Raw genomic sequence first — 461,373 nt, 5'->3', positions numbered from 1 at the left:
GAACGTGCTGTGGAAAGTGGGCGAAAGCGCATGGGACAGCAAAAAAATCACCGACTCGCTGAAATCGCTGCCGACCTACGGCCCGCTGCTGCCTGCGGTTGTTACCCAGGCCGATCCGCAGGAAGCGGTGGCCATGCTGGCCGACGGTACCTCGGTATCGCTGCGCATGGAGGGCATTCGCTGGGCACGACCGTACCGGTCTGACACCCTGCAGGGGCCAACGCCACGTAAAGTGACCGACGCCGTCCAGACGGGTCAGCAGATCTGGGTTCGCCAGGTGGGTGATGCCTGGTGGCTGGCGCAGGTGCCGGACGTGAACTCCGCGCTGGTGTCAATCAATCCTCAAAACGGTGCGGTGATCGCCCTGGTCGGCGGGTTTGATTTCAACCAGAGCAAGTTTAACCGTGCCACCCAGGCACTGCGTCAGGTTGGCTCGAACATCAAGCCGTTCCTCTACACCGCGGCGATGGATAAAGGCCTGACGCTCGCCAGCATCCTCAACGACGTGCCGATTTCCCGCTGGGATGCCGGGGCCGGTTCCGACTGGCAGCCGAAAAACTCGCCAGCGCAGTATGCAGGCCCTATTCGCCTGCGTCAGGGGCTGGGACAGTCGAAAAACGTGGTGATGGTACGCGCGATGCGCGCGATGGGCGTTGATTATGCCGCAGAGTATCTGCAGCGTTTCGGCTTCCCGGCGCAGAACATCGTTCACACCGAATCGCTGGCGCTGGGTTCAGCCTCGTTTACCCCACTGCAGGTTGCGCGCGGGTACTCGGTGATGGCAAACGGCGGGTTCCTGATCGATCCGTATTTCATCAGTAAAATTGAGAACGACCAGGGCGGCGTTCTGTTCGAAGCCAAACCGAAAATCGCCTGTGCCGAGTGCGATATTCCGGTGATTTACGGCGATACGCCGAAGTCGAACGTGCTTGAGAACAAGGATATGGAAGATGTGGCTATCTCTCAGGAGCAGCAGAATTCAACCGTACCGCAGCCGCAGTTGGAGCAGGCCAACCAGGCGCTGGTCGCGCAAACCGGCGCGCCTGAGTATGCGCCGCACGTGATCAACACTCCGCTCTCATTCCTGATTAAGAGCGCGCTGAACACCAACATCTTCGGTGAGCCAGGCTGGCAGGGCACCGGCTGGCGTGCAGGGCGCGATTTGCAGCGCCACGACATCGGCGGGAAAACGGGGACCACCAACAGCTCGAAAGACGCGTGGTTCTCCGGTTACGGCCCGGGCGTGGTGACTTCCGTCTGGATTGGCTTTGACGATCACCGTCGCGATTTGGGCCGCACCACCGCTTCCGGCGCGATCAAAGATCAGATCTCCGGTTATGAGGGCGGCGCAAAAAGCGCTCAGCCAGCCTGGGATGCGTTCATGAAATCCGTTCTGGAAGGAGTGCCGGAGCAGCCGCTGACGCCACCACCTGGCATAGTGACGGTCAATATTGACCGCAGCACCGGGCAGCTGGCGAACGGGGGCAACAGTCGTGCAGAGTATTTCATCGAAGGCACCCAGCCAACCACGCAGGCGGTGCATGAGGTGGGTACAGAGCTGATTGATAACGGCGAGACGCACGAGCTGTTTTAAAAAATAAAATGCCCGATAAAAATCGGGCATAACATCGCAGGCCGGGTAAGGCGACGCCGCCACCCGGCTTTTTTATGGGCTACAGCCGCCCCTGTCCTTTCAGCCATTCCCGCACCAGGAACAGCGCGCTCACGTTACGCGCTTCGGTAAAGTCCGGCTCTTCCAGCAGATCCATCAGATGCGCCAGCGGCCAGCGAACCTGCGGCAACGGCTCAGGCTCGTCCCCTTCCAGCCATTCTGGGTAGAGGTCTTCCGCCACCACAATGTTCATTTTGCTGGAAAAGTAGGACGGTGCCATGCTCAGTTTTTTGAGGAACGACAGCGCGTTTGCGCCAAAACCCGCCTCTTCTTTTAGCTCGCGGTTTGCCGCTTCAAACACCGACTCGCCCGGGTCAATCAGCCCTTTCGGGAACCCAAGCTCATAGGATTCCGTTCCCACAGCGTATTCGTGGATCAAAATCAGATGATCGTCAACGATGGGAATGATCATCACCGCTTCGCGCGATGACGGGCGCATACGTTCATAAACGCGACGCACACCGTTGCTGAACTCCAGGTCCACGCTTTCGACATTAAACAGACGCGATTTCGCGACCGTTTCAACGTGCAGAATGGTGGGTTTTTGTAGTGGTTTGCTCATCTTGATGGGTCTTTGCTGTGTGATCTGGCTTTATTGTGCGATATGCCGCACGGTTTCGGCAATGTCAATTGTTCTTTATTTACATTCTTGCAACGTAAAAGGATGTAGTTCTCAATTCAAAAGAAAAGTCAAGAGGTTGAAATGTTTCCAGGAATTTGCTGATATCGCGCCATGGCAGGCTTTGCTATCATCATCGATCACTGGGATGCGCTTCAAAATGCTCAAGTTCGACTCCTTACTTGCCGATAGCCAACCACAGACTCTGTTTCATTTTTAAAGGTGCAACTGACTACACCTGTAAGAAAATTAAGTAAGATGGGGAAAGCATGAGCACCATTTTGATTTTTCTCGCTGCTATGCTGGCCGGCGCAATGATTGCAGGGTGGCTATACAGGCGTCGCGTACATCGCCGATATCGGCTGCCCTTCCTGAACGCTTTTGCTGGCGCGACCACGCGTAAGCTGTCGCCAGAAGAACGCAGCGCAGTTGAACAATACCTTGAAACGCTTAATCGCTCTCAGCAGTCGCCCGGGCCGACGGGGGCGACTGCCGCGCCGGTATCGCTCAACCTGAACGCGCAAAGCGACACGGTGCTGTGCGTGACGCGTTCCATTACCCGCTATGGCATCACTACCGACGATCCCAATAAATGGCGCTACTACCTCGACTCGGTTGAGGTGCATCTGCCGCCTTTCTGGGAGCAGTACATCAACGATGAGAACAGCGTAGAGCTGATCCATACCGACGCCCTTCCGCTAGTGATTACGCTTAACGGCCACACCCTGAGCGAATACGTTCAGGAAGCGCCGCGCTTTGCGCTGGAGCGTGCAAGCTCCACGCAGGCCTCGATTCGGGGTGAAGAGACCGAGCAGATTGAGCTGCTGAACATCCGTCAGGAGACGCATGAAGAGTACGCCCTGAGCCGCCCGGATGGCATCCGCGAAGCGGTGCTGATCGTGGTCGCGTTCCTGCTGTTTTTCTTCTGCCTGCTCACGCCCGACGTGTTCGTGCCATGGCTCGCCGGGGGGGCTATCCTGCTGCTGGCCGCCGGGTTATGGGGCCTGTATGCCCCTCCCGCGAAAACTTCGCTGCGTGAAATCCACTGCCTGCGCGGAACGCCAAAGCGCTGGGGGTTGTTCGGCGAGAACGATCAGGAACATCTCAACAATATCTCGCTTGGCATTATCGATCTGATCTACCCACGCCACTGGCAACCGTGGATCGTCCAGGATTTAGGCCATAAAACGGATATTGATATCTATCTCGACCGCCACGTTGTGCGCCAGGGGCGGTATCTCTCCCTGCATGATGAAGTGAAAAACTTCCCGCTTCAGCACTGGTTGCGTAGCACGGTTATCGCCGGGGGGGCCGCACTGGTCTTCGCGATGCTGCTGCTTTTCGTTCCGCTGGATATGCCGATCAAATTCACCCTGTCGTGGTTTAAAGGGGCGCAAACCGTCGAAGCCACCAGCGTTAAACAGTTGGACGACGCGGGCGTGCGCGTAGGCGATACGCTGCGTCTGAAGGGCACAGGCATGTGTAATATCCATGCGCCGGGCGCGTGGAACACCCGTCAGAATTCACCGTTTATGCCGTTCGACTGTTCGCAAATTATCTGGAACGACGCGCCTCCCCTGCCGTTACCGGAATCGGATATCGTCACCAAAGCCAATGCGCTCACCCAGACGGTCAACCGCCAGCTTCATCCCAAACCGGATGATGATTCTCGCGTCAGCCCGGCGCTGCGCTCGGCAATTCAAAAATCCGGCATGGTACTGCTCGATGACTTCGGTGAAATCGTGCTGAAGACAGAGGATTTGTGTTCCGCTCAGGACGAGTGCGTACGCCTCAAAAACGCCCTCGTGAACCTGGGTAACAGCAAAGACTGGGATGCCCTGGTGAAACGCGCCGAAGCGGGACGGCTGGATGGCGTCAACGTGCTGCTGCGCCCGGTCAGCGCCGAGTCGCTGGACAACCTGGTGGCAACGTCCACCGCGCCGTTCGTGATGCGCGAAACCACTCGTGCGGCGCAGGCACTAAACAGCCCGGCACCGGGCGGCTTTGTTATCGCCAGCGATGAGGGCAGCGACCTGGTCGACCAGCCTTATCCTCAGGTCTCTCTTTACGACTACCCTGCTCAGGAACAGTGGGGTGAGTTCCAGCGGCTGGCGCAGATGCTGATGCAAACGCCGTTCACCGCAGAAGGGATCGTGACGGGGATTTATACCGATGCCAACGGCACGCGTCATATCGGCCTGCACCGCATGCCGGATAGCGCCGGGTTATGGCGTTACATTGGCACCTCCCTGCTGATGCTCACGATGCTGGTGTGCATTATTTGCAACGGCTATCTGGCGGTACGCCGCTATCAGCGCTCGCGTTCGCGTCTGGCCGACATCCAGCAATATTATGAAAACTGCCTTAATCCTCAGCTTATCTCCGCCCCCGAGAGCCTGATCGGATAACGTCACCGCGCGACAAGATGTGCTACCCTGTCGCGCACGTTTCTTCTGGCTGGAGTTTCCCTTATGCATCTTGATATCGCCTGGCAGGACGTCGATACCGTCCTGCTGGATATGGACGGCACGCTGCTCGATCTCGCCTTTGATAACTACTTCTGGCAAAAGCTGGTGCCGGAAACCTATGGCGAGCAGCAGGGTATCTCCGCCGCAGAAGCGCAGGAATTCATTCGTTCGCAATATAGCGCGGTGCAGCATACGCTAAACTGGTACTGTCTTGATTACTGGAGCGAGCGCCTCGGCCTGGATATTTGCGCCATGACGACGACGCAGGGGCCGCGCGCCGTCTTGCGTGAAGACACGGTGCCGTTCCTGGATGCCCTGAAAGCAAGCGGCAAGCGCCGTATTTTGCTGACCAACGCGCATCCTCATAACCTGGCCGTGAAGCTGGAACACACCGGTCTTGCTGCGCACCTTGATTTATTACTTTCCACCCACACATTTGGTTATCCGAAAGAGGATCAGCGTTTGTGGCATGCGGTAGCGGAAGAGACCGGTTTACAGCCGGAGCGAACCCTGTTCATTGATGACAGTGAGCCGATTCTGGATGCGGCCGCCACGTTCGGGATCCGCTACTGCCTGGGCGTGACCAATCCTGATTCTGGCCTGGCCGAGAAAAGCTACGTGCGGCATCCGGGGCTGAACGATTATCGCCGGATGATCCCCTCACTCACCGTGAAGGAGACGCCATGAAAGAAAAGCCCGTTGATGGGGTAAGACTGGATAAATGGCTGTGGGCTGCCCGTTTTTATAAAACGCGAGCCCTTGCCCGTGAAATGGTTGACGGCGGCAAAGTGCATTACAACGGCCAGCGCAGCAAACCGAGCAAGCTGGTTGAACTGAATGCCACCCTGACGCTTCGCCAGGGCAACGATGAAAAAACGGTGGTGGTGAAAGCCATCACCGAGCAGCGGCGCCCCGCAACCGAAGCCGTTTTGCTTTATGAAGAGACGGCAGAAAGCATTGAGAAGCGCGAGAAAACCGCGCTGGCGCGCAAAATGAACGCGCTGACGATGCCACACCCGGACCGGCGACCGGATAAGAAAGAGCGCCGCGATCTGATGAAATTTAAACACGGTGAGAGCGAATAACCTCACCTGCACGAGAGATGAAAATGGCCCAACACGACCAATTACACCGCTATCTGTTTGAACAATTCGCCGTGCGCGGCGAGCTGGTCACCGTATCCGAAACCTGGAAACAGATTCTGGAAAACCACAACTACCCGCTGCCGGTGAAAAACCTGTTGGGCGAACTGCTGGTTGCCACCAGCCTGCTGACCGCCACGCTGAAATTCGCAGGCGATATCACCGTGCAGCTGCAGGGCGATGGCCCGATGACGCTGGCGGTGATCAACGGCAACAACCAGCAGCAGATGCGCGGCGTGGCGCGCGTTCAGGGCGACGTACCTGAAAACGCAGACCTCAAAACGCTGGTGGGTAATGGCTACCTGGTCATCACCATTTCACCAGAAGAAGGCGAGCGCTATCAGGGCGTTGTCGGCCTGGAAGGCGATACCCTGGCCGCCTGTCTGGAAGATTACTTCATGCGTTCTGAACAGCTGCCTACCCGTCTGTTCATCCGCACCGGTGAAGTGGACGGCCAGCCGGCGGCTGGCGGTATGCTGCTGCAGGTTCTGCCTGCTCAGGACGCGCAGACCAACGATTTCGAGCACCTGGCGACGCTGACGGAAACCATCAAAGCGGAGGAGCTGTTTACCCTGTCAGCGACCGACGTGCTGTGGCGTCTGTATCACGAAGAAGAAGTGACGGTTTACGATCCGCAGGCGGTTGAGTTTAAGTGCACCTGCTCCCGCGAACGTTGTGCGGGCGCGCTGAAAACCCTGCCAGATGAAGAGATCGACAGCATCATGGCGGAAGACGGCGAAATCGACATGCACTGTGACTACTGCGGCACGCATTACGTGTTCAATTCGATGGATATTGCGGAAATCCGCAATAACGCCTCTCCGGCGGATCCGCAGGTTCACTAAGCTCTGAGTCTGTTGCCCGACGGCGCTATGCTTGCACGGGCCTACAAATAATTGTGCAATCTCTTGATATGATTGCTCATTGTAGGCCGGGTAAGCGTAGCGCCACCCGGCAAGACCCGGCAAGAAAGTGCGTTAGCGCCACTGCGCGTTGTTGTAACTGTCGTAACTCATGTCGACACGCTCCCCGAAAATCTCAATATCCGCCCAGGGTTTCACGATAGATTTCACCCTCCCCTGCCGTAATGCGCGGTCGAGTTCTTCTCTGGTCAATGCCTCCGGCATTTTCCACGCATCTCCGGCTATCCTCCAGCCCGTGTCTGTTTGTGTGTAAGCCGCGATAGTGCGATCGGTGAATTGATACAGTACCGCTTCCGGTTTGCCGTCTCCGTTGAGATCGAGCGACATGAGCAAACAGTTACCCTGGGCGCTATCACAGCTCTCAAAGCGATACTGATTGCTGAGCATGGCTTGCCATAATCCTTTGTCAGGACGGGCCATTCCCGGCGCGAGCTGGACCTGCTTTTCCAGCATCGCGGCGGTCATTTTCTCCGCCCCGCCACGGTTTCCAGAGAGAAGACCATTAAGCTCGCGCTGGCGCTTAGGGTTTGAAATAAACTGCGGATCGTTTTGCAGCATTTCCAGCGCCTCTCGTCCCTTACGCCCGCTGTGGCTGAGCATATACAGGCTTATCTGATCTGCCGAGATCCGCCCTTCCTTGTAGCGCGCCATATGGCTGTTCACGCTAATGCGCCACGGGTCGAGCACGGGGGTGTGGATCAACATCAGAAAGAGCAGTGAGAGCAACCCTGTCGCTGGCGTGACGTACGCCTGGAGCCTCTGCGATTCACGACGGTAGAAAAGGACGCTGACGCAAAAACCGACCGCCCACACCAGCGCCACCATAGTGACCAACGTGCCGTACAGGCGATCGGGCGACCAGCCGTACTGTGAAATGCGCAGCCAGAGTGCCCATGCGGCCAGAACGGGATAAACCGGCACAACGATCACCGCCAGGCGAACCAAAGCGTTCAGTGCAGAGTAGTAAGGCAACGTGCGGCGCTGCGGATGCCAGACGACCGTCACCAGAAGCAGCAACAGTAACGCCAGCGTCGTGAGCAGGCCCGCTGCGGAGATGCGGGTTGAAATGGTATCCAGGCCCACGAAAGGCAATGCGCCGATAAAGAGCAACGCCAGCGCCGCCGTCAACGGCAGCAGGCCGGTGGCGATAAGCGTGAGCAGATGCTGCAATGCGGCGATGAGCCGCACCTGCACACGGGCCAGCACGGCCGCACTCGCCGAAACGATGCCGAATGAGAGGCTAATAAACCAGGCCGTATCAAAGAAAAGCCGTTCGAAAAATGCGATGCCGATGAGCTTAAAGAGTTCAGCCCACAGGAAAAGCACCAGCCAGAACAGGCCGTTAGAGACAAAAACGATGGCTATCGTCAGCGCGTTCTGCCAGTTTCTGGCATAGAAATCGCTGTAAAAGGCCCCTTCTGGCGCAAGACGCCGTTGGATCCAGGGCAGGATAAACAGCGTCATCAGCAGGAGATGAAAGCCAAAAAAGAGCAGCGTCTCCCTCACGTCCCACTGCCCAAGCCCCGACAAGGACCCTTTAAGCCAGGCTCCCATGCCCGCCACGACAGCGCCGAGCCCCCCTAACGCCAGCCATAAAAAACGGGCGTTGAGCGACGTGACCGAAAGCGCCAGCGTGGTGGTCATCACCACCGTGGCGGGTATCAGGCACAGCAGCCACAGCGTGTTGGACGGCAAGCTGGCATAGTCGATGTACCAGGTCACCGCGTAGCACAGCGCTCCCTGCAATGCGCCGGCAAGTACCACGGCACCACGCGCCGGGAGCGACAGCGTCTCACTGTTTTCCATTTCTCATCCCTTTTTCACGAAAAGCGTATTGTTTCAGGACAGGCGCCCTCAACATAGTCAGAAATCTGCACTGCCGCAGGCGATGTGAATCGTTTTTAGCACTGTAACTCTTACGTAATTTTCCAACATGTATGCGATTACATTCACATTCTCTCCGTTAAAATCACCAGCATTTAACCTTTTAGGAACATTTTCCCCACCCAAAAAGCGATTCCTGCGATAATCCGCCTGCCCTGTGACTGGAGTCGCAGCGTTTTCCGTTAGCAAGGGTTTTGTCCAGATACGTAAATCTATGAGCCCCGTCGCGGTTAACAACCCCAGAAAAACCCTACAATTTCAGGCAGTACATATTGGCTAAGGAGCAGTGATATGCGTGTTACTGGTTTAACCCCGCAAGATCTCAAGGCTTATGGTATTCACGACGTCCAGGAAGTCGTCTACAACCCCGATTACGATACGTTGTATCAGGAAGAGCTCAATCCAGCACTGGAAGGATACGAGCGAGGTGTGTTGACGAACCTTGGTGCTATCGCCGTCGATACCGGTATTTTTACCGGTCGTTCGCCGAAAGATAAGTATATCGTCCGAGACGAAACCACCCGCGATACGCTGTGGTGGGCTGATAAAGGCAAAGGGAAGAACGATAACAAACCGCTCTCCCCGGAAACCTGGCAGCATCTGAAAGGGCTCGTCACCCATCAACTTTCCGGCAAGCGTCTGTTTATTGTCGATGCTTTCTGCGGCGCGAACGCCGACACCCGTCTCTCCGTGCGTTTTATCACCGAAGTGGCCTGGCAGGCGCATTTCGTGAAGAACATGTTTATTCGCCCAACCGACGAAGAGCTGCACGATTTCACCCCTGACTTCATCGTGATGAACGGCGCGAAATGCACTAACCCACAGTGGAAAGAGCAGGGCCTGAACTCCGAAAACTTCATCGCCTTCAACCTGACCGAGCGCATCCAGCTGATCGGCGGGACCTGGTACGGCGGCGAAATGAAGAAAGGGATGTTCTCGGTGATGAACTACCTGCTGCCGCTGCGCGGTATTGCCTCAATGCACTGCTCGGCAAACGTTGGGGAGAAAGGCGATGTGGCGGTATTCTTCGGCCTGTCCGGCACCGGTAAAACCACCCTCTCCACCGATCCGAAACGCCGCCTGATTGGCGACGACGAACACGGTTGGGATGATGACGGCGTGTTTAACTTTGAAGGCGGCTGCTACGCGAAGACCATTCGCCTGTCTGAAGAGGCGGAGCCGGATATTTACCACGCCATCCGTCGCGATGCGCTGCTGGAAAACGTCACCGTGCGTGCCGATGGCTCCATCGACTTCGACGACGCCTCGAAAACCGAGAACACCCGCGTCTCTTACCCGATCTATCACATCGACAATATCGTTAAGCCGGTGTCAAAAGCGGGTCACGCGACGAAGGTGATTTTCCTGACGGCTGATGCGTTCGGCGTGTTGCCGCCAGTTTCTCGCCTGACGGCCAGCCAGACGCAGTACCACTTCCTCTCCGGCTTTACCGCTAAACTGGCGGGGACCGAGCGTGGCGTAACGGAGCCAACGCCAACCTTCTCCGCCTGCTTCGGCGCGGCGTTCCTGTCGCTGCACCCGACACAGTACGCTGAAGTGCTGGTGAAACGCATGCAGGCCGTCGGCGCGCAGGCGTATCTGGTGAACACCGGCTGGAACGGCACCGGCAAACGTATCTCTATCAAAGATACCCGCGCCATTATCGACGCCATTCTGGATGGTTCGCTGGATAACGCCGAAACCTTCACGCTGCCGATGTTTGATCTGGCGATCCCGACGGAGTTGCCGGGCGTGGAGACGCGTATTCTCGACCCGCGCAATACCTACGGCTCACCGGAGCAGTGGCGTGAGAAGGCGGAATCGCTGGCGAAGCTGTTTATTGAGAACTTTGAGAAGTATACCGACACCCCGGCGGGCGTTGCGCTGGTGAGTGCGGGACCAAAGCTGTAACCCATCTCCCTCTCCCCGTGGGAGAGGGCCAGGGTGAGGGCATCAGACCGCAGAGGTCGTATTTTTGTCGGGTGGCGGCATCGCCTTACCCGACCTACAAAAAAAGGGTGGCAGATGCCACCCTTTTTTAACTCTCTTTCACCTGCCCACGCGTTACCGGCACCGGTAGCCAGGCGCGAATGCTCAAACCGCCCCGCTCGCTGGTGCCAATCTCCAGCAACCCGTTATGGTTATCGACAATACGCTGCACAATCGCGAGGCCTAAACCCGTTCCGCTGGTACTGCGCGCACTGTCGCCGCGTACAAACGGCTGGAACAGGTGTTTACGCTGCTCAGGCTTAATGCCCGGACCATCGTCTTCCACCTGGAACCACGCGCGGTTAAGTTCTGAGCCGCTGCTGACCTTGATCCACCCGTTGCCGTATCGCGCCGCGTTAACCACCATATTGGCGACCGCACGCTTGATAGAGAGAGGATGCATACGCACCTGAATCTCGCCCGCCTGGAGGTCGGTATCAATTTCACGCTCGTAACCGCTCTCGGCGGCCACCACTTCACCCAGTACTGCGTTCAGGTCGGCCATTTCCATTGGCATCTCCTGCCCGGTGCGCAGGTAGTCAATGAACTGCTCGATAATGGCATTACACTCTTCGATGTCCTTGTTGATGGACTCGGCGAGATACCCGTCCTGCTCGCCCATCATCTCGGTTGCCAGACGAATACGCGTCAACGGAGTACGCAGGTCATGGCTCACACCCGCCATCAGCAGCGTGCGGTCGTCCGCCAGCTGCTTCACGCCTGCCGCCATGTGGTTAAAGGCGCGCGTCACCGAACGCACCTCCGACGCACCATACTCGCGCAGCGGCGGTGGAATAATCCCTTTACCGACCTGCAGCGCCGCGTGCTCCAGGTCGACCAGCGGTCGGTTCTGTATACGGATAAACAGCCACGCGCCCCCTATCGCCAGCAGCATGATCGCAAGGGTATAGCGGAACAGCGGAGAGAAGTCGCCCTGATGGATTTCAGTCAGCGGGACGCGCACCCAGATGTTGGGTGACAGCCAGGTTTTCAGCCAGACGACGGGCGAGCTTTTGTTGACCTCAACGCGCACTTCGGTTGGGCCACCCAGCTGCTGCGCCATTTGCTGGCTGAGGAATTCATAGTGCTGCGCCCAGCGCAGACCCGCGTCTTCCGCCGCCTCATTCGAGTAAAGCGAAATACCCAGTTCACGGTAGATTTCACGGCGAAACGCCGGAGGGACAACTAACTGCGTGCCGTCCTCCAGCTGCAGTTTATCGGTCATCAGCATACGGACTTCGTACGCCAGAACCTTATTAAACTGCTGGAGGCTCGGCAGGATCGCAAAGTTCAGCACCACCAGGTAGGTTGTCACCAGGCTGACAAACAGCAAGGTGACAATCAGGAGCAGAGTGCGGGCAAACGAGCTTCGCGGTGAGAAGCGCATTCGCCTCATGCTTTAGCGCCGTCCGGGACAAAGACGTAGCCCAGACCCCATACGGTCTGAATGTAACGAGGATGCGCCGGATCTTCTTCCACCATGCGGCGCAGACGGGAGATCTGCACGTCGATGGAACGTTCCATTGCGGAGTATTCGCGGCCACGCGCCAGGTTCATCAGCTTATCGCGGGAGAGCGGCTCACGCGGGTGGCTCACCAGCGCTTTCAGGACGGCAAACTCACCGCTGGTCAGCGGCATTGGCTCGTCTTCACGGAACATCTCGCGGGTACCGAGGTTCAGCTTAAACTTGCCGAAGGCGATAACCGCCTCTTCCTGCGACGGTGCGCCAGGCAGTTCGTTCGCCTGACGGCGCAGCACGGCGCGGATACGGGCCAGCAGCTCGCGCGGGTTGAACGGTTTTGGAATGTAGTCGTCAGCGCCGATCTCCAGGCCCACGATACGGTCAACTTCTTCGCCCTTCGCCGTCACCATGATGATCGGCATCGGGTTGCTCTGGCTACGCAGGCGGCGGCAAATAGAGAGGCCGTCTTCGCCCGGCAGCATCAGGTCGAGGACCATCAGGTGGAAGGATTCGCGAGTCAGCAGACGGTCCATCTGCTCGGCGTTCGCCACGCTACGAACCTGGAAGCCCTGCTCGGTCAGATAACGTTCGAGCAGCGCGCGCAGGCGCATGTCGTCATCCACGACCAGAATTTTATAGTTCTCTTGCATTATGTGTACTCCCAAAGGTTCGGATCGTTTAATAACAGCGTATTCTAAAAAAGTGCACGTATTCGACCAGCGAATTCTGGTATAAATTCTAGTCGAAATTGTTACAAAGCATATTTAACAGCAGCTTATCTGCACACATCATCACATAACCCCTTATTTACACTGTCTGTTATTTTATGTGATACGTAATGTGCGAAAGGTTTGCAACGATGTCGAGTCAGAAGGTCACACCATGAAAACGCCCCTGATCACCCGCGAAGGGTACGAGAAGCTCAAAAAAGAGATGGATTACCTGTGGCGCGAAGAGCGTCCGGAAGTGACCAAAAAAGTCACCTGGGCTGCGAGCCTGGGCGATCGCAGCGAAAATGCTGACTACCAGTACAACAAAAAGCGGCTGCGCGAAATCGACCGCCGCGTACGCTACCTGACGAAATGCCTCGAACACCTCAAAATCGTCGATTACTCCCCGCAGCAGGAGGGCAAAGTGTTCTTTGGCGCGTGGGTGGAAATAGAGAATGACGACGGCGATACCCTGCGTTTTCGGATTGTCGGCTACGATGAAATTTTTGGTCGTAAGGATTACATCTCCATCGATTCCCCCATGGCCCGCGCCCTGCTGAAAAAGGAAGTGGGCGATTTAGCCGTTGTCCAGACCCCTGGCGGGGAAGCGAGCTGGTACGTGAACGAAATCGAGTACGTTAAATAGTCCGAGAGCGCCCTCCGCGGCTGGCATTTTTTCGTGTCAGCCCGTATAACTATCCCCTGATTTTTCGACCCAACAGATGATAAAGCCATGATGAAAGAGTCGCTCTGCCGCATTATTGCGGGTGATATTCAGGCCAGAGCCGAACAGGTAGAAGCTGCCGTTCGCCTGCTTGATGAAGGGAACACCGTGCCGTTTATTGCACGTTATCGTAAGGAAGTCACCGGTGGTCTGGATGACACACAGCTGCGTAATCTGGAGACCCGCCTGGGCTACCTGCGCGAGCTGGAAGACCGACGTCAGGCCATCCTGAAATCCATCGGCGAGCAGGGCAAACTGACCAGCGATCTGGAAAAAGCCATTAACGGCACCCTCAGCAAAACCGAATTAGAAGATCTCTATCTACCGTACAAACCGAAGCGCCGCACGCGCGGGCAGATTGCGATCGAAGCAGGTCTTGAGCCGCTGGCCGATCTGCTGTGGAACGACCCCTCTCACGATCCGGACACCGAAGCCGCGAAATTTATCGACGCCGATAAAGGCGTGGCGGACACCAAGGCTGCGCTCGATGGCGCACGCTATATTCTGATGGAGCGCTTCTCTGAAGACGCGGCGCTGCTCGCCAAAGTGCGTGATTATCTGTGGAAGAATGCCCACATCGTCTCGACCGTTGTCAGCGGTAAAGAGGAGGAAGGCGCGAAGTTTCGCGACTACTTCGACCATCACGAACCGATTTCTACCGCGCCGTCGCACCGCGCGCTGGCCATGTTCCGCGGCCGCAACGAAGGCGTATTGCAGCTCTCCCTGAATGCCGACCCTCAGTTCGACGAGCCGCCAAAAGAGAGCCACTGCGAGCAGATCATCATCGACCACCTCGGCCTGCGCCTGAACAACGCCCCGGCAGATGCCTGGCGTAAAGGCGTGGTGAGCTGGACGTGGCGCATTAAGGTGCTGATGCACCTCGAAACCGAGCTGATGGGTACCGTGCGCGAGCGTGCGGAAGACGAGGCGATCAACGTCTTTGCCCGTAACCTGCACGACCTGCTGATGGCCGCGCCGGCGGGCCTGCGCGCGACCATGGGCCTCGATCCGGGCCTGCGTACCGGCGTGAAAGTGGCGGTGGTTGACGGGACCGGCAAGCTGGTCGCGACCGACACCATCTATCCGCATACCGGCCAGGCAGCCAAAGCGGCTGTTGCGGTAGCGGCGCTTTGCGAGAAGTACAACGTTGAGCTGGTTGCCATCGGTAACGGCACCGCGTCACGCGAAACCGAGCGTTTCTACCTGGATGTACAGAAGCAGTTCCCGAAAGTCACGGCGCAGAAGGTCATCGTCAGCGAAGCGGGCGCGTCCGTTTATTCCGCGTCCGAACTGGCGGCGCAGGAGTTCCCGGATCTCGACGTTTCACTGCGCGGTGCCGTCTCAATTGCCCGCCGTCTGCAGGATCCGCTGGCGGAGCTGGTGAAGATAGACCCGAAATCCATCGGCGTGGGCCAGTATCAACACGACGTGAGCCAGACGCAGCTGGCACGCAAGCTGGATGCGGTAGTAGAAGACTGTGTTAACGCCGTCGGCGTAGACCTCAACACCGCTTCCGTTCCCCTGCTGACGCGCGTAGCGGGCTTAACCCGCATGATGGCGCAGAACATTGTGGCCTGGCGCGACGAGAACGGTCAGTTCAAGAACCGCCAGCAGCTCCTGAAGGTGAGCCGTCTGGGGCCGAAAGCCTTTGAGCAGTGCGCGGGCTTCCTGCGTATCAACCATGGCGACAACCCGCTGGATGCGTCCACCGTTCACCCGGAAGCCTATCCTGTCGTGGAACGTATTCTGGCGGCCACCCAGCAGGCGCTGAAAGATCTGATGGGCGATAACAGCGCGCTGCGTAATCTGAAAGCGGTCGATTTCACCGACGAACAGTTCGGCGTGCCGACCGTGACGGACATCATCAAAGAGCTGGAAAAGCCGGGCCGCGATCCGCGTCCTGAGTTTAAAACCGCCACCTTTGCTGACGGCGTCGAAACCATGAACGACCTGCTGCCGGGCATGGTGCTGGAAGGCGCAGTGACTAACGTCACCAACTTTGGTGCGTTTGTCGATATCGGTGTGCATCAGGATGGCCTGGTCCATATCTCCTCCCTCGCCGACAAGTTCGTGGAAGATCCGCACACCGTGGTCAAAGCGGGCGACATCGTGAAGGTGAAGGTGCTGGAAGTGGATCTGCAGCGCAAGCGTATCGCCCTGACCATGCGTCTGGACGAGCAACCTGGCGAAACCAACGCGCGCCGTGGCAGCAACGGCGGTGGCCGCGAACAGCAGCGCCCGGCGACCAAAGCGGCAAAACCACGCGGACGCGAGGCACAACCGGCTGGCAACAGCGCGATGATGGATGCGCTGGCGGCGGCAATGGGTAAGAAGCGCTAAGTGACTAAACGCCCGGTGGCGCGACGTTTACCGGGCATGAGTTTTTGTAGGCCGGGCAAACGCAGTGCCGCCCGGCATACAGATCGCAGAAAATTAAATAATTAAGTCCTCACTCATTTATCAAAAATATGAAACCGGTTGTATATCCGTATATACACCACTATTTATCACATCTTTAACAAATAACCCTTTTGCGCTTCATTTCTTAAAATCACTAATATTGAGCAAGGTCAAACTGGCGCGAAATTAATTGCGCCGACAACATCCCGTCACATTTTTATTATTGCTGATAAAAACTATTCTCATTATCATCCTGTAGTAGATTATTTAACCTTCCGTGGAATCAGGCATTATGCAATTTACACCAGACAGTGCATGGAAAATTACCGGTTTTACCCGTGAAATTAGCCCGGCCTATCGGCAGAAGCTGCTGTCGTTGGGCATGCTCCCCGGCTCGTCATTCCAGGTCGTACGCGTTGCGCCCCTGGGCGATCCCGTTCATATCGAAACCCGACGCGTCAATCTGGTATTGCGTAAAAAAGACCTCGCATTAATTGAAGTCGAATCCTTATCCCGATAACACGCCAGCGGTTTCAGTGAGTCTATTACAATGAAAAAATTAACTATTGGCTTAATTGGCAATCCTAATTCCGGCAAGACAACCTTATTTAACCAGCTTACCGGCGCACGTCAGCGCGTGGGGAACTGGGCAGGCGTAACGGTAGAACGAAAAGAGGGTCAATTCACGACCACGGATAATCAGGTAACGTTAGTTGACCTGCCCGGCACCTATTCGTTAACCACCATCTCTTCGCAAACCTCGCTCGATGAGCAGATCGCCTGCCACTATATTTTGAGCGGCGATGCAGACTTACTGATTAACGTCGTGGACGCCTCCAACCTGGAGCGTAACCTCTACCTGACGCTGCAGCTGCTTGAGCTGGGCATTCCCTGCATCGTCGCGCTCAACATGCTCGACATTGCGGAAAAGCAGAATCTGCGTATTGATATCGACGCGCTCTCCGCCCGTCTGGGCTGCCCGGTGGTGCCGCTGGTTTCGACCCGCGCTCGCGGCATTGATGCCCTGAAGCTGGCGATTGACCGTCATACCGGAAACAGCGACGTTGAGCTGGTGCATTACGCCCGGCCGCTGCTGCGCGAAGCCAGCGCCCTGGCACAGGCAATGGACGGCACCCTGCCCGCCCGCCAGCGCCAGTGGCTCGGCCTGCAGATGCTGGAAGGCGATATTTACAGCCGCGCCTATGCAGGCAACGCGGCGGATAAGCTGGACGTTGCGCTGGCGCGTCTCAACGACGAACTCGACGACCCGGCTCTGCATATCGCGGATGCGCGCTATCAGGCCATCGCGGCCATTTGCGACGTGGTCAGCAACGCGTTAACGGCAGAACCGAGCCGCTTTACCGCCGCGATTGATAAAATTGTCCTCAATCGTTTCCTCGGCCTGCCCGTTTTCCTGCTCGTGATGTACCTCATGTTCCTGCTCGCCATTAACATCGGCGGTGCGTTACAGCCTATTTTCGACGCCGGATCGGTTGCGATCTTCGTGCACGGCATTCAGTGGCTGGGTTACACCCTGCACTTCCCGGAATGGCTGACCATCTTCCTCGCCCAGGGCCTGGGCGGCGGTATCAATACCGTTCTGCCGCTGGTGCCGCAGATTGGCATGATGTACCTGTTCCTCTCCTTCCTTGAGGACTCCGGCTACATGGCCCGCGCCGCGTTCGTGATGGACCGCCTGATGCAGGCGCTGGGCCTGCCGGGTAAATCCTTCGTACCGCTGATTGTCGGCTTCGGCTGCAACGTCCCGTCGGTGATGGGCGCGCGCACGCTCGATGCCCCACGTGAACGTCTGATGACCATCATGATGGCGCCGTTTATGTCCTGCGGCGCACGACTGGCTATCTTTGCGGTCTTTGCGGCGGCCTTTTTTGGCCAGCAGGGTGCGCTGGCGGTCTTCTCGCTGTACGTGCTGGGCATCGTGATGGCGATCCTGACCGGCCTGATGCTCAAACACACCATCATGCGCGGTGAAGCGTCGCCGTTTGTGATGGAACTGCCGGTTTACCACGTGCCGCATCTTAAGAGCCTGGTGATCCAGACCTGGCAGCGCCTGAAAGGCTTCGTACTGCGTGCCGGTAAAGTTATCGTGATTGTCAGTATTTTCCTGAGCGCGTTGAACAGTTTTACCCTGAGCGGACAAGCGGCAGATAACATCAACGACTCCGCGCTGGCCTCCGTCAGCCGCGTCATCACACCGGTGTTCAAACCGATTGGCGTGCATGAAGATAACTGGCAGGCGACCGTGGGCCTGTTCACCGGGGCGATGGCAAAAGAGGTGGTTGTGGGTACGCTCAACACCCTCTACACCGCTGAAAACATTCAGGAGCAGGAGTTTAACCCGGCAGAGTTTCACCTCGGTGACGAGTTGCTCGGCGCGGTGGATGAGACCTGGCAGAGCCTGAAAGACACCTTTAGCCTGAGCGTTCTGGCAAACCCCATCGAAGCCAGTAAAGGCGACGGCGAAATGGCCACCGGTGCCATGGGCGTGATGAGCGAGAAGTTTGGCAGCGCGTCAGCGGCCTACAGCTACCTGATCTTCGTGCTGCTGTACATTCCGTGCATCTCCGTGATGGGGGCGATTGCCCGTGAATCCAGCCGCGGCTGGATGGGCTTCTCCGTACTGTGGGGGCTTAACATCGCCTACTCGCTGTCGACGGTGTTTTATCAGGCGGCTAACTTCAGCCAGCATCCGCGCTACAGCCTGGTCTGCATTCTGGCGGTGATCCTGTTCAACGTGGTCGTGATCGGCCTGCTGCGTCGGGCGCGTAGCCGCGTTGACGTTAACCTGCTGGCGACCCGTAAAACCCCCGCTACCTGCTGCAACAGCCCGGCTGGCGACTGTCATTAAGAGGTGAACACCATGGCATCGTTAATTCAGGTTCGGGATTTACTGGCATTACAGGGACGGATGGAGGCAAAACAGCTGAGCATCAACCTGCATACGCCGCAACCGATGATCGATGCCATGCTGGAAAGGCTCGAAGCCATGGGGAAAGCCGTGCGTATTCAGGAAGAGCCGAACGATTGCCTGTCGGGCAGTTGCAAAAGCTGTCCTGAAGGAAAGGCCTGCCTCAGGGAGTGGTGGGCGCTGCGTTAAGCGAGAGCCGGGCGTAACTGCCCGGCTCTGTTGTATTACTTAAAGACTTCAGCCGTAGCATGCACGTTTTTGGTGTCTTTCTGCGCGCTGGTAATCACGTAGTATTTTCCGCCCAGCTCATCCGCTTTTTTGGACAGCTCGCGCTTCGCATCCATCGGTGCTGTGGTGTCAGACGTGGTGATCTCCCCCACCTTGGTCAGATTCATCTCTTTGACCTTATCTTTTTGCAGCTCTTCTGCCGCAAACACGCCAAATGACAGAGACCCAATAACCAGAGAAGTGACAATACCTGTAACAAGTTTCATAACCCGACTCTCCTTAGGATTGTTGTTTTGATTATCGTAGGCAAAACAACCGCAACGACACCTTGAGTATTGTTGCGGTGCGGCATTTTTGCCAGGCGGGTGAGAAATCAGTCAGGCCACACGTTGACGTAGCGCAACGAGCGCAGACACGATCTCCTCAGGATGAGAGATAAACGGCGCATGGGCGGCTTTCGCCACTACCAGCGATTCACTTTCCGGCCAAATCGCATCAAGCAGAGGAACAACTTTGCGCGGCACCAGGCCATCAAGATAGCCGTAGATCCTCAGGTGCGGCAGCGCCAGTGAGGCAAGCGGTTCACGCAGATCGACCGTTCTCAGGATTTCCAGCCCGCCGTTGAGGACCGCCACGTCCGGCATCGGCAGAGCGAGCACGGTCTGTTTCAGCGTACGCGCATCCTGACGCGCCGTTTCCGTGCCCATCGTCTGTAGCGCCAGAAAACGCTCCACCGTGCGCTGGAAATCAGCGCTCAACTGCTGCTGGAACCCGGCCAACACCTCCGGTTTGATCCCCGGCCATGCATCATGCGCGCTGAAACAGGGCGACGAGGCCACGGTGACCAGCGCCTGCACGCGTTCGGGATGGGTAAGCGCAATCTGGCTCGCCACCAGCCCGCCCAGGCTCCAGCCCAGCCAGATGGCGTTTTGCGGCGCCGCGTCCAGGACCTCGTTTGCCATCTCAGCAAGCGTCATCGCACCATAGCCGCTGCTGCGGCCATAGCCGGGCAAATCCACCAGATGCAGTGTAAAATGCGAGGCCAGTTCCTCACTTACGCAACGCCACACTTCGGCGTTCAGTCCCCATCCGTGCAGCAGCACAAGATGACAATTTCCCGTCCCAACGGTCTGCCACCACAGCGTCTTCATCAGCTATCGTTCTCTTTTTGACATGGAGGTTGTCTATGCTAACAGCGCCCGGCTTGTGCTGGCTATGCCGAATGCCGCTTACGCTGAGCGGATGGGGCATCTGTTCTGTCTGTACGCGCTCGCTGCAAGGGCGTATCAGCGGCTGCCCGCAATGTGGTTTACCGGCGACTAGCCCGCAGCTCCCGTGCGGCCGCTGCCTGAAAAAACCGCCGCCGTGGTGTGCCCTGGTGGCAGTAGACCACTACGTTCCGCCCCTGAGCGGTCTGATTCATTCCCTGAAGTTTTCCAGTCAGAGTTCGCTGGCGCGCCCCCTCGCCCGTCTGCTGCTGCTGGCGCTTTTACAGGCGCGACGCACGCGCCAGCTACCAGGCGTGGACATGATCATGAACGTGCCCCTGTATCGCCGTCGCCACTGGCGGCGAGGCTACAACCAAAGCGACCTGCTTTGCCGTCCGCTCGCCCACTGGCTCGGGTGTCGTTACCCTTCCTCAGCATTAACGCGCGTTCAGGCCACCGCGACCCAGCACCGGCTCAACGCGCGGCTGCGCAAACGAAACCTGAAAAATGCCTTTCGCCTTGAATTGCCGGTCAACGGCCTCCATATCGCGCTGGTGGATGATGTCGTCACCACGGGCAGCACCGTCGCCGAACTTTCACGGCTGCTTTTGCAAAGCGGCGCCGCGTCGGTTCAGGTATGGTGTCTGTGCCGTACCTTGTAGCCCTTCTTCAATGGGCGTATGATTATACCCAGGTAATTTAGTCAACTATTAGGCCAAAGCTATGATCCGTATTTCCGATTCTGCACAAGCGCACTTTGCCAAACTGCTGGCAAATCAGGAAGAAGGGACGCAGATCCGCGTGTTTGTGATCAATCCAGGCACTCCGAATGCAGAATGTGGTGTCTCTTATTGTCCACCGGACGCCGTGGAAGCAACCGACACTGCCCTTAAATTTGAGCAGCTCACGGCCTATGTCGATGAGCTGAGCGCGCCGTATCTTGAGGATGCGGAGATTGATTTTGTCACAGACCAGCTGGGTTCCCAGCTGACCCTGAAAGCACCGAACGCGAAAATGCGTAAAGTGTCTGACGATGCTCCGCTGATGGAACGCGTGGAGTACATGTTGCAGTCCCAGATTAACCCACAGCTGGCCGGCCACGGTGGTCGCGTCACCCTGATGGAAATCACCGAAGATGGCCTGGCTATTCTTCAGTTCGGCGGCGGCTGTAACGGCTGTTCTATGGTTGACGTGACGCTGAAAGAAGGGATCGAGAAGCAGCTGCTGAACGAGTTTCCTGAGCTGAAAGGCGTGCGTGACCTGACCGAACACCAGCGCGGCGAGCACTCTTACTACTAAGCCGTCTGCCTTTGCCCGGTGGCGCTGCGCTTACCGGGCCTACAGTGACGCTGCACATTTTGATTCGTAAGCCGGGTAAGGCGAAGCCGCCGCCCGGCTTTTGTTTGCCCGCCTCTCCCCTCTGTATATGTTGACCTGCGTCTCATTATTTAAATTTTGCCTGCCTGGGTGATTCTCAATCACGTCATGTTACCCGTATCATTCCTGCGGACACTAAACATACCCATAACAGCCGACTAAACTTAATCGTTTCACAGGCGACCGTATTAGTGCCGTTAACGCTCTGTTCCCAGTTGGGACAATCGGAATTTGTCGTTGAAACAATGACGTTACCCATAACAATTCAAAGGCCAGGTAAATCATGCCATTAGTCATCGTCGCTATCGGTGTTGTGTTATTACTGCTCTTGATGATCCGTTTCAAACTGAACGGATTTATCGCTCTGGTTCTGGTGGCACTTGCAGTCGGTCTGATGCAAGGCATGCCGCTGGTAAAAGTTATCAGCTCAATTAAAGCCGGCGTCGGCGGCACGCTCGGCAGCCTGGCGTTGATCATGGGCTTTGGTGCCATGCTCGGCAAAATGCTGGCGGACTGCGGTGGCGCGCAGCGTATTGCCACCACGCTGATTGCCAAATTCGGCAAACAGCACATTCAGTGGGCGGTGGTATTAACCGGTTTTACCGTCGGTTTCGCGCTGTTCTATGAGGTGGGCTTCGTCCTGATGTTGCCATTGGTGTTCACCATCGCGGCGGCGGCCAACATCCCATTACTGTTCGTCGGTGTGCCAATGGCGGCTGCGCTGTCCGTGACCCACGGCTTCCTGCCTCCGCACCCGGGCCCAACCGCTATCGCGACCATCTTCCACGCCGATATGGGTAAAACCCTGCTGTTCGGTACCATCCTGGCGATCCCGACCGTGATTCTGGCCGGTCCGGTATTTGCCCGCTTCCTGAAAGGCATTGATAAGCCGATCCCGGAAGGTCTCTACAGCGCCAAAACCTTCACCGAAGAGGAGATGCCTGGCTTTGGCGTCAGCGTCTGGACCTCGCTGGTGCCGGTGATCCTGATGGCGATGCGCGCGATTGCCGAGATGGTTCTGCCGAAAGGTCACGCGTTCCTGAGCGTGGCGGAGTTCCTGGGCGACCCGGTCATGGCGACGCTGATTGCCGTTCTGATTGCGATGTTCACCTTCGGCCTGAACCGTGGCCGTTCAATGGACCAGATCAACGACACGCTGACCTCGTCCATCAAAATCATCGCCATGATGCTGCTGATCATCGGCGGTGGCGGTGCGTTCAAGCAGGTTCTGGTGGACAGCGGCGTGGACAAATACATTGCGTCCATGATGCATGCCACCAACCTGTCCCCGCTGTTTATGGCATGGTTTATCGCAGCCGTTTTGCGTATCGCGCTGGGTTCCGCAACCGTTGCGGCCATCACGGCCGGTGGCATCGTGGCACCGCTGATCGCCACCACGGGCGTCAGCCCGGAGCTGATGGTTATCGCGGTAGGTTCCGGCAGCGTGATTTTCTCCCACGTCAACGATCCGGGCTTCTGGCTGTTCAAGGAGTACTTCAACCTGACGATCGGTGAAACCATCAAGTCCTGGTCCATGCTGGAAACCATTATCTCCGTGTGCGGCCTGGTCGGGGTTCTGCTGCTGAATATGGCTATCTGATGTAAAAAAGCCGGGTGGCGCTAACGCTTACCCGGCCTACATTCTATTCCCTCTCCCTTTGGGAGAGGGTTAGGGTGAGGGAAAAATCACCGCTTCTTAGTTAACGCTCTTCTGCGCTTATCCAGATCTTTAATCAGCCTGTTCACCCCGTCATCAGTAAACATCGCTTCCAGACCCACGGACAGCTTGCGCCGCCAGTTCTTGTACTGATAGCTGGTGCCCGGGATGTTTACCGGCTCCGCCATATCAATCCAGTCCTCCGGCTGTAGACCCAGCAACGCGCTGTTGCTGTCGGCAATATAGCGCTGTAACCCGCGGTTGAGCGTGGACGTCATCGCCATCAGCGATGCCTTATGCCCGGCGCGTTTCGGCAGACAGCCGTGCTTGTGCAGCGCATCCAGCAGCCCCTGTTTCGCCAGCTCGCGATCCTGGTACAGACCGCGTAAAACCACCTCATCTGGATACAGCCCCAGCGTTTTGCCGAGCGTCAGGTCGCCGCTTTCCCAGTAGCCACGAAGCGTAGGAAGGTCATGCGTCGTCGCGACTGCCATTGATTGTTCCGGGTACGCTTTCGGCGCGCGGAAGGTTTTCTCATGGTCGCTCTCAAAATAAAGCACTTTGTAGGAATACACGCCGCTGTCACGCAGCTTGCTGACGATTTCCACCGGCACGGTACCGAGATCTTCGCCGATCACCATACACTGATGACGTTTACTCTCCAGCGCCAGGATCGACAACAGATCGTCCACCGGGTACTGCACGTATGCCCCGTGATCGGCCGTTTCACCATACGGGATCCACCACAGGCGCAGCACCGACATAACATGGTCAATGCGCAGCGCGCCGCAGTTCTGCATATTCGCGCGCAGCAGATCGATGAACGGCTGGTAGGCGCGAGCGGCCATGACGTGCGGATCCATCGGCGGCAGACCCCAGTTCTGGCCCAGCGGGCCGAGGATGTCCGGCGGCGCGCCCACGGAGGCTTTCAGGCAGTAAAGCTCGCGGTCGCACCAGGTTTCCGCCCCGCCCTCTGCCACGCCAACCGCCAGATCACGGTACAGGCCAATCGGCATGTTATAGCCCTGGCTCACCTGCCAGCAGGCGGCAAACTGGCTGTACGCCAGCCACTGCAGCCAGAGGTAAAAATCCACTTCGTCGGCATATTTTTTACAGAAGGCTTTTACTTCTGGGGTATCCACCCGTTGATACGCCTTCGGCCATACCGGCCAGCCCCAGCGCATCTCGTCTTCCTTCACCTGGTAGGCGTGCAGCGCATCGAACGCCGCCTGCCAGTAAAGGCTCTCGCCCTCCCGGTCTACAAACTGACGGAAAGCGGCCATCTGCTCGTCATCGCGCTTCGCAAACCCCTTCCACGCCAGGCGCAGCGCGGCCATTTTCAGCGAGGTGACGGCAGAGTAGTCCACCCACTCGGCGTCGCGTGCCTGCTTCAGCATCTGCTGCGTGGTCTCCAGCCTCCACCACGCCTGCGCCTCTTTGCTGTTTTTGAAATCATCCAACGCGTTAACGTCGATATAAATGACGTTTAGCCAGCGACGCGAAGACGGGCTGTACGGGCTGGCGCTTTCCGGGTTCGCCGGATAGAGCGCGTGGATTGGGTTGAGGCCGATAAACGCCCCGCCGCGCTCACCCACTGACGAGAGCATCTTTTTCAAATCGCCGAAGTCGCCGATGCCCCAGTTACTGTCGGAGCGCAGCGTGTAGAGCTGTACGCAGGCACCCCACAGCTTTTTGCCCTCCACCAGCGCCTGCGGCTCATAGCAGCGCTTCGGCGCAACGATCACCCGGCAGGCGAACGGCTTGTCATTCTGGGTGAGCGTTAACGTGTGGTAGCCCTCCGGCAGTTTTGCCGGAAGGGTAAAGCGTTTGCCGCCGGTGGCGTGGCCTGTGTGCGCCTGCCCCGCTTCGGTAGTGAGCTGCCAGCTAAACTCGCCGCGCCCCTCCACCGTCAGCGACATTTTTTTGCCCGCGGTAAAAACCTTGACGTTCGGCACCGGGGAGGCCGACGCTTTCGCGCCGGTGTTGTGCATGGCATCCAGCAAACGTCTTTTGGTTTCAGCGCCAATAGACTGTGGTTTGCCGTGAGCATTAATGTAACTGAGGCTTATCCCCGCCGCCTGCGCGGCGCTATCCAGACGTTTACTCTCCATCGCGCTTCCTTAGCGTTTTGCCTGCCAGATACGAGCCTGATAGTCACGGATTGAGCGGTCAGAGCTGAACATGCCGCAGCGGGCGGTATTCAGGATACACGCGCGGGTCCAGGCCTCCTGGTCGCGGTACAGCACATCGACCTGCTTTTGCGCATCCACGTAGGCCGTGAAGTCCGCCATCACCAGGTACGGGTCGCCGCCCTGTTTGCCCATGCTGTGCAGCATCTGGTCGAACGCGTGCTTGTCGCCGTCGCTGTATTTACCGCTCTCCAGCTCTTTCAGTACCGCATCCAGCACTTTGTCTTTTTTACGCCACTTCACCGGGTCGTAGCCTTTGGCTTTGATGGCTTTCACTTCTTCAACAGTATGGCCGAAGATAAAGATGTTCTCTTCCCCAACCTTCTCGGCGATTTCGACGTTCGCACCGTCCAGGGTGCCGACGGTCAGCGCGCCGTTCAGCGCGAGCTTCATGTTGCCCGTACCGGAGGCTTCTTTACCCGCCGTTGAGATCTGCTCAGAGATATCCGCCGCCGGGATCAGCATTTCCGCCGCCGAGACGCAGTAGTCCGGCAGGAACACCACCTTCAGCTTGTCGCCCACCTTCGGATCGTTGTTGATCGCCGCCGCAACCTTATTAATGGCGAGGATGATGTTTTTCGCCAGATAGTAGCCCGGCGCGGCTTTCGCACCGAACAGGAACACGCGCGGCACGCGGTCGGCCTGCGGATTCTCGCGGATCTCCTTGTACAGCGCCAGAATGTGCAGCAGGTTCAGGTGCTGGCGCTTGTACTCGTGCAGGCGCTTAATCTGGATATCAAAAATAGCGTTCGGGTTGATCTCAATTCCGGTGCGCATCTTCACAAACGCCGCCAGGCGAACTTTGTTCTCCCGCTTGATGGCGCGGTACTGCTCGCGGAATTTGGCGTTGTCGGCCTGTTTTTCCAGACTGATGAGCTGGTCCAGATCGTTGGCCCACTCTTTCTTCAGCGTCTTGTCCAGCAGGCCCGCCAGCAGCGGGTTGCACTGCTTGATCCAGCGGCGCGGTGTGATGCCGTTGGTCACGTTGTGGAATTTGGTCGGCCACAGCTGGTGGTATTCCGGGAACAGATCTTTCACCACCAGGTCGGAGTGCAGCGCCGCCACGCCGTTGACCGCAAAGCCGCTCACCACGCACATGTTCGCCATGCGCACCTGTTTGTCATACACCACGGCCAGCTTCGCCCAGACGGCGTTATCACCCGGCCAGGTTTTCTCCACCAGCGTTTTAAACTGGTCGTTAATCGTGTTGATGATCTGCATGTGGCGCGGCAGCAGGGTTTTCACCAGCTTCTCATCCCAGCACTCCAGCGCTTCCGGCATCAGGGTGTGGTTGGTGTAGGCAAAGGTGCGGCTGGTAATCGCCCAGGCGTCATCCCAGCTCAGCTGATGCTCGTCGATCAGCACGCGCAGCAGCTCAGGGATCGCAATCGTCGGGTGCGTGTCGTTGAGCTGAATCACTTCGAAGTCCGGCAACTGTGCCAGCTTACGGCCCGCCAGATGATGACGGCGCAGAATATCCGCCACGGAGCAGGCGCACTGGAAGTACTGCTGCATCAGGCGCAGCTTTTTACCCGCCAGATGGTTGTCGTTCGGGTAGAGCACTTTAGTCAGTTTTTCGGCGTCGATGCCCTGCTGCTCGGCACGCAGGAAATCGCCGTCGTTGAATTTGGTCAGGTTGAACGGATGCGCGTGCTTCGCCTGCCACAGGCGCAGCGGCTGAGAGACGCCGTTACGGTAACCGAGCACCGGCAGGTCCCAGGCTTCACCGGTAAGAGTAAACGCTGGCTCCCAGAGGCCTTGCTTCGAGACTTTCCCGCCAATGCCCACCTGCACATCCAGCTGCGCGTTATGGCGGAACCACGGATAGGTGTTGCGATGCCAGTCATCCGGCGCTTCCATCTGATGCCCGTCGGCGAACGACTGACGGAACAGGCCGTACTGATAGTTCAGGCCATAACCAATGGCCGACTGGCCGACGGTCGCCATGGAGTCGAGGAAGCAGGCCGCCAGACGCCCCAAACCGCCGTTGCCCAGCGCCGGGTCGGTCTCTTCTTCCAGCAGGTCGGTCAGGTTAACGTCGTGCTCTTTCAGCACATCGCCCACCTCCTGATACCAGCCGAGGTTAAGAAGGTTGTTGCCGGTGAGGCGCCCAATCAGGAATTCCATCGAAATATAGTTCACGTGACGCTGGCCTTTAACGGGCTTCGCCACCGGCTGAGCATCCAGTTGCTCTGCGAGCGCACCGCTCACCGCCTGCCACCACTGGTGGGGCGTCATTTCGTTTGCAGCATGAAGGCCAAAACGCTGCCACTGACGCGTCAGGGCAGCCTGAAATTGAGCTTTGTTGAAGGTAGGCTGTGACATAGGGAATCGGCATCCTGTAGAGAGAAAATTAACCACTGGCGCTAGTGTGCCTGGCTCATTACGCCACTTCCTCCTCCCGTAAAGGATTAGCCAGGGAGGAGTAGCGGGGATGAGCAGAAAAGTGTGATCGAGGCCACTTTGCGCGCCAGGCGGCAGTGTGCGTTGAAGGCGAGAAGATAACCGGGAAGAGTGTCAAAAAAATGAAATGCCGTTTCGTAAGAAATTAATTCACGTCGAAATGATTACTTACAGAGAATACGCTTTTTGCAATTAAGGGGTTTCTCAGAGAAGTATTACGCCTGCTGAACATTACCCAAACTTAATTAACGCGGGCGTGATTATCCCGTTATGAAACCCGTTTCAGCGTAAGCGCATGTCATGCAAACAATCCAGCATCCATGCGGCATGTGGGCCATTTTTAAAAAGTTCCGCCGCCTGCCGGAATGTTTTGTGACACAGTGCAAATTCAGAGGCACAAAACCCAGACATAACTTGCAATAGTTCTTCTATTCACCGACCTTATATCTATTAATTACGAAGCGCAAAAAAAATAAATTTCTCGTTCCCCACAGTGAAGTGAAAACTATGTTGATTCCGTCCAAATTAAGTCGCCCGGTTCGCCTCGACCACACGGTGGTCCGCGAGCGTCTGCTGGCTAAACTTTCCGGCGCGCATAATTTCCGACTGGCGCTGGTGACGAGCCCTGCAGGTTATGGAAAGACAACGCTCATTTCACAGTGGGCGGCGGGCAAAAGCGATCTCGGCTGGTACTCCCTTGATGAGGGCGATAACCAGCAGGAGCGTTTTGCCAGTTATTTAATTGCTGCCCTTCAGCAGGCCACCAACGGCCACTGCGTAGCCAGCGAAGTGATGGTGCAAAAACGCCAGTACGCCAGCCTGTCTTCCCTTTTCTCACAGCTCTTTATTGAACTGGCCGAATGGCATCGTCCGCTGTACGTGGTGATTGATGATTACCATCTGATCACCAACCCGGTTATTCATGAGTCGATGCGCTTTTTCCTGCGCCATCAGCCGGAAAATCTCACCCTGGTGGTGCTGTCGCGCAATTTACCGCAGCTCGGCATCGCAAACCTGCGCGTGCGCGATCAGCTTCTCGAGGTGGGCAGCCAGCAGCTGGCCTTTACCCATCAGGAAGCCAAACAGTTCTTTGACTGCCGCCTGACCTCCCCGATTGAAGCCTCCGAGAGCAGCCGTCTGTGCGATGACGTTGCCGGCTGGGCGACCGCCCTGCAGCTCATTGCCCTCTCTGCGCGACAAAATAACAGCCCGACGCATCAGTCCGCGCGTCGTCTGGCGGGCATCAATGCCAGCCATCTGTCGGATTATCTGGTGGACGAGGTGCTGGACAGCGTTGATCCCTCTACCCGTAACTTCCTGCTCAAAAGCTCCCTGCTGCGCTCCATGAACGACGCGCTGATTATGCGCGTCACCGGCACGGAAAACGGCCAGCTTCAGCTCGAAGAGATTGAACGTCAGGGACTCTTTCTGACGCGGATGGACGATCCCGGCGAATGGTTCAGCTATCACCCGCTGTTTGGCAGCTTCCTGCGCCAGCGCTGCCAGTGGGAGCTGGCCGCCGAACTGCCGCAGATCCACCGCGCCGCCGCCGAGAGCTGGATGGCTCAGGGCTTCCCAAGCGAGGCGATCCACCATGCGCTGGCCGCCGGTGATGCCAACATGCTGCGCGATATTCTGCTCAACCATGCGTGGGGGCTGTTTAACCACAGCGAACTGACGCTGCTTGAAGAGTCGTTAAAAGCGCTGCCGTGGGAAAGCCTGCTGGAAAACCCGCGTCTGGTGCTGCTGCAGGCCTGGCTGATGCAGAGCCAGCATCGCTACAGCGAAGTGAATACGCTGCTGGCGCGCGCCGAGCAGGAGATGGAAAGCGAGATGGACGCCACCCTGCACGGCGAGTTCAACGCGCTGCGCGCCCAGGTGGCTATCAACGATGGCGACCCGGAAGAGGCCGAACGTCTGGCGATGGTCGCGCTGGACGAACTGCCGCTGGCGAACTTCTACAGCCGCATTGTGGCGACCTCGGTACACGGGGAAGTGCTGCACTGCAAGGGCGACCTGACGCGCTCGCTGTCACTGATGCAGCAAACCGAACAGATGGCGCGCCGCCATGACGTGTGGCATTACGCGCTGTGGAGCCTGATCCAGCAAAGCGAGATTTTATTCGCGCAGGGGTTCCTGCAGGCCGCCTGGGAGAACCAGGAAAAAGCCTTCCAGCTTATTCGTGAGCAGCATCTGGAACAGCTGCCGATGCACGAGTTCCTGCTGCGCATTCGCGCTCAGCTGCTGTGGGCGTGGTCGCGTCTGGACGAGGCAGAAAGCGCCGCGCGTCAGGGCGTGAACGTGCTATCCAGCTTCCAGCCGCAGCAGCAGCTGCAATGCCTGGCGCTGCTGGTGCAATGCTCGCTGGCGCGCGGGGATTTGGACAATGCGCGCAACCATCTTAACCGCCTGGAAAACCTGCTCGGCAACGGCCAGTACCACAGCGACTGGGTTTCCAACGCCGATAAGGTCCGGGTGATTTACTGGCAGATGACCGGCGACAAAAAATCCGCCGCCAACTGGCTGCGCCACACGCCGAAACCTGAATTTGCTAATAACCACTTCCTGCAAAGCCAGTGGCGAAACATTGCCCGCGTGCAGATCCTGCTCGGTGAATTTGAGCCTGCCGAAATTGTGCTGGAAGAGTTGAACGAAAACGCCCGCAGCCTGCGCCTGATGAGCGATCTGAACCGTAACCTGCTGCTGCTCAACCAGCTTTACTGGCAGGCGGGTCGCAAAAACGACGCGCAGCGCGTGCTGCTGGAAGCGCTGCAGCTGGCTAACCGCACCGGGTTTATCAGCCACTTTGTGATTGAGGGTGAAGTGATGGCGCAACAGCTGCGCCAGCTGATTCAGCTCAACACGCTGCCGGAGCTGGACCAGCACCGCGCCCAGCGCATTCTGCGTGAGATTAATCAGCATCATCGGCACAAGTTCGCCCATTTTGACGAGAATTTCGTCGAACGTTTGCTGAACCACCCTGAAGTGCCGGAACTTATCCGCACCAGTCCGCTCACCCAGCGTGAATGGCAGGTGCTGGGGCTGATCTATTCAGGGTACAGCAATGAGCAGATTGCCGGCGAGCTGGCCGTAGCGGCGACGACCATTAAGACGCACATCCGTAATCTGTATCAGAAGCTCGGCGTGGCGCATCGTCAGGATGCGGTGCAGCATGCGCAGCAGCTGCTGAAGATGATGGGGTACGGTGTGTAAGCCTCTGCGGTCTGATGCCCTCACCCCGACCCTCTCCCACAGGGAGAGGGAGAAAGACCGATCAACACAACTCTAACTGCAAATTATTATCTTTAATCACCTGCAACACGCCCGCCGGGGGCATCACGTCGGTGTAAAGCGCGTTGACCATGCTGATGCTGCCCATATTCACCATCGCGTTTCGGCCAAACTTGGAGTGGTCCGCCACCAGCATCACGTGGCGTGAATTCTCAATGATCGCACGCTTGGTGCGAACTTCGTGGTAATCAAACTCCAGCAGCGAGCCGTCGCTGTCGATACCGCTGATCCCCAGAATGCCGAAATCGAGGCGGAACTGAGAGATGAAATCGAGCGTCGCTTCGCCGATGATCCCGCCATCGCGGCTGCGCAGTTCGCCACCCGCAAGAATGATGCGGAAATCATCTTTCTGCATCAGGGTATTGGCGACGTTCAGGTTGTTGGTGACCACGCGCAGGTTCTCGTGTTGCAGCAGCGCGTGCGCAACCGCCTCTGGCGTGGTACCGATATCAATAAACAGCGTCGCGCCGTTGGGGATCTGGCTGGCGACCTTACGCGCAATGCGCTCTTTCTCCGCCGTTTGTGTCGCCTTACGGTCGTGCCAGGAGGTGTTCACCGAGCTGGACGGCAGCGCCGCCCCACCGTGATGGCGCAGAATACGGCTTTGATCGGCCAGGTCGTTTAAATCGCGACGAATGGTTTGCGGGCTGACGGCAAACTGCTCCACCAGCTCTTCGGTACTGACGTATCCCTGTTTTTTTACCAGTTCGATAATGGCGTCATGACGCTGCGTTTGTTTCATGAAATATCCCTGGAATTATGTTCGTTTTCGCGCATGGAGCGTGTCGGCGAAGGCCATCGCTAGCCCGACGGCCAGACCGGTGACGTGGGCACCGTTGGCAATGGACATACCAAACAGATCAAACCATCCGGCAATAAGCCATATTAACGCAAAGGCGATTAATCCGCGCTGCAGATAGATGCCGCTGTCCGGATCGCGCTCGCCCCTGAGCCAGACGTACCCCATCAGGGCGTAGACCACGCCGGACAGGCCGCCGAACCATGGCCCGCTGAATTTATGCTGCACATAGCCGCTCAGCAGGGCGCTAATCACGGTAAGCACAATCAGCTTGCCGCTGCCCAGTCGCTTCTCAACGATACCGCCGAGGTACCACCACCACAGCAGGTTGAAGAGAATATGCATCACCGAGAAGTGCATCAGCGTGTGGGTGAAGTAACGCCAGACGTCAAACTGCAGGGAGGGATCGTACGGCCACGCCAGCGCAAGCATCACGGGCTGGTCGCCGACCACGTTCATAATGATAAAGACCAGAATACAGGCCGCCATCAGCAGCAGCGTAAACGGCCCGGCGCGTTCGCGCAGCGTGGCGATAAAAGGAAAACGACGGTATTGCAGCCCGCTTCCCGTCTGGCCGGACTGCCAGCTCGCGGCGAGGTAGCGCGGGTCGGCGGGATTCTCAAGGAAACGCGCCAGCTCCTCGTTGACGCGTGCGGCCTGGCTTTCGTCGGCGAGCCAGACGTCGGTTTGCGTATGCTGCTGAAGGGTAAGGATAACGCCCTGCGTCGCCATATAGTCGACAAACGCCTGGGCGACGCGCGGGTTGGTAAAGGAGGTGATCATCAACATGGGCGGCGGTCGCTTATTTCCACACAAAAGAGGACAGTATAGCGAGATCAGCGCTCAAACGCGTACTCAACTTCTGCCGGGAAATGGCGATGCCAGGCATCGAAGCCGCCATCAACGCTGTACACCGCATCGTAACCCTGCTGAAGCAGGTACTGCGCCGCGCCTTTGCTGCTGTTGCCGTGGTAGCACATCACCATCACCGGCGTTTCGAAGTCGTTATCGCGCATAAACGCGCCCAGCGTGTCGTTGGTGAGGTGGAACGCGCCCGGCGTATGGCCCATCGCAAAGCTCTGCGGATCGCGGATGTCCACCAGCACCGCTTTTCCCTGGTGCATCTTCTGGTGGGCTTCTTCTACGTTAATACATTCAAACTGATCCATGGTGTTCTCTTTATGTTGTTCAGGTTGGGTGCGCTCTGATGCCCTCACCCCAGCCCTCTCCCACAGGGAGAGGGAGAAAAGTTGGCCGCACTATTTTACCCCGTAGTGTACGTCCTGGCGGCGGGTAAACGCCATTATGTTATCCATATCACTCTAAATTGTTTTTTTGATGTTACCAAAGGCGCGTTCCTTTGCTATTATGAGCGATATCGAACATTTCTGAGCTTTAACGAAAGTGCATGAGGGTGTTATGGAAACCAAAGATCTGATTGTGATAGGCGGGGGCATCAACGGTGCCGGTATTGCGGTTGATGCCGCAGGACGCGGTTTATCCGTGCTGATGCTGGAAGCTAACGATCTCGCCTGCGCGACGTCGTCCGCCAGCTCCAAACTGATTCATGGCGGCCTGCGCTACCTGGAACACTACGAATTCCGTCTGGTCAGTGAAGCCTTAGCTGAACGCGAAGTGCTGCTGAAGATGGCGCCGCATCTGGCGATCCCGATGCGCTTTCGTCTGCCGCATCGCCCGCATCTGCGCCCGGCGTGGATGATCCGCATCGGCCTGTTTATGTACGATCATCTCGGCAAACGCACCAGCCTGCCGGGATCGAACGGCTTGCGTTTTGGCTCAGAATCGGTCCTGAAACCTGAAATCGTGCGCGGATTCGAATATTCCGACTGCTGGGTGGACGATGCGCGTCTGGTGCTGGCCAATGCGCAAATGGTCGAGAAGAAAGGTGGCGAGGTGAAAACCCGCACCCGCGCTACCGCGGCCCGCCGTGAAAACGGCCTGTGGATTGTGGAAGCGGAAGACGCGGATACCGGCGAGAAATTCAGCTGGAAAGCGCGCGGCCTGGTGAACGCCACCGGTCCGTGGGTGAAACAGTTCTTTGATGACGGTATGCACCTGCCTTCGCCTTACGGTATCCGCCTGATTAAAGGCAGCCACATCGTTGTGCCGCGCGTCCATACGCAGAAGCAGGCGTATATCCTGCAGAACGAAGACAAGCGCATCGTGTTTGTGATCCCGTGGATGGATGAGTTCTCCATCATCGGCACCACCGACGTGGAGTACAAAGGCGATCCGAAACACGTCGAGATCGACGAGAGCGAAGTGAACTACCTGCTGAAGGTGTATAACGCGCACTTTAAGAAACAGCTGGCGCGTGATGACGTGGTCTGGACCTACTCCGGCGTGCGTCCGCTGTGCGATGACGAATCCGATTCGCCGCAGGCCATCACCCGCGATTACACGCTCGATATTCATGACGTGGACGGCCAGGCTCCGCTGCTGTCGGTCTTTGGCGGCAAGCTCACCACCTACCGCAAGCTGGCCGAGCACGCGCTGGAAAAACTGGCCCCGTACTATAAAGGCATCGGCCCGGCATGGACCAAAGAGGCGGTACTGCCCGGCGGTGATATTGGCGATAACCGCGATGATTTCGCGGCGAAGCTGCGCCGTCGCTATCCGTTCATTACCGAAGGCATGGCGCGCCACTACGCCCGTACGTATGGCAGCAATACCGACCTGATCCTCGGTGACGCGAAAACGCTGGCGGATCTGGGCGAGCATTTCGGCCATGAGCTGTACGAAGCCGAGCTGCGCTATCTGGTGGAGCACGAATGGGTGCGCCGTCTGGAAGATGCCATCTGGCGTCGTACCAAAGAAGGGATGTGGCTTAACGCCGAGGAGCAGTCGCGCGTGGCGCAGTGGCTGGCACAACATGCGGGAAAGCGTGAGTTGTCACTCGCGTCCTGAGGGTAAAAAGAATGCCCGGTGGCGCTGCGCTTACCGGGCCTACAGGATCGAGTAGGCCGGGTAAGGCGGAGCCGCCACCCGGCTTTGTTTTACAACCGCACCGGATCAATATGCCAGATGGTGTCGGCATACTCCTTGATGGTTCTGTCCGACGAGAAATATCCCATGTTGGCGATGTTATGCATCGCGGCGCTGGTCCACTTCTCCTGCTGACGATACAGATCGTCCACTTTATCCTGGCAATCCACGTAGCTGCGGTAATCCGCCAGCACCTGATAGTGGTCGCCGAAGTTAATCAGCGAATCCACCAGGTCACGGTAGCGGCCCGGCTCGTCAGGGTTAAAGAGACCGGTCGCGATTTGCGTCAGCACCTGGCGCAGCTCCTCGTCCTGCTCGTAATACTCACGCGGCTGGTAGCCTTGCCTGCGCAGCGCCTCCACCTCTTCCGTGGTGTTACCGAAGATAAAGATATTCTCCGCGCCCACATGCTCCAGCATCTCGACGTTGGCACCGTCCAGCGTGCCGATGGTCAGCGCGCCGTTCAGGGCAAACTTCATGTTACTGGTCCCGGAAGCCTCCGTTCCCGCCGTGGAAATCTGCTCGGAGAGATCCGCCGCCGGAATGATCATCTGCGCCAGGCTCACGCTGTAGTTGGGGATAAAGACCACCTTCAGCTTGTCGCCAATGACCGGATCGGTGTTGATCACCTTCGCCACATCATTGATAAGATGAATAATGTGCTTCGCCATGTAATACGCCGACGCGGCTTTACCGGCGAAGATTTTCACGCGCGGCACCCAGTCGGCGGTGGGATCCGCCTTGATGCGGTTGTAGTGGGTGATGACGTGCAGCACGTTCATCAGCTGACGTTTGTATTCGTGGATACGCTTGATTTGAACGTCGAACAGCGCCTTCGGATTAGCCACAACGTTCAGGTGCATAGCCAGCCAGACCGACAGACGCTTCTTGTTCAGCAGCTTCGCTTCGCGCACCGCTTTGTTCACCGTCGGAAAATCGATGTGCTGCTCTAACTCGCTCAGCTGGCTCAAATCGGTGCGCCAGGTGCGGCCAATGTTCTGGTCCAGCACGCCGGATAACGGATGGTTCGCCAGCGCCAGCCAGCGCCGCGGCGTTACGCCGTTGGTCACGTTGCAGAAGCGCGTCGGGAAGATTTTGGCAAAATCAGCAAACAGCGACTGCACCATCAGGTTCGAGTGCAGCTCGGACACCCCGTTGACCTTGTGGCTGATCACCACCGCCAGCCAGGCCATGCGCACGCGGCGACCGTTGGACTCATCGATGATCGACGCGCGGCTCAGCAGGCCGGTGTCGTTCGGATACTGCTCCTGCAACGTCTTCAGGAAGTAGTCGTTAATCTCGAAGATGATCTGCAGATGGCGCGGCAGGATTTTACCGAGCATGTCCACCGGCCAGGTCTCCAGCGCTTCGCTCATCAGCGTATGGTTGGTGTAGGAGAACACCTGGCAGGTCACCTCGAACGCCTCGTCCCAGCTGAACTTATGTTCGTCAATCAGCAGACGCATCAGCTCAGGAATCGACAGCACCGGATGGGTGTCGTTGAGGTGAATCGCGATTTTATCCGCAAGGTTGGCGTAGGTTTTGTGCAGCTGATGGTGACGGCTGAGGATGTCCTGGATCGTCGAAGAAACGAGGAAATATTCCTGACGCAGGCGCAGCTCACGCCCCGAGTAGGTTGAGTCGTCCGGATAGAGCACGCGGGACACGTTCTCGGAGTGGTTTTTATCTTCCACTGCTGCGAAGTAGTCGCCCTGGTTGAACTTACCGAGGTTGATCTCGCTACTCGCCTGGGCGCTCCACAGGCGCAGCGTGTTGGTGGCATCGGTATCGTAGCCGGGGATGATCTGGTCATAGGCCACGGCGAGGATCTCTTCGGTTTCGACCCAGCGGGAGCGTTTACCCTCCTGCTGAATACGTCCGCCGAAGCGCACCTTGTAGCGCGTGTTGTGGCGTTTGAACTCCCACGGGTTGCCGTACTCCAGCCAGTAGTCCGGGGACTCCTTCTGACGCCCGTCAACGATGTTCTGTTTGAACATCCCGTAGTCATAGCGAATGCCGTAGCCGCGCCCCGGCAGCGCCAGGGTCGCCAGCGAGTCGAGGAAGCAGGCGGCAAGGCGCCCCAGGCCGCCGTTGCCGAGGCCGGGGTCGTTCTCTTCGTCGATCAGCTCTTCCAGGTCCAGCCCCATCTCTTCGAGCGCGTTTTTCACGTCTTCATAGATACCGAGCGACAGCAGCGCGTTAGACAGGGTACGGCCAATCAAAAATTCCATCGACAGGTAGTAAACCTGCCGCGTTTCCTGCGAAAGCTGAGCGCGGTTGGAGCGCAGCCAGCGTTCGACCATGCGGTCACGCACGGCAAACAGCGTGGCGTTCAGCCACTCGTGTTTGTTGGCGATAACCGGATCTTTCCCGATGGTGAACATCAGCTTATAGGCGATGGAGTGCTTTAACGCCTCAACGCTGAGTGTCGGTGAAGAGTAGCTAAAAGGAGCGTTCATATCTGTCACTTCGCCTCGTTACATCAAGCGTTTATAAAGGTCGCGGTATGACTGCGCCGCCACGTGCCAGCTAAAGTCCATGGACATCGCCTGACGTTGCACATAGCGCCACAGGGATGGCCGGGACCACAAGACGAACGCACGTCGAATGGCGCGCAGCAGCGACCAGGCATTACTGTCTTCAAACACAAACCCGCTGGCGATGCCGTCCGCCAGGTTCTCCAGAGAGCTGTCGGAAACCGTGTCCGCCAGCCCGCCGGTGCGACGCACCAGCGGCAGCGTGCCGTATTTCAGGCCATAGAGCTGCGTCAGGCCGCAAGGCTCGAAGCGGCTCGGCACCAGAATAACGTCCGCGCCGCCCATGATGCGGTGTGAGAACGCTTCGTGATAGCCAATCTGCACGCCCACCTGACCGGGGTGTTCCGCCGCAGCGGCCAGGAAGCCCTCCTGCAGAACCGGATCGCCCGCGCCGAGCAGCGCCAGCTGGCCGCCCTGCTCCAGCAGCCCCGGCAGCGCTTCCAGCACCAGATCCAGCCCTTTCTGGCTGGTCAGGCGGCTTACCACCGCAAACAGCGGCACTTTGTCGTTAACCTTCAGCCCCATCGCGATTTGCAGCTGGCGCTTGTTCTCCGCCTTGTCTTCCACCGAATCGCGGTTGTAGCGGGACGTCAGCAGCAGGTCGGTTTCCGGGCTCCAGATCTTCTCATCAACGCCGTTGAGAATGCCCGAAAGACGGCCCTCACGGTGGCGTTGGCTCAGCAAGCCTTCCAGGCCATAGCCAAACTGCGCCTCGGTGATTTCTCGGGCATAGGTTGGGCTTACCGCCGTAATGTGGTCGGCGTAGTACACGCCCGCCTTCAGGAAGGAGATCTGCCCGTTAAACTCCAGACCGTGCATGTTATAGAACGACCATGGCAGATCGATGTCATCCATATGTTGGGCATAGTACATGCCCTGATACGCCAGGTTATGGACGGTAAACACCGATTTCGCCGGACGTCCACGCGCCGCCAGATATGCAGGCGCGAGACCGGCATGCCAGTCGTGGGCGTGAACCACGTCCGGACGCCAGAACGGATCCAGCCCCGTCGCCATCTCCGCCCCGACCCAGCCGAGCAGCGCAAAGCGCAGCACGTTGTCGGTATAGGCGAACAGGTTGGTATCGTGATACGGGCTACCCGGTCTGTCATACAGATGCGGGGCGTCAATCATGTAGATCCCGACGCCGTTGTAGTGACCGAAGAGCAACGTGATGCGCCCGGCGAAGGTGTCGCGTCGCGTCACCACCTGAGCATCAGGGATCCCCCGTCGAATATCCGGGAAGGCAGGCAACAACACGCGAGCATCCGTTCCCACAGCAATCTGCGCTGCAGGTAACGCCCCAAGGACATCTGCCAACCCACCGGTTTTCAGCAGCGGGAACATCTCAGAACAGACATGTAAAACCTGCATTAGCGCTCCTGTTTGATCTGCAGTTTTCGCAGCATTTCGCGTGTGACCAACACGATCCCTTCTTCTGAGCGGTAGAACCGACGTGCATCTTCTTCCGCGTTTTCGCCTATCACCATGCCTTCGGGAATAACGCAGGCACGGTCAATAACACAGCGACGCAGGCGACATGAGCGCCCGACCCAGACATCCGGCAGCAGCACCGCCGAGTCAATATTACAGAACGAGTTCACGCGCACGCGCGGGAACAGCACCGACTGCACCACGACCGAGCCGGAGATAATGCACCCGCCAGAGACCAGCGAGTTCAGCGTCATCCCGTGGCTGCCGGAACGGTCCTGCACAAACTTCGCCGGCGGCAGGGATTCCATATGGGTACGGATCGGCCAGTTTTGGTCGTACATATCCAGCTCTGGCGTAACGGAAGCCAGATCCAGGTTCGCTTTCCAGTAGGCCTCTAAGGTTCCGACGTCGCGCCAGTACGGCTCGGAATTCGGGTCGGATTGCACGCAGGAGAGCGGGAAAGGATGCGCAAAGGCCATGCCAGCCCTGGTGATTTTCGGGATGATGTCTTTGCCGAAGTCGTGGCTCGAGTTTTCGTCATTGTCGTCTTCCTCCAGCAGCTCGTAGAGGTAGTCGGCATCAAAGATATAAATCCCCATGCTGGCGAGCGATTTGGTGTCGTCTCCCGGCATGGTCGGCGGATTCGCCGGTTTTTCAACAAAGTCGATGATCTTATCGTCAGCATCCACGTGCATCACGCCAAACGCCGTCGCCTCGGCAACGGGCACCGGCAGACACGCCACGGTGCAACGCGCCCCTTTTTCGACGTGGTCGATCAGCATGTGGGAGTAGTCTTGCTTGTAGATATGGTCCCCGGCGAGGATCACGATGTACTCCGCGCCGTAGCGGCGGATAATATCAAGGTTTTGCGTGACCGCATCCGCCGTGCCGCGATACCAGTTTTCACCGTGAACGCGCTGCTGCGCCGGAAGCAGATCGACAAACTCGTTCATCTCTTCGCTGAAGAAAGACCAGCCGCGCTGAATATGCTGCACCAGGGTGTGGGACTGGTACTGCGTGATCACGCCAATGCGGCGGATCCCGGAGTTAAGGCAGTTGGAGAGCGCAAAATCGATAATACGGAACTTACCACCAAAGTGAACGGCCGGTTTGGCGCGCTTGATGGTCAAATCTTTGAGACGTGTACCACGCCCACCCGCGAGTATCAGGGCAACCGTTTTTAAGGGGAGCTGGCGTGCCAACATCAACGGATCGTTCTTCTCTAATCTAACCATGACTAACTCCTTTTTTATCATCTTGGAATACGCACACTCCATGTGCAGGCCCGTGCCAGACAGCCATAACTACCGGATTGTCCGCTCCGGCAAAGGGGGGAATGGCGCGCCACTCTCCGTCAGGTAAAACAATCTCTGCGACGTCGTCCGTCGCGTTCAGCGCAATAAGCCATCTATCCGAAAGCAGGATTTGCAGGCGTGCTGCGCCGTGTTGCCACTCTTGTGCGCTTAAGGGCTGCGCATTCTGATTGAGCCAGCGAACGTTCCCGTCGCCCTCTTCCCACCAGCGGTCGGCGGTCAGGGCGGGGATCTGCTGGCGAAGGTGGATCAGCGCAGCGGTAAAATGGGTTAAGCCGCTGTTCGCTTCACGCCAGTCAAGCCAGGTTAAGGCGTTGTCCTGGCAGTAGGCATTGTTGTTACCGTGCTGGCTGTGACCGTGTTCATCACCCGCCAGCAGCATCGGCGTGCCCTGCGACAACAACAGCGTTGTCAGCAGCGCATGAACGCTGTCGCGTCGCCGCTCGATAACGTCAAGGCTACCGCCTAATCCTTCTATACCATGGTTAAAGCTATGGTTATTGTTAGTGCCATCGCGATTCTCTTCGCCGTTTGCCTCATTGTGTTTCTGATTGAAACAAACGCAGTCGCGCAGCGTAAAACCGTCGTGCGCCGTCACCAGGTTAATGGTGGCGGAGGGCAATTTGCCGTCGCGACGAAAGAGATCGCTTGAACCTGCAAACCGTCCGGCAAATTCACCGAGCGACAGATTTCGCTCCAGCCAGAAACGCCGTGCGGCATCGCGATAATGATCGTTCCACTCGGCAAACAGCGGCGGGAAATTGCCAACCTGATAGCCGCCCTCACCGATATCCCACGGCTCGGCAATCAGCTTCACCGTTGAGAGCACCGGACAGTTTCTGATGGCCTCAAACAGCGGCGCCTGCGGGCTGAACGCCGGCGTGCGCCCCATGACGGGGGCCAGGTCGAAACGGAAACCGTCGACGTGGAACGTCTCCACCCAGTACTTCAGGCATTCGTGCGCGAAATGCATTACCGCCGGATGGCTGAGGTTCAGGGTGTTACCGCAGCCGGTCCAGTTTTCGTAATCGCCATCGTCCCTGATCCAATAATAGCTACGGTTATCAATTCCGCGCAGGGAGAGCGTCGGGCCGTCGAGATCGCTCTCGGCGCTGTGGTTCAACACCACGTCCAGAATTACCTCAATGCCTGCCCGATGCAGCGCTTTCACCGCATCGCGAAATTCATCCCGTGCCTTTGCCGGATCGGCGGCATAGCGTGGGTCAAGCGCGAACATCGCCAGCGGGTTGTAGCCCCAGTAGTTGCTCAGCCCAAGGCGCTGCAGGCGCGGCTCGCTGGCGAAATGCGCCACCGGCAGCAGCTCCAGCGCAGTGATCCCAAGATGCTTCAGATAGCCAATCATCTCGGGATGGGCGAGCGCGCGGTAGGTGCCGCGGATCTCTTTGGGGATCGACGGATGCAGGTACGTCAGGCCTTTGACGTGGGCTTCGTAAATTACGGTGTTGCCCCACGGCGTACGTGGCGGCGCATCGTCTTCCCAGTCGTAGAGATCGTTAACCACCACGCTTTTGGGCGCGATCGGCGCGCTGTCGCGATGGTCGGGCTCGTCATAGCCGACGTGGAATATCGGGTCATCCTTAAACTCGCCGTCCACGCGGTGCGCACAGGGGTCAATCAGCAGCTTCGACGGGTTAAACCAGTGCCCCTGCGACGGGTCCCAGGGGCCATGCACGCGAAAACCGTAGTGCATACCGGCCCGTCCACCGGCCAGATAGCCGTGCCAGATATCGCCGGTGCGCGACGGCAGGTCGTAGCGGTGTTCGTTACCTTCACCGTCAAACAGGCAGAGTTCGACCCGCTCGGCGTGCGCAGAAAAGAGGGTGAAATTCACGCCCTTTACTTCGACGCTCGCGCCGAGCGGTTCGGGTTTACCTGCCGTGAGCTGCGTCATTCCCCCTCCCGGACCAGCCAGATGGTGGAGAGCGGCGGCAGCGTCAGGCTCAGCGAGTTCGGACGCCCGTGGCTTTCATGTTCATCGCTCTGCACCAGGCCGCCGTTTCCGGCGTTGCTGCCGTGATAGTGCATCGAGTCGGTGTTGAGGATTTCTCGCCATTTACCCGGCTGATTAATACCGAAGCGATAATGCTCGCGCGGCACCGGCGTGAAGTTGCTGGCGACGATGATTTCGTTGCCCGCCTTGTCGCGGCGCACGAAGACGAACACCGAGCGTTCGTGGTCGTCCACCACCAGCCATTCGAAACCGTACGGATCGAAGTCCAGCTCGTGCAGCGCCTTGTGGTGGCGGTAGGTCAGGTTGAGATCGCGCACCAGACGCTGAACGCCGTGGTGCCAGTTATCCCCGCCCTCCAGCAGATGCCAGTCCAGGCTGGTGTCGTGGTTCCACTCGCGGCCCTGCGCAAATTCGTTGCCCATGAACAGCAGCTTTTTACCGGGGAAGGCAAACAGCCAGCCGTAGTAGGCGCGCAGGTTGGCAAACTTCTGCCACGCGTCGCCCGGCATACGGTCGAGAATCGATTTTTTGCCGTGAACGACCTCATCGTGCGACAGGGGCAGCATGAAGTTTTCGGTGTAGTTGTAGAGCAGCCCGAAGGTGAGTTTATCGTGATGATGCTGACGGTAGATCGGGTCAAGCTTCATGTAGTCGAGCGTGTCGTGCATCCAGCCCAGGTTCCACTTGTACCAGAAGCCGAGGCCGCCCATCGACGGCGGACGGGAGACGCCGGGAAAATCGGTGGACTCTTCCGCCATGGTGACGGCCCCTTCAACCTGCTCGCCAAGAATGCGGTTGGTATTGCGCAGAAACTCAATGGCTTCGAGGTTCTCGCGCCCGCCGAATTCGTTCGGGATCCACTCGCCCTCTTTGCGGCTGTAGTCGCGATAGATCATCGACGCGACCGCATCGACGCGCAGGGCATCAATGCCGAAACGCTCGATCCAGTACAGGGCGTTGCCCACCAGGAAGTTGGTCACTTCGCGGCGACCATAGTTGTAGATAAGCGTGTTCCAGTCCTGGTGATAGCCTTCGCGCGGGTCGCTGTGCTCGTACAGCTTTGTGCCGTCGAAATCCGACAAACTGAATTCATCAGACGGGAAATGGCCCGGAACCCAATCGAGGATCACGTTCAGCCCGGCGGCGTGCGCGGCATTGATGAAATAGCGGAAGTCATCCCGCGTGCCGAAGCGGCGGGTCGGCGCATACAGCCCGGTAGGCTGGTAGCCCCAGCTGCCGTCGAACGGGTGCTCGTTAATCGGCAGCAGTTCCAGGTGGGTGAAGCCCATCCATTTGGCGTAAGGCACCAGCTGATCCGCCAGTTCGCGGTAGCTGAGCCAGAAGTTGTTATCGGTGTGGCGTCGCCAGGAGCCAAGATGCACTTCGTAGACCGATATAGGCGCATCAAAGCGGTTCGCCTGCTTGCGCTCTTCGCTTTGCACGATTTTTTCCGGCAGGCCGCAAATCATCGAGGCGGTGTCCGGGCGCATCTGCGCTTCGAAGGCGTACGGGTCGGCTTTAATGCGCAGCTTGCCGTTCGCGTCGATCAACTCAAATTTATAGAGCTGACCGTTGTGCGCACCGGGGATAAACAGCTCCCAGATGCCCGTTTCACGGCGCAGGCGCATCGGATGGCGACGACCATCCCAGTAGTTGAACTGCCCGACGACGGAGACGCGCTGAGCGTTAGGCGCCCAGACGGCAAACCGCGTGCCGGTGATGCCATCCATCGTGTCGGCGTGCGCGCCCAGCGTTTCATACGGACGCAGGTGGGTGCCTTCTGACAGCAGCCAGGCGTCCATCTCTTTGAGCAGCGGCCCAAAGCTGTAGGGATCGTCAATCAGGTTTTGCTGGCCGTGCCAGATGACGGCAAGCTGATAGCGAAAAGGGTTTTTACGGCGGGGCATCACCCCGGAGAAGAAACCGCGCGAGTCGAGACACTCCAGTTTCCCCACCTTGCGGCCGGTTTTGGGTTCAATCACCCATACTTCGGTGGCGTCTGGCAGCAGTGCACGGACTTCCAGTCCTGCCTCTGTACGGTGCATCCCCAGCACAGAAAAGGGGTCCGCAAAATGACCCGCAATAAGCGCATTAATCACGTCTCTCGAAATACGATCGGACATGGTGTTCATCCTGTTTTTTTTATGTCGCCCTTTTTACGCGCTCCGGGACGACTTTTGATGTGACCTTGAACGGTGCAGCACATCCTCTCTGCTCCGCCCTACCCTCAGGTGAGAAATAAATCTTCCTTAAAGCATAGCCAACGACGTGGTTCCTCCAGATAAAAAATAAGACATTGGCGTATTACTCCCTGTAGTACGCAAAAAAAAGGGGTGAAAATCACCCCTTGTAGTTAACAAATTATTACGCCAGCTGGCGCAACATGCGGCGTAGCGGCTCGGCGGCGCCCCACAAGAGCTGGTCTCCCACGGTGAACGCGGAGAGGAACTCCGGCCCCATGTTGAGCTTACGCAGACGGCCAACCGGCGTGGTGAGCGTGCCGGTGACGGCCGCCGGGGTCAGTTCGCGCATGGTGATGTCGCGATCGTTTGGCACCACTTTCGCCCACGGATTGTGCGCGGCCAGCAGTTCTTCCACGGTTGGAATGGACACATCTTTTTTCAGTTTAAGGGTGAATGCCTGGCTGTGGCAGCGCAGCGCGCCAACGCGCACGCACAGACCATCGACCGGGATCGCCGACGCGGTGTTGAGGATTTTGTTGGTTTCGGCCTGGCCTTTCCACTCTTCGCGGCTCTGGCCGTTATCCAGCTGTTTGTCAATCCACGGGATCAGGCTGCCCGCCAGCGGAACGCCGAAGTTATCAACCGGCAGGTCGCCGCTGCGGCTCAGCTGAGTGACTTTACGCTCGATATCCAGAATGGCCGATGCCGGGTCTGCCAGCTCGCCTGCGACGTGCTGATGCAGCTGGCCCATCTGCGCCAGCAGTTCACGCATATGACGCGCACCGCCGCCGGAGGCCGCCTGGTAGGTCGCCACGGACACCCACTCCACCAGGTCTTCTGCGAACAGGCCGCCCAGGGACATCAGCATCAGGCTGACGGTACAGTTACCGCCGACAAAGGTTTTCACGCCGTTGTTCAGGCCGCGCGTAATGACATCCTGGTTAACCGGATCGAGAATAATAATGGCGTCATCTTCCATACGCAGTGACGAGGCCGCGTCAATCCAGTAACCCTGCCAGCCGCTTTCACGCAGCTTTGGATAGATTTCGTTGGTATAATCGCCGCCCTGGCACGTGACAATAATGTCGAGCGCCTTCAGCGCTTCCAGGTCGTAAGCATCCTGCAACGTGCCTGTGGTACCCCCAAAGGACGGTGCAGCCTGGCCGAGCTGGGAAGTGGAGAAGAAGACCGGGCGAATGGCGTCGAAATCGCGCTCTTCCACCATGCGTTGCATGAGTACAGAGCCGACCATACCGCGCCAACCGATAAAACCAACGTTTTTCATAGCTATTATTTCCTGCTGAGGGTGTGTGCTGTTTGTGCAAACCAGTATTCAACTGGGATATGCTTCACATTACAAAATGCTGCCAAAGTCGCAAGCGAAATTAATCGATGATAGCCCTGCAATCAGAAAAGCAGCTAATCATGAGAATAACCATATAAACATTCAGGGATAACGCACCATGAGCGAAATCATTTCCGCCGCGGTTTTATTAATCTTAATTATGGATCCACTCGGCAACCTGCCCATCTTCATGTCGGTGCTGAAACACACCGAGCCGAAGCGTCGCCGGGCGATCATGATCCGCGAGCTGCTTATCGCGCTGCTGGTGATGTTTATCTTCCTGTTCGCCGGAGAAAAGATCCTCGCCTTCCTGAATTTACGCGCCGAAACGGTCTCGATTTCCGGCGGGATTATTCTGTTCCTGATCGCCATTAAGATGATTTTCCCCAGCGCCGAAGGCAGCAGCAGCGGCCTGCCAGCAGGTGAGGAGCCGTTTATCGTACCGCTCGCCATCCCGCTGGTGGCCGGACCGACAATTCTGGCCACGCTGATGCTGCTGTCGCATCAATATCCAAATCAGATGAGCCACCTGGTGATTGCCCTGCTGATCGCATGGGGCGGGACGTTCATCATCCTGCTTCAGTCGTCACTGTTCCTGCGCCTGCTGGGTGAGAAAGGGGTGAACGCCCTCGAACGCCTGATGGGGCTGATTCTGGTAATGATGGCAACACAGATGTTCCTGGACGGAATTCGGGCGTGGATGAAAGGTTAGGATGTTTGCTCCCTCTCCCTGTGGGAGAGGGGTGGGGTGAGGGCATCAGGCCGCACCATCAAAAATAATCCTTCGTTTTGCGAGCCGCCTTCCAGAGCCTCTCTTGCCACCCACTCGGCAAAGCAGTATCTTCTTGCCGCGCCTGCAAAATCAGGCGTCAGGGTTGGTCCCCTGTAATCCTCATCCGTGATAAAACGCTTTTTTATCGCGTGGCCAGTTACACCTCACTGGTGGGCTGGACGGTGGCGCCGTAAGGCGCGCCGGTAGCTGATGAGGCCGGTAGGACCAACGCCGTTCAGTCCGCCACCCGTGAGGTTGGTCCCTCCTGTGGCGGTCTCTTCAACTCATCAGAGGCAGTCATATAACTACTATCCCTGGCTTTTCTCACGCTTTATTCACCACCCCATTCGATCACACCACCGATTTCACCGCGCTGGCAGACAACTGCGAGCGATTCGTAGACGTACTGGTTGAATGTGAAAATCTGGCACATAAGATGGCGCTATGCGGACGGCTTTCCGCCTGCCTCGCCCTGCTCCAGTCCACGCTGCTTGAACCTGTTCCGGAACATTTAAAAGCAAGCCTGACGGTGGATGACCTACCGCTGGATATGCCGGTCTTCGAACCGGAAGTGGATCAGTTGGGGCGATACTGCCAACTGTTAACGCAATTGCTGTTGGCTCGCTCGCTATTGGGGAGTGATGAAAGGGTCGCAGGAGATTTGTTGCAGGATTTAGTGGGATTTTACAGTGATACGCTGAAAGCGCCGCGCTGGCTACGTACGATGGAAGGTACCGTGCCGCTGTAAAAAAGCCGGGTGGCGCTAGCGCTTACCCGGCCTATGATTCAGGGTTTTGTAGGTTGGGTAAGGCGAAGCCGCCACCCGACAAAAATACGACCTCTGCGGCTTGATGCCCTCACCCCGCCCCTCTCCCACAGGGAGAGGGAGAAAACAAACGTCAGCTCAACAACGAAAACGCAATCATCCCGACAATCGCGCCCGTGGTGCCGAGGATGGTTTCCATCAGCGTCCAGGTCTTGAGGGTTTGCGCTTCGGTCGCGCCGGTAAATTTACCGAACAGCCAGAAGCCGGCGTCGTTAACGTGAGACACCACGATAGACCCGCCCGCGATACAGATAGAGAGCGCCGCCATCTGCGCGCCAGAGTAGTTCAGCTGTTCAATCACCGGCATCACCAGACCTACCGCCGTTAAGCACGCCACGGTCGCAGAGCCCTGGATGATACGTACCGCAGCCGCCAGCACGAAGCAGGTCACTGCAATCGGCAGACCCATGCCCGTCAGCGCTTCGCCGAGCGCCGGGCCGACGCCGGAATCCACCAGCACCTGCTTGAACACCCCGCCTGCGCCGATCACCAGCAGGATAATCCCCGCAGGTTGCAGCGCCGCGCCGCAGACCTCCATCACCCTGTCTTTCGGCATGCCCTGACGCATCGCCAGACCGTAAATTGCCACCAGACACGCTACCAGGATCGCGGTGAAGGGGTGACCGATAAACTCAAACCACTCGTAGGAGGTAGAGCCTTCCGGCACGAAACGTGCGGCGATGGTTTTCAGGCCAACCAGCACCAGCGGGAGCAGGATCAGCGACAGGCTGAAGCCGAAGGACGGCATTTTGCCTTCGCCAAGGTGCGGCTCGGTGATGTCATCCGGAATGTGCAGCTCAACGTAGCGGCTGATGAAGTTACCCCACAGCGGCCCGGCGATAATCATCCCCGGGATGGCCGCGCACAGGCCGATCAGGATCATCCAGCCGAAGTCGGCGTGCATCTGGGAAGCCAGCAGCATTGGCGCAGGTCCCGGGAGCAGAAACGCCGCCGCTGCCGCCACGCCCGCAAACAGCGGAATGACCAGCTTCACGAGGTTAGTGCCGGTGTGGCGCGCCATCGAGAACGCTACGCTTATCAGCAGCACAACGGCTACCTCAAAAAACAGCGGCAGCGCGCAAATCAGGCCCGCCAGGCCAATCGCATAGTGCGCGCGGTTGTGGCCGAAGGATTTCAGCATTTTGACGGCAATCTGGTCGACCGCGCCCGTCTCGTGCAAAATCTTGCCGAACATCGCGCCCAACGCCACCACAATCGCCAGGAAGCCCAGCGTGCCGCCCATCCCTTTTTCCATCGTCGCGGCGATTTTATCGAGCGGCATACCGGAAAAGAGACCGGCGCCAATAGACACCACCATCAAAGCAACAAAGGCGTGCATACGCGCCTTCATCACCAAAAACAGCAGCAGCAATACCGAGCCTACGGCTGTCAAAACAAGCGTTAATGTACTCAAAACTTACTGCCTTTTAGTAATAACCTCGATGGTGCTGGCGACAACACCGTCAAGCGGTTGATCGATATCAACCACCAATACGTCCTGCTCGTCCGCACCCGGCTCCTGCAACGCCTCGAACTGCGTTACCAGCATCTGGGTCTTAAAGAAGTGGCCTTTACGCGCTTTCAGACGGTTTTCAATCACCTCGAAATCGCCCTTCAGATAGATGAAAGAAAGGTTCGGGTTGCCGTCACGCAGCAGGTCACGATAGGTTTTTTTCAGGGCGGAGCAGACAATTAAAGACACTTTGTTGGTGCGCTGCATGGCAAAAGCGGCGTCGTTCAGCGCCTGCAGCCACGGTTTGCGATCGTCGTCGTTCAGCGGCTCGCCTGAGGCCATTTTCATGATGTTGCTGCGCGGATGGAGGAAGTCGCCATCAAGAAACGCCGCATGGAGTTGATGCGCCACTTCGCTGGCCACGGCTGATTTACCGCTACCGGAAACGCCCATCAGGACGTAAACGTGGTGATCATGATTAGTCGTGCTCAAAGGGTGTCCCTCAGTCAATTGTTACGGGTAACAGTTATCGGTAACATTGTCCTGCCGGGACTTTAGAGAAGCAATATCCAAACGTGCGCGAAGTAAATAAGTGTGAGCTACTTCAAATTTGTCAGCTTAAATAGATCCACCCGGTGACAAGGTGAAACCTAAATCTAACATTTTAGGGGTAACCACCTCGCCACGAATGCGCGCCAGCAGGCGTTCTGCACCAATACGGCCCATGCGCTCACGCGGCGTCAGGACACTGGCCAGACGCGGCTCCATCACCTGCCCGATATCGTGGCCGTGGAAACCGGCAATCGCCATATCACGCGGGATGGAAAGGCCCAGACGCTGACACTCGAACGCCGCCCCAACCGCAAGGTCATCGTTGGTGCAGAATATACCGTCCAGTTGCGGATACTCACGTCGCGCCTGACGCATCAGCTCAATGCCCGAGGTGTAGGAGGACGACTGCTCCACCATCACGCTGTACGGGGTTAAACCGGCGTCGAGCATCGCCTGCTCGTATCCCTTCTGTTTGATGATAGTACGTTCATCCAGACGCGCCCCCAGGTACGCCACGTGGCGATGTCCGCGCGCAATGATGGCGGCGGTCATCTGGCGAGCCGCTTCGAAGTTATCAAAGCCGACGGCAATGTCGAGACACGGCGACTGGCTGTCCATCAGCTCCACCACCGGAATACCGGCCACTTCAATCATTTTGAGGGTCCGCGGGGTGTGAGTACGTTCCGTTAAAATCAGGCCGTCGATGTTCCAGGAAAGCATCGATTCAAGACGTTCTTCTTCCAGTTCAGGCTTGTACCCATAGTGGGCGAGCATGGTCTGATAACCGAACGCATCGGTTACGCTTTCGATACCGCGCAGCACTTCGGCAAAGACCTGGTTGGTCAGGGAAGGAAGCAGGACACCCACCGCACGGCTGGTAGCATTGGAGAGAATATCGGGTGCGCGGTTGGGGATATAACCCAGTTCATCAAGGGCAGCGGCAATCTTGCCACGCAACGCCACGGAAACCTGTTCCGGGTTACGTAGAAAACGGCTGACCGTCATTTTGGTCACACCAACGCGATCGGCGACATCCTGAAGTACGGGGCGTTTCTTTTTCATCGTCCTGAGAAATCTTGAAGTGAGAGATTTTCTCAGTTTATCACGGACAAAGCTCAACCTTCCCCGATTAAAGGGAAGGTTGAGAAATTATTTATACTGGCGGCAGGTCGAAAAGCAGAATTTCGCTTTCGCCGTCGGCGTGAACGGAGATCGCCTGCTCGTCCCAGATGGCCAGGCCATCCGCCGTTGTCGCTTTGGTGCCGTTAATGGTGACGTCACCTTTCACCACCTGGATCCACACGCGGCGGTTAGCGGCAATCTGATGGACGGACTGCTCGTCTTTCGCCAGCGCCCAGCGGTACAGTTCCATATCCTGGTGCACCTTCAGGGAACCTTCACGCGCATCCGGAGAGAGCACCAGCTGTTTGCCCTGTTTAGCGTCGAAGCGGCGCTGCTCGTAGCGCGGCGTGATGCCGGTTTCTTCTGGAATGATCCAGATTTGATACAGGTGCAGTTTTTCCGTTTTGCTCGGGTTGTATTCCGAGTGACGCACACCGGTACCCGCACTCATGATCTGGAACTCACCGGCCGGAACCTGCTCTTCGTTACCCATGCTGTCTTTGTGCGCTACGGCACCTTCGAGCACATAGGTCAGGATTTCCATGTCTTTATGCGGGTGGGTACCGAAGCCCTGGCCTGCGTCAATCACGTCGTCGTTGATCACGCGCAGTGCCGAGAAGCCCATGAAATTCGGATCGTAATAGTCAGCAAACGAGAATGAATGCCATGAGTCCAGCCAGCCATGATTCGCGTGACCACGTTCGTTTGCTTTGCGTAAGTAGATCATTGTTTTCACCCTCAGTTCGTTTCGATGGAGTAAGTGTGGACGCAAACGGTCTGGGATCATAGAGGGTGAAAATTGACTCCTCTGTACAAAATATTTGAACGAGTCCAGAGGAGCCTTTTCAGCTTATTTCGCGAGGGTTACCGTGGCAGGTGATGCCTGCTCAAAGGCGCGTTCCAGGATCTCCAGGTTCGTGAGTACGTCAGATTCCTTGACGTAATTCGGCGCGCCGTTTGTGAGAGTGTCATACAGCGCATCGTAGACCCGGCCATAGTCGCCTGATTCCGGGGCCCACGCTTCCCGGACCGTCACGCCGTCGTCGTTGACGTACTCGAGCACGCCCACGGAATCATCCGCCGCAAAGCCCGGCTCACCCGGCATGATATTGGCCTTCAGGCTGGTCTCCTGCTGGTCAATACCGTATTTGATAAACGAGCCTTTGGTGCCATGAATGATAAATTTCGGGTAGTCGATTTTCACCAGATGGCTGGTTTTGACGATGGCCTTGAGATCGCCAAAGAACAGCTGCGCTTCAAAGGTGTCGTCCGGGTTGGCCTTATTGCGCAGGCTGCGGATGTCATAAGCCACATGATCCGGGCGACCAAACAGGGAGATTACCTGGTCCATGGTATGCACGCCCAGGCCATAGAAAGAGCCATCCTGCGGCAGGCCGGGTTTGGTTTCCGCAACCGGGCGGTAGTAGTCAAAGTGGCTTTCGATTTCGACAATCTCGCCGAGCTTGCCGCTTTCAATCGCTTTTTTGGCGGTGAGGAAGCAGCTGTCAAAGCGGCGGTTTTGATACGGCGTGACGGTCAGCCCTTTGCTTTTCGCCAGCGCGAACAGTTCTTTTGCTTCCGCAATCGTCGGGGTAAAGGGTTTTTCCACCAGCACGTTTTTGCCCGCCTCCAGCGCGCGTTTCGCGTAGTCGAAATGGCTGTCGGCATGGGTACAGACGATCACCAGTTGGACCTGCGGATCCGTTAACACCTCATCAAGATCGCTGGTGAAATGAATGTGGGAATACTGAGGCGACTGCTCTTCCGGCTTCGCGCTGCGGCGATAGATGTGCGCCACGTGCCAGGTGTCTTTACGATTGAGAACATACGGAAGGTGATAGCGAGTGGTGCTTTTTCCAAATCCAATAAATGCGCAATGTAGTGTCATGGCTCAGTCCTTTTGGAAGGTTATTGAGTGCAACCATAGCGCAAGTTTTGCCCTCACCCCAGCCCTCTCCCACGGGGAGAGGGGGAAAAAGACAAAAAAAAGCCAGCGAGACGCTGGCTAAAGTAATACTGGAAGCAATGTGAGCAATGTCGTGCTTTCAGGTTCCCGTAGCGGTCTTCCTGAATGCAGAGCAATAATAATCATTCTCATTCGCACTTGTCCAACACTTTTTGCAAAAAATAGCGATTGACTCAAATTTTAAAGTCATTGATGTTGGAAGGGACTTTTAACCCCCCTGAGGAACAAGGAATGAGTGAGATAGTGATACGCCACGCTGAACAGAAAGATATCGACGCGATTCGTCAGATTCACGCCCAGCCGGAGGTGTACCACAATACCCTACAGGTTCCTCATCCTTCGCTCGAAATGTGGCAGATGCGGCTAGGCGACCAGCAGGGTATTAAGCAGCTGGTTGCCTGCATTGACGATATCGTGGTCGGGCATCTCACCATTGATGTCGCCCAGCGCCCTCGCCGAAGCCACGTCGCCGATTTTGGTATTTGTGTGGGCGCAAAGTGGCACAACCGCGGCGTAGCCAGCGCGCTGATGCGCACCATGATCGACATGTGTGACAACTGGCTTCGCGTTGACCGCATCGAACTAACGGTGTTTGTGGATAACGAACCGGCGATAGCCGTGTACAAAAAGTACGGGTTCGAGATTGAAGGTACCGGCAAGCGCTACGCCCTGCGCAACGGCGAGTATGTGGATGCGTATTATATGGCGCGGATGAAGTAGCTTGTTGCCGGGTGGCGGCTTCGCCTTACCCGGCCTACGTTCGTGCCGTTGTAGGCCCGGTAAGCGCAGCGCCACCGGGCAACACAATCAATACCCCGCCGTCAAATCATCCACCGACCGCGGGTCCGATGCGCCGAACAGCGCGCCGTCCGGCCCGACCATAATGCTTTGCGTACTGCCCATCGCCTCTTTTACCGCCACCTTCTGCCCGCGTTGTTCCAGCAGTTTGAGAGTGTCCGGGCTAAAGCCCTTCTCAACGCGCAGCTCGTCCGGCAGCCACTGATGATGGAAACGCGGCGCATTGGTTGCTTCGGCGACGTTCATCCCAAAATCGATGCTGTTGACCACCATCTGCAGTACGGTGGTGATAATACGGCTCCCGCCCGGGCTACCGGTCACCAGCCAGGTTTTGCCGTCTTTCACCACAATGGTCGGTGACATAGACGACAGCGGACGCTTCTTCGGCCCGACGGCGTTGGCATCGCCGCCCACCAGTCCGTAGACGTTCGGCACGCCCGGTTTGGCAGAGAAGTCATCCATTTCGTTGTTCAGCAATATGCCGCTGTTCCCCGCCACAATGCCGGTGCCGAACGTGGTGTTAAGCGTGTAGGTCACCGCCACGGCGTTACCGTCTTTATCCACCACCGAGAAGTGGGTAGTCTGATTGCTTTCATACGGGGCCAGCTTGCCGGGGCGGATTTCGCTCGACGGTTTAGCCTTATTAATGTCGATCTCATCGGCAATGGATTTGGCATAGGCTTTGTTAGTCAGCGCCTGCCACGGTACCTTCACGAAGTCCGGATCGCCGAGGTATTCCGAACGGTCGGCGTAGGCGCGTTTTTCCGCCTCGGCCATCACCTGCATGGCATCTGCGCTGCCGAAGCCGAACTTGTGCATATCGAAGTTTTCAAGAATGTTGAGGATCTGCACGATGTGAATACCGCCGGAGGACGGCGGCGGCATGGAGAAGATCTCATAGCCGCGATAGGTGCCGCTAATCGGCTCGCGTTCAACCGCTTTATACTCCGCCAGGTCCGCTTTGGTGATAAGCCCACCGTTCTTTTGCATCTCGTCGGCTATCTGGTCGGCAATCGCCCCTTTGTAGAAGGCATCCGGGCCGTTTTCCGCAATCAGCTCCAGGCTTTTTGCGAGGTTCGTCTGCACCAGTTTGTCGCCCTTCTTCAGCGGCTCGCCGTCCTTCCAGAAGATGGCTTTGCTGTTTTCGTGATGGGGGATCACTTCGCTGCCGTAAGTTTTGAGATCGTCGGCCAGGGCGTCGTTTACCTCAAAGCCGTCACGCGCCAGCGCAATCGCAGGCTGCACGACTTTGTTCAGCGGCAGCGTGCCGTATTTTTCCAGCGCCAGCGAGAAGCCCGCCACGGTGCCGGGCGTGCCGGTTGCCAGGTGCGAGGTCAGGGACTTTTTACCGTCCGGGTTACCCTGCTCGTCGAGGAACATATCCCGGGAGGCCTGATTCGGGGCCATTTCACGGAAGTCGATAGCGGTGGTTTTGCCGACTTTCGTGCGCAGCATCATAAACCCGCCGCCGCCCAGGTTACCCGCCTGCGGATGCGTCACCGCCAGCGCGTAGCCCACCGCAACCGCCGCATCTACCGCGTTACCGCCCTGCTTGAGAATATCGACGCCCACCTGCGTCGCCAGCGCATCCACGGAAGCCACCATGCCGTGGGTTGCCCGCACGGGATGAAAAACATCTTCCTCGACGCCATAGGAGACGGGCGGAGCCGCCGGTGGGTTGGCCGCCACGCTAAACGTGCCGCCAGCCATCAGCGCAGCGATCGCTACCCAGCGCAAAAACGTTGGTTTCATCATTATTGTTCTCCAGGTGAAGGGGTCCATATTCCCCGCTTAAGCCTGGTTCACAACTCTTAAAAAATCATCGTTCTGGCGGAATCAGAGTAAACTTAAGAGAAGCCTCAAAAGGAGGAGACAACCATGAAACGCTTACTGATTCTGACAGCGCTACTGCCATTCGCCGCGCTCGCACAGCCACTGAATACCCTGAACAACCCGAACCAGCAGGGCTACGTTATTCCGAGCCAGCAGCGTATGCAGACGGAAATGATGAGCCAACAGCAGCAGCAAAAAGGGATGCTCAATCAGCAGCTGCGTACCCAGACCCAGATGCAGCAGCAAAATCTGCAAAACCAGATGAATACCAATACCCAGCGAATTCAGCAGGGCCAGGTACGCGAGCAGCCGCTGCAAAACAACAGCGGCGGCATGTTGGGCGGGGGAAATACCCTGAGCAGCGGCCAGCAGCACATGCTAACGCCGCAGTCGAACGGCAGTATGCTTAATAATCCGCAGAACTAAAGTTCGGGCCTATCCGGTCGATCGCATCGGTGCAGATGCTGTCCACGCCCCAGCGCAGCAGTTCGGCTGCACGCTGGGGCGTGTTGACGGTGTAGACCAGGATATGCAGCCCGGCCTGTTTCAGCTCTCTGACCCGCGCCTCATTCAGCAGCCTGTGATTGAGATGAATTGACACGCAGCCGAGACGGGTGGTGAGCTCACGCCAGTCGTTACGCCACGTATCCAGCAGCAGGCCGCGCGGCAGCTCCGGCACGGCGGCCTGGGCAGCCTCAAGCGCGTCGATATCAAATGACGACAGCAGCGGCGCGGTCATCCCTTCCCACAGTTCACGCGCGGCCAGCGCGATCGCTTTGCCTGTCAGCGGCCCGGTGCCGGTGGTCGGTTTAATTTCGATGTTAGCCATCATCCTGTGCGTCCGGCAGCGGTCCGCCACGTCCGCCAGGCGCGGTAGCGGCTCCCCCCTGAAGTCGCTGCTGAACCAGCTTCCGGCGTCCACCTTCAGCAGGTCTTGCCACGGCAGATCGCCCGCCACGCCCCAGCCGTTGCTGGTGCGCTCGAGGTTGTCGTCGTGCAGCAGGAAGATTTCGCCGTCTTTCGACAGTTTGGCGTCAAACTCGATCATCGTATGGCCGAAACGCGCACCGGTGTCGATGGCCGCCAGGGTGTTTTCGGGTGCCAGTTTGCCGCCGCCACGGTGGGCGACGATGTGGGGATAAGGCCAGTTACTCATATACGTTGTCCTGTTTCACCGTCAAATATGTGCAGGTGATTTTCCGGCAGATGCAGCCACAGCGTGCTGCCTGCTTTCGGGCGCTCCTGATGTGCCAGACGCACCACCAGCTTTTGCTCGCCCCAGCGTCCGTGCGCCAGGTTGTCGGCGCCCAGCATCTCCAGCGTGTCCATGACCAGCGGCACGCCACCCTCCGCCTGAGAGCTTAACCCAATGTGCTCCGGGCGGATACCGAGCGTCATTTTACGCCCGGCGTAGCCACGATAGTACCAGTTGACTGGCAATGCCATCCCGCTGTCCAGCTCGAAGTGGGTTCCCGCACTGCTGATGCGCCCGTCCAGCAGGTTCATCGCCGGGCTGCCGATAAAGCTCGCCACAAAGCGGGTGGCGGGCTTTTCATAGACCTCCACCGGGGTGCCAATTTGCTCGGCAACGCCTTTGTTCATCACCATCACGCGCTGGGCGAGGGTCATCGCCTCGACCTGATCGTGGGTCACGTACAAAGAGGTGGTTTTCAGGCGGCGATGGAGCTGCTGCAGCTCCAGGCGCATCTGCACGCGCAGTTTAGCGTCGAGATTGGAGAGCGGTTCATCAAACAGGAACACCGCCGGATCGCGCACGATGGCGCGCCCCATCGCTACGCGCTGACGCTGGCCGCCGGACAGCTCGCGCGGGCGGCGTTTCAGCAGGCCGTCCAGCTCCAGAATGCGCGCCGCCTCTCTCACGCGCTCCGCGATGTGACCTTTGCCCATGCCGCGAATTTTCAGCCCCCAGGCCATGTTCTCTTCCACGCTCATGTGCGGATAGAGCGCGTAGTTCTGAAACACCATCGCGATGCCTCTGTCCTTCGGCTCCTTCTCGGTCACGCGCTGGCGGTCGATCCAGATATCGCCGGAGGTCACGCGCTCAAGCCCCGCCACCATGCGCAGCAGCGTTGATTTACCGCAGCCGGAGGGGCCGACCATCACGATAAACTCCCCATCCGCCACGTCGAGGGTCAGCGGTTGAATGACCTGGGTTTTGTTATCCCAGCTTTTGGAAACTGCCTGAAGTTTAAGTCCTGCCATCTTATTTCTCACTGTCTACTAAGCCACGCACAAACGCGCGCTGCATGGCTAAAACGATTACGACCGGGGGGATTAAGGTGAGCAGCATCGCCGCCATCACCTGGTTCCAGAGGGTGGTGCCTTCGCCGGTGGCGATCATGCCTTTGATACCCGCCACGGCGGTGCCGAGATTGACGTCCTGGATAATCAGCAGCGGCCACAGGTACTGGTTCCAGCCGTAGATAAAGGTGATCACGAACAGCGCCGCGAGGTTGGTTTTGGACAGCGGCAGCACAATGTCGCGGAAAAAGCGCATCGGCGAGGCGCCGTCGATACGCGCCGCTTCAATCAGCTCGTCCGGCAGGGTCATAAAGAACTGGCGGAACAGGAAAGTGGCGGTCGCCGAGGCCATCAGCGGCAGGGTTAAGCCCGCGTAGTTGTCCAGCATGTTGAGGTTGGCGATCACTTCCACCGTCGGGAAGATACGCACCTCCACCGGCAGCATCAGGGTGATGAAGATCATCCAGAAGAACAGGTTACGCAGCGGAAAACGGAACCAGACGATGGCGAAGGCCGAGAGCATCGACACGGTGATTTTGCCCACCGTAATGCCAAACGCCATGATGAAGCTGTTGAGCATCATCAGCCAGAACGGCGCGCTATTGGCACCCACGCCCTGGGTCCAGATGGTTTTCATGTTCTCGAAAAGATGCCCGCCAGGGATCAGCGTCATCGGCGTGTCGAACACCGCTTTGGTGTCCAGCGTGGCGGCGACAAAGGCCACGTACAGCGGGAACAGGATGACGATGATCCCTAAAATCAGCATGGTATGGCTGAAAATCGTCAGCCCGCGACGGTTCTCAATCATTGGTAGCGCACCTTACTTTCGACATAGCGGAACTGCACCACCGTGAGGAGGATAACGAGGAACATCAGCACCACCGACTGGGCGGCAGAGGCCGAAAGGTCCAGACCGGCAAAGCCCTCACGGTAGATTTTGTAGATAAGCGTGGTGGTGGCCTGCACCGGGCCGCCTGCTGTGGCGGCGTCGATCACCGGGAAGGTGTCGAAGAAGGCGTAGACCAGGTTGACCACCAGCAGGAAGAAACTCACCGGGGCGATCAGCGGCAGCGAAAGCGTAAAGAAGCGGCGAACCGGGCCAGCGCCGTCGATTGCCGCAGCCTCCACCAGCGAGCGCGGAATGGACTGTAGCGCGGCGAAGAAGAACAGGAAGTTGTAGCTGATCTGCTTCCACACCGAGGCGAAGACCACCAGGAACATCGCCTGACCGCTGTTCTGCGCGTGGTTCCAGTCATAACCGAACTCCGCCAGGAAGTGGGTAATCAGCCCGCGCCCGGGATTAAACAGGAAGATCCACAGCACGGCAGCCACGGCAGGCGCGACGGCGTAGGGCAGCAGCATCAAGGTTTGATACAGGCGACTGCCGCGCACTACGTAATCCACCAGCGCGGCGAAGAACAGCGAGGCGACCAGCCCGCTGACCGTGACCAGCGCGCTGAACTTCATCGTCGTCCAGAAAGAGTCGAGGTAATAGCTGTCGTGAAGCAGCGCGGTAAAGTTGTCCAGCCCGACAAACTGGCTGGACAGCCCGAACGGGTCGACGCTTTGCACCGAGTACCACAGCGCTTCGCCCGCAGGCCAGATAAAGAAGATAACGGTGATGATCAGCTGCGGCGCAACCAGCAGATAGGGCAGCCAGCGGGAGCGGAACACCGGACGGGATGAGGACATAGGTTAGCTCAGCGTTAGGTGGCCCCTCACCCCGGCCCTCTCCCAAAGGGAGAGGGAGTATGAGTTCCCTCTCCCTTTGGGAGAGGGTTAGGGTGAGGGTAAAAGGATTAAGACTTCGTCGACTGCTCAAAGCGGCGCAGCAGCTGATTACCGCGCTCAACCGCGGAGTCCAGCGCCTGCTGTGGGGTTTTCTTCCCGGTCCACACGCTTTCCAGCTCTTCATCCACGATGGTACGGATCTGCGGCATGTTGCCCAGACGCAGGCCTTTGGTGAACGGCAACGGCGGCTTGTTCAGCATCTGGCGCGTCGCGATATCCGCGCCCGGGTTCTTGCTGTAGAAGCCCTGCTCGCGGGTCAGGTCATAGGCGGCTTTGGTGATCGGCAGGTAGCCGGTCTTCTGGTGCCATTCGGCGGCGTTTTCCGGCTTCGCCAGGAAGTCGAGGAACTCGGCGACGCCCTTGTAGGTGCCGTTGTCTTTGCCCTGCATCACCCACAGGCTCGCCCCGCCGATGATGGCGTTCTGCGGCGCACCCTTCACGTCGGCGTCGTAAGGCATCATGCCCACGCCGTAGTTGAATTTGGCGTAGTGACGGATGTCCGCCAGCGAGCCGGAGGAGGCGGTGGTAATGGCGCAGTCGCCGTTGTAGAACTTCTCGGTGGATTCATCTTTACGGCCAAAGTAGCTGAAGTCGCCCTTCTTGTTCAGATCGGCAAGCAGCGCGATGTGTTTCACCTGCTCCGGCTTGTTGAACTCCAGCACCGCGTCGGTGCCGTCGAAGCCGTTGTTTTTGGTGGCGACCGGCAGGCCGTGCCAGGCGCTGAAGTTTTCAATCTGGATCCAGCCCTGCCAGCCGCTGGCGTAGCCGCACTTCATCCCTGCGGCTTTCAGCTTCGCGGTGTACTCGGCGAGATCCTGCCAGGTTTTTGGCGGCTGCTCCGGGTCTAAACCGGCTTTCCTGAAGGCATCTTTGTTGTAGTACAGCACCGGGGTGGAGCTGTTAAACGGCTGCGACAGCAGGTGGCCGGTTTTGGAGTCGGTGTAGTAACCAGAAACCGTCGGCACGAAGCGGGATTCGTCAAAGTTAATGCCTGCGTCTTTGAACACTTCGTAGACCGGCTTAATCGCTTTGGAGGCCATCATGGTGGCGGTGCCCACTTCATACACCTGCAGCAGCGCCGGTGCGTTACCGGTGCGGAATGCCGCAATGCCCGCGCTCAGGCTCTGCTCGTAGTTGCCTTTGTACACCGGCACAATTTTGTAATCCGGATGGGTGTCGTTGAAACGCTGCGCCAGGGAGTCAACCTCTTTACCCAGCTCCCCTTCCATGGAATGCCAGAACGGAATGGTGGTAACGGCCATTGCGTTCGTCGCAAAAGCCAGTCCAATTGCCAGACCCAAAGCTGTGTATCGTAACGATGTCATTGTCATCTCTCTTATTGTGCCGGATGCGCGATATCACGCGTTTTATGCTCGCGAGGTAACATGACATGCTCGAATGACAGAAAAATAACTTTTTGTTTACAGAAAGATGACAACAACGCGTCAGCGGGATGATGGTTGTGTGAAGGGGATCGGTGCGGTTTGATGCCCTCACCCCGGCCCTCTCCCACGGGGAGAGGGAGAAAATCGATCGGTTCCCTCTCCCTTGGGGGAGAGGGTTAGGGTGAGGGGAAAATGCGATTAACCGCCTAAATACGCACTCCGCACCGCTTCGTTCGCCAGCAGCGCGTCGCCGGTATCGGACAGCACCACGCGACCGTTCTCCAGCACGTAGCCACGGTCGGCGAGCTTCAGCGCCTGGTTGGCGTTCTGCTCGACGAGGAAGATGGTCATCCCCTCTTTGCGCAGCTGCTCGATGGTGTCGAAAATCTGCTGGATAATGATCGGCGCAAGGCCGAGCGAAGGTTCGTCAAGCAACAGCAAACGCGGCTGGCTCATCAGCGCGCGACCAATCGCCAGCATCTGCTGTTCACCGCCGGACATGGTGCCTGCACGCTGCACGCGGCGCTCCCACAGGCGCGGGAAGAGTTCGTATACCCATTTGATGCGGGTCTGGAACTGGTCGCGGTGGGCGAAGAAACCGCCCATCGCCAGGTTCTCTTCCACCGTCATGCGCGAGAAGACGCGACGCCCTTCCGGGACAATCGCCACCGCTTCGCGCATGATTTTGGCGGTCTGCCAGTCGGTAATGTCTTTGCCGTCAAACACAATTCGCCCGCTGCTGGCGCGCGGGTCGCCGCACAGGGTGCCGAGCAGCGTGGTTTTACCCGCGCCGTTGGCCCCAATCAGGGTGACGATTTCGCCCTGATTAATGTGCAGGCTGACGTCGTGCAGCGCCTGGATCTTGCCGTAGTGCGCGTTGACCTTATCGAACGTTAACATCGCTTTTTCCATCTTATGCCTCACCCAGGTATGCACGGATCACGTCCGGGTTGTTGCGGATCTCTTCCGGCGTCCCGTTTGCCAGCGGCGTGCCCTGGTTTACCACGTAGATACGGTCAGAAATGCCCATCACCAGCTTCATATCGTGTTCGATAAGCAGGATGGTGGTGTCGTGACGATCGCGCAGCTCGGCGATCAGCTCGTCCAGCTCTTTGGTCTCTTTCGGGTTGAGGCCCGCCGCCGGTTCGTCGAGCATCAGGATTTCCGGCTGCGTCACCATGCAGCGCACAATCTCCAGACGACGCTGGTCGCCGTAGGCCAGGTTGCTGGCCTGACGGTTGGCGTGCTGCAGCAGGCCGATGCGGTCGAGCCAGGTGGCGGCGCGGTCCAGCGCTTCTTCCTGCGCGCGGCGGAAGGCCGGGGTTTTCAGCAGGCCGGAGAAGATGCCGGTTTTAAGCTGCTGATGTTGCGCCACCAGCAGGTTCTCAATCACCGTCATTTCGCGGAACAGGCGCACGTGCTGGAAGGTACGCACCACGCCCATGCGGGCAATCTGCTGGCCCGGCAGGCCTTCAAGGTGCTGGTCGCGCAGCATGATGGTGCCGCCCGTCGGCTTGTAGAAGCCCGTCAGGCAGTTAAAGACCGTGGTTTTCCCCGCGCCGTTTGGGCCAATCAGGGAGACAATCTCTTTCTTGTGCAGGTCCAGTGATACGTTGTTAACCGCCAGCAGGCCGCCAAAACGCATCATCAGGCCGTTAACCGATAATAATGGCTGACTCATGGCTGCTCTCCTTTCACTTCCGCCTCTTTAAGCTTTAACTGCGGACGGGTCATCGGCAGCAGGCCCTGCGGACGCCAGATCATCATTAGCACCATCAAACCACCCAGCATCAACATGCTGTATTCGTTAAAGTCGCGCATCAGCTCGCGGGAAACCACCAGCAGGATGGCCGCGAGGATAACGGCGAACTGCGAGCCCATCCCGCCAAGCACCACAATCGCCAGTACGAAGGCAGATTCGGCAAAGGTGAAGGATTCCGGGCTGACGAAGCCCTGGCGCGCGGCAAACAGCGTTCCGGCAAAGCCCGCAAACGCGGCGCTGATGGTGAACGCGGTCAGCTTGATGCGGGTCGGGTTCAGGCCCAGCGAGCGGCAGGCGATCTCATCTTCGCGCAGCGCTTCCCACGCACGGCCCAGCGGCATGCGCAGCAGACGGTTAATCACAAACAGAGTGATGACGACCAGCAGCAACGCCACCAGATAGAGCCAAATCACACGGTCGGACGGATCGTACTTAATGCCAAAGAAGTTGCTGAAGGTGTCCCAGCCGCCTTCGCGGGCGGTGCGGCTGAACTCCAGGCCGAAGAAAGTCGGTTTCGGGATCTGGCTAATGCCGTTCGGGCCGCCGGTCACTTCGGTATTGTTGAGCAGCAGAATACGGACGATTTCACCGAAGCCTAAGGTCACAATCGCCAGATAGTCGCCGCGCAGGCGCAGGACCGGGAAGCCAAGCAGGAAGCCCGCAGCGGCAGAAACCAGCCCAGCCAGCGGCAGACAGGTCCAGAAGCCGAGGCCGTAATAGTGGTTCAGCAGCGCAAAGGTGTAAGCACCGATGGCGTAGAAGCCGCCGTAGCCCAGCACCAGCAGGCCGGACAGACCCACCACCACGTTCAGGCCGAGGCCTAAAATCACGTAGATCATGGTCAGGGTGGCGATATCCACCGTCCCGCGGGATACCACGAACGGCCACGCCACGGCGGCCACCAGCAGCGCCACGAGGAACAGCTTCTGTTTCACGGTTGAACCATCAATCGCCGGCAGCACGAATTTTGGCCCCGAGACGTTTTTCAGCGTCTTCTGGAACAGCGGACGCAGCAGCTGGAACAGGAACACCACGGCGGTGCCGATAAACACCCACTGCCAGCGGATATCTGGCGCGGTGTCGACCACAAGCTTAGTGCCATCCAGCTCCAGCTGGACGCCCATAAACACGCCCGCCAGCACGAAGAACATGGCGGCAGAGAGCAGCGCCATCGCGAAATGCATCGGTTTCATACTTTCTCTACCTCCGGACGGCCCAGAATACCGGTAGGCATGACCAGCAGAACCAGAATCAGCAGGGCAAACGACACCACGTCTTTATATTCTGTACTCAGGTACGCCGAGGAGAGCGCTTCGGCTACGCCCAGGATCAGGCCGCCGATCATCGCGCCCGGGATACTGCCGATGCCGCCCAGTACCGCTGCGGTGAAGGCTTTCATCCCGGCCATAAAGCCGATGTAGGGGTTAATCACGCCGTAGAACTGGCCGAGCAGGACACCTGCCACCGCCGCCATCGCCGCGCCGATCACGAAGGTCAGGGCGATTACGCGGTCGGTGTTGATGCCGAGCAGGCTCGCCATCTTGAGGTCTTCCGCGCAGGCGCGGCAGGCGCGTCCCATGCGGGAGTAGCGGATGAACACGGTCAGAGCAAGCATCGCCAGGAAGGTGACGACCCAGATAACCAGCTGCATGGTGGTGATTGACGCCGAGAAGTTCTCGCTCGCCCCTACAATCCACTGGCCGTTAAACAGGCTTGGCAGCGCCACGTCGCGCGAGCCTTCGGTCAGGCTGACGTAGTTTTGCAGGAAGATAGACATACCAATTGCCGAGATCAGCGCAATCAGGCGCTTGGAGCTACGCACGGGCCGATAGGCTACACGCTCGATGCTCCAGCCGTAGGCGCTGGCGATAACAATCGCACCGACAAACCCGGCGGCGACCAGCAGCCAGCTGCTGTCGATACCCATCATCATCAGGGCGGCGATAATCATGAAGGAGACATAGCTGCCGATCATGTAGACCTCGCCATGGGCGAAGTTGATCATGCCGATAATGCCGTAAACCATGGTGTAGCCGATGGCGATCAGGGCGTAGGTGCTGCCCAGCGTGACGCCGTTAAACATCTGCTGTAAGAAATAGAGAAACTGCTCAGACATAACGTAACCTTTCTCAACCCGCCCGCATTGCGCGGGCGGTGGGATTATTATTTGGCTGCCGTGGAAGATCCGTCGGCGTGCCACTTGAAGACACCAAATTCAAATCCCTTCAGATCGCCTTTCTCATCCCAGTTCAGCGGCCCAATCACGGTGTTTGCCCCGTGTGCTTTTAAATCTTTAACCAGATCCAACGGCTCTTTGCTGCCGGTGCGATCCATTGCCGTTGCCAGCGACTGCACGGCGGCATAGGTGATCCACACGTATGGACCGCTCGGATCTTTCTTCTGCGCCTTGAGCGCGTCGACGATAGCCTTGTTAGCCGGGTCCTGGTCATAGCGTTTTGGCATCGTCACCAGCATGCCTTCCGCCGCGTCACCCGCGATGTTAGACAGCGAGGCATTGCCCACGCCTTCCGGGCCCATGAACTGGGTTTTCAGGCCGGTCGCACGCGCCTGGCGCAGCATCTGGCCCATTTCCGGGTAGTAGCCGCCGTAATAGACGAAATCGATATTTTCTTTCTGCAGACGGGCAATCAGCGCCGAGAAATCTTTCTCACCGGCGGTGATACCGTCGAAGAAGACGATATTCGCGCCGCCTTTTTTCAGGCCGTCCTGCACGGAACGCGCCAGGCCTTCGCCGTACTGCTGCTTGTCATGGATGATGGCAATACGCTGCGGCTTGACCGTATCGAGAATGTATTTTGCCGCGGTCGGCCCCTGAGAGGAGTCCAGACCCGCAGTACGCATGATGTGCGCGTAACCGCGCTGGGTCAGCTCCGGGTTAGTCGCGCCAGGGGTAATCATCAGAATGCCTTCATCTTCATAGATGTCGGACGCCGGCTGGGTGGACGATGAGCACAGGTGACCAATCACGTACTGAATACCGTCGTTCACAATTTTGTTGGCGACCGCTACGGCCTGTTTGGGATCGCAGGCGTCGTCATACTCTACGCCGACCAGCTTGTCGCCCTTGATGCCACCGCTGGCGTTGATGTCTTTAATGGCCTGGCGCGCGCCGTTGAACTCCATATCGCCCCACTGGGCAACCGGACCGGACATCGCGCCGACCACGGCGACTTTAATATCTTCCGCCATCGCGCTTTGCGACATTGCCAGTGCAACCATTCCCGCGATTAATGCTTTCGCGTTCCTTTTCATCTGTGAATCCCCATTCGTGACGTGATGTTTATATTTTGTTTTATTATGGTTAAAAAGCATTCTGTACTTTTAATGAACAACGCTATTTTTACCAGTGCCTTTAATGGTTTAGCGCAGTTTTTTAGCAAAAACCAGACTAAAATCTCTATTTTTCAGGCGATTAAGCAAAGATAATATTCTGAAATCAGGCAGAGATAAACAAATAAAAGCGCGGTTTGCAGCATAAAATAACGGTACAAAGCGCCGAATAAATCACTACCTTTCAGGTTAAAATTCTGCTTATTTTTCGATCCATACGTTTTCAGACTGGACATTGCGCAGCCAAAAAACTAATCACCTGGTTAATCGGGGAAAAAGAGAAAGCCTCGGGGCGGATAAAGTGAGTACACTGCCCTTACTTTTTTTGATGTGGACAAGCAGCTAATGAAACTGACTATCGTTCGTCTGGTGACCTTTAGCGACCAGGATCATATCGACCTGGGCAAAATCTGGCCGGAATACTCCCCTTCTTCGCTGGACGTTGATGAGAATCACCGTATTTACGCCGCGCGTTTTAACGAGCGCCTGCTGGCCGCCGTACGCGTAACGCTGAGCGGCACCCAGGGCGCGCTGGACTCTTTACGCGTGCGTGACGTCACCCGCCGTCGCGGCGTGGGGCAATATTTGATTGAAGAGGTGATGCGCGATAACCCGAGCGTAGACGCATGGTGGATGGCCGATGTGGGCGTGGAAGACCGCGGCGTAATGGCGGCATTTATGCAGGCGTTAGGATTTACGGCGCAGACGAACGGGTGGGAGAAGCGTTAAATTTGTGCGGGCTGGTGCCCTCACCCCGGCCCTCTCCCACGGGGAGAGGGAGAACACCGAATTATCCCCTCTCCCAAAGGGGAGGAAAAACACCGAACTATCCCCTCTCCCAAAGGGGAGGAAAAACACCGAACTATCCCCTCTCCCAAAGGGGAGGAAAAACACCGAACTATCCCCTCTCCCAAAGGGGAGGAAAAACACCGAACTATCCCCTCTCCCAAAGGGGAGGAAAAACACCGAACTATCCCCTCTCCCTGTGGGAGAGGGTTAGGGTGAGGGCATCAATCCGCACCCGTATTATTTAGCGTCGGTCGCCGTACCGTTGGCATGCCAGTCAAACACACCGAACTCAAAGCCTTTCAGGTCGCCCTTCTCATCCCAGGACAACGGTCCCATCACGGTTTCCACGGAGTTGGCTTTCAGCCAGGTGGCAATCTCCGCCGGATCGGCTGACTGGTTCAGGCCCGCCTGCAGAGACTGCAGCGCCGCGTAGGTGGTCCAGACGAACGCGCCGCTTGGGTCCTGTTTCTTCGCCTTGATCGCATCCACAATCGGTTTGTTGGCAGGCACCTGGTCGTAGTTCTTCGGTTTGGTGACCAGCAAGCCTTCGGCAGATTCACCGGCAATGTTAGACAGTGACACGTTCGCCACGCCTTCCGGCCCCATAAACTGGGTTTTCAGACCCGCTGCGCGCGCCTGGCGCAGGATCTGGCCCATTTCCGGGTGATAGCCACCGTAGTACACAAAGTCGATATTCTCTTTCTTCAGGCGCGCCACCAGCGTGGAGAAGTCTTTCTCACCGGCGGTGATGCCGTCGAAGAACACCACGTCAGCCTTCGCTTTCTTCAGGTTATCCTGCACGGAACGCGCAAGACCTTCACCGTACTGCTGTTTGTCATGCACAATCGCGATGCGCTTTGGCTTCACTTTATCAACGATGTATTTTGCCGCCGTTGGACCCTGATCGGAATCCAGGCCGGTGGTGCGCAGGATCAGCTTATAGCCGCGCGCGGTCAGCTCTGGTGCCGTCGCCGCCGGGGTGATCATCAGAATGCCTTCGTCTTCGTATATATCAGACGCTGGCTGAGTAGAAGAAGAACACAGGTGGCCGATAACATATTTGATGCCGTCGTTTACCACTTTGTTCGCCACCGCAACCGCTTGTTTCGGGTCACAGGCATCATCATATTTTACGATCTGCAGTTTTTCGCCCTTGATACCGCCCTTAGCATTAATGTCTGCAACCGCCTGCTCTGCGCCCGTAAATTCCTGGTCGCCGTACTGGGCTACCGGGCCGGACATCGCGCCGACTACCGCGACTTTAATATCGGCCTGCGCCATGGCGCTGAATGCCAACGCCATACATCCTGCCAGTAATGCTTTACCCTTCATGTTCATCCTGAGAATCCCCATTATTATGGTTATTACGATTATTGTGATGTTGTTGTGTAGCGCTTTATTTCGTTTATAGGCGTACTGACCGCGCTTTTTCAGCATACTCTGCTAAAACATACCGCATTTTTATGATTTTGGAATAGCTAATTTGACATGTCACTGTGCTAAGCCCGGCAGCCTGTTGCGCCGGGCTTTTGGCTTTATCGTGTCAGCGAGGCGGAAATAATATCCAGCGCTTTACGGAACTGCGCTTCCGGGATGGTCAGCGGATAGAGGAAACGAATCACGTTGCCGTACACGCCGCAGCTCAGGAGCAGCAGCCCCTCCTGCAGGGCGCGATCCTGTACCTCGCGGGTGAATTCCGGCGACGGCTGTCCGGTCTGCGGATCGATAAATTCCACCGCCACCATCGATCCTTGCGCGCGGATATCGGCGATGTACGGACACCCGTCTTTCGCTTTATTCAGCACTTCAACCAGATGATGTCCCAGGTGCGCCGCCCGCGTGCAGAGATCTTCTTCGTCAATCACGTCCAGCACCGCATGCGCCGCCGCAATCGCCAGCGGATTACCCGCATAGGTGCCGCCCAGGCCGCCTGGCGCGGGTGCGTCCATCACCTCTGCGCGGCCAGAGACCGCCGAGAGCGGCATGCCGCCCGCCAGGCTTTTCGCCATGGTGATCAGGTCCGGCTTCACGCAGTGGTTTTCCATTGAGAATAGTTTGCCGGTACGCGCAAAGCCGGTTTGCACCTCATCGGCAATCAGCAGAATGCCGTGGGTGTCGCACAGGGTGCGCAGAGCCTGCATAAAATCGGCGGGGGCGACGTTAAACCCGCCCTCCCCCTGCACAGGTTCAAGGATAATAGCGGCCACCTGGTCAGGGGCGATATCCGCTTTAAAGAGGCGTTCAACGCTTTTGATCGCCTCCTGGGAACTCACGCCGCGCAGGTGATCGGGAAACTGCGCGTGATAGACCGAGCCGGGGAACGGGCCGAAGCCGAGTTTGTAGGGGGCGACTTTGCCGGTCAGCGCCATGGTCATAAAGGTGCGGCCATGAAATGCACCGCCAAAGGTAATCAGGCCGGGGCGACGGGTCCAGGCGCGCGCGATTTTGACGGCGTTCTCCACCGCTTCCGCTCCGGTAGAGAAGAAAGCCGTTTTGGCCGGGCCGTCTATCGGCACGCGGGCGTTGATGCGTTCAGCCAGAGCGACATAGCCTTCGTATGGAACAATCTGGTAGGCAGTATGGGTAAAGGCGTGGAGTTGTTTTTCGATAGCGGCGATAACGGCAGGATGGCGATGGCCGGTATTCAGCACCGCGATCCCGGCGGCGAAATCAATGTACTCATTGCCTTCGACGTCCCACACCGTGGCGTTTTCGGCTTTATCGGCATAGAAGTTACACATCACCCCAATGCCGCGCGGCGTGGCCTGCAAGCGCCGGTCATTCAGTTCTTTGTTGTTCACCTTATCCCCCCGAAGATCGCATGTGTAGCGCATCAGTAAGTGTTTGCCAGGGGGTAAAATTTCGCCAGAGCAGGCGTTAAAAAAACAGAACCCCCGGATTCACATCCAGGGGCTTTTATCCTTCATATTTCAAGCCGCAGGTACGTTGGCTGCTCTCGTTCACCCGAATCACTTACTCATGTAAGCTCATCGGGATTCACTCATTTGCCGCCTTCCTGCAGCCTGAACTATTTCGGCTAAACGGGGACTTCGCAGAAATTACGCTTCGATAGCGGCGCGAAGTTTTTTCATGGCGTTCTTTTCAAGCTGACGCACACGTTCAGCGGACACGCCGTAGCGGTCGGCCAGTTCCTGCAGCGTGGACTTGTTGTCTTCGTCCAGCCAGCGGGCGCGGATAATGTCCTGGCTACGCTCGTCGAGACCTTCCATCGCAAAGCTCAGCTTGTTCGCGGCCTGATCTTCCCAGTTGTCCTCTTCAATGCCGTCGGCAAAGTTAGAGGTCTTATCCTGCAGATACAGAACCGGTGCCATCGGCTGGCTGTCAGAGGCGTCATCGTCGGAAGACATGTCAAAGGTCATGTCCTGCGCGGCCATACGGGATTCCATCTCGCGGACGTCTTTGCTGGATACGCCCAGTTCGCGCGCCACCATTTCCACTTCATCCTGATTGAACCAGCCCAGACGCTGCTTGGTTTTACGCAGGTTGAAGAACAGTTTGCGTTGCGCTTTCGTCGTGGCGACTTTCACAATACGCCAGTTACGCAGAACGTATTCGTGAATTTCAGCTTTGATCCAGTGCACGGCGAAGGAGACCAGTCGCACACCCACTTCCGGGTTAAAGCGACGTACAGCCTTCATCAGGCCGATGTTACCTTCCTGAATCAGATCCGCCTGCGGCAGGCCGTAGCCCGCATAATTACGAGCAACGTGAACAACAAAGCGCAGGTGAGACAGGATCAGCGTCTTAGCTGCTTCCAGATCGCCCTGGTAATGCAGCTTTTCAGCAAGCTCCTTTTCTTCCTCAGCCGTCAACATCGGCCAGGTGTTCGCAGCCCGGATGTAAGACTCCAGGTTACCAACAGGGGCTAAAGCTAAAGTTTGCATTTCTTTGGTCATTCATTCCTCTCAATTCAATTTCTTCTGGCTCAGGTTATCCCCATCAGGCAACAACCATGCCAAAGCATTTGAGCAACGAGAATAGCATTCACTCTTTTATCAGACAGTGATTTTATCCACAAGTTCCCAGTGCAACAGTGAATAAATTACGCACAAAATGTGACATGAAGATGATAAAGCGGGGAAGCGCAAACAGGGACGCTTTCCCTGCAGAGCGAACATCTCAGTGCAGGGAAAGATTATATCACGCTTTTATTAGTCGGGAGTAAAGTGACGTAAATGTTGCACCGTTGCCAGCCATGCGGCAATCCAGCCGATCATCGAGCAGACCAGCAACAATAACAGGCACTCGTCGAACCCTAAGCCACTGATATCAAACTTGGTGCCGAAAACCTGCGCCACGTCAGTAACGGCGGACGAGAGCCGCATCACCAAAATTTCTGACAATATCAGTGAAAGAAATGCGCCGGAAAAACCGAGCAACGCGCCGCCGTAAAGGAACGGACGCAGGATGAATCCATCCGTCGCACCAATCAGTTTCTGCACGTTGATGGTGTCGCGGCGGGCGAAGATGCTCAGACGTACGCTGTTACCAATGACGAGGAATACCGCCGCCACCATCAGTACGCCGATCATCGCCGAGACACGTCCCACAAGCCCGGTCAGCGCGGCCAGACGCGCAAACCAGCTGTCGTCCATGCGCACTTCATCAATGCCGTTGATACGGGTGATGCGGTCGCGCAACGTGTTGAGCGAATCGGTGCCCTGGAAATCGAGCTTCGGGATCACCACCGCCACGGCGGGCAGCGGGTTCTCTTCCAGCATATCCAGCGCGCCACCAAACCCGGACCAGTTACGGAACTCGCCCAGCGCCTCGTCGCGCGACAGATAGTTGACCTTCTCCACGCCCGGTTCGGCCTGGATCTGCCCGACCACCTGCGCCGCCGCGTTATCGTCGAGCGCTTTGTCCAGATAGACGGTGATCTGCGGCGACGGATAATACTGTGACGCCGCCTGATTAACGTTTTTATAGACCATGTAGCAAACGCTCGGCAGCGTCAGGGAGATGGCAATCACCATCACCGTCAGGAACGTCGCCAGCGGTTTGCTTTTCAGGTCCTGCACTGCGCCGTGGAAGGCGTAGCGCACCTGCTCGTTAAAGACGTTGGTCTTGCGGGAGTTCGGCTTCGGCGCGGCTTTTGCACGCTTTGGCGCATGACGATTACCGTCCCCACCGCCCTGCGGCTTGCGGAAGCGGTCAAACCGGTTCCCGAACTGCCGAATCTGGTTCATTGCATCACGCTTATTCACCGTGGCCTCCGTGCAAATGCCCGTCGCTCAGGGTCAGCATGCGGTACGAACGGCGGGAGATCAGCCCGATATCGTGCGTCGCCATCAGTACCGTTACCCCCACGCGGTTAAACTCTTCGAACAGACGTAAAATCCCTTCGGACAGGGCATCGTCCAGGTTCCCGGTCGGTTCATCCGCCAGCAGCACCGCCGGTTTGTTCACCACCGCACGGGCAATGCCCACGCGCTGCTGTTCACCGCCGGAAAGCTGGATCGGGAAGTTCTTCGCTTTGTCCAGCAGCCCGACCTTATCCAGCGCCGCAGAGACGCGGCGGCGGATATCGTCATAGCTGGCACCGGCAATAATCAGCGGGATAGCGACGTTGTCAAACACGGTGCGATCCATCAGCAGGTGGTGATCCTGGAAAATCATGCCGATCTGACGCCGCAGGAACGGCACCTCACGGTTTTTCAGGCGGCTGATGTCGTGGCCGCTGAAAAAGATTTTCCCGGCGCTGGGCCGTTCGATCCCACAGATAAGCTTGAGCAGGGTACTTTTCCCCGCGCCGGAATGGCCGGTCAGGAATGCCATCTCGCCCGGCTGCAGGTGAAATGTCACCCCCTGCAGCGCTTGTCTCCCACCGAGATAGGCCTTGCTGACGTGTTCAAAGCGAATCATTGTTAGTCCTCTCGGGCAAATAATGCCTCAATAAAGTCGTCCGCCTTAAACGGACGCAAATCCTCAATACGCTCGCCCACACCGATGTAACGGATAGGAATGCCGAACTGGTCGGCCACGGAGAAGATCACGCCGCCCTTGGCGGTACCGTCCAGTTTGGTCAGCGTGATACCCGTCAGCCCTACCGCTTCATGGAACAGCTTCGCCTGGCTGACGGCGTTCTGCCCGGTGCTGGCGTCGATAGTCAGCATAATTTCATGCGGCGCATCTTCGTCCAGCTTCTTCATGACGCGAACGATTTTCTTCAGCTCTTCCATCAGGTGCGATTTGTTCTGCAAACGTCCGGCGGTATCGGCAATCAGGACATCCACGTTACGCGCTTTCGCCGCCTGAATGGCGTCAAAGATAACGGATGCGGAGTCCGCGCCGGTGTGCTGGGCAATCACCGGAATGTCGTTGCGCTGGCCCCAGACCTGCAGCTGCTCCACCGCTGCCGCACGGAAGGTATCACCCGCCGCCAGCATCACCGATTTGCCCTGCTGCTCGAACTGGCGCGCCAGCTTGCCGATGGTGGTGGTTTTACCCACACCGTTCACACCCACCATCAGAATAACAAATGGCGTTTTGCCTTCAATATTAAGCGGTTCGTCAACTTTTGCGAGGATTTCACCCATCTCATCTTTCAACAGACCGTACAGCGCTTCGGCATCGCGCAGCTGTTTGCGGCTCGCGCCCTCTGTCAGGTTGGTGATGATTTTGCGGGTGGTTTCCACGCCGACGTCGGCGATCAGCAGCTGTTCTTCCAGCTCTTCAAAGAGATCATCGTCGATCTTTTTGCCGCGGAACAGACTGATAAATCCGGAACCTAAGTTCTCTTTGGTTTTAAGCAGGCTGCGCTTCAGGCGCGCGAAGAAACCTTCTTTGGTCGGTTTTTCCTGCTCCTGAACGATCGCCTCTTCGGCCTGCGCTTGCTCTTCCACTGGCACGACGATAACCGCTTCTTCTGCGGCCTGTGCCGCCAGCGCCTGGGCTTCCAGCTCTTCGTCGGTGAGTTCAGGCTCAAGTGCCGCGTCTTCTTCCACCGCGTCGATGATGTCGACGGTTTCCGCTTCGGCCTGCCACTCTTCCGGTGAAATCTCTTCGGCTTTCACCTCTTCCGGCAACGGCAGCGCTTCGTGCTCAATGGCCGCCGCAGGCGTTTCGACAACCTCTGCAACCTCTACAACGTTTGCAACCTGTTCAATCACCACCGGTTCCGGCTTTTCACTCTCCTGAACCTGCTCAGTGACGTCGACGACCTCTTCAGCAAAGGAGTCAATCTCTTCTTTGCTGTGTGCAGGCTGCTCCGCTTCAATGACCGCGGCGGTTTCTACAGGCGTTTCAGGCTGTGACGGCTCCTCAACCTGCTGTTGTTCTTCGGTTTTCTGTTCTGTCTCTTGCTCTTTTTCACCGAAGCCCAGCCAGGAAAAGAAGCCACGTTTTTTTTGTTTTGCCATCTGCGACTACACTCCTCGCGGCGCTATATACATGGAAGCTAAAAAAATGATGAAATAGTCTAACACTTTACTTAATTGACATCACCGCCCGCAATCGCAGGCGAATTGTTAACAGAGCTTTCCTGAAATGAAGAAACCCAACCGCGCCCCGGCCGGTCAAATTCGCATTATCGGCGGCCAGTGGCGAGGCCGGAAATTACCGGTGCCGGACAGCCCCGGTTTACGCCCCACGACGGACCGCGTGCGCGAGACGTTGTTTAACTGGCTTGCCCCGTCAATGGTAGACGCCCACTGCCTGGATTGCTTCGCCGGAAGCGGGGCGTTAGGGCTGGAAGCGCTGTCGCGTTATGCCGCCAGCGCCACCCTGCTGGAGATGGAGCGCAACGTGGCGCAGACGCTGCAGCAAAATCTGGCTACGCTAAAAGCAAAGAATGCGAAGGTGGTAAACACCAATACCCTGAGCTTCCTCGCGCAACAGGGCACGCCGCATAACGTGGTCTTCGTTGATCCGCCGTTCCGCAAAGGGCTGCTGGAAGAGACGTTATCCCTGCTGGAACAAAACGGCTGGCTGGCGGATGACGCGCTGATTTACGTCGAGAGCGAAGTGGAAAACGGTTTGCCTCCGGTGCCGGTTCACTGGGATCTGCACCGCGAAAAAGTGGCCGGTCAGGTCGCTTACCGTCTGTATCATCGTCAGGCACAAGGAGAATCCGATGCCGGTACTGATTAATCTGGGGCGCTTACTGATGCTGGGCGTCTGGGCGTTTTTGATCCTCAACCTGGTGCACCCTTTCCCGCGGCCAATGAATATCTTTGTTAACGTCGCGCTGATCTTCACCGCCTTCATGCACGCCCTGCAGATGGTGATGCTGAAAAACGGCCTGCCGAAAGATGGGCCGCAGATGACCGGCTGGCAGCAGTTGCGCGTGTTTATCTTTGGCGTATTTGAACTGCTGGTGTGGATGAAGACGTTTAAGGCGCAGGCGAAGAAGTAAGGTGCGGCCTGATGCCCTCACCCTCACCCTAACCCTCTCCCACAGGGAGAGGGGACATTGACTCCCTCTCCCAAGGGGAGAGGGCCGGGGTGAGGGAAAAATTACAGCTCCGGTTCAAACCCTTCAAACCGCGATCCTTTGTAGCTCAACACCCCTTTCTCCCCCACGGTCAGCTGATGATACTGCTGCGCTTCCAGGCGGAACGTCACCTCCAGCCCGCCGCTTTCCGGCCTGAAGCTCGCCTCATAGCGCATAGGGGTTCCGGCAGGCGTGACCTGCTGCTGGCGTGAACGCCGGTCGTTGATCGCTTTTTCGCGTTTATTGCTCACCACCACGCGTTTTTGCAGCAGCGGCGCGGCATCGTTATCGGCCTTTTCGCGGCGCTGCTGCACGAAGCGAAACGAGGCGGCAACGACGATAATGGCGACCACAATAATCAAAAACAGCGGCATCTTACTCACACTAATACTCCATCAGATAATGCGGAATTCAGGATACCTTGCCTTTCCCGGCATTGCCAAACGCCTCTGCGCGTCACTACACTGAATCAGAAACTGAGAATTCAGCCTTAACAGATACAGGGAGTTAATATGCTTTGGTCATTTATCGCCGTCTGTTTGTCCGCATGGCTCTTTGTCGATGCGTCGTACCGTGGCCCCGCCTGGCAGCGCTGGTTGTTTAAACCCGTCACGCTGCTGCTCCTGCTGCTGTTGGCCTGGCAAGCGCCTATGTTTAACGCCATCAGCTATCTGGTGCTCGCCGGGCTGTGCGCCTCGTTGATTGGTGATGCCTTAACCCTGCTGCCGCGCCAGCGCCTGCTGTATGCCGTGGGGGCGTTCTTCCTGTCGCATCTGCTCTACACCATTTATTTTGCCAGCCAGATGACGCTCTCCTTCTTCTGGCCGCTGCCGCTGGTGCTGCTGGCAATCGGCGCGCTGCTGATCGCCGTGATCTGGACGCGCCTGGAAGAGATGCGTTTGCCGGTCTGCACCTTTATTGCCATGACGCTGGTGATGGTGTGGCTGGCGGGCGAGCTGTGGTTCTTCCGTCCGACGTCGCAGGCCATGTCCGCCTTCTTCGGCGCAGCCCTGCTGCTGCTCGGGAATATCGTCTGGCTGGGTAGCCACTATCGCCGCCGTTTCCGCGCGGATAACGCGATTGCTGCCGCCTGTTACTTTGCCGGACACTTCCTGATTGTGCGGTCGCTGTACATCTAAATAATGCTTGACTCTGGAGTCGACTCCAGAGTGCATACTCCGGTTAATGAGAAAATTATCATTCGCCGGAGGCTGCTATGTCTGCTCCTGAATCGTCAAAAAAAGTTCCCCAATTCTCTGCACTTAAGCTCAGCCCGGTACCGCCGAAGGACGACTGCTGCTGCGAGTCCGGGTGTGAGGCGCAAAACGACGCGCTTCCCGACACCGGCAGCCGCTACAGCTGGGTCGTTAACGGCATGGACTGCGCCGCCTGCGCGCGCAAGGTAGAAAACGCGGTTAAACAGGTGCCGGGCGTCAGCCACGTTCAGGTGCTGTTCACCACCGAAAAGCTGCTGGTCAGCGCCGACCGCGACGTCAGCAAACAGGTTGAAACCGCCGTCAGCCAGGCAGGCTATTCCCTGCGCAGCGAATCCGCCCCGGTCGAAAAAACCTCTCTCCTGCGGGAAAACCTGCCGCTGTTAACGCTCGTCATCATGATGGCGGTGAGCTGGGGTCTGGAGCAGATTAACCATCCGTTTGGCAACCTGGCCTTTATCGCCACCACGCTCGTTGGGCTGTTCCCGATTGCCCGTCAGGCGCTGCGCCTGATGAAAAGCGGCAGCTGGTTCGCCATCGAAACATTGATGAGCGTGGCGGCGATTGGCGCGCTGTTCATCGGCGCGACGGCGGAAGCGGCGATGGTGCTACTGCTGTTCTTAATCGGCGAGCGCCTTGAAGGATGGGCCGCGAGCCGGGCACGCAAAGGGGTCAGCGCGCTGATGGCGCTCAAACCCGAAACCGCCATTCGCGTGGTGAACGACAGTCGTGAAACGGTGGCGATCGCTACCCTGCGTCCTGGCGACGTGATTGAAGTGGCGGCGGGCGGGCGTTTACCTGCCGATGCCGCGCTGCTTACCGCCACTGCAAGCTTTGACGAAAGCGCGCTGACCGGCGAGTCCATTCCGGTTGAGCGCGAAGCGGGTGAGAAAGTGCCTGCCGGTGCCACCAGCGTCGATCGTCTGGTGCAGTTGAACGTGCTCTCCGAACCGGGCGACAGCGCCATCGACCGCATTCTTAAGCTGATTGAAGAGGCCGAAGAGCGCCGCGCGCCGGTCGAACGCTTTATCGACCGTTTTAGCCGGATTTACACCCCTGCCATCATGCTGGTAGCCCTGCTGGTCACTGTCGTGCCGCCGCTGTTTTTTGGCGCGCCGTGGGAGGGCTGGATTTATAAAGGCCTGACGCTGCTGCTGATCGGCTGCCCGTGCGCGCTGGTGATCTCCACCCCGGCGGCGATCACCTCGGGGCTGGCTGCGGCGGCCCGTCGCGGGGCGCTGATTAAGGGCGGCGCGGCGCTGGAGCAGCTGAGCCAGGTGCAACACATCGCTTTTGATAAGACCGGCACGCTGACCGTCGGGAAGCCACAGGTTACCGGCCTGTACCCGCAGGATATGAGTGAAAACGCTCTCCTGACGCTGGCCGCCGCCGTCGAGCAAGGCTCCACCCACCCGCTGGCGCAGGCAATCGTGCGCGAAGCGCAGTCTCGCGGGCTGACGATTCCGCCGGCAACCGCGCAGCGCGCGCTGGCAGGCTCGGGTATTGAGGCCGAGGTTGAGGGCAAAAAAGTGCTTATCGTCGCGGCGGATAAATCCCCGGCGACCGGGTTAAGCCCGCAGATCCAGACGCTGGAACAGGCCGGGCAGACGGTTGTCGTCGTGGTGCTGGAGGGCGTGGTGAAAGGCATGCTCGCCCTGCGCGATACCCTGCGCGACGATGCGAAAGAGGCGGTTGCAGCCCTGCATACGCTGGGCGTGCAGGGTGTGATCCTGACCGGTGATAACCCGCGCGCGGCAGCGGCGATTGCCGGTGAGCTGGGCCTCGAATTTAAAGCCGGGTTACTGCCTGCGGATAAGGTGCGTGCCGTGACGGAATTAAACGCGCACACCCCGCTGGCGATGGTCGGCGACGGAATTAACGATGCTCCGGCAATGAAAGCCTCAACCATCGGGATCGCCATGGGCAGCGGCACCGACGTGGCGCTGGAGACCGCCGACGCGGCGCTGACCCACAACCGCCTGACCGGGCTGGCGCAGATGATTGATCTCGCGCGGGCAACGCGATCCAATATTCGCCAGAACATCGGCATTGCGCTGGGGCTGAAGGGGATATTCCTGGTGACCACGCTGCTCGGCATCACCGGGCTGTGGCTGGCGGTGCTGGCGGATACCGGGGCGACGGTGCTGGTGACGGCGAACGCGCTGCGGTTATTACGTCGACAATAAAATCGTTATCGAACCGTTGGCCGGGTAAGGCATCGCCGCTACCCGGTCATGGATTGGGTTAGGGTGCGGCCTGATGCTCCACCCCAACCCTCTCCCACGTTGAAAGGGAGAAGAGCGGCGTCACTGCATCCCTAATACCCCCGGCAGCCACAGTGAAATTGCCGGGATGTACGTTACCATCCCCAGCACCACCAGCAGCATGCCGTAAAACGGCAGCATCGCCTTCACCACGGTTTCGATTCGCTGCTTGCTTACCGCACTCGCCACAAACAGCACCGACCCGACCGGCGGGGTAATCAGCCCGATCCCGAGGTTCACCATCATGATCATCCCGAAATGCACCGGGTCGATCCCCAGCGAATTGGTCACCGGCAGCAGCACCGGCGTCAGGATCAGGATAATCGGCGCCATGTCCATCAATGTGCCAATCAGCAGCAGCATGACGTTGAGGTACATCAGGATCACGTACTTGTTATCAGAGAGCGAGGTGAAAAACTCGGTGATGCGCGTCGGCAGCTGCATGTAGGTCATCACCGCGCCAAACGCCGCGGCAAAGCCAATCAAAATCATGACGATAGTGACCGTTTTCACCGTGCGGCACATCAGCTTCGGCAATTCGTTCCACTTGTAGTCGCGGTAGATAAACATGGTGACGAAGAACGCCCACAGACAGGCGACGGCGGCGGATTCCGTGGCGGTAAATATCCCGGACAATATCCCGCCGAGAATAATGACCACCGTCATCAGCCCCCACAGGGCATCCAGCATGATCTTCAGCGCCTGCATAAACGGGATTTTGTCCCCCTTCGGATAACCACGCTTGCGGGCAAAGCATAAGCACAGCACCATCAGGCTGACGCCCAGCAGCAGCCCCGGCAGCACGCCCGCGATAAACAGCGTGGCGATGGAGACCGTGCCGCCCGCCGCCAGGGAGTAAATCACCGAGTTATGGCTGGGCGGGATCAAAATCGCCTGCACCGAGCCGCTGGCGGTGACGGCCGCCGCGTACTCCCGTGGATAGCCTTTCTTCTCCATCTCCGGGATCATCACGCTACCGATGGAGGCCGTATCCGCTACCGACGAACCGGAAATGGCGCCGAAGAACGTCGAGGCCACGATATTCACCAGCGACAGCCCGCCGCGGATGAAGCCGACAAACACGTAGGCAAAGTTGACCAGCCGCCGGGCGATGCCCCCTTCCGCCATGATCGCCCCGGCGAGGATAAAGAACGGGATCGCCAGCAGGGTAAACTTGTTCACCCCGCTGGTGATTTGGATCATCAGCGCTTCCAGCGGCAGATCAATCCACAGCGCGCCCGCCACGGCGCTAAGCCCGACGGCAAACGCCACCGGCATCCCCAGAGCCAGCAAAATGGCGAGGGTGAATAACAATACGAATGCATCCATGGTTCACCCCTTAACTGTGGTTGCCGATCAGCACGACGGGACGGTGTTCCTGCGAGCCAAACAGCAGGCGTTCAACGACAAACAGGATCAGAATGGCCGAGCCGACCGGCAGCGGCAGATAGCTTTCGCCGGAGGTCAGGAGCGGGAATTCCGCGACGGGCTGCTCCCAAAGCTCGACGCACAGCCAGTAGCTGTACCAGCACATGAGGCCGGAAATCAGCAGCATCAGCAGGTCCACCACCCGCGCGCACAGCCTTTGCAGTGCCGCGGGCAGCCGGTCGGTCAGCATATTCACCGCGATATGCGATCCGGCGCGGTACCCTACCGCCGCGCCGATAAAGGTGAAGGTCACCATGCAAATAATGGCTATCGGCTCCGGCCAGGATTCGCCGCGGTTGAGCACGTAGCGCGAGAAGATGCCAATCGGGATCACGATCGTCATCACCAGCAGCGAGATACCCGCCACGGTCATGGCGAGCAGGTACAGACGGTCCATCCACTTCAGGTAGAGTTCGGACATACGCGCTCCGGGTTACTGGGCGTCAGCGATGGCTTTCATCAGATCCTGATGCTTGTCGCCATACTGGGCGCGCACCGGCTCTGTGGCTTTGATAAACACCGTTTTGTCGATGTCGTGAAACGCCACGCCGCCCGCCTTCATTTTGTCCAGCGCCTGCTGGTTATAGGCGTTCCAGAGCTTGCGCTGCTCGAACTGCGCCTCACGGGCCAGGGTCAGGATTTTTTGCTGCTGGTCGGCGTTGAGCTTGTCCCATTTCACCTTCGAGTAGAGCACCATTTCCGGGGTGATAAAGTGCCCGCTCAGGGTGTAGTTTTTCGCAATCGGCATGTAGTTATGGGCGATAAAGGTCGGCGGGTTGTTTTCCGCGCCGTCGATGACGCCGGTCTGCATACCGCTGTAGACCTCGCTCACGCCCATGGCCACCGCGTTGGCCCCCATATCTTTCAGGGTCGCCAGCGCCACAGGGCTGCCCTGTACGCGGATTTTTTTGCCGCTCAGATCTTCAGGTTTGACGATGGGCTCTTTGGTGATCAGGTTGCGGGTGCCGGAATCCATCCAGCCAAGGAACACCAGTCGGGATTTGGGGTTTGCAGTGAGTTTGTCGCCGATTTGCTTGCCAATCTCCCCGTCGATCACCTTGTGCATATGATCTTCATCGCGAAAGATGTAGGGGAGCGTAAAAACTTCGATGTCCGGCAGGATGGCCGCAACGGGAGCCATAGAGACGCGGATCATATCGATCGCCCCCATTTGCGCCTGCTCAATCATCTGCTTTTCATCACCGAGCACGCCGCCGGGGAAGACCTTAATCTCCAGCTCGCCGTTGGTTTGTTGTTTAAGCTTTTCGCCCATGTGTTGCACAGCGACCACATTCGGGTAGCCTTCGGGGTGAACGTCTGCGGCTTTGATGGTTTGCGCAGAAACCGGGCAGGCCATAACAGACAGACACAGCGCGGCCAGTAACGGCTTGAGGGTCGTTTTCATCGAGTCAGCTCCAGGGTAGTGAGGTAAGCGTTAAAACGGTGTTTTATTTTTAGACGCTTAAAAATTAGACTACGGCTGGAAAGGCGGAGGTGAAGCGCCTCACAAAAGTGCGAAATAATGAAACGACGGTTTAAAATAGTGCTCGCCCTCTCACTGTGCGAGAGGGCCGGGGGGTTATCCCTTACGAAGCAGATACCGATATGGCAGGGCCTGGGTTTCCTGCGCCACCAGTTCGTGCTCCATGAAGGTACAAAAACCGGGGATATCGCGGGTGGTGGCCGGGTCATCGGCGATGATCAGCAGCGTTTCGCCGGTCTGCATGTTGCGTACGGTTTTGCGCACCATCATGACAGGTTCCGGGCAGCGGAGGCCCTGGGCATCAAGGGTATGGTCTGGGCTGGCGAACAGGTCGGTCATAATCTTCTCAAGGCTAAAAAAACGGCTGTAGTTTACGCCCCGCTGCCCGCATTGCAAACAGGTTAACGATTGCGTGAAAATTAGCCATTGCAAAGTCCTGTCAAAGCAGTATGATGCGGCGGTTTTTATTGGGTTCCCTCACCCCAACGTTCAAAAAGGTCACAATATGACGCAGTTTTCTCAATCGCAGCGCGTAAAAGCGTTGTTCTGGCTTTCGCTTTTTCATCTGGTGGTGATCACCTCCAGCAACTATCTGGTGCAGCTCCCTATCTCCATTTTTGGTTTCCATACCACCTGGGGCGCGTTCAGCTTTCCGTTTATTTTTCTCGCCACCGATTTAACCGTGCGGATCTTTGGCGCACCGCTGGCACGCCGCATTATTTTCGCGGTTATGCTTCCGGCGTTGTTCATTTCGTACGTTATCTCCTCCCTGTTTTACATGGGAAGCTGGCAGGGCGTTGAGGCGCTGACGCACTTCAACCTGTTTGTCGCGCGTATCGCCGCCGCCAGCTTTATGGCCTACGCCCTGGGGCAGATCCTCGACGTGCACGTCTTTAACCGCTTGCGTCAGAACCACCGCTGGTGGATGGCCCCTACCGCGTCGACGCTGTTCGGCAACGTTAGCGACACGCTGGCCTTCTTCTTCATCGCCTTCTGGCGCAGCCCGGACGCGTTCATGGCCGCGCACTGGATGGAGATCGCCCTGGTGGACTACTGCTTCAAAGTGCTGATCAGCATTGTGTTCTTCCTGCCGATGTACGGCGTGCTGTTGAATATGCTGTTGAAAAGGCTGGCAGATAAATCTGAAATCTCCGCATTGCAGGCAGGTTAAGGGTTCGCTTTATCAGTTGTGATAAGATGAACGAATGAGCCGCTATGGCCGTTTATCGAAAGGAAGAAGTCAATGCGCAATCTGGTTAAATATGTCGGGATTGGCCTGCTGGTTGTGGGTCTTGCAGCCTGTGATAACAGCGACACGAAAACGCCTGCTCAGGGCGCGTCCGCAGAAAGCAACGCCACCGGTCAGCCGGTGAGCCTGCTGGACGGCAAACTCAGTTTCTCTCTGCCCGCGGATATGACCGATCAGAGCGGCAAGCTGGGTACCCAGGCGAACAACATGCACGTCTATTCCGATGCCACCGGGCAGAAAGCCGTGATTGTGATTGTGGGCGACGACACCAGCGAAGATCTGGCCGTGCTGTCTAAACGTCTGGAAGACCAGCAGCGCAGCCGCGACCCGCAGCTCCAGGTTGTGACCAACAAGTCTATCGACCTGAAAGGCCACACGCTGCAGCAGCTGGACAGCATCATCTCGGCGAAAGGCCAGACCGCCTACTCGTCTGTGGTGCTCGGCAAGGTAGATAACAAACTGCTGACCATCCAGATCACCCTGCCAGCGGACGACCAGCAGAAAGCGCAGACCGCCGCAGAAAACATCATCAATACCCTCGTGATCCAGTAAGTTTCACGAAGAGGACGTGGCCTCCGGTGCCTGCACCGGGGGCCATTTTTTTAGCCGCCACGTCAGCAGCAGCGCGACAGCCACCAGCCCCGCTGCCGCCAGATAGATCACCGGCACCCCCGCCCACGCCATCACCAGTCCGGCCAGCGGCCCGGTAATGCCAAGAGACATATCCATAAACACCGTGTAGGTTGCCAGCGCTGCCCCCTGGTTTTGCTGCGGCACCGCCTTCACCGCCACCACGCCCAGCGCGGGGAAGACCAGCGAGAAGCCCGCGCCTGCGAGGAAAACGCCCACTTTCGCCACCCACGGTGCGCTGGCGAACCCGGTCAACAGCAGCCCGATAAACTCCACCGCAAAGCAGATCATCGCCACGTTCAGCCCGCCCAGGCGGTTAATGCCGTTCGGGAAGAGTAAGCGTGTGCCCACAAACGCACAGCTGAACAGGGTGAGCGCAAAGGCCGCGCCGTCCCAGCCTTTAGCGTCGTAGAACAGGGTGATAAAGGTGGCGATGACGCCGAATCCCGCCGAGGCCAGCGCAAGCGCCATCCCGTACGGCCACACGCGCCCCAGCACCGCGCGAAACGGCAGCGGCTTGCCTTTGCTGGCCTTCACCTTCGGGCGCGGCAGCGCGAGCACAATCGCCAGCAGCGCCACCGCCATGATGGTTATCGCCAGACCATACAGCCCGCCCCAGGCGTAGCACACCACGCCCAGCGGCGCGCCGATCGCCATCGCGCCATAGGTCACAATCCCGTTCCAGGAGATAACGCGCCCGATATGCGGTGCGCCGACCACGCCAACGCCCCACAGCGTCGAGCCGGTGCCCGCCAGGCTTTGCCCGATGCCTAAAATGACGCGCCCCAGGCAGAGCAGCACCAGGCTCACCAGCGGCAGATGGCTGGTGGTGGCCGCCAGAAAATAGCTCAGCCCGCTTAAAAAGCAGCCGCACAGCCCCACCACAACAATGCTTTTTGGCCCAAACAGATCGGCATAACGCCCGGCATGCGGACGGCTCATCAGCGTGGCGAAATATTGCAGGCTAATCACCAGCCCCGCCCAGAAGGCGCTGAACCCCATCACCTCATGGACGTAGCCCGGCAGAACCGCCAGCGGCAGGCCAATGGTCAGATAGCTGGCGAAATTGAAAATAACAACAGAAACAATGCGCAGATTGAGGCGCAATCCGCTTAGCGCCGGTTCGGCGGCAGGTTCGGGCATGACGGTCTACCAGAGTTTTGCAACAGTGTTTCACTATTACCATGACGGGATAAGAAAATCAGCAGCGACTTTCAGATTATCGACCCAGACGAAGCGCCTGCGCCGCACTACACTTAGCGTGCAACCACATTAAGGAAAACCCATGTTAACCACCCAGCCCGACAAAGCGGGTTTACATATTCTCCTCAAACTCGCCTGTCTGGTGGTGATCCTTGCGGGGATCCACGCGGCCGCCGATATTCTTGTCCAGCTCCTGCTGGCGCTCTTTTTTGCCATCGTTCTCAACCCGCTGGTGACGTGGTTTTTACGCCGGGGAGTCAGTCGCCCGCTCGCCATCACCATTGTGGTGATTGTGATGCTGATTGTCCTGACAGCCCTGTTTGGCGTGCTTGCCGCGTCGCTAAGTGAATTCTCCACCATGCTGCCGCAATACAACAAAGAGCTGACGCGCAAGCTGGTCGACCTGCAACGAATGATGCCGTTTATCAACCTGCATATCTCGCCGGAACGGATGCTGCGCCGGATGGATTCCGAGAAGGTAATGACCTACGCCACCACGCTGATGACCGGCCTGTCCGGCGCGATGGCCAGCATTTTGCTGCTGGTCATGACGGTGGTATTCATGCTCTTTGAAGTCCGCCATGTTCCCTACAAACTGCGCTTTGCGCTGAATAACCCGCAGATCCACATCGCTGGCCTGCACCGCGCGTTAAAAGGCGTCTCTAAATATCTGGCGCTGAAAACCTTGCTGAGTCTCTGGACCGGGGTGATCGTCTGGCTGGGGCTGGTGTTGCTGGACGTGCAGTTCGCGTTGATGTGGGGCGTGCTGGCGTTTCTGCTGAACTACGTGCCCAACATTGGCGCGGTGCTCTCCGCCGTGCCGCCCATGATCCAGGCATTTTTATTTAATGGCTTTTATGAATGTATGCTGGTCGGGGCGCTGTTCCTGGCGGTGCACATGGTGCTGGGCAATATCCTGGAGCCGCGCATGATGGGCCACCGGCTGGGCATGTCGACGATGGTGGTGTTTTTGTCGTTGCTGGTCTGGGGATGGCTGCTGGGGCCGGTCGGGATGCTGCTGTCGGTACCGCTTACCAGCGTGTGTAAAATCTGGATGGAGACCACCAACGGCGGCAGTAAACTGGCGATACTGCTCGGACCAGGGCGGCCAAAAAGTCGATTGCCGGGGTAATCCGCTTCCCGGTTAGCTATTGTGAGCAGCAATAGATTATAGTAATGGTTTCGCCGCGCAACTGTGCGGATATCTCTGTTTCGACTGAAGGCCAGACCTCTTATGTACCAGGTTTTTCTGGGAAAAATCTCCTCGCTCAGTACCGATAACTGGGCCGAAGCCCTTACCCGTTATGCCCCTGAGGGCGCACAGCGCGCCCGCTGGCTGGCGGGCCGCGGGCTGCTCTCGCGCCTGTTTGCGCCAGAGCCGTTGCCGGAGATTATCTACAGTGAACAGGGAAAACCGGGCTTTGCCGACCACTACCCGCTGTGGTTCAGCGTCAGCCACTGTGAGGATGATATTGCCCTGATCGTCAGCGATGAAGGTGACGTGGGCTGTTCGCTGGAACATATTCGTGCGCAGGATAACTGGCGGACGCTCGCCAACGCCGTGTTCAGCAGTGCCGAACATGCCGAACTGGAAAATGAAGCGCCGGATAACCAGCTTGCGGCGTTCTGGCGCATCTGGACGCGAAAAGGTGCCATCGTTAAACAGCGCGGCGCGCACTCGTGGCAGATTGTCAGCATCGACAGCGCCGCCCACGCGCTGCATTCGGTCAGCCAGTGTCAGATTGCGTCGCTGAGTCTTGCCGTCTGCACCGCCACCCCTTTTGCGCTTACCGCGGCGGCGGTCCATTCTGTTAACAACGCGTCGGGCGAAAAATTGTCAGCACACCCGCAATAATCAACCCGACGCCGGCCAGCCCGTGCCAGGAAAAGGGTTCGTCCCAGCCGGGGAGCACAATGGCTGCGCCCCACACCAGCACATAGCTGAGGCTCAGCAGGGCATAGGCTTTGCTGAGCGCCAGACGGTGCAGCGCCAGATACCAGCAGCCCATTGATACCACATAGCCCATCAGGCCCAGCACCAGCAAACCGGTGCCCGGGGCACGGTGCCAGAGCGCCGGCATAAATACCGCGAGATCGCTGACGGGAGGCAAGGCCACCATCGCCGCGCGCAGCAGCAGCTGCGCCGCGCTGACCAGAATCACGCTGCATAATGCCCATAACACGCCCTTCACAGGCTTCCTCCCAGCACAATAATCCCGACGATAATCAAGCCCACGCCCAGCCAGTGGCGCGGCGAAATGTGCTCACGCCAGAGGGTTTTCGCCGCCAGCGTCACCCAGACAAAATTGAGGCTCAGCATCGGGTAGGCAATCCCGACCGGCAGATGCTGTAACACCACCAGCCAGACCAGCATCCCGCTGCCCAGAGCCAGCAGCGCAAGACCCAGCCAGAGCGCACGGTGCGCGCCGCGCCGCCCGGTTGTTGCCGGACGGGTCGCCTGTTTCTGGCAAAGCTGGCCTGCGCAGCTCAGCAGGCTTGCCAGTATCAGCCCGATCCAGGTCATCATTGCGGGAAATACTGCAAATAAGCCAGGCGGCCCTGAACGTACAGGCTGTCCGGTTCAGGCAGCTTCGCGCGAACAAGATCGTCATTTTTAGACAGCAGAAGCACCAGCGACACCGGCCCCTGCTGGCGATGCTCCTCCAGCCACTGGGCGATCGCCTCGTTGCTCACGAAGCGCCCCTGTGCGTCGGGGTAGTTCAGACCGTAGCGGAGTTCCCCTGCCTGACCGTAAAGAATGATGTCGTTACGCTTAAGCTCCCAGGCCAGTCCCGACGCCACGCCCACGTTGTTTGCAAGCACGAACCTGCTCTCCTGCAGCGGCACGCGCACGGTCTCGATCAGCGACTGAGGCTGCTTTGAATCCTCCACCTTGCTGGGGACGGCGAACCCAACCAGCAGCGCCAGCCCGGCCGGACAGAGCGCCGCCAGCCACCAGCGCCGCGGGCTATCGCGCAGGGTGTACATGCCCACCGCTGCCCAGACGAGGAACGCCATGACCGCACAGAAAATTTTATACAGCTCAACGGGCGCCCAGACGGGATGTGCAGTCAGCCCCCACGGTGACACCACCAGCGCGGCCACCACGCCAAGCGAGCCGAACGCCAGGTTAATGCCCGCGTTGACGCGCAGCACCCGGACGCTTTTTTCCGCCACGGTGCAGGCATAGCGTGCCATCAGGATCGCCAGAGGCGCAAAGCACGGCAGAATGTAGGTCGGCAGCTTGCCTTTAGCGATGCTGAAGAACAGCAGCGGCATCACCACCCAGCCCAGTAAATACCACCCCTGCCCCACCTCTTGCCTGTCGCGCCAGCCCAGACGCAGCGCGCCGGGCAGCAGCGCCAGCCACGGCAGGCTACCGGCAATCAGGAACGGCAGGTAATACCAGAACGGCGCTTTATGCTGGGCATCGCTCTGCGCAAAGCGCTGGATATGTTCCACCCAGAAGAAGTAGCGCCAGAAGTCAGGTTCACGGTGCGCAATCGCCAGCCCCCAGGGCAGGACAATCAGCACACAGCTCAGAACGGCGAGCCAGCCAAACAGCAGCACCTCTTTCCAGCGTTTTTGCACAATCACCCACGGCAGCACGCCGATGACCGGTACCGCCAGGGCGAGAAAGCCCTTGGTCATCACGCCCATGCCGCAGGCCAGCCCCAGCAGCAGATAGCCCGCCGCTTTCCCGCCGGGGCTTTTTGCCTGCGCGGCCAGCCAGAAGCTGCACATCGCGGCCACCAGCCAGAGGGTAATCATCGGGTCCAGCACGGCATAGGTCCCGATACCGTAGACCAGCAGCAGGGTTAAAAAAATCACGCCGGATAACAAGGCGACGCGCTTATCGCGCCAGAGATGCCAGGCCAGCCACATCACCAGCAGCGACGTCAGCCCGGTGGAGAAAATCGATCCGGCGCGAACGGCAAAGTTGCCGTCGCCAAACAGCCACTGCCCGATGCTGTTGATCCAGTATCCGGCAATCGGTTTTTCGAAGTAGCGAAGCCCCAGAAAATGCGGCACCACCCAGTCGCCCGAGGCCAGCATTTCGCGGCTGATTTCCGCGTAGCGCGTTTCGTCTGGCTGCCACAGCAGGCGCAGATCGACCGGAATGAGGTAGTAAACGATAAACAGGGCAAGAAGTGCTGCGCCATAACGGGCTGTTTTCATAGTCCCGAACTCACGGTTTGTTGATAGCCAAGCCAGCCTTCCCGGCCAGCCATTTCACGACGAACGATTTTGCCGGGCGGCAGGCTCTGGAGGTCGTCCGGTAACAGCGCGCTCAGCGGGCAAAACTGAATGCCCTCCCGCGCCGCCATCGTCAGGAGCGCATCAAAATCCTGCTGATACGCAATGCCTTCGACCTCGGCGTGGATGGTGTAGACCGGCGTCCCGGCATCGCGATGCATGGCGTCCAGAATGAAGCGATTAAAGCCGTCGGCACTGACCTCGCGCCCGACCACCTCGTCCCAGGTGGGAAGCGTGACCGGGATTTGCACGGTGCCGAAGCGGTTCTCGCCTAACAGCGGCAAAAACGGCCCGGTGCCCCGGCAGTCGCTGTTGTAGTGAAAGGCGAACGGCTCTTTGGCTTTCACCACCCGCTGATCGGCCCGCCACCCGGCCACCGCCGAGCAGCGAACAGGCTGGCCGGTAATCGCTTCCAGCTCCAGCATGCCGCGATCCACCTCGCGCGTCAGACGCGGTATGTCCCAGACCCCGGCCCACGCCTGCCAGGCGTGGTGATCCCAGGCGTGAAGCCCCACCTCATGATCGCGCGCGGCGTCGCGGATAACCGCTTCATTGCCTGCCCCGATACGTCTGCCGGGCCAGGCGGTGCCGGCCAGTAAAATATCCCAGCCGTAGAGAGAGGCCGCGCGCGAACGCAGCATTTTGAACAGAAAGGCCGGTTTAACCAGGCGCCACAGGTGACGCCCCATGTTGTCTGGCCCGACGCTGAAGAAAAAGCTGGCCTGCACGCCGTGCTTGTTCAACAGCGCCAGCAGCCGTGGCACACCGTCACGCGTGCCGCGAAAGGTGTCGACATCAATGCGTAAACCGACTTTTTTCATGAGGCCTGTTCCGATAGCTCCACGGTGCGCAGGAAGAAATCGAGCGTTTCATCAATGGTTTGTTCCATCTGAATGGTCGGCGTCCAGTTCAGACAACGCTTCGCATTGCGGATGCTGGGCTTGCGGTGCTCAACGTCCTGATAGCCTTTGCCGTAATAGCTGCTGCTTTCCACTTCGCGGAAGCCTGCAAACGGCGGGAAGCGATCGCGCAGCGGGTGGCGCTCAAAGCTCGCCAGCAGCATCTCGGCCAGCTCACGAATGCTCGCTTCGTTATCCGGATTACCGATGTTGATGATCTCGCCGTTGCAGCGGTTATCTTTGTTTTCAATGATGCGGAACAGCGCCTCGATGCCGTCGCTGATATCGGTGAAGCAGCGCTTCTGCTTACCGCCTTCAATCAGCTTGATAGGCGACCCTTCCACCAGGTTAAGGATCAGCTGGGTGATGGCGCGCGAGCTGCCGATGCGCGCCGCGTTGAGGTTGTCCAGCCGCGGCCCCATCCAGTTAAACGGACGGAACAGGGTAAAGCGCAGCCCCGCTTTTTCGCCGTAGGCCCAGATCACGCGGTCCAGCAGCTGTTTGGACACCGAGTAGATCCAGCGCTGCTTGTTGATCGGCCCGACCACCAGGTTAGAGGTGTCTTCGTCGAAGTTGTTGTCGGTGCACATGCCGTACACTTCCGAGGTCGACGGGAAGATGATGCGTTTATCGTATTTCACGCAGTCGCGGATAATCTTCAGGTTTTCTTCGAAGTCCAGCTCGAACACGCGCAGCGGGTTACGGGTGTACTCGATCGGGGTCGCAATCGCCACCAGCGGCAGCACCACGTCGCATTTCTTAATGTGATATTCGATCCACTCGGAGTGGATACTGATATCCCCCTCGACGAAGTGAAAACGCGGGTTGTCGAGGAAGCGGCCGATCGCATCGGATCCAATGTCCAGACCGTAGATCTCGTAGTTGTCGTCCCTGAGCAGGCGCTCGGTCAGGTGGTTGCCGATAAACCCGTTCACCCCAAGGATTAACACGCGCGTGCGGCGCTTAATAGCGACAACCGGCGCGCTGGTGATCAGTGCCCCGGCAACCAGACCGAGAGACTGCGCCAGCTGCGCGCCCTGCACGTACAGGCCGCTGTCGGTTTGCCCGGTGACGATCTCCAGCGCCTGCTCGCCGCAGCTGATGATCAGCGGCGAGGCGGAGACAACAGTGCCCGGCCTGGCGGCAGGAATATCGTCACGCACCCGGGATTTCCAGACGATAAATTTGCTGACCCCGGCGAAGCTGTACGCCCCCGGCCACGGGTCGGTCACGGCGCGCACCAGGTTGTGCAGCTGTCGCGCCGGTTTATGCCAGTCCAGTCGCCCGTCTTCCGGCGTGCGGCGGCCAAAGCAGCTGGCCTTGCTCTCGTCCTGGGCGATTTCGCTGAAGGAGCCGTTCAGAAGCGTCGGCAACGTATCACGCAACAGCGTTTGCGCCGCAGCACAGAGCTTATGATGGAGTTCCAGGGCGGTATCGTCAGGGCCGATGGCCACACGCTGCTGCGCGACGATCGCCCCGGCATCGGCGCGGTTGACCATGCGGTGCAGGGTTACGCCGGTTTCCGTTTCGCCGTTAACCAGCACCCAGTTCAGCGGTGCGCGGCCGCGATAGGCAGGCAGCAGGGAGCCGTGAAGATTAAACGCCCCGTTTGTCGCCACGCTCAGGATCTCGTCGCACAGCAGGCTGCGGTAGTAGAACGAGAAGATCATCTCCGGGGCGATCTTGCGGATGCGATCAACCCACAGCGGATGGTTTACGTCATCCGGGGCGTAAACCGGGATGCCGCGCTCGGCCGCAATACGTGCCACCGACCCGAAGAAGGTGTTTTCACCGACGGTATCCGGATGCGTAAAAATGGCAGCAATGTCATAGCCTGCTTCCAGCAGGGCCAGTGTGCCCGTGCACCCCATATCGTGATAGGCAAAGACGACAGCTTTCATGGGTGTTTTTCCTCTTGAGACGCTTTGTGTTCCTGACGGACAACACGTTGAATAAAGTAGCGCGGACGCGCGCGAACATCGTTGTAGATTCGGCCGATATACTCACCCAGCAGCCCCATACCGATAAACTGGGCGCCGATGAACGTGAACAGCACGGCAAATAGCATAAAGACCCCTTCCGCCGCCCACTGCGGGCCAAAGACCAGACGCAGAACGACCAGCAACACGGAAAGCGCAAACCCGGCGAGCGCGATCACGCTGCCGAAGACGCTCAGCAGACGCAGCGGCGTGGTGGTCAGGCAGGTGATCAGGTCGTACATCAGGTTGATCAGCCGCATGAAGCTGTACTTCGACTCCCCGTGCTCGCGCTCGGCGTGCAGCACCGGGATCTCCGTGGCCTTACGGGCAAAGGTGTTCGCCAGAATGGGAATGAACGTGCTGCGCTCGTGGCAGTGCAGCATGGCGTCGACAATATGGCGGCGATAGGCGCGCAGCATGCAGCCGTAATCGCCCATCGCCTTGCCGGTGGTGCGCTGGATCAGGCGGTTGATGGTGCGTGACGCCAGCTTGCGGAAAAGACTGTCCTGGCGGTTCTGCCGCACGGTGCCAACCACGTCATAACCTTCATCGGCTTTGGCAACCAGGCGCGGGATCTCCTCCGGCGGGTTTTGCAGGTCGGCATCCAGAGTGATGACCAGATCGCCCGTCACGTGGCTGAAGCCGGCCATGATCGCCGAGTGCTGGCCGTAGTTACGGTTCAGCAGCACGGCGACAATGTGGCTCCCCGGCTCGTTCGCGGCGTCGGTGAGCATGTGGGCGGAGTCGTCGCTGCTGCCGTCATCCACCAGCAAAATTTCGTATGCCTTGCCCAGCGTCTCGCAGGCAGCCGTGGTGCGGCGCAGAAGCTCAGGCAGGCTCTCCTGTTCGTTGTAGACCGGGATCACCACGGAAACTTTCTGTACGGTCGGGGCGCTGAACATATCAATGTCCTGCAAGCTGATGGAGCGCGGTAATGACGCGGGTTGTGTCGTCATGGGTCATGTCCGGGAAAAGAGGAAGGGAACAAATGCGCGCGCTATTCCATTCGGCGTTCGGCAGTGAGACATCCGGGAAACGCTCGCGGTAGTATTTTTGCGTGTGTGCCGCGCGAAAGTGCAGGCCGGTGCCAATGCCCTTCTCTTTCAGCGCGGCCATCAGGCCATCGCGGGATATCCCACAGCGCGCTTCATCCACGCGAATGATAAACAGGTGCCACGCATGCAAGTGCGGCCACGCCGGAATGCGCAGCGGCTGGAAGGGCGTATCAGAGAGTTCATGCAGGTAGCGGTCGGCAATGTCGCGGCGACGCCGGTTGGCCTCTCCGAGCTTGCCCAGCTGCACCAGCGCCAGCGCGGCGTTGATATCCGCCAGGTTGTATTTGAAGCCGGGGGTAATGACCTCCGCCTGCGGCGCGCGGCCATGGGTCTGCCGGTCATAGGCATCCACGCCCAGGCCGTGAAACTTCAGGCTGCGGATGTTCTGCGCCAGCTGTTCATCGTCCGTGACCACCAGCCCGCCCTCGGCGCAGGTCATGTTTTTGATGGCGTGGAAGGAGAAGATCGCCGTGCCCTGATGGCCGACGTGCTGGCTTTTGTAGTAGGTTCCTGCGGCGTGTGCGGCGTCTTCCACCACCGGAATACCGTGGCGTTCAGCGATGGCACGGATCCCGTCGATATCACACGGCGCGCCGGCATAATGGACCGGCACAATCGCTTTGGTGCGGGGCGTTATCGCCGCCTCGACCGCCTGCGGCGTGACCATCAGCGTATCCCGGTCGACATCGATCATCACTGGCGTCGCGCCCAGCAGAACGATCATGTTCAGCGTCGACACCCAGGTCAGGGAAGGGGTGATCACCTCGTCGCCGGGGCCAATGCCCAGCGCCATCAGCGTAACGTGCATCCCGGCGGTGGCGGAGCTGACGGCAATAGCGTGGCGGTTGCCCGTCAGCGTGCAAAATGCCTCTTCAAGCGCCTGGTTTTTGGGGCCTGTGGTGATCCAGCCAGAGGTTAATACCTCCTGCAGCGCCGCTAATTCCTCCGGCCCCATCGACGGGCGGGAAAAAGGCAAGAAATCACTCATCTTTAATTTCCTTGAGATGTGAAAAGCTTTTTTTGGATATTAACCAAAAGCCGGTCCGTTTATTTCAACGAACCATAAACTCATCTCAAGGTAATGCTGATTTCTTAGGAAAAAATTAAGAAAGGAGTTATTTAAAGGCGGGAATTCAATTTAAACCATTAGTAAACAATAAGTTAGTATTAAGATGAATTATTTAATTTGTGCGCTGCGTTAACATTTGAAAATATTTTCCTAAACCGAAGGTCAACCAATAAAAGAAAATCCCGGCCATTTGAATAAATAACAAATGCGCCGGGAACTTTTCATTTACGTTAATTGTCGCGCTTAGTTTAAATTAGCGGGAAAGTTTTCTGGCAGCTCGCTGGCTGCGCAGGCAATAACGCTGTCATCATTTGGACCACAGTCTCGCACAAAGGTGATGGTCGCAAATTCATCGATAACCTCTGTCGGATAGGCCGGGCCGGCATCGCGATAGGCATTCATCTCTGGAATGTGATCGTTCTGGAAGCAGACGGTTTTTTCCGGATTATTCATCACCCAGCGTGGGAAGAAGATGGTGCCGTGGAACAATTTGTCGCCCAGGTTCGCAATCAGGCTGACGTCGGTACCGGTAGGTTCGGTCCAGGAGATTTTGTAGATGCTTTCCCCAACACGAACGATATACGCCTGCTGATCTTTAACCCAGCGGTTGCCCACCAGACCGCTGTGGATACGGTAGTCGAGGGTATTTTCGTTTTTGACGTAAATTTCGTAGTTCCAGCCGTTATCGTAGGTATAGACCAGGTGTTTACCCACAAAGCCGCTTAAGTCGTGTTTGTCGAAGTTGCTCATAATGTGTCTCCTTTGTTTTGATGAACGTATCGTACCCCTTCAAAAATCAAATGAATAACGCTATGTTTGAATCAAATTAATTCAAAATTTAGATGATTTATGCACAAGACAACGCTTGAACAGTGGTCATTACTGGAAAAAGTGGTGGAAGCCGGCAGCTTTGCCAAAGCGGCAGAGCTGACAAACCGCAGCCAGTCATCCGTAAGCTACAACCTCTCTTTACTGCAGGAGCGCATCGGCGTGGCGCTGCTGGTGGCGGAAGGGAGACGGGCCGTATTGACGCCCGCCGGGGAGCAGCTGCTGAGCCAGGTGAAACCCCTGCTTAAAGGCTTTACCTACCTGGAGACGCGCGCGGCCACCCTGCGTAGCGGGATGCGCACCCGCATCGACTTAATGGTAGACAGTATTTTCCCCCGCCGCCGCCTGTTTGCCATTTTGCGTCAGTTCCAGCAGCGCTATCCGCACACGCAGGTCCGGCTGACCGAGGTGCTGGAAAACGCCAGCATTGACGTGGCCGCCAGTGAAGCCGACATCATGGTGTTAACCCGGCGTCAGGACATCACCGGGCTGGGCGAATGGCTGATGAACATCGATTTTGTCGCCGTTGCCCATCGTGACCATCCGCTATTTACCCTCGACGCACCGCTTAACGATGACATGCTGCGCCCGTGGCCGCTGATCCAGATTGCCGATAGCCACACGGCGGCGCGGGACACGGGCGGCTCCTGGACCTTCTCCACTATCGATGCCGCCATCGAAGCGGTGATTTCACAGGTGGGCTACGGCTGGCTGCCGGAGGAGCGCATCCAGACCCAGCTTGAACAGGGGGTGCTTAAAACGCTGCCGCTTAGCCACGGCGTGCGTCGCGCCACGCCGCTGCATCTGATTGTGAAACGCACGCTCACGCCGCTGGACGAGCAGGTCGAGACGCTGCTGCGCCTTTTTAGCCCGGCTCCGTAAATTGCACCTGCTACGCTTTATGGTCTGAATGTTGATAACGATAAGGAGCCGATAATGAAAATCGATTTTGCGGGGAAAGTGGCGCTGGTCACCGCCTCAACGGGTGGAATTGGGTTTGCCATCGCCAGGGGGCTGGCTGAAAGCGGCGCAGAGGTGATCGTTAACGGCCGGAGCACTGAGTCGGTCAACCAGGGAATTCAGGCGCTCCAGCAGGTGGTGCCGGGCGTACAGGTTCGCGCGGCGATTGCCGACCTCAGCACGCAGGAGGGCGTCGATAGCCTTCTGAAGGTGGCCCCGAGCGTCGATATTCTGGTGAATAACGCGGGCATTTACGGGCCGCAGGATTTTTATTCCACCGACGACGAGACCTGGGAACGCTACTGGCAAACCAATGTGATGTCCGGCGTGCGCCTTGCGCGTGCCCTGCTGCCGGGCATGGTGCAGAAAGGCTGGGGCCGCGTGGTGTTTATCTCATCGGAATCCGCCCGCAATATTCCGGCAGACATGATCCACTATGGCGTAACCAAAACGGCGCAGCTCTCGCTGGCGCGCGGGCTGGCAAAATTTGTTGCGGGAAGCGGCGTGACGGTAAACAGCGTTCTGCCCGGCCCGACGATGTCGGACGGCTTTGCCGCCATGATGAAAGACGAAATGGAAAAAACGGGCAAATCGCTGGAGCAGCTGGCAAAAGAGTTCGTGATGGCGAACCGCCCCAGCTCGGTTATCCAGCGGGCAGCAACGGTTGAGGAAGTCGCCAGTATGGTGATTTACGTCTGTTCAGAGCAGGCCTCCGCCACCTCCGGCGCCGCGTTGCGCGTGGATGGTGGCGTGGTGGATGACATCCTCTAAAGCCGTCAGGACAGGCTGCCCGCCACCCGGCGGGCGGTAATGTAGCGATCCTGCCAGTAGTTGTCGGTCAGGGTGGAAACTGTCACCCCCTGGCTGCTTGAGGCGTGAATAAACTGGCTGTTGCCAATGTATACCCCAACGTGTCGGCGGTGCGGCCCGGTCTGGAAGAAAACCAGATCGCCGGCTTTCAGGCGGTATTGCGCCACCTGCACGCCACGCTGGATCTGTTCCCCGGTCGTGCGCGGCAGCGTGAGATGCGCCGCGTCGCTGAACAGATGCTGCATCAGTGCCGAGCAATCCACCCCGCGATGCGTCGTGCCCCCCCACCGATACTGTGTCCCTTTCCATTTCTGGTATTGATCGATAATTCGGGAACGTAGCGGCCCTGACGCCTGATGAACCAGCGCCGCACGGGCGGATGACGCCGCAAACGGGCTGTGCGGCAAGAGCATTGACGCAGGCAACTGAAAACTGAAGGCCGAAAACGAAGCAAAGGTTAACGAGAGTACTGAAATAAGATGTTTAAAATTCATAACCAAAAGCAGCAGTGAGTGATTTTTTCCTTACGCGTGGAGGCCAACGACCCCCTGAAAATATCTTTCGATGCGGCGATAATATAGACGGCTCACTTTTTACCCAATGTTTATCGGATCCAATTTCGGACAGGCTTGCCATGTCGCAAGATCGAGAAAAAAAGGCGTGTGGTTTACGGACTGTGGCGTTAAAACAGGTAAACTAATGAGCAGAATGTGTATTTCAGTTAAGACGTATTTATGACCAATATGATTGCCGACGAGGCCGTAGCCAAGTCCAGCGTCCTCTCAGTCTTTGACTTTGATGGAACATTGACGCACCACGACAGCTTTATCCCCTTCCTGCGTTTCGCGTTTGGCAAGCGTTACTTCGCGGGCCGCCTGGTACGGATGGCGCTTCCTACGCTTCACTGTGTACGCCGCAGGTTAACGCGTGATGAGCTGAAAGAGGTGCTCATCAGGACGTTCCTGACGGGGGTGGATGAGCGCTGGTTACGCCAGCAGGCGGAAGCGTTTTGCGAAAAATACTGGAACAAGCTGATGCGCCCGGAAGGGGTGATGGCCGTGGCAGCAGAGGTCAATTCGGGTGCGGAAGTGACCATTTGCTCGGCGTCTCCGGCCCTGGTGCTGCAGCCGTGGGCGGACAAGCTCGGCATTAAGTTGATTGGTACTCAGCTTGAAGTGAAAGACGGCAAGCTGACCGGGCGGATCACCGGGCATAACTGCCGCTGTGCGCAGAAGGTCGCGCGCCTGGAAAAAGTGTATGGCAACCTGAGCGACTACCACCTGCGAGCCTGGGGCGATACCCGTGGCGACCACGAACTGCTGGCGGCCGCCCAGGACCCGCACTGGCGGCATTTCCATCACCCGCGCAAGCGTCGCAATTCGCCGATCAAGTAATCTTTGACGCCGGGTGGCGGCTGCGCCTTACCCGGCCTACGTTAGCATCGCAGGCCGGGTAAGCAAACATCAGGCTTCACGTTTTCCCGGGAACATCACGCTCGCAATAATCCCCAGCGCCAGCACGCCCAATACCACGAACAGGCTGGCCGTCGCGCCAATGCTGTAGCCGTGGTGCCAGAAGTGGTCGGTAGCATTCAGCCCCAGCTTAAACGCCACAAAGAACAGCAGCAGGACAACCGCTTTCTCCAGATGAACCAGGTACTGCTTCAGCGCCTCGAGCACGAAGTAGAGCGTACGCAGGCCCAGAATGGCGAACATCATCGCGCTGTAGATAATCAGCGGCTCACGACTCACGGCGATGATCGCCGGAACGGAGTCAAACGCGAACATCACGTCGGACAACTCTACCACCGCCACGCAGAGCAGCAGCGGCGTGGCGTAGCGCTTCGCCTTTTTCACGCGCCCGACCATGACGTCGCGGTTTTCCGGTTTTTCCAGCTCCGCATCCACCTCTTTCTGCGTCAGGATAAATTTGTTGCTGCTGATTTTCGGCCAGACCGGATAAAAACGCTTCACCAGCCGATAGGCCAGATGGCCGGAGTAGTCCTCGACCTCATCGCTATCTTCGTTGCGTCTGAGCATCATGACCGCCGTCCAGCCGACAACCAGCGCGAAAATCACCTCTACGTATGGCCCCAAGCTCAGCAGGCTGGTGCCGATGGCAACGAAGATCCCGCGGAACACAATCGCCCCCAGCACGCCCCAGTAGAGCACGCGGTGACGGTATTTATCCGGCACGCCGAACCAGGCAAAAATCGCCATCATCACAAACAGGTTATCGACGGAGAGCACCTCTTCCAGCGCGTAACCGGTCAGGAACAGGCTCGCCATCTCCGCACCGTGATGCACATACAGGAACCCGGCGAACGCCATCGCCATCATGACCCAGAAGATGGACCACATCGCGGCGCTTTTCAGTGAGACAGGTTTATCGTGACGGTGCATAAAGAGGTCGATAAACATCGCCCCAACGGCCATCACCACAAAGACAACAACGGTTTCCGTTGGGAAACCGAGATGAGCAGAGGACATACGTCTTTCCTTAAAAAAATTATTCAGCGGCCAGCGCCTGCGCGCAGGCCCAGGCACTTGACCATGCCCACTGGAAGTTATAGCCACCCAGCCAGCCGGTGACATCCACCACTTCGCCGATAAAGTAGAGGCCCTTCACGTCACGCGCCTCCATGGTGCGGGACGATAACCCGTCCGTATCCACGCCGCCAAGCGTCACTTCTGCCGTGCGGTAGCCTTCGGTACCGTTAGGCTGAACGCGCCAGTGGGTCAGCGTGTCGACCAGCGCCTGCTGCTCGCGGCCATTAAGCTGCTTGAGCGACACATCCGGGATTTGCCCCAAAAGCTGCAGGCACTCGACCAGACGCTTCGGTAGCTGCATCGCCAGGGTGTTTTTCAGGCTCTGGTTCGGATGCGCGGCGCGCTGCTCGCTGAGGAAGCTGTCGAGATCGCAGTCCGGCAGCAGATTGACGGTCACGAACTCACCCGGCTGCCAGTAGCTGGAGATCTGCAACACCGCCGGGCCTGATAACCCGCGATGGGTAAAGAGTAGATTCTCGCGGAACATCGTGCCGTTTTCTGCGGTAACAATCGAAGGCACCGAGACGCCAGACAGCGTCTGAAGTTGCTCCAGCAAGGGTTTATGCAGGGTGAACGGAACCAGCCCGGCGCGCGTGGGCAGCACCTTCAGGCCGAACTGCTCAGCCACCTTGTAGCCAAACGGCGATGCGCCCAGACCGGGCATCGACAGGCCGCCGCTGGCGATCACCAGATTGTCAGCGCTAACCGTTTCACCGTTGAGCTGCAGCGTATAGCCCTGCTCGTCACGGGACACCGCCAGCACCTCGGTGCGCAGACGCGTCACCACGCCGCCCTTCTCACACTCGGCTACCAGCATATCGACAATCTGCTGCGCAGAGTCATCGCAGAACAGCTGTCCCAGCGTCTTTTCGTGCCAGGCGATGCCGTGCTTGCCCACCAGGTCGATAAAATCCCACTGGGTGTACCGCGCCAGCGCCGATTTGCAAAAATGACGGTTTTGGCTCAGATAGGCCGCGGGTTCAACGTACAGGTTGGTAAAGTTGCAGCGCCCGCCGCCCGACATCAGGATCTTACGGCCTGGTTTTTTACCGTTATCCAGCAGCAACACGCGACGACCCGCCTGTCCGGCCATTGCCGCACAAAACATACCCGCCGCACCGGCGCCAATTACCACGGCATCAAACCTTTCCACGTCTAAATCCTCATCGTTAACTGCCGCGGATTGTAAAGTTTCCTATGTGGTCACACCAGCGTAAAAAGATATTACAAAGCCATTCCATTGAAATTTAACGAATAACCTTTCTGGCACATTTCTCAAAACAGGTGGTATGTCAAAAAAAGTCTATATTTCACTTTGCCCGTTGCGCATTTGTCCTGGATAATGCGCCGCGTTCATGTCCTCCAAAATGGCGTAACGTCCTATGCTACATTTGTTTGCTGGCCTGGATTTACATACCGGGCTTTTACTCTTGCTTGCTCTGGTTTTTGTACTGTTTTACGAAGCGATCAACGGCTTCCACGACACTGCAAACGCAGTAGCAACGGTTATCTACACTCGCGCAATGCGATCGCAACTGGCGGTTGTTATGGCGGCGGTATTTAACTTTTTTGGTGTCCTCCTGGGCGGACTGAGCGTTGCGTATGCCATCGTGCACATGCTGCCAACGGATCTGCTTCTTAACGTTAGTTCTGGCCATGGTCTTGCCATGGTGTTCTCAATGCTGCTTGCTGCAATTATCTGGAACCTCGGTACCTGGTATTTCGGCCTGCCTGCATCCAGTTCTCACACCCTCATCGGCGCGATTATCGGTATCGGGTTAACCAATGCCCTGATGACCGGTACCTCCGTCGTTGATGCGTTGAATATCCCGAAAGTACTGGGGATTTTTGCCTCGCTGATCGTTTCCCCGATTGTCGGTCTGGTGGTTGCGGGGGGATTAATTTTCATCCTGCGTCGCTACTGGAGCAACACGAAGAAGCGCGCACGTATCCACCTGACGCCAGCAGAGCGTGAAAAGAAAGACGGCAAGAAAAAGCCGCCGTTCTGGACGCGTATTGCCCTGATCATTTCCGCTATCGGCGTGGCGTTTTCACACGGTGCGAACGACGGTCAGAAAGGCATTGGTCTGGTGATGCTGGTCCTGATTGGCGTGGCCCCGGCAGGTTTCGTGGTGAACATGAATGCCTCCGGCTACGAAATCACCCGTACCCGTGATGCGGTCAACAACGTTGAAGTTTACTTCCAGCAGCACCCACAGCTGTTGAAGAAAGCGACTGGCGTTGACCAGCTGATCCCTTCTCCGGAAGCGGGCGCAACCACGGCACCTGGCGAGTTCCACTGCCATCCGGCAAACGCAATTAACGCGCTGGAACGTGCAAAAGTTATGCTGGGCGATATCGAAAGTTACGACAAACTGCCGGTTGAACAACGTGGTCAGCTGCGCCGTATCATGCTCTGCATCTCCGACATCACCGATAAAGTGGCGAAGCTGCCGGAAGTAAATGCTGACGACCAGCGTCTGCTGAAGAAACTGAAAGGCGATATGCTCAGCACCATCGAGTACGCGCCAATCTGGATCATCATGGCTGTCGCGCTGGCGCTGGGTATCGGTACGATGATTGGCTGGCGTCGTGTGGCGACCACCATCGGTGAGAAGATCGGTAAGAAAGGCATGACCTATGCGCAGGGGATGTCCGCGCAGATGACGGCGGCAGTTTCTATCGGTCTGGCAAGCTACACCGGTATGCCGGTTTCAACCACCCACGTACTCTCCTCGTCCGTGGCAGGTACCATGATTGTTGACGGCGGCGGTCTGCAGCGCAAAACCGTGACCAACATTCTGATGGCCTGGGTATTCACCCTGCCGGCCTCTATCCTGCTGTCCGGCGGTTTGTACTGGCTTTCCCTCAAGCTGCTGTAATCGGCTAAGAGCGACAAAAAGCGGGTCAGGAAACTGACCCGCTTTTTTTAAGCTTACGGTGACGAAGCGAGAGAAAATAGATGTCAAAGAGAAAAAGATAAGTTCATTCACAAAACTAATTAATCTGATCGTTGATATTTTTGGCACTTAACTTGTTTAGTGCGATAACGTCTATCTTCCAGATAAGCCAATTTTTATCGTTTAATACCCTTAATAAATAACAGTGGACAAACCCATTCCCCACGCAAATATATAGTCACATCAATCGCTTTAATTTGAATCTCTCGAAGCTTGAGCGTACATTATTAAAACCACACCATCTGGATGGCTTTAATATGCAAGCATCTGATTATTTGAAGATGAGGTTTCAGAGCGACAGGCAACTGGCTATTTATGCGCAGCAAGGCGTTGCAGGGACAGCGAGGGCACTAAAGGGGATCGGTTCTGATATCTACTCAGGAATGGAGCGTGTTAGCTGGTATTCATCATGCTTTATCCCCAGATTTTACGATGTGTGTGATGAGCTTATCTCAGAAGAAAAGAGAATGTATCTTTCTATAGTGTCTATTTACCGTTATCGAAATGTAATAGCACACATGCTCTTTCTTTATTTTGAACGTGTAATAACAGATTCTGACACTGGCAATAAACAAAATCGCGTTCGCAAGACAGATTCAACAGTCGCGGGGCTTATTAACACTATTCCGACAAGCAAGGCTGCGCGATTAGCAATAGCGCTGGCGCTCGCCACATCCCTTTCACAAACCGAGCTCCTCTCTGAGATGGTCGCTGAACGACTTGCACGCCGCGTACCTCATGTTGTCATGGCACTTCAGCTGATGGGCACGGACCAGAAGTGCGCTCTTGCTGCTCGTCGCTTGAAAACAATAGACCCCAACTATTACGCCATCCTCTATGCTGCCCAACTTGAGATGCTTTATTACTTTTTAGAGCCCTTCCTGTCAGAGATCATAAAGAAGGTGCAGATGGGATTCTATAGGGATTTCGATGCGATTTATAACGACTTAAAGGACAAATAATATGTTTAAGAGTCTGCTATCCATCCTGTTTACGGATATATTATTCCCCATTTATATTTTTGCATGCGCCTCTTTGTTCCTGTGGTTGATGCCTGATCACTGGGTAGTACTCACATTCATTGCTATCGTCGTATTTATTATTGTTCACCCGATAATTTTTGGCCGCTTCGATAAGTACGACTGAACGTTATAAAAAGGAGTTTTCATGTCAAATCCGGCTTATTTGTTTCTCACAGATGAAAATGGTTCTCCTATGGTTGGACCTTGCCTTGTGTCAGGGCGTGTAGGTGCCATTGAACTCAAATCATTCACTCATAATGTCAGTATCCCCGTCGATGGAAATACCGGAAAATTGACGGGCACGCGAATCCACATGCCTGTCATGTTCCAGAAGGAATTTGACCGTGTAACGCCGATTTTATTCCGGGCGTTAAGTACGGGGAGGACGCTCCAGTCAGCCACCATAAAGATGTATCAGATTAACGAGGCGGGTTTTGAGCAGGAGTATTTTAATATCCTTTTGGAAGGTGTAAAAATAACGTCAATCACACCCGATCTGTTTCCGGGCGCAAGCACCGGTACACACCTTGAAACGGTTCTCATACGCTATGAGAAAATCACATGGAAGCATTGCGACGGAAACGTCATCTACAGTGACGCCTGGAATGAACGCGCCACGTACTAAAATGGGACTGACAAAAAATCCCCTCTTGTAGTGTTTACAGTGAAGACGCAGTCAACTGATATTGGTGAGGTCAGTATCCTCTGCGAGCAGGCAAAAGCCTCCGGGCTCTGTTTTACGATGACACCCAGAATCACATGAACAAAGGCGAGGCTTACCTCGCCTTTTTTAGGCTCAGTGCCAAATCATCAGTGCAACCATACTCACTACAACCAGGCCGCACAGGGCGCTGGTCAGAATGAACTGACGACGCAGGCGTTCGCAGCGACGGATAAATTCGTCATCATGATGGTCGCGATAGCGCTGGTAATAGATATACCCCACCAGACGCATCTGTTTGCTGGGCTGTCCATGCGAGGTGAAGAATCCTCCCCCGTCCACATACTGATAAAGCAACGGATCGCAACCACGAAGTACCACTAATAGCGCACGTAACGATGAGAAGTAGCGCGCCATATTCACTATGCAAACCACGCATAACGCCCAAAACAATGCGACGGTGCTAATCATACATCCTCCCCGGCGCCCGCCCACGAAGAAAGCCTTCTGAGCTACCGCACCCCAATGCCCTGACAGACAGTTCAGTGAAAGAATGACTAAAAGTCGATCCGGTTCGCGTTTTAATATCCGAACGGCTCATTAAATAGTGTAGGAGATCCGTTAATTTTTTTGCCACAAGGTTAATCGTTATCAACACCAAAGCTTGATAATTTTGTTTAACTGGGCCGTAATGAAGGCATCAGACGACGGCTTTCTCTTTTAGTCATCGATAACTTAAGGAAGGAGTAACACTATGGCTTACAAACACATTCTCATCGCGGTAGACCTCTCACCTGAGAGCAAAGTGCTGGTTGATAAAGCGGTATCCATGGCACGCCCTTACAACGCGAAAGTTTCCCTGATTCACGTTGACGTGAATTACTCCGATCTCTATACCGGCCTGATTGACGTGAATCTCGGTGATATGCAAAAACGCATCTCCGAAGAGACACACCATGCCCTGAGCGAGCTGTCCACCAACGCAGGTTACCCTATCACCGAAACCTTAAGCGGTAGCGGCGATCTGGGCCAGGTGCTGGTTGATGCGATTAAGAAATACGATATGGACCTGGTGGTATGCGGTCATCACCAGGACTTCTGGAGCAAGCTGATGTCCTCCGCGCGCCAGCTGATCAACACCGTTCACGTGGATATGTTGATTGTTCCACTGCGTGACGAAGAAGACGAGTAAATGCATAACGCCCGGTGGCGCTCACGCTTACCGGGCCTACAAGCGGCATTGAACGTAGGCCGGGTAAGGCGCAGCCGCCACCCGGCTTTTTTACTCCGGCGTACCGGAATAAATATCGAACCGGTGGCCTTTCGTGGTCACCGCGTTGGTGGTCGCGACATCCGCCAGCGGCGGCGCGTAGTCCGGGCGTTTTACCACCACACGCTTTGTCGCCAGCAGACGAGCAGGCGCCAGCAGGCCATCCGCATCCAAATCCGGCCCCACCAGCGACTGAAACACCCGCATCTCTTTCTTCACCAGCGCACTTTTCTGCTTATGCGGGAACATGGGGTCAAGATAGACCACCTGCGGGCGTGGCGTGATGTCGGTGAGCGCCGTCAGGCTTGAGGCGTGGATCAGCTGCAGGCGCTCCTGCAGCCACGGACCAATCTCCGGGTCGGCATAACCGCGCGCCAGGCCATCGTCCAGAAGCGCGGCCACCACCGGATTGCGTTCCAGCATCCGCACGCGGCACCCGACCGAGGCCAGCACAAAGGCGTCGCGCCCCAGTCCCGCCGTGGCATCCACCACGTCCGGCAGATAACTGCCCTTAATGCCGACCGCTTTCGCCACCGCCTCGCCGCGACCGCCGCCAAATTTGCGTCGGTGCGCCATTGCCCCGCCGACAAAATCGACAAAAATCCCGCCGAGCTTCGGCTCGTCGCGCTTACGCAGTTCAAGATGCGCGGGCGTCATCACCAGCGCCATCAGGTTCTCTTCATCGTGCTCCAGCCTCCAGCGGGCCGCCAGAACAGATAAGGCGCCGTCTCCGGCGCCTGATTCATCTACTAAGCAGATCTTCACGTAACAATCAGCCTTTGATCCCGTAATGCTCCAGCATGGCATCCAGCTTCGGCTCACGGCCACGGAAGCGTTTGAACAGCGCCATCGGCTCTTCAGACCCGCCGCGCGTCAGGATGTTATCGAGGAACGACTGACCGGTTTCGCGGTTGAAAATGCCTTCCTCTTCGAAGCGAGAGTATGCGTCTGCAGCCAGCACGTCAGCCCACAGGTAACTGTAGTAACCCGCCGCGTAGCCGCCCGCAAAGATGTGGCTGAACGCGTGCGGGAAGCGGCCCCAGGTTGGCCCCGGAATAACGGCGACCTGTTTCTTAATTTCGGCCAGCGTTTCAAGGATTTTCGCCCCTTGCTCCGGGCTGAACTCGGCGTGCAGGCGGAAGTCGAACAGGCCGAACTCCAGCTGGCGCAGAATAAACATTGCCGCCTGGTAGTTTTTCGCCGCCAGCATTTTATCCAGCAGTTCTTTTGGCAGCGGTTCGCCGGTCTCATAGTGGCCGGAGATAAACGCCAGCGCGTCCGGCTCCCAGCACCAGTTTTCCATAAACTGGCTCGGCAGCTCGACCGCATCCCACGGTACACCGCTGATACCGGCAACGCCCGCGGTTTCGATGCGGGTCAGCATGTGGTGCAGACCGTGGCCGAACTCGTGGAACAGGGTGATCACTTCGTCGTGGGTAAACAGCGCAGGTTTGCCGCTCACCGGACGGTTGAAGTTACAGGTCAGGTAGGCAACCGGCTTTTGCAGAGTACCGTCCGCTTTACGCATCTGGCCCACGCAGTCATCCATCCACGCCCCGCCGCGCTTGTTCTCACGCGCGTAAAGGTCCAGGTAGAAACTGCCGCGCAGTTCGTTTTTCTCGTCATACAGTTCGAAGAAACGCACGTCCGGATGCCAGACGTCGATATCTTTACGCTCTTTGGCGGTGATGCCGTAGATGCGTTGCACCACTTCGAACAGGCCGTTTACGGCTTTGTTTTCCGGGAAGTACGGGCGCAGCTGCTCGTCGCTGATGCTGTAAAGGTGCTGTTTCTGTTTTTCACTGTAGTAAGCGATGTCCCACGGCTGCAGTTCGTCTACGCCAAACTCGGCCCTCGCGAAGGCGCGCAACTGGGCCAGCTCTTTCTCACCCTGTGGACGGGCGCGTTTCGCGAGATCCGTCAGGAAGTCGAGCACCTGCTGCGGGTTCTCCGCCATTTTGGTCGCGAGGGACTTGTCGGCATAGTTTTCAAAGCCCAGCAGCTGCGCCAGCTCGTGACGCAGGGCGAGGATCTCGGCCATGACCGGGCTGTTGTCCCATTTGCCCGCGTTTGGCCCCTGGTCGGACGCGCGGGTGCTGTAGGCGCGGTACATCTCTTCACGCAACGCCTGGTTGTCGCAGTAGGTCATCACCGGCAGATAGCTCGGGATATCCAGCGTCAGCAGGAAACCGTCCTGCTCTTTGGCTTCGGCCTGTGCTTTCGCCGCCGCCAGCGCGCTTTCCGGCATCCCCGCAAGCTCGGCTTCGTCGGTAATTAGCTTCGTCCAGCCCATGGTGGCGTCGAGCACGTTGTTGCTGTACTGGTTGCCCAGCTCGGACAGACGCGCGGCGATTTCGCCGTAGCGCTTCTGCTTCTCTTTTGGCAGGCCAATCCCGGATAGCTCGAAATCACGCAGCGCGTTATCAACCGATTTTTTCTGCGCGGTATTGAGCGATGCGTAATGATCGCCGTCGCGCAGGTCGCGGTACGCTTTGTACAGTCCTTCGTGCTGACCAACCCAGGTGCTGTACTCCGAGAGCAGCGGCAGGGTTTGTTCATAGGCTTCGCGCAGTTCCGGGCTGTTTTTCACCGAGTTCAGGTGGCTGACCGGGGAGAAAATACGTCCCAGCACGTCGTCCACTTCGGCCAGCGGCTGACACAGATTTTCCCAGGTGTACGGCGCGCCCTGCGCTACCACGCTCTCTACCGCCGCGCGGCAGTTTTCCAGCGATTGGGTAACGGCTGGAACCACATGCTCGGGCAGAATTTTAGAAAACGGTGGCAACGAAAAAGGCGTCAGTAATGGATTGGTCATAAACGCTGTCCTGTTGAAATGAGTGAATGAAGCGCGCATCCGGCGCTGTGCATATTGTTTGTGTAATGGGGATAAGTGTAGAGGATTTCAATGCCAGCCGTAGCGGAAAAGCGCCCGGTGACGCTGCGCTTCGCGGGCCTGCGGGTAATCTGTTCCGATCTGCTGTAAACTGTGGCAAATCGTCATTTTCAGCGGAATATCACTATCCATGCTCAGTTATCGCCACAGCTTTCACGCAGGCAACCACGCCGACGTTCTTAAACATACCGTTCAGAGCCTGATCATCGAGTCGCTCAAAGAGAAAGATAAGCCGTTTCTCTATCTGGACACCCACGCCGGCGCGGGCCGTTATCAGCTGAGCGGCGAGCACGCCGAGCGTACCGGTGAATATCTGGAAGGCATTGCCCGCGTCTGGCAGCAGGACGATTTGCCCGCCGAGCTGGAGCCATACATCGGCGTGGTGAATCACTTCAACCGCAGCGGCCAGCTGCGTTACTACCCGGGTTCACCGCTGATTGCCCGCCAGCTGCTGCGCGAGCAGGACAGCATTCAACTGACCGAGCTGCACCCGAGCGACTTCCCGCTGCTGCGCGCTGAATTTCAGAAAGATAACCGCGCCCGCGTCGATAAAGCCGATGGCTACCAGCAGCTGAAAGCCAAATTGCCACCGGTTTCGCGCCGTGGTCTGGTGCTGATCGACCCGCCGTACGAAATTAAAACCGACTATCAGGCGGTGGTGACCGGCATTCACGAAGGCTATAAACGCTTTGCGACCGGCACCTACGCCCTGTGGTACCCGGTGGTGCTGCGCGCGCAAATCAAGCGCATGATTAAAGATCTGGAAGCTACCGGCATCCGCAAAATCCTGCAGATTGAGCTGGCGGTGCGCCCGGACAGCGACCAGCGCGGCATGACCGCCTCCGGCATGATTGTAATTAACCCGCCGTGGAAGCTCGAAGCGCAAATGAACAACGTGCTGCCCTGGCTGCACAAAACGCTGGTGCCCGCGGGTACAGGCCACGCCACCGTCAGCTGGATCGTGCCTGAGTAATCGCAGTCATTGGTGGAACCAATTGATTTCAGGTATACAATCGCGGCAATTCACGATTAAGGATAAAAGCTATGACTAAGCATTATGACTACATCGCAATCGGCGGCGGCAGCGGCGGCATCGCCTCGATCAACCGTGCGGCCATGTACGGCCAGAAGTGTGCGCTGATTGAAGCCAAAGCGCTGGGCGGCACCTGCGTGAACGTGGGCTGTGTACCGAAAAAAGTGATGTGGCATGCGGCGCAAATCCGTGAAGCTATCCATATGTATGGCCCGGACTACGGCTTCGATACCACCCTCAATAGCTTTGACTGGGACAAGCTGATCGCCAGCCGTACCGCTTACATCGACCGGATCCATACCTCGTACGATAACGTGCTGGGCAAGAACAACGTCGACGTGATCCGCGGTTTCGCCCGTTTCGTCGATGCGAAAACGATCGAAGTGAACGGCGAGACGATCACCGCCGATCATATCCTGATCGCCACCGGCGGCCGTCCGAGCCACCCGGACATTCCGGGCGCGGAATACGGCATTGATTCTGACGGCTTCTTCGAGCTGCCTGCCCTGCCAAAACGCGTTGCGGTGGTCGGCGCGGGGTATATCGCGGTTGAGCTGGCGGGCGTGATCAACGGCCTGGGCGCTGAAGCGCATCTGTTCGTCCGTAAACACGCGCCGCTGCGCAGCTTTGACCCGCTGATCGTCGAAACGCTGGTGGAAGTGATGAACGCCGAAGGTCCAGCGCTGCATACCCATGCCATACCGAAAGCCGTGGTGAAAAATGACGACGGCAGCCTGACCCTGACGCTGGAAGACGGCCGCAGCCAGACCGTGGACTGCCTGATCTGGGCGATTGGTCGCGAACCGGCGAACGATACCTTTAACCTGGCGGTTACCGGCGTGAAAACCGATGAAAAAGGTTACATCGTCGTCGATAAATTCCAGAACACCAGCGTACCGGGCATTTATGCGGTAGGCGACAACACCGGTGCGGTTGAACTGACGCCGGTTGCCGTGGCAGCAGGCCGCCGTCTCTCCGAGCGTCTGTTTAACAACAAGCCGGACGAGCATCTGGACTACAGCAACATCCCGACCGTGGTCTTCAGCCACCCGCCAATTGGCACCGTGGGCTTAACCGAACCGCAGGCGCGCGAGCAGTATGGCGATGACCAGGTGAAAGTGTATAAATCGTCCTTTACGGCGATGTACACCGCCGTTACCTCTCACCGTCAACCGTGCCGCATGAAGCTGGTCTGCGTTGGCGCGGACGAGAAGATTGTCGGTATTCACGGCATTGGCTTTGGTATGGACGAGATCCTGCAGGGCTTTGCGGTGGCGCTGAAAATGGGCGCAACGAAGAAAGATTTCGACAACACCGTGGCAATCCACCCGACGGCAGCGGAAGAGTTTGTCACCATGCGCTGATCGGACTTTACCGCGACAAAAACCGGCCCGCGGGCCGGTTTTTTTATGCCTGTGCCGAGTAAACCCAGCGGGTGTACAAACGGTAACAAATTTAACCGCGACGCGCGGTGGAATTAACTAATCTTAGAAGGCGCTACGCGCTTGCCTGTTACTACGGATAAAGATTAGAGATATGAAAATGCACGTTAAGATCACCGCCAAACTGATGGCCAAAATGCACCTCGTCCTCGCCCTGGTATGGGCGATACTGACTATTCCGACCCTGCTGTGGTGGAAAAACAGTATTCTGTGGGTCTCATTAATGAGTATTTATGCCATCGTTATTTCCCATCTGGCCGCGTATAGCGCCGCCCATGCGGAAAAAGCCGCCAGCAAGGCGATGGAAAAAAGTGAAGGTGCCAACCAGAAAGCACATCAAGCCGCTACCAGCCTTTCAGGCGATGCGCGACAGGCGCATTAAGCCCTGTATGAAAGCGTAAAAAACGCTGAGAATAGCGCTGGCGACAAGGGCATTTACCGTGAGCGCGGAATACTGAATGCTCTGAATTTTATTCCTGCCCTGTTCCCGAAAATTCACCATTAACGATTTATTAATCAATGAGATATTGAATTTTCAGCGTATTGACAACCGTTATGAAAGCGTGATCAACCGCACACTTCGCACCGCATTAACCGAAGCGAATGTCTACGCTTAAAAGATGACCGGGAAAAACCCGTATTTGTTACGACAAAAACCGGAGGTCCTGAACACCATGTTCAACCAGAAACTACAGATTGTTGAGGATATCGAGTTCGACATTGCAGAAGAGCTGCGCTACGAAACCGATCCCTGTGAGTTAAAACTGGATGAGATGATCGAGGCAGAGCCGGAACCGGAAATGATTGAAGGGCTGCCGGCGTCCGATGCCCTGACGCCCGCAGACCGCTACCTTGAACTGTTTGAACACGTCCAGTCGTCGCGACTGTTTGCGGACAGCAAAACCTTCCCTGACTGCGCGCCCAAAATGGATCCGCTGGATATTCTGATCCGCTACCGTAAGGTGCGTCGCCATCGTGATTTTGACCTGGCGCGGTTCGTGGAAAATCATTTCTGGATGCCGGAGGACTACAGCAAAGAGTATATTTCGGACCCCGGCCTGTCCCTGAAAGAGCACATTGATAACCTGTGGCCGGTGCTGACGCGCGAGCCGCAGGATCACATTCCCTGGTCATCGCTGCTGGCGCTGCCCCAGGCCTATATCGTGCCCGGCGGACGCTTCAGCGAGACCTACTACTGGGACTCCTATTTCTCCATGCTGGGTCTGGCGGAGAGTGGCCGTAACGACCTGCTGAAATGCATGGCGGATAACTTCGCCTGGCTGATTGAACGTTACGGGCATATTCCCAACGGCAACCGTACCTACTACCTCAGCCGCTCTCAGCCACCGGTGTTTGCGCTGATGGTGGAGCTGTTCGAAGAGGATGGCGTGCGCGGTGCAAAGCGTTATCTTGATCACCTGAAAATGGAATATGCCTTCTGGATGGACGGCGCGGAGTCGCTGCTGCTCAACCAGGCCTATCGCAGCGCGGTGCGTATGCCGGACGGCTCGTTGCTGAACCGCTACTGGGACGACCGTGACACGCCGCGTGACGAATCCTGGATTGAGGATGTGGAAACGGCCCGTCATTCTGGCCGTCCGCCGAATGAAGTCTATCGTGACCTGCGCGCGGGCGCGGCCTCCGGCTGGGACTACTCCTCCCGCTGGCTGCGGGATCCGGGTCGGCTTGCCAGCATCCGGACCACCCAGTTTATCCCGATCGATTTGAACGCTTTCCTGTTCAAACTGGAAAGCGCGATCGCCAATATTTCGGCATCGAAAGGGGATAAAGAGACCGCCGAACAGTTCCGCCAGAAGGCCAGCGACCGCCGTGCCGCGGTGAACCGCTATCTGTGGGATGAAGAAAACGGCTGTTATCGCGATTACGACTGGCGACGCGAGGAGATGGCGCTGTTCTCTGCGGCAAGCATTGTGCCGCTTTACGTCGGGATGGCCACGCACGAGCAGGCCGAGCGGCTGTCGGACACGGTGAAAGCGCGCCTGCTGACTCCGGGCGGCATTATGGCAACCGAGTATGAGACCGGCGAGCAGTGGGATAAGCCGAATGGCTGGGCACCGCTGCAGTGGATGGCGATCCAGGGCTTCAAACAGTACGGCAATGATTCGCTGGGCGATGAGATTGCGTGGAGCTGGCTGCAGACGGTCAACGTCTTCTACAAAACGCATCACAAGATGATTGAGAAGTACCACATCGCCAGCAGCACCCCGCGCGAAGGTGGCGGGGGGGAATATCCTCTGCAGGACGGATTCGGCTGGACCAACGGCGTGGTGCGCCGATTGATTGGGTTGTACGGAGAGCCGTGAGTGGGGTGCGGTCTGATGCCCTCACCCCGGCCCTCTCCCACTGGGAGAGGGAGAAAACTAGCGAATCACATCATAAATGGCGGTCTGAATAGACTGCCATTTTTTCGTTGTCGCATCCGGTTGTGCCAGCGCCCGGCGCTTCGCCATGTCCGCGTCGTGCTGCTGGCGCTTCACCACCGCCGGGACGGTGCAGAACGCTTTTAAAAATTGCTTACGCATTGATGTCAGTGGTTCACCGTTCGACATAGCGTGGCTAAGCGTGTTGATAAAGCGGCGGCACGGCTTCTGCTCGACCATCTGCGGGTGATAGCGCAGCAACAGCTCCAGCACGTCATCATAATCCGCTGACAGCGCCTGCTCTGTCCACGACACCTTCCAGTCCATCCCGCCCTGCAGGAACAGCAGCGCAACGCGGGTATCGTTACGGTTGATGGCGGAACGGAAGTTACTCTCGTCCCAGGTGACGCCCATCCGCGTCAGCGTCTCGCGCGAGGACGGGGTTTCGCGCATTTCCTGCGGCGGGGACGGCTCAGCGGCGCGTGCCGTGGCCTGCTGAGGTTTGCTGCTGGTGACCAGCCAAAATCCTCCGACGACAATGGCTATCACCATCACCCCCACGGCGCCCCACAGCGCGCCCGAGATAAGCTGCTCGCGCTGTTCAGGCGAACGCGGCGCGCGCTGGGTCGGTTTTTCAATGGTATCGCGCACTTCAAAGAGATCGCCGCCGGTGATACGGTCCATCTTCTGCGCATTTTCCCAGAAGGCATGCAGCCCGGCGGCATCCACCGCCATCAGCCCTGCCGGGTTGATACGGGTTCTCCCCTCTTCAAACGCGCGCTGTACGGGGCGGGTAATCTGGGAATAGTAGTTATCCAGCAGCTGAATTTGCGCCGGGCTCAGCGCCTGCTGTACCGTAATGTTATTGCGGATTTGCCGAATATCTTCGAGGAAGGTTTGCAGGGTTTTACGCGGCTCGACCAGCAAGGTCAGCATCATCGGGTCGTTAAACAATGACGCGTAATAGCGGCTAAATTCGCGTTTATCCACCAGCATTTGCGCCAGTTCGCTGAACATCATGCCGCTCAGGACGTCGTTAATTTCCCCCATTTTCAGCCAGCGGCGCACGCGGTCGGCGTTGAACAGGGTTTTAAGATGATTGTTCAGCCGGGTCGGATCGGGCCACGCCTGCTGGATCAGCCCTTTAATCATCAGCTCAATCGCCCGAACCTGCTTGTGCGCCTGCTGCTGTTGCAGCTCGCTACCGGGCATCAGGTCGGTACTGTAGGTCAGCAGCGGCTGTTGCAGGCGCAGGTGCTCCAGCGTGGTGACGAAGCGCATCGCGGCAATCAGCTGATTTTCGCTGACGTCCTGACCGCTTTCGTACTGCGGAACGCGCTGCTGCAGAAGGCGCAGCTGGAGCGTAAATTCCGACATTTCAGCGTCGTTCAGGTTGAGCTGCTTCGCCACGCCCGTCCATCCCCCCTGGGCCAGGCGGGCGCTGTCCAGCAGCTCAAGGAACCAGCGCGGATCTTTACCTTCAGAGACATGCACATTCAGGAGAAGTAATATTTCCACCGACGCCTGACGAATAACCGCCAGGCAGTGTTCAAACTGCTCACGAATATGATGTGATGTGCTGAGTGTCATTATTTTCCTTGAGAGGCAACGAATACACCAAAGTGGACCATGCGCAGGTCGTTTTTCTTTTTATTTATACGACGTTATAAACATACCTGACTTTTTGTTGAAATAAAGTGACAACTCTATAATCCTGATAAATGTCTCCGGAGAAGCCCCATGGTTGGTTTTACCACATCACGCCTCACCTGCTCGCCGCTGCAGGAACAGGACTGGCCCTTTTTTCTGGCCCTGCAGCAGCACCCGGACGTGATGCGTTTTATCGCAGAAGCGCGCCCGGAGGCGGAGATCCGCGTCGCATTTGATTCCCGACTCACCCCGTGGGAACCCGGCAGCCCGCACTGGCTCTGTCTGGTGGTGCGTGATACCGCCACCCAGACGCCGCTGGGGGTGACGGGATACATTCATCGTGAAGATGATTGTGCCGAAGTGGGCTTTCTGTTCGCCCCGTTAGCGCAGGGGAAAGGCTACGGATATGAGTCGCTGGTGGCGCTGCGGGATTTCGCCTTCGATGAGGGGAAAATTCGTCGGCTGACGGCGACCGTGACGGCGGGCAACCTGGCCTCGCGGGGGCTGCTTGAAAAGGCGGGTTTCCGGCTGGAAGGTGAGCTGCGCGAGAGCTATCAGCTGGCCGGACGCTGGCATAACGACTGGCTGTTCGGTCTGCTGAAAAAGGACGTTCTCGCCAGCCATCGGTGATCCACAGCCATTTGGCGGATATGTCCTGTACATCGTTTCCTCTACAGTAGCGTCAGAAAGAGGAAACGTATATGAATGGTTACTCGCTTCAAATATCGCTTGCTGCCGTAGAGTTAATTAAAAAACAGCAGGGACTTTCCCTTGAGAAGTATCGGGATGCACAGGGTGTGTGGGTCATTGGATATGGTCACGTTATTCGCGCGTGGGAACGTTTTGACATCATCATCACGCCCGACGATGCAGACATGCTGCTGGAGAACGACCTTCGCATATGCGAGGCGCTGCTAAGGGAAAATATCACCCGGCCTTTGACCCAGCGGCAGCACGATACGCTGGTGGCATGGATATTTAGCCTGGGTGATACCCCCCTTTCAGAAACGGCGCTGCATCAGGCCGTCATGCGGGTGTAGATCATCGCTGCCTGGGTACGGTTTTTGACGTCCAGCCGACGAAAAACCGTCTCCAGATGGGCTTTTACCGTCGCGGCGCTAATGTTCAGCGAGCGTCCAATTTCTTTATTCGACTCCCCGGCGGCCAGCAGCTTGAGCACGTCGTGCTGGCGGTCGCTCAGAGCAGACAGCTCCTGCTGCGGCTGTGGCTGAAGCCACTCTCCCGGCATGCATGCCATCCCGGCACAGACCGAACCCAGCGCGGCGCTGAAGATTTCCGGGCGGGCGTTGCGGGGAACGATCGCCATGACGTTGCGCTTCATCAACTGCTCGACCCATCGCGGATCTTTCCTGGATAACACCATAACGACCCGCGCCCCCGGAAAGCGGTACACGATCTCCTCAAGCAGGGCCATGCCGTCATCCTGAATGATGTTGCCATCAATCATGACAATCGCGGAAGGTGATGCAGACAAAAGTGTCCAAAATTCATCAGCCTGACGGGTACCTGTGATATTTAATTCCGGAATTAACTGCTGCAGACTGTTCATCGCTCCATGAATAAATATTGACTGCCTGTCAAACATGATTACTCGCATTGTTTTCCTCCCTCTGAGAAACGCGAGGGGGGATTCTAGCGGGGAGGAATTTAAGATAAAACTCAATGAACGGCCAGGTTACAAATCACCGGCCGTTCGTAAAATCTGCCGCGAATTCGACACATCTGTCTTAAGGATTTTCTTAAGTCCGTTGGATTTTCGCTTACAGGAACATCCCGCCCGACACTTCGATCCGTTGCGCGTTCATCCAGCCCAGCCTGTCGCTGAGCAGCGCCACGATGGCATTGCCAATGTCGTCCGGCAGGCCCACGCGCCCCAGCGCCGTTTGCGCGGCCAACTGCTGATTAAGCCCGGCGTTGTCGCGCACGCGTCCGCCGCCAAAATCGGTTTCAATCGCGCCGGGGGCGATGATATTGACGGCGATACCGCGCGCGCCCAACTCTTTCGCCTGATAGCGGGTTAATACCTCCATCGCCCCCTTCATGGCCGCATAGGTGCCGGAACCGGGCTGGGTGAAACGGGCCAGCCCGCTCGACACGTTCAGGATCCGCCCGCCGTCGTTCATCATTGGCAGCAGGCGTTGGGTGAGGAAGAACGGGCCTTTAAAATGGATGTTCAGCGCCTCATCAAACTGCGCTTCCGTCGTCTCGGTATAGGGAGCGTACAGGCCCGTCCCCGCGTTGTTTACTAAATAATCAAACCTGTCGCGCTGCCATACGGTCTGGAGGATCTCCTGCATGCGTTGAGCGAAGCCCTCAAAACTGGCAATATCGCCGACGTTAAGTTGCAATGCTGCCGCTTTACCGCCGTTGGCTTCAATTTCATGCACGACGTCCAGCGCTTCCTGCTGGCTGCTGTTCCACGTCAGGATAATGCCCACGCCCTCGGCGGCCAGCTTTAACACCGCGTTTTTACCCAGTCCACGGCTCCCGCCGGTCACTAATGCAATACGTTCGTTCATAAGAAACCTCGTTTCGGTTGTTATAGAGATTGAGTAAGAGCTTATTAGGTGATAGAAAATCAATAAAGAGAGCAAAAAACGCTTCACTGTTTCAGTTTGAATAACAATGAGCCGCGCCTATGGATAAAATTCACGCAATGCAGCTTTTCCTCCGCGTCGCTGAACTGGAGAGTTTTTCCCATGCGGCAGAGACGCTGAGCCTGCCGAAGGGGAGCGTTTCCCGGCAAATTCAGGCGCTGGAAAACCAGCTGGGCACGCAGCTGTTGCACCGCACCACGCGGCGCGTGAGCCTGACGCAGGACGGCATGGTCTATTACGAGCGGGCAAAAGATCTGCTCACCAATCTCGACGAACTGGACGGCATGTTCCAACACGACCCCTCAAGCATCAGCGGGCGCCTGCGCGTGGATATGCCGGTCGGCGTTGCTCGAAATTTAGTCATCCCGAAACTGCCGGCTTTTTTGCAGCAGTATCCCGGTATTGAACTGGAGCTGAGCAGCAGCGACCGCCTGGTGGATGTGATTCGGGAAGGATTCGACTGCGTGGTTCGCGTGGGTGCGCTAAAGGACTCCGGGCTTATCGCCCGCCCGCTCGGCAAACTGTCGGTGATTAACTGCGCCAGCCCGGACTATCTGACGCGTTTCGGCTATCCTGAGACGCTGGACGACCTGGCCTCGCATGCGGTCATCCACTACTCTGCGACGCTAGGCACGCGGCCGCAGGGGTTTGAGTTCTACAACGGCAGCACCACGCAGTGGGTTAAAACGGGCGGAGTACTGACGGTTAACAGCACGGAGACGTACCAGGCCGCCTGCATTGCCGGGCTGGGTATTATTCAGGTGCCTCGCGTCGGGGTGCGTGATGCGCTGCGTGCCAGGAAGCTCACGGAGATCCTTCCCCAGTATCGCGCTGAGCCAATGCCCGTTTCACTGATTTATCCCCATCGCCGCAACCTCTCCCGCCGGGTGCATCTGTTCATGGAATGGCTCACTGAACTCACAAAAGCTTACGTGGACTAGCCGCAAGCTATAATTCAATAACATCCAGCCAAACGAAAAAGGAAAATGCGCGTGACGCCGGAAAATAACCCGCAACGACCCACTCAAGAATTAGATTACGATCCCATCAAAAAGATGGACACCCAACCGGAGGAGGAGAAAACGCCGGACAAACCCAACTCGGCGCTCGCGGCGGTGACCAGCACAGCGGAAAAAATTCAGCGCCGTCCGATGATTGCGCATCTCATCCGCGCCGCCGAACGCTTCAACGACCGTATGGGGAACCAGTTTGGCGCGGCTATAACCTACTTCTCCTTCCTGTCGATGATCCCGATCCTGATGGTCTCTTTTGCCGCCGCCGGTTTTGTGCTGGCATCGCATCCGACGCTTTTGCAGGACATCTTCAATAAAATTTTGACCAACGTCAGCGACCAGACGCTCGCCACCACGCTCAAAAGCACCATCAATACCGCCGTGCAGCAGCGTACCACCGTCGGGATCGTCGGCCTGCTGATTGCGCTCTACTCGGGCGTGAACTGGATGGGCAACCTGCGCGAAGCCATCCGCGCGCAGTCGCGCGATGTGTGGGAGCGCACGCCGCAGGATCAGGAGAAAATCTGGGTAAAATATTTCCGCGATTTTATCTCGCTGATAGGCCTGCTGGTGGCGCTGGTGGTGACCCTTTCCATCACCTCCGTCGCAGGGTCGGCGCAGCAGATGATTATCTCCGCACTCTACCTGGATTACATCGACTGGCTGAAGCCCGCCTGGCGCGGCATCGGGCTTGCGATCTCCATCTTTGCTAACTACCTGCTGTTCTTCTGGATCTTCTGGCGATTGCCGCGCCACCGCCCGCGCAAGAAGGCGCTGATCCGCGGGACATTCATTGCGGCAGTAGGTTTTGAGGTGATCAAAATCGTGATGACCTACACCCTGCCTTCGCTGGTCAAATCGCCGTCCGGCGCGGCGTTTGGTTCGGTGCTGGGGCTGATGGCGTTCTTCTACTTCTTTGCCCGTCTGACGCTGTTCTGCGCCGCATGGATTGCCACCGCAGAGTACAAAGATGACCCACGCATGCCGGGCAAAACGCACCGCTAAACAGCGTATCGGGCTGAAATGTCAGCCCGATTCATCATTTCAGCATATAAATCCAGTCCGTAACTTTTATTTAACCAAAAACCAGTTTTATCCGCTGATATTTAAAAACTGTGAAGCATTTCATGGAAGGGATTTTGCTGGTCTGAATATTATCCGCTTTTTGTTGATTTTATCGCCAGCACGCGAGTTTGTTACAGATTGAAATGTCGCTTTTGCTATGCCTAATATGGCCGTTCGTTCGTCCAAAAATAAGAAAATATTATGCAAGCAACAGCCACCACACTCGACTCCGAAGCGGAACAGGTTCCGTTAAACTCGCGCAATAAAGTCGTCGTCGCCTCGCTGATTGGCACCGCCATTGAGTTCTTCGACTTTTACATTTACGCCACCGCGGCGGTTATTGTCTTCCCGCATATCTTCTTCCCGCAGGGCGACCCGACGGCAGCCACGCTCCAGTCTCTGGCAACCTTCGCCATCGCCTTCGTGGCGCGTCCGATTGGCTCGGCGCTGTTTGGACACTTTGGCGACCGCGTGGGTCGCAAGGTCACGCTGGTGGCTTCGCTGCTGACGATGGGCATCTCCACCGTGGCGATTGGCCTGCTGCCGACTTATGAAACCATCGGCATTCTGGCACCGGTCCTGCTGGCACTGGCGCGTTTTGGTCAGGGGTTGGGCCTCGGGGGTGAATGGGGTGGCGCGGCGCTGCTGGCGACCGAGAACGCCCCGGCGCACAAGCGCGCGCTGTATGGCTCCTTCCCGCAGCTGGGCGCGCCGATTGGTTTCTTCTTTGCCAACGGCACCTTCCTGCTGCTCTCGTGGCTGCTGACGGACGAACAGTTCATGAGCTGGGGCTGGCGTATTCCGTTTATCTTCTCGGCGGTGCTGGTGCTGATTGGCCTGTACGTGCGGGTCTCCCTGCACGAGACGCCGGTCTTCGCCAAAGTGGCCGCGGCTAAAAAACAGGTGAAAGTACCGCTGGGTACGCTGCTGACCAAACACGTCCGCGTGACCGTACTCGGCACTTTTATCATGCTGGCGACCTATACGCTGTTCTACATCATGACCGTTTACTCCATGACCTACAGCACCGCCGCTGCGCCAGTTGGCCTGGGGCTGCCGCGTAATGAAGTGCTGTGGATGCTGATGATGGCGGTCATTGGTTTTGGCGTGATGGTGCCGGTTGCGGGCCTGCTGGCCGACAAGTTTGGCCGTCGCGCGAGCATGATTGTGATCACCTCGCTGATTATTCTGTTTGCCCTGTTTGTCTTCCCGCCGCTGCTGAGTTCAGGCAGCCCTGCGCTGGTGATGGCCTATCTGCTGATTGGCCTGAGCCTGATGGGGCTGACCTTTGGCCCAATGGGCGCGCTGCTGCCAGAGCTGTTCCCGACCGAAGTGCGTTACACCGGTGCCTCGTTCTCCTATAACGTCTCGTCGATTCTGGGGGCATCCGTTGCGCCGTATATCGCGACCTGGCTGCAGGCGAATTATGGTCTGTTCTATGTCGGGGTCTATCTGGCGGCCATGGCGGCGCTGACGCTGATAGCGCTGCTGCTGACGCATGAGACGAAGCATCAGTCGTTATAAACGTAAAAAGGCAACGCAAGTTGCCTTTTTTAGTGTTTGCTCCCTCTCCCTGTGGGAGAGGGGGTTGTTACTTCTTCATCTGCGACAGTATCGCCCGACACTGGTTTGCATCCCCTTCTGACGGCGAGATCAACGCCAGCAGCGCCGCGGCAGGCGTCACCAGCGTGGCGAGCGCTGCGGCAACCGCACCGCGAGCAATCAGCGGCCCGGCTTTCACCCCCGCCTGCGGGTTTTTAAAGGTGCCGCGCACGTACAGCGGTGAACGCAGGGTGATGATACGGAACCCTTTACTCTCTGGATTGATGGTCAAATCCAGCTGCTCAGAGGCCATGCTGGCCGTACCGGTCACGTTAATCACCGCATTCTCGGTGTCGAAGGCAAAGATCTGCGGACGCGCCACGCCGTTCACCAGGTCCAGATTCGCCGCCGCGCAGTTCACACGCACCTCATCGTCGCCAAAAATTTGCCCGATGATGAAGTTACCGACGTTCAGCCCGAGGATCTCCATCAGGTTGCGGCTGACCAGCCCGTCGTTCATCAGCAGTTTCAGGTTACCGTTACTGCTGCCCAGCAGCGCGGCAACGGAGTTCCCCACGCCGCGGATATCGGCGTCACCGTTCATCTCACCCAGGGTTTTCTGCATCAACTCGACGTTTGGCATCAGCTCTTTCAGCTTCAGCCGGCGCGCCTGAATATCCGCCCGCCCCTGCATCGGCTTTTTATCGCCTTCAAGATGGATGTTCGATGAGATGGTCCCGCCCGCCAGGCCGAACTTCAGCGGCTGCAGGCGCAGATCGGCATTTTTGAGGATGATGTGGGTGGAGAGATTGCTTATCGGCAGGGTGCTGCCGTGCTCGATTTTTTTGCCCTTGAAGCGCACGTCCGCGTCCATCACATCCCACTTATCGGTTTCGAAGCGGTCGTACGGCAGGACTTTGCCCGCAGGCTGAAGATCTTTCTTCACCTCTTTAGATTTCGTGCCTTTGCCGGAATCGACGCCAATCAGCGGCCCCAGATCGGCCAGACGCAGCTGGCGGGATTCCATATCGCCCTCGAGTTTCGGGCGCGGTTTGCCGGTGGTGTAGGTGAGAGAACCGTGAATATCGCTGTCACCGATGCGGCCATTGAAGTCGCGGTAATCGAAGACCGACGATTTCTCGGTGTCGATTTTCGCCACCAGGTGCCCGTCGGTTTCAAACGGTGGGGTATCCGGCAGCAGCACGCCGGTGAGGTCATACAGTTCGCCCAGGGAATCGCCAGCGAACTTCAGCTGTAGGTCGACGCCGCCCATCTTCATGGGGTCGTTAACCGTTCCGACGAACGCCACGCGCGTATTCCCGGAGCGGAAGTCTGCCTGTACCGGGAACGGTGTGCCTTCACTGCGCAACGCCAGCATCCCGCCGATTTTCCCTTTACCCGTCAGCGGCTGGCCGTTGTAGCGCCCTTTCGCGGTCAGGCCAAAGACGTAATCGCCCGCCTTCGTCTTGTCCCCTTTTGCTTTGCTGCCCGTCACTTCGCTAAACGGCAGCGGTTTGCCCAGCGGATCGACCAGGATCTCCACGTCCGCTTTGCTGACCTTATCATCGATGGCGATCCGCCCGCGATCGAAGAGAATATTATCAAGGCGGAAAGACCACGCCGACGGTTGAGCATTGGGATCTTTTTCCTCGCTGCTGGCGAGGTTGAACGTCCAGTTATTGTTTTTTTCAGAGAGACGGATCAGGCGCGCATCAGGCTGCTGAAGCTTGATCCACGGCAGATACACCGTTTTGGTCAGGAGCGCTAGCGGCGCCAGGGTGGCTTCTACACGGGGCAAATGAACCATGGTGACCTCCGGAATATCCGGTGGGTTACCCAGGATAATGTCATCCGCATGAACGTGCGGCCAGGGAACCCAGCTTCGCCAGCCGGTTTCCTCTTTCTGGCGTTCCCACACCACGCCCAGATCGCCGCGTATTGCGAAGGGGCGATTCAGCTCGGTTGAGACTTTCTGGTTGATGGTCGGTTTGAGGCGGTTCCAGTCGAACGTGGCGATAATGATGATTGCGACCACGATCAACAACAAGAAAATCCCTGCTGTCCAGGCGATAACCCTGGTTGTTTTTGTCATTTTAGTCCCCTTTCCTGAATGACCTTGCCTCTAAAACTATAGAACAGACAAAGGGAAAGGGTCGGATCAGAGGTGGGTAATCACGTTTTCCAGGGTATCCATCGGGACCGGGCGAGAGAGGAAATAGCCTTGCGCTGCGGCAGCCGGGGAATTTTGCACGTCGCGCCACTCTTCCAGCGTCTCAACACCTTCGACAATTACGCCCTGGCAGTAGCGGTTCATCAGCTGCAGGAGAAGCGTAAACAGGTTTCGCCCTTCCGGCGTCTGGCGCAGCATGATAAAGAGGTCGCGCGCGACTTTGATGTAGTCATAACGCACTTCGCTCAGCGCAGAAAAGTTTGCCATGCCGGTGCCGAAATCATCCAGCCACAGCGGGCCAAATTCACACATTGAGGCAAACGAGGAGTCCTGCGGCAGACGGACGTGCTCCACCAGCTCGAAGCGCATCCACGGCAGGCGGGCAATCAGCTCCTGCAGCGTCTTATTCTGGCGCAGCGCCATCAGGGTGGGGCCATCCACGTTCACCGATGCCAGGATGCCGTGGCGCTCGAAGAAAGCCTGCTTCGTTGCCAGCATTTCCAGCTGCTCTTCCAGCACGTCGATGCGCTGGCGCACGGCCACCTCCGCAAAATAGCGGTCCGGCGCGATACGTTGCGACGGATTTGAGGGGTGCGTGACCACCGTCAAAATCTCAATCGCCATCAGGCGTCCATCGGTGCGGTAGATGGGCTGATAGGTGTATGTTCGCTCACATTGCAGCCAGTAGCGATGCTCCTGCAAGTTCTCGATACTTGCCTCAGGCGTAGTGCTCAGCCGCTGGATAACCTGCTCTGACTTCATTTCAGATGTCCTGTTGTATGGGATGGCTTTTCTGGACTCGTCACTGAGTTATCGGCGCGGCCATTGAGAACTTTATGTTCAGCGCACCGGGAAGATGAAATTAAGATGACAGAAATTCCAAGGAACACGCGCTGGCTCATAAAAATTAATGGAACGACGTTTTAATATAGTTGACCACATAATCCACTCAGCGCACACTGCTGGTAAATACTCTGTTCAGGTTCACGACTATGTCCAAAAAAATTGCCGTGATTGGCGAATGCATGATTGAGCTGTCACAAAAAGGAGCGGATGTTAGCCGCGGTTTTGGTGGCGATACCTTAAACACTGCCGTCTATATTGCCCGTCAGGCTGCTGCAGACGCGCTCAGCGTTAACTACGTTACCGCCCTGGGCACGGACAGCTTCAGCCAGCAAATGCTGGACGCCTGGCAGAGTGAAAATGTTGATACTGCGCTCATCCAGCGCATGGAAAACCGCCTGCCGGGGCTGTACTACATCGAAACCGACAGCACCGGCGAGCGCACGTTCTATTACTGGCGCAACGAAGCGGCGGCGAAATTCTGGCTGGAGAGCGATGCCGCAGCCGCCATCTGCGAAGATCTGGCCACCTTTGATTATCTCTACCTGAGCGGCATCAGCCTGGCCATCCTCAGCCCCACCAGCAGGGAAAAGCTGTTTTCCCTGCTGCACGAATGCCGTGCCAACGGCGGAAAAGTGATTTTCGATAACAACTATCGCCCTCGCCTGTGGGCCAGCCGCGAAGAGACGCAGCAGGTCTACCAGCAGATGCTGGCATGCACCGATATCGCCTTCCTGACACTGGATGACGAAGATGCCCTGTGGGGCGAAAAACCTGTCGACGAGGTGATTGCCCGCACGCATGCCGCAGGCGTGAACGAAGTGGTGATTAAACGTGGCGCGGACGCGTGCCTGGTCTCCGTGGCGGGTGACGCCGTGGTTGAGGTGCCGGCAGTGAAATTAGATAAAGAGAAAGTGATCGACACCACCGCCGCGGGAGATTCATTTAGCGCGGGGTATCTGGCGGTACGTCTGACGGGCGGTACGCCGGAAGCGGCTGCCCGGCGCGGACACCTGACGGCAAGCACGGTGATTCAGTATCGTGGCGCCATCATTCCACGCGAGGCGATGCCTGCATAACAACGGTGCGGGCGAATGCCCGCACCCTTTCCTTCTGCTGCGTTACTGCCCTTGCGGGATGTCGGTAGCATCCTGATGGAGATCGTCGGCTGGCACAGGCTGTGCGGTCGGGGCCACAGGGGCCATAATGCCATTCCAGGTCGCCTGCAACTCCTTCATGTCATACTCCGGCTCGCCTTTCGGCTGCATCAGAATTAACGCCATATCCTGCGATAGCTGCTGGCGCAGATCCTGGTTCAACATATCGACGGTAAGCCCGCTGAGGAAGTCCTGACGCAGCTTCTGGTACTGCTCCGGCGCGATATCCACCACCTGGTTTTGCAGCGAGCGAATACGCTGGCTGATCAGGATGTCGGTATCCGCGCGGGCGTAGGTGGCAAACAGCTTCTGCAGCTCAAGGGATTTCTGCGCGACCAGAGCGTTGAACTCCTCTTCCGGCAGCCCATCTTTGCGCACTTTCTCCAGTTCCTTCGCCACCACGGCCAGATTGGCGTTCAGCTTGTCACCCGGTGATTCGACGTTGATGGCGCACTGCGCGCGCTGGAACAGCACGCGGCAATCAAAGCCCAGGCCGATGTTCTTCACGTTATTTTTGCTGAGCGTCTGCTGAACATGCCAGAACAGCGCCTCACGGGCCAGATCGGCACGCCAGTAGCGCAGCAGCGCGGCGGATTCGCGGATAGGCTGCCAGGCGGTATCCCACATAATCGACAGGCGGTCCTGACGCACGGTATCCGTCATAATGCTGACCGGCGCGGCCCGCAGCGGCGAGAGCGTAGGCACCGGCGCAGGGGTTTCGCGTTTGCCTTTCAGATCGCCAAAGGCCTTGTTGATCTGCTCCACTACCGCGCGGCTGTCAACGTTGCCGACCACAATGAGGGTCATCGCGTCCGGGGTGTACCACTGCTGGTAGAAGGATTTAACCTGCTCAATATCAACTGGCTGCTTGAGCGGCTCGGCCGGGTCATGGCCCAGCAGCGTTGAGCCTTTCAGGCGATAGCGCCACCAGCCCTCTTTGGTATCCGCAGGCCAGGTGGCGACCATGTCGCTGTTGCTCAGCGCGTAGTTAATGGTCTCAGGCGTGATTGCCAGCTTGCCGGTAGCGTCCGCAAGCCAGGTAAGCGATTCTTTCAGCAGATCGTTACGGTTATTAGGCAGGCTCAGGTTAAACATGGTGTAGTCATAAGAGACCACGGCCGGTGGAAGCGGACGTTTGGGATCAATGGCTTGCTGCCACATTGAACGCACCTGAACCGCTTGCAAACTGCCGCTCTGGGTGAGCGCCAGTCGGGGAATAAAATGGCTGAAACCGGTCTGCTGGGTGCTTTCTGTGAGGGAGCCGGTATTCACCGACAGACGGATTTCAACGCGATCGCTGGGGCGTTGTGGCGTGGCGAGCACCTGCCACTGAAACCCATTCGCTAACGTTCCTTGTTGCCAGGCCGGGTCTGGCTGGAGCGCATCTGCCTGCACATAACTGGCTGCTGCCATCATCAGCAAACCGCCGGTTAAGAGTCGAATTTTTGTGCCCTGCATGTGAACCCCTGATCAACATTCCTGGTTAAAACGAGCATCTCGTGACGTGAGCACTCTTTAAAGATGACGATGAAAACACGAGGATTAGACCGCGTGTTCTTCGAAACGTCACGGTTCGAAGTGAAATATACCCAAAAAAAATTTTGTCGAATTATGACAGGTATGTAGGGGGTATTATGCGCAGACGCCCGCATTCCGACAAGGGAATGCGGGCAATTGCTAAGATATCAGGAGGATAAACCTGGGGTTTTGTCTTCGGCAGGACGATTATTTAACGTATCGTCGAGCTTTTTGTGATCCAGTTCTTTCACCCACTTCGCCACCACGACGGTCGCGACACCGTTGCCCACCAGGTTGGTTAAGGCGCGGGCTTCAGACATAAAGCGGTCGATACCGAGGATCAGCGCCAGACCCGCCACCGGCAGGTGACCCACCGCAGAGATGGTCGCCGCCAGCACGATAAACCCGCTGCCCGTCACGCCTGCCGCCCCTTTTGAAGACAGCAGGAGCACCACCAGCAGGGTGATCTGATGGAAGATATCCATGTGGCTGTTGGTTGCCTGGGCGATAAACACCGCGGCCATCGTCAGGTAAATGGACGTGCCATCCAGGTTGAAGGAGTAACCCGTCGGGATCACCAGCCCCACCACCGACTTCCGGCAGCCCAGTTTTTCCATCTTATCCAGCATGCGCGGCAGCGCCGATTCGGACGAGGAGGTGCCCAGCACAATCAGCAGCTCTTCGCGGATGTAGCGGATAAACTTAAAGATATTAAAGCCCGCCGCGCGCGCGATTGACCCCAGCACTACCACCACGAACAGAATACAGGTGATGTAGAAGCAGATAATCAGCTGGCCAAGCTGCACCAGCGTGCCGACACCGTATTTACCGATGGTAAAGGCCATGGCACCAAAGGCCCCGATGGGTGCCAGACGCATGATCATGTTGATAATGCCAAAGATGACCTGCGAGAAGCTTTCAATCACGTTGAAGATGATTTGGCCTTTGCTGCCCAGGCGATGCAGGGCAAAGCCAAACAGCACGGCAAACAGCAGAACCTGGAGGATATTGCCGCTGGCGAACGCGCCGATGACGCTGCTCGGGATCACGTCCAGCAGGAAGGCGACCACGCCCTGATCTTTCGCCTGCTCGGCGTAAATCGCCACCGCTTTGGCATCCAGCGTGGCCGGGTCAACGTTCATGCCTGCGCCGGGCTGCACCACGTTCACAATAATCAGACCAATGATCAGAGCAATGGTACTGACCACTTCGAAATAGAGTAACGCCACGGCGCCAGTGCGGCCAACCGCTTTCATGCTCTCCATGCCAGCGATGCCGGTCACCACCGTACAGAATATGACCGGGGCGATGATCATTTTGATGAGCTTAACGAACGCGTCGCCAAGCGGTTTCATTTGTGCGCCGAGTTCAGGGTAGTAGTGACCAAGCAGAATACCGACTGCGATGGCCGTCAGGACCTGAAAGTAAAGGCTCTTGAAGATCGAGGTTTTCATAGGGTGTCCTTGGGAAGAAAAACCACAGGCTTTGTAAGGTTATGGTTAACCTGCGGCTTTAAAATAACACCCACATAACAGGACAGAAATAAACCAGGTTCAAATTTGAAACACAAATGTTAAGAAATTTGAGCTGGCTCGCACAAGCCAGCAACAAATTACAGGTTTGCGGGGCGGTCAGCGTCAGAAAGATAGCGTTCTTCGAAGGCGTCGGACGGCACGGCGCGGCCAAACAGGAAGCCTTGTCCACCCTCTACGCCCGCGTCTGCCAGCCAGCGATGCTGGGCCTCGGTCTCGATGCCCTCGGCAATTACATGCAGATTGAGGCTGCGCGCCATCTGAATGATCGCCTGCACCATGCTGCTGTCGTTTGGCAGCCCGTCGACAAAGGTTTTGTCGATCTTCAGGACGTCTACTGGCAGCGTTTTCATGTGCTGAAGCTGGCGCAGCCCGGCGTAGCCCATGCCAAAATCGTCCAGCGCAATGCGGACACCGGCATTACGCAACGGCTTGAGGATAGCGACCGCTTCGTTAGGATCGTCAATGCGGCGGCTCTCGGTCACTTCCAGAATCAGGGTGTCAGGCTGGATCCGGTAGCGGTGGATCAGCTCCAGCACCTCCGAGACCATGGTCGGGTGCATCAGCTGTAACGCCGAGACATTCACCGACAGCGGCAAGGTAATGCCCCGCTCCTGCCACGCCGCCAGCTGGCGACACGACTCTTCCAGTACCCAGTAACCGACCGTGACCATCAGCCCGCAGGACTCGATACGCTCGATCAGCCCCTCCGGCAGATCCCATGCGCCGTCCGGCTGCTGGACGCGTAACAGCGCTTCGGCGCTTTTCACCTCGCCCGTGAGCAAATTCACCTGCGGCTGTAGCCAGACGGCAAACTGGCGGTTATCCAGCGCCGTCAGAATGTCGCTCTCTTCCGTCAGGCGCTGCTGGGCTTTTTCCATCTGTTCCGGGTCGAAGAACTGGATCTGGTTTTTGCCTTTACGGCGGGCGGTAAAGGCCGCCGACACGGCGCGACGGTAAAGCTGTTCCGCCGTCAGGTCGCCATAGAACATCGCAATCCCGATGCTCGCGCTTGGGCGCAGCTGAATGCCCTGAATCGGCAGCCGCTCATTAATAACAGTGAGTACTTGCTGACCTAGCGTAACGGCGTGCCACGGCTCTTTCACGCCGTGGGCGATGATCACCAGGTCATAGCCGCTTACCTGCGTCAGCACCATGCGCGGCGAGAGCACCGATTTCACCTTCTCCACCAGCGTCAGCAACAGCATTTCACGCTGGCTCTCTTTGAGCACGCCCGCGGTGTCCTGCAACGTTTCACAGGCCACGACCATCAGCGCGGTCGTCTGCTGGCGCGCCACCGTCTGCTCTAACATCGCCATCAGGAAGGCTTTGTTCGGCAGATCAGAGACCGGGAAGCGGGTAGCACTGCTGTTCAGCTCGACCTGGTGGCGCATCACGCGCTGCTGGTTGATGTTGTAGCTGCGCACCAGCATGCCAATCTCGTCGTCATGGTGAAGACGCGGCAGCTCAAGCTGGTGCCCGACCTGCTCCTGTGGGGATAAATCGTTAAGCTCGCGAGCAATGCGGCGTAGCGGGTGCACAATCAGCCGGTTGATGCACCAGGTCAGCGCCACACTCAGCATCAGCGTCAAAAGTAAGTAAGTAGTTACTAACGTAGCAACCCAGCTCATGACGAACTTATACATGCGGTAGGAGTCCGCCTGCAGTACCAGATAGGCTAACGGCTGGGGGTTGGCCGGACGTTCGAGAGAGTAAATCGGCAGCGAGATTTGGACCGGCAGCTCAAACATGCGCATCACCATCATCGGGACGGGACGTTCAGGGATAAAGCTCATCCGCAGCGCCTGGAACTGGTTCGGCAAGACCACATCCGCCCGGCTGACGATACCGGCAGACTGAATGCGTTTTAAAATGGTTTCCGCTTCGGGGATATCCCCTTTCAGAATCGACGAGGAGAGCGGGCCGCGTACCGAGCGGGCGATGCTTTCTAATTGCGAAGCCGTGTTATAGCGATTCTGCTGTACGGAATGAAACAGCAAAATAACGCAAAAAAGGAAGACAAACAGCAATGTGACGGCAGAAACCATCGCCATCTGTTTGATCGTTAGTGAACGGCTGACACGCAAAATGACTCTCCACAAAACTCGAAGCGCAGGGCGCACCAGGGAGTGAACCCGGTGCGCCTGAGTATACCCGATTGCTATGCTTTTAAGAGAGACTTACAAATGGATTAAGTAAAATCCGATTACCAGTCCGCATACGGCGTGAGCGGCTGAGGCGGTAAGTCCATATCGCCCTGCCAGCCTGCGGCAGAATAGCGCACGTAAAGCAGTGCATGACTCGGGGTATAGTCTTTCGCTTCCTGAATATCCACGCCCATACCGACGAACCAGTTGGACGTGACGCGGCGCTCAATAATGGCGCGAGCGGTATAACCCGTGCCGGAGGAGCTGCTCCCGGTTTCCATCTCGCCCCGGTCAGTATAGCGGCCCGGCTCATTGGTGGGGATTAACCCCTGCTGCGGATAACGCATTACATCATCCGTTTTCGAATGCGACCAGGAGACAGAGCCGCCCAGCTCCCAGGACCAGTTCTCGGTGCGCTTACGCCAGGTCACCGGCAGCGCGAACGAGACATACTCCTGCGGGCTATAGTAACCGCCCTGTCCCAGCGTATAGGCACTCAGATCTTTATCGTAATGCCATACCATGTTAGAGACGCCAACCGTCAGGCGCTCGTTGTTTTCGTTGATTAATTTGTAGTAATACCCTGTCATCCAGCGCACGCGCCAGTTATCTTCAACGTTTTTGCCGGTCAGGCTGTCGACGTTCAGGCTCGACCAGACGCCGTTCGCATCGCCTTTGTCATAGCTAATGCTAACGCCGCCGCCGGTTGAGCGAACGCCGCCCCAGGTGGTGCCGGTGTTGGTATCTTTCTGCCCGGCAAAGGCCAGCATCGAGCTGGAGATCGGGCGACGATGGGCATTCAGGGTGTAGCCAATCGGCCCCAGATCGCTGCTGTAGCTCAGGCCGCCGACCACGTCTACCACGTCGAAGCCCATCGGGGTGGTGCCGATGTCCCACGCCCAGGTTTTATTCTGCCAGCCCACGGCCACGCTGGCCCCGTTTGCCGACTGGTTGGTATTGCCGCTGCACGGCGTTTCGGCACAGGTGCCCCATTTGGGATCGTAGGTCCCGTTAGTGGTGGCAAATGAACCGGCGTCCATGTTGACCAGATCGCTTCGGAAGAACATCCGGCCGTCTGACAACGGCGCATCAACCTGCAACATGGAGGTATGCGCTTTCAGATCGGAATAGCCTCCCGTACCGCTGGAGCCCCAGTAGTCGTGCTGCAGCGTCACGTTAAGATCCTGCTGACGGTATAAATCACCGGCATCGCTGCGCACGCCGCGCTTCAGCCAGTCATCTTTTTCGTCGTTACGCGTGAGGCGGGTAAAGCTGTCGTTGTCCGCCGGGCGCGTGGTGGTTACGCCGGATGAGACCATCGCATCTTTATAGGTTTCCAGCGCCTGCTGAGGCTGGCCGTTCTGCGCCTGAAAACGCGCGGCATCACGTAACACCAGCGCGTTCTCCATTGACGGCGGCTGAGACGTCGCCTGCGGGATCAATTTGCTGAAGGTCTGGTCTGCCGCCGCGGTGTCACCCAGCCCTGCCTGCGCCATAGCGACCCGACGCTGCACGTTAAGCGAGCGCGGCTGGCCGTTTTCTGTGGCAGGCAGTTTTGCCAGTTCGGCGCGCGCTGCCTGCCGATCGCCTTCGGCAATATACACTTCGGTCAACCCCAGAAGTGCGTCCTCGTTTTGCGGCTCGCGTTGTAAAACGGTGCCGTAGGCGGTTTTTGCTGTAGCGTTGTCGCCGCGCTGCTGCGCCCAGTCTGCCAGCGTAAGATCGATACGCGTGGAGGTCGGCTGCTGGCGAAGCAGGGTCTCGGCCTCCTGCTCTTTTCTGCTGTCGCGCAGGCGGTTTGCCGTTTCCAGCACCTGATCGCTTTGCAGGCGATCCGCCAGCTCCTGAATGTTTCCGTTCCATTTATCACGCGGCAGCGTGTCGAGATGGGCCAGCGCGGCGCGATCCTGATTGTTACCGGAGAGGTATAGGCCGTAGGCGTACACCTGTTCCGGGTCGCCCGGTTTCTGGCTGGCGAGCTGGCGCATCAGGTTATCTGCCTGGCCGTGCTGCCCGGCGCTGTAGAGATCGCGTGAGAGACGATAGGTGATCCACACGTCGCCCGGCGAGAGCGCCAGACGACGGCGCTGAATGTCCGCAGCCTGCGCGAATTTCCCTTCGTTTTCCAGCTGCTCCGCCTGGGCGGACAAACGGTCATTGGTCAGCCCGCGCTCGATATCATCAATACTGCGACGCTGGCTGGCAGAGAGAGACTGAATAAATTCCGCCGCCTTTTCCGTGGACTGCGCGCGGTAGAGCCTGGCAAGACCGCGCACCGCGTTGCTGTTCCCGCTGTCCATGCGCAACGCCTGGCGATAGTAACGCTCAGCCGCTGCGTTATCGTTACGCGCCGTGGCGGCATCGCCCAGGCCCAGCACCGCATAGCTGTCGGTATTATCGATGTTACGCGCCTGCTGATAAAAGCGCTCCGCCTGCGCGGTATCGTTGGCTTTCAGGGCGGCATCGCCCTGCTGGATCAGCAGCCAGTAGCGGTTGACTTTCAGCAGGCTGTCCCATTTGCCCCGGTTATCACTCTGCGGGTCGAGCGCAATCGCTTTTTCGAACTGCGCCACCGCGCGGGCGCGATCGCCTTTCTGGGAATAGGCCTGCCCCAGCGCGCCAATGGCTTCGCTGTCAGCATGATTCGCGCTGACGGCCTTTTGCAGTTCGGCAACAGCTTTGCTGCCCTGCCCGGCATCTACGGCGGCCAGCCCTTCGGCTTTGGCACGGAAGGTCGGATCCGCGAGCTGTTTTTGCTGGGCTTCCAGCTGGGAGCGCGCAGCCGTGACGCTGTCGCCGTCGCTAAACACGCTCAGGTATTTCTGTAGCTCGCTGACGCTGGCCGCGCTGGTCGGCCGATCTTTGATCTGCTCATACCACATATCCGACGCCTGGCCGCGACCGCTGTTGGATTTCGCCATCTCCTGGAGGACCGCGAAACCTTCGTCCCGGCGTTCAGTCTGGAAAAGCAGCTGCGCCAGCGTGGCCTGAAGCTGGGTATTCCCCGGATTATCGGCATTGATTTTTTTCAGCTGGTTAATGGCCGCATTGCGGCGGGCCGGATCTTTCGCCACCACGTTCCAGTATTCGGAAGCCAGCTCGGCGCCCGGCGGGTTACCGGAAAAGAGTTTGTCATAGGCGGCAATCGCCTCCTGGGTATGGCCGGTCGAGGCCAGCAGACGGGCCTGCTGGAGTGCCTGACGCCCGTCCGGCGTGGAGAGCAGGATCGCATTGCGGGAAGACTGGTAGGCGCCGGAGCCGGGGGCGATCTCCTTCAGGCGGTCCAGCGCTTTTTGCGCAGCGCCGGTATCACCCTGTCGCAGCAGGTAACGCAAGCGGGCGGCAATGACATCCGGATTGTTGGGATCGATAAGCTCGAGGCGATACAGCGACTGGCGGACCAGATCCTCACGTTGCATCGATTCACCCAGACGCACCTGCTCCAGCAGCAACTGCTGCTGCGGCGAGTTGGCGGCCTGGGCCATCGGCATGAGCGCCAGGCCAAGCGATAAACTGAGTAGATTTACTGTGAACTTGCGCATTCCTGGCCCCAATCCGGTATTAATTCACCCTGTGCGGTGAAGCGAAAACGGTGCTGATCCCACCCTTGTCCGAAGAGGGTCAGTACATAGCTGTAATAGGCGTTGTTATCGGGAAAACGATCGGCCACGCGCTGACGTTGAACCGCTTGCGCATCGCGATTTTGCAAAAAGGGCAGCAGCGCGGCCGAAAACCCGACCGGGCCGTCATTCGTTCGTTTCCCCGTCGCGATGTCGACTTTTTCCGGGGGCAAACCCTGTTTAGCGGTTGTCGCCGCCATCGGCTGGAAGCGCGCCAGCAGCCGGGCTTTCTGCGGGTCTTTATCGTTCATCATGCCTGCCCACAGGTAAACGCGAATCGCATCATAGCTCCCCACAAGGGAGGTGCTCTGTTTTAGCTGCCAGCCTTTGCTTTTCTGGTACTGCACCCAGTCCGGGGAGAAGCCTTTGGGTGCCGTCTCCAGCAGCAGGCGCAGGTTGGTTTCACGTAGTGTCGTCCAGGGGGTGCCAAAACGGGTGAAGTAGCTTGCCAGCTGCGGCGGGAGATAGCTGGGGTTAAAACGCCAGGCGTTCTCTTCGGCAAAGCCGACTTTTCCCGGCAGCAGCATGGAGCCAAGCCCCGGCACTTTCGCCACTTCCTCACGGGCGATGCGCTCAAGCAGTGCGTTGCCGGTGCGAGTATAGTCAGGATTTTTCCACAACCGCCCCGCCTCCAGCAGCGACCAGGCGATCCAGATATCGGCGTCCGACGCGGAGTTATCGTCGATGACCGCCCAGGTCTCTTTGTTCTTCTGCCCCCACAGCCAGGCGGGCAGGTGCTGCGTTAAATCGCCTTCGGCCAGGTTGTCGCGCGTCCACGTCAGCAGCTGGTCAAACGCTTTACGGTCGTTGGCGACAAGGGCAAAGAATAATCCGTAGCTTTGCCCCTCCGAGGTGGTGATTTTGCGCGCGTCACTGGGATCAATGACGCGCCCGCCTTCGCTCATGTAGTCCTGTTTGAACTGCTCCCAGGCGGGCCAGGTGCAGGCGGCGCGGAGATCCGTCACCGCCAGCATCATCGCGGCGAATACGTACCAGCGTAAGGCTTTCATCACAACTTACTCACGATCCGGGTTCAGGCGACGACGGCTGATGATACGCAGCAGACGCCACAGCACCCACGCCAGCAGCACGACGCTGACGGCGGCCAGAATGGCCAGCAGCACCGGATGGTTCGACAGCGCATACCACAGACGCTCAAACCACGGCAGATGCCCGACATAGTAAATATCCCCGACGCGCAGGCTGTTGACGCCGGATTCACGAATGACGGCCACCGAGCCAAACATCGCAGCACGTTTACCGCTGTCGTTCATGGCGTTGTTGAGCAGCTCATACCCGCGCGGGCTGTCCGCCAGCAGCGCAATCACGCTACGCTGGTCGTGATACGGCGACTGGAAGCCCACAATTGCCGCCATCGGGCCTTGCGACGTAATGGCGGTCTGCGACCCAGCCTGACGGCCATTGTCATCCGGCATAATGCTCGGGAAGTCGGTCTGGCGCAGCGGGGTGTTCACCCAGGACTGGGTGGCCTGCACCAGCAGGTCGACGCGTTTGTCATCCTTCAGCTTGTCCGGGATGGTGCCGATCACCATGATGTCAGCATCTTTGTTCTGCAGCTGGCTGCCATCGTCGGTCAGGGTGACGTTTATCGCCGGTAAGCCGGTCTGTGCGCCCACGGACGCCATGGCGTCCAGCAGCGTGGAGACCTGCGCTTCGTTTGGCGTTTTTGGCACAACGACAATGGATTCAGAGAGATCGGCCATACGGCTGAACGGGAAGCTGGCGTTGGCGAAGGCTCGCAGGTCCGGCATGGCGAGGAAGTGATAGAACGTTGAGAAGTCGATAGTTGACTCGTCGCCAATCACCACATGATTCTCCACCGGCTGGAAGGTAATGCAGTTCTCCACCGAGCCGCCAGGCATTGGGTTCATGTACTGGAAGTCAAAGCGCAACTGGTTGATCGCGCCCAGCTTCAGAGCCGGGATCGAGACATCGGTTTTGCCATCCAACAGCCCCTGCAGCACCGGCAGGCGCAGCATCAGCTGGTTGGTCTCCTGGTTACTGGCCAGGCTGAAGGACTGCAGGAACTGGTTGTTCAGGCTGATGTCCATGCGCGAGCTGTCTTTGGTCGCGGGCGCGGTGTAGCGGTATTTCAGATTGATATCAATGCCGTTGGTGCGCAGCAGATAGAGATCCGGCGGCAGGTTCAGCGACAGATTGACCGGCGACGGCTCCAGCCCGGAGGACTGCAGCTGCTCTTCATAGGTTTTCAGCTCGCCGAAGGTGATGGCGCGATCGGTACGCACCCAGTTCGGCGCATCGTATGGCTTACGCGCCAGCAGCGGCTTCACCTCATCCACCACTACGCTGCTGCCACGGAACAGGATGTTCCCCTGGGCAATCCCTTTGGCTGCCTGCACCAGGTCTTTGTCATCACGACCAAACACCACCAGCAGCTTCACGTAAGGGTTATCCGGGTGGTTCATCATCTCAACCGTCGGGGCTTTTACGTCCGGGTGGTCACGCAGGAAGGCCGGGCGTTTAGCGTTAGTGGCAAACACGATGGCGTTTTTGTCCGGCATTTTATCGTACATGACCGGGAAGTTCTGACCGCGCCAGCCGGAGCGGGAACCAAACCACGAGGCCACAATAGTCGCCGCCAGCTGTTCCGTCACGTCCGGGGAACCGGCAAAGACCATCGGCAGCGTTAGCTGACGGTTGTCGCGCGGATCGAAGAACGGGACCGGGAAAGCAGAAAGATCGTTTTTCAGCGCCAGTGACTGGTAGGTCATCTGCAGCGATGAGTTCCGCCCTACGTCCATCCAGAGGGTGCTGCTGGAGGGGTTTTCACAGACGTCGCGGTAGTGGCCGACAAACTCCAGACGCACGCGGTTGAAGTCGGTGATGAACAGCGGGTTGATCGGCACCTGAGCCTGGGTTTTCTTACCCAACTGCTCTTTGGTGACCGGCAGAACGTCCATCAGCTCGTCATTCAGATAAACTTTCAGCTGTGACTGTACCGGCAGCAGCGAGGGCGACGGCGTGTACTCAAGGTTCAGCACCGCCTGAGAGACCACTTCATCGCTGCGCATGCCGAACTCAACGCCACCCTTAGGGTTGGTGCCACGAAGCACCATGCTGCCCGGAGGCGGCGCAATTTGCGCAAAGGTCAGCTTCACGTCACGTGACGGAACGTTATCCGCCACGACGGGCGCGTTGGCACCCGGTACGCCCGGCATCACCTGCCCGACCACCGGCGTTGCAGCCTGCGCCCCGTTCTGGTTTACCGGAAGGGTGTTCCCCTCGGTCGGTTGATTCGGGACAACGTTTTCCGTTTGCCCTGGCGCCGCGGTCACGACGGGGTCGGTCGCCTGCGCGACGACGGGAACCGTGGGAGCCGGCGTCGCCGCAGCATTATCCGGCGCGGCGTTAGCCACTGTTGCGGGAAGCGCACTCATCCCCATTGCCACTGCACATAACCAGGAAAGTTTAGTTTTCATCGCGTTATCATCATTGTTGAGCCATAACCGGGTCCGCCTGCTTCGCTTCATTTCGCTCGGGTCGACGCGGAATGAACGACACGACCCAGGAAATCAGCGAAGTAAGTGACCGGAAAATTAATTTCACCGACGACGGGGCAAATTCTGCAAGGTGACGATAGCCACGGAACCCCAGCTTCAGAATATCCAGCAGGCTTTCCAGAGGTTTATCTTCCGGGAAGCTGTCCTGCCAGAGCGCCCACGTATCCGCGCGAGCAAACGTACACTGCACAAAATCGATGTGTTGCTTCTTGGTCAGCGGCATCAGCTGCAGACCGACTTCATTTCCTGACACACGCGCCACCTGCGTCGGGAAGACATACTCTTGCTGGCCGCGTTTGAGCAGCAGGTTGACCTTCTGCCCCTCCAGCACTTTCGCCTGCCCGTTGATCTTGATCCCGAGTCCCCCGTCAGAGAAGTCATGCACGGTACAGGAGAAGAGGTGACCATCTTCACGGGCAATGGCTGCCGGCATGCTGATCTCGACGCGGTGCGCGCGACGGACCTGCTTGCTCTCGACCGAAACGGCCACCGCGCCGCCAAGGATAATCAGGTTGTAGAACACCCATGCCACGCTGACGAACACCGTCAGGATTTCGTTTTCCGGGCCGTAGTAGTAACGCCAGATACCGGCAATCACGCCAACGATGTTGAGCAGCACCAGGAAGATATACGGACGGGAGATCACCCAGTCGACGTACTCCTCTTCCACCAGCCCGCCTTTTGCGGTGACGTTAAACTTGCCTTTGTGCGGGTTAATCAGCGCCACCATGGTGGGCGGCGCGATATACCAGGCCAGCACCGTTTCGTAGATTTCACTCCAGAACGAGTGGCGGTATTTGCCCTGAATCTTCGAGTTGGTCAGGCTGGCGTGGATCATATGCGGCAGCACAAAGAGCGCGATCATCAGCGCAGGCGCGTAGATGATATAGGCGTGCAAGAGCAGGAACGCCAGCGGCGCGGTCAGGAAGATGAGCCGCGGAATACCGGATAAGAAGTGGAACATGGCGTTGACGTAGCACAGACGCTGCGCCAGCTTCAGCCCTTTCCCTGTTAGCGGGTTATCAAGGCGGAAAATCTGCACCATGCCGCGCGCCCAGCGGATACGCTGGCCGATATGCGCAGAAAGCGACTCCGTTGCCAGACCGGCCGCCTGCGGAATACGCATATAGGCCGAGGTATAGCCGCGACGGTGCAGGCGCAGCGAGGTGTGAGCATCTTCGGTGACCGTCTCAACGGCAATGCCGCCAATTTCATCCAGCGGCTTACGGCGGATAACCGCGCACGAGCCGCAGAAGAAGGTGGCGTCCCACATATCGTTCCCGTCCTGCACCAGGCCGTAGAACAGGGTGCCTTCGTTCGGGGTTTTACGGAAGCGCCCGAGGTTGCGTTCAAACGGATCCGGCGAGAAGAAGTGGTGCGGCGTCTGCATCATCGCCAGCTCTTTCTCTTTCAGGAACCAGCCCATGGTCATTTGCAGGAACGAGCGCGTCGGGACGTGGTCGCAGTCAAAGATGGAGACAAACTCCCCTTTGGCATATTTCAGCGCATTGTTGATGTTTCCGGCTTTAGCGTGTTCGTGCGTAGTACGGGCGATGTATTCCACCCCCACCTCTTCCGCAAACTGACGAAACTCCGCCCGGCCACCGTCATCAAGGATCCAGATTTTGAGCTTGTCCTTCGGCCAGTCGATACCCAGCGCGGCGTAGATAGTATTTTTTACCACGCTCAGGTCTTCGTTATAGGTCGGCACGAAGAGATCGACCGATGGCCACTGGGTCGTGTCTTTCGGCAGCGGTACCGGCTGACGATTCAGCGGCCAGACCACCTGGAAATACCCCAGCACCAGCACAATCCACGCATAGGTTTCAGCAAACAGCAGCACCAGGCCGCACACCAGGCTTACCGGGTCATCCCAGTTAAGCGTTGAGGTGTAGCGCCACCAGATGTAGCGGCAGGAGACGGTCAGCGACAGCACGATCAGCATCAGGGCCGAGAACCGCCCCGGAATACGCCGGACCAGCAGCGCCACGCCCCAGAGCAGGATCAGGAAGGTGAACTGCGCCAGCGGGTTAAAGGGCTGCGTAATACAGACCAGTGCCAGAATCAGCGAGAAGACGACAATTAAGCCGAGGATAAAACGACGCAAGCCCGGATGCAGATGCCCGAGCTCTTTATGATCGTCCAGATGGCTGGTCCTGTCGCCCACGCGCTCGGGCAGCCTGTCCAGCCAGCGGTGATAGCGCTCGCGGAAATTCTGCACCCGGCTAAAGCTGCGCCAGTGCGGCGTTTTCTTATCTGAAACGGGCGAAGTTGCCACCAGCCAGAGCGCCTGAATGGCGTAACGCGCCGGGTCCAGGGGGCGCGGCCTGTCAGGATTAATGTGCGGATAAAGCTCCCCGTGCCGCGCGCGAATGCGCTGCCAGCGGGGGTGTTCCAGCGGAATGAACAGCCAGGCCAGGATCGTCCAGAAACAGCCAAGCGCAGCGCTTAGCGACGACGCGCCGTGGTGACGATAATGACGATAGCGCTCGCTCAACCGCGCGCTGACCGGCGGTATAAGTAGCCAGGTGGACACGCGGATCATGCAGGACTCCCGGCAGATTCCCCGCGCCCGGCGTAGTGCAGCAAGCACCAGTTCGCCAGCGTCAGGATCTCTTCCGCCGCCAGTGAATCGCTCCGGTATTCGCCAAGCGGCTGTTTGGAAGCAAGGCACTCCGCCATGGCTTCATCACGATGGATGACCATCGGCAAAAGGCGTCGCTGGCTTTGCAGCCAAATCTGGTACAGATCGTCCTGGATCTGGCTGCTGAGGCGCAGATCGTTAATCAGAATGTGGGCATTCGCCGGCAGAGCCTGCTGATGCAGGCGGATATGGCAATTCGCATCAACGTTAACAATGGAGAGCACGTGATCGCACTGGGTAATGAGTTGGCGCGTCAGCGGATCGCTACCGTGCGGCAGATCGAGCACTATCCAGCGGTAATGGCCCTGCTCTTTCAAACGCTGCAAAGCGTTGCTGAACTGCGCAAGCAGGGGCTGATGCGCATTTTCGTTCTCGCGTTCTGCAACGGTCAGTTGTCCGTAGGGGAGCAAATCCAGCAGGGAGGTGTAACGCAGGCCCGCGTCCTGCCACTCTTTACCGTCGAGGAATGCCCGCGCCCAGCCGTCTTGATGGCGGAAGTCGACGTTGAACGACATGCGCAGCAAATTGTCGGGGCAGGCATCAATGACCAACACCGATTCACCCAGTAGTTGCAATGACCACGCCAGCGCCGCGGTGACGGATGTTGTACCCACACCGCCACGGACGCCCTGTAATCCGAGTATGGCCATCAATGGCTCCCTTATTGTTGTTGGGCAAACTCAGCCAGCAACGGCCAGCGTTTAATCGCCGCTGCCAGTTGTTCCCGCTGGGAAATATCGGTGTAATCAATTTCAGGCAAAGAAAAAGCCTGCGAGAGCGCCAGAAAATCATTTTGGAATGTGTAACCCAGGCTACTGTCGACCGGCGTTCCGGGTTCGTTATTATGCATTTTTATTCCATCACGTTGATTAAAGTCGCGGGATCAGATGAAGCGAAGCGTCCTACCTGCGAATTTTCATTTACATGCTAAATCTGATGTTCTTTAATTTCAATGTTAGGTTTATTTCTACGCTTTCGCTAGTAAACTGAGATACAGATAAATTCGATGATAGAGGGACACCGTGGACTCCATATTTTCTATTGGCATCCAGTCATTATGGGACGAATTGAGCCACATGCCAGTCGGTGGAGTCTGGTGGATTAATACGGAGCGCAATGAGGACGCCATAAGCCTGGTAAACCAGACCGTAGCCGCACAGGGCGGGGATTCCCGCGTTGCCGTTATCACCATGGGCGACGATCCTAAACAGGTTATCAGGCTCGATGAAAATAATGGCCCACAGACGGTAAGGCTATTTACGATGTCATCCGAAACCGAAAGCCTGAACTTCCTGCCCCGTGATATTCAGTGCTCCATTGATCCGGATCACTATTTACTGATACTTAAATGCGCAAATAACGTGCTGCAAAATATATCCCCACAAAAAATTGTGCAGTGGATAGAAAAAATCAACAAATGGGCGAAAAATCGAAACTGTTCAGTATTGGTCATTAACCCCGGCAGTAATAACGACAAGCTTTTTTCATTTTTAATGGCGCAATATCGTTCCCTTTTCGGCCTCGCAAGTATCCGTGACCAGACCGACAGTTATCTTTACGATATTGCGTTCTGGTGCAACGAAAAAGGGGTGAGCGCCCGCCAACAACTTACCCTGAAACAGATCGACGGTCAGTGGCATCTCTCCCGACAAGAAACGGCGGTGGTGCAGCCGCGCAGCGATGAAAAACGCATTCTCAGCCATGTTGCGGTATTAGAAGGTGCGCCTGCGCTCTCGGAAAACTGGTCCCTCTACGATACAAATGAAGCGGTCTTTAATGAAGCCCGCACGACGCAGGCAGCGACCATTGTTTTTTCATTAATGCAGAATAACCAGATTGAAACGCTGGCGAGACACATACACACGTTGCGTCGCCAGCGCGGAAGCGCACTGAAAATCGTCGTACGTGAGAACAATACCAGCCTGCGCGCCACCGATGAGCGGCTGCTTCTGGGCTGCGGTGCCAATATGGTCGTGCCCTGGAATGCGCCGCTCTCACGCTGCCTGACGCTTATCGAAAGCATTCAGGGCCAGCAGTTTAACCGCCACGTTCCGGAAGATATCAGCACCCTGCTTTCCATGACCCAGCCGATGAAACTGCGTGGCTATCAAAAGTGGGATACCTTCTGCGATGCGGTCAGCAATATGATGAGCAATACGCTGCTTCCGGCAGATGGTAAAGGCGTGATGGTCGCGCTGCGCCCGGTGCCGGGTATTCGTGTTGAACAGGCGCTGACCCTGTGCCGGCCCAACCGCACGGGGGACATCATGACGATTGGGGATAACCGCCTGGTGCTGTTTTTATCCTTCTGTCGGGTGAACGATCTCGATACGGCCCTTAACCACATCTTCCCGCTACCAACCGGGGATATTTTCTCTAACCGCATGATTTGGTTCGAAGATAATCTTATCAACGCAGAACTGGTGCAGATGCGTACCCTGAAACCGGAACAATGGTCAAAACCGCTCCCGATGACGAAGAGTGTCAAACCGATCCTCAATGCGCAGCATGACGGACATACCTGGCGTCGGGTTCCCGAACCCCTGCGTCTGTTGTCTGAGCAGACGGAGGGATCAAAATGAGCATCAGCGATATCCTTCAGCTGGTCATACTCTGTGCGCTGATATTTTTCCCGCTTGGCTACTATGCGCGTCATTCGCTGCGTCGGATGCGCGATACGGCCAGAATACTGTTTGTAAAACCTCGCTACGTTAAACCCGCCGGAACACTGACACGAGCTCCGAACGTCAAGGCAACCCGAAAACATGACTAATTCTACCTATACCACGTCGGCGCCATCGCCGCTCTGGCAATACTGGCGCGGCCTTTCCGGCTGGAACTTTTACTTTCTGGTGAAATTTGGTCTGCTGTGGGCAGGCTATCTTAATTTCCACCCTCTGCTGAACCTGGTGTTTATGGCATTCCTGCTGATGCCCATTCCGAACGTCAGGCTGCACCGTATACGCCACTGGATCGCTATTCCGATAGGGTTTGGTCTGTTCTGGCATGACACCTGGCTGCCTGGCCTGGAAAGCATCATGAGCCAGGGCTCGCAGGTTGCGGGCTTTAGTTCCGACTATATTCTCGATCTGACCGAGCGTTTCATTAACTGGGAGATGATTGGGGCAGTGTTCGTGCTGCTGGTCGCCTGGCTGTTCCTGTCACAATGGATCCGCGTCACGGTGTTTGTGGTCGCGATTATGGTCTGGCTTAACGTGCTGACGCTGACAGGCCCGAGCTTCTCCCTGTGGCCAGCCGGTCAGCCAACCACCACGGTTACCACCACTGGCGGCTCTGCGGCGGCTACCGTGGCGACAGCGGGCGACACGCCGGTAGTAGGTGATATCCCTGCGCAAACGGCACCGCCGACCTCGGCGAACCTGAATAACTGGCTTTCAAGTTTCTATACGGCTGAAGACAAGCGTCAGACCAAATTCCCGGACGCGCTGCCTGCCGATGCTCAGCCGTTTGAACTGCTGGTGATCAACATCTGTTCCCTGTCCTGGGCCGACGTGGATGCCGCCGGGTTGATGTCGCACCCGCTGTGGTCACACTTTGACATCCAGTTTAAAGATTTTAACTCTGCCACGTCGTACAGCGGCCCGGCAGCCATTCGTCTGCTGCGTGCGAGTTGCGGTCAGCCATCGCACAAAAATCTTTACCTGCCAGCGGGCAACCAGTGTTACCTGTTTGATAATCTGGCTAAGCTGGGCTTCACGCAGCACCTGATGCTCGGCCATAACGGTCAGTTTGGTAACTTCCTGAAAGAGATTCGTGAGCAAGGGGGAATGCAGGCCCCGCTGATGGATCAAACCGGCCTGCCGGTGCAACTGCTGGGCTTTGACGGTTCGCCGGTATACGACGACGCCGCCGTGCTGCAGCGCTGGCTACAGACCATCGATAAAGACACAAACCCACGCAGCGCCACGTTCTATAACACCCTGCCGCTGCATGACGGGAACCACTTCCCTGGCGTGAGCAAAACGGCGGATTATAAAGTGCGTGCGCAAAAGCTCTTTGACGAGCTGGACGCGTTCTTAACCGAGCTGGAAAAATCAGGCCGTAAGGTGATGGTGGTTGTGGTGCCAGAACACGGCGGTGCGCTGAAGGGCGACAGAATGCAGGTGTCCGGCCTGCGCGATATCCCAAGCCCGTCCATCACCAACGTGCCTGCCGGGATTAAGTTCATCGGCATGAAGGCACCGCACCAGGGCGCACCGGTTGAGATCACCCAGCCAAGCAGCTACCTGGCGATCTCAGAAATCGTTGCCCGCGCGGTCGACGGCAAGCTGTTTGTGGAAGATAGCGTGAACTGGGATCAGCTTACCAGCAATCTGCCGCAGACGGCTGAGGTATCGGAGAACGCCAACGCGGTGGTGATCCAGTACCAGAAAAAACCGTATGTTCGTCTCAACGGCGGGGACTGGGTCCCTTATCCGCAATAACGACGTAAAACTAAAAAGGGAGCCAACCGGCTCCCTTTTTTTATTCTGCGCTTCGCAGCGAGATTTCACCGCCCACCCAGGGCTTGATCGCGCCGTCTTGTTCGAGGAGCAGCGCGCCCTGTGCATTGATACCCCGGGAAATCCCGACGATTTCGCGTTCACCAATCAGCAGTTTGACCGGACGGTTGATAAAGTTATCCAGCTTTTCCCAACGCGACAGGAACGGCGTTAACCCTTCCTGCTCAAAGAGCGTCAGGGAGCTGCGCAGCTCTTTTATCATGCGTACGGCGAGGGTATTACGATCGATGGTGATCCCCGCTTCCTGCAGGTTGGTCCAGGCCTGATTCACTACATCACTCTGCACATTACGCATGACCATATTCAGGCCAGCGCCAATCACAATCTGCGCGGCATCGCCGGTTTTACCGGTTAATTCAACCAGGATACCCGCCAGTTTACGATCGTCGAGATAGAGATCGTTCGGCCATTTAACCCGCACTTTATCGGCACCCAGCTCGTGAAGCACTTCGGCCATCACAATCCCAATCACCAGGCTCAGGCCGACAGCGGCGGCAGGCCCTTGCTCAAGACGCCAGTACATTGACAGGTAGAGGTTGGCACCAAAAGGAGAGAACCATTTGCGCCCACGGCGGCCCCGCCCGGCCTGCTGATATTCCGCCACGCAGGCATCACCCGAGTCGAGATCGGCCAGGCGATCCAGCAGGTACTGGTTGGTAGAATCGATTACCGGCAGGACGGCCACCTTTCCCTGACCAATCTGGCTACGGATCGCCTCTTCATTGAGGAGCTGGATAGGCTCCGGCAGGCTGTAGCCTTTGCCGGGCACGGTGAACACATCGACCCCCCAGTCGCGGAGCGTCTGGATATGTTTATTAATACCGGCGCGGCTCATGCCCAACTGCTCGCCCAGCTGCTCGCCAGAGTGAAACTCTCCGTCAGCCAGAATGCCGATCAGGGTTAAGGGAACGGTATTATCCTTCACGCAATTGTCTCCACGGCACTGACTTCGCCCGTGCGACCAATAAAGCGCACTTCGGGCTCGAGCCAGACGTTGAATTTCTCGCCCACACGCTGGCGAACATGATGTGCAAGCTTGACCACGTCTTCACTGGTCGCATTGCTTTGATTGATCAGTACCAGCGCCTGCTGACGATGAACGGCAGCACCGCCCACCGACGTGCCTTTTAGTTCACATTGATCGATAAGCCAGCCAGCAGCCAGCTTCACGCTGCCATCCGCCTGTGGATAATGGGGTGCCGTTGGCCAGCCCGCCAGGAAAGCTTTCGCCGTTTCGCCGCTGATAACCGGGTTTTTGAAGAAACTGCCCGCATTACCGTTCACTTTCGGGTCAGGCAGTTTTGTCATCCGCATATGGCAGACTGAATCAAAGACTTCCCGGGCGGTGACGGTCGCAGGATCGAGACGGGTTAAATCACCGTAGGTCAGAACGGGCGTCCACGCTTTCGCCAGACGAAGACCTACGGCCACAATCACGTAGCGATCCTGGTATTCATGCTTGAAAATACTGTCCCGATAGCCAAAACGGCACTGCTCTGCGGTCAAACGCAGGGCGTTTCCGGTCGCCAGCTCAAGGCAGTCGACATATTCGCAGACGTGTTTTAGCTCGATACCGTACGCACCAATATTTTGAATCGGTGACGATCCGGCACAACCGGGGATGAGCGCAAGGTTTTCGAGACCCGGCATGCCTTGTTCAAGGGTGTATTGCACCAGATGGTGCCAGTTTTCGCCGGCCCCGACGTGCAGATGCCAGCTGTCGGCGCACTCTTTAACATCAATTCCCATGATGCGGTTGACGATAACCGTTCCCGCAAAATCATCGAGAAACAGGACATTACTTCCTTCGCCCAGAATAAGTACGGGTTCACCGTTTTCTGCTGCGTTTTGCCATGCTTCCAGCAGTTGCTGAGCACACTCGGCACGTACAATTTGATTAGCATTGCGTTGAATGCCAAAGGTATTCCAGGGCTTAAGGGAGTGGTTCATAGACGCTATCCTGATGCAAAAACGGTGATAGTTTACCGTATATGCAGGAAATTGGGGGATTAGTTTGTGGAGAGGTTTTGGGGTACAAAAACGCAAAAAGGCCATCCTTCCGGATGGCCTCTTCACTTGTTTGATGCCTGGCAGTTCCCTACTCTCACATGGGGAGACCCCACACTACCATCGGCGCTACGGCGTTTCACTTCTGAGTTCGGCATGGGGTCAGGTGGGACCACCGCGCTAAAGCCGCCAGGCAAATTCTGTTAATCTGTATCAAAGCTGAAATTTGATTGTCTGTCTCTTCGCCGAAACAGCTTCGGCGTTGTAAGGTTAAGCCTCACGGTTCATTAGTATCGGTTAGCTCAACGCATCGCTGCGCTTACACACCCGACCTATCAACGTCGTCGTCTTCAACGTTCCTTCAGGAGACTTAAAGTCTCAGGGAGAACTCATCTCGGGGCAAGTTTCGTGCTTAGATGCTTTCAGCACTTATCTCTTCCGCATTTAGCTACCGGGCAGTGCCATTGGCATGACAACCCGAACACCAGTGATGCGTCCACTCCGGTCCTCTCGTACTAGGAGCAGCCCCCCTCAATTCTCCAGCGCCCACGGCAGATAGGGACCGAACTGTCTCACGACGTTCTAAACCCAGCTCGCGTACCACTTTAAATGGCGAACAGCCATACCCTTGGGACCTACTTCAGCCCCAGGATGTGATGAGCCGACATCGAGGTGCCAAACACCGCCGTCGATATGAACTCTTGGGCGGTATCAGCCTGTTATCCCCGGAGTACCTTTTATCCGTTGAGCGATGGCCCTTCCATTCAGAACCACCGGATCACTATGACCTGCTTTCGCACCTGCTCGAGCCGTCACTCTCGCAGTCAAGCTAGCTTATGCCATTGCACTAACCTCCTGATGTCCGACCAGGATTAGCTAACCTTCGTGCTCCTCCGTTACTCTTTGGGAGGAGACCGCCCCAGTCAAACTACCCACCAGACACTGTCCGCAACCCGGGTAACGGGTCCACGTTAGAACACCAGCCATTAAAGGGTGGTATTTCAAGGATGGCTCCACGCAGACTGGCGTCCACGCTTCAAAGCCTCCCACCTATCCTACACATCAAGGACCAGTGTTCAGTGTCAAGCTATAGTAAAGGTTCACGGGGTCTTTCCGTCTTGCCGCGGGTACACTGCATCTTCACAGCGAGTTCAATTTCACTGAGTCTCGGGTGGAGACAGCCTGGCCATCATTACGCCATTCGTGCAGGTCGGAACTTACCCGACAAGGAATTTCGCTACCTTAGGACCGTTATAGTTACGGCCGCCGTTTACCGGGGCTTCGATCAAGAGCTTCGCGTTGCCGCTAACCCCATCAATTAACCTTCCGGCACCGGGCAGGCGTCACACCGTATACGTCCACTTTCGTGTTTGCACAGTGCTGTGTTTTTAATAAACAGTTGCAGCCAGCTGGTATCTTCGACTGATTTCAGCTCCACCCGCAGGGGCTTCACCTACATATCAGCGTGCCTTCTCCCGAAGTTACGGCACCATTTTGCCTAGTTCCTTCACCCGAGTTCTCTCAAGCGCCTTGGTATTCTCTACCTGACCACCTGTGTCGGTTTGGGGTACGATTTCGTGTTACCTGATGCTTAGAGGCTTTTCCTGGAAGCAGGGCATTTGTTACTTCAGCACCGTAGTGCCTCGTCATCACACCTCAGCGTTAAAAGGTACCGGATTTACCTGGAACCTCCGCCTACATGCTTAAACCGGGACAACCGTCGCCCGGCTAACATAGCCTTCTCCGTCCCCCCTTCGCAGTAACACCAAGTACAGGAATATTAACCTGTTTCCCATCGACTACGCCTTTCGGCCTCGCCTTAGGGGTCGACTCACCCTGCCCCGATTAACGTTGGACAGGAACCCTTGGTCTTCCGGCGAGCGGGCTTTTCACCCGCTTTATCGTTACTTATGTCAGCATTCGCACTTCTGATACCTCCAGCATGCCTCACGGCACACCTTCAACGGCTTACAGAACGCTCCCCTACCCAACAACGCATAAGCGTCGCTGCCGCAGCTTCGGTGCATGGTTTAGCCCCGTTACATCTTCCGCGCAGGCCGACTCGACCAGTGAGCTATTACGCTTTCTTTAAATGATGGCTGCTTCTAAGCCAACATCCTGGCTGTCTGTGCCTTCCCACATCGTTTCCCACTTAACCATGACTTTGGGACCTTAGCTGGCGGTCTGGGTTGTTTCCCTCTTCACGACGGACGTTAGCACCCGCCGTGTGTCTCCCGTGATAACATTCTTCGGTATTCGTAGTTTGCATCGGGTTGGTAAGCCGGGATGGCCCCCTAGCCGAAACAGTGCTCTACCCCCGAAGATGAGTTCACGAGGCGCTACCTAAATAGCTTTCGGGGAGAACCAGCTATCTCCCGGTTTGATTGGCCTTTCACCCCCAGCCACAGGTCATCCGCTAATTTTTCAACATTAGTCGGTTCGGTCCTCCAGTTAGTGTTACCCAACCTTCAACCTGCCCATGGCTAGATCACCGGGTTTCGGGTCTATACCCTGCAACTTAACGCCCAGTTAAGACTCGGTTTCCCTTCGGCTCCCCTATACGGTTAACCTTGCTACAGAATATAAGTCGCTGACCCATTATACAAAAGGTACGCAGTCACCCCATAAAGAGGCTCCCACTGCTTGTACGTACACGGTTTCAGGTTCTTTTTCACTCCCCTCGCCGGGGTTCTTTTCGCCTTTCCCTCACGGTACTGGTTCACTATCGGTCAGTCAGGAGTATTTAGCCTTGGAGGATGGTCCCCCCATATTCAGACAGGATACCACGTGTCCCGCCCTACTCTTCGAGTTCACAGCAAGTGTGCTTTCGTGTACGGGACTATCACCCTGTACCGTCGGACTTTCCAGACCGTTCCACTAACACACAAGCTGATTCAGACTCCGGGCTGCTCCCCGTTCGCTCGCCGCTACTGGGGGAATCTCGGTTGATTTCTTTTCCTCGGGGTACTTAGATGTTTCAGTTCCCCCGGTTCGCCTCGTTAACCTATGTATTCAGTTAACGATAGTGCAACGAATTGCACTGGGTTTCCCCATTCGGACATCGACGGGTCAAAGGTTCATATCACCTCGCCGTCGCTTTTCGCAGATTAGCACGTCCTTCATCGCCTCTGACTGCCAGGGCATCCACCGTGTACGCTTAGTCGCTTAACCTCACAACCCGAAGATGTTTCTTTCGATTCACCATCGACTTGCGAAAATTTGAGAGACTCGAACACACATTAACTGTGTGTCGTTTCAATTTTCAGCTTGATCCAGATTTTTAAAGAGCAAAACTTCGCAGTGCACCTTTTCAGGTTCACTCTGAAGTTTTCTTGTTTTCGCAGTAAAAGGATGGTGGAGCTATGCGGGATCGAACCGCAGACCTCCTGCGTGCAAGGCAGGCGCTCTCCCAGCTGAGCTATAGCCCCATCGTAGTTAATCTCATGAACCGTAATTCCTGTTGAGGCAAGGCGTGGTGACACGAAGCATACATCTGTATGCGAGTGTCGCCGCAACGCAGCATCAGCAGGAATTTGGTAGGCCTGAGTGGACTTGAACCACCGACCTCACCCTTATCAGGGGTGCGCTCTAACCACCTGAGCTACAAGCCTGCAGAGATTTTTACTGCTGTATTTCATCAGACAATCTGTGTGAGCACTACAAAGGCAGGTTCTTTAAGGTAAGGAGGTGATCCAACCGCAGGTTCCCCTACGGTTACCTTGTTACGACTTCACCCCAGTCATGAATCACAAAGTGGTAAGCGCCCTCCCGAAGGTTAAGCTACCTACTTCTTTTGCAACCCACTCCCATGGTGTGACGGGCGGTGTGTACAAGGCCCGGGAACGTATTCACCGTAGCATTCTGATCTACGATTACTAGCGATTCCGACTTCATGGAGTCGAGTTGCAGACTCCAATCCGGACTACGACGCACTTTATGAGGTCCGCTTGCTCTCGCGAGGTCGCTTCTCTTTGTATGCGCCATTGTAGCACGTGTGTAGCCCTACTCGTAAGGGCCATGATGACTTGACGTCATCCCCACCTTCCTCCAGTTTATCACTGGCAGTCTCCTTTGAGTTCCCGGCCTAACCGCTGGCAACAAAGGATAAGGGTTGCGCTCGTTGCGGGACTTAACCCAACATTTCACAACACGAGCTGACGACAGCCATGCAGCACCTGTCTCAGAGTTCCCGAAGGCACCAAAGCATCTCTGCTAAGTTCTCTGGATGTCAAGAGTAGGTAAGGTTCTTCGCGTTGCATCGAATTAAACCACATGCTCCACCGCTTGTGCGGGCCCCCGTCAATTCATTTGAGTTTTAACCTTGCGGCCGTACTCCCCAGGCGGTCGACTTAACGCGTTAGCTCCGGAAGCCACGCCTCAAGGGCACAACCTCCAAGTCGACATCGTTTACGGCGTGGACTACCAGGGTATCTAATCCTGTTTGCTCCCCACGCTTTCGCACCTGAGCGTCAGTCTTTGTCCAGGGGGCCGCCTTCGCCACCGGTATTCCTCCAGATCTCTACGCATTTCACCGCTACACCTGGAATTCTACCCCCCTCTACAAGACTCTAGCCTGCCAGTTTCGAATGCAGTTCCCAGGTTGAGCCCGGGGATTTCACATCCGACTTGACAGACCGCCTGCGTGCGCTTTACGCCCAGTAATTCCGATTAACGCTTGCACCCTCCGTATTACCGCGGCTGCTGGCACGGAGTTAGCCGGTGCTTCTTCTGCGGGTAACGTCAATCGACAAGGTTATTAACCTTATCGCCTTCCTCCCCGCTGAAAGTACTTTACAACCCGAAGGCCTTCTTCATACACGCGGCATGGCTGCATCAGGCTTGCGCCCATTGTGCAATATTCCCCACTGCTGCCTCCCGTAGGAGTCTGGACCGTGTCTCAGTTCCAGTGTGGCTGGTCATCCTCTCAGACCAGCTAGGGATCGTCGCCTAGGTGAGCCGTTACCCCACCTACTAGCTAATCCCATCTGGGCACATCTGATGGCAAGAGGCCCGAAGGTCCCCCTCTTTGGTCTTGCGACGTTATGCGGTATTAGCTACCGTTTCCAGTAGTTATCCCCCTCCATCAGGCAGTTTCCCAGACATTACTCACCCGTCCGCCGCTCGTCACCCGAGAGCAAGCTCTCTGTGCTACCGCTCGACTTGCATGTGTTAGGCCTGCCGCCAGCGTTCAATCTGAGCCATGATCAAACTCTTCAATTTAAGTTTGATGCTCGTGAATTAAACTTCGTAATGAATTACGTATGTTCACTCAGAGACTTGGTATTCATTTTTCGTCTTGCGACGTTAAGAATCCATGTCACTTTGAGTGCCCACACAGATTGTCTGATAAATTGTTAAAGAGCAGTGCCGCTTCGCTTTTCTCAGCGGCGCGGGGTGTGCATATTACGCTTTCCCGCCTCAGAGTCAAGCTTTAATTTCGCTTTTCTCTGCTGACCCGGCGGCGTGTGTGCCGTTGTTCCGTGTCAGTGGAGGCGCATTATAGGGAGTTATTCTGAAGTGACAAGCATAAAATACAAAAAAATTGTCGTTCGCTCACTTTTCAAACTTCACGCTTAATTTACCCGCGAATCGCTTGTTAACTGTGCGATTTCCCGGGCAAAACCGGCTACCTGCAGCCAGTCGGTATATACCACTTCTTTACGCGTATCGGTTTCACCACCGGTCATTTTCATGATCAGGCGGATCATCATCCGGTCATACCAGCGATAATGCGGGTAGCGCAGCGCCCCGGCGAAGACAGCACACAGATCGGGTTGCCATGGCGAGTTCAGCAAAAACTTACGCGTATAGCTGTTTGTCTGCGGCGTACGCTTTTCAGCTTTACGGGCGACCAGGTTGACCGAATAGAACGCGCCAGGCAGCTGACTGAGCGCAGCCAGGTGTTTCTTCACGAAACGGTCCAGTGCAGGATGGAAATGACCATAACGAATAGACGCGCCAATCACTACGCGATCGTAATCCTGCCAGGCAATCTGTTCGGCACGGTTCAGGTTCACCACGTCCGAGTAAATGCCCTGCTCTTTTAATTCAGAAGCAAGATAAGAGGCAATCTCACGCGTTTGCCCGTCTCGCGTTGAGAAAAGAATAAGTGTTTTCACCGACGACTCCTTACTCGCGCCAGAATGTTGGGGTAAACAGAACCAGCAGCGTAAAGACCTCAAGACGACCAAACAGCATGTTGGCAATCAAGATCCACTTCGCGACCGGGTTCATGCTGGCAAAGTTATCCGCCACCACGCCCAGCCCAGGCCCAAGGTTATTAAGCGTAGCCACAACAGAAGCAAACGCCGAGAAATCATCAACGCCGGTAGCAATAATAGCCAGCATACTGACGATAAAGACCAGCGCATAGGCGGAGAAGAACCCCCACACGGCTTCGAGAATACGTTCAGGCAGTGCGCGGTTTCCCAGCTTGATACTGTAGACCGCGTTCGGGTGGACCAGGCGTTTCAGCTCACGGTTCCCCTGCTTGAATAACAGCAGAATTCGAATCACCTTCAGCCCCCCGCCCGTTGACCCGGCACAGCCCCCAATAAACGCGGAGCAAAGCAGCAGGACCGGCAGGAACAACGGCCAGCGCGCAATGCTGTCCGTGGTAAAACCGGCGGTCGTCGCCATCGACACCACCTGGAAGAACGCCTGGTTTAGCGTTGTGACCGCCGAGGTATAAACGTCGTGGAACCACAGGACCAGGGTACAGATAATGACCAGCGTTAACTGCACGCCAATAAACATGCGGAACTCCGGGTCACGCCAGTACACTTTCAGGCTACGCCCGCTCAGTAAAGAGAAGTGCAGGCCATAGTTACAGCCGGAGATCAGCAAAAAGATGGCAATAATGGTGTTAATCGTTGGGCTGTCAAAGTAGCCCACGCTGGCGTCGTGCGTTGAAAATCCGCCGATAGCGATGGTCGCAAAGCTGTGTCCGATGGCATCAAATGCGGGCATACCGGCAAACCACAGCGCCAGCGCACAGGCCACCGTCAGCAAAACGTAGATAAGCCACAGGGTTTTCGCCGTCTCGGCAATACGTGGCCGCATTTTGTTATCTTTTAGCGGGCCTGGCATTTCAGCGCGATAGAGCTGCATCCCGCCGACGCCGAGGATGGGCAGAATAGCCACAGCAAGCACGATGATCCCCATACCGCCGAACCACTGGAGCATCTGACGATAAAAGAGGATTGCGTGGGGTAACGAATCCAGCCCTACCAGCGTGGTGGCCCCGGTGGTCGTTAAGCCGGAGAAGGATTCAAAAAAGGCATCCGTGATGCTCAGGTTGGGCTGTTCAGAGAAGATAAAGGGCAGCGAACCGACGCTTCCCAGCACCGTCCAGAACAGCACGACAATCAGGAACCCCTCGCGCGATTTCAGTTCCCCTTTTTCACGGCGGTTTGGCCACCACAGCAGCGAACCGATCGCCAGCGCAACAAAGAAGGTCTGGGTAAACGCGCGACCCGCACCGTCTCTGTAAAGAAGCGCCACCAGTCCAGGGAGGATCATCGTCCCGGAAAAGAGTATGACCAGCAGTCCAACGATTCGGGTAATGGCACGAAAATGCATCTCTGCCGCTTCCTTTGGTATTAAAAGTAAGGTGGGGATTATTCTTCAATCGGCAGCAATTGCAACGCGCCGCGACTAAAATCAGCGAGTTTCGCTGAAAAAGCAGCCAGTTCCGCCTGTGGAAGCGCCACACGCAGTTGCACCATCGCCTGGTAATCGCTGTGGACTATCGCACCGTTAAACTGCTTGAGCAGCGCGTCAATGCCCGACAGCTGGGCGTAGTCACATAACAGAGTATATTCGGTCAGTGGCGTTTTGCGGGTGGTTATCAGCAGATTCAGCGCCTGCTGGACGCCGCCACCGTAGGCTTTCACCAGCCCACCCGTGCCTAATAAAATCCCGCCGTAGTAGCGAACCACCACGGCGGTGATCTCGCCCACACCGCTGCCCATCAGCTGCGAGAGCATGGGCTTACCGGCCGTACCCGCCGGTTCACCGTCGTCTGAAAACCCCAGCTGCTGGGAGTCGTTTGGCGGCCCCGCTACCCACGCCACGCAGTGGTGACGTGCGTCAGGATGCTGCGCGCGAACGGACTCGACAAACGCCCTGGCCGCCTCCACGCCCTCGGTATGCGCGAGCAGCGTGATAAAACGGCTTTTCTTGATTTCCTCAACAAAGGTGACCGGTTCAGCCGGTATCAGCCAGCTTTCCATCAGGCCAGCTTCAGATCTCGCGTCATGTTCTCGGTACCGTTTTCGTGGATAACCACGTTGTCTTCGATACGGATACCGCCAAACGGTTTAAGCGCCTCAATCTTTTCCCAGTTGAAGTGCTTGCTGAACTGCCCTTCGCGCCACGGTGCCAGCAGGGATTCGATAAAGTAGATCCCCGGCTCAATGGTCAGCACCATGCGTGGCTCAAGAATGCGGGTGCAACGCAGGAAAGGATATTTTGACGGTGCGGCCAGATGCGTGCCGGAATCATCCTGCATAAAGCCCGCGACATCATGAACCTGCAGACCCAGCGGGTGACCAATACCGTGCGGCATGAATGGCCCGGTCAGATCGTTCTCGACCATCGCCTCTTCGCTCATGTCTTTTACAATCTGATGCTTACGCAGCAGTTTGGCGATGCGCTGATGGAACTGGATGTGGTAATCCACGTAGCTGGTGCCCGCTTTCATGGTGCTGATAAGCCCCAGCTGTTCATCGTTAACGTCTTTAATGAGGTGCGCAAAGTCCGTATCCGCATTCGCCGCCCAGGTACGGGTCAGGTCAGCCGCGTAGCCGTTGTACTCCGCGCCCGCATCCAGCAGGAAGCTGCGCATCTCAGACGGTACATGGTGATCCAGTTTGGTGTAGTGCAGTACAGAGGCATGCTCGTTCAGCGCCACAATGTTGCTGTAAGGGACATCGGTATCACGATGACCGGTGGCGGTCAGGTAGGCCTGGTTGATATCGAACTCGCTCATGCCGGACAGGAAGGCTTCATGCGCCGCACGGTGGCCGGTAACGGCCGTTTTTTGCGCCTGGCGCATGCAGTACAGTTCGTAATCGGTTTTATAAGCGCGGTTATAGTGCAGGTAATCCAGCACCCCTTTCGGGTTGAGTTTATCTGCCGGAATATCCAGACCCAGCGCGCGCTCCGCAACAGGGCCGATATAGGCGATGTTGCCGCGCGCAGCGGGCAACTGGCTGCCAATGCCGTCGGCTTTCGGCAGCGCAATCACATCAATTTCTTCCGTCCAGAAGGACGTCGGCAGCGGTTCCACGTTGTGCCAGTAGTCCACCGGCAGGTAGAACCACAGTTTCGGCTTGTTCACGCCATCCACCAGCAGCCAGCAGTTGGGAACCTGTGTTACCGGCACCCAGGCTTTAAACTGCGGGTTAACTTTGAAGGGATAAGCATGATCGTCGAGAAACGTGTTCATCAGCTCACCGGAGTGAATCAGCAGCGCGTCCAGCTTAAAGCGCGCCAGCACATCGCGGGTACGTTCCTGTAGGGTAACGATATGATTTTTATAAAGCGAAGCCAGTGAGTCCATCATTCTTCCTTTCGTTTTATTGACCTCAAGTCATCGCATCTTAGCACACCTCTCCCTCACTGCGTGATTTCCACCGACCGTGATCAATGCAGCAATTTCTTAATGAGTAATTTGCATTTTATTAACATAAATCCCACACTCCGTCTCATCTGGTACGACCAGATCCACATGCTGGATTCAGGAGACTGACATGCTCTACAAAGGCGACACCCTGTACCTCAACTGGCTGGAAGATGGCATTGCCGAACTGGTGTTCGATGCCCCCGGCTCAGTCAACAAGCTCGATACCGCGACGGTGGCCAGCCTTGGCCAGGCGCTGGACGTGCTTGAAAAACAACCTGATTTAAAAGGGCTGCTGCTGCGCTCAAATAAAGCGGCCTTTATTGTCGGTGCGGATATCACCGAATTCCTCTCGCTGTTCCTCGTTCCGGAAGAACAGCTGAGCCAGTGGCTGCACTTTGCCAACAGCGTCTTTAATCGTCTGGAAGATTTACCGGTTCCGACGATCTCCGCCGTTAACGGCTATGCGCTGGGCGGCGGCTGCGAGTGCGTGCTGGCCACCGATTATCGTCTGGCCACGCCAGACCTGCGCATCGGCCTGCCGGAAACCAAACTGGGCATCATGCCGGGCTTTGGCGGTTCCGTGCGTATGCCACGCATGCTCGGTGCCGACAGCGCGCTGGAAATCATTGCCGCGGGTAAAGACGTTGGCGCGCAGCAGGCGCTGAAAATCGGCCTGGTGGATGGCGTCGTTAAGCAGGAAAAACTGATTGAGGGTTCTGTTGCGGTTCTGCGTCAGGCAATCAATGGCGATCTCGACTGGAAAGCCAAACGCCAGCCGAAGCTCGAGCCGTTAAAGCTCAGCAAAATTGAAGCGACCATGAGCTTCACCATCGCCAAAGGCATGGTGATGCAAACGGCGGGTAAACACTATCCGGCGCCGATCACCGCGGTGAAAACCATCGAGGCGGCAGCCCGCCTGGGACGTGATGAAGCCCTGAAGCTTGAAAACCAAAGCTTTGTCCCGCTGGCGCACACCAATGAGGCCCGCGCGCTGGTTGGCATTTTCCTGAACGATCAGTTCGTGAAGGGTAAAGCCAAACAGTTGACCAAACACGTTGAGACGCCAAAACACGCGGCGGTGCTCGGCGCAGGCATTATGGGCGGCGGTATTGCTTATCAGTCGGCATGGAAAGGTGTGCCGGTGGTGATGAAGGATATCAGCGATAAATCCCTTACGCTGGGCATGACCGAAGCGGCCAAACTGCTCAACAAACAGCTGGAGCGCGGCAAGATTGACGGACTGAAGCTGTCCAGCGTGATCTCCACGATCCAGCCCACGCTGGAATACAGCGGTTTCGATCGCGTGGACGTGGTAGTGGAAGCGGTCGTTGAGAATCCGAAGGTCAAAAAAGCGGTACTGGCCGAGACCGAAGATAAGGTTCGCCCGGACACCGTTCTGGCCTCGAACACCTCCACCATTCCGATTAGCGAACTGGCAAGCGTATTAAAGCGCCCGGAAAACTTCTGCGGCATGCACTTCTTCAACCCGGTGCACCGTATGCCGCTGGTCGAAGTGATCCGCGGTGAAAAAACCTCTGACGAGACCATCGCCAAAGTGGTGGCGTGGGCCAGCAAAATGGGCAAAACGCCGATCGTGGTGAATGACTGTCCGGGCTTCTTCGTCAACCGCGTGCTGTTCCCGTACTTCGCCGGCTTCAGCCAGCTGCTGCGCGACGGCGCGGACTTCCGCAAAGTCGATAAAGTGATGGAAAAACAGTTCGGTTGGCCAATGGGCCCGGCATACCTGCTGGACGTGGTCGGCATCGATACCGCACATCACGCACAGGCGGTGATGGCGGCGGGCTTCCCGCAGCGTATGCAGAAAGATTACCGCGACGCGATTGACGCGCTGTTTGACGCCAACCGTTTTGGTCAGAAAAACGGCATGGGCTTCTGGCGCTATAAAGAAGACAGCAAGGGTAAGCCGAAGAAAGAAGAAGATCCGGCGGTGGATGGCCTGTTGTCCGACGTCAGTCAGCCAAAACGCGACTTTACCGACGAGGAAATCATCGCCCGGATGATGATTCCGATGATTAACGAAGTGGTGCGTTGCCTGGAAGAAGGCATTATCGCCAGCCCGGCCGAAGCGGATATGGCGCTGGTCTATGGCCTTGGCTTCCCACCGTTCCACGGCGGCGCGTTCCGCTGGCTGGACACGCTCGGCAGCGCAAAATATCTCGATATGGCGCAGCAGTACCAGCACCTCGGCCCGCTCTATGACGTGCCGGAAGGTCTGCGTAACAAAGCGCACCATAACGAACCCTACTATCCCGCAGTTGAGCCCGCCCGTCCGGTTGGCGAGCTGAAAACGGCTTAAGGAGTCACAATGGAAAAGGTTGTCATTGTTGATGCAATTCGTACCCCGATGGGCCGTTCCAAGGGCGGAGCCTTTCGCAACGTACGCGCGGAAGACCTCTCCGCACACCTGATGCGCAGCCTGCTGGCGCGCAACCCGGCGCTGGATCCTGCTGCGCTGGACGATATCTACTGGGGCTGCGTGCAGCAAACGCTGGAGCAGGGCTTCAACATCGCCCGTAACGCGTCGCTGCTGGCGGAGATCCCGCATTCGGTTCCGGCCGTCACCGTCAACCGCCTGTGCGGCTCGTCAATGCAGGCGCTGCACGACGCGGCCCGCATGATCATGACCGGTGATGCGCAGGCGTGCCTGGTCGGCGGCGTGGAACATATGGGCCACGTACCCATGAGCCACGGTGTCGATTTCCACCCGGGCATGAGCCGCAACGTCGCGAAAGCCGCCGGTATGATGGGGCTGACCGCCGAGATGCTCTCACGCCTGCACGGTATCAGCCGTGAAATGCAGGATGCCTTTGCCGCGCGCTCTCACGCCCGCGCCTGGGCCGCCACGCAGTCCGGTGCGTTTAAGAACGAGATCATTCCCACCGGCGGTAATGATGCCGACGGCGTGCTGAAGCAGTTTACCTGGGACGAAGTGATCCGCCCGGAGACAACCGTCGAAGGACTCTCCACGCTGCGTCCGGCCTTTGATCCGGTCACCGGCACGGTGACGGCAGGCACCTCGTCTGCGCTTTCCGACGGTGCAGCCGCGATGCTGGTGATGAGCGAAAGCCGCGCCCGCGAGCTGGGCCTGACGCCACGCGCCCGGGTGCGTTCAATGGCGGTTGTCGGCTGCGACCCGTCGATTATGGGTTACGGTCCGGTTCCCGCCTCAACGCTGGCGCTGAAAAAAGCCGGTTTAACCGCCAGCGATATCGATCTCTTTGAGATGAACGAAGCCTTCGCCGCGCAGATCCTGCCGTGCATTAAAGATCTGGGGCTGATGGAGCAGATCGACGAGAAGATTAACCTCAACGGCGGGGCGATCGCCCTTGGTCACCCGCTGGGCTGTTCCGGCGCGCGTATCAGCACCACGCTGATTAACCTGATGGAACGCAAAGATGCCCAGTTTGGCCTGGCAACAATGTGTATCGGGCTGGGTCAGGGTATCGCGACGGTATTTGAAAGAGTGTAAATCAGGAAAAGTATCTCAAAGCCAATGGCGTCAGAACAAGGCGGCAAGCGAGCGAATCCCGATGAGCTTACTCAAGTAAGTGATTCGGGTGAACGAGCGCAGCCAACGCAGTTATGGCGTCATTGGCGAAGAAAGACAGTTTAGTTGCCGTTCTTCCCGCCTGTCAGGGGCGGGTTTTTTTATTTAAATGAACGCAAACGCATCGCCGAAGAGACGGTCCTCACGCGCATCGCGTTCATTGCAGAACAGGTCACGGGCAATTTTCGCCATTTCGAAACGACCGGCAATATAGATATCGTGCCCCGCCAGCGTACCGTAATCCTGCAGTACCGCCGTTAACACCGTCCCGTTGCGTCCACGCCAGCCCTCTTCAGGCTGCTCAACAACTGGCTCAATGCGCAGGTTCGGATGGGTTACGCTCAGCGCTTCCAGTTCAGACAGATCGTACAGATGCTTCTCTTCACGGCCGCCCCAGTAAATCGTGATATCACGATTCGGGTTGCGCGCCAGCGCGGTCAGCAGAATCGAACGCACGTAGGAGAAGCCGGTGCCACCGGCAATCAGGATCAGGGGACGCTCTTCGTCATCACGCAACCAGGCTTCACCGTGTGGAATATCCACGACGATTTCACGCTCCTTCAGAATGCGATCCATCACCGCCATCGCATACAGGTTAAGCTCTGACGCACCGATATGCAGCTCAATAAATTCCTGCTCAGCAGGCGTTGAAGCCATCGAGAAAGGACGCTTATCGCGCTCATCCATCACAACCATTAAGTACTGACCAGCGCGGAAAGAGAATGGCGCTTCAGGCGTTAAACGGACGCGATATACGGTGTCGGTAATGGCATCTACCGAAGTCACTTTACAGCTTAAGGTTGTCATTCGCTCTCTCTGTCGGGAAGTCTATAGGGCTTAACGGTCAGATTCAGTTTTACCGTTACTCATTATGGCCAGCTCGTCCCAGATCGCGTCAATGCGCGCGGTCACGGCAGGATCTTTTTCGATCGGGCGACCCCATTCACGGTCGGTTTCGCCAGGCCATTTATTCGTGGCATCCAGTCCCATCTTTGAGCCAAGGCCGGAAACCGGCGAGGCAAAATCCAGATAATCAATCGGTGTGTTTTCCACCAGCACCGTGTCGCGCGCCGGATCCATACGCGTAGTAATGGCCCAGATAACATCATTCCAGTCGCGGGCATTGACGTCATCATCGCAGACAATCACAAATTTGGTATACATAAACTGGCGCAGGAAAGACCATACGCCCATCATCACGCGTTTAGCATGACCAGCATACTGCTTTTTGATGGTCACAACGGCCAGGCGGTAAGAGCACCCTTCCGGCGGCAGATAGAAATCAACGATTTCCGGGAACTGCTTTTGCAGGATCGGCACAAACACTTCGTTCAGCGCCACGCCCAGCACAGCCGGTTCATCCGGTGGACGGCCCGTATAGGTCGAGTGGTAAATCGGATCGTCACGCTGGGTAATGTGCGTTACGGTAAACACCGGGAAGTTATCCACTTCGTTGTAATAGCCCGTGTGGTCGCCGTATGGCCCTTCCGGTGCCAGCTCGCCCTGCTCAATGTAACCCTCGAGGACAATCTCAGCGCTGGCCGGCACTTCAAGGTCATTAGAGATGCACTTCACCACTTCGGTTTTCGTGCCGCGCAAAAGTCCCGCAAAGGCGTATTCGGAGAGCGTATCCGGCACGGGTGTGACCGCCCCAAGGATCGTCGCCGGGTCAGCACCCAGCGCGACAGAAACAGGAAAACGCTCGCCGGGATGCGCTGCACACCACTCCTGGAAGTCCAGTGCGCCACCGCGATGGGACAACCAGCGCATGATGAGTTTGTTTTTTCCAATCCGCTGCTGGCGATAAATGCCGAGATTCTGGCGCTCTTTGTGCGGGCCACACGTTACGGTCAGGCCCCAGGTAATGAGCGGTGCGGCATCTTCGGGCCAGCACTGCATAATCGGGATTTTTGTCAGATCAACCGCGTCGCCTTCCAGCACTTTCTGCTGGCACGGCGCACCGCGCAGGCGTTTGGTTGGCATGTTCAACACCTGCTTAAACTGCGGCAGTTTGTCGAATAAATCGCGGAAGCCTTTTGGTGGTTCAGGCTCTTTCAGAAAGGCCAGCAGTTTGCCCACTTCACGTAGCGCCGTGACATCCTCTTGCCCCATCCCCATCGCCACGCGACGCGGTGTGCCGAACAGGTTGCACAGCACCGGCATGGAATAGCCTTTTGGATTTTCAAACAACAAAGCGGGGCCACCGGCACGCAGGGTGCGGTCGGCAATTTCTGTCATCTCCAGACAGGGATCGACAGGAAGCGTAATGCGTTTGAGTTCGCCCTGCTTTTCCAGCAGTGCCAGGAAGTCGCGTAGATCGTGGTATTTCATGCAGTTAGTCATGGCCTCTCTGTAAGCGCTTCATTATACGGCGTAAGCCTGCGTGATGCTGTAATTTTGTTAAATTGGGGTGAATTTCTGCGACTTACTTCCTTTGCGGCCATTATAATCACCTTAGCGATCCCACCTGGATTTTGGTATGCTTGCGCCCCGAATAAAGGGAAAGAGTGATTATGCAGGCCTGGTATTTACTGTATTGCAAACGCGGGCAACTTCAACGCGCGCAGGAACATCTGGAACGTCAGTCTGTGAACTGCCTGACGCCCGTGATCACGCTTGAAAAAATGCAGCGTGGCAAACGCGCCCTCGTCAGCGAACCTCTGTTCCCAAACTATCTGTTCGTCGAATTCGACCCGGAAGTCATCCACACTACGACCATCAGCGCCACGCGCGGCGTCAGCCACTTTGTGCGTTTTGGTGCCAGCCCCGCGACGGTCCCCTCAACGGTTATCCATCAGCTATCGGTCTATCAGCAACCGGAAGGAATAACCGACCCGGAAACGCCCTATGCGGGCGACAGCGTGGTGATCACCGAAGGCGCGTTTGAGGGCCTTCAGGCTATCTTCTCTGAGCCGGATGGTGAAGCTCGCTCCATGCTGCTGCTAAACCTGCTGAATAAACAGGTGCTGCAAAGCGTCAAAAACACCGACTTCCGCAAAGTTTAAAACGTTATCCCAAACAGGCGGCGAACGTTGTCGTCCGTTTGCGCTGACAGCCACTGCGGATCGTCCCCGCGCCAGTGCGCCACGCGCTCAACGATATGCCCCAGCCAGGCCGGTTCGTTACGCCGAGAGGCCGGTTTGGGCTTTATATCGCGCGGCAATAAATAGGGCGCATCCGTTTCAACCAGCAGGCGGTCAGCCGGAATAATGGGCAGTAAGTCGCGCAGTTCAAGCCCACGACGCTCATCGCAAACCCAGCCGGTTATCCCCAAATACAGCCCACGCTGCAGGCACTCAAGTGCCTCCTGCCGCGATCCGGTAAAACAGTGCAACACGGCCCCCGGCAGCTTATCAAGCCACGGCTCCAGCAGCGTGAGGAAACGTTCGTGGGCGTCGCGGCAATGCATAAAGACCGGCATTTCCAGCTCGGCTGCCAGAGCAAGCTGGGCGGTAAAGGCCCGTTCCTGCTCATCAGGCGTTGAAAAGTTGCGGTTAAAATCGAGACCGCACTCACCGATGGCGACCACCTCAGGCGTCATCGCCAACTGACGGAGCGTTTCAGCGCTGCGATCCGTCCAGTGACTGCTGTCGTGAGGGTGTACCCCTGCCGTTGACCAGCAATGGTCATAACGTTGCGCCAGTTGCTGCGCCTGCTCGCTCTCATGCAGGTTGGTCCCCGTCAGCAACAGGCCTTTTACCCCTGCGGCAAACGCGCGCGCGACGACGTCGTCGACATCTTTGGCAAACTGCGGGCTGGTGAGATTGAGTCCAATATCAAACATGCGCTTCCCCATATGACAACCGCCCTGACGGGCGGCTGGTTTTATTCTTCTGTGGTCTGTTCAGACTCGTCGTCTTCTTCATTCTGCCGACGTCCTTTACCTACATAGAAGCGCGAGAAGAACACCCCGACTTCAAACAGGCAGTACATCGGTATAGCCAGCAGCGTTTGGGAGAAAACGTCCGGCGGCGTCAGCAGCATGCCCACAACAAATGCCCCGACCAGGATATACGGGCGCTTTTTGCGCAGATCTTCAGGCGTGGTGACGCCCACCCAGCAGAGCAGCACAATGGCTACCGGCACTTCAAACGCCACGCCAAACGCCATGAACAGCGCCATAACGAAGCTGAGGTAGCTGGCAATATCCGTCGACACCTGAACGCCCACCGGCGCGGTATGCGTCAGGAAGCCAAAGGCCAGCGGGAAGACCACGAAATAGGCGAACGCCATGCCGATATAGAACAGCAGGGAGCTGGACACCAGCAGCGGGATCACCAGCTTGCGTTCGTGTCTGTACAGCGCAGGCGCCACAAACGCCCAGACCTGATACAGAATGACCGGCGCAGAGGCGATCAGCGACACCCAGAATGTCAGCTTAATCGGGGTAAAGAACGGTGACGCAACGTCCGTTGCGATCATCGTTGCACCCAGCGGCATTTGCTTAATCAGCGGCGCGGAGACCACCTGATAGATGTCATTAGCAAAATAGACCAGGCACAGGAAAATGAGGAAAACCGCAATAATGCAGTTTAACAGGCGCTTACGCAGCTCAATCAGGTGCGCAATGAGCGGTTGAGTATCATCTACTGCCATGTTTACGCTTTATCACTCGACGAAGGGGATGATTCGGAAACGGGGGCAGCGGGCTTTGCTTCAGCCGCTTTTACCACGGGCTCTTCCGGCTGCACCGGTTTTTTCACTTCGGATTCCTGCGGCGTCTGCTCAGGCGCAGCGGCCTGATGCTCAGCGCTTGATGGCGTTACGCCCTCACGCTGTTCTTCGCTGCCTTTCACCACCGGGTTATGGATGGTGTTAGCTTCATCGCTCGCCTTTTCAGGATCGTTAATGCTGTAAGACCGCTTCATGGATTCCGCCGCTTCGCGCAGTTCGTCCATCGAGGCTTTCAGCTCCGGCGTCAGGTTGTCCATGCTCGCCTTCTCAACCTTTTTCAGGCTGTCCTGAAATTCCTGGAGCTTAAGCTCCTGTGCCAGCTCGTTTTGTACCGTCGTAGCCAGCGAGCGCAGCGCACGCACCCAACCCGCAACAGTTTTTACCGCGACGGGTAAACGTTGCGGCCCCAGTACAATCAGGCCAATCACGAAGACCAGCAGTAACTCACCAAAACCAATATCGAACACGAATTACACCTGCTCTTTATCGTGGCGTTTTGCGTCTTCCTTTTTGGCTTCATCTTGCTTATCAGCGATGGTTTTAGCAGTGAAGTCCGCATCCTGGCTGGCTTTGTCCTGCTTACTTTCATCATCGCCCATGGCTTTCTTAAAGCCTTTGATAGATGCACCCAGATCGGAACCGATAGAACCGAGTTTCTTCGTACCAAACAGCAGTACGACGATGACGGCAATGATTAACAATTGCCAGATACTGATACCACCCATACGTGTTCCCCAGTGATAGATGATTAATTAATCAGGTCGCATTATACGTATGCAACCTGTCGATAGCGATGCTAATTCAGCGCGTTTTTCTCCAGCCAGCGAGCCAGACCACGACGCCCGCGGCCATCAGCCAGGCGGGCATCATCTCCCAGTCCGGGCGATTGATCAGCAGCAGCGTGCCGCTTAGCAGTAGCGTCGCCCCTATCCCAAAGAGATAACGTGACTGACCCTGACGTGCACGACTGGTTTTAAGCTCGTGGGCGATTGTATCCATGCTGTGCTGAAGGTTCTTGCTCTGACGCAAACTGTCGTAAACCAGTTCAGGAATTTCAGGCATTTTTTCAATCCAGAACGGTCCTTTCTCTTTTAAGGAGCGAACCAGCGCCGGAATACCGACCTGATCTTTAATCCACGATTCAAGGAAAGGCTTCGCCGTTTTCCACAAGTCTAACTGAGGATAGAGCTGGCGGCCTACGCCCTCAACGTAAAGTAGTGTTTTCTGAAGTAAAACTAATTGAGGCTGCACTTCCATGTTGAAGCGACGCGCCGTATTAAACAGATTGAGTAAAACGTGGCCGAAAGAGATCTCCGACAGCGGTTTTTCAAAAATCGGTTCACAGACCGTACGGATCGCAAACTCAAATTCTTCAACGTTGGTATCCGGCGGAACCCAGCCGGAATCAACGTGCAGTTCAGCCACTTTGCGGTAATCGCGGTTAAAGAACGCGATAAAGTTCTCTGCGAGGTAGCGTTTATCTTCTTTGTTCAGCGAGCCGACTATACCGCAGTCGATACCGATGTATTTCGGGTTTTCAGGGTGTTCGTAGCTGACAAAAATGTTGCCCGGGTGCATATCCGCATGGAAGAAGCTGTCGCGGAAGACCTGAGTAAAGAAGACCTGAACCCCGCGCTCGGCCAGCAGCTTCATGTTGGTTCCCTGCTTTTCCAGCGCAACCACATCGGAAACAGGAATGCCGTAGATGCGCTCCATCACCATCATGCCTTCGCTGCAATAGTCTGAGTAGACCTCCGGCACGTAGAGCATCGGGCTGCCTTCAAAGTTGCGGCGCAGCTGAATGGCGTTCGCGGATTCACGCAGCAGATTGAGTTCATCAATCAGCGTTTTTTCATATTCACGCACCACTTCCAGCGGACGTAGACGACGTCCGTCAGGCAGCAGACGCGGTACCCAGCGCGCAAGGCGATAGATAAGCTTCATATCGGCTCTGATAATCGGCAGGATATCAGGGCGGATAACCTTGATTACCACCTCTTTGCCGTTCTCTTTCAGGCGCGCGGTATGCACCTGAGCGATAGAGGCCGAGGCAAGCGGCTGAATGTCAAAATCATCAAACCAGGTTTCAACAGGAATGTTGCCCATAGCCTGTTCAATCTGCTTTTTGGCCCGTGCGCCGTCAAACGGCGCAACGCGATCCTGCAGGAGCGCAAGCTGATCGGCAATTTGTGGCGGGAAAAGGTCGCGACGGGTCGAGAGCATCTGCCCGAACTTAATCCAGACCGGGCCAAGCTCCTGTAACGCCAGACGCAGGCGTTCACCTAACTCCTGGTCTTTATGGCGATTGGGCATCCAGAACAACGTTCGCCGCCAGAGACGAAGCGGCAGCGTGATACGCATTTTGGGGATAAGCTCGTCGAGCCCGTAACTCAAAAATGTCTGAACGATAAAGTAGAGGCGCCGAATTTCACCAGGCGTCATTTGCCCTCCAGTTTTTCCAGCCGTTTGGTTAACGCATCAACCGCACGTTCTACGGCCGCCGTCTCTTCTGCAAACCATGCCACTTCCAGCGGTCCCGGTGCCATACGCCACTCTTCGGTTAACACTTCCGCTGCATAGCGCTGCTGTCGTTGCAGCGTTTTACGCAGGATCGCCGTCCCGCCCTGAATGGCTTTGCCGATCCCTTCGGCTGCAATGTCGCCGATATACGGCGCGAGCAACTCTGCCGGGTCAAACTCGGCGAGATCGCTGAGTGCAACGAAGTTCTGCACAACCTGGATGTCACCTTCAACCTCCAGCTCACCGCTGCGGATCAGCGCCGTGAGCTGCTGACGATCGCGCAGTTTTGGCAGCACGCTCATGTGCGTGATAACGGCGCAATCAGCCTCGCCTTCCCACTCACCCAGAACGTCAAGCTGGCGTTCGCTGAAAACCAGCACAAGCGGGGTCGAGAACTCTTTTAACGCAATGCGCAGAACCTTGCCGTTCAGCCGCTGGCGCGCAGCTTTCAGCGCAGGCGCGCGGTACAGAAAGGCGTTCAGTACATTCTCAATGCCTGCAGTGACTAAGGGTTTAAAGGGCACAGAAGACCTCCACTCAGAACTTGTAACCGCGATGCAGCGCGACGACGCCCGCCGTCATGTTGAAGTACTCTACGTTTTCGAGACCTGCATCCTGCATCATCGCCTTCAGGGTGTCCTGATCGGGGTGCATACGAATAGATTCCGCAAGGTAGCGGTAGCTCTCTGCATCGTTTGCCACCAGCTCACCAATGCGTGGCAGAACGTGGAAGGAGTAGGCGTCGTAAGCTTTGCTCAGCGGATCGATAATCGGTTTGGAGAACTCCAGCACCAGCAGGCGTCCGCCCGGCTTCAGCACGCGGTACATAGAGCGCAGCGCTTTGTCTTTATCGGTGACGTTACGCAGGCCAAACGAGATAGTGATACAGTCAAAGGTGTTGTCCGGGAACGGCAGCGCTTCGGCATTTGCCTGCACGTATTCGACGTTGCCGACAACCCCGATGTTACGCAGCTTCTCGCGCCCCATTTTCAACATGGAGTCGTTGATATCTGCCAGCACAACGCGACCGGTTTCCCCCACCAGGCGGGAGAATTTAGCCGTTAAGTCGCCCGTGCCACCTGCCAAATCCAGTACAGTCTGACCGCGACGCACGCCGCTACAGTCGATGGTGAAGCGCTTCCACAAGCGATGAATACCGAATGACATCAAGTCATTCATCACATCGTACTTCGCCGCCACGGAATGAAATACGTGGGCCACCATGTCAGCTTTCTGCGCTTTGGCGACAGTCTGAAAGCCAAAGTGCGTTGTGTCTTGTGAATCGTCAACCATCTCAGAGCCTGCTAATCAGTAAAATGTTTGTGAAGTGTAACAGATTGGGCGCATTTGCCCTACGATTCAACCACCGTGATAGAAACGCGTCGGCTGCTCATCTGCGGATAATCCCGCCGCTAAATCATTGTCTTCGCTGGATGTCTTTTGTTCACCAGCCCCTTCACGCAGGCGAAATTCTTCGTCCTGCGCCGTGGCTTGTTCAACCAGTTCCGGATTAATCTCGCGCTTCACTTCCACCCCCATGCTGCGGAACGCCTCCGCCTGAGCCAGAAGATTGCCGCGACCGGAGGCGAGTTTTTTCATCGCCTGGCGGTAATTATCCTGGGCGCGATCCAGGCTTTGCCCTACGGAGGACATGTCGTCCACAAACAGGCGCATTTTGTCGTACAGCTTGCTGGCACGGTCGGCGATCTGCTGCGCATTGCGGCTCTGGTGCTCGTAGCGCCACAGGTTAGCAATGGTGCGCAAGGCCACCAGCAGCGTGGTAGGGCTGACCAGCATAATGTTATTTTTCAGCGCTTCCGTTATCAGTTCGGGCTGTCTGTCGAGCGCCAGCAGAAACGCGGGTTCGACCGGGATAAACATGAGCACGTAGTCCAGCGAACGCAGCCCCGGCAGCTGCTGGTAGTCTTTGCGGCCCAGCAGACGAATGTGGTTACGCACCGACGCGATATGCTCCTGCAGGGCCGATTCGCGGGTGTAGTCATCGTCCGCGTTGAAGTAGCGTTCATACGCCACCAGCGTCATTTTGGCATCAATCACCACGTCCTTGCCCTGCGGCAGGCGGACAATCACATCCGGCTGCATGCGCGAGCGGGCATCGTTTTCAATGCTGACCTGCGTCTCGTATTCATGCCCTTCCCGCAGGCCAGAGGCTTCCAGCACGCGGGTCAGCACCACTTCGCCCCAGTTGCCCTGCGCTTTGTTATCGCCTTTCAGCGCGCGCGTCAGGTTGATGGCTTCCTGCGCCATCTGGGCGTTCAGCTGCTGGAGGTTACGAATTTCATGGGCCAGGGTGTGGCGCTCTCGCGCCTCCATGCCAAAGCTGTCCTGCACCTGGCGGCGAAAGCCATCAAGCTGTTCGCGCAGGGGCGTCAGCAGGCTGTTCAGGCTTTGGCGGTTTTGTTCGTCAACGCGGCGGTTGCTGTGCTCGAAAATGCGGTTCGCGAGGTTCTCAAACTGCTCGCTCAGGCGTTGTTCGCTGTTGATCATCTGGCGGATTTTGTCTTCAGCGTGCAGCTGGGTAGATTCAAGGCGGGTAGTCACTTCGCGAAGATCGGCTTCCAGCGAGGTGTTGATATCACGCAGATTGCGCACTTCGTTATTAAGCAGCTCGCACTCGTCGCGCCAGTGACCACTTTGGGCAAGCTGTTGTTTTACCGCGCTTAGTTCGGCAACCATCTCTTCACGCTCTGCCAGCTGGTCGGCCTTTTGCTGCGCGTGCTGGTAGCTGGCGATCAGCCAGCCTACGCCCACGCTCACCAGCGCAACCACTGCATAAATCAGGATAGAGATATCCACACTGCCCCCTGCATCAACGAATTTCCCGCATAAAATAGAATTGTGCTGTATAAACGTCCAGTTTGAAAGGGTTTTCCTGCGAGGCGCTACGCAAAAAGAAAAGGCCGAACGTGTCGGCCTTTTATCTCAGAAGAGAGGATTAGATCAGGCGGCGAGCCGCTTCAACCACGATTTTCACCGCATGACTTTCGGTCTGCTTCATGGTCTCAGCGTTCGGGATCTCCTGCTGGGTGCGGTTAACGATAACGCCCGCCACCATACCGGCACGCAGGCCCTGACTGGCACACATGGTCAGCAGGGTTGCAGACTCCATTTCGTAGTTCATCACGCCCATTGACTGCCACTCTTCCATGGAGCCTTTAAAGCGGCTGACCACGCGGCCAGAGAAGGTGTCGTAACGCTCCTGGCCCGGATAGAAGGTGTCTGAAGAGGCAGTGACGCCCACGTGCGTGGTGGCACCAATGGATTTCGCCGCGTCCACCAGCGCAGTGGTACATTCAAAATCAGCGACGGCCGGGAACTCCATCGGCGCAAAGTGCAGGCTTGCACCATCCAGACGCACGGATGCGGTCGTGACCAGCACGTCACCCACGTTGATGTGTGGCTGAATGGCGCCCGTGGTACCAATACGCAGGAAAGTCCGAATGCCCAGCTGAGCGAGTTCTTCAACAGCGATAGAGGTCGACGGGCCACCGATACCGGTAGAGCAGACGATGACCGCTTTGCCATCCAGCTCCGCGCGCCAGGTGGTAAATTCACGATGGGCTGCCAGCTTAACCGGCTTATCCATCAGCGCGGCGATCTTTTCCACACGCTCAGGATCGCCAGGGACGATAGCCAGCGTAGCCCCTTGTAAATCGTTTTTAGTGAGGCCGAGATGAAAAACATCAGACTTAGACATAGGTGACTCCTCTGTGGGTCGGTTAGTCAGAAGAAGTAAAAAGGTACTTTACAGAAGCAAAGCGCTGAATTTCGTGACACATCTCACCATGAATGAAAATGATTGCAGTTAATTTCCGTCAAATAGTGATTTACATCACATTAACAAGTTATATCGTGGGACACTGCACAAAAGATAGACCGTATCAGGCACTGTGGATTGTTAACCTGGTGTCTATATTTACCTTTGCGCTAACTCATTGGTACGGAGAATGCCATGACTGAAAAAACCGGCTTTGCACCTGCTGCGGCCCCTCATGCTTCCACCCTCGTCTCAACGCCTGAAGAGGCGATTACCGCTGGCGAAACCTCGATTCCCACGCAGGGAGAGAATATGCCTGCTTATCACGCGCGGCCAGAATCGGCGGAGGGTCCGCTGCCGATCGTGATTGTGGTTCAGGAGATTTTTGGCGTTCACGAGCACATTCGCGACCTCTGCCGCCGCCTGGCGCTGGAGGGTTATCTGGCCGTTGCGCCAGAACTCTATTTTCGCCAGGGCGACCCCAATGACTACAGCGATATCCCGACGCTGTTCAGTAATTTAGTCAGCAAAGTGCCGGATGCACAGGTGCTGGCCGACCTTGACCACGTCGCCAGTTGGGCGGCGCGCAACGGCGGCGATCCGCACCGTCTGATGGTCACCGGCTTCTGCTGGGGTGGGCGCATTAGCTGGCTGTATGCCGCCCACAATCCGCAGCTTAAAGCCGCCGTGGCCTGGTACGGTAAACTGGTTGGGGAAAAAACGCTGAATTCGCCGAAGCACCCTGTTGATATCGCGACCGCTCTCAACGCGCCTGTGTTGGGGCTGTACGGCGGTCAGGACACCGGTATTCCGCTGGATACGGTCGACACGATGCGCCATGCGCTTCGCGCGGCTAACGCAAAGGCGGAGATCGTGGTTTACCCGGATGCCGGACACGCCTTCAATGCCGATTATCGTCCGAGCTATCACGCGGAATCTGCCAAAGATGGCTGGCAGAGAATGCTGGCATGGTTTAGCCAGTACGGCGGGAAGAAATAAACGCATTGCAGCCCCGGCGCCAGTCGGGGCTGCGTCAGGCCTTACTCCAGGCCAAGATGTTTCCACAGTTCGTCCATCGGCAGCGTGGCCAGGGCGATACGCTCATCCGCCGCGCCATACCAGATATGCAGCGTGTCATTACGTACCAGCGCCCCGCAGGTAAAGACTACGTTACCGAAAAAGCCTTCACGCTCATAGGGGGCGCTCGGCTCCAGCAGCGGCACGGAAGATTTAGCAATGAGGGTAAGCGGGTCCTCCAAATCCAGAAGCAGAGCGCCAAGGCAGTAACGCTGGCTGGCGTCCACACCGTGATAAATTTCCAGCCAGCCGCGCGCGGTCTTGATCAGCGGTGCGCCGCCGCCCGACTTCAGTGCATCCCATTCGTCCCCCGAGCGTCCCAGCAGATGGCGATGGTTTCCCCAGTGCAGCATATCGGGTGACTCGCAGATCCATATTTCCGGGTGGCCGAAATGGCAGGGCGCGGGCCGGGTAAGCGCCCGAAAGGATCCGCCAACCTTCTCCGGAAAGAAACAGACGTCGCGGTTATCAGGACAGAAAATCAGCCCTTTTTTCTCGACGGCGACAAAATCAACGGTGGTCGCCAGCGCGGTAGAGATACCCAACGATGACACGGCGGAGTAATTGATGTACCAGACATCGTCAATCAGGGTAATGCGCGCATCTTCACAGCCAAATTCCTCATAGCGGCTGTCGGCGGTAATAAAGGGCTTTTCATCGATGGAGAAATTAACGCCGTCCTGGCTTCGCGCCAGCCGCAGGTGGGACATCGACGTCAGCCAGAGCTGAGCCGGGTCGCTTTTCAGCACAATGGTACGCGGGTCGCTAAAATCATAGCGCGGGTCGTTGCGGTCAAACGTTTTTGTCGCCGCCTGCCAGCCGCCAGACTGCGGTGCCAGAAGCGGCACGACGATCTTCTGCGGGTCATCATTTATCACGCTCTCGGCAACCCGAAGCAGCAGGATAATCTCCCCGTGATACTCCGTTACCCCGGCGTTAAAAACGCACTCCACTTTCCGTCCTGGCAGAGAAGGCACCACGTCGCCCGGGGTGATCAACGGATTATTACCGTGTCTCTTCATATACACTCCTTTTTATCAGAATTTGATTTTTGTCCAACTGCTGCGCGTTTTGCCCGTACAGGACATCCGCTTCAATGGCCCACAAGGGGTTTGGTACCGGCTGACCAAAATTCACGGCCACCCAGACCTGCTCCTGCGTCGTTGTTCGGGTAAACCAGACGCACGCCTTATGGCGTGTCAGCGGGCTGCACTCGCCATGCTGTAGCGCCCCGATGGTGGCCCGGAGCGCAATAAAGGTCTGGTACTGGTGCCACAACGATCCGGGCGTCGATAACTGATGTTCGGCATTGAGGAAGGGATAGTTCTGGCTGACTGGCATCCACGGCGTGCGGGTGGAAAAGCCCGCAAACGGGGCGTCGCGCCAGAGGAAGGGGGCGCGGGACCCATCCCGGGAATGTTCAATGGCCCGCGCCAGCGCATCGGCGGCACTGCACCCCTGCCTCATGGCCGTGTCGTAGTAGGTTTTTCCCTGAATATCAAAAATCTGCTCGACCGTCTGAGGCACGTAGTCTGGCATCCCCAACTCGTCGCCCTGAAAAATAAACGGCACACCGCGCACGGTCAGCTGTAGCGCCAGAACGGCCAACGCCCGGGCGGTGTCGTGCGGGCCTTCACCGAAGCGGCTAATCATGCGCGGCATATCGTGGCTGGAAAAGAACAGCGTCGGCAGACCAGACTGCAGCGCCAGCGTGGCATTAATTTCGTCGCACAGGCGTGCCGCATCGAATGTTTTCTGGCTGCCAATATTGAAGTTGAAGACCACGTCCATCAGCAACGGGTCCTGATAACGCGCCAGAATCTCCCTCTCCTCGCTGCCAATTTCGCCGATCAGGAAAACATCAGGTTGCTGCCTGGCATGTTGGCATATGCGCTGCAGCGTGCCGATAAGCCCCGGCTGATTCACATCATGCTCATGCTGTTGTACTCCAGCTTCCTCCGGATTGTCAGGCCCGATGCCGCGTGTGCTGAGGAAGTTAATCACGTCGAAGCGGAAGCCATCGACGCCCAGCGCCTGCCAGAAATCGATCACCTGAAACATTTCCTGCTCTACCGCAGGGTTCGCCCAGTTTAAATCGACCTGCTCTGGCGCGAATTTATGGTAGTAAAACTCACCGGTGTCCGGCTCCGGGCTCCAGGCGCTGCCGGAAAAAAATGACTCCCAGTTGTTAGGGTGGGCGCTGAAAAGAAAATAGTCCCTGTAGCGGCTTGCGGGATTATTCCAGGCATCCTGAAACCACGGATGCTGCGAAGAGACATGATTAAGCACCAGATCGATAATGACGCGGATCCCCTTTTCATGGCAGCGATGAACGACGTCGCGAAAATCGGTCAGCGTGCCGAACCGTGGGTCGACGGCGCAGTAATCACTGATGTCGTATCCGTTATCCACCAGAGGAGAGGGATAAAACGGGGTGATCCAGATGGCACCGATGCCTAACGTACTCAGGTAATCCACTTTTGAGAGCAGACCGGGGAAATCACCCAGCCCGTCGTCGTTGCCATCGCAAAACGAGGGCAGATAAATTTGGTAGCAGGTACAGGCCTGCCACCAGGGTTGCTTGTTCACCGTACGTTCCTTATTTCAGTGATAACGACATGCCCTGCAGGAAATATTTCCGGAACAGGATAAACAGCACGATGACCGGCAGCATTTGCACCACGGCCCCCGCCATCACTGGCCCCAGATAAACGCCGTAGGATTTACTGAAGGTGGCCAACAGTACCGAAAACGGCATTTTGTCGGCATCGCGCATGACAATCAGCGGCCAGAGGAAGTTGTCCCACGAGCTTGAGAAGGTAAATAACGCCACGATTGCCAGAATGGACTTGTTCAGCGGCATCATGACGTGACGCAGAATGGCCCACAGGCTGGCATGATCCAGACGCGCGGCGTACAGGTAATCGTTGGGCGTGCCCTTGAAGCTCTGGGACACCATAAAGATCCCCCAGGCGCTCATGGCATAAGGCAGGATCATGGCGCTGTAACGGTTGATCAGCCCCAGTTCTCGCATCAGTACAAACTGCGGAATGATGAACATGAAAACCGGAAAAACCATCTGCACTATCAACAGATTACGGAAAGCGTTTTTGCCCCAAAATTCTGTTTTTGCCAGCGCATAGCCCACCAGCATGGAGGTGACGGTCACGCTCGCGGTCACGGTGACGGAGACGAAAAGCGAGTTAAACAGCGTGCGCAGAAACGGTTTATCTGCCCGGTTGCTGTTATCAAAAAGGAAGGTGTAATTCTCAAGCGTCAGCGTGCCTGAAAAGAGATCCGTGGTGTAAATCTGCGCCGTGGGCTTCAGGGATGACACCACCATCCAGACGAACGGATAGAGCCAGCTTAACGCCAGAACAAACATCAGCGCATGAATTAACAGGCTCAGGGGCGTGAGTTTTTTCATTCATACAATCTCAATGTGCTTTTCGAATAACCGACGAAATAGCCAAATCATCAGAAAACTGCAGGCAGCGACAATAATCGACATGGCCGCGGCCCAGGTGGGTTTCATATTTTGAAACGCGGCTTCGTACATCACCACCATGGGACTGGTCGTACTGTTCAGTGGCCCGCCACCGGTAATGAGATACGGCTCGGTAAAAATACTGAATGCCACCGTAATCGCCAGCACCATAACCATCACAATTTGCGGATTCATCATTGGTAGCGTTATTGCCCACCCTGTCTGAAAACGCCCGGTTTTATCAAGAATGGCCGCACTGTAAATATCTGCTGGAATAGCCTGCATACCGGAATAGAGAATTAACCCGTAATAGCCGACAAATTTCCACGTCACGATAAGCGCAATGGATAGCATCGCGCAGTCAGGGTTGGTAAACCACGGCACGGAAATCCCAAACCAGGCCGACAATAATCGGTTAACCGGGCCGTATTCATTAAACAGGCGGGAAAAGACAATCGAATACGCCACCCCAGACGAGATATTTGCCAGCAGAAAACTTAAAGCGATAAATCCCCTTCCATAATGAATTCTGCGTAAGCCGGCGGCAAAAAGCAGAGCGGCAACAAACACGATTGGGATATACCACATTAAAAAGCGGCAGATGTTCCACATGGATGTCCAGAATAGCGTATCGTGCAGCACGCCAATAATATTCTGCAACCCCGTAAATTGCGGCACGCCAATAAATTGCCAGCGGGTCACGCTCAAAACCACCAGCCAGGCAAGAGGGTAAAACCAGAACAGCAGCGAATAGCCGATCCAGGTGGAGGCCAGCAGGCCTCCGGTTCGGGATTCATATCCAGCCATTATGCCCCCTACTGGCCCGCGAGGGCGTTGATTTCCTGCTGAGATTGTTTCAGCGCGTCGGCAGGCGTACTGGTTTTGAATATTACGCGCTCGAGCATCTGCGTCATGCTGCGCTGGACTTCTGTCGTCTGGTTTGTGGCCGCAGGAGGCAGGGCAACGTCCACCCAGGAGGCAATCTGTTTCTCAAGCGGATTTTGTTTGAAGTAACTGACAAAGAGTGGATTACTCATTAAATCCGCGCGGGCGGGCGGCATCCCTGTCAACTCAAGCCACAGCCGGTCATGTTCCGGGTTACTGAAGACCCACTGCATAAACTGCCAGGCCTGCTCCTTGCGCTTGCTGGAGCTGAAGATCACCAGGCCTTTACTGTCGCCGAACGTATGCGGGTGTTCAATGCCCTTCTCGGTCAGCATCGGGCCAATCTGAATCGTTTTTAAAATGTCCGGATACTGCTTGCGATAGCGGGCTAAATCCCACGGCCCGCGCGCTGAGGCAATGACCTGCCCCGTGGCGAGCGGATCCTCAGCGGACGTGAAGTCGTAGCTGCTCCACTTATTAGCAAATACGTTGCCCATAAAGGTCAGCACCGCCTCGCCAGCAGGCGTGGTCAACGCAGGTTTTTTGTCGATAAGATACGGCTTGCCCTGGCTCTGGGCGTAAAACAGCGGAATGAAGTCGAACCAGCGCTCCCACCAGTTTTTACCCGCCGTAAGCTGTATCACATAGCCGTGATTATCCGCCGCACGACGTTTCGCCAGCGTGTAAAGTTCATCATAGCGTACCGGCACCCGATCAAAGCCGTATCGCTTCAGTAAATCGCCGCGCCACCACCAGACAATCGGATTGATATATACCGGCAGCACCGTTTGTTTGCCGTTTAATTCCCATGCTGGCAGCAGAGAAGCCATCTGCCGTTTCTGAATCGTTTCCTGAAAACCCGGCATTTTGGATAAATCTTCTATCTGCCCGACATCAACAAGCTGGCTGGCAAAGCCAATAAATATATTGGTAGAAATATCCGGCTCAGTACCTGATGCCAGTGCGTTCATTATCGCTTCTTCTGAACTGTTTGCAGCAGGAATAGCGGTAAATTCGACGGGCATATGGGCGGGATCTTTATTCCATTCGGCAACTATTTTACTCCAGAACGCTTCTTCATTGACGGTAGGAGTAACCCACATTTTGATTGATTCGCGTGCCCCGGACGGTGTCTCTTTTTTATCATCAGGCCCGCAACCGGTAAGAAAAAAAAGCAATATTATCGATGCTATTAATTTCGCTGCTTCTGCAACTCTCACGTTATATCTCCCTGACGTCGATAAGTGTTAATCGCTCACTGCTGCCCTCTGTGAATGGTGCGTAAGCTATCACCCCTTTTTTATGTTTAACGTTAAACAAATCACAAAACTATTTATATTTAACGATAAACTCAGCCGTTATTATTACGTTAATTACACCCTATAAATAATTTACATGAATATTAAATGCCTAACTCATTTAGCAAAATAAAGAATAAAAATGTGACGATTAAATCGCTGGCCGCGGAGATAGGTATTTCACATACCACGGTGTCCAACGCGTGGAATAATCCCGAAAAGCTGTCAACTGAATTACGTGAAAGGATACTCGGCCACGCCCGCCAGGTGGGATTTCAGGGGCCGGATAAACTTGCCCGGGCTTTACGCACCGGAAAATCCGGCGCCATCGGCGTCATTTTTAACGATGCCATGAGCTATGTCTTTATCGATCCGCATGACGTCAGCCTGATGCGCGGCATCGCGACCCGCTGCGAAGACCGTAATATTAATCTGGTTCTGATCCCGCTTCAAAAGGGGCCGTCATCGCTCACTACCCTGGTGGACGGGTATATTCTCAACGCCACGCATAACAGCGCCGCCATCATTCAACAAACATTGGCCCGCAATCTGCCGGTAGTGACGCTCGATTTTCAGCTTCCGCAGTTCAGCAGCGTGTCGGTGGATAACACGCGTGCCATGCGTGATATCGCCAACTATCTGATCAAAAAAGGCCATCGCCATTTCGGCATTATTGCCTTCCCTTCTCACCCGAACACGCGCGGGATACGCCCTCTGACGCACCCCGTGACGGGCGATAACCAACTCATGCTGACCCGCGTGAATGCCTGCCGCGACGCGTTTCAACAGCAGGGTATTGCGCTTGACTGCTGCTGGCTGTGTGAAACCCATCACGATGAGCTGCACGGCGAACAGGCAGCAGAAGCATTGCTGACGGCACACCCGGACATTACGGCGCTGATCTGCTTATCCGACCGTTTTGCCATCGGTGCGGTGAATTATTGCCAGCGGCAGCGGCTTGCTATACCCGACCGGGTCGCCATTACCGGGTTCGACAATACCGCCCGGCAGTTCAACGGGCCTGGGCTGACCACCGTCGCGCAGAATGCCGAACGTAAAGGTGAAATCGCGGTTGATCTGCTTCTGAACAATGGCCCTGTCACCCACGTTGCGCTGGAACACCAGCTGATCGAGCGAGATACGGCATGAGATTACCCTGCTTAAGATAAGAGTGAACTATGGATGAACTAACGTGCTTTAAAACATATGACATTCGTGGCGAAGTTAACGTCAATCTCACGCCTGACATTGCGCGTCGCATCGGACGGGCGTATGCCATTTGGCTACATCCCCGGCGCGTGGTGGTAGGGGCTGATGTCCGCCTCAGTTCGGAGGCGCTAAAAACGGCTCTCATCGACGGGCTTACCGCAGGCGGCGTCGAGGTCATCGACCTGGGCATGACCGGTACGGAAGAGGTCTATTTCGCCACCCGGGAATTGCGAGCAGACGGAGGGATCCAGGTAACGGCGAGCCACAATCCCGCTCAATACAACGGCTTTAAGTTGGTTGGTCTTGAGGCGCGCCCAATCAGTAATGACAACGGTTTGCTGGAGATCAAAGCGCTGGCGGAGCAAAACCGCTTTCCCCCCTGCGTGCGTCGTGGAGGCGTTTTTCCCTTCGACAATCGCCCGGCCTGGGTGAACTGCCTGCTGCGAGTTCTCACGGCGCCCCCGAAACGCACGTTACGCCTGGTGGTCAACGCCGGGCACGGCACCGCAGGTCCGGCGCTGGATGCACTTGATGCAGGCTTAAAGCGTGCGGGCGTGTCGGTCGAGTTTATCCGTATTCATCACCAGCCAGATGGCCGTTTTCCCGCTGGCGTACCCAACCCCATGCTGCCGGAAAACCGGCAAAGCACCCGGCAGGCCGTCATCGAACATCACGCCGATGCTGGCATCGCCTGGGACGGTGATTTCGATCGCTGTTTTTTCTTCGACGAGCGCGGAGATTACGTTGAGAACTATTATCTGGTGGGGCTGTTTGCCGAATATTTTCTGCGGCGCTATCCGGGCAGCCGCATCATTCTTGACCCCCGCTTAATCTGGAACACGCTCGACGTCGTTGCACGCTGCGGCGGCACCGCCATCGTCAGTAAAACCGGGCATGCCTTCATCAAAGCCCGGATGCGAAGGGAAAACGCCATTTACGGCGGCGAGATGAGTGGCCATCACTATTTTCGCGATTTCGGCTACTGCGATAGCGGTATGATCCCGCTGGTCCTGATGCTCCAGATCCTGGGCGCAGACGCGCAACCGCTCTCTCACCTGATGCGCCACGCGCAGGCCCGCTATCCGGTGTCTGGCGAGATCAACCTGACGGTCAACGAGCCCGCTGCTCTTCTCCATGACGTCGCAGCGCACTATGCCCCGTCCGCCTCCGGACGCGACGACTGTGACGGCCTGAGCCTGGCTTTCGCAGACTGGCGTTTTAACCTGCGCGCCTCCAATACCGAGCCGCTGGTTCGCCTTAATGTTGAAACGCGGGGAGATGCCGCCCTGCTTGTCCATAAAACCCATGAAGTACTGATGCTGATTTCTGCCCTGCAAGCGGCTAAGGAGACGTTATGACCTCTCTGTCATTACGGCATATTCATAAAAAGTACGATAAAAACGTCATCGTGGCGGATCTGTCGCTGGAGATAGCATCGGGAGAATTTATCGTTCTCGTTGGCCCCTCCGGGTGTGGGAAATCGACGCTGCTGCGCATGATTGCGGGGTTAGAGGCGCCCGACAGCGGCATGCTGATGATGGGGGATGAGGATGTCACCCACCTGGCGGCGGGCAAGCGGAGCCTGTCGATGGTTTTCCAGTCCTACGCCCTTTACCCGCATATGACCGTGCGGGAGAACCTCGCCTTTGGCTTGCGCAATATCCACACCCCGGAGGCCGACATTGCGCAGCGCATCAACCATGCCGCCGCCATGCTCAGGCTGGACGAACTGCTCGACAGGCTTCCGCAACACCTTTCCGGCGGCCAGCGCCAGCGCGTGGCGATAGGTCGTTCTATTGTCCAGCAGCCCGCGCTATTCCTGTTTGACGAACCGCTTTCTAACCTGGACGCCGCGCTGCGGGTTGAAATGCGCCAGGAGATCCAGCAGCTCCACAACACCCTGAAAAACACCATGATTTACGTCACGCACGATCAGGTCGAAGCGATGACGCTGGCCGACCGTATCGTGGTGATGTGTAAAGGTAATATTGAGCAAACGGGAACGCCGCTTGAGCTGTACAACGCCCCGGCCAACCGCTTCGTGGCAGAATTTATCGGCACGCCAAAAATCAATATGTTACCCGCCGTCTGGCAGCAGGGCGCATTGCATATCGATCCAGATACCGTCTTTGCACTTTCCCGTCAGCCCGCAGGCATTCAGGAGGGGGAGTCAGTGTTTGTCGCGATCCGCCCTGAACACCTGCGTTATCAGCAACCGGGGGAGTTTAGCCTCAGCGGAAAAACGCGGTTATGCGAACTGCAGGGGGATTCAACGCTGGTGTGGCTGGATGTGGCGGGCCACGCCGTGTGTCTGAAATCCTTCCAGCAGCTGAGTCTGCCTGCGCAGCAGCCTATAACACTGACCGTGCAGGAGGCCCATCTGCACCTCTTTGACACAGCAGGTAAGCGGATTGCATTGACGGAAAATGCCGCCTGAGCGCGATGTCAGGCGGCGTGAAAGGCTTAAGCTTACCCCTGACGCAAGTTTTGCGCCGCCTTCACCATGTTTGCCAGGGCGCTTCGGGTTTCCGGCCAGCCGCGGGTTTTCAGGCCGCAGTCCGGGTTCACCCACAGGCGCTCTGCCGGAATGCGCTGGGCGGCCTTCTTCAGCAGAGACTCAATCCACTCCACGCTGGGCACGTTTGGCGAGTGAATGTCGTACACGCCCGGCCCGATTTCATTCGGGTAATCAAACTCCTCGAACGATTCCAGCAACTCCATGTCCGAGCGTGAAGTCTCAATGGTGATCACGTCGGCGTCCAGCGCGGCGATAGCGTCCATGATGTCGTTAAACTCGCAGTAACACATGTGGGTGTGGATCTGCGTGTCGTCCTTCGCCACGGCAGCGTTGATGCGAAATGCCTCCACGCCCCACTTCAGATAGGCGTCCCAGTCGCTGCGGCGCAGCGGCAGGCCTTCACGCAGCGCCGGTTCATCAATCTGGATGATGCCGATGCCCGCCGCCTCGAGGTCCGCCACTTCGTCACGCAGCGCCAGCGCGATTTGCTTCGCGATGGTTTCGCGGCTAACGTCTTCCCGCGGGAAAGACCAGCATAGAATGGTCACCGGGCCGGTCAGCATGCCTTTCACCGGCTTGTCGGTCAGCGACTGGGCGTACTTCGCCCACTCCACGGTGATCGCTTCCGGGCGGCTGATATCGCCGATCACCACCGGCGGCTTCACGCAGCGGGAGCCATAGCTCTGGACCCAGCCGTTCTGGGTAAAGACGAAACCGTCGAGATGCTCGCCGAAATACTCCACCATGTCGTTACGCTCGGCTTCGCCGTGAACCAGCACGTCCAGGCCGAGACGCTCCTGCTCGGTAATCGCCTGCCTGATGTGCTCAGCGATACCGGTGCGGTAGTGGCTGGCGTCCAGTTTGCCCTTTTTGAAGTCGAGACGCAGACCGCGGATTTCAGTCGTCTGCGGGAACGAGCCGATAGTGGTGGTCGGCCAGGCAGGCAGGTTAAAGCGGGCACGCTGGGCTTCAGCACGTACCTCATAGGCGCTCTGACGCTGGCTGTCCTGGGCGGTAATGGCCGCCAGGCGTTTCTCTACCGCCGGGTTGTGAACGCGGGACGAGTGACGACGCGCCTGAATCGGGGCGCTCCATTCGGCAATCGCCGCCGTGTTGCCGCTGTTAAGGGCGTCGCGCAGCAGGGCCAGCTCCTGGCATTTCTGCAGGGCAAAGGCAAACCAGCTTTTCACTTCCGCATCCAGACGGGTTTCAACGCTCAGGTCGATGGGGCTGTGCAGCAGCGAGCAGGACGATGCGACCCACAGCTCACGTTTCCCGACAATGTCTTTAATTTGTGCATATTTCTCGGTCAGATCGGCGCGCCAGACGTTACGACCGTTGATCAGGCCTGCGGATAATAGCCACTCTTCCGGCAGGCGTTTGTGCAGCGCTACCACATCGTCTTTGCCGTGGACCAGGTCAACGTGCAGGCCCTGCACCGGCAGCGCGGTAATGGTATTCAGGTTCGGCGTGACACCTTCAAAATAGGTGGTCAGGAGCAGCTTCACCTGCCCGGTAAGCGCGGCATATGCCGGCTTGAAGGCATCCAGCCACGCCTGCGGCAGCTCCAGTACCAGCGCAGGCTCATCGATTTGTACCCACTGAATACCGCGTTTACCCAGCTCAATCAGCACCTGTTTGTAGACCGGCAGAATGTCGTTCAGCAGGCTCAGACGGTCGAACGGCTCGCCTTTGACCTTGCCCAGCCACAGGTACGTCACCGGCCCCAGCAGGACAGGTTTCACCTGATGCCCCAGCGCCAGCGCTTCGTCCACTTCATCCAGAAGCTGGGTCCAGGTCAGTCTGAACTGCTGACCTTTCACAAACTCAGGCACCATATAGTGATAGTTGGTGTTGAACCATTTGGTCATTTCCGCCGCTGCCGCTGGCTCACCCGTTGGCGCACGGCCACGGCCAATGCGGAACAGGGTGTCGATATCTACCGATCCATCGCTGTTCTGATGACGAGCCGGCACGTTGCCAAGCAGCAGGCTGGTGGTCAGAACATGGTCGTACCAGGCGAAATCGCCCACGGGCAGCAGGTCAATGCCTGCGTCTTTCTGCTGGTCCCAGTGACGTGCGCGCAGCTCGCGGCCCGTTGCCAGCAATTCTTCACGGCTGAGGTTGCCCGCCCAGTAGCTTTCCTGCGCTTTTTTCAGCTCGCGACGCAGACCAACGCGAGGGAAACCGAGAGTGTGATTACGGATTGTCATGGTGTGCCCCTTGTGAAATTCGTTATTTAGACGTCCAGATGTTTACACATCTATAATTGGCAGGTACTGTATATTCCTCAAGCGCAAATTGTTCATGGCGAAGTGAAGGACTTTCATGATCGAGATAAAACACCTGAAAACGCTACAAGCGTTGCGGAACTGCGGTTCACTCGCGGCGGCGGCGGCCACGCTGCATCAGACCCAGTCCGCACTTTCTCACCAGTTCAGCGATCTGGAACAACGCCTTGGCTTTCGTCTGTTTGTGCGTAAGAGCCAGCCGCTGCGCTTTACGCCGCAGGGTGAAATTCTGCTCCAGCTCGCGAATCAGGTGCTGCCGCAGATTGCGAGCGCCCTGCAGTCCTGCAACGAGCCGCAGCAGACCAGGCTGCGCATCGCCATTGAGTGCCACAGCTGTATTCAGTGGCTGACCCCCGCGCTTGAGAACTTCCGCCAGAAGTGGCCGCAGGTGGAGATGGACTTTACCTCCGGCGTGACGTTTGATCCTCAGCCTTCGCTCCAGCAGGGCGAGCTGGATCTGGTGATGACCTCGGACATACTGCCGCGCAGCGGGCTGCACTATTCCCCGATGTTTGATTTCGAGGTGCGTCTGGTGCTGGCCCCGGACCATCCGCTGGCCGCCAAAACGCGCATCAGCCCTGAAGACCTGGCCACGGAAACGCTGCTGATTTACCCGGTTCAGCGCAGCCGACTGGATATCTGGCGTCATTTCCTCCAGCCAGCGGGCATCAGCCCACAGCTGAAAAGCGTGGATAACACCCTGCTGTTGATTCAGATGGTTGCCGCCAGAATGGGCATCGCGGCGCTGCCGCACTGGGTGGTGGAGAGTTTTGAACGCCAGGGCCTGGTGGTGACCAAAACCCTGGGTGAAGGACTGTGGAGCCGGCTGTACGCCGCCGTGCGCGATGGCGAGCAGCGTCAGCCGATTACGGAAGCGTTTATTCGCTCAACGCGGAACCACGCGTGCGACCATCTTCCGTTTGTGCGGAGCGCGGAGCGACCCAACGGCGATGCACCCACAGCGAAGCCAGGATCACTGCTCCCCCAATAATGAAGCTCGGCCAGTGCGGCTGTTCCTGCCAGATCGCCAGGTTGACCAGCAGCCCGGCAGGCACGTGAACGTTGTTCATGATCCCCAGCGTACCGGCGTCGACCTGGGTCGCGCCGTAGTTCCACATGAAGTAACCCAGCCCGGACGCGACCACGCCCAGCCATACCAGAACGCCCCACTGTAGCGACGTGGTCGGCAGCTTCTGCGGATTGCCGAGCATAAACCACGCCGCTACCGCAACGATTGCCGCGCCCATATAGAACCAGGCAAAGGCGTTGTGCTGCGGCATCGGGCGGGTCTCCATCAGGCGCTTGTAGCCCACCATGCCGATGGCAAAGCTGATATTGGCAAGCTGGACGAACATCAGCCCGGTCCAGAAGTGATCGCTTACTTTGTCATAACGAATAATCGCCGCCCCCACGACCGCCAGCGCAGCGCTTAGCAGATATCCCCAGCGCAGACGACGCCTGCTGAGCAGATCGTAGATCAGCGTGATGTACAGCGGCGTAAGCACGGTAAAGAGCAGGAATTCCGAGACGGACAGGTAAACGTAGGCCCGGAAGCTGAACAGATACATGATGCCGAGCTGCATCGCGCCCACCAGCATGTACAGCAGAAGAGTTTTCAGCGTTTGCCCGCGCGTGCGCAGAAACGGCAGGAACACCAGCGCCGCCAGCCCCACGCGCATCAGCACCGAGAAGTAGCTGTCGACCGAACCGGCAAGGTATTCGCCAATCAGGCTAAAGGAGAAGGCCCACAGGATGGTGGTGATAATGAGTAGCGCCACAATGCTTGTCTCTCAGAAAGAAGGACAGGCATTGTAGCGAACTCTTTAGTTGACGACTGAGCAATAAATAACCGAATGAAGATTATTCAAGAAACAGTTTGCGCAGGTACTTCGGCACCGCGTTGTCGCCGTTGGTACCGATGACTTCCAGCTCAGGATGCAGATCTTTCAGGCGCTGGTGCGCGTTCTGCATGATGCAGCCTTTGCCCGCCATAGAGAGCATCTCAGCATCGTTCATGCCGTCGCCAAAGGCGATACAGTCTTTCAGCCCGAAGCCCAGACGTTTGGCTACCGCTTCCAGCGCATGGCCTTTAGAGACCCCGCCCGCCATCACTTCCAGACAGGTCAGCGTTGAGAAGCTGACGTTCACCCGGTCGCCCCAGCGCGCATTAATCGCCTGCTCCAGCGGCAGCAGCTCTTCGTGGTTTTCGCAGGTAAAGAACACTTTGCTGATCCCTTCCGGATCCAGCAGGCCCGGTTCGTACAGGGAGTAGTTAAACACGGCTTCCTTGAAGAAACGCATCTCGTCCGGGCGGTGGCGGTTCATAAACCACTCGTCGTCACGGTACACGTTGGTGACGATATTCGGGTTGTTGTTCACCACGCCGAAGAGGTCGGTGGCGATGTCGCGGTCGAGGTTATGGGTAAAGATCAGGTTGCCATCGGTGTCGTGCACGCGCGCACCGTTGGAGGTAATCATGTAGGCTTTGATCTCCAGGTTATCGCGGATCTGCCCCACGTCTACGTGGTGGCGGCCAGTGGCGAACACAAAGTTCACGCCACGGGCGGTCAGGAGTTTTAAGGTCTCTTTCGCGTAAGGCGACAGGGTGTGGTCGGGCGAAAGCAGCGTGCCATCTAAATCAGATGCGACAACCTGGTACATAGGGATTTCAACCTCTGGTAAAAAAACAAGAATCAGTTATGCCTGTTGAAAAATTCAACGATGGCGTTAAGCGCGACTGAGCGCATGTCGTCCTTTTCGAAAAGGATCTCATGGTACGCGCCGTTTATGACCAGCGGTTTACCCCCTTCACAAGGGTGTCCGGCGGCGGCGCGCAGTTCACAAAAGCGGTCATGCATGCGGTTATCGACCACACGCTCCTCTTCCGCCTGGATTAACAATGTCGGGGTGGCGTCATTCGCCACGCCTGCCAGCACCTGTTCACCCGCAAGGATACCTTCCCGCACCCAGTGCCAGGTAGGGCCACCGACGCGCAAGCGTGGTTCATCGGCATAAAAACGCAGATTACGGCGATAGCGCTGCCGGCTGTGGGTCAGCACGTTGATGGCAAACGGCAGCGCACGCCACCGCCCTGTGCCGATGGCATACCCCTCTCGAATGCGCTGATGGCCCTCAGCCCAGTCGAGAATGTGGCGCACCATCCAGTCAGGAAAACGAATGACAATGCCATACATCGGCGCGGTCAGCGCAATGGCATCGCACTGGTGTTCATGGCGTTGCAAAAAGAGCGTAGAGATAGCGCCACCCATAGAGTGCGCCAGGATATAGCGCTTACGCCACGGGCCCGGCTCCACTTCCTGCTGCCAGAAGGCGGCCAAATCGTCGACATAATCGCTGAAATTATCCACGTGGCCGCGATGGGTGTCCGGCAACATGCGCCCGGAAAGCCCCTGCCCGCGGTGATCGATGATCAGAACATCAAAACCGGTGTGAACCAGGTCATAGGCCAGTTCCGCATATTTAACATAGCTCTCGATGCGTCCGGGACAGACGACAACCACACGATCGTTTTTCTCGTTGCGAAAACGCACGAAACGTACCGGAACATCACCCACGCCCGTAAACTCATCTTCCTCACGCTGACGCCAGAAGTCGGTCAGCGGCCCCATAGAGAAAGCAGCAAATGCGTTTTCTCGAGTTTCCCAGTCCTTTTTCTGCTGAAACATCGGGTTTCCACCCCCGTAAGCCAAGGAATATCGTTTTTTCGTAACCGGTCACAAAATGACTCAACAATAGCGTATTGTGGCATAAAAACAGACGATTCGGGAGCTTCAAATGACCTTCGAGTGGTGGTTCGCGTACCTGCTGACATCCATCATCCTCAGCCTTTCCCCTGGCTCTGGCGCCATCAACACCATGACCACCTCTATTAACCACGGGTATCGCGGCGCGGTTGCCTCTATTGCCGGTTTACAAACCGGGCTGGGCATCCACATCATGCTGGTGGGGATTGGTCTGGGAACGCTGTTCTCCCGCTCGGTGCTGGCATTTGAGGTGCTGAAATGGGCCGGTGCGGCATACCTGATTTGGCTGGGTATTCAGCAGTGGCGCGCGGCAGGCTCGATTGACCTGAACACGCTCGCCCAGACGCAAACCCGTGGCCGTCTGTTTAAACGGGCGGTTTTTGTGAACCTGACTAACCCGAAAAGCATCGTCTTTCTTGCCGCCCTGTTCCCGCAGTTTATCGTGCCGCATCAGCCACAGGTGATGCAGTATGTGGTGCTCGGCGCGACGACCATCATTGTCGATATCATCGTGATGATTGGCTACGCGACGCTGGCCCAGCGGATTGCGGCGTGGATTAAAGGGCCTAAACAGATGAAGGCCCTGAACAAGGTATTTGGTTCGCTGTTTATGCTGGTGGGCGCGCTGCTTGCGTCAGCGCGTCATGCTTAGCGGGAAATGATAAGGTGGATGCCAAAGCCGGCGAACAGCGCGCCGGCAAAGCCGTCGATCCACTTCGCGATGCGCTGGTAGCCGCGGCGCATGGCCGGTAACGCAAACAGGCTGGCGACCACGGTAAACCACGCAAAAGTTTCTACCACGATCAGCAGGAAGATCCCCCAGCGCGCGCCTGCGCCGACGTTATCGCCCACGAACAGCGAGAACACGGAACCGAAATAGATAATCGCCTTCGGGTTCGCCAGGTTGGTCAGCAGCCCTTTCACAAAGCTGCGGCCGCCGGTCGCCAGTTCTACCTTCGGCTCTTCCGGCTTTTTCTCTTCTTTCTTCAGCGCGCCGCGCAGCATCTGGTAGCCCATCCAGCACAGATACAGGCCGCCGCCGACCATGATGATGTTATGCAGCCAGGCCATCTTCGCCAGAATCAGGTTCAGGCCAAGCAGCGCCACCGCCGCCCACACCATGACACCCATGGTAATGCCGAGTACGCCCATCATCGCCTCTTTGCGGGAGCGGCTGACGGCAGTTTGCGATACGAAGAAAAAGTCAGGGCCGGGGCTCATCAGCGCAACGATGTGCACTAATGCCACGGTGAGAAATAGCATTAACATAATTAGCTCGCGGGAAAATAATACAGTGAGTCATCATACTGGCACTTTTTTGGCCGGCTGACTACTCCTCATCATCACCATCGGCATGAGAGCGAATAAGCGCCATAAACTCCTTGCCGAATCGCTCGAGCTTGCGCGTGCCGACACCGTTAACGCTGAGCATTTCACCGGCGCTGAGCGGCATCTGCTCGGCCATCTCTATCAGCGTTGCGTCGTTAAAGACCACATAAGGCGGAATGTTCTCTTCGTCGGCAATGGCTTTACGCAGCTTACGCAGCTTGGCGAACAGCTTGCGGTCATAGTTTCCGCCGTAGGATTTCTGCATCACACGCGGCTTCAGAGCAATAACGCGCGGCACGGCGAGCTTGAGTTCAATTTCACCGCGCAGCACCGGACGCGCCGCTTCGGTAAGCTGAAGCGCGGAGTGTTGAGCAATGTTTTGCGTGGCGAACCCCATGTGGATCAGCTGGCGGATAATGCTGACCCAGTGCTCGTGGCTCTGGTCTTTGCCGATGCCGTAGACGGGTAGCTTGTCGTGGCCCATATCACGGATACGCTGGTTGTTCGCGCCACGCAGCACTTCCACCACGTAGCCCATCCCGAAGCGCTGATTCACGCGGTAGATGGTTGAGAGCGCCTTGCGCGCGTCCATCAGGCCATCGTACTGCTTCGGTGGATCGAGGCAGATATCGCAGTTGCCGCACGGCTCCTGTCGCCCTTCGCCAAAGTAGTTGAGCAGCACCAGACGACGGCAGGTTTGCGCTTCGGCAAACGCGCCCATCGCATTGAGCTTGTGGCGCTCGATATCCTGCAGCTGGCCCTGGGGCTTCTCTTCCAGACAGCGGCGCAGCCACGCCATATCCGCCGGATCGTAAAACAGCATCGCTTCCGCAGGCAGGCCGTCACGCCCGGCGCGGCCCGTTTCCTGATAGTAGGATTCGATATTGCGCGGAATGTCGAAATGCACCACAAAGCGCACGTTGGGCTTGTTAATCCCCATACCGAACGCCACCGTGGCGACGACGATTTGCAGATCGTCGCGCTGGAATTTTTCCTGCACGTCGGCGCGGATGTGGTTTTCTAACCCGGCATGATAGGCCGCGGCGCTAAAGCCACGGTTTTGCAGACGCGCGGCGGTGTCTTCCACCTTCGCACGGCTGTTGCAGTAGATGATGCCCGACTTGCCGCGCTGCTCCTGGACGTAGCGTAAGAGCTGATCCAGCGGTTTGAACTTCTCCATCAGCATGTAGCGGATGTTCGGGCGGTCGAAGCTGCTGACCTGAATAAACGGATCGTTAAGGCCCAGCAGCCGAACGATATCAAGGCGGGTGGTGTCATCGGCGGTGGCGGTGAGCGCCATAAACGGCAGCTCGGGGAAGCGCTGACGCAGCTGGCCAAGCGCGGCATATTCCGGACGGAAATCGTGACCCCACTGGGAGATACAGTGCGCTTCATCCACCGCCAGCAGCACCGGATTCCAGTGCGCCAGGTGATCGAGGAAGTTATCCAGCATCAGGCGTTCCGGCGCGATGTACAGCAGGCGGATCTGCCCGTTACGGCAGCCAGCCATGACGTCCTGCTGCTGTTCGCGGGTCTGCGTGGAGTTAAGACAGGCCGCCGCCACGCCGTTGGCAAGCAGCTGGTCAACCTGGTCTTTCATCAGCGAGATAAGGGGCGATACCACCACCGTCAGGCCGTTAAGCACCAGCGCGGGTACCTGATAGCAGAGCGATTTACCGCCGCCGGTCGGCATGACCACCAGACAATCGCGGCCTTCCAGCACGGTTTCAATGATGGTTTCCTGGCCGGGGCGGAACTGCTGGTAGCCAAAGGTTTCATGCAAAACCTGTTTAGCCAGCGACTCCTGATTCAATACTTCCGCCTGCGCCACATTAACCCCATATGCCAGAAATAAAACTTGAACGAGCAAAAAATCAACCCGAAGGATGAGCATGATAAACGCTCGGCTGAAGAATATCGACTTGGTTTTGACGCTATATGGAAATTTGCGAGGCCGCTAGCATCGGGTTACGCGTCTCGCTTTATCTAACAATCCCTGCCCAAAGAAACATTCACAGAAAAGAGGTAATCGATTGATTTATAGATAATTTCAATGACACATAATGCTTAACGCACATGAGGGATTTAGGCGTTAATTATTCATTCTTATACAATTCAAATGGATAATGTATGAAGTGGAATCCTGTAAAAGCATCGGATTACGCCAGACAGCATGATATGTGGGCAGGGCCAGGCTACAGAGCAAATCGCCCACCACATAAAATCTACAGGAAAAGATGATGTTAAATAGACTGTTGATCGTCGTGCTTATCCTTATGTTGCCCGGCTGCACTCATCAGCAGAACGACACGCCAGAAGCAGCGACGCGATCGTTTTATCAGCAATACCTTCAGGCATTCGCCAATTTTGATCCTGCGGATGCAGCACACTCTCCGCTCGCCGATGATTCCCCGCTTCTCAGAAAATTTGTCTCTTCCGGGACGAGGTTCCGGATAGCTGAGATCCACCAAATTTATGAACAGGAGATCCTGGAAGCCGATTATTTCACCTACTGTCAGGATTACGCACCAGAATGGATAGAGCAACTGGAGGTGGGTAAAGCAGTGATGCAGCCGGGCGGAGCAGTCCTTCCGGTTTATATTGGGATTGGGGAGACAAAGCCGCTGCAACTCATGGTCTGGCTCAGGCAGGAGGATAAAAGCTGGAAAATTTATCGGGTAAGAGATGTCACCCATAATTACGAACAACATATTTTTGATGATGCTGCGATTAATGCCGCCAGAGCCAGCTCCCGGTAACGCCCGGTGACGCTACGCTTACCGGGCCTACAATTTCCTCTTGCAGGCCCGGCAAACGCAATGCAAGTACTTACTCTTAGAAAATATCGTTTAACATCACGCCCACACCGACGCGGGTCTGGTTGAAGTTGTAATCGATAAGCGACTCGCCGTAACCGCTGTAAACCTGGGTGTAGAGGCGCACGTGTTTGGTCATAGGATAGCTTAAGCCCAGTTCTGCGCCACCGTAGCCGGTGTTCCAGTTGTATTGGCCTTTAGCGCTCAGCACTGCGTCACCGATCTGATAGCCAACCTTAAGCTGATAGTAACCCATATATTTGGTGATATCCGGGTTATCGTCGGTATCGCCCACGACGTACCACGGTTTGACTTCCACCATGAAATTGCCGTTCTGCGCCATCAGGCGTGTATAGGCGCGGTTCCAGCTGCGTGAGGTGGGATCGGAACGGCCGTTGGAATCATGGTTGAAACCGAATTCAACGTCACGCAGGGTCCAGCCGGCAAACTCATAATCGGTTGCGAAGCCGAGGAACAGCTGCGGCTCGTAGTTGGTTTCACGAAACGGCGACGATTCTCCACGGTTAGAGAGCTGCCACCAGGATTTCTGGGTATAAGAGGCACCGAGCACCGAGTTAGGCCCGGCGATGCCGCGCCAGAACGGAAACGCGAGGCTTAGCTGGAACTTCACTTCGTCTTTACGCGCATTATCCGACCAGTTGTAAGAACTTATCGCCTCTTTGTTGAGATCGTTGGTCTGGGTGTAAATGACGTAGTTGGTGTCATACGGATAAAGGGTGAACGGATTGTCATGCTCCTGAAGCAGGTTGGCGATGATACTGCCGCGAACGGCTGGCGCATCGTGCACCTTTTTAACCGTGGCTTCCTGCGCATAGGCTGTGAGGGGCAGCGAAACCGCCGCAATTAACCAACCCAGATACGTCCGCATCGGTGGTGTTCTCCTGCAAAGATATAGAATGAGTGAATAGTTATGTGCCGGACATTCTACATACTTCCGCGCCAACTTCCGCCTGTTCGTTTCTGAAAGTGGAATTCCTTATTGCAGAAGCATAAAATCAACATTTTATTAACAATAAGGATGCCGTTTCTCATGTCTGCCACGCTTACCGCCGACGAAGCTTTGAAACTTGTGGGCGAGATTTTTGTTTACCACATGCCGTTTAACCGTGCGCTTGGACTGGAGCTGGAGCGTTATGAGAAAGCCTTTGCCCAGCTGAGCTTCAATAATCAGCCGATGATGGTGGGCAACTGGGCGCAAAGCATATTGCACGGCGGCGTGATTGCTTCCGCGCTGGACGTCGCGGCAGGCCTGGTCTGCGTTGGCAGTACGCTGACGCGCCATGACACCATTAACGAGGATGAACTGCGTCAGCGTTTATCGCGCATGGGAACCATCGATTTACGCGTCGACTACCTGCGTCCGGGGCGCGGAAACCGCTTCACCTGCACCAGCAGCCTGCTCCGTGCGGGCAACAAAGTGGCCGTCGCCCGCGTCGAGTTACATAACGAAGAACACCTGTATATCGCCAGCGCAACGGCCACTTATATGGTGGGTTGAAACGGCAAAATCGCGTAAAATCGCCTCACTACTTTGTAACGGATTATCCTGATGGATGCTAAACAGACGCGGCAGGGCGTTTTACTCGCCCTTGCCGCTTATTTTATTTGGGGCATCGCGCCTGCTTATTTCAAATTTATCCACTATGTGCCCGCCGATGAGATCCTCACTCACCGCGTGATCTGGTCGTTTTTCTTTATGATCGCGCTGATGAGCGTTAGCCGTCAGTGGTCAGGCGTTAAAACGCTCCTGAAAACGCCGAAGAAGGTCTTTCTGCTGGCGCTGTCTGCCGTACTGATTGGCGGCAACTGGCTGCTGTTTATCTGGGCGGTGAATAACCATCACATGCTCGAAGCCAGCCTCGGCTACTTTATTAACCCGCTGGTGAATATTGTGCTGGGGATGATTTTCCTCGGCGAGCGCTTCCGCCGGATGCAGTGGGTGGCCGTGATTTTGGCCTTCTGCGGCGTGCTGGTTCAGCTCTGGACCTTCGGCTCGCTGCCGGTTATCGCCTTAGGCCTGGCGTTCAGCTTTGCGTTCTACGGGCTGGTACGTAAGAAAATCGCCGTTGAAGCGCAAACCGGTATGCTGTTCGAAACCCTGTGGCTGCTGCCAGTGGCCGCGATTTACCTGTTTGGCATTGCCGACAGCGCCACCAGCCACATGGGCAATAACCCCTGGACGCTGAACGTTCTGCTGATGGCGGCGGGCGTGGTCACCACGATCCCGCTTCTGTGCTTCACCGGCGCAGCAACGCGCCTGCGCCTCTCGACGCTCGGCTTCTTCCAGTACATCGGCCCGACGCTGATGTTTCTGCTGGCGGTGGTGTTTTACGGCGAAGTGCCGGGTGCGGATAAGATGGTGACGTTCGCCTTCATCTGGGTCGCACTGGCGATTTTCGTGGCGGATGCAATTTATACCCAGCGCAGGGTGCGTAAAGGCTTGTAGCGCCTTTTTGCCGGATGGCAGCTGCGCCTTATCCGGCCTACACGTTCTGTAGGCCCGGTAAGCGTAGCGCCACCGGGCGGATCCTCAAAGCCAGTTCTTCCGTTTAAAGTACAGATACGGCGCCAGCCCGGCGAGGATCATAAAAATAATCGCCCCCGGGTAGCCAAAGCTCCACTTGAGCTCCGGCATAAACTCAAAGTTCATCCCATAGCTTGAGGCCACAAGCGTAGGCGGCAGGAACACCACGGATACCACCGAGAAGATCTTGATGATGCGGTTCTGCTCGATGTTGATAAAGCCCATCGCCGCCTGCATCAGGAAGTTGACCTTCTGGAACAGGGATTCGTTGTGCGGCAGAAGGGATTCGATATCGCGCAGGATCTCACGCGCCTGTTCCAGCTGGCCACCCGGCAGGCGCGCTTTACGCACCAAAAAGTTCAGGGCGCGCTGGGTATCCATCAGACACAGGCGCACCTTCCAGCCGATATCCTCCAGCTCCGCGAGCGTTGACAGCGCTTCGTCATATTCATCGCCCTGATGGCCTTCCATGATCACGCGGCTCAGCTTTTCCAGGTCGCTGTAGATGTTTTCAATCTCATCCGCCAGCTGTTCAATTTTGGTTTCGAACAGGTCGAGCAGCAGCTCGTAAGCGTTGCCGTCGACCATCGCCTGGCTGCGGGCGCGCATACGGTAAAGACGAAACGCAGGCAGTTCACGCTCGCGCAGGGTAAACAGGCGACCATCGCGGATGGTAAACGCCACGGTGGAGTTCCCCGCGTGATCGTCGGCGTCTTCAAAGAAGAAGAAGGAGTGAATGTGCAGACCGTCTTCGTCTTCAAAAAAACGCGCAGATGCTTCGATATCTTCCAGTTCCGGACGGGTCGCGAGGCTTTGCCCCAGCTCAGATTGTACGCGAAGGCGTTCATCGTCGTCCGGCTCGACCAGATCCACCCATACGGCATCAATGAGGGGCTGTGACTCTTCGGCTTCAAGCCGAGTCAGTCGGTTTTTTTCGAGTTGAAATGCGCTCAACATGACCGGGACTCCCAATGCAAAAAATATCGGACAGTTCGGTGGGCACACAGAAACGATTTGGGTTTCAGACCATTAAACAGCCTGACTCAGCGCGACGGGAATAATGCAGGTCGCTGACAACCACTAAGGCCATCAGCATGAGGAGATAGCCTTAGGAGTTGTTCCTGGATGACAGGGAATTGAGCCAGTATCTACTGGGTGTGTCCAAGGCGAATGTCCTCTTAGCGTAATCGTGCGCGCATGTTACGCCAGCAATAACTGCGGCGTCAACACGCAACGGAACGCGGAAGGGCATTAATTGACCTCCAGCGTATAAGGCTAGCAGATTATTACAAAATAGTGATATTTTTCTGAAAGTTACACAGTTTCCAGCTTCGCATACGCGGCCACCAGCCATTTGATCCCCTGCCCCTGGAACGCCACCTGCAGGCGGCTGTGTTCACCGCTGCCTTCAAGGTTCACAATAGTGCCTTCCCCGAATTTCGAGTGGCGCACGCGCTGGCCCAGCTTGTACCCGGTGTCGTTTTCGGAGATTGGTGCACCCATACGCTGATGGCTGACCGGACGGCTGATGCTGGCGCGCAGGCGTACCTCTTCCACGCACTCTTCCGGCAGTTCACCGATAAAACGCGACGGACGGTGATACACCTCTTTACCGTACAGGCGGCGGGTTTCGGCGTAGGTGAGCGTGAGCTTCTGCATCGCACGCGTCACGCCCACGTAGGCCAGACGACGCTCTTCTTCCAGGCGTCCGCCTTCATCCAGCGACATCTGGCTCGGGAACATCCCCTCTTCCATCCCGACGATAAACACCTGCGGGAACTCCAGGCCTTTCGCGGAGTGCAGGGTCATCAGCTGAACCGCATCCTGCCAGGTGTCCGCCTGCCCTTCGCCTGCTTCCAGCGCGGCGTGGGAGAGGAATGCCTGCAGCGGCATCAGATCTTCGTCTTCTTCGTTGTAGCTGAACTGGCGCGTTGCCGTCACCAGTTCCTCTAAGTTCTCAATACGGGTCTGGCCCTTTTCGCCCTTCTCCTGCTCGTACATCGTTCTCAGGCCGGAGTCTTTAATGACGCGGTCGGTCTGCACGTGCAGCGGCATATCGGCGGTTTCCTGCGCAAGAGCGTCTATCAGCTCAAGGAAGCGTTGCAGCGCGCTGGCCGCACGTCCGGCGAGGGCTTTTTCCTGCAGCAGCTCGCGGCACGCCTGCCACAGCGTAAGCTGACGATCGCGCGACGCCTGACGCACCACGTCCAGCGTGCGATCGCCGATGCCGCGCGTGGGCGTATTGACCACGCGTTCAAACGCTGCGTCGTCGTTACGGTTGGCGATCAGGCGCAGATACGACAGCGCATCTTTAATTTCCTGACGTTCGAAGAATCGCATCCCGCCGTAAATACGGTACGGCATACTCACCTGCAATAGCGCCTCTTCCAGCACGCGCGACTGGGCGTTGCTGCGGTAGAGAATGGCGCACTGCTCCAGCGCGCCGCCGTTGTCCTGCCAGGTCTTGATGCGGTTCACCACGAACCGGGCTTCGTCGAGTTCATTGAACGCACAGTAAAGTGAGATCGGCTCGCCGTCGACGCCGTCGGTCCACAGCTTTTTGCCCAGACGCCCGTTGTTGTTCTCAATCAGGGCGTTAGCCGCGCTCAGAATGTTGCTGGTTGAGCGGTAGTTTTGCTCCAGACGAATGGTTTGCGCACCGGGGAAATCGTTGAGGAAGCGCTGGATGTTTTCCACCTGTGCCCCACGCCAGCCGTAGATAGACTGGTCATCATCGCCGACGATCATGACTTTGCCGGTATCGCCCGCCAGCAGGCGGATCCACGCGTACTGAATGTTGTTGGTATCCTGGAATTCATCCACCAGGATATTGGTGAAGCGCTCGCGGTAGTGCTGGAGAATATGCGGCTTGTTAAGCCACAGCTCGTGCGCGCGCAGCAGCAGCTCGGCAAAATCCACCAGACCGGCGCGATCGCACGCTTCCTGATAGGCCTTGTAAACGTTCTGCCAGGTCTGCTCGACCGGGTTGCCAAAGCTCTGGATATGGTGCGGGCGCAGGCCTTCGTCCTTCTGACCGTTGATGTACCACATTGCCTGACGCGGCGGCCACTGCTTCTCGTCAAGATTCATCGCCTTGATCAGGCGCTTCAGCAGGCGCAGTTGGTCTTCACTGTCGAGGATCTGAAAATCCTGCGGCAGGTTAGCGTCCATATGGTGTGCGCGCAGCAGGCGGTGAGCCAGGCCGTGGAAGGTCCCGACCCACATGCCGCCCTGGCTGTTGCCCATCAGCTGTGCGATACGGTGGCGCATCTCCGCTGCCGCTTTGTTGGTGAACGTCACCGCCATAATGGAGTATGGCGAACAGTTTTCCACGCTCTGCAGCCAGGCGATGCGGTGAACCAGCACGCGCGTCTTACCACTGCCCGCTCCAGCCAGAACCAGCATATTGGTGCGCGTTGCGGCTACCGCATCACGCTGTTTGTCATTAAGGCTGTCGAGCAGGTAAGAAACGTCCATTGGCACCGTCACATAATATTCAGGAACAGAGCAAAACGCCCGTTGGCGCTTCGCTTACCGGGCCTCCAACTGCAAAACCCTGGTAATTTATACAGAACAATTGATGATTATATCAGCGTCGTGAGGGATGCCAACCGCGAAATTTCGATGTGCGGCAGAAGACGACCGTCGGACGCGGTCATCAGATCGGCATTTTCCGGCTTGATCCAGCAGGCCTGCATGCCACAGCGGATCGCCCCCGCCACGTCCGTGGTCAGGTCATCGCCAACGTGCAGGATTTCGCCGAGCGGCAGGTTCAGCTTTTCCGCCGCCAGGTGATACATGTCGTTGAACGGCTTCGAGCGCCCGTGCGGGCCGGCGCGCAGCACGAACTGAAAATACTCTCCAAGCCCAAAGAGTTCGGGCTGGGCATTGCCGTTGGTGATGGCCACCAGCGGCCACTTTTCGGCCAGTTTTGCCAGCGTGTCGTGGGTCTCCTGCGGCACGTCGATGCGGCTGCGCCATTTGGCGAAGTTTGCCATCGAAGCGTCAGCGCCAATCGCCGCGTCGCGCGCGCTCAGCCCGGCGTTGAGCATCGCCTGCTCAACCGCACGGCGTCGCCACTCGGTCACGTCGTGGTAAATATCCGGCTCGGTTTCGCGCAGGGACTGACGCAGCTGCTGGAAGTCTTTGTTCTGCATCGTTTTCAATGCGGGATGGTAGTTTTGCACAAACGCCAGCGACTCCTGCTCGGTGCGCAATATCACCGGACGGTTGTCATACAAAGTGTCATCAAGGTCGAACGTGAGTGCTGAAATCTGGCCGAGTGGGCGGTAAAAACGCATTATTTCCCCCGTTTGGCGCGTGGATGCGCCGCGTCATACACCGAGGCAAGGTGCTGAAAGTCTAAGTGGGTATAGATTTGTGTGGTCGATAAATTGGCGTGGCCGAGAAGCTCCTGCACGCCGCGCAGATCGCCGCTCGACTCCAGCATGTGGGTCGCAAACGAGTGGCGCAGCTTGTGTGGGTGAACGTGGCTGTTCAACCCCTGTTTGATGCCCCACTCGGCAAAACGCTTCTGCACGTTACGCGCCGAGATACGCTTGCCGAGCTTCGACAGAAATAGCGCATTTTCTTCCGCGCCAAACAGCCCACGCAGATCCAGCCAGTGTTCAATCCACGAAACCGCGTTGCGGCCAATCGGCAGGCGGCGCTCTTTGCTGCCTTTGCCCATCACCCACACTTCGCCGGATTCAAGATCGAGGTGTTTCAGGTCGAGGTTAACCAATTCGGACAAACGCAGCCCGGCACCGTACATCACCTCCAGCATCGCGCGGTCACGCACGGCCAGCGGATCGTTAAGATCGATATCCAGCAGACGATTCACATCATCCACATCGATATTTTTAGGCAGATGGCGCGGGGCTTTTGGCGTGGCAATGCCTTTTGCCGGATTGGCTTTTAAGACGCCCTGGCTGACCAGCCAGTCGAAAAAGCTGCGTAACGCAGAGAGGCGCAGCGCCAGGCTCGCAGGGCTTAACTTTTTTTTACGGCTACGCACCACAAACCCGCGCACCGTCGCGGCGTCACATTGTTGCCAGCTTTTCAGGCCGATTTCACCGGCAATCTGCATGATGGCATCAAGCTGACGCTGATAGTTCAGCAGCGTAACAGGGCTAAGCTGGCGTTCTACACCGAGATAGCGCAAAAAGCGCGTGACGTCGGTGGCAAGCAGGGCATCCGTCATATGCGTTCAATCCAGCGCTCCAGCAGCTCGGGCAGCATGAGCGCAATTTCCTGCAGCAGGTGCGTGCCCTGGCCTTGCTCATAGTGATGAGCATCGCGGCTGGTAAACAGGATGACGCCCAGGTCGCCTTCACGGCCCATCAGTGACATCGCCACCGAGCCAATGGCTTTCGCTTCCGGCAGTACCACCAGCAGTTCTGGTCCGTTTAGCGGCCCGAGATAGTGATGTTCATGCCCGAGGCGCTGAATACGTAGCGGTTCAAATGCCTGGCGGCTCAGCGCCAGATGGGTAAACCCGGACGGCGCGCCGATACGCCAGCGGTCGGGGAAAAGACGAATCGTTGCGCCCGCCAGACCCAGCTCGCGCGCCCAGCGATGAAAGCGGCTCAGGAACTCATCAAGGCTGTGCGCCGAGGCCAGACGCGCCTGCAGGTTCAACAGCCGATAGAACAGGCTCTCGTTGTTGTTGGCCTGCTCCATGAGCATCGTCATGTTCTCTTCGAGCTGATGGATGTGGTTGCGCGCACGTGCCATGTGCCATTCGACCAACGACACCGTACCCCGTACCGGATGTGGCACACGCATCTGTTCGACGACGCGTGCATTGCGAATAAAGAACTCAGGATTGTTCAGCAGATAATCAACAACAGCGCTGTCGTCCAGCTCCATCACCGTTTCCTGCAGTTCTTCCCCTGGTTGTTTCATAGATGGATAAACCCGTCATAGACATGTGCCGCCGGGCCTGTCATATACAGTGGCTGACCCGGTCCTTTCCAGGCGATATCAAGACGACCGCCCGGTAATTCCACGCGAACCTCTTCTGCCAGTAACCCCTGGGAGATGCCGACGGCAACCGCCGCACAGGCACCGCTTCCGCAGGCCTGGGTTTCGCCCGCGCCGCGTTCGTAAACCCGCAAACGGATGTGCTCGCGCTTCACCACCTGCATAAAACCGATATTGGCCCGCTCAGGAAAACGGTCGTGGCTCTCAAGCACCGGGCCGAGCGTTTCAACCGCAGCGGTTTCAACATCATCCACCTGAATCACGCAGTGCGGGTTACCCATCGAGACGACGCCGCACAATACTGTCTGCTCGGCAGCCCGCATGATATAGGTCTTTTCCGCTTTGTTCGCGCGAAACGGCACGGCGGAAGGCTCGAAGTTTGGCTCGCCCATATTCACGCGCACCAGCTCGTCGTCAGTGACGCTTAACACCATCCGACCGTTTGCCGTGCTGACGCGAATATCGCGTTTGTTGGTCAACCCTTTCAGGCGGACAAAGCGGGCAAAGCAGCGTGCGCCGTTGCCGCACTGTGACACTTCGCTGCCGTCCGCGTTGAAAATGCGATAGTGAAAATCGAGGTCGGGATCGTACGGCGGCTCGACCACCAGCAGCTGATCAAACCCCACGCCCAGATGCCGATCTGCCAGGCGGCGGATCAGCTCCGGGGAGAAAAAGACATTCTGCGTTACCGCGTCGACGACCATAAAATCGTTGCCAAGGCCATGCATTTTAGAGAACTGCATCATCATGCTCCACTGCGCGGGTACAGAACGAAATTGTCAGATATTGACCTGAGTCGGACCGCCATTGTCGCCACGATCGTTCGTATTCGGCGTTGAAGACTCGATGCCACTTTGCACAGGTTTGGTCGGCGGCGGTGCGGTTTTATCCGCAGGCGGGAAGTAAAGCGGCCCTTTCAGCCCGCAGCCGGTCAGGCTGAACAGCGTGATGAGAACAGCAAGCGTTCGGAAGACGTTTTTCATTATAAAGTTGCCCGTAAATTCAAATCTGTTTCTATCATCGCAGGAGAAGACACAAAAGCAAGAGTTTGCCGCTTTCCTGCAACGGGAATTATTTAGCGTTATACTGCCGCCATCACGAAAAACAGGAACAACACCATGAACGACAGTGAATTCCATCGCCTTGCCGACACCCTGTGGATGACCATCGAAGAGCGTCTTGACGACTGGGATGGCGACAGCGATATCGATTGTGAAATCAACGGCGGTATCCTGACCTTAAGCTTTGAGAACGGCAGCAAAATCATTATTAACCGCCAGGAGCCGCTTCACCAGGTCTGGCTGGCGGCCAAACAGGGCGGCTACCATTTCGATCTGAAAGGTGACGAGTGGGTGTGCGACCGCAGCGGCGAAACGTTCTGGGATCTGCTGGAGCAGGCGGCGACGGCGCAGGCGGGTGAGACCGTCAGTTTCAGGTAGTTTTGTTGCCGGGTGGCGCTGCGCTTACCCGGCCTACGGGTTCGGGCTGTTGTAGGCCCGGTAAGGCGTAGCCGCCACCGGGCTCACGAAATCAGGAGAAATACTGCTGCAACAGCGGCGCGGTATCCTGGTTTGCCGGCACCGGTGCGATAGCCTGGGTGCGGAACGGAATCACCTGCGCGCGCCCGTCCACGTTCACAATCTGGTAGAACTGCGGCAGGTTGAAGTTGATAAAGCTCGAGCCGTAGGTAAAGCGGTCGTGCGAGGATGAATAGAAGCGGCTGACGTCGCGCACCAGCTCCTCTTTGCTGCCTTCGCAGTGGTGATACACCTCTGCGCGGTTGGTTTCATCCAGAATATAGATATTGAAACCGGCATCCTCACCTGACTCTTCAAAGAAGAACTGAATAATCCCTTCGCTGGCGAAGCCGTCCACCACCTGCGGCAGTTTGACGTGGTTGGTTTCCACCTGCACCGACAGGCCGTGCAGCTTGTTGTGCGAAATCGCGCCGTAAAACTCAATGGCGTTTTCCAGCTTCTGCACCGACACGTTCAGGCGTTCGAAGAACAGCCCCCACGTCTGGCCCGAAACGCGCAGCGCCTTAAAGCGGCCCGTTTCATGGCGGGTACTGGAGAGGCGCAGTTCGATACATTCAGACACCAGCTGCTGCACCCGGGTACGGATCAAGCCGCGCAGGTGCTGGCTATAGCAGAACACCTCAACGCTGTCCGGCGGCGCGGCGTCCTGGTGCATCTTACCGAGGATCGTTTTCAGCGCTTCAATCATCGCCTGCTCGCCGTTGAAATGCAGGGTACGCACTTCGTTCCACGAGTTGCGGTAAAGCAGATCGACGCTGCCGACCAGGCAGTTTTGCTGCTCGCCAAAGCTAAAGACGTCCAGCTTGCGGAAGTCAAAATGCACCACCTGATTGCGGAAGGCCGCCGTCGGGTCGTATTCCAGATTGACGATGATCGCCAGATGGCGAATCTCACACGGGCTGTAGAGCGCTTTTGGCGTCGGCGCAGGCAGGCGCAGCGGGAAGTGGTGCGAAACATCCGCCACCATCTCCTGCAGCTTGGCGAGATCAACCACCTCGTTGCCTTTGATAAACAAGCGGGTGCGCGAGGTCAGCAGGCCGTTAAACCAGGCCCACGCCACCAGCTTGTTCAGGTAACGGTTATATTCCAGCGGCTGATGGCTGATGATGGAGTCCATGCTTGGCGCACGGTTGTACAGATACCACCCGGTACGGTTCGCGCGGCCCGGCGGCACATAGATAAAGGTCAGGTTAGGTTCTGACAGGTCCGGTGAAATTTGCGGGTTCACCAGGGTGACTTTCCCTGGCAGTGCTTCAAACGCGGCGTACAGTTTACGGGTCAACACCCCGATATCCTGCGGGCTGGCGGAAACGCTGAGGTTGTTACGGCGCGCAAAGCGGATCAGGTTACGGTAGCTTTGCATCATGGCATCGAGCAGTTCGTTGTGCGCTTCACGCACCTGGTCGATTTTCCAGTTGGCGCGGTTGTCGAGCATCGACAGACGCTCTTCGTCCCATCCCCACTCTTTAACTAACTGACTGACCACTTCACGACGCCAGCCAACGCATGCGCGTTCGCGGCTGAGTTTTTCACAGACTTTGAGATAGAAACATCGACGTACCAGGTCAAGGCGCGTGTGGTCGTCGATGGCTTTCAGGTATTCGGTGACGCGTTCGAGCATCATGCAGTAAGCATCCAGCCCGTAGGAGACGATTTCTCCGTCGTGCAGACGCTGTTTGATGTCTTTCGCCAGCAGACGCGGCGTAGGGTATTCCCAGGAATAGGCTTCCAGCAGCAGGGTTTTCAGCACGGCTTTATACGGCGAGTCGATGCTTTTATAGAGCTGCCAGAGGCTTGCGCCGAAGTACTCTTCTGCGGAAAGGGAGCTCAGGCCGCCCAGGTCCAGCCACTCGTTTGGCGTCAGGACACCCTGCGAGTAGAGCGACATCACGTAATCGTCGTAATGCTCTTCTTCATTGCACGGCACCATATTCCACAGAATACGCTTACCGGCCAGGCGAACGGCGGTACGGTAGAACTCGTCCAGCAATAAGATGTGCTGCGTTGAGCCGCAGTCTTCACCACCCAGACTGCCGCTCTCATTATGGCGGAAACGGTTTTCATCAATCAGGAAGAAGCTAACTTCCACGCCGAGCGAGGCCGCCCAGCTTTCAAGCAGGCTGCATTTACGCTGCAACAGCTGGCGTTCGTCGTTATCAAGCCAGGCCTGATGACAAACCCAAATATCGAGATCAGACGAACAGCTTTGCCCTACCGATGAGGTACTTCCCATGGAGTAAACACCGGTAATCGGCAGTTCACCTTTCGGCGATTCCTGCGGCGGCATACCGCGATAGAGTTCGAGTTCGGTCAGGTAATGCTGTTGGGTTTCATCAGGCGTGAAGAGGCAAATGCCCTGGGGAACGTTACCATCAAGGTAGCCCGGCATCAGCGGATGGTGATAGTGCAATAATGTCGGCAGCAGACTGTAAACCTGTTGGAAAGCAGGTCCCATGGCAGCAAGCGCGCGATCCACACGCAGTTGATTTATGGCATCCAGTCTCTGTTTAAGAGTCTCAATATAGAGGTACAAGACGTATCGCCTGATGTTCCCGGGCGTCACTGGCTATTCCAGAATCGAATAACCGCGGGCCCGCAGTATTTCAAAAAGATAACCGTTACCCTTTTTCGCCCTTATCTTTATGGTGGTACAGACGAAAAAATGGTCTAAAACGTGATCAATTTAACACCTTGCCGGTTGACCGTAAAGAAAGATGCGCTACATACAAGTGTAGCACCGTTCTGTACGTGTAAATTCCTGAATACGGCTGTGGCTGATGCATGCGCAGCCCTGTCCCTCTTCTTACGTCGTCACCGTAAAACTGCCATCCGAGTGTCAACAATGTTAGGATGGTTAGTGATTGATAATGACGGTAACAAGCATGTTAGACAATGTTTTGAGAATTGCCACACGCCAAAGCCCCCTTGCGCTCTGGCAGGCACATTATGTTAAGCAGCGCCTTGAAGCCTGCCATTCCGGATTACGCGTCGAACTGGTGCCAATGGTCACGCGCGGCGATGTGATCCTTGATACACCGCTGGCCAAGGTCGGTGGGAAAGGCTTGTTCGTCAAAGAGCTGGAACTGGCATTGCTTGAAAACCGCGCCGATATCGCCGTGCATTCGATGAAGGATGTGCCCGTTGAGTTCCCGCAAGGGCTGGGGCTGGTGACCATCTGCGAGCGTGACGATCCGCGCGATGCGTTTGTCTCTAACCACTATGATTCGCTTGATGCGATGCCGGTAGGCAGCGTGGTTGGCACGTCCAGTTTACGTCGCCAGTGTCAGTTGGCTGAACGCCGGCCAGACCTGGTCATCCGTTCGCTGCGCGGCAACGTTGGCACGCGCCTCGGCAAGCTGGATAACGGCGAATATGATGCGATTATCCTCGCCGTGGCGGGGCTGAAGCGCCTTGACCTGGAATCACGTATCCGCGTGGCGCTGCCGCCCGAGTTTTCCCTTCCGGCCGTGGGCCAGGGTGCCGTGGGCATTGAGTGCCGCCTGGACGATGATCGCACGCGTGCGCTGCTCGCGCCGCTGAACCACGACGACACCGCGATCCGCGTAAAAGCCGAACGCGCAATGAACACCCGCCTCGAAGGGGGATGTCAGGTGCCCATTGGCAGCTATGCTGAATTAAGCAATGGCGAGCTGTGGCTGCGCGCGCTGGTTGGCGCGCCGGACGGCTCGCAGATGGTTCGCGGTGAACGCCGCGGCAAGCCGCAGGACGCCGAGGCGCTTGGCGTGTCGCTGGCAGAAGAGTTGCTCAATAACGGCGCGCGTGAAATTCTGGCCGAGGTCTATAACGGAGAACCCCCAGCATGAGTATTCTTGTCACCCGCCCTTCTCCCGCAGGGGAACAATTAGTGAGCCGTTTGCGCGCACTGGGGCGGGTGGCCTGGAGTTTTCCGCTGATTGAGTTCTCTCCTGGCCGGCAGCTTTCGATGCTTGCCGACCAGCTACATACCCTTCGGGAAGGCGATTTGCTCTTTGCCTTGTCGCAACACGCCGTGGATTTTGCCCATGCGCAGCTGCAACAGCAGCAGCGCGACTGGCCTGCAGCACCGCGCTATTTCGCCATCGGGCGCACCACCGCCCTGGCCCTGCATACCGTTAGTGGAAGCGAAATTCTCTACCCGTTAGATCGGGAGATCAGCGAAGTCTTGCTACAATTACCTGAATTACAAACTATTGTCGGGAAACGTGCGCTGATACTGCGCGGTAATGGCGGGCGTGAACTGCTGGGTGAAACGCTGCGCGCACGCGGGGCTGACGTAACGTTTTGCGAATGCTATCAGCGCTGCGCAAAACATTATGACGGCGCGGAAGAGGCCATGCGCTGGCATACGCGCGGGATTAACACCCTGGTGGTGACCAGCGGTGAAATGCTGCAACAGCTTTGGACACTTATTCCGCAATGGTATCGTGAAAACTGGTTACTCCGCTGTCGGCTTCTGGTCGTCAGTGAGCGTCTGGCGAACCAGGCCCGGGAACTGGGCTGGCAAGATATTCGGATCGCTGATAACGCCGACAACGATGCGCTGCTGCGCGCATTACAACAACTCTCATAATGGGAAGCCATAATGACGGAACACGAAAAATCATCCGCCGTGGTTGAAGAGACCAGGGAAACTGTGGATCTGACCCCACAGCCAGAGACGACTGAAAAGGCCGCTGAGAAGAAAACCGGCAGCAACAAAACCAGCCTCGCGCTGAGCGCCATTGCCATCGCGATAGCGCTGGCCGCAGGCGTAGGCCTGTATGGACTGGTGAAGCAACAAGGCACTCACCAGACGGCGACCAGCGATGCGCTCGTCAGCCAGTTGACCGCGCTGCAAAAAGCACAGGAAGCGCAAAAAACCGAGCTGGAAGGCGTGATCAAACAGCAGGCCACCGCGCTGGCTGATGCCAACAGCAAGCAACAGGCGTTGACTAAACAGCTGGATGAAGTGCAGCAGAAGGTCGCCACCATCTCCGGTACCGATGCGAAAACCTGGCTGCTTTCACAGGCCGATTTCCTGGTGAAGCTGGCCGGGCGTAAGCTCTGGAGCGATCAGGACGTCACCACCGCTGCCGCGCTGCTGAAAAGCGCCGATGCGAGCCTGGCAGACATGAACGACCCAAGCCTTATTACCGCGCGTCGTGCGATTACCGAAGATATCGCCAGCCTCTCCGCCGTTTCACAGGTGGATTATGACGGCATCATCCTGAAGGTTAATCAGCTCTCCAACCAGATTGATAACCTGCAGCTGGCCGATAACAACGACGACGACTCCCCGATGGACTCCGACGGCACGGAGCTGTCCAGCTCGCTCAGCGAATGGCGCGTGAACCTGCAAAAAAGCTGGCAGAACTTTATGGATAGCTTCATTACTATCCGCCGCCGCGATGAAACCGCCGTCCCGCTGCTTGCGCCGAATCAGGATATCTACCTGCGCGAGAACATTCGCTCCCGCCTGCTGGTTGCCGCACAGGCCGTGCCGCGCCATCAGGAAGAGACCTACAAGCAGGCGCTGGACAACGTCTCCACGTGGGTGCGCGCTTACTACAATACTGACGATGCTACTACCACCGCGTTCCTGGAAGACATCGACACGCTGAGCCAGCAGAACATCACCATGAACGTGCCGGACAAACTGTCCAGCCAGCCGATTCTGGAAAAGCTGATGCAAACGCGCGTGCGCAACCTGCTGGCACAGCCGGGCGTTGCGGCTGAACCGAATACCGCCGCGCCTGCCGCCGCGCCAGCGCCTGAAAGCGCACCACAAGGAGAGTGATCATGTTAAAAGTCCTCTTGCTCTTCTTACTGTTGATCGCCGGGATCGTCCTTGGGCCTATGCTGGCGGGACATCAGGGTTACGTCCTGATCCAGACCGACAACTACAACGTTGAAACCAGTGTGACCGGGTTAGTGATCATCCTGATCCTCGGCGTTGTGGTGCTGTTTGCCGTTGAGTGGATCCTGCGCCGTATTTTCCGCACCGGCGCGCATACTCGCGGCTGGTTCGTTGGCCGCAAGCGTCGTCGTGCGCGTAAGCAAACCGAGCAGGCGCTGCTTAAGCTCGCCGAAGGCGATTATCAGCAGGTTGAAAAGCTGATGTCGAAAAACGCCGACCACGCCGAGCAGCCGGTGGTTAACTACCTGCTGGCCGCAGAAGCTGCGCAGCAGCGTGGAGATGAAGCGCGCGCCAACCAGCATCTGGAGCGCGCGTCTGAGCTGTCTCCTAAAGATCCTATTCCGGTTGAGATCACCCGCGTTCGCCTGCAGCTGGCCCGTAATGAAAACCATGCAGCACGCCACGGCGTTGACCGACTGCTGGAAATTACGCCGCGCCACCCGGAAGTGCTGCGCCTTGCTGAACAGGCCTACATCCGTACCGGCGCGTGGGGCTCGCTGCTGGACATCATCCCGTCGATGGCGAAAGCCGACGTCGGCGACGATGAGCATCGTGACGAACTTCAGCGTCTGGCGTGGATTGGCCTGATGGACCAGGCGCGTGCCGACCTGGGCAGCGACGGTCTGAAAACCTGGTGGAAGAATCAGAGCCGCAAAACACGCCAGCAGATCCCTCTGCAGGTGGCGATGGCGGAACACCTGATTGAGTGTGACGACCACGACACCGCTCAGGAGATCCTCCTCGACGGCCTGAAGCGCCAGTACGACGATCGTCTGGTGATGGTGATCCCGCGCCTGAGAACCAATAACCCAGAGCAAATCGAAAAAGTGTTGCGCCAGCAGATCAAAACCGTGGGCGACCGTCCGCTGCTGTGGAGCACGCTGGGCCAATCGCTGATGAAGCACGGTGAATGGCAGGAAGCGAGCCTGGCCTTCCGCGCGGCGCTGAAACAGCGTCCGGACGCGTTTGACTACGCCTGGCTTGCTGATTCGCTGGATAAACAGCATAAGCCGGAAGAGGCCGCAGCCATGCGGCGCGACGGGCTGCTGCTAACGCTGCAGAATAACGGTACACAGCCGTAATGAAAAAGGAGGCCAGACGGCCTCCTTTTTTTTGCCCATAAAAAAACGCCTGCTATAAAAGCAGGCGTTAAAACAGGTCTGTAAGACAACATATTTGGTGCTTCACTCAACGTTGTGTCCATGGTGTTTGATGAGGCCGAAGCGACATCTGTCAGTGGACGATAAGCACCGTAAACGGCTCTGCGTCATTCCTGAGTTTATGAGGCACTAAAGCGAACATAAGAGATGGAATGAGCATCTACACGTATATTATTGCACGTAACGTGCCAACGTTACACGAAGAACTTTTACATTGCGCAACATTTTAAGATAAAAGGAATTTTCGGCGATAAGTACCGTCTTATCGCGCATCCCACACCTGAAAATGAGCTGAAGTGTCGCTCAAAAACGACAGTAATAGCGTCTAAAAAAATTATTGAGTTATTTCATGAAGTTAGTTGTCGCTGAAACGCGACATTCAGACACAGCGCTGTCGGGGAATGGCTACAGGGGAGAATAAACCGCAGAAAACAAAAAACCCCGCCGAAGCGGGGTTCAAAATTGGTCGGCGAGAGAGGATTCGAACCTCCGACCCACTGGTCCCAAACCAGTTGCGCTACCAAGCTGCGCTACTCGCCGATGTACTGCTTTTTTGAATTTTTAGTTCAATTCATTTTAAAAGTCGTGGTGCGAGGGGGGGGACTCGAACCCCCACATCCAAAGGACACTAACACCTGAAGCTAGCGCGTCTACCAATTCCGCCACCTTCGCAATTCACAACTCTTTCAAATAATGGGGTGGCTAATGGGATTCGAACCCACGACAACTGGAATCACAATCCAGGGCTCTACCAACTGAGCTATAGCCACCACTGTATTCTTTCACGCGGTACTGACTACTTCTCAGACCACCGCAGCTCCAGCACCGGGTTAATGGTGCGCCCGACAGGATTCGAACCTGAGACCTCTGCCTCCGGAGGGCAGCGCTCTATCCAGCTGAGCTACGGGCGCTTAGCGCCGTTGCGGGGCTGGATATTACGTACCTCCGTCCCCGCTGTCTAGTGCTTTTTTGAAAAATATGCGCGTTTGGTTATGGTTTGCACATTTTGCCGCTTAATCCTCCACTTTCTGCGTGGTCACGCGGCGTCCCAGGCCAAAAAGCTTATAAGCAACCGTCACGGCGGCAAGGAAGATAATCCCGACAAACAGCGACATGCGGGTATCTTCATTAAAGTACATCCCGATTAATACGCAAATCAGGAAGGCCATCGTTAAATAGTTCGCATACGGGAACAGAATGGAGCGGAACGGGTGGCTGGCAATCGCCTTTTTATGCGCCTGACGAAAACGCAGCTGGCTAATCAGGATAACAAACCACGGGATCATCCCCGGCAGCACGCTGGCACTGTAGACGTAAACGAACACGCGCTGCGGGTTAGGAATAATGTAGTTCAGGCATGAGCCAATCAGCAGGATGCCAATCGAGACCGCCACGCCCGCCACCGGAACGCCCGCACGCGACACTTTGCCCATTGCTGCCGGCAGCTGGTTATTTTTAGCCAGCGCGTAAAGCATGCGGCCACAGCTGTACATTCCGCTGTTACAGCCGGACAGCGCCGCGGTCAGAACCACGAAGTTGATGATGCCTGCCGCCGCCGTGATGCCAATCTTCGCGAAGGTTAAGACAAACGGGCTGCCGGTGGTGCCGATTTCGTTCCACGGGAAGATGGTCACGATAACGAAAATCGCGCCCACGTAGAAAATGAGAATACGCCATAACACTTTACCGACCGCGCTACGCAGCGTGACCTGCGGGTTTTTCGCTTCACCCGCGGTGATACCGATAAGCTCAACGCCCTGATACGACGCCACAACGATACACAGCGCCGTCAGGAAACCTTTCCAGCCCCCGGCGAAGAAACCGCCATGCTCGGTCAGGTTGCTAAAGCCGATCGCGTGTCCGTCGTTGCCAAATCCGAAGAAGATCACCCCGAGGCCGACCACAATCATGACGATAATGGTGGTGACTTTGATCATCGCGAACCAAAACTCAATTTCACCGTAAAGCCGCACGGCGGCAAGGTTCGCCAGCGCCACCAGCCCCACGGCGATGAGCGCAGGTATCCACTGCACCATATCCGGGAACCAGAACTGGACGTAGACCCCTATCGCGGTGATCTCCGAAATGCCTACCGCCATCCACATAAACCAGTACGACCACGCCGTCAGGTAGCCGAAGAACGGGCTCATATAACGGTGCGCATAAACGGCGAATGAACCGGTTACCGGCTCCAGAAAGAGCATTTCGCCCATGGAACGCATGATGAAGAAGACGAACAGCCCGGCGATGATGTACGCCAGCAGTACGGAAGGTCCAGCCCATTTGAGCGTACTCGCGGAGCCCATAAAGAGGCCGACGCCGATCGTCCCGCCCAGGGCGATCAATTCAATATGTCGAGCTTCCAGCCCACGCTGTAGCTCCGGTTTTTTCTCTGCCATAAATCCTCGGTTGTGTTTGCTGTTTCCCGGCTTTTTGCCGGTTATTATTTTTTAGGGGTACTGAAATACGGGCGAATGGTTTCTCAAAATCGGGCAAATGGCAAACGATGCATTAAAAAAATGAATGCATTGCACATAAACGCAGCAGTTTTGCAGGGGAGTTGCAGCGCGACCAGCATATCGCGCTACATTTTGATTACATTTTCCCGGTGTAGTGCCAGGAGAGGTAGCGCAGCAGGCGAATCTGTCGTTTGATGCGCGTCGGCTGTGAGAGCAGGCGATACAGCCACTCCAGCCCGAGGTTTTGCCAGACCTTCGGTGCACGCTTAACGTGGCCGGTAAAGACGTCATAGGTACCGCCAACGCCCATGTACAACGCATTCGGGCAGACCAGACGACAATCGCGCATCAGGATCTCCTGACGCGGAGAGCCCATCGCCACGGTGACGATTTTCGCCCCGCTGTCCCGCACGCGCTCGAAAAGCGCCTGCCGATCGTCCGGTTTGAAGTAACCGTCCTGAAGACCCACAATATTAACATTCCACTGGCTGCGCAGCTTCTGCGCCGTCTGGGCGAGCACCTCTGGCTTACCGCCAATCAGGAATACCGGCGTGCCCTCTGCGCCCGCGCGCGCCATCAGCTCTTCCCACAGGTCTGCACCCGCCACGCGCGATACATTAGCACCAGGAAACTTTTTGCGGATGGAGCGCACCACGCTAATACCGTCGGCATATTTAAACTCGGCAGCCTCAATCAGGCTTTTCACTTCCGGGTTATCTTCGACCGCCAGCATTTTTTCTGCGTTAATCGCCACCAGCGTGCCCGATTTCATCTGCCCGTCCGCGAACAGAAAATCCAGCGCATGCTGCATATCACGCCAGCCAATAAGCTGCAGACCGCGCAGCGCGTAGCGTGGCGCGGAGGTTGTATCCGTCATGACAATCCCTACTCAGACTTCCGACAGCGTTGTGCTGCCCCGTGGCTCGCGTCTGTGTACCAGCCCTGCACTGTCAAACAACCAGTACAGCAGTTTGGCCAGCAGCAGACAGATACCGAAAACGACCATAAAAAAGACGACGCGTGAGACAAACGAATCCAGCCCCTCACGCGCCAGAACGATCATATTGAAAATGGCACCAAAACAGAAACTGTGCAAAATCGCCGCTTTGTAGCGGTTCGTCTCCTCCAGGCCGCGCACATAGAGCCAGTCAAACCATTTGATTATCAGCCCTACCGCAACCGCCCCTGGCAGAATGAACCAGGTTCCTCCCATCACCACCAGCGAACCAATCAGCGTGGGTGAGATAGCCAGCCCGGAATGGTTATTCAGCACTTCCCAGGTAAAGTAGTTCGCCGTGTTAAGCACTACGCCAGGCCGATCCGGCCACAGCCAGGTCGGAATAAAGACGTAGAAGTCGCGGACAATGGGCGCTAAGCCCTGGAAATCGATTTTGTCGTAGTTCTGCAGCAGCAGCGCCAGGTTTTCCCATGGCGAGAACGTGTCGCGCGTCAGGTACAGGAAGGTGTAGAACGCCTCGTCACCGGCCACGTTCAGGCCGTAGCGTTTAAGCGCCAGCCAGAACATCCCGACAATACCGAACACCCCTGCCGCTGCCAGCATCCATAAGGAGATCCAGCCGCGAATGATGCCGATAAACAGGAAGATGGCGAAGGCAATAATGATATTGGCGCGCGTTCCGCCGACGATCATGTAGGTCAAAATGCCGAACGCCACGGTGCTCACGAGGAAGAACAGCCAGGCTTTGCTGTCCTGACGGAGAAAAAAGACCACCAGCATCGCCGGGATGAAGAAGTAGAAGAAGCGCTTAAGCGCAACGCCTGACACTTCTGCCGAAAATATCTGGCTGTAGGATTGCAGCTTGAACAGCAGAAAACCGTTGTGCATGAAGAAGATGCCCACGCTTACCAGCGCAATGGTCATCAGCATCACCCACGTCAGGTGCGTCTCTACCCGGTTCATGGTGAATAACGCCCGACGGGGTGCAGTCGCTTTGACCGGGCGCAGGCGCGTTTTATAGGTGACGTAATACACCGCGTAGAAACAGGTTGCTGATAACAGCGCCTGAAGCAGGATTTCCGGGGGCGCGACGCCCACATCAAAACGGAAGACCAGAATGCTGGTCAGCGGGAAACCGAAATAGAAGGTCAGCAGAAACAGCAGCGAGAAAAAGACGTTGAAGTTAAAGCGTACGCGACGGAACTCAAACCAGGTCAGCGTGGCGATAAACAGCGTGCTCAGCAGCCAGACCACCAACAAGCCGCTAAATTGCAACTGGCTCATGCGTTATCTCCTGACGCGATACGCAGCGCGCGATGCCACGGCGTGAGGTAGTTCGGGCTGAAGAAGTCGATGGCATTTTTATCCACCAGCGCCAGCTGACGCTGGGCTTCCCGCACCACCTTTTCATTAAGAGTGTCTGTGGTGAACAGAACCGGGATATCTTGTTCCGCCATGTCCTGCCAGAACGGATTCTCGCGGTTGAGCACACACGGGATGCCAGCCTGAATCAGCAGACACAGCGTACCAATCCCCTGCTGACGGGCAAAGATGAAATAGCCTAAATCGCACTTTCTCAACAGCGCAAGATAGTCATCAAACGCCAGCTTATCGCGCAGAATAGTCAGGTTTTCAGCGCTAAAGAGCGCGAGACCCTGCTGGCTCACTTCGTCAATATAAGCATCGTTATTGGCCGGGTAGCCCATCGGCACCACGACGTTGACCGTATCACCAAACTGCTGATGTACCGCCCTGAGCGCCGCCACGTGTTCGTTACTGCGATCGCCGGAGTTACCCACCAGGATGGTCAGCTTGCCGTCGCGCACCGTATCGTTAGCCATCGTGTTGAGCGCCGGGTTCATCCGCGTCGGAAAATAGAGCAGTTCACCGCGCACGCCAGGGTGCTGTTTGGCAAAGTAATTGAGATCGCCGCGGGTAGCGAATACGCAGCCTACGCGCCCTTGCGCCATGCGGCGCAGCGGATAGAAAAGGCGGAATTTCAACCCACGGGACACTTCGTAGAGATCTGCACCCCAGATATGCCAGCTGCACTGAGAGGGCTTGATCCCGCCGCTCAGCAGCGCCAGCCACAGACCAGTATTAAACTGTCCGTGAAAGAAGAAGCGCTGCTCGCGATCCGCTTTGGCTTTGGCAACCACCGCCTTCGCCAGCGCCGCTTTGTCCGGCCAGAAGGTCATGTTGAGTGCCGGACACGCCGCGCTCAGGCCGCTATCCTGGCCTGCAACCATAAACTCGCGTGCATCGGGCGTGCCGGGTGCCAGTTCATCATTAAAGAACCGCAGAACGGTCTGGTTATGGTGTGGGATATCTGACCCCAGTATGTGAATCAGTGCAGTCATGCGCGTCTACGCCAAAGTAAAAATACGCCGCAACAGGCAGCGAAATAAACGATATAGGTTGCCATATAGGCCTGAGCGGCGCCCAGCGCACCCTGGGTTGGGATCAGCCAGTGAGAGAATGCCGTCAGGAGCGCAAACTGGCTAATCTCTGCCAGGATATACAGCCGCAACGAGGCTTTCGCAATCACCAGATAACCGAAAACGTAAGCACCCACTTTCAGTACATCACCGATCAGCTGCCACGCGAACAGGTCGCGCATGGCGGCAAACTTCGCGGAGAAGAGCAGCCAGATGGCGACATCACGCAAGAGCCAGACGGTGAAACTGGCGGCCGCGACGGCGGGTAACACAAAACGCAGGGAGCGGACAATCTCGCGGGTAATGTCTCTCTTTTCGGTCAGGCGCGATAAGGTTGGCAGCAAATAGACGCTAAAGGAAGCCGTTATAAATTGGAGGTATGCGTCGGAAATACTGCTTACGCCCTGCCAGATACCCACTTCATCCCAGCTGTAGTGCGCTGCGAGGAGGTTTCGCATCATCACGTAGGCCACGGGCAGCGTGACGGAGGTAATAAGCGCCATCAGGGTAAATTTCCCAAGCTGACCAGCCAGTACCTTGTCCCACTGCGGCTTGAGGTAACGAAGAGGAATATCGCCTCTGCGTATCAGCATAAATGCGGCCGGGATAACCACCAGCGCAGGCACAAGCGCCAGTCCCAGCAGCGCCCCTTCATAGCCACCCAGGCGATAGCAGAAGTAGTAGGCAATCACGCCGATGATGCTGCCGAGGATCAGCGCCAGCGCGTTTCCGGCGGCATCACGGAAGCCCTTCATTAGCGCCAGCAGCAGGTTTGCCCAGGCGATACCCATCTGCACCAGCGCAACCAGGCGAATCAACCCCTGGAAGTGGGTATGTCCAAACAGGCCCTGACTGATGGGCGCTGCGGCCAGCAAAAATACCGCAGCCAGCAGCGTTGAAAAGCCCAGCACCATGGCGGACGAGGTGCCCACGACGGTGCGCAATTTTTCGGCGTCATCATGGTACTGTGCGACGTATTTGGTCACACCGTTGAATATCCCGGCCCCCGCCAGCACGCCCAGCACCGTCACCAGCTGGCGGAAGTTGCCCGCCAGACCAACCCCGGAAGGGCCAAAGGAGACGGCCAGCAGCTTGACGACCAGTAACCCGGCACCAATTTTGACGAGTGTGGACGCAGCGGTCCACATCGATGCTTTTGCCAGAGACATATCAGCCGAAATAACTCTGAAGGGTGTTGATGACCGTACGTTGGTTAACTGGCTCAAGATTGTAAAAGAGCGGCAAGCGAAGCAAACGCTCACTTTCTTTGGTGGTGTAACGGTCTTCACCGGCAAACACGCCAAACGCTTCACCGGCAGGGCTGGAGTGCAGCGGAATGTAGTGGAACACTGCCAGAATTTCAGCCTCTTTCAGCCAGGCAATCAGGCCGCTGCGATCGTCGTTATCGCGCAGCTTGATGTAGAACATATGGGCGTTGTGGACACAATCCGCCGGAATGGTCGGCAGCTCAATGCGCCCCGCTTTAGCCAGCGGTGCCAGCGCGTCGTAATAGGTTTGCCACAGGGAGAGGCGTTGCAGGTTAATGCGCTCTGCCGCCTCGAGCTGCGCCCAAAGATAGGCAGCCTGAAGGTCAGCCATCAGGTAGCTGGAGCCGATATCGCGCCAGGTGTATTTGTCTACCTGCCCGCGGAAGAACTGGCTGCGGTTGGTGCCTTTTTCGCGGATCACTTCTGCGCGTTCAACCAGGGCGCGATCGTTAATCAGCGTCGCTCCCCCTTCGCCACCGGCGGTGTAGTTTTTGGTTTCGTGGAAGCTAAAGCAGCCGATATGGCCGATAGTGCCCAACGCACGCCCTTTGTAGGTGGACATCACGCCCTGAGCGGCATCTTCCACCACGAACAGATTATGCTTTTTGGCAATCGCCATGATCGTGTCCATTTCACAGGCCACGCCCGCGTAGTGAACCGGGACAATCACCCGCGTTTTGTCGGTGATCGCCGCTTCGATCAGCGATTCGTCGATGTTCATGGTGTCGGGGCGGACATCGACAAACACAATTTTGGCACCGCGCAGGACAAACGCGTTCGCCGTGGAGACGAAGGTGTAGCTCGGCATGATCACTTCATCACCGGGCTGGATATCCAGCAGCAGAGCCGCCATTTCCAGGGAGGCGGTACAGGACGGCGTCAGCAGCACCTTGGCGCTGTGGAAACGCTGTTCCATCCACTGCTGGCAGCGACGGGTAAAGCCTCCGTCACCGCAGAGCTTGCCGCTGCCCATAGCAGACTGCATGTAGTCGAGTTCCGTACCGACGACGGGGGGGGCGTTAAATGGGATCATCATGTCACCTGTATAGCCAGTAAGCGGTGGCGTCAACGTTGGCCCCACTCGCAATATAACGTTTCAGCGCGGCGGTGTTGCCCATCTGGGTCGCCACCCGCAGCGTCGAGCATTCCTGTTGCTGCGCCCAGTACAGCGCGGCCTGCATCAGTTTTTCTCCCATGCCGCGCCCGGCAAGCAGCCCGATACGCGCGTCATGCTCATTCAACTTACGCAGCGAGACAAAGCCCTGAATCTGGCCGCCCGCCGCGCGAAAAACCAGACAAACGTGGTCGAATGTGCCTCGGACGGCATTTTCGATCCACTGGGCGTAAAAGCGTCCGCTGTCCTGGGGCGCATACCAGGGCGCGCGAAAGCGGCTCCGGGCAAACGCCTGCTCAGCCAGCTGGCGCAGCGCCGGGATATCCCGCTCTGTCGCCACTTCTGCGCCTGGCGAAGCGTGGCGGGCGATCGACAGGGAGAGATCAACCTCGCCTTCGACCAGACGGAAACCGCGCTGCTGAAGCGCGTCCAGCAGGTCGGCGCGGTCCGCCGGGATTTTAGCCTGTACCCGTTCCCAGGCAGCGAAATCCACCTCGGTGAGCGCAGGGGCATTTTCACTCAGACGGACAATCGCCGTGGGAAGCGCAAAAAAGGCGCTTTCCCACTGAAGAGACTCAAGCGCGCCGTAGAGTTCACTCAACGCCAGACACCTTTGGTATCAACCACATACTGCTGGCGCACGGCATCACCGGCGATCGCTTTAAAATCTTTGTGATCGACCAGCAGCACCAGCACATCCGCCGTTGCCAGCGCGGCGTCTAAGGCGGTCAGCGTGCAGTGTCCCGCCAGTTTTGCCGGCAGCTCATGGATGTTTGGTTCCACCACCAGCGTTTCACCGCTGTGCCATCCGGCAATCATTTCGGCAATTTCCATTGCCGGGCTTTCGCGCAGATCGTCGATGTTTGGCTTGAAGGCCAGGCCGAAGCAGGCGATTTTCAGTTCGCTGGCGCGTTTACCGCTCTCTGCCAGACAGTCTGCCACAGTGGCTTTAACCTGGTTCAGTACCCAGTGCGGTTTACTGTCGTTCACTTCGCGCGCGGTACGGATCAGGCGCGCCTGGTCCGGATTTTGCGCGACGATAAACCATGGGTCTACCGCGATACAGTGGCCGCCCACGCCCGGACCCGGCTGGAGGATATTCACGCGCGGGTGACGGTTCGCCAGGCTAATCAACTCCCACACGTTAATGCCCTGATCGGCACAAATCAGCGACAGTTCGTTGGCAAAGGCGATGTTGACGTCGCGGAAGCTGTTTTCCGTTAGCTTGCACATCTCGGCGGTGCGGGAGTTGGTCACCACGCATTCGCCTTCAAGGAAAATCTTATACAGCTCGCTGGCGCGTGCGGAACAGGCGGGCGTCATGCCACCAATCACGCGGTCGTTTTTAATCAGTTCAACCATGACCTGGCCCGGCAACACGCGCTCCGGGCAGTAGGCGATATTGATATCGGCCTGTTCACCGGCCTGCTGCGGGAAGCTCAGATCGGGGCGGGCGTCCGCCAGCCACTGCGCCATTTGTTCGGTTGCGCCTACCGGCGAGGTGGATTCCAGAATCACCAGCGCGCCTTTTTTCAGCACCGGCGCAATCGATTTGGCCGCGGCCTCGACGTACGCCATATCAGGCTCATGGTCGCCTTTGAAAGGCGTCGGAACCGCAATCAGATACGCATCTGCCGCAACGGGGGTAGTGCTGGCACGCAGGAAGCCGCCATCGACGGCCTCTTTCACCACGCGGTCAAGATCCGGCTCCACGATATGAATTTCGCCACGGTTGATGGTTTCCACCGCGCGCGCATTGATATCCACGCCGACAACCTGCTTTTGACGAGAGGCAAAGGCCGCCGCCGTGGGCAGCCCAATATAACCAAGACCCACGACAGAGATGGTAGTAAAACTCATAGTGATACCCGATTGTGTTTAAGTGCATGCAAAATACGACCACAGGCCTGCCCATCGCCGTACGGGTTATGGGCTTTGCTCATCGCCTGGTACGCTTCTTCATCGTGTAACAGGCGTGTGACCTCTTCGACGATACGCTGCGGATCTGTGCCGACCAGACGTACCGTCCCCGCTTTCACCGCCTCCGGACGCTCCGTGGTTTCTCGCATCACCAGCACCGGTTTGCCAAGCGAAGGCGCTTCTTCCTGAATGCCGCCGGAATCGGTCAGGATCAGCCAGGCGTGGTTCATCAGCCAGACAAACGGCATGTAGTCCTGTGGCTCAATCAGTAAGACATTCTCGACATGACCCAGAATGCGGTTTACCGGCTCGCTGACGTTAGGGTTGAGGTGCACCGGATAGACAATCTGCACATCTTCATTCTGCGCGGCAATTTCGGCCAGCGCATGGCAGATTTGCTCAAAACCCTGACCAAAGCTTTCGCGACGGTGGCCCGTCACCAGAATGGTCTTTTTACCGTTATGTAAAAACGGATAGCGCGCGGCGAGCTCGCTCTGGAGGTCTTTGTTCTCCAGCACCCGATCGCGCACCCAAATCAGCGCATCAATGACCGTATTCCCGGTCACGAAGATTTTGTTATCAGTAATGTTTTCACGCAGCAGATTCTGGCGCGAGTTTTCGGTTGGCGCGAAGTGATACATCGCCAGGTGGCCCGTTAGCGTGCGGTTGGCCTCTTCCGGCCACGGTGAATAGAGATTGCCCGTCCGCAGGCCCGCTTCAACATGCCCGACCGGAATGCGTTGGTAGAATGCCGCCAGGCTGGTCGCCACGGTTGTCGTGGTGTCACCATGCACGAGGACGACGTCAGGCTTATATAACTCCAGAATCGGTTTCAATCCCTCCAGAATCCGGCAGGTGATCTCCGTCAGTCCTTGCCCCGGTTTCATAATATTGAGGTCGTAATCCGGGATAATAGAAAAGAGAGATAAAACCTGATCGAGCATCTCACGGTGCTGGGCAGTCACGCACACTTTCACTTCTATATCAGGATCCCTGGCCAGCGCATGGACCAGAGGCGCCATCTTGATGGCCTCCGGTCTGGTGCCAAATACGGTAAGTACTTTCACATCGATTCTCTTCGATTAGGCGTTCTTATAATTAGTGCGACGACGCGTTAACGCCACGCCAGCGCCAGTCAATGCGCCCACAATCCCCCACATGATCATCAGGAATGCGCGACGCGGACTATCGCGTTTTACAGGTTCTTCAGGCGTTCTTAAGTAACGATAGGTCTGAAAACGCGGATCCAGCGTCGGGCCCACGTTCAGGGTATTGAGCATGGCGCGGTTCTGGTCGTAGTCGAGGTCAAAATCAGGGCCAACGGCCTGGAGATTTTCAAGACGCGCCTGGAGCATTGGACGCCCCAGCAGGAACATTTCGGAATCAGGCAGCTCGTCAGCCGGGACATCGGTCTCGCTGCGGGAAATATTGCGCTGTTCGGCAATTTTCAGCGCCTGCTCCAGGTTATGGACGCGGCGGGTGAAAATGGCTTTTGACACCTCTTCCTGACGTTTAACCTGCGCCTTCATCTGGATGGTGCGCGCCGCCCATGCGCCTTTCAGCTCATCGTTAAGATGGCTCGCCGCACGCTGGCTGGCGAAAGCGACGTACTGACGAAGCAGGTTATTGGCGTCCGGCGCGGTTTCCGCAATCAGCTTCACGCTGTCGTTAACGTTACGCAGGATATCGCCCGGCATAAACTGGATGTTGTTGATCATATCATCCAGCAGCGCGGCATCGGCCTTGCTGTTGCCCACCATGCGTTGCTTGTAGTAATCAGTCTGGGACCAGAAATCACGACGCGTATCCCAGGAGGCCAGCTGCATGACAAACTCTTTGTAGGCTTCATCCATAACGGACGTCTGATCCGGCGTGGCCAGGTTCGCTTTGATATCCAGATTGCGCAGGAACTGCTGCTGGGAATAGAACCCACCTAGCATGTTAACTGTTGGTCTATCTGTTATCGCCGTGGCGCTCCACTCCTGTTTTGCGAAGAAAGTGTACGCAAGCGCAATTAGCGCAAAACCTAATGCTGTTCCAACAATCCACAGTTTGCCCGCCCATAAAACGCGAAACAAGCCACGAATATCCAGCTCATTCTCGTTCATCTCTGATTTTGCTCCTGCCAACGGTTGAGTCATCACAATCCCAGTTTATTTAGTTAAAGTTGGATTATTGCCACTATTTCGACGCATCCTGCGTTTAATACGCTTAATGAAACGCGCAACCCTCCATGCACGTTTAATGCAGTAGCCATACAAAGAAAACGCTAGCAAGAACAATACCAACATTACCCATTCAGGAATAAAGTGGGCGTATTCCGCTGCAACGCCAATGCTCGCAAGGATAGCAGCCGCCAGAGTAATAAGCATGAAAGCCTGACGAGAAGTAAATCCCGCGCGCATGATCAGATGATGAATATGTTGCCTGTCGGCAGAGAAGGGACTCATTCCTTTGCGCAGGCGGCGATACATAATCGCCACCATATCCATTAGCGGAATGGCGATAATCCATAGTGCGGTGACGGGGCTAATCGGGTGAGTTTTACCCTGCGTAGTTTCCAGCAAAACCCATATGATTGTAAAACCGATGAACGTGCTGCCCGCATCACCCATAAAGACTTTATAGCGACGGCCCAATGCGCCGAGATTTAAAAGGATATAAGGCAGAATGGCTGCAATCATGGCAAAGCACCACATCGCAAGGCTGTATTGACCATCGAACCATAAAATCATCCCTATAGCTGCAAACGAGACGCAGGATAGCCCTCCCAGAAGACCATCGATCCCATCGACCATATTGAAGGCATTGATGGCAACCCACACGGCAAAGAGCGTGAGGAAGTAACCGAACGGACCGAGCACCAACTCCCAGGATCCAAAAATGTAGCCCAGACTGCCTAAATGAAGTTTAGCCACAACCATCATAGCGATACCCACGGCAGCCTGAACGAAGGCCCGAATTTTTACGCTGATATCATAACGATCGTCGAGCGCCCCCACGACAACCAGAACCGTCGCGCAGATGAGATAAAGTCTGGCATGAGGAATGTAGTAATCGGTAACAGCGAAAGCGAAGCAGATACCTGCAAAAACGGAGATACCACCCACCAACGGGATCATCCCTTGATGGCGTTTGCGGAAGTTGGGTTTATCCACTAACCCCAGATATTTTGCCACCTTGCGCGCAAGAAACAAAAAGCAGGTGGTGAACAAAAAAATACTGGTTAGTTCAGTAAACGTATCGAGTAGGTTCACAATGGATTTTCTCAACAAATGTCAGTCAAGGGAGTATAACCATGATGGCGCCGGGCCAGAAGGCATAAAGCACATCTCTTGCAACTCCATTTGTTTATTATTCAGTCTATTAATGTTTTTACTGTGCGAATTATCTTATTGTCGCACCGACAGGTCAAAATTGGGAGTCAGTCGTAATAGCGTATAGTCCATAAAAGAAAAACGCCACGTAAAAACGTGGCGTTTGCTGGGAATATTTACGTTACGAGCGTTTCATCATATCGAAGAAATCGTCGTTAGTTTTGGTCATCGCCAGCTTATTAATGAGGAATTCCATTGCGTCGATTTCGCCCATTGGGTGAATGATTTTGCGCAGGATCCACATTTTCTGCAGCTCTTCCTGAGTGGTGAGCAGCTCTTCTTTACGGGTACCGGAACGGTTGTAGTCGATAGCCGGGAAGACGCGTTTTTCCGCGATTTTACGAGAAAGGTGCAGTTCCATGTTGCCTGTACCTTTAAATTCTTCGTAAATCACTTCATCCATCTTAGAACCGGTGTCGATCAGCGCGGTTGCGATGATGGTCAGGCTGCCGCCCTCTTCCACGTTACGTGCCGCACCGAAGAAACGCTTCGGACGGTGCAGGGCGTTCGCATCCACACCACCGGTCAGCACTTTACCGGAAGCCGGTACGACGGTGTTGTACGCACGCGCCAGACGGGTGATGGAGTCGAGCAGGATGATCACGTCTTTCTTGTGCTCAACCAGGCGTTTCGCCTTCTCGATAACCATTTCTGCAACCTGAACGTGGCGAGATGCTGGTTCGTCAAAGGTAGAAGCCACAACTTCGCCTTTCACCAGACGCTGCATCTCTGTCACTTCTTCCGGACGTTCGTCAATCAGCAGCACCATCAGCACACAGTCCGGGTGATTGTAAGCAATGCTCTGCGCAATGTTCTGCAGCAGCATGGTTTTACCCGCTTTTGGCGGCGCGACAATCAGGCCACGCTGGCCACGGCCAATTGGTGAGGCCAGATCCAGTACACGCGCCGTTAAGTCTTCGGTTGAACCGTTACCACGTTCCATGCGCAGGCGAGAGTTCGCGTGCAGCGGCGTTAAGTTCTCGAAGAGGATCTTGTTACGCGAGTTTTCAGGCTTGTCGTAGTTAACTTCATTCACTTTCAACAGCGCAAAGTAACGTTCACCCTCTTTTGGAGGACGAATCTTACCTGAAATGGTGTCACCAGTGCGGAGGTTGAAACGGCGGATTTGGCTAGGGGATACGTAGATGTCGTCAGGGCCGGCGAGGTAGGAGCTGTCTGCAGAGCGGAGGAAACCAAATCCGTCTTGCAATATCTCCAGCACACCGTCGCCAAAGATATCTTCGCCACTCTTAGCGTGCTGCTTCAGGATGGCGAAAATGATGTCCTGCTTGCGCATACGAGCCTGGTTTTCCAGCCCCATATTTTCGCCGAGAGTGATCAGCTCAGAAACCGGCGTGTTCTTTAATTCGGTAAGATTCATAATGGTGTGGGTTCTTAAACTCGGGGTGATTCTCGAACTTAATAATGTGAATGGTATGGCAGGGTCATCCATGCCTGTTTAGCGGCCATCAACTCATGTCTGTACGCTGTCTGGTCACAGGGAAAGAACGCAGAACTGAAACGACAAGACGGATTGAGTGACAAGCCCGGAATTTAGCAACTTCACGCACTGTTTGTGTCAACAACGGGAAGTATCGGGTAAAACAAGATTCAAACAACAGATATGTTTAAAACGAAGTCATAGCTAACTTAGCACGACTAAAGCCGGGCGTCCAGAGATCCACACAATATTAGGCGCTCTGGACGCGCAGCCGAGAAACCTTACGCCAGGTTGGCGTCCAGGAACTCTTTCAGCTGACCTTTGGACAGTGCGCCCACTTTGGTCGCCGCCACTTCACCGTTTTTGAACAGCAGCAGGGTTGGAATGCCGCGGATGCCGTATTTCGGCGCGGTACCCGGGTTCTGGTCGATGTTCAGCTTGGCAACGGTCAGTTTGCCCTGATACTCGTCAGCGATCTCATCCAGAATCGGGGCGATCATTTTGCAAGGACCACACCATTCAGCCCAGAAATCGACGAGGATCAGCCCGTCAGCCTTAAGTACGTCCGTGTCAAAACTGTCGTCAGTCAGGTGAATAATTTTATCGCTCATATATAACTCCACAGGAATAAGCCTGGTACGTTGGTTTCGCCCGCATCAACGACGTGTTGATGTCGCAATAACCAACTAAAGGTTGACTTTATTTCACCGGATACGCTTTCGTAAAGCAATAGTAAGCTGATATTCTACCACACTATGAGCAAAACACATTTAACAGAACAGAAGTTTTCCGACTTCGCCCTGCACCCAAAGGTGATCGAAGCCCTTGAAACTAAAGGGTTTCATAACTGCACGCCTATTCAGGCTCTCGCCCTGCCGCTGACGCTGGCCGGTCGCGATGTTGCGGGGCAGGCGCAAACCGGTACTGGCAAAACGATGGCGTTCTTAACGTCAACGTTTCATTATTTACTTTCTCATCCCGCAATTGCAGACCGCAAAGTTAACCAGCCGCGCGCGCTCATTATGGCTCCGACGCGAGAACTGGCGGTACAGATCCACGCAGATGCGGAACCGCTGGCACAGGCTACCGGCCTGAAGCTTGGCCTTGCCTACGGCGGCGACGGCTACGATAAACAGCTGAAAGTGCTGGAAAGCGGCGTAGATATCCTCATTGGTACTACCGGTCGTCTTATCGACTACGCCAAACAGAACCACATCAACCTCGGCGCAATTCAGGTTGTGGTGCTGGATGAAGCGGACCGTATGTACGATCTGGGCTTCATTAAAGATATCCGTTGGTTGTTCCGTCGCATGCCTGCGGCAAACCAGCGCCTGAACATGCTGTTCTCTGCGACCCTTTCTTATCGCGTACGCGAGCTGGCGTTCGAGCAAATGAACAACGCCGAATATGTCGAAGTGGAACCGGAACAGAAAACGGGCCACCGTATTAAAGAAGAGCTTTTCTATCCTTCTAATGAAGAGAAAATGCGTCTGCTGCAAACGCTGATTGAAGAAGAGTGGCCAGATCGCGCCATTATCTTCGCCAATACTAAGCACCGCTGTGAAGATATCTGGGGCCACCTGGCTGCAGACGGTCACCGCGTTGGCCTGTTGACCGGCGACGTTGCGCAGAAAAAACGCCTGCGTATTCTCGAAGAATTTACCCGTGGCGATCTCGATATTCTGGTCGCTACCGACGTTGCCGCACGCGGCCTGCACATTCCAGCCGTGACGCACGTCTTTAACTATGACCTGCCGGACGATTGTGAAGATTACGTTCACCGTATCGGTCGTACCGGTCGTGCTGGCGCAAGCGGTCACTCCATTAGCCTGGCGTGCGAAGAGTATGCGCTGAATCTCCCGGCGATTGAGACCTATATCGGTCACTCTATCCCGCAGAGCAAGTACAATCCGGATGCGCTGTTAAGCGAATTGCCGCCGCCGAAGCGCCTGACCCGCGCCCGTCCAGGCAACGGTCCGCGTCGTTCTGGCGCACCGCGTAATCGTCGTCGTTCAGGTTAGGAAATTATGCCATACACAAAATCATTCATGATGCATCAAGGCGGCAAGTCTGCGAATCTCCTGGAGCTTACTTCAGTAAGTGACAGGTGTGAGCTGGCGCAGCCAACGATGAGGCAGCGTGAAGGATGAAGTGTATGAGTTCTACCTCGCTCTATGCAGCTATTGATCTCGGTTCGAATAGTTTTCATATGCTGGTTGTGCGCGAGGTAGCGGGAAGCATACAAACGCTCACCCGCATCAAGCGCAAGGTCCGTCTCGCGGCGGGCCTGAGCAGCGATAACCATCTCTCTGCTGAAGCCATGGAACGTGGCTGGCAGTGTCTGCGTCTCTTTGCTGAACGTCTGCAGGATATCCCGCACGCGCAAATCCGCGTTGTCGCGACGGCAACGCTTCGCCTGGCGGTGAACGCCGTGGATTTTATTGCCAAAGCGCAGGAGATCCTCGGCTGTCCGGTACAGGTTATTAGCGGTGAGGAAGAAGCTCGCCTGATTTATCAGGGTGTGGCCCATACGACCGGCGGCGACGATCGCCGTCTGGTGGTGGATATCGGCGGTGCCAGCACCGAACTGGTCACCGGCACGGGCGCGCAGGCCACCTCGCTTTTCAGCCTGTCGATGGGCTGTGTCACCTGGCTTGAACGCTACTTTACCGATCGCAATCTCGCAAAAGAGAACTTCGACGAGGCTGAAAACGCCGCCCGTGAAGTGCTGCGCCCGGTAATGGAAGAGCTGCGCTATCACGGCTGGAAAGTCTGCGTGGGTGCCTCGGGTACCGTGCAGGCGTTGCAGGAAATCATGATGGCTCAGGGGATGGACGAGCGGATCACGCTTGCCAAACTTCAGCAGCTCAAACAGCGAGCTATCCAGTGCGGTCGCCTCGAAGAGCTCGAAATTGAAGGTCTGACGCTCGAACGCGCGCTGGTCTTCCCGAGCGGGCTGGCTATTCTGATCGCCATTTTCACCGAGCTGAACATCCAGTGTATGACGCTGGCCGGCGGCGCACTGCGTGAAGGGCTGGTTTACGGGATGCTGCACCTCTCCGTCGATCAGGATATTCGCAGCCGTACACTTCGCAACGTGCAGCGCCGCTTTATCGTTGATGCCGAGCAGGCCGGTCGCGTGGCGCAGCTGGCCTCGCTTTTTGCCGATCGGGTAAATCAGAGCTGGGATATTGAACCGTTAAGCCGCGAACTGCTGCTCAGCGCCTGCGCGCTGCATGAGATTGGGCTGAGCGTTGAGTACAAGCAGGCACCGCTGCATGCTGCCTGGCTGGTGCGTAACCTGGATTTGCCGGGCTTTACCCCCGCGCAGAAAAAACTTCTGGCGACGCTGCTACTGAACCAGACAAACGCCGTCGATCTCTCCTCGCTCCACCAGCAAAACGCCGTTCCGCCGCGCGTGGCAGAACATCTTTGCCGCTTGCTGCGTCTGGCGATCCTGTTTGCCAGCCGCCGTCGTGATGATGTGCTTCCCGCCACTACGCTTGACGTCGAAGATGAAAAACTGATCCTGACGCTGCCGGAAAAATGGCTGGATAATCATCCGCTGGGTGCAGAGCTGATTGAACAGGAGTGCCAGTGGCAGAGCTACGTTCACTGGGTGCTTGAGGTTAAGTAAGGTTATCGAACATCGCCGGGCGGCACTGCGCTTGCCCGGCCTACCATTCTCCCGGCTTCATCCCTTCTCTTTGGCTTTCGCCAGCATGGCGCGGATATTCGCCACGTTAGCCTGACCTTTATGCATTCGCTCTTCAGCCGTGATGACCTTGCGCTCCTGCTCCCAGATCAGGTCATCCTGCGGCAGCTCCAGCAGGAAACGGCTCGGTTCCGGGCGGACAAGCTCGCCGTACTGTCGGCGCTCTTTGCACAGGGTAAAGACCAGCTCTTTTTGAGCACGCGTAATGCCCACGTAGGCCAGCCGACGTTCTTCATCGACGTTATCTTCGTCAATGCTGCTCTGGTGCGGCAGTAACCCCTCTTCCATCCCCACCAGATAAACATACGGGAACTCAAGCCCTTTAGAGGCGTGCAGCGTCATCAGTTGAACCTGATCGGCCTCCTCTTCGCTCTCGCCGCGCTCCATCATATCGCGCAGCGTAAAGCGGGTGACCACCTGCGTCAGGGTCATCGGCTCGTCAATCTCAGAGCCTTCCAGCATTTCCGTCATCCAGCTGAACAGCTGGTTAACGTTTTTCATCCGCATCTCTGCTGCCTTCGGGCTGGCGGACGTTTCATAGAGCCAGGATTCGTAATCAATACCATGGATCAGATCGCGCACCGCGGCGACGGGTTCGCGTTCCGCCAGCCGCTGCACCTCGCCAAGCCAGTAGGTAAAGCGGGTTAAGTTGTCGTAGCCGCGCCCGGTGAGCGTCTGGCTCAGGCCCATATCGAAGCTGGCGGTAAACATACTTTTACTGCGCGTCATCGCCCATTCGCCGAGTTTTTGCAGTGTTGCCGGGCCGATTTCGCGCTTCGGCGTGTTCACGATACGCAGGAAGGCGCTGTCGTCATCCGGGTTGGTCAGCACACGCAGATAGGCCAGCAGGTCTTTGATTTCCGGGCGGGAGAAGAACGAGGTACCGCCCGAGATTTTGTACGGAATGCGGTTCTGCATCAGCATCTTTTCAAAGACGCGGGATTGGTGGTTGCCGCGATAGAGGATCGCGTAGTCCTTATATTCGGTTTTATTCACGAAGTGATGGGCGATCAGCTCGCCGGTGACGCGCTCCGCTTCATGCTCTTCATTGTTGGCACTGAGCACCTTCAGCTCCGTGCCGTAGCCCAGCTCGGAGAAGAGACGCTTTTCAAACACGTGCGGGTTATTGGCGATCAGAATGTTTGCCGCCTTCAGGATGCGCCCGGACGAACGGTAGTTCTGCTCCAGCTTAATCACCTGCAGCGCCGGAAAATCTTTGCTCAGCAGCACCAGGTTTTGCGGACGTGCGCCGCGCCAGGAGTAGATAGACTGATCGTCATCGCCCACCACGGTAAAACGCGCCCGCTGCCCGACCAACAGCTTCACCAGTTCGTACTGGCTGGTGTTGGTATCCTGATATTCATCCACCAGCAGGTAGCGGATTTTATTCTGCCAGCGCTCGCGTACCTCTTCATTGCGCTGCAACAGCAGCGTAGGCAGCAGGATCAGATCGTCGAAATCCAGTACGTTACAGGCTTTCATGTGCGCATCGTACAGACCGTAGCAGTGCGCGAAGATGCGATCCCGTTCGCCTTTGGCGATCGCCGCTGCCTGCGATGGCGTCATCAGATCGTTTTTCCAGTTGGAAATCGTCGAGATCAGCTGCTGGAGAACGGTTTTGTCATCCTCGATCAGCCCTTCGGTCAGCTCTTTGAGCAAGGCCACCTGATCGGTGTCATCGAAGAGCGAGAAATTAGACTTCATTCCCAGCGCCGCATACTCGCGCTTGATTATGTCCAGCCCCAGCGTGTGGAAGGTGGAGATCATCAGGCCGCGCGCCTCTTTGCGCCCCAGCGTCTGGCCCACGCGCTCTTTCATCTCGCGTGCCGCTTTATTGGTAAAAGTCACCGCCGCGATATGCCGCGCCTGATAGCCACAGCCACGGATAAGATGGGCAATTTTATTGGTGATGACGCGGGTTTTACCGGATCCCGCCCCCGCCAGCACCAGGCAGGGTCCGGTGACAAATTCGACGGCTTGTTGTTGTCCGGGGTTTAAACGCATAAGGATCGCTCAATGAAAGTCGGGAGAGGAGGAAAAACGCGTGGTAGTATACCGAGCGTAAACTCGTTGACTCAAGGCACGATCATGGCAAAAACAGCAGCAGCACTGCATATCCTTGTTAAAGAAGAGAAACTGGCACAGGATCTTCTTGAACAGCTTAAAAACGGCGCCGACTTCGGCAAGCTGGCAAAGAAACACTCGATTTGTCCGTCAGGCAAACGCGGCGGCGACCTGGGTGAATTCCGTCAGGGCCAGATGGTTCCGGCGTTCGATAAAGTGGTTTTCTCCTGCCCGGTGCTGGAGCCTACGGGTCCACTGCACACGCAGTTTGGCTACCACGTCATTAAAGTGTTGTATCGCAAATAAAAAGCCGGGTGGCGACTGCGCCTTACCCGGCCTGCATTTTACGTTTTTGTAGGTCGGGTAAGCGAAGCGCCACCCGACAAGAGGGTTAACCCGCTACCGCAATACGCTTCATATCGGTCATGTAGCCGCGCAGCTTCTGGCCCACTTTCTCGATCTCGTGGCTACGAATGGCGTCGTTCACGTCGCGCAGTTGTGCGTTATCTACCGCGCCTTCCGCAATCGCTTTGCCCAGATCGCCCGCCTGCAGGGTGGTCATGAACTCTTTCAGCAGCGGTACGCAGGCGTAAGAGAACAGGTAGTTACCGTATTCAGCGGTATCCGAAATAACCACGTTCATTTCATACAGACGCTTACGGGCGATGGTGTTCGCGATCAGCGGCAGCTCGTGCAGTGATTCGTAGTACGCAGACTCTTCGATGATGCCGGAATCCACCATGGTTTCAAACGCCAGCTCAACGCCCGCTTTCACCATCGCGATCATCAGAACGCCTTTATCGAAGTACTCCTGCTCGCTGATTTTGCCGTCAAACTGCGGGGCGGTTTCGAAGGCGGTTTTACCGGTCTCTTCACGCCAGGTCAGCAGGTTTTTATCGTCGTTCGCCCAGTCGGCCATCATACCGGAAGAGAATTCACCGGAGATGATGTCGTCCATATGTTTCTGGAACAGCGGAGCCATGATGGTTTTCAGCTGTTCAGACAGCGCATAAGCACGCAGTTTTGCCGGGTTGGACAGACGATCCATCATCAGCGTGATACCGCCCTGCTTCAGCGCTTCGGTGATGGTTTCCCAGCCGAACTGAATCAGTTTTTCGGCGTATGCCGGGTCCGTGCCCTCTTCCACCAGCTTGTCGAAGCACAGCAGAGAACCGGCCTGCAGCATACCGCACAGAATGGTTTGCTCACCCATCAGGTCAGATTTCACTTCTGCAACGAAGGAGGATTCCAGCACGCCCGCACGGTGGCCGCCAGTGGCTGCTGCCCATGCCTTGGCAATCGCCATGCCTTCGCCTTTCGGATCGTTCTCCGGGTGAACCGCGATCAGCGTCGGTACGCCGAAGCCACGTTTGTACTCTTCACGCACTTCGGTACCCGGGCACTTCGGTGCCACCATCACGACGGTGATGTCTTTGCGGATCTGCTCGCCCACTTCCACGATGTTGAAGCCGTGGGAGTAACCCAGCGCCGCGCCATCTTTCATCAGCGGCTGTACGGCACGCACCACGTCAGAGTGCTGTTTGTCTGGCGTCAGGTTAACCACCAGATCCGCCTGCGGGATCAGATCTTCATACGTGCCCACTTTGAAGCCGTTTTCGGTTGCTTTACGCCAGGACGCGCGCTTTTCGGCAATCGCTTCTTTGCGCAGGGCGTAGGAGATATCCAGACCGGAGTCACGCATGTTCAGCCCCTGGTTCAGGCCCTGTGCGCCACAGCCGACGATGACCACTTTTTTACCCTGAAGGTAGCTCGCGCCATCGGCAAATTCTTCGCGCCCCATAAAGCGGCATTTGCCCAGCTGCGCCAGCTGCTGGCGCAAGTTCAGTGTATTAAAGTAGTTAGCCATGGGTGATACCTCGTGATGTTGTGTGTCTTATTGTTCGGTTCGCCTTTCAGCGAGAATGTACCCACATTACAACAGGAAATTTATTGCGGAAATTGATATATTCACAACGTCACGTTGCAGTATTTGCAATGTAAATCGGGGGATGGGTATTCATGGATTTACGCGATCTGAAAATGTTCCTGCACCTGGCGGAAAGCCGTCACTTTGGCCGCAGTGCCCGCGCGATGCACGTCAGTCCTTCCACGCTGTCGCGCCAGATCCAGCGGCTTGAGGAAGACCTCGGCCAGCCCCTGTTTGTCCGCGATAACCGCACCGTCACTCTCACCGAAGCCGGGGAAGAGCTGCGCGTGTTTGCCCAGCAAACGCTGCTGCAGTACCAACAGCTGCGACACACTATCGACCAGCAGGGGCCGTCTCTTTCCGGGGAGCTTCACATATTCTGTTCGGTAACCGCCGCCTATAGCCACCTGCCGCCGATCCTTGACCGTTTCCGCGCGGAACATCCGTCGGTGGAAATTAAGCTCACGACGGGTGATGCTGCCGACGCAATGGAAAAAGTGGTGACGGGCGAAGCCGATCTGGCCATTGCGGGCAAACCGGAAACCCTGCCGGGCGCGGTGGCGTTCTCCATGCTTGAGAACCTGGCCGTGGTGTTGATTGCCCCCGCGCTGCCCTGCCCGGTGCGTAATCAGGTGTCGGTGGAAAAACCGGACTGGTCAACGGTGCCGTTTATCATGGCCGATCAGGGGCCGGTGCGCCGCCGCATTGAGCTGTGGTTCCGTCGTCAGAAGATCAGCAACCCGTCAATCTACGCGACGGTTGGTGGGCATGAGGCGATGGTTTCGATGGTGGCGCTGGGCTGCGGCGTGGCGCTGCTCCCGGAAGTGGTGCTGGAGAACAGCCCGGAACCGGTGCGCAACCGCGTGATGATTCTGGAGCGCAGCGACGAGAAAACGCCCTTCGAGCTTGGCGTGTGCGCACAAAAAAAGCGGCTGCATGAGCCGCTTATTGATGCGTTCTGGAAGATACTGCCGAATCACTAAAGCCGGCTGGCGCTACGCTGACCCGACCTACGCTCCGCTTACCCTGCGAGGAAGAACCTGAACGCCGGGTTGTGCGTTTCGTCGTGACACTCATAGCCCAGCTCGTTCAGCCGCGTTTCGAAATCCGGCTCGTGCTCGCCCAGCTCGAACGCCGCCAGCACGCGACCGTAATCGGTGCCGTGGCTGCGGTAGTGGAACAGGGAGATGTTCCAGTGCGTGCCCAGCGTGTGCAGGAACTTGAGCAATGCGCCCGGCGATTCCGGAAACTCGAAGCTGAACAGGCGTTCCCGCAGCGGCTTGGACGGACGTCCGCCGACCATGTAGCGCACGTGCAGCTTCGCCATTTCATCGTCGGACAGATCCACCACGCTATATCCCCCCTCGTGCAGCAGGCTGAGGATCTCTTTTCGTTCTTCCAGGCCACGGCTCAGGCGCACGCCAACAAAAATACAGGCGTCTTTGGCATCGGCGAAACGGTAGTTGAACTCCGTCACCGCCCGGCCGCCCAGCAGCTGGCAAAACTTCAGGAAGCTGCCTTTCTCCTCCGGAATGGTCACCGCCAGCAACGCTTCACGCTGCTCGCCCAGCTCGCAGCGCTCGGATACGTAGCGCAGACCGTGGAAGTTCACGTTGGCTCCGGAAAGCACATGCGCCAGACGCTCGCCGCGAATGTTGTGCTGGGCGATGTATTTTTTCATTCCCGCCAGCGCCAGCGCGCCGGAAGGCTCCGCCACGGCACGAACGTCCTCAAACAGATCTTTCATCGCCGCGCAGATAGCATCGCTATCAACCGTGACGATATCGTCGAGATATTCCTGGCAGAGACGGAACGTTTCATCGCCAATGCGTTTGACGGCCACGCCCTCGGCAAACAGCCCGACGCGCGGCAGATCCACCGGATGCCCAGCGTCCAGCGCCGCTTTCAGGCAGGCTGAGTCTTCCGCTTCAACGGCGATGACTTTGATCTGCGGCATCAGCTGTTTGATCAGCACGGCCACGCCCGCCGCCAGACCGCCGCCACCCACCGGCACGAACACGCGGTCAAGATGGGCATCCTGCTGGAGCAACTCCAGCGCCAGCGTGCCCTGCCCGGCGATGACCATCGGGTGATCGAACGGCGGCACCCAGGTAAACCCCTGCTGCTGCGCCAGCTCAATCGCTTTGGCCTTGGCTTCGTCAAAATTAGCGCCGTGGAGCAGCACCTCACCACCGAAACCGCGCACCGCGTCGACTTTGATATCCGCCGTGGCAACCGGCATCACGATCAGCGCTTTCAGCCCCAGACGGGCCGAGGAGAACGCCACGCCCTGCGCGTGGTTACCTGCCGACGCGGTGATCACGCCGCGCGCTTTTTGCTCGTCTGTCAGCCCGGCCATCATCGCGTAGGCACCGCGCAGCTTGAAGCTGTGCACCGGCTGCCGATCTTCGCGTTTCACCAGAATCACGTTATCCAGGCGCGAAGAGAGTTTTTCCATTTTCTGCAAAGGCGTAACCTGCACGGCCTCATAGACCGGCGCGCGCAGTACCGCCCTCAGATATTCCGCCCCCTCGGGGGCGGCAGATAAGGGTTGTGACTCGGCCATCATTAGCCCCCAAGTTTCGATTTATCGCGTACCGCGCCTTTGTCTGCACTGGTGGCAAGGCTCGCGTAGGCACGCAGGGCGAAGGAGACTTCACGCTGGCGGTCTTTCGGCGTCCAGGCTTTGTCGCCGCGTGCATCCTGCGCTTCACGACGCGCGGCAATCTCCTGGTCGCTGAGCTTGAGCTGAATGCCGCGGTTCGGAATGTCGATCTCAATCAGATCGCCATCTTCGATGATCGCAATGTTGCCGCCGCTTGCCGCTTCCGGCGATACGTGACCAATAGAGAGACCGGATGTCCCGCCGGAGAAACGGCCGTCGGTGATCAGCGCGCAGGCTTTACCGAGACCCATGGATTTCAGGAAGGTGGTTGGGTAAAGCATCTCCTGCATGCCCGGGCCGCCTTTTGGCCCTTCATAGCGGATCACCACCACGTCGCCGGCAACCACTTTGCCACCGAGAATGGCTTCCACCGCATCGTCCTGGCTTTCGTACACTTTTGCCGGACCGGTGAATTTCAGGATGCTGTCATCCACGCCTGCGGTTTTCACGATGCAGCCGTTTTCCGCAAAGTTACCGTACAGCACGGCAAGCCCGCCGTCTTTGCTGTAGGCGTGCTCCAGCGAGCGAATGCAGCCTTCGGCGCGATCGTCATCCAGCGTATCCCAGCGGCAATCCTGCGAGAACGCCTGCGTGGTACGAATGCCTGCCGGACCGGCGCGGTACATGTTCTTCACCGCGTCGTCTTTGGTCAGCATCACGTCGTATTGCTCCAGCGACTGCGGCAGCGTCAGGCCAAGCACGTTTTTCACGTCGCGGTTGAGCAGCCCGGCGCGATCCAGCTCGCCCAGAATACCCAGCACGCCACCGGCGCGGTGAACGTCCTCCATGTGGTACTTCTGGGTGCTTGGCGCAACTTTGCACAGCTGCGGCACCTTGCGCGACAGCTTGTCGATATCGCTCATGGTGAAGTCAATTTCGGCTTCCTGCGCGGCGGCCAGCAGGTGCAGAACGGTGTTGGTGGAACCACCCATGGCGATATCCAGGGTCATGGCATTTTCAAACGCGGCTTTGCTGGCGATGTTGCGCGGCAGCGCGCTGGCGTCGTCCTGCTCGTAGTAGCGTTTGGTCAGCTCCACGATGCGCTTGCCCGCATTGAGGAACAGCTGTTTGCGGTCGGCATGGGTTGCCAGCAGCGAGCCGTTGCCCGGCTGAGACAGGCCCAGCGCTTCGGTCAGGCAGTTCATGGAGTTAGCGGTGAACATCCCGGAGCAGGAGCCGCAGGTCGGACACGCGGAGCGTTCCACCTGGTCGCTCTGCTCGTCAGACACTTTCGGGTCCGCGCCCTGAATCATCGCGTCGACCAGGTCGAGCTTGATGATTTTATCGGACAGCTTGGTTTTTCCCGCTTCCATCGGCCCGCCGGAGACGAAGATCACCGGAATGTTCAGGCGCAGGGAGGCCATCAGCATCCCCGGGGTGATTTTGTCGCAGTTGGAGATACAAACCATCGCATCGGCGCAGTGGGCGTTAACCATGTACTCCACCGAGTCGGCGATCAGCTCGCGCGACGGCAATGAATAAAGCATGCCCCCGTGACCCATCGCGATGCCATCATCCACCGCAATGGTGTTGAACTCTTTCGCCACGCCGCCAGAGGCTTCAATGTGCTCGGCAACCAGTTTACCGAGATCGCGCAGGTGTACGTGGCCCGGCACAAACTGGGTGAAGGAGTTAACCACGGCGATAATGGGCTTGCCGAAATCGGCGTCGGTCATCCCGGTGGCGCGCCACAGCGCGCGGGCACCGGCCATATTACGGCCGTGGGTGGTGGTGGCGGAACGATACTTAGGCATGCTTAATTTACTCCCGTCTGACTCGTAAAGGGGACGGTGCGTGCCGCCCCACAGTTATATTTAGTGATTAACCTGATCCAACCAGCCGTATTTATCGTCTGTTTCACCGGTGAACAGGCCAAAGAAGGCTTGCTGAATGCGTTTGGTGACCGGGCCACAGCGGCCTTCGCCCACCTGAATGCCGTCGACGCTACGGACCGGCGTGATTTCAGCCGCCGTACCGGACATGAACACTTCATCGGCCAGGTACAGGGATTCGCGGGAGAGCACCTGCTCGCGTACTTCGATACCCAGATCTTTCGCCAGCTTGATGATGGCATCGCGGGTGATGCCCGGCAGCGCAGAAGAGGTAAACGGCGGCGTGAACAGAATGCCGTCTTTGACTTCAAACAGGTTTTCGCCCGCACCTTCCGAGATGTAGCCATTCACGTCCAGCGCGATACCTTCCTGATAGCCGTGGCGGCGTGCTTCGCTTCCCACCAGCAGAGAAGAGAGGTAGTTACCGCCTGCTTTGGCGGCGGTTGGGATGGTGTTGGGTGCCACGCGGTTCCAGGAAGAAACCATTGCGTCGATCCCCTGATCCAGCGCTTCGGCACCCAGGTAGGCGCCCCACGGGAACGCAGCAATGATCACATCGGTGGTATAACCCTCTGGCGGGTTAACGCCCATCCCCACATCACCCACAAACACCAGCGGACGAATATAGGCGCTGGTCAGGTTGTTCTTGCGGATCACCTCGCGGCAGGCTTCCATCAGTTCATCCACGCTCTGAGAGACCGGGAAACGATAAATTTTGGCTGAGTCATGCAGACGCTGCATGTGTTCGCGATGGCGGAACACCACTGGCCCTTTGTGAGAGTCGTAGCAACGGATACCTTCAAACACGGAGGTGCCGTAGTGCAGCGCGTGGGACATCACGTGAACTTTCGCGTCTTCCCAACGAACCATCTCACCGTTAAACCAAATGTAATCAGCTTTTTTTGTCGTCATTTTTTCGTCCTGTCACGCTCAAGCGCGGATTTGTTGTGATGTGGTTGTGCTCTGGCAGATGGCAACATGGGCAACGTCTACCAGCTTTGATAACTGACTAAACAGTAAGTCGACCGACCGCGGGCTGGCAACGGTTAATTCGATACTGATGTTCTGAGCGTCGATGGCCGTCTCCATGTTCATGGAGCAGATCTGAAAGCCACGGTGACGCACCACGCGCAAAACGCGTTCTAATGTTTCCGGGTTGAAGCGAGCCTGCACGGCGACCTGATGTTGCATCATGATAATTTCTCCAGCATTTGTGAGTTACTGGCACCGGGCGGTACCAACGGCCAGACGTTCTCAAGTTCGTCGATTGAGACATGAAGCAGGTACGGCCCTTCGCTTGACAGCATGGTGTCGAGTGCCGCTTCAACCTGGTCTTTACGGGTGATGTGCTGGCCGGGAATGCCAAAGGCGCTGGCCAGAGTGAGGAAGTCAGGGTTATCGGTCAGGGTGGTTTCGCTGTAACGCTCCTGGAAGAACAGCTGTTGCCACTGACGCACCATGCCTAAACGCTGGTTATCGAGCAACACGATTTTCAGCGGCAACTGCTTGCGCTTCACGGTGCCGAGTTCCTGAACGTTCATCATGAAGGAACCGTCACCGGAGATACAGATAACCGTGTCGTTCGGACGGGCAACCTGAGCCCCCACAGCGGCAGGCAGGCCAAAGCCCATGGTGCCTAACCCGCTGGAGGTGATGAAGTTTTCCGGGCGCGTATAGGTCATGTGCTGGGCCGACCACATCTGATGCTGACCAACGTCGGTGGTGACCACGCTTTCTGCGGGTTTACGGTCGGACAACTGTTTCAACAGCAGCGGCGCGTAGATGGCGTCGCCTGGGTGATCGTAACGCCACGCGTGTTCAGTACGCATATCAGCGGTGTGCTGGCGCCATGCGTTGATATCCAGCGGCTGCTGCAAGGCGGGTAACAGTGCGTTCAGATCGCCCTGCAGCGCAACGTGCGCCTGACGCAGCTTGTTCATCTCCGCCGGGTCGATATCCATATGGATCACCCTGGCGTTCGGCGCGAAGGTGTTCAGTTTGCCGGTGACGCGATCATCAAAACGCGCACCCACGGCGATGAGCAGGTCGCACTCTTGCACCGCCAGGTTTGCTGCTTTGGTGCCGTGCATCCCCAACATGCCCAGATAGTACGGGTAGTCTGCATCAACCGCGCCCAGACCTTTCAGCGTGCAGGCGGCGGGTATTTGCGTCACCGCGATGAACTCACGCAGGGCGGGAACGGCCTGCGCCATGCCTACGCCACCACCAACGTACAGCATCGGCTGCAGGGCCTGAGCCAGCATTTCATAAGCCTCGCCCATGGCGGCATGTGGGAACGTATCGGCACTTTCAACCGTGGAGAAGTGTGGCTCCAGTTCACCCTGCGCGACCTGGATGTCTTTCGGGATATCAACCAGCACCGGACCCGGGCGACCGGAGTTTGCCACCTCGAACGCTTCCGCCATCACGCGCGGCAGCTCGTCCAGCGACTGAACCAGAAAGCTGTGTTTGGTGCAGGCCAGCGACAGACCGAGCACATCCACTTCCTGGAAGGCATCGGTACCGATGAACGGCGAAGCCACCTGGCCGGTGATCGCCACAACGGGAACAGAATCGAGCAGTGCGTCGGCCAGGCCGGTGATCAGGTTGGTGGCACCCGGGCCGGATGTCGCCATGCAGACGCCGGTTTTACCCGTAGCGCGTGCATAGCCAATGGCCGCCATTGCCGCGCCCTGCTCATGGCGACACAGCAGGTGTTCCACGCCGCCGTCATACAATGCATCGTAAATCGGCATAATTGCGCCACCCGGATATCCGAATATCGTTTCGACTCCCTGCGCGCGCAACGCATGTACCACCCACTGTGCCCCGTTCATAGTTAGTTCCCCGTCATAAATCGGGAGAAACAGAATTTTGTGCTACTTCTCATTGTCTGCTCCTCGTTAACGTTTTTTAGTCATAAAAAAACCCCCGGACCTTTCGGTGCGGGGGTCTTAGTTCGTTAAGGCTTGATTTCTAAGCCTTTCCTCGTCCAAGTGCAGCCCCGCACGGTGGGATAATAATCACCACCACGCTAATCACGACCAGGCTAATCACTCGTAGAAGGGCTGTCATTTTCAGTTCTTTTGGCTTCTTGTTCGAAGGAATACCTAAAGAGTTACCACAGTTATTTAAATAAGCACAAGATTTATTTATGACTGTTTTAGATAGCGCGCAAATTATTTTTTTATTAAGCGTTGTTTTATATAGGGAAAATACATAATGAATTTTTTTCATTTTTTTAGGCGGTTTTTAGAGCCGAAGCGCATGAGCAGCCATTTCTACGATGCGCATTCCAGATTGATGCAATGCTTACAATAAGAGGGCAAAAAGGCGGAACACGCGCCGAAAAGTCGGGAAAGAACGCTAAAAAACGGCGCATGATGCGTGCATAGTGACGGACAGGAGGTAGTGTCATGTCACTGTCAGTTGTCTATACGCGCGCGGCGCTCGGCGTGAAAGCTCCGCTCATTTCCGTTGAGGTGCATTTGAGCAACGGTTTACCCGGGCTAACGCTCGTGGGCCTGCCGGAAACGACCGTCAAAGAGGCCCGGGATCGGGTGCGCAGTGCAATTATCAATAGCGGTTATACCTTCCCGGCGAAGAAGATCACTATCAACCTCGCCCCAGCCGATTTGCCAAAGGAGGGCGGACGATATGATTTACCTATTGCTATCGCGCTTCTCGCCGCCTCTGAGCAGCTTAATGCCTCAAGGTTAGGCTCATATGAGTTCATCGGTGAACTGGCGCTTACAGGCGCGCTAAGAGGCGTTCCCGGTGCGATCTCGGGTGCGCTGGAAGCCATCCGCGCAGGACGGCAAATCATTGTGGCGAATGAGAATGCAGCAGAAGTTAGCCTCATAGCTGAGAAAGGTTGCCTGGTCGCCGGGCATTTGCAGGAGGTTTGCGCGTATCTGGAAAAACGGCACGAGCTGGCTGAGCCGGAAGAGTGTCACGACACGCTGCCGGCACCCGCAGACGATCTGAGCGACATCCTGGGCCAGGAGCAGGGGAAGCGAGCGTTAGAGATCACTGCTGCAGGTGGACATAATCTTTTGCTCATCGGCCCGCCCGGGACGGGTAAAACCATGCTGGCAAGCAGGCTGAGCGGTTTGCTGCCTCCGCTCAACAACCATGAAGCCCTCGAAAGCGCGGCTATTTTAAGCCTGGTCAATGCGACGTCCCTGCACAAACAGTGGCGACGCCGCCCTTTCCGATCGCCGCACCACAGCGCCTCTCTCACGGCGATGGTAGGAGGCGGGGCAATCCCGGGGCCAGGTGAAATTTCACTGGCACACAATGGCATTCTGTTTCTGGATGAACTGCCGGAATTTGAGCGGCGCGTGCTGGACGCGCTGCGCGAGCCGATAGAGTCGGGAGAAATTCATATCTCCCGCACGCGGGCCAAAATTAGCTATCCCGCTAAATTTCAGCTGGTTGCGGCAATGAACCCCAGCCCGACAGGGCATTACCAGGGCAATCACAACCGCTCGACGCCCGAGCAGACGCTGCGCTATCTGGGAAAACTCTCCGGCCCCTTTCTCGACCGGTTTGATTTATCTCTTGAGATCCCTCTTCCTCCGCCTGGGCTACTTCGACACCCCGACGCCAGAGGTGAAAGCACAGCGCAGGTGCGCGAACGGGTTATTGCTGCACAGGAGCGGCAGTACGCGCGTCAGGGCAGGCTCAACGCGCGTCTTGATAACACGGGTATACGCCTGTGGTGTCCTCTCAAAACCGAAGACGCAGGCTGGCTGGAAGAGACGTTGCAAAGGTTTGGGCTTTCCATTCGCGCATGGCAGCGCCTGTTGAAAGTGGCAAGAACTGTCGCCGATATGGAGGGATGCCCCGATATAGAGAGGCAGCATTTGCAGGAGGCACTGAGCTATCGGGCGATTGATCGCCTGCTTCTTCATCTGCAAAAGCTGCTGGCATAAAAAAGGGGCCGTAGCCCCTTTTCTCTTCAGATTAATCGTCAGACTCGGTGTAATCCTCAGCACCTTCGACCTGAGGCTTACCGCCTGACAGCGTATGGAAACGCTTAGGACGCTTGATGCGAGCCATATACTTGCTCCATACACGTTCTACCTCAGACTGCGGCTCACGCTCGCCGCGGCAAACAGCCACAAACTGTTTTTCATCTTCAGTCACAGGCTCACGTTTACCGAGGTCCAGCTCGTTAAAGGCATAACCATGGCGCTCAAGCAGCTGCGCCTCTTTGATGGTGAAATCGCCGTGACGAGAGAACCCGCGCGGATAATGTTTATTGTCGAAAAAACGATTAGTCGTCGTAAAGCTTTCCGCCATCCTACACGCTCCTAATTCTTTGGCCGAGCTATTTATGGCGCGGAGTATTAGTTACGCTTGACAGAGTGTAAAACAAAACATTTAAATCATAACGACAAATAATTTTGCGGAGAAAGATGTGGATACGGAATTGCTAAAAACTTTCCTTGAAGTGAGCAGAACACGCCACTTTGGGCGAGCAGCTGAAGCCCTTTACCTGACGCAGTCAGCGGTCAGTTTTCGTATTCGACAACTGGAAAATCAATTGGGTGTGAATCTGTTTACCCGCCACCGCAATAATATCCGCTTAACACCGGCGGGGGAGAAACTGCTGCCCTACGCAGAAACGTTGATGAACACCTGGCAGGCAGCCAGAAAGGAGGTGGCGAATACCTCAAGGCACAATGAATTCTCCATTGGCGCAAGCGCATCGTTGTGGGAATGCATGCTCAGCCAGTGGCTTACCCGCCTGTATCGTTCACATAATCATCTGCAATTTGAGGCTCGCATTGCACAACGCCAGTCGCTGGTGAAACAACTCCATGAACGACAACTGGATCTCCTGATCACGACAGAAGCCCCCAAAATGGACGAATTTAGCAGCCAGATTGTCGGACAGTTTGCTCTTGCGCTTTATGCCTCTGCCCCGTCAATGATGAAGGCCGATCTTAACTACCTTCGTCTTGAGTGGGGGCCGGATTTTCAACAGCATGAGTCCGGGTTACTTGCGAGCGATGACGTTCCGCAGTTAACCACCAGTTCAGCGGAGGTCGTCTGTCAGCAACTTCCTTCATTGAAGGGATGTACATGGTTACCTACACGCTGGGCGGAGGGTAAGCCGGGTCTCCATACCGTTACGGATTCCACCACGCTTTCCAGACCGCTGTATGCTATTTGGTTGCAAAACAGCGACAAACAGTCGCAGATAAAAGATCTGCTAAAAATCAATATCATGGAATGATACTTCAGCCTGCAGGGATGCAGGCTGGGTAAGAAATGGGGAGATTTTGCTGAATTTGAGGCAAAAAAAAATCCTTTGCCGAAGCAAAGGATTCTATATGGCAGGGGCGGAGAGACTCGAACTCGCGACACCCGGTTTTGGAGACCGGTGCTCTACCAACTGAGCTACGCCCCTAAATCTTCTTGCCATTAAGCCTGCCAAAAAGGCAGGCTTAATGTCTTAATAAGTGGCGGAACGGACGGGACTCGAACCCGCGACCCCCTGCGTGACAGGCAGGTATTCTAACCGACTGAACTACCGCTCCACCGAAGACTTCTGTAACCACCGGATTTATGCACCGGCTTACTACTTAATTTGATGCCTGGCAGTTCCCTACTCTCACATGGGGAGACCCCACACTACCATCGGCGCTACGGCGTTTCACTTCTGAGTTCGGCATGGGGTCAGGTGGGACCACCGCGCTAAAGCCGCCAGGCAAATTCTGTTCATCTGTATCAGAGCTGAAATTTGATTGTCTGTCTTCGCCGAAACAGCTTCGGCGTTGTAAGGTTAAGCCTCACGGTTCATTAGTATCGGTTAGCTCAACGCATCGCTGCGCTTACACACCCGACCTATCAACGTCGTCGTCTTCAACGTTCCTTCAGGAGACTTAAAGTCTCAGGGAGAACTCATCTCGGGGCAAGTTTCGTGCTTAGATGCTTTCAGCACTTATCTCTTCCGCATTTAGCTACCGGGCAGTGCCATTGGCATGACAACCCGAACACCAGTGATGCGTCCACTCCGGTCCTCTCGTACTAGGAGCAGCCCCCCTCAATTCTCCAGCGCCCACGGCAGATAGGGACCGAACTGTCTCACGACGTTCTAAACCCAGCTCGCGTACCACTTTAAATGGCGAACAGCCATACCCTTGGGACCTACTTCAGCCCCAGGATGTGATGAGCCGACATCGAGGTGCCAAACACCGCCGTCGATATGAACTCTTGGGCGGTATCAGCCTGTTATCCCCGGAGTACCTTTTATCCGTTGAGCGATGGCCCTTCCATTCAGAACCACCGGATCACTATGACCTGCTTTCGCACCTGCTCGAGCCGTCACTCTCGCAGTCAAGCTAGCTTATGCCATTGCACTAACCTCCTGATGTCCGACCAGGATTAGCTAACCTTCGTGCTCCTCCGTTACTCTTTGGGAGGAGACCGCCCCAGTCAAACTACCCACCAGACACTGTCCGCAACCCGGATTACGGGTCAACGTTAGAACACCAGCCATTAAAGGGTGGTATTTCAAGGACGGCTCCACGCAGACTGGCGTCCACGCTTCAAAGCCTCCCACCTATCCTACACATCAAGGACCAGTGTTCAGTGTCAAGCTATAGTAAAGGTTCACGGGGTCTTTCCGTCTTGCCGCGGGTACACTGCATCTTCACAGCGAGTTCAATTTCACTGAGTCTCGGGTGGAGACAGCCTGGCCATCATTACGCCATTCGTGCAGGTCGGAACTTACCCGACAAGGAATTTCGCTACCTTAGGACCGTTATAGTTACGGCCGCCGTTTACCGGGGCTTCGATCAAGAGCTTCGCGTTGCCGCTAACCCCATCAATTAACCTTCCGGCACCGGGCAGGCGTCACACCGTATACGTCCACTTTCGTGTTTGCACAGTGCTGTGTTTTTAATAAACAGTTGCAGCCAGCTGGTATCTTCGACTGATTTCAGCTCCACCCGCAGGGGCTTCACCTACATATCAGCGTGCCTTCTCCCGAAGTTACGGCACCATTTTGCCTAGTTCCTTCACCCGAGTTCTCTCAAGCGCCTTGGTATTCTCTACCTGACCACCTGTGTCGGTTTGGGGTACGATTTCGTGTTACCTGATGCTTAGAGGCTTTTCCTGGAAGCAGGGCATTTGTTACTTCAGCACCGTAGTGCCTCGTCATCACACCTCAGCGTTAAAAGGTACCGGATTTACCTGGAACCTCCGCCTACATGCTTAAACCGGGACAACCGTCGCCCGGCTAACATAGCCTTCTCCGTCCCCCCTTCGCAGTAACACCAAGTACAGGAATATTAACCTGTTTCCCATCGACTACGCCTTTCGGCCTCGCCTTAGGGGTCGACTCACCCTGCCCCGATTAACGTTGGACAGGAACCCTTGGTCTTCCGGCGAGCGGGCTTTTCACCCGCTTTATCGTTACTTATGTCAGCATTCGCACTTCTGATACCTCCAGCATGCCTCACAGCACACCTTCAACGGCTTACAGAACGCTCCCCTACCCAACAACGCATAAGCGTCGCTGCCGCAGCTTCGGTGCATGGTTTAGCCCCGTTACATCTTCCGCGCAGGCCGACTCGACCAGTGAGCTATTACGCTTTCTTTAAATGATGGCTGCTTCTAAGCCAACATCCTGGCTGTCTGTGCCTTCCCACATCGTTTCCCACTTAACCATGACTTTGGGACCTTAGCTGGCGGTCTGGGTTGTTTCCCTCTTCACGACGGACGTTAGCACCCGCCGTGTGTCTCCCGTGATAACATTCTTCGGTATTCGTAGTTTGCATCGGGTTGGTAAGCCGGGATGGCCCCCTAGCCGAAACAGTGCTCTACCCCCGAAGATGAGTTCACGAGGCGCTACCTAAATAGCTTTCGGGGAGAACCAGCTATCTCCCGGTTTGATTGGCCTTTCACCCCCAGCCACAGGTCATCCGCTAATTTTTCAACATTAGTCGGTTCGGTCCTCCAGTTAGTGTTACCCAACCTTCAACCTGCCCATGGCTAGATCACCGGGTTTCGGGTCTATACCCTGCAACTTAACGCCCAGTTAAGACTCGGTTTCCCTTCGGCTCCCCTATACGGTTAACCTTGCTACAGAATATAAGTCGCTGACCCATTATACAAAAGGTACGCAGTCACCCCATAAAAGAGGCTCCCACTGCTTGTACGTACACGGTTTCAGGTTCTTTTTCACTCCCCTCGCCGGGGTTCTTTTCGCCTTTCCCTCACGGTACTGGTTCACTATCGGTCAGTCAGGAGTATTTAGCCTTGGAGGATGGTCCCCCCATATTCAGACAGGATACCACGTGTCCCGCCCTACTCTTCGAGTTCACAGCAAGTGTGCTTTCGTGTACGGGACTATCACCCTGTACCGTCGGACTTTCCAGACCGTTCCACTAACACACAAGCTGATTCAGACTCCGGGCTGCTCCCCGTTCGCTCGCCGCTACTGGGGGAATCTCGGTTGATTTCTTTTCCTCGGGGTACTTAGATGTTTCAGTTCCCCCGGTTCGCCTCGTTAACCTATGTATTCAGTTAACGATAGTGCAACGAATTGCACTGGGTTTCCCCATTCGGACATCGACGGGTCAAAGGTTCATATCACCTCGCCGTCGCTTTTCGCAGATTAGCACGTCCTTCATCGCCTCTGACTGCCAGGGCATCCACCGTGTACGCTTAGTCGCTTAACCTCACAACCCGAAGATGTTTCTTTCGATTCACCATCGACTTGCGAAAATTTGAGAGACTCGAACACACATAACATGTGTGTCGTTTCAATTTTCAGCTTGATCCAGATTTTTAAAGAGCAAATATCTCAAACGTCACCCGAAGATGAGTTTTGAGATACTGAGGCAGGTGACTTTCACTCACGAACCAGCAAGTGGCGTCCCCTAGGGGATTCGAACCCCTGTTACCGCCGTGAAAGGGCGGTGTCCTGGGCCTCTAGACGAAGGGGACACTGAAGTCTCAATCGCAAGACGCCTTGCTATTTACTTTTCATCAGACAATCTGTGTGAGCACTACAAAGGCAGGTTCTTTAAGGTAAGGAGGTGATCCAACCGCAGGTTCCCCTACGGTTACCTTGTTACGACTTCACCCCAGTCATGAATCACAAAGTGGTAAGCGCCCTCCCGAAGGTTAAGCTACCTACTTCTTTTGCAACCCACTCCCATGGTGTGACGGGCGGTGTGTACAAGGCCCGGGAACGTATTCACCGTAGCATTCTGATCTACGATTACTAGCGATTCCGACTTCATGGAGTCGAGTTGCAGACTCCAATCCGGACTACGACGCACTTTATGAGGTCCGCTTGCTCTCGCGAGGTCGCTTCTCTTTGTATGCGCCATTGTAGCACGTGTGTAGCCCTACTCGTAAGGGCCATGATGACTTGACGTCATCCCCACCTTCCTCCAGTTTATCACTGGCAGTCTCCTTTGAGTTCCCGGCCTAACCGCTGGCAACAAAGGATAAGGGTTGCGCTCGTTGCGGGACTTAACCCAACATTTCACAACACGAGCTGACGACAGCCATGCAGCACCTGTCTCAGAGTTCCCGAAGGCACCAAAGCATCTCTGCTAAGTTCTCTGGATGTCAAGAGTAGGTAAGGTTCTTCGCGTTGCATCGAATTAAACCACATGCTCCACCGCTTGTGCGGGCCCCCGTCAATTCATTTGAGTTTTAACCTTGCGGCCGTACTCCCCAGGCGGTCGACTTAACGCGTTAGCTCCGGAAGCCACGCCTCAAGGGCACAACCTCCAAGTCGACATCGTTTACGGCGTGGACTACCAGGGTATCTAATCCTGTTTGCTCCCCACGCTTTCGCACCTGAGCGTCAGTCTTTGTCCAGGGGGCCGCCTTCGCCACCGGTATTCCTCCAGATCTCTACGCATTTCACCGCTACACCTGGAATTCTACCCCCCTCTACAAGACTCTAGCCTGCCAGTTTCGAATGCAGTTCCCAGGTTGAGCCCGGGGATTTCACATCCGACTTGACAGACCGCCTGCGTGCGCTTTACGCCCAGTAATTCCGATTAACGCTTGCACCCTCCGTATTACCGCGGCTGCTGGCACGGAGTTAGCCGGTGCTTCTTCTGCGGGTAACGTCAATCGACAAGGTTATTAACCTTATCGCCTTCCTCCCCGCTGAAAGTACTTTACAACCCGAAGGCCTTCTTCATACACGCGGCATGGCTGCATCAGGCTTGCGCCCATTGTGCAATATTCCCCACTGCTGCCTCCCGTAGGAGTCTGGACCGTGTCTCAGTTCCAGTGTGGCTGGTCATCCTCTCAGACCAGCTAGGGATCGTCGCCTAGGTGAGCCGTTACCCCACCTACTAGCTAATCCCATCTGGGCACATCTGATGGCAAGAGGCCCGAAGGTCCCCCTCTTTGGTCTTGCGACGTTATGCGGTATTAGCTACCGTTTCCAGTAGTTATCCCCCTCCATCAGGCAGTTTCCCAGACATTACTCACCCGTCCGCCACTCGTCACCCGAGAGCAAGCTCTCTGTGCTACCGTTCGACTTGCATGTGTTAGGCCTGCCGCCAGCGTTCAATCTGAGCCATGATCAAACTCTTCAATTTAAGTTTGATGCTCGTGAATTAAACTTCGTAATGAATTACGTATGTTCACTCAGAGACTTGGTATTCATTTATTGTCCGAAGACATTAAGAATCCATGTCACTTTGAGTGCCCACACAGATTGTCTGATAAATTGTTAAAGAGCAGTGCAACGCGGCTTTCGCTCACCGTTGCGAGGTCCCGTATAATACGTTTTCCTCATTCAGAGTCAAGCATTTATTTTCGCTTTTCTCTGCCGGCGTTCATCGCTGAACCCCGCTAACCCGGCGGCCTGTAAGCCGTTGTTCCGTGTCAGTGGAGGCGCATTATAGGGAGTTCTCAGACGTTGACAACCCCTCTTTTAAAAAAAACGTTCAACCGTCTCTTTTTTGCTCAAAATGGGGTTACAACGGCAGTTTTTCGAGCGTTTCAAACCCATAACGCTGTAAAACGGGCAAAAGTTGCTCAGTATCGGGCGTTATCGCCAGGCAGAACGCAATATTTGGATCGGCTGATTTTGAATCCGGTGCCTCATGCTCAAGCAGCCAGGCCGTACGACGCGCAATAGCCGCACCGGAATCCACCAGGCGAGTCCCCTCTGGCAATACCGCCAGGAGTTCTTCCTGTAATAGAGGGAAGTGGGTGCAGCCGAGCACGACCGTATCCGGCGGTTCAGGCATACGCAGCCATGGACGAAGAATACGGCGCAGCTCGTCAAGCGAGACCGCTTCTCCGTGCAGCTTCGCTTCCGCCATCTCCACCAGCTCAGCCGAACCCAGCATCGCAATCTGGCATTCGTTGGCAAAGCGGTCGATAAGCTCGCGCGTATAAGGACGCTTCACCGTGCCACGCGTTGCCAGCAAACCGACCACGCCGTTCGCCGTCAGACGTGCAGCAGGTTTAATAGCAGGCACCACGCCTACAACCGGGAAGGGGAATTTCTCGCGCAACGCAGGGAGGGATACCGTACTCGCCGTATTACAGGCGATAACCGCCAGCGCCAGGGGGTAACGTTGTTGAACCGCAGTAACGATTTCAACCACACGCTCAACGATAAACGTTTCACTCTTCTCTCCATAGGGGAAGGCAACGTTATCGAAGGTGTAGATGTAATGGAGATCCGGCAGGAGCTGTCGGATCTCATCATAGACCGAAAGCCCACCGACGCCGGAATCAAACACCAGCACGGTGGGACGCGGATCAGAAGGTGTAGCTGCCAGACAAGGTGTATTCCCGTCCTGCAGTTTGGTAGCCATAAACTGTCTCGTAATCTTTATCGAACAGGTTGGCTATTTTACCACGAACTGTCAGGTGAGAGGTGACCGGATATGAAACGGCGACATCCCACAGACTTACGCCGCCCATTTTCACCCGCTCTGACGCATAGGTATTAGGATCGATCGACACATCATAGCGGCTACCAAGATAACGGTACGCCACGTTCCAGTCGAGATCCCATACCTGCCAGTCCAACTGATACTTAACCAGTTGTTTGGAGCGACGAGCCAGAACCTGGTTGGTTTTTGCATTACGCGGGTCTACGTAATCATAGGAAATCTGATGCCCTACCGGGCCGGTGTCGAATTGCGCCGTGGCCTCAATCCCTTTGATACGGGCTTCATCAACGTTGTAGTATCGGAAAGTACGTGGGTCGCTGTTAATCAGGTTGTCAATATCATTACGATAGCCCGTTACTCGCCAGTTTACCGGCCCGGTCAGGCCTTCAAAACCGCCTTCCCACTGTTTGCTCTCTTCTGGCTTCAGATTCGGATTCCCGTAATCCTTGCTGTGGATCTGGCTCAAGGTTGGTGCTTTATACGCAGTACCGTAAGAACCGATGAGACGATACCCCTCGATGAACTCCCACGCAGCGCTGGTTTGCCAGGTTCCGTGGTTGCCAAAGTTGGAGTTATCGTCATTACGCGCCGCAGCTTCCAGCGTGATGCTGTTGAACTGCTGCATCGCAGAAAGGAACACGCCCGTATTACGCTGCTCGTAGCCTTTCTCCAGGTAACCCGTCCCGGCTTGGGTCTTTTGCTTCTGCCAGTCCAGACCCGCACCAATATTCCCGTGCCCTACCGCAACGGTATTTAGCCACTGGGTGGTGTACTGCTTCACGTCGTCCATGGTCGCGGAATCGGCGTAGCGGCCTTTTTTCGGATCGTAGTTCTGATCTTTACTGCGCCCGTAACCGGCTACCAGCTGTGACTGGAAACCCCCCAGGTTGTAACGCAGCCCCGTATCCCAGTTTTGACTATAGAGCTGCCGAGTATCCGGACGACCATCGATACCCATTGCACCATAGTGATCGTAACCGTCATATGCAGTGCGGTTGTCATATCCAAAGCCACGGAAGAAACCACTGACGCTGTCGGTGAACTGCTGCTCCACGGAGCCGTACAGCGACTTACTCATAAAACCGTCGCGATCAGGCTGGCGAGGCGCATCCTGAGCGGCGATATCAAACCCACGGGTGTAGGTATAGTTACCGGCCATGGTGATTTTGGTTTTATCAAGGAGCTGCTGGAAAGCGCCATCATAGGTTTGATAGCCCTTAGAACCAACGCCCGCAGTAATTTCTGCGCCCGGCTTATCCCGCCCTGTGATGATGTTGATCACGCCGCCAATTGCATCGGAGCCATACAGCGCCGAACGCGGGCCTCGAATATACTCGATACGCTGTATGAGTGAGGTCGGAATTTGGCTCAGATCGGGAACGTTACTGATCCCGGCATTATTCAGGGGGATGCCATCAATCAGCACCAGAACATGACGGGATTCGGTACCGCGAATAAAGGTAGAAGAACTTGCGCCCAGTCCCCCACTTTGCGCAATATCCACGCCGGGCAAGCGCGACATGATATCCACCACGCTTTTTGCCTGCCAGCGTTCGATATCTTCACGCGTGACCACTGACGTCGGAGCCAGAACGGTTTTTGCCGGTTGTTCAAAACGATTTGCTGTCACCACCAACGAGTCAGCGCTATCCTGCGCCCAGCCCGAAAATGCCGTGACGGACAGCGCCGTCAACAGCGATATTTTTTTAATCATTGTTAAAGCATCCACAATATAAGAAGGATGCCGCAGGCCTCATCTATAGCACGCGATGATGAAACCAAGTGCGACGTGATCCCGGCAGGTCTTCGGGCTGGGTGGCGTTATACGGATGAAGACTTCCCATTTTCACAGTGTCTACAACATTCATCCCGCCAGTCCTTACCGCTGCGCGTCAGCTCCAGATTTTCACTGGATTCCCTTTTCACTCTCAGGAGACCGGAAACAGAATGCTACAATTAGACACGTATAGATGTCCAGACAGCTATTGGCCATAAACTCTGGACATCCCCTGAACAATGCCTACAATCCCCGCGTAATTCTTTATCACTCAGGACGCATCATGACCCCCGAACACCTCCCGACAGAACAATACGACGCGCAGCTGGCCGAGAAAGTCGTCCGCCTGCAAAGTATGATGACGCCGTTCAACGCGCCCGTTCCCGAGGTGTTCCGTTCGCCGGTCAGCCACTACCGCATGCGCGCCGAGTTCCGCATCTGGCATGACGGCGATGACCTGTACCACATCATTTTCGATCAGCAGACGAAATCCCGTATCCGCGTAAACAGTTTTCCGGCGGCAAGTGAGCTTATTAACCAGCTGATGACGCTGATGATGGACGGCGTGCGCAATAATCCGGTGCTGCGCCACAAGCTGTTCCAGATTGATTACCTGACCACGCAAAGCAATCAGGCCATTGTGTCTCTGCTGTATCACAAAGCGCTGAACGACGAGTGGCGCGAGCAGGCTGAAGCGCTGCGTGATGCGCTACGCGCGCTGAACCTCAACGTTCATCTGATTGGCCGCGCGACCAAAACCAAAATCATGCTCGACCAGGATTACATCGACGAGCGTCTGCCGGTCGCGGGAAAAGAGATGATTTACCGCCAGGTGGAGAACAGCTTCACCCAGCCGAACGCTGCAATGAATGTGCAAATGCTGGAGTGGGCGCTTAATGCCACGAAAGGCTCAACGGGCGATCTGCTTGAGCTGTACTGCGGGAACGGCAACTTCTCGCTGGCGCTGGCGCGTAACTTCGAGCGCGTGCTGGCAACGGAAATCGCCAAACCGTCCGTCGCGGCGGCGCAGTACAACATTGCCGCTAACCATATCGATAATGTGCAAATCATTCGTATGGCGGCAGAAGAGTTCACCCAGGCGATGAACGGCGTGCGTGAGTTTAACCGACTGCAGGGCATCGACCTGAAAAGCTACCAGTGCGAGACGATTTTTGTCGATCCGCCGCGCAGTGGCCTGGACAGCGAAACCGAAAAGATGGTGCAGGCGTACCCGCGCATTTTGTACATCTCCTGCAATCCGGAGACGCTGTGCAAGAACCTGGAAACCTTAAGCCAGACGCACAACGTTGAACGGCTGGCGCTGTTCGATCAGTTCCCGTACACGCACCATATGGAGTGCGGCGTGTTGCTCACCGCAAAATAATCTGCTTTACGTAGGGCAGGTAAGCGAAGCGCTACCTGCCAATAAATGCCGGATGGCGCTTCGCTTATCCGGCCTGCAACGACAAACCCCTTTACTCCGGCAACCGGCTCTTACGGTTGCGCATGCGCGAACCAATCCAGAAGACCAGCACCACGGACAACACCGCCGGCAGGAAGTTGGAACCGATATCCGGGTATTCCGCACGAACCACGGTACTAAACAGCAACACGCCCAGTATAAAGCAGGCGGCCGCCAGCCCCGGTAAGCCGACGGGCATGGTGCGGTTCAGATAGCGTTGATGCAGGCAGTAAACCGTCAGCACCAGCGAAATAATCGGGAAAATCGAGAACGGAACGATGGAGCTAAAAATAGCCGCAAACGTGCCGTTAATGGATAAGCCAGCGATCAATGCCAGCAACAGCGTTCCTTTATCCTGACCTGACTGTTTCATTACTCACCTTCGTCGGTTTGATGTGCCAACTTTTCTTGTTCACGGCGATACCAGTAGTACGCGCCTTTGGAAATCATCCTGAGCTGCAATACCAGTCGCTCTTCGAGTTGCTTGCGTTGTTCAATACCCACATCCAGCGCTTCGGCACCGGCACTGAAGACTATCGTCACCATCGCTTCGGCCTGCGCTTCGGTGAACGCACGCGGCATATGGTTTTCGATTTCAAGATAGTCGGCAAGTTCCGCGATGAAATGTTGAATTTCACGCGCCACGGCGGCACGAAACGCGGCCGATGTTCCGGAACGTTCACGTAACAGCAGACGAAACGCGTTCGGGTTATTGCCAATAAACTCCATAAAGGTCGAGACGGAAGTGCGGATCACGCTGCCGCCTTTCGCGATACGCTGACGCGCCTGGCGCATCAGCTGGCGCAGCATCAGGCCGCTCTCATCGACCATGGTCAGGCCCAGTTCATCCACATCACGGAAGTGACGATAGAAGGACGTTGGCGCAATCCCGGCCTCACGGGCGACTTCGCGCAGGCTCAAACTGGCAAAACTCCGCTCAGCACTCAGTTGACTGAATGCGGCTTCCACCAGCGAACGCCGGGTTTTCTCTTTTTGTTGTGCTCTAACGCCCATCACAATAGTTGAATCCTTCCAAAGGCCTGATGGCACTATACCAGAGAATAAAATTAATCTGTTTGTGCAGCTTTGTGAATGATTGTTTACGTGCGGTTTGTGCTTCATTGACTGAAAAAAGCACAACGATAATTGGGTTACTCTGGCAATGATGTTATGATTCTGTTGCTTTTATGTATAAGAACAGGTAAGCCTTGCCATGCCACATTCCTACGATTACGACGCAATAGTTATTGGTTCCGGCCCCGGCGGCGAAGGTGCTGCTATGGGTCTGGTAAAACAGGGAGCCAGAGTAGCGGTCATTGAGCGCTACCATAATGTCGGCGGCGGTTGCACCCACTGGGGCACCATCCCTTCAAAAGCCCTCCGCCATGCCGTTAGCCGCATTATCGAATTTAACCAGAACCCTCTTTACAGCGACCATTCCCGACTTCTTCGTTCCTCTTTTGCCGACATCCTGAATCACGCTGATACCGTTATTAACCAGCAAACGCGGATGCGCCAGGGGTTCTACGAGCGTAACCACTGCGAGATCTTGCAGGGCAACGCCCATTTCGTGGATGACCACACGCTGGCGCTGGAGTGCCACGACGGAACGGTTGAAACCATCACCGCCGAAAAGTTTGTTATCGCCTGCGGTTCACGCCCGTACCATCCGGCGGACGTAGACTTTACGCACCCGCGTATCTACGACAGCGACTCCATCCTCAGCCTGCACCACGAGCCGCGCCACGTAATTATCTACGGCGCGGGCGTCATCGGCTGCGAATATGCGTCGATCTTCCGCGGCATGGAGGTCAAAGTTGACCTGATCAACACCCGCGACCGTCTGCTGGCGTTTCTCGATCAGGAGATGTCAGACTCCCTCTCCTACCACTTCTGGAACAGTGGCGTCGTGATCCGTCACAACGAGGAGTACGAGAAGATTGAAGGCTGCGACGACGGTGTAATCATGCACCTGAAGTCCGGTAAGAAGCTGAAAGCGGATTGCCTGCTGTACGCCAACGGCCGCACCGGTAATACCGATTCGCTGGCGCTGGAAAACCTCGGCCTTGAAACCGACAGCCGTGGCCAGCTGAAGGTCAACAGCATGTACCAGACCGCGCTGCCGCACGTTTATGCTGTCGGCGACGTGATTGGTTACCCGAGCCTGGCGTCAGCCGCGTACGATCAGGGCCGTATTGCCGCGCAGGCGCTGGTGAAAGGTGAAGCGACGGCGCACCTGATCGAAGATATTCCGACGGGTATCTACACCATCCCGGAGATCAGTTCTGTGGGGAAAACCGAGCAGCAGCTGACGGCCATGAAGGTGCCTTACGAGGTCGGTCGTGCTCAGTTTAAACACCTGGCACGGGCGCAAATCGTGGGCATGAGCGTGGGTACGCTGAAGATTTTGTTCCACCGCGAGACGAAAGAGATCCTCGGTATTCACTGCTTTGGTGAACGCGCCGCGGAAATCATTCATATCGGCCAGGCAATCATGGAGCAAAAAGGCGGTGGCAACACCATCGAGTACTTCGTTAACACCACCTTTAACTACCCGACGATGGCGGAAGCCTATCGGGTCGCTGCGCTGAACGGCTTAAACCGCCTGTTTTAACGTGCTGTCAAAGTGGCCATCCATGGAACTGCGGATGGCCTCTGCCAGCTGCTCATAGCGGCTGCGCAGCGGTGAGCCTGGGCGATAAACCAGACCAATGGTGCGTCGCGGCTCTGGCTTAATGCACGGCAGATAGACTACGCCGTCACGCTTGCGCTCGCGCGGCACGGCCAGTGCAGGCAACAGCGTAATGCCGCTTCCCGCCGCCACCATGTTACGCAGCGTTTCCAGGCTGGTTGCGCGGAAGTGGGTATCTTCATCCGCACCCGCTTCAAAGCAGAAGCCCATCGCCTGATCGCGCAGGCAGTGTCCATCTTCCAGCATCAGCAGCTTTTCACCGGCCAGATCGGCCATCGGCACGCGATCGCGGTTCGCCCACGGGTGATCTTCATAGATCGCCAGCATCATCGGCTCGTCGAACAGCGGCACTTCGATAAAGGCTTCACTCTCTTTGACCAGCGCCAGGATCGCGCAGTCGAGCTTGCCGCTATCGAGCTGCGCCAGCAGCTGATGGGTTTGCGCTTCGTGGAGATACATTTCGAGCTTGGGGAACGTCTGATGCAGCATGGGAATAATCTGCGGCAACAGGTACGGGCCAACGGTTGGGATCAGGCCAATATGCAGCGGGCCGGACATCGTCTCCCCCTGCTGGCTTGCCATTTCCTTGAGCACTTTGACCTCGCGCAGCACGGTGCGCGCCTGATCCACCAGCAGAAGACCGGCCTGGGTGAACAGTACCTTACGGCTGGTGCGCTCAAGCAGCATCACGCCCAGCTCATCCTCCAGCTTGCGGATCTGACCGCTCAGCGTGGGCTGGCTGACGTGGCAGGAATCTGCCGCGCGGCGAAAATGACGATGCTCGGCTAACGCTACCAGGTATTCAAGATCACGAATATTCATTATTCATCCTCCGTCGCCACGATAGTTCATGGCGATAGATAGCATAGCAACGAACGATTATCCCTATCAAGCATTCTGTTGAATAATACACCACAGAGACGAGGCGGTACGTGTTTGACCCTTGACGTCCCCGCCCGTCAGCGAGTTTCTCTCAAAACTCGAAAAAATAAAGCCAACGTGAACTTTTGCGGACCCCGTGGTCCGCATTTTTTTTGCGTAAAAAAGCCCGGCGTTAAGCCAGGCTCCGTTTTTCCCTCACCCTGGCCCTCTCCCAGAGGGAGAGGGAACCAATCGAGCCCCTCTTCCCGTGGGAGAGGAGTTAGGGTGAGGGCACCAGCCCGCCCCTATCAAACCAGGCGGTTTTTCGCATCCGCAATCGCCTGCGCCACCTGCTTCGGCGACACGCCACCTTTGGCCGCACGCTTGTCCAGGCACGACTGCAGCGCCAGAATCGGGTAAACATCCTCCCCGATCACTGCACTGAATTTCTGCAGGTCAGCCAGGGGCAGATCCTCCAGCGGTTTCCCCTGACGGATCGCTTCGACCACCGCTTCACCCACAATATGGTGCGCTTCACGAAACGGTACGCCTTTCGCTACCAGGTAATCCGCCAGCTCGGTCGAGTTGGCATAACCCTGCTGGGCCGCTTCCTGACAACGCGGACGTTTCACCTGAATGCCGTCCAGCACCAGCGCGCCCATGTGCAGGCAATCCAGCCAGGTGTCGAGCGCGTCGAACAGCCCTTCTTTGTCTTCCTGCATATCTTTGTTGTACGCCAGCGGCAGCCCTTTTAGGGTCATCATCATGCCGGTCAGCGCGCCCTGCACGCGGCCGCACTTGCCGCGGATCAGCTCCAGCGCATCCGGGTTTTTCTTCTGCGGCATCAGGGAAGAGCCGGAGGTCACGCGGTCAGACAGCTCAACGAAACCGGCTTCACCGGAGTTGAAGAAGATCAGGTCTTCGGCAAAGCGCGAGAGATGCACCATTCCGATGGATGCGTTAGACAGCAGCTCCAGCACATGGTCACGGTCAGAGACGCTGTCCAGGCTGTTACGGGTGGCGGAGGCAAAGCCCAGCCAGCCTGCCAGCTGCTCCCGGTCGATTTCATACGCCGTTCCCGCCAGCGCCCCGCAGCCCAGCGGGCTGACGTCCAGACGCTTCAGGGTATCCTGCAGACGGCTTTCGTCACGCGCCAGCATCTCCACATAGGCCAGACACCAGTGAGCAAAGGTCACCGGCTGCGCGCGCTGCAGGTGGGTATAACCCGGCATCACCGCGTCCTGGTTGTTCTGCGCGGTCTCCACCAGCGCGCTCTGCAATTGACGGTTGGCCGCCAGCAGCTCAGCCACGGTATCTTTACACCACAGCTTGAGATCGGTCGCTACCTGGTCGTTACGGCTACGCCCGGTGTGCAGCTTTTTACCCAGCTGGCCGACTTTGTCGATCAGCTTGCCTTCAACCCAGCTGTGAATGTCTTCGGCATCACTCTGGAGAATTTGCGCCGGATCCAGACGCACCTCTTCCAGCAGGTTGTTCAGCGCCTCTTCCAGCTGCAGCTGTTCGTCTGCGGTCAGCACGCCAACGGTGACCAACGCTTTGGACCAGGCCACAGAGCCGACAATATCCTGTTCGGCCAGGCGATAGTCGAAACGCAACGAGTCGTTGAACTGTTTGAACCGCTGATCCGCTGCCTGTGTAAAACGCCCACCCCAAAGTGCCATAACATGCTTCCTTTATATCTTTGAATTTCATTGCCCGGTGGCGCTACGCTTACCGGGCCTGCAAAACTGTAAATTGATTACGCCAGTATACGCGTGCCAATTGGCGTGCCGTTAAACAGCGCCGGCAGCTGTTCCGCGTGACGCCAGGAGGCGATATCCACCGGGCGGCCCAGCGTGCGGGCGGCATCCAGCGCCGCGTTCACTTTGACGATCATGCCGTCGGTAATAATGCCCTGGTCAATGAGCTGCTCGGCTTTCGCCGCCGTCATCTCCGCAATGCGCTGGCCTTTGCCGTCCAGAATACCGCTCACGTCGGAGAGCAGGATCAGGTCTGCGCCAAGCGTAGCCGCCAGCGCCGTCGCCGCCTGGTCAGCGTTGACGTTCATCAGCTCGCCCTCTTCGGTCACGCCGATAGAGCTGACGACCGGCAGGAACCCGCCGTCCAGCAGAGTGTTAATCAGCTTAGGCGAACCCGGCTGCGCCAGTCCAACGTGGCCGAGCGCTTCGTCGAGCTGGGTCACTTTTACGCTGTCGCCGTCGCCCAGATAAAGGCCCACGGAAGCAATGTGATGCTTCTTCGCCCACGCCAGCAGCGTCTTGTTCGCCGTTCCCGCCAGCGCACCGGTAATGATGTCAATCTGGTCGGCAGGCGTGACGCGCAGGCCGTTTTTCTTGGTCACCGGCAGGTTAAGCCCTTTCATCAGCTCATCCACCACGCAGCCGCCGCCGTGGACGATGACCAGCGGGCGCTGGTGCGACTCACGGTAGTTCACCAGCGCGGTAAAAAGACGCTCCAGCGCTTCTTCGCTGTCCAGCAGCACGCCGCCGAGTTTGATAATTAATGGGTTCATCATCACACCTTAAATAAGAGACTGCGCTTCAGGGAAGCCGAAACGAATATTGGCGCACTGCATGGCCTGAGCGGCAGCGCCTTTCAGCAGGTTATCTTCGGCCGCCACCACAATCAGGTGCTCGCCCTGCACGGCAAAGCCGATGTCGCAGAACGGCAGACCGACCACGTTTTTCAGCGCCGGGACGCCTTTGTTATACAGACGCACCAGCGGTTTATCCGCATATGCCTGGGTAAAGGCCTCGCTTACCTGGTCTTGAGTGACGCCCGGCTTCAGGCGGCAGGTAATGGTTTCGAGGATCCCGCGCGGGAAGTTGCCCAGATGCGGCGTAAAGATGACGTCCGCACCCAGATGGGTCGTGATTTCAGGATGGTGGCGGTGGTTAAACACGCCGTACGGTTGAAGGCTCACTTCACAGAAGCTATTGGACATTGCAGCCTTGCGGCCCGCCCCGCTTACGCCGCTGGTGGCGTTGATCACCGGCCACTGGTTGAGATCCAGCAGGCCCGCATCGATCAGTGGCTTCAGGGAGAGCTGCGCCGCCGTCGGGTAGCAGCCCGGCACGGCGATCAGGTTCGCCTCTTTCAGCCGGTCCGCATTCCACTCCGCCAGACCGTACACCGCCTGTTCAAGCAGTGCCGGGTGCTGATGAGTGAAACCGTAGTATTTTTCATAGAACGCGGCGTCGTTCACGCGGAATGCACCGGAGAGGTCGAACACCACGCAGCCCGCCGCCAGAAACTGCGGTGCCAGATCGTGGCTGACCTCGTGCGCGGTGGCTAAAAACACCACGTCCACGCCGTCGGTGAACGCGCTGATATCAGACATTGGCTGCAAAGGCAGATCGACAATACCCCGGAGCTGCGGATGCAATTCAGAGATTAACTTTCCTGCATCATTGCTTTGCGCTGACACGGTCAAAGCGGTTATGGTCATATGAGGATGGCGATTCACGTAGCTTACAAGCTCTGCGCCCGCATAACCGCTAGCGCCTACAATCAGCGTATTCAACATCGGGTTCCTTTATGCTCAACGTTAATGTATTTTTATTCACATTTATTGCATGAATATTGATACTATCACGACCTAAGGTGTGTCAACAATGAAAATGAACTTACCGCCATTTATCGAGATTTACCGCGCCCTGATTGCCACACCGTCCATCAGCGCAACCGAAGAAGCGCTGGATCAGAGCAATGAGTCTTTAATCAATCTGCTGGCGGGCTGGTTTAGCGATTTGGGCTTTAACGTTGAGGTTCAGCCCGTCCCCGGCACGCGCCATAAATTTAACCTGCTCGCCAGTACCGGAACCGGTGCGGGCGGCCTGCTGCTAGCCGGCCACACCGATACCGTGCCGTTTGACGATGGCCGCTGGACGCGCGACCCGTTCACCCTGACCGAACATGACAATAAGCTGTACGGTCTGGGCACCGCCGATATGAAAGGCTTCTTCGCCTTTATCCTCGACGCGCTGCGTGACGTCGACGTGACAACGCTGAAAAAGCCGCTCTACATACTGGCGACCGCCGATGAAGAGACCAGCATGGCGGGGGCACGCTACTTCTCGGAAAACACGGCCATTCGCCCGGACTGCGCGATCATCGGTGAGCCCACGTCATTGCAACCGATTCGCGCTCATAAAGGCCATATTTCAACGGCGGTGCGCGTACTGGGCCAGTCCGGCCACTCCAGCGATCCGGCGCGCGGCGTGAACGCCATTGAGCTGATGCACGACGCCATTGGCCGCATCATGACCCTGCGTGACGATCTTAAAGAGCGCTATCACTACGAAGCCTTCACCGTGCCTTACCCGACGCTGAACCTCGGCAGCCTGCACGGCGGTGACGCCTCAAACCGCATCTGCGCCTGCTGCGAACTGCACATGGATATCCGTCCGCTGCCAGGCATGACGCTGAGCGATCTCGACGGCCTGCTGAATGAGGCACTGGCCCCGGTAAGCGAGCGCTGGCCGGGCCGTCTGACCGTCTCTGAGCTGCATCCGCCGATCCCGGGCTACGAATGTCCGCCGGATCACCAGCTGGTCCAGGTGGTGGAAAAGCTGCTCGGTGAGAAAACCGACGTGGTGAACTACTGCACCGAAGCGCCGTTTATTCAGACCCTGTGCCCAACGCTGGTGCTTGGCCCGGGTTCCATCAACCAGGCCCACCAGCCGGATGAGTACCTGGAAACCCGTTTTATCAAGCCCACCCGCGAGCTGATTACTCAGGTTGTGCATCACTTCTGCTGGCATTAAAACTGACCATCGCTATCCCCTCTCCCGGTGGGAGAGGGTTAGGGTGAAAGGGAAAATTCCCGCGATCTCTATCACATTCTCATAAGCATCTCTTATCTGACGCGAAGCGAATTAAATTTCGTAAATTACCCGCATTTATTCGTTTGCTGAACCGTTTTCGCAGCAATTGACGACGGGGGTTTTACGTGGCTTTATAAGAGGAGATGACAAAATAATGTCCACCCGATTTTCGACTGGGCATAAACAAAAATGATGGGGTGACTGGGTTTTTATGAACGAACAATATTCCGCGTTGCGTAGTAATGTCAGTATGCTCGGCAAAGTGCTTGGAGATACCATCAAAGACGCGTTAGGTGAGAACATTCTCGACCGCGTTGAAACCATCCGCAAGCTGTCCAAATCTTCCCGTGCAGGTAACGAGGCTCACCGTCAGGAGCTGCTCACGACCTTGCAGAACCTCTCCAACGATGAGCTGCTGCCTGTTGCACGCGCGTTCAGCCAGTTCCTGAATCTGGCCAACACCGCCGAGCAATATCACAGCATTTCGCCCAACGGCGAAGCGGCCAGCAACCCGGAAGTCATTGCCCGCACGCTTCGTAAACTGAAAGACCAGCCCGATCTCAACGAAGACATCATTAAAAAAGCGGTGGAGTCCCTTTCGCTTGAGCTGGTACTGACCGCTCACCCTACGGAAATCACCCGTCGTACGCTGATCCACAAAATGGTGGAAGTGAACAGCTGCCTTAAGCAGTTGGATAACAAAGACATTGCCGATTACGAGCGTAACCAGCTGATGCGCCGCCTGCGCCAGCTGATTGCCCAGTCGTGGCACACCGATGAAATTCGTAAGCACCGCCCAAGCCCGGTCGACGAAGCCAAATGGGGCTTTGCGGTGGTGGAAAACAGCCTGTGGGAAGGGGTACCGAACTACCTGCGCGAGCTGAACGAACAGCTGGAAGAGAACCTTGGCTACCGCCTGCCGGTCGATTTTGTTCCGGTGCGCTTCACCTCCTGGATGGGCGGTGACCGCGACGGCAACCCGAACGTCACGGCGGAAATCACCCGCCACGTGCTGCTGCTGAGCCGCTGGAAAGCAACCGATCTGTTCCTGAAAGATATTCAGGTACTTATCTCCGAGCTGTCGATGGTGGAAGCCACGCCGGAGCTGCGCGCGCTGGCCGGCGAAGAAGGCGCCAGCGAACCGTATCGTTATCTGATGAAAAAACTGCGCGGTCAACTGATGGCCACTCAGGCCTGGCTGGAAGCGCGTCTGAAAGGCCAGCGCCTGCCTAAACCGGAAGGTCTGCTCAGCCAGAACGAGCAGCTCTGGGAGCCGCTGTACGCCTGTTACCAGTCGCTGCAGGCCTGTGGCATGGGCATCATCGCCAACGGCGAACTGCTCGACACCCTCAGGCGCGTGAAGTGCTTCGGCGTGCCGCTGGTGCGTATCGACGTGCGTCAGGAAAGCACCCGCCATACCGAAGCGCTGGGCGAACTGACCCGCTATCTCGGCATCGGCGACTATGAAAGCTGGTCAGAAGCCGACAAACAGGCGTTCCTGATCCGCGAACTGAACTCCAAGCGCCCGCTGCTGCCGCGCAGCTGGGAGCCAAGCAACGACACCCGCGAGGTGCTCAATACCTGTAAAGCGATCGTCGATGCGCCGAAAGGATCGGTGGCCGCCTACGTGATCTCAATGGCAAAAACCCCGTCCGACGTGCTGGGTGTTCACCTGCTGCTTAAAGAGGCCGGTATCGACTATGCTCTGCCGGTTGCACCGCTGTTTGAAACCCTCGATGACCTGAACAACGCCAACGACGTGATGACCCAGCTGCTGAACATCGACTGGTATCGCGGCTTCATCCAGGGCAAACAGATGGTGATGATTGGCTATTCCGACTCCGCAAAAGACGCGGGCGTGATGGCGGCGTCATGGGCACAGTACCAGGCACAGGATGCGCTGATCAAAACCTGCGAGAAAGCGGGCATTGAACTGACGCTGTTCCACGGTCGCGGTGGTTCAATCGGACGTGGCGGCGCCCCTGCGCACGCGGCGCTGCTCTCCCAGCCGCCGGGCAGCCTGAAAGGCGGCCTGCGCGTGACCGAACAGGGCGAGATGATCCGCTTCAAATACGGCCTGCCGGAAGTGACCATCAGCAGCCTGTCGCTCTACACCAGCGCGATTCTGGAAGCGAACCTGCTGCCACCGCCGGAGCCGAAAGCCTCCTGGTGCCACATCATGGACGAGCTGTCGGATATCTCCTGCGATCTGTACCGCGGCTACGTGCGTGAAAACAAAGATTTCGTGCCTTACTTCCGTTCCGCCACGCCTGAGCAGGAGCTGGGTAAGCTGCCGCTGGGATCGCGTCCGGCCAAACGTCGCCCGACCGGTGGCGTCGAGTCGCTGCGTGCCATTCCGTGGATTTTCGCCTGGACGCAAAACCGCCTGATGCTGCCAGCCTGGCTGGGCGCCGGTGCGGCGCTGCAGAAAGTGGTGGAAGACGGTAAGCAGAGCGAGCTGGAAAGCATGTGCCGCGACTGGCCGTTCTTCTCAACCCGTCTGGGCATGCTGGAGATGGTCTTCTCGAAAGCCGACCTGTGGCTGGCGGAATACTACGATCAGCGCCTGGTGAAACCAGAACTTTGGGCGCTGGGGAAAGAGCTGCGTGAGCTGCTGGAAGGCGACATCAAAGTGGTTCTGGATATCGCTAACGACTCGCACCTGATGGAAGATCTGCCGTGGATTGCCGAGTCTATCCAGCTGCGTAATGTCTACACCGACCCGCTGAACGTACTGCAGGCCGAACTGCTGCACCGTTCCCGTCTCGCCGAAGAGGAAGGCAAAGAGCCGGACCCTCGCGTCGAGCAGGCGCTGATGGTGACGATTGCAGGCGTTGCGGCAGGTATGCGTAACACGGGTTAATCGCGGTTCTAACACGGGCGGCTTTCGCACGTTGCTTTCACACAATGACAAAAATCCCCGCCGAAGCGGGGATTTTTTTACCCGATGTAAGGGTTACTTCACGTCAAAACGGTCCAAATCCATCACTCGTGCCCAGGCTGCCACGAAGTCGCGGACAAACTTCTCGCTGGCATCACTGCTGGCGTAAACCTCGGCCAGCGCACGAAGCACGGCGTTCGAACCGAACACCAGGTCGGCGCGCGTTGCGGTGTACTTCACTTCACCGCTGGCACGATCGCTCCCGGCAAACAGCTCGTTCGACTCGTCGGTCGCCTTCCACAGGGTATTCATATCCAGCAGATTGACGAAGAAGTCATTGCTCAGCACGCCTTCGCGGTTGGTGAACACGCCGTTCTTGCTGCCATCAAAGTTCGCCCCCAGCACGCGCAGGCCGCCGATCAGTACCGTCAGTTCCGGTGCGGTCAACGTCAGCTGCTGGGCTTTATCAATCAGCAATGACTCGGTTGTGGACACATCCACCTGCGCACGGTAGTTACGGAAGCCATCGGCAATCGGCTCGAGCAGGTTAAACATCTCGATATCCGTCTGGTCCTGACGCGCATCCACACGGCCCGGCGTAAACGGCACGGTGACATAGACACCTGCGGCTTTCGCCGCCTGCTCAACGCCGACCACGCCCGCCAGCACGATGATATCCGCCAGCGACGCCTTGTTGGTGGTACGCTGAATGGCTTCCAGCGCCGGTAACGCACGCACGGCAGCGGCGTTAACATCCCAGTCGCGCTGAGGAGCCAGCGCCAGACGTGCGCCGTTGGCACCGCCACGCTTATCGCCACCGCGGAAGGTCGATGCAGACGCCCAGGCCACAGAGACCAGTTCGCTCACGGACAAACCAGAGGCCACGATTTCCGCCTTCAGGCTTTCAATGTCTTCCGGGGTAGGATTGAACACCGGCTGCGGCAGCGGATCTTGCCAGATCAGATCTTCTTTCGGCACTTCCGGCCCCATGTAACGCGATTTTGGTCCCATATCGCGGTGGGTCAGTTTGAACCACGCACGGGCGAAGGCTTCGTTGAAAGCCTGCGGATCGTTCAGGAAGCGACGCGAAATTTTCTCGAATTCCGGGTCGAAACGCAGCGTCAGGTCGGTGACCAGCATGGTTGGCTTACGTTTTTTCGACGGGTCGAACGGGTCCGGCATGATGTCCGGTGCATCCACGGCTTCAAACTGAATAGCGCCTGCCGGGCTGCGGGTTTGCACCCATTCGTATTTAAACAGGTTCTCGAAGAAGTAGTTGCTCCACTGGGTCGGCGTTTGTGACCAGATGACTTCCAGACCGGAGGTAATAGCGTCTGCGCCAATCCCGGTACCGTGCGTACTGGTCCAGCCCAGGCCCTGCGCTTCAATCGGAGAGGCTTCCGGATCGGTCCCGACGTGCGTGGCTTCGCCCGCGCCGTGGGTTTTACCCAGGGTGTGACCACCGGCAATCAGTGCGACGGTCTCTTCGTCGTTCATGCCCATGTTACCGAACGTCGCGCGGATGGCAGCGGCGGCAGACAGCGGATCGCCGCTGGCATTTGGCCCTTCCGGGTTCACGTAAATCAGGCCCATTTCGGTGGCGGCCAGCGGACGTTTTGCCAGCGCTTCCGGATCGCGGTGTTTCAGCCAGGTCGTTTCATCGCCCCAGTTGACGTCTAAATCCGGTTCCCAGACGTCTTCACGACCTGCACCAAACCCGAAGGTGCGGAAGCCGGAGTTTTCCAGCGCCACGTTACCCGCGAGGATAAACAGGTCAGCCCAGGAGATTTTTTGTCCGTATTTTTGCTTAACTGGCCACAGTAAACGACGGGCTTTATCCAGGCTCACGTTATCAGGCCAGGAGTTCAGCGGTGCAAAGCGCTGTTGCCCGCGCCCTGCCCCTCCGCGTCCGTCAACGGAACGGTAAGTGCCCGCACCGTGCCAGGCCATACGAATAAACAGGCCCGCATAGCTGCCCCAGTCGGCAGGCCACCACGGTTGTGAGTCGGTCAATAGGGCTTTGAGATCGCCTTTCAGAGCGGAGTAGTCAAGCTTGCTGAATTCTTTGCGGTAGTCGAAGTCTTCACCCAAAGGGTTAGAACGGCTGGAATGCTGATTAAGAAGGTCAATGCGGAGTTGTTTAGGCCACCACTCTTTACTGCTGGTACCCGCCCCCGCGCTATGATCGACGCCACCCTGATGGAACGGGCATTTGCCGATCGAAGCCATTTTATTGGTCTCGTCTGACGTGCTCATCGTTGTACTCCCTTTGCTGTGTTACCGTTACGATATACGCCTTAATCGATAAGGTATAGTTGGGATAATCCACAGATTCGATAGTTAATTCCGTTTAATTTCCAGTAGAAAATATGTGACTTTAGAGCGTCAAGACCAGCATCGTCGAAACAACAGAGAAATAAAACCCTTAGAAATCAAAAAACCCTCCGAAGAGGGCTTTTATTTGTTACAAACCGGGTCTGACGCCAAGGGTGTGACATATCGCATAGCTCATCTCCGCGCGGTTCAGCGTATAGAAGTGGAAATCTTTCACCCCTTCGCGGCTTAAAATCTTCACCATGTCCATCGCGATATTGGCCCCCACCAGCTTGCGGGTTTCCGGGTCATCGTCCAGCCCTTCGTACATTTTTGACATCCACAGCGGGATGCGCACGTTGGTCATGTCGGCAAATTTCTTCGCCTGTTTGAAGTTGGATACCGGCAGGATGCCTGGAATAATTTCAACGTCGATGCCCGCAGAGACGCAGCGGTCGCGAAAGCGAAGATAGCTTTCCACATCGAAGAAAAATTGCGTGATGGCGCGGTTAGCACCGGCCTCGACTTTGCGCCTCAGGTTGAGCAGATCCGCCTGGGCGCTTTTTGCCTCCGGATGCACTTCCGGGTAGGCGGCGACGGAAATATCAAAATCCGCCACGTCTTTCAGCAGCGCGACCAGGTCAGTGGCGTACATGTCCGGCTTACCGCTCCCCGGCGGCAAATCCCCGCGCAGCGCAACGATATGGCGAATGCCGTTGTTCCAGTAATCCTGGGCAATTGTCCGCAGTTCGTCAGGCGTAGCGTCGATGCAGGTCAGGTGCGGCGCAGCTTCCAGACCGGTACGATCTTTAATGCCTTTAATAATGCTGTGCGTACGGTCACGCTCACCGGAATTTGCGCCATAGGTGACGGAGACAAACTTCGGCTTCAGGCTGCTCAGGCGATCGATAGAGCTCCAGAGGGTTTGCTCCATTTCACTGGTGCGCGGCGGGAAAAATTCAAAAGAGACGTTAATCTGGCCATTTACTTCGGCCAGGCTCTGATTCAGGGCTTCCCGCTGGTTGGCGTGAAAAAAGCTCATACCTTACCTCATCAATCGCGTGTCGTTATGTGTTGTGTTGTGAACTTCTATACGTTTAGACGTCCAGATGTAAAAATGACGGAAAAGCGGAGTGGCGTCAACAGAAATAATCAACATTAACGGTGAGGAATGCTCAGGGGAAGTTGAGGGGAGTTCATGATAGGGTTTGGGCGTCCCGGCGAGGGGGAAAAGACCGCACCGAGCAGTCCCCTCTCCCCTGTGGGGAGAGGGTTAGGGTGAAGGGGGTTACAGCAGCTTAGCCAGACGGTTGATGTCCGACTGGATCGCCCCGGCGGTCACATCACGCCCTGCGCCCGGACCACGGATCACCAGCGGGTTATCGCGGTACCAGCGGCTTTCGATGGCGAAGACGTTATCGCACGGCAGCAGCGCCGCCAGCGGGTGTTCAGGACGAACCGCCTCCACACCCACGCGCGCTTTGCCGTTCGCCTCGAAGCGTGCCACGTAGCGCAGCACCAGCCCCATCTCGTTTGCCGCTTCCAGACGTTGCACCATCTGCTCGTTCAGCTCGTCGCCATTTTCGAAGAAGTGATCGACCGACCCTTCCTCGCAGCCAGAAGGCACCAGCGACTCGACGCGGACCGCGTCCGGCTCGATGTCATAGCCCGCCTCGCGCGCCAGGATGACCAGCTTACGCATCACGTCTTTTCCGGCGAGGTCAACGCGCGGGTCAGGCTCGGTTAACCCCTGCTGCCACGCCTGATCCACCAGGTCGGTGAACGGCACGGTGCCGTCAAACTGCAGGAACAGCCACGAGAGCGTGCCGGAGAAGATGCCGCTGATCGCCAGGATACTGTCGCCGCTGTCAATCAGATCACGCACGGTGTGGTTGACCGGCAGGCCCGCGCCGACCGTGGCGTTATACAGCCAGTGGCGGCCCGTTTTCTCGAACGCATCGTGGATCTGGCGATACTTATCGGTGCTGCTCGCCCCAGCCAGTTTGTTGGCGCTGATGACGTGGAACCCGTGGCTGGCGAAATCCAGATACTGATCGGCAAGCTGTTCGCTGGCGGTCACGTCCAGCACCACCAGGTCGTCATACGGGTGCGCGCGCATCCACAGGAACAGCGACTCTTCGTCCTGTTCGACCGCTTCATCGTTAAAGAAAGCCAGCGCGCGGCTGGCGTCCAGCCCGTCGTAGTTCAACAGGCTGCGGCGGCTGTCCACCACGCCTGCGAGAATAAATTCGAATCCGGTACGCGCCGAGAGCGTGACCTGCTCGCGCGCGAACAGCTCCAGCCAGCGTGAACCAATATTGCCTTTCCCGAACAGCACCAGGCCAATGCGTTTTTCCGCACGGAACAGCGAGGTATGCAGCCCCTGGATCAGGCTTTCGGTCGGCCCTTTACGCAGCACGGCCACCAGGCTGATGCCCTCTTCCGACTGCCAGGTAAATTCCACCGGCTGGCCCTTAAGCTGCTGCCAGAAACGATGGCAATGCAGCGGGTTACGGGTGACGCCCGCCCCAACCATCGCCACCAGCGCCAGCCCCTGACGCAGACGAAGCTCGCCCGGCAGGCCCGCTTCATCCAGAATTTTCAGCGCGCTATCCGCCACTTCAGCGGTATAGCAGAACTGCAGCAACTGGCGGTCGTTATGCACGCCCACGGCCAGCGGACGAACCTGCGCACGCTTGAGGATCAGATCGATGTCCTTTTGCGCCAGTTTGAAATCCTGGCCCGCAGGCACCTGGAACTCAATCAGGCAGATGTCGTCATGGCTGGTGACAATACGCGCCCCGGTACCCGAGGCCAGCACGCGTTCAATGCGCGTAGAGCCTTGTTCAGGGGTATAGCTACAGCGCAGCTGCAGGTCGATATCGCTGCCGGACACCGGCTGCAGCGTACGGGCGTGCAGAACCGGCGCTGCCAGGCGTGCCAGTTCGCTGGCCTCGTCCAGACGCAGCAGCGGCAGCAGGCAGGCATCTTTCACCTTACGCGGGTCCGCACTGTAAACACCGGCCACGTCGCTCCAGATGGTGACGCGGGAAACGCCCGCCAGCGCGCCGATTTGCGTCGCTGAATAGTCAGAGCCGTTACGCCCCAGCAGCACGGTTTCGCCCGCGCTGCTGCGGCTGATAAAGCCTGTCACCACAATACGTTTGCCCGGATGCTGCACCAGCAGCTGTTGCAGCAGCGGATAAGATAACCCTTCGTCTACCTGCGGCTGCGCGGCGCGCTCGGCACGCAGGAAATCACGCGCATCAAGCCAGGCCGCGTCCACGCCAAGGTGTTGCAGCACGGCGGCCATCAGGCGGGCGGACCACACTTCACCGTGCCCCACCACTTCGGCATACACTGCATCGGTAATGCCGCTGTCGAGCAGGGCGGCCAGACGTTCAAGGTCGTGCGTGAACGCGCTAATCAGCCCGTCCGCCACGTCCGCTGGCAGCAAACCGGCAATCAGCTCGCTCTGATAGCGGCGTAAAGACTGTTGAACCTGATGCGCAGAAAGGCGATCGGTCTGGCTCAGCTTAAGCCAGCTAATCAGCTGGTTGGTGGTGCTGCCCGCCGCGGAGACAACCATCATGTCGCCCGGCTGTGAATACTCGGTCATGATCCCTGCGACACGCAGGTAACACTTCACATCAGCAAGACTACTACCACCAAACTTGTGCAGTTGACGACCCTTCGCCCCTGCCTGCGCTATCACACTCATGATTACCCCTTGGCTGCGACCCGGAAGCCATTTTCCAGATCGGCAATTAAATCTTCAGAATCTTCAATACCGGTTGAGATACGCAGCAGCGTCTCAGAAATACCGGCGGCGGCACGGGCTTCCGGTGCCATACCTGCGTGCGTCATGGTCGCGGCGTGGGAGATCAAGCTTTCAACCCCACCTAAGGATTCCGCCAGCGTAAACAATGACAGCCCGCTCAGGAAGCGACGCAGCGTTTGCTCGTCGCCGTCCAGTTCAAAACTTAACATCGCGCCAAACCCTTTCTGCTGGCGCGCGGCAATCTCGTGGCCCTGATTTTCCGGCAGCGACGGGTGATACAGTTTCTTCACCAGCGGCTGTGTTTGCAGGAAATCCACGATCGCCTGGGCGTTACGCTGCGCCACCTCCATGCGTGGGGACAGCGTGCGAATGCCGCGTAACAGCAGGTAGCTGTCGAAGGCACCCGCGGTGACGCCAATATTATTGGCCCACCATGCCAGTTCAGTGACAACGTCGGGATCTTTTGCAATCACCACGCCCGCCACCACGTCAGAATGGCCGTTCAGATATTTAGTGCATGAATGCAATACCAGATCTGCACCCAGTGCCAGCGGGTTCTGAAGGGCCGGACTGAGGAACGTATTATCCACTACACTTATCGCTCCCGCATCCCTTGCGAGCTGACAAATTTTCGCAATATCGACAACGCGCAGCAATGGATTGCTTGGACTTTCCACCAGCACCAGCTTCGGCTGCTCTGCAAGCGCCTGTTTTAGCGCCTGTTCGTCGTTTTGATCGACAAACAGCACGCGGTAGCAGCCGCGTTTTGCCAGGCTGTCAAACAGACGATAGCTGCCGCCGTAGCAGTCGTGCGGCGCAACCAGAAGGTCGCCAGGTTTCAGGAAGACGGTGGTCACCAGGTGGATCGCCGACATGCCGGTATTGGTCAGTACCGCCCCTGCGCCACCTTCCAGCTCCGCCAGCGCACGCTGGGTAACATCACGCGTCGGGTTGCCGCGACGCGAGTAGTCATGCGCACGGGGTTCATTAAATCCGGTGAAATTATACGTACTGGAGAGGTGAATAGGCGGGACAACACAGCCGTACTGCTCGTCATCATTCAATCCGCTACGCACTGCGATGGTGGCCTGTTTACGCGTCATGGTGAAGGCTTCCTGGCTAATTAGGTGAAAAGTCAGGCACCAGAGTAAACATTGAAAGTATGGACGTCAATACATCTGGACATCTAAACTTCTTTGCGTATAGATTGAGCAATGCGCAAATAGCCGTTAAAATTATATGCTTTAGTGCACGCTGCAGCGGCAATATCCGTGCCACGGTATCGTCTCTACGGTAAACTACACAAGATTCCGGTTCAGAACCGTCAGTTACGGTTTTGCACCTTTAGATTAATGACTGAGAGGATTAAAGGTATCTCATGGCTGAATGGAGCGGCGAATATATCAGCCCATACGCTGAGCACGGTAAGAAGAGTGAGCAAGTAAAGAAAATTACGGTTTCCATTCCTCTGAAAGTGTTGAAGATCCTCACCGATGAACGTACGCGTCGTCAGGTGAACAACCTGCGTCACGCGACGAACAGCGAGCTGCTGTGCGAAGCATTCCTGCACGCGTTTACCGGCCAACCGTTGCCAAACGACGACGATCTGCGCAAAGAGCGTAGTGATGAAATTCCGGAAGAGGCGAAGGTGATCATGCGTGAACTGGGTATCGACCCGGATACGTGGGAATACTGATTAGCGGATACAAAAAAGGCACCTTGCGGTGCCTTTTTTTCGGGAAACTTACTTAGCGCCCGGGATGCTGAAACGCTTGTTGAAGCGGTCAACACGGCCACCGGTTGCAACATCACGCTGCTTACCAGTGTAGAACGGGTGGCATTTGCCGCACACGTCCAGGTTCAGATCGTGGCCCACGGTAGAGCGGATCTGGATAGAGTTACCGCAAGAACAGTTTGCAGTAATCATTTCGTATTTCGGGTGAATATCTTTTTTCATGGGAGAACCTCAGTTAAGGCCGCGTCGCTCTTCCAGCCCTAACGCCAGACACCACGCGATGTTGAATGTAAGTTCTTTGGCGTAAAGTACACCAAAGGCGGCGAATCATACAGAATTTAACCAGCGTATGCAAACTGATCCGCACGCCGCTTTCTCTAATGTGTATACTAACGCGCCACTTTTCAAGTCAGGAAGATTCGATGCCCGTTGCTCACGTAGCCCTGCCCGTTCCGCTTCCCCGCACCTTTGACTATCTGCTGCCCGACAGCATGAGCGCCAGAGCGGGCTGTCGCGTGACCGTGCCGTTTGGCAAACAGCAGCGCGTGGGGATCGTCGTCTCCGTCAGCGAGAAAAGCGAACTGCCGCTCAACGAGTTGAAATCGGTCGTTGAGGTGCTGGACGGCGAACCCGTTTACTCCACCAGCACCTGGCGATTGCTGCTGTGGGCGGCGGATTACTACCATCACCCGATTGGCGATGTCCTGTTTCACGCGCTGCCCATACTGCTGCGTCAGGGGAAAAACGCCTGCCACGCGCCGATGTGGTACTGGTTTGCCACCGAACAGGGCCAGGCCGTAGATATCAACAGTCTGAAGCGCTCGCAGAAACAGCAGCAGGCGCTGGCGGCGCTGCGCCAGGGGAAAATCTGGCGGCATCAGGTGAATGAACTTGAGGTCAGCGAAACCGCGCTGCAGGCACTGCGCAAGAAAGGACTGAGCGAACTTGGCAGCGAAGCGCCCGCGCAGCAAGACTGGCGGGAGAGCTTTTCCGTTTCGGGCGATCGCCTGCGCCTCAATACCGAACAGGCGACCGCGGTGGGTGCAATCCACAGTGCATCGGATCATTTCTCCGCCTGGCTGCTGGCGGGCGTCACCGGCTCCGGCAAGACCGAAGTCTACCTGAGCGTACTGGAAAACGTGCTCGCGCAGGGCAAACAGGCGCTGGTGATGGTGCCGGAAATCGGCCTGACGCCGCAAACCATCGCCCGTTTTCGCGAGCGCTTTAATGCGCCGGTTGAGGTGCTTCACTCCGGTCTGAACGACAGTGAACGCCTCAGCGCCTGGCTGAAAGCCAAAAATGGCGAGGCGGCGATTGTCATCGGTACGCGTTCTTCTTTATTTACGCCGTTTAAAAATCTCGGCGTTATCGTAATCGATGAAGAACACGACAGCTCCTATAAACAGCAGGAAGGCTGGCGCTACCATGCCCGTGACTTAGCGGTCTATCGCGCCCATAGCGAGCAGATCCCCATTATTCTGGGTTCCGCCACGCCTGCGCTCGAAACGCTGCATAACGTACGCCAGCGCAAATACCACATGCTGCGCCTGACGCGCCGCGCGGGCAATGCTCGCCCGGCCATCCAGCACGTGCTGGATTTGAAAGGTCAGCAGGTGCAGGCGGGGCTCGCCCCGGCGCTCATCACCCGCATGCGCCAGCATCTGCAGGCGGGCAACCAGGTGATCCTGTTCCTTAACCGCCGCGGATTTGCCCCTGCGCTGCTGTGTCACGACTGCGGCTGGATTGCCGAGTGTCCGCGCTGCGACCACTATTACACCTTCCACCAGGCTCAGCGTCATTTGCGCTGCCACCACTGCGACAGCCAGCGCCCGGTGCCGCGACAGTGCCCGTCGTGCGGCTCCACGCATATCGTGCCGGTCGGGCTGGGTACGGAACAGCTGGAACAGACGCTCGCCCCCTTCTTCCCTGACGTGCCTATCTCACGCATTGACCGGGACACCACCAGCCGGAAAGGGGCGCTGGAACAACAGCTGGCGGAAGTGCATCGCGGCGGTGCGCGTATCCTGATTGGCACCCAGATGCTGGCTAAAGGACACCACTTCCCGGACGTTACGCTGGTCGCCCTGCTGGATGTCGATGGCGCGCTCTTCTCCGCGGATTTCCGCTCTGCGGAACGTTTCGCCCAGCTCTATACCCAGGTTGCCGGGCGTGCCGGACGTGCCGGGAAACAGGGGGAAGTGGTGCTGCAAACGCACCATCCTGAACATCCGCTGCTGCAAATCCTGCTGCATAAAGGCTACGACGCCTTTGCCGAGCAGGCGCTGGCCGAGCGCCAGACAATGCAGCTTCCGCCGTGGACCAGCCACGTCATCATCCGTGCAGAAGATCATAACAACCAGCAGGCGCCGCTTTTCCTCCAGCAGCTGCGAAATCTCCTGCAGGCCAGCCCTCTGGTGGATAATCAGCTGTGGATTTTAGGGCCTGTTCCGGCGCTGGCCGCCAAGCGTGGCGGGCGGTTCCGCTGGCAGATTTTGCTGCAACATCCCTCCCGCATCCGCTTACAGCACATCGTGAGCGCTACGCTGACGCTGATCAACACGCTGCCTGACGCGCGTAAAGTGAAGTGGGTTCTTGACGTCGATCCGATAGAAGGCTGAATACGGATCGAAAAAATCCAACATCCCTCACACTTTTCATGAAAATTCTGTAACCGATTCCATTAACAATCTGTAAAAATGGCAAGGTGAGAAGTTCGGTGTTCATGCGAGGAGAAGACGTTGAAGTCCAGGAAAGAGGTTGCCTCGGCGACCATGAAAGACGTTGCCGAGAAAGCGCAAGTTTCTACGGCAACCGTGTCCCGCGCATTAATGAACCCGGATAAAGTCTCCCAGGCGACCCGCCATCGGGTGGAGCAGGCGGCCCTGGAAGTCGGGTATTTCCCGCAGGCGATGGGTCGTAACGTGAAGCGTAACGAATCGCGCACTATCCTGGTGATTGTCCCGGACATCTGCGATCCCTTCTTCAGCGAAATTATCCGCGGTATTGAAGTCACGGCGGCGGAACAAGGCTACCTCGTTCTGATTGGCGACTGCGCCCATCAGAACCAGCAGGAAAAGACCTTTATCGACCTTATTATCACCAAGCAGATCGACGGCATGCTGCTGCTTGGCTCTCGCCTGCCGTTTGACGCCAGCATCGAAGAACAACGCAATTTACCGCCGATGGTGATGGCTAACGAGTTCGCGCCGGAACTTGAACTGCCGACCGTGCATATCGACAACCTCACCGCCGCCTTTAATGCCGTGAACTATCTTCAGGAGCTGGGGCATAAGCGCATCGGTTGTATCGCTGGCCCGGAAGAGATGCCGCTGTGCCATTATCGCCTGCAGGGTTATGTTCAGGCGCTGCGTCGCGCCGGTGCCGTCGTCGATCCGCACTATATTGCTCGTGGGGATTTCACCTATGAAGCGGGCGGGCAGGCGCTGGAGAAACTGCTGGCGCTGCCGGAGCCACCTACCGCCGTGTTCTGTCACAGCGACGTCATGGCGCTGGGGGCCTTGTCTTATGCCAAACGCCGTGGGCTGCGCGTGCCGAAAGACTTGTCGATTATCGGCTTCGATAATATTTCGCTTTCGGAATTTTGCGATCCACCGCTCTCAACCGTTGCACAACCCCGCTACCAGATTGGCCGTGAAGCGATGCTGCTTTTGCTGGATCAACTGCATGGTCAAACAGTTAGCAGCGGCTCGCGACTGCTCGACTGCGAGCTAATTGTGCGCGGCTCTACCCAGGCATTGACTTAAAGTAAACCTCTTTAAGACTCACTGTCTGGTCAAAGCCCCGCCGCTTAAGTAACATGGCGGGCTGACGAACGAATAAATACAGCGAAACGATAGTGGCACAACGAGATTATGTACGTCGCGGCCAGCCGGCACCTTCGCGACGCAAAAAGAGTGGCTCAAGGAACAAGCAACGTAGCCTGCCTGCTGTCTCGCCAGCGATGGTCGCTATTGCTGCGGCTGTACTGGTCGCCTTTATTGGTGGCCTGTACTTTATCACGCACCATAAGAAAGAAGAGTCCGAGGCGCTTCAGGGCAACAAAGTGGTCGGCAATGGCTTACCGCCAAAACCTGAAGAACGCTGGCGTTACATTAAAGAGCTGGAAAGCCGCCAGCCGGGGGTGCGTGCGCCTACCGAACCGTCCGCCGGTGGCGAAGTGAAGAACGCCGATCAGCTCACGGATGAACAGCGTCAGCTCTTGGCCCAGATGCAGGCCGATATGCGCCAGCAGCCAACGCAGCTGAACGAAGTCCCGTGGAATGAACAAACGCCCGCTCAGCGTCAACAAACATTGCAGTTGCAGCGTCAGCGCCAGGCTCAGATCCAACAGCAGCAACAGCAGCAGTGGGCGCAAACCCAGCCGGTACAGCAGCCTCGCTCGCAGCCGCGGGTGACGGAACAGCCTTATCAGCAGCCGCAGCAGCAAACGCGCACGGTACAAACGCAGCCTGCCCAGCAGCCAAAAGCGCAGCCGCAAAAGCAAGCCGCCCAGCCGTATCAGGATCTGCTGCAAACGCCGGCGCATACCACCGCGCAGCAGCCGAATACGCAGCAGGCCGCACCGGTCACCAAAGAGACCGAAGCGCCGAAGCAAACGGCTGAGAAAAAAGATGAACGTCGCTGGATGGTGCAGTGTGGTTCGTTTAAAGGCGCAGAGCAGGCGGAAACCGTCCGTGCTCAGCTGGCGTTCGAAGGGTTTGATTCACGCATTACCACCAATAACGGCTGGAATCGCGTGGTGATTGGTCCGGTGAAAGGCAAAGAAAATGCCGATGGCACCATTTCCCGTCTGAAGGTCGCGGGCCACACAAACTGCATTCGACTCGCTTCCGGGGGTTGAAACCCCCAAAATCCCCCCCATCTATCATTCTATTCAGCCCTGAGCACAGGCTCAGGGCTTCTGTTTCCCGATTCTGTAACCAGGGGGTCTGCTCGTGACAACAATAGTAAGTGTACGCCGTAACGGCCAGGTGGTAATTGCCGGGGACGGCCAGGCCACGCTGGGTAATACCGTCATGAAAGGCAACGTGAAGAAAGTGCGTCGTCTCTATAACGACAAAGTGATCGCCGGTTTTGCAGGCGGCACTGCCGATGCCTTCACGCTGTTTGAACTGTTTGAACGCAAACTGGAAATGCACCAGGGTCATCTGGTGAAAGCCGCCGTTGAGCTGGCGAAAGACTGGCGTACCGACCGCATGCTGCGCAAGCTCGAAGCGCTGCTGGCCGTGGCCGACGAAAACGCCTCGCTGATCATCACCGGTAACGGTGACGTGATCCAGCCAGAAAACGACCTGATTGCCATCGGCTCTGGCGGCCCATACGCTCAGGCAGCTGCCCGCGCGCTGTTGGAAAATACCGACATGAACGCGCGCGATATCGCGGTGAAAGCGTTGGATATTGCAGGTGATATCTGCATCTATACCAACCACAATCACACCATCGAAGAATTACCGTCTAAAGCGTAAGGATCTCCCATGTCTGAAATGACCCCACGCGAAATTGTCAGCGAACTGAATAAACACATTATCGGCCAGGACAATGCCAAGCGTTCCGTGGCGATTGCCCTGCGTAACCGCTGGCGTCGTATGCAGCTTGATGAAGAGCTGCGCCATGAAGTGACCCCAAAAAACATTCTGATGATCGGCCCGACCGGCGTCGGTAAAACCGAAATCGCCCGTCGTCTGGCGAAGCTGGCTAACGCGCCGTTCATCAAAGTTGAAGCCACCAAGTTCACCGAGGTGGGCTATGTGGGTAAAGAAGTGGACTCCATCATCCGCGATCTGACCGATTCGGCGATCAAGATGGTGCGCGTTCAGGCTATCGAGAAGAACCGCTATCGCGCCGAAGAGATGGCCGAAGAGCGTATTCTCGACGTGCTGATCCCACCTGCCAAAAACAACTGGGGCCAGGCGGAACAGCAGGCTGAGCCGTCTGCGGCGCGTCAGGCGTTCCGCAAGAAGCTGCGCGAAGGCGAGCTGGACGACAAAGAGATTGAGATCGATCTCGCCGCTGCGCCAATGGGCGTTGAAATCATGGCCCCTCCTGGCATGGAAGAGATGACCAGCCAGCTGCAGTCCATGTTCCAGAACCTGGGTGGCCAGAAGCAGAAAGCGCGTAAGCTGAAAATCAAAGACGCGATGAAGCTGCTGATCGAAGAAGAAGCGGCGAAGCTGGTGAACCCGGAAGAGCTGAAGCAGGATGCTATCGACGCGGTTGAGCAGCACGGCATCGTGTTTATCGATGAAATCGACAAAATCTGTAAGCGCGGTGAATCCTCAGGCCCGGACGTTTCCCGTGAAGGCGTTCAGCGCGACCTGCTGCCGCTGGTTGAAGGCTGCACCGTCTCCACCAAACATGGTATGGTCAAAACCGACCACATCCTGTTTATCGCCTCTGGTGCGTTCCAGGTGGCCAAACCGTCTGACCTGATCCCGGAACTGCAGGGCCGTCTGCCGATCCGCGTTGAGCTGCAGGCGCTGACCACCGAAGATTTCGAGCGCATCCTGACCGAGCCAAACGCCTCTGTGACCGTACAGTACAAAGCGCTGATGGCAACCGAAGGCGTGAACATCGAGTTCACCGAGGATGGCATTAAACGCATCGCTCAGGCGGCATGGCAGGTTAACGAAACGACCGAGAACATCGGCGCGCGTCGTCTGCACACCGTACTGGAACGCCTGATGGAAGACATCTCTTATGATGCGAGCGACCTCAATGGCGAAAGCATTACCATCAACGCAGAATATGTGGGCAAACACCTGGATGCGTTAGTGGCAGATGAAGATCTGAGCCGTTTTATCCTATAATCGCGGTTATTGCATTTTCATCACTGTTGATGGGGGCTAATGCCCCCATTTTTATTGGCTAAATAACTATGACTGATATCAGCCGTACTCAGGCGTGGCTCGAAAGTTTACGCCCTAAAACCCTTCCTTTGGCCTTCGCCGCGATCGTCGTCGGTACTGCGCTTGCCTGGTGGCAAGGGCATTTCGATCCGTGGGTGGCGGGGCTGGCGTTGATTACCGCGGGTCTGCTGCAAATCCTCTCCAACCTCGCCAACGACTATGGCGACGCGGTAAAGGGCAGCGACAAGCCTGACCGCATCGGGCCACTGCGTGGGATGCAAAAAGGGGTGATCACCCAGGCGCAGATGAAACGAGCGCTGATTATCACCGTGGCGCTGATTTGCGTATCCGGCCTGGCGCTGGTGACGGTAGCGTCTAAAACCACCAGTGATTTTATTGGCTTTCTGGTGCTGGGCCTGCTCGCCATTATCGCGGCCATTACCTATACCGTCGGTACGCGGCCCTACGGCTATATCGGTCTGGGTGATATTTCAGTCCTGGTCTTCTTCGGCTGGCTGAGCGTGATGGGGAGCTGGTACTTACAGACGCATACGCTGATCCCTGCCCTGTTCCTGCCGGCGACCGCCTGCGGCCTGCTGGCGACGGCGGTGCTCAACATCAACAACCTGCGCGATATCGACAGCGACCGCGTAAACGGTAAGAACACGCTCGCGGTGCGCCTCGGCCCGGTAAACGCACGGCGCTACCACGTCTGCCTGCTGATGGGGGCGCTGATTTGCCTGGCGCTGTTTAACCTGATTTCACTGCACAGCCTGTGGGGCTGGCTATTTATACTCGCCGCACCGCTGCTGGTGAAACAGGCGCGCTTCGTGATGCGCGAACTTAGCCCGTCCGCCATGCCGCCGATGCTCGAACGCACGGTAAAAGGGGCGCTGTTAACTAACCTGTTGTTCGTCATCGGGATTGTCCTGAGCCAGACGCTGCGTTAACTGACAAATATCAATTAACAATTGATGATTTTGCCAACAACGCCTTTCGCACGATATACTGAACACATTCGCAGCAACTGAGCGTTAAACCTATGAAATACGATACCTCCGAGCTTTGTGACATCTACCAGGAAGATGTCAACGTCGTTGAACCGCTGTTCTCCAACTTTGGTGGACGGTCGTCGTTTGGCGGACAAATCATCACGGTGAAATGTTTCGAGGATAACGGGTTGCTGTACGATCTGCTCGAACAGAACGGCCGTGGCCGCGTTCTGCTGGTCGATGGCGGTGGTTCAGTGCGCCGCGCCCTGATCGACGCTGACCTTGCCCGTCTTGCCGCGCAAAACGAGTGGGAAGGGATTGTGGTCTACGGCTCCGTGCGCCAGGTGGACGATCTGGAAGACCTGGATATCGGCATCCAGGCTATCGCAGCCATTCCGGTGGGTGCAGCAGGTGACGGCATCGGCGAAAGCGACATCCGCGTGAATTTCGGCGGCGTGACCTTCTTCTCCGGCGACCATCTCTATGCCGACAATACCGGGATTATCCTTTCTGAGGATGCGCTGGATATTGAGTAACGATAAAGGCCATCGGCAAACCGGATGGCCTTTTTTTTATTTATCTTCACCCGATTCATAATGGGTGATACGAAGTTCATACGTTCCCTTCCGCTCCTCGACAGCAATCCCCATCTGAACACGACGGTCGGGATAGCTATTAATATAAGCATTGAGCTTTTCAGCTATCGACTGGATTTTATCCCCTTCAATATCCGTAAACGTAAGCGTACTGATCTGCAAGCCACTTCCCTCATCGGCGTGACGGGTGAAATACCAGTGCGATGCAAGCCTGGGTGCCTGCCTGAGCGGTTCAGGTGTTAATAAATAATATTGAAGAAAATCACGTTGCGTGTATTCCTCATCCATGAAGGAACGCGTCATCAAAACACAATAAAGTATCGCCAGCGCAGAGAACGTTAAAACAAGGAAATATTTCTTCATACGCGCAATTCATGAAAAGTGTTATCGACAATATCGCTTCGTTTCGTCATCTCGCGTTCCGTGTGAGTTGTCGTATCAAGCGAGTCTATTTCGATGAAATAAAAAAGGCACGCATTTAGCGTGCCTTTTGTACAAATTCGGAATTACACTTCTTCCATACGTCCCAGAAGCGCCTGCAGACGATCCTGCCAGCCATTCTGCTGTTCGCGCAGCTGGTGGTTTTCACGCTCCAGTTCTTCGCGGCTGTGCTGAGCATTCTGAACTTCCTGTGACAGGGAGTTGTTCTTCTCTTTCAGCTCTTCAATTTCCATCTGCAGCAGGGTGATGGTGTCGATCGCCTGCTGTACTTTCGATTCCAGTTTCTCAAACACTTCTAAAGACATGATGCTACCTCTCCTGAATTGCAAGGCGACGCTTTAACGTAAACGCGCACGACATAGCGTCGATTGTATGGAGCGCGACGCTCTCTGTCCAGCGACAGACCGCGCAGATCGCGCTTTGCAACACTTTTCAGTGTCATCCTGGTGCGTTCGCGGCATATACCCCTAAATTGTTAACTCTTTAGTTAATGAAATGATTCAGCTCTCATTCCTGTCGTGATGCAAAAACGCGCTTTATGGCGCGAAAACGCTCATTTTATTGACACAGACCACACATTTTGATTTCGATATTTCTCGTTTTTGCTCGTTAACGATAAATTAACACCGTGTCTACAGGGCACCATGGCTGTCACGGGCGGTCATGCTAACAAAAAACATTCAATTTCTTCAGGATTCCGATTATGAGTCAGACATCAACCTTAAAAGGCCAGTGCATTGCCGAGTTTCTGGGTACCGGGTTGTTGATATTCTTCGGAGTGGGCTGTGTCGCAGCACTGAAAGTGGCGGGTGCCAGTTTCGGTCAGTGGGAAATCAGCATCATCTGGGGTCTGGGCGTGGCGATGGCCATCTACCTGACCGCAGGGGTTTCCGGTGCACATCTTAACCCGGCGGTGACCATCGCGCTGTGGCTGTTCGCGTGCTTCGACGGACGCAAAGTCGTACCCTTTATCCTTTCTCAATTTGCCGGCGCGTTTTGCGCAGCGGCGTTAGTTTACGGGCTTTATTACAATCTTTTCAGCGACTTCGAACAAACGCATCATATGGTTCGCGGCAGTGTCGACAGCCTGGAACTGGCTGGCATCTTCTCCACCTATCCGAACCCACATATCAATTTTGTGCAGGCGTTCGCAGTTGAAATGGTGATTACCGCTATTCTGATGGGCGTTATCATGGCGCTGGGCGATGACGGGAACGGTATCCCGCGCGGCCCGCTGGCGCCTCTGCTGATTGGCCTGCTGATCGCCGTCATCGGGGCATCAATGGGGCCTCTGACAGGCTTTGCGATGAACCCGGCGCGTGACCTGGGGCCGAAAACCTTCGCGTTCTTCGCGGGCTGGGGCGACGTTGCCTTCACCGGCGGCAAAGACATTCCTTACTTCCTGGTGCCGCTGTTCGGGCCTATCGTAGGGGCGGCGCTGGGCGCATTCGGCTATCGCAAATTAATTGGTCGCCACTTACCGTGCGACACCTGTGTGGAAGAGGAGAAAGAGACGACCTCCGCCACACAACAAAAAGCTTCGCTGTAAACTGACTACGGGACACAAACCATGACCGAAAAAAAATATATCGTTGCGCTCGACCAGGGCACCACCAGCTCCCGCGCTGTCGTAATGGATCATGACGCGAACATCGTCAGCGTGTCACAGCGCGAATTTGAACAAATTTATCCTCGTCCAGGCTGGGTAGAGCACGACCCAATGGAGATCTGGGCGTCACAAAGCTCTACTCTGGTCGAAGTGCTGGCGAAAGCCGACATCAGTTCCGACGAGATTGCCGCCATCGGCATCACCAACCAGCGTGAAACCACCGTTGTCTGGGAACGCGAAACCGGCAAACCGATTTACAACGCCATCGTCTGGCAGTGCCGCCGCACCTCGGAAATTTGCGAAAAGCTGAAACGCGACGGCATGGAAGAGTACATCCGTAGCGCCACCGGGCTGGTCATTGACCCGTACTTCTCCGGCACCAAGGTGAAGTGGATCCTCGACCACGTCGAAGGCTCACGCGAGCGCGCAAAACGCGGCGAGCTGCTGTTCGGCACCGTCGATACCTGGCTTATCTGGAAGATGACCCAGGGACGCGTGCACGTCACCGACTACACCAACGCCTCGCGCACCATGCTGTTCAACATCAACACCCTCGAGTGGGATGACAAGATGCTGGACGCGCTGGATATCCCGCGCGCCATGCTGCCACAGGTACGCAAGTCCTCCGAGGTGTACGGCCAGACCAACATCGGCGGTAAAGGCGGCACGCGTATCCCTATCGCCGGTATCGCTGGCGATCAACAGGCGGCGCTGTTCGGCCAGCTGTGCGTTAAGGAAGGGATGGCGAAGAACACCTACGGCACCGGCTGCTTTATGCTGATGAACACCGGCGAGAAGGCGGTGAAATCAGAGAACGGCCTGCTGACAACTATCGCCTGTGGCCCACGCGGCGAAGTGAACTACGCTCTGGAAGGCGCGGTATTCATGGCAGGCGCGTCTATTCAGTGGCTGCGCGACGAGATGAAGCTCATCAGCGACGCGTTTGACTCCGAATATTTCGCCACCAAGGTGAAAGACACCAACGGCGTATACGTGGTGCCTGCCTTCACCGGCCTTGGCGCTCCCTACTGGGACCCGTATGCGCGCGGTGCTATTTTCGGCCTGACGCGCGGCGTGAACTCAAACCACATCATCCGCGCGACGCTGGAGTCCATTGCCTACCAGACGCGCGATGTGCTGGAAGCGATGCAGGCCGACTCCGGGATTCGTCTTCACGCCCTGCGCGTGGACGGCGGCGCGGTCGCCAACAACTTCCTGATGCAGTTCCAGTCCGACATTCTGGGCACCCGCGTGGAGCGTCCTGAAGTGCGCGAAGTTACGGCGCTTGGCGCGGCGTACCTCGCCGGTCTGGCGGTCGGTTTCTGGCAGAACCTGGACGAACTGCAGGAAAAAGCGGTCATCGAACGCGAATTCCGCCCGGGTATCGAAACCACCGAGCGTAACTACCGCTACAGCGGCTGGAAGAAAGCGGTGAAGCGCGCCCTGGCGTGGGAAGAGCACGACGAGTAATCAAATATTCCCTCTCCCATGGGGAGAGGGTCAGGGTGAGGGGCCCAGACCGCACCGGTCCCCGCACCCCATCCCACTCTGTGATAAACTTCGTGCAATTCTTTTTGATTGCACGAGTACCTCATGAAACGTGAACTTGCCATCGAGTTTTCCCGCGTCACCGAAGCCGCCGCCCTGGCTGGCTATAAATGGCTTGGCCGTGGCGACAAAAATACCGCTGACGGCGCAGCTGTCCATGCCATGCGCATTGTCCTCAATCAGGTCAACATCGACGGCACCATCGTGATTGGCGAAGGCGAAATCGACGAAGCGCCGATGCTCTACATCGGTGAAAAAGTCGGTACCGGCAAGGGCGATGCCGTGGATATCGCCGTCGACCCCATTGAAGGCACCCGCATGACGGCGATGGGCCAGGCTAACGCCCTGGCAGTGCTGGCGGTCGGCGACAAAGGTTGCTTCCTCAATGCGCCAGATATGTACATGGAAAAGCTGATCGTCGGCCCCGGCGCGAAGGGCGCAATCGACCTTAACCTGCCGCTGGAAGAGAACCTGCGCAACGTCGCCGCGGCGTTGGGTAAACCGCTCGGTGAACTGACCGTCACCATTCTGGCGAAACCGCGCCACGACGCCACCATCACCCAGATGCAAAAGCTCGGCGTGCGCGTCTTTGCCATCCCGGACGGCGACGTTGCCGCCTCCATCCTGACCTGCATGCCTGACAGCGAAGTGGACGTGCTTTACGGCATCGGCGGCGCGCCGGAAGGCGTGGTCTCCGCGGCGGTGATCCGCGCGCTCGACGGCGATATGCAGGCCCGCCTGCTGGCGCGTCACGACGTTAAAGGCGACAGCGAAGAGAACCGTCGCATTGGCGAGAACGAACTGGCACGCTGTGCGGCGATGGGCATTGAAGCCAACAGGGTACTGGCGTTAAACGACATGGCGCGCAGCGATAACGTGGTCTTCTCTGCAACCGGCATCACTAAAGGCGATCTGCTGGATGGCATTACCCGCAAGGGCAATATGGCGACCACCGAAACGCTGCTGATCCGCGGAAAATCACGCACCATTCGCCGCATTCAGTCTATCCACTATCTCGATCGTAAAGACCCGGACGTGCAGACCCACATTCTGTGAAACCGTTTGATCGATTGAGCTTTCCGGCCCGATTGGGCTGGAAATCTTCACCGCAAGACCGGAAGATAGAGCAGAGAAACAGCACAGGAGAAGATCATGGCGGACTGGGTAACGGGTAAAGTCACAAAGGTACAGTTCTGGACCGATGCGCTATTTAGTCTCACCCTTCACGCTCCGGTTCATCCGTTTACCGCAGGGCAATTTGCGAAGCTGGGGCTGGATGTCGACGGCGAGCGCGTACAGCGCGCCTATTCATACGTCAACGCGCCGGATAACCCGGACCTTGAGTTCTATCTGGTTACCGTCCCGGACGGCAAGCTCAGCCCGCGCCTCGCCGCGCTGAAGCCCGGCGACGAGGTGCAGATTGTCAGCGAAGCCGCAGGCTTCTTCGTGCTGGACGAAATTCCGGACTGCGACACCCTGTGGATGCTGGCGACCGGGACCGCCATCGGCCCTTACCTCTCCATTCTGGAGTATGGCAAAGATCTTGAGCGTTTTAAGAATATCGTGCTGGTACACGCCGCGCGCTATGCCGCTGATTTGAGCTATCTGCCGCAAATGCAGGCGCTGGAGCAGCGCTATGCCGGGAAGCTGAAAATTCAGACCGTGGTCAGCCGCGAAACGGCGGCAGGCTCGCTGACAGGACGCGTGCCGGCGCTGATTGAGAGCGGTGCGCTGGAAGCGGCGGTTGGTTTACCGATGAATACGGAAACCAGCCACGTGATGCTGTGCGGTAACCCGCAGATGGTCAGGGATACGCAGCAGCTTCTGAAGGATACCCGGCAGATGACGAAGCACCTTCGCCGCCGACCGGGCCATATGACGGCTGAACACTACTGGTGATCAGCGGTACTTCACCTCAAGGGTGTCTTTACCGTATTTGTTTTCGCTCTGGGTGCCGATAAACGCGCCCAGATCGATAATCATCATCACAAAGATAATGGTCGGCAACAGCAGGCCAACCACCCACGGGAGGATGGACGGCAGTATCGACCAGTCCCCTGCCACCAGCATCCACGCCAGAATAATCAGAAATGCCCATGCGCCGGAGCGGCCGCGATCGTGCAGGCGTTTTACCACCACTGCCGCCGTTGGCCACAGCAGGCACACCAGCGCAAAGGCCGCAGTTTGCGTGCTCAGCCACGCATTGAACGCCACGAAAAACAGCGCCAGCATAGCGACGATCCACGTCACTATCCATATCCAGAAGTCCCGGCGTCCGATACGCCCTTTGAATGAAAACAGCCACTGCTGTATGGTCATGTAAGGTTCCTTATTATGATATAGCGCGCATTTTACCCTGGAGTGGTGACCTTTTGACAAGCCAGGCATATATCGTTTTAATCATGGCCATTGACGGCCAGGGGCAATATTGATGAAAAGTTCGGCATACTCTCTGTTACTGTGTTTAGCGATGCTGAGCGCCAGCGTCACCCTGCACGCCGCCGACACCGCCGCTCCTGCTGCCGCGCCCTATCTGCTTGCGGGCGCGCCGTCGTTCGATCGCTCCATCAGCCAGTTCCGCGAAGCCTTTAACAAAGACAACCCAACCCTGCCGCTGGATGAATTTCGCTCTATCGAGAGCGCCCGGGATACCTCGACCCTCACCCGCGCAGCCAGCAAGATTAACGAAAATCTGTATGCCTCAACCGCGCTGGAGCGTGGAACGTTAAAAATCAAAAGCATGCAGATAACCTGGCTGCCCATCCAGGGACCTGAACAGAAAGCGGCAAAAGCGAAAGCCCATGAATACATGAGCGCCGTGCTGCGCGCTTTTACCCCGGCCTTAACCAAAGCGCAGAGCCAGCAAAAGCTGCAAAAACTGCTCACTGCGGGTAAAAACAAACACTATTACGCCGAGACCGAAGGTGCCGTTCGCTATGTGGTGGCAGATAATGGCGAAAAGGGACTGACCTTCGCTGTTGAACCGATTAAGCTGGCACTATCAGACCCGCTCGGAGGGGCGAATTAATGACAAAAAGCAAAGCCTTTCGAGGGAAAATCTCTATACTGATTCACAGACCATGCCGCCCTTAAGGGTGGCCATATTCCTTAATTCGCTTATTTAGCGTGGAGAATTGAAATGCGACATCCTTTAGTGATGGGTAACTGGAAACTGAACGGCAGCCGCCACATGGTAAACGAGCTGGTTGCGAACCTGCGTAAAGAGCTGGCTGGCGTAACGGGCTGTGCGGTTGCTATCGCGCCACCGGATATGTACCTGGACCTGGCTAAACGTGCCGCTGACGGCAGCCACATCGTGCTGGGTGCTCAGAACGTTGACGTTAACCTGTCTGGCGCATTCACCGGTGAAACCTCCGCTGAAATGCTGAAAGATATCGGCGCGAAATACATCATCATCGGCCACTCTGAGCGTCGCACCTACCACAAAGAATCCGACGAGTTTATCGCGAAGAAATTCGCCGTGCTGAAAGAGCAGGGTCTGATCCCGGTTCTGTGCATCGGTGAAACCGAAGCAGAAAACGAAGCGGGTAAAACCGAAGAAGTGTGTGCTCGTCAGATCGACGCCGTACTGAAAACCCAGGGCGCGAGCGCGTTCGAAGGCGCGGTTATCGCTTACGAGCCAGTCTGGGCTATCGGTACCGGCAAATCAGCAACCCCAGCGCAGGCGCAGGCGGTTCACAAATTTATCCGTGACCACATTGCTAAAGCAGACGCGAAAGTGGCTGAGCAGGTTATCATCCAGTACGGCGGTTCCGTAAATGCAGCGAACGCCGCTGAGCTGTTCACCCAGCCGGACATCGACGGCGCGCTGGTTGGCGGCGCATCCCTGAAAGCCGACGCTTTCGCGGTGATCGTTAAAGCAGCAGAAGCCGCTAAACAGGCGTAATGCTGTTGTGGCGGGTGGCGCTTAGCTAACCCGCCCTACGGTTCTGTAGGCCCGGTAAGCGTCAGCGCCACCGGGCTTTTTTACAGCCGTCCCAGCAAGCTAAACCACAGATAATCCAGCGGCAGCAGTACCATATAGGTCGCTATCGCCAGTGCCAGACACAGCAACATTCCGGCCCTCGCAGGCACCTTTCCTAACCCCATCGCCACCACAATCGGCGACGCCTGATACGGCAGCAGCGGCGTGGAATACCCCAGCACCTGAATCATGATCACCGACAGCAGCGGGAAGCCGGTCGCATCCGCGAAGCTCTGCGCCAGCGTGGTGTACAACGCCGGAACGCCGTTGGCCGTCATGATGAAGTTGAGCGCGGTGGTGATCCCCGTCAGCGCCAGGAAACTGGTAAACGGCCTGTCTGCATCCAGCGGCATAACGTGCAGCAACGCCTCCCCCACCGCCGCACCGATACCGGTCTGCGTGACGGTAATCGCCAGCCCGAGTATGCCCGCCACATAAATGCAGGTGCGCATGTTCACTCCCGCCGAGAACTCCTCTCCGGTGATAAAGCCAATACGCGGCAGCATGACGATGACCGATGCCGCCAGACCCGTCCAGGCGGGTCCCACGCCGTGCCAGCTCTCGGTGACCCACATCACCAGCACGACCGCCAGCAGCCAGGCGAGACGCTTTTCGTCCCGCCCCATCGGCTCAGAGGGTGCCAGATCGCGCGGTGGCTTTGGGCTGCCGGGAAACAGCCAGCAGATCAGGCCGATCAGAATCAGGCCTTTGAGAATGCCCAGCACCGGCGTATGCAGCAGCAGGTACGGCACATAGTTGAGGTGGATCCCGTACGAGCCTTCCGCCGCGCCGCTCATCACCAGGTTGGGAACGTTGGCTGGCAGAATGGTCGCGGAGAGCTGGAACGTGCCGAATCCGACCGCCAGCGCCAGGCCATACCAGGCGCGGGAGCCATCAGTAATACCGGCCCGCTTCGCCATGGCGGCGACAATCGGCATCAGCAGCGCAATACGTCCCATGTTCGACGGCATCACAAACGCCAGCGCGTAGCTGAGCAGCACCACGCTTGCGACCATCAGTACCCAGGAGTCGGTCAGTTTCGCGGACAATGCCCGCGCGGCCCTGTCCGCGAGGCCGGTTTTGCGGATCGCCACGCCCAGCACAAACCCGCTGAACACCAGCCAGAAGGCGGACGACGCAAAACCGCCGAAAATAACGTCCGGCGGGGCTATTTTGGTGGCCATCGCCGCCGTGAAAAACAACAGCGCGGTAATGAACTCCGGCAGCAGCGACGTCGCCCAGAGCACAATGGTGACGCCAACAATTAGCGAGGGCAGAAACAGAGGGTGAGTGAACCAGAGCGACATGCCTGTCTCCTGTAGATTTTTTCAGCAAGTCTACGGCGACAGGCAGGGCGAGTAAACGCTATTTATGGTGGGGTCACTTCAGGATATCGCATTGATGATCCTGTAATTCCTCAGCGGATGCGCGGTTAAGGGTGAGCAGGTTACGTTCGGTCGCCAGCAGAACAAATGAGCCGTCAGACTGCTGCGCCATCGCCAGCGCAAAGCGTCCCATATGGTCGCGCGCTTCCGGCAGCTCTTCCGCCAGCATCATGAACGGGCTGCGCTGTACCAGCTCGTTTTCCGTCACCCTGCGGGCGAGATATTCATGCCCTTCCAGTCCGCCGGGAAGCGGCAGCCACTGGGTACTGATCTGCCCCTGGCTGGCGTCCAGCTTTTGCCGCACGTCCGGACGCAGGCAGGAGATGTGAATATGGAAATGGTTCTGCGTGCGGCCAGTCGGGGAGTTGATGGTCAGTGAGACGGCGCTGTCCGGCACGTCTGCGCCGCGCTTCTGGCTCATAAAGTTACGCGACTGCCACGCCAGCCAGAAGAAGTTAGGGGTTTGAGGCTCGGTCAGGAGCGGGCTTTCGGTGCCATTGATACGGTAGGTGGGCATCAGCAGATACTGCAGCGGACCGTTGCGGTCTTTAAACACCACGTAGCCTGCATCCGGCTTCACCTCTGCGCACGGCGCAGGGTTATCGTTTTTAAGCTGATTAGGCACGCACTGGTCGAGCACGATATGACGCAGCGCATTCGAATTACCCGCTTTTAAAAAGTACCAGCCCCCTGCGGCGAGCACGATAACAATCAAAATGAGCAAAAGTATTTTTTTCACAACGCGTTCCCTGTTTTTCATAGAGGCAAAAGAGTAACGCAAAATGATGACCAAATAAAAAACCCGGTGGATTTCTCACACCGGGTCACCGTGTCGTTCTGTGCGAAAGGCTAGCGTTTGCTGATCTGGTCGAAGGTGCCGCCATTGGAGAAATGCGTTTTCTGCGCGTTGGCCCAGCCGCCAAATTCCTCATCAATGGTGAAGAGTTTCAGTTTCGGGAAGGCGTTCTCGTACTTCTTCGCAACCGCCGGATCGCGCGGACGATAGAAGTTTTTCGCGGCAATGTCCTGGCCTTCCGGCGAGTAGAGATACTTCAGATAGGCCTCAGCCACCGCTTTGGTATCCTTTTTCTCCACCACCTTATCGACGATGGAGACAGTCGGTTCGGCGAGGATAGATTCGCTCGGGGTGACGATTTCAAACTTGTCTTTGCCCAGCTCGTTAGTCGCCAGCAGGGCTTCGTTTTCCCACGCAATCAGCACGTCACCAATGCCACGTTCCACGAAGGTATTGGTTGCGCCGCGCGCGCCGGAATCCAGCACTTCAACGTTTTTATACAGCGCTTTGACGAAATCCTGGGCTTTCGCCTGGTCACCGTTGTTGTGGTGTAATGCGTAGCCCCACGCCGCCAGGTAGTTCCAGCGTGCGCCGCCGGAGCTTTTCGGATTCGGGGTGATCACGGAAACGCCCGGCTTGACCAGGTCGTTCCAGTCATGGATCTGTTTCGGGTTGCCTTTACGCACCAGGAAAACGATGGTCGAGGTGTACGGCGCGGAGTTGTCCGGGAGGCGTTTGATCCAGTTCTTATCAATACGGCCACGCGCGGCAATGGCGTCTACGTCGTAGGCCAGCGCCAGGGTGACGACATCGGCTTCAATGCCGTTGATGACCGAGGTTGCCTGCTTACCGGAACCGCCGTGCGACTGGCGAACCACCACGTTATCACCGGTTTCCTGCTTCCAGTGCGCCGCAAAGGCCTTGTTATATTGATCGTACAGCTCGCGCGTCGGGTCGTACGACACGTTCAGGAGCTGAATGTCCTTTGCCAGCACGCTGGTCGATGCCAGCAATAATGTTAACCCTACGCCCCACTTGTTCATCGCCCGGCTCTCTTATGCAATGTTTTGATGATTGCAGCGTGCCAGAAAGCTAACCGATGATTAAAGAATAAAAAAAGATTGGCTATAACTTTGAGGAATAAAAAAGGAGGTTGAGTGCGTAAAAAAGCCGGGTAGCGGCTACGCCTTACCCGGCCTACGAACCAAGCTTTTGTAGGCCCGGTAAGCGCAGCGCCACCGGGCAACAGAGCCGATCAGTACAGTTTTTTCGCGCAGTCCAGCCAGTCACCTTTGAACGGACGCTTCATGTTTTCAATCGCGTCGATGATGTCATGGTGAACCAGTTTCTCGTTCTGAATACCGACGCAGCGGCCACCGTGGCCCTGCAGCAGCAGATCGATCGCATACGCGCCCATGCGGGACGCCAGGATACGGTCGTATGGCCCTGGGGAGCCGCCGCGCTGGATGTGGCCGAGTACGGTTGCACGGGTTTCGCGCTTGGTTTCGGTTTCGATATATTTCGCCAGTTCATCCACATCACAGATATGCTCGGTGATGGCCACGATCGCGTGTTTCTTACCTTTCGCGATACCGGCTTTGATTTCGTTCACCAGATCTTCACGGCTGAACTCCACTTCCGGCACCACGATGAACTCACAGCCACCCGCAATCGCCGCCGCAAGGGTCAGATCGCCACAGTAGCGGCCCATTACTTCCACGATGGAGATACGCTGGTGAGAAGAAGAGGTGTCGCGCAGACGGTCAATCGCTTCAACAACGGTACCCAGTGCGGTGAAGAAACCGATGGTGTAGTCGGTGCCTTTGATGTCGTTGTCGATGGTGCCCGGCAGGCCGATGCACGGGAAGCCCATTTCAGTCAGACGTTTTGCACCCATGTAGGAACCGTCACCGCCGATAACAACCAGCGCATCGAGGCCACGTTTTTTCATGTTTTCGATAGCCACTGCACGAACGTGTTCGTCACGGAATTCCGGGAAGCGTGCGGAGCCGAGGAAGGTGCCGCCACGGTTGATCATGTCAGACACGCTGTAACGGTCGAGCTGAACCATACGGTCTTCATACAAGCCCAGGTAACCGTCATAGACGCCAAACACTTCCAGACCTTCGGTCAGGGCTGCACGAACAACCCCACGAATTGCCGCGTTCATGCCGGGCGCATCACCGCCGCTTGTCAACACACCGATTTTCTTAATCATGACTACCTCTGAACTTAGGAATGCAAAATTGAAATCTGTTGCCGAAAGAAATTATTCCATCAACGAATACTGCAAATAGTATATCAATCTCTTCCAGCTGAATTGATTCAGGTCAGACCCTATGGCGGTAATTTATACACAAAATGCTGGCCTGGCTCACTTTTTTACACCGTATTACGAAAGCTGAACGTGTCCGGGTACAACCGAGCAGGGGTCCTGGTGAATGATGACGTCTGAACCAGGAAAACGCTGCAAAATCGCCTGCTCGACCTGCTCAGCTATGATGTGAGCCTGAACCAACGGCAGGTTGTCTTCCATTTCAATGTGAATCTGAATAAAGCGGGTCGGCCCTGACTGCCGCGTACGAAGATCGTGTGCCCCACTGACGCCGGGCCAGGAGGTCACGATGGAATATATATCATCGCGTTCTGCGTCCGGAAGCGCGCGGTCGAGAAGCGATTGCACCGCGTCATACCCCATCCGTAAAGCGCTATACAAGATATAGACGCCAATTCCTAACGCAAACAACGCGTCCGCACGATGCCAGCCATACCAGGCCAGACCGAGCGCAATAAGAATCGCCCCATTCATCATAACATCAGACTGATAATGAAGCATATCTGCCCGTACCGCCTGGCTTTGCGTTTTACGCACGACCCAGCGCTGGAACGTTACCAGAACAAGAGTGCTTATAAGTGCGATTACCGTAACAGCCACGCCGACGCCCGGATCGTTCATCGGTGTCGGCGAGGCGAGATGCTGAATGCCGGTTAAAAACAGGAACAGCGCCGAACCGGAAATAAACATGCTTTGCGCCAGCGCCGCCAGCGATTCCGCCTTTCCGTGCCCGAAGGTGTGCTCTTCATCAGCCGGTTGCAGCGAATAGCGCACCACCAGCAGGTTGGTCAGCGAGGCGGCAATATCCACCAGCGAGTCCACCAGGGCAGCCAGAATACTGACCGAGCCCGTGTACCACCACGCAAAAATTTTGATAATCAGCAAACACGACGCCATCACCGTCGCGGCTATTGCGGCCCGGCTAACCAGCCGGCCATAGGATTGATTCATAAACACTCCTGTCATGCCATGGCGCTAGTATAACGGATGGAAGAGGAGTCTAAGGATGAATAAAAGGTTAACAAACCTGAATGACGGGCAAAAAAAACCCCCACATCATGTGGGGGAAGACAGGGATGGTGTCTATGGCAAGGAAAACAGGGTTTACTGGTTACTACGGGTGCTGCTATTGCTACTGAAAAACGTTGTTTCTGAGCTTCGCTGCATCCGTGCAACCTCACGCAACTGGTCCATTCGTTGCTGATGTTTGTCGTTCAAAACCGCTTGCTGCTCGGGCGATAGCAGGTGGAACATCTGGTTGCGGACCTTCGCCATCTCTACCTGGCGGTCAACCTGTTCCTGAGCCATTTTTTCGGCCTGAGCGCGTACAGCGCTTTCGTCAAAATTTTCTGCGGTGACAAGGCGGTGCATTGTCTCCATTTCGCTAACATTAACAGGGGGCTGCTCATGTCGTGCCCTCTGCATCAGATCTCGCATCTGTTGGCGTTGATGTTCGGTTAAACTTATGCCGTCAAACATATGGCTTTGGCTGCTATTCTGCGCTGCGCCCTCCTGCGAGGAACCGGTATCGCCGATGATAGCTACAGCAGCCTGGCTAAACGCACTGAAGGCCAGCGTTGAGGCCATGACGGCAGCGGTAACTTTGCGCATCACTTGCTCCCAAAATCTTTCATGTCGCGATTCAACGAGAGACAGTCTACGATTCAGGCTGCAAACATGCGTCAGGGGGTGTAAAACAACGTAAAGTCATGGATTAGATAGCCTTGATGTCGTAATTTCTGCCTCGGAGGTATTTAAACAATGAATAAAATTCTGTTAGTTGATGATGACCGAGAGCTGACTTCCCTTTTAAAGGAGTTGCTCGACATGGAAGGTTTCAACGTTCTGGTTGCCCACGATGGTGAGCAGGCGCTGAGTCTCCTTGATGACAGCATCGATCTACTTTTGCTCGACGTTATGATGCCGAAGAAAAACGGCATTGATACGCTGAAAGAGCTTCGCCAGACGCACCAGACCCCCGTTATCATGCTGACCGCACGCGGCAGCGAACTTGACCGTGTCCTTGGCCTTGAGCTGGGTGCGGATGACTATTTACCGAAACCGTTCAACGACCGTGAACTGGTGGCCCGTATTCGCGCAATCCTGCGTCGTTCCCACTGGAGCGAGCAGCAGCAAAATACGGACAACAGCTCGCCGACGCTGGAAGTGGACTCCCTGAGCCTGAACCCGGGTCGTCAGGAAGCCAGCTTTGACGGCCAGACGCTGGAATTAACCGGCACCGAGTTCACCCTGCTTTATCTGCTGGCGCAGCATCTCGGCCAGGTGGTATCGCGTGAACACCTGAGTCAGGAAGTGCTGGGCAAACGTCTCACGCCGTTTGACCGCGCCATCGACATGCATATTTCTAACCTGCGCCGTAAATTACCGGAGCGTAAAGACGGTCACCCGTGGTTTAAAACCCTACGTGGTCGCGGTTATCTGATGGTTTCCGCTTCATGATAGGCAGCTTAACCGCCCGCATCTTCGCCATCTTCTGGCTGACGCTGGCACTGGTTTTAATGCTCGTACTGATGTTGCCAAAACTCGACTCACGCCAGATGACGGAGCTTCTCGACAGTGAGCAACGTCAGGGCGTGATGATCGAACAACACGTCGAAGCCGAGCTGGCAAACGATCCGCCAAACGATTTGATGTGGTGGCGCAGGCTGTTTCGCGCTATCGACAAGTGGGCGCCGCCCGGACAACGTCTTCTGCTGGTGACCAGCGAAGGCCGCGTCATTGGGGCCGATCGCAATGAAATGCAGATCATCCGCAACTTCATTGGCCAGGCGGATAACGCCGACCACCCTCAGAAGAAAAAATATGGCCGGGTTGAGATGGTAGGGCCTTTCTCCGTCAGAGACGGGGAGGATAACTATCAGCTCTATCTGATTCGCCCTGCGAGCAGCTCCCAGACAGATTTCATCAACCTGCTGTTCGACCGCCCGCTTCTGCTGCTGATTGTGACTATGCTGCTCAGCTCGCCGCTGCTGCTCTGGCTGGCGTGGAGCCTGGCGAAACCGGCACGTAAGTTGAAAAACGCCGCCGACGAAGTGGCTCAGGGCAACCTGAGACAACATCCCGAGCTGGAAGCCGGGCCGCAGGAATTCCTGGCCGCCGGGACCAGTTTTAACCAGATGGTGAGCGCCCTTGACCGCATGATGACCGCGCAGCAACGCCTGCTATCGGACATCTCCCACGAACTGCGCACCCCGCTCACGCGACTGCAGCTTGGCACCGCGCTGTTGCGCCGCCGCAGCGGCGAGAGCAAAGAGCTGGAGCGTATTGAAACCGAAGCGCATCGTCTGGACAGCATGATCAACGATTTGCTGGTGATGTCGCGCAACCAGCAGAAAAACGCGCTGGTGAGCGAAACGGTCAAAGCCAACCATCTGTGGCATGAGGTGCTGGATAACGCGGCATTCGAAGCCGAGCAGATGGGGAAATCGTTCACCGTTAACTTCCCGCCAGGCCCATGGCCGCTTTACGGTAACCCTAACGCACTGGAAAGCGCGCTGGAGAATATCGTGCGTAACGCCCTGCGCTACTCGCACACGAAGATTGAGGTGGCGTTCTCGGTGGATAAAGACGGGATCACCATCATCGTGGACGACGACGGCCCGGGCGTGAGTCCGGAAGATCGCGAACAGATTTTCCGTCCGTTCTACCGTACCGACGAGGCGCGCGACCGCGAATCCGGCGGCACGGGGCTGGGGCTGGCGATTGTTGAAACCGCCATGCAGCAGCATCGTGGCTGGGTGAAAGCCGACGACAGCCCGCTGGGTGGACTGCGGTTAACGCTGTGGCTGCCGTTGTATAAGCGTTCGTAGCTGTTCGTTTTGTAGGCCCGGTAAGCGCAGCGCCACCGGGCAAATTCACGCAAGATGCCAACAAAAAAGCCGGGTGGCGGCTTCGCCTTACCCGGCCTGCATTTCGCCAGAAGGGATTATCTTCCCCACAATCTTCGCGAATTATCCTCAATTTTGTTGCTTAAACGCCGCTTTTGCATCGTTCTGGTCCAGCTTGTCGATAGCCCTGCCGCTGACAGCAGGCGATGATATTGCTCATCGTCAAAGGGCATATGCCAGGCGATCGCGCAGGCGTCGTACACCGACACATCACTCACGCGTGAAACGAGCGCCAGCGGGGCATCCGCCGAAACGTTCCCCGCCAGCACCACGCGGTAGAGCCAGCCGGTTTTACCGGCGCTTTGCAGCCGGGCGGACATATCTTCAATGCCAAAATGGTAGTTCAGCTTGAAGCACGGCGAGCGCGGCTGCGTCACCTGAATCAGGGCATCGCCCCAGCGGAAGATATCGCCGATAAAGACGTTTTGCTCGGTCAGCCCCTCGGTAGAGAGGTTCTCGCCAAAGGCGGGTGCGACGAAGCGCTCCGCCTGCTCGGGGAATTCACTCATCCAGTAAGCATAATGCTCGCGCGGATAGTGGCACAGCGCGCGCTCCGGCCCGCCGTGAATTTTCTTTTCGGCCTGCTCATCGCCCACGAGACCGCGCTCGGTGAGGCTCAACTCGCCGTCAACCTGCACTTTGGCGATGGCGCTCGGGCGGCTGCCTTCGTATTCCGTTACCTTGCCTGTAAACACGTTGACCGGGTAGTGCATCTCTACTCCTTCAGATACAAAAAAAGCGAGTCATCAGACTCGCTTCTCACAGGCGTCAATGCAACCTTATTTTTTCGCAGCGAAACGTGCTGCAGCTTCGTCCCAGTTCACCACGTCCCAGAAGGCTTTGATGTAGTCTGGACGACGGTTCTGGAACTTCAGGTAGTAAGCGTGTTCCCAAACGTCCAGGCCCAGGATTGGGAAACCGGATGCGCCAGAGATCGCTTCACCCATCAGCGGGGAGTCCTGGTTTGCGGTAGAAACCACCGCCAGTTTGTCACCTTTCAGGACCAGCCACGCCCAGCCAGAGCCGAAACGGGTCGCAGCGGCTTTCTCGAATTCCGCTTTGAAGTTGTCTACGGAACCGAAGTCGCGCTCGATAGCCGCTTTCAGGTCGCCCTGCAGGGTGGTACCGGTTTTCAGGCCTTTCCAGAACAGGCTGTGGTTAGCGTGGCCGCCTGCGTTGTTACGCAGAACGGTTTTCTTGTCTGCTGGCAGCTGGTCCAGTTTGGTGATCAGCTCTTCAACCGGCAGGCTAGCGAACTCTGGCAGGCTTTCCAGCGCAGCGTTGGCGTTGTTCACGTAGGTCTGGTGGTGTTTAGTGTGATGGATTTCCATCGTCTGCTTGTCGAAATGCGGTTCCAGTGCGTCGTAGGCATACGGCAGGGATGGCAGTGTATAACTCATAATCCTCTCCATTAGTGTCGGGCGGCACAGCTGTTAATGCCGCGTAAGCAGTTGGTTCATTATAGTTAATTAAATGATATTGAAAATGATTATCAATGCCGTAGTTTTTATAAGGTTATTCATTTTCCCTCTCATCGCGAAATTGTGAGTCTGCTCACGCGGTTAACGTGCTGATTGCCATCCTGAACAAAAGTGCGGCAACCTTCTGAAGGTTCCCAAACCGCCTAATTTTTACACTCATCAAGTCGGCGGGCAGCCACCGACTATAAAAACGATGAGGATGTAAAAATGAATCATGCGATTACGATGGGTATTTTCTGGCATTTGATAGGCGCAGCCAGTGCAGCCTGTTTCTATGCCCCGTTTAAAAAGGTTAAACATTGGTCATGGGAAACCATGTGGTCCGTCGGCGGTACGGTGTCATGGCTGATTTTGCCGTGGACCATCAGCGCCATGCTCCTGCCCGATTTCTGGGGCTATTTCTCCTCCTTCAGCGCCTCTACCCTGCTGCCGGTCTTCCTGTTTGGCGCGATGTGGGGCATCGGCAACATCAACTATGGCCTCACCATGCGCTACCTCGGCATGTCGATGGGTATCGGCATCGCGATTGGCATTACGCTGATTGTCGGCACCCTGATGACGCCAATCCTCAACGGCAATTTCGACGTGCTGATCAATACCGAAGGCGGGCGCATGACGCTGCTGGGCGTGCTGGTCGCGGTGATCGGCGTAGGCATCGTGACCCGCGCGGGCCAGCTTAAAGAGCGCAAGATGGGCATCAAAGCCGAGGACTTCAACCTGAAGAAAGGGCTGCTGCTGGCGGTAATGTGCGGCATCTTCTCCGCCGGTATGTCCTTCGCCATGAACGCCGCCAAACCGATGCACGAAGCCGCCGCCGCGCTGGGCGTCGACCCGCTGTACGTTGCCCTGCCAAGCTACGTGGTGATCATGGGCGGCGGCGCGCTGGTCAACCTGGGCTTCTGCTTTATTCGTCTGGCAAAAGTGAAGAACCTGTCGGTAAAAGCCGACTTCTCGCTGGCAAAACCGCTGATCGTAACCAACGTGCTGCTCTCCGCGTTGGGTGGGCTGATGTGGTATCTGCAGTTCTTCTTCTACGCCTGGGGCCACGCCAGCATTCCGGCGCAGTACGATTACATGAGCTGGATGCTGCACATGAGCTTCTACGTGCTGTGCGGCGGCCTGGTGGGGCTGGTGCTGAAGGAGTGGAACAACGCCGGGCGTCGTCCGGTGGGCGTGCTGAGCCTCGGCTGCGTGGTGATTATTATCGCCGCCAACATTGTTGGCCTCGGCATGGCGAACTGATCACGCCGCCTTTCGACTACGATGACGCCACTGTACCGGCGTCATCCCCACCTCGCGGTTAAACACCACCGAAAAGTAGTTGCTGTCCTCAAAGCCGCAGCGCATCGCCACTTCACTCACCATCAGCTCCGTATGCTGGAGCAAATACTGAGCGTGGCAGATGCGCAGCTGGCGCAGATAGTGGTTCACCGTCATCCCGGTCTGGGTGCGGAACTGCTGGCGTAACGCGCGTTCGCTGCACTGCTCCTGCTCGCAGAACTTTTCCAGCACGAAACTCTTGTTCAGGCTGCCCGCAAGTTGGGTGATGAGCTTATCAAGCAGCGCCTCCTGAGTGGTGGCGGAGGGGTTGTCGGTAGCATAACGATAGCGCTTGAGGGTCATTACCAGCTGGGCAAAGAGCAGCTCCGCCATCTGGTTAGCCTCGGGATCGTTTTTCAGGCTCTCCTGTTCAAGCTGGGAAATCACCTGCCGGACCTGGGTCATGCCGTTGCTGCTTAAGCGCCAGTGCGGTGCGCCCTTCGCATCAACAAACCCCGGAATGTTTGCGGCCCAGTCGACGTTGAGTTTGAGCCTGTCCGGGCAGTAGATGACGTTCTGCAACACCAGGTCGTTCACCGAGGCGTAGGAGTGTTTGTCCTCGGCGCGAATGTAAAACAGATCCCCGCGCGTAATGCGGTAAGGCCGGTCGTTAAGGACGTGCAGGCCGTTGCCCCGCCACACCAGCACCAGCTCGCAAAATTCATGCGTGTGTTCGGCAAAGACGTTTTGCGGATAGCGATCGGCCACCGCAACGGCCTGGCCTGCGGAGGCAAAAAAATCATCTTTGCGAAGAATTAACTGAGCAGCCACACCACAACCTCACGGGCGAATAACCTGACATTATTAGCCTTTTTGCGGCGAAAAAACGGTGATTGCCCTCGCGTTACTGAAGCGACGCGTCCTTGCCCTGGCGAATGTCGCGCGGCGACCAGCTGAATTCACGGCGAAACAGCGTCGAAAAGTGGTTACTGTCGCCGAAACCGCAACGATAAGCGATGTCCGTGACGCTTTCATCCGTGTGGCGCAGCAGATGCCGGGCCTTGATTAAACGCAGGCGGTTAAGATAGCGCTGTGGGGTCAGCCCGGTGTGCTGCTTCAGCTGGCGGTGCAGGGTACGCAGCGACAGCGAGAAATCATCCGCCAGCGTTTCCCAGCAGATATCCTCAGCAAAGTGATCTTCCAGCCAGGCCATCAGCTGGTTAAGGCGCGCAGCGTTATTTTCCAGCCCCTCCACCAGGCTACTGCGGCGCAGCAGCACCAGCAGTTGCATAAACAGAAGTTCACGCGTGGCAACAACGTGCGTCTCCAGCCCCTCCTCGCTCTGCTCCATCTGGCTCACCAGCTGGCGCACCTGCTGCAACGTGGACTGATTAACCCGCCAGTGCGACGGATAGTGCCCGTCTTTCTCCTGGGGCAAAAGCTGATTAAGCCCGGACAAAAACTGGAACGCATCCGGCGAGCGATACAGCACGTTGGTCAGGCACAGGTTGTCGGTATGTTCGTATAAATGCCGGTCGTGATCGCGTACAAAGCAGACCGTGCCACCGCTGATGGTGTACGGCTGGCCGTTGAAGACGTGAATGCCCGTGCCGTGCTCAACAATCACAATCTCATGGAAATCATGATGATGTTCCGGAAACGCTGCCTGCGGGAGCCGTGGCTCAATCGCGACAGGCGATCCGCCCGAAGGAAAAAAATCCACGCTGTGTAGTACGGTCATAACGGCCCCCACCAATGAGAAAAGTTCTCAAAATAGTAATTAAGGCCCGGCGCACGCACCTTAAATTTTCAGCAGCAAACCTCGCAAAAGCTGTCCGTTTTTCAAGAAACGGGCGGAAAGATCGGGAAATGCGGTAAGCGTCACACTGCCTGAAAACCCCGTCATTACTGGAAACTGTGAACTGCCTCACGTTCACCTTTGCTTTCTTGCCAGCGCGCGATTTGCCCTGTCACTGGCGAGAAGGTGCCTTTTTCTTCCCTTTCTTACACTCACCGCTAATGACTTGAGAAAGGACGTGACCATGACTTTTCGCCATTGTGTGGCTGTCGATTTAGGCGCATCCAGCGGCCGCGTAATGCTGGCGACCTGGGACCGTAGCCAGCGCACGCTTTCGCTTCGCGAAATGCACCGTTTTGCCAACTGTCTGCAAAAGCGGGACGGCTTTGATACCTGGGACATTGACGGCCTGGAGGCGGCAATCCGTACCGGGCTTGAGAGTGTCTGCAATGACGGCATCCGTATCGACAGCATCGGAATTGATACCTGGGGCGTGGATTACGTCCTGCTGGACGACGCTGGCGAACGCGTCGGCCTACCCGTCTCTTACCGCGACAGCCGTACCGACGGCGTCATGGCGCATGCCATCGCCCAGCTGGGTAAAGAGACGATCTACGGGCGCAGCGGCATTCAGTTCCTGCCGTTTAACACCCTGTATCAGCTGCGCGCCCTGGTCGAACAGCAGCCGGAACTGGCCGCAAAGGCGGCGCACGCCCTGCTGATCCCCGACTACTTCAGCTACCGCCTGACCGGCAACCTGAACTGGGAATACACCAACGCCACCACCACGCAACTGGTGAACATCAATTCCGATAACTGGGACGAAAACCTGCTGGCCTGGACGGGCGCCTCGCCGTCGTGGTTTGGCACGCCGACCCATCCGGGCAATGTGATTGGCGAGTGGCTCTGCCCGCAGGGCAATCCGATCCCGGTGGTGGCCGTGGCGAGCCACGATACCGCCAGCGCGGTCATCGCCGCGCCGCTTGCCGACAAAGACGCGGCGTATCTCTCTTCCGGCACCTGGTCGCTGATGGGTTTTGAGAGCAAAATGCCCTACACCAGCGACGCCGCGCTGGCGGCGAACATCACCAACGAGGGCGGCGCAGAAGGCCGTTACCGGGTGTTAAAGAACATCATGGGGCTGTGGCTGCTCCAGCGGGTGCTGAAAGAGCAGAACATCACCGACCTGGCCTCGCTGATTGCAGAAACCGAAAAGCTGACGGCCTGCACGTACCTGATCAACCCCAATGACGACCGCTTTATCAACCCGGCGCACATGAGCGCCGAGATCCAGGCCGCCTGCGTCGAGGCCGGCCAGCCGGTGCCGTCCCGCCCTGCCGAGCTGGCGCGCTGTATTTTTGACAGCCTCGCCCTGCTGTATGCCGACATTCTCGACGAACTGGCGAGCCTTCGCGGCAGGCCGTTCAGCCGGTTGCACATCGTTGGCGGCGGCTGCCAGAACCAGCTGCTGAACCAGCTTTGCGCCGACGCCTGCGGGATCACCGTCGTCGCCGGGCCGGTTGAGGCCTCCACGCTCGGCAATATCGGCATTCAGCTGATGACCCTGGACGAACTGGCGAGCGTCGACGATTTCCGCTCGGTAGTGGCCGACAACTATGGCCTGACCACCTTCACTCCCCATCCCTGCCATGACATTGCCCGCTACCGGGCGCAGTTTCAGCAAAAACGACTGACTAAGGAGCTTTGCGCATGACCACTCAACTTGAACAAGCCTGGGACCTGGCTAAACAGCGTTTCGCCGCCGTCGGCGTGGATGTCGACGCGGCGCTGCGCCAGCTCGACCGTCTGCCCGTCTCTATGCACTGCTGGCAGGGCGATGACGTCGCCGGTTTCGAGAACCCAGGCGGTTCGCTGACGGGTGGCATTCAGGCAACGGGTAATTATCCGGGCAAAGCGCGCAACGCCAGCGAACTGCGTGCCGACCTGGAGCTGGCGCTGAGCCTGATCCCGGGGCCAAAACGCCTGAATCTGCACGCCATCTATCTCGAATCCGACGAGCCGGTGGCGCGTAACGAGATCAAACCGGAACACTTTACGAACTGGGTGGCGTGGGCCAAAGCCAACCGGCTGGGGCTGGACTTTAACCCGTCCTGCTTCTCGCACCCGCTGAGCGCCGATGGCTTTACCCTCGCCCACGCCAACGATGAAATCCGCCAGTTCTGGATTGACCACGTCAAAGCCAGCCGCCGCGTCTCGGCGTACTTCGGCGAGCAGCTCGGCACGCCGTCAGTGATGAACATCTGGATCCCGGACGGCATGAAGGACATCACCGTTGACCGCCTGGCGCCGCGTCAGCGCCTGCTGGCCGCACTGGATGAAGCCATCAGCGAAAAACTGGACCCGGCGCACCACATCGACGCCGTGGAGAGCAAGCTGTTCGGCATCGGCGCGGAGAGCTACACCGTCGGCTCGAACGAGTTCTACATGGGCTACGCTACCAGCCGCCAGACCGCGCTGTGCCTGGACGCCGGTCACTTCCACCCGACGGAGGTGATCTCCGACAAAATCTCCGCCGCCATGCTCTACGTGCCGCGCCTGCTGCTGCACGTCAGCCGTCCGGTGCGCTGGGACAGCGACCACGTGGTGTTGCTGGATGACGAAACTCAGGCAATCGCCAGCGAAATCATCCGCCACGACCTGTTCGACCGCGTGCACATTGGCCTCGATTTCTTTGACGCCTCCATCAACCGCATCGCGGCGTGGGTTATCGGCACCCGCAATATGAAGAAAGCCCTGCTGCGCGCCCTGCTGGAGCCAACCGCCGCGCTGAAGCAGCTGGAGGAAAACGGCGACTACACCGCCCGTCTGGCGCTGCTGGAGGAGCAGAAATCCCTGCCGTGGCAGGCGGTGTGGGAGATGTACTGCCAGCGTCACGACGCCCCGGCGGGCAGCCAGTGGCTGGATAACGTGCGGGCGTATGAGAAAGACGTGTTGAGCCAGCGCGGGTAATTGCCCCCTCATCCCTGCCCTCTCCCCAAGGGGAGAGGGAGCAAACCATCCCCTCGCCCCGTTGGGGAGAGGGTTAGGGTGAGGGGAAACTCTCACCGCGATAACTGGAAATGAAAACTATGCAAACCATCACTAACGCCTGGTTCGTCCAGGGCATGATCAAAGCCACCTCCGACGCCTGGCTCAAGGGCTGGGACGAGCGTAACGGCGGCAACCTGACGCTGCGTCTGGACGACGCGGACATCGAGCCGTACGTCGCCGATTTCCACCCGCAGCCGCGCTATATCGCGCTGAGCCAGCCGATGCCGCTGCTTGCCAATACGCCGTTTATCGTCACCGGTTCCGGCAAGTTTTTCCGCAACGTACAGCTTGATCCACAGGCCAACCTCGGGGTGGTGAAAGTGGACAGCGACGGCGCAGGCTACCACATTCTTTGGGGGCTGACGGACGAGGCGGTGCCCACCTCTGAACTGCCTGCGCACTTCCTTTCCCACTGCGAGCGCATCAAGGCGACCCAGGGCAAAGACCGCGTGATCATGCATTGCCACGCCACCAACCTGATTGCCCTGACCTACGTGCTGGAAAACAGTTCGGATTTGATCACCCGCAAGCTGTGGGAAGGCAGTACCGAATGTCTGGTGGTCTTCCCGGACGGCGTGGGCATTCTGCCGTGGATGGTGCCGGGCACCGACGAGATCGGCCAGGCCACCGCGACGGATATGCAAAAACATTCCCTGGTGCTGTGGCCGTTCCACGGCGTATTCGGCAGCGGCCCGACGCTGGATGAAACCTTTGGCCTGATCGACACCGCCGAGAAGTCGGCTGAAGTGCTGGTGAAAGTCTACGCCATGGGCGGCATGAAGCAGACCATCACCCGTGAAGAGCTGATCGCGCTGGGCAAACGCTTCGGCGTCACCCCAATGCAGTCAGCGTTAGCATTGTACCCATAAAAACATCGCGCCCCGCTCATTGAGACGGGGCGAAAACCACCTGCAATCCCTACAACTGACTCATGTGGAGTAAAAGCAATGAAAATAAAGACAAGCTTGATCCTCACCGTTGCCGCACTGGCGTTGTCCGGTTCCGCTTTAGCAGAAGTGAAAATCGCCCTCGTGGCGAAGTCCTTAGGGAATGGATTCTTCGAGGCAGCGAACGTTGGCGCGCAGGAGGCGGCCAAAGAGTTAGGCGATGTAAAAGTGATTTATACCGGCCCGACCACCACCACGGCGGAAGCGCAGATCGAAGTGCTGAACGGGCTGATCGCCCAGGGCGTGGATGCGATCGCCATCTCGGCGAACGATCCGGATGCGGTCGTGCCGGTGCTGAAAAAAGCGATGCAGCGCGGCATCAAGGTTGTCTCGTGGGATTCCGGCGTGGCGAAGGCCGGGCGTCAAATCCACCTGAACCCGTCGAACAACGCTCTGATCGGTGAAACCAACGTCAAACTTGCCGTCGACGCGCTAAAAGCGCTGAACGTCGAGAAAGGCGACGTGGCGGTGCTGAGCGCCACGCCAACCTCAACCAACCAGAATACCTGGATTGCGGAGATGAAAAAGGTGCTGCCGAAGTACCCGTCCGTCAATCTGGTGACCGTGGCCTACGGCGACGATCTCTCTGACAAAAGCTACCGCGAAGCGGTCGGCCTGCTGAAAACCTGGCCCGATCTGAAAGTGATCGTCTCGCCGTCGTCGGTGGGCATTGTGGCCGCCGCGCAGGCGGTCAAAGACCAGGGCAAGATCGGCAAAGTGTACGTCACCGGTTTAGGTCTACCGTCTGAAATGGCGGGCGCGGTGAAATCCGGGGCAAGCAAGAGTTTTGCCATCTGGAACCCGATTGACCTTGGCTACGCTGCCACCTATCTGGCGGATGACCTGGTAAAAGGCACCGCCACCAAAGGCGAAGCCAGCATGGGCAAACTCGGCAAAGTGAAGCTGGATGCCGACGGCAACGGGGCGATGGCCGAGCCGTTCGTCTACGATGCCAGCAACATTGATAAGTTCTCGAAGATTTTCTAACCCTTTCCCCCTCTCCCTGTGGGAGAGGGTCGGGGTGAGGGCATCAGGCCGCATCTCCCCTCACCCTAACCCTCTCCCGAGGGGAGAGGGGATCTAACGGAGAACTATCATGACCCCATTGCTACAGCTTTCGGGCATCACCAAGGTCTTCCCCGGCGTGCGCGCCCTTGAGAATGTGCAGCTTGCGCTGTGGCCCGGCAAAGTGACCGCGCTTATCGGCGAAAACGGCGCGGGCAAATCGACGCTGGTCAAAGTGATGACCGGCATTTATCAGCCTGACGAGGGCGAAATCCTCTATAAGGCCATCCCTGTACATCTCCCGACGCCGGAATCGGCGCACAAGATCGGCATTACCGCCATTCATCAGGAAACGGTGCTGTTCGATGAACTGTCGGTCACCGAAAATATTTTTGTCGGCCAGTATCTCTGTAAAGGCGTTTTCAACACCCTCGACTGGCCGGCGATGCACCGTCGGGCGCAGGCTATCCTCACGCGTCTGGAAGTGCAGATCGACCCGCGCGCAACGCTGAAAACCCTGAGCATCGCCCAGCGTCATATGGTCGCCATCGCCCGCGCGCTGTCGTTTGAGGCGCAGGTGGTGATTCTTGATGAACCGACCGCCGCGCTGTCGCAGCATGAAATTCTCGAGTTCTATCAGATAGTGGAGCGCCTGAAGCAGGAGGGAAAAGCGATCCTGTTTATCTCCCACAAGTTCGACGAGATTTTTGAGCTGGCGGATCACTACACCATTTTGCGCGATGGCGTGTTTGTCGGGGAAGGATCGATAAACACGATCACCGAAGAGCGGATGGTGTCGATGATGGTCGGGCGGGCCATTACCCAGACCTTCCCGAAAGTCGACTGCGAAAAAGGCGAGACGGTGCTGGAGGTGAAAAATCTTTGCCACCCGACCGAGTTCGCCAATATCTCGTTCTCCCTGCGCAAGGGTGAGATCCTCGGTTTTTACGGGCTGGTCGGCGCGGGGCGTACCGAGCTGATGCAGGCGCTTTCCGGCATCACCCGTCCGTCCTCGGGCGAGATTGTGCTTAACGGTAAAACGCAGCATTTCCGCCAGCCGGCGGACGCCATCAACGCCGGCATTGTCTGCGTGCCGGAAGAACGCCAGAAACAGGGGGCGATTATCGCGCTGCCGATTGCGCAGAACATCAGCCTGCCGCAGCTCGGCAAACTTAACCCGAACGGCGTGTTGCATGACGAACGCGAATGGCGACTGGCTGACGAATACGCCACCCGCCTGCAGGTCAAAGCCTTTAGCTGGAAACAGGCGGTGGAAACCCTCTCCGGCGGCAACCAGCAAAAGGTGGTGATCGGCAAGTGGCTGGCGACGCATCCTGCCGTGATCATCCTCGATGAACCGACTAAAGGTATCGATATCGGCTCAAAAGCCGCCGTTCATCAATTTATGTCTGAACTGGTGGGTCAGGGGCTGGCGGTGATTATGGTCTCGTCCGAACTGCCGGAAGTGATGGGCATGGCGGACCGCATCATCGTGATGCACGAAGGGCTGATGGTGGCCGAATATCAGGCGGGCGACGCGACGGCGGAAACCATCGTCAGCGCCGCCAGCGGTGTAAAACAGGAGGCGGCGTGATGCTTAACTCACTGATGAAACACCGTGAAGCCCTGCTGGGCGCGGTCATTGTGCTGATGATTATCGCCATCGGCAGCCGCGTGCCGTCGTTTCTCGCGCCGGGCAACCTGGTGGAGATATTCAATGACACCTCGATTCTGATCGTTCTCGCCCTCGGGCAGATGATGGTGCTGCTGACCAAAGGCATCGACCTCTCCATGGCGGCCAACCTGGCGCTAACCGGGATGATCGTCGCGCTGATTAACTTCCACTACCCGGACGTGCCCGTCTGGGGGCTACTGATGCTGGCAAGCGCGCTCGGGCTGGTAATGGGGATGATTAATGGCCTGCTGGTGTGGAAGCTGGGTATTCCGGCGATTGTGGTCACCCTCGGCACCATGAGCATCTACCGCGGGATTATCTTTCTGCTTTCCGGCGGCGGCTGGGTCAACGCCAACCAGATGAGCGCGGACTTCCTCGGCCTGCCGCGCGCGGCGGTGCTGGGCCTGCCGGTACTGAGCTGGTGCGCCGTTGCCGCGCTGCTGCTGGTGGGCTACTTCCTGCGCTACAGCCGCACCGGCCGCGCGCTGTATACCGCAGGCGGCAACGCTACCGCAGCGTATTACACCGGGATCAACGTCGGAAAAATGCAGTTCGTCAGCTTCTGCCTTTCCGGCCTGCTGGCAGGCTTCTGCGGCTATCTGTGGATCTCCCGCTTTGCCGTTGCGTATGTCGACGTGGCTAACGGTTTTGAGCTGCAGGTCGTGGCAGCCTGTGTGATTGGTGGGATCAGCACCATGGGCGGCACCGGGCGCGTGCTCGGCTGTCTGTTCGGCGCGCTGTTCCTCGGCGTCATCAATAACGCCCTGCCGGTAATCGGCGTCTCGCCGTTCTGGCAAATGGCGATTTCCGGCACGGTGATCGTCATTGCGGTGTTGCTCAACGAACGCGGCAACAAACGTAAAGGCAGGCTGATCCTGCGCGACGCGGCGCTGGCGCGTCAGAAACTGGCGGTGAAATCATGAGCAAAATGATGACCACTGAAGAGATCAAAAACGTGCCTGCTGCGCCGGGCCTGCTCCAGCGCCTGCTGTGCTGGGAAGGTTTCCTGCTGGCCGTTACGCTGGCGGTGTTCGTGGGCAACGCCCTCGCCTCGCCTTACTTCCTCAACGTCTGGAACCTCTCCGACGCGACGTTCAACTTCACCGAGAAGGCGATCATCGTCCTGCCGATGGCGATGCTGATTATCGCCCGTGAGATTGACCTGTCGGTGGCCTCGACCATCGCGCTCAGCTCTACGGCGATGGGCTTTTGCGCGGCGGCGGGCATGGATACGCCCCTGCTGGTGTGCGTGGGATTAGGCGTCGGGCTGCTGTGCGGGCTGTTCAACGGCATTCTGGTGACGCGCTTTAACCTGTCGTCCATCGTCATCACCATCGGCACCATGAGCCTGTACCGCGGGATCACCTACATCCTGCTGGGTGATCAGGCGCTGAACAGCTACCCGGAGAGCTTCGCGTGGCTGGGGCAAGGCTACGTCTGGGGCGCGCTGTCGTTTGAGTTTGCGCTGTTTATCGTGCTGGCAGCCGTGTTTGCCTTTGTGCTGCACCGCACCAACTTTGGTCGCCGCACGTACGCCATCGGCAATAACCCGACCGGCGCGTGGTATGCCGGGATCAACGTTAAACGCCACAACCTGATCCTGTTTGCGCTGGTGGGGCTGATGGCGGGCCTCGCCTCGGTGCTGCTCACCTCGCGCCTGGGCAGCACGCGCCCGACGATCGCGATGGGCTGGGAACTGGCGGTGGTGACGATGGCGGTGCTCGGCGGCGTCAATATTTTAGGCGGGTCCGGCAGCATGGTCGGCGTGATTATCGCCGCCTTCCTGATGGGGCTGGTGACCTTTGGCCTGAGCTTGCTAAACGTGCCCGGCATCGTGATGTCAGTGATCGTCGGCGCAATGCTGATCGTGGTGATTTCACTGCCGATTATCACGCGACGGATGATGCAGCGAAGACGGATTCCATAGCCGGGTGGCACTACGTTTACCCGGCCTGCGGATCGCAGGCCCGCGCAAGCGCAGCGCCGCCGGGCATAAAAATCACAGTAATTAAGGAGAATTATCATGAGCTTTATGTTGGCGCTTCCTAAAATCAGCCTGCACGGCGCGGGCGCAATCGGCGATATGGTCAACCTGGTGGCGAACAAGCAGTGGGGAAAAGCGCTGATTGTCACCGACGGCCAGCTGGTTAAACTCGGCCTGCTCGACAGCCTGTTTACCGCACTGGATGCCCACGAGATGTCGTATCACCTGTTTGATGAGGTGTTCCCGAACCCAACGGAAGCGCTGGTGCAACAGGGGTTTGCGGCATTCCGCGACGCGGAGTGTGATTACCTGATCGCCTTCGGCGGCGGCAGCCCGATCGATACCGCCAAGGCGATCAAAATTCTGACCGCTAACCCCGGCCCGTCCACTGCCTACTCCGGCGTCGGCAAGGTGAAAAACGCAGGCGTGCCGCTGGTGGCGATCAATACCACCGCCGGCACGGCGGCGGAGATGACCAGCAACGCGGTGATTATTGATTCCGCGCGTCAGGTGAAAGAGGTAATTATCGACCCGAACATCATCCCGGATATTGCCGTAGACGACGCCAGCGTGATGCTTGATATTCCGGCTTCCGTCACCGCCGCGACGGGGATGGACGCCCTGACCCACGCCATCGAAGCTTACGTTTCCGTGGGCGCACACCCGCTCACCGACGCCAACGCGCTGGAAGCGATTCGCCTGATCACCCTGTGGCTGCCGAAAGCGGTCGACGAGGGCCATAACCTTGAAGCCCGCGAGCAGATGGCGTTCGGTCAATATCTGGCGGGCATGGCGTTTAACAGCGCCGGTCTGGGTCTGGTTCACGCCCTGGCGCATCAACCGGGCGCGACGCACAACCTGCCGCACGGCGTGTGTAACGCCATCCTGCTGCCGATCATCGAAAACTTTAACCGCCCGAACGCGGTGGCGCGCTTTGCCCGCGTGGCGCAGGCGATGGGTGTCGATACGCGCGGGATGAGCGATGAAGCAGCAAGCATGTCAGCCATTCAGGCGATTCGCGATCTGAGTACCCGCGTCGGCATTCCGTCCGGCTTTAGCCAGCTCGGCGTGACCAAAGCGGACATCGAAGGCTGGCTGGATAAAGCCCTCGCCGACCCGTGCGCACCTTGCAACCCGCGAACCGCCAGCCGCGATGAGGTCCGCGAGCTGTACCTGGAGGCATTATGATCCGCAAAGCGTTTGTCATGCAGGTTAACCCGGACGCGCACGAAGAGTACGCGCGCCGCCACAATCCCATCTGGCCCGAGCTGGAAGCTGTGCTGAAAGATCACGGCGCGCATCATTACGCCATCTATCTCGACAAGGAACGCCACCTGCTGTTCGCAACCGTAGAGATTGAATCCGAAGCGCGCTGGAACGCGGTAGCAAGTACCGACGTCTGCCAACGCTGGTGGAGACATATGCGCGAGGTTATGCCATCGAACCCGGACAACAGCCCGGTGAGCGCGGAGTTGAAAGAGGTGTTTTACCTGGAATAATGCGTTTTACGCTGCCGCCTTCGCGGCAGCGTCATAAGACGGTACTTGCATCGTTCCCGCGTGGAATAAGGGACAAACCGTTATTCACATTCTTCGCTGTCTTGCTGACAGAGCCGGTAGTCATACGGCACTTTTCTCGCGTTTTCATTCACTCCCCTTAATTTGGTTAAAAAATGCCTGGTCAATGTCTCAAAAAGGCATCGATAGGGCGTAAATATGATCGGCCTTTACCTTCTAAAACGGCATCGGGCATACGCTTAAGCGAACAGGCACATGACAAGGGCGAGATGAGGATGACGTTATCGGCCTCTGTAATGACAGTAGTGTTGATGGGTGTAATAAGAGGTGGGTAAATATGGCCTTACACGGAACGTTGATACTTAATGGCGCAGATTATGCGCCCTTTAACCTGTATGGGGTCGGGGTTTTTATGGCTCACTCCGGGCAGGGAGCTTATCGTAATCAGGAAGCCTGCGGAGCAATTAAAGGGTCAGGACCAATCCCACTGGGTAAATACTGGATTGTCGACAGGGGTACCGGGGGGCCCTTCTCTTCACTAAAGGCCAAGGTGCAGGACCAGTGGAACAAAGTGAGATCAGGTGCGGAATTTGGCCGTGATGAGTGGTTTGCCCTATACAAGGACGATTTAGGGATCGACGATGGTACATGGGTCAATCAAGTCAACCGAGGATTGTTCAGACTTCACCCGGGTACAATGTCAGAAGGGTGCATAACAATCGCCCATAACTCCGATTATGCAATGATCCGCAACGCTTTGATGAGTACTAACCTTATCCAGGTTCCTTGCATGCGTTCACTTATGGCTCGCGGTTGTATCGAGGTGACAGGCGATGGATATAACCATACTTGCCCGTAAATGGGGAGTCAGACTGCTTAAGATCGCCTTATTTTTGCTAATGAGCGTCATGGTTGGACGTTCGCTGGGTCCCTCAAGAGCATATATCAATTATGACGTGGCAATGGCCATTTGCGTATTCATCTATGGCGATGCGAATGCAGAAACAATGTACGAGACATATACAAACCTCGATATATTGACCGTCCTTACGCTCACCACCGTGATTTATCTCTTAACAATGAAGTTACTCAAAAAAATAAGGAACACATAACATGCCAATTCCTCCCTATATGTGGCTCAAAGACGATGGCGGTGCAGATATCAAAGGCTCAGTAGATGTCAAAGACCGCGAAGGAAGCATTGAGATTATCGGGCTGAGTCATGGCGTCAATTTGCCGGTAGACAGCGCTAATGGGGCGATCACCGGTACGCGTCAGCACTCTTCAATGAGAATCGAAAAGGAAGTGGATAGTTCTACTCCCTATCTTTATAAAGCCGCTGCCACCGGCCAGGCGCTGAAAAGCGCAGAAATTAAGTTCTATCACATCAACGATGCAGGTCAGGAGGTGTGTTATTACACCGTATTTATGGAGAACGTAAAGGTAACCGGCGTTAACTGTAGCGTGCCAAACGTGAAAATCGCAGCCAACGACAAAATCAATCACGTCGAAAGCGTCAGCTTGCAGTATGAGAAAATCACCTGGCGCATTGTTGACGGCAATATCCAGCATAGCGACGCGTGGAACGAACGCGCCACGGCATGAAGATGAGGCGGCACGGGGCTGCTGGCGGTGGTGGCAAACAGCCCAGGCGATTTGGCCATGGCTTTTAACGACGTGATCGTTAATTTTGTTCCGCCACCAGCAGCGCGTGCGTGTCCGGCTCCAGCGCCTTAAAGATATGCGGCTGGTCTGCCGGATAACAGATGTAGTCCCCTTCCCCCAGCTCCTCCGGGTTATCCAGTAGCCCCACTTTCGCGCGGCCCTGGGTCACGATAATGTGCTCTACCGATCCCGGCGGATGCGGCTGGGAAATGCGGTCTGCGCCAGGCTGGGTGAGCAGCAAATAGATATCACGCCGCGCCCCCGGCGGGCATGCCGCCAGCAATATGGCTTCATAGTTGGCCTGCCCGGCAATCACCTTGGTTCCTTCTCCCCGGCGGATCACCTGTGTCGTGGGCAGCTGCGGCTCCAGCAGACGGGCAAAGGGAATATCCAGCGCCACGCAAAGCGACCAGAGCGTTTCCAGGCTCGGGTTACCGTTGCCGGACTCTAGCTGCGAAAGCGTGGATTTCGCGATCCCGGCACGGCGGGCAATTTCCGCCAGTGAGTGCCCGGTTCGCAGGCGTTCTCGCACCAGACTTTTGGCGATCACGCTGATTGGCTGCGTCATAAACGGCCCTATACTCTGTTAAAACGAACGATTCGTTCATCTTGTAAAACATCGTTGATCCGTTCATTATAATGGAAATACGTTCGATATGGCTAAAATTGTATGACGCATCCTCTCTCCTGCCTCAAAGGCGACACGATAAAAGCGATCGTTCTGGTCTGCCTGGCGGTTGGCGTCGTCGGCATGTCTTATGGATCGCTGGCGATGGCGTACGGGTTTCCGCTCTGGGTGCCCTTTGTCCTGTCACTCACCGTGCTGGCGGGTGCATCCGAGTTTATGTTTATCGGCATTGTGGCGAGCGGCGGTAACCCGCTGGCGGCCGCGGCGGCGGGATTACTGGTTAACGCCCGCCACGTTCCGTTTGGCGTCACGGTGCGCGAGCTGGTCGGCAAACGCGGCCTGAGCTTCCTGGGCTGCCACATCATGAATGACGAAAGCGTGGTATTTGGGCTGTCGCAAAACACGCCCGAGCAGCGTAAAGCCGCCTACTGGCTGTGCGGCCTGGGCGTGGCCATCATCTGGCCTCTTGGCGCGTTGCTGGGGGCGATGGTCGGCAAACTGCTGCCGGACCCGGAAACCATCGGCCTGGACGCGGTTTTCCCCGCCATTTTGCTGGCGTTAGTGGTACCGGCGTTTAAAAACCGCACCACGCTTATCCGCGCCTGCAGCGGCGCGGTGCTGTCGCTGGCCGCCGTGCCGTTTGCCCCGGCCGGCTTGCCGGTACTGCTCTCGTTACTGGGCCTCGTCGCGAGGAAAAAATAATGGAAAACATGACGCTATTTATTCTTGGCATCGCCATCCTCTCGGCGGGAACCTACCTCATGCGCCTTGGCGGGGCGAAGCTTGGCAGTCGGCTGGCCTTGTCCGAACGCTCTCAGGCGCTGCTGTCGGATGCGGCGACGGTGCTGCTGTTTTCCGTGGCGCTGGCGACCACCTTCTATGAAGGGGAGCATTTCGCCGGCATGGCCCGCGTGCTCGGCGTGGCCTTTGCGGTGTTTTTAGCCTGGCGAAAAATGCCGCTGATCGTGGTGATTATCGCGGCGGCAATCGTGACGGCGCTGCTGCGGCTGGCCGGTATTCATTAATCCCCCTCCCTTCCTGACGATGTCATATTCGTCAGGAAAATCAGTTCTCTCCGGTATGTGGCCTCGCCCACACTTTTTCGCTTCCGTTCGGTGCTGTCTTGTCACGCCCGGCTGACATTTTCACGCTCAGCCTCCTGCCGCCGCCCCCGTAGAATCAGGTCACGCAATTCTCAACGGAGTGACACGATGGCGCACCTGACAGCCGACTGTATCGACCTCAATATCCAGGGCAACACCCCCTATTCCATCCTCAAAACGCTGGCGGACATGGCCTGGCAAAATGGCTTCGTCAGCGACCGAGGCGCGTTCTTACAAACGCTTCTGTTGCGCGAAAAGCTGCACTCCACCGGTTTTGGCTCGGGTGTCGCCGTACCCCACGGCAAAAGCCCTGCGGTGAAGCAGCCCTTCGTGCTGTTTGCGCGTAACACCCCGGGCGTCGACTGGAAAGCCAGCGACGGCGAAGCGGTAACCTGCTGGATCTGCCTTGGCGTGCCGCAACAGGGGGAAGACGGACAGGTGAAAATGATTGGCACCCTGTGCCGGAAGATCATTCATCCGGCGTTTATTTCACAGCTCAAGCAGGGCGATCGGCACCAGATCCTGGCGCTGCTCAACCAGACGTTGGGCGAATAGGAGCGAGCGATGGAAACGACGTTACGGCTTGTCGCCATTACTAACTGTCCGGCAGGCATTGCGCACACCTATATGGTGGCCGAGGCGCTGGAGCGAAAGGCGCGTGCTTTAGGGCATACCATTCAGGTTGAGACCCAGGGTTCCAGCGGGGTGGAAAATCATCTGAGCGATGAGTCTATCCGTGAAGCGGACTACGTGATTCTGGCAACCGGTCGTGGGCTTAGTGCCGACGATCGCGCCCGTTTTGCCGGGAAACAGGTTTTCCAGATCCCGATTTCACACGCGCTGAAGAATATCGACGCTATTTTTGACAATTTATCCACGCAATCGCAGCGGTTCACTGCCGATAGCGCCGTAAAGCTGGGCAAACAGGATGTGCAGAAAGGCAGCGTGATGAGCCACCTGATGGCGGGCGTCTCAGCCGCACTGCCGTTTGTGATTGGCGGCGGTATTCTGGTGGCACTCGCCAATATGCTTGTCCAGCTTGGCCTGCCCTATACCGATATGGCGAAAGGGGCGCCTTCGTTTGCCTGGGTGGTGGAGTCCATCGGTTATCTCGGCTTTACCTTTATGATCCCGATTATGGGCGCGTACATCGCCCTGTCGATTGGCGATAAACCGGCGTTCGCACCGGCTTTTCTGGTGTGTTATCTGGCGAACGATAAAGGGCTGCTCGGCACGCAGTCCGGGGCGGGTTTCCTCGGGGCGGTCGTGCTGGGACTGGCTATCGGCTATTTCGTGCTGTGGTTTCGCAAGCTCAGGCTCGGCAAGGCGCTGCAGCCGCTGCTCGGCTCTATGCTGATCCCGTTTGTGACGCTTCTCGTCTTCGGTGTGCTGACTTACTACGCGATCGGCCCGTTGATGTCCGATCTGATGGGCGGCCTGCTGCATCTCCTCAATACCATTCCGCCGTCGATGAAGCTTGGCGCAGCGTTCCTCGTGGGCGCGATGCTGGCGTTTGACATGGGCGGCCCGGTCAATAAAACCGCGTGGTTTTTCTGCTTCTCGCTGCTGGAAAAACACATCTACGACTGGTACGCCATCGTCGGCGTGGTCGCGCTGATGCCGCCCGTCGCGGCGGGCATCGCAACCTATCTTGCTCCCGGGCTTTTCACCCAACAGGAGAAAGCGGCGGCCAGCAGCGCCATCGTGGTGGGTGCAACCGTAGCCACCGAACCGGCAATCCCCTACGCGCTGGCGGCGCCGCTGCCAATGCTTACCGCGAATACCCTCAGCGGCGGCATTGCGGGCATGCTGACCCTCTCGTTTGGCCTCCAGCGTCTCGCACCGGGGCTGGGCGTGTTTGACCCGCTGATTGGCCTGATGTCTCCGGCGGGCGCGTTCTATCTGGTGCTGGGCATCGGTCTGGCGATAAACATTACGTTAATAATCGTGTTAAAGGGCTGGTGGCTGAAGCGTAAAGCCGCCCGTCCGGAGGTTGCACATGAACATTGAGTTACTGAAATCGCTCTGTGATGCCAGCGCGGTCAGCGGCGATGAGCAGGAAGTCCGCACCATCCTGATCAACGCCCTGCACCACCATGCCGATGAACTTACCTTCGACGGGCTGGGCAGCGTCATCGTCCGCAAAGGTTCACGCGGGCCCAAAGTGGCTATCGTCGGGCATATGGACGAAGTGGGCTTTATGGTCACCCACATCACCGAGGCGGGGTTTATTCGGTTTGACACCGTCGGCGGCTGGTGGGGCCAGTCGATGCTTAACCATCGGGTCACCCTCCGCACCCGCGAAGGCAAGAAAATCCCGGGTATTATCGGGTCCGTTGCGCCCCATGCGCTGAGCGAAAAGCAGAAGCAGCAGCCGATGAATATTGAGGATATGTTTATCGATATTGGCGCGAACAGCCGAGAAGAGGTGGAAAAACTCGGTATTCGGATGGGTGATTTTGTCAGCCCCGAGGCCAACTTTGCCCGCTGGGGAGAGGATAAAATCCTCGCCAAAGCGCTGGATAACCGCGTGGGCTGCGCCCTGATGGCCGAACTGCTGATCGGCGTCAATAACCCTAACATCCGCCTGTACGGCGTGGGCAGCGTCGAGGAGGAGGTTGGTTTACGCGGGGCGCAAACCTCCGCAGAGTGCGTCAAACCCGACGTGGTGATCGTGCTTGATACCGCCGTCGCGGGTGATGTTCCCGGCATCGACGGCGTGAAATATCCGCTAAAAGTCGGCCACGGCCCCGGCGTGATGCTTTTCGATAAACGCTATTTTGCTAATCAGAAGCTGCTCGCTTTACTCAAACAAAGCGCGGAAAACGCGCAAGCACCGCTGCAGTTCAGCACCATGAAAACCGGCGCGACCGATGGCGGGCGTTATAACGTGATGGGCGGCGGCCGGCCAGTCGTCGCACTTTGCTTGCCGACACGTTATCTGCACGCCAACAGCGGTATGATCGCTGAAAAGGATTATGACGCGGCGCTGAAGATGGTGCATAACCTGCTGATGTCCCTGGATGACAGGCAGGTCGCCGCGCTCACGGATTTTCGCTAAGGATCGGTCATGCTCAATGAACGCCAGTTGGCCTTACTCAATGCGCTGGAGTCACAGCCCGCCGCGCCGGGCACGCTGGCGCAGCAAACCGGCGTTTCCGCCCGCACCATCCTGCGGGATATCGACTACATCAATTTTACCCTCGGCGGCAAGGCGCGGATCAGCGCCTCCGGCAGCGCGGTGTGTCAACTGGATATCTTTGACAGGAAACAGTATTTCCAGCTTTTACAGCGTCATGATAATGATGACCGGTTGCTGGCGTTGCTGCTGATCCGCCCGGTCACGACCCGGGCGCAGCTGGCGGATGCGCTTAATCTTCCCGATGCCTGGATTGCGGAACGCCTGCCGCGACTCCGCCAGCGATACGCGCGCGCCTTTACCCTTGCCAGCAGGCCAGGCGCCGGGTACTTCGTCGACGTCGATCAGGACAAACGCATTATCCTGCTGGCGAACCTCTTCAAAAAAGATCCGCTGGTCTACCCGCTGCCGGGCATAAACCCGGCGGTCCTGGGCAGGCTGCACGCACGCTGCCAGACGCTCACGGCCTGGCCGGATATTCATGGCGACTATCTGGTCAGCGTCCTCCTGGCCGTTTACGCGCTGCGCCAGCACCCGATTCTTTCGACCGGTTGCCCTGACATTAACGCGCTTGAGGCGTGCTGTGAACAGGCGGGGCTTTGGCCGGGGCCTGACGTCCTGAGCGTGGTGTCCCGCAGGCTGGACCGCTTACAGCACAGTGCAAATGCGATAACCCCGCAGTACGTCGCGGACCACCTCACCACCCTGGCCTCCCCCGCCCAGCCGCAGGCGATTGATGCGCAGCTCACGGACGAACTGACCGCGCACCTGAAAAGATGCGTTGCCATGCCAAACTGGTTTCCCGAGAGCCGGCCTGGCTCGATGAATCATCTCAAAGCGGCCTGGCCTGCGGCGTTTGATATGAGCGTGAAATTTATCAATCAGCTGCGAAAGGTAATGGATATACCGCTTATCGACAGCGATCTCCCGGGACTCTATTTTGCCTGCGCGCTTGAGCGGCACCATAGCGAATGGACGCCAATCGTTTTACTTGCCGATCAAAACGCCATTGCGACCATCAATAAAATGGCCATAGAACGGGAGGTGATGAACTGCCGGGTGGTGGTGGTGCTTACGCCCGAGGCGCTGGCGGCAGTTCAGGACGAATGCCAGCCAGCCCTGATTGTGAATAACAGCCACTATTTGCTGGATGACAGCCAGCGAGACGTGCTGCCTATCCGCAATATCATTACCGCGGCGGGTATCGAGCAGATTAAAGATTTTCTCGCGTCGGCGTTTATCCGCCAGCAGCCCGACCGTTTTTTCCCGCCTGAAGGTTCATTTCATTATACGAACGGCCCGGACGAAAGCTGGGACGAGATCATCACCGCCGTCACCACGCAGCTGCTTGAGAAAACCGCTATTACGCAGGATGAAGCCCTGCGCATCTGTCAGCGCGAGCGGGAAGGCGAGAATCTGGTGGTGAATCATGTGGCGATCCCCCACTGCTGGAGCGAGGTGCAACGCCCCTTTCGGGGATATTTTATTACGCTTGAACGCGCGATTCGGGTGAACGGTGAAAGCGTTATGCATGTGCTTATCGCCTGTGCCAGCGCGGAGAATCGACAAGAGCTGAAAATTTTTAGCTTTTTAGCGAGTGTGTTAAGCCGCCATTCGTCGCAGCGGATTGAGAGCGTGGGGCATTACGAGGGATTTATTGCGTTACTGCACTGAGAGAGGGAACCTGTCCCGGCTCCGAAGAGCCTGGGACAGCGGCTGTACGGCTTATTTGTTCAGTTCTGCCGTCATGTGTACGCGGTTACCGGAGAACGCCTGGGTGATTTTGTAAGAGGACGCGCCCGCTTCCTGAGCCTGTGCGGCGATTTTAGCTTCTGCACCATCAAGCGTAGAGGCGGTAGCCGTCACGGATTGTGCTGCGAATGAACCAAAAGAGGTAGCCAGAGCGATAACTGCGACAAAAGTTTTGATGCTGTTCATATGTTTAAACCCTTTCATTAAGTTGTTTAGGTAAGGCACCGTGCCTTGATGAGATAAATAATAGACCTCATCCCGACCAACTAAAAGCGGAAGGATTTGCTTACGTTATTCAAATTTATTGATTAACAAGTAGTCGCTGTTCATGGGTATAGATTGTGGCTCTTCCCGGCTTGCAGAACCCCACCAGCGTCAGGTTGCAGCGCTCCGCCACTTCCACTGCCAGCGTAGTGGCCGCCGACACGGCAAACAGAATTTCCACGCCGCACATCGCCGCTTTCTGCACCATCTCATAGCTTGCCCGGCTTGAGACCAGCGCGGCGCCCTGCTGCCAGACGTCGCTTTCGCGCGCCCGGCGGCCCAACAGCTTGTCCAGCGCCACGTGGCGGCCCACGTCTTCATGTCCACCCGCAATCGTTCCGCACGGCAACACCCAGGCCGCCGCATGGGTACAGCCGCTCAGTTGCCCGATGGGCTGGACTGTGTTCAGTTGCTCCAGCGCCCTATCAAGGTGCGCCAGATCGAACGTTTGGGTGAACGGCAGCGGCGCGATGGGCTTGCCGATATCGTTGAGTTGTTCAACGCCACACACCCCGCAACCGGTACGCCCGGCCAGCGCGCGACGGCGCTCTTTCAGCCCCATAAAGCGGCGGCTGGAAAGCTCGATCTGGACTTCCAGCCCGTTGCAAGCCTGCACCACGTCCATGCCATAGATATCCTGCGGACGCGCAATAATGCCTTCCGACAGGGAAAACCCAATGGCGAACAGCTCGAGATCTTTCGGGGAGGCCATCATCACCACATGCGAAATCCCGTTGTACACCAGGGCAACGGGTACTTCTTCCGCCAGATAATCGGGCGTGGCATGGGTTATGTGGGGCGGTCTGTGTACCGACCGTTCCACAGTGCCAGCAGGCAGTGGTAACGCGTGGGCAGCACGGTTTTGTTTAAACACAACGGTATTCCTGAACAACCACAGAAGTGAGCCTGCTATTGCATCACAAACGGCAGGCCTTACGCATAGTATGGATCAACTTTTCATCACCCATTGCCCGTCAGTTTACCTACTCATTAGGGAGAGGCGCAATGCAGGCGCGGCTACACCTCTTTAACATAAATCGGGTGTCCTGTGACATATATCACAATTTATAATCAATGTAGTGATAATACGCTCACTTTGTTTTAACGCTAATGAAACAGGCTTACCGACATTGTGGTATTCTGACGATATCCCTCGTGGAACTGCGGGATTAACGCAAATTTTCACCTTTGCGGCGATTTTTTGACCGCAAAGCAAAACAATAAAGCAATGTCGAAATTAACGAAGGAGTGACCCATGCAGGTCAGCAGAAGGCAGTTCTTTAAGATCTGCGCTGGCGGTATGGCAGGCACTACGGCAGCGGCGCTGGGCTTTGCCCCGGGCGTAGCGCTGGCGGAAACACGGCAGTACAAACTGCTGCGCACCCGCGAAACCCGTAACACCTGCACGTATTGCTCCGTCGGCTGTGGGCTGTTGATGTATAGCCTCGGCGACGGTGCAAAAAACGCCAAAGCATCTATCTTCCACATCGAAGGCGACCCGGATCACCCGGTCAACCGTGGTGCGTTATGCCCGAAAGGGGCCGGTCTGGTGGACTTTATCCATTCAGAAAGCCGCCTCAAGTACCCAGAATATCGCGCGCCCGGCTCCGACAAATGGCAGCAAATCAGCTGGGAAGAGGCGTTTGACCGCATCGCAAAACTGATGAAAGAAGATCGCGATGCCAACTTTATTCCTCAGAACGCCGAGGGCGTAACGGTTAACCGCTGGCTCTCTACCGGTATGCTGTGCGCGTCTGCTTCCAGCAACGAAACCGGCTATTTAACCCAGAAATTCACGCGTGCACTCGGTATGCTCGCGGTCGACAACCAGGCGCGTGTCTGACACGGACCAACGGTAGCAAGTCTTGCTCCAACATTTGGTCGCGGTGCGATGACCAACCACTGGGTCGACATCAAGAACGCCAACCTTGTCGTGGTGATGGGCGGTAACGCCGCTGAAGCGCACCCTGTCGGGTTCCGCTGGGCGATGGAAGCCAAAATCCATAACGGCGCGAAATTGATTGTGATCGATCCCCGCTTTACGCGTACAGCGTCAGTGGCGGATTTCTACACCCCTATTCGTTCAGGTACTGACATCACTTTCCTGTCAGGCGTATTGCTGTACCTGATGACCAACGAAAAATATAACCGCGAGTACACCGAAGCCTATACCAACGCCAGCCTGATCGTGCGTGAGGATTACCACTTCGAAGATGGCCTGTTCAGCGGTTATGACGCCGAAAAACGCAAATACGACAAAACCAGCTGGAACTACGAGCTGGATGAGAACGGCTTTGCCAAGCGCGATAAGACCCTGCAGCACCCGCGCTGCGTGTGGAACCTGCTGAAAGAGCACGTCTCCCGCTATACGCCAGAGGTGGTCGAAAACATCTGCGGAACGCCGAAAGCGGACTTCCTGAAGGTGTGTGAGCTGATTGCCGAAACCAGCGCGAAAGACAAAACCGCGTCGTTCCTGTACGCACTCGGCTGGACGCAGCACTCCATCGGCGCGCAGAACATCCGTACCATGGCGATGGTTCAGCTCCTGCTCGGCAATATGGGGATGGCAGGCGGCGGCGTGAACGCCCTGCGCGGTCACTCCAACATTCAGGGCCTGACCGACCTCGGCCTGCTGTCGCAGAGCCTGACCGGTTATATGAACCTGCCAAGCGAAAAACAGACGGACCTGCAAACCTACCTGACGGCCAGCACGCCAAAACCGCTGCTCGAAGGACAGGTGAACTACTGGGGCAACTATCCGAAGTTCTTCGTCTCGATGATGAAGGCGTTCTTCGGCGATAAAGCGACGGCGGAAAACAGCTGGGGCTTTGACTGGCTGCCGAAGTGGGACAAAGGCTACGACGTCCTTCAGTACTTCGAGATGATGCACCAGGGCAAGGTCAACGGCTACTTATGCCAGGGCTTTAACCCGGTCGCCTCGTTCCCGAACAAAAACAAGGTGGTGGAGTCGCTGTCGAAGCTGAAATTCCTGGTGACGATTGACCCGCTCAACACCGAGACGTCAACCTTCTGGCAAAACCACGGTGAATCGAACGACGTCGATCCGTCGAAGATCCAGACCGAAGTGTTCCGCCTGCCGTCTACCTGCTTTGCGGAAGAGAACGGTTCTATCGTCAACTCCGGACGCTGGCTGCAGTGGCACTGGAAAGGCGCGGACGCCCCGGGCATCGCCATGAACGACGGCGAGATCCTGGCCGGTATCTTCTTGCGTATGCGTAAGATGTACGCTGCTGAAGGCGGTGCGAACCCGGAACCGGTGCTGAACATGACCTGGAACTACTCGACGCCGGAGAACCCGTCGCCGGAAGAAGTGGCGATGGAGAGCAACGGTAAGGCGCTGGCAGACGTTATCGACCCGGCGACCGGCGCCGTGCTGGCGAAGAAAGGCGATCAGCTCAGTACCTTCGCGCACCTGCGCGACGACGGCACGACGTCCAGCGGCTGCTGGATCTTTGCCGGGAGCTGGACGCCGAAAGGCAACCAGATGGCCAACCGCGATAACGCCGACCCGTCGGGCCTCGGCAATACGCTGGGCTGGGCCTGGTCGTGGCCGCTGAACCGCCGCATCCTTTATAACCGTGCCTCCGCAGACCCGCAGGGTAATCCGTGGGATCCGAAGCGTCAGTTGCTGAAGTGGGACGGCGCGAAGTGGGGTGGCGTGGATATTCCGGACTACAGCACCGCAGCACCAGGCAGCGATGTCGGGCCGTTTATCATGCAGCCTGAAGGGATGGGGCGTCTGTTCGCTATCGATAAGATGGCGGAAGGTCCGTTCCCGGAACACTACGAGCCGTTTGAAACGCCGCTGGGCACCAACCCGCTGCACCCGAACGTGGTCTCTAACCCGGCCGCGCGTATCTTCAAAGGCGACTTTGAAGCGCTGGGTAAAAAAGACAAGTTCCCGTACGTGGGCACCACTTACCGTCTGACCGAGCACTTCCACTACTGGACCAAGCACGCGCTGCTGAACGCCATTGCGCAGCCGGAGCAGTTTGTGGAGATCGGCGAAAAGCTGGCGAACAAGCTCGGCATCACCCATGGCGACACCGTGAAAGTCTCCTCCAACCGCGGCTATATCAAGGCCAAGGCGGTGGTGACCAAGCGTATTCGCACGCTGAACGTACACGGTCAGGAAGTGGATACCATCGGCATCCCGATTCACTGGGGTTACGAGGGCGTGGCGAAGAAAGGGTTTATTGCGAACACCCTGACGCCGTTCGTCGGTGATGCGAACACGCAGACGCCGGAGTTTAAGGCCTTCCTCGTGAACGTGGAAAAGGTGTAACGGAGACGACCTATGGCTTATCAATCTCAAGACATTATCCGTCGTTCCGCGACTAACAGTTTCACGCCCGCGCCTCAGGCGCGGGACCACCAGCAGGAAGTGGCGAAGCTTATCGACGTGACCACCTGTATCGGCTGTAAAGCCTGTCAGGTGGCCTGTTCTGAGTGGAACGACATCCGTGACGAAGTGGGTCATAACGTCGGGGTGTACGATAACCCGGCAGATCTGACCGCCAAGTCCTGGACGGTGATGCGTTTCTCGGAAGTGGAGCAGAACGACAAGCTGGAATGGCTGATCCGCAAAGACGGCTGTATGCACTGCGCGGACCCGGGCTGCCTGAAGGCGTGCCCGTCGGAAGGGGCGATCATTCAGTATGCTAACGGCATCGTCGACTTCCAGTCCGAGCAGTGCATTGGCTGCGGCTACTGCATTGCGGGCTGTCCGTTCGACGTGCCGCGTCTGAACCCGGAAGACAACCGCGTCTATAAATGTACGCTGTGCGTTGACCGCGTGAACGTCGGCCAGGAACCGGCATGCGTGAAGACCTGCCCGACCGGTGCAATCCACTTTGGCTCCAAAGAGGATATGAAAACGCTGGCGGCAGAACGCGTGGGCGAGCTGAAAACCCGTGGTTACGATAACGCAGGCCTGTACGATCCGTCCGGAGTGGGTGGGACGCACGTCATGTACGTACTGCACCACGCCGACAAGCCGAATCTGTATCACGGCCTGCCGGAGAATCCGGAAATCAGCGCTACCGTGAAGTTCTGGAAAGGCATCTGGAAACCGCTGGCAGCGGTCGGTTTTGCTGCTACCTTCGCCGCGAGCATCTTCCACTACGTCGGTGTTGGTCCGAACCGTGCGGAAGAGGAAGACGATAACCTGCATGAAGAGAAAGACGAGGTGCGCAAATGAAAAGACGTGACACCATCGTGCGCTATACCGCGCCGGAACGCATCAACCACTGGGTCACCGCCTTCTGCTTCATGCTGGCGGCGATAAGCGGGCTGGGATTCTTCTTCCCGTCCTTCAACTGGCTGATGCAGATCATGGGGACACCGCAGCTGGCGCGTATACTGCACCCGTTTGTTGGCGTCATCATGTTCGCGTCGTTCATCATCATGTTTTTCCGATACTGGCACCATAATCTAATCAATCGGGATGATATCTTTTGGGCGAAGAATATTCGTAAGATCGTCGTCAACGAGGAAGTGGGTGACACCGGGCGTTATAACTTCGGCCAGAAATGCGTATTCTGGGCGGCGATTATCTTCCTGGTCCTGTTGCTGGTCAGCGGCGTGATCATCTGGCGTCCGTATTTTGCGCCTGCTTTCTCAATCCCGGTGATCCGATTCGCGCTGATGCTGCATTCATTTGCCGCAGTGGCGTTAATTGTGGTTATCATGGTGCATATTTACGCCGCCCTTTGGGTTAAAGGCACCATTACCGCGATGGTGGAAGGATGGGTTACAAAGACGTGGGCGAAGAAACATCACCCGCGCTGGTACCGTGAAGTCCGCCAGAAACAGGAAAAGTCATCTGAATGAGTATTCGCATAATCCCGCAAGATGAGCTGGGTTCGAGCGAGAAACGCACGGCGGATTACATTCCGCCGTTGTTATTCCCCAGACTCAAGAACCTCTATAACCGCCGCGCAGAGCGTCTGCGCGAGCTGGCAGAGAATAACCCGCTGGGCGATTTTCTGCGTTTTGCCGCGCTCATCGCGCACGCACAGGAAGTGGTGCTGTACGACCACCCGCTGCAAATCGACCTGACCGCGCGCATTAAAGAAGCCAATGCGCAAGGCAAACCGCCGCTGGATATTCACGTGCTGCCGCGTGATAAACACTGGCACAGGCTGCTGCATTCGCTGATTGCCGAGCTGAAGCCGGAGATGAGCGGCACCGCGCTGGCGGTGATTGAAAATCTGGAAAAAGCCTCTGACATGGAGCTGGAAGAGATGGCGAGCGCGCTGTTTGCTTCCGACTTCTCGCAGGTCAGCAGCGACAAAGCGCCGTTTATCTGGGCTGCGCTGTCGCTCTACTGGGCACAAATGGCAAGCCTGATCCCAGGCAAAGCCCGCGCCGAATACGGCGAAGCGCGTCAGTTCTGCCCGGTGTGCGGCTCAATGCCGGTCACCAGCATGGTGCAGATCGGTACTACCCAGGGGCTGCGCTACCTGCACTGCAACCTGTGTGAAACCGAGTGGCACGTGGTGCGTGTGAAGTGCAGCAACTGCGAGCAGACCCGCGATCTCAACTACTGGTCGCTGGAAAACGAAGACGCGGCGGTGAAAGCCGAAAGCTGCGGCGACTGCGGGACTTACCTGAAGATTCTGTATCAGGAAAAAGACCCGAAAGTCGAAGCCGTGGCGGACGATCTCGCCTCGCTGATTCTGGACGCCAAAATGGAGCAGGAGGGCTTTGCCCGTAGCTCTATCAACCCGTTCCTGTTCCCGGGCGAAGGGGAGTAGTTTGCTGTAATAGCGCCGGGCGGCACAGGCTTGCCCGGCCTACAGGTGATAAGGTGTACCCTCTCCAGCGATCCCCGAACAATCCTGAGTATTTCGTGAAATTCACGAGCAATTTTTAAAAGACTACTCTTCCTCGTTCCCGCCCTCTTCAAACGCGCCATAGGGCCTGGCGGGCAGAACGATATACGTCCCTTCAAACACCGCTCCCGGAGTATCATCGCCGAAGAGCTCGACCTGCATCTGCACGCGCGCCTTGCGGCCTCGCGCCAGGCGGTCGAGATCGCCGCCGAGGGCACCCAGGTCGGCCACCGCGCCTGGCTTACCGCTGATAGGGGCGCTGTAGCGAATATGGGCATCCGCCAGGATGATGGTGCCACCGAGATGACGCTCGCGCAGCATCAGCCAGATCAGCCCCCAGCCGGTGAGCGTCGCCAGCGAGAACAAGCTGCCGGCAAACAGCGTGTGGTGGGGATTCTGGTTGCCGGTTTCCGGCATGGTGGTGATGAATTTTTGTCCGGTGTACTGCTGGATACGCACGCCCATCTTTTCGCTGAGCGGAATGTGCTGATACCAGGCCTGCTGCAGCTGTCCGCACCAGTCGGCACGGTGCAGAATATCGTCCAGGGTGGCGATAGGTTTGATCATCAGAAAGTGGCGGATTGGCGTGGTTTGCGGCGCGGCGATTTCGCCCTGATTAACAAAACCGAGCTTGGCGAAGAACTCCACGGCGTCTTCGCGGGCGCTACAGGTCACGCGCTTTACCCCTTCCTGACGCGCGACGGACTCCAGGGTCATCGCCATCAGCGTTCCCAGCCCCTTGTCCTGAACGGAGGGATGCACCGCCATAAACCGGATGGAGGCCTCGTTATCAGCATTGATATACAAACGTCCGACAGCGACCAGGTTGCCCTCTTCATCGACCACCATCTGATGGTGCGCCATGGCGTCCCAGGCGTCGCGCTCTGAACCTTTCGGTTGATGTAACGGCTTGCGCAGCATTTCCCAGCGGAACTGGTAGTAGACCTCTAACTCTTCTTCCGTTTGCGGTACTCGAAGGTGATACATAGGTGTACTCTCTCTTGTTAACCGCGGCCACGCCGCCAGCTGGCTCATACCTGCAGCCAGAAGGTGACGGGGCCATCGTTCACCAGCGAGACCTGCATATCTGCAGCGAATCGTCCGGTTTGCGTATGCATGTCCTGTTGGCGACAACGTTCAACAAAGTATTCATAAAGCGCTTCAGCACGATCGGGCGCAGCGCCTCTGGAAAAGCCCGGGCGCATGCCGCGTTCGGTATCAGCTGCCAGCGTAAACTGGGAAACGACCAGCACGCTGCCACCCGCCTGCTGAACGTTCAGGTTCATCTTACCTTCGGCATCGCTGAAGATACGGTAGCCCAGCACGCGCTCGCACAGGCGATTAGCCTTTTGTTCGTCGTCATCCTTTTCGACACCTAACAACACCAAAAGTCCCGGGCCAATTTCACCCGTCACCTCACCCTCCACGGTGACGCTGGCACGGGTTACGCGTTGAATCAATGCAATCATGGTTGGTCTGCTTCTCGTTGTTTTTCAGCCAGTGCTTCTTGTTTGAGTTCGCGGTAGACCCCGAGAGTGACAGTTATTTCGGCGCCTAGCAAGACGATACACCAGGTCCAGTAAACCCAGACAAACAAAATGGGGATCACCGCCAGCACGCCGTAAATCAACTGGTAAGACGGGAACATCGTGATGTAAAGGGCAAAGCCTTTTTTGCCCAATTCAAAGAGCACAGCCGCCACCAGCGCCCCAACAACCGCATCGCGGTTTGGCACGCGCGTCGTAGGAACGACACTGTAAAGCAGCCAGAACGACAGCCACGATAAAATCAGCGGGAAGATGCGCAAAACGTTATCAATCACAGTGTTGAGATCGCTCGCCCAGCGCAGTGAAAGGAGATACGAGCTGATGGCCAGACTGGCCCCCGCCAGCAGCGGACCCAGCGTCAAAATCATCCAGTACACGGCAAAGGAGTAAACCTTGGGGCGAACCTTTTTGCTGCGCCAGATCGCGTTAAGCGCGCTATCAATGGAGTACATCAGCAGCAGCGCCGTGACGATCAGCCCGCATGCGCCGACAGCGGTCATTTTGCTGGAGTTGGCAACGAACTGCTCGATGTAGTTCTGAATCACATCGCCCGTTGCCGGAATGAAGTTCGCAAACACGAAATGGCGAAGCTGCAGGCTGACGTCCGAAAACATGGGGAAGGCGGAAAACAGTGCAAAAATAACGGCCACCAGCGGCACGAGCGAAAGCAACGACACATAGGCGAGATTACCCGCCAGCGTGGTCATGTTGTCCTCATCAATGCGGTGCCAGAGGAGTTTCAGCCACGCACGCAGCGGACGCGTGTGGTGCGTGGCTTTTTGATGAACGGTTTTTAGCATAACTGCTTCGCAAAGTAGTCCGGTATCGTCTCTTTTCCGGTCACCAGAATAGAGGTGATGCCTAGCTGGTTAGCGCCTTCTATATTATCGGCATTGTCGTCGAAAAAGACCGCATCGGCGGCAGTGAAACCTTCCGATTGCAGCACGGCCTGATAGATCCGCGCTTCCGGTTTGCGCATGCCCATCTCCTGAGACAGGTAGATTTTGTCTGCAGCAGTCTGGATCTCAGGGTACTCATCAGGCCAGAATGTGGTATGCAGGCGGTTGGTGTTCGACAGGACCACCACACGGTGCCCCTGCTCGCGCAGTTTTTGCATGATCGCGATCACTTCCGGGCGGATCGCCACAAATACCGCCTGCCAGCCGTGAGAAAACTGCTCATAGCTTAACGGCAGATCCATTTCATGGCTGAGACGCTCAGCGAACTCTTCGTCGCTGATTTCACCGCGCTCGTGCTGATGGAAAGTCTCACCCATCTTAAAATTCTGTTTTATCGTCGCCAGCGGTACACGGCTAAAATCGCTCCATGCGCCCAGCACTCGATTAAAATCGATATCGACGATTACATTTCCTAAGTCAAAGATATAAAGCATGTTTATCTCCTTTTCGCCGTGGAAAAGTAACTGTAGCGGGAAAGATAAGGTTTGGCTATGCGCCAGATTCAGCTTCGGGAAAGGCACAACCCGACCACACCGTCGGGCCGTGAAAGGAATTAACCCGGCACGTGGTCGTTAACGACCACCACCTCGACTTTGCTGGATTTGAGATAGTTTTGCAGCGCGGCACCCGGACCTTCGTCGGTGAAGAGCGCCGTCGCCTGTGCCACGTTGCCAATCTCGACCGCAGCCGAGGCGTGGTACTTGGTGTGATCGGCCGCCAGCAAAATGTGTCGGGCGTGGGCCATCATCGTTTTCACCACGCTGGCCTCGTTGACATCAAACTCCATCATCGCACCGTCCTGCTCAATCGCCCCGACGCTGGTGACCAGGTAATCCGCCCGAAAGCCCGAGACGAACGCCGTGGCGGCAGCGCCGATGATGCCCCCGTTATGCGGGCGTAACGTCCCGCCCGGCACCATCACCTCAAAGCGCGGATTTTTGTAGAGAATGTGCGCCACCCGCAGGCTGTTGGTGATGATGCGCAGGTGGTTATGGTTTAACAACGCCCGCGCAACGTGCTCCACCGTTGTACCAATGGTGATAAACACGGTAGACCCATCGGGAATGTAATCGGCTATGGCTTCGGCAATGGCCCGCTTCTCTTCCGTCAGGGAGACTTCGCGCTGTTCAAAGGCCGTGTTGACCACGCTTGACGCCCGCCCTGCGCCACCGTGATGACGCGTGATCAGCCCCTGCTCGCTCAGCTTACGAATATCCCGTCGTATCGTCTGCGTCGAGACATCCAGCAGCTGCGCCAGTTCATCGATGTTCATATAGCCACGTTCGGCGATAAGCGTAAGCAGCCGATCGTGACGCGGGTTACCGGTCAATTCGGTAAGGCTCATGGGTTGTCCTTTGAAAACCATCACATTGAGCATTTTATACAAAAAGTGACAAGAAAGAGCGGGTTTGATCACAGTCAGGGATCCCCGCACGTCCGCCGGGGCGGGTACACTTCAGCGCCGCGACCGCACTGGCAAAGCGCACGGCGTCCTGTGCAGGCGCGCGCTGCGCCAGGCTGACCGCCAGCGCACCGTGAAAAACATCCCCCGCGCCCGTGGTATCCACAACGTCCACGCTGAATCCCGGCTGATGGCAAAGCTGTCCGTTCTCCAGCCAGTAGCACCCTTCACTGCCCTGCGTAACGTAGACGTGACCGTTTGTGAGCGTTTGTGCTTTATTGAGCGCCTCCTCCGTCTCCTCCCGCTGCGCTAAACGCCGCAGGCCCGGTGCGGAAAAGGCCGCATGGTCGCTTAGCGCAATCAGCTCAGCAATGTCCTGCGGCGTGACATCCGCATCAAGCAGGGTTGGCACCCCCTGCTGGCGCGCAAGGGTGAACGCCTGCTTTGCGCCGTCGTGCCAGCGCACGTCCGCCAGCACCATATCCCACTGTGAAAAATCGATATCCGCAAGCCAGTCCGCGTCTGGCGGAAGGTCAGGGCTGGGGTAGTTAGCGATAATCCGCTCCCCTTTCGCATCCACCAGAACCGCCGATTGCGAAGAACGCGCCCCCTTCACCACGCGGGTAAAACGCGTCTTCACCCCCAGGGACTCCAGCTCCGCGAGCAGTCGGTTGCCGGTATCGTCATCACCCACCCGGCCAATAAAGTCCACGCTTGCCCCGAGTTTCGCTGCCGCCACCGCCGCCGTAGCCGCCGGGCCACCGCCCACTTCCGTATAGTTTTGAGCGACATATTTCCCCCCTTCTTTCGGCAAATCATCGAGATACCAGATGCGATCCAGCACGGTAATGCCGACACAAACGATGCGAGTCATGGTCAATCCTTATGCGTTTTTGATGCTCTCATTTTAATTTCACCAAATGTTTAAAAAGTGACCCGTGTCAATTTTTTGACCATAAATTACAAATACGATCAAAAACAGACAACAAAAACGCGCAATACTTGACACGATGTGACAGGAGAGAGAGATGTCAGCAATCGCATTTATCGGTTTAGGGCAGATGGGCGCGCCAATGGCGAAGAATCTGCTGAAGCACGACCATTCGCTTCGCGTCTTCGACGTGAACCCGCAGGCCGTACAGGCGCTGGTTGACTGCGGTGCGCAGGCAGCAGAAACGCCTGAACAGGCAGCAAGAGGGGCCGAGTTTGTCATCACCATGCTGCCAAATGGCGACCTGGTGCGCTCGGTGCTGTTTGGCGAGCTGGGCGTGTGTGAAGGATTATCCCGCGACGCGCTGGTCATTGATATGTCCACTATTCACCCGCTGCAAACCGACGCCCTGATCGGCGAAATGGCTGAGTTAGGTTTCAGCATGATGGATGTTCCCGTCGGACGCACCTCCGACCATGCCATCGCCGGGACATTACTCCTGCTGGCGGGCGGCACGGCGCAGCAGGTTGAGCGCGCCACCCCGGTGCTGATGGCGATGGGCAACGAACTGGTCAACGCGGGCGGCCCGGGCATGGGGATCCGCGTGAAGCTTATCAACAACTACATGAGCATCGCCCTCAACGCGCTTTCCGCCGAGGCGGCCGTGCTGTGTGAAGCGCTCGGCCTCTCCTTCGATGTCGCGCTGAAGGTGATGAGCGGTACGCCAGCGGGTAAAGGCCACTTCACCACCTCCTGGCCGAACAAGGTGCTGAAAGGCGATCTTACGCCCGCGTTCATGATCGACCTGGCGCATAAAGATCTGGGGATCGCCCTGGATGTCGCAAACCAACTGCACGTCCCGATGCCGCTGGGTGCCGCCTCGCGTGAGGTCTACAACCAGGCGCGCGCCGCCGGACGCGGGCGCGAAGACTGGACGGCCATTCTTGAACAGGTTCGCGCATCCGCCGGGCTGAAAAAAACACACTGACAGGAAAGGATTGAGAAATGACGACGTACACCCTGAACGATATCACCCGGCCTTCCGGCGGTTTTGCAATGCTGGCCGTTGACCAGCGCGAGGCGATGCGCCTGATGTTTGCCGCGGCGGGTGCCCCGGTGCCGGTCAGCGACCAACACCTGACCGATTTTAAGGTCAACGCGGCCAAAATTCTCTCGCCGTATGCCTCTGCGATCCTGGTCGACCAGCAGTTTTGCTATCGCCAGATTGTCGAGCAGCAGGCGGTGGCCAAAAGCTGCGCAATGATTGTGGCCGCCGACGAGTTTATTCCGGGGAACGGTATTCCGGTCGACAGCGTGGTGATTGATAAAAATATCGACGCACAGGCGGTTAAACGCGACGGCGGCAAGGCGCTGAAACTGCTGGTGCTCTGGCGCAGCGATGAAGATCCGCAGCAGCGTCTGGAGATGGTGAAGGCGTTTAACCAGCTGTGTCACGACAACGGATTGCTGAGCATTATCGAGCCCGTTGTTCGCCCGCCGCGTCGCGGGGCCACCTTTAATCGCGAACAGGCGATTATCGAGGCGGCAAAGGAGCTCGGCGACAGCGGTGCCGATCTCTACAAGGTGGAGATGCCCCTGTTCGGCAAAGGTTCTCAGCAGGCGCTGCTGACCGCCTCGCAGAAGCTGAACGAGAACATCGCCATGCCGTGGGTGATCCTCTCCTCCGGCGTGGACGACAAACTCTTCCCCCGCGCGGTACAGGTTGCCATGCAGGCGGGCGCATCCGGTTTCCTCGCTGGTCGGGCCGTCTGGTCATCGGTGGTGGGTCTGCCGGACACCGAAATGATGCTTCGCGATATTTCTGTACCGAAATTGCAGCGTTTGGGTGAGATCGTCGACGAAATGATGGCACGCCGTTAAGAAAGGACCTGAACATGAAATGGTTTAACACCCTGAGCCACAACCGCTGGCTTGAGCAAGAGACTGACCGCATTCTCGATTTCGGTAAAAACGCCGCTGTGCCGACCGGCTTCGGCTGGCTGGGCAATAACGGCCAGGTGCGTAGCGATATGGGCACCCACCTGTGGATCACCGCCCGCATGCTGCACGTTTACGCCGTTGCCGCCAATATGGGGCGTCCCGGCGCGTATGCGCTGGTTGAGCACGGCATCAACGCCCTGAACGGCCCGCTGCGCGACAGCCAGCACGGCGGCTGGTACGCCTGCGTTAACGACGAGGGCGTGGTCGACGCCTCCAAGCAGGGTTATCAGCACTTCTTCGTGCTGCTGGGTGCGGCAAGCGCTGTAACCACCGGCCACCCACAGGCGCGCCCGCTTCTCGACGAGGCGATTGCAGTGATCGAGCGCTATTTCTGGAGCGAAGAGGAGCAGATGTGCCTCGAATCCTGGGATGAAGCATTCAGCAAGACCGAAGATTACCGCGGCGGTAACGCCAATATGCACGCCGTGGAAGCCTTCCTGATCGTCTATGACGTGACGCACGATCGTAAATGGCTCGACCGCGCCTTGCGCATTGCCTCGGTGATTATTCACGACGTGGCGCGCAAGGGAGATTATCGCGTTAACGAGCATTTCGACATTCACTGGAACCCGATCCGCGATTACAACATCGATAACCCCGCCCACCGCTTCCGCGCCTACGGCGGCACGCCGGGCCACTGGATCGAGTGGGGCCGCCTGATGCTGCACCTGCACGCCGCGCTGGAAGCGCGCTTTGAAACACCGCCAGCGTGGCTGCTGGAAGATGCGAAAGGCTTGTTCCACGCCACCATCCGCGACGCCTGGGCGCCCGACGGGGCCGATGGTTTTGTCTACTCCGTGGGCTGGGACGGCAAGCCTATCGTGCGCGAACGCGTGCGCTGGCCGATCGTCGAGGCGATGGGCACGGCCTATGCGCTCTATACGGTCACCGGCGAGGCGCAGTACGAGACGTGGTATCAGACGTGGTGGGATTACTGCATCAAATACCTGATGGATTACGAAAACGGGTCGTGGTGGCAGGAGCTGGACATCCATAACGAAGTGACCACCAAAGTCTGGGACGGCAAGCAGGATATCTATCATCTGCTGCACTGCCTGGTGATCCCCCGCCTGCCGCTGGCACCGGGCTTAGCCCCTGCCGTAGCCGCCGGTTTGCTGGACAGCCTGGCTAAATAATAAAAACGGAGTTTATATGCGTACCCTACATGATATTGATTTAAAGAATACTGAAACAGGTTTCACCCTGCGCTGGCAGGATCGCCTGATTGTGTCCCACTCCGCCGATGCGCCCTGCCTGTGGATCGGTGCGGGTGAGGCGGATATTGAGATGTTTCGCGGCAACTTCAGCATCAAAGATAACCTCAATGAGAAGATCGCGCTGACCGAGGCTACGGTTACGCAGCAAGACGCGGGCTGGGCGATCCGCTTCACCCGCGGCGACACGGTGAGCGCCACGCTGCGGATCGGTGTGGATGCAGAAGGTCGCCTGGAACTCAAGCTGCAAAATGACGCCACCAGCCATAACCGCATCTGGCTGCGGCTGGCAGCGCAGCCAGAGGATCATATCTACGGCTGCGGGGAGCAGTTCTCCTACTTTGACCTGCGCGGCAAGCCGTTCCCGCTGTGGACCAGCGAGCAGGGCGTGGGCCGTAACAAGCAAACTTACGTGACCTGGCAGGCCGACTGTAAAGAGAACGCCGGGGGCGACTACTACTGGACCTTCTTCCCGCAGCCCACCTTTGTGAGCACTCAAAAGTACTACTGCCACGTCGATAACAGCTGCTACATGAATTTCGACTTCAGCGCGCCGGGCTACCATGAGCTGGCCTTCTGGGAAGATAACGCCACGCTGCGCTTCGAATGTGCAGAAACCTATGTCGATCTGCTGGAAAAACTCACCGCCCTGCTGGGCCGTCAGCCGGAACTGCCGGACTGGGTTTATGATGGCGTGACGCTCGGCATTCAGGGCGGCACCGACGTGTGTCAGCAGAAGCTCGACGCCATGCGTAACGGCGGCGTGAAGGTGAACGGTATCTGGGCGCAGGACTGGTCCGGCATTCGCATGACCTCCTTCGGCAAACGCGTGATGTGGAACTGGAAGTGGAACAGCGAGCTTTATCCGCAGCTGGATACCCGCATTCCGCAATGGAAGCAGGAGGGCGTGCAGTTCCTCTCCTACATCAACCCGTACGTCGCCAGCGATCGCGATCTGTGCGAAGAAGCAGCGAAACGCGGCTATCTGACCAAAAACGCCGAGGGTAAGGATTATCACGTCGAATTCGGCGAGTTTTACGCGGGCGTTATCGACCTGACCAACCCCGAAGCCTATGACTGGTACAAAGAGGTCATCAAAAAGAACCTGATCGAACTGGGCTGCGGCGGCTGGATGGCCGATTTCGGCGAGTATCTGCCGACCGACACCTTCCTGCATAACGGCGTAAGCGCGGAAATTATGCATAACGCCTGGCCTGCACTGTGGGCGAAATGTAACTACGAGGCGCTGGAGGAGACCGGCAAACTCGGTGAGATCCTGTTCTTTATGCGCGCGGGCTATACCGGCAGCCAGAAGCACTCGGTGATGATGTGGGCTGGCGATCAGAACGTCGACTGGAGCCTCGACGACGGCCTGGCCTCGGTTGTTCCCGCGGCGCTCTCGCTGGCGATGACCGGCCACGGCCTGCACCACAGCGATATCGGCGGTTATACCACGCTGTTCGGGATGAAGCGCAGCAAAGAGCTGCTGCTGCGCTGGTGCGATTTCAGCGCCTTCACGCCGATGATGCGTACCCACGAAGGCAATCGCCCTGGCGATAACTGGCAGTTCGACGCCGACGCCGAAACCATCGCCCACTTCGCGCGGATGACCAGGGTCTTCACCACGCTCAAGCCGTATATCAAAGCCGCGGTTGCGCAGAACGCTAAAACGGGCCTGCCGGTGATGCGTCCGCTGTTCCTGCACTACGAAGACGACGCGCGCGCCTACACGCTGAAGTATCAGTACCTGTTCGGCCGCGATCTGCTGGTGGCACCCGTTCACGAAGAGGGCCGCACCGACTGGACCCTGTACCTGCCACAGGACACCTGGGTGAATGCCTGGACGGGAGAAACCTGTCAGGGCGGTGATGTGACCGTTGAAGCCCCGCTCGGCAAACCGCCGGTGTTCTATCGCCAGCAAAGCGAATGGGCAGATCTGTTTAGCACCTTACGTCATATCTGATAAGGCTCGCCCGCAGGGAGACCTGCGGGCAGACGGAGAACAATAATGAGTCAACATACTTCTGATCCGGCAACCCTACGCCTGCCGTTTAAAGAAAAACTCGCCTACGGGATGGGCGATCTCGGCTCTAACATCCTGCTGGATATCGGCACGCTGTACCTGCTGAAATTTTACACCGACGTGCTGGGCCTGCCGGGCACCTACGGCGGCATTATCTTCCTGATCGCCAAGTTCTTTACCGCCTTTACCGATATGGGTACCGGGATCATGCTTGATTCCCGGCGCAAGATTGGGCCGAAGGGCAAATTCCGCCCGTTCGTGCTGTATGCGGCGTTTCCGGTCACGCTGCTGGCGATTGCAAACTTCGTCGGCACACCGTTTGAGATGACCGGCAAAACGGTGATGGCGACGGTGCTGTTCATGCTGTACGGCCTGTTCTTCAGCATGATGAACTGCTCTTACGGTGCTATGGTGCCCGCCATTACCAAAAACCCGGACGAGCGCGCCGCGCTGGCGGCCTGGCGTCAGGGCGGCGCGACGCTGGGTCTGCTGCTGTGTACCGTCGGCTTTGTCCCGGTGATGAACCTGATTGAAGGCAATGATCAGCTGGGCTATATCTTTGCCGCCACCCTGTTCTCGTTGTTCGGGCTGTTCTTTATGTGGTGGTGCTATAAGGGCGTGACCGAGCGCTACGTCGAGGCGCAGCCCGCTAACCCCGCACAAAAACCGGGCCTGCTGCAGTCGTTTCGCGCCATCGCCGGCAACCGCCCGCTGTTTATCCTCTGTATTGCCAACCTCTGCACGCTGGGGGCCTTTAACGTCAAACTCGCCATCCAGGTCTACTACACGCAGTACGTTTTGAACGACCCGATCCTGCTGTCGTACATGGGCTTCTTCAGCATGGGCTGTATTTTTATCGGCGTGTTTATGATGCCCGGCGCGGTGCGTCGTTTCGGTAAGAAAAAGGTCTACATCAGCGGGCTGATGATTTGGGTGGCCGGCGATCTGCTCAACTACTTCTTCGGCGGCGGCTCGGTGAGCTTTGTGGCGTTCTCATGCCTGGCGTTCTTCGGCTCCGCGTTTGTGAACAGCCTGAACTGGGCGCTGGTGTCCGATACCGTGGAGTACGGCGAGTGGCGCACCGGCGTGCGCTCCGAAGGGACGGTCTATACCGGGTTTACCTTCTTCCGTAAGGTTTCCCAGGCGCTGGCGGGCTTTTTCCCGGGGATCATGCTGACGCAAATCGGCTATGTGCCCAACGTGGTGCAGTCTGACGGAACGGTTGAAGGGCTACGGCAGCTGATATTTATCTACCCGAGCCTGCTGGCGGTCATCACCATCGTGGCGATGGGCTGCTTCTACAACCTCAACGAGAAGATGTATGTGCGCATCGTGGAAGAAATTGAACTGCGCAAACGTACAGCCTGAATGACTTGAGCGCGCGCCCTGCGGGGCGCGTTGAGGATCGACCATGACACACACTCCTGATCCGTTAACCCTGAAGCTGAGCCTGCGCGAGAAGTGCGCCTATGGGATGGGCGATTTTGGCTCGAACCTGATGCTCTGTATCGGCACGCTGTATCTGCTGAAGTTTTATACCGACGAGCTGGGTATGCCCGCCTTTTACGGCGGCATTATTTTTCTGGTTGCGAAGTTTTTTACCGCCTTTACCGACATGCTGACCGGGGTGCTGCTGGACTCCCGGCGTCATATCGGCGCGAGGGGAAAGTTCCGGCCATTCATTCTGTATGCCTCCGTACCGGTGGCGCTGGTTGCCACGGCGCAGTTTATGGCCAACGATTTTAGCCTGACGGTGAAAACGGCCCTCGCCACCGTGCTCTTTATGATGTTCGGCCTGTGCTATAGCCTGATGAACTGCTCTTACGGTGCGATGGTGCCGGCCATCACCAAAAACCCGAACGAACGGGCGCAGCTTGCGGCCTGGCGTCAGGGCGGCGCGACGGTGGGGCTGTTACTCTGCACCGTCGGCTTTATGCCCATTCAGGCGCTGTTCGTCAGCCAGCCCTCCCTCGGCTATCTGGTGGCCGCGCTGGTGTTTGTCACCGGCGGCTTATTCTGCATGTGGTGGTGCTACAGCGGCGTAAAAGAGCGGTATGTCGAAATCTCGCCCGATCACCATAAGCCCGGCATCCTGAAGTCATTCTGCGCTATCTTCCGCAACCCACCGCTGCTGGTGCTGTGCATCGCGAACCTCTGCACCCTGGCGGCGTTTAACATCAAGCTGGCGATTCAGGTCTATTACACCCAGTACGTGCTCAACGATCTGCATTTGCTGTCGTGGATGGGCTTTTTCAGCATGGGCTGCATTCTGATTGGCGTGTTTCTGGTGCCCGGTGCGGTGAAGCGTTTTGGCAAGAAGCCGGTCTATCTGGGCGGGCTGGCCCTGTGGGCGATAGGCGATGTGCTGAACTTCTTCTGGGGGACCAGCTCGCTGCTGTTCGTGCTCTTTTCCTGTATGGCCTTTTTCGGCACGGCGTTTGTGAACAGCCTGAACTGGGCGCTGGTGCCGGATACGGTAGATTACGGCGAATGGAAAACGGGCATTCGCGCCGAAGGGTCGGTGTATACCGGCTATACCTTCTCGCGCAAAATCTCCGCCGCCCTCGCCGGATTCCTGCCGGGCATTATGCTGACGCAGATTGGGTATGTTCCTCATGCCGTGCAGAGCGCCAGTACGCTGCTCGGCTTGCGTCAGCTGATTTTCCTCTGGCCGTGCGGCCTGGCGATTATCGCCGCCGTGACCATGGGACTCTTCTATAAACTCAACGAAGCGCGCTTCGCGTTTATTATCGAGGAGATCGGCAAACGGAAAAAAACAGCGGAAGTTATGGCCGCGTACGATCCGGAAAAGCGGGTTTCCGCCACCAGCGTTTAGCCATAAAAAAAGCCGCTGAGGGATCAGCGGCTTTTTACTTGCCGGGTGGCGCGTACGCTTAACCCGGCCTACGGAAGACCGTATTACTCTTCTTTCGCACCGCGCATAGCACGTTTACGATCGTTCTCGGTCAGGTGACGTTTACGGATACGGATAGACAGTGGAGTCACTTCTACCAGTTCGTCGTCATCGATGAATTCCAGAGCTTGCTCCAGCGTCATCTTGATCGGTGGAACCAGAACCGTCGCTTCGTCAGTACCGGACGCACGCATGTTGGTCAGTTTCTTACCGGTCAGGCAGTTTACAGTCAGGTCGTTAGAACGACTGTGAATACCGATGATCTGGCCTTCGTAAACTTCTGCACCGTGGCCCAGGAACAGCTTACCGCGGTCCTGCAGGCTGAACAGGGCGAACGCAACCGCTTTACCCTGACCGTTGGAGATCAGAACGCCGTTGTTACGCTGACCAACTTCGCCTGGACGAACGTCGTCGTAGTGGCTGAAGGTGGAGTACAGCAGACCGGTACCAGAGGTCATGGTCATGAACTCAGAACGGAAGCCGATCAGGCCACGGCTTGGGATCACGTAGTCGAGACGTACGCGGCCTTTACCATCTGGATTCATATTTTTCAGGTCGCCTTTACGCTCACCCAGAGCCTGCATGACAGAACCCTGATGCTGCTCTTCAACGTCCAGCGTTACGTTCTCGAACGGCTCTTGTTTACGGCCATCGATTTCGCGGAAGATAACTTTCGGACGGGAAACCGCCATCTCGAAACCTTCACGACGCATGTTTTCGATCAGAACTGACAGGTGCAGCTCACCACGACCGGAAACGCGGAAAGCGTCCGCATCTGGGGTTTCTTCAACGCGCAGCGCAACGTTGTGCACCAGCTCTTTGTTCAGGCGGTCAAGGATCTGACGAGAGGTAACGAACTTACCTTCTTTACCACAGAACGGCGAGGTGTTGACGTTGAAGAACATGGATACGGTTGGTTCATCAACGGACAGGGCTGGCAGCGCTTCAACATTCTGCGGATCGCAGATGGTGTCGGAGATGTTCAGCTCACCCAGACCGGTGATGGCAATGATGTCGCCCGCTTCAGCGATGTCGCTATCGATACGCTCAAGACCCAGGTGAGTCAGCACTTTGCCCACTTTACCGTTACGGGTTTTGCCTTCGCTATCGATGATAGTGACCTGCTGGTTAGGCTTAACTTTACCGCGCTTGATACGACCAATGCCGATAACACCAACGTAGTTGTTGTAGTCGAGCTGAGAGATCTGCATCTGCAGGGTGCCGTCGAGATCAACGTTTGGTGCAGGAACACGGTCAACAATCGTCTGATACAGCGGGGTCATGTCTTCCGCCATATCTTCGTGGTCCAGACCTGCGATACCGTTCAGCGCAGACGCGTAAACGATAGGGAAGTCCAGCTGCTCGTCGGTCGCGTCGAGGTTAACGAACAGGTCAAATACCTGGTCTACAACCCAGTCAGGACGCGCGCCCGGACGGTCAACTTTGTTGATAACGACGATTGGCTTCAGACCATGGGCAAACGCCTTTTTGGTCACAAAGCGCGTCTGCGGCATTGGGCCATCCATTGCGTCAACGACCAGCAGAACGGAGTCTACCATGGACATTACACGTTCAACTTCACCACCGAAGTCGGCGTGGCCTGGGGTATCAACGATGTTGATACGGTAGTCATTCCATTTGATGGCGGTGTTTTTGGCGAGGATGGTAATCCCACGCTCTTTCTCCAAATCGTTGGAGTCCATCACACGCTCTTGAGTTTCGGCACGAGCATCAAACGTACCGGACTGCTGCAGCAGCTTATCAACCAGGGTAGTTTTACCATGGTCAACGTGCGCGATGATGGCGATGTTACGCAATTTTTCGATCACAACTTTGCCTCAGGCATTTAGAAATAGCGCGTTATTGTACACGGATTAATCGCACTACAAAACAGGATCACAAACATCCCCCGCAAACAAGTATTGCAGAGATGCTTTGTGATCGCTTTCACGGAGCGGTAACAGGGCACTTTAACGTAAATTGCACCAATATGGTGCTCAATGTTCACATTGAAGCACTATACTGGTGCAACAAATCCATTGTAGTGCAGGTCTTTTGCACTATGGTGCGCATGATAACGCCTTTTGGGGGTGTTTTAAAAGTTGGCACAGATTTCGCTTTACAAAAATACGCCAAAAAAATGGCTCGCAGCCAGGCCAAAGCAGAATTTGAAGACCTCGTTACCACGACGACAATGACCAATCTGGAGAGTTAAGTATGTCCGCTGAACACGTTTTGACGATGCTGAACGAACATGAAGTGAAGTTTGTTGATCTGCGCTTCACCGATACCAAAGGTAAAGAACAGCACGTCACAATTCCTGCTCATCAGGTAAACGCCGAATTCTTTGAAGAAGGCAAAATGTTTGACGGCTCCTCCATTGGTGGCTGGAAAGGTATTAACGAATCCGACATGGTTCTGATGCCAGATGCCACGACTGCGCTCATTGACCCGTTCTTCGAAGAGTCTACGCTGATCATCCGTTGCGATATCCTTGAGCCAGGCACGCTGCAGGGCTATGACCGCGACCCGCGTTCCATCGCGAAACGTGCTGAAGAGTACCTGCGTTCTACCGGCATTGCAGATACCGTTCTGTTTGGGCCAGAGCCAGAGTTCTTCCTGTTTGACGACATCCGTTTCGGCGCGACCATTTCGGGTTCCCACGTTGCTATCGATGACATCGAAGGCGCATGGAACTCTTCCACCAAATACGAAGGTGGTAACAAAGGTCACCGTCCTGGCGTGAAAGGCGGTTACTTCCCGGTTCCTCCGGTCGATTCTTCACAGGACATCCGCTCTACCATGTGTCTGATCATGGAAGAGATGGGCCTGGTCGTTGAAGCGCATCACCACGAAGTGGCGACCGCTGGCCAGAACGAAATCGCGACCCGCTTCAACACCATGACCAAAAAAGCGGACGAGATTCAGATCTACAAATACGTTGTTCACAATGTAGCGCACCGTTTCGGTAAAACCGCGACCTTCATGCCAAAACCGATGTTTGGCGATAACGGTTCCGGTATGCACTGCCACATGTCTCTGTCCAAGAACGGCACCAACCTGTTCGCTGGCGACAAGTATGCTGGTCTGTCCGAGCAGGCGCTGCACTACATTGGCGGTGTGATCAAACACGCTAAAGCCATCAACGCCCTGGCGAACCCAACCACGAACTCCTACAAGCGTCTGGTCCCAGGCTACGAAGCGCCGGTCATGCTGGCCTACTCTGCCCGTAACCGTTCTGCGTCTATCCGTATCCCGGTTGTTGCGTCTCCGAAAGCGCGTCGTATCGAAGTGCGCTTCCCGGATCCAGCGGCTAACCCGTACCTGTGCTTCGCCGCGCTGCTGATGGCCGGCCTGGACGGTATCAAGAACAAGATCCACCCTGGCGAAGCCATGGACAAAAACCTGTATGACCTGCCGCCAGAAGAAGCGAAAGAGATCCCACAGGTTGCTGGCTCTCTGGAAGAAGCCCTGCAGGCGCTGGACGCAGACCGTGAGTTCCTGACCGCGGGTGGCGTGTTCACCGATGAAGCTATCGACGCTTATATCGCACTGCGTACCGAAGAAAACGACCGCGTACGCATGACGCCACACCCGGTTGAGTTCGAACTGTACTACAGCGTTTAATGAAGAATGAAAACTCTGCACGATGTGTCGTGAGAGTTTAAAAACCAATGGATTTCTTGCTACGGCAAGGCGGCAATTGAGTGAGTCCCCGGGAGCTTACATCAGTAAGTGATCGGGGTGAACGAAAGCGGCCAACGCAGCTGTCGCGAGAAAGACGCAGGTTTTAGTTGCCGTGGAAACTTTCAGCCCATCTTCGGATGGGCTTTTTTCTCCACCAACAAACTGATCTCACGCGCTTTTTTCGTCTAAAACGCTATACTGCACTAAATTAGTGCAGCCAACTCCAGGAGACTGCTGAATGGCAACTGGCACGCTGCCCGATGCTGGGCAGATCCTCAATTCTTTGATTAACAGTATTTTGCTGGTCGACGACGAGCTGGCGGTGCATTACGCCAACCCGGCGGCGCAGCAACTGCTCGCCCAAAGCGCGCGCAAACTGTTTGGTACCCCGCTTCCTGAACTGCTGAGCTATTTTTCGCTGAACATCGCTCTGATGCAGGAAAGCCTGCTGGCGGGCCAGGGGTTTACCGATAACGAAGTGACGCTGGTGATCGACGGGCGCTCGCACATTCTATCGCTGACGGCGCAGCGCCTGCCTGACGGCCTTATCCTGCTGGAAATGGCCCCGATGGATAACCAACGACGCCTGAGTCAGGAGCAGCTCCAGCACGCTCAGCAAATTGCCGCTCGCGATCTGGTGCGCGGCCTGGCACATGAAATCAAAAACCCGCTGGGCGGATTACGGGGCGCAGCGCAGCTGTTAACCAAAGCGCTGCCGGACCCGGAGCTTGCCGAGTACACCAACGTCATCATTGAGCAGGCAGACCGCCTGCGTAATCTGGTTGACCGCCTGCTCGGGCCGCAACAGCCTGGCATGCATATCTCTGAAAGCATCCACAAAGTGGCTGAGCGCGTCGTGAAGCTGGTCTCGATGGAGCTGCCGAAGAACGTCACGCTGGTGCGTGATTACGACCCAAGCCTGCCGGAACTGGCGCACGATCCGGACCAGATTGAACAGGTTCTGCTGAATATTGTACGCAACGCGCTCCAGGCGTTAGGTCCGGAGGGCGGCGAAATCATTCTGCGCACCCGCACCGCGTTCCAGCTGACGCTTCACGGCGAACGCTATCGTCTGGCGGCGCGTATCGACGTTGAAGATAACGGGCCGGGTATTCCGCCGCATTTGCAGGACACCCTGTTCTACCCGATGGTCAGCGGCCGCGAGGGCGGCACCGGTTTAGGGTTATCCATTGCCCGTAATCTGATCGACCAACACTCCGGCAAAATTGAATTTACCAGTTGGCCGGGACATACCGAGTTTTCGGTTTTCCTGCCGATTAAAAAATAAAGGTGACGTTTATGCAACGAGGGATAGTCTGGGTAGTCGATGACGATAGCTCCATCCGTTGGGTGCTTGAACGCGCACTCACGGGGGCAGGATTAACCTGTACGACGTTTGAAAGCGGCAGCGACGTGCTTGATGCCCTGACCACAAAAACGCCGGACGTGCTGCTCTCTGATATTCGCATGCCGGGTATAGACGGTCTGGCGCTGTTAAAGCAGATCAAGCAGCGCCATCCTATGCTTCCGGTCATCATAATGACGGCGCACTCCGATCTGGATGCAGCCGTCAGCGCCTACCAGCAAGGGGCATTTGATTATCTGCCTAAGCCGTTTGATATTGACGAAGCGGTTGCGCTGGTTGAGCGCGCCATCAGCCACTATCAGGAGCAGCAGCAGCCCCGCAACGCGCCCGTTTTTGGCCCGACGGCGGATATTATCGGTGAAGCGCCTGCCATGCAGGATGTGTTTCGCATTATTGGCCGCCTGTCGCGATCGTCCATCAGCGTTCTGATTAACGGTGAATCGGGAACGGGTAAAGAGCTGGTCGCGCATGCGCTGCATCGCCATAGCCCGCGCGCAAAATCGCCTTTCATCGCCCTGAACATGGCGGCCATTCCAAAAGATTTGATTGAATCCGAGCTGTTCGGCCATGAAAAAGGGGCGTTTACCGGGGCGAATACCATTCGTCAGGGGCGTTTCGAACAGGCCGACGGGGGAACACTGTTCCTGGATGAAATCGGCGATATGCCGCTGGATGTTCAGACCCGCCTGCTGCGCGTGCTGGCTGACGGTCAGTTTTATCGCGTGGGCGGCTACGCTCCGGTAAAAGTGGACGTGCGCATTATTGCCGCCACCCACCAGAACCTGGAGCTGCGCGTGCAGGAGGGCAAATTCCGCGAGGATTTGTTCCATCGCCTGAACGTCATCCGCGTTCATCTCCCGCCGCTGCGTGAGCGTCGGGAGGATATTCCCCGCCTGGCGCGTCACTTCCTGCAGGTCGCCGCGCGTGAACTCGGTGTGGAAGCCAAACTGCTCCATCCGGAGACCGATGCGGCCCTCACCCGACTGGCATGGCCGGGTAACGTGCGTCAGCTGGAAAATACCTGCCGCTGGCTTACGGTGATGGCGGCGGGCCAGGAAGTCTTGATTCAGGATTTACCGGCAGAACTCTTTGAGGCCACCGCCCCAGAAAGCAACACCGGCTCTACGATTTCGGACAGCTGGGCGACGCTTCTGGCACAGTGGGCCGACCGCGCGTTGCGTTCCGGTCATCAAAACCTGCTTTCCGAGGCGCAGCCTGAGATGGAACGCACGCTGTTAACCACCGCGTTGCGCCATACGCAGGGACATAAACAGGAGGCGGCGCGCCTGCTGGGATGGGGCCGTAATACCCTGACGCGTAAGCTGAAAGAGCTGGGAATGGAGTGATCTTTACCGCTGTGTAAAGATTATTAATTGAGCGCAAATTGCCGTTATTTTGCGCTTTACTGTTCCGATGAGTTTTGTATGATCGTGCCCGGAAATTTGGGGGGACCATCATGCTGGAATCATTAATCACTCTGCTCTCAAGCGGAGCCGCTGAAAGCCACACGCCGCAAACCGCCGTTGCTGCCGTCCTGTGTGCAGCGCTGGTGGGGCTGCTTAGCTAGCGAGCTGGCGATGAGAAGCCGGGTGACGGCTTCGCCTTACCCGGCCTACAAAAGCGTGAAACGTAGGCCGGGTAAGCGAAGCGCCACCCGGCATTGCCGCTTAAATCACCCGCGAGAACTGCTGTAAACGCGCCTTTTGCCGCAGATAGGCGTCAAAGCACATGCAGATATTACGGATCAGCAGACGCCCTTTTGGCGTAACCACAATCGCGCTGTCCGTGACGTCCACCAGCCCATCTTTTGCCAGCGGCGCAATCAGCTTCAGATCATCCGCAAAGTAATCGCTGAACTGCAGATCCCACTGCGCTTCAATCTCGCTGAAATCGAGGCGGAAGTTGCAGATAAGCGCTTTAATCACATCCCGACGAATACAGTCGTCGCGCGTTAACGCGGTGCCGCGCCACAGCGCGTTGCCGGTGTCATCCACCTGCTGATAGTACAGCTTCAGCTCTTTCTGGTTTTGCGCGTAGCAGTCGCCAATCATGCTGATGGCGGAAACGCCCATCCCGAGCAGATCGGTATCGCCCTGGGTGGTATAACCCTGGAAATTGCGGTGCAAGACCCCTTCACGCTGGGCGATCGCCAGTTCGTCATCCGGACGGGCAAAGTGGTCCATACCGATAAACTGATAGCCGTCTTCGGTCAGCGACGCGATGGTTTCCTGCAGGATATCCAGCTTCTGCTGGGCAGAAGGCAGATCGGCATCTTTAATTTTGCGCTGAGCGGCAAACAGCGTCGGCAGATGCGCGTAGTTAAACACGCTCAGGCGATCCGGATTCAGTTCGGCCACGCGCCTGAGCGTAAAGGCAAAGCTCTCTGGCGTCTGCTTCGGCAGGCCGTAGATCAGATCAATATTGGTCGAGGTAAAGCCGATATCGCGCGCGTGGTTGAGCAAGGCAAAGATAAATTCTTCGTCCTGCTCACGGTTCACCAGACGCTGCACCTCTTTGTTAAAGTCCTGCACACCCATGCTCAGGCGGTTAAAACCTTCTGCGCGTAAGTGATCCAGGACATCCAGCTCAATTTCGCGCGGATCGACTTCGATCGAGATTTCGGCATCGTCGTTAAACCTGAAGTGGCCGCGCAGCAGCGTCATCAAACGGCTGATTTGTGCTTTATTGAGATAGGTTGGCGTGCCGCCGCCCCAGTGCAGCTGGCTAACCTGACGGCCAGCAAACAGCGGTGCGCGATGCAGGATTTCCTGCTCAAGCGCATCCAGATACTGGTCGGCCTTATGCTGCTGGCGGGTCACGATTTTATTGCAGCCGCAGAAGTAGCAGAGCTTGTGGCAGAAAGGAATGTGGACGTAGAGCGACAGCGGGCGCTCGGGGTAGCGCGCGACGGCCTGCTGAAAATCAGCCTCGCCAAAAGCGTCGGAAAACTCCAGCGCCGTGGGGTATGAGGTATAGCGCGGCCCGGAATAGTTATATTTCTGGATCAGGGCCAAATCCCAGTCGATTGATGGTACAGACATGCTCACTCCTTCCGTTGGTGTCGCGTTCGTATACGGCGGCCCGTTCTGGCCCCATTGCGGGCCATCATTCGGGTGCGCAGCCACATCTGTCGCCGCGACAACCGCCGTAGTTTAACGAATAACCACACCAGATAACATATAACCGGAAGGGTTATAAGCAGGACGACTGTACCTGCCGGGTGCAAATGTTAGTTTCCACCCTTCAGGAGACGCATCATGTCTTCCTGCTTTTCTTCTTCCTCTTCGTCGTCTTCATCATCGTAAGACAGACCAAGCTTCTGCATCAGCTCGTCGATGCGGTCCAGTTTGGCATCCACCCAGGACTGCTCTTCCGCGGTCAGGGTTTCACCTTCTTCAAGACGTTCCAGCAGCGCGTCCAGGCGCTCGTCGTTCTCCAGCATGTCCAGCTCAGCCTGCGGTGAAAGCATAGGTTTCTCGCTCTTTGGTTTGTGCTGCTTAGTGACTGGGGTGTCTGTCACGCCCAGAGGAACGGGCGTTTTGCTGCCAATACGCGGATCTTTCTGCTGTTTGTTTTTAGCAGAAGCGCCTGCTGCACCGTCACCGCTTGTACGGCTACCCGCTGCATGACCACGATGTTTTTTATCGCGTTTGCGATCGCGCGCTTCCTGGTTCAGTTCTTCGCGCGTTTTGCGGCGTGCTTTTGCAGGGCGCTTAGCACCCGCTGCGGATGTCGGTTTTTTCATGATGTTTTATCTTAACGTCGTTTTATTCAGTATAGAATTGCGGCGAAATCTAGCAGAAAGCAAGCAAAGAAAAAAGGCGACAGAGCAATCTGTCGCCTTTTTTCCTGACTCTCAACCCTTAACGGGTTACACATTCCGTGTTTGCCTACAACAAACCCTGTTTATCCGTTGGCTGATACCGTCCGTGATACGGTTCCGTTTCCTGTTAAAACGCCTCCAGGCGCTGGTCATCCTGACAATCCTGAGTCTTCGCCTCCTGGCGCTCCTGACCCTTATCCTTAAGTCGTTATCCTGTTGGCGTCCTCGCCTTGACGCACACTTTACCTTGTTCACTTAAACTAACAAGCATCAAAAGAGTACAAAAACGGATTTTCAGATAATTACTCATTACCAACTAACTGATTTTAAATGTATTACCTTTTTTCGCCTCTGCGATTTCTCTTAAATCTCCCATAGCATGGATGGCAGATCTCTTACAAACCTCATGGTTTTAGCTCACAGGCTTCTTACGATGGGAAAAGCCTTTTGCCCGCATTCAGGTATAATCCCCCCAGATTACGAATTTTGGAGACGACCACGTGACTACCTGGAACTACCAACAGACGCATTTTGTCACCAGTGCGCCCGATATCCGCCACCTGCCTTCCGATACCGGTATTGAGGTGGCATTTGCTGGCCGCTCCAATGCGGGAAAATCCAGCGCTCTGAATACGCTGACAAATCAGAAGAGCCTGGCCCGTACCTCAAAAACACCTGGCCGTACTCAGCTAATTAACCTGTTTGAAGTGGCAGAAGGCAAACGCCTGGTCGACTTGCCGGGCTACGGTTATGCCCAGGTTCCGGAAGAGATGAAGATCAAGTGGCAGCGCGCGCTGGGTGAATACCTGGAGAAACGCCTGTGCCTGAAAGGTCTGGTGGTGCTGATGGATATCCGTCACCCGCTTAAAGATCTCGATCAGCAGATGATCGCCTGGGCGGTGGAGAGTGATATTGCCGTACTGGTGCTGCTGACAAAAGCGGATAAGCTGGCAAGCGGCGCGCGTAAAGCGCAGGTGAATATGGTTCGCGAAGCGGTGCTGGCTTTCAACGGCGACGTGCAGGTTGAGCCGTTCTCTTCGCTGAAAAAGCAGGGCGTGGATAAGCTGCGTCAGAAGCTCGACAGCTGGTTTAACGACCTGGAACCCGCAACCGAAGCGGAAGAAGAGTAATTTCAGGCGCGGCACAGTCCGCGCTTTTTTTTGCCCGGCATTTTCTTTGCCGCAATAAAAAACGCCCCAGTCATTACTGACTGGGGCGGCTAAAATATTCAGCCAAATCCGATTACGTGAAGTAAAAGGTCTGAAAGATAGAACATCTTACCTCTGTACCCTACGTCGTTAACTCTACCGCTTTTTTATCTGTAGAAAAAGCACTTTTCGTAGTTTTTTTTCATTCTTTACATAGGGAATTCTAATGATCGTCACAAAACGCGCGTCATTATGTTGCTTACTTACATAAAACGCGCGTTATTCCGTGAACGCTTAGTGAGCCTGATCCCAGTTTTCACCGCTTCCGACTTCCACCAGCAACGGCACGTCCAGCGTCATGCTGTTTTCCATCAGTTCGTGGATCTTGCGGGAGACCGATTCCAGATCGTCTTTGTGCACTTCGAACACCAGTTCATCGTGTACCTGCATAATCATTTTTACGCGCGGCTTCTCTTTTTCCAGCCAGGCATCCACGGCGATCATCGCGCGTTTGATGATATCCGCTGCGGTGCCCTGCATTGGGGCGTTGATCGCGGCGCGTTCAGCACCGGCGCGGCGTGCGGCGTTGCTGGATTTGATGTCCGGCAGGTAGAGACGGCGGCCGTCCAGCGTCTCGACGTAGCCCTTCTCTTTCGCCTGCGCGCGCGTACGTTCCATATATTCCAGCACGCCCGGGTAGCGCTCGAAGTAGAGATCCATATACTTCTGCGACTCTTTGCGCGGGATGTTGAGCTGACGAGAAAGACCAAAGGCGCTCATCCCGTAAATCAGACCGAAGTTGATCGCCTTCGCGCTACGGCGCTGTTCGTTGGTCACGCTCTCCAGCGGCAGGCCAAAGACTTCGGCAGCCGTTGCCCGGTGAATGTCCTGACCTTCTGCGAAGGCGGTGAGCAGGCCTTTATCACGGGACAGATGCGCCATAATGCGCAGCTCGATTTGCGAGTAGTCCGCAGAGACAATCAGATAATCGTCCGGCGCAATAAAGGCCTGACGGATACGACGCCCTTCCTCGTTGCGCACCGGGATATTTTGCAGGTTCGGATCGGTCGATGAGAGACGTCCGGTTGCCGCAACCGCCTGATGATAAGAGGTGTGCACGCGGCCCGTTTTCGGGTTGATCATCAGCGGCAGCTTGTCGGTGTAGGTCGATTTCAGCTTCGCCAGCCCGCGATACTGAAGGATCACTTTTGGCAGCGGGTAATCCAGCGCCAGCTCCTCAAGCACCTCTTCAGAGGTCGACGGCGCGCCGCCAGGGGTTTTCTTCAGCGGTTTGATCCCCTGTTTTTCAAACAGAATCGTTTGCAGCTGTTTCGGTGACGAGAGGTTAAACGGCTCGCCCGCCAGCTCATGGGCTTTTTGCTCAAGCTCGGTCAGGCGCTGCGCCAGCTCGCCAGAGTGGTTATGCAGTACGGTTGGGTCGATCTTCACGCCGTTACGCTCAATGCGAGACAGCACCGGCACCAGCGGCATTTCAATATGCTGGAACACATTTAGCGGACCTTCGTGCTTCTGCAGTTTCGGCCACATTTTCAAATGCAGCTGCAGCGTTACGTCAGCATCTTCCGCCGCGTAGCGGCCCGCTTCTTCGAGGGCGATCTGGTTAAAGGTCAGCTGATTTTTGCCTTTCCCCGCAATCTCTTCAAAGGTGATGGTTTTGTGCTTCAGCCAGCGATCGGAGAGTGAATCCATATCATGACGCCCAGCCACGCTGTCCAGAATGTAGGATTCCAGCATGGTGTCGAAGGCGATCCCGCGCAGCTCAATGCCATAGTTTTGCAGAATGCCGCGGTCAAATTTCAGGTTTTGCCCCACCTTAAGCGCCTTGTCATCTTCCAGAACAGGCTTCATCAGCTCCAGCACACGCTCGCGCGGGATCTGATCGGGTGCATCAAGGTAGTCGTGCGCGACAGGCACGTAGGCGGCCACGCCGGGCGCAGTGGCAAAGGAGAGACCTACCATATTGGCAGAGATGTTATCGAGGCTGTCGGTTTCGGTATCAAAGGCAAATACCGGCGCTTTTTTCAGCTTTTCAATCCATTCAACCAGCTGTGATTCGTCGAGAATGGTTTCATAGTGTTCAAACGAGAGCGTGACGGCCTCTTCGTCTTCTGATTCTTCGGCATCCACCGCAATGGTCTCTTTCACCTTCGCCGCCGGTTTAGACCCTTTAGCCTGAAGCCATTTGCCGGCTTCGACATCGGCGGTCCAGCGCTTGAATTCGTATTTCTTAAACAGGCCGAGCAGCTCTTCAGCAGCAGGCTCCTGAACATGAAGCTGCTCGCAGGTCAGTTCCAGCTCAACGTCTGTTTTAATGGTTGCCAGCTGATAGGAGAGGTAGGCAACCTCTTTGTTATCTTGCAGTTTCGTCGCCATGGTTTTTGCGCCACGGAAGGTGAGACCGGCGATTTTGTCAGACTCAGCGTATAGCGTGTCTAATCCACCGAGGCCCTGCAGCAGCGCCTGAGCGGTTTTTTCACCGACACCCGGTACGCCAGGAATGTTATCCGACGAGTCACCCATCAGGGCGAGGAAATCGATGATCAGTTCTGGCGGCACGCCATATTTAGCCACCACCTCTTCTGGCCCCAGAATGGTGTTGGTCATGGTATTAATCAGGGTGATCCCCGGCGTCACCAGCTGCGCCATGTCTTTATCGCCGGTGCTGATCAGAACGGGGCGGCCCATTTTTTCAGCTTCGCGCGCCAGCGTACCGATCACGTCATCCGCTTCGACGCCTGAAACCGCCAGTAGCGGGAGGCCCATCGCTTTTACCATGGTATGCAGCGGTTCGATCTGCGCACGCAGATCGTCAGGCATTGGCGGGCGGTGAGATTTGTAATGCTCAAACAGCTCGTCGCGGAACGTTTTGCCTTTCGCATCAAAAACGACGGCCGCGTGGGTTGGCTGATACTGGAGGATCAAACTGCGCAGCATGTTAAGCACGCCGTACATCGCGCCGGTTGGTTCCCCTGCGCTATTGGTCAGAGGAGGAAACGCATGATACGCCCGATACAGGTATGAAGAGCCGTCGACGAGAATAAGAGGGTTTTCTGGGATCTGAACCATAGTGTGCGTGCCTTTAATCAATTTATGGGTAAAGGATGCCACATAAGGATGAAAACATCAGTTATTAGCGCCTGATACAGCAAAAGATTTTGCGATCGTGGAGATCGCTCGCAAAGATCAAACTGTGGATAAGTTTGTGAATACTTTCAATTCATTTTAAAAACAGGCGCACCATTCGCAACTTAAATCAAAATTTCATTTTTAAATTCATATAGATAAATGAAGATCGCAAATAATATGTCTTATTGCTGACTTTTTAGTCTATGTGGATATAAGAACCGTTCGCTGGATTGCGGTTGTAAATTCGGGTCTGCCCGATAAAAGCGGCGAGCTTGCTGCGTGAAAGCGCCATTTTTCTGGCTGATTTCTGATAGAATCAGCGCCCAGCGCCGGATAGCCGGCTGCCCATTTAAGCTAACTATCTGAAAAAGCTCACCATGTCGAGATTACTCGCTGCGTTAACACTACTCTTAAGCGTCATTTTAACTATTCTGGTTACTGTCGCCTGTTCTGTGCCCATTATCGTCGCCGGAATAATTAAACTGCTGCTGCCCGTGCCTGGGGTCTGGCGAGCGGTTTCCACGTTTTGCAATTTTATGATGTATTGCTGGTGCGAAGGGCTGGCGATCCTGCTGCGTTTGAATCCGCATTTGAAATGGGATGTGGAAGGTCTGGAAAGCCTGAACAAAAAGAACTGGTACCTGCTTATCTGCAATCATCGCAGCTGGGCGGATATCGTGATTTTATGCGTGCTGTTTCGCAATCACATTCCCATGAATAAATATTTTCTCAAGCAGCAGCTGGCATGGGTGCCTTTTATCGGCCTGGCCTGCTGGGCGCTGGATATGCCGTTTATGAAACGCTATTCACGCAGCTATTTGATTCGTCACCCTGAGCGGCGCGGCAAGGATGTGGAAACCACGCGTCTCTCCTGCGAGAAGTTTCGCGCGCACCCGACAACCATTGTGAATTTTGTCGAGGGCTCTCGTTTTACCCACGAGAAGCATTTGCAGACGCGTTCCCCCTTCCGAAATTTGCTGCCACCGAAGGCTGCCGGTATTGCGATGGCGCTTAACGTTCTGGGTGAGCAGTTCGACAAGCTACTTAACGTTACGCTTTGCTATCCGGAAAATGACAAGACGCCGTTTTACGATATGCTCAGCGGGAAACTGACGCGCATTGTGGTTCGTGTTGACATGGTTCCCATTGATACCGGGCTGCACGGCGATTACGTGAATGATAAGAACTTCAAACGTCGTTTCCAGCAGTGGCTCAATACGCTCTGGAAAGAGAAAGACGAGCAGATAGACAACATCAAAGATTCATACAAAAACGCCGGTCATTGACCGGCGTTTTGTTTTATTACTTCTTCTCGACCAGGTATTTCACGGTATCGGCGTACTGCTGTACGAAGATATCCATGCTGCTGGTATCCATACCCTGCATGTTCAGCTGGTATTTACCGTTAACAAACATCGCCGGAACGCCCTGCAGCTGCAGATCGGCAGCGGCTTTTTCCTGCTGAGCAACCAGGGATTTCACGACAAAGCTGTTCCAGGCCGCATCGTAATCTTCACCTTTCACGCCCGCATCCACGAATACTTTGCGAATATCCGCGGTGTTTTGGACGGTTTGGGTTTTCTGTACGGCTTCAAACAGTGGCGCAGTAACTTTATCTTCTACACCCAGTGCAATCGCAACCGCCCACGCCTGAGTCAGGTCTTTGCCCAGTGGGCCAAGGAACTCAACGTGGTATTTGGTCATTTTGGTGCCTTCCGGCAGCTTTTTCTTCACGTTGTCAGAAACATGAAGAACTTCCTCGAACTGATAGCAGTGCGGGCAATAGAATGAGAAGAACTCCAGCACCTGAGGCTCGCCAGCAACGGGCTTGTCCAGCGTGATGTACTGCTTGCCGTCGGTAAACTGCGCAGCAGAAGCGCTAAATGCCAGAATCATACCTGCCAGCGCCAGCCAAATTTTTTTCATGATCAACTCTCTCCTGGGTGTGTCCTATTAATACATCGGCGTTAATTGCAAAGGGGGTTCCTGTAAAACCTTAACCTGCTCGGTAAATGTGGATATCTGGTTACGCCAGTAATCCTCCCCGGTAAGCCATGGGAAATTCCGGGGAAATGCGGGGTCATCCCAACGCCTGATTAACCATGCGAGATAATAAACAAAACGCATCGCACGTAAAGGTTCAATCAAGGCAATTTCGTCTGAATCGAACGGGCTGAATTCTTCGTAAGCTTCAATGATGGTTTCAAGTTGCATTCGCTGCTCGGCTTTATCGCCGTTAAGCAGCATCCACAGATCCTGAACAGCTGGCCCCATACGGGCATCGTCGAGATCGACAAACAGCGGACCATCGCGCCAGAGGATATTCCCGGCGTGGCAATCACCATGCAGCCGCAAGGTGGGAATATCATCCCGCCAGCAGGCAGTCACCGTATCAATCAGTTTATCGGTCGCATTAAGAAAATCATCTTTTAATGCTTTAGGAATAAGGGTTGAGGCAGCAAATACCTGGCGGGGTTCAAGAAGGTATTCCTGAATACCGATTGTCGGGCGTGCAATAAACGGCGTTTTGCGTCCCGTTTGATGAATGCGGCCAAGGTAGCGCGCAACCCACTCCATCTGATCGATATTATCGGCTTCAAACTGCCGGCCACCCAGGCTTGGAAATACGGCGTAGTAAAATCCCTGGTGCGTAAGCAGCGTTTGAGTATCGAACATCAGCGGCGCGGCAACGGGAACATCGTCATTCAGCAGATCGTGGGCGAACTGATGTTCTTCCTGGATTTGTTCTGCAGACCATCGCTCAGGGCGATAAAACTTTACGACAAAGCGCTGACGATCTTCGTCCTGAAATTGGTAGACGCGGTTTTCATAGCTATTTAACGGGGTAAGCCCAGAATCCACCCGAATACCCTGCTCAAAGAGGGCATCCATAATGGTATCCGGGTGCAGTGTCTGGAAAGTAAAAGCCTGGTCGTTCATCCGATCATCCGGAAATTATACGAATGATTCAGGATATCATCTTGTGGCGATTTCGGTGGGGCCGCTTACAAGCTTTTACTCTTTAATTACGCCACGTGCGCGCAGCAATGCGGTTTTAAAATCTTCCTCATAATCTTTCTGAATACCAGGAATAACAGCATCTTTCGCAGAATCACGCATTTTAAGGTGGTAGATCAGGATGTCGTCAGAAAGGTCTGTCAGTTCACCGTCAAAACCTGACTCTTTCGCCAGTTTCTGTAAAAATTGCATCAGATTCAGCTCCGGCTCTTTTTGCCAGGCTGGCTGAAGGAGTTCAATAACTTCATTCAGACGTTTACATTTCATGGTCGTGCTCCTTTCATTTAGAGAGATACGTTAACAGGGTCAAACCCACAATAAAAGAGGCGATATTAGTGAATCATAGCCAGGAAATTATTGGGGTCGTTCTGGCCGGGGGGAGAGCGACGCGTATGGGCGGAAAAGATAAGGGCCTCCAGCTTCTTAATGGAAAACCCTTATGGCAGCACGTTGCGGATGCGCTTGCGGGCCAGGTATCTGCAAGGGTACTGAGTGCTAACCGCCATATCGATATTTATCAGCGTAGCGGGCTGCCTGTCTATCAGGATACGCTGGCTGATTATCCCGGGCCGCTGGCTGGGATGCTCTCAGTCATGCAGCAGGATCGGGGGGAATGGTTTGTCTTCTGTTCATGCGATACGCCATTTATTCCCGCGTGTCTGGTTGAGCGGATGGTTCAGCAGCGCGGTGATTCCCCCGTGGTCTGGGCGCATGACGGCGAGCGCGACCACCCGACGATTGCGTTGATACATAGATCGCTAATCCCAGCATTGCAGGATTATCTGGCGGCAGGCGAACGCAGGGTAATGGTCTTTATGCGCCAGTCAGGCGGCCATTCCGTTGATTTTAGCGATCTGAAATCTGCGTTTGTGAACGTCAATACGCTGGAAGATCTACAGACAATGCAGGAGAAAAAATGACGCCTGTTTTAGCTATCTCAGCCTGGAGCGGCACCGGAAAAACCACGCTGCTGAAACAACTTATACCTGCCCTGTGCGCCAGAGGTTTACGCCCCGGGCTGATTAAGCACACGCACCATAATATGGATGTCGATAAACCGGGAAAAGACAGCTATGAGTTGCGTAAGGCAGGCGCAGCACAAACGATGGTGGCGAGTCAGCAACGCTGGGCGTTAATGACGGAAACCCCTGACGAAACGCCGCTGGATCTCGCTTATCTGGTGAGCCGGATGGACCATACCACGCTGGATCTGGTGCTGGTTGAAGGGTTTAAGCATGAGGCTGTTGCAAAGATCCTGCTGTTCAGACGCGATGCCGGGCATGATATTGCCGAACTGACGCTCGACGAGCATGTGATTGCGGTGGCCAGTGATATTGCGTTGTCGCTGGACGTGCCGGTTTTGGATTTGAACAATATCGATGAGATTGCGGCGTTTATTGTGGGGTGGTGTGCGGCCTGATTGCCGGATAGCGAATTAGCCTTACCCGAACTGAATTTTATGCATCGTATAAACGCAAAAAGGCCATCCTTCCGGATGGCCTCTTTACTTGTTTGATGCCTGGCAGTTCCCTACTCTCACATGGGGAGACCCCACACTACCATCGGCGCTACGGCGTTTCACTTCTGAGTTCGGCATGGGGTCAGGTGGGACCACCGCGCTAAAGCCGCCAGGCAAATTCTGTTAATCTGTATCAGAGCTGAAATTTGATTGTCTGTCTCTTCGCCGAAACAGCTTCGGCGTTGTAAGGTTAAGCCTCACGGTTCATTAGTATCGGTTAGCTCAACGCATCGCTGCGCTTACACACCCGACCTATCAACGTCGTCGTCTTCAACGTTCCTTCAGGAGACTTAAAGTCTCAGGGAGAACTCATCTCGGGGCAAGTTTCGTGCTTAGATGCTTTCAGCACTTATCTCTTCCGCATTTAGCTACCGGGCAGTGCCATTGGCATGACAACCCGAACACCAGTGATGCGTCCACTCCGGTCCTCTCGTACTAGGAGCAGCCCCCCTCAATTCTCCAGCGCCCACGGCAGATAGGGACCGAACTGTCTCACGACGTTCTAAACCCAGCTCGCGTACCACTTTAAATGGCGAACAGCCATACCCTTGGGACCTACTTCAGCCCCAGGATGTGATGAGCCGACATCGAGGTGCCAAACACCGCCGTCGATATGAACTCTTGGGCGGTATCAGCCTGTTATCCCCGGAGTACCTTTTATCCGTTGAGCGATGGCCCTTCCATTCAGAACCACCGGATCACTATGACCTGCTTTCGCACCTGCTCGAGCCGTCACTCTCGCAGTCAAGCTAGCTTATGCCATTGCACTAACCTCCTGATGTCCGACCAGGATTAGCTAACCTTCGTGCTCCTCCGTTACTCTTTGGGAGGAGACCGCCCCAGTCAAACTACCCACCAGACACTGTCCGCAACCCGGGTAACGGGTCCACGTTAGAACACCAGCCATTAAAGGGTGGTATTTCAAGGATGGCTCCACGCAGACTGGCGTCCACGCTTCAAAGCCTCCCACCTATCCTACACATCAAGGACCAGTGTTCAGTGTCAAGCTATAGTAAAGGTTCACGGGGTCTTTCCGTCTTGCCGCGGGTACACTGCATCTTCACAGCGAGTTCAATTTCACTGAGTCTCGGGTGGAGACAGCCTGGCCATCATTACGCCATTCGTGCAGGTCGGAACTTACCCGACAAGGAATTTCGCTACCTTAGGACCGTTATAGTTACGGCCGCCGTTTACCGGGGCTTCGATCAAGAGCTTCGCGTTGCCGCTAACCCCATCAATTAACCTTCCGGCACCGGGCAGGCGTCACACCGTATACGTCCACTTTCGTGTTTGCACAGTGCTGTGTTTTTAATAAACAGTTGCAGCCAGCTGGTATCTTCGACTGATTTCAGCTCCACCCGCAGGGGCTTCACCTACATATCAGCGTGCCTTCTCCCGAAGTTACGGCACCATTTTGCCTAGTTCCTTCACCCGAGTTCTCTCAAGCGCCTTGGTATTCTCTACCTGACCACCTGTGTCGGTTTGGGGTACGATTTCGTGTTACCTGATGCTTAGAGGCTTTTCCTGGAAGCAGGGCATTTGTTACTTCAGCACCGTAGTGCCTCGTCATCACACCTCAGCGTTAAAAGGTACCGGATTTACCTGGAACCTCCGCCTACATGCTTAAACCGGGACAACCGTCGCCCGGCTAACATAGCCTTCTCCGTCCCCCCTTCGCAGTAACACCAAGTACAGGAATATTAACCTGTTTCCCATCGACTACGCCTTTCGGCCTCGCCTTAGGGGTCGACTCACCCTGCCCCGATTAACGTTGGACAGGAACCCTTGGTCTTCCGGCGAGCGGGCTTTTCACCCGCTTTATCGTTACTTATGTCAGCATTCGCACTTCTGATACCTCCAGCATGCCTCACAGCACACCTTCAACGGCTTACAGAACGCTCCCCTACCCAACAACGCATAAGCGTCGCTGCCGCAGCTTCGGTGCATGGTTTAGCCCCGTTACATCTTCCGCGCAGGCCGACTCGACCAGTGAGCTATTACGCTTTCTTTAAATGATGGCTGCTTCTAAGCCAACATCCTGGCTGTCTGTGCCTTCCCACATCGTTTCCCACTTAACCATGACTTTGGGACCTTAGCTGGCGGTCTGGGTTGTTTCCCTCTTCACGACGGACGTTAGCACCCGCCGTGTGTCTCCCGTGATAACATTCTTCGGTATTCGTAGTTTGCATCGGGTTGGTAAGCCGGGATGGCCCCCTAGCCGAAACAGTGCTCTACCCCCGAAGATGAGTTCACGAGGCGCTACCTAAATAGCTTTCGGGGAGAACCAGCTATCTCCCGGTTTGATTGGCCTTTCACCCCCAGCCACAGGTCATCCGCTAATTTTTCAACATTAGTCGGTTCGGTCCTCCAGTTAGTGTTACCCAACCTTCAACCTGCCCATGGCTAGATCACCGGGTTTCGGGTCTATACCCTGCAACTTAACGCCCAGTTAAGACTCGGTTTCCCTTCGGCTCCCCTATACGGTTAACCTTGCTACAGAATATAAGTCGCTGACCCATTATACAAAAGGTACGCAGTCACCCCATAAAAGAGGCTCCCACTGCTTGTACGTACACGGTTTCAGGTTCTTTTTCACTCCCCTCGCCGGGGTTCTTTTCGCCTTTCCCTCACGGTACTGGTTCACTATCGGTCAGTCAGGAGTATTTAGCCTTGGAGGATGGTCCCCCCATATTCAGACAGGATACCACGTGTCCCGCCCTACTCTTCGAGTTCACAGCAAGTGTGCTTTCGTGTACGGGACTATCACCCTGTACCGTCGGACTTTCCAGACCGTTCCACTAACACACAAGCTGATTCAGACTCCGGGCTGCTCCCCGTTCGCTCGCCGCTACTGGGGGAATCTCGGTTGATTTCTTTTCCTCGGGGTACTTAGATGTTTCAGTTCCCCCGGTTCGCCTCGTTAACCTATGTATTCAGTTAAAGATAGTGCAACGGATTGCACTGGGTTTCCCCATTCGGACATCGACGGGTCAAAGGTTCATATCACCTCGCCGTCGCTTTTCGCAGATTAGCACGTCCTTCATCGCCTCTGACTGCCAGGGCATCCACCGTGTACGCTTAGTCGCTTAACCTCACAACCCGAAGATGTTTCTTTCGATTCACCCTCGACTTGCGAAAATTTGAGAGACTCGAACACACATTAACTGTGTGTCGTTTCAATTTTCAGCTTGATCCAGATTTTTAAAGAGCAAAACTTCGCAGTGCACCTTTTCAGGTTCACTCTGAAGTTTTCTTGTTTTCGCAGTAAAAGGATGGTGGAGCTATGCGGGATCGAACCGCAGACCTCCTGCGTGCAAGGCAGGCGCTCTCCCAGCTGAGCTATAACCCCATCGTAAACACTAATCTCTGTACCGCTCATCCTTCAAAAAGGAGTTTGGTAGGCCTGAGCGGACTTGAACCACCGACCTCACCCTTATCAGGGGTGCGCTCTAACCACCTGAGCTACAAGCCTGCAGAGATTTTTACTGCTGTATTTCATCAGACAATCTGTGTGAGCACTACAAAGGCAGGTTCTTTAAGGTAAGGAGGTGATCCAACCGCAGGTTCCCCTACGGTTACCTTGTTACGACTTCACCCCAGTCATGAATCACAAAGTGGTAAGCGCCCTCCCGAAGGTTAAGCTACCTACTTCTTTTGCAACCCACTCCCATGGTGTGACGGGCGGTGTGTACAAGGCCCGGGAACGTATTCACCGTAGCATTCTGATCTACGATTACTAGCGATTCCGACTTCATGGAGTCGAGTTGCAGACTCCAATCCGGACTACGACGCACTTTATGAGGTCCGCTTGCTCTCGCGAGGTCGCTTCTCTTTGTATGCGCCATTGTAGCACGTGTGTAGCCCTACTCGTAAGGGCCATGATGACTTGACGTCATCCCCACCTTCCTCCAGTTTATCACTGGCAGTCTCCTTTGAGTTCCCGGCCTAACCGCTGGCAACAAAGGATAAGGGTTGCGCTCGTTGCGGGACTTAACCCAACATTTCACAACACGAGCTGACGACAGCCATGCAGCACCTGTCTCAGAGTTCCCGAAGGCACCAAAGCATCTCTGCTAAGTTCTCTGGATGTCAAGAGTAGGTAAGGTTCTTCGCGTTGCATCGAATTAAACCACATGCTCCACCGCTTGTGCGGGCCCCCGTCAATTCATTTGAGTTTTAACCTTGCGGCCGTACTCCCCAGGCGGTCGACTTAACGCGTTAGCTCCGGAAGCCACGCCTCAAGGGCACAACCTCCAAGTCGACATCGTTTACGGCGTGGACTACCAGGGTATCTAATCCTGTTTGCTCCCCACGCTTTCGCACCTGAGCGTCAGTCTTTGTCCAGGGGGCCGCCTTCGCCACCGGTATTCCTCCAGATCTCTACGCATTTCACCGCTACACCTGGAATTCTACCCCCCTCTACAAGACTCTAGCCTGCCAGTTTCGAATGCAGTTCCCAGGTTGAGCCCGGGGATTTCACATCCGACTTGACAGACCGCCTGCGTGCGCTTTACGCCCAGTAATTCCGATTAACGCTTGCACCCTCCGTATTACCGCGGCTGCTGGCACGGAGTTAGCCGGTGCTTCTTCTGCGGGTAACGTCAATCGACAAGGTTATTAACCTTATCGCCTTCCTCCCCGCTGAAAGTACTTTACAACCCGAAGGCCTTCTTCATACACGCGGCATGGCTGCATCAGGCTTGCGCCCATTGTGCAATATTCCCCACTGCTGCCTCCCGTAGGAGTCTGGACCGTGTCTCAGTTCCAGTGTGGCTGGTCATCCTCTCAGACCAGCTAGGGATCGTCGCCTAGGTGAGCCGTTACCCCACCTACTAGCTAATCCCATCTGGGCACATCTGATGGCAAGAGGCCCGAAGGTCCCCCTCTTTGGTCTTGCGACGTTATGCGGTATTAGCTACCGTTTCCAGTAGTTATCCCCCTCCATCAGGCAGTTTCCCAGACATTACTCACCCGTCCGCCGCTCGTCACCCGAGAGCAAGCTCTCTGTGCTACCGCTCGACTTGCATGTGTTAGGCCTGCCGCCAGCGTTCAATCTGAGCCATGATCAAACTCTTCAATTTAAGTTTGATGCTCGTGAATTAAACTTCGTAATGAATTACGTATGTTCACTCAGAGACTTGGTATTCATTTTTCGTCTTGCGACGTTAAGAATCCATGTCACTTTGAGTGCCCACACAGATTGTCTGATAAATTGTTAAAGAGCAGTGCAACGCGGCTTTCGCTCACCGTTGCGAGGTCCCGTATAATACGTTTTCCTCATTCAGAGTCAAGCGTTTATTTTCGCTTTTCTCTGCCGGCGTTCATCGCTGAACCCCGCTAACCCGGCGGCCTGTAAGCCATTGTTCCGTGTCAGTGGAGGCGCATTATAGGGAGTTATTCTGAAGTGACAAGAGGAAATTTAAAAAAAGTTTTCGACCGTGTTTTTTTTCACCAATAGCGGTGAATCCAAGCTACAAATTGTTCTATTTGATGTATCTGCAACCACATTCACACTTCAGATGGCATAATTACCGGCATGAATAATTAAGGAATAAGAACGATGCCCTTAAGCGCACAGCAGCTGGCAGCACAAAAAAACTTATCGTATGTGCTGGCTGAAAAGCTGGCTCAGCTGATCTTAGCGGGCAAATATGCCCCTGGCTGCATCCTGCCGGGTGAAATGGAGCTGGGCGAACAGTTTGGCGTAAGCCGAACCGCCGTTCGCGAAGCGGTGAAAACGTTAACCGCAAAAGGAATGGTTCTCCCCCGTCCGCGAATCGGCACGCGCGTTATGCCTCAGAGTAACTGGAACTTCCTCGATCAAGAGCTTCTGTCATGGTGGATGACGGAAGACAATTTCCACCAGGTCGTGGATCATTTTCTGGTGATGCGCAGCAGCCTTGAGCCTCAGGCCTGTTTTCTTGCCGCCACGCTCGGCACTGCGGAGCAAAAAGCGCAGCTCAATACCTTAATGGAAGAGATGGTCTTCCTTAAAAAGCACTTCAATCGCGAGCGCTGGATAGAAGTCGATATGGCCTGGCATGAACATATTTACGCGATGAGCGCCAATCCGTTCCTGACCTCCTTTGCCTCATTATTCCACTCGGTGTACCACACCTACTTCACCTCGATTACCCAAAACGAAGTGGTGAAGCTCGATTTGCATCAGGCCATTGTCGATGCCATTCAGGATAGCGACGGGCCACGTGCCCTGAGCGCATGTCAGACGTTACTCGCCGCACCAGACCACCAGCAGGTAAATAAATGACAGAGAAAAAAGCGCGCAGTATGGCCGGGCTGCCGTGGATTGCAGCCATGGCGTTCTTTATGCAAGCGCTGGATGCCACCATCCTTAATACCGCGCTACCAGCCATTGCGCAAAGCCTTAACCGCTCTCCGCTGGCGATGCAGTCTGCCATCATTAGCTATACCTTAACCGTCGCCATGCTGATCCCGGTCAGCGGATGGCTGGCCGATCGCTTCGGTACCCGTAAAGTGTTCATGCTGGCGGTAACGCTGTTCACGCTCGGCTCTCTGGCCTGCGCGCTCTCCACCTCATTGACGGAGCTGGTTATCTTTCGCGTCCTTCAGGGGATAGGCGGGGCGATGATGATGCCCGTGGCGCGTCTGGCATTGCTACGCGCCTATCCGCGCAGCGAACTGCTGCCGGTTCTTAACTTCGTGACCATGCCGGGGCTGGTCGGCCCCATCCTGGGTCCGGTACTCGGCGGTGTGCTTGTCACCTGGGCGAGCTGGCACTGGATCTTCCTGATTAACATTCCGATTGGCGTGGCCGGCCTGCTGTATGCCCGAAAATACATGCCAAACTTCACCACGTCACGGCGCAGCTTCGACATGGGTGGTTTTTTCCTGTTTGGCCTGAGCCTGGTACTGTTCTCAAGCGGAATGGAACTGTTTGGCGAGAAAATCGTCGCGACATGGCTGGCGCTGTCCGTCATCCTCAGCGGTATTCTACTGTTCCTTCTTTATATACGTCATGCCCGTCGTCACCCGACGCCGCTGATCTCTCTGTCCCTCTTTAATACCCGCACCTTCTCGGTCGGCGTCGCAGGGAATATTGCCTCACGTCTGGGCACTGGATGCGTTCCGTTTTTAATGCCGCTGATGCTGCAGGTCGGTTTTGGCTACCCGGCGTTGATCGCCGGATGCATGATGGCTCCCACCGCGATGGGCTCGATTCTGGCGAAATCGACCGTCACGCAGGTGCTGCGCTGGTTTGGCTATCGTAAGACACTGGTTGGGGTGACGGTGTTTATCGGGCTGATGATTGCGCAGTTCTCGCTACAATCCGCCGCGCTGCCGGTCTGGATGCTGATCCTGCCGCTCTTTGTACTGGGAATGGCGATGTCGACGCAGTTCACCTCAATGAACACCATTACCCTTGCGGATCTGACTGACGAGAACGCGAGCAGCGGCAACAGCGTGCTGGCGGTGACCCAACAGCTGTCGATAAGCCTGGGGGTGGCCGTAAGTGCAGCCGTGCTGCGTTTTTATGAAGGCTTCGACGGCAGCAACACGGTGGAACAGTTCCACTATACCTTTATCACCATGGGCGCACTTACCGTCGTTTCGGCGCTGGTCTTTATGCTGCTAAAACCCAAAGATGGCCGCAACCTGATTAAAGAGCGCCACAAAACGAAGGCTAAACCGAACCGCGTTCCATCAGAACAGGAGTAAGCTGCAGGCGTTGCTGCTGCAGCGTGGGCTGCGCCATACGGTGGATTAAGACATCGATGGCCAGCTCGCCCAGCTCATCCTTTGGCTGATGAATCGTGGTCAGCGGCGGCGTCATGTAGCGCGCCAGTTCGATGTCATCGTAGCCAACGATCGCCATATCGTCCGGCACGCGCAATCCTGCCTGATAAAGCGCCTGATAGGCACCAAACGCCATCGCATCGTTACCGATAAATACCGCCTGCGGGCGCTCCGCTTGTGCCAGCAGCGTTTGCATTGCCTCGAAGCCGCCATTAAATTCGAAATCACCGGTGATCCGGTAGCCATCGGGTATGGCAAGCCCCGCCCGCTCCATTGCCGCGAGATACCCTTCCAGACGCAAACGCGCCGGGGTTTTATCCAGCGGACCGGTGATGCAGGCGATGCGGGTATAGCCTTTGTTGATCAGATGCTGAGTGGCCATATCGCCCCCCAGCAGGGAGTTATCCTGGATCAGATCGCTGGTGCCGTCGAACGGCGCCCAGTCCATCATCACCGTGGGAATGGACGGATAACGCTGGATAATCTCTTTCGACGGCTGGTGCGTCTCGGTACACAGCAGCAGTAGCCCGTCGACGCGTTTTTGCATCAACGTCTCCAGGTTACGGTTCATGCGCTGCTCGTCGCCTTCGGTATTGCACAGCACCAGGCTGTAGCCGCGTTCGAAGCAGCTGCGTTCAACGCCGCGCACGAGTTCAGAATAGAAAGGGTTGGTACTGGCCGTGATCAGCATACCAATAGTGCGCGTCTGGTTGAGCTTGAGGCTGCGCGCCAGCGCCGAAGGCGCATAGTTGAGATCTTTTACCGCCGCTTCGACTTTTTCCCGAATCGCCTCGCTGACGAAGCGATCGTTATTAATAACGTGGGAGACGGTCGACGTAGAAACGCCCGCCATGCGGGCGACATCTTTCATTGTGGCCAAGCGTTACCCCTGCTGACTTAAGAATTCATCGATCTCTTTGCGCCATGGAACGGAAGGCTGAGCGCCTTTACGCGTTACCGCGATGGCCGCAGCAGCATGCGCAAAACGAATCGCGTCATCCATTTGCGTGCCTTCCAGCAGCGCCGTTACCAGCGCACCGTTGAAGGTGTCTCCCGCCGCGATGGTATCAATCGCTTTAACCTTAAAGCCCGGCACGCGGCGGCCTTCACCGTTTACGCTTGCCCACACGCCGCGGCTGCCAAGGGTGATAATGACGGTACCAATGCCTTTATCATGCAGCGCTTTTGCTGCGCGCGCCGCATCATCATCATTTTCAACGCGGATGCCGGTCAGCTTTTCCGCTTCCGTTTCGTTGGGGGTGATGATATCCACCAGCGCCAGCAGTTCGTCTGATAATACACGGGCAGGCGCAGGGTTGAGTACGACAGAGGTATGATTTTCATGCGCAATTTTGGCCGCAGCCATTACGCTTTTTACCGGCGATTCAAGCTGCATCAGCAGCGCGTCGGCACTGGCGATCCGCTCCCGCTGCGCGTCCACCCGCTCAGGGGTCAGCGCGGCGTTAGCCCCCGCATGAATACCGATGACATTCTCCCCTTCCGCGTTGACGAAAATCAGCGCCACGCCGGTGGATTCCCCTTCAACGACGCTCACCGGTGCAATGTCGATGTTATCGCTTGCCAGCTGATGGCGTACGCGCTCGCCGGTGTCGTCATCGCCCGTGCAGGCAATAAAAGCGATATGCGCCCCGCTGCGTCCGGCGGCGACCGCCTGGTTTGCGCCTTTACCGCCGAACGCCACCTGGTACTGATTGCCGGTGACGGTTTCGCCCGGTGTCGGGAAAGATTCAAGGTTAAGAATGTGATCGGCATTGATACTGCCAAGGACGACGAGGTTGCCTGCGGTTTTCATGGTTGAGCTGTCCATCTGAGAGCGCCACCGGTGTGACCCGGTGGCGTATGCCACACTTTTCTTTTATTTGGTGTCCCTCAGGCAGCCAGCGACTGCCTGAATCGCCTTTTACTGCTTGATGACCAGCTTCAGGTCAACAGGATATTTGGCCTGAACTTTTTCGCCCTTCAGCACTTTATCAGCAGTCTGAACGCCAGTGGCGCCAATCTGCTCTGGCAGCTGAGCGATGGTCGCAGCCAGTTTGCCATCATTTACTGCTTTTTCACCATCCGGCGTGCCGTCAAATCCGACGACCATCACATCTGATTTACCTGCGGTCTGCAGCGCACGCAGCGCGCCCAGCGCCATTTCGTCGTTCTGAGCGAATACGGCCTGCACGTCAGGATGCGCGGTCAGCAGGTTCTGCATCACGTTCAGACCTTTCGTGCGGTCGAAGTCAGCAGGCTGGCTCGCCAGGACGTTAAATTTGTGCGCAGCAACGGCCTGCTGGAAGCCTTCGCCACGTTCACGCGCCGCAGACGTCCCCGCGATGCCCTGCAGTTCAATGACTTTCGCGCCATCACCGGCTTTCTTCGCGATGTAGTCACCGGCGATTTTGCCGCCCAGGACGTTATCGGAAGCAATGTGGCTGACCACGTCACCTTTAGAAGCCTGACGGTCCAGAGTGATCACCGGAATATTCGCCTGGTTAGCCATCTTCACGGCGTTGCCTACGGCGTCAGAATCGGTTGGGTTGATCAGCAGGATTTTGGTGCCACGAACGGTCAGGTCCTGAACGTTTGCCAGCTCTTTCGCCGGGTTGTTCTGAGAATCCAGCACCACCAGGTTGTAGCCCAGCTTGTCGGCTTCTTTCTGCGCGCCGTCCTTAAGAGAGACGAAGAACGGGTTATTCAGCGTGGAGATAACCAGCGCAATGGTGTCTTTCGCCATCGCGTTAGCACTTACGGTTGCGCTCAGCGCGACTGCAGAAACCAGGGTAGCCAGTTTTTTCATGTTCATATCTAAGATGTCCTGTAGTGTCGTCAGTTACTGTTTTTTGTTGTCTACCAGTACCGCCAGCAAAATCACCACTGCTTTGACGATCATCTGGTAATAGGAGGAAACACCTAATAAATTCAAACCATTATTCAGGAAACCGAGGATAAGCGCGCCGATCAATGTCCCAACAATGCGACCTTTCCCGCCCGCAAGGCTCGTTCCGCCCAGCACTACTGCCGCGATAGCATCCAGCTCATAACCCGTCCCCGCCGTCGGCTGAGCGGAAGAGAGGCGCGCCACTTCGATGATCCCCGCCAGAGAGGCCAGCAGGCCGCACAGGGAGTAGACGATAATTTTCACTTTATTGACGCTGATGCCTGACAGGCGCGTTGCCGCTTCGTTACCGCCCAGCGCATAGATATAACGGCCCAGGCGGGTGTGATGCAGCATGTACCACGCCGCCAGGAAAACGATGCCCATGATCCAGACCGGCGTCGGAATACCCAGCGGGCGACCAATACCGAACCAGCCAAACAGATCGGCATTATCCGTAAAGCCGGTATTCACCGGGCTGCCGTTGGTGTAAACCATCGTTACGCCGCGCAGCAGCAGCATCATGACCAGCGTGGCGATAAATGCCTGAACGCGGCCTTTCGCCACGATCACACCGGTTACCGCACCAATCGCCGCACCCGCAGCCAGTGCGGCAGCCACGGCCACCAGCGCGTTGACTTCAATCCCGACAATCGACGCGGCAATCGCCCCGGTGAGTGCTAGCAGGGAACCGACGGACAGGTCGATACCCGAGGTCAAAATCACCAGCGTCATCCCTACCGCCATGATGGCGTTTACGGAAGTCTGCTGAAGAATGTTGAACAGGTTATTAACGGTAAAAAAGTTCGGGCTCATGGTGGAGACAATGGCGATCAGCACCAGCAGAGCAATCAGCGATTTTTGTTCCAGCAGCCATGCCTTAGTGAAATAGCGGCGACCAGAAACGGCCTGGGTAGTCATCTTCTTACTCCTGATTCACGCGATTAAGCTTGCCCACAGCGGCAGCCATCAGAACTTCCTGGGTGGCCTGCTCGCGAGTGAATTCACCGCCGAGATGCCCTTCATGCATAACGATAATGCGATCGCTCATGCCTAAGACTTCTGGCATCTCGGAAGAGACCAGAATGATGCTCAGGCCGTCGGCTTTGAACTGGTTAATCAGCTGGTAGATCTCTTTCTTCGCGCCCACGTCTACGCCGCGGGTAGGCTCATCGAGGATCAGCACTTTCGGGCGCGTCATCAGCCCGCGGGCAATCGCCACCTTCTGCTGATTCCCGCCGGACAACAGGCCAATAGCCTGCTCCATCGACGGGGTTTTGACGTTAAACAGGCGGATAAAATCGCTCACCGCCTGCTGCTCGTCTTTGTGTTTGAGGCTGCCACCGCTATGGCTGAAATAGCGCAGCGCGGTCAGCGACATATTTTCTTTCACCGACATACCCAGCACTAAGCCGTCGCGCTTGCGGTCTTCGGAGATATAAACGATGCCGTTCGCCAGGCCATCCTGCGGAGAACGTGTCACCACTTCCCGCCCGTCGAGGGTTACGTAACCGCTGGTACGCGGCAGCGCGCCGTAGAGCACTTTCATCAGCTCGGTACGGCCCGCCCCCATCAGGCCCGCCACGCCCAGGATCTCGCCCTGACGCAGGGTAAAGGAGACGTCGTTCACGCCCGGCCCGCACAGGTTGTCCACCTTCAGGCGGATCTCACCCGGCAGTTTATCGAGATGCGGGTACTGATCTTCAAGCTTGCGGCCCACCATCATTTCGATCAGAGAATCTTCGGTCAGCGTGGCCACTTCCCGCTCGGCAATAAACTGCCCGTCACGGAAGACGGTCACGTCATCGCAAATCTCGAAGATCTCTTTCATGCGGTGGGAGATATAAACAATGCCGCGCCCCTGCGATTTCAGCTCGCGGATGACGCGGAACAGGGAGTCGGTTTCGGTATCGGTCAGGGCGTCGGTGGGTTCATCCATAATGATGACCTTCGACTCAAAGCTGAGTACCTTGGCGATTTCCACCATCTGCTGATCGCCAATGGAGAGGTCGCCCACCTGGCGGTCGCTCTTAAAGCGCAGGTTCAGCTTCGCCAGCAGCTTGTCCGCCTCGGCATACATGGTTTTCCAGTCGATTTTGCCGAACCGGTTAACAAACTCGCGGCCAAGGAAGATGTTCTCCGCAATGGTCAGCTGCGGGATCAGGTTCAGTTCCTGGTGGATAATGCCGATGCCCGCCTCCTGAGAGGATTTCGGGCCGGTGAACGTGGTCTCTTTACCCAGCCAGACCAGCGAGCCGGCATCGCGTTGGTAAATACCAGTCAGCACTTTCATCATGGTGGATTTGCCGGCACCGTTCTCGCCCACCAGCGCCATCACGCGCCCGGGGTAAACGTTCAGTGCCGCACCGGAGAGGGCTTTTACGCCCGGGAACGATTTATCGATCCCTTTGAGTTGCAGTAATGCGTCCATGATGGCCTCAGAACGTGACGCCAGCACAGAGAATGATATTCGCATACGGGGAACACTCCCCGCTGCGAATCACCGCCTGACTGTCTGCGGTTTGTTGTTTGAACTGCTCGTGTGTTGTGTAACGAATTTCTATGGTGTTTCCCTGGTGTTGTTGCAGTTGCTCAAGGTGGCTGAGCAACGTTTCGTGGAGTTGCGGATTATGGTGTTTAATTTCCGTCGCGAGAATGGCCGTCTCAACCTGCATCTCCGACGTCACCACATCCAGTACCTGCATAAACGAGGGCACGCCCTGCGTTAACGCCATATCAATACGGGTAGTGCTGCGCGGAACCGGTAAGCCTGCATCGCAAACCACCAGCGTATCGGTATGCCCAAGACGGGAAATAACCGACGAGATTTCTGAGTTGAGTACAGCGCCTTTCTTCATTTTCTTGCTCCACTAGCGAAACGTTTCGCTCTCATGAGTTTAATCCGAAGTGTGCTCAGAAAACCATCATGAGGTAACAGAATTGTGATCGACGTCGAAACGTTTCGCTAAGTGAAATGCTGAAAGAAAAAAAGCCCGGCGGCGCTTCGCTAGCATGGGCCTACAGGTTGAGTAGGTCGGGTAAGCGAAGCGCCGCCGGGCATTGCTGCGAGGATTAAATCTCGACTTGGGTTCCCAGCTCAATCACGCGGTTAGGCGGGATCTCAAACTGGTCAGGCGCGCGCAGGGCGTTACGCTGCAGGATGAGGTACAGCTTGCCGCGCAGGCGCAGATACCACGGACGTTTGCCGATAATCAGCGACTCGTGCGACATAAAGAACGATGTCTCCATCATGCGGCAGCTCAGCCCTTCCAGACCGCAGCGGTGGAATACCTCTTCCACGTTCGGTGTTTCGCGCCAGCCGTAGCTGGCCACCACGCGCCAGAAGGTAGGCGACAGCTGCTCAATCTGCACACGACGCACGTTATGAACGTACGGTGCATCTTCGGTACGCAGCGTCAGCAGGATCACCCGCTCGTGCAGCACTTTGTTGTGCTTAAGGTTATGCATCAGCGCAAACGGGATGACGTTCAGCGCGCGCGACATATACACCGCCGTGCCCGGCACGCGCACCGGCGGGGATTTCTCCAGCGAGGCTATCATCGCTTCCAGAGAGTTACCGTGCTCATGCATACGGCGCAGCAGGCGGAAGCGCTCGCTCTTCCACGTCGTCATCACGATAAACATCACCAGACCGAGCGTCAGCGGCAGCCAGCCGCCGGAAACGATCTTATCGAGGTTCGCCGAGAACAGCGGCACGTCGATACAAAGGAAGCCAATCAGGATCAGCGCCACAAGGAACTTGTTCCAGTGCCAGTTGCGGTACGCCACCGTGGTGGAGAGAATCGACGTCAGCACCATCGTCCCCGTTACGGCGATACCGTACGCCGCCGCCAGGTTGCTGGAGTGCTCGAAGCTGACGATAACAATCACCACCGCGAAGTAGAGCAGCCAGTTGATAAACGGAATGTAGATCTGCCCCGACTCCATTTCTGAGGTGTGGATAATGCGCATAGGGGAGAGATAGCCCAGGCGTACCGCCTGGCGGGTCAGGGAGAACACGCCAGAGATAACCGCCTGCGAGGCGATAACCGTCGCCAGGGTCGCGAGGATCAGCATCGGCACCAGCGCCCAGTCAGGGGCCAGCAGGAAGAACGGGTTTTTAATCGCTTCAGGATGTTCAAGCAGCAGCGCGCCCTGGCCGAAGTAGTTCAGCACCAGCGACGGCAGCACCACGGTGAACCACGCCACGCGGATAGGCAGTTTGCCGAAGTGGCCCATATCCGCATACAGCGCTTCCACGCCGGTAATAGAGAGCACCACAGCGCCCAGCGCAACGAAAGAGACGACCTTATATTCCATGAAGAAATGCACGGCCCACATCGGGTTCAGCGCGTGCAGAACGTCCGGGTTAGAGATTATGCTGCGTAAGCCCAGCGCGGCCAGAATCAGGAACCATGCCAGCATAATCGGCGCGAAGAGCTTGCCCACCAGCCCGGTACCGTGTTTTTGAATGGCGAAAAGCAGCGTCAGCACGATGATGGCAAGCGGAACGACCCATGAATCAAGCTGGGGAGCCACGATCTCCAGCCCTTCTATCGCCGACATCACCGAAATGGCGGGGGTAATCACGACCTCGCCATAAAAGAAGCTGCCGCCAATCAGGCCAATAATCACCAGCACCGACGTCATTCTGGGGGACGTGTTGCGCCCGGCAAGGGACATCAGGGTCAGAATACCGCCTTCACCCGCGTTATCTGCGCGCATAACGAAAGAGAGATACTTAACGGATACCACCAGGATCAGCAGCCAGAAGATGAGTGACAGGAAACCAAATACGGCTTCGCGCTCCACACCAAAACCAAACTGACCGGACAAACATTCACGAAGCGTATAGAGCGGGCTGGTGCCAATATCACCATAGACAACCCCGATCGCCGCAAGCGTTATTGCGGGTAATGATTGCTTTTTATCAGTGCTCATAGACTAGTCTTTTCGTTTATATAACAAATGTGTGCTTAGTCCCTTGGCCCACAAAAAGCGCACAGTATGCACGATTCATTAAAAAATCGTACCCCTAAATACAACCGCATTAATGTAGCGCAAAGAAAATTGCGCCGCACTTCAGTCTATTACCAGCCATGACTGAAACGTCTATACTCGCTTCAATTAGCCACCACGACGGCGAAAGGATGCAAAACTATTATGGCTCACTCACATTTAATAGCAGAAAGAATTTCCCGCCTCAGCAGCGCGCTGGAAAAAGGCCTTTACGAGCGTAGCCACGCCATTCGCCTCTGTTTGCTGGCCGCCCTGAGCGGGGAAAGCGTGTTTCTGCTTGGCCCACCGGGCATCGCCAAAAGCCTGATTGCCCGCCGGTTGAAATTTGCCTTTCAGAATGCCCGCGCGTTCGAATACCTGATGACCCGTTTTTCGACCCCGGAAGAGGTTTTTGGCCCCCTATCCATTCAGGCGCTGAAAGATGAGGGGCGCTATCAACGTCTGACGGAAGGTTATCTGCCAGAAGCCGAAATCGTGTTTCTCGATGAGATCTGGAAAGCCGGCCCGGCCATTCTGAACACCCTGCTGACCGCCATTAACGAACGCCGGTTCCGTAACGGGGCCAGCGAAGAGAAGATCCCGATGCGCCTGCTGGTGGCCGCGTCGAACGAACTTCCGGAAGCAGACAGCAGTCTGGAAGCGCTGTATGACCGCATGCTTATCCGCCTGTGGCTCGACAAGGTGCAGGATAAATCGAACTTCCGCTCCATGCTGGTGAGCCAGCAGGATGAAAATGAAAACCCGGTCGCGCCGGGGCTGCAGGTGTCCGACGAGGAGTATTACCAGTGGCAGGAAGATATCGGCAAAATCAAACTGCCTGACGCGGTGTTTGAGCTGATCTTCATGCTGCGCCAGCAGTTGGATTTGCTGCCCTCTGCGCCTTATGTCTCCGATCGCCGCTGGAAGAAGGCGATCCGCCTGCTGCAGGCCAGCGCGCTGTTCAGCGGACGCGATGCCGTGGCGCCAATCGATCTGATCCTGCTGAAAGACTGCCTGTGGCACGATGCGGAAGGGATGAACCTGATGCAGCAGCAGCTTGAAATATTGATGACCGGACACGCCTGGGGACAGCAGGCCATGCTCACCCAACTGGGCGCGATTACCCAGCGCCGCATCCAGCTACAGCAGCAGCAAAGCGATAAAACGGCGCTGAAGGTGAACCGCGCAGGCGGCATGTTCGCGCGTAAACCGCACTACGAACTGCCGACAACGCTCACCGACACGACGCTGACCCTGCTGCTTCAGCAGCCGCTTAAGCTCCACGATATGCAGGTGGTTCACGTTGCGATTGAGCGCGAGGCACTGTCGCTGTGGCTCGACAAAGGCGGCGAGATACGCGGCAAGCTCAACGGCATCGGGTTTGCGCAACCGCTTACGATGGAAGTGGATAGCAGCCAGCATCTGGTGATCCGCGATGTGAGCCTGCAAGGCTCGCGCCTTGCGCTACCGGGAACCGCTTCAGACAGCGTACCGGAAGAGATTAAGCAGCAGCTGGAGGCGCTGGATACCGAATGGCATCAGCAGCATACGCGCTTCAGCGAGCAGCAAAAGTGTCTCTTTATACATAGCGACTGGCTGGGCCGCATCGAAGCCAGCCTGCAGGACGTAAGCGCGCAGATCAAACAGGCGCGTCAATGCTAACGCTGGACACGCTTAACGTCATGCTGGCGGTCAGTGAGGAAGGGTTGATCGAGGAGGTGGTCATCACCCTGCTGGCTACGCCGCAGCTCGCAGCCTTCTTTGAAAAATTCCCCCGCCTTAAAAAGGCCATGACCGACGATCTGCCGCGCTGGCGCGACAACCTCCGGCAGCGTTTCAGGGAGACCGAAGTTCCGCCTGAGTTAACGGAGGAGGTCGCTGGCTATCAGCAGTGCCAGCGGCTCTCGACGCCGCAGTTTGTCGTCCAGCTTCCGCAAACCCTGGCCCTGCTCGACAAAGTGCATTCGCCGTTCGCCAGCCAGGCCCGGGCGCTGGTAATGGACAACGCCACCTTTACCCCGGCGTTGCATACCCTCTTTTTACAGCGCTGGCGGCTTAGCCTGGTGGTGCAAGCCACCACCCTCAACCAGCAGATGCTGGATGAAGAACGCGAACAGCTGCTCAGTGAAGTGCAGGAACGCATGACCCTGAGCGGTCAGCTTGAAGAGGTGCTGGTGGAAAATGAAAATTCCGCCGGGCGTCTGTGGGATATGAGCGCCGGGCAGCTCAGGCGCGGTGACTATCAGCTGATCGTGAAATACGGCGACTTTCTGGCGCAACAGCCGGAACTGATGAAACTCGCAGAACAGCTGGGCCGCTCGCGGGAGGCCAAATCCGTCCCAAAGAAAGATGCGCCGATGGAGACGTTTCGCACGCTGGTGCGTGAACCGGCGACCGTGCCGGAGCAGGTGGACGGGCTACAGCAAAGCGATGACATTTTACGCCTGTTGCCCACTGAGCTAAGCACGCTCGGGATGACCGAGCTGGAGTATGAGTTTTACCGGCGGCTGGTGGAGAAACAGCTCCTGACCTATCGGCTACATGGCGAAGCCTGGCGCGAAAAGATCAGCCAGCGTCCGGTGGTGCATCAGGATTTTGATGAACAGCCGCGCGGGCCGTTTATTGTGTGCGTCGATACTTCGGGCTCTATGGGCGGATTCAACGAACAGTGCGCAAAAGCGTTCTGCCTGGCTCTGATGCGCGTGGCGCTCGCCGACCGACGACGCTGTTTTATCATGCTTTTTTCCAGCGAAGTTGTCGGTTATGAACTGACAAACCAGCAGGGCCTTGAGCAGGCGATCCGCTTTTTAAGCCAGCGATTCCGCGGCGGCACCGATCTGGCGAGCTGTTTTCGCAGCATCGTCGAGCGTATGCAGGGCGGCGACTGGTACGACGCGGACGCCGTAGTCATTTCCGATTTTATTGCCCAGCGGCTGCCGGATGACGTGGTAAATAAGGTGAAGGAGTTACAGCGGGTGCATCAGCACCGGTTCCATGCCGTGGCGATGTCTGCACATGGAAAACCCGGCATCATGCGCATCTTCGATCATATCTGGCGCTTTGATACCGGGCTGCGTAGCCGCCTGCTGAGACGCTGGCGGCGCTAATTAAAGAAGAGAGCCGACGCTTTCACGTACCTGCTGCGACCAGACGCCACACTGCACCTGACCGATATGGTCCAGTTGCAGCAACAGCATGGTCAGACGGGACTGGCCAATTCCGCCGCCGATAGTCTGCGGCATTTCACCGCGCAGCAGCGCCTGGTGCCACTCCAGCTGCAGACGATCTTCATCTCCTGTGATAGCCAGCTGGCGCTTCAGCGCGTCGGCATCCACGCGGATCCCCATTGACGACAGCTCGAACGCATCTTCCAGAACGGGGTTCCAGACCAGAATATCGCCGTTCAGACCGGCAAATCCACTCTCACCGGCGGTGCTCCAGTCGTCGTAATCCGGCGCACGAACGTCGTGACGCTTGCCGTCGGACAGCTTGCCGCCAATCCCGATCAGGAACACGGCACCCAGCTCTTTCGCGATGGCGCGTTCACGGCCTTTGGCATCCAGATCCGGGAAGCGGGCCAGCAGATCCTGGCTGTGAACAAAGTGGATCGTTTCCGGCAGGAACGGTGCCAGACCAAACTCTTTGCTTACTGCCGCTTCGGTGGCTTTGATCCCGGCGTAGATCGCTTCAACGGTCGATTTCAGCGTACCAACGTGGCGTTCGCCATCCCCCATTACGCGCTCCCAGTCCCACTGGTCAACGTAGACCGAGTGGATCGGCGTCAGGCGGTCTTCATCGGGGCGAAGGGCTTTCATGTGCGTGTACAGCCCTTCGCCCGCGCTGAAGTCGTGCTGCCCCAAGGTTTGACGCTTCCACTTCGCCAGGGAGTGGACCACTTCGAAGCGGGCGTCTGGCAGTGTTTTCACTTTTACCTGTACCGCTTTTTCGCATCCAGACAGGTTATCCTGCGTCCCGTCACCCACGCGACTGAGGATCGGTGCCTGAACTTCAATCAGTCCAAGCTTATCTTCCAGCTGGCGTGAGAAATGGGATTTAACGAAACTGATCTGGCGTTGTTTTGCGATGTAAGCGGTTTTCATTATGTTTACTCCTGCGTCCTGTTGGTATTGATTAAGCAACAGAAAGGGCATCCAATACAATAACCCATCAACAAAAAGGCAGTTTCACTTTTGATTCATCAAAATAAGACGCTAGAATAGAGTGATTCACTAATCATCATAAGAAAAAGCGATGGAAAATTATCAGATCGACAATCTGGACCGCGGCATCCTCGAGGCCTTAATGGCCAATGCCCGCACCGCGTACGCCGAGCTGGCGAAACAGTTTGGCGTCAGCCCGGGGACCATTCACGTTCGCGTGGAGAAAATGAAACAGGCCGGGATCATCACCGGCGCACGCATTGACGTAAACCCTAAACAACTCGGCTACGACGTCTGCTGCTTTATTGGCATTATTCTCAAAAGTGCGAAGGACTATCCCTCCGCGCTGGAAAAGCTCAACGCGCTGGATGAGGTGACCGAAGCCTACTACACCACCGGACACTACAGCATTTTCATCAAGGTGATGTGCCGCTCTATTGATGCGCTCCAGCAGGTACTTATCAACAAGATCCAAACAATCGATGAAATTCAGTCCACCGAGACGCTGATCTCCCTGCAAAACCCGATCATGCGCACCATCCGCCCCTGATCGGGCAAATTCATTCCCACATTTTCCACAGGTAGATCCCAGCTCGTTCACAGCGTACAATGTCCGCCTCTTAATCTGAGCGAGCGATCAATGGCGGACATTACTCTTATCAGCGGCAGCACCCTTGGCGGTGCCGAATATGTTGCAGAGCATCTGGCTGAAAAGCTGGAAGACGCGGGGTTTTCCACGGAAACGCTCCACGGACCATTGCTTGACGACCTCCCGGCTGATGGGGTCTGGCTGCTGATCACCTCTACGCACGGTGCGGGCGATCTGCCGGATAACCTGCAACCTTTATATGACGACCTGCTGGAACAGCAGCCCGATCTCTCACGCGTCCGTTTCGGTGCAATCGGGATCGGCAGCCGCGAATATGACACCTTCTGTGGCGCAATAGAGAAAGTCGAAGCCGCAGTGACCGCCTGCGGTGCAAAAAAGGTGGGCGAAACGCTCAAGATCAACATCCTCGATCATGACATTCCTGAGGATCCAGCCGAGATCTGGCTGGGTGACTGGAAAAATTTACTCAAAAACGATTAAAGATCGCGCAAACAGATGTGGATAACTCTGGTTAAAAGCTCGTATTAACCGGTAGTTATCCAAATAACAACCGCTGCTTCGTTTTTGAGCTGTGGATAAATACGCGATCTGATCCCAGCTTATACGGTCCAGGATCACCGATCATTCACAGCTAACGATCCTTCTTAAACGCATGATCTTCTTCGTGAGATCGGGCTTATCCACAAAGGTCCGCGATCCTAATAAGAGATCACAATAGAACAGATCTCTAAATAAAAAGATCTTCTTTTTAATAGCCCAGGATCCCAATGCTTTCTCGAAAGACTAAAGTTGAGTAGAATCCACGGCCCGGGCTTCAATCCATTTTTCATACCGCTTTACGCGAGGCAGACCACCATGTTTTATCAGGATCCTTTCGACGTCATCATCATTGGCGGGGGTCACGCAGGCACTGAGGCTGCAATGGCCGCAGCGCGCATGGGTCAACAGACCCTGCTTTTGACACACAATATCGACACGCTGGGACAAATGTCCTGTAATCCGGCGATTGGCGGCATTGGGAAAGGACACCTGGTAAAAGAAGTGGATGCACTTGGCGGCCTGATGGCGAAAGCGATCGATCAGGCAGGCATCCAGTTTAGGATACTAAACGCAAGTAAAGGCCCGGCCGTTCGTGCCACCCGTGCACAGGCGGATCGCGTGCTTTACCGTCAGGCCGTACGCACCGCGCTGGAGAACCAGCCGAACCTGATGATCTTCCAGCAGGCGGTTGAAGATCTTATCGTTGAGAACGATCGCGTCGTGGGTGCCGTAACCCAGATGGGGCTGAAATTCCGCGCCAAAGCCGTCGTGCTGACCGTCGGGACATTCCTGGACGGCAAAATTCACATCGGTCTGGATAACTACAGCGGTGGCCGTGCTGGCGATCCGCCGTCGATCCCGCTGTCTCGCCGTCTGCGCGAGCTGCCGCTGCGCGTCAGCCGCCTTAAAACTGGCACACCGCCGCGTATTGACGCGCGCACTATCGATTTCAGCGTGCTGGCTCAGCAGCATGGCGATAACCCGATGCCGGTCTTCTCGTTTATGGGCAATGCGGCGCAACATCCGCAGCAGGTACCGTGCTACATCACGCATACCAACGAAAAAACCCATGACGTGATCCGTAATAACCTCGATCGCAGCCCAATGTACGCTGGCGTGATCGAAGGGATCGGCCCACGCTACTGCCCGTCGATCGAAGACAAGGTGATGCGCTTTGCCGATCGCAACCAGCACCAGATCTTCCTGGAGCCGGAAGGGCTGACCTCTAACGAAATTTACCCGAACGGCATCTCCACCAGCCTGCCGTTCGATGTCCAGATGCAAATTGTTCGCTCAATGCAGGGCATGGAGAACGCGAAAATCGTCCGTCCTGGCTACGCTATTGAGTACGATTTCTTCGATCCGCGTGACCTGAAGCCCACTCTGGAGAGCAAATTCATCCAGGGCCTGTTCTTCGCAGGTCAGATCAACGGCACCACCGGCTACGAAGAGGCTGCAGCACAGGGGCTGCTTGCGGGTCTGAACGCCGCGCGCTTCTCTGCTGAGAAAGAGGGCTGGGCGCCAGGCCGTTCTCAGGCTTATCTGGGCGTGCTGGTCGATGACCTGTGTACGCTGGGTACCAAAGAGCCGTACCGCATGTTTACCTCCCGTGCGGAATATCGCCTGATGCTGCGTGAAGATAATGCCGATCTGCGACTGACCGAGATGGGCCGCGAGCTGGGTCTGGTGGATGACGAACGCTGGGCGCGCTTCAACGAGAAGCTGGAACGCATCGAGCGTGAACGCCAGCGTCTGAAAACGACCTGGGTGAATCCGCAGGCAGAAACAGCTGCTGAAGTGAATACTCACTTAACTGCGCCTCTCTCCCGTGAAGCCAGCGGGGAAGATCTGCTGCGTCGTCCTGAGATGACGTACGAAAGCCTGGTTAACCTGACGGCGTTTGCACCGGGTCTGGATGACGCCGAAGCGGCCGAGCAGGTCGAAATTCAGGTGAAATACGAAGGTTACATCGCGCGTCAGCAGGATGAGATCGAAAAACAGCAGCGTAACGAAAACACGCTGCTGCCGGAAATGCTGGACTATCGTCAGGTGACCGGCCTTTCCAACGAAGTGATCGCCAAACTGAACGATCATAAACCTGTGTCGATCGGCCAGGCATCCCGTATCTCCGGCGTCACGCCTGCGGCAATTTCAATTCTGCTGGTGTGGTTGAAAAAGCAGGGTATGCTGCGCCGCAGCGCGTAATGCCCAGAACATTGCCCGGTGGCGCTGCGCTTACCGGGCCTACTGAACCCGTAGGGTGGGTAAGCGAAGCGCCCCCCGCCACCTAAGTTTTCCAACAGGTATTCACCGTGCTCAATAAACTCTCTCGTCTGCTGGATGAAGCAGGTATTTCGCTCACCGATCACCAGAAAAATCAGCTGGTGGCCTATGTCGATATGCTGAACAAATGGAACAAAGCGTACAACCTGACGTCCGTACGCGATCCCAACGAGATGCTGATTCGCCATATCCTCGACAGCATTGTTGTGGCCCCGTATCTGAAGGGCGCGCGCTTTATCGATGTGGGCACCGGGCCGGGCCTGCCGGGGATCCCGCTGTCCATTGTCCGTCCTGAAAGTCATTTCACGCTGCTGGACAGCCTGGGTAAGCGTATTCGCTTCTTACGCCAGGTTCAGCATGAACTGAAGCTTGAGAACATTACGCCCGTGCAGAGCAGGGTAGAGGCGTTTCCGGCAGAACCGCCGTTTGACGGCGTCATTAGCCGCGCCTTTGCTTCGTTGAACGATATGGTGAGCTGGTGCAAGCATCTGCCTGCCGTCGAGGGCCGTTTTTATGCCCTGAAGGGGCTGGTGCCCGAGGACGAAATTGAACAGCTGCCGGAAGGATTTGCTGTGGAATCAATCGAAAAACTCCGCGTTCCTCATCTCGACGGGGAGCGTCACCTGGTGATTATTACACCAAATAAAGTTTAAAAATTTAATTAATATTGTGGAATTTGTGCTGTTCTGGTTGTGTTAAAAACGAGCACGTCGAAGACGATTTAAGCGGTGCTAATTTAACCATGTTGTTACTAAGGATTTTCTTACGTTTAACTTTACCCCTGTGGTTCAGTCAGAAAATAGTCAACACTGAAAATATCAGCCTGCTAAAAGTAGGCTGAGGCAACCAAAATGCGATGTTAAATTTTTATTAAGAATGTCAATAAAAGGTTTTTGTTGTATATGGGGTTGTTTTGGAAAAAGTTGCGATATTTTATCTTTAATTTCATAAGGATGACATAAAGCGATTTACCGCTTTGATAAAAACCCCCTTATCGCAAATGTGTATTTTGTGATCGCGTGCACGCTTTATCACCAACGTTTTCGCGCGGTTTGCAGTTTTGTCCGAAGGTCGATGCTTTCATCAAAAGTTAAAAAATAGCGGTGGGGAAAAATATTTAAACATTTATTCACCATTTCGCTACTTAATGTTTGAAATCACGGGTGCGCACCGTATAATTTGACCGCTTTTTGATGCTTGACTCTGAGCCTTAAAGGACGTTTTATACGACACGCGGCATACCTCGAAGGGAGCAGGAGTAAAAACGTGATGTCAGTGTCGCTCTTGAGTAGAAACGTTGCTCGTAAGCTTCTGTTCATTCAGTTTCTGGCTGTGATAGCAAGTGGACTGCTGTTTAGCCTCAAAGACCCCTTCTGGGGCATCTCCGCTGTATGCGGGGGATTGGCAGTGGTACTGCCAAACATGCTGTTTATGATTTTTGCCTGGCGTCATCAGGCGCATACACCCGCAAAAGGCCGTGTGGCCTGGTCCTTCGCTCTCGGCGAAGTGTGCAAGGTGTTGCTGACCTTCGCTCTGTTGGTGATGGCGCTGGCGGTTTTACAAGTGGTTTTCATGCCGCTGATAGCAACGTGGGTTTTGGTGCTGGTGGTACAAGTTCTGGCTCCAGCTGTAATCAATAACAAAGGGTAAAAGGCATCATGGCTTCAGAAAATATGACGCCGCAGGATTACATAGGACACCATCTGAATAACCTTCAGCTGGACCTGCGTACATTCTCGCTGGTGGATCCACATAACCCCCCGGCCACCTTCTGGACGATCAACATCGATTCCATGTTCTTCTCGGTGGTGTTGGGTCTTCTGTTCCTGGCCATGTTCCGCGGTGTTGCTAAACGAGCGACCAGCGGTGTTCCAGGGAAATTCCAGACGTTCGTCGAAATGATCATCGGCTTTGTCCATGGTAGCGTCAAAGACATGTACCACGGCAAGAGCAAGCTGATTGCTCCGCTGGCACTGACGGTCTTTGTCTGGGTCTTCCTGATGAACCTGATGGACCTTCTGCCTATCGATTTCTTACCGTGGATCGGCGAGCACGTTCTCGGTCTGCCTGCTCTGCGTGTGGTGCCGTCTGCTGACGTGAACATCACCCTGTCGATGGCACTGGGCGTATTCATCCTGATTCTTTTCTACAGCATCAAAATGAAAGGCGTAAGCGGCTTTGTGAAAGAGCTTACCTTGCAGCCGTTCAACCACTGGGCGTTTATTCCGGTCAACCTGATCCTGGAAGGCGTTAGCCTGCTGTCCAAACCTGTTTCACTGGGTCTGCGACTGTTCGGCAACATGTATGCGGGTGAGCTGATTTTCATTCTGATCGCGGGTCTTCTGCCGTGGTGGTCACAGTGGATTCTTAATGTGCCATGGGCCATTTTCCACATCCTGATCATTACGCTGCAAGCCTTTATCTTCATGGTTCTGACGATCGTCTATCTGTCGATGGCGTCTGAAGAGCACTGATTTTTTACCAACACTACTACGTTTTAATTGAAACAAACTGGAGACTGTCATGGAAAACCTGAATATGGATCTGCTGTACATGGCTGCCGCTGTGATGATGGGTCTGGCGGCTATCGGTGCTGCGATCGGTATCGGCATCCTCGGGGGTAAATTCCTGGAAGGCGCAGCGCGTCAACCGGATCTGATTCCTCTGCTGCGTACTCAGTTCTTTATCGTTATGGGTCTGGTGGATGCAATCCCAATGATCGCTGTAGGTCTGGGTCTGTACGTGATGTTTGCTGTCGCGTAGTAGTTGATTTAAAACCCAAAGCCACAGAAATTTAAGAGGTATTGTGCTGTGAACATGAACGCAACAATCCTCGGCCAGGCCATCGCGTTTATTCTCTTTGTCTGGTTCTGCATGAAGTATGTATGGCCGCCTTTAATGGCTGCCATCGAAAAACGTCAGAAAGAAATTGCTGACGGTCTGGCTTCCGCAGAACGCGCTAAGAAAGATTTGGACCTTGCACAGGCCAACGCGACAGACCAGCTGAAAAAAGCGAAAGCTGAAGCTCAGGTAATCATTGAACAGGCCAACAAGCGCCGTGCTCAGATCCTGGACGAAGCCAAAGCTGAAGCAGAACAGGAACGTACTAAGATCGTGACACAGGCTCAGGCTGAAATTGAAGCTGAGCGTAAACGTGCTCGTGAAGAACTGCGTAAGCAGGTTGCGATTCTGGCTGTTGCTGGCGCCGAGAAGATCATCGAACGTTCCGTGGATGAAGCTGCTAACAGCGACATCGTGGACAAACTTGTCGCTGAACTGTAAGGAGGGAGGGGCTGATGTCTGAATTTGTTACGGTAGCTCGCCCCTACGCCAAAGCAGCTTTTGACTTTGCTGTCGAACACCAAAATGTCGATCGCTGGCAGGATATGCTGGCGTTTGCCGCTGAGGTAACGAAAAACGAACAAATGGCTGAGTTGCTGTCCGGTGCATTAGCGCCTGATACTCTCGCCGCGTCGTTTATCGCCGTGTGCGGAGAGCAACTGGATGCCAACGGCCAGAACCTGATTAAGGTCATGGCAGAAAATGGTCGTCTCCGTGTGCTCCCGGATGTTCTCGAGCAGTTTGAGCACTTACGTGCGCTCAGTGAAGCCACTGCCGAAGTTGAAGTCACTTCTGCCACGGAACTGAGTGAAGAACAGCTTGCGAAAATCACCGCCGCGATGGAAAAACGTCTGTCACGCAAAGTTAAGCTGAATTGCAAAATCGATAAGTCTGTAATGGCAGGCGTAATCATCCGCTCGGGTGATATGGTCATTGATGGTAGCGTACGCGGCCGTCTTGAACGCCTTGCAGACGTCTTGCAGTCTTAAGGGGACTGGAGCATGCAACTGAATTCCACCGAAATCAGCGAACTGATCAAGCAGCGCATTGCTCAGTTCAATGTTGTGAGCGAAGCTCATAACGAAGGTACTATTGTTTCTGTAAGTGACGGTGTTATCCGCATCCACGGCCTGGCCGATTGTATGCAGGGTGAGATGATTTCCCTGCCGGGTAACCGTTACGCTATCGCACTGAACCTGGAGCGCGACTCCGTAGGTGCTGTAGTTATGGGTCCATACGCTGACCTCGCCGAAGGCATGAAGGTTAAGTGTACTGGCCGTATCCTGGAAGTGCCGGTTGGCCGTGGCCTGCTGGGCCGCGTGGTGAACACCCTGGGTGCACCAATCGACGGTAAAGGTCCGGTTGAGCACGATGGCTTCTCCCCAATCGAAGTTATCGCACCGGGCGTTATCGACCGTCAGTCCGTTGATCAGCCAGTACAGACTGGCTATAAGTCCGTTGATGCCATGATCCCAATCGGTCGTGGTCAGCGTGAACTGATCATCGGCGACCGTCAGACCGGTAAAACCGCGATGGCTATCGATGCCATCATCAACCAGCGTGACTCCGGCATCAAATGCGTGTACGTGGCTATCGGCCAGAAAGCGTCCACCATTTCTAACGTGGTTCGTAAACTGGAAGAGCACGGCGCACTGTCTAACACCATCGTTGTTGTAGCGACCGCGTCTGAATCAGCTGCACTGCAATACCTGGCACCTTACGCCGGTTGCGCAATGGGCGAATACTTCCGTGACCGCGGTGAAGATGCACTGATCGTATACGATGACCTGTCTAAACAGGCTGTTGCTTATCGTCAGGTTTCCCTGCTGCTCCGTCGTCCACCTGGACGTGAAGCATTCCCGGGCGACGTATTCTACCTCCACTCTCGTCTGCTGGAGCGTGCTTCCCGCGTTAACGCGGAATACGTCGAGAACTTCACCAAAGGTGAAGTGAAGGGTAAAACGGGCTCTCTGACCGCACTGCCGATCATTGAAACCCAGGCGGGTGACGTTTCTGCGTTCGTTCCGACCAACGTAATCTCCATTACCGATGGTCAGATCTTCCTGGAAACCAACCTGTTTAACTCCGGTATTCGTCCGGCAGTTAACCCAGGTATCTCGGTATCCCGTGTTGGTGGTGCTGCTCAGACCAAGATCATCAAGAAACTGTCCGGTGGTATCCGTACCGCGCTGGCACAGTATCGTGAACTGGCTGCGTTCTCTCAGTTCGCATCCGATCTGGACGAAGCAACCCGTAAACAGCTGAGCCACGGTCAGAAAGTGACCGAGCTGCTGAAGCAGAAACAGTACGCCCCTATGTCTGTTGCTCAGCAGGGTCTGGTTCTGTTCGCGGCTGAACGCGGTTACCTCGAAGATGTGGAACTGGCGAAAATCGGTAGCTTCGAAGCCGCTCTGCTGGCTTACGTCGACCGTGATCACGCTCCGCTGATGCAAGAGATCAACCAGTCCGGTGGCTATAACGATGAAATCGAAGGCAAGCTGAAAGCTATCCTCGATTCCTTCAAAGCAACCCAGTCCTGGTAATCGTCCGGCGGCTTGTCTCACGACAAGCCGCCAGGCATTGAGGAGAAGCTCATGGCCGGCGCAAAAGAGATACGTAGTAAGATCGCAAGCGTCCAGAACACGCAGAAGATCACTAAAGCGATGGAGATGGTCGCCGCTTCCAAAATGCGTAAATCGCAGGATCGCATGGCGGCCAGCCGTCCTTATGCAGATACCATGCGCAAAGTGATTGGTCACCTTGCAAACGGTAATCTGGAATATAAGCACCCTTACCTGGAAGAACGCGACGTTAAGCGCGTGGGCTACCTGGTGGTGTCGACCGACCGTGGTCTGTGTGGCGGCTTGAACATTAACCTGTTCAAAAAACTGCTGGCGGATATGAAAGTCTGGTCCGATAAAGGCGTTCAGTGCGATATCGCAATGATCGGCTCTAAAGGCGTCTCTTTCTTTAACTCCGTTGGTGGCAACATTGTCGCTCAGGTGACCGGTATGGGTGATAACCCGTCCCTGTCTGAACTGATCGGTCCGGTTAAAGTGATGTTGCAGGCCTATGATGAAGGCCGTCTGGACAGACTATACGTTGTCAGCAACAAATTTATTAACACCATGTCTCAGGTTCCAACGCTCACTCAGATGCTGCCATTACCGGCATCAGACGATACCGAGCTGAAGCAAAAAGCCTGGGATTACCTGTATGAACCCGATCCGAAACCGCTGCTGGATACCTTGCTGCGTCGTTACGTTGAATCACAGGTTTATCAGGGCGTAGTAGAAAACCTGGCCAGCGAGCAGGCCGCACGTATGGTGGCGATGAAAGCCGCGACCGACAATGGCGGCAGCCTGATTAAAGAGCTGCAGTTGGTATACAACAAAGCTCGTCAGGCCAGCATTACTCAGGAACTCACCGAGATCGTCGGTGGTGCATCCGCGGTATAACCAGGTTAATTCGTAGAGGATTCAAGATGGCTACTGGAAAAATTGTCCAGGTAATCGGCGCCGTGGTTGACGTCGAATTCCCTCAGGATGCCGTACCGCGCGTGTACGATGCTCTTGAGGTACAGAATGGTAACGAGAGCCTGGTGCTGGAAGTTCAGCAGCAGCTCGGCGGCGGTATCGTACGTACTATCGCCATGGGTTCTTCCGACGGTCTGCGTCGTGGTCTGGAAGTAAAAGACCTTGAGCACCCGATCGAAGTCCCGGTAGGTAAAGCAACACTGGGTCGTATCATGAACGTATTGGGTCAACCAATCGACATGAAAGGCGACATCGGTGAAGAAGAGCGTTGGGCTATCCACCGCGCAGCACCTTCCTACGAAGAGCTGTCCAGCTCTCAGGAACTGCTGGAAACCGGCATCAAAGTTATCGACCTGATGTGTCCGTTCGCGAAGGGCGGTAAAGTCGGTCTGTTCGGTGGTGCGGGTGTAGGTAAAACCGTAAACATGATGGAGCTGATCCGTAACATCGCGATCGAGCACTCCGGTTATTCCGTGTTTGCGGGTGTGGGTGAACGTACTCGTGAGGGTAACGACTTCTACCACGAAATGACCGACTCCAACGTTCTGGATAAAGTATCCCTGGTGTACGGCCAGATGAACGAGCCACCAGGAAACCGTCTGCGCGTTGCGCTGACCGGCCTGACCATGGCTGAGAAGTTCCGTGACGAAGGTCGTGACGTACTGCTGTTCGTTGATAACATCTACCGTTACACCCTGGCCGGTACCGAAGTATCTGCACTGCTGGGTCGTATGCCTTCAGCGGTAGGTTATCAGCCTACGCTGGCGGAAGAGATGGGTGTTCTTCAGGAACGTATCACCTCAACCAAAACCGGTTCTATCACCTCCGTTCAGGCGGTATACGTACCTGCGGATGACTTGACTGACCCATCACCAGCCACCACCTTTGCGCACTTAGATGCAACCGTGGTACTGAGCCGTCAGATCGCGTCTCTGGGTATCTACCCAGCCGTTGACCCGCTGGACTCCACCAGCCGTCAGCTGGATCCACTGGTTGTTGGTCAGGAACACTACGACACTGCGCGTGGCGTACAGTCCCTGCTGCAGCGTTACCAGGAACTGAAAGACATCATCGCCATCCTCGGTATGGATGAGCTGTCTGAAGAAGATAAACTGGTGGTAGCACGTGCGCGTAAGATCCAGCGCTTCCTGTCCCAGCCGTTCTTCGTTGCGGAAGTATTCACCGGTTCTCCAGGTAAATACGTATCCCTGAAAGACACCATCCGTGGCTTTAAAGGCATCATGGAAGGCGAATACGATCACCTGCCGGAGCAGGCGTTCTACATGGTTGGTTCCATCGACGAAGCCGTGGAAAAAGCCAAAAAACTTTAACGCCTTAATCGGAGGGTGATATGGCAATGACTTACCACCTGGACGTCGTCAGCGCAGAGCAACAAATGTTCTCTGGTCTGGTCGAAAAAATCCAGGTAACGGGTAGTGAAGGTGAACTGGGTATTTTCCCGGGTCACGCACCGCTGCTCACCGCCATTAAGCCTGGTATGATCCGCATCGTTAAACAGTTCGGTCACGAAGAGTTTATCTATCTGTCCGGCGGCATTCTCGAAGTGCAGCCTGGCAGTGTGACCGTTCTGGCCGATACCGCTATTCGTGGCCAGGATCTCGACGAAGCACGAGCCCTGGAATCGAAGCGTAAGGCTGAAGAGCACATTAGCAGCTCTCATGGTGACGTGGATTACGCTCAGGCGTCTGCGGAGCTGGCCAAAGCGATCGCCAAACTGCGCGTTATCGAGTTGACCAAAAAAGCGATGTAACACCGGCTTGAAAAGCACAAAAGCCAGTCTGGCAACCAGACTGGCTTTTTTTATGCCTTCGTTTCAGAAAAAGCGAAAATGAAAAGGTGTTTTATTATTTTGTGATTTACATCACAAAAAAGTTGATCGGTTAAAAATTGAGGCGTAGACTTCTTTTTTGTGAAGTGTGTCACAAAATAAACCTTAATAAATCAGGATGCCATCATGAAACTGATCAACAAAATCATCGCCCTTTTCAGCAACATGAACGTTTCTTTCGGTACGTTCAACCACTAATCCGCTGAATGCCGAGTGGCGCCGTGCTTACCGTTGTGTGATAAGCGAAGCGCCATCTGGCAGCTTCTCTCCGCTATTGTTCACGCTCTCTCCTTTCACGATAAAATAGTTCGTCGCATCAATATTCCCCACCACCGCATCGTCGTACTTGCCTGGCGCTGTACGGACCGATTTATTGCCGGTAAAAACGCCCTGAGTTGATGCATCGCCATACGGGCTTGGCCGGAAGATAAAGTTAAAACGCTGATTGTCTGTCGCGACGTTATTGGCCACCACCAGCGCGCCCGGATTGAAGTTGTCGGTAAAACCGTCCAGATGGTTTCCGATGGCCTTACTGTTGCGGATGACATGCGCCACCGGCTGTCCTTCACCGCCGAGTTTAAACCCGTTGCTGGTGTTGTTGCAGGCAAGGGAATTTTCGATGGTTACAACGCCGTTGGCACCATCTTCGATTTTGTTGAACAGGTCAAAGCCATCGTCGATGTTGTCGTGGGCATAACAGTTCTCCAGCCGGTTACCCTCCCCGACGCGCATTTTGACCGCGAACCCGTCGGCGTTGATTTTACCGGGATCTTCATTGCCCCAGGATTCCGAATCGATGACCCGATTGAAGCTGGCCCACAGCGGGCGGCCAATATTTTCCGGGGAAGAGATCTGGATGCCGGTATCGTCGTTGCGATAGGCCGTAACCTTTTCGATAAGATTGTGGCTTCCCTGCACCCGCAGGCTTTTATCCGTGATTTCAATGCCCTTGATGTGCCAGTAGTTCGCATTCACCAGCAAACCATGAATGACGGCTTTGCCTTCTGCCTGCAATAAGGTCATTTTTCCCTCACTGCCGCTGGCCGTGAGCGGGATTTCAGTCCGGGGATAATCTCCCGCCGCCAGGATAATCTTGCCGCCCGGCGAAACCATACTGATAGCGGTGGCGAAAGCCATGGGGGATGCTGGTGTGCCCTGCCCGTCTGCTTTGCCTTCAGGGGAAACGTGAATCACCGCAGGCTCAATGCCGTTCACCTTTTCCACGCTAAACGCCTGCTGCACGGGCGTGCCGCTGGTGGGGGTAAACGTAAGGCTAAAAGTCGCATTTTGCGTCAACGTTGTGGGAATGACGTACATCTCACCGGCTTTCACCTGTTTATCACTCCCGATCACCACTTCATTTTGTCTGACGCTGAAAACGCCGTCGTAATTCGCTCGTGCCTGAACAAGATAGCGTTCCGAGGCGCTTTTGCTGGCAGAGGCGCGCTGCACCACAACGGGAAGGGCTTTTGCCTGCCAGGGGGCCGAGGCCACCGTACTGGCTTCAGAGGTGGTGAGAGAGGCATCGGAGACGGTAATTTTGGCATTCCGCGAGGCGAAGAAGCCCACGTAGTAGCTGTTTTGATTCTGCACGGCGATCAGGTCGGCGCGCGGCACGCTTTTGCTCACCCACGCGTCGCTGTCTGCTGGTGCCCACGCGGTGATAAACCCGTCATTAGTGCGCACCAGTTTTAATCGGAATGCCGGCGTCTGGGTGATATCAATCTCTTCCTTGTAGCTCTGCTTGTTTATCGCCGCCCCGGCATCGCCCCACGGATGCGAAATCCCCTCGCGCGTTATGGCCTGCAGTTTTACCCGATGATGATCTTTTTTATCCTGCGTCATGATGGCATTCATCACCAGGTTCGACGCCGCCGGGAATTCCTCATAGCCTTCCTTTAGCGGCTGCTGGCGCGGCACGCCGAGAATATCACGCACCATAAGCCCCGCGCCTTCCTGTGCCGCCGGTTTGGCCCCGTTTTCCGGGCCGAATTGATCTACCCGAACGGTAGCCTGTAAGACGAAATTCTCTTTTGCCGGCAGTTCGGTGTAGAAAAACGTTAAGCCGTCGTGGGCGTTCGCAATTTTACCGCCGCGGCTCTCGATCGTAATCGGTTTTGACAGGTCCGCCGTCTCCTGCGACGTCAGCGTTTTCCCGTCAAGGGTGACATCGTTAACGCCGATTTTTTCCGCTAAGACGTTGGATGAAAAATTCAAATCGGTAGACTGCCCGAACGTAATGGCTTTCCAGACGGGCTGTTCCGCCGCCGTGGCCGCAAAGGCGCAACAGATCATAAGGGACAGAGGTAGGTAAGCGTTCATCTTATTCTCCTGATTGATAATTGAGCGCCATTATCATCAAGTTGAAACGTTGTTTCTTTTTTAATCGTCACACTATTGAATATTTAAAACAGTGTTTTGTTTTAAATAGATCTTTATTCATGATCCAAAAAAATAGCTAAGCTATTGTGTGGGTTAGCGACATACCGAGAGAATGCTATTTTCCAGAGTAAAAGTGATTTACTCTCCCCTTAAAATCGGCCTCAAATAGCCGTTATTGGCAGATGTTGAACGTTTTCGTACCACTCCATTTCATGATGCAAAATATGTAGAATTTTCAACGTCAAAGGGTTTAACTTCTCACTTAAATTACAGTCAGGACGCGTATGTTGAACAATACGATGAGCGTGGTCATCCTTGCCGCTGGTAAAGGCACCCGCATGTATTCCGATCTTCCTAAGGTGTTGCACACGCTGGCAGGAAAGCCAATGGTGCAGCATGTCATTGATGCCGCGAATGAAGTTGGCGCTCGCCAGGTCCATCTGGTGTACGGTCACGGCGGCGATCTGCTGAAAGAGACGCTGCGTGACGACAAGCTCAACTGGGTCCTTCAGGCAGAACAACTGGGTACGGGCCACGCCATGCAGCAGGCGGCACCGTTCTTCGGCGATGACGAAGATATCCTGATGCTTTACGGCGATGTTCCGCTGATCTCTGTTGAAACCTTAACCCGCCTGCGTGAAGCCAAACCGCAGGGCGGCATTGGTCTGTTAACCGTAGTACTCGACGATCCAACAGGCTATGGCCGTATTACCCGTGAAAACGGCAACGTCACCGGTATCGTGGAGCACAAAGATGCCAGCGATGAGCAGCGTAGAATACAGGAAATCAATACCGGTATCCTGATTGCCAATGGCGCAGACATGAAGCGCTGGCTCTCTAAGCTCAATAACAACAATGCACAAGGTGAATACTACATCACAGATATCATTGCGATGGCGTATCAGGAAGGCCGCGAGATTGCCGCCGTACATCCGGCGCGCATCAGCGAAACGGATGGCGTGAATAACCGCCTGCAGCTTTCCCGCCTCGAGCGTATTTATCAGGCCGAGCAGGCTGAAAAGCTGCTGCTGGCGGGCGTGATGCTGCGCGATCCGGCGCGTTTCGACCTGCGCGGCACGCTGGCACACGGGCGTGATGTTGAAATTGATACTAACGTTATCCTTGAAGGCCAGGTTCAGCTTGGCAACCGCGTCAAAATTGGCGCTGGCTGCGTGATTAAAAACAGCGTTATCGGTGACGACTGCGAAATCAGCCCGTACAGCGTCGTGGAAGATGCCCACCTTGAGGCGGCCTGCACCATCGGTCCCTTCGCGCGCCTGCGTCCTGGCGCAGAGTTGATGGAAGGCGCTCACGTAGGCAACTTCGTCGAGATGAAAAAAGCGCGTCTGGGTAAAGGCTCCAAAGCCGGTCATTTGACCTACCTGGGCGATGCGGAAATTGGCGATAACGTGAACATTGGTGCAGGCACCATCACCTGTAACTATGACGGTGCCAATAAGTTTAAAACCATTATCGGCGATGACGTGTTTGTCGGCTCCGACACGCAGCTGGTCGCACCCGTCACCGTGGGTAACGGCGTGACCATTGCTGCCGGAACAACCGTAACGCGAGACGTAGCGGATAACGAGTTAGTGTTGAGCCGCGTACCGCAGGTTCACAAGCAGGGCTGGAAACGCCCGGTGAAGAAGAAGTAACAACAAGGCGGGTGGCGCTACGCTTACCCGCCCTGTGATTGAGTAGGCCTGATAAGGCGTAGCCGTCATCAGGCAAACCCGGGTGAGGAGATAAATATATATCTCCCCCCACAAGCAGCACCCATAACTATAACCCCACTCTCTACAAGGCTCGGGGTGCCCGGAAAGGGCGTTACCCAAAGGATTTCGCGTTGTGGCAAGGCGGCAAGCGTATGAGTCCATGGGAGCTTAATTAAGTAAGTGACCGTGGCGAGTACGAGAAGCCAACGCAGCCGCAGCGTGAAAGACGTAGGGTAAATACAGGTCAGCGACAACGCAGGCATCATGCCTAAATTCGGAATCTAAAACTATGTGTGGAATTGTTGGCGCAGTTGCGCAGCGTGATATTGCTGAAATCCTTCTCGAAGGTTTACGTCGTCTGGAATACCGTGGCTATGACTCTGCTGGTCTGGCTGTGGTGGATGAAGCAGGTCATATGACCCGTCTGCGTCGTCTCGGTAAAGTGCAGATGCTGGCCCAGGCCGCGGAAGAACATCCGCTGCACGGTGGTACCGGTATCGCCCATACTCGCTGGGCGACCCACGGCGAGCCGTCTGAAGGTAACGCGCACCCGCATGTGTCTGAACACATTGTGGTGGTGCATAACGGCATTATCGAAAACCACGAACCGCTGCGCGAAATTCTGAAAGCGCGCGGCTATACCTTCGTCTCTGAAACCGATACCGAAGTGATTGCTCACCTCGTCCACTGGGAGCTGGAGCAGGGCGGCACGTTGCGTGAAGCGGTGCTGCGCGCGATCCCTCAGCTTCGCGGGGCATACGGTACGGTGATCATGGATTCCCGCGACCCGTCCACGCTGCTGGCTGCGCGTTCCGGTAGCCCGATGGTTATCGGTATGGGGATGGGTGAAAACTTTATCGCCTCCGATCAGCTGGCGCTCCTGCCTGTGACCCGCCGCTTCATCTTCCTCGAAGAGGGCGATATCGCGGAAGTGACGCGCCGTAGCGTAACCGTGTTCGATACCACTGGCGCGCAGGTCAAACGCACCGAGATCGAATCTAACCTGCAGTACGACGCGGGCGACAAAGGCGCTTACCGCCACTACATGCAGAAAGAGATCTACGAGCAGCCTAACGCCATCAAAAACACCCTGACCGGGCGCATCAGCCACGGCGAGGTGGATCTGAGCGAGCTGGGCGCACACGCCAACGACCTGCTTAGCAACGTTGAGCACATCCAGATCGTTGCCTGCGGCACCTCCTACAACTCCGGTATGGTGTCGCGTTACTGGTTTGAATCCCTGGCGGGCGTGCCGTGCGACGTGGAAATCGCCTCTGAATTCCGCTATCGCAAATCCGCGGTGCGCAAAAACAGCCTGATGATCACCCTTTCTCAGTCCGGGGAAACGGCGGACACCCTGGCGGCGCTGCGTCTCTCTAAAGAGTTGGGCTACCTGGGTTCTCTGGCCATCTGTAACGTGCCCGGCTCGTCGCTGGTGCGTGAATCCGATCTGGCCCTGATGACCAAAGCAGGCACCGAAATCGGCGTGGCTTCCACCAAAGCCTTTACCACGCAGCTGACCGTTCTGCTGATGCTGGTGGCGAAACTGGCGCGTCTGAAAGGTCTGGATGCGTCCGTTGAGCATGATATTGTTCACGGCCTGCAGGCGTTGCCGAGCCGTATCGAACAGATGTTGTCTCAGGACAAACGCATTGAAGCCCTGGCGGAAGATTTCTCTGACAAACATCATGCGCTGTTCCTTGGCCGTGGCGATCAGTATCCGATCGCGCTCGAAGGCGCACTGAAGCTGAAAGAGATCTCTTATATCCATGCGGAAGCCTACGCGGCGGGCGAGCTGAAACACGGCCCGCTGGCGCTGATTGACGCGGATATGCCGGTTATCGTTGTGGCACCTAACAACGAACTGCTGGAAAAACTAAAATCGAACATCGAAGAAGTACGCGCCCGTGGCGGCGTCCTGTACGTCTTCGCTGATAAAGATGCCGGTTTCACCAGCAGCGACAATATGCACATCATCGACATGCCGCATGTGGAAGACGTTATTGCCCCAATCTTCTACACCGTTCCGCTGCAGCTTCTGGCCTATCACGTTGCGCTGATCAAAGGCACCGACGTTGACCAGCCGCGTAATTTGGCAAAATCGGTTACCGTTGAATAATTCAATATATTGAAATGTAATAGCCTCGTAAATCTATGATTACGGGGCTATTTATTGATCAATATATAAATATATTCTGAAAGTAGATCTCTGTATAAATAAAAGTTAAAGGAGATCTGTATTATGCCCACCCTGATATACCGATAAATAATGTTATATTTAGCCAAAGCCTCGCCTGAAAATATTCCATTATTTGCCCCTTGGTAATTATCAAAATATTATTTCTGCTTGTTATTTTATTTTTTAAGGCGTTTAATACATGCGCTTCAATATTTTGACATTATTTGTCATGGAAATAATATATCTTTATTTATAATGGATGGTATTGTAATGAATGGACATATTTTTAAGCGAGCGTTACTTGTTTCCTCTTTATTACTGACGTCGCAGGCGTTTGCGTCAAATGGGATTGTACACTTTACCGGCGAGATTATTGAAAGCACGTGCGAAGTCTCAACGGGAACCAAAGATCAGAACGTCGATTTGGGTAAGGTAAATAAATCGACCTTTACCGACGTTGGCTCTACGGCTTCCGTTCAGGCATTCCAGATTGACCTGGTCAATTGTCCGCAAACCTACAAAAAAGCCAATGCGCGCTTTGACGGCACTGAAGACGGTGACGGTTACCTGAAGCTGAACAACGGCGGCGCAGCGGGTGTAGCGATTGCGATTTATAACCGCGCCGACAACAGCCTGCTGAAGCTGTATAACCAGTCTAAAACGGCGGATATTAGCGCTGAAGGCTCGGCTTCTCTGCCGTTTATGGCTCGCTATATCGCAACTTCATCTACCGTTACGGCAGGTTTAGCTAACGCGGATTCTGAATTCACGATCAGCTACAGCAATTAATCTTTTTCTTCTTTGTTTGTAATGTAAACAGGCCTGGCAAGGTTGGGCCACTGCATCTAAAAAACTGCCAGGCCTGATATAGGATGTAACATGCGTGGGCGCCGTATAATATTATTTCTCTCTCTGTTTTTATCTTTTGGTATTTCACCGTGCTGGTCTGGGATAATTATCGGCGGCACTCGGGTTATCTTTAAAGGCGAGAGCGCTGACACCACGCTTTCAGTGCTTAATAAAGATGCTGCGATCCCTTATCTGCTTCAAACGTGGATAGAGCCTTTTACCGGACAAGGTAAGGATAAACCGCCGTTTACCGTCATTCCTCCTGTTTCTCGTCTTGAGCCAAAGCAAGAGCGCGTATTACGCATTATCAAAACCAAAGGTGAATTACCGTCCGATCGGGAGTCGGTGTTTTGGCTAAACGTAAAAAATATACCCCCGTCGCCCGATAAAGAAGGCAGCAAACTTGAGATAGCCATTAAAACCCGGATCAAACTTTTCTGGCGTCCTGCAGGCATTAATGAAAAACCGGAGACGGCAAGCCAAAAAGTGAAATGGCAGCGGCAGGGAAAAATGCTGGTGGTGACCAATCCTACGCCGATCCATATCAATGTGATTGACGTTGCGGTGGATGGTAAACCGCTTGAGCTGGTAATGATTAAACCGTTCGACACGCTACAGATAGCCTTACCCGCAGACGCATTGGGAAAGACCCTCACATGGCACTGTATCAGTGATTATGGCGCAATCAGCGACGCTATCAGGCAACCTCTTTAATGCGGATGGGACGGTATACGTTGAAGCTTTCTCGTTTGTCTTTTTTACCGCTTATCGCCGTGTGGGTGGGCTACCCGCATCTGGTTTCTGCCAAAGAGGCCTTATTCAATACCCGTTTGCTGGAGTTGGATCAGCCCGTTGATATCGACATTAGCCAGTTTGACCGCCCCCACACGCTTCCTGAGGGGACATATAAAGTCGATATCTATGTCAACGACCGCTTCGTCGAGCGCCGCGAGGTGCTTTTTTCGCGAAAAGATGAACAGAGCGATCTTGCGCCTTGCTTCACGGATTTAAAAAATACGCTGAGCGGGTTCGGGGTGAAGGTTGACGCAATCAAAGCATTAGATCGCGTCAACGCCGAACGCTGTGAAGCCGTCCCCGAGCTGCCGGGGTCGGCATGGATATTCGACGGTGAAAAGCTGGCGCTTAACGTCTATGTGCCACAAATCTATCTTGATGCATCGGTTCGGGATGCCATTCCACCGTCGCGCTGGGATCAGGGCATCAATGCGCTGATGCTCAACTATGACTTTTCCACCATGCAGACCCTGAAGTCAGACTATAACAGCGACGATCTCTACTACCTTAACCTGCGCAGCGGCATCAATCTGGGTGGCTGGCGGCTTCGCAACTACAGCGCACTCAATGCCGTTAACAGCCACGGAAGCTATCATTCAGTAAGCACTTACTTACAGCATGATATCGCACCGTTGCGCAGCCAGTTCATGGTGGGCGACACCTGGACCGCGAACGACCTCTTTGACAGCGCGCAGATCCGTGGCGTGCGTCTTTATACGGATAACGACATGCTGCCAGACAGCATTAATGGGTTTGCCCCCATCGTTCGCGGCGTGGCGAAATCGAACGCCGTGGTGACGATCCGCCAGAATGGATACATGATTTACCAGTCGGCAGTGCCGCAGGGGCCGTTTGCGCTGACCGATCTCAATACTACCTCCAGCGGCGGCGACCTCGACGTCACCATCAAAGAGGAAGACGGCAGCGAACAACATTTTGTGCAGCCTTACGCTTCCCTGGCGATATTGCGTCGCGAAGGCCAAACGGATGTGGATATCAGCGTCGGCGAGTATCGCAACGATAATCGTTTTTCACCTGACGTCATGCAGGCGCAGATGCTGCGTGGTATGCCCTGGGGGATGACGCTCTACGGCGGAACCCAGCTGGCGGAAGACTATTCCGCCTTTGCGGCGGGCCTCGGTAAAGATTTGGGCGAAATCGGCGCGGTGTCGATCGATGTGACCCACGCTGACTCACGCTTTTCCGACGACCAAACGCAGGGGCAATCCTGGCGTTTTCTGTACTCCAAAACCTTTGATGTCAGTAATACCAGCCTGCGTATCGTTGGCTATCGCTATTCGACGGAAGGCTTCTATACGCTGGATGAATGGGCTTCGCGTAACGGCGACAGCGACAGCTTCTGGCAAACGGGCAACCGTCGCAGCCGGCTTGAAGGCACCTGGACCCAGCCGTTTACGGAAGGTTACGGCAACATTTATCTGACGCTGAGCCGGGAGCAATACTGGCAAACGGATGACGTTGAGCGCCTGATTCAGGTGGGCTACAGCAACAGCTGGCGGCAAATTATGTGGAACCTGTCATGGAACTACACCGATACGGCGGGCAGCAGCGTGGGAGAGTGGCAGCATGAGGATGAAAGCGAGCATGTGATTATGCTCTCCGTCTCGTTGCCCTTATCAGACTGGTTGCCGCACAGTTACGCCAACTACAGCTACGCTCACAGCGGCCACAGCAGCCCGTCCCACCAGGTGGGGCTAAACGGCAACGTGCTCGAAGATAACAACCTGAGCTGGAACCTGCAGCAGTCATATCGCGAAAACAACGCTAACGCAGGCGGAAACGCTGGCCTGAACTGGGATGCTTCGTATGGTTCCATGAAGGCAAACTATGCCTGGAGCGATGAAAGCCAAAGCGTGAACTACGGTGTCAGCGGCGGCGTGCTGGTCCACTCTGAGGGGATCACCTTCTCCCAGGAGATGGGCGAAACCGTGGCGCTGATAAAAGCGCCGGGAGCGGCCGGGCTGTCTGTTGATAACGAAAATGGAGTAGCGACCGACTGGCGCGGTTATACAGTTAAAACGCAGCTATCGCCTTACGACGAAAACCGTATCGCGCTTGGCAATAATGACTTCACGTCCGGCAATATCGAGCTTGAGAAAAGCGTACAGCAGCTTGTGCCCACGCGCGGCGCGGTGGTTAAGGCTGAGTTTGTCACGCACATCGGCTACCGGGTTTTGTTTAACGTTGCGCTGGCCAGTGGCAAACCAGCCCCCTTCGGTGCGATGGGCACCGCAACGCTACCTACCGGCAGCGTGACGGGCATCGTGGGCGATGGGGGTGAACTCTACCTTGCAGGGATGCCGGAAACCGGTCAGTTCACCCTCACCCTGAGCGACGGCAAGATCTGCCGGGCCGATTACGTCATCCACCAGCAACCCGATTTTGGGCTTGTGCAGCTTCCCGTCATTTGTCGATAAAGGATAAAAATGAAATCACGCTTCTGGCTTTTAGCCCTTTTTTTTGCCGCTTTTTTTGCGCGGTCCGCGCCGACGGGGTACTGCGTGCCGGATAACGGCGTTTACCACAATAATTTCCAGTTCAATAAACAGCTCAGTTGGACTTCAAGTTCTGTCGGAATGATCGAAGACATCATGATCGATAACGGGACACTGTCATTTAAAGGCACGTGCTACTGTCTGACGGGAAAAGACGAGACCTATAAATATGCCTATATCACCAGTATCGTTAATCCTTCCTTAAAGCCTACTGCCATTAGACGAAACGTGCATTTTTACGATCTCAACGCCCAGCTTGATATTGGCCTGATTGTTTACGTTCTTGGAAAAGGCTACGTGTCAGTGCCCTTCGATCATATGCCTAATGACACGGGGGGGCACTACGGATGCCATGACGGCATCAGTTCAGCCACCACCTTTTACAGCGGCGGCTCTGGTGTTATCTATTTATACGTCAAAAGGCATTTTACGGGCGTCGTCAATATACCGAGAACGGTTATGGCTAATATCTATGCCACTATCGATCCTGTTACTGTTTCGCATGAAGTGATTTCTGACGTGATCGTTGAGGGGTCGTTAACGGTTCCGCAAACCTGTGAAATAGACGAAGGCCAGACGATTATGTTTGATTTCAAAAAAATCCTCGCCTCCGAGTTTCCCTCTGTAAAAGGCGAGGCGTTGAAGCGGCATAAGATCACGCGGAAAGTGAATATTAAATGCTCAAATATGTTTACTCTCGACCTACTCGGGGCCACGATACAGGCCTCTGGCTCAAGCCCGGATGGCACCATGGTTGCGACAAATAATCCGGATGTCGGCATTAAGATTTACGATAAGCGGGACAAAGAAGTGAACGTTAACGGCGGGGAACTTGCGGCTGAAACGACGCAATCCCCCGAGACACTGGGTGATATGCAGGGCACGCTCACTTTTTCAGGTGCGCCAGCCAGCGCCACCGGGGCCAAACCTCAGCCGGGGCCGTTCTCAGCAACGGCGACGCTCACGATAGAAATCATCAACTGATGTCTCAACGGCTGTTTATGACAGCCGTTGTCATATTTGCCCTCTCAGCGTTACCGTCTCTCAAAAAAATATGACAAAAAAATGACCGCGCCATGAATTAATACTGTTATTTTTCATCGTGTTAAACATTCATTTTTCATTGTCATAAAACTGTCATATTTCGTACATTTATCTGTCACCTGTTTGTCCTATTTTGCTCATCGTAGCCACTTAAACAATGATTTACGAAATCCTTGCAGGAGACATTATGAAAGTTATGCGTACCACTGTCGCAACTGTTGTCGCCGCGACCTTATCTCTGAGCGCTTTCTCTGCCTTTGCAGCAGCAAGCCTGACAGGCGCGGGTGCAACCTTCCCTGCGCCGGTGTATGCCAAATGGGCGGATACCTACCAGAAAGAAACCGGCAACAAGGTTAACTATCAGGGTATCGGCTCCTCCGGTGGCGTAAAACAAATTACCGCAAACACCGTCGATTTCGGCGCGTCCGATGCTCCGCTGTCTGATGACAAGCTGGCGCAGGAAGGCCTGTTCCAGTTCCCGACCGTGATTGGCGGCGTGGTGCTGGCGGTGAATATCCCGGGCCTGAAGTCTGGCGAGCTGGTGCTGGACGGTAAAACCCTGGGTGATATCTACCTTGGCAAAATCAAAAAATGGGATGACGAAGCCATCACCAAACTGAACCCGGGCGTAAAACTGCCTTCGCAGAACATCGCCGTGGTGCGTCGTGCTGACGGTTCCGGTACCTCCTTCGTCTTCACCAGCTACCTGGCGAAAGTGAACGAAGAGTGGAAATCGAAAGTCGGTTCTGGCTCTACCGTTAACTGGCCAACCGGTCTGGGCGGCAAAGGTAACGACGGTATCGCCGCGTTCGTCCAGCGTCTGCCGGGCTCCATCGGTTACGTAGAGTACGCTTACGCGAAGCAGAATAACCTGGCCTATACCAAACTGATGTCTGCGGACGGCAAACCGGTTAGCCCGACCGAAGAGAACTTCGCTAACGCCGCGAAAGGCGCTGACTGGAGCAAATCCTTCGCTCAGGATCTGACGAACCAGAAAGGCGATGACGCCTGGCCAATCACCTCTACCACCTTCATTCTGGTCCACAAAGAGCAGAAGAAACCTGAGCAGGGTGCTGAAGTGCTGAAGTTCTTCGACTGGGCATACAAAAACGGCGGCAAACAGGCGAACGATCTGGATTACGCCAGCCTGCCGGACAGCGTGGTTGAGCAGATTCGGGCTGCATGGAAAACCAACGTGAAAGACAGCAGCGGTAAAGCGCTGTACTAACAGGATATTTTTGACGAAGATGGCGGGTGGCGCTAACGCTATCCCGTCCTACGGCTCCACCTGTAGGCCCGGTAAGCGTTAGCGCCACCGGGCATATTCGTAAGACGTTTCAAACAGAAGAGTAATTTATGGCTGCAACCAAGCCTGTATTTAACCCTCCGGGTAAAAAAGGTGACATGATTTTCAGCGCGCTGGTCAGACTGGCTGCGCTGATTGTGCTATTGCTGCTGGGCGGCATTATCGTGTCTCTGATTTTCTCCTCATGGCCGAGCATCCAGAAATTCGGTTTCTCCTTCCTGTGGACCAAAGAGTGGGATGCGCCAAACGACATCTACGGTGCGCTGGTGCCGATTTACGGCACGCTGGTGACCTCGTTTATCGCCCTGCTGATTGCGGTTCCGGTGAGTTTTGGTATCGCCCTGTTCCTGACGGAGCTGGCGCCAGGCTGGCTGCGTCGTCCGCTGGGTATCGCCATTGAACTGCTGGCCGCGATCCCCAGTATCGTGTACGGCATGTGGGGCCTGTTTATCTTTGCGCCGCTGTTCGCGACCTACTTCCAGGAGCCGGTCGGCAACGTTCTCTCCACCATCCCGTTTGTTGGTGCCCTGTTCGCTGGCCCGGCATTTGGTATCGGTATTCTGGCGGCAGGCGTGATCCTCGCCATCATGATTATTCCGTACATTGCGGCGGTGATGCGCGATGTCTTCGAGCAAACCCCGGTGATGATGAAAGAGTCGGCCTACGGCATCGGCTGCACCACCTGGGAAGTCATCTGGCGCATCGTTCTTCCGTTCACCAAAAATGGTGTCATCGGCGGTATTATGCTGGGCCTGGGCCGCGCGCTGGGTGAAACCATGGCGGTCACCTTTATTATCGGTAACACCTACCAGCTCGACAGCGTATCGCTGTTCATGCCAGGTAACAGCATTACCTCTGCGCTGGCAAACGAATTCGCCGAAGCCGAATCCGGGCTGCACGTGGCGGCGCTGATGGAGCTGGGGCTGATCCTGTTTGTTATCACCTTCATCGTTCTGGCGATTTCCAAGCTGATGATTATGCGTCTCGCTAAAAATGAGGGGGCACGCTAATGGCAACGCTCGAAATGCAAAGCAGCCCAGCGCTGGCAGAATCCCGCCGCAAAATGCAGGCGAAGCGCCGCTTCAAAAACCGCATTGCGCTGACGCTCTCCATGGCGACGATGGCGTTCGGCCTGTTCTGGCTGATCTGGATCCTGATGTCGACCATTACCCGCGGCATCGACGGCATGTCTCTGGCGTTGTTTACCGAAATGACGCCGCCGCCCAATACGGCGGGCGGTGGTCTGGCAAACGCCCTGGCGGGCAGCGGCCTGCTGATCCTCTGGGCGACGGTCTTTGGTACGCCGCTGGGCATCATGGCGGGGATTTATCTGGCGGAGTATGGCCGCAAATCCTGGCTGGCTGAAGTCATTCGCTTCATCAATGACATCCTGCTGTCTGCGCCGTCTATCGTCGTTGGTCTGTTCGTTTACACCGTTGTGGTGGCGCAGATGGAGCACTTCTCCGGCTGGGCAGGCGTGATTGCGCTGGCGCTGCTGCAGGTGCCTATCGTCATCCGCACCACCGAGAACATGCTGAAACTGGTGCCGGATAGCCTGCGCGAAGCGGCTTACGCACTGGGGACGCCGAAATGGAAGATGATCTCCGCGATTACGCTCAAAGCGTCTATCTCCGGGATCATGACCGGTATCCTGCTGGCGGTGGCACGTATCGCCGGGGAAACGGCACCGCTGCTGTTTACGTCGCTCTCGAACCAGTTCTGGAGCACGGACATGATGCAGCCGATCGCCAACCTGCCGGTGACGATCTTTAAATTTGCGATGAGCCCATTCGCGGAATGGCAGCAGCTGGCGTGGGCCGGGGTGCTGATCATCACCCTTTGCGTACTGTTGCTGAACATTCTGGCGCGCGTCATTTTCGCGAAGAAGAAACACGGTTAAATTTTTACGGCGCGGCACATCGCGGCGCCGAATGAGGAAATGAGTCAATGAGTATGGTTGATACTGCCCCGGGTAAGATTCAGGTTCGTGATTTGAACTTCTACTACGGCAAATTCCATGCCCTGAAGAACATCAACCTGGATATCGCGAAGAACCAGGTCACGGCATTCATCGGTCCGTCCGGCTGCGGTAAATCTACCCTGCTGCGTACCTTTAACAAGATGTATTCGCTCTATCCGGAGCAGCGCGCCGAAGGTGAAATTATCCTGGACGGGGAAAACATTTTGACCCACGCCCAGGATATCGCCCTGCTGCGCGCGAAAGTGGGCATGGTGTTCCAGAAACCGACGCCGTTCCCGATGTCGATTTATGACAACATCGCGTTTGGCGTGCGCCTGTTTGAAAAGCTCTCCCGTGCCGATATGGACGAGCGCGTGCAGTGGGCCTTGACCAAGGCCGCATTGTGGAACGAAACCAAAGATAAGTTACACCAGAGCGGTTACTCTCTCTCCGGCGGTCAGCAGCAGCGTCTGTGCATTGCGCGCGGCATCGCCATCCGCCCGGAAGTGCTGCTGCTTGATGAGCCGTGTTCCGCGCTGGACCCTATCTCCACGGGCCGCATTGAAGAGCTGATCACCGAGCTGAAGCAGGATTACACCGTGGTTATCGTGACCCACAACATGCAGCAGGCTGCGCGTTGCTCCGATCACACGGCGTTTATGTACCTGGGCGAGCTGATTGAGTTTAGCGATACGGATGCGCTGTTCACCCGCCCCGCGAAGAAACAAACTGAAGATTATATTACTGGCCGCTACGGTTGATTTGGAGTGAACCATGGACAACCTCAATCTTAATAAACACATTTCCGGCCAGTTCAACGCAGAGCTGGAAAGCATCCGCACCCAGGTGATGACCATGGGTGGCATGGTGGAGCAGCAGCTTTCTGATGCGATCACTGCCATGCACAACCAGGACAGCGAGCTGGCGAAGCGCGTTATCGCCGGCGATCAGAACGTCAACATGATGGAAGTGGCCATCGACGAGGCCTGCGTGCGCATTATTGCCAAGCGCCAGCCAACGGCGAGCGACCTGCGTCTGGTGATGGCGATCATCAAAACCATCGCCGAGCTGGAACGTATTGGCGACGTGGCCGATAAAATCTGCCGTACCGCGCTGGAGAAATTCTCCCAGCAGCACCAGCCGCTGCTGGTCAGCCTGGAGTCGCTGGGCCGCCACACCGTGCAGATGCTGCACGACGTGCTGGATGCCTTTGCGCGTATGGATCTGGACGAAGCGGTGCGTATCTACCGTGAAGACAAGAAAGTCGACCAGGAGTACGAAGGCATCGTGCGCCAGCTGATGACCTACATGATGGAAGATTCGCGGACGATCCCAAGCGTACTGACCGCCCTGTTCTGCGCACGCTCCATCGAGCGTATCGGCGACCGCTGCCAGAACATTTGTGAATACATCTTCTACTTCGTGAAAGGTCAGGATTTCCGTCACGTGGGCGGCGACGAGCTGGACAAGCTGCTGGCGGGGAAAGATCCGAAAGAGTGACTTTTACCCTCACCCTAACCCTCTCCCTAAGGGAGAGGGCCGGGGTGAGGGGGAAAACTAGCGAGTAATATCCCACCCGCGAGCCTTCCACAACGCTGGCAGCTGCGCCAGGTCGGTAAAGGTCGTTACTTTCGGATGATCGATCGGCTTGTTGTGCGGATCGGCACAGAAGTAAAACACCTCCATTCCCGCATCAATCCCCGACTGCGCCCCCGCAGAGGAATCATCCACCAGAATGCAGTTCTCCACGTTCACGTTCATCGCCTTTGCCGCATGGAACATCAGGGCCGGATCGGGCTTCCAGCGCTGGATATCGTAGCCGCTGAACAATTTTTCCGGGAAGTGATGCACCATCTCCAGCTTGCCGAGCGAATGCTGCATTTTGCTGACCGGGCCATTGGAGACCACGCAGATGGGCACCGTCATCGCATCCAGCAGCGCATTCGCACCGGGAATAACCTCCAGCTCTGAGTCGAACAGGCGTGCGACCTCGGCGCGGTACACCGGCTCCAGATCCGCTTTCGCCAGATCCGTGCCGTGCTCTGCGTTAATGATGTCGATGATCTCGTAGAGCTTGACGCCCTTAAACCGTTTGAACACCTCGTCGAGATCGAGCGTAATGCCAAATTCCTGGAACATGGCGACATACGCGCGGGAACAAATGACCTCACTGTCGACCAGCGTACCGTCGCAGTCGAAAAATACCGCTTCAATTCCGGACATGCCTTTCCCTTTTAACAAGTTTAACGTTTACGTACTGCAGATTTACGAGACGCAATCGTTGCCGTATAAGCAAAATCAATGAAAAAAAGTATCCCGTAACCGCCCTTATTGTCGCATTTTGGTATAGGATAGCGACGAATTTTCCCTCCTTGTTCGGAAATTGATGATGAGTCAACAACACACTACCCAGACATCTGGTCAGGGTCTGCTTGAGCGCGTGTTTAAACTGCGCGAGCACGGCACAACGGCACGCACCGAAGTGATCGCCGGTTTTACTACCTTCCTGACGATGGTCTATATCGTTTTTGTTAACCCGCAAATTTTGGGCGTGGCTGGCATGGATACCAGCGCCGTCTTCGTGACGACCTGCCTGATCGCTGCGCTTGGCAGCATTTTAATGGGCGTGTTTGCTAACCTGCCGGTCGCACTGGCACCGGCAATGGGCCTGAATGCGTTCTTCGCGTTCGTGGTAGTTCAGGCGATGGGGCTGCCGTGGCAGGTTGGTATGGGCGCCATCTTCTGGGGCGCGATTGGCCTGCTGCTGCTGACCATTTTCCGCGTGCGCTACTGGATGATTGCGAATATCCCGGTGAGCCTGCGCGTGGGCATCACCAGTGGTATCGGCCTGTTCATCGGCATGATGGGGCTGAAAAACGCCGGTGTGATCGTGGCGAACCCGGAAACCCTGGTGAGCATTGGCAACCTGACCTCCCACAGCGTGCTGCTGGGCGTGCTCGGCTTCTTTATCATCGCCATTCTGGCGTCGCGCAACATTCACGCTGCGGTGCTGGTATCGATTATCGTCACTACTCTGCTGGGCTGGATGCTGGGTGACGTTCACTACAGCGGCATCGTCTCTGCGCCGCCGAGCGTGTCGACCGTGATTGGTCACGTAGACCTGGCCGGTTCGCTGAACCTCGGTCTGGCAGGCGTGATTTTCTCGTTCATGCTGGTAAACCTGTTCGACTCCTCCGGAACGCTGATCGGCGTGACCGACAAAGCGGGTCTGGCGGATGAGAAAGGCAAGTTCCCGCGCATGAAGCAGGCGCTGTTTGTGGACAGCGTCTCCTCCGTCGCCGGCTCTTTCATCGGCACCTCGTCTGTTACCGCTTACATTGAATCCTCTTCCGGCGTCTCCGTGGGCGGCCGTACCGGCCTGACGGCGGTTGTCGTCGGCCTGCTGTTCCTGCTGGTGATCTTCCTCTCTCCGCTGGCGGGCATGGTGCCTCCGTATGCGGCAGCCGGCGCGCTGATTTATGTTGGCGTGCTGATGACGTCCAGCCTGGCGCGCGTGAAGTGGGACGATTTAACCGAAGCGGTGCCAGCGTTTATTACCGCGGTGATGATGCCGTTCAGCTTCTCGATTACCGAAGGTATCGCGCTGGGCTTTATCTCTTACTGCGTAATGAAGATCGGGACCGGCCGCCTGCGCGAACTCAGCCCATGCGTGATCGTCGTGGCGCTGCTGTTTGTGCTGAAGATTGTGTTTATTGACGCGCACTAAGATGCGGTTTGTGTTGTCAGGTGGCGCTTTGCTTACCTGACCTACTGACGAGTGTAGGCCCGGTAAGCAAAGCGCCACCGGGCTTTTTTTTCAGGCTTTCACCCGCTTAATATAATCCCCAAACGCGGTCAGCTGACCAGACAGATGGTCACGCGTGCTCTGATCCACCACTTCACCCGTCTGCGGGTCGACCTTGTTCTGAATCACGCCACCCATAAATTCCGGCTTGTTCATCACCATTGCATCCAGGAACACCAGGATCTGACGCAGATGATACTGGCAGCGCGCGCCGCCAATCGCGCCCATTGAGCTGGTCTGAATCAGCACCGGTTTACCCGCGAGCGGTTGCTCCGGTAAACGAGAGAGCCAGTCGATGGCGTTCTTCAGGCCACCGGGAACCGAGTAGTTGTATTCAGGCGTAACGATGACGACGCCGTCGGCCTGGCGGATCTGCTCTGCCAGCGCCTCAACGCTCTGCGGGAAACCCTCTTCCTGCTGCACGTCGGCGTCGTAGAGCGGGATGTCGCCAATAGAAGGCAGGGCGGTGATGTCCATCCCCGCCGGTGCCAGCTGCGGCAGCGTGCGGGCAACCATGCCGTTAAATGAACCTTTGCGCAGGCTTCCCAGTAACGTAACAATTTTCAACGTATCAGACATGATTACTCCTGTTTCATCATGATGACCCTGAATGGATCAGCTAAGGGTAAATGCTTTTTCTGCCGGTAAACTGGTTAATCTCATCAGGCGCGCCGCGGGTTCGTTGGCGCGATCGGGCACATCCGGAAGGCAGTGCCACCCGCGTAAACTATCAAATTCCCAGATTTTCAGCCGTTCAATCGCTGGCGTGACGGCGATGGACCAGATCAGCACGTCTTCTGCGTCGCTGAGCGCTTCGACCCGCGTGGCTTTCGCCGCACGCAGCCGTCCTGAGCCAGGCAGAAGCTGCAGCAGGCTGGCATCATCAGACGCACAGCCACACAGCTTGCGGATGCTCTGACGCAGAGTGATGAGCTGGGATTTGGCCTCAATGGGATCGTTTTGGTTTCGGATCCACAGCTTTTCATTGCTGGAGAGCGGGTAATCCTCATGCGGGTTAATAACGTGAAAACCGCGCGTGGCACGCTGAAGCTCCAGATCCAGCCCGCAGTCACCTTCGGTGGTGAGCGCAAGGCCAATAATGTTGCCCGCATAGGCGATGGAGAAACGAGGGAGGTCGGGGTCAGCAAAGACCGGTCGGCCTTCGGGTTGGGTGATCATATCGGGCAGTTCGATGGTGCCGTACAGCATAAACATCAGCTCTGCGAGAAGCGCTCTGGAGGCCAAATATCGCGTCCTGCGATGTTCCGGCAATTTCAGTGCTTCACGGTGACACGCTGACGACAGGCGGGCCGAAATAAGCCGTCCTTCTGTCAGTGTCCCACGTGCAAAATGCGTAGCCATTTTTCGCTCCTTGATAATGGTCGTAGTCGGTTAAACGGTTACATCATTATCGCTCAACTTAGCCTTTCTTTTAATCAGTAAATGGCTTTAAGAAAAGCCTTAGGACCGAACTTTACATTTACTTAGGCAAAATCGGGACGTTTAGCGCAGAGGAGCGCCATAAAGCGCTTTAATGGTTTCGCGCAGCCAGAGGATTTTGGGATTGTGGCTGTTGCGTTTATGCCAGATGAGAGTGAAGGGCACGGTGAGCTTTTCTGCCTGTGCGTCATCAACGGGAATGGGGAGCTTCACCAGCTTGCGCTGGTGGTACTGATTATAGTGATGGCAATAATGCGGTGCGGTGGCGATGTAGTTATGGCCGGGCTGTGCCGCCATAAACATCGACTGTTCGAACCCGGGCAAGCACATGGCGATATTGCGCTCGCGGCCTATTTCGCGCAGCACTTCGTCCAGCGCCCAGGTATCGCTCCGCTCCCAAAAAATGCTGATATGCGGATAGCGCAGGAACGTCTCCAGGTTCCACTCCTCCTCCAGCGCGGGATGATCGTCCCGCAGATAGACGCACGGACGGTCGCTGAACAGAATTTCGTAATCGATAAACCACGGCATCAGCTTCAGCAGTTCGCGTGAGCGCGGGTGCGTTTCCCGCCCGGTAAAGCCCAGATCCACTTCCCCGCGCGTAATGGCGTCCAGCGAGTCGTAATCCCAGTGACGCATCTTCACTGTGGCCTGGGGATAGCGCTGATTGACCTGCGCCAGCAGCTCGTTAAGCCGGATCAGCATCAGCGGCGTTTCCGCCGCCAGTTCAAACGTCAGGCCGCCGGGCGTGTCGTGATGAAACTTATCGAGGATCTGGTTGCCTATCTGCATCCAGTCGGCCAGATCCTGCTCGAGGCTCACGGTTAGCGGCGTGGGCAGCAGCCCCAGCGGGGTTTTGACGAACAGCGGATCGTCGAACCAGTCGCGCAGCTTCGCCAGCGATTTACTCACCGCCGACGGCGTCACGTTCATCCGTTTTGCGGCCTTGGTGACGCTGCGCTCCTGCAACAAAAGCTGCAGGCACAGCAACAGGTTAAGATCGAGACTGCTGAGGGGCTTCTTCATAATGCGCTGCGGGCCGGGTCGCTAAAAGTAAGATAATGCACAGTATGCTACAGCCAATCAGTACCCCGATCAGCATATTCAGCGCGTTCAGCCCCATGATGGCCGCCAGCCAAATCCACAGCGACGACCCACAGACCTGCGCAATGCCCAGCACCGAGCTCGCCACCCCGGCCCGCAGCGAGAACGGACCGAGCGCCTGGCTCATCGCCACGCCAAAGCCGGTGGAGAAGCCGGCACAGATAAGCGTAATGCCCACCAGCATCATCGCGGGTAAGCTGGTGGTCGCCAGGATCACACCCGCCACGAGAAACACGACCTGCGAGGTCAGCATCAGCGTGCGCTGGCGGAAGATATTGAGGGCGAAAGGCATCGAGAAAGAGACGGTCATGCTGACCACCGCGTTCAGCGCCATCACAACCGAATATTCACCGCGCTCGAAGCCCATGATTTCCATCAGCAATACCGGGGAAACGTTTACATAGGTGAGGATCACCGCCACGCTTAACGTCGTTATCGCCAGGCGACTGAGGAAAAAGCGGTTCAGGAGTTTCTCTGACGGGTGAATCGTCGCGGTATGCCCTGTCTTCTGCGCGCCGGGATGCGTCTCTTTCAGCACGGCGATCGACAGGATAAAGACCAGCGCCCCCATGGTCGCCATCGTCCAGAAAAGGCTCTGCCACGGAAATTTTAGCATGATCAGGTAGCCCACCACCGGTGCCAGCACCGGAATGATGCAGGTGATCCCGTTCATCATAGAAAGCACCCTGGCGCGGCGCTGGGCGCTTAAGGTGTCGCGCAAAATCGCAAAGGCCACCACGTAGCAGCCGCCTGCGCCAATGCCCTGAATAAAGCGACCCGTAAGGAACAGCGTGCTGTCCTGAGCCAGTGAACACAGCACAGAAGCCAGCGCAAAAATCACCGCGCCTGTAATGGCGACGGGCTGACGACCCGCTTTATCAGCGATGCGCCCGGCAAACACCATTGACGACGCCATCCCCGCCAGGTAGGCCGAAAACGCAATATGCAGCTGCGCTTCGCTGGCATTCAGATCGCGAGCGATGTGCGGCAGCCCCACCAGATACATATCAATACCTGACGGATAAAGCAGAACCAGCGCGAAGCTACAAAACAGAAAACGTGCCATAAATCCCCCCTAAACACAGGCAAGCAGAATAGGGGCTGAAAGAGGTTTAGGCGAGTTGCCATTTGGACAATGGTGATTTCCTGGGAGGAAATCACCATTAGTTAGCGAGAGTTACTTACCAATACAGAAGCTCGAGAAAATCCTTCCCAGCAGATCGTCCGACGTGAACTCCCCGGTGATTTCGCTCAGGTTCTGCTGCGCCAGACGCAACTCCTCTGCCAGCAGTTCTCCTGCCCACGCGCCGATCAGCTGCGCTTTACCCTGAACAAGGTGATTGGCCGCCTCTTCCAGCGCCTGCAGGTGACGACGACGTGCCAGGAAGCCGCCTTCCATGCTGGTATCAAAGCCCATGCTCTGCTTGAGATGGTTGCGCAGGTCGTCCACGCCTTCGCCGGTACGTGCCGACAGACGAATAAGTGAGTGACCATTTACATCACTGATGCCCAGCGTTTCGCCGGTAACATCCGCTTTGTTACGCACTACGGTGATCGGCAGTTTGGCAGGCAGGCGGGCGATAAAGTCCGGCCAGATATCCGCCGGGTCAACGGCGTCGGTGGTGGTGCCATCCACCATAAACAGCACGCGGTCGGCCTGCTCGATCTCCTGCCAGGCGCGTTCGATACCAATTCGTTCGACCTCATCGCTGGCGTCGCGCAGACCCGCCGTATCGATGATGTGCAGCGGCATGCCGTCGATGTGGATATGCTCGCGGAGCACGTCGCGGGTGGTGCCGGCGATGTCGGTGACGATCGCCGCTTCACGGCCCGCCAGGGCGTTCAGCAGGCTCGATTTGCCGGCGTTGGGGCGTCCGGCGATGACCACCTTCATCCCTTCACGCAGCAGGCTGCCCTGACGTGCTTCGGCGCGTACCGCGTCGAGATCCTTCATCACCTCGTTAAGCTGGGCTTCGATTTTGCCGTCAGAGAGGAAGTCGATCTCCTCATCCGGGAAGTCGATGGCCGCTTCGACGTAGATCCTGAGGTGCGTCAGGGCTTCCACAAGGTGGTTCACGCGCGCGGAAAACGCCCCCTGAAGGGAGTTCAGCGCAGAGCGGGCCGCCTGTTCAGAGCTGGCGTCAATCAGGTCGGCAATCGCCTCGGCCTGGGCCAGATCAAGCTTGTCGTTCAGAAAGGCGCGCTCGGAGAACTCGCCCGGCTTCGCAATGCGCAGGCCCGGCAAGGTCAGAATACGTTTTAACAGCAGGTCGAGGATCACCGGGCCGCCGTGGCCCTGTAGCTCAAGCACATCTTCCCCGGTAAAGGAGTTCGGGCCGGGGAACCACAGCGCAATGCCCTGATCCAGCGGCGTGCCGTCACTGTCTTTAAACGGAAGATAATCAGCGTAGCGCGGCTTTGGCAGCTTACCCAGCACCGCTTCGGCTACCTCACGCGCCTTCAGGCCGGAGATACGCAGAATGCCTACACCACCGCGTCCCGGTGGGGTTGCCTGGGCGACGATAGTGTCGTTATGGCTCATGGTTGGTCTCTATTTTGTTGCAATAAAAAAGGCGGTCATGTGACCGCCTTTTGTTTTCGTTCCGTTTGCCGGATGGCGGCTTCGCCTTATCCGGCCTACAACCGAATCAGGACTTTTTCTTTTCGCGGCTATGCAGGCCACGTTTTTCCAGACCACGGTAAATCAGCTGCTGCTGGATGATGGTCACCAGGTTGCTGACGATATAGTACAGCACCAGACCTGACGGGAACCACAGGAAGAACACGGTGAAGATGACCGGCATAAAGGTCATGATCTTCTGCTGCATCGGGTCGGTCACGGTGGTCGGCGACATCTTCTGGATGAAGAACATCGTTACGCCCATCAGGATCGGCAGGATGTAGTACGGGTCCTGTGCAGACAGGTCATGGATCCACAGAGCGAACGGCGCGTGGCGCAGTTCAACGGAACCCATCAGCATGTAGTACAGCGCAAGGAAGATTGGCATCTGAATCAGCAGCGGGAAGCAGCCGCCCAGCGGGTTCACTTTCTCTGCTTTGTACAGGGCCATCATCTCCTGGCTCTGACGCTGTTTGTCATCGCCCAGACGCTCACGCATCGCCGCAATCTTCGGCTGCAGCATACGCATCTTCGCCATGGAGGTGTACTGCGCTTTAGTCAGCGGGTACATGATGCCACGAACGATGAAGGTGATAACGATGATCGAGAAGCCCCAGTTGCCCAGGAAGCTGTGGATAAACTTCAGCAGCTTAAACAGCGGCTGAGAGATGAACCACAACCAACCGTAATCGACGGTCAGATCCAGGTGCGGTGCCACGGCAGCCATTTTGTCCTGGATTTCCGGGCCGACCCACAGGGTGCTTGCCAGCTTACCGGTTTGACCCGGCTGAACCAGAACCGGCTGAGATTTGTAGCCGATGGCTGCAATACCGTTGCCGAGGTTCGCGGTGTAGAAGTTGTTGGTGCCGTCGTTATTCGGTACCCACGCCGTCGCGAAATACTGCTGCAGCATCGCTACCCAGCCGCCTTTAGAACTGACGTTCAGGTTTTCGTTATCGGCAATGGTGTCGAATTTGTATTTCTCATACTTGGTATCTGGCGTGGAGTACGCCGCGCCACGGAAGGTATGCAGCGCAAAGTTGCTGCTTCCGGTGTCACGGTGAGACGGCAGATTGATGGACTGCTTCAGCTGACCAAAGGTCGACAGTTCCAGCGGTTTTTCACCGGCGTTCTGTACGCTGTAGCCCACGTTCACCGCATATTCACCGCGTTTCAGGGTGAAGGTTTTGGTGAAGGTGTTGCCTGCCGCGTCAGTATAGGTCATCGGGATGGCGATTTCGTTCTGACCATCAGCCAGGACAAAGGTATCACTGTCGACGTTATACAGCGGACGCGCACCGTTAGCCGGGTTATCCGGGCCATCACGACCGGTCAGGCCGCTTTGAGCCTGGTAGATAAACTCAGGCGTGGTTTCCAGTAACTGGAACGGTTCAGTAGACTTCAGCTCTTTCGGGTAGGTCAACAGCAGCGCCTGCTCAACATCACCACCACGGGTGTTGATAGTCAGCTCAAGCACATCGGTCTTAACCGTAATCTGTTTCCCCTGGCCACTGGCCGGTACGCCCTGGTCGGCGGCGCTACCCGCTGCGGTGGTCGTGGTCTGCGTGGTCTGCTGCTGAGGTTGAGGATTTTTATCCTGCTCCCAAGCCTGCCAGATCATGAAAGACACGAACAACAAAGCGATGATAAGAAGATTGCGTTGCGAATCCATCGTTAGTGTTCTCTGGTATCAAATGGTCCTGGGGGGACGGGGTCGTCTCCACCGGGGTGTAAAGGGTGGCATTTTAATACGCGTTTCACCGTCAACCAACTGCCTTTTATCACTCCAAACCTGCGCAAGGCCTCAATTCCGTAGCTTGAGCACGTCGGTGTGAAACGGCAGTGCGGCCCGAGTAGCGGACTAATCAGGCGCTGATAGACCCTTATAAGGGCTATCAGGACCCGCGAGCCAGGCGACAATGGCGGCGCCATAATTTTTCCAACGCTTCCGAGAGAGCACGGTTATCGAGGTCGGCAACCCCTTTTTTAGCCACCACCACGAAATCCATAGAAGGCAGTTCGTGTTGACGTAAACGGAAGCTTTCACGCGTCAGACGTTTAATCCGATTGCGTTCATGCGCACGCTTAACGTTTTTCTTGGCGACAGTGAGACCGATGCGGGGATGCCCCAGCGAATTTTGGCGGCCGAGGATGGTGATTTGCGGCGTGCCAGCCCGTTGTGGCTGCTGGAAGACGAAAGTGAAATGAGTGGGAGTTAACAAACGTAACTCCCTGGGAAATGCTAGCTTAACCACTCAGGGGTTAGCTTTATTACTTGGAAACGGTCAGACGAGAACGGCCTTTAGCACGACGACGTGCCAGAACCTGACGACCATTTTTAGTAGCCATACGAGCACGGAAGCCGTGAGAACGGTTGCGCTTCAGTACAGACGGTTGAAAAGTGCGTTTCATGGCGATTTCTACCTAAACTTGAATAAATTCACTGACTTTCGCGTATACCCGAACGAATATCGAACGACTAACGCCTCAGCGTGGGTGATTAAAGAGGCCGGATTGTAATAATTGTACACTCCGGAGTCAATTCTCTTTCCTTATTTCCCGCGTATTTCCGCACGTTTTCGCGTGGAAAATGAGCAGCGGACGACGCAGGAAGATGACCATCACGCGCCGGGTCGAGGATTATACGGGCTCATCAATAAAGCGCAAGGATCGTCCCGGATCTTCGTTAGATCATTTAAGCAGAAAATTATCTGTGCTCATTAAATTTTCCAATATGCGGGCTAAATCGTGGGGTCCCACTCCAGGATCGATTACACTTACCCGGTTTCGGATCATCCTGTGGATAAATCGGGAAGAATCTGTGAGAAACAGAAGATCTCTGGCTCAGTTTACGCTATGATCCGCGGTCCTGATCGGGATCCCAGTGGCCCGATCGGGGAAAATTGCAGACAGCAATTCACACATCACCCTTCTACATCGGGTCTTGTCGATGTGTGTCAACAATCATGAATATTCAATAGTTTTCTTTTATTGTTCGAGTGGAGTCCGCCGTGTCACTTTCGCTTTGGCAGCAATGTCTTGCCCGATTGCAGGATGAGTTACCAGCCACAGAATTCAGTATGTGGATCCGCCCGTTGCAGGCGGAACTGAGCGATAACACGCTGGCTTTGTACGCGCCAAACCGTTTCGTGCTCGATTGGGTAAGAGATAAGTACCTGAACAACATCAACGGCTTGCTGAATGATTTCTGCGGCTCTGATGTCCCACAGCTGCGCTTTGAAGTGGGGACAAAACCGGTTACCCAAACCGTTCGCGAAACCGTCAATGTTGCGGCACCTGCTCAGGTGACTCCCGCCCCGGCACCGCGCGTTCTCCCTTCGACCCGTTCGGGCTGGGACAATGTTCCCGCCCCGGCCGAGCAGACCTACCGCTCTAACGTGAACGTGAAGCATACGTTTGATAACTTCGTTGAAGGTAAATCAAACCAGCTGGCGCGCGCTGCGGCACGGCAGGTAGCAGACAACCCTGGCGGCGCCTATAACCCGCTGTTTCTCTACGGCGGCACGGGTCTGGGTAAAACGCACCTTCTGCACGCTGTCGGCAACGGCATCGTGGCGCGCAAGCCCAATGCGAAAGTGGTGTATATGCACTCCGAGCGCTTCGTTCAGGACATGGTAAAAGCCCTGCAAAACAATGCGATCGAAGAGTTTAAACGCTACTACCGTTCCGTTGATGCCCTGCTTATCGATGACATTCAGTTCTTCGCCAATAAAGAACGATCCCAGGAAGAGTTTTTCCACACCTTCAACGCACTGCTGGAAGGTAATCAGCAGATCATTTTGACCTCGGATCGTTATCCCAAAGAGATCAACGGCGTTGAAGATCGTCTGAAATCCCGCTTCGGCTGGGGCCTGACCGTGGCGATCGAACCGCCCGAGCTGGAAACCCGCGTCGCGATCCTGATGAAAAAAGCGGACGAGAACGACATTCGTCTGCCGGGCGAAGTGGCCTTCTTTATTGCCAAGCGCCTGCGCTCCAACGTGCGCGAGCTGGAAGGGGCACTGAACCGCGTCATCGCTAATGCCAACTTTACCGGCCGCGCTATCACCATCGATTTCGTGCGTGAAGCGCTGCGCGATCTGCTGGCCTTGCAGGAAAAACTCGTCACCATCGATAATATTCAGAAGACGGTGGCCGAGTATTACAAAATCAAAGTGGCAGATTTGCTGTCTAAACGTCGTTCCCGATCGGTGGCGCGTCCGCGTCAGATGGCGATGGCGCTGGCAAAAGAGTTAACCAACCACAGTCTGCCGGAGATCGGCGATGCGTTTGGTGGCCGTGACCACACGACCGTGCTGCACGCCTGCCGCAAGATTGAGCAGTTGCGTGAAGAAAGCCACGACATAAAAGAAGATTTTTCCAATTTAATCAGAACTCTATCATCGTGACGCTATGAAATTTACCGTTGAACGTGAACATTTATTAAAACCGCTGCAACAGGTGAGTGGCCCATTAGGTGGTCGCCCAACGCTGCCTATCCTTGGAAACCTGCTGCTTCAGGTCGCGGACGGTACGCTGTCGCTGACCGGCACGGACCTGGAAATGGAAATGATCGCGCGCGTTACGCTGACTCAGCCGCATAACGCGGGCGCGACCACTGTTCCGGCACGTAAATTCTTCGATATCTGCCGCGGCCTGCCGGAAGGCGCTGAAATCGCCGTGCAGCTGGAGGGCGACCGCATACTGGTGCGCTCTGGCCGCAGTCGTTTCTCGCTCTCCACCCTGCCCGCTGCGGACTTCCCAAACCTGGACGACTGGCAGAGCGAAGTTGAATTCACCCTGCCGCAGGCAACGATGAAGCGTCTGATTGAAGCCACGCAGTTCTCCATGGCCCATCAGGACGTTCGCTACTACTTAAACGGCATGCTGTTCGAAACCGAAGGCGAAGAGCTGCGTACCGTCGCCACCGACGGACACCGTCTGGCGGTCTGCTCCATGCCGATTGGCGATTCACTGCCAAACCATTCGGTGATCGTGCCGCGTAAAGGCGTGATTGAGCTGATGCGTATGCTCGACGGCGGCGAAACCCCGCTGCGCGTGCAGATCGGCAGCAACAACATCCGCGCACACGTGGGTGATTTTGTCTTCACCTCGAAGCTGGTTGACGGTCGTTTCCCGGATTATCGCCGCGTATTGCCGAAGAACCCGGACAAAACGCTGGAAGCGGGCTGCGATATCCTCAAGCAGGCGTTCGCGCGTGCGGCCATCCTCTCTAACGAGAAGTTCCGCGGCGTGCGTCTGTATGTGAGCGAAAACCAGATTAAAATCACCGCCAACAACCCGGAGCAGGAAGAAGCAGAAGAGATTCTGGACGTCACCTACGCCGGGGCTGAGATGGAAATCGGCTTTAACGTCAGCTACGTGCTGGACGTGCTGAATGCGCTGAAGTGCGAGAACGTTCGCATTCTGCTGACCGACTCCGTGTCGAGCGTACAGATTGAAGATGCGGCCAGCCAAAGCGCGGCTTATGTTGTTATGCCAATGAGACTGTAATGTCGCTCACCCGTCTGTTGATCCGCGACTTTCGCAATATCGAAAGCGCGGATCTCGCTTTATCCCCTGGCTTTAATTTCCTGGTTGGCGCGAACGGCAGCGGCAAAACCAGCGTGCTGGAAGCCATCTATACGCTCGGCCATGGCCGGGCGTTTCGCAGTTTGCAGATTGGTCGCGTCATTCGCCACGAACAGGAATCCTTTGTTCTGCACGGGCGTTTACAGGGCGCGGAGCGGGAAACCGCCATCGGCCTGAGTAAAGATAAGCAGGGCGACAGCAAGGTGCGCATCGACGGTACCGACGGCCACAAGGTCGCCGAGCTGGCGCTGTTAATGCCGATGCAGCTGATCACGCCGGAGGGGTTTACTTTACTCAACGGCGGCCCCAAATACAGAAGAGCCTTCCTCGACTGGGGATGCTTTCACAATGAAGCCGGTTTCTTTAACGCCTGGAGCAACCTGAAGCGTCTGCTTAAGCAGCGCAACGCCGCGTTGCGTCAGGTCACGCGCTATGCCCAGCTGCGTCCGTGGGATTTAGAACTCATTCCTCTTGCGGAACAAATCAGCCGCTGGCGTGCCGAATACAGTGCAGGGATCGCCGAAGACATGGCTGATACCTGCAAACAGTTTTTACCCGAGTTTTCTCTTACCTTCTCCTTCCAGCGCGGCTGGGAGAAAGAGACGGATTATGCCGACGTGCTGGAAAGAAATTTCGAGCGCGATCGCATGCTGACCTACACTGCGCACGGCCCGCACAAAGCGGATTTTCGCATACGTGCAGACGGTGCGCCGGTCGAAGATACCTTGTCGCGCGGGCAGCTTAAGCTGCTGATGTGCGCGCTGCGCCTGGCGCAGGGGGAGTTTCTTACCCGCGAGAGCGGGCGACGCTGCCTGTATCTGATAGATGATTTTGCCTCGGAACTTGACGACGCGCGGCGCGGGCTGCTTGCCAGCCGCTTAAAAGCCACGCAGTCGCAGGTTTTCGTCAGTGCCATTAGCGCTGAACACGTTATAGACATGTCGGACGAAAATTCGAAGATGTTTACCGTGGAAAAGGGTAAAATAACGGATTAACCCAAGTTTAAATGAGCGAGAAACGTTGATGTCGAATTCTTATGACTCCTCCAGTATCAAAGTCCTGAAAGGGCTGGATGCGGTGCGTAAGCGCCCTGGTATGTATATCGGCGATACGGATGACGGCACCGGTCTGCACCACATGGTATTCGAGGTGGTAGATAACGCTATCGACGAAGCGCTCGCGGGTCACTGTAAAGACATCGTGGTGACGATCCATGCGGACAACTCCGTATCCGTCACCGATGATGGTCGTGGCATCCCAACCGGTATTCACCCGGAAGAGGGCGTATCTGCTGCGGAAGTCATCATGACCGTTCTGCACGCAGGCGGTAAATTCGATGATAACTCCTATAAAGTTTCCGGCGGTCTGCATGGCGTTGGCGTCTCCGTTGTAAACGCCCTGTCGCAGAAGCTGGAGCTGGTTATCCAGCGCGAAGGTAAAATTCATCGCCAGGTGTATACCCACGGCGTGCCGCAGGCACCGCTGGCTGTGACCGGTGATACCGACAAAACCGGTACCCTGGTACGCTTCTGGCCAAGCCACGAAACCTTCACCAACGTCACCGAATTTGAATACGACATCCTGGCGAAACGCCTGCGCGAACTGTCATTCCTGAACTCCGGCGTGTCTATCCGCCTGAAAGACAAACGCGACGGCAAAGAAGACCACTTCCACTACGAAGGCGGCATCAGGGCGTTCGTTGAGTATCTGAACAAGAACAAAACGCCAATTCACCCAAATATTTTCTACTTCTCAACCGAGAAAGACGGCATTGGCGTGGAAGTGGCGCTGCAGTGGAACGACGGTTTCCAGGAAAACATCTACTGCTTCACCAACAACATTCCACAGCGTGACGGCGGTACGCACCTGGCGGGCTTCCGCGCGGCGATGACCCGTACCCTGAACGCCTATATGGACAAAGAAGGCTACAGCAAGAAAGCGAAAGTCAGCGCCACCGGTGACGATGCCCGTGAAGGCCTGATTGCCGTTGTCTCCGTGAAGGTGCCGGATCCGAAGTTCTCCTCGCAGACCAAAGACAAACTGGTCTCTTCTGAGGTGAAATCGGCGGTTGAGCAGCAGATGAACGAACTGCTGAGCGAATACCTGCTGGAAAACCCGTCCGACGCGAAAATCGTGGTCGGCAAAATTATCGATGCGGCACGTGCCCGTGAAGCGGCGCGTAAAGCCCGCGAAATGACGCGCCGTAAGGGTGCGCTGGACTTAGCAGGCCTGCCGGGCAAACTGGCGGACTGTCAGGAACGCGACCCGGCGCTGTCCGAACTGTACCTGGTGGAAGGGGACTCCGCGGGCGGTTCTGCGAAGCAGGGCCGTAACCGTAAGAACCAGGCGATCCTGCCGCTGAAGGGTAAAATCCTCAACGTGGAGAAAGCGCGCTTCGACAAGATGCTCTCTTCTCAGGAAGTGGCGACGCTTATCACCGCGCTCGGCTGCGGCATTGGCCGTGACGAGTACAACCCGGACAAGCTGCGCTATCACAGCATCATCATCATGACCGATGCGGACGTCGACGGCTCGCACATTCGTACGCTGCTGTTGACCTTCTTCTACCGTCAGATGCCGGAAATCGTTGAACGTGGTCACGTCTACATAGCACAGCCACCGCTGTACAAAGTGAAGAAAGGCAAACAGGAACAGTACATTAAAGACGACGAAGCGATGGATCAGTACCAAATCGCGATCGCGCTTGATGGTGCGACCCTGCACGCAAACTCCAGCGCACCAGCGCTGGCAGGCGAGCCGCTGGAGCGTCTGGTCTCCGAGTTCAACGCTGCTCAGAAAATGATTGTCCGCATGGAGCGTCGTTATCCGAAAACGCTGCTGAAAGCGCTGGTGTATCAACCTACGCTGACCGAAGCGGATCTGAGCGACGAACAGACCGTGTCCCGCTGGGTAAACAGCCTGGTGAGCGAGCTGAACGAGAACGAACAGCACGGTAGCATGTGGAAATGCGATGTTCAGCAGAACGCTGATCAGCAGTTCGAGCCGGTTATCCGCGTGCGTACCCACGGTGTCGACACCGATTATCCGCTGGAGCACGAGTTTGTGACCGGGCCGGAATACCGCCGTCTCTGCACCCTCGGCGAAAAGCTGCGCGGTCTGATTGAAGACGATGCGTTCATTGAACGTGGCGAACGTCGTCAGCCGGTTGCCAGCTTCGAGCAGGCGCTGGAATGGCTGGTGAAAGAGTCCCGTCGTGGCCTGGCAATCCAGCGTTATAAAGGTCTGGGCGAGATGAACCCGGAGCAGCTGTGGGAAACCACCATGGATCCGGAAAGCCGTCGCATGCTGCGCGTAACCGTGAAGGACGCGATTGCAGCGGACCAGCTGTTCACGACCCTGATGGGCGATGCGGTTGAACCACGCCGTGCCTTTATCGAAGAGAATGCCCTGAAAGCGGCGAATATTGATATCTAAGTAATCCCCCCTCACCCCAGCCCTCTCCCACAGGGAGAGGGTGCACGGTTCCCTCTCCCTGTGGGAGAGGGTTAGGGTGAGGGTAAACCTGTGCAAAAGAGGAATCCCCCCCTCACACCCAATCCCCTTTCTTACCGTGTTTTTTGAGCGGAATCGCGTTAGCATGAGTGCAGACTCATTCAATCCGGGGATCTCATGGCCATCAAACTCATTGCAATTGATATGGACGGCACGCTGCTGCTGCCAGACCACACTATCTCTCCAGCCGTTAAAAACGCGATTGCCGCCGCGCGCGCAAAAGGCGTGAACGTGGTACTGACCACTGGCCGGCCATATGCGGGTGTGCACAGCTACCTGAAAGAACTGCATATGAACCAGCCGGGCGATTACTGCATCACCTATAACGGTGCGCTGGTGCAGAAAGCGGCCGATGGCAGCACGGTGGCGCAAACCGCGCTGAGCTATGATGATTACCGGTTCCTGGAAAAGCTCTCCCGCGAAGTGGGTTCACACTTCCACGCACTCGATCGCAATACGCTGTATACCGCCAACCGCGATATCAGCTACTACACCGTGCATGAATCCTATGTCGCTACCATTCCGCTGGTGTTCTGCGAAGCAGAGAACATGGACCCGGCCACGCAGTTCCTGAAGGTCATGATGATTGATGAGCCAGCGATTCTTGATAAAGCCATCGCACGCATCCCGGCGGAGGTCAAAGAGAAATACACCGTGCTGAAAAGCGCGCCGTACTTCCTCGAAATCCTCGATAAACGCGTCAATAAGGGCACTGGCGTGAAATCGCTGGCCGATGCGCTGGGCATCAAGCCTGAAGAGATCATGTCCCTGGGCGATCAGGAAAACGATATCGCGATGATCGAATACGCGGGCATGGGGGTAGCGATGGATAACGCGATCCCATCGGTGAAAGAAGTGGCCAACTTCGTGACCAAATCCAACCTGGAAGACGGCGCTGCCTACGCGATCGAGAAGTTTGTCCTGAACTAAGCTTTGTTAAACACATCGGCCCTGGTTATCAACCGGGGCTTTTTTTTGCCTTCAATTTATTGAGTTGTTCTTTTTGTGATCTGGATTGTAGTACAACATTTAATGATTGTACTACATTACGGCTACAGGCATGACGAACAGCATCACGTTTGTACTGCAAAAGTGAGGCGAAATTCAGCGGTCGCGGTAAAGTAGGGATGGACACAAAGAGCATAAGGACTCTCCATGACTCTCAATAAAACCGATCGCATTGTTATCACGCTGGGCACCCAGATTGTGGGCGGCAAATATGTTCCAGGTTCACCGCTGCCTGCCGAGGCGGAACTGTGTGAGGAGTTTGAAACCTCGCGCAACATCATCCGGGAAGTGTTCCGTTCGCTGATGGCGAAACGGCTGATTGAAATGAAGCGTTATCGCGGCGCGTTTGTTGCTCCGCGCAATCAGTGGAACTACCTCGATACCGATGTTCTGCAGTGGGTGCTGGAAAACGACTACGACCCGCGGCTTATCGGCGCGATGAGCGAGGTACGAAACCTCGTGGAACCGGCGATAGCCCGCTGGGCGGCGGAACGCGCCACGTCGGGCGACCTGGCGCAGATTGAGTCGGCCCTGAACGACATGATCGCCAACAACCAGAACCGGGACGCCTTCAACGAAGCGGATATTCGCTACCACGAGGCGGTACTCCAGTCGGTGCATAACCCGGTGCTGCAGCAGCTTAGCGTGGCAATCAGCTCGCTACAGCGTGCGGTATTTGAACGTACCTGGATGGGTGATGAGGCCAACATGCCGAAAACGCTCCAGGAACATAAAGCGCTGTTCGATGCGATACGGCATCAGGACGGCGATGCGGCAGAGCAGGCGGCGCTCACGATGATCGCCAGCTCGACACGAAGGTTAAAGGAAATCACATGACATCTCGCTACATCGCCATTGACTGGGGATCGACCAATCTGCGCGCCTGGCTGTACCAGGGCGAGCAGTGCCTGGAGAGCAGGCAATCAGAAGCAGGCGTTACGCGTCTGAATGGTAAATCCCCCGAGGCGGTGCTGGCAGAGGTGACACAAAACTGGCGCGACGGCGCCACGCCGGTGGTGATGGCAGGCATGGTGGGCAGCAATGTGGGCTGGAAGGTTGCGCCCTATCTGCCGGTGCCTGCCCCGTTCTCATCCATTGGCGAGCAGTTAACGTCCGTTGGCGACAATATCTGGATTATTCCCGGCTTGTGCGTCTCTCGCGACGATAACCACAACGTTATGCGCGGCGAAGAGACGCAGCTGCTCGGCGCACGCACGCTTTCTCCTTCTTCTGTCTACGTCATGCCCGGTACCCACTGCAAGTGGGTGCAGGCCGATACCGACACAATCCATGATTTTCGCACCGTGATGACCGGCGAATTACACCATTTGCTGCTTAAGCATTCGCTGGTAGGTGCGGGATTGCCGGAGCAAGCCCCGTCGCCGGAGGCGTTTGCCGCCGGGCTTGAGCGCGGGATCGCTTCTCCTGCCGTTTTGCCGCAGCTTTTTGAGGTTCGCGCTTCGCACGTGCTGGGACAACTCCCGCGCGAGCAGGTCAGCGAGTTTCTGTCCGGCCTGCTGATTGGCGCCGAAGTCGCCAGCCTGAGTGAACGCTTCGCCGGGCAGCAGGCCATTACTCTCGTCGCAGGCTCATTGCTGACCTCACGGTATCGCCAGGCGTTTCACGCCATGGGTCGGGACGTGGCGGCGGTAGAGGGCGACACGGCATTTCAGGCTGGAATAAGGAGCATCGCTCATGCAGTGGCAAACTAACCTTCCCCTTATAGCGATATTGCGCGGCATCACTCCCGGCGAGGCGTTGGTGCACGTAGGCGCGGTGATTGACGCCGGGTTTGACGCGGTGGAAATCCCGCTCAACTCCCCGGAGTGGGAAAAAAGCATACCGGCCGTCGTCGATGCGTTTGGTGATAAGGCGCTGATTGGCGCAGGCACGGTGCTACAGCCGGAGCAGGTCGACAGGCTGGCGAAAATGGGCTGCAAACTTATCGTCACGCCCAACATCAACCCAGAGGTGATCCGCCGCGCGGTGGGCTACGGCATGACCGTCTGCCCGGGATGTGCAACGGCAACCGAAGCCTTTACCGCTCTCGATGCGGGCGCGCAGGCGCTGAAAATTTTCCCGTCATCGGCCTTTGGCCCGGAGTACATCAAAGCGCTGAAAGCGGTCTTACCCGCAAGCGTACCGGTCCTGGCCGTGGGCGGCGTGACGCCAGAAAACTTGGCGCAGTGGATAAAGGCTGGCTGTGCAGGCGCCGGGCTGGGTAGCGATCTTTATCGCGCCGGACAGAGCGTGGAGCGCACCGCACAGCAGGCAGCAGCATTTGTGAAAGCGTATCGAGAGGCAGTGAAATGAAAATAACCAAACTCACCACGTACCGTTTACCGCCGCGTTGGATGTTCCTGAAAATCGAAACCGACGAAGGGGTTGTTGGCTGGGGCGAGCCGGTGATTGAGGGCCGCGCCCGCACCGTGGAAGCTGCCGTGCACGAGCTGGGTGAATACCTGATTGGTCAGGATCCGGCGCGCATTAACGACCTGTGGCAGGTGATGTATCGCGCGGGCTTCTACCGCGGTGGCCCCATTCTGATGAGTGCCATCGCCGGTATCGACCAGGCGCTGTGGGATATCAAAGGAAAAGTGCTGAACGCCCCGGTCTGGCAGCTGATGGGCGGCCTGGTTCGCGACAAAATTAAAGCCTACAGCTGGGTAGGCGGCGACCGTCCTGCGGAAGTGATCGACGGTATCAAGCAACTGCGCAGCATTGGTTTTGACACCTTCAAGCTCAACGGCTGTGAAGAGATGGGGGTGATCGACAATTCACGTGCGGTAGACCGGGCGGTGAATACCGTGGCGCAGATCCGTGAAGCCTTCGGCAATGACATTGAGTTTGGGCTGGACTTCCATGGCCGCGTCAGCGCGCCGATGGCGAAAGTGCTGATCAAAGAGCTGGAGCCGTACCGTCCGCTGTTTATCGAAGAGCCGGTGCTGGCCGAGCAGGCCGAATACTATCCGAAGCTGGCGGAACAGACGCACATTCCGATTGCGGCGGGCGAACGGATGTTCTCACGCTTCGAGTTTAAACGTGTGCTGGAAGCGGGCGGAATCGCGATCCTGCAGCCGGACCTCTCTCATGCGGGCGGCATCACCGAATGCTACAAAATTGCCGGTATGGCAGAAGCTTACGACGTGGCGCTGGCCCCGCACTGCCCGCTCGGGCCTGTCGCGCTGGCGGCCTGTCTGCACGTCGATTTTGTCTCCCGTAATGCCGTGTTCCAGGAACAGAGCATGGGCATTCATTACAACAAGGGCGCGGAACTGCTCGATTTTGTGAAGAACAAAGAAGACTTCTGCATGGAAGGCGGGTTCTTTAAACCGTTAACGAAGCCGGGCCTTGGCGTGGAGATCGACGAAGCCAAAGTCATTGAGCTGAGTAAACATGCGCCGGACTGGCGTAACCCGTTATGGCGGCATGAAGACGGTTCCGTCGCCGAGTGGTAAATCGCCGGATGGCGCTACGCTTATTCGGCCTACTCTCCCGTAGGCCCGGACATACAGCAGCGCCACCGGGCAAAAAAACGCACATATAAAAATATAACCCTCTGTAAACTACAGGGCATGGTGAGCGGCTTCGCTATGCCCAAAATCTGGAGACAGATTGCGATGGATATTCCAGTTATTGCTACCAAAACCGGGCGTCGCCGCTACCTGACGCTGATGATGATTTTTATTACCGTGGTGATTTGTTATGTCGACCGCGCCAACCTGGCCGTTGCGTCGGCCCATATTCAGGAAGAATTTGGTATTACCAAGGCAGAAATGGGCTACGTCTTCTCGGCCTTTGCCTGGCTCTATACGCTGTGCCAGATCCCCGGCGGCTGGTTCCTTGACCGGGTCGGCTCACGTCTGACCTACTTTATCGCCATTTTCGGCTGGTCCGTCGCCACGCTGTTCCAGGGCTTTGCGACCGGGCTGATGTCGCTGATTGGCCTGCGCGCCATCACCGGGATTTTCGAAGCCCCGGCGTTCCCGACCAACAACCGCATGGTGACCAGCTGGTTCCCGGAGCATGAACGTGCGTCTGCCGTTGGGTTCTACACCTCCGGGCAGTTTGTCGGCCTGGCGTTTCTCACGCCGCTGCTGATCTGGATCCAGGAGCTGCTGAGCTGGCATTGGGTGTTTATTGTCACCGGCGGTATCGGGATTATCTGGTCACTGATCTGGTTCAAGGTGTACCAGCCGCCTCGCCTGACCAAAAGCATCACCAAAGCCGAGCTGGACTACATCCGCGACGGCGGCGGTCTGGTGGATGGCGATGCGCCTGTGAAAAAAGAGGCGCGTCAGTCCCTGACCAAAGCGGACTGGAAGCTGGTGTTCCACCGTAAGCTGGTGGGCGTGTATCTGGGCCAGTTTGCCGTCACCTCAACGCTGTGGTTCTTCCTGACCTGGTTCCCGAACTATCTTACGCAGGAAAAGGGCATCACCGCACTGAAGGCGGGCTTTATGACCACCGTGCCGTTCCTCGCGGCCTTCTTCGGTGTGCTGCTCTCCGGCTGGCTGGCCGACAGGCTGGTGAAAAAGGGCTTCTCGCTGGGCGTGGCGCGTAAAACGCCGATCATCTGCGGGCTGCTGATCTCCACCTGCATCATGGGCGCGAACTACACCAACGATCCGGTGTGGATAATGACCCTGATGGCCATCGCCTTCTTCGGCAACGGTTTTGCCTCCATCACCTGGTCTCTGGTCTCCTCGCTGGCACCGATGCGCCTGATCGGCCTCACGGGCGGCGTCTTCAACTTCGTTGGCGGTCTGGGGGGGATCACCGTACCTCTGGTGATCGGCTATCTGGCGCAGGATTACGGTTTTGGTCCGGCGCTGGTTTACATCTCCGCCGTGGCGTTGATCGGCGCGCTTTCTTACATCCTGCTGGTGGGCGATGTGAAACGTGTAGGCTAATTCCCGCTGATGTTTTACCCTGATGCGATAACTGCGCATCAGGGTATCTCCATGAAACAAATCACCTTCGCTTCCCGCCATCACCAGCTCACCAATATCAACACCTGGACGCCCGACAGCCAGTGGCTGGCCTTTGACGTGCGCCCGTCCGGCGCGTCGTTCACCGGCGAAACCATTGAGCGGGTCAACGTCATGACGGGGGAGGTTGAGGTGATTTATCGCGCTACGAACGGCGCGCACGTCGGCGTGGTGACCGTTCATCCTGCACAAGACAAATACGTCTTTATCCACGGCCCGCAACGCCCGGATGCCGACTGGCAGTATGACTTTCACCATCGTCAGGGGGTGGTGGCCTGCAACGGTGCGGTCGAAAACCTTGATGCCATGGATATCACTCCGCCCTATACCGCAGGCGCGCTGCGCGGCGGCAGCCATGTGCATGTCTTTAGCCCGAACGGGCAGTTGGTCAGCTTTACCTATAACGACCACGTCATGCATGAGCACGACCCGAAGCGGGACTTACGCAACGTCGGCGTCGCGTCGCCGTTTGGCCCGGTAACCCCGCGGGGCAACCATCCACGTAACTATGCTGGCGCCTTCTGGAGCGTGCTGGTCAGCCGCACCACGCCAACGCCGCAGCCCGGCAGCGATGAGATCAACCGCGCCTATGAAGAGGGCTGGGTTGGCAACGACAGGCTGGCCTTTATTGGCGATACGCTGTCCGTCACGGGTGAGAAAGTGCCCGAACTGTTCGTTATCGATCTGCCCAACGATGAACAAGGGTGGAAACGTGCTGGCGAGGTGCCTTTGCAGGGCACGCCGGAAACCCTGCCTGCACCGCCAGCGGGCGTGGCACAGCGTCGTTTAACCTTTACGCATCAGAACGCCTATCCGGGGCTGGTCAACGTGCCGCGTCAGTGGGTGCGCAGCAATCCGCAGGGCACGCAGATTGCCTTTTTGATGCGCGACGACAACGGCATTGTGCAGCTGTGGCTTATCTCGCCGGAAGGCGGTGAACCGCGCCAGCTAACGCACCATGAAAGCGGCATTCAATCGGCTTTTAACTGGCATCCGTCGGGGGAAAAACTGGGCTATGTGCTGGAGAACCGCATAGCGTGCTGCGATGCGCAAACCGGAGCGGTGACGTTTCTGACGTCCGATCATGGCAACCCGCCATCAGCGGATGCTGTCGTGTTTTCCCCGGACGGTCACTGGATAGCCTGGATGGAAGAAACGAACGGTTTCCATCAGCTTTGGGTAACGGAAACCTGATTACGATTACTGTACGGACAGGCTGGCGGGCGGGATAACGGCGTTGGTGGCCAGGTTTTCCTTCTCGCTTTTTTCAACGCGTGAACGCACGGAGCTGTCGGTGCGGAACAGATCCCACGGCAGCAGGAGCGTGTCCGCCACGGCCGTGAAAGGCATATCCAGAATGGCCAGGGATTTGGTGCCCCAGTTGGTATCGTCATCCGAGATCATCGCTGCGCTGGCGCGCGTTCCCGGGTATGTTCCTTCTTTACCGCCGGTGTGAGACATCACGCTCGAACACCCGCAAAGTAAAACAATCCCGCTGAACGTCGTCAGCTTAATCAGAACATTTTTCATCATCACTCAGTCATTGTTAATGGCATTGCATGAGCCTGTAACTCAGGGTTATAGCGGGCCTTGATCAAAATGAATAGCCCGACAACCCGGCTCTGTGGCGGCTATCGCAATTTAACCCTTAGTGCTGTTGTCCCAGTCTATGCGACATCCAGCAAAGTGCAAAAAAATCTCGTCTGCATACGCTTGAAAAGCCCGTATCCAGACCCATTTTAAGAATGTAACCCGATAACGAACACGCCTGAGGGGTGTTCGGGGGCACAGAAGCCTGTCCATGGTGGAAGGCTACATCTCTCGCTGATTTCAGGAGTTTTAATTTATGCGTAACTTCGATCTTTCTCCGCTATACCGTTCTGCTATTGGTTTTGACCGCCTGTTCAACCATTTAGAAAATAACCAAAGCCAGAGCAACGGCTATCCTCCCTACAACGTTGAGCTGGTCGATGAAAACCACTACCGCATTGCCATTGCCGTCGCCGGTTTCGCAGAAAGCGAGCTGGAGATCACCGCGCAGGACAACCTGCTGGTAGTGAAAGGCTCCCATACGGCAGAGCAGAAAGAACGTACCTACCTTTACCAGGGCATCGCCGAGCGCAACTTTGAACGCAAGTTCCAGTTGGCCGAGAACATTCACGTTAAAGGCGCGAACCTGGTCAACGGACTGCTGTTTATCGAACTGGAACGTGTGATTCCGGAAGAGAAAAAACCGCGCCGGATCGAAATTAACTAATCACGCGGGTCGCGGCTGCGGCCCACTCAGAATTGCTTGCCGAACCGGGAGCATAGGCGAATCCATCAGGATTTGCAGGAACAACTGCGCACAAAATTAGACTGTGCCGAACTCGCTTCTCAGAAGGAGATTTAGTATGCGTAACTACGATTTATCCCCCCTGCTGCGTCAGTGGATTGGTTTTGACAAACTGGCGAATGCCCTGCAAAGCACCACCGAGCAACAGACTTTTCCGCCGTACAACATCGAAAAAAGCGATGACAACCACTATCGCATCACGCTGGCGTTAGCCGGGTTCCGTCAGGAAGACCTGGACATCCAGCTCGAAGGTACGCGTCTGACCGTAAAAGGCACGCCGGAAAAACAAGAAACCGGGACCAAATGGCTGCATCAGGGGCTTGTCACTCAGCCGTTTAGCCTGAGCTTTACCCTGGCAGACCATATGGAAGTTTCTGGCGCGACGTTCACTAACGGGCTGCTGAATATCGACCTCACCCGTAACGTGCCGGAAGCCATTGCGCCTCAGCGCATCGCCATTAGCGCGCGCCCGGCGTTGAACAGCTAACAGTGTGCGGGCTGATGCCCTCACCCCGACCCTCACCCACAGGGAGAGGGTGCAAAGATAACGCCCTGCCCCGGCAGGGCTTTTTTGTGCGCCATCGCCCATACAATCGCCCCCGGCTCTAAGAGAATCCCTGAAATAACTAAGGTTATGCACAGGATGTGGATCATGAGTGATATCGCGTTGACGGTTAGCGTGTTGGCCCTGGTCGCGGTGGTGGGACTGTGGATAGGCAATATTAAAATTCGCGGCGTCGGCTTTGGCATCGGCGGGGTGCTGTTCGGCGGGATTTTTATCGGCCACTTTGCCGACCAGTTTGGGCTGGCGCTGAGCGCCGACATGCTGCATTTTATCCAGGAATTCGGCCTGATCCTCTTCGTTTACACCATTGGTATCCAGGTGGGGCCGGGCTTTTTCGCCTCTCTTCGCGTCTCGGGCCTGCGGCTCAACCTGTTCGCTTTCGGCATTGTGGTGATGGGTGGGCTGGTTACCGCCGTGCTGCATAAACTTTTCGCGATCCCGCTTCCCGTGGTGCTCGGTATTTTCTCCGGGGCAGTGACCAACACGCCCGCGCTCGGGGCAGGCCAGCAAATCCTGCGCGACCTGGGGATCTCTTCGGATGTCGTCGATCAGATGGGGATGAGCTACGCCATGGCCTATCCGTTTGGCATTTGCGGCATTCTGCTCTCAATGTGGCTGGTGCGGGTGCTGTTCCGCGTTAACGTTGAGCAGGAAGCGAAGGACCATGAAACCACCCTGACCAACGGCCATGCGCCGATCAAAACCATCAATATCCGCGTTGAAAACCCCAATCTGAACAATATGGCGATTCAGGATGTGCCCATTCTGAACAGTGCCACCATCATCTGCTCGCGCCTGAAACGTGACGACATGCTGATGGTTCCCTCGCCCGGCACGCTTATTCAGCACGGCGATCTGCTGCACCTGGTTGGTCAGCCCGGGGATCTCAACAACGCCCGGCTGGTGATTGGTCAGGAGGTGGAAACCTCACTTTCTACCCGGGGTACCGATCTGCGCGTCGAGCGCGTGGTGGTCACAAACGAGAAGGTATTGGGCAAGAAAATTCGCGATTTGCAGGTAAAAGAACGCTATGACGTGGTGATCTCGCGTCTGAACCGCGCAGGCGTCGAGCTGGTTGCCAGCCAGGACGCCAGCCTGCAGTTTGGCGATATCCTCAATCTGGTCGGGCGGCCCGCGTCGATTGATGCCGTGGCGGATATGGTGGGCAACGCCCAGCAAAAACTCCAGCAGGTGCAGATGCTGCCGGTGTTCATCGGCATCGGGCTTGGTGTACTGCTCGGCTCTGTCCCCATGTATGTACCGGGTTTTCCGGTGGCCCTGAAGCTCGGGCTGGCCGGCGGGCCGCTGATTATGGCGCTGATCCTCGGGCGTATCGGCTGCATCGGCAAGCTGTACTGGTTTATGCCGCCGAGCGCCAACCTGGCGCTGCGCGAGCTGGGCATTGTGCTGTTCCTCGCGGTGGTCGGGCTGAAATCTGGCGGAGATTTTGTTGATACCCTGCTTCAGGGCGAAGGCGTCAGCTGGATCGGTTACGGCATCTTTATCACTGCGATCCCGCTGATAACGGTCGGGATACTGGCGCGAATGTTCGCCAAAATGAACTATCTCACGCTCTGCGGTATGCTCGCAGGATCGATGACGGACCCACCCGCGCTGGCCTTCGCCAATAACCTCCACGCCACCAGCGGCGCGGCCGCGCTGTCGTACGCCACGGTCTATCCGCTGGTGATGTTCCTGCGAATCATTACTCCGCAACTCCTGGCGGTGCTGTTCTGGGGGATAGGCTAACAACGGTGCCAGCATTAGGCTATGCTGAAGCCTGCCTTATGCACCACAAGGAACCGCCATGAAAATCTCCCGCCTCGGCGAAGCGCCGGACTACCGCTTCTCTCTGGCTAACGAGCGCACCTATTTAGCGTGGATCCGCACCGCGCTGGGCTTTCTGGCTGCGGGCGTCGGCCTCGACCAGCTGGCTCCCGATTTTGCTACCCCATTGATCCGCGAAGTGCTGGCGCTGCTGCTGTGTCTGTTTGCGGGCGTGCTGGCGATTTACGGTTATCTGCGCTGGCTGCGTAACGAAAAGGCGATGCGCCTGAAGCAGGATCTGCCCTATACGCGTGGGCTGCTGATCATCAGCGCGGTGTTGCTGGCAGTGGCCGGTGTGGTGATGGGGCTGGTGTTCTATGGCGGATAGCCGCAAAGCGCGTCGCGAAGCCGACCCCGGCCTTCAGCCCGAGCGTACGTCGCTGGCCTGGCTGCGCACGCTGCTGGGGTATGGTGCGCTGATCGCCCTGGCGATTAAGCACAACTGGCATCGCACCGGGGTGCCTTTCTGGATCTCCATCGTGGTACTGGCGCTGGTGGCGGTGATTTTATGGCGCTACACCCGCAGCCGAAACCTGATGGATGTGGCGCAGGACGACGTTGCGCAACCGAAGGCGGTGCGGGATAAGTTCCTGATCGCCCTGGCCGTGCTGTCACTGTCACTGCTGTTTGCGGTAACCCACATTCAACAAATTTTGCACCTGTAGGCCGGGTAAGGCGTAGCCGCCACCCGACATAATTACTCCCCTTTAGCCAGATACCTCGCCATCTCCTCTTCCGGCACCATGCCGCCGCCGGTCGCCCACACCAGGTGGGTAACGCTGGCATCGGCTTTGAACCGTAGCGGTCCGGCCATACCCGCCAGCGCGGACGGCTCCAGGCGAATGTCCTCTTCCTGTGCCAGCCAGCCGAGCATGTTGTACATACTTTGATCCGAGAGGGTATAGAATCCGTCGAGCAGGCGCTCCATGGCGCGGCCCACGAAGCCGGACGCGCGACCCACCGCGAGACCATCCGCCGCCGTGACGTTGTCTATCCCCAAATCCTGCACGGCGATCCCATCGTGCAGGCCGGTGTAGACGCCCAGCAGCATGCACGGCGAGTGGGTCGGCTCGGCGAAGAAGCAGTGGACGTTATCACCAAAGGCCAGCTTAAGGCCAAACGCCACGCCGCCAGGACCCCCGCCGACGCCGCATGGCAGATAAACGTGCAGAGGATGTTGCGCATCCACCACGCGGCCCTGCGCGGCAAACTGCGCTTTCAGCCGCCCGCCAGCCACCGCGTAGCCGAGAAACAGCGTGCGGGAGTTTTCATCGTCGATAAAGAAACAGTTCGGGTCACGCTCCGCCGCCTTACGCCCTTGCTCCACCGCCACGCCGTAATCCTGCTCATATTCAACGACGATCGCACCGTGGCTGCGCAGCCTGGCTTTTTTCCACTCGCGGGCGTCGGCAGACATATGTACTGTCACCCTGAAGCCAAGACGTGCGCTCATGATGCCGATGGACATCCCCAGGTTGCCGGTTGACCCCACGGCGATGCTGTACTGACTGAAGAAGTCTTTAAAGCGCGGCTCCAGCAGGATGCTGTAATCATCGTCAACGCTCAGTAGCCCGGCGTTCAGCGCCAGCGTTTCGGCATGGGCCAGCACTTCATAGATACCGCCGCGCGCCTTGATGGAGCCGGAAATGGGCAGATGGCTGTCTTTTTTCAGCAGCAGCGTGCCGGGGATCGCCGCGCCAGCCTCTTTCTCCAGCCGCGTTTGCATCGCCGGAATGGCGACCAGCTCCGATTCAATCAGCCCGTGGGTAGCCGCCGTTTCTGGAAACGCTTTCGCCAGGTAAGGCGCAAAACGTTGCAGGCGCGCGTGGGCGTCATTCACATCGTCTTCGGTTAGCCCGACATAGGGCAGCCCCTCGGCAAGCGTGGTGGTACGCGGGTTGAGCCAGGTCGTTTCTTTCAGGGCAATCAGATCCTCAATCAGAGGAAACTGTGCCTTTAAGGTAGGGAGGTTGTTCATCGTCGTCTCTTTCCATTCGGCCATGTTCATCATTGGACAAAAAAAGGGGCATACTGACAAATGATATAAATTGCGTTTCAGGTGAGCCAGATTGAACCAAACAGGAAAGGGAGGGGCGATGGAGGGAGATAAGCCGCAGCTAAACGGCTGGCAGCTGTCAAAAATGTACACCTTTGAAGTCGCGGCGCGACATGCATCCTTCGCGCTGGCAGCGGCGGAGCTGTCGCTTAGCCCCAGCGCGGTGAGCCACCGTATCAATTTGCTGGAAGAGGAGTTGGGGATCCGGCTGTTTGTCCGCTCTCACCGTAAGGTTGAGCTTACGCAGGAGGGGAAGCGTCTTTACGGGACGCTCAAATCGTCGCTCGATACCCTGAACCAGGAGATTCAGGATATCAAAAACCAGGCGCTGACCGGCACCCTGACCGTCTACTCACGGCCATCCCTCGCTCAGTGCTGGCTGGTGCCCCTGCTCGGCGATTTTACGCGCCGCTATCCTGCGATTTCACTCACCCTTCTGACCGGCAACGACGACATCGATATGCAGCGAACCGGCGTCGATCTGGCGCTCTATTTCGACGATTCGCCGCCAAAACACCTTGCGCACACGTTCCTGATGGATGAAGACATTTTACCCGTTTGCTCACTGGAGTATGCCCGCGAGCACGCGTTATTCGGCCAGCCCGAGAATCTCGCCCGCTGCACGCTCCTGCACGACCGTCAGGCCTGGAGTCAGGATTCCGGCACGGATGAATGGCAACTCTGGGCGCAGCGTTTTGCCGTGAACGCGCTGCCTTCATCGGGCATGGGCTTTGATCGTTCAGATTTAGCCATCACCGCTGCGTTAAACCATGCGGGGGTGGCGATGGGGCGAAAAAGGCTGGTTGAAAAACGCCTCGCGCGCGGAGAACTGGTTGCCCCTTTTGGTGATAAGACCTTGCCGTGCCAGCAGCACTACTACATTGCCACGCTGCCTGAACGGCATTGGCCGAAAATTGACGCGTTTATCGGCTGGCTAAAAGCGCAGGCAGGATAAAGAATTATTACGTTTTGAGGCTACACCAAATGTGAAAAAGCGTGCTAAATACAGGTTATTGCTTTCGATTTCTCGCAAGGTAAACCGTGTTAAAGCTTGTTATTGCCACTGCGCTTGTGATCGCTTCCGGCCTGGCCTGTGCCGCTGAGCCGCCGCTGACGGCTGCCCGCTATGCGCAAGAGCTTGGCGTGGGTATCGACGTGGACTGGGCGCGCACCGAGCGTGGCATCCGCGAGTTCGACCCGCTGGTCGTCCGCGATTTTCACGCGAAAGGGATCCGCCATGTGCGTATTCGCGTGGCGGATGAGCCGACGGAAGCTCGGCTGATCCACCTGCGTAAGCTGGTGGAAGCCTGCGAGCAATACGGCGTGATTCCGGTTATCGCCTATCAGGCTGATGAATATAAAAACGACCCGAAAGCCGATAACGAGAAAGAGGTGATCAACTGGTGGATTGCCGTGGCGCACTATTTTGGCCAACGCTCGCCCATGCTGGGATTTGACCTCATTTACGAACCTGCCGATAAGCTCAACCACAATCTTGCTTCGTTGAACCGCGTGTATGAAAAAACCATCAAAGCGATCCACGACATTGACCCGCAGCGCATGATCTTCATTGCGCCGCGCCTGCGCGCTGCGCCGGAAGATTTATCCAGCCTGAAGCTGCCGCCCCGCAGTCAAAATTACCTGCTGGCGGAGTGGCACATCTTTCCGTGGGGACCGCTGAAAAATAACGGTAAATACCCGTGGACGTCAGGGACTGCGGCGGAGAAAGCGGCTATCCACAACCGCATCGCGACGGCGCTGCGCTGGCAGCAAAAAACCGGGCATGTGAGCTGGGTGGGCGGCTGGGGAGTCGGGGAATCGAACCGGTTTACCCCAACGGCGTCGCAAATGGCTTTCGCGACCTTCATGGCCTGCGAACTGCAAAAAGCAAAAATTCCGTATGCGGTTAACGCCGATTTTCAGTTCTACGACGGCGAGGAGGGGGCATGGCGACCCGCGCCTGAGCCGTTGCTGCAGGTGATGATCGCCCCGGTCTGTGACAAGCCCGGCGAGAAGCCGGGCCATCGTGCGGTTAAACCGGCTGCTCGTGATGCGGGACGCGCGACGCCAGCGGCAGCCAGCACAGCAAAATCAGTAGCCCCATCAGGGTCATCAGCAAGCCCAGACTAGACTGGCCGGTTTGCGGCATCATGGCTGAAAGCCAGGCCAGCGCGCCGGAACCGATGTTCTGCAAACCGCCTACCAGTGCGCCTGCCGTCCCGGCAAGGAACGGAAACGGCTCCATCGCGCCGCTGGTGGCGAGCGGGAACAGCATTCCCGCACCGAAGAAGAACAGCGCCGCCGGGATCAGCAGCGTCCAGACCGTCATTACGCCAAACAGCCCCGGGATCCACATCATCAGGCCCGCCAGCAGGCAGCTGATCACCGATTGCCACATCAGCGTGGAGAAACGCTTGTTGGGACGACCTGCAAACCACGCACCGAAAAACGCCGCCGGGATTGGCAGAATAAACAGAATACTCACCACCATACTGCTGAGGCCAAGCCCTGCGCCCAGCAGCACGCCGGAACAGGCTTCGAACACCGCAATTCCCGCCAGGCCGCCGATCAGCATCAGCAGATAACAGGTAAACGCCCCGTTGCCGAATAGCGTCTTATAGCTGGTGAGAAGCTTCGTGCGCGGCGCATCCACCGGGCGCGTTTCCGGCATCCAGCGCGCCATGCTGAAGGTGACAATCACGCACAGCACCAGCAGGAAGGCGTAGCAGGCGCGCCAGGACCACAGGGTGTCCAGCAGGCCGCCAATCAGCGGTGCCATCAGCGGGCTGACCAGAATGCCCATATTTAACAGGCTATTGGCGTGGCGCAGCTGGGTGCCCTGGTACATGTCACGCGGCAGGGTTCGCGCCATCACGCCCCCGACGCCGGTCCCCACGCCCTGCAGGGCGCTGGCGGCTATCAGTACCGTCAGGCTGGAAGTGCTAATGGCAATCACCGTCGCCACCATGAAAATGCTCATGCCCACCAGAATCACCGGGCGACGCCCGACGCGGTCTGACAGCGGTCCGTAGAAGAGCTGAGAGACGCCGTAGGTCAGCAGGTACGCCGCCATCACGCTCTGCACCGCGCCCTCGCGGACACTGAGTTCCTTCGCCATGTCGGCAATCGCCGGAATGTAGATGGTTTGCGCCATCTGACCGACGGCCACCAGTAACACCAGCATCAACAATAAGTTAACGTTCCTTTGTTTTTTCATGTCGCTGAATACTTTTGCCAAAAGAGAGAAATGAAGAATAAGTGACTACGCATTCCCATAAATGCGCGAGGAATCTACCACAGTCAGATGACAAATTAAGCATTGCCGTGATGAATGGATGGAAGCAAAAAGGCAGGATTTGTAAACAAGAACGGCAACTAATGTTGCCAGCGCTTTACGCCAGACGCAGCAGAATGGCGCCGCCTGCGATCCCCACCGCTGCGGCAATACGCACACCGGCAACCTTCTCTTTTAAAAGCAGAAACGCCAGCAGCGCGCCAAAGAGAATCGAGGTTTCACGCAGCGCGGCCACCACCGCCAGCGGAGCCTGCGTCATCGCCCACAGTGCCAGACCGTAAGAGCCCATCGTGCCGACACCGCCGAGCAGGCCTTTTTTCCAGTGCAGACTCAGGTAGCGGGTCGCCTCCCGACGGCGCGCCACCATCGCCCAGCCAAGCAGGCAGAAGCCGTTCATGAAGAACGTCCAGAGGGTATAGCCGAGCGCGGTGTCTGACAGCCGCACCCCGGTGCCGTCAACCAGCGTATACCCGGCGATAAAGCAGGCGTTGAACAATGCCAGCCAGACGCCTTTACGCGACTGCATCCTGCCGTTCATCGCCATTGCCAGGATTGACAGGCATATAACGCCGATCCCGCTCCACGCCAGCCACGAAAGGCTATCGCCGAGCACCAGCACGCTGACCAGCGCCACCAGCAGCGGCGCGGTGCCGCGCATCAGCGGGTAGGTCTGGCTCATATCAGACACCTGATAGGTTTTTGCCACCAGCACGGTGTACACCACCTGCAGCGCGCAGGAGACAACCAAAAACGGCCAGCTTGCGGCGGACGGCTGAGGAGAGAACGGCAGCAGGACCAGCGCGATAAGCGTTGCTGAGCCGCTCACGCTGATCGCGGAGTAGAGCTTGTCCGCTCCGGCTTTAACGATGGCGTTCCAGCTGGCATGCAGCAGCGCGGCGAACAACAGAATGCAGAATACGGTGATGGTCATGGCGCGTCAGGCGGTGAATTGTCATCCAACTGTAACATTCACCGCACGATGCTACCAGCCAGCTACACGGCGCAAAAAAGCCGATGCGTGACCCGCGGTTCGTCCGCCACCAGCGTGAACCCAACCCGATGATAGAACCCGTAAGCCGCTTCCGGCGCATGGGTATTGAGAAAATCAAACCAGATGCTGGCATCGGCCATCACCACGGTTAACAGTTGTTTGCCGATGCCCAGCCCGCGGCACTTCTCGCTGACGTAAAGATGACGAATACGCCCGGCACGCGGCTGCTGGCTAAAAGGATCGCGGTTTAACCCGCACACGCCCACCAGCCTGCCGTTGAGGAAGGCTCCCAGCAGTTTTTCGCCCGGCGCATTAAAACGATTCTCACCGCGCTGCCAGTTCTCTTCCAGCCTGCGCAGCATGTTGAAGTGTAAGGCGATGCTCTCAGCCTTGAGCGCGATGTATCCCGGCTCTTCTGGCGTAACAGGCTCAATTAACAGACGCGACATAGCATTCCCTCGTTATTAAAGAGGGGCGGTTTCCCGCCCCTCTTAGGTGCGACTTGAACCTGAATCACCGAAGGTATTTCAGGACAGCATCAAGCAGTTGCAGAACAGCAACAATGAGTTTGAGGATGAGTACAACCATATCCACGACGCTCATACGCGTCTCCTTTTGGTCAAAAGGAGCACGATGCTGGCGTACCTTTCCGCCGCCTGTTGCCAGCACCTGGATTGACGTAACACAGTGTGCTCACTTCAGGGGGTTAAGGCACTGACGGCACCACCCGTTTCAGCCAGGACGTCGTTGCGCCGGTAGAACTGCGGCCCCCTCGCTCACTGCGAACACACTCAGTATAGATAAATACTGTATGTATGAACAGTATTTTATGGACAAAAATCAGAAGGCGGTCCATACTCAAAAACGTCAAAATCCGTGCCATAAATTGCGCGTTCGTCTTCGATCGCGTATACTTTTGCCGTTGACGTAACACAGTGTGTTCTGCGGAAACCAACCGCAAAACCCTGATAAAAACCTCGCTTAGGCGGGGTTTTTTGTTTTCTGATATCGCGAAAAAAGAATGTCTGTTGACTCTTTGGCAATGCATGCTATTGTTGCCATAATGGCAACGGAAGCGGCAGGCATGCACAATGCATTTAATCTCAATGAAGGCTATTTTTGATGCGGTAACTCTCTTTCCGCAGCATAAGCAAGAACTCCTTTTTCTGGGGAGAATCATTGAAAAGAGCAATTGTCCCACGCCTGATGCACTTAAAAAGCTGTTTCCGACGCTCGACAACTTTAAGTATCTGGATAAACATTATGTCCTTGATATCGCTAACAACAATCTCAGAGTAGTGGCTCTCATTTTCTTTGAAAGCCAAAAGTTTTATGTGCGCCATGTTTTTACTCATAAGGAATATGACCGTTTTACGGAGAAACATCGCACTAAGGGGAAGAAATGATGATCGTCGCTGATGCAATGAAAGCCACGCACGCCCTTGTTGCGGCTGTTCCTCTACTGGGTGAACATCCGAATGAGCAGGATTACAACGATGCGCTTGAGCTGGTTGAGTATCTGCTTATGAATGAGCCTGGCAGCCCGTTGCTCGATATCGTATGCGCAAGAATTCGCCATTATGAAGCCAATCAGCCTGAAATCGTCGCATTACGTCAGGAGATGGAATCTGTTCCCGTGGGTATCGCCGTCCTAAGAACCCTGATGGATCAGTACAAGCTTACCTTGTCTGATTTTCAGGATGAAATTGGCAGTAAATCAATGGTTTCACGGGTGCTTAACGGCCAACGTCAGCTGACGCTGACCCACATTAAAAAGCTGGCAGCCCGATTTGGCGTGTCACCTGCGCTGTTTATTGAGTAAGACTAAAAATGCCGATCGTCTGTTTTCACCACGCACCAAACGAAACGTGATCCCTGACGCATTTTTGTGCGGTTGAACATTTTTCCATTGTCACGCCCTACAACCTGTGGTTGTATAAATTCTATCAATAATTTCAAACACAGGTTCCTAATGACTCCATCCCTGTTCACCGCGACCCTACTAAAAACTGCGCAACCCGCCGCAGTGGTCGTCGTGCGTGTGGTGGTCGTCGTCGGCAATGCGCCGTAGGGACTGGATCAACACACGAATCCAAAACCCCGCCGGCGCAAACCGGGCGGGGTTTTTCGTTTAAACACCCCCCGGAAAGTCGGCTCATAAAAGGACTGGAGCATGGCAAGTTCGGGCACAACATCATCCACAACGCGTTTTACCGGTGCGCAGTTAATCGTGCATTTACTGGAACGACAGGGCATCACCATCGTAGCGGGCATCCCGGGCGGCACGGTGCTGCCGCTGTACGACGCGTTAAGCCAAAGCACAAAAATCCGTCACGTTCTGGCTCGCCACGAGCAGGGCGCGGGCTTTATCGCGCAGGGCATGGCGCGTACCCAGGGCAAACCGGCGGTCTGTATGGCCTGTAGCGGCCCAGGCGCAACTAACCTGGTGACCGCCATCGCCGACGCGCGTCTCGATTCCATTCCGCTGATTTGCATCACCGGACAGGTACCGTCCTCGATGATCGGCACCGATGCGTTCCAGGAAGTGGACACCTACGGCATATCTATCCCCATCACCAAGCATAACTATCTGGTGCGCGATATCAGCGAGCTGCCACAGGTTATTAGCGATGCGTTCCGTATTGCGCAGTCTGGCCGTCCCGGCCCGGTGTGGATAGACATTCCTAAGGATGTCCAGACCGCAGAGATCGACATCGACGTGCTGCCGGAGCCGGGCGACCGTGCCCCTGCGCCAGAATTCAGCGCAGAGAGCGTGCGCGATGCGGCGGCGATGATTAACGCCGCGAAACGTCCGGTGCTCTATCTGGGCGGCGGGGCGATCAACGCCTCTGAAGAGGTGCGCCAGTTCGCCGAGAAAGCCAGCCTGCCCACCACCATGACGCTGATGGCGCTGGGCATGCTGCCAAAAGCACACCCGCTCTCTCTGGGCATGCTGGGGATGCACGGCGCGCGCAGCACCAATTTCATCCTGCAAGAGGCGGATCTGCTGATCGTCATGGGCGCGCGTTTTGATGACCGGGCGATTGGCAAAACCGAACAGTTCTGCCCGAACGCCAAAATCATTCACGTGGATATCGACCGCGCCGAGCTGGGTAAAATCAAGCAGCCGCACGTCGCGATCCAGGGCGATGTCGCCGAGGTACTGGCGCAGCTGATCCCACAAACCGAGGCAACCGGCCGTGACGACTGGCGTCAGCTGGTGGCTGATCTGCAAAAAGAGTTTCCGGGGGCGATCCCCGTTGAAGGCGACCCACTGAGCCACTACGGCCTGATCAACGCCGTGGCCGCCTGCGTGGACGACAGCGCAATTATCACCACCGACGTGGGCCAGCACCAGATGTGGACCGCGCAGGCTTACCCGCTGAACCGTCCGCGTCAGTGGCTGACCTCCGGCGGGCTGGGCACCATGGGCTTTGGCCTGCCCGCCGCCGTGGGCGCGGCGCTGGCTAACCCGGATCGTAAAGTCATCTGCTTCTCCGGCGACGGCAGCCTGATGATGAACATTCAGGAAATGGCGACCGCAGCCGAAAATCAGTTAGACGTAAAAATCATTCTGATGAACAACGAGGCGCTGGGGCTGGTGCACCAGCAGCAGAGCCTGTTCTACAAGCAGGGGGTATTTGCCGCGACCTATCCGGGAATGATTAACTTTATGCAGATTGCCGCCGGGTTTGGCCTGCACACCTGCGATCTGAACGCGGAGGAGGATGCCCACGCGGCGCTGCAGGCGGCGATCTCTCGTCCCGGCCCGGCGCTGATCCACGTGCGCATCGACGCGCAACAAAAAGTCTATCCGATGGTGCCGCCGGGTGCGGCAAATACTGAGATGGTGGGGGAATAAGCCATGCAGAAACAACACGATAACGTCATCCTGGAACTCACCGTCCGCAACCATCCCGGCGTCATGACCCACGTCTGCGGGCTGTTCGCCCGCCGCGCGTTTAACGTCGAAGGCATTCTCTGCCTGCCGATTCAGGGTAGCGAGCACAGCCGCATCTGGCTGCTGGTCAATGACGATCAGCGTCTGGAGCAGATGATGGCCCAGATCGACAAGCTGGAAGACGTCGCCAAAGTGGTGCGCAACCAGTCCGATCCCACCATGTTTAACAAAATTGCGGTGTTTTTCGAGTAAATCGCTTAAGGTAAGCGCCTTTGTTGGCCTACGAACTTTGCCCTTTGTAGGCCGGATAAGCGCAGCGCCATCCGGCGCTTTCAGACCGCAGGAACGCACATGATTACCATCGCCCTTATCGACGACCACCTTATCGTCCGCTCCGGATTTGCCCAGCTTTTGAGCCTCGAACCTGATTTTCAGGTGGTGGCCGAGTTCGGTTCCGGCCGCGAGGCGCTGGCGGGTCTGCCGGGGCGCGGCGTGCAGGTCTGTATCTGCGATATCTCCATGCCGGACCTTTCCGGGCTGGAGCTGTTGAGCCAGCTGCCGAAAGGCATGGCGACGATCATGCTGTCGGTTCACGACAGCCCGGCGCTGGTGGAACAGGCGTTAAACGCCGGCGCGCGCGGGTTTCTCTCCAAGCGCTGCAGCCCGGACGAGCTGATCGCCGCCGTGCGCACCGTCGCAACAGGCGGCTGCTATCTGACGCCGGATATCGCCATCAAGCTGGCGGCAGGCCGCCAGGATCCGCTGACCCGACGCGAACGACAGGTGGCGGAAAAGCTCGCGCAGGGAATGGCGGTGAAAGAGATTGCCGCCGAACTGGGGCTGTCGCCCAAAACCGTTCACGTTCATCGCGCTAACCTGATGGAAAAACTCGGCGTCAGTAACGACGTCGAGCTGGCGCGCCGTATGTTCGACAGCTGGCAATGAACTCTGTGTTTTCGCGGCTGATCGCCGTCGTTGCCAGCTTTTTTATCTTCTCTGCCGCATGGTTTTGCCTGTGGAGCATCAGCCTGCATCTGGTTGAACGCCCTGAACTGGCGGTGCTGCTGTTCCCGTTCGGCCTGCGTCTTGGGCTGATGCTGCAATGCCCGCGCGGCTACTGGCCTGTGCTGCTGGGCGCAGAGTGGCTGATGCTGGTCTGGCTGGCGCAGCAGGTGGCGCTGGCGCATCTGCCATTATTGATGACCGGAAGCGTGTTGACCCTGATCCCGGTGGCGCTGATCTCCCGCTACCGGCACCAGCGGGACTGGCGCACGCTGTTGCGTCAGGGAGCGGCGCTGATTGCCGCCGCGCTGCTGCAATCCCTGCCGTGGATTGGCGAAAAGGAGATGCTGAACGCGCTGCTCCTCACCCTCACCGGCGGGCTGACGCTCGCGCCGACCTGCCTCGTCATCTGGCATTATCTCACCAGCACCGTCTGGCAGCCGCTCGGCCCGGCGCTGGTCTCCCAGCCGGTAAACTGGCGCGCCCGGCATCTCATCTGGTATCTGCTGCTGTTTGTGGTGAGCCTGTGGCTGCAGCTGGGTTTACCGGCCGAGCTTTCACGCTTTACGCCGTTTTGCCTGGCGCTGCCGATTATCGCCCTGGCCTGGCACTACGGCTGGCAGGGGGCGCTGATCGCCACGTTGATGAATGCCATCGCGCTGATCGCCAGCCAGACCTGGCACGATCACCCTGTTGATTTGCTCCTCTCACTGCTGGCCCAGAGCCTGACCGGACTGTTGCTTGGGGCGGGCATTCAGCGCCTGCGCGAACTGAACCAGTCCCTGCAAACCGAGCTGGCGCGCAACCGCCGCCTGGCCGAACGCCTGCTGGAGACCGAAGAGAGCGTGCGCCAGGAAGTGGCGCGGGAGCTGCACGACGACATCGGCCAGACCATCACCGCCATCCGCACCCAGGCGGGCATCGTTCAGCGTCTGGCGGCGGAAAATAGCGGCGTGAAGCAGGGCGGGGCACACATCGAACAGCTGTCGCTGGGGGTGTACGATTCGGTGCGCCGCCTGCTCGGCAGGCTGCGCCCGCGCCAGCTGGATGATCTCTCGCTTGAGCAGGCGGTGCGTTCCCTGATGCGCGAGATGGAGCTGGAAAGCCGCGGTATTGTCAGCCATCTCGACTGGCGCATTGATGAGCCAACGCTGAGCGAAGGCCAGCGGGTCACGCTGTTCCGCGTCTGCCAGGAGGGGCTGAACAATATTGTCAAACACGCCAACGCCAGCGCGGTGACGCTGCAGGGCTGGCAGCAGGACGATCGCCTGATGCTGGTGATTGAGGACGACGGCTGCGGCCTGCCGCCAGGCTCCGGCCAGCAGGGCTTTGGCCTGGCGGGGATGCGCGAGCGCGTCAAGGCGCTGGGCGGCACGCTGGCTATCTCCTGCACCCACGGAACGCGCGTCAGCGTCAGTTTACCGCTACGGAGCCACCATGTTTAAAACGCCTGCCAATGCCGCGCCGCTAGGCGACAAAGCGGAGATCGACGCCCGCTATCGCTACTGGCGTCGCCATATTCTGATGACCATCTGGCTCGGTTACGCCCTGTTCTACTTCACGCGCAAAAGTTTTAACGCCGCCGCGCCGGAAATCCTCGCCACCGGCGTGATGACGCGCACCGATATCGGCCTGCTGGCGACGCTGTTTTACATCACCTACGGCCTGTCGAAGTTCTTCTCCGGCATCGTCAGCGACCGCTCCAACGCCCGCTATTTTATGGGCGTTGGGCTGATGGCAACCGGTGTGGTGAACATTTTATTTGGCTTTTCCACCTCCCTGTGGGCGTTTGCGTTGCTGTGGGCGCTGAACGCCTTTTTCCAGGGCTGGGGTGCGCCGGTGTGCGCCCGCCTGCTCACCGCCTGGTATTCGCGCAACGAGCGCGGCGGCTGGTGGGCCATATGGAACACGGCGCATAACGTCGGCGGGGCGCTGATCCCCATCGTGGTGGGCGCGGCGGCGCTGCACTACGGCTGGCGCGCGGGGATGATGATTGCGGGCGGGCTTGCCATTCTCGCCGGATTGTTCCTCTGCTGGCGTTTGCGCGATAAGCCGCAGACCGTTGGGCTTCCCTCCGTTGGCGACTGGCGACACGACGAGATGGAGATCGCCCAGCAGCAGGAGGGCGCGGGGCTAACCCGCAAAGAGATCCTCACCAAATACGTGCTGAAAAACCCCTATATCTGGCTTTTGTCGCTGTGCTACGTGCTGGTCTACGTGGTGCGCGCGGCCATCAACGACTGGGGCAACCTGTACATGTCCGAGACGCTCGGCGTGGATCTGGTGACGGCCAACTCGGCGGTCACCATGTTTGAACTGGGCGGATTTATCGGCGCGCTGGTGGCGGGCTGGGGATCGGACAAACTGTTCAACGGCAACCGCGGGCCGATGAACCTGATTTTCGCTGCCGGCATTTTGCTCTCCGTCGGGTCGCTGTGGCTGATGCCTTTCGCCAGCTACGTGATGCAGGCGGCGTGCTTTTTCACCACCGGCTTCTTCGTGTTTGGCCCACAGATGCTGATCGGCATGGCGGCGGCGGAGTGCTCGCACAAAGAGGCGGCAGGCGCGGCGACGGGCTTCGTCGGGCTGTTTGCCTACCTCGGCGCGTCGCTCTCCGGCTGGCCGCTGGCACGGGTGATCGACGCCTGGCACTGGAGCGGATTCTTCGCGGTGATCGCCATCGCGGCGGGGATCTCTGCCCTGCTGCTGCTGCCGTTTTTGCACGCCCAGGCGCCGCGCGAAGCGTGACGAGCCTCACCTTTTGGTGCCGAGTGGCGCAAAACTAAGAAATTTTCCCGGTTTTACCTGGACGCTGTCTCAGGCGTCGCGCCCGGCTGATTTTTACAATGCCTGCCATTCGCAGGTATAAAAATCAGCTCAGGAGCAAACCATGCTGGCCTTCCTCAACCAGGTGCGCAAGCCGACCCTGGATCTGCCGCTCGACGTGCGGCGCAAGATGTGGTTCAAACCGTTCATGCAGTCTTATCTGGTGGTCTTTATCGGCTACCTGACCATGTACCTGATCCGCAAAAACTTTAACATCGCGCAGAACGACATGATCTCAACCTACGGGCTGAGCATGACGCAGCTGGGGATGATTGGCCTGGGCTTCTCCATCACCTATGGCGTGGGGAAAACGCTGGTGTCGTACTACGCCGACGGCAAAAACACCAAGCAGTTCCTGCCGTTTATGCTGATCCTCTCCGCCATCTGTATGCTTGGCTTCAGCGCCAGCATGGGTTCAGGCTCCGTCAGCCTGTTCCTGATGATCGCTTTCTACGCCCTGAGCGGCTTCTTCCAGAGCACCGGCGGGTCGTGCAGCTACTCGACCATCACCAAATGGACCCCGCGCCGCAAGCGTGGCTCGTACCTCGGCATGTGGAACATCTCCCACAACCTCGGCGGAGCGGGCGCGGCAGGCGTGGCGCTGTTCGGTGCCAACTATCTGTTCGACGGCCACGTCATCGGCATGTTTATCTTCCCGTCGATTATCGCCCTGATCGTCGGCTTTATCGGCCTGCGCTTCGGCAGCGACTCCCCGGAATCCTACGGCCTCGGCAAAGCCGAAGAGCTGTTCGGTGAGGAGATCAGCGAGGAGGATAAAGAGACCGAAGAAAATGAGATGACCAAATGGCAGATCTTTGTTGAGTACGTGCTGAAAAACAAGGTGATCTGGCTGCTCTGCTTCTCGAACATCTTCCTGTACGTGGTGCGCATCGGTATCGACCAGTGGTCAACCGTGTACGCCTTCCAGGAGCTGAAACTCTCGAAAGAAGTGGCGATTCAGGGCTTTACCCTGTTTGAAGTGGGTGCGCTGGTCGGCACGCTGCTGTGGGGCTGGCTCTCTGACCTCGCCAATGGGCGTCGCGCGCTGGTGGCCTGCGTTGCGCTGGCGCTGATTATCGCCACGCTCGGCGTATACCAGCACGCCAGCAACCAGTACGTGTACCTCGCCTCCCTGTTCGCGCTCGGCTTCCTGGTGTTTGGTCCGCAGCTGCTGATTGGCGTGGCGGCGGTCGGTTTTGTGCCGAAAAAAGCGATCGGCGCAGCCGATGGGATTAAGGGCACTTTCGCCTACCTGATCGGCGATAGCTTCGCCAAGCTCGGTCTGGGGATGATCGCCGACGGCACGCCGGTCTTTGGCCTCACCGGCTGGGCAGGCACCTTCGCCGCGCTGGACGCCGCCGCCATCGGCTGTATCGTCCTGATGGCGATGGTCGCAGTGCTGGAAGAACGCAAGATCCGCCGTGAGAATCGTGCGCAGAAACAAAAATTGAAAGCAGCCTGAGTGTGCAGGTGACTTCTTTGCCCGGCTGACCACCGGGCTTTTTTTCTTCCCGCTCCCCCTCAGAAAAAAGATTACGGCTCATTTTTTCACTCCACCCGCAGCCGGTCGCACGGTGTTTTCTGGAACGTTCATCATCTAATTTTTTAATATGGTTAAAAAATGCCTGGTCAATATCTCAAAAGAGATCGACCAGGCGTAAACATGACCTGGCTTGAACTTTTATAGCCGCACCGGGCATACGCTGGGGGGAGATAGGCGCACTAAAAAGAAGAACATGAATGAAGTTTTCAAGCCAACTACTAGCCAGAACACAACCCGGCGTTTGACTATTACAACTTGCTCAAGGAAAAATAAACATGGCTATACCAGCTTACTTATGGCTTAAGGATGACGGTGGAGCATTAATCAAAGGCGGAGTTGATGTTCAGCACAGAGAATGCAGCATTGAGATAAAAGGATTCCATCATAACCTCATGATCCCAACAGACAATGCCACCGGTAAAATAACCGGTACGCGCATGCATTCACCTATGTTGATCATTAAAGAATTCGATTGCTCAAGCCCATACCTCTATAAAGCGGTAGCAACAGGGCAGAGCCTGGTCTCTGCTGAGATAAAATGGTATAGGATTAACTACTCCGGCCAGGAAGAAGAGTACTTTAATATGCTGCTCGAAGGCGTCAGAGTCGTTTCTATCTCACCAGCGATGGCACCAGGCGATAACCCTAACGAAAACCATATGGAAACGGTTGAACTACGTTACGAGAAAATTACCTGGAAGCATAACGACGGGAACATCATCTTTAGCGATGCCTGGAACGAACGCCAGTCAGCGTAAAGAACGTAAGGGGCAAGCAGCCCCTTAATCATATAACCAGCGCCCGGCTTTGGCTGACTCAATAATCATTTCGAGCGTTAGCGGCTTATACTGTCGATCCAAAAACCTTTTTCTAAGTCCAAACTGAAACCAAAACAGCTCCGGCTCAAAATAGTTGTCCAGAACAAAGTTGCTGTACTCAATCCCATAGCGATTGAAAAGGTCAAGCAGCATGTCCTCAAGATCTTCAGGAACGAGGTTGAAATGCTCCTGGAAGGTCCACTCCTTCTGGGCTGGACGTTTCAGTTCACTGTAGTTTTCAGTGATGTAATCTAAAAATTCTTGATCATCAGGCAATAACATTAGAAGTATGTCCATTCGATCCGATCTTTCGGTCGAGCTATCAGGTTGTACTTGTTTCTGGTTTCTTTGGCCACAAGGGCAAATACAATGATTGCCTGGGCATAGCCAACGAACGGAACAGCTCTTCCAACTACTGCCCCAACCTTATTTGTTTGTCTTGTTTTACCCATACCGATAATGGTTTCCACCCTCATCCCTCCAGGAAAGCGGACTCCCTTTAATATGCGACGTGCTAGTTTGGAGGCAACACTTGTACGCGAGCCTGACGCGCCTAACACCTTACGCTTGGGTATTAGAGGCTGACCTGCAAGGATTGTTGCAGCAGTCTCTATCGTTACGCCCAAATGGTTCGCCAGACCCTCAGCGAATATCAGCAAAAATAGCTCTTGTGGGGTTACGTTCGAATTCCCTCGATAGAAATACGTCCCCCCCAGATTCCTCTATTGTATTCATAGCATCATCCTGAATTCATTTTAAGCAAGGTTATAGCCTTGCTTAACCTAAGGATAATGAGTGGGTAATAGTTTTATGAAATTAAGAAAAGTGCCCGCAAACAGTATATTTGTCGATTATGAGGTCGTGATATCCGCAAGCTATAATGAGGATCGCATCTTCTTCAAGTGCGTTGTATCAGCTGTGGTACTTACTACAAAGCCAGACGTTTCGGCACCTGGCGTTCTGAAACACTCAGGCTCATCACTGCATATCCTTTAAAACATTCCATAAAAGGGGATGCGTATATTTTACGTCCCCCTTTACCCCGCTTTACACTCTCGCTCCCCTGCATGCTCTACAGTTTATTTTTGCTGCCGCGCTGCGCGGCATTTGACCGTTTTGTTATGGAGAGCTTGCATGTTAACCCGACGATTATCCTGCCTTGCGCTGCTGATGGCGCTGGCGTCCCCCGCGATGGCGGCGGATACCCCCACCTATGGCGAAAAGCTGGAAGGTTTTGACTACGGCTGGCCGGTTAAACACTTTACCTTTACCTCGCAAAACCAGTCTCTGGACATGGCCTATCTCGACGTGAAGCCGGAAAAAGCCAATGGCCGCACCGTGGTGCTGATGCATGGCAAGAACTTCTGTGCCGGTACCTGGGACGGCACCATCCGTGCGCTGACGGCGAGTGGGTACAGGGTGATCGCCCCGGACCAGATCGGCTTCTGCAAATCCATCAAGCCCGAGCGGTATCAGTACACCTTCCAGCAGCTGGCTGATAATACCCATGCGCTGCTCACATCCCTGGGTGTCGAACGCGTGACGGTGATCGGGCACTCTACCGGCGGCATGCTGGCGACGCGCTACGCGCTGATGTGGCCGCAGCAGGTGGAGCAGTTGGTGATGGTCAACCCGATTGGCCTGGAGGACTGGAAGGCGCGCGGCGTGCCGCATATTACCGTCGACCAGTGGTATCAGCGTGAGCTGAAAACCAGCGCGGACGGCATTCGCCAGTACGAGAAAAACACCTACTATGCCGGAGAGTGGAAGCCGGAGTACGAGCGTTGGGTAACCATGCTTGCCGGGCTGAACAACGGGCCGGGCAAAGCGCGCGTGGCATGGAACTCGGCGCTGCTCTACGACATGATCTACACCCAGCCGGTTGTCTACGAATTTAGCGAGCTGAAGATGCCGGTATTATTGATGATCGGCACGAAGGACAACACCGCTATCGGCAAAGATCTCGCCCCGCCGGAGGTGCGTAAAACGCTCGGTAACTACGCGGTGCTGGGGAAGGAGACGGCAAAACGCATTCCGCACGCCACGCTGGTCGAGTTTAACGATATGGGCCATGCGCCGCAGATGCAGGATCCGGTGCGCTTCCACGAGGCGCTGCTGAAAGGGCTGAAGCGCAGCGATCCGCTTTCAGAATGATTTTCCACCTCTTTTCACTGCACTAATCGCGTTTTGCCAGCTGTCGAGGCCATGAGTTTCCCGCTATGATAAGCGGCTATTCTAAGGAGAACGCATGGTCTGGATAATGCTGGCAACGCTTGTCGTGGTGTTTGTGGTGGGGTTTCGTGTCCTGACCTCGGATTCCCGTCGTGCCATCAAACGGTTAAGCGAGCGTCTGGGGATCACCCCGGTTCCGGTGGAATCGATGATCGATCAGTTTGGTAAATCGTCCGGCAACGAGTTTATCCGCTACCTTGAGCGTCCCGACGAAGCCCATCTGCAAAACGCTGCGCAGGTGCTGCTAATCTGGCAGGTGTGTATTGTTGATGGCAGTGAACAGAACCTGCACACCTGGCACCGCATGCTGCGCAAAGCCCGCCTTGCCGCGCCCATTACCGACGCGCAAATCCGCCTTGCACTCGGCTTCATGCGCGAAATAGAGCCAGACCCGCAGGAGCTTAACGCCTTCCAGCTGCGGTATAACCAACTCTTCTTACCGGATGAGGGCGTGTTTTACCTTCACTGATCCCCTGTAAAACGACAAAAGTTGTCTAAACGTTAAATTCATCACACTTTTGATGATAAACTGCGCGACTTTTCCGCACGTTTTTATCTTCAGGTGATGCCATGACAGAACATATCCAGCCCACGACCAGACCGCAGACCAAAGACGTTTCCCGGCCCAACTGGTCGGCGGTTTTCTCCGTGGCGTTCTGCGTCGCCTGTCTGATTACCGTTGAGTTTCTGCCGGTGAGCCTGCTGACGCCAATGGCGCAGGATCTGGGTATTTCCGAAGGTGTGGCGGGGCAGTCCGTCACCGTCACCGCGTTTGTGGCGATGTTTGCCAGCCTCTTTATTACCCAGGCGATTGGCGCTATCGACCGCCGCAAAGTGGTCATTCTCTTCAGCGTGCTGCTGACGGCATCCTGCCTGCTGGTCTCCTTCGCCAATAGCTTTAGCCTGCTGCTGCTCGGCCGTGCCTGTCTCGGGTTAGGGCTCGGCGGCTTCTGGGCGATGTCGGCCTCGCTGACCATGCGTCTGGTGCCCGCCCGCACGGTGCCTAAAGCGCTGTCCGTGATTTTCGGCGCGGTCTCCATCGCGCTGGTGATTGCCGCGCCGCTGGGCAGCTTCCTCGGCGGAATTATCGGCTGGCGTAACGTCTTTAACGCCGCCGCGGTGATGGGCCTTCTGTGCATTATCTGGGTGTGGAAGGCGCTGCCGTCCCTGCCGGGTGAAGCTGCGCACCACAAACAGAACATGTTCGCGCTGCTCAAGCGCCCTGGCGTTATGGCTGGCATGACCGCCATCTTTATGGCCTTCGCCGGGCAGTTTGCCTTCTTCACCTACATCCGCCCGGTGTTTATGACCATGGCGGGCTTTGATGTGGATGGCCTGACGCTGGTGCTGCTGAGTTTCGGTATCGCCAGCTTTGTCGGCACCTCGCTGTCGTCCCAGTTCCTGAAACGCTCCCTCAAGGTGGCGCTGGCAGGCGCGCCGCTGGTGCTGGCGATAAGCGCCGCGGTGCTGGTGCTGTGGGGCAGCGATAAGTGGGTCGCCTCGGCGATTGCGATTATCTGGGGCTTTGCTTTTGCGCTGGTACCGGTGGGCTGGTCGACGTGGATCACCCGCTCGCTGGCCGATCAGGCGGAAAAAGCCGGGTCGATTCAGGTGGCGGTGATCCAGCTGGCGAACACCTGCGGCGCAGCGGTGGGCGGCGTGGCGCTCGACCATCTGGGGCTGACCTCACCGCTGGTGATTTCCGGCACGCTGATGCTGCTGACGGCGCTGCTGGTGGCAGCGAAGGTGAGGGCGCGTTGATTGATAAATAGTCACGCTGGCGATATACTTGTACCGTAACTTGTACAGGAGGGAATATGCAGGTTGTGACGTTTACTGAAGCACGAAGCCGACTCAAAGATGTGTTGGACGACGTGAATGACAATGTGGAGACGACAATCATCAGCCGCCGCAACGGCGGGGATGCGGTTGTTATGTCTCTTCAGCACTACAACTCGATGATGGAAACGATCCATTTAATGAGTTCGCCTGCTAATGCCAGCCGACTGATGGAGTCAATCGCACAGGCAAACACGGGAAAAACCACGCAGAGGGATCTGATTGATGACCAGGCTACTGATTTGGACTGATAACGGCTGGGACGATTACCTGTGGTGGCAAGAGCAGGATAAGAAAACGCTTCGCAGAATCAACAAGCTGATTGAAGATGCGAAGCGTCAGCCTTTTGATGGCCTGGGGAAGCCGGAACCGCTTAAAGGTAATCTTTCAGGCTACTGGTCCCGCCGGATAAACGATACTGACCGTCTGGTTTATGGCGTGACGGATAGCGCGCTGACCATTTTGATGTGCCGCTATCACTATCATGCGTAAATCAGGCTGAAGTCTGAACCCGTCTTCTCGAATCCATCGAAATCAACACCACCGACGAGACAATCAGCAGCGTGCCCAGCCAGTCCGGCAGGGTGAAGGCCACCCCCAGCAGGATCACCGACAGCAATGCGCTGCTCAGCGGCTCGGCGCAGCTCAGAATGCTTGCCTTCGGCCCACCGATCATTTGCGCCCCTTTCAGATACAGGCTGAACGTCAGCGCCGTACCGATCACCACCAGATAGAAGAACGCCAGCAGCAGGCTACCGTCGAACGCAAACGTGGTGCCGCGCCCGGCGTAGAACGGCGTCAGCACCAGTCCTGCAATCAACATACTCCAGCCAACAATCGGTAGCGTGCCGTAGCGGGCGATCAGCGTTGACGGATAAGTGGTATAGAACGCCGCAGCAAAGGCCGAGGCGATGCCGAAGAACAGCGCGGCAGGCGAGATAGAGAGCGATGTCGGGTCGCCGTGCGTTACCAGCAGGAAGGTGCCGACAAGCGAGGTCATTATCGCGGATAAGACAAAAATACCGGGGCGCTTTTTCCGCGCCAGCGCGAACCACGCCACGATAATGGTCGGCGAGAGGAACTGCAGCACGGTAGCGGTGGCGGCGTTGGATTTTTCAATCGTCAGCAGGAAGGTGAGCTGCACGGTAAGCGCGCCGACCAATGAGAAAAACAGCAGGCTGAGGGCGTCCTTGCGGTTTTTGATGACCGAGAAAATCTTGTCGCCGTGAACGAAGGAGAGCGTCAGCAGGATCACGCCGGTAAACAGCAGGCGAATCATGGTCAGATAAGGCGAGGAAATGTGGCTTTTCTCCATGATGTACTGCGCGCAAACGCCTGAACTTCCCCATAAAACGGCGGCGATCAGGACGTTCAGCATCCCTTTACGTGTGGAACCCATGTTCTCCCCTGTTATGTCGGTTTTTTTGTAGCATAACATGGGATCTTGCCGGGCGGCGCTGCGCTTACCTGGCCTACAAGGTTTTGTAGGCCCGTGCAAGCGCAGCGCCGCCGGGCGAAACAAACGGCGTCGTATTAGAACCACGCCTCCCACATCGCGCCGACGTTGAAATCGTCGAGCGTTTCGTCTTTGGTATTGTTCACGCGGGCGGTGCGTTCGTTATCCACTTTGCCGCCGGTGACGTAGAAACGCAGCATCGGGCGGAACTCCGGCCCCATGGCGATAGACATGTTCTGCGACAGGGTCAGCTTCCAGCCCTTATTATCGCCGCCGTTGTCGTAATCAACGTGCTGCCAGCCCGCTTCCAGCCAGGTCGAGTGGACGTCGTTCCACCAGTGCATCGGGCGGACGATGGCGTTGTAGTTCTTGCGGTTGTCGGTGTCATCACGACTGTTGTCGTAATCGTGGAAGGCGAGGATATACTCCACCTGCGTGGCTTGGGTGAATTTGTACAGCCCCTCGAAGCTGGCGTAGACCGTGGTCAGATCCTCGGTTTTGTTGAAGACGCTGTTGTCCGAGTTATCCGAGTAGCGGGCGATCACCTTGTTTACGCCGCTGTCGTTGGTGTGGCTCATCACCACGCCGCCCTGCCAGGCGTTCAGGCGCTCGTCGCTTTCAATGGCCTTCGAGTCAAAGCCGTAGTTGGCGTACAGCTCCAGGTCGATCGGGCCGAGCTTCATGCCGTGGATTTTAGAGGTTGCCGCGTAGTTGCCTTTGTCGCCCGTGCCGGAGCCGCCGGTACAGGTGATGCGCGACGGGTTCGCTTCATCTTCCATCACTTCCGGGCTACAGGATTCCACCGCCGCCACGGCCGCCACGTCAAACTGCACGCCGCCGATGTCGAAGTTCTTCACCCCGGCACCCTGGCCGTCGTGGTTCATCCAGAAGTAATCGTTGATGCCCTGCTGCGGACGCTGGTGGAAGTCGCGCCCCGCCCAGAAATAGGCGTTCGGGTTCGATGCCATAATGTTGGTCACACCGGCGTAGGCTTTTTTCAGGTTAACCTCATCGCCCCAGTGGTCGATCATCACGTTGATGTCCCAGATGGCACCGTTGTCACCTTTGAAGGCTTTGGAAAGCTGGAATTCACCGCCGTTGCCTTCGTTGCCCAGACGACCAATCGCGGACGCGCCGTTGTAGGAGCCGTCTACCGCCACGTATTTCTGGTCGGCGGCCTGGAAGTGCGCGCCGTAGCGGGCGTAGCCGGTAAATTTCACCCCGAACGGGATCGCCATATCCGGGGATTGCGCCGCGCTTTGCGGCTCGGTCACCACGTCCGCTTTTTTGGCAACGGCGGCATCCATTTTGGCCTGACGTTCTGCCAGGGCTTTGTCCACCGCTTTGGCCACAATGGCGTCGATTTGCTCCTGCGTAAATTCTTGCGCGAGTACGGAAATGGGGCAAAGCGCGGCGATAACCGCCATTGTTAATGGAAGTTTTTTAATCGTATTCATGGTTATCTCAATATAGTTTAATTTTATTCAGACAATAACCATCCCGCTCCGATCTGACAGAGTATGTCGCTATCATCAGAACAAGTGGATCTCTATTTTAGGTACAGAGGTATTACGCTAACGTTATTTCGCCATAGATTATCTCTGGTATAAATGAATAATTTCTTCCGATAATTCACGCGCCAGCAGGGAATTCATTAAATGGTCCTGGGCGTGCACCATAATTAAGGTCATCGGCTGGCGGGCTTCTCCCGCATCCTGCTCGATCAGTTTGGTCTGCATTTTGTGCGCCTGGCGCGCATAGCCATCGGCTTCGCGCAGCAGGCTTTTGGCTTCGTCAAGGTTGCCCTGGCGCGCCGCGTGCAGCGCTTCAAAGCACAAACTGCGGGACTGACCGGCGTTGACGATAATTTCCATTACGGCATCTTCTAATACGATCATCATAATTACTCTTTATCAAAACTGTTATTCAAGGCAGTGGTGGCAAACCACTCGCCGCTTTTTTTGAGGGTGCGCTGCTGCGTCTCTAAGTCGAGCTGAATAAATCCGTAACGATTTTTATAGGCATTACACCAGGACCAGTTATCAATAAAGGTCCACATATGGTAGCCAAGGCAATTGCATCCTTCGTTAATACCTTTATGCAGCCACGCTAAGTGCTCAGAAATAAAATCGATGCGGTATTGATCGTTAATCTGGCCATTTTCAATAAAGCGCTGTTCATTTTCGACGCCCATACCGTTTTCAGAAATAAAGCAGCGAGGATTATCGTAGTTGTCGCGCAGGTTAACCAGAATATCGTAAATACCCGGCTCGTAGATTTCCCAGCCGCGGTATGGGTTCATCTTGCGGCCCGGCATCTCGTAATTGTCAAAGAACCACTCCGGCATAAACGGCGCCTGCGGGTTTACCGCGCTGTCGCGACACTTCACGCGCCGTGGCTGGTAGTAGTTCACGCCGAGCAGGTCGATTTTTCCTTTCGCTATCAGGGCGCGGTCCTCCGGCTTGCAGGCGGGGAGTTGGTCGTACGCTTTCAACAGCGCCACCAGGTCTGCCGGATACACGCCGCGAAGCACCGGGTCGAGGAAGCTGCGGTTAAACATCAGATCCGCAATGTGCGCCGCCTTCACATCCGCCGGGTTCTGCGAACGCGGGTAGGAGGGCGTCAGGTTGAGCACGATGCCAATTTCCCCGGCATAAGGCCCGGCGCGGTAAGCCTGAACCGCTTTCGCGTGGGCCAGCACGGTGTGATACGCCACGGTAGCCGCACGACGAAAATCCACCACGTTCGGATAGTGGAAGTCGTACAGATAACCGCCCTCCACCGGCACAATTGGCTCGTTGAAGGTAAACCAGTGCAGCACGCGGTCGCCGAACAGCGCAAAGCAGATCTGCGCGTAGCGGGCGTAAGCGTCCACCACGTCGCGGTTTTCCCAACCGCCGATCTCCTGCATCGCCATCGGCATGTCGAAATGGAACAGGGTAATAAACGGCGTGATGCCCTGTTCAATCAGCTCATCAATGACCTGATTATAAAAGTCGACCGCCTGCGGGTTCACTTCACCGATACCGTCGGGGATCAGGCGCGCCCAGCTTATTGAGGTGCGAAAGCTGTTGTGGTTCAGCTGCTTTAACAGTTGAATGTCCGTTTTCCAGTGCTGATAAAACGTGGAGGTCTGCTGCGGCCCCACGCCGTTATGAAAACGGTTCGGCTCGCGGGCAAACCAGTAGTCCCACGTGGTTTCCCCCTCTCGTGTCCCTTCGGTCTGGAGAGCGGAGCTTGCGCTGCCCCACCAGAAGCGATCGGGAAATGTGTATTTCATGACGCGTCCTCTTTGACTCAATGACTTGCGGTTTCAGCGACGCCGACGGTGGCCTGGGCTTTCTGCTCTTCGTTTTTCATCAGCGTACGCTCATAGGCACGCAGGAACGGCAGGTACATCAGCGCGGACATCACCATACAGACCACGCACATCACCACCGGGCTTAATGCCCAGTTCGCCGCCCACGAGGCACCAATCGGTGCGGGAGTGGTCCATGGGGTTAACGACACCACCTGCGCCAGCCAGCCGAGCTTAGTGGCACCGTAGGCCAGACAGGCGTTGATCAGCGGCACAAACACGAACGGGATAAACAGCATCGGGTTCATGATGATCGGCGCGCCGAACAGGATCGGTTCGTTGATGTTAAAGAAGCTGGGCACCACGCCCATTTTACCGATGGTACGCAGGTGTGTGACGCGGCTGCGCAGCAGCAGGAACGCCAGCGGCAGGGTAGAACCGACGCCACCAATCAGCAGGTAGTGGTCCCAGAAGCCCTGCAGATAAACGTGCGGCAGAGCGGCACCGGCAGCCAGTGCGGCCTGGTTTGCCGACAGGTTCGCCATCCAGAACGGGTTCATGATGCCGGTGACAATCAGCGAGCCGTGAATGCCAGCAAACCAGAAGATCTGGCACAGCAGCACGGAGAGCAGAATGGCGGGCAGGGAATCCGACGCCGACACCAGCGGCTCCAGCAGGTGCATGATCGCCTGTGGGATAATCATCCCGGTTTGCGCTTCGATAAACAGGTTCAGCGGATGCAGGGTGCCAATCACCACCATCACCGGGATCAGGATTTCAAACGAGCGCGCCACGCCGGTCGGCACTTCTTTTGGCAGGCGGATGGTCACGTTGTTTTGCTTAAGCCACGCATACACGCGGGTGGAGTAGATGGCGGTGATCAGCGCGGTGAAGATGCCCTGGCCCGACAGATACTGGGTCGAGATCTTACCGTCGGCATAGGGCGCGGCAACCAGCAGGAACGCCATAAACGCCAGCAGGCCGGACATCACCGGGTCGAGGTTAAACTGACGTCCGAGGCTCGCGCCAATCCCCACCGAAATGAAGAAGGTCATCACGCCCATGCTGAGGTTAAACGGCAGCATCAGCTGTTCACGGTAGGTCTGGGAGAAATCCAGCCAGCCGCGGGCGAAACTGTTGGTCGTATCCGCCGAGAACGGCGGGAAGATGAACACCAGCATGAACGAGCCGATGATCATAAACGGCAGCGCGGCGGTAAAGCCGTCGCGAATGGCAATCACATACTTCTGCTGACCGAGCTTTGCGGCCAGCGGGGTAATCGATTGCTCAATCACCGCGACCATGGATTGATATAACGAACTCATGTGAACACCTTTTAGTGTGCCGCTTCAATGAGCGACAGAGCATAGTCCAGTACTTTATCGCCACGCTGCATGCCGTAGTCCATCATCTCGATGGCCTGTACCGGAATGCCTTGCGTCGCCGCCTTGTCTGAGAGTGTCTTTAACATGTATTTCACCTGCGGTCCGAGAAGCACCACCTGGTAATGCGGAAACTGCGTGTCAAATTCGGACACGCCGTAGGCATCAATCTTGACTGGTAGCCCACGCGCATTCGCTTCTTCGACCATTTTGCTGACCAGCAGGCTGGTGGACATCCCGGCTGAACAACACAGCATAATCTTGAACATCGACATCCTTCCTCTAAATGTAAAAAGTTATTGCGAGGATGATTGGACATCATACGGAAACCGGTTTCCATTTATAAAAGACAGAAGTGTGACAGCTATCAAGAAGCGTTGCTTATGGGGCTAATTATCACGATCGGTGTCACATAATTTGGCGAGTTTTACATCAAATTGAGTGGAAACGGAAAATCGGTTTCCATGAAAAACGGAAACGGATATACTCCGTACTGGCTATAATGTGAGCCGTAGCGGAAATGGAATTTGCAGGTGCGCCAGGCCTGCCAGGGGAGAGAGATGTCTACAATCAACGATGTATCGCGTCTGGCCGGGGTGTCCAAAGCCACGGTATCACGGGTGTTGAGCGGATCGCGTGGCGTGAAAGAGGCCAGCCGCCAGGCCGTTTTAAAAGCGGTGGATGAGCTGAACTATCGTCCCAACGTGATTGCCCAGTCGCTGCTGAGCCAGTCAACGGGCTGTATCGGCGTGATTTGCGCCCAGGAGAACATCAACCAGACCACGGGTTATCTCTACGCGCTGGAAAAACACCTCAGCCAGCATCAAAAGCATCTGCTGCTGCGCTTTGCGCACACCAAAGCGGAAGTGATGCACGCCCTGGAAGAGCTCTCCTGCGGGTTATGCGATGACATTCTGGTGATTGGCGCGCGTTTCCCGCTGGATATCGAAATGGACAATGTCATCCTGGTTGACTGCATGGAAGCCGATAACGCCAACAGCATTCAGTTCGATCACGCCTTTGCCGCCGAAACGGCCTGCAACTTTCTCACCAGCCAGGGACGACGCCAGATTGCCCTGATCCACCCGCACGGCAGCGGTTTTGCCGATCAGGTGCTGCTCGGCTACAAGCACGCGCTGGAGAAAAACTTCCTGCCCTTTAACCGCAACCTTGTCTTTATGGACGCGACCTCGTCCTCCGTTGCGCTGCAGGAGTTACTCAACAATGCGAGCACGCTGAACTTCAACGCGCTGCTGGTGGTGGATGAACAAGAAGCCCAGCGGGTGATCCCGCAACTGCAGGCGTTTAATAAATCCGTTCCGGACGACATCATGGTCTTTAGCCTGGCCGGTTCGCTGCAGCTGCCGGGCATTCCGGTGATCCCGGCGATTGAATATTCCATGGACGCCATGGCGGCGCGCATCGTGAGCTGGCTGAATGAGAAAACGCAGATGCTGGGGTCGTACGTGCTGCGCGGGGATTTGATTATCCCGGAAAGGCGTAAGCGCTGAGAAGGCGCAGGGTGCGTTTTGCCCGGCGGCGCTTACACGGTTTTGTAGGCCGGGTAAGCGCAGCGCCACCCGGCACTAAGCACGGGCTGTATCCTTAATAATCCTCCATACAATCCACCTGACTCACCGCGTCCCAGTAGCCGTCGAGGTTGTCGCGTTTCATGGCGGTGACGGCATTTTTGATCAGCAGCTGATTGGCCTCGGACGATAAAATCATCGCCTGCCACGCCTTGTCGCTCTGCTTCTTCTGCGGCGTGCAGGTTTTCTTAATGTCTTTCATCACCTGCTGTTTGATCTGGGCCTCTTTCGCCGGATTGTCCTTCTCCTGCGCGTGAACGAAGGCGGCAAACAGCATGCAGATGAGCAGGCAAACCAGGTGTGTAGCTTTCATCAATCCCTCCGGTCACGTCACAGGCTTTCTTTGAAATATATAGTTACATTCACCAAAGCGATTCAAGTCGAAAGTATGAATTTATGCATTCTGCGAGCGAGTACCGATGACCAATGCAATGCCATAGCTCACCGTCACCGCGAGACTCATTTTCAGCATCGTTTCCCCGCCGATACCGGCGAGGGGCGTTGCGATCCCCCCAAATAAAAACATCAGCATGCCCAGAATGGCCGATGCTGTACCGGACTCTTTCGCATCGACTGCGCTCATCGCTTCTGAACCCGCAATGGTGCTGATTCCACTGTTAAAGGCGACGGTGAAAAAGAGTGCGATCAGTGCTGGTACGGAAAGCTGCATCCAGGCAAAGAGCAACGTCAGCCCCGCGCAGGACACGGCCAGAACCAGGCCCATTTGCATCAATCCTCCCGCCGGATGCCGCCGTGCAAGACGGGAAAACACCAGCGCCGAGACGATAAGACCGATACCGTTCACGCCGAATAGCAGGCTGAACTGCATTGCGCTCAGGCCATATTCGCTTTGCATCACAAATGAGGATGCCCCGATGTAGGAGAACAGCCCTGCTAACATGAACGCCTGAATCAGGCAGTAGCGCATGAATCGACGATTTTTAAGTACCGTTCTGGTGGTTCGCGCCAGCGATCCCCCGCTCTGTTTATCGGTGAGGGTCTCAGGGATAAACCACTGGCTGGCAATCAGCAGCGCCAGACCCGCCCCGGCCATCACCCAGAACAGCATCCGCCAGTCGAAATGCGACGCGATAAAGCCCCCGAGCACCGGGGACACGACGGGCGCGATGCCATTAACCGTCATCAGCAGAGCAAAAAACTGCGTTAGCATCGTGCCGTGATACTTATCCCGGGCGATGGATCGCGCGAGAACAGAGCCACCCGCCCCCGCAACGCCCTGCACAAAGCGCCAGCCGATCAGGGCATAAATATTCTGTGCGATCGCGCAAAGTACTGAAGCCAGCACAAACAGCAGAAGTGATAACAGCAGCGGCGTTTTACGTCCGATACGATCGCTTAGCGGGCCGAAAAAGAGCTGCCCGACCCCCAGGCCGATCAGTGCCGAGGTCAGCGAAAGCTGCGTCAGCGTTGTGGACGTGTCGAGCCGGGTGGCGATCTCCGGCAGTGCCGGAAGATAAAAATCAGAACACAGGGGCCCGATTGCCGTTAGCAGGCCCAGTATGGCCGCAAAAGAGAAAGAGAGTTTTGTCATCAGTATCTGTCCCATAGACCGGGCAAGCATCGCGCCGCCCGGCAAAGGTGTTAATGAAGTCCGCCACCGAGCGACTGCCAGAGCGTGATACGGTTTTCCAGGTCGGTTTGCTGTAGGGCGATCAGCGACGATTGTGCAGACCACAGCGAGCGCTGCGCGGTGAGTACCGTCAGATAATCTCCCGCGCCCGCCTGATAGCTGCGCGTGGCGACATCCAGCGTTTTTTGCTCCGCCGCCACGTATTCACGCTGGGCATCAAGCTGCTCGCTCAGCGTTTCACGACGCGCCAGTGCATCGGCAACGTCCTTAAACGCGCTCTGGATGGTTTTCTCGTAGGTGGCAATTAACCCTTTTTTCTCCGCTTGTGCGTAACGCAGCTGCGCCATATTGTTGCCACCGCTGAACAGCGGCAGGGTGATCGACGGCGCGAACGACCAGACTTTCATCCCATGGTTGAACAGAGATGAAAGTGAGTCGCTGCCGACGCCCGCGCTGGCCGTCAGTGAAATGGTCGGGAAGAAGTTGGCGCGCGCCGCGCCAATATTGGCGTTAGCGCTCAACAGGTTATGTTCGGCCTCCTGAATATCCGGGCGGCGCAGCAGGGTGCTGGAACTGACGCCCGCCGGGATCAGCGTGATGGCGTTGTCGCTCAGGCTCTCCAGCGTGCCGGGCAACAGGTTGTCCGGCACCGTCGTGCCTGCCAGCAGATTGAGCGCGTTTTTATCCTGCATCACAAGCGTCTGGTAGCTCGCCACGCTGGCGCGCGCCTGTTGAT

Annotated in this window: 404 protein-coding genes, 11 tRNA genes, 9 rRNA genes, 1 pseudogene, 1 riboswitch and 1 other annotated feature (2 of these 427 only partly in view); of the genes and pseudogenes, 191 read left to right on the top strand and 234 right to left on the bottom strand. The window is 56.6% G+C overall.

Features of this window, described 5'->3' with window-relative positions:
- Nucleotides 1-1,594, top strand: the 3' portion of a protein-coding gene (gene mrcA / locus I6L58_RS14490) for a peptidoglycan glycosyltransferase/peptidoglycan DD-transpeptidase MrcA (protein ID WP_088209222.1). It extends 959 nt beyond the left edge of the window; only the last 1,594 of its 2,553 coding nucleotides appear in the window; the start codon falls outside the window, past its left edge; the stop codon is at nt 1,592-1,594.
- A gap of 79 nt (nt 1,595-1,673) precedes the next feature.
- Here the strand turns inward: mrcA and nudE are convergent, their stop codons facing one another.
- Nucleotides 1,674-2,234 carry an ADP compounds hydrolase NudE gene (gene nudE / locus I6L58_RS14485; protein ID WP_006177881.1) on the bottom strand — a complete coding sequence of 187 codons (561 nt, stop codon included), beginning with the start codon at nt 2,232-2,234 and terminating at the stop codon, nt 1,674-1,676.
- 326 nt (nt 2,235-2,560) lie between these two features.
- On the opposite strand from nudE, the gene I6L58_RS14480 reads away from it, so the two are divergent.
- The 4 genes from I6L58_RS14480 (at nt 2,561) to hslO (ending at nt 6,746) form a co-directional block, all read left to right on the top strand.
- Nucleotides 2,561-4,699, top strand: a complete 2,139-nt coding sequence (locus I6L58_RS14480; RefSeq protein ID WP_058609484.1) for an intracellular growth attenuator family protein — start codon at nt 2,561-2,563, stop codon at nt 4,697-4,699.
- 63 nt (nt 4,700-4,762) lie between these two features.
- On the top strand, nt 4,763-5,446 hold the full coding sequence (gene yrfG, locus I6L58_RS14475; RefSeq protein WP_006177884.1) for a GMP/IMP nucleotidase: 684 nt from the start codon (nt 4,763-4,765) through the stop codon (nt 5,444-5,446).
- Nucleotides 5,443-5,844, top strand: a complete 402-nt coding sequence (gene hslR, locus I6L58_RS14470; RefSeq protein WP_006177885.1) for a ribosome-associated heat shock protein Hsp15 — start codon at nt 5,443-5,445, stop codon at nt 5,842-5,844. The genes yrfG and hslR overlap by 4 nt, the downstream gene beginning before the upstream one ends.
- A 23-nt stretch (nt 5,845-5,867) precedes the next feature.
- Nucleotides 5,868-6,746: an Hsp33 family molecular chaperone HslO gene (gene hslO, locus I6L58_RS14465; protein ID WP_058609502.1), complete on the top strand. Its 879-nt coding sequence runs from the start codon at nt 5,868-5,870 to the stop codon at nt 6,744-6,746.
- Between the two features lie 132 nt (nt 6,747-6,878).
- Here hslO and I6L58_RS14460 read toward each other — a convergent pair whose 3' ends face one another.
- Complete coding sequence (locus tag I6L58_RS14460) at nt 6,879-8,630, bottom strand: DUF4153 domain-containing protein (RefSeq protein ID WP_088209223.1); 1,752 nt, start codon at nt 8,628-8,630, stop codon at nt 6,879-6,881.
- 369 nt (nt 8,631-8,999) lie between these two features.
- Here I6L58_RS14460 and pckA point away from each other — a divergent pair, with 369 nt between their 5' ends.
- Nucleotides 9,000-10,619: a phosphoenolpyruvate carboxykinase (ATP) gene (gene pckA / locus I6L58_RS14455; protein ID WP_058609487.1), complete on the top strand. Its 1,620-nt coding sequence runs from the start codon at nt 9,000-9,002 to the stop codon at nt 10,617-10,619.
- A 127-nt stretch (nt 10,620-10,746) separates the two neighbouring features.
- Here the strand turns inward: pckA and envZ are convergent, their stop codons facing one another.
- Entirely contained in the window at nt 10,747-12,093 is a 1,347-nt protein-coding gene (envZ, locus tag I6L58_RS14450; protein WP_058609488.1) for a two-component system sensor histidine kinase EnvZ, read from the bottom strand.
- Nucleotides 12,090-12,809: an osmolarity response regulator transcription factor OmpR gene (gene ompR / locus I6L58_RS14445; protein ID WP_006177890.1), complete on the bottom strand. Its 720-nt coding sequence runs from the start codon at nt 12,807-12,809 to the stop codon at nt 12,090-12,092. The genes envZ and ompR overlap by 4 nt, the downstream gene beginning before the upstream one ends.
- Before the next feature lie 232 nt (nt 12,810-13,041).
- On the opposite strand from ompR, the gene greB reads away from it, so the two are divergent.
- The 5 genes from greB to feoC all read left to right on the top strand — a co-directional run bounded on the left by greB (nt 13,042) and on the right by feoC (nt 19,111).
- Nucleotides 13,042-13,515, top strand: coding sequence for a transcription elongation factor GreB (gene greB, locus I6L58_RS14440; RefSeq protein WP_006177891.1), 474 nt, complete (start codon nt 13,042-13,044; stop codon nt 13,513-13,515).
- An 87-nt stretch (nt 13,516-13,602) separates the two neighbouring features.
- Nucleotides 13,603-15,933 (top strand): Tex family protein, encoded by a 2,331-nt coding sequence (locus tag I6L58_RS14435; RefSeq protein ID WP_088209224.1) that lies wholly within the window; start codon nt 13,603-13,605, stop codon nt 15,931-15,933.
- A 352-nt stretch (nt 15,934-16,285) separates the two neighbouring features.
- Nucleotides 16,286-16,513 (top strand): ferrous iron transporter A, encoded by a 228-nt coding sequence (gene feoA / locus I6L58_RS14430; RefSeq protein WP_006177893.1) that lies wholly within the window; start codon nt 16,286-16,288, stop codon nt 16,511-16,513.
- 30 nt (nt 16,514-16,543) lie between these two features.
- Complete coding sequence (feoB, locus tag I6L58_RS14425; protein ID WP_088209225.1) at nt 16,544-18,862, top strand: Fe(2+) transporter permease subunit FeoB; 2,319 nt, start codon at nt 16,544-16,546, stop codon at nt 18,860-18,862.
- 12 nt (nt 18,863-18,874) lie between these two features.
- Nucleotides 18,875-19,111, top strand: a complete 237-nt coding sequence (gene feoC, locus I6L58_RS14420; protein ID WP_006177895.1) for a [Fe-S]-dependent transcriptional repressor FeoC — start codon at nt 18,875-18,877, stop codon at nt 19,109-19,111.
- 35 nt (nt 19,112-19,146) lie between these two features.
- Here the strand turns inward: feoC and I6L58_RS14415 are convergent, their stop codons facing one another.
- Nucleotides 19,147-19,416 carry a YdgH/BhsA/McbA-like domain containing protein gene (locus tag I6L58_RS14415; RefSeq protein WP_006177896.1) on the bottom strand — a complete coding sequence of 90 codons (270 nt, stop codon included), beginning with the start codon at nt 19,414-19,416 and terminating at the stop codon, nt 19,147-19,149.
- Between the two features lie 111 nt (nt 19,417-19,527).
- On the bottom strand, nt 19,528-20,301 hold the full coding sequence (gene bioH, locus I6L58_RS14410) for a pimeloyl-ACP methyl ester esterase BioH (protein WP_088209226.1): 774 nt from the start codon (nt 20,299-20,301) through the stop codon (nt 19,528-19,530).
- Between the two features lie 35 nt (nt 20,302-20,336).
- Here bioH and gntX point away from each other — a divergent pair, with 35 nt between their 5' ends.
- The 3 genes from gntX to gntT all read left to right on the top strand — a co-directional run bounded on the left by gntX (nt 20,337) and on the right by gntT (nt 23,335).
- A complete protein-coding gene (gene gntX, locus I6L58_RS14405) occupies nt 20,337-21,020 on the top strand; it encodes a DNA utilization protein GntX (protein ID WP_088209227.1) in 684 nt (227 codons plus the stop codon).
- Nucleotides 21,021-21,081: 61 nt separating this feature from the next.
- Complete coding sequence (nfuA, locus tag I6L58_RS14400) at nt 21,082-21,657, top strand: Fe-S biogenesis protein NfuA (protein ID WP_006177899.1); 576 nt, start codon at nt 21,082-21,084, stop codon at nt 21,655-21,657.
- Nucleotides 21,658-22,018: 361 nt separating this feature from the next.
- Nucleotides 22,019-23,335: a gluconate transporter gene (gntT, locus tag I6L58_RS14395; RefSeq protein WP_006177901.1), complete on the top strand. Its 1,317-nt coding sequence runs from the start codon at nt 22,019-22,021 to the stop codon at nt 23,333-23,335.
- 86 nt (nt 23,336-23,421) lie between these two features.
- Here the strand turns inward: gntT and malQ are convergent, their stop codons facing one another.
- Together malQ and malP are read right to left on the bottom strand one after the other, a co-directional pair.
- A complete protein-coding gene (gene malQ / locus I6L58_RS14390) occupies nt 23,422-25,503 on the bottom strand; it encodes a 4-alpha-glucanotransferase (RefSeq protein WP_088209228.1) in 2,082 nt (693 codons plus the stop codon).
- Between the two features lie 9 nt (nt 25,504-25,512).
- Nucleotides 25,513-27,906, bottom strand: coding sequence for a maltodextrin phosphorylase (gene malP, locus I6L58_RS14385; protein ID WP_088209229.1), 2,394 nt, complete (start codon nt 27,904-27,906; stop codon nt 25,513-25,515).
- Between the two features lie 585 nt (nt 27,907-28,491).
- On the opposite strand from malP, the gene malT reads away from it, so the two are divergent.
- Nucleotides 28,492-31,197: an HTH-type transcriptional regulator MalT gene (malT, locus tag I6L58_RS14380; protein WP_006177905.1), complete on the top strand. Its 2,706-nt coding sequence runs from the start codon at nt 28,492-28,494 to the stop codon at nt 31,195-31,197.
- A 61-nt stretch (nt 31,198-31,258) separates the two neighbouring features.
- Here the strand turns inward: malT and I6L58_RS14375 are convergent, their stop codons facing one another.
- The 3 genes from I6L58_RS14375 to glpE are packed head-to-tail and all read right to left on the bottom strand — an operon-like array spanning nt 31,259 to nt 33,243.
- A complete protein-coding gene (locus I6L58_RS14375; protein WP_006177906.1) occupies nt 31,259-32,017 on the bottom strand; it encodes a DeoR/GlpR family transcriptional regulator in 759 nt (252 codons plus the stop codon).
- 15 nt (nt 32,018-32,032) lie between these two features.
- Entirely contained in the window at nt 32,033-32,863 is an 831-nt protein-coding gene (gene glpG / locus I6L58_RS14370) for a rhomboid family intramembrane serine protease GlpG (RefSeq protein WP_088209230.1), read from the bottom strand.
- Between the two features lie 47 nt (nt 32,864-32,910).
- Nucleotides 32,911-33,243, bottom strand: a complete 333-nt coding sequence (glpE, locus tag I6L58_RS14365) for a thiosulfate sulfurtransferase GlpE (RefSeq protein ID WP_006177908.1) — start codon at nt 33,241-33,243, stop codon at nt 32,911-32,913.
- Nucleotides 33,244-33,493: 250 nt separating this feature from the next.
- Between glpE and glpD the strand changes: the two genes are divergently transcribed.
- Entirely contained in the window at nt 33,494-35,002 is a 1,509-nt protein-coding gene (gene glpD, locus I6L58_RS14360; RefSeq protein WP_088209231.1) for a glycerol-3-phosphate dehydrogenase, read from the top strand.
- An 89-nt stretch (nt 35,003-35,091) separates the two neighbouring features.
- Here the strand turns inward: glpD and glgP are convergent, their stop codons facing one another.
- From glgP to asd, 6 genes are all read right to left on the bottom strand, one after another.
- A complete protein-coding gene (glgP, locus tag I6L58_RS14355; RefSeq protein ID WP_006177911.1) occupies nt 35,092-37,539 on the bottom strand; it encodes a glycogen phosphorylase in 2,448 nt (815 codons plus the stop codon).
- 18 nt (nt 37,540-37,557) lie between these two features.
- Nucleotides 37,558-38,991, bottom strand: a complete 1,434-nt coding sequence (gene glgA, locus I6L58_RS14350) for a glycogen synthase GlgA (protein ID WP_058609496.1) — start codon at nt 38,989-38,991, stop codon at nt 37,558-37,560.
- A complete protein-coding gene (gene glgC, locus I6L58_RS14345) occupies nt 38,991-40,286 on the bottom strand; it encodes a glucose-1-phosphate adenylyltransferase (protein ID WP_042321638.1) in 1,296 nt (431 codons plus the stop codon). The genes glgA and glgC overlap by 1 nt, the downstream gene beginning before the upstream one ends.
- Nucleotides 40,279-42,276, bottom strand: coding sequence for a glycogen debranching protein GlgX (glgX, locus tag I6L58_RS14340; protein ID WP_088209232.1), 1,998 nt, complete (start codon nt 42,274-42,276; stop codon nt 40,279-40,281). Before glgX ends, glgC begins: the two co-directional genes overlap by 8 nt.
- Entirely contained in the window at nt 42,273-44,459 is a 2,187-nt protein-coding gene (glgB, locus tag I6L58_RS14335; RefSeq protein WP_042321641.1) for a 1,4-alpha-glucan branching enzyme, read from the bottom strand. The genes glgX and glgB overlap by 4 nt, the downstream gene beginning before the upstream one ends.
- A 241-nt stretch (nt 44,460-44,700) precedes the next feature.
- Entirely contained in the window at nt 44,701-45,804 is a 1,104-nt protein-coding gene (gene asd, locus I6L58_RS14330) for an aspartate-semialdehyde dehydrogenase (RefSeq protein ID WP_006177916.1), read from the bottom strand.
- A gap of 178 nt (nt 45,805-45,982) precedes the next feature.
- On the opposite strand from asd, the gene yhgN reads away from it, so the two are divergent.
- A complete protein-coding gene (gene yhgN / locus I6L58_RS14325; protein ID WP_003861574.1) occupies nt 45,983-46,576 on the top strand; it encodes an NAAT family transporter YhgN in 594 nt (197 codons plus the stop codon).
- 361 nt (nt 46,577-46,937) lie between these two features.
- Nucleotides 46,938-47,384 carry a hypothetical protein gene (locus tag I6L58_RS14320; RefSeq protein ID WP_088209233.1) on the top strand — a complete coding sequence of 149 codons (447 nt, stop codon included), beginning with the start codon at nt 46,938-46,940 and terminating at the stop codon, nt 47,382-47,384.
- Nucleotides 47,385-47,535: 151 nt separating this feature from the next.
- Here I6L58_RS14320 and gntU read toward each other — a convergent pair whose 3' ends face one another.
- The 5 genes from gntU to I6L58_RS14295 all read right to left on the bottom strand — a co-directional run bounded on the left by gntU (nt 47,536) and on the right by I6L58_RS14295 (nt 52,477).
- Nucleotides 47,536-48,876 (bottom strand): gluconate transporter, encoded by a 1,341-nt coding sequence (gene gntU, locus I6L58_RS14315; protein WP_088209234.1) that lies wholly within the window; start codon nt 48,874-48,876, stop codon nt 47,536-47,538.
- A gap of 3 nt (nt 48,877-48,879) precedes the next feature.
- Nucleotides 48,880-49,407 carry a gluconokinase gene (gene gntK, locus I6L58_RS14310; protein ID WP_088209235.1) on the bottom strand — a complete coding sequence of 176 codons (528 nt, stop codon included), beginning with the start codon at nt 49,405-49,407 and terminating at the stop codon, nt 48,880-48,882.
- A 126-nt stretch (nt 49,408-49,533) separates the two neighbouring features.
- The gene (gene gntR / locus I6L58_RS14305; protein ID WP_006177920.1) at nt 49,534-50,529 is read right to left on the bottom strand and encodes a gluconate operon transcriptional repressor GntR; all 996 of its coding nucleotides are present in this window, start codon (nt 50,527-50,529) and stop codon (nt 49,534-49,536) included.
- Between the two features lie 91 nt (nt 50,530-50,620).
- Nucleotides 50,621-51,316, bottom strand: coding sequence for a pirin family protein (locus I6L58_RS14300; RefSeq protein ID WP_006177921.1), 696 nt, complete (start codon nt 51,314-51,316; stop codon nt 50,621-50,623).
- Nucleotides 51,317-51,439: 123 nt separating this feature from the next.
- Nucleotides 51,440-52,477 (bottom strand): oxidoreductase, encoded by a 1,038-nt coding sequence (locus I6L58_RS14295; protein ID WP_088209236.1) that lies wholly within the window; start codon nt 52,475-52,477, stop codon nt 51,440-51,442.
- A gap of 309 nt (nt 52,478-52,786) precedes the next feature.
- Between I6L58_RS14295 and yhhY the strand changes: the two genes are divergently transcribed.
- Nucleotides 52,787-53,275 (top strand): N-acetyltransferase, encoded by a 489-nt coding sequence (gene yhhY, locus I6L58_RS14290; RefSeq protein ID WP_006177923.1) that lies wholly within the window; start codon nt 52,787-52,789, stop codon nt 53,273-53,275.
- An 87-nt stretch (nt 53,276-53,362) separates the two neighbouring features.
- Here yhhY and ggt read toward each other — a convergent pair whose 3' ends face one another.
- Nucleotides 53,363-55,108, bottom strand: a complete 1,746-nt coding sequence (gene ggt / locus I6L58_RS14285) for a gamma-glutamyltransferase (RefSeq protein ID WP_176399446.1) — start codon at nt 55,106-55,108, stop codon at nt 53,363-53,365.
- A gap of 123 nt (nt 55,109-55,231) precedes the next feature.
- Between ggt and I6L58_RS14280 the strand changes: the two genes are divergently transcribed.
- On the top strand, nt 55,232-55,612 hold the full coding sequence (locus I6L58_RS14280; RefSeq protein WP_088209237.1) for a DUF2756 family protein: 381 nt from the start codon (nt 55,232-55,234) through the stop codon (nt 55,610-55,612).
- Here I6L58_RS14280 and ugpQ read toward each other — a convergent pair.
- The 10 genes from ugpQ to livK form a co-directional block, all read right to left on the bottom strand.
- The gene (ugpQ, locus tag I6L58_RS14275; RefSeq protein ID WP_088209238.1) at nt 55,593-56,342 is read right to left on the bottom strand and encodes a glycerophosphodiester phosphodiesterase; all 750 of its coding nucleotides are present in this window, start codon (nt 56,340-56,342) and stop codon (nt 55,593-55,595) included. The genes I6L58_RS14280 and ugpQ overlap by 20 nt on opposite strands.
- A complete protein-coding gene (locus I6L58_RS14270; RefSeq protein ID WP_006177927.1) occupies nt 56,339-57,409 on the bottom strand; it encodes a sn-glycerol-3-phosphate import ATP-binding protein UgpC in 1,071 nt (356 codons plus the stop codon). The genes ugpQ and I6L58_RS14270 overlap by 4 nt, the downstream gene beginning before the upstream one ends.
- A 1-nt stretch (nt 57,410) precedes the next feature.
- The gene (gene ugpE, locus I6L58_RS14265) at nt 57,411-58,256 is read right to left on the bottom strand and encodes a sn-glycerol-3-phosphate ABC transporter permease UgpE (RefSeq protein ID WP_088209239.1); all 846 of its coding nucleotides are present in this window, start codon (nt 58,254-58,256) and stop codon (nt 57,411-57,413) included.
- A complete protein-coding gene (gene ugpA / locus I6L58_RS14260) occupies nt 58,253-59,140 on the bottom strand; it encodes a sn-glycerol-3-phosphate ABC transporter permease UgpA (RefSeq protein ID WP_088209240.1) in 888 nt (295 codons plus the stop codon). Before ugpA ends, ugpE begins: the two co-directional genes overlap by 4 nt.
- Nucleotides 59,141-59,247: 107 nt before the next feature.
- On the bottom strand, nt 59,248-60,564 hold the full coding sequence (gene ugpB / locus I6L58_RS14255) for a sn-glycerol-3-phosphate ABC transporter substrate-binding protein UgpB (RefSeq protein ID WP_088209241.1): 1,317 nt from the start codon (nt 60,562-60,564) through the stop codon (nt 59,248-59,250).
- 258 nt (nt 60,565-60,822) lie between these two features.
- A complete protein-coding gene (livF, locus tag I6L58_RS14250; protein ID WP_006177932.1) occupies nt 60,823-61,536 on the bottom strand; it encodes a high-affinity branched-chain amino acid ABC transporter ATP-binding protein LivF in 714 nt (237 codons plus the stop codon).
- Between the two features lies 1 nt (nt 61,537).
- Nucleotides 61,538-62,305, bottom strand: coding sequence for a high-affinity branched-chain amino acid ABC transporter ATP-binding protein LivG (gene livG, locus I6L58_RS14245; RefSeq protein WP_006177933.1), 768 nt, complete (start codon nt 62,303-62,305; stop codon nt 61,538-61,540).
- Complete coding sequence (locus I6L58_RS14240; RefSeq protein ID WP_006177934.1) at nt 62,302-63,579, bottom strand: high-affinity branched-chain amino acid ABC transporter permease LivM; 1,278 nt, start codon at nt 63,577-63,579, stop codon at nt 62,302-62,304. Before I6L58_RS14240 ends, livG begins: the two co-directional genes overlap by 4 nt.
- Nucleotides 63,576-64,502: a high-affinity branched-chain amino acid ABC transporter permease LivH gene (gene livH / locus I6L58_RS14235; protein WP_006177935.1), complete on the bottom strand. Its 927-nt coding sequence runs from the start codon at nt 64,500-64,502 to the stop codon at nt 63,576-63,578. Before livH ends, I6L58_RS14240 begins: the two co-directional genes overlap by 4 nt.
- 47 nt (nt 64,503-64,549) lie before the next feature.
- A complete protein-coding gene (livK, locus tag I6L58_RS14230) occupies nt 64,550-65,659 on the bottom strand; it encodes a high-affinity branched-chain amino acid ABC transporter substrate-binding protein LivK (RefSeq protein WP_006177936.1) in 1,110 nt (369 codons plus the stop codon).
- Nucleotides 65,660-66,082: 423 nt separating this feature from the next.
- Here livK and panM point away from each other — a divergent pair, with 423 nt between their 5' ends.
- Complete coding sequence (gene panM / locus I6L58_RS14225) at nt 66,083-66,466, top strand: aspartate 1-decarboxylase autocleavage activator PanM (RefSeq protein ID WP_058609763.1); 384 nt, start codon at nt 66,083-66,085, stop codon at nt 66,464-66,466.
- Nucleotides 66,467-66,763: 297 nt separating this feature from the next.
- Here panM and livJ read toward each other — a convergent pair whose 3' ends face one another.
- The 6 genes from livJ to ftsY form a co-directional block, all read right to left on the bottom strand.
- Nucleotides 66,764-67,864: a branched chain amino acid ABC transporter substrate-binding protein LivJ gene (gene livJ, locus I6L58_RS14220; protein ID WP_081047609.1), complete on the bottom strand. Its 1,101-nt coding sequence runs from the start codon at nt 67,862-67,864 to the stop codon at nt 66,764-66,766.
- Between the two features lie 197 nt (nt 67,865-68,061).
- Nucleotides 68,062-69,327: a 4-aminobutyrate--2-oxoglutarate transaminase gene (locus I6L58_RS14215; RefSeq protein WP_088209279.1), complete on the bottom strand. Its 1,266-nt coding sequence runs from the start codon at nt 69,325-69,327 to the stop codon at nt 68,062-68,064.
- 258 nt (nt 69,328-69,585) lie between these two features.
- Nucleotides 69,586-70,443 carry an RNA polymerase sigma factor RpoH gene (gene rpoH, locus I6L58_RS14210; RefSeq protein WP_006177943.1) on the bottom strand — a complete coding sequence of 286 codons (858 nt, stop codon included), beginning with the start codon at nt 70,441-70,443 and terminating at the stop codon, nt 69,586-69,588.
- Between the two features lie 255 nt (nt 70,444-70,698).
- A complete protein-coding gene (gene ftsX / locus I6L58_RS14205) occupies nt 70,699-71,754 on the bottom strand; it encodes a permease-like cell division protein FtsX (RefSeq protein ID WP_088209243.1) in 1,056 nt (351 codons plus the stop codon).
- Nucleotides 71,747-72,412 carry a cell division ATP-binding protein FtsE gene (ftsE, locus tag I6L58_RS14200; protein ID WP_006177946.1) on the bottom strand — a complete coding sequence of 222 codons (666 nt, stop codon included), beginning with the start codon at nt 72,410-72,412 and terminating at the stop codon, nt 71,747-71,749. The genes ftsX and ftsE overlap by 8 nt, the downstream gene beginning before the upstream one ends.
- A 2-nt stretch (nt 72,413-72,414) precedes the next feature.
- Entirely contained in the window at nt 72,415-73,908 is a 1,494-nt protein-coding gene (ftsY, locus tag I6L58_RS14195) for a signal recognition particle-docking protein FtsY (protein ID WP_006177947.1), read from the bottom strand.
- 127 nt (nt 73,909-74,035) lie between these two features.
- Between ftsY and rsmD the strand changes: the two genes are divergently transcribed.
- Both rsmD and I6L58_RS14185 read left to right on the top strand, forming a co-directional pair.
- On the top strand, nt 74,036-74,638 hold the full coding sequence (gene rsmD, locus I6L58_RS14190; protein WP_006177948.1) for a 16S rRNA (guanine(966)-N(2))-methyltransferase: 603 nt from the start codon (nt 74,036-74,038) through the stop codon (nt 74,636-74,638).
- A complete protein-coding gene (locus I6L58_RS14185; RefSeq protein WP_006177949.1) occupies nt 74,622-74,903 on the top strand; it encodes a DUF1145 family protein in 282 nt (93 codons plus the stop codon). Before rsmD ends, I6L58_RS14185 begins: the two co-directional genes overlap by 17 nt.
- Before the next feature lie 101 nt (nt 74,904-75,004).
- Here the strand turns inward: I6L58_RS14185 and I6L58_RS14180 are convergent, their stop codons facing one another.
- Nucleotides 75,005-75,364: a DUF2500 domain-containing protein gene (locus I6L58_RS14180; protein WP_042321663.1), complete on the bottom strand. Its 360-nt coding sequence runs from the start codon at nt 75,362-75,364 to the stop codon at nt 75,005-75,007.
- A 129-nt stretch (nt 75,365-75,493) separates the two neighbouring features.
- Between I6L58_RS14180 and I6L58_RS14175 the strand changes: the two genes are divergently transcribed.
- Nucleotides 75,494-76,120 carry a lysoplasmalogenase gene (locus I6L58_RS14175; protein ID WP_006177951.1) on the top strand — a complete coding sequence of 209 codons (627 nt, stop codon included), beginning with the start codon at nt 75,494-75,496 and terminating at the stop codon, nt 76,118-76,120.
- A gap of 77 nt (nt 76,121-76,197) precedes the next feature.
- Nucleotides 76,198-78,381 carry a Zn(II)/Cd(II)/Pb(II) translocating P-type ATPase ZntA gene (gene zntA / locus I6L58_RS14170; protein ID WP_088209244.1) on the top strand — a complete coding sequence of 728 codons (2,184 nt, stop codon included), beginning with the start codon at nt 76,198-76,200 and terminating at the stop codon, nt 78,379-78,381.
- Between the two features lie 120 nt (nt 78,382-78,501).
- Here zntA and I6L58_RS14165 read toward each other — a convergent pair whose 3' ends face one another.
- The 4 genes from I6L58_RS14165 to tusA form a co-directional block, all read right to left on the bottom strand.
- Nucleotides 78,502-79,788 (bottom strand): TRAP transporter large permease, encoded by a 1,287-nt coding sequence (locus tag I6L58_RS14165; protein WP_006177953.1) that lies wholly within the window; start codon nt 79,786-79,788, stop codon nt 78,502-78,504.
- Nucleotides 79,789-79,798: 10 nt separating this feature from the next.
- Entirely contained in the window at nt 79,799-80,308 is a 510-nt protein-coding gene (locus I6L58_RS14160) for a TRAP transporter small permease (RefSeq protein ID WP_088209245.1), read from the bottom strand.
- Nucleotides 80,309-80,320: 12 nt separating this feature from the next.
- On the bottom strand, nt 80,321-81,292 hold the full coding sequence (locus tag I6L58_RS14155; protein WP_088209246.1) for a TRAP transporter substrate-binding protein: 972 nt from the start codon (nt 81,290-81,292) through the stop codon (nt 80,321-80,323).
- 174 nt (nt 81,293-81,466) lie between these two features.
- On the bottom strand, nt 81,467-81,709 hold the full coding sequence (gene tusA / locus I6L58_RS14150) for a sulfurtransferase TusA (protein ID WP_042321664.1): 243 nt from the start codon (nt 81,707-81,709) through the stop codon (nt 81,467-81,469).
- Nucleotides 81,710-81,875: 166 nt separating this feature from the next.
- Between tusA and I6L58_RS14145 the strand changes: the two genes are divergently transcribed.
- On the top strand, nt 81,876-82,541 hold the full coding sequence (locus I6L58_RS14145; RefSeq protein WP_088209247.1) for a 7-cyano-7-deazaguanine/7-aminomethyl-7-deazaguanine transporter: 666 nt from the start codon (nt 81,876-81,878) through the stop codon (nt 82,539-82,541).
- 72 nt (nt 82,542-82,613) lie between these two features.
- Nucleotides 82,614-83,171 carry a DcrB family lipoprotein gene (locus I6L58_RS14140; protein WP_006177958.1) on the top strand — a complete coding sequence of 186 codons (558 nt, stop codon included), beginning with the start codon at nt 82,614-82,616 and terminating at the stop codon, nt 83,169-83,171.
- 3 nt (nt 83,172-83,174) lie between these two features.
- Here the strand turns inward: I6L58_RS14140 and I6L58_RS14135 are convergent, their stop codons facing one another.
- The gene (locus I6L58_RS14135) at nt 83,175-84,392 is read right to left on the bottom strand and encodes an MFS transporter (protein WP_088209248.1); all 1,218 of its coding nucleotides are present in this window, start codon (nt 84,390-84,392) and stop codon (nt 83,175-83,177) included.
- Nucleotides 84,393-84,534: 142 nt separating this feature from the next.
- Here I6L58_RS14135 and I6L58_RS14130 point away from each other — a divergent pair, with 142 nt between their 5' ends.
- Together I6L58_RS14130 and acpT are read left to right on the top strand one after the other, a co-directional pair.
- Complete coding sequence (locus tag I6L58_RS14130; protein ID WP_088209249.1) at nt 84,535-85,584, top strand: AI-2E family transporter; 1,050 nt, start codon at nt 84,535-84,537, stop codon at nt 85,582-85,584.
- Between the two features lie 102 nt (nt 85,585-85,686).
- The gene (gene acpT, locus I6L58_RS14125) at nt 85,687-86,307 is read left to right on the top strand and encodes a 4'-phosphopantetheinyl transferase AcpT (RefSeq protein WP_088209250.1); all 621 of its coding nucleotides are present in this window, start codon (nt 85,687-85,689) and stop codon (nt 86,305-86,307) included.
- Here the strand turns inward: acpT and arnF are convergent.
- The 8 genes from arnF to I6L58_RS14085 form a co-directional block, all read right to left on the bottom strand.
- The gene (arnF, locus tag I6L58_RS14120; protein ID WP_088209251.1) at nt 86,264-86,644 is read right to left on the bottom strand and encodes a 4-amino-4-deoxy-L-arabinose-phosphoundecaprenol flippase subunit ArnF; all 381 of its coding nucleotides are present in this window, start codon (nt 86,642-86,644) and stop codon (nt 86,264-86,266) included. The two genes, acpT and arnF, sit on opposite strands and share 44 nt — an antisense overlap.
- On the bottom strand, nt 86,641-86,979 hold the full coding sequence (gene arnE, locus I6L58_RS14115) for a 4-amino-4-deoxy-L-arabinose-phosphoundecaprenol flippase subunit ArnE (RefSeq protein WP_046886803.1): 339 nt from the start codon (nt 86,977-86,979) through the stop codon (nt 86,641-86,643). Before arnE ends, arnF begins: the two co-directional genes overlap by 4 nt.
- A complete protein-coding gene (arnT, locus tag I6L58_RS14110; protein ID WP_088209252.1) occupies nt 86,976-88,631 on the bottom strand; it encodes a lipid IV(A) 4-amino-4-deoxy-L-arabinosyltransferase in 1,656 nt (551 codons plus the stop codon). Before arnT ends, arnE begins: the two co-directional genes overlap by 4 nt.
- Complete coding sequence (arnD, locus tag I6L58_RS14105) at nt 88,628-89,530, bottom strand: 4-deoxy-4-formamido-L-arabinose-phosphoundecaprenol deformylase (protein ID WP_088209253.1); 903 nt, start codon at nt 89,528-89,530, stop codon at nt 88,628-88,630. The genes arnT and arnD overlap by 4 nt, the downstream gene beginning before the upstream one ends.
- Nucleotides 89,527-91,509 carry a bifunctional UDP-4-amino-4-deoxy-L-arabinose formyltransferase/UDP-glucuronic acid oxidase ArnA gene (gene arnA / locus I6L58_RS14100; RefSeq protein ID WP_040078205.1) on the bottom strand — a complete coding sequence of 661 codons (1,983 nt, stop codon included), beginning with the start codon at nt 91,507-91,509 and terminating at the stop codon, nt 89,527-89,529. Before arnA ends, arnD begins: the two co-directional genes overlap by 4 nt.
- Nucleotides 91,506-92,489: an undecaprenyl-phosphate 4-deoxy-4-formamido-L-arabinose transferase gene (arnC, locus tag I6L58_RS14095; protein ID WP_042321668.1), complete on the bottom strand. Its 984-nt coding sequence runs from the start codon at nt 92,487-92,489 to the stop codon at nt 91,506-91,508. Before arnC ends, arnA begins: the two co-directional genes overlap by 4 nt.
- Before the next feature lies 1 nt (nt 92,490).
- Nucleotides 92,491-93,630, bottom strand: coding sequence for a UDP-4-amino-4-deoxy-L-arabinose aminotransferase (gene arnB / locus I6L58_RS14090; protein ID WP_088209254.1), 1,140 nt, complete (start codon nt 93,628-93,630; stop codon nt 92,491-92,493).
- Between the two features lie 324 nt (nt 93,631-93,954).
- Complete coding sequence (locus I6L58_RS14085; protein WP_006177976.1) at nt 93,955-94,461, bottom strand: phenolic acid decarboxylase; 507 nt, start codon at nt 94,459-94,461, stop codon at nt 93,955-93,957.
- A gap of 99 nt (nt 94,462-94,560) precedes the next feature.
- On the opposite strand from I6L58_RS14085, the gene I6L58_RS14080 reads away from it, so the two are divergent.
- Nucleotides 94,561-95,421 carry a LysR family transcriptional regulator gene (locus I6L58_RS14080; protein WP_006177977.1) on the top strand — a complete coding sequence of 287 codons (861 nt, stop codon included), beginning with the start codon at nt 94,561-94,563 and terminating at the stop codon, nt 95,419-95,421.
- Between the two features lie 54 nt (nt 95,422-95,475).
- The gene (locus I6L58_RS14075; RefSeq protein WP_006177979.1) at nt 95,476-96,270 is read left to right on the top strand and encodes an SDR family NAD(P)-dependent oxidoreductase; all 795 of its coding nucleotides are present in this window, start codon (nt 95,476-95,478) and stop codon (nt 96,268-96,270) included.
- Between the two features lie 5 nt (nt 96,271-96,275).
- On the opposite strand, the gene I6L58_RS14070 is transcribed toward I6L58_RS14075, so the two are convergent.
- On the bottom strand, nt 96,276-96,803 hold the full coding sequence (locus I6L58_RS14070; protein WP_006177980.1) for an NlpC/P60 family protein: 528 nt from the start codon (nt 96,801-96,803) through the stop codon (nt 96,276-96,278).
- Nucleotides 96,804-97,043: 240 nt separating this feature from the next.
- Between I6L58_RS14070 and I6L58_RS14065 the strand changes: the two genes are divergently transcribed.
- The gene (locus tag I6L58_RS14065) at nt 97,044-97,703 is read left to right on the top strand and encodes an HAD family hydrolase (RefSeq protein ID WP_006177982.1); all 660 of its coding nucleotides are present in this window, start codon (nt 97,044-97,046) and stop codon (nt 97,701-97,703) included.
- 69 nt (nt 97,704-97,772) lie between these two features.
- Here the strand turns inward: I6L58_RS14065 and I6L58_RS14060 are convergent, their stop codons facing one another.
- Both I6L58_RS14060 and I6L58_RS14055 read right to left on the bottom strand, forming a co-directional pair.
- Nucleotides 97,773-98,798: a TerC/Alx family metal homeostasis membrane protein gene (locus tag I6L58_RS14060; protein WP_088209255.1), complete on the bottom strand. Its 1,026-nt coding sequence runs from the start codon at nt 98,796-98,798 to the stop codon at nt 97,773-97,775.
- Nucleotides 98,799-98,817: 19 nt separating this feature from the next.
- Entirely contained in the window at nt 98,818-100,011 is a 1,194-nt protein-coding gene (locus I6L58_RS14055; RefSeq protein WP_088209256.1) for a BaiN/RdsA family NAD(P)/FAD-dependent oxidoreductase, read from the bottom strand.
- A gap of 229 nt (nt 100,012-100,240) precedes the next feature.
- Between I6L58_RS14055 and pitA the strand changes: the two genes are divergently transcribed.
- From pitA to I6L58_RS14040, 3 genes are all read left to right on the top strand, one after another.
- Nucleotides 100,241-101,740, top strand: coding sequence for an inorganic phosphate transporter PitA (gene pitA / locus I6L58_RS14050; RefSeq protein WP_006177986.1), 1,500 nt, complete (start codon nt 100,241-100,243; stop codon nt 101,738-101,740).
- 335 nt (nt 101,741-102,075) lie between these two features.
- Nucleotides 102,076-102,780 carry a hypothetical protein gene (locus tag I6L58_RS14045; protein WP_058609753.1) on the top strand — a complete coding sequence of 235 codons (705 nt, stop codon included), beginning with the start codon at nt 102,076-102,078 and terminating at the stop codon, nt 102,778-102,780.
- 205 nt (nt 102,781-102,985) lie between these two features.
- The gene (locus I6L58_RS14040; RefSeq protein ID WP_058609751.1) at nt 102,986-103,465 is read left to right on the top strand and encodes an Hcp family type VI secretion system effector; all 480 of its coding nucleotides are present in this window, start codon (nt 102,986-102,988) and stop codon (nt 103,463-103,465) included.
- Nucleotides 103,466-103,636: 171 nt separating this feature from the next.
- On the opposite strand, the gene uspB is transcribed toward I6L58_RS14040, so the two are convergent.
- The gene (gene uspB, locus I6L58_RS14035; RefSeq protein WP_006177990.1) at nt 103,637-103,972 is read right to left on the bottom strand and encodes a universal stress protein UspB; all 336 of its coding nucleotides are present in this window, start codon (nt 103,970-103,972) and stop codon (nt 103,637-103,639) included.
- Between the two features lie 283 nt (nt 103,973-104,255).
- Here uspB and uspA point away from each other — a divergent pair, with 283 nt between their 5' ends.
- Nucleotides 104,256-104,693: a universal stress protein UspA gene (gene uspA / locus I6L58_RS14030; protein ID WP_003861223.1), complete on the top strand. Its 438-nt coding sequence runs from the start codon at nt 104,256-104,258 to the stop codon at nt 104,691-104,693.
- 90 nt (nt 104,694-104,783) lie between these two features.
- Here the strand turns inward: uspA and rsmJ are convergent, their stop codons facing one another.
- The 3 genes from rsmJ to I6L58_RS23000 all read right to left on the bottom strand — a co-directional run bounded on the left by rsmJ (nt 104,784) and on the right by I6L58_RS23000 (nt 107,796).
- Nucleotides 104,784-105,536, bottom strand: a complete 753-nt coding sequence (gene rsmJ / locus I6L58_RS14025) for a 16S rRNA (guanine(1516)-N(2))-methyltransferase RsmJ (protein ID WP_088209257.1) — start codon at nt 105,534-105,536, stop codon at nt 104,784-104,786.
- Between the two features lie 7 nt (nt 105,537-105,543).
- Complete coding sequence (prlC, locus tag I6L58_RS14020) at nt 105,544-107,586, bottom strand: oligopeptidase A (protein ID WP_088209258.1); 2,043 nt, start codon at nt 107,584-107,586, stop codon at nt 105,544-105,546.
- An 87-nt stretch (nt 107,587-107,673) separates the two neighbouring features.
- Nucleotides 107,674-107,796 carry a hypothetical protein gene (locus I6L58_RS23000; RefSeq protein ID WP_006177994.1) on the bottom strand — a complete coding sequence of 41 codons (123 nt, stop codon included), beginning with the start codon at nt 107,794-107,796 and terminating at the stop codon, nt 107,674-107,676.
- Here I6L58_RS23000 and I6L58_RS14015 point away from each other — a divergent pair.
- The 4 genes from I6L58_RS14015 (at nt 107,795) to I6L58_RS14000 (ending at nt 112,463) form a co-directional block, all read left to right on the top strand.
- Nucleotides 107,795-108,637: a 23S rRNA (adenine(2030)-N(6))-methyltransferase RlmJ gene (locus I6L58_RS14015; RefSeq protein ID WP_006177995.1), complete on the top strand. Its 843-nt coding sequence runs from the start codon at nt 107,795-107,797 to the stop codon at nt 108,635-108,637. The two genes, I6L58_RS23000 and I6L58_RS14015, sit on opposite strands and share 2 nt — an antisense overlap.
- A 71-nt stretch (nt 108,638-108,708) precedes the next feature.
- A complete protein-coding gene (gorA, locus tag I6L58_RS14010; protein WP_088209259.1) occupies nt 108,709-110,061 on the top strand; it encodes a glutathione-disulfide reductase in 1,353 nt (450 codons plus the stop codon).
- A gap of 172 nt (nt 110,062-110,233) precedes the next feature.
- Nucleotides 110,234-110,521, top strand: coding sequence for a hypothetical protein (locus I6L58_RS14005; protein WP_006178000.1), 288 nt, complete (start codon nt 110,234-110,236; stop codon nt 110,519-110,521).
- Between the two features lie 292 nt (nt 110,522-110,813).
- Nucleotides 110,814-112,463 (top strand): alpha,alpha-trehalase, encoded by a 1,650-nt coding sequence (locus I6L58_RS14000; protein WP_042322257.1) that lies wholly within the window; start codon nt 110,814-110,816, stop codon nt 112,461-112,463.
- 57 nt (nt 112,464-112,520) lie between these two features.
- Here the strand turns inward: I6L58_RS14000 and I6L58_RS13995 are convergent, their stop codons facing one another.
- A complete protein-coding gene (locus I6L58_RS13995; RefSeq protein ID WP_088209260.1) occupies nt 112,521-114,110 on the bottom strand; it encodes an STY4199 family HEPN domain-containing protein in 1,590 nt (529 codons plus the stop codon).
- 150 nt (nt 114,111-114,260) lie between these two features.
- Here I6L58_RS13995 and I6L58_RS13990 point away from each other — a divergent pair, with 150 nt between their 5' ends.
- Nucleotides 114,261-114,800 (top strand): GNAT family N-acetyltransferase, encoded by a 540-nt coding sequence (locus tag I6L58_RS13990; RefSeq protein ID WP_088209261.1) that lies wholly within the window; start codon nt 114,261-114,263, stop codon nt 114,798-114,800.
- 71 nt (nt 114,801-114,871) lie between these two features.
- Nucleotides 114,872-115,210 carry a lysozyme gene (locus tag I6L58_RS13985; RefSeq protein ID WP_058609745.1) on the top strand — a complete coding sequence of 113 codons (339 nt, stop codon included), beginning with the start codon at nt 114,872-114,874 and terminating at the stop codon, nt 115,208-115,210.
- Here I6L58_RS13985 and I6L58_RS13980 read toward each other — a convergent pair.
- Together I6L58_RS13980 and I6L58_RS13975 are read right to left on the bottom strand one after the other, a co-directional pair.
- A complete protein-coding gene (locus tag I6L58_RS13980) occupies nt 115,189-115,788 on the bottom strand; it encodes a response regulator transcription factor (RefSeq protein WP_088209262.1) in 600 nt (199 codons plus the stop codon). The two genes, I6L58_RS13985 and I6L58_RS13980, sit on opposite strands and share 22 nt — an antisense overlap.
- Nucleotides 115,789-115,951: 163 nt before the next feature.
- On the bottom strand, nt 115,952-116,710 hold the full coding sequence (locus tag I6L58_RS13975) for an SDR family NAD(P)-dependent oxidoreductase (protein ID WP_088209263.1): 759 nt from the start codon (nt 116,708-116,710) through the stop codon (nt 115,952-115,954).
- A gap of 119 nt (nt 116,711-116,829) precedes the next feature.
- On the opposite strand from I6L58_RS13975, the gene I6L58_RS13970 reads away from it, so the two are divergent.
- From I6L58_RS13970 to I6L58_RS13960, 3 genes are all read left to right on the top strand, one after another.
- Nucleotides 116,830-117,729: a LysR family transcriptional regulator gene (locus I6L58_RS13970; RefSeq protein ID WP_088209264.1), complete on the top strand. Its 900-nt coding sequence runs from the start codon at nt 116,830-116,832 to the stop codon at nt 117,727-117,729.
- Nucleotides 117,730-117,780: 51 nt separating this feature from the next.
- On the top strand, nt 117,781-118,806 hold the full coding sequence (gene yhjD / locus I6L58_RS13965; RefSeq protein ID WP_042322260.1) for an inner membrane protein YhjD: 1,026 nt from the start codon (nt 117,781-117,783) through the stop codon (nt 118,804-118,806).
- A 261-nt stretch (nt 118,807-119,067) separates the two neighbouring features.
- A complete protein-coding gene (locus tag I6L58_RS13960; protein WP_088209265.1) occupies nt 119,068-120,390 on the top strand; it encodes an MFS transporter in 1,323 nt (440 codons plus the stop codon).
- 67 nt (nt 120,391-120,457) lie between these two features.
- Here I6L58_RS13960 and I6L58_RS13955 read toward each other — a convergent pair whose 3' ends face one another.
- Nucleotides 120,458-122,500: an AsmA family protein gene (locus I6L58_RS13955; protein ID WP_088209266.1), complete on the bottom strand. Its 2,043-nt coding sequence runs from the start codon at nt 122,498-122,500 to the stop codon at nt 120,458-120,460.
- Between the two features lie 66 nt (nt 122,501-122,566).
- A complete protein-coding gene (pdeH, locus tag I6L58_RS13950) occupies nt 122,567-123,340 on the bottom strand; it encodes a cyclic-guanylate-specific phosphodiesterase (protein ID WP_006178019.1) in 774 nt (257 codons plus the stop codon).
- 230 nt (nt 123,341-123,570) lie between these two features.
- Here pdeH and I6L58_RS13945 point away from each other — a divergent pair, with 230 nt between their 5' ends.
- The gene (locus tag I6L58_RS13945) at nt 123,571-124,500 is read left to right on the top strand and encodes a 2-dehydro-3-deoxygluconokinase (protein ID WP_088209267.1); all 930 of its coding nucleotides are present in this window, start codon (nt 123,571-123,573) and stop codon (nt 124,498-124,500) included.
- Between the two features lie 42 nt (nt 124,501-124,542).
- On the opposite strand, the gene I6L58_RS13940 is transcribed toward I6L58_RS13945, so the two are convergent.
- The 9 genes from I6L58_RS13940 to bcsR all read right to left on the bottom strand — a co-directional run bounded on the left by I6L58_RS13940 (nt 124,543) and on the right by bcsR (nt 140,431).
- The gene (locus tag I6L58_RS13940) at nt 124,543-126,036 is read right to left on the bottom strand and encodes a M16 family metallopeptidase (RefSeq protein WP_058609739.1); all 1,494 of its coding nucleotides are present in this window, start codon (nt 126,034-126,036) and stop codon (nt 124,543-124,545) included.
- Nucleotides 126,037-126,263: 227 nt separating this feature from the next.
- Nucleotides 126,264-127,550 (bottom strand): dicarboxylate/amino acid:cation symporter, encoded by a 1,287-nt coding sequence (locus tag I6L58_RS13935; RefSeq protein WP_006178023.1) that lies wholly within the window; start codon nt 127,548-127,550, stop codon nt 126,264-126,266.
- A gap of 158 nt (nt 127,551-127,708) precedes the next feature.
- Complete coding sequence (gene hmsP / locus I6L58_RS13930) at nt 127,709-129,715, bottom strand: biofilm formation regulator HmsP (protein ID WP_217060233.1); 2,007 nt, start codon at nt 129,713-129,715, stop codon at nt 127,709-127,711.
- A 119-nt stretch (nt 129,716-129,834) separates the two neighbouring features.
- Nucleotides 129,835-133,317 carry a cellulose synthase complex outer membrane protein BcsC gene (gene bcsC, locus I6L58_RS13925; protein ID WP_088209268.1) on the bottom strand — a complete coding sequence of 1,161 codons (3,483 nt, stop codon included), beginning with the start codon at nt 133,315-133,317 and terminating at the stop codon, nt 129,835-129,837.
- Nucleotides 133,299-134,405 carry a cellulose synthase complex periplasmic endoglucanase BcsZ gene (bcsZ, locus tag I6L58_RS13920; protein WP_088209269.1) on the bottom strand — a complete coding sequence of 369 codons (1,107 nt, stop codon included), beginning with the start codon at nt 134,403-134,405 and terminating at the stop codon, nt 133,299-133,301. Before bcsZ ends, bcsC begins: the two co-directional genes overlap by 19 nt.
- A 6-nt stretch (nt 134,406-134,411) precedes the next feature.
- Nucleotides 134,412-136,856, bottom strand: a complete 2,445-nt coding sequence (bcsB, locus tag I6L58_RS13915) for a cellulose biosynthesis cyclic di-GMP-binding regulatory protein BcsB (protein WP_088209270.1) — start codon at nt 136,854-136,856, stop codon at nt 134,412-134,414.
- 10 nt (nt 136,857-136,866) lie between these two features.
- Nucleotides 136,867-139,482 carry a UDP-forming cellulose synthase catalytic subunit gene (gene bcsA, locus I6L58_RS13910; RefSeq protein WP_006178028.1) on the bottom strand — a complete coding sequence of 872 codons (2,616 nt, stop codon included), beginning with the start codon at nt 139,480-139,482 and terminating at the stop codon, nt 136,867-136,869.
- Nucleotides 139,479-140,231 carry a cellulose biosynthesis protein BcsQ gene (gene bcsQ, locus I6L58_RS13905; protein ID WP_058609734.1) on the bottom strand — a complete coding sequence of 251 codons (753 nt, stop codon included), beginning with the start codon at nt 140,229-140,231 and terminating at the stop codon, nt 139,479-139,481. The genes bcsA and bcsQ overlap by 4 nt, the downstream gene beginning before the upstream one ends.
- An 11-nt stretch (nt 140,232-140,242) precedes the next feature.
- Complete coding sequence (bcsR, locus tag I6L58_RS13900; protein ID WP_006178030.1) at nt 140,243-140,431, bottom strand: cellulose biosynthesis protein BcsR; 189 nt, start codon at nt 140,429-140,431, stop codon at nt 140,243-140,245.
- Between the two features lie 172 nt (nt 140,432-140,603).
- Between bcsR and bcsE the strand changes: the two genes are divergently transcribed.
- Genes bcsE through bcsG form a run of 3 tightly spaced genes read left to right on the top strand, consistent with a single transcriptional unit; the run spans nt 140,604 to nt 144,026 of the window.
- Nucleotides 140,604-142,163, top strand: a complete 1,560-nt coding sequence (bcsE, locus tag I6L58_RS13895; protein ID WP_088209271.1) for a cellulose biosynthesis c-di-GMP-binding protein BcsE — start codon at nt 140,604-140,606, stop codon at nt 142,161-142,163.
- Nucleotides 142,160-142,354: a cellulose biosynthesis protein BcsF gene (gene bcsF / locus I6L58_RS13890; RefSeq protein ID WP_006178032.1), complete on the top strand. Its 195-nt coding sequence runs from the start codon at nt 142,160-142,162 to the stop codon at nt 142,352-142,354. Before bcsE ends, bcsF begins: the two co-directional genes overlap by 4 nt.
- The gene (bcsG, locus tag I6L58_RS13885) at nt 142,347-144,026 is read left to right on the top strand and encodes a cellulose biosynthesis protein BcsG (protein WP_088209272.1); all 1,680 of its coding nucleotides are present in this window, start codon (nt 142,347-142,349) and stop codon (nt 144,024-144,026) included. The genes bcsF and bcsG overlap by 8 nt, the downstream gene beginning before the upstream one ends.
- Nucleotides 144,027-144,066: 40 nt before the next feature.
- Here the strand turns inward: bcsG and birA are convergent, their stop codons facing one another.
- From birA to pepQ, 11 genes are all read right to left on the bottom strand, one after another.
- The gene (birA, locus tag I6L58_RS13880; protein WP_088209273.1) at nt 144,067-145,029 is read right to left on the bottom strand and encodes a bifunctional biotin--[acetyl-CoA-carboxylase] ligase/biotin operon repressor BirA; all 963 of its coding nucleotides are present in this window, start codon (nt 145,027-145,029) and stop codon (nt 144,067-144,069) included.
- Nucleotides 145,026-146,054, bottom strand: coding sequence for a UDP-N-acetylmuramate dehydrogenase (gene murB / locus I6L58_RS13875; protein WP_088209274.1), 1,029 nt, complete (start codon nt 146,052-146,054; stop codon nt 145,026-145,028). Before murB ends, birA begins: the two co-directional genes overlap by 4 nt.
- A gap of 135 nt (nt 146,055-146,189) precedes the next feature.
- Nucleotides 146,190-146,305 (bottom strand): 5S ribosomal RNA (rrf, locus tag I6L58_RS13870).
- Between the two features lie 72 nt (nt 146,306-146,377).
- A 23S ribosomal RNA gene (locus I6L58_RS13865) occupies nt 146,378-149,282 on the bottom strand.
- 181 nt (nt 149,283-149,463) lie between these two features.
- Nucleotides 149,464-149,539 (bottom strand) — tRNA-Ala (locus I6L58_RS13860).
- A gap of 106 nt (nt 149,540-149,645) precedes the next feature.
- A tRNA-Ile gene (locus I6L58_RS13855) sits at nt 149,646-149,722 on the bottom strand.
- Between the two features lie 69 nt (nt 149,723-149,791).
- A 16S ribosomal RNA gene (locus tag I6L58_RS13850) occupies nt 149,792-151,331 on the bottom strand.
- Together the 16S, 23S and 5S rRNA genes with 2 tRNA genes alongside form the textbook arrangement of a ribosomal RNA operon.
- Nucleotides 151,332-151,684: 353 nt before the next feature.
- Nucleotides 151,685-152,230 carry a menaquinone-dependent protoporphyrinogen IX dehydrogenase gene (gene hemG, locus I6L58_RS13845; protein WP_006179291.1) on the bottom strand — a complete coding sequence of 182 codons (546 nt, stop codon included), beginning with the start codon at nt 152,228-152,230 and terminating at the stop codon, nt 151,685-151,687.
- 10 nt (nt 152,231-152,240) lie between these two features.
- A complete protein-coding gene (gene trkH, locus I6L58_RS13840) occupies nt 152,241-153,692 on the bottom strand; it encodes a Trk system potassium transporter TrkH (protein ID WP_006179290.1) in 1,452 nt (483 codons plus the stop codon).
- Between the two features lie 38 nt (nt 153,693-153,730).
- On the bottom strand, nt 153,731-154,345 hold the full coding sequence (locus tag I6L58_RS13835) for an IMPACT family protein (RefSeq protein WP_088209498.1): 615 nt from the start codon (nt 154,343-154,345) through the stop codon (nt 153,731-153,733).
- Nucleotides 154,345-155,676 (bottom strand): Xaa-Pro dipeptidase, encoded by a 1,332-nt coding sequence (pepQ, locus tag I6L58_RS13830; RefSeq protein WP_088209497.1) that lies wholly within the window; start codon nt 155,674-155,676, stop codon nt 154,345-154,347. The genes I6L58_RS13835 and pepQ overlap by 1 nt, the downstream gene beginning before the upstream one ends.
- Nucleotides 155,677-155,866: 190 nt before the next feature.
- Here pepQ and fadB point away from each other — a divergent pair, with 190 nt between their 5' ends.
- The gene (fadB, locus tag I6L58_RS13825; protein ID WP_088209496.1) at nt 155,867-158,056 is read left to right on the top strand and encodes a fatty acid oxidation complex subunit alpha FadB; all 2,190 of its coding nucleotides are present in this window, start codon (nt 155,867-155,869) and stop codon (nt 158,054-158,056) included.
- Between the two features lie 9 nt (nt 158,057-158,065).
- Entirely contained in the window at nt 158,066-159,229 is a 1,164-nt protein-coding gene (gene fadA, locus I6L58_RS13820; protein WP_088209495.1) for an acetyl-CoA C-acyltransferase FadA, read from the top strand.
- A gap of 183 nt (nt 159,230-159,412) precedes the next feature.
- Here the strand turns inward: fadA and fre are convergent, their stop codons facing one another.
- Both fre and ubiD read right to left on the bottom strand, forming a co-directional pair.
- Nucleotides 159,413-160,114, bottom strand: coding sequence for an NAD(P)H-flavin reductase (fre, locus tag I6L58_RS13815; protein ID WP_058610818.1), 702 nt, complete (start codon nt 160,112-160,114; stop codon nt 159,413-159,415).
- Nucleotides 160,115-160,144: 30 nt separating this feature from the next.
- Nucleotides 160,145-161,650, bottom strand: coding sequence for a 4-hydroxy-3-polyprenylbenzoate decarboxylase (ubiD, locus tag I6L58_RS13810; protein ID WP_088209494.1), 1,506 nt, complete (start codon nt 161,648-161,650; stop codon nt 160,145-160,147).
- Nucleotides 161,651-161,820: 170 nt separating this feature from the next.
- On the opposite strand from ubiD, the gene rfaH reads away from it, so the two are divergent.
- Entirely contained in the window at nt 161,821-162,312 is a 492-nt protein-coding gene (rfaH, locus tag I6L58_RS13805) for a transcription/translation regulatory transformer protein RfaH (RefSeq protein ID WP_006179282.1), read from the top strand.
- Here the strand turns inward: rfaH and tatD are convergent.
- The 9 genes from tatD to udp form a co-directional block, all read right to left on the bottom strand.
- Nucleotides 162,309-163,091 (bottom strand): 3'-5' ssDNA/RNA exonuclease TatD, encoded by a 783-nt coding sequence (gene tatD, locus I6L58_RS13800; RefSeq protein ID WP_058610819.1) that lies wholly within the window; start codon nt 163,089-163,091, stop codon nt 162,309-162,311. The two genes, rfaH and tatD, sit on opposite strands and share 4 nt — an antisense overlap.
- A 41-nt stretch (nt 163,092-163,132) precedes the next feature.
- A complete protein-coding gene (tatC, locus tag I6L58_RS13795; protein WP_006179280.1) occupies nt 163,133-163,903 on the bottom strand; it encodes a Sec-independent protein translocase subunit TatC in 771 nt (256 codons plus the stop codon).
- A gap of 2 nt (nt 163,904-163,905) precedes the next feature.
- Entirely contained in the window at nt 163,906-164,448 is a 543-nt protein-coding gene (gene tatB, locus I6L58_RS13790; protein ID WP_006179279.1) for a Sec-independent protein translocase protein TatB, read from the bottom strand.
- Between the two features lie 3 nt (nt 164,449-164,451).
- A complete protein-coding gene (gene tatA / locus I6L58_RS13785) occupies nt 164,452-164,706 on the bottom strand; it encodes a Sec-independent protein translocase subunit TatA (RefSeq protein ID WP_006179278.1) in 255 nt (84 codons plus the stop codon).
- A gap of 76 nt (nt 164,707-164,782) precedes the next feature.
- Nucleotides 164,783-166,423 (bottom strand): ubiquinone biosynthesis regulatory protein kinase UbiB, encoded by a 1,641-nt coding sequence (gene ubiB / locus I6L58_RS13780; protein ID WP_006179277.1) that lies wholly within the window; start codon nt 166,421-166,423, stop codon nt 164,783-164,785.
- The gene (gene ubiJ, locus I6L58_RS13775; RefSeq protein ID WP_058610821.1) at nt 166,420-167,025 is read right to left on the bottom strand and encodes a ubiquinone biosynthesis protein UbiJ; all 606 of its coding nucleotides are present in this window, start codon (nt 167,023-167,025) and stop codon (nt 166,420-166,422) included. Before ubiJ ends, ubiB begins: the two co-directional genes overlap by 4 nt.
- A gap of 13 nt (nt 167,026-167,038) precedes the next feature.
- Nucleotides 167,039-167,794, bottom strand: a complete 756-nt coding sequence (gene ubiE / locus I6L58_RS13770) for a bifunctional demethylmenaquinone methyltransferase/2-methoxy-6-polyprenyl-1,4-benzoquinol methylase UbiE (RefSeq protein WP_006179275.1) — start codon at nt 167,792-167,794, stop codon at nt 167,039-167,041.
- 66 nt (nt 167,795-167,860) lie between these two features.
- The gene (gene rmuC / locus I6L58_RS13765) at nt 167,861-169,318 is read right to left on the bottom strand and encodes a DNA recombination protein RmuC (RefSeq protein WP_058610822.1); all 1,458 of its coding nucleotides are present in this window, start codon (nt 169,316-169,318) and stop codon (nt 167,861-167,863) included.
- A gap of 139 nt (nt 169,319-169,457) precedes the next feature.
- On the bottom strand, nt 169,458-170,219 hold the full coding sequence (gene udp, locus I6L58_RS13760) for a uridine phosphorylase (protein ID WP_006179273.1): 762 nt from the start codon (nt 170,217-170,219) through the stop codon (nt 169,458-169,460).
- Nucleotides 170,220-170,474: 255 nt separating this feature from the next.
- Here udp and I6L58_RS13755 point away from each other — a divergent pair, with 255 nt between their 5' ends.
- Nucleotides 170,475-171,278 (top strand): dienelactone hydrolase family protein, encoded by an 804-nt coding sequence (locus I6L58_RS13755; protein ID WP_088209493.1) that lies wholly within the window; start codon nt 170,475-170,477, stop codon nt 171,276-171,278.
- A 41-nt stretch (nt 171,279-171,319) separates the two neighbouring features.
- Here I6L58_RS13755 and I6L58_RS13750 read toward each other — a convergent pair whose 3' ends face one another.
- From I6L58_RS13750 to I6L58_RS13730, 5 genes are read right to left on the bottom strand one after another with little or no spacing between them, the layout of a single operon-like run.
- Entirely contained in the window at nt 171,320-172,378 is a 1,059-nt protein-coding gene (locus tag I6L58_RS13750; protein ID WP_088209492.1) for a glycoside hydrolase family 130 protein, read from the bottom strand.
- Entirely contained in the window at nt 172,362-173,945 is a 1,584-nt protein-coding gene (locus tag I6L58_RS13745; RefSeq protein ID WP_088209491.1) for an alpha-glucosidase, read from the bottom strand. Before I6L58_RS13745 ends, I6L58_RS13750 begins: the two co-directional genes overlap by 17 nt.
- A gap of 10 nt (nt 173,946-173,955) precedes the next feature.
- Nucleotides 173,956-174,783 carry a carbohydrate ABC transporter permease gene (locus tag I6L58_RS13740; RefSeq protein ID WP_088209490.1) on the bottom strand — a complete coding sequence of 276 codons (828 nt, stop codon included), beginning with the start codon at nt 174,781-174,783 and terminating at the stop codon, nt 173,956-173,958.
- Nucleotides 174,784-175,650: a carbohydrate ABC transporter permease gene (locus I6L58_RS13735; RefSeq protein WP_006179268.1), complete on the bottom strand. Its 867-nt coding sequence runs from the start codon at nt 175,648-175,650 to the stop codon at nt 174,784-174,786.
- Nucleotides 175,651-175,658: 8 nt separating this feature from the next.
- The gene (locus I6L58_RS13730) at nt 175,659-176,948 is read right to left on the bottom strand and encodes an ABC transporter substrate-binding protein (protein WP_088209489.1); all 1,290 of its coding nucleotides are present in this window, start codon (nt 176,946-176,948) and stop codon (nt 175,659-175,661) included.
- A 186-nt stretch (nt 176,949-177,134) separates the two neighbouring features.
- Here I6L58_RS13730 and I6L58_RS13725 point away from each other — a divergent pair, with 186 nt between their 5' ends.
- The 3 genes from I6L58_RS13725 to I6L58_RS13715 are packed head-to-tail and all read left to right on the top strand — an operon-like array spanning nt 177,135 to nt 180,672.
- Complete coding sequence (locus I6L58_RS13725) at nt 177,135-178,175, top strand: LacI family DNA-binding transcriptional regulator (protein WP_088209488.1); 1,041 nt, start codon at nt 177,135-177,137, stop codon at nt 178,173-178,175.
- A 29-nt stretch (nt 178,176-178,204) separates the two neighbouring features.
- Nucleotides 178,205-179,593, top strand: coding sequence for a phosphohexomutase domain-containing protein (locus tag I6L58_RS13720; RefSeq protein ID WP_088209487.1), 1,389 nt, complete (start codon nt 178,205-178,207; stop codon nt 179,591-179,593).
- Complete coding sequence (locus I6L58_RS13715; RefSeq protein ID WP_088209486.1) at nt 179,590-180,672, top strand: ABC transporter ATP-binding protein; 1,083 nt, start codon at nt 179,590-179,592, stop codon at nt 180,670-180,672. The genes I6L58_RS13720 and I6L58_RS13715 overlap by 4 nt, the downstream gene beginning before the upstream one ends.
- 32 nt (nt 180,673-180,704) lie before the next feature.
- Here I6L58_RS13715 and metE read toward each other — a convergent pair whose 3' ends face one another.
- Nucleotides 180,705-182,966 carry a 5-methyltetrahydropteroyltriglutamate--homocysteine S-methyltransferase gene (gene metE / locus I6L58_RS13710; protein WP_088209485.1) on the bottom strand — a complete coding sequence of 754 codons (2,262 nt, stop codon included), beginning with the start codon at nt 182,964-182,966 and terminating at the stop codon, nt 180,705-180,707.
- 115 nt (nt 182,967-183,081) lie between these two features.
- On the opposite strand from metE, the gene metR reads away from it, so the two are divergent.
- Nucleotides 183,082-184,035: an HTH-type transcriptional regulator MetR gene (gene metR, locus I6L58_RS13705; protein WP_006179262.1), complete on the top strand. Its 954-nt coding sequence runs from the start codon at nt 183,082-183,084 to the stop codon at nt 184,033-184,035.
- On the opposite strand, the gene I6L58_RS13700 is transcribed toward metR, so the two are convergent.
- From I6L58_RS13700 to pldB, 3 genes are all read right to left on the bottom strand, one after another.
- The gene (locus I6L58_RS13700; protein WP_006179261.1) at nt 183,923-184,822 is read right to left on the bottom strand and encodes a carboxylate/amino acid/amine transporter; all 900 of its coding nucleotides are present in this window, start codon (nt 184,820-184,822) and stop codon (nt 183,923-183,925) included. The genes metR and I6L58_RS13700 overlap by 113 nt on opposite strands.
- Nucleotides 184,823-184,904: 82 nt before the next feature.
- Complete coding sequence (gene yigL / locus I6L58_RS13695; protein WP_006179260.1) at nt 184,905-185,705, bottom strand: sugar/pyridoxal phosphate phosphatase YigL; 801 nt, start codon at nt 185,703-185,705, stop codon at nt 184,905-184,907.
- A 32-nt stretch (nt 185,706-185,737) separates the two neighbouring features.
- Nucleotides 185,738-186,730, bottom strand: a complete 993-nt coding sequence (gene pldB / locus I6L58_RS13690; protein WP_006179259.1) for a lysophospholipase L2 — start codon at nt 186,728-186,730, stop codon at nt 185,738-185,740.
- Between the two features lie 109 nt (nt 186,731-186,839).
- Here pldB and rhtB point away from each other — a divergent pair, with 109 nt between their 5' ends.
- Nucleotides 186,840-187,460 (top strand): homoserine/homoserine lactone efflux protein, encoded by a 621-nt coding sequence (rhtB, locus tag I6L58_RS13685; protein ID WP_088209484.1) that lies wholly within the window; start codon nt 186,840-186,842, stop codon nt 187,458-187,460.
- Here rhtB and rhtC read toward each other — a convergent pair.
- Together rhtC and recQ are read right to left on the bottom strand one after the other, a co-directional pair.
- Nucleotides 187,457-188,077 carry a threonine export protein RhtC gene (gene rhtC / locus I6L58_RS13680; RefSeq protein ID WP_006179256.1) on the bottom strand — a complete coding sequence of 207 codons (621 nt, stop codon included), beginning with the start codon at nt 188,075-188,077 and terminating at the stop codon, nt 187,457-187,459. The two genes, rhtB and rhtC, sit on opposite strands and share 4 nt — an antisense overlap.
- 61 nt (nt 188,078-188,138) lie before the next feature.
- Nucleotides 188,139-189,968, bottom strand: a complete 1,830-nt coding sequence (gene recQ / locus I6L58_RS13675) for an ATP-dependent DNA helicase RecQ (RefSeq protein ID WP_058610829.1) — start codon at nt 189,966-189,968, stop codon at nt 188,139-188,141.
- Between the two features lie 406 nt (nt 189,969-190,374).
- On the opposite strand from recQ, the gene I6L58_RS13670 reads away from it, so the two are divergent.
- Nucleotides 190,375-190,896, top strand: coding sequence for a YbjP/YqhG family protein (locus tag I6L58_RS13670; RefSeq protein ID WP_088209483.1), 522 nt, complete (start codon nt 190,375-190,377; stop codon nt 190,894-190,896).
- Nucleotides 190,897-190,972: 76 nt separating this feature from the next.
- Here the strand turns inward: I6L58_RS13670 and pldA are convergent, their stop codons facing one another.
- Nucleotides 190,973-191,842 (bottom strand): phospholipase A, encoded by an 870-nt coding sequence (gene pldA, locus I6L58_RS13665; protein WP_006179246.1) that lies wholly within the window; start codon nt 191,840-191,842, stop codon nt 190,973-190,975.
- 162 nt (nt 191,843-192,004) lie between these two features.
- Between pldA and yigI the strand changes: the two genes are divergently transcribed.
- Both yigI and rarD read left to right on the top strand, forming a co-directional pair.
- Nucleotides 192,005-192,472 carry an acyl-CoA thioesterase YigI gene (yigI, locus tag I6L58_RS13660; RefSeq protein ID WP_088209482.1) on the top strand — a complete coding sequence of 156 codons (468 nt, stop codon included), beginning with the start codon at nt 192,005-192,007 and terminating at the stop codon, nt 192,470-192,472.
- A 51-nt stretch (nt 192,473-192,523) separates the two neighbouring features.
- Nucleotides 192,524-193,420 (top strand): EamA family transporter RarD, encoded by an 897-nt coding sequence (rarD, locus tag I6L58_RS13655; RefSeq protein WP_006179244.1) that lies wholly within the window; start codon nt 192,524-192,526, stop codon nt 193,418-193,420.
- 84 nt (nt 193,421-193,504) lie between these two features.
- Here the strand turns inward: rarD and corA are convergent, their stop codons facing one another.
- The 8 genes from corA to lptM form a co-directional block, all read right to left on the bottom strand.
- The gene (gene corA, locus I6L58_RS13650; RefSeq protein ID WP_006179243.1) at nt 193,505-194,455 is read right to left on the bottom strand and encodes a magnesium/cobalt transporter CorA; all 951 of its coding nucleotides are present in this window, start codon (nt 194,453-194,455) and stop codon (nt 193,505-193,507) included.
- A gap of 151 nt (nt 194,456-194,606) precedes the next feature.
- A complete protein-coding gene (gene ysgD, locus I6L58_RS13645) occupies nt 194,607-194,663 on the bottom strand; it encodes a YsgD/CorL family protein (protein WP_212743980.1) in 57 nt (18 codons plus the stop codon).
- Between the two features lie 149 nt (nt 194,664-194,812).
- Nucleotides 194,813-196,975, bottom strand: a complete 2,163-nt coding sequence (gene uvrD / locus I6L58_RS13640) for a DNA helicase II (RefSeq protein WP_088209481.1) — start codon at nt 196,973-196,975, stop codon at nt 194,813-194,815.
- Between the two features lie 107 nt (nt 196,976-197,082).
- Nucleotides 197,083-197,799 carry a 5-amino-6-(5-phospho-D-ribitylamino)uracil phosphatase YigB gene (yigB, locus tag I6L58_RS13635; RefSeq protein WP_006179240.1) on the bottom strand — a complete coding sequence of 239 codons (717 nt, stop codon included), beginning with the start codon at nt 197,797-197,799 and terminating at the stop codon, nt 197,083-197,085.
- Nucleotides 197,799-198,701, bottom strand: a complete 903-nt coding sequence (gene xerC / locus I6L58_RS13630) for a tyrosine recombinase XerC (protein WP_088209480.1) — start codon at nt 198,699-198,701, stop codon at nt 197,799-197,801. Before xerC ends, yigB begins: the two co-directional genes overlap by 1 nt.
- On the bottom strand, nt 198,698-199,405 hold the full coding sequence (locus I6L58_RS13625; RefSeq protein ID WP_088209479.1) for a DUF484 domain-containing protein: 708 nt from the start codon (nt 199,403-199,405) through the stop codon (nt 198,698-198,700). The genes xerC and I6L58_RS13625 overlap by 4 nt, the downstream gene beginning before the upstream one ends.
- Entirely contained in the window at nt 199,402-200,226 is an 825-nt protein-coding gene (gene dapF, locus I6L58_RS13620; RefSeq protein ID WP_042322730.1) for a diaminopimelate epimerase, read from the bottom strand. The genes I6L58_RS13625 and dapF overlap by 4 nt, the downstream gene beginning before the upstream one ends.
- 36 nt (nt 200,227-200,262) lie before the next feature.
- Nucleotides 200,263-200,466 (bottom strand): LPS translocon maturation chaperone LptM, encoded by a 204-nt coding sequence (gene lptM, locus I6L58_RS13615; protein ID WP_042322724.1) that lies wholly within the window; start codon nt 200,464-200,466, stop codon nt 200,263-200,265.
- Nucleotides 200,467-200,601: 135 nt separating this feature from the next.
- On the opposite strand from lptM, the gene cyaY reads away from it, so the two are divergent.
- On the top strand, nt 200,602-200,922 hold the full coding sequence (gene cyaY / locus I6L58_RS13610) for an iron donor protein CyaY (protein WP_006179235.1): 321 nt from the start codon (nt 200,602-200,604) through the stop codon (nt 200,920-200,922).
- Between the two features lie 91 nt (nt 200,923-201,013).
- On the opposite strand, the gene cyaA is transcribed toward cyaY, so the two are convergent.
- Nucleotides 201,014-203,554: a class I adenylate cyclase gene (cyaA, locus tag I6L58_RS13605; protein WP_042322721.1), complete on the bottom strand. Its 2,541-nt coding sequence runs from the start codon at nt 203,552-203,554 to the stop codon at nt 201,014-201,016.
- A gap of 349 nt (nt 203,555-203,903) precedes the next feature.
- On the opposite strand from cyaA, the gene hemC reads away from it, so the two are divergent.
- From hemC to hemY, 4 genes are read left to right on the top strand one after another with little or no spacing between them, the layout of a single operon-like run.
- Nucleotides 203,904-204,845: a hydroxymethylbilane synthase gene (gene hemC, locus I6L58_RS13600; RefSeq protein ID WP_042322718.1), complete on the top strand. Its 942-nt coding sequence runs from the start codon at nt 203,904-203,906 to the stop codon at nt 204,843-204,845.
- Nucleotides 204,842-205,591: a uroporphyrinogen-III synthase gene (hemD, locus tag I6L58_RS13595; protein WP_006179232.1), complete on the top strand. Its 750-nt coding sequence runs from the start codon at nt 204,842-204,844 to the stop codon at nt 205,589-205,591. Before hemC ends, hemD begins: the two co-directional genes overlap by 4 nt.
- 12 nt (nt 205,592-205,603) lie before the next feature.
- Nucleotides 205,604-206,797 (top strand): uroporphyrinogen-III C-methyltransferase, encoded by a 1,194-nt coding sequence (gene hemX, locus I6L58_RS13590; RefSeq protein WP_088209478.1) that lies wholly within the window; start codon nt 205,604-205,606, stop codon nt 206,795-206,797.
- A 2-nt stretch (nt 206,798-206,799) separates the two neighbouring features.
- Nucleotides 206,800-207,999 (top strand): protoheme IX biogenesis protein HemY, encoded by a 1,200-nt coding sequence (gene hemY, locus I6L58_RS13585; RefSeq protein ID WP_042322715.1) that lies wholly within the window; start codon nt 206,800-206,802, stop codon nt 207,997-207,999.
- A 541-nt stretch (nt 208,000-208,540) separates the two neighbouring features.
- On the opposite strand, the gene I6L58_RS13580 is transcribed toward hemY, so the two are convergent.
- The 17 genes from I6L58_RS13580 to trxA all read right to left on the bottom strand — a co-directional run bounded on the left by I6L58_RS13580 (nt 208,541) and on the right by trxA (nt 223,663).
- Nucleotides 208,541-208,617, bottom strand: a tRNA-Pro gene (locus I6L58_RS13580).
- 46 nt (nt 208,618-208,663) lie between these two features.
- Nucleotides 208,664-208,749: transfer RNA gene (locus I6L58_RS13575), tRNA-Leu, on the bottom strand.
- A gap of 22 nt (nt 208,750-208,771) precedes the next feature.
- Nucleotides 208,772-208,847, bottom strand: a tRNA-His gene (locus tag I6L58_RS13570).
- A gap of 64 nt (nt 208,848-208,911) precedes the next feature.
- Nucleotides 208,912-208,988: transfer RNA gene (locus I6L58_RS13565), tRNA-Arg, on the bottom strand.
- Nucleotides 208,989-209,090: 102 nt separating this feature from the next.
- Complete coding sequence (gene thrP, locus I6L58_RS13560; RefSeq protein WP_088209477.1) at nt 209,091-210,476, bottom strand: bifunctional threonine/serine APC transporter ThrP; 1,386 nt, start codon at nt 210,474-210,476, stop codon at nt 209,091-209,093.
- 196 nt (nt 210,477-210,672) lie between these two features.
- The gene (wecG, locus tag I6L58_RS13555; RefSeq protein WP_058610836.1) at nt 210,673-211,413 is read right to left on the bottom strand and encodes a lipopolysaccharide N-acetylmannosaminouronosyltransferase; all 741 of its coding nucleotides are present in this window, start codon (nt 211,411-211,413) and stop codon (nt 210,673-210,675) included.
- Between the two features lie 12 nt (nt 211,414-211,425).
- Nucleotides 211,426-212,778, bottom strand: a complete 1,353-nt coding sequence (gene wzyE / locus I6L58_RS13550) for an ECA oligosaccharide polymerase (protein WP_088209476.1) — start codon at nt 212,776-212,778, stop codon at nt 211,426-211,428.
- Entirely contained in the window at nt 212,775-213,854 is a 1,080-nt protein-coding gene (locus I6L58_RS13545) for a TDP-N-acetylfucosamine:lipid II N-acetylfucosaminyltransferase (RefSeq protein ID WP_006179226.1), read from the bottom strand. The genes wzyE and I6L58_RS13545 overlap by 4 nt, the downstream gene beginning before the upstream one ends.
- Nucleotides 213,851-215,101 carry a lipid III flippase WzxE gene (wzxE, locus tag I6L58_RS13540; RefSeq protein ID WP_006179225.1) on the bottom strand — a complete coding sequence of 417 codons (1,251 nt, stop codon included), beginning with the start codon at nt 215,099-215,101 and terminating at the stop codon, nt 213,851-213,853. Before wzxE ends, I6L58_RS13545 begins: the two co-directional genes overlap by 4 nt.
- 1 nt (nt 215,102) lies before the next feature.
- A complete protein-coding gene (rffA, locus tag I6L58_RS13535; protein ID WP_088209500.1) occupies nt 215,103-216,233 on the bottom strand; it encodes a dTDP-4-amino-4,6-dideoxygalactose transaminase in 1,131 nt (376 codons plus the stop codon).
- 4 nt (nt 216,234-216,237) lie between these two features.
- Entirely contained in the window at nt 216,238-216,915 is a 678-nt protein-coding gene (gene rffC / locus I6L58_RS13530; protein WP_088209475.1) for a dTDP-4-amino-4,6-dideoxy-D-galactose acyltransferase, read from the bottom strand.
- Nucleotides 216,912-218,174: a UDP-N-acetyl-D-mannosamine dehydrogenase gene (gene wecC, locus I6L58_RS13525; RefSeq protein WP_006179222.1), complete on the bottom strand. Its 1,263-nt coding sequence runs from the start codon at nt 218,172-218,174 to the stop codon at nt 216,912-216,914. Before wecC ends, rffC begins: the two co-directional genes overlap by 4 nt.
- Nucleotides 218,171-219,301 carry a non-hydrolyzing UDP-N-acetylglucosamine 2-epimerase gene (gene wecB, locus I6L58_RS13520; RefSeq protein WP_088209474.1) on the bottom strand — a complete coding sequence of 377 codons (1,131 nt, stop codon included), beginning with the start codon at nt 219,299-219,301 and terminating at the stop codon, nt 218,171-218,173. The genes wecC and wecB overlap by 4 nt, the downstream gene beginning before the upstream one ends.
- A gap of 15 nt (nt 219,302-219,316) precedes the next feature.
- Nucleotides 219,317-220,375 (bottom strand): ECA polysaccharide chain length modulation protein, encoded by a 1,059-nt coding sequence (wzzE, locus tag I6L58_RS13515; protein ID WP_088209473.1) that lies wholly within the window; start codon nt 220,373-220,375, stop codon nt 219,317-219,319.
- Between the two features lie 12 nt (nt 220,376-220,387).
- Nucleotides 220,388-221,491, bottom strand: a complete 1,104-nt coding sequence (gene wecA, locus I6L58_RS13510) for a UDP-N-acetylglucosamine--undecaprenyl-phosphate N-acetylglucosaminephosphotransferase (RefSeq protein WP_088209472.1) — start codon at nt 221,489-221,491, stop codon at nt 220,388-220,390.
- 241 nt (nt 221,492-221,732) lie between these two features.
- On the bottom strand, nt 221,733-222,992 hold the full coding sequence (rho, locus tag I6L58_RS13505; RefSeq protein WP_001054528.1) for a transcription termination factor Rho: 1,260 nt from the start codon (nt 222,990-222,992) through the stop codon (nt 221,733-221,735).
- 341 nt (nt 222,993-223,333) lie between these two features.
- A complete protein-coding gene (trxA, locus tag I6L58_RS13500; protein WP_006179218.1) occupies nt 223,334-223,663 on the bottom strand; it encodes a thioredoxin TrxA in 330 nt (109 codons plus the stop codon).
- Between the two features lie 144 nt (nt 223,664-223,807).
- Between trxA and rhlB the strand changes: the two genes are divergently transcribed.
- Complete coding sequence (gene rhlB, locus I6L58_RS13495) at nt 223,808-225,073, top strand: ATP-dependent RNA helicase RhlB (protein WP_006179216.1); 1,266 nt, start codon at nt 223,808-223,810, stop codon at nt 225,071-225,073.
- Between the two features lie 134 nt (nt 225,074-225,207).
- A complete protein-coding gene (gene gppA, locus I6L58_RS13490; protein WP_072208937.1) occupies nt 225,208-226,689 on the top strand; it encodes a guanosine-5'-triphosphate,3'-diphosphate diphosphatase in 1,482 nt (493 codons plus the stop codon).
- Nucleotides 226,690-226,746: 57 nt separating this feature from the next.
- On the opposite strand, the gene rep is transcribed toward gppA, so the two are convergent.
- Entirely contained in the window at nt 226,747-228,771 is a 2,025-nt protein-coding gene (gene rep, locus I6L58_RS13485) for a DNA helicase Rep (protein WP_088209471.1), read from the bottom strand.
- 84 nt (nt 228,772-228,855) lie between these two features.
- Here rep and ppiC point away from each other — a divergent pair, with 84 nt between their 5' ends.
- Complete coding sequence (gene ppiC, locus I6L58_RS13480) at nt 228,856-229,137, top strand: peptidylprolyl isomerase PpiC (protein ID WP_006179212.1); 282 nt, start codon at nt 228,856-228,858, stop codon at nt 229,135-229,137.
- An 85-nt stretch (nt 229,138-229,222) separates the two neighbouring features.
- Here the strand turns inward: ppiC and ilvC are convergent, their stop codons facing one another.
- Nucleotides 229,223-230,698, bottom strand: a complete 1,476-nt coding sequence (gene ilvC, locus I6L58_RS13475; protein WP_088209470.1) for a ketol-acid reductoisomerase — start codon at nt 230,696-230,698, stop codon at nt 229,223-229,225.
- A gap of 152 nt (nt 230,699-230,850) precedes the next feature.
- On the opposite strand from ilvC, the gene ilvY reads away from it, so the two are divergent.
- The gene (ilvY, locus tag I6L58_RS13470; protein ID WP_006179210.1) at nt 230,851-231,741 is read left to right on the top strand and encodes an HTH-type transcriptional activator IlvY; all 891 of its coding nucleotides are present in this window, start codon (nt 230,851-230,853) and stop codon (nt 231,739-231,741) included.
- A 38-nt stretch (nt 231,742-231,779) separates the two neighbouring features.
- Here ilvY and ilvA read toward each other — a convergent pair whose 3' ends face one another.
- The 7 genes from ilvA to ilvL form a co-directional block, all read right to left on the bottom strand.
- A complete protein-coding gene (gene ilvA / locus I6L58_RS13465) occupies nt 231,780-233,324 on the bottom strand; it encodes a threonine ammonia-lyase, biosynthetic (RefSeq protein WP_088209499.1) in 1,545 nt (514 codons plus the stop codon).
- Nucleotides 233,325-233,326: 2 nt separating this feature from the next.
- Nucleotides 233,327-235,177 carry a dihydroxy-acid dehydratase gene (ilvD, locus tag I6L58_RS13460; protein WP_088209469.1) on the bottom strand — a complete coding sequence of 617 codons (1,851 nt, stop codon included), beginning with the start codon at nt 235,175-235,177 and terminating at the stop codon, nt 233,327-233,329.
- A 60-nt stretch (nt 235,178-235,237) separates the two neighbouring features.
- Complete coding sequence (locus tag I6L58_RS13455; protein ID WP_006179207.1) at nt 235,238-236,167, bottom strand: branched-chain amino acid transaminase; 930 nt, start codon at nt 236,165-236,167, stop codon at nt 235,238-235,240.
- Between the two features lie 18 nt (nt 236,168-236,185).
- The gene (ilvM, locus tag I6L58_RS13450; RefSeq protein ID WP_088209468.1) at nt 236,186-236,449 is read right to left on the bottom strand and encodes an acetolactate synthase 2 small subunit; all 264 of its coding nucleotides are present in this window, start codon (nt 236,447-236,449) and stop codon (nt 236,186-236,188) included.
- Nucleotides 236,446-238,092 (bottom strand): acetolactate synthase 2 catalytic subunit, encoded by a 1,647-nt coding sequence (gene ilvG, locus I6L58_RS13445; protein ID WP_088209467.1) that lies wholly within the window; start codon nt 238,090-238,092, stop codon nt 236,446-236,448. The genes ilvM and ilvG overlap by 4 nt, the downstream gene beginning before the upstream one ends.
- A gap of 2 nt (nt 238,093-238,094) precedes the next feature.
- Nucleotides 238,095-238,145, bottom strand: a complete 51-nt coding sequence (gene ilvX, locus I6L58_RS13440; RefSeq protein ID WP_193749778.1) for a peptide IlvX — start codon at nt 238,143-238,145, stop codon at nt 238,095-238,097.
- An 86-nt stretch (nt 238,146-238,231) separates the two neighbouring features.
- On the bottom strand, nt 238,232-238,330 hold the full coding sequence (gene ilvL, locus I6L58_RS13435) for an ilv operon leader peptide (RefSeq protein WP_001311244.1): 99 nt from the start codon (nt 238,328-238,330) through the stop codon (nt 238,232-238,234).
- A 341-nt stretch (nt 238,331-238,671) separates the two neighbouring features.
- Here ilvL and I6L58_RS13430 point away from each other — a divergent pair, with 341 nt between their 5' ends.
- Nucleotides 238,672-240,192, top strand: a complete 1,521-nt coding sequence (locus I6L58_RS13430) for a YifB family Mg chelatase-like AAA ATPase (protein WP_088209466.1) — start codon at nt 238,672-238,674, stop codon at nt 240,190-240,192.
- A gap of 31 nt (nt 240,193-240,223) precedes the next feature.
- Here the strand turns inward: I6L58_RS13430 and I6L58_RS13425 are convergent, their stop codons facing one another.
- Complete coding sequence (locus I6L58_RS13425; protein ID WP_006179202.1) at nt 240,224-240,562, bottom strand: DUF413 domain-containing protein; 339 nt, start codon at nt 240,560-240,562, stop codon at nt 240,224-240,226.
- Nucleotides 240,563-240,680: 118 nt separating this feature from the next.
- Between I6L58_RS13425 and hdfR the strand changes: the two genes are divergently transcribed.
- Nucleotides 240,681-241,502: an HTH-type transcriptional regulator HdfR gene (hdfR, locus tag I6L58_RS13420; protein ID WP_006179201.1), complete on the top strand. Its 822-nt coding sequence runs from the start codon at nt 240,681-240,683 to the stop codon at nt 241,500-241,502.
- Nucleotides 241,503-241,600: 98 nt separating this feature from the next.
- Here hdfR and I6L58_RS13415 read toward each other — a convergent pair.
- The 8 genes from I6L58_RS13415 to btuB all read right to left on the bottom strand — a co-directional run bounded on the left by I6L58_RS13415 (nt 241,601) and on the right by btuB (nt 249,874).
- Nucleotides 241,601-241,676: transfer RNA gene (locus I6L58_RS13415), tRNA-Trp, on the bottom strand.
- 53 nt (nt 241,677-241,729) lie between these two features.
- A tRNA-Asp gene (locus I6L58_RS13410) sits at nt 241,730-241,806 on the bottom strand.
- Between the two features lie 55 nt (nt 241,807-241,861).
- Nucleotides 241,862-241,977, bottom strand: a 5S ribosomal RNA gene (rrf, locus tag I6L58_RS13405).
- A 70-nt stretch (nt 241,978-242,047) separates the two neighbouring features.
- Nucleotides 242,048-244,953: ribosomal RNA gene (locus I6L58_RS13400) — 23S ribosomal RNA — on the bottom strand.
- Nucleotides 244,954-245,145: 192 nt separating this feature from the next.
- Nucleotides 245,146-245,221, bottom strand: a tRNA-Glu gene (locus I6L58_RS13395).
- 85 nt (nt 245,222-245,306) lie between these two features.
- Nucleotides 245,307-246,846: ribosomal RNA gene (locus I6L58_RS13390) — 16S ribosomal RNA — on the bottom strand.
- Nucleotides 246,847-247,227: 381 nt separating this feature from the next.
- Nucleotides 247,228-248,079 carry a glutamate racemase gene (gene murI / locus I6L58_RS13385; RefSeq protein ID WP_088209385.1) on the bottom strand — a complete coding sequence of 284 codons (852 nt, stop codon included), beginning with the start codon at nt 248,077-248,079 and terminating at the stop codon, nt 247,228-247,230.
- On the bottom strand, nt 248,024-249,874 hold the full coding sequence (gene btuB / locus I6L58_RS13380; protein WP_088209384.1) for a TonB-dependent vitamin B12 receptor BtuB: 1,851 nt from the start codon (nt 249,872-249,874) through the stop codon (nt 248,024-248,026). Before btuB ends, murI begins: the two co-directional genes overlap by 56 nt.
- Before the next feature lie 66 nt (nt 249,875-249,940).
- Nucleotides 249,941-250,116: riboswitch (cobalamin riboswitch) on the bottom strand.
- A gap of 104 nt (nt 250,117-250,220) precedes the next feature.
- Here btuB and trmA point away from each other — a divergent pair.
- On the top strand, nt 250,221-251,321 hold the full coding sequence (gene trmA, locus I6L58_RS13375; RefSeq protein ID WP_088209383.1) for a tRNA (uridine(54)-C5)-methyltransferase TrmA: 1,101 nt from the start codon (nt 250,221-250,223) through the stop codon (nt 251,319-251,321).
- A gap of 91 nt (nt 251,322-251,412) precedes the next feature.
- On the opposite strand, the gene I6L58_RS13370 is transcribed toward trmA, so the two are convergent.
- Both I6L58_RS13370 and fabR read right to left on the bottom strand, forming a co-directional pair.
- Nucleotides 251,413-251,772: a YijD family membrane protein gene (locus I6L58_RS13370; RefSeq protein ID WP_006179198.1), complete on the bottom strand. Its 360-nt coding sequence runs from the start codon at nt 251,770-251,772 to the stop codon at nt 251,413-251,415.
- A complete protein-coding gene (gene fabR / locus I6L58_RS13365) occupies nt 251,772-252,416 on the bottom strand; it encodes an HTH-type transcriptional repressor FabR (RefSeq protein ID WP_072208921.1) in 645 nt (214 codons plus the stop codon). The genes I6L58_RS13370 and fabR overlap by 1 nt, the downstream gene beginning before the upstream one ends.
- 196 nt (nt 252,417-252,612) lie before the next feature.
- On the opposite strand from fabR, the gene sthA reads away from it, so the two are divergent.
- Nucleotides 252,613-254,013: a Si-specific NAD(P)(+) transhydrogenase gene (gene sthA, locus I6L58_RS13360; protein WP_058610674.1), complete on the top strand. Its 1,401-nt coding sequence runs from the start codon at nt 252,613-252,615 to the stop codon at nt 254,011-254,013.
- Here sthA and oxyR read toward each other — a convergent pair.
- The 4 genes from oxyR to argC form a co-directional block, all read right to left on the bottom strand.
- Nucleotides 253,996-254,913, bottom strand: a complete 918-nt coding sequence (gene oxyR, locus I6L58_RS13355; protein WP_006179194.1) for a DNA-binding transcriptional regulator OxyR — start codon at nt 254,911-254,913, stop codon at nt 253,996-253,998. The genes sthA and oxyR overlap by 18 nt on opposite strands.
- A 347-nt stretch (nt 254,914-255,260) precedes the next feature.
- Complete coding sequence (gene argH, locus I6L58_RS13350; protein WP_006179193.1) at nt 255,261-256,634, bottom strand: argininosuccinate lyase; 1,374 nt, start codon at nt 256,632-256,634, stop codon at nt 255,261-255,263.
- A 77-nt stretch (nt 256,635-256,711) separates the two neighbouring features.
- A complete protein-coding gene (argB, locus tag I6L58_RS13345) occupies nt 256,712-257,488 on the bottom strand; it encodes an acetylglutamate kinase (RefSeq protein ID WP_006179192.1) in 777 nt (258 codons plus the stop codon).
- Between the two features lie 6 nt (nt 257,489-257,494).
- Nucleotides 257,495-258,499, bottom strand: coding sequence for an N-acetyl-gamma-glutamyl-phosphate reductase (argC, locus tag I6L58_RS13340; protein WP_088209382.1), 1,005 nt, complete (start codon nt 258,497-258,499; stop codon nt 257,495-257,497).
- An 88-nt stretch (nt 258,500-258,587) separates the two neighbouring features.
- Here argC and argE point away from each other — a divergent pair, with 88 nt between their 5' ends.
- Both argE and ppc read left to right on the top strand, forming a co-directional pair.
- Nucleotides 258,588-259,739 (top strand): acetylornithine deacetylase, encoded by a 1,152-nt coding sequence (gene argE / locus I6L58_RS13335; protein WP_058610676.1) that lies wholly within the window; start codon nt 258,588-258,590, stop codon nt 259,737-259,739.
- A gap of 271 nt (nt 259,740-260,010) precedes the next feature.
- Nucleotides 260,011-262,662 (top strand): phosphoenolpyruvate carboxylase, encoded by a 2,652-nt coding sequence (ppc, locus tag I6L58_RS13330; RefSeq protein ID WP_006179189.1) that lies wholly within the window; start codon nt 260,011-260,013, stop codon nt 262,660-262,662.
- A 93-nt stretch (nt 262,663-262,755) separates the two neighbouring features.
- On the opposite strand, the gene katG is transcribed toward ppc, so the two are convergent.
- The 4 genes from katG to metB form a co-directional block, all read right to left on the bottom strand.
- Nucleotides 262,756-264,936: a catalase/peroxidase HPI gene (katG, locus tag I6L58_RS13325; protein ID WP_088209381.1), complete on the bottom strand. Its 2,181-nt coding sequence runs from the start codon at nt 264,934-264,936 to the stop codon at nt 262,756-262,758.
- A gap of 208 nt (nt 264,937-265,144) precedes the next feature.
- On the bottom strand, nt 265,145-266,035 hold the full coding sequence (gene metF / locus I6L58_RS13320; RefSeq protein ID WP_006179187.1) for a methylenetetrahydrofolate reductase: 891 nt from the start codon (nt 266,033-266,035) through the stop codon (nt 265,145-265,147).
- Between the two features lie 246 nt (nt 266,036-266,281).
- A complete protein-coding gene (locus tag I6L58_RS13315) occupies nt 266,282-268,714 on the bottom strand; it encodes a bifunctional aspartate kinase/homoserine dehydrogenase II (RefSeq protein WP_006179186.1) in 2,433 nt (810 codons plus the stop codon).
- A gap of 2 nt (nt 268,715-268,716) precedes the next feature.
- Nucleotides 268,717-269,877 (bottom strand): cystathionine gamma-synthase, encoded by a 1,161-nt coding sequence (gene metB / locus I6L58_RS13310; protein ID WP_058610678.1) that lies wholly within the window; start codon nt 269,875-269,877, stop codon nt 268,717-268,719.
- A 275-nt stretch (nt 269,878-270,152) separates the two neighbouring features.
- Between metB and metJ the strand changes: the two genes are divergently transcribed.
- Nucleotides 270,153-270,470: a met regulon transcriptional regulator MetJ gene (gene metJ / locus I6L58_RS13305; protein WP_006179183.1), complete on the top strand. Its 318-nt coding sequence runs from the start codon at nt 270,153-270,155 to the stop codon at nt 270,468-270,470.
- Nucleotides 270,471-270,518: 48 nt separating this feature from the next.
- Here metJ and rpmE read toward each other — a convergent pair whose 3' ends face one another.
- Nucleotides 270,519-270,731, bottom strand: a complete 213-nt coding sequence (gene rpmE, locus I6L58_RS13300) for a 50S ribosomal protein L31 (protein ID WP_003862040.1) — start codon at nt 270,729-270,731, stop codon at nt 270,519-270,521.
- A 200-nt stretch (nt 270,732-270,931) separates the two neighbouring features.
- On the opposite strand from rpmE, the gene priA reads away from it, so the two are divergent.
- The 7 genes from priA (at nt 270,932) to rraA (ending at nt 278,903) form a co-directional block, all read left to right on the top strand.
- Nucleotides 270,932-273,127: a primosomal protein N' gene (gene priA / locus I6L58_RS13295; RefSeq protein WP_088209380.1), complete on the top strand. Its 2,196-nt coding sequence runs from the start codon at nt 270,932-270,934 to the stop codon at nt 273,125-273,127.
- Nucleotides 273,128-273,247: 120 nt separating this feature from the next.
- A complete protein-coding gene (cytR, locus tag I6L58_RS13290) occupies nt 273,248-274,273 on the top strand; it encodes a DNA-binding transcriptional regulator CytR (RefSeq protein ID WP_058610680.1) in 1,026 nt (341 codons plus the stop codon).
- Nucleotides 274,274-274,365: 92 nt separating this feature from the next.
- A complete protein-coding gene (ftsN, locus tag I6L58_RS13285; RefSeq protein ID WP_088209379.1) occupies nt 274,366-275,370 on the top strand; it encodes a cell division protein FtsN in 1,005 nt (334 codons plus the stop codon).
- A 94-nt stretch (nt 275,371-275,464) separates the two neighbouring features.
- Entirely contained in the window at nt 275,465-275,995 is a 531-nt protein-coding gene (gene hslV, locus I6L58_RS13280; protein WP_042322674.1) for an ATP-dependent protease subunit HslV, read from the top strand.
- Between the two features lie 9 nt (nt 275,996-276,004).
- Complete coding sequence (gene hslU / locus I6L58_RS13275) at nt 276,005-277,336, top strand: HslU--HslV peptidase ATPase subunit (RefSeq protein ID WP_006179178.1); 1,332 nt, start codon at nt 276,005-276,007, stop codon at nt 277,334-277,336.
- A gap of 68 nt (nt 277,337-277,404) precedes the next feature.
- Entirely contained in the window at nt 277,405-278,325 is a 921-nt protein-coding gene (gene menA / locus I6L58_RS13270) for a 1,4-dihydroxy-2-naphthoate polyprenyltransferase (RefSeq protein ID WP_006179177.1), read from the top strand.
- A 92-nt stretch (nt 278,326-278,417) separates the two neighbouring features.
- Nucleotides 278,418-278,903 (top strand): ribonuclease E activity regulator RraA, encoded by a 486-nt coding sequence (rraA, locus tag I6L58_RS13265; protein WP_006179176.1) that lies wholly within the window; start codon nt 278,418-278,420, stop codon nt 278,901-278,903.
- A 36-nt stretch (nt 278,904-278,939) separates the two neighbouring features.
- On the opposite strand, the gene I6L58_RS13260 is transcribed toward rraA, so the two are convergent.
- Together I6L58_RS13260 and zapB are read right to left on the bottom strand one after the other, a co-directional pair.
- Complete coding sequence (locus tag I6L58_RS13260; protein WP_088209378.1) at nt 278,940-279,326, bottom strand: hypothetical protein; 387 nt, start codon at nt 279,324-279,326, stop codon at nt 278,940-278,942.
- Nucleotides 279,327-279,469: 143 nt separating this feature from the next.
- Nucleotides 279,470-279,709: a septal ring assembly protein ZapB gene (gene zapB / locus I6L58_RS13255; RefSeq protein ID WP_006179174.1), complete on the bottom strand. Its 240-nt coding sequence runs from the start codon at nt 279,707-279,709 to the stop codon at nt 279,470-279,472.
- A 398-nt stretch (nt 279,710-280,107) separates the two neighbouring features.
- Between zapB and I6L58_RS13250 the strand changes: the two genes are divergently transcribed.
- The 4 genes from I6L58_RS13250 to fpr all read left to right on the top strand — a co-directional run bounded on the left by I6L58_RS13250 (nt 280,108) and on the right by fpr (nt 284,460).
- Entirely contained in the window at nt 280,108-280,953 is an 846-nt protein-coding gene (locus I6L58_RS13250) for an MIP/aquaporin family protein (RefSeq protein ID WP_006179173.1), read from the top strand.
- Between the two features lie 21 nt (nt 280,954-280,974).
- Complete coding sequence (gene glpK, locus I6L58_RS13245; protein WP_006179172.1) at nt 280,975-282,483, top strand: glycerol kinase GlpK; 1,509 nt, start codon at nt 280,975-280,977, stop codon at nt 282,481-282,483.
- Nucleotides 282,484-282,606: 123 nt separating this feature from the next.
- Nucleotides 282,607-283,617 carry a class II fructose-bisphosphatase gene (gene glpX, locus I6L58_RS13240; RefSeq protein ID WP_006179171.1) on the top strand — a complete coding sequence of 337 codons (1,011 nt, stop codon included), beginning with the start codon at nt 282,607-282,609 and terminating at the stop codon, nt 283,615-283,617.
- Between the two features lie 96 nt (nt 283,618-283,713).
- A complete protein-coding gene (fpr, locus tag I6L58_RS13235; protein WP_058610683.1) occupies nt 283,714-284,460 on the top strand; it encodes a ferredoxin--NADP(+) reductase in 747 nt (248 codons plus the stop codon).
- Here the strand turns inward: fpr and I6L58_RS13230 are convergent, their stop codons facing one another.
- Complete coding sequence (locus I6L58_RS13230) at nt 284,461-284,880, bottom strand: DUF805 domain-containing protein (protein WP_006179169.1); 420 nt, start codon at nt 284,878-284,880, stop codon at nt 284,461-284,463.
- 112 nt (nt 284,881-284,992) lie between these two features.
- Here I6L58_RS13230 and I6L58_RS13225 point away from each other — a divergent pair, with 112 nt between their 5' ends.
- Both I6L58_RS13225 and tpiA read left to right on the top strand, forming a co-directional pair.
- Nucleotides 284,993-285,589 carry a DUF1454 family protein gene (locus I6L58_RS13225; RefSeq protein ID WP_042322671.1) on the top strand — a complete coding sequence of 199 codons (597 nt, stop codon included), beginning with the start codon at nt 284,993-284,995 and terminating at the stop codon, nt 285,587-285,589.
- Nucleotides 285,590-285,700: 111 nt separating this feature from the next.
- The gene (gene tpiA / locus I6L58_RS13220) at nt 285,701-286,468 is read left to right on the top strand and encodes a triose-phosphate isomerase (RefSeq protein WP_042322670.1); all 768 of its coding nucleotides are present in this window, start codon (nt 285,701-285,703) and stop codon (nt 286,466-286,468) included.
- A gap of 80 nt (nt 286,469-286,548) precedes the next feature.
- Here the strand turns inward: tpiA and I6L58_RS13215 are convergent, their stop codons facing one another.
- The 6 genes from I6L58_RS13215 to cpxP all read right to left on the bottom strand — a co-directional run bounded on the left by I6L58_RS13215 (nt 286,549) and on the right by cpxP (nt 292,673).
- On the bottom strand, nt 286,549-287,853 hold the full coding sequence (locus I6L58_RS13215) for an SLC13 family permease (protein ID WP_088209377.1): 1,305 nt from the start codon (nt 287,851-287,853) through the stop codon (nt 286,549-286,551).
- Nucleotides 287,854-287,926: 73 nt separating this feature from the next.
- A complete protein-coding gene (locus tag I6L58_RS13210) occupies nt 287,927-288,691 on the bottom strand; it encodes a CDP-diacylglycerol diphosphatase (RefSeq protein ID WP_006179165.1) in 765 nt (254 codons plus the stop codon).
- Between the two features lie 89 nt (nt 288,692-288,780).
- On the bottom strand, nt 288,781-289,770 hold the full coding sequence (locus I6L58_RS13205) for a sulfate ABC transporter substrate-binding protein (protein ID WP_006179164.1): 990 nt from the start codon (nt 289,768-289,770) through the stop codon (nt 288,781-288,783).
- A 212-nt stretch (nt 289,771-289,982) separates the two neighbouring features.
- Complete coding sequence (gene pfkA, locus I6L58_RS13200) at nt 289,983-290,945, bottom strand: 6-phosphofructokinase (protein WP_006179162.1); 963 nt, start codon at nt 290,943-290,945, stop codon at nt 289,983-289,985.
- A 174-nt stretch (nt 290,946-291,119) separates the two neighbouring features.
- Nucleotides 291,120-292,013, bottom strand: coding sequence for a CDF family cation-efflux transporter FieF (gene fieF / locus I6L58_RS13195; RefSeq protein WP_042322666.1), 894 nt, complete (start codon nt 292,011-292,013; stop codon nt 291,120-291,122).
- A gap of 153 nt (nt 292,014-292,166) precedes the next feature.
- Nucleotides 292,167-292,673, bottom strand: a complete 507-nt coding sequence (gene cpxP, locus I6L58_RS13190; protein ID WP_006179160.1) for a cell-envelope stress modulator CpxP — start codon at nt 292,671-292,673, stop codon at nt 292,167-292,169.
- Between the two features lie 150 nt (nt 292,674-292,823).
- Here cpxP and cpxR point away from each other — a divergent pair, with 150 nt between their 5' ends.
- Nucleotides 292,824-293,522, top strand: coding sequence for an envelope stress response regulator transcription factor CpxR (gene cpxR / locus I6L58_RS13185; protein WP_006179159.1), 699 nt, complete (start codon nt 292,824-292,826; stop codon nt 293,520-293,522).
- Nucleotides 293,519-294,892, top strand: coding sequence for an envelope stress sensor histidine kinase CpxA (gene cpxA, locus I6L58_RS13180; RefSeq protein WP_006179158.1), 1,374 nt, complete (start codon nt 293,519-293,521; stop codon nt 294,890-294,892). Before cpxR ends, cpxA begins: the two co-directional genes overlap by 4 nt.
- A 116-nt stretch (nt 294,893-295,008) precedes the next feature.
- Here the strand turns inward: cpxA and yiiM are convergent, their stop codons facing one another.
- Nucleotides 295,009-295,683, bottom strand: a complete 675-nt coding sequence (gene yiiM, locus I6L58_RS13175) for a 6-hydroxyaminopurine reductase (RefSeq protein WP_006179157.1) — start codon at nt 295,681-295,683, stop codon at nt 295,009-295,011.
- A 66-nt stretch (nt 295,684-295,749) separates the two neighbouring features.
- Entirely contained in the window at nt 295,750-296,370 is a 621-nt protein-coding gene (gene sodA, locus I6L58_RS13170) for a superoxide dismutase [Mn] (RefSeq protein ID WP_014833772.1), read from the bottom strand.
- A gap of 288 nt (nt 296,371-296,658) precedes the next feature.
- Here sodA and rhaT point away from each other — a divergent pair, with 288 nt between their 5' ends.
- Entirely contained in the window at nt 296,659-297,693 is a 1,035-nt protein-coding gene (gene rhaT / locus I6L58_RS13165) for an L-rhamnose/proton symporter RhaT (RefSeq protein WP_058610685.1), read from the top strand.
- On the opposite strand, the gene rhaR is transcribed toward rhaT, so the two are convergent.
- Nucleotides 297,694-298,542 (bottom strand): HTH-type transcriptional activator RhaR, encoded by an 849-nt coding sequence (gene rhaR / locus I6L58_RS13160; RefSeq protein ID WP_006179153.1) that lies wholly within the window; start codon nt 298,540-298,542, stop codon nt 297,694-297,696.
- 73 nt (nt 298,543-298,615) lie between these two features.
- On the bottom strand, nt 298,616-299,452 hold the full coding sequence (rhaS, locus tag I6L58_RS13155; protein ID WP_088209376.1) for an HTH-type transcriptional activator RhaS: 837 nt from the start codon (nt 299,450-299,452) through the stop codon (nt 298,616-298,618).
- A gap of 301 nt (nt 299,453-299,753) precedes the next feature.
- Here rhaS (I6L58_RS13155) and rhaB point away from each other — a divergent pair, with 301 nt between their 5' ends.
- The 11 genes from rhaB (at nt 299,754) to I6L58_RS13100 (ending at nt 311,293) form a co-directional block, all read left to right on the top strand.
- Entirely contained in the window at nt 299,754-301,223 is a 1,470-nt protein-coding gene (gene rhaB / locus I6L58_RS13150) for a rhamnulokinase (protein WP_088209374.1), read from the top strand.
- Nucleotides 301,220-302,479, top strand: coding sequence for an L-rhamnose isomerase (gene rhaA / locus I6L58_RS13145; RefSeq protein WP_058610687.1), 1,260 nt, complete (start codon nt 301,220-301,222; stop codon nt 302,477-302,479). The genes rhaB and rhaA overlap by 4 nt, the downstream gene beginning before the upstream one ends.
- 119 nt (nt 302,480-302,598) lie before the next feature.
- Nucleotides 302,599-303,429, top strand: coding sequence for a rhamnulose-1-phosphate aldolase (gene rhaD, locus I6L58_RS13140; protein ID WP_006179149.1), 831 nt, complete (start codon nt 302,599-302,601; stop codon nt 303,427-303,429).
- A 78-nt stretch (nt 303,430-303,507) separates the two neighbouring features.
- Nucleotides 303,508-304,494 carry a rhamnose ABC transporter substrate-binding protein gene (rhaS, locus tag I6L58_RS13135; protein WP_088209373.1) on the top strand — a complete coding sequence of 329 codons (987 nt, stop codon included), beginning with the start codon at nt 303,508-303,510 and terminating at the stop codon, nt 304,492-304,494.
- 109 nt (nt 304,495-304,603) lie between these two features.
- Nucleotides 304,604-306,106, top strand: a complete 1,503-nt coding sequence (locus I6L58_RS13130; protein ID WP_088209372.1) for a sugar ABC transporter ATP-binding protein — start codon at nt 304,604-304,606, stop codon at nt 306,104-306,106.
- Nucleotides 306,106-307,110 (top strand): ABC transporter permease, encoded by a 1,005-nt coding sequence (locus I6L58_RS13125; RefSeq protein WP_088209371.1) that lies wholly within the window; start codon nt 306,106-306,108, stop codon nt 307,108-307,110. Before I6L58_RS13130 ends, I6L58_RS13125 begins: the two co-directional genes overlap by 1 nt.
- Entirely contained in the window at nt 307,107-308,114 is a 1,008-nt protein-coding gene (locus I6L58_RS13120; RefSeq protein ID WP_006179145.1) for an ABC transporter permease, read from the top strand. The genes I6L58_RS13125 and I6L58_RS13120 overlap by 4 nt, the downstream gene beginning before the upstream one ends.
- 96 nt (nt 308,115-308,210) lie before the next feature.
- A complete protein-coding gene (gene fucO, locus I6L58_RS13115; RefSeq protein WP_088209370.1) occupies nt 308,211-309,359 on the top strand; it encodes a lactaldehyde reductase in 1,149 nt (382 codons plus the stop codon).
- A complete protein-coding gene (rhaM, locus tag I6L58_RS13110; protein WP_088209369.1) occupies nt 309,356-309,670 on the top strand; it encodes an L-rhamnose mutarotase in 315 nt (104 codons plus the stop codon). The genes fucO and rhaM overlap by 4 nt, the downstream gene beginning before the upstream one ends.
- Nucleotides 309,671-310,025: 355 nt before the next feature.
- On the top strand, nt 310,026-310,547 hold the full coding sequence (locus I6L58_RS13105; RefSeq protein ID WP_006179142.1) for a DUF2778 domain-containing protein: 522 nt from the start codon (nt 310,026-310,028) through the stop codon (nt 310,545-310,547).
- Nucleotides 310,548-310,801: 254 nt separating this feature from the next.
- Nucleotides 310,802-311,293, top strand: coding sequence for an Hcp family type VI secretion system effector (locus I6L58_RS13100; RefSeq protein ID WP_042322658.1), 492 nt, complete (start codon nt 310,802-310,804; stop codon nt 311,291-311,293).
- A gap of 79 nt (nt 311,294-311,372) precedes the next feature.
- On the opposite strand, the gene I6L58_RS13095 is transcribed toward I6L58_RS13100, so the two are convergent.
- Nucleotides 311,373-311,921 (bottom strand): helix-turn-helix domain-containing protein, encoded by a 549-nt coding sequence (locus tag I6L58_RS13095; protein WP_006179139.1) that lies wholly within the window; start codon nt 311,919-311,921, stop codon nt 311,373-311,375.
- Between the two features lie 102 nt (nt 311,922-312,023).
- Between I6L58_RS13095 and I6L58_RS13090 the strand changes: the two genes are divergently transcribed.
- From I6L58_RS13090 to I6L58_RS13065, 6 genes are all read left to right on the top strand, one after another.
- Nucleotides 312,024-312,683, top strand: a complete 660-nt coding sequence (locus tag I6L58_RS13090; protein WP_088209367.1) for an AzlC family ABC transporter permease — start codon at nt 312,024-312,026, stop codon at nt 312,681-312,683.
- Nucleotides 312,683-313,006 carry an AzlD domain-containing protein gene (locus I6L58_RS13085; protein ID WP_006179137.1) on the top strand — a complete coding sequence of 108 codons (324 nt, stop codon included), beginning with the start codon at nt 312,683-312,685 and terminating at the stop codon, nt 313,004-313,006. The genes I6L58_RS13090 and I6L58_RS13085 overlap by 1 nt, the downstream gene beginning before the upstream one ends.
- A gap of 186 nt (nt 313,007-313,192) precedes the next feature.
- Nucleotides 313,193-313,639: a PTS fructose transporter subunit IIA gene (locus tag I6L58_RS13080; protein ID WP_088209366.1), complete on the top strand. Its 447-nt coding sequence runs from the start codon at nt 313,193-313,195 to the stop codon at nt 313,637-313,639.
- Nucleotides 313,640-313,648: 9 nt separating this feature from the next.
- Complete coding sequence (locus I6L58_RS13075) at nt 313,649-315,094, top strand: PTS fructose-like transporter subunit IIBC (RefSeq protein WP_088209365.1); 1,446 nt, start codon at nt 313,649-313,651, stop codon at nt 315,092-315,094.
- Entirely contained in the window at nt 315,084-316,145 is a 1,062-nt protein-coding gene (locus I6L58_RS13070) for an aminopeptidase (protein ID WP_088209364.1), read from the top strand. The genes I6L58_RS13075 and I6L58_RS13070 overlap by 11 nt, the downstream gene beginning before the upstream one ends.
- A 9-nt stretch (nt 316,146-316,154) precedes the next feature.
- Nucleotides 316,155-317,897, top strand: coding sequence for a putative frv operon regulatory protein (locus I6L58_RS13065; RefSeq protein WP_088209363.1), 1,743 nt, complete (start codon nt 316,155-316,157; stop codon nt 317,895-317,897).
- A gap of 51 nt (nt 317,898-317,948) precedes the next feature.
- On the opposite strand, the gene I6L58_RS13060 is transcribed toward I6L58_RS13065, so the two are convergent.
- Both I6L58_RS13060 and fdhD read right to left on the bottom strand, forming a co-directional pair.
- On the bottom strand, nt 317,949-318,161 hold the full coding sequence (locus I6L58_RS13060) for a YdgH/BhsA/McbA family protein (protein ID WP_042322688.1): 213 nt from the start codon (nt 318,159-318,161) through the stop codon (nt 317,949-317,951).
- 115 nt (nt 318,162-318,276) lie between these two features.
- Complete coding sequence (gene fdhD, locus I6L58_RS13055) at nt 318,277-319,113, bottom strand: formate dehydrogenase accessory sulfurtransferase FdhD (RefSeq protein WP_042322655.1); 837 nt, start codon at nt 319,111-319,113, stop codon at nt 318,277-318,279.
- A 381-nt stretch (nt 319,114-319,494) separates the two neighbouring features.
- On the opposite strand from fdhD, the gene fdnG reads away from it, so the two are divergent.
- From fdnG to fdhE, 4 genes are read left to right on the top strand one after another with little or no spacing between them, the layout of a single operon-like run.
- A complete protein-coding gene (gene fdnG / locus I6L58_RS13050; RefSeq protein WP_088209362.1) occupies nt 319,495-322,545 on the top strand; it encodes a formate dehydrogenase-N subunit alpha in 3,051 nt (1,016 codons plus the stop codon).
- Nucleotides 322,546-322,557: 12 nt separating this feature from the next.
- Entirely contained in the window at nt 322,558-323,460 is a 903-nt protein-coding gene (gene fdxH, locus I6L58_RS13045) for a formate dehydrogenase subunit beta (RefSeq protein WP_006179127.1), read from the top strand.
- The gene (gene fdoI / locus I6L58_RS13040) at nt 323,457-324,092 is read left to right on the top strand and encodes a formate dehydrogenase cytochrome b556 subunit (RefSeq protein ID WP_006179126.1); all 636 of its coding nucleotides are present in this window, start codon (nt 323,457-323,459) and stop codon (nt 324,090-324,092) included. The genes fdxH and fdoI overlap by 4 nt, the downstream gene beginning before the upstream one ends.
- Nucleotides 324,089-325,018, top strand: a complete 930-nt coding sequence (gene fdhE, locus I6L58_RS13035; RefSeq protein WP_006179125.1) for a formate dehydrogenase accessory protein FdhE — start codon at nt 324,089-324,091, stop codon at nt 325,016-325,018. Before fdoI ends, fdhE begins: the two co-directional genes overlap by 4 nt.
- Before the next feature lie 123 nt (nt 325,019-325,141).
- Here the strand turns inward: fdhE and fabY are convergent, their stop codons facing one another.
- From fabY to I6L58_RS13005, 6 genes are all read right to left on the bottom strand, one after another.
- Complete coding sequence (gene fabY, locus I6L58_RS13030) at nt 325,142-326,083, bottom strand: fatty acid biosynthesis protein FabY (protein WP_042322650.1); 942 nt, start codon at nt 326,081-326,083, stop codon at nt 325,142-325,144.
- A 44-nt stretch (nt 326,084-326,127) separates the two neighbouring features.
- Nucleotides 326,128-326,565: a D-aminoacyl-tRNA deacylase gene (dtd, locus tag I6L58_RS13025; protein ID WP_006179121.1), complete on the bottom strand. Its 438-nt coding sequence runs from the start codon at nt 326,563-326,565 to the stop codon at nt 326,128-326,130.
- Nucleotides 326,562-327,443, bottom strand: coding sequence for a virulence factor BrkB family protein (locus tag I6L58_RS13020; RefSeq protein WP_006179120.1), 882 nt, complete (start codon nt 327,441-327,443; stop codon nt 326,562-326,564). The genes dtd and I6L58_RS13020 overlap by 4 nt, the downstream gene beginning before the upstream one ends.
- Entirely contained in the window at nt 327,437-328,036 is a 600-nt protein-coding gene (yihX, locus tag I6L58_RS13015) for a glucose-1-phosphatase (protein WP_042322647.1), read from the bottom strand. Before yihX ends, I6L58_RS13020 begins: the two co-directional genes overlap by 7 nt.
- Nucleotides 328,037-328,155: 119 nt before the next feature.
- Complete coding sequence (locus I6L58_RS13010) at nt 328,156-328,947, bottom strand: DeoR/GlpR family DNA-binding transcription regulator (protein WP_042322644.1); 792 nt, start codon at nt 328,945-328,947, stop codon at nt 328,156-328,158.
- Nucleotides 328,948-328,981: 34 nt separating this feature from the next.
- Complete coding sequence (locus I6L58_RS13005) at nt 328,982-329,878, bottom strand: sugar kinase (RefSeq protein ID WP_058610703.1); 897 nt, start codon at nt 329,876-329,878, stop codon at nt 328,982-328,984.
- A 154-nt stretch (nt 329,879-330,032) separates the two neighbouring features.
- Between I6L58_RS13005 and yihU the strand changes: the two genes are divergently transcribed.
- From yihU to I6L58_RS12975, 6 genes are read left to right on the top strand one after another with little or no spacing between them, the layout of a single operon-like run.
- Nucleotides 330,033-330,923 (top strand): sulfolactaldehyde 3-reductase, encoded by an 891-nt coding sequence (gene yihU / locus I6L58_RS13000; protein ID WP_006179116.1) that lies wholly within the window; start codon nt 330,033-330,035, stop codon nt 330,921-330,923.
- Nucleotides 330,924-330,940: 17 nt separating this feature from the next.
- Nucleotides 330,941-331,816, top strand: coding sequence for a sulfofructosephosphate aldolase (gene yihT, locus I6L58_RS12995; RefSeq protein ID WP_006179115.1), 876 nt, complete (start codon nt 330,941-330,943; stop codon nt 331,814-331,816).
- A 14-nt stretch (nt 331,817-331,830) separates the two neighbouring features.
- Nucleotides 331,831-333,072: a sulfoquinovose isomerase gene (gene yihS / locus I6L58_RS12990; protein WP_088209361.1), complete on the top strand. Its 1,242-nt coding sequence runs from the start codon at nt 331,831-331,833 to the stop codon at nt 333,070-333,072.
- A gap of 16 nt (nt 333,073-333,088) precedes the next feature.
- A complete protein-coding gene (locus tag I6L58_RS12985) occupies nt 333,089-335,113 on the top strand; it encodes an alpha-glucosidase (RefSeq protein ID WP_088209360.1) in 2,025 nt (674 codons plus the stop codon).
- A gap of 45 nt (nt 335,114-335,158) precedes the next feature.
- Nucleotides 335,159-336,541 carry an MFS transporter gene (locus I6L58_RS12980; RefSeq protein ID WP_006179112.1) on the top strand — a complete coding sequence of 461 codons (1,383 nt, stop codon included), beginning with the start codon at nt 335,159-335,161 and terminating at the stop codon, nt 336,539-336,541.
- A 43-nt stretch (nt 336,542-336,584) separates the two neighbouring features.
- Nucleotides 336,585-338,009 carry an MFS transporter gene (locus I6L58_RS12975; RefSeq protein ID WP_088209359.1) on the top strand — a complete coding sequence of 475 codons (1,425 nt, stop codon included), beginning with the start codon at nt 336,585-336,587 and terminating at the stop codon, nt 338,007-338,009.
- A gap of 83 nt (nt 338,010-338,092) precedes the next feature.
- Here I6L58_RS12975 and typA read toward each other — a convergent pair whose 3' ends face one another.
- Nucleotides 338,093-339,916 (bottom strand): ribosome-dependent GTPase TypA, encoded by a 1,824-nt coding sequence (gene typA / locus I6L58_RS12970; protein ID WP_006179110.1) that lies wholly within the window; start codon nt 339,914-339,916, stop codon nt 338,093-338,095.
- 388 nt (nt 339,917-340,304) lie between these two features.
- On the opposite strand from typA, the gene glnA reads away from it, so the two are divergent.
- The 4 genes from glnA (at nt 340,305) to I6L58_RS12950 (ending at nt 344,707) form a co-directional block, all read left to right on the top strand.
- Entirely contained in the window at nt 340,305-341,714 is a 1,410-nt protein-coding gene (gene glnA / locus I6L58_RS12965) for a glutamate--ammonia ligase (RefSeq protein ID WP_006179107.1), read from the top strand.
- Between the two features lie 298 nt (nt 341,715-342,012).
- Nucleotides 342,013-343,062, top strand: a complete 1,050-nt coding sequence (gene glnL / locus I6L58_RS12960; RefSeq protein ID WP_088209358.1) for a nitrogen regulation protein NR(II) — start codon at nt 342,013-342,015, stop codon at nt 343,060-343,062.
- Nucleotides 343,063-343,073: 11 nt separating this feature from the next.
- Nucleotides 343,074-344,486, top strand: a complete 1,413-nt coding sequence (glnG, locus tag I6L58_RS12955) for a nitrogen regulation protein NR(I) (RefSeq protein ID WP_088209357.1) — start codon at nt 343,074-343,076, stop codon at nt 344,484-344,486.
- Nucleotides 344,487-344,596: 110 nt separating this feature from the next.
- The gene (locus I6L58_RS12950; protein WP_042322634.1) at nt 344,597-344,707 is read left to right on the top strand and encodes a YshB family small membrane protein; all 111 of its coding nucleotides are present in this window, start codon (nt 344,597-344,599) and stop codon (nt 344,705-344,707) included.
- A 100-nt stretch (nt 344,708-344,807) separates the two neighbouring features.
- Here I6L58_RS12950 and hemN read toward each other — a convergent pair whose 3' ends face one another.
- Together hemN and yihI are read right to left on the bottom strand one after the other, a co-directional pair.
- Entirely contained in the window at nt 344,808-346,181 is a 1,374-nt protein-coding gene (gene hemN / locus I6L58_RS12945; RefSeq protein ID WP_088209356.1) for an oxygen-independent coproporphyrinogen III oxidase, read from the bottom strand.
- 188 nt (nt 346,182-346,369) lie between these two features.
- A complete protein-coding gene (yihI, locus tag I6L58_RS12940; protein WP_088209354.1) occupies nt 346,370-346,885 on the bottom strand; it encodes a Der GTPase-activating protein YihI in 516 nt (171 codons plus the stop codon).
- A 578-nt stretch (nt 346,886-347,463) separates the two neighbouring features.
- On the opposite strand from yihI, the gene yihA reads away from it, so the two are divergent.
- Nucleotides 347,464-348,093 carry a ribosome biogenesis GTP-binding protein YihA/YsxC gene (gene yihA / locus I6L58_RS12935; protein ID WP_006179101.1) on the top strand — a complete coding sequence of 210 codons (630 nt, stop codon included), beginning with the start codon at nt 347,464-347,466 and terminating at the stop codon, nt 348,091-348,093.
- A 98-nt stretch (nt 348,094-348,191) separates the two neighbouring features.
- On the opposite strand, the gene I6L58_RS23120 is transcribed toward yihA, so the two are convergent.
- Together I6L58_RS23120 and polA are read right to left on the bottom strand one after the other, a co-directional pair.
- Entirely contained in the window at nt 348,192-348,239 is a 48-nt protein-coding gene (locus I6L58_RS23120; RefSeq protein ID WP_071892919.1) for a spot 42 RNA, inhibition of DNA synthesis, read from the bottom strand.
- A 166-nt stretch (nt 348,240-348,405) separates the two neighbouring features.
- The gene (gene polA, locus I6L58_RS12930; protein WP_088209353.1) at nt 348,406-351,198 is read right to left on the bottom strand and encodes a DNA polymerase I; all 2,793 of its coding nucleotides are present in this window, start codon (nt 351,196-351,198) and stop codon (nt 348,406-348,408) included.
- Between the two features lie 437 nt (nt 351,199-351,635).
- On the opposite strand from polA, the gene I6L58_RS12925 reads away from it, so the two are divergent.
- Nucleotides 351,636-352,544: an acyltransferase gene (locus tag I6L58_RS12925; RefSeq protein ID WP_088209352.1), complete on the top strand. Its 909-nt coding sequence runs from the start codon at nt 351,636-351,638 to the stop codon at nt 352,542-352,544.
- 16 nt (nt 352,545-352,560) lie between these two features.
- Here I6L58_RS12925 and dsbA read toward each other — a convergent pair whose 3' ends face one another.
- The 3 genes from dsbA to I6L58_RS12910 all read right to left on the bottom strand — a co-directional run bounded on the left by dsbA (nt 352,561) and on the right by I6L58_RS12910 (nt 354,543).
- Nucleotides 352,561-353,184: a thiol:disulfide interchange protein DsbA gene (dsbA, locus tag I6L58_RS12920; RefSeq protein WP_006179098.1), complete on the bottom strand. Its 624-nt coding sequence runs from the start codon at nt 353,182-353,184 to the stop codon at nt 352,561-352,563.
- A gap of 27 nt (nt 353,185-353,211) precedes the next feature.
- Nucleotides 353,212-354,198 carry a serine/threonine protein kinase gene (locus I6L58_RS12915; protein WP_088209351.1) on the bottom strand — a complete coding sequence of 329 codons (987 nt, stop codon included), beginning with the start codon at nt 354,196-354,198 and terminating at the stop codon, nt 353,212-353,214.
- A gap of 75 nt (nt 354,199-354,273) precedes the next feature.
- Nucleotides 354,274-354,543, bottom strand: coding sequence for a YihD family protein (locus tag I6L58_RS12910; RefSeq protein ID WP_010436801.1), 270 nt, complete (start codon nt 354,541-354,543; stop codon nt 354,274-354,276).
- A gap of 68 nt (nt 354,544-354,611) precedes the next feature.
- Here I6L58_RS12910 and mobA point away from each other — a divergent pair, with 68 nt between their 5' ends.
- Both mobA and mobB read left to right on the top strand, forming a co-directional pair.
- Entirely contained in the window at nt 354,612-355,196 is a 585-nt protein-coding gene (gene mobA, locus I6L58_RS12905) for a molybdenum cofactor guanylyltransferase MobA (protein ID WP_088209350.1), read from the top strand.
- On the top strand, nt 355,193-355,696 hold the full coding sequence (mobB, locus tag I6L58_RS12900) for a molybdopterin-guanine dinucleotide biosynthesis protein MobB (RefSeq protein ID WP_088209349.1): 504 nt from the start codon (nt 355,193-355,195) through the stop codon (nt 355,694-355,696). The genes mobA and mobB overlap by 4 nt, the downstream gene beginning before the upstream one ends.
- A 97-nt stretch (nt 355,697-355,793) precedes the next feature.
- Here mobB and rrf (I6L58_RS12895) read toward each other — a convergent pair.
- The 5 genes from rrf (I6L58_RS12895) to I6L58_RS12875 all read right to left on the bottom strand — a co-directional run bounded on the left by rrf (I6L58_RS12895) (nt 355,794) and on the right by I6L58_RS12875 (nt 360,876).
- Nucleotides 355,794-355,909: ribosomal RNA gene (gene rrf, locus I6L58_RS12895) — 5S ribosomal RNA — on the bottom strand.
- Between the two features lie 72 nt (nt 355,910-355,981).
- Nucleotides 355,982-358,887: ribosomal RNA gene (locus I6L58_RS12890) — 23S ribosomal RNA — on the bottom strand.
- 181 nt (nt 358,888-359,068) lie between these two features.
- Nucleotides 359,069-359,144: transfer RNA gene (locus I6L58_RS12885), tRNA-Ala, on the bottom strand.
- 46 nt (nt 359,145-359,190) lie between these two features.
- Nucleotides 359,191-359,267, bottom strand: a tRNA-Ile gene (locus I6L58_RS12880).
- Between the two features lie 69 nt (nt 359,268-359,336).
- Nucleotides 359,337-360,876 (bottom strand): 16S ribosomal RNA (locus I6L58_RS12875).
- A gap of 479 nt (nt 360,877-361,355) precedes the next feature.
- Between I6L58_RS12875 and I6L58_RS12870 the strand changes: the two genes are divergently transcribed.
- Both I6L58_RS12870 and mdtD read left to right on the top strand, forming a co-directional pair.
- Nucleotides 361,356-362,063: a FadR/GntR family transcriptional regulator gene (locus I6L58_RS12870; protein WP_006177536.1), complete on the top strand. Its 708-nt coding sequence runs from the start codon at nt 361,356-361,358 to the stop codon at nt 362,061-362,063.
- Nucleotides 362,060-363,493: a multidrug transporter subunit MdtD gene (gene mdtD, locus I6L58_RS12865; RefSeq protein WP_088208916.1), complete on the top strand. Its 1,434-nt coding sequence runs from the start codon at nt 362,060-362,062 to the stop codon at nt 363,491-363,493. The genes I6L58_RS12870 and mdtD overlap by 4 nt, the downstream gene beginning before the upstream one ends.
- Here the strand turns inward: mdtD and rbsR are convergent.
- The 7 genes from rbsR to kup form a co-directional block, all read right to left on the bottom strand.
- Entirely contained in the window at nt 363,459-364,451 is a 993-nt protein-coding gene (gene rbsR / locus I6L58_RS12860) for a ribose operon transcriptional repressor RbsR (RefSeq protein ID WP_072208944.1), read from the bottom strand. The two genes, mdtD and rbsR, sit on opposite strands and share 35 nt — an antisense overlap.
- 3 nt (nt 364,452-364,454) lie before the next feature.
- Entirely contained in the window at nt 364,455-365,384 is a 930-nt protein-coding gene (rbsK, locus tag I6L58_RS12855; protein WP_088209048.1) for a ribokinase, read from the bottom strand.
- 108 nt (nt 365,385-365,492) lie between these two features.
- Nucleotides 365,493-366,383, bottom strand: coding sequence for a ribose ABC transporter substrate-binding protein RbsB (gene rbsB / locus I6L58_RS12850; RefSeq protein ID WP_006177540.1), 891 nt, complete (start codon nt 366,381-366,383; stop codon nt 365,493-365,495).
- A 27-nt stretch (nt 366,384-366,410) separates the two neighbouring features.
- Entirely contained in the window at nt 366,411-367,376 is a 966-nt protein-coding gene (gene rbsC / locus I6L58_RS12845) for a ribose ABC transporter permease (RefSeq protein ID WP_006177541.1), read from the bottom strand.
- 4 nt (nt 367,377-367,380) lie between these two features.
- Entirely contained in the window at nt 367,381-368,886 is a 1,506-nt protein-coding gene (gene rbsA, locus I6L58_RS12840) for a ribose ABC transporter ATP-binding protein RbsA (RefSeq protein ID WP_088208917.1), read from the bottom strand.
- Nucleotides 368,887-368,893: 7 nt separating this feature from the next.
- Nucleotides 368,894-369,313: a D-ribose pyranase gene (gene rbsD, locus I6L58_RS12835; RefSeq protein WP_006177543.1), complete on the bottom strand. Its 420-nt coding sequence runs from the start codon at nt 369,311-369,313 to the stop codon at nt 368,894-368,896.
- 214 nt (nt 369,314-369,527) lie between these two features.
- Entirely contained in the window at nt 369,528-371,396 is a 1,869-nt protein-coding gene (gene kup / locus I6L58_RS12830) for a low affinity potassium transporter Kup (RefSeq protein WP_088208918.1), read from the bottom strand.
- 222 nt (nt 371,397-371,618) lie between these two features.
- On the opposite strand from kup, the gene ravA reads away from it, so the two are divergent.
- Nucleotides 371,619-373,115 (top strand): ATPase RavA, encoded by a 1,497-nt coding sequence (ravA, locus tag I6L58_RS12825; protein WP_088208919.1) that lies wholly within the window; start codon nt 371,619-371,621, stop codon nt 373,113-373,115.
- Nucleotides 373,109-374,560 carry an ATPase RavA stimulator ViaA gene (gene viaA, locus I6L58_RS12820; protein WP_006177546.1) on the top strand — a complete coding sequence of 484 codons (1,452 nt, stop codon included), beginning with the start codon at nt 373,109-373,111 and terminating at the stop codon, nt 374,558-374,560. The genes ravA and viaA overlap by 7 nt, the downstream gene beginning before the upstream one ends.
- Here viaA and asnA read toward each other — a convergent pair whose 3' ends face one another.
- On the bottom strand, nt 374,561-375,553 hold the full coding sequence (asnA, locus tag I6L58_RS12815) for an aspartate--ammonia ligase (RefSeq protein ID WP_088208920.1): 993 nt from the start codon (nt 375,551-375,553) through the stop codon (nt 374,561-374,563).
- Between the two features lie 151 nt (nt 375,554-375,704).
- On the opposite strand from asnA, the gene asnC reads away from it, so the two are divergent.
- The 13 genes from asnC (at nt 375,705) to I6L58_RS12750 (ending at nt 387,194) form a co-directional block, all read left to right on the top strand.
- Nucleotides 375,705-376,163 carry a transcriptional regulator AsnC gene (gene asnC, locus I6L58_RS12810; RefSeq protein WP_006177548.1) on the top strand — a complete coding sequence of 153 codons (459 nt, stop codon included), beginning with the start codon at nt 375,705-375,707 and terminating at the stop codon, nt 376,161-376,163.
- Between the two features lie 90 nt (nt 376,164-376,253).
- Entirely contained in the window at nt 376,254-376,703 is a 450-nt protein-coding gene (mioC, locus tag I6L58_RS12805; protein ID WP_088208921.1) for an FMN-binding protein MioC, read from the top strand.
- Between the two features lie 375 nt (nt 376,704-377,078).
- Nucleotides 377,079-378,968, top strand: a complete 1,890-nt coding sequence (gene mnmG, locus I6L58_RS12800) for a tRNA uridine-5-carboxymethylaminomethyl(34) synthesis enzyme MnmG (RefSeq protein WP_006177550.1) — start codon at nt 377,079-377,081, stop codon at nt 378,966-378,968.
- Between the two features lie 107 nt (nt 378,969-379,075).
- Nucleotides 379,076-379,699 (top strand): 16S rRNA (guanine(527)-N(7))-methyltransferase RsmG, encoded by a 624-nt coding sequence (gene rsmG, locus I6L58_RS12795; protein ID WP_088208922.1) that lies wholly within the window; start codon nt 379,076-379,078, stop codon nt 379,697-379,699.
- A 616-nt stretch (nt 379,700-380,315) separates the two neighbouring features.
- Complete coding sequence (atpI, locus tag I6L58_RS12790) at nt 380,316-380,696, top strand: F0F1 ATP synthase subunit I (protein ID WP_088208923.1); 381 nt, start codon at nt 380,316-380,318, stop codon at nt 380,694-380,696.
- An 8-nt stretch (nt 380,697-380,704) separates the two neighbouring features.
- Nucleotides 380,705-381,520 (top strand): F0F1 ATP synthase subunit A, encoded by an 816-nt coding sequence (atpB, locus tag I6L58_RS12785; protein WP_006177554.1) that lies wholly within the window; start codon nt 380,705-380,707, stop codon nt 381,518-381,520.
- 49 nt (nt 381,521-381,569) lie between these two features.
- On the top strand, nt 381,570-381,809 hold the full coding sequence (gene atpE / locus I6L58_RS12780; protein WP_000429386.1) for a F0F1 ATP synthase subunit C: 240 nt from the start codon (nt 381,570-381,572) through the stop codon (nt 381,807-381,809).
- A gap of 48 nt (nt 381,810-381,857) precedes the next feature.
- A complete protein-coding gene (atpF, locus tag I6L58_RS12775; protein ID WP_042321232.1) occupies nt 381,858-382,328 on the top strand; it encodes a F0F1 ATP synthase subunit B in 471 nt (156 codons plus the stop codon).
- A gap of 14 nt (nt 382,329-382,342) precedes the next feature.
- Nucleotides 382,343-382,876, top strand: a complete 534-nt coding sequence (atpH, locus tag I6L58_RS12770; RefSeq protein WP_006177556.1) for a F0F1 ATP synthase subunit delta — start codon at nt 382,343-382,345, stop codon at nt 382,874-382,876.
- Between the two features lie 12 nt (nt 382,877-382,888).
- Nucleotides 382,889-384,430, top strand: a complete 1,542-nt coding sequence (atpA, locus tag I6L58_RS12765) for a F0F1 ATP synthase subunit alpha (RefSeq protein WP_006177557.1) — start codon at nt 382,889-382,891, stop codon at nt 384,428-384,430.
- A gap of 51 nt (nt 384,431-384,481) precedes the next feature.
- Nucleotides 384,482-385,345 carry a F0F1 ATP synthase subunit gamma gene (gene atpG / locus I6L58_RS12760; RefSeq protein WP_042321234.1) on the top strand — a complete coding sequence of 288 codons (864 nt, stop codon included), beginning with the start codon at nt 384,482-384,484 and terminating at the stop codon, nt 385,343-385,345.
- Between the two features lie 26 nt (nt 385,346-385,371).
- Complete coding sequence (gene atpD, locus I6L58_RS12755; protein ID WP_006177559.1) at nt 385,372-386,754, top strand: F0F1 ATP synthase subunit beta; 1,383 nt, start codon at nt 385,372-385,374, stop codon at nt 386,752-386,754.
- A gap of 20 nt (nt 386,755-386,774) precedes the next feature.
- A complete protein-coding gene (locus I6L58_RS12750; RefSeq protein WP_006177560.1) occupies nt 386,775-387,194 on the top strand; it encodes a F0F1 ATP synthase subunit epsilon in 420 nt (139 codons plus the stop codon).
- 303 nt (nt 387,195-387,497) lie between these two features.
- Here I6L58_RS12750 and I6L58_RS12745 read toward each other — a convergent pair whose 3' ends face one another.
- On the bottom strand, nt 387,498-389,594 hold the full coding sequence (locus I6L58_RS12745) for a right-handed parallel beta-helix repeat-containing protein (protein WP_088208924.1): 2,097 nt from the start codon (nt 389,592-389,594) through the stop codon (nt 387,498-387,500).
- Nucleotides 389,595-389,938: 344 nt separating this feature from the next.
- Here I6L58_RS12745 and glmU point away from each other — a divergent pair, with 344 nt between their 5' ends.
- The 11 genes from glmU (at nt 389,939) to phoU (ending at nt 403,518) form a co-directional block, all read left to right on the top strand.
- The gene (glmU, locus tag I6L58_RS12740; RefSeq protein ID WP_088208925.1) at nt 389,939-391,309 is read left to right on the top strand and encodes a bifunctional UDP-N-acetylglucosamine diphosphorylase/glucosamine-1-phosphate N-acetyltransferase GlmU; all 1,371 of its coding nucleotides are present in this window, start codon (nt 389,939-389,941) and stop codon (nt 391,307-391,309) included.
- A gap of 349 nt (nt 391,310-391,658) precedes the next feature.
- Nucleotides 391,659-393,488, top strand: coding sequence for a glutamine--fructose-6-phosphate transaminase (isomerizing) (gene glmS, locus I6L58_RS12735; protein ID WP_088208926.1), 1,830 nt, complete (start codon nt 391,659-391,661; stop codon nt 393,486-393,488).
- A gap of 330 nt (nt 393,489-393,818) precedes the next feature.
- Nucleotides 393,819-394,337 carry a fimbrial protein gene (locus I6L58_RS12730; RefSeq protein ID WP_088209049.1) on the top strand — a complete coding sequence of 173 codons (519 nt, stop codon included), beginning with the start codon at nt 393,819-393,821 and terminating at the stop codon, nt 394,335-394,337.
- Nucleotides 394,338-394,427: 90 nt separating this feature from the next.
- Nucleotides 394,428-395,111, top strand: a complete 684-nt coding sequence (locus I6L58_RS12725; RefSeq protein ID WP_088208927.1) for a fimbrial chaperone — start codon at nt 394,428-394,430, stop codon at nt 395,109-395,111.
- The gene (locus I6L58_RS12720) at nt 395,111-397,630 is read left to right on the top strand and encodes a fimbria/pilus outer membrane usher protein (protein WP_088208928.1); all 2,520 of its coding nucleotides are present in this window, start codon (nt 395,111-395,113) and stop codon (nt 397,628-397,630) included. The genes I6L58_RS12725 and I6L58_RS12720 overlap by 1 nt, the downstream gene beginning before the upstream one ends.
- Nucleotides 397,631-397,639: 9 nt before the next feature.
- Entirely contained in the window at nt 397,640-398,692 is a 1,053-nt protein-coding gene (locus I6L58_RS12715) for a fimbrial protein (protein ID WP_088208929.1), read from the top strand.
- Between the two features lie 247 nt (nt 398,693-398,939).
- Nucleotides 398,940-399,980, top strand: a complete 1,041-nt coding sequence (gene pstS, locus I6L58_RS12710) for a phosphate ABC transporter substrate-binding protein PstS (protein WP_042321240.1) — start codon at nt 398,940-398,942, stop codon at nt 399,978-399,980.
- 128 nt (nt 399,981-400,108) lie between these two features.
- Complete coding sequence (pstC, locus tag I6L58_RS12705; RefSeq protein WP_006177572.1) at nt 400,109-401,068, top strand: phosphate ABC transporter permease PstC; 960 nt, start codon at nt 400,109-400,111, stop codon at nt 401,066-401,068.
- Complete coding sequence (gene pstA / locus I6L58_RS12700; RefSeq protein WP_006177573.1) at nt 401,068-401,958, top strand: phosphate ABC transporter permease PstA; 891 nt, start codon at nt 401,068-401,070, stop codon at nt 401,956-401,958. The genes pstC and pstA overlap by 1 nt, the downstream gene beginning before the upstream one ends.
- 47 nt (nt 401,959-402,005) lie before the next feature.
- Nucleotides 402,006-402,779 carry a phosphate ABC transporter ATP-binding protein PstB gene (gene pstB / locus I6L58_RS12695; RefSeq protein ID WP_006177574.1) on the top strand — a complete coding sequence of 258 codons (774 nt, stop codon included), beginning with the start codon at nt 402,006-402,008 and terminating at the stop codon, nt 402,777-402,779.
- A 13-nt stretch (nt 402,780-402,792) separates the two neighbouring features.
- Nucleotides 402,793-403,518 (top strand): phosphate signaling complex protein PhoU, encoded by a 726-nt coding sequence (gene phoU / locus I6L58_RS12690; protein ID WP_006177575.1) that lies wholly within the window; start codon nt 402,793-402,795, stop codon nt 403,516-403,518.
- A gap of 57 nt (nt 403,519-403,575) precedes the next feature.
- Here the strand turns inward: phoU and yieH are convergent, their stop codons facing one another.
- On the bottom strand, nt 403,576-404,241 hold the full coding sequence (yieH, locus tag I6L58_RS12685; protein ID WP_006177576.1) for a 6-phosphogluconate phosphatase: 666 nt from the start codon (nt 404,239-404,241) through the stop codon (nt 403,576-403,578).
- 166 nt (nt 404,242-404,407) lie between these two features.
- On the opposite strand from yieH, the gene adeP reads away from it, so the two are divergent.
- A complete protein-coding gene (gene adeP / locus I6L58_RS12680; RefSeq protein WP_140418817.1) occupies nt 404,408-405,745 on the top strand; it encodes an adenine permease AdeP in 1,338 nt (445 codons plus the stop codon).
- Nucleotides 405,746-405,835: 90 nt separating this feature from the next.
- On the opposite strand, the gene I6L58_RS12675 is transcribed toward adeP, so the two are convergent.
- The 9 genes from I6L58_RS12675 to rpmH form a co-directional block, all read right to left on the bottom strand.
- Nucleotides 405,836-406,402 (bottom strand): NADPH-dependent FMN reductase, encoded by a 567-nt coding sequence (locus I6L58_RS12675; protein WP_088208930.1) that lies wholly within the window; start codon nt 406,400-406,402, stop codon nt 405,836-405,838.
- Nucleotides 406,403-406,438: 36 nt separating this feature from the next.
- Nucleotides 406,439-407,185: a 4'-phosphopantetheinyl transferase family protein gene (locus tag I6L58_RS12670; RefSeq protein WP_088208931.1), complete on the bottom strand. Its 747-nt coding sequence runs from the start codon at nt 407,183-407,185 to the stop codon at nt 406,439-406,441.
- A gap of 141 nt (nt 407,186-407,326) precedes the next feature.
- Nucleotides 407,327-408,289, bottom strand: coding sequence for an HTH-type transcriptional regulator YidZ (gene yidZ / locus I6L58_RS12665; RefSeq protein WP_006177580.1), 963 nt, complete (start codon nt 408,287-408,289; stop codon nt 407,327-407,329).
- Entirely contained in the window at nt 408,258-409,433 is a 1,176-nt protein-coding gene (locus I6L58_RS12660) for an MFS transporter (protein ID WP_088208932.1), read from the bottom strand. The genes yidZ and I6L58_RS12660 overlap by 32 nt, the downstream gene beginning before the upstream one ends.
- Nucleotides 409,434-409,544: 111 nt before the next feature.
- The gene (gene mnmE, locus I6L58_RS12655) at nt 409,545-410,909 is read right to left on the bottom strand and encodes a tRNA uridine-5-carboxymethylaminomethyl(34) synthesis GTPase MnmE (RefSeq protein ID WP_006177584.1); all 1,365 of its coding nucleotides are present in this window, start codon (nt 410,907-410,909) and stop codon (nt 409,545-409,547) included.
- 106 nt (nt 410,910-411,015) lie between these two features.
- A complete protein-coding gene (yidC, locus tag I6L58_RS12650) occupies nt 411,016-412,659 on the bottom strand; it encodes a membrane protein insertase YidC (protein ID WP_006177585.1) in 1,644 nt (547 codons plus the stop codon).
- Between the two features lie 2 nt (nt 412,660-412,661).
- On the bottom strand, nt 412,662-412,919 hold the full coding sequence (gene yidD / locus I6L58_RS12645; protein WP_001307474.1) for a membrane protein insertion efficiency factor YidD: 258 nt from the start codon (nt 412,917-412,919) through the stop codon (nt 412,662-412,664).
- A complete protein-coding gene (gene rnpA / locus I6L58_RS12640; protein WP_003861126.1) occupies nt 412,883-413,242 on the bottom strand; it encodes a ribonuclease P protein component in 360 nt (119 codons plus the stop codon). Before rnpA ends, yidD begins: the two co-directional genes overlap by 37 nt.
- A gap of 16 nt (nt 413,243-413,258) precedes the next feature.
- Nucleotides 413,259-413,399, bottom strand: a complete 141-nt coding sequence (rpmH, locus tag I6L58_RS12635; RefSeq protein WP_003849659.1) for a 50S ribosomal protein L34 — start codon at nt 413,397-413,399, stop codon at nt 413,259-413,261.
- A gap of 599 nt (nt 413,400-413,998) precedes the next feature.
- On the opposite strand from rpmH, the gene dnaA reads away from it, so the two are divergent.
- The 11 genes from dnaA (at nt 413,999) to I6L58_RS12580 (ending at nt 427,285) form a co-directional block, all read left to right on the top strand.
- Nucleotides 413,999-415,396: a chromosomal replication initiator protein DnaA gene (dnaA, locus tag I6L58_RS12630; protein WP_042321253.1), complete on the top strand. Its 1,398-nt coding sequence runs from the start codon at nt 413,999-414,001 to the stop codon at nt 415,394-415,396.
- 4 nt (nt 415,397-415,400) lie between these two features.
- Nucleotides 415,401-416,501: a DNA polymerase III subunit beta gene (dnaN, locus tag I6L58_RS12625; protein ID WP_088208933.1), complete on the top strand. Its 1,101-nt coding sequence runs from the start codon at nt 415,401-415,403 to the stop codon at nt 416,499-416,501.
- Nucleotides 416,501-417,574, top strand: a complete 1,074-nt coding sequence (recF, locus tag I6L58_RS12620) for a DNA replication/repair protein RecF (protein WP_006177591.1) — start codon at nt 416,501-416,503, stop codon at nt 417,572-417,574. The genes dnaN and recF overlap by 1 nt, the downstream gene beginning before the upstream one ends.
- A gap of 28 nt (nt 417,575-417,602) precedes the next feature.
- Entirely contained in the window at nt 417,603-420,014 is a 2,412-nt protein-coding gene (gene gyrB / locus I6L58_RS12615) for a DNA topoisomerase (ATP-hydrolyzing) subunit B (RefSeq protein WP_006177592.1), read from the top strand.
- A gap of 195 nt (nt 420,015-420,209) precedes the next feature.
- On the top strand, nt 420,210-421,022 hold the full coding sequence (yidA, locus tag I6L58_RS12610) for a sugar-phosphatase (protein WP_088208934.1): 813 nt from the start codon (nt 420,210-420,212) through the stop codon (nt 421,020-421,022).
- Between the two features lie 225 nt (nt 421,023-421,247).
- The gene (gene dgoR / locus I6L58_RS12605) at nt 421,248-421,937 is read left to right on the top strand and encodes a D-galactonate utilization transcriptional regulator DgoR (protein ID WP_006177594.1); all 690 of its coding nucleotides are present in this window, start codon (nt 421,248-421,250) and stop codon (nt 421,935-421,937) included.
- Complete coding sequence (locus tag I6L58_RS12600) at nt 421,934-422,812, top strand: 2-dehydro-3-deoxygalactonokinase (protein ID WP_088208935.1); 879 nt, start codon at nt 421,934-421,936, stop codon at nt 422,810-422,812. The genes dgoR and I6L58_RS12600 overlap by 4 nt, the downstream gene beginning before the upstream one ends.
- Nucleotides 422,796-423,413: a 2-dehydro-3-deoxy-6-phosphogalactonate aldolase gene (locus I6L58_RS12595; protein WP_088208936.1), complete on the top strand. Its 618-nt coding sequence runs from the start codon at nt 422,796-422,798 to the stop codon at nt 423,411-423,413. The genes I6L58_RS12600 and I6L58_RS12595 overlap by 17 nt, the downstream gene beginning before the upstream one ends.
- Nucleotides 423,410-424,558, top strand: coding sequence for a galactonate dehydratase (gene dgoD / locus I6L58_RS12590; protein WP_006177597.1), 1,149 nt, complete (start codon nt 423,410-423,412; stop codon nt 424,556-424,558). The genes I6L58_RS12595 and dgoD overlap by 4 nt, the downstream gene beginning before the upstream one ends.
- Nucleotides 424,559-424,675: 117 nt before the next feature.
- Entirely contained in the window at nt 424,676-426,013 is a 1,338-nt protein-coding gene (locus tag I6L58_RS12585) for an MFS transporter (RefSeq protein ID WP_176399441.1), read from the top strand.
- Nucleotides 426,014-426,064: 51 nt separating this feature from the next.
- Complete coding sequence (locus tag I6L58_RS12580; RefSeq protein ID WP_217060232.1) at nt 426,065-427,285, top strand: DUF3748 domain-containing protein; 1,221 nt, start codon at nt 426,065-426,067, stop codon at nt 427,283-427,285.
- Between the two features lie 6 nt (nt 427,286-427,291).
- On the opposite strand, the gene I6L58_RS12575 is transcribed toward I6L58_RS12580, so the two are convergent.
- The gene (locus I6L58_RS12575; RefSeq protein WP_006177604.1) at nt 427,292-427,624 is read right to left on the bottom strand and encodes a YceK/YidQ family lipoprotein; all 333 of its coding nucleotides are present in this window, start codon (nt 427,622-427,624) and stop codon (nt 427,292-427,294) included.
- A gap of 247 nt (nt 427,625-427,871) precedes the next feature.
- Nucleotides 427,872-427,944, top strand: a sequence feature (ROSE (Repression Of Heat Shock gene Expression) occurs in the 5'-region of heat shock genes and acts as an RNA thermometer to modulate expression.).
- Here I6L58_RS12575 and ibpA point away from each other — a divergent pair.
- The 5 genes from ibpA to I6L58_RS12550 all read left to right on the top strand — a co-directional run bounded on the left by ibpA (nt 427,938) and on the right by I6L58_RS12550 (nt 431,483).
- Complete coding sequence (ibpA, locus tag I6L58_RS12570; protein ID WP_006177605.1) at nt 427,938-428,348, top strand: small heat shock chaperone IbpA; 411 nt, start codon at nt 427,938-427,940, stop codon at nt 428,346-428,348. (Overlaps the previous feature by 7 nt.)
- Nucleotides 428,349-428,484: 136 nt before the next feature.
- A complete protein-coding gene (gene ibpB / locus I6L58_RS12565; RefSeq protein ID WP_058609910.1) occupies nt 428,485-428,913 on the top strand; it encodes a small heat shock chaperone IbpB in 429 nt (142 codons plus the stop codon).
- A gap of 165 nt (nt 428,914-429,078) precedes the next feature.
- Nucleotides 429,079-430,740 carry a putative transporter gene (locus I6L58_RS12560; protein ID WP_042321261.1) on the top strand — a complete coding sequence of 554 codons (1,662 nt, stop codon included), beginning with the start codon at nt 429,079-429,081 and terminating at the stop codon, nt 430,738-430,740.
- A gap of 58 nt (nt 430,741-430,798) precedes the next feature.
- A complete protein-coding gene (locus I6L58_RS12555) occupies nt 430,799-431,146 on the top strand; it encodes a YidH family protein (protein ID WP_006177608.1) in 348 nt (115 codons plus the stop codon).
- Entirely contained in the window at nt 431,136-431,483 is a 348-nt protein-coding gene (locus tag I6L58_RS12550) for a DUF202 domain-containing protein (protein ID WP_006177610.1), read from the top strand. Before I6L58_RS12555 ends, I6L58_RS12550 begins: the two co-directional genes overlap by 11 nt.
- A 32-nt stretch (nt 431,484-431,515) precedes the next feature.
- Here I6L58_RS12550 and dsdA read toward each other — a convergent pair whose 3' ends face one another.
- The gene (gene dsdA / locus I6L58_RS12545; protein WP_273968244.1) at nt 431,516-432,829 is read right to left on the bottom strand and encodes a D-serine ammonia-lyase; all 1,314 of its coding nucleotides are present in this window, start codon (nt 432,827-432,829) and stop codon (nt 431,516-431,518) included.
- An 85-nt stretch (nt 432,830-432,914) separates the two neighbouring features.
- On the opposite strand from dsdA, the gene dsdC reads away from it, so the two are divergent.
- On the top strand, nt 432,915-433,829 hold the full coding sequence (gene dsdC, locus I6L58_RS12540; protein WP_058609913.1) for a DNA-binding transcriptional regulator DsdC: 915 nt from the start codon (nt 432,915-432,917) through the stop codon (nt 433,827-433,829).
- An 86-nt stretch (nt 433,830-433,915) separates the two neighbouring features.
- Nucleotides 433,916-435,004 carry a glycoside hydrolase family 5 protein gene (locus tag I6L58_RS12535; protein ID WP_088208939.1) on the top strand — a complete coding sequence of 363 codons (1,089 nt, stop codon included), beginning with the start codon at nt 433,916-433,918 and terminating at the stop codon, nt 435,002-435,004.
- Here I6L58_RS12535 and emrD read toward each other — a convergent pair.
- The 4 genes from emrD to tisB all read right to left on the bottom strand — a co-directional run bounded on the left by emrD (nt 434,907) and on the right by tisB (nt 437,763).
- Nucleotides 434,907-436,091 carry a multidrug efflux MFS transporter EmrD gene (gene emrD, locus I6L58_RS12530; protein WP_088209051.1) on the bottom strand — a complete coding sequence of 395 codons (1,185 nt, stop codon included), beginning with the start codon at nt 436,089-436,091 and terminating at the stop codon, nt 434,907-434,909. The two genes, I6L58_RS12535 and emrD, sit on opposite strands and share 98 nt — an antisense overlap.
- A 175-nt stretch (nt 436,092-436,266) precedes the next feature.
- Entirely contained in the window at nt 436,267-437,100 is an 834-nt protein-coding gene (locus I6L58_RS12525) for an EamA family transporter (RefSeq protein ID WP_088208940.1), read from the bottom strand.
- 62 nt (nt 437,101-437,162) lie between these two features.
- Nucleotides 437,163-437,609 carry a GNAT family N-acetyltransferase gene (locus tag I6L58_RS12520; RefSeq protein ID WP_006177617.1) on the bottom strand — a complete coding sequence of 149 codons (447 nt, stop codon included), beginning with the start codon at nt 437,607-437,609 and terminating at the stop codon, nt 437,163-437,165.
- A gap of 64 nt (nt 437,610-437,673) precedes the next feature.
- Complete coding sequence (gene tisB / locus I6L58_RS12515) at nt 437,674-437,763, bottom strand: type I toxin-antitoxin system toxin TisB (protein WP_071599731.1); 90 nt, start codon at nt 437,761-437,763, stop codon at nt 437,674-437,676.
- Between the two features lie 488 nt (nt 437,764-438,251).
- On the opposite strand from tisB, the gene I6L58_RS12510 reads away from it, so the two are divergent.
- The 10 genes from I6L58_RS12510 (at nt 438,252) to I6L58_RS12465 (ending at nt 447,190) form a co-directional block, all read left to right on the top strand.
- A complete protein-coding gene (locus I6L58_RS12510; RefSeq protein WP_058609917.1) occupies nt 438,252-438,566 on the top strand; it encodes a type II toxin-antitoxin system HigB family toxin in 315 nt (104 codons plus the stop codon).
- Entirely contained in the window at nt 438,563-438,982 is a 420-nt protein-coding gene (locus I6L58_RS12505; protein ID WP_140418816.1) for a helix-turn-helix domain-containing protein, read from the top strand. Before I6L58_RS12510 ends, I6L58_RS12505 begins: the two co-directional genes overlap by 4 nt.
- A gap of 150 nt (nt 438,983-439,132) precedes the next feature.
- Complete coding sequence (gene ivbL / locus I6L58_RS12500) at nt 439,133-439,231, top strand: ilvB operon leader peptide IvbL (protein ID WP_088208941.1); 99 nt, start codon at nt 439,133-439,135, stop codon at nt 439,229-439,231.
- 102 nt (nt 439,232-439,333) lie between these two features.
- Nucleotides 439,334-441,022 (top strand): acetolactate synthase large subunit, encoded by a 1,689-nt coding sequence (gene ilvB / locus I6L58_RS12495; RefSeq protein WP_088208942.1) that lies wholly within the window; start codon nt 439,334-439,336, stop codon nt 441,020-441,022.
- 3 nt (nt 441,023-441,025) lie between these two features.
- Entirely contained in the window at nt 441,026-441,313 is a 288-nt protein-coding gene (ilvN, locus tag I6L58_RS12490) for an acetolactate synthase small subunit (protein ID WP_006177620.1), read from the top strand.
- A gap of 99 nt (nt 441,314-441,412) precedes the next feature.
- The gene (gene uhpA / locus I6L58_RS12485; RefSeq protein ID WP_006177621.1) at nt 441,413-442,006 is read left to right on the top strand and encodes a transcriptional regulator UhpA; all 594 of its coding nucleotides are present in this window, start codon (nt 441,413-441,415) and stop codon (nt 442,004-442,006) included.
- The gene (gene uhpB / locus I6L58_RS12480) at nt 442,003-443,508 is read left to right on the top strand and encodes a signal transduction histidine-protein kinase/phosphatase UhpB (protein WP_006177622.1); all 1,506 of its coding nucleotides are present in this window, start codon (nt 442,003-442,005) and stop codon (nt 443,506-443,508) included. Before uhpA ends, uhpB begins: the two co-directional genes overlap by 4 nt.
- Entirely contained in the window at nt 443,501-444,811 is a 1,311-nt protein-coding gene (gene uhpC, locus I6L58_RS12475; RefSeq protein ID WP_088208943.1) for an MFS transporter, read from the top strand. Before uhpB ends, uhpC begins: the two co-directional genes overlap by 8 nt.
- Before the next feature lie 142 nt (nt 444,812-444,953).
- Nucleotides 444,954-446,351, top strand: coding sequence for a hexose-6-phosphate:phosphate antiporter (gene uhpT, locus I6L58_RS12470; protein ID WP_006177624.1), 1,398 nt, complete (start codon nt 444,954-444,956; stop codon nt 446,349-446,351).
- A 356-nt stretch (nt 446,352-446,707) separates the two neighbouring features.
- The gene (locus tag I6L58_RS12465) at nt 446,708-447,190 is read left to right on the top strand and encodes an Hcp family type VI secretion system effector (protein WP_088208944.1); all 483 of its coding nucleotides are present in this window, start codon (nt 446,708-446,710) and stop codon (nt 447,188-447,190) included.
- Nucleotides 447,191-447,214: 24 nt separating this feature from the next.
- On the opposite strand, the gene I6L58_RS12460 is transcribed toward I6L58_RS12465, so the two are convergent.
- Together I6L58_RS12460 and I6L58_RS23055 are read right to left on the bottom strand one after the other, a co-directional pair.
- A complete protein-coding gene (locus tag I6L58_RS12460) occupies nt 447,215-447,532 on the bottom strand; it encodes a DUF1493 family protein (RefSeq protein ID WP_088208945.1) in 318 nt (105 codons plus the stop codon).
- Nucleotides 447,532-447,985, bottom strand: a pseudogene (locus I6L58_RS23055) (STM2901 family protein). The gene I6L58_RS12460 and the pseudogene I6L58_RS23055 overlap by 1 nt, the downstream one beginning before the upstream one ends.
- A 399-nt stretch (nt 447,986-448,384) precedes the next feature.
- Between I6L58_RS23055 and I6L58_RS12450 the strand changes: the two are divergent.
- From I6L58_RS12450 to I6L58_RS12430, 5 genes are all read left to right on the top strand, one after another.
- Nucleotides 448,385-449,404 (top strand): alpha/beta fold hydrolase, encoded by a 1,020-nt coding sequence (locus I6L58_RS12450; protein WP_088208947.1) that lies wholly within the window; start codon nt 448,385-448,387, stop codon nt 449,402-449,404.
- 94 nt (nt 449,405-449,498) lie between these two features.
- Nucleotides 449,499-449,951, top strand: a complete 453-nt coding sequence (locus tag I6L58_RS12445) for a DUF1198 family protein (RefSeq protein WP_006177629.1) — start codon at nt 449,499-449,501, stop codon at nt 449,949-449,951.
- A 101-nt stretch (nt 449,952-450,052) separates the two neighbouring features.
- Entirely contained in the window at nt 450,053-451,243 is a 1,191-nt protein-coding gene (nepI, locus tag I6L58_RS12440; protein WP_088208948.1) for a purine ribonucleoside efflux pump NepI, read from the top strand.
- Between the two features lie 56 nt (nt 451,244-451,299).
- Nucleotides 451,300-451,572 carry a type II toxin-antitoxin system Phd/YefM family antitoxin gene (locus I6L58_RS12435; protein WP_041911702.1) on the top strand — a complete coding sequence of 91 codons (273 nt, stop codon included), beginning with the start codon at nt 451,300-451,302 and terminating at the stop codon, nt 451,570-451,572.
- Nucleotides 451,547-451,813, top strand: coding sequence for a Txe/YoeB family addiction module toxin (locus I6L58_RS12430; protein WP_088208949.1), 267 nt, complete (start codon nt 451,547-451,549; stop codon nt 451,811-451,813). The genes I6L58_RS12435 and I6L58_RS12430 overlap by 26 nt, the downstream gene beginning before the upstream one ends.
- Before the next feature lies 1 nt (nt 451,814).
- Here I6L58_RS12430 and I6L58_RS12425 read toward each other — a convergent pair whose 3' ends face one another.
- The 6 genes from I6L58_RS12425 to I6L58_RS12400 all read right to left on the bottom strand — a co-directional run bounded on the left by I6L58_RS12425 (nt 451,815) and on the right by I6L58_RS12400 (nt 457,726).
- Nucleotides 451,815-452,720: an EamA family transporter gene (locus tag I6L58_RS12425; RefSeq protein WP_042321283.1), complete on the bottom strand. Its 906-nt coding sequence runs from the start codon at nt 452,718-452,720 to the stop codon at nt 451,815-451,817.
- A gap of 134 nt (nt 452,721-452,854) precedes the next feature.
- On the bottom strand, nt 452,855-454,234 hold the full coding sequence (locus I6L58_RS12420) for a carbohydrate porin (RefSeq protein WP_006177638.1): 1,380 nt from the start codon (nt 454,232-454,234) through the stop codon (nt 452,855-452,857).
- Between the two features lie 138 nt (nt 454,235-454,372).
- Nucleotides 454,373-454,675, bottom strand: coding sequence for a PTS lactose/cellobiose transporter subunit IIA (locus I6L58_RS12415; RefSeq protein WP_072208838.1), 303 nt, complete (start codon nt 454,673-454,675; stop codon nt 454,373-454,375).
- 5 nt (nt 454,676-454,680) lie between these two features.
- Nucleotides 454,681-456,057: a glycoside hydrolase family 1 protein gene (locus I6L58_RS12410; RefSeq protein ID WP_088208950.1), complete on the bottom strand. Its 1,377-nt coding sequence runs from the start codon at nt 456,055-456,057 to the stop codon at nt 454,681-454,683.
- A 17-nt stretch (nt 456,058-456,074) separates the two neighbouring features.
- Complete coding sequence (locus tag I6L58_RS12405; protein WP_042321287.1) at nt 456,075-457,400, bottom strand: PTS sugar transporter subunit IIC; 1,326 nt, start codon at nt 457,398-457,400, stop codon at nt 456,075-456,077.
- An 11-nt stretch (nt 457,401-457,411) separates the two neighbouring features.
- The gene (locus I6L58_RS12400) at nt 457,412-457,726 is read right to left on the bottom strand and encodes a PTS sugar transporter subunit IIB (RefSeq protein ID WP_042321291.1); all 315 of its coding nucleotides are present in this window, start codon (nt 457,724-457,726) and stop codon (nt 457,412-457,414) included.
- Between the two features lie 291 nt (nt 457,727-458,017).
- Between I6L58_RS12400 and I6L58_RS12395 the strand changes: the two genes are divergently transcribed.
- Complete coding sequence (locus tag I6L58_RS12395; RefSeq protein ID WP_088208951.1) at nt 458,018-458,968, top strand: LacI family DNA-binding transcriptional regulator; 951 nt, start codon at nt 458,018-458,020, stop codon at nt 458,966-458,968.
- A gap of 94 nt (nt 458,969-459,062) precedes the next feature.
- Here I6L58_RS12395 and I6L58_RS12390 read toward each other — a convergent pair whose 3' ends face one another.
- From I6L58_RS12390 to I6L58_RS12380, 3 genes are all read right to left on the bottom strand, one after another.
- On the bottom strand, nt 459,063-459,359 hold the full coding sequence (locus tag I6L58_RS12390) for a YicS family protein (protein ID WP_088208952.1): 297 nt from the start codon (nt 459,357-459,359) through the stop codon (nt 459,063-459,065).
- An 81-nt stretch (nt 459,360-459,440) separates the two neighbouring features.
- Nucleotides 459,441-460,598 (bottom strand): multidrug effflux MFS transporter, encoded by a 1,158-nt coding sequence (locus tag I6L58_RS12385; protein ID WP_088208953.1) that lies wholly within the window; start codon nt 460,596-460,598, stop codon nt 459,441-459,443.
- Between the two features lie 50 nt (nt 460,599-460,648).
- Nucleotides 460,649-461,373 carry the 3' portion of an efflux transporter outer membrane subunit gene (locus I6L58_RS12380; RefSeq protein ID WP_088208954.1) on the bottom strand. The gene runs 640 nt beyond the window's last position, so 725 of the gene's 1,365 nt are visible here — the last part of the coding sequence; the start codon falls outside the window, past its right edge; its stop codon occupies nt 460,649-460,651.

Origin of the sequence: Enterobacter cancerogenus, from assembly GCF_019047785.1 — a bacterium.
Taxonomy (GTDB): Bacteria; Pseudomonadota; Gammaproteobacteria; order Enterobacterales; family Enterobacteriaceae; genus Enterobacter; species Enterobacter cancerogenus.
This window is presented reverse-complemented; position numbering and strand designations above follow the sequence as displayed.

Excerpts from the sequence above, each read along its gene's own strand:
- nudE (WP_006177881.1), bottom strand. The coding sequence starts at position 2,234 with ATGAGCAAACCACTACAAAAACCCACCATTCTGCACGTTGAAACGGTC.
- I6L58_RS14480 (WP_058609484.1), top strand. The coding sequence starts at position 2,561 with ATGAGCACCATTTTGATTTTTCTCGCTGCTATGCTGGCCGGCGCAATG.
- yrfG (WP_006177884.1), top strand. The coding sequence starts at position 4,763 with ATGCATCTTGATATCGCCTGGCAGGACGTCGATACCGTCCTGCTGGAT.
- hslR (WP_006177885.1), top strand. The coding sequence starts at position 5,443 with ATGAAAGAAAAGCCCGTTGATGGGGTAAGACTGGATAAATGGCTGTGG.
- hslO (WP_058609502.1), top strand. The coding sequence starts at position 5,868 with ATGGCCCAACACGACCAATTACACCGCTATCTGTTTGAACAATTCGCC.
- I6L58_RS14460 (WP_088209223.1), bottom strand. The coding sequence starts at position 8,630 with ATGGAAAACAGTGAGACGCTGTCGCTCCCGGCGCGTGGTGCCGTGGTA.
- pckA (WP_058609487.1), top strand. The coding sequence starts at position 9,000 with ATGCGTGTTACTGGTTTAACCCCGCAAGATCTCAAGGCTTATGGTATT.
- envZ (WP_058609488.1), bottom strand. The coding sequence starts at position 12,093 with ATGAGGCGAATGCGCTTCTCACCGCGAAGCTCGTTTGCCCGCACTCTG.
- ompR (WP_006177890.1), bottom strand. The coding sequence starts at position 12,809 with ATGCAAGAGAACTATAAAATTCTGGTCGTGGATGACGACATGCGCCTG.
- greB (WP_006177891.1), top strand. The coding sequence starts at position 13,042 with ATGAAAACGCCCCTGATCACCCGCGAAGGGTACGAGAAGCTCAAAAAA.
- I6L58_RS14435 (WP_088209224.1), top strand. The coding sequence starts at position 13,603 with ATGATGAAAGAGTCGCTCTGCCGCATTATTGCGGGTGATATTCAGGCC.
- feoA (WP_006177893.1), top strand. The coding sequence starts at position 16,286 with ATGCAATTTACACCAGACAGTGCATGGAAAATTACCGGTTTTACCCGT.
- feoB (WP_088209225.1), top strand. The coding sequence starts at position 16,544 with ATGAAAAAATTAACTATTGGCTTAATTGGCAATCCTAATTCCGGCAAG.
- feoC (WP_006177895.1), top strand. The coding sequence starts at position 18,875 with ATGGCATCGTTAATTCAGGTTCGGGATTTACTGGCATTACAGGGACGG.
- I6L58_RS14415 (WP_006177896.1), bottom strand. The coding sequence starts at position 19,416 with ATGAAACTTGTTACAGGTATTGTCACTTCTCTGGTTATTGGGTCTCTG.
- bioH (WP_088209226.1), bottom strand. The coding sequence starts at position 20,301 with ATGAAGACGCTGTGGTGGCAGACCGTTGGGACGGGAAATTGTCATCTT.
- gntX (WP_088209227.1), top strand. The coding sequence starts at position 20,337 with ATGCTAACAGCGCCCGGCTTGTGCTGGCTATGCCGAATGCCGCTTACG.
- nfuA (WP_006177899.1), top strand. The coding sequence starts at position 21,082 with ATGATCCGTATTTCCGATTCTGCACAAGCGCACTTTGCCAAACTGCTG.
- gntT (WP_006177901.1), top strand. The coding sequence starts at position 22,019 with ATGCCATTAGTCATCGTCGCTATCGGTGTTGTGTTATTACTGCTCTTG.
- malQ (WP_088209228.1), bottom strand. The coding sequence starts at position 25,503 with ATGGAGAGTAAACGTCTGGATAGCGCCGCGCAGGCGGCGGGGATAAGC.
- malP (WP_088209229.1), bottom strand. The coding sequence starts at position 27,906 with ATGTCACAGCCTACCTTCAACAAAGCTCAATTTCAGGCTGCCCTGACG.
- malT (WP_006177905.1), top strand. The coding sequence starts at position 28,492 with ATGTTGATTCCGTCCAAATTAAGTCGCCCGGTTCGCCTCGACCACACG.
- I6L58_RS14375 (WP_006177906.1), bottom strand. The coding sequence starts at position 32,017 with ATGAAACAAACGCAGCGTCATGACGCCATTATCGAACTGGTAAAAAAA.
- glpG (WP_088209230.1), bottom strand. The coding sequence starts at position 32,863 with ATGTTGATGATCACCTCCTTTACCAACCCGCGCGTCGCCCAGGCGTTT.
- glpE (WP_006177908.1), bottom strand. The coding sequence starts at position 33,243 with ATGGATCAGTTTGAATGTATTAACGTAGAAGAAGCCCACCAGAAGATG.
- glpD (WP_088209231.1), top strand. The coding sequence starts at position 33,494 with ATGGAAACCAAAGATCTGATTGTGATAGGCGGGGGCATCAACGGTGCC.
- glgP (WP_006177911.1), bottom strand. The coding sequence starts at position 37,539 with ATGAACGCTCCTTTTAGCTACTCTTCACCGACACTCAGCGTTGAGGCG.
- glgA (WP_058609496.1), bottom strand. The coding sequence starts at position 38,991 with ATGCAGGTTTTACATGTCTGTTCTGAGATGTTCCCGCTGCTGAAAACC.
- glgC (WP_042321638.1), bottom strand. The coding sequence starts at position 40,286 with ATGGTTAGATTAGAGAAGAACGATCCGTTGATGTTGGCACGCCAGCTC.
- glgX (WP_088209232.1), bottom strand. The coding sequence starts at position 42,276 with ATGACGCAGCTCACGGCAGGTAAACCCGAACCGCTCGGCGCGAGCGTC.
- glgB (WP_042321641.1), bottom strand. The coding sequence starts at position 44,459 with ATGTCCGATCGTATTTCGAGAGACGTGATTAATGCGCTTATTGCGGGT.
- asd (WP_006177916.1), bottom strand. The coding sequence starts at position 45,804 with ATGAAAAACGTTGGTTTTATCGGTTGGCGCGGTATGGTCGGCTCTGTA.
- yhgN (WP_003861574.1), top strand. The coding sequence starts at position 45,983 with ATGAGCGAAATCATTTCCGCCGCGGTTTTATTAATCTTAATTATGGAT.
- gntR (WP_006177920.1), bottom strand. The coding sequence starts at position 50,529 with ATGAAAAAGAAACGCCCCGTACTTCAGGATGTCGCCGATCGCGTTGGT.
- I6L58_RS14300 (WP_006177921.1), bottom strand. The coding sequence starts at position 51,316 with ATGATCTACTTACGCAAAGCAAACGAACGTGGTCACGCGAATCATGGC.
- I6L58_RS14295 (WP_088209236.1), bottom strand. The coding sequence starts at position 52,477 with ATGACACTACATTGCGCATTTATTGGATTTGGAAAAAGCACCACTCGC.
- yhhY (WP_006177923.1), top strand. The coding sequence starts at position 52,787 with ATGAGTGAGATAGTGATACGCCACGCTGAACAGAAAGATATCGACGCG.
- ggt (WP_176399446.1), bottom strand. The coding sequence starts at position 55,108 with ATGATGAAACCAACGTTTTTGCGCTGGGTAGCGATCGCTGCGCTGATG.
- I6L58_RS14280 (WP_088209237.1), top strand. The coding sequence starts at position 55,232 with ATGAAACGCTTACTGATTCTGACAGCGCTACTGCCATTCGCCGCGCTC.
- ugpQ (WP_088209238.1), bottom strand. The coding sequence starts at position 56,342 with ATGAGTAACTGGCCTTATCCCCACATCGTCGCCCACCGTGGCGGCGGC.
- I6L58_RS14270 (WP_006177927.1), bottom strand. The coding sequence starts at position 57,409 with ATGGCAGGACTTAAACTTCAGGCAGTTTCCAAAAGCTGGGATAACAAA.
- ugpE (WP_088209239.1), bottom strand. The coding sequence starts at position 58,256 with ATGATTGAGAACCGTCGCGGGCTGACGATTTTCAGCCATACCATGCTG.
- ugpA (WP_088209240.1), bottom strand. The coding sequence starts at position 59,140 with ATGTCCTCATCCCGTCCGGTGTTCCGCTCCCGCTGGCTGCCCTATCTG.
- ugpB (WP_088209241.1), bottom strand. The coding sequence starts at position 60,564 with ATGACATCGTTACGATACACAGCTTTGGGTCTGGCAATTGGACTGGCT.
- livF (WP_006177932.1), bottom strand. The coding sequence starts at position 61,536 with ATGGAAAAAGCGATGTTAACGTTCGATAAGGTCAACGCGCACTACGGC.
- livG (WP_006177933.1), bottom strand. The coding sequence starts at position 62,305 with ATGAGTCAGCCATTATTATCGGTTAACGGCCTGATGATGCGTTTTGGC.
- I6L58_RS14240 (WP_006177934.1), bottom strand. The coding sequence starts at position 63,579 with ATGAAACCGATGCATTTCGCGATGGCGCTGCTCTCTGCCGCCATGTTC.
- livH (WP_006177935.1), bottom strand. The coding sequence starts at position 64,502 with ATGTCTGAGCAGTTTCTCTATTTCTTACAGCAGATGTTTAACGGCGTC.
- livK (WP_006177936.1), bottom strand. The coding sequence starts at position 65,659 with ATGAAAAGGAACGCGAAAGCATTAATCGCGGGAATGGTTGCACTGGCA.
- panM (WP_058609763.1), top strand. The coding sequence starts at position 66,083 with ATGAAACTGACTATCGTTCGTCTGGTGACCTTTAGCGACCAGGATCAT.
- livJ (WP_081047609.1), bottom strand. The coding sequence starts at position 67,864 with ATGAACATGAAGGGTAAAGCATTACTGGCAGGATGTATGGCGTTGGCA.
- rpoH (WP_006177943.1), bottom strand. The coding sequence starts at position 70,443 with ATGACCAAAGAAATGCAAACTTTAGCTTTAGCCCCTGTTGGTAACCTG.
- ftsE (WP_006177946.1), bottom strand. The coding sequence starts at position 72,412 with ATGATTCGCTTTGAACACGTCAGCAAGGCCTATCTCGGTGGGAGACAA.
- ftsY (WP_006177947.1), bottom strand. The coding sequence starts at position 73,908 with ATGGCAAAACAAAAAAAACGTGGCTTCTTTTCCTGGCTGGGCTTCGGT.
- rsmD (WP_006177948.1), top strand. The coding sequence starts at position 74,036 with ATGAAGAAACCCAACCGCGCCCCGGCCGGTCAAATTCGCATTATCGGC.
- I6L58_RS14185 (WP_006177949.1), top strand. The coding sequence starts at position 74,622 with ATGCCGGTACTGATTAATCTGGGGCGCTTACTGATGCTGGGCGTCTGG.
- I6L58_RS14175 (WP_006177951.1), top strand. The coding sequence starts at position 75,494 with ATGCTTTGGTCATTTATCGCCGTCTGTTTGTCCGCATGGCTCTTTGTC.
- zntA (WP_088209244.1), top strand. The coding sequence starts at position 76,198 with ATGTCTGCTCCTGAATCGTCAAAAAAAGTTCCCCAATTCTCTGCACTT.
- I6L58_RS14165 (WP_006177953.1), bottom strand. The coding sequence starts at position 79,788 with ATGGATGCATTCGTATTGTTATTCACCCTCGCCATTTTGCTGGCTCTG.
- I6L58_RS14160 (WP_088209245.1), bottom strand. The coding sequence starts at position 80,308 with ATGTCCGAACTCTACCTGAAGTGGATGGACCGTCTGTACCTGCTCGCC.
- I6L58_RS14155 (WP_088209246.1), bottom strand. The coding sequence starts at position 81,292 with ATGAAAACGACCCTCAAGCCGTTACTGGCCGCGCTGTGTCTGTCTGTT.
- tusA (WP_042321664.1), bottom strand. The coding sequence starts at position 81,709 with ATGACCGACCTGTTCGCCAGCCCAGACCATACCCTTGATGCCCAGGGC.
- I6L58_RS14145 (WP_088209247.1), top strand. The coding sequence starts at position 81,876 with ATGACGCAGTTTTCTCAATCGCAGCGCGTAAAAGCGTTGTTCTGGCTT.
- I6L58_RS14140 (WP_006177958.1), top strand. The coding sequence starts at position 82,614 with ATGCGCAATCTGGTTAAATATGTCGGGATTGGCCTGCTGGTTGTGGGT.
- I6L58_RS14135 (WP_088209248.1), bottom strand. The coding sequence starts at position 84,392 with ATGCCCGAACCTGCCGCCGAACCGGCGCTAAGCGGATTGCGCCTCAAT.
- I6L58_RS14130 (WP_088209249.1), top strand. The coding sequence starts at position 84,535 with ATGTTAACCACCCAGCCCGACAAAGCGGGTTTACATATTCTCCTCAAA.
- acpT (WP_088209250.1), top strand. The coding sequence starts at position 85,687 with ATGTACCAGGTTTTTCTGGGAAAAATCTCCTCGCTCAGTACCGATAAC.
- arnE (WP_046886803.1), bottom strand. The coding sequence starts at position 86,979 with ATGATGACCTGGATCGGGCTGATACTGGCAAGCCTGCTGAGCTGCGCA.
- arnT (WP_088209252.1), bottom strand. The coding sequence starts at position 88,631 with ATGAAAACAGCCCGTTATGGCGCAGCACTTCTTGCCCTGTTTATCGTT.
- arnD (WP_088209253.1), bottom strand. The coding sequence starts at position 89,530 with ATGAAAAAAGTCGGTTTACGCATTGATGTCGACACCTTTCGCGGCACG.
- arnA (WP_040078205.1), bottom strand. The coding sequence starts at position 91,509 with ATGAAAGCTGTCGTCTTTGCCTATCACGATATGGGGTGCACGGGCACA.
- arnC (WP_042321668.1), bottom strand. The coding sequence starts at position 92,489 with ATGTTCAGCGCCCCGACCGTACAGAAAGTTTCCGTGGTGATCCCGGTC.
- arnB (WP_088209254.1), bottom strand. The coding sequence starts at position 93,630 with ATGAGTGATTTCTTGCCTTTTTCCCGCCCGTCGATGGGGCCGGAGGAA.
- I6L58_RS14085 (WP_006177976.1), bottom strand. The coding sequence starts at position 94,461 with ATGAGCAACTTCGACAAACACGACTTAAGCGGCTTTGTGGGTAAACAC.
- I6L58_RS14080 (WP_006177977.1), top strand. The coding sequence starts at position 94,561 with ATGCACAAGACAACGCTTGAACAGTGGTCATTACTGGAAAAAGTGGTG.
- I6L58_RS14075 (WP_006177979.1), top strand. The coding sequence starts at position 95,476 with ATGAAAATCGATTTTGCGGGGAAAGTGGCGCTGGTCACCGCCTCAACG.
- I6L58_RS14070 (WP_006177980.1), bottom strand. The coding sequence starts at position 96,803 with ATGAATTTTAAACATCTTATTTCAGTACTCTCGTTAACCTTTGCTTCG.
- I6L58_RS14065 (WP_006177982.1), top strand. The coding sequence starts at position 97,044 with ATGACCAATATGATTGCCGACGAGGCCGTAGCCAAGTCCAGCGTCCTC.
- I6L58_RS14060 (WP_088209255.1), bottom strand. The coding sequence starts at position 98,798 with ATGTCCTCTGCTCATCTCGGTTTCCCAACGGAAACCGTTGTTGTCTTT.
- pitA (WP_006177986.1), top strand. The coding sequence starts at position 100,241 with ATGCTACATTTGTTTGCTGGCCTGGATTTACATACCGGGCTTTTACTC.
- I6L58_RS14045 (WP_058609753.1), top strand. The coding sequence starts at position 102,076 with ATGCAAGCATCTGATTATTTGAAGATGAGGTTTCAGAGCGACAGGCAA.
- I6L58_RS14040 (WP_058609751.1), top strand. The coding sequence starts at position 102,986 with ATGTCAAATCCGGCTTATTTGTTTCTCACAGATGAAAATGGTTCTCCT.
- uspB (WP_006177990.1), bottom strand. The coding sequence starts at position 103,972 with ATGATTAGCACCGTCGCATTGTTTTGGGCGTTATGCGTGGTTTGCATA.
- uspA (WP_003861223.1), top strand. The coding sequence starts at position 104,256 with ATGGCTTACAAACACATTCTCATCGCGGTAGACCTCTCACCTGAGAGC.
- prlC (WP_088209258.1), bottom strand. The coding sequence starts at position 107,586 with ATGACCAATCCATTACTGACGCCTTTTTCGTTGCCACCGTTTTCTAAA.
- I6L58_RS14015 (WP_006177995.1), top strand. The coding sequence starts at position 107,795 with ATGCTCAGTTATCGCCACAGCTTTCACGCAGGCAACCACGCCGACGTT.
- I6L58_RS23000 (WP_006177994.1), bottom strand. The coding sequence starts at position 107,796 with ATGGATAGTGATATTCCGCTGAAAATGACGATTTGCCACAGTTTACAG.
- gorA (WP_088209259.1), top strand. The coding sequence starts at position 108,709 with ATGACTAAGCATTATGACTACATCGCAATCGGCGGCGGCAGCGGCGGC.
- I6L58_RS14005 (WP_006178000.1), top strand. The coding sequence starts at position 110,234 with ATGAAAATGCACGTTAAGATCACCGCCAAACTGATGGCCAAAATGCAC.
- I6L58_RS14000 (WP_042322257.1), top strand. The coding sequence starts at position 110,814 with ATGTTCAACCAGAAACTACAGATTGTTGAGGATATCGAGTTCGACATT.
- I6L58_RS13995 (WP_088209260.1), bottom strand. The coding sequence starts at position 114,110 with ATGACACTCAGCACATCACATCATATTCGTGAGCAGTTTGAACACTGC.
- I6L58_RS13990 (WP_088209261.1), top strand. The coding sequence starts at position 114,261 with ATGGTTGGTTTTACCACATCACGCCTCACCTGCTCGCCGCTGCAGGAA.
- I6L58_RS13985 (WP_058609745.1), top strand. The coding sequence starts at position 114,872 with ATGAATGGTTACTCGCTTCAAATATCGCTTGCTGCCGTAGAGTTAATT.
- I6L58_RS13980 (WP_088209262.1), bottom strand. The coding sequence starts at position 115,788 with ATGCGAGTAATCATGTTTGACAGGCAGTCAATATTTATTCATGGAGCG.
- I6L58_RS13975 (WP_088209263.1), bottom strand. The coding sequence starts at position 116,710 with ATGAACGAACGTATTGCATTAGTGACCGGCGGGAGCCGTGGACTGGGT.
- I6L58_RS13970 (WP_088209264.1), top strand. The coding sequence starts at position 116,830 with ATGGATAAAATTCACGCAATGCAGCTTTTCCTCCGCGTCGCTGAACTG.
- I6L58_RS13960 (WP_088209265.1), top strand. The coding sequence starts at position 119,068 with ATGCAAGCAACAGCCACCACACTCGACTCCGAAGCGGAACAGGTTCCG.
- I6L58_RS13955 (WP_088209266.1), bottom strand. The coding sequence starts at position 122,500 with ATGACAAAAACAACCAGGGTTATCGCCTGGACAGCAGGGATTTTCTTG.
- pdeH (WP_006178019.1), bottom strand. The coding sequence starts at position 123,340 with ATGAAGTCAGAGCAGGTTATCCAGCGGCTGAGCACTACGCCTGAGGCA.
- I6L58_RS13945 (WP_088209267.1), top strand. The coding sequence starts at position 123,571 with ATGTCCAAAAAAATTGCCGTGATTGGCGAATGCATGATTGAGCTGTCA.
- I6L58_RS13940 (WP_058609739.1), bottom strand. The coding sequence starts at position 126,036 with ATGCAGGGCACAAAAATTCGACTCTTAACCGGCGGTTTGCTGATGATG.
- I6L58_RS13935 (WP_006178023.1), bottom strand. The coding sequence starts at position 127,550 with ATGAAAACCTCGATCTTCAAGAGCCTTTACTTTCAGGTCCTGACGGCC.
- bcsC (WP_088209268.1), bottom strand. The coding sequence starts at position 133,317 with ATGCGCAAGTTCACAGTAAATCTACTCAGTTTATCGCTTGGCCTGGCG.
- bcsZ (WP_088209269.1), bottom strand. The coding sequence starts at position 134,405 with ATGAAAGCCTTACGCTGGTACGTATTCGCCGCGATGATGCTGGCGGTG.
- bcsB (WP_088209270.1), bottom strand. The coding sequence starts at position 136,856 with ATGAAAACTAAACTTTCCTGGTTATGTGCAGTGGCAATGGGGATGAGT.
- bcsA (WP_006178028.1), bottom strand. The coding sequence starts at position 139,482 with ATGATCCGCGTGTCCACCTGGCTACTTATACCGCCGGTCAGCGCGCGG.
- bcsQ (WP_058609734.1), bottom strand. The coding sequence starts at position 140,231 with ATGGCCATACTCGGATTACAGGGCGTCCGTGGCGGTGTGGGTACAACA.
- bcsR (WP_006178030.1), bottom strand. The coding sequence starts at position 140,431 with ATGCATAATAACGAACCCGGAACGCCGGTCGACAGTAGCCTGGGTTAC.
- bcsF (WP_006178032.1), top strand. The coding sequence starts at position 142,160 with ATGAGCATCAGCGATATCCTTCAGCTGGTCATACTCTGTGCGCTGATA.
- bcsG (WP_088209272.1), top strand. The coding sequence starts at position 142,347 with ATGACTAATTCTACCTATACCACGTCGGCGCCATCGCCGCTCTGGCAA.
- murB (WP_088209274.1), bottom strand. The coding sequence starts at position 146,054 with ATGAACCACTCCCTTAAGCCCTGGAATACCTTTGGCATTCAACGCAAT.
- trkH (WP_006179290.1), bottom strand. The coding sequence starts at position 153,692 with ATGCATTTTCGTGCCATTACCCGAATCGTTGGACTGCTGGTCATACTC.
- I6L58_RS13835 (WP_088209498.1), bottom strand. The coding sequence starts at position 154,345 with ATGGAAAGCTGGCTGATACCGGCTGAACCGGTCACCTTTGTTGAGGAA.
- pepQ (WP_088209497.1), bottom strand. The coding sequence starts at position 155,676 with ATGGACTCACTGGCTTCGCTTTATAAAAATCATATCGTTACCCTACAG.
- fadB (WP_088209496.1), top strand. The coding sequence starts at position 155,867 with ATGCTCTACAAAGGCGACACCCTGTACCTCAACTGGCTGGAAGATGGC.
- fadA (WP_088209495.1), top strand. The coding sequence starts at position 158,066 with ATGGAAAAGGTTGTCATTGTTGATGCAATTCGTACCCCGATGGGCCGT.
- fre (WP_058610818.1), bottom strand. The coding sequence starts at position 160,114 with ATGACAACCTTAAGCTGTAAAGTGACTTCGGTAGATGCCATTACCGAC.
- ubiD (WP_088209494.1), bottom strand. The coding sequence starts at position 161,650 with ATGACTAACTGCATGAAATACCACGATCTACGCGACTTCCTGGCACTG.
- rfaH (WP_006179282.1), top strand. The coding sequence starts at position 161,821 with ATGCAGGCCTGGTATTTACTGTATTGCAAACGCGGGCAACTTCAACGC.
- tatD (WP_058610819.1), bottom strand. The coding sequence starts at position 163,091 with ATGTTTGATATTGGACTCAATCTCACCAGCCCGCAGTTTGCCAAAGAT.
- tatC (WP_006179280.1), bottom strand. The coding sequence starts at position 163,903 with ATGGCAGTAGATGATACTCAACCGCTCATTGCGCACCTGATTGAGCTG.
- tatA (WP_006179278.1), bottom strand. The coding sequence starts at position 164,706 with ATGGGTGGTATCAGTATCTGGCAATTGTTAATCATTGCCGTCATCGTC.
- ubiB (WP_006179277.1), bottom strand. The coding sequence starts at position 166,423 with ATGACGCCTGGTGAAATTCGGCGCCTCTACTTTATCGTTCAGACATTT.
- ubiE (WP_006179275.1), bottom strand. The coding sequence starts at position 167,794 with ATGGTTGACGATTCACAAGACACAACGCACTTTGGCTTTCAGACTGTC.
- udp (WP_006179273.1), bottom strand. The coding sequence starts at position 170,219 with ATGTCTAAGTCTGATGTTTTTCATCTCGGCCTCACTAAAAACGATTTA.
- I6L58_RS13755 (WP_088209493.1), top strand. The coding sequence starts at position 170,475 with ATGACTGAAAAAACCGGCTTTGCACCTGCTGCGGCCCCTCATGCTTCC.
- I6L58_RS13750 (WP_088209492.1), bottom strand. The coding sequence starts at position 172,378 with ATGAAGAGACACGGTAATAATCCGTTGATCACCCCGGGCGACGTGGTG.
- I6L58_RS13740 (WP_088209490.1), bottom strand. The coding sequence starts at position 174,783 with ATGAAAAAACTCACGCCCCTGAGCCTGTTAATTCATGCGCTGATGTTT.
- I6L58_RS13735 (WP_006179268.1), bottom strand. The coding sequence starts at position 175,650 with ATGGCTGGATATGAATCCCGAACCGGAGGCCTGCTGGCCTCCACCTGG.
- I6L58_RS13725 (WP_088209488.1), top strand. The coding sequence starts at position 177,135 with ATGCCTAACTCATTTAGCAAAATAAAGAATAAAAATGTGACGATTAAA.
- I6L58_RS13720 (WP_088209487.1), top strand. The coding sequence starts at position 178,205 with ATGGATGAACTAACGTGCTTTAAAACATATGACATTCGTGGCGAAGTT.
- I6L58_RS13715 (WP_088209486.1), top strand. The coding sequence starts at position 179,590 with ATGACCTCTCTGTCATTACGGCATATTCATAAAAAGTACGATAAAAAC.
- metE (WP_088209485.1), bottom strand. The coding sequence starts at position 182,966 with ATGACAATCCGTAATCACACTCTCGGTTTCCCTCGCGTTGGTCTGCGT.
- metR (WP_006179262.1), top strand. The coding sequence starts at position 183,082 with ATGATCGAGATAAAACACCTGAAAACGCTACAAGCGTTGCGGAACTGC.
- yigL (WP_006179260.1), bottom strand. The coding sequence starts at position 185,705 with ATGTACCAGGTTGTCGCATCTGATTTAGATGGCACGCTGCTTTCGCCC.
- pldB (WP_006179259.1), bottom strand. The coding sequence starts at position 186,730 with ATGTTTCAGCAGAAAAAGGACTGGGAAACTCGAGAAAACGCATTTGCT.
- rhtB (WP_088209484.1), top strand. The coding sequence starts at position 186,840 with ATGACCTTCGAGTGGTGGTTCGCGTACCTGCTGACATCCATCATCCTC.
- rhtC (WP_006179256.1), bottom strand. The coding sequence starts at position 188,077 with ATGTTAATGCTATTTCTCACCGTGGCATTAGTGCACATCGTTGCGCTG.
- I6L58_RS13670 (WP_088209483.1), top strand. The coding sequence starts at position 190,375 with ATGATGTTAAATAGACTGTTGATCGTCGTGCTTATCCTTATGTTGCCC.
- pldA (WP_006179246.1), bottom strand. The coding sequence starts at position 191,842 with ATGCGGACGTATCTGGGTTGGTTAATTGCGGCGGTTTCGCTGCCCCTC.
- yigI (WP_088209482.1), top strand. The coding sequence starts at position 192,005 with ATGTCTGCCACGCTTACCGCCGACGAAGCTTTGAAACTTGTGGGCGAG.
- rarD (WP_006179244.1), top strand. The coding sequence starts at position 192,524 with ATGGATGCTAAACAGACGCGGCAGGGCGTTTTACTCGCCCTTGCCGCT.
- corA (WP_006179243.1), bottom strand. The coding sequence starts at position 194,455 with ATGTTGAGCGCATTTCAACTCGAAAAAAACCGACTGACTCGGCTTGAA.
- uvrD (WP_088209481.1), bottom strand. The coding sequence starts at position 196,975 with ATGGACGTTTCTTACCTGCTCGACAGCCTTAATGACAAACAGCGTGAT.
- yigB (WP_006179240.1), bottom strand. The coding sequence starts at position 197,799 with ATGCGTTTTTACCGCCCACTCGGCCAGATTTCAGCACTCACGTTCGAC.
- xerC (WP_088209480.1), bottom strand. The coding sequence starts at position 198,701 with ATGACGGATGCCCTGCTTGCCACCGACGTCACGCGCTTTTTGCGCTAT.
- I6L58_RS13625 (WP_088209479.1), bottom strand. The coding sequence starts at position 199,405 with ATGAAACAACCAGGGGAAGAACTGCAGGAAACGGTGATGGAGCTGGAC.
- dapF (WP_042322730.1), bottom strand. The coding sequence starts at position 200,226 with ATGCAGTTCTCTAAAATGCATGGCCTTGGCAACGATTTTATGGTCGTC.
- lptM (WP_042322724.1), bottom strand. The coding sequence starts at position 200,466 with ATGAAAAACGTCTTCCGAACGCTTGCTGTTCTCATCACGCTGTTCAGC.
- cyaY (WP_006179235.1), top strand. The coding sequence starts at position 200,602 with ATGAACGACAGTGAATTCCATCGCCTTGCCGACACCCTGTGGATGACC.
- hemC (WP_042322718.1), top strand. The coding sequence starts at position 203,904 with ATGTTAGACAATGTTTTGAGAATTGCCACACGCCAAAGCCCCCTTGCG.
- hemD (WP_006179232.1), top strand. The coding sequence starts at position 204,842 with ATGAGTATTCTTGTCACCCGCCCTTCTCCCGCAGGGGAACAATTAGTG.
- hemX (WP_088209478.1), top strand. The coding sequence starts at position 205,604 with ATGACGGAACACGAAAAATCATCCGCCGTGGTTGAAGAGACCAGGGAA.
- hemY (WP_042322715.1), top strand. The coding sequence starts at position 206,800 with ATGTTAAAAGTCCTCTTGCTCTTCTTACTGTTGATCGCCGGGATCGTC.
- thrP (WP_088209477.1), bottom strand. The coding sequence starts at position 210,476 with ATGGCAGAGAAAAAACCGGAGCTACAGCGTGGGCTGGAAGCTCGACAT.
- wecG (WP_058610836.1), bottom strand. The coding sequence starts at position 211,413 with ATGACGGATACAACCTCCGCGCCACGCTACGCGCTGCGCGGTCTGCAG.
- wzyE (WP_088209476.1), bottom strand. The coding sequence starts at position 212,778 with ATGAGCCAGTTGCAATTTAGCGGCTTGTTGGTGGTCTGGCTGCTGAGC.
- I6L58_RS13545 (WP_006179226.1), bottom strand. The coding sequence starts at position 213,854 with ATGACTGCACTGATTCACATACTGGGGTCAGATATCCCACACCATAAC.
- wzxE (WP_006179225.1), bottom strand. The coding sequence starts at position 215,101 with ATGTCTCTGGCAAAAGCATCGATGTGGACCGCTGCGTCCACACTCGTC.
- rffA (WP_088209500.1), bottom strand. The coding sequence starts at position 216,233 with ATGATCCCATTTAACGCCCCCCCCGTCGTCGGTACGGAACTCGACTAC.
- wecC (WP_006179222.1), bottom strand. The coding sequence starts at position 218,174 with ATGAGTTTTACTACCATCTCTGTCGTGGGTCTTGGTTATATTGGGCTG.
- wzzE (WP_088209473.1), bottom strand. The coding sequence starts at position 220,375 with ATGACTCAACCGTTGGCAGGAGCAAAATCAGAGATGAACGAGAATGAG.
- rho (WP_001054528.1), bottom strand. The coding sequence starts at position 222,992 with ATGAATCTTACCGAATTAAAGAACACGCCGGTTTCTGAGCTGATCACT.
- trxA (WP_006179218.1), bottom strand. The coding sequence starts at position 223,663 with ATGAGCGATAAAATTATTCACCTGACTGACGACAGTTTTGACACGGAC.
- rhlB (WP_006179216.1), top strand. The coding sequence starts at position 223,808 with ATGAGCAAAACACATTTAACAGAACAGAAGTTTTCCGACTTCGCCCTG.
- gppA (WP_072208937.1), top strand. The coding sequence starts at position 225,208 with ATGAGTTCTACCTCGCTCTATGCAGCTATTGATCTCGGTTCGAATAGT.
- rep (WP_088209471.1), bottom strand. The coding sequence starts at position 228,771 with ATGCGTTTAAACCCCGGACAACAACAAGCCGTCGAATTTGTCACCGGA.
- ppiC (WP_006179212.1), top strand. The coding sequence starts at position 228,856 with ATGGCAAAAACAGCAGCAGCACTGCATATCCTTGTTAAAGAAGAGAAA.
- ilvC (WP_088209470.1), bottom strand. The coding sequence starts at position 230,698 with ATGGCTAACTACTTTAATACACTGAACTTGCGCCAGCAGCTGGCGCAG.
- ilvY (WP_006179210.1), top strand. The coding sequence starts at position 230,851 with ATGGATTTACGCGATCTGAAAATGTTCCTGCACCTGGCGGAAAGCCGT.
- ilvA (WP_088209499.1), bottom strand. The coding sequence starts at position 233,324 with ATGGCCGAGTCACAACCCTTATCTGCCGCCCCCGAGGGGGCGGAATAT.
- ilvD (WP_088209469.1), bottom strand. The coding sequence starts at position 235,177 with ATGCCTAAGTATCGTTCCGCCACCACCACCCACGGCCGTAATATGGCC.
- I6L58_RS13455 (WP_006179207.1), bottom strand. The coding sequence starts at position 236,167 with ATGACGACAAAAAAAGCTGATTACATTTGGTTTAACGGTGAGATGGTT.
- ilvM (WP_088209468.1), bottom strand. The coding sequence starts at position 236,449 with ATGATGCAACATCAGGTCGCCGTGCAGGCTCGCTTCAACCCGGAAACA.
- ilvG (WP_088209467.1), bottom strand. The coding sequence starts at position 238,092 with ATGAACGGGGCACAGTGGGTGGTACATGCGTTGCGCGCGCAGGGAGTC.
- ilvL (WP_001311244.1), bottom strand. The coding sequence starts at position 238,330 with ATGACAGCCCTTCTACGAGTGATTAGCCTGGTCGTGATTAGCGTGGTG.
- I6L58_RS13430 (WP_088209466.1), top strand. The coding sequence starts at position 238,672 with ATGTCACTGTCAGTTGTCTATACGCGCGCGGCGCTCGGCGTGAAAGCT.
- I6L58_RS13425 (WP_006179202.1), bottom strand. The coding sequence starts at position 240,562 with ATGGCGGAAAGCTTTACGACGACTAATCGTTTTTTCGACAATAAACAT.
- murI (WP_088209385.1), bottom strand. The coding sequence starts at position 248,079 with ATGGCTACCAAACTGCAGGACGGGAATACACCTTGTCTGGCAGCTACA.
- btuB (WP_088209384.1), bottom strand. The coding sequence starts at position 249,874 with ATGATTAAAAAAATATCGCTGTTGACGGCGCTGTCCGTCACGGCATTT.
- trmA (WP_088209383.1), top strand. The coding sequence starts at position 250,221 with ATGACCCCCGAACACCTCCCGACAGAACAATACGACGCGCAGCTGGCC.
- I6L58_RS13370 (WP_006179198.1), bottom strand. The coding sequence starts at position 251,772 with ATGAAACAGTCAGGTCAGGATAAAGGAACGCTGTTGCTGGCATTGATC.
- sthA (WP_058610674.1), top strand. The coding sequence starts at position 252,613 with ATGCCACATTCCTACGATTACGACGCAATAGTTATTGGTTCCGGCCCC.
- oxyR (WP_006179194.1), bottom strand. The coding sequence starts at position 254,913 with ATGAATATTCGTGATCTTGAATACCTGGTAGCGTTAGCCGAGCATCGT.
- argH (WP_006179193.1), bottom strand. The coding sequence starts at position 256,634 with ATGGCACTTTGGGGTGGGCGTTTTACACAGGCAGCGGATCAGCGGTTC.
- argB (WP_006179192.1), bottom strand. The coding sequence starts at position 257,488 with ATGATGAACCCATTAATTATCAAACTCGGCGGCGTGCTGCTGGACAGC.
- argC (WP_088209382.1), bottom strand. The coding sequence starts at position 258,499 with ATGTTGAATACGCTGATTGTAGGCGCTAGCGGTTATGCGGGCGCAGAG.
- argE (WP_058610676.1), top strand. The coding sequence starts at position 258,588 with ATGAAAATGAACTTACCGCCATTTATCGAGATTTACCGCGCCCTGATT.
- ppc (WP_006179189.1), top strand. The coding sequence starts at position 260,011 with ATGAACGAACAATATTCCGCGTTGCGTAGTAATGTCAGTATGCTCGGC.
- katG (WP_088209381.1), bottom strand. The coding sequence starts at position 264,936 with ATGAGCACGTCAGACGAGACCAATAAAATGGCTTCGATCGGCAAATGC.
- metF (WP_006179187.1), bottom strand. The coding sequence starts at position 266,035 with ATGAGCTTTTTTCACGCCAACCAGCGGGAAGCCCTGAATCAGAGCCTG.
- I6L58_RS13315 (WP_006179186.1), bottom strand. The coding sequence starts at position 268,714 with ATGAGTGTGATAGCGCAGGCAGGGGCGAAGGGTCGTCAACTGCACAAG.
- metB (WP_058610678.1), bottom strand. The coding sequence starts at position 269,877 with ATGACGCGTAAACAGGCCACCATCGCAGTGCGTAGCGGATTGAATGAT.
- metJ (WP_006179183.1), top strand. The coding sequence starts at position 270,153 with ATGGCTGAATGGAGCGGCGAATATATCAGCCCATACGCTGAGCACGGT.
- rpmE (WP_003862040.1), bottom strand. The coding sequence starts at position 270,731 with ATGAAAAAAGATATTCACCCGAAATACGAAATGATTACTGCAAACTGT.
- priA (WP_088209380.1), top strand. The coding sequence starts at position 270,932 with ATGCCCGTTGCTCACGTAGCCCTGCCCGTTCCGCTTCCCCGCACCTTT.
- hslU (WP_006179178.1), top strand. The coding sequence starts at position 276,005 with ATGTCTGAAATGACCCCACGCGAAATTGTCAGCGAACTGAATAAACAC.
- menA (WP_006179177.1), top strand. The coding sequence starts at position 277,405 with ATGACTGATATCAGCCGTACTCAGGCGTGGCTCGAAAGTTTACGCCCT.
- rraA (WP_006179176.1), top strand. The coding sequence starts at position 278,418 with ATGAAATACGATACCTCCGAGCTTTGTGACATCTACCAGGAAGATGTC.
- I6L58_RS13260 (WP_088209378.1), bottom strand. The coding sequence starts at position 279,326 with ATGAAGAAATATTTCCTTGTTTTAACGTTCTCTGCGCTGGCGATACTT.
- zapB (WP_006179174.1), bottom strand. The coding sequence starts at position 279,709 with ATGTCTTTAGAAGTGTTTGAGAAACTGGAATCGAAAGTACAGCAGGCG.
- I6L58_RS13250 (WP_006179173.1), top strand. The coding sequence starts at position 280,108 with ATGAGTCAGACATCAACCTTAAAAGGCCAGTGCATTGCCGAGTTTCTG.
- glpK (WP_006179172.1), top strand. The coding sequence starts at position 280,975 with ATGACCGAAAAAAAATATATCGTTGCGCTCGACCAGGGCACCACCAGC.
- glpX (WP_006179171.1), top strand. The coding sequence starts at position 282,607 with ATGAAACGTGAACTTGCCATCGAGTTTTCCCGCGTCACCGAAGCCGCC.
- fpr (WP_058610683.1), top strand. The coding sequence starts at position 283,714 with ATGGCGGACTGGGTAACGGGTAAAGTCACAAAGGTACAGTTCTGGACC.
- I6L58_RS13230 (WP_006179169.1), bottom strand. The coding sequence starts at position 284,880 with ATGACCATACAGCAGTGGCTGTTTTCATTCAAAGGGCGTATCGGACGC.
- I6L58_RS13225 (WP_042322671.1), top strand. The coding sequence starts at position 284,993 with ATGAAAAGTTCGGCATACTCTCTGTTACTGTGTTTAGCGATGCTGAGC.
- tpiA (WP_042322670.1), top strand. The coding sequence starts at position 285,701 with ATGCGACATCCTTTAGTGATGGGTAACTGGAAACTGAACGGCAGCCGC.
- I6L58_RS13215 (WP_088209377.1), bottom strand. The coding sequence starts at position 287,853 with ATGTCGCTCTGGTTCACTCACCCTCTGTTTCTGCCCTCGCTAATTGTT.
- I6L58_RS13210 (WP_006179165.1), bottom strand. The coding sequence starts at position 288,691 with ATGAAAAACAGGGAACGCGTTGTGAAAAAAATACTTTTGCTCATTTTG.
- I6L58_RS13205 (WP_006179164.1), bottom strand. The coding sequence starts at position 289,770 with ATGAACAAGTGGGGCGTAGGGTTAACATTATTGCTGGCATCGACCAGC.
- pfkA (WP_006179162.1), bottom strand. The coding sequence starts at position 290,945 with ATGATTAAGAAAATCGGTGTGTTGACAAGCGGCGGTGATGCGCCCGGC.
- fieF (WP_042322666.1), bottom strand. The coding sequence starts at position 292,013 with ATGAATCAATCCTATGGCCGGCTGGTTAGCCGGGCCGCAATAGCCGCG.
- cpxP (WP_006179160.1), bottom strand. The coding sequence starts at position 292,673 with ATGCGCAAAGTTACCGCTGCCGTCATGGCCTCAACGCTGGCCTTCAGT.
- cpxR (WP_006179159.1), top strand. The coding sequence starts at position 292,824 with ATGAATAAAATTCTGTTAGTTGATGATGACCGAGAGCTGACTTCCCTT.
- cpxA (WP_006179158.1), top strand. The coding sequence starts at position 293,519 with ATGATAGGCAGCTTAACCGCCCGCATCTTCGCCATCTTCTGGCTGACG.
- yiiM (WP_006179157.1), bottom strand. The coding sequence starts at position 295,683 with ATGCACTACCCGGTCAACGTGTTTACAGGCAAGGTAACGGAATACGAA.
- sodA (WP_014833772.1), bottom strand. The coding sequence starts at position 296,370 with ATGAGTTATACACTGCCATCCCTGCCGTATGCCTACGACGCACTGGAA.
- rhaT (WP_058610685.1), top strand. The coding sequence starts at position 296,659 with ATGAATCATGCGATTACGATGGGTATTTTCTGGCATTTGATAGGCGCA.
- rhaS (WP_088209376.1), bottom strand. The coding sequence starts at position 299,452 with ATGACCGTACTACACAGCGTGGATTTTTTTCCTTCGGGCGGATCGCCT.
- rhaB (WP_088209374.1), top strand. The coding sequence starts at position 299,754 with ATGACTTTTCGCCATTGTGTGGCTGTCGATTTAGGCGCATCCAGCGGC.
- rhaA (WP_058610687.1), top strand. The coding sequence starts at position 301,220 with ATGACCACTCAACTTGAACAAGCCTGGGACCTGGCTAAACAGCGTTTC.
- rhaD (WP_006179149.1), top strand. The coding sequence starts at position 302,599 with ATGCAAACCATCACTAACGCCTGGTTCGTCCAGGGCATGATCAAAGCC.
- rhaS (WP_088209373.1), top strand. The coding sequence starts at position 303,508 with ATGAAAATAAAGACAAGCTTGATCCTCACCGTTGCCGCACTGGCGTTG.
- I6L58_RS13130 (WP_088209372.1), top strand. The coding sequence starts at position 304,604 with ATGACCCCATTGCTACAGCTTTCGGGCATCACCAAGGTCTTCCCCGGC.
- I6L58_RS13125 (WP_088209371.1), top strand. The coding sequence starts at position 306,106 with ATGCTTAACTCACTGATGAAACACCGTGAAGCCCTGCTGGGCGCGGTC.
- I6L58_RS13120 (WP_006179145.1), top strand. The coding sequence starts at position 307,107 with ATGAGCAAAATGATGACCACTGAAGAGATCAAAAACGTGCCTGCTGCG.
- fucO (WP_088209370.1), top strand. The coding sequence starts at position 308,211 with ATGAGCTTTATGTTGGCGCTTCCTAAAATCAGCCTGCACGGCGCGGGC.
- rhaM (WP_088209369.1), top strand. The coding sequence starts at position 309,356 with ATGATCCGCAAAGCGTTTGTCATGCAGGTTAACCCGGACGCGCACGAA.
- I6L58_RS13105 (WP_006179142.1), top strand. The coding sequence starts at position 310,026 with ATGGCCTTACACGGAACGTTGATACTTAATGGCGCAGATTATGCGCCC.
- I6L58_RS13100 (WP_042322658.1), top strand. The coding sequence starts at position 310,802 with ATGCCAATTCCTCCCTATATGTGGCTCAAAGACGATGGCGGTGCAGAT.
- I6L58_RS13095 (WP_006179139.1), bottom strand. The coding sequence starts at position 311,921 with ATGACGCAGCCAATCAGCGTGATCGCCAAAAGTCTGGTGCGAGAACGC.
- I6L58_RS13090 (WP_088209367.1), top strand. The coding sequence starts at position 312,024 with ATGACGCATCCTCTCTCCTGCCTCAAAGGCGACACGATAAAAGCGATC.
- I6L58_RS13085 (WP_006179137.1), top strand. The coding sequence starts at position 312,683 with ATGGAAAACATGACGCTATTTATTCTTGGCATCGCCATCCTCTCGGCG.
- I6L58_RS13080 (WP_088209366.1), top strand. The coding sequence starts at position 313,193 with ATGGCGCACCTGACAGCCGACTGTATCGACCTCAATATCCAGGGCAAC.
- I6L58_RS13075 (WP_088209365.1), top strand. The coding sequence starts at position 313,649 with ATGGAAACGACGTTACGGCTTGTCGCCATTACTAACTGTCCGGCAGGC.
- I6L58_RS13070 (WP_088209364.1), top strand. The coding sequence starts at position 315,084 with ATGAACATTGAGTTACTGAAATCGCTCTGTGATGCCAGCGCGGTCAGC.
- I6L58_RS13065 (WP_088209363.1), top strand. The coding sequence starts at position 316,155 with ATGCTCAATGAACGCCAGTTGGCCTTACTCAATGCGCTGGAGTCACAG.
- I6L58_RS13060 (WP_042322688.1), bottom strand. The coding sequence starts at position 318,161 with ATGAACAGCATCAAAACTTTTGTCGCAGTTATCGCTCTGGCTACCTCT.
- fdxH (WP_006179127.1), top strand. The coding sequence starts at position 322,558 with ATGGCTTATCAATCTCAAGACATTATCCGTCGTTCCGCGACTAACAGT.
- fdoI (WP_006179126.1), top strand. The coding sequence starts at position 323,457 with ATGAAAAGACGTGACACCATCGTGCGCTATACCGCGCCGGAACGCATC.
- fdhE (WP_006179125.1), top strand. The coding sequence starts at position 324,089 with ATGAGTATTCGCATAATCCCGCAAGATGAGCTGGGTTCGAGCGAGAAA.
- fabY (WP_042322650.1), bottom strand. The coding sequence starts at position 326,083 with ATGTATCACCTTCGAGTACCGCAAACGGAAGAAGAGTTAGAGGTCTAC.
- dtd (WP_006179121.1), bottom strand. The coding sequence starts at position 326,565 with ATGATTGCATTGATTCAACGCGTAACCCGTGCCAGCGTCACCGTGGAG.
- I6L58_RS13020 (WP_006179120.1), bottom strand. The coding sequence starts at position 327,443 with ATGCTAAAAACCGTTCATCAAAAAGCCACGCACCACACGCGTCCGCTG.
- yihX (WP_042322647.1), bottom strand. The coding sequence starts at position 328,036 with ATGCTTTATATCTTTGACTTAGGAAATGTAATCGTCGATATCGATTTT.
- I6L58_RS13010 (WP_042322644.1), bottom strand. The coding sequence starts at position 328,947 with ATGAGCCTTACCGAATTGACCGGTAACCCGCGTCACGATCGGCTGCTT.
- I6L58_RS13005 (WP_058610703.1), bottom strand. The coding sequence starts at position 329,878 with ATGACTCGCATCGTTTGTGTCGGCATTACCGTGCTGGATCGCATCTGG.
- yihU (WP_006179116.1), top strand. The coding sequence starts at position 330,033 with ATGTCAGCAATCGCATTTATCGGTTTAGGGCAGATGGGCGCGCCAATG.
- yihT (WP_006179115.1), top strand. The coding sequence starts at position 330,941 with ATGACGACGTACACCCTGAACGATATCACCCGGCCTTCCGGCGGTTTT.
- yihS (WP_088209361.1), top strand. The coding sequence starts at position 331,831 with ATGAAATGGTTTAACACCCTGAGCCACAACCGCTGGCTTGAGCAAGAG.
- I6L58_RS12985 (WP_088209360.1), top strand. The coding sequence starts at position 333,089 with ATGCGTACCCTACATGATATTGATTTAAAGAATACTGAAACAGGTTTC.
- I6L58_RS12980 (WP_006179112.1), top strand. The coding sequence starts at position 335,159 with ATGAGTCAACATACTTCTGATCCGGCAACCCTACGCCTGCCGTTTAAA.
- I6L58_RS12975 (WP_088209359.1), top strand. The coding sequence starts at position 336,585 with ATGACACACACTCCTGATCCGTTAACCCTGAAGCTGAGCCTGCGCGAG.
- glnA (WP_006179107.1), top strand. The coding sequence starts at position 340,305 with ATGTCCGCTGAACACGTTTTGACGATGCTGAACGAACATGAAGTGAAG.
- glnL (WP_088209358.1), top strand. The coding sequence starts at position 342,013 with ATGGCAACTGGCACGCTGCCCGATGCTGGGCAGATCCTCAATTCTTTG.
- glnG (WP_088209357.1), top strand. The coding sequence starts at position 343,074 with ATGCAACGAGGGATAGTCTGGGTAGTCGATGACGATAGCTCCATCCGT.
- I6L58_RS12950 (WP_042322634.1), top strand. The coding sequence starts at position 344,597 with ATGCTGGAATCATTAATCACTCTGCTCTCAAGCGGAGCCGCTGAAAGC.
- hemN (WP_088209356.1), bottom strand. The coding sequence starts at position 346,181 with ATGTCTGTACCATCAATCGACTGGGATTTGGCCCTGATCCAGAAATAT.
- yihI (WP_088209354.1), bottom strand. The coding sequence starts at position 346,885 with ATGAAAAAACCGACATCCGCAGCGGGTGCTAAGCGCCCTGCAAAAGCA.
- polA (WP_088209353.1), bottom strand. The coding sequence starts at position 351,198 with ATGGTTCAGATCCCAGAAAACCCTCTTATTCTCGTCGACGGCTCTTCA.
- I6L58_RS12925 (WP_088209352.1), top strand. The coding sequence starts at position 351,636 with ATGTCGAGATTACTCGCTGCGTTAACACTACTCTTAAGCGTCATTTTA.
- dsbA (WP_006179098.1), bottom strand. The coding sequence starts at position 353,184 with ATGAAAAAAATTTGGCTGGCGCTGGCAGGTATGATTCTGGCATTTAGC.
- I6L58_RS12915 (WP_088209351.1), bottom strand. The coding sequence starts at position 354,198 with ATGAACGACCAGGCTTTTACTTTCCAGACACTGCACCCGGATACCATT.
- I6L58_RS12910 (WP_010436801.1), bottom strand. The coding sequence starts at position 354,543 with ATGAAATGTAAACGTCTGAATGAAGTTATTGAACTCCTTCAGCCAGCC.
- mobB (WP_088209349.1), top strand. The coding sequence starts at position 355,193 with ATGACGCCTGTTTTAGCTATCTCAGCCTGGAGCGGCACCGGAAAAACC.
- I6L58_RS12870 (WP_006177536.1), top strand. The coding sequence starts at position 361,356 with ATGCCCTTAAGCGCACAGCAGCTGGCAGCACAAAAAAACTTATCGTAT.
- mdtD (WP_088208916.1), top strand. The coding sequence starts at position 362,060 with ATGACAGAGAAAAAAGCGCGCAGTATGGCCGGGCTGCCGTGGATTGCA.
- rbsK (WP_088209048.1), bottom strand. The coding sequence starts at position 365,384 with ATGAAAACCGCAGGCAACCTCGTCGTCCTTGGCAGTATCAATGCCGAT.
- rbsB (WP_006177540.1), bottom strand. The coding sequence starts at position 366,383 with ATGAACATGAAAAAACTGGCTACCCTGGTTTCTGCAGTCGCGCTGAGC.
- rbsC (WP_006177541.1), bottom strand. The coding sequence starts at position 367,376 with ATGACTACCCAGGCCGTTTCTGGTCGCCGCTATTTCACTAAGGCATGG.
- rbsA (WP_088208917.1), bottom strand. The coding sequence starts at position 368,886 with ATGGACGCATTACTGCAACTCAAAGGGATCGATAAATCGTTCCCGGGC.
- rbsD (WP_006177543.1), bottom strand. The coding sequence starts at position 369,313 with ATGAAGAAAGGCGCTGTACTCAACTCAGAAATCTCGTCGGTTATTTCC.
- kup (WP_088208918.1), bottom strand. The coding sequence starts at position 371,396 with ATGAGCACTGATAAAAAGCAATCATTACCCGCAATAACGCTTGCGGCG.
- ravA (WP_088208919.1), top strand. The coding sequence starts at position 371,619 with ATGGCTCACTCACATTTAATAGCAGAAAGAATTTCCCGCCTCAGCAGC.
- viaA (WP_006177546.1), top strand. The coding sequence starts at position 373,109 with ATGCTAACGCTGGACACGCTTAACGTCATGCTGGCGGTCAGTGAGGAA.
- asnA (WP_088208920.1), bottom strand. The coding sequence starts at position 375,553 with ATGAAAACCGCTTACATCGCAAAACAACGCCAGATCAGTTTCGTTAAA.
- asnC (WP_006177548.1), top strand. The coding sequence starts at position 375,705 with ATGGAAAATTATCAGATCGACAATCTGGACCGCGGCATCCTCGAGGCC.
- mioC (WP_088208921.1), top strand. The coding sequence starts at position 376,254 with ATGGCGGACATTACTCTTATCAGCGGCAGCACCCTTGGCGGTGCCGAA.
- mnmG (WP_006177550.1), top strand. The coding sequence starts at position 377,079 with ATGTTTTATCAGGATCCTTTCGACGTCATCATCATTGGCGGGGGTCAC.
- atpI (WP_088208923.1), top strand. The coding sequence starts at position 380,316 with ATGTCAGTGTCGCTCTTGAGTAGAAACGTTGCTCGTAAGCTTCTGTTC.
- atpB (WP_006177554.1), top strand. The coding sequence starts at position 380,705 with ATGGCTTCAGAAAATATGACGCCGCAGGATTACATAGGACACCATCTG.
- atpE (WP_000429386.1), top strand. The coding sequence starts at position 381,570 with ATGGAAAACCTGAATATGGATCTGCTGTACATGGCTGCCGCTGTGATG.
- atpH (WP_006177556.1), top strand. The coding sequence starts at position 382,343 with ATGTCTGAATTTGTTACGGTAGCTCGCCCCTACGCCAAAGCAGCTTTT.
- atpA (WP_006177557.1), top strand. The coding sequence starts at position 382,889 with ATGCAACTGAATTCCACCGAAATCAGCGAACTGATCAAGCAGCGCATT.
- atpG (WP_042321234.1), top strand. The coding sequence starts at position 384,482 with ATGGCCGGCGCAAAAGAGATACGTAGTAAGATCGCAAGCGTCCAGAAC.
- atpD (WP_006177559.1), top strand. The coding sequence starts at position 385,372 with ATGGCTACTGGAAAAATTGTCCAGGTAATCGGCGCCGTGGTTGACGTC.
- I6L58_RS12750 (WP_006177560.1), top strand. The coding sequence starts at position 386,775 with ATGGCAATGACTTACCACCTGGACGTCGTCAGCGCAGAGCAACAAATG.
- I6L58_RS12745 (WP_088208924.1), bottom strand. The coding sequence starts at position 389,594 with ATGAACGCTTACCTACCTCTGTCCCTTATGATCTGTTGCGCCTTTGCG.
- glmU (WP_088208925.1), top strand. The coding sequence starts at position 389,939 with ATGTTGAACAATACGATGAGCGTGGTCATCCTTGCCGCTGGTAAAGGC.
- glmS (WP_088208926.1), top strand. The coding sequence starts at position 391,659 with ATGTGTGGAATTGTTGGCGCAGTTGCGCAGCGTGATATTGCTGAAATC.
- I6L58_RS12730 (WP_088209049.1), top strand. The coding sequence starts at position 393,819 with ATGAATGGACATATTTTTAAGCGAGCGTTACTTGTTTCCTCTTTATTA.
- I6L58_RS12725 (WP_088208927.1), top strand. The coding sequence starts at position 394,428 with ATGCGTGGGCGCCGTATAATATTATTTCTCTCTCTGTTTTTATCTTTT.
- I6L58_RS12720 (WP_088208928.1), top strand. The coding sequence starts at position 395,111 with ATGCGGATGGGACGGTATACGTTGAAGCTTTCTCGTTTGTCTTTTTTA.
- I6L58_RS12715 (WP_088208929.1), top strand. The coding sequence starts at position 397,640 with ATGAAATCACGCTTCTGGCTTTTAGCCCTTTTTTTTGCCGCTTTTTTT.
- pstS (WP_042321240.1), top strand. The coding sequence starts at position 398,940 with ATGAAAGTTATGCGTACCACTGTCGCAACTGTTGTCGCCGCGACCTTA.
- pstC (WP_006177572.1), top strand. The coding sequence starts at position 400,109 with ATGGCTGCAACCAAGCCTGTATTTAACCCTCCGGGTAAAAAAGGTGAC.
- pstA (WP_006177573.1), top strand. The coding sequence starts at position 401,068 with ATGGCAACGCTCGAAATGCAAAGCAGCCCAGCGCTGGCAGAATCCCGC.
- pstB (WP_006177574.1), top strand. The coding sequence starts at position 402,006 with ATGAGTATGGTTGATACTGCCCCGGGTAAGATTCAGGTTCGTGATTTG.
- phoU (WP_006177575.1), top strand. The coding sequence starts at position 402,793 with ATGGACAACCTCAATCTTAATAAACACATTTCCGGCCAGTTCAACGCA.
- yieH (WP_006177576.1), bottom strand. The coding sequence starts at position 404,241 with ATGTCCGGAATTGAAGCGGTATTTTTCGACTGCGACGGTACGCTGGTC.
- adeP (WP_140418817.1), top strand. The coding sequence starts at position 404,408 with ATGAGTCAACAACACACTACCCAGACATCTGGTCAGGGTCTGCTTGAG.
- I6L58_RS12675 (WP_088208930.1), bottom strand. The coding sequence starts at position 406,402 with ATGTCTGATACGTTGAAAATTGTTACGTTACTGGGAAGCCTGCGCAAA.
- I6L58_RS12670 (WP_088208931.1), bottom strand. The coding sequence starts at position 407,185 with ATGGCTACGCATTTTGCACGTGGGACACTGACAGAAGGACGGCTTATT.
- yidZ (WP_006177580.1), bottom strand. The coding sequence starts at position 408,289 with ATGAAGAAGCCCCTCAGCAGTCTCGATCTTAACCTGTTGCTGTGCCTG.
- I6L58_RS12660 (WP_088208932.1), bottom strand. The coding sequence starts at position 409,433 with ATGGCACGTTTTCTGTTTTGTAGCTTCGCGCTGGTTCTGCTTTATCCG.
- mnmE (WP_006177584.1), bottom strand. The coding sequence starts at position 410,909 with ATGAGCCATAACGACACTATCGTCGCCCAGGCAACCCCACCGGGACGC.
- yidC (WP_006177585.1), bottom strand. The coding sequence starts at position 412,659 with ATGGATTCGCAACGCAATCTTCTTATCATCGCTTTGTTGTTCGTGTCT.
- yidD (WP_001307474.1), bottom strand. The coding sequence starts at position 412,919 with ATGGCGCCGCCATTGTCGCCTGGCTCGCGGGTCCTGATAGCCCTTATA.
- rpmH (WP_003849659.1), bottom strand. The coding sequence starts at position 413,399 with ATGAAACGCACTTTTCAACCGTCTGTACTGAAGCGCAACCGTTCTCAC.
- dnaN (WP_088208933.1), top strand. The coding sequence starts at position 415,401 with ATGAAATTTACCGTTGAACGTGAACATTTATTAAAACCGCTGCAACAG.
- recF (WP_006177591.1), top strand. The coding sequence starts at position 416,501 with ATGTCGCTCACCCGTCTGTTGATCCGCGACTTTCGCAATATCGAAAGC.
- gyrB (WP_006177592.1), top strand. The coding sequence starts at position 417,603 with ATGTCGAATTCTTATGACTCCTCCAGTATCAAAGTCCTGAAAGGGCTG.
- yidA (WP_088208934.1), top strand. The coding sequence starts at position 420,210 with ATGGCCATCAAACTCATTGCAATTGATATGGACGGCACGCTGCTGCTG.
- dgoR (WP_006177594.1), top strand. The coding sequence starts at position 421,248 with ATGACTCTCAATAAAACCGATCGCATTGTTATCACGCTGGGCACCCAG.
- I6L58_RS12600 (WP_088208935.1), top strand. The coding sequence starts at position 421,934 with ATGACATCTCGCTACATCGCCATTGACTGGGGATCGACCAATCTGCGC.
- I6L58_RS12595 (WP_088208936.1), top strand. The coding sequence starts at position 422,796 with ATGCAGTGGCAAACTAACCTTCCCCTTATAGCGATATTGCGCGGCATC.
- dgoD (WP_006177597.1), top strand. The coding sequence starts at position 423,410 with ATGAAAATAACCAAACTCACCACGTACCGTTTACCGCCGCGTTGGATG.
- I6L58_RS12585 (WP_176399441.1), top strand. The coding sequence starts at position 424,676 with ATGGTGAGCGGCTTCGCTATGCCCAAAATCTGGAGACAGATTGCGATG.
- I6L58_RS12580 (WP_217060232.1), top strand. The coding sequence starts at position 426,065 with ATGAAACAAATCACCTTCGCTTCCCGCCATCACCAGCTCACCAATATC.
- I6L58_RS12575 (WP_006177604.1), bottom strand. The coding sequence starts at position 427,624 with ATGATGAAAAATGTTCTGATTAAGCTGACGACGTTCAGCGGGATTGTT.
- ibpA (WP_006177605.1), top strand. The coding sequence starts at position 427,938 with ATGCGTAACTTCGATCTTTCTCCGCTATACCGTTCTGCTATTGGTTTT.
- ibpB (WP_058609910.1), top strand. The coding sequence starts at position 428,485 with ATGCGTAACTACGATTTATCCCCCCTGCTGCGTCAGTGGATTGGTTTT.
- I6L58_RS12560 (WP_042321261.1), top strand. The coding sequence starts at position 429,079 with ATGAGTGATATCGCGTTGACGGTTAGCGTGTTGGCCCTGGTCGCGGTG.
- I6L58_RS12555 (WP_006177608.1), top strand. The coding sequence starts at position 430,799 with ATGAAAATCTCCCGCCTCGGCGAAGCGCCGGACTACCGCTTCTCTCTG.
- I6L58_RS12550 (WP_006177610.1), top strand. The coding sequence starts at position 431,136 with ATGGCGGATAGCCGCAAAGCGCGTCGCGAAGCCGACCCCGGCCTTCAG.
- dsdA (WP_273968244.1), bottom strand. The coding sequence starts at position 432,829 with ATGATGAACATGGCCGAATGGAAAGAGACGACGATGAACAACCTCCCT.
- dsdC (WP_058609913.1), top strand. The coding sequence starts at position 432,915 with ATGGAGGGAGATAAGCCGCAGCTAAACGGCTGGCAGCTGTCAAAAATG.
- emrD (WP_088209051.1), bottom strand. The coding sequence starts at position 436,091 with ATGAAAAAACAAAGGAACGTTAACTTATTGTTGATGCTGGTGTTACTG.
- I6L58_RS12525 (WP_088208940.1), bottom strand. The coding sequence starts at position 437,100 with ATGACCATCACCGTATTCTGCATTCTGTTGTTCGCCGCGCTGCTGCAT.
- I6L58_RS12520 (WP_006177617.1), bottom strand. The coding sequence starts at position 437,609 with ATGTCGCGTCTGTTAATTGAGCCTGTTACGCCAGAAGAGCCGGGATAC.
- tisB (WP_071599731.1), bottom strand. The coding sequence starts at position 437,763 with ATGAGCGTCGTGGATATGGTTGTACTCATCCTCAAACTCATTGTTGCT.
- I6L58_RS12510 (WP_058609917.1), top strand. The coding sequence starts at position 438,252 with ATGCATTTAATCTCAATGAAGGCTATTTTTGATGCGGTAACTCTCTTT.
- I6L58_RS12505 (WP_140418816.1), top strand. The coding sequence starts at position 438,563 with ATGATGATCGTCGCTGATGCAATGAAAGCCACGCACGCCCTTGTTGCG.
- ivbL (WP_088208941.1), top strand. The coding sequence starts at position 439,133 with ATGACTCCATCCCTGTTCACCGCGACCCTACTAAAAACTGCGCAACCC.
- ilvB (WP_088208942.1), top strand. The coding sequence starts at position 439,334 with ATGGCAAGTTCGGGCACAACATCATCCACAACGCGTTTTACCGGTGCG.
- ilvN (WP_006177620.1), top strand. The coding sequence starts at position 441,026 with ATGCAGAAACAACACGATAACGTCATCCTGGAACTCACCGTCCGCAAC.
- uhpA (WP_006177621.1), top strand. The coding sequence starts at position 441,413 with ATGATTACCATCGCCCTTATCGACGACCACCTTATCGTCCGCTCCGGA.
- uhpB (WP_006177622.1), top strand. The coding sequence starts at position 442,003 with ATGAACTCTGTGTTTTCGCGGCTGATCGCCGTCGTTGCCAGCTTTTTT.
- uhpC (WP_088208943.1), top strand. The coding sequence starts at position 443,501 with ATGTTTAAAACGCCTGCCAATGCCGCGCCGCTAGGCGACAAAGCGGAG.
- uhpT (WP_006177624.1), top strand. The coding sequence starts at position 444,954 with ATGCTGGCCTTCCTCAACCAGGTGCGCAAGCCGACCCTGGATCTGCCG.
- I6L58_RS12465 (WP_088208944.1), top strand. The coding sequence starts at position 446,708 with ATGGCTATACCAGCTTACTTATGGCTTAAGGATGACGGTGGAGCATTA.
- I6L58_RS12460 (WP_088208945.1), bottom strand. The coding sequence starts at position 447,532 with ATGTTATTGCCTGATGATCAAGAATTTTTAGATTACATCACTGAAAAC.
- I6L58_RS12450 (WP_088208947.1), top strand. The coding sequence starts at position 448,385 with ATGTTAACCCGACGATTATCCTGCCTTGCGCTGCTGATGGCGCTGGCG.
- I6L58_RS12445 (WP_006177629.1), top strand. The coding sequence starts at position 449,499 with ATGGTCTGGATAATGCTGGCAACGCTTGTCGTGGTGTTTGTGGTGGGG.
- nepI (WP_088208948.1), top strand. The coding sequence starts at position 450,053 with ATGACAGAACATATCCAGCCCACGACCAGACCGCAGACCAAAGACGTT.
- I6L58_RS12435 (WP_041911702.1), top strand. The coding sequence starts at position 451,300 with ATGCAGGTTGTGACGTTTACTGAAGCACGAAGCCGACTCAAAGATGTG.
- I6L58_RS12430 (WP_088208949.1), top strand. The coding sequence starts at position 451,547 with ATGACCAGGCTACTGATTTGGACTGATAACGGCTGGGACGATTACCTG.
- I6L58_RS12425 (WP_042321283.1), bottom strand. The coding sequence starts at position 452,720 with ATGGGTTCCACACGTAAAGGGATGCTGAACGTCCTGATCGCCGCCGTT.
- I6L58_RS12420 (WP_006177638.1), bottom strand. The coding sequence starts at position 454,234 with ATGAATACGATTAAAAAACTTCCATTAACAATGGCGGTTATCGCCGCG.
- I6L58_RS12415 (WP_072208838.1), bottom strand. The coding sequence starts at position 454,675 with ATGATCGTATTAGAAGATGCCGTAATGGAAATTATCGTCAACGCCGGT.
- I6L58_RS12410 (WP_088208950.1), bottom strand. The coding sequence starts at position 456,057 with ATGAAATACACATTTCCCGATCGCTTCTGGTGGGGCAGCGCAAGCTCC.
- I6L58_RS12405 (WP_042321287.1), bottom strand. The coding sequence starts at position 457,400 with ATGAGTTCGTTATATCAATCCATGGTCGCGGTGATTGAGCAATCGATT.
- I6L58_RS12400 (WP_042321291.1), bottom strand. The coding sequence starts at position 457,726 with ATGTTCAAGATTATGCTGTGTTGTTCAGCCGGGATGTCCACCAGCCTG.
- I6L58_RS12395 (WP_088208951.1), top strand. The coding sequence starts at position 458,018 with ATGTCTACAATCAACGATGTATCGCGTCTGGCCGGGGTGTCCAAAGCC.
- I6L58_RS12390 (WP_088208952.1), bottom strand. The coding sequence starts at position 459,359 with ATGAAAGCTACACACCTGGTTTGCCTGCTCATCTGCATGCTGTTTGCC.
- I6L58_RS12385 (WP_088208953.1), bottom strand. The coding sequence starts at position 460,598 with ATGACAAAACTCTCTTTCTCTTTTGCGGCCATACTGGGCCTGCTAACG.